Annotated in this window: 454 protein-coding genes, 6 tRNA genes, 3 pseudogenes and 1 riboswitch (2 of these 464 only partly in view); of the genes and pseudogenes, 197 read left to right on the top strand and 266 right to left on the bottom strand. The window is 62.2% G+C overall.

What is annotated here, in order from left to right:
- Nucleotides 1–668, bottom strand: the 5' portion of a protein-coding gene (locus EN808_RS12905) for a terminase family protein (protein WP_189524101.1). Its footprint begins 601 nt before the window's first position; the window shows 668 of its 1,269 coding nt (coding positions 1–668); it begins with the start codon at nt 666–668; its stop codon lies off the left edge, out of view.
- Nucleotides 669–998: 330 nt separating this feature from the next.
- Nucleotides 999–1,448, bottom strand: a complete 450-nt coding sequence (locus tag EN808_RS12900; protein WP_135915964.1) for a transposase — start codon at nt 1,446–1,448, stop codon at nt 999–1,001.
- Between the two features lie 572 nt (nt 1,449–2,020).
- On the opposite strand from EN808_RS12900, the gene EN808_RS12895 reads away from it, so the two are divergent.
- Nucleotides 2,021–2,500, top strand: a complete 480-nt coding sequence (locus EN808_RS12895) for a hypothetical protein (RefSeq protein ID WP_135915963.1) — start codon at nt 2,021–2,023, stop codon at nt 2,498–2,500.
- A 14-nt stretch (nt 2,501–2,514) separates the two neighbouring features.
- Here the strand turns inward: EN808_RS12895 and EN808_RS12890 are convergent, their stop codons facing one another.
- The 6 genes from EN808_RS12890 to EN808_RS36305 form a co-directional block, all read right to left on the bottom strand.
- Nucleotides 2,515–2,733 carry a hypothetical protein gene (locus EN808_RS12890; RefSeq protein ID WP_135915962.1) on the bottom strand — a complete coding sequence of 73 codons (219 nt, stop codon included), beginning with the start codon at nt 2,731–2,733 and terminating at the stop codon, nt 2,515–2,517.
- Entirely contained in the window at nt 2,730–3,053 is a 324-nt protein-coding gene (locus tag EN808_RS12885; protein WP_135915961.1) for a hypothetical protein, read from the bottom strand. Before EN808_RS12885 ends, EN808_RS12890 begins: the two co-directional genes overlap by 4 nt.
- Nucleotides 3,054–3,113: 60 nt before the next feature.
- Nucleotides 3,114–3,482, bottom strand: a complete 369-nt coding sequence (locus EN808_RS36310) for a hypothetical protein (protein ID WP_189524100.1) — start codon at nt 3,480–3,482, stop codon at nt 3,114–3,116.
- 334 nt (nt 3,483–3,816) lie between these two features.
- Nucleotides 3,817–4,035, bottom strand: coding sequence for a hypothetical protein (locus tag EN808_RS12875; RefSeq protein ID WP_135915960.1), 219 nt, complete (start codon nt 4,033–4,035; stop codon nt 3,817–3,819).
- Nucleotides 4,036–4,061: 26 nt separating this feature from the next.
- Nucleotides 4,062–4,439 (bottom strand): hypothetical protein, encoded by a 378-nt coding sequence (locus EN808_RS12870; RefSeq protein ID WP_135915959.1) that lies wholly within the window; start codon nt 4,437–4,439, stop codon nt 4,062–4,064.
- A gap of 22 nt (nt 4,440–4,461) precedes the next feature.
- Entirely contained in the window at nt 4,462–4,605 is a 144-nt protein-coding gene (locus EN808_RS36305; protein ID WP_189524099.1) for a hypothetical protein, read from the bottom strand.
- A gap of 135 nt (nt 4,606–4,740) precedes the next feature.
- Here EN808_RS36305 and EN808_RS37610 point away from each other — a divergent pair, with 135 nt between their 5' ends.
- The 5 genes from EN808_RS37610 to EN808_RS12850 all read left to right on the top strand — a co-directional run bounded on the left by EN808_RS37610 (nt 4,741) and on the right by EN808_RS12850 (nt 6,464).
- Entirely contained in the window at nt 4,741–4,863 is a 123-nt protein-coding gene (locus EN808_RS37610; protein ID WP_281041756.1) for a hypothetical protein, read from the top strand.
- Nucleotides 4,864–4,878: 15 nt separating this feature from the next.
- The gene (locus EN808_RS12865) at nt 4,879–5,490 is read left to right on the top strand and encodes an ERF family protein (protein WP_135915958.1); all 612 of its coding nucleotides are present in this window, start codon (nt 4,879–4,881) and stop codon (nt 5,488–5,490) included.
- Between the two features lie 3 nt (nt 5,491–5,493).
- The gene (locus EN808_RS12860) at nt 5,494–5,853 is read left to right on the top strand and encodes a hypothetical protein (RefSeq protein WP_135915957.1); all 360 of its coding nucleotides are present in this window, start codon (nt 5,494–5,496) and stop codon (nt 5,851–5,853) included.
- A complete protein-coding gene (locus EN808_RS12855) occupies nt 5,854–6,126 on the top strand; it encodes a DUF736 domain-containing protein (protein WP_135915956.1) in 273 nt (90 codons plus the stop codon).
- A gap of 152 nt (nt 6,127–6,278) precedes the next feature.
- On the top strand, nt 6,279–6,464 hold the full coding sequence (locus EN808_RS12850; protein ID WP_135915955.1) for a hypothetical protein: 186 nt from the start codon (nt 6,279–6,281) through the stop codon (nt 6,462–6,464).
- An 8-nt stretch (nt 6,465–6,472) separates the two neighbouring features.
- On the opposite strand, the gene EN808_RS12845 is transcribed toward EN808_RS12850, so the two are convergent.
- The 3 genes from EN808_RS12845 to EN808_RS12840 form a co-directional block, all read right to left on the bottom strand.
- Nucleotides 6,473–7,186 carry a hypothetical protein gene (locus EN808_RS12845; RefSeq protein ID WP_135915954.1) on the bottom strand — a complete coding sequence of 238 codons (714 nt, stop codon included), beginning with the start codon at nt 7,184–7,186 and terminating at the stop codon, nt 6,473–6,475.
- Nucleotides 7,187–7,664: 478 nt separating this feature from the next.
- Nucleotides 7,665–7,835 carry a hypothetical protein gene (locus EN808_RS36300; protein WP_189524098.1) on the bottom strand — a complete coding sequence of 57 codons (171 nt, stop codon included), beginning with the start codon at nt 7,833–7,835 and terminating at the stop codon, nt 7,665–7,667.
- The gene (locus EN808_RS12840; protein WP_135915953.1) at nt 7,832–8,590 is read right to left on the bottom strand and encodes a hypothetical protein; all 759 of its coding nucleotides are present in this window, start codon (nt 8,588–8,590) and stop codon (nt 7,832–7,834) included. The genes EN808_RS36300 and EN808_RS12840 overlap by 4 nt, the downstream gene beginning before the upstream one ends.
- A gap of 229 nt (nt 8,591–8,819) precedes the next feature.
- Between EN808_RS12840 and EN808_RS12835 the strand changes: the two genes are divergently transcribed.
- Entirely contained in the window at nt 8,820–9,203 is a 384-nt protein-coding gene (locus EN808_RS12835) for a hypothetical protein (protein WP_135915952.1), read from the top strand.
- Between the two features lie 39 nt (nt 9,204–9,242).
- The gene (locus EN808_RS36295; RefSeq protein ID WP_189524097.1) at nt 9,243–9,419 is read left to right on the top strand and encodes a hypothetical protein; all 177 of its coding nucleotides are present in this window, start codon (nt 9,243–9,245) and stop codon (nt 9,417–9,419) included.
- A gap of 58 nt (nt 9,420–9,477) precedes the next feature.
- Here the strand turns inward: EN808_RS36295 and EN808_RS12830 are convergent, their stop codons facing one another.
- Nucleotides 9,478–9,810, bottom strand: a complete 333-nt coding sequence (locus EN808_RS12830; RefSeq protein ID WP_135915951.1) for an H-NS histone family protein — start codon at nt 9,808–9,810, stop codon at nt 9,478–9,480.
- A gap of 262 nt (nt 9,811–10,072) precedes the next feature.
- Here EN808_RS12830 and EN808_RS12825 point away from each other — a divergent pair, with 262 nt between their 5' ends.
- The 10 genes from EN808_RS12825 to EN808_RS12780 all read left to right on the top strand — a co-directional run bounded on the left by EN808_RS12825 (nt 10,073) and on the right by EN808_RS12780 (nt 15,218).
- Entirely contained in the window at nt 10,073–10,393 is a 321-nt protein-coding gene (locus EN808_RS12825) for a hypothetical protein (RefSeq protein ID WP_135915950.1), read from the top strand.
- Nucleotides 10,394–10,397: 4 nt separating this feature from the next.
- Nucleotides 10,398–10,598: a hypothetical protein gene (locus EN808_RS12820; protein ID WP_135915949.1), complete on the top strand. Its 201-nt coding sequence runs from the start codon at nt 10,398–10,400 to the stop codon at nt 10,596–10,598.
- Between the two features lie 18 nt (nt 10,599–10,616).
- Nucleotides 10,617–11,249, top strand: a complete 633-nt coding sequence (locus EN808_RS12815) for a hypothetical protein (RefSeq protein ID WP_135915948.1) — start codon at nt 10,617–10,619, stop codon at nt 11,247–11,249.
- On the top strand, nt 11,242–11,808 hold the full coding sequence (locus tag EN808_RS12810) for a hypothetical protein (RefSeq protein WP_135915947.1): 567 nt from the start codon (nt 11,242–11,244) through the stop codon (nt 11,806–11,808). The genes EN808_RS12815 and EN808_RS12810 overlap by 8 nt, the downstream gene beginning before the upstream one ends.
- Before the next feature lie 198 nt (nt 11,809–12,006).
- Nucleotides 12,007–12,192, top strand: coding sequence for a hypothetical protein (locus EN808_RS12805; RefSeq protein ID WP_135915946.1), 186 nt, complete (start codon nt 12,007–12,009; stop codon nt 12,190–12,192).
- 16 nt (nt 12,193–12,208) lie between these two features.
- Nucleotides 12,209–12,547 (top strand): hypothetical protein, encoded by a 339-nt coding sequence (locus EN808_RS12800; protein WP_135915945.1) that lies wholly within the window; start codon nt 12,209–12,211, stop codon nt 12,545–12,547.
- 26 nt (nt 12,548–12,573) lie between these two features.
- Nucleotides 12,574–12,837: a hypothetical protein gene (locus EN808_RS12795; RefSeq protein ID WP_135915944.1), complete on the top strand. Its 264-nt coding sequence runs from the start codon at nt 12,574–12,576 to the stop codon at nt 12,835–12,837.
- 666 nt (nt 12,838–13,503) lie between these two features.
- Nucleotides 13,504–13,761, top strand: a complete 258-nt coding sequence (locus tag EN808_RS12790; protein ID WP_135915943.1) for a PepSY domain-containing protein — start codon at nt 13,504–13,506, stop codon at nt 13,759–13,761.
- Nucleotides 13,762–13,882: 121 nt separating this feature from the next.
- Entirely contained in the window at nt 13,883–14,626 is a 744-nt protein-coding gene (locus EN808_RS12785; RefSeq protein ID WP_135915942.1) for a lysozyme inhibitor LprI family protein, read from the top strand.
- A gap of 115 nt (nt 14,627–14,741) precedes the next feature.
- Nucleotides 14,742–15,218 carry a hypothetical protein gene (locus tag EN808_RS12780; RefSeq protein WP_135880367.1) on the top strand — a complete coding sequence of 159 codons (477 nt, stop codon included), beginning with the start codon at nt 14,742–14,744 and terminating at the stop codon, nt 15,216–15,218.
- 3 nt (nt 15,219–15,221) lie between these two features.
- Here EN808_RS12780 and EN808_RS12775 read toward each other — a convergent pair whose 3' ends face one another.
- Nucleotides 15,222–17,108, bottom strand: coding sequence for a murein L,D-transpeptidase (locus EN808_RS12775; RefSeq protein ID WP_127280693.1), 1,887 nt, complete (start codon nt 17,106–17,108; stop codon nt 15,222–15,224).
- Between the two features lie 212 nt (nt 17,109–17,320).
- A complete protein-coding gene (locus EN808_RS12770) occupies nt 17,321–18,067 on the bottom strand; it encodes a 3-oxoacyl-ACP reductase family protein (protein WP_127872445.1) in 747 nt (248 codons plus the stop codon).
- A gap of 100 nt (nt 18,068–18,167) precedes the next feature.
- On the opposite strand from EN808_RS12770, the gene EN808_RS12765 reads away from it, so the two are divergent.
- Nucleotides 18,168–18,782 (top strand): TetR/AcrR family transcriptional regulator, encoded by a 615-nt coding sequence (locus EN808_RS12765; protein WP_135916032.1) that lies wholly within the window; start codon nt 18,168–18,170, stop codon nt 18,780–18,782.
- A 63-nt stretch (nt 18,783–18,845) separates the two neighbouring features.
- A complete protein-coding gene (locus EN808_RS12760; RefSeq protein WP_135915941.1) occupies nt 18,846–19,244 on the top strand; it encodes a rhodanese-like domain-containing protein in 399 nt (132 codons plus the stop codon).
- A gap of 7 nt (nt 19,245–19,251) precedes the next feature.
- Here EN808_RS12760 and EN808_RS12755 read toward each other — a convergent pair whose 3' ends face one another.
- Nucleotides 19,252–20,163, bottom strand: a complete 912-nt coding sequence (locus EN808_RS12755; RefSeq protein WP_135915940.1) for an alpha/beta hydrolase — start codon at nt 20,161–20,163, stop codon at nt 19,252–19,254.
- A gap of 47 nt (nt 20,164–20,210) precedes the next feature.
- Here EN808_RS12755 and EN808_RS12750 point away from each other — a divergent pair, with 47 nt between their 5' ends.
- Nucleotides 20,211–20,663, top strand: a complete 453-nt coding sequence (locus EN808_RS12750; protein ID WP_127279942.1) for a MarR family transcriptional regulator — start codon at nt 20,211–20,213, stop codon at nt 20,661–20,663.
- 24 nt (nt 20,664–20,687) lie between these two features.
- Here EN808_RS12750 and EN808_RS12745 read toward each other — a convergent pair whose 3' ends face one another.
- Both EN808_RS12745 and EN808_RS12740 read right to left on the bottom strand, forming a co-directional pair.
- Nucleotides 20,688–21,299 carry a pyridoxamine 5'-phosphate oxidase family protein gene (locus EN808_RS12745; RefSeq protein ID WP_127872449.1) on the bottom strand — a complete coding sequence of 204 codons (612 nt, stop codon included), beginning with the start codon at nt 21,297–21,299 and terminating at the stop codon, nt 20,688–20,690.
- A 63-nt stretch (nt 21,300–21,362) separates the two neighbouring features.
- Complete coding sequence (locus EN808_RS12740; protein ID WP_135915939.1) at nt 21,363–21,716, bottom strand: DUF971 domain-containing protein; 354 nt, start codon at nt 21,714–21,716, stop codon at nt 21,363–21,365.
- Nucleotides 21,717–21,908: 192 nt separating this feature from the next.
- Between EN808_RS12740 and moaA the strand changes: the two genes are divergently transcribed.
- The 14 genes from moaA to EN808_RS12670 all read left to right on the top strand — a co-directional run bounded on the left by moaA (nt 21,909) and on the right by EN808_RS12670 (nt 32,308).
- A complete protein-coding gene (moaA, locus tag EN808_RS12735) occupies nt 21,909–22,904 on the top strand; it encodes a GTP 3',8-cyclase MoaA (RefSeq protein ID WP_127279945.1) in 996 nt (331 codons plus the stop codon).
- Nucleotides 22,905–22,980: 76 nt separating this feature from the next.
- Nucleotides 22,981–23,433: a hypothetical protein gene (locus tag EN808_RS12730; RefSeq protein WP_245525062.1), complete on the top strand. Its 453-nt coding sequence runs from the start codon at nt 22,981–22,983 to the stop codon at nt 23,431–23,433.
- A gap of 137 nt (nt 23,434–23,570) precedes the next feature.
- The gene (locus tag EN808_RS12725) at nt 23,571–23,930 is read left to right on the top strand and encodes a hypothetical protein (RefSeq protein ID WP_127279947.1); all 360 of its coding nucleotides are present in this window, start codon (nt 23,571–23,573) and stop codon (nt 23,928–23,930) included.
- Nucleotides 23,931–24,109: 179 nt separating this feature from the next.
- Complete coding sequence (locus EN808_RS12720; RefSeq protein ID WP_135915937.1) at nt 24,110–25,030, top strand: DMT family transporter; 921 nt, start codon at nt 24,110–24,112, stop codon at nt 25,028–25,030.
- Between the two features lie 167 nt (nt 25,031–25,197).
- On the top strand, nt 25,198–25,665 hold the full coding sequence (locus EN808_RS12715) for a hypothetical protein (RefSeq protein WP_135915936.1): 468 nt from the start codon (nt 25,198–25,200) through the stop codon (nt 25,663–25,665).
- A gap of 97 nt (nt 25,666–25,762) precedes the next feature.
- A complete protein-coding gene (mobA, locus tag EN808_RS12710) occupies nt 25,763–26,395 on the top strand; it encodes a molybdenum cofactor guanylyltransferase MobA (protein ID WP_135915935.1) in 633 nt (210 codons plus the stop codon).
- The gene (gene mobB / locus EN808_RS12705) at nt 26,392–26,901 is read left to right on the top strand and encodes a molybdopterin-guanine dinucleotide biosynthesis protein B (protein WP_135915934.1); all 510 of its coding nucleotides are present in this window, start codon (nt 26,392–26,394) and stop codon (nt 26,899–26,901) included. Before mobA ends, mobB begins: the two co-directional genes overlap by 4 nt.
- Nucleotides 26,902–27,059: 158 nt before the next feature.
- The gene (locus EN808_RS12700) at nt 27,060–27,845 is read left to right on the top strand and encodes an ABC transporter substrate-binding protein (RefSeq protein WP_127872455.1); all 786 of its coding nucleotides are present in this window, start codon (nt 27,060–27,062) and stop codon (nt 27,843–27,845) included.
- Between the two features lie 75 nt (nt 27,846–27,920).
- Entirely contained in the window at nt 27,921–28,637 is a 717-nt protein-coding gene (locus EN808_RS12695) for an ABC transporter permease (RefSeq protein ID WP_127872456.1), read from the top strand.
- Nucleotides 28,634–29,458 carry an ABC transporter permease gene (locus EN808_RS12690; protein WP_135915933.1) on the top strand — a complete coding sequence of 275 codons (825 nt, stop codon included), beginning with the start codon at nt 28,634–28,636 and terminating at the stop codon, nt 29,456–29,458. The genes EN808_RS12695 and EN808_RS12690 overlap by 4 nt, the downstream gene beginning before the upstream one ends.
- 124 nt (nt 29,459–29,582) lie before the next feature.
- A complete protein-coding gene (locus tag EN808_RS12685) occupies nt 29,583–30,452 on the top strand; it encodes an NAD(P)-dependent oxidoreductase (protein WP_127279905.1) in 870 nt (289 codons plus the stop codon).
- A gap of 6 nt (nt 30,453–30,458) precedes the next feature.
- On the top strand, nt 30,459–31,163 hold the full coding sequence (locus tag EN808_RS12680; protein WP_135864785.1) for a DNA alkylation repair protein: 705 nt from the start codon (nt 30,459–30,461) through the stop codon (nt 31,161–31,163).
- Complete coding sequence (locus EN808_RS12675) at nt 31,123–31,698, top strand: GNAT family N-acetyltransferase (protein WP_127277779.1); 576 nt, start codon at nt 31,123–31,125, stop codon at nt 31,696–31,698. The genes EN808_RS12680 and EN808_RS12675 overlap by 41 nt, the downstream gene beginning before the upstream one ends.
- A gap of 46 nt (nt 31,699–31,744) precedes the next feature.
- The gene (locus tag EN808_RS12670; protein WP_127277778.1) at nt 31,745–32,308 is read left to right on the top strand and encodes a DUF3299 domain-containing protein; all 564 of its coding nucleotides are present in this window, start codon (nt 31,745–31,747) and stop codon (nt 32,306–32,308) included.
- A 9-nt stretch (nt 32,309–32,317) separates the two neighbouring features.
- On the opposite strand, the gene EN808_RS12665 is transcribed toward EN808_RS12670, so the two are convergent.
- The 4 genes from EN808_RS12665 to EN808_RS12650 all read right to left on the bottom strand — a co-directional run bounded on the left by EN808_RS12665 (nt 32,318) and on the right by EN808_RS12650 (nt 34,799).
- Complete coding sequence (locus EN808_RS12665) at nt 32,318–32,809, bottom strand: Lrp/AsnC family transcriptional regulator (RefSeq protein WP_006205209.1); 492 nt, start codon at nt 32,807–32,809, stop codon at nt 32,318–32,320.
- A 108-nt stretch (nt 32,810–32,917) separates the two neighbouring features.
- On the bottom strand, nt 32,918–33,592 hold the full coding sequence (locus EN808_RS12660; RefSeq protein ID WP_127277777.1) for a uracil-DNA glycosylase family protein: 675 nt from the start codon (nt 33,590–33,592) through the stop codon (nt 32,918–32,920).
- Nucleotides 33,532–34,143 carry a glutathione S-transferase gene (locus EN808_RS12655; RefSeq protein WP_127277776.1) on the bottom strand — a complete coding sequence of 204 codons (612 nt, stop codon included), beginning with the start codon at nt 34,141–34,143 and terminating at the stop codon, nt 33,532–33,534. Before EN808_RS12655 ends, EN808_RS12660 begins: the two co-directional genes overlap by 61 nt.
- A 32-nt stretch (nt 34,144–34,175) precedes the next feature.
- Nucleotides 34,176–34,799: a thermonuclease family protein gene (locus EN808_RS12650; RefSeq protein ID WP_127277775.1), complete on the bottom strand. Its 624-nt coding sequence runs from the start codon at nt 34,797–34,799 to the stop codon at nt 34,176–34,178.
- A 76-nt stretch (nt 34,800–34,875) separates the two neighbouring features.
- Between EN808_RS12650 and EN808_RS12645 the strand changes: the two genes are divergently transcribed.
- Together EN808_RS12645 and EN808_RS12640 are read left to right on the top strand one after the other, a co-directional pair.
- Nucleotides 34,876–36,396 carry an ATP-binding protein gene (locus tag EN808_RS12645; RefSeq protein ID WP_127277774.1) on the top strand — a complete coding sequence of 507 codons (1,521 nt, stop codon included), beginning with the start codon at nt 34,876–34,878 and terminating at the stop codon, nt 36,394–36,396.
- A gap of 52 nt (nt 36,397–36,448) precedes the next feature.
- The gene (locus EN808_RS12640) at nt 36,449–36,976 is read left to right on the top strand and encodes a GNAT family N-acetyltransferase (protein ID WP_135915932.1); all 528 of its coding nucleotides are present in this window, start codon (nt 36,449–36,451) and stop codon (nt 36,974–36,976) included.
- Between the two features lie 20 nt (nt 36,977–36,996).
- On the opposite strand, the gene EN808_RS12635 is transcribed toward EN808_RS12640, so the two are convergent.
- Nucleotides 36,997–37,995 carry a nicotinate-nucleotide--dimethylbenzimidazole phosphoribosyltransferase gene (locus EN808_RS12635; RefSeq protein ID WP_135864780.1) on the bottom strand — a complete coding sequence of 333 codons (999 nt, stop codon included), beginning with the start codon at nt 37,993–37,995 and terminating at the stop codon, nt 36,997–36,999.
- Nucleotides 37,996–38,192: 197 nt separating this feature from the next.
- On the opposite strand from EN808_RS12635, the gene EN808_RS12630 reads away from it, so the two are divergent.
- Both EN808_RS12630 and EN808_RS12625 read left to right on the top strand, forming a co-directional pair.
- Nucleotides 38,193–38,423, top strand: a complete 231-nt coding sequence (locus EN808_RS12630) for a DUF1289 domain-containing protein (protein WP_010909481.1) — start codon at nt 38,193–38,195, stop codon at nt 38,421–38,423.
- 10 nt (nt 38,424–38,433) lie between these two features.
- Nucleotides 38,434–39,138: a TIGR02281 family clan AA aspartic protease gene (locus EN808_RS12625; protein WP_135915931.1), complete on the top strand. Its 705-nt coding sequence runs from the start codon at nt 38,434–38,436 to the stop codon at nt 39,136–39,138.
- A gap of 2 nt (nt 39,139–39,140) precedes the next feature.
- Here EN808_RS12625 and dusA read toward each other — a convergent pair whose 3' ends face one another.
- Nucleotides 39,141–40,133: a tRNA dihydrouridine(20/20a) synthase DusA gene (dusA, locus tag EN808_RS12620; RefSeq protein WP_281041768.1), complete on the bottom strand. Its 993-nt coding sequence runs from the start codon at nt 40,131–40,133 to the stop codon at nt 39,141–39,143.
- Between the two features lie 636 nt (nt 40,134–40,769).
- Here dusA and EN808_RS12615 point away from each other — a divergent pair.
- Nucleotides 40,770–41,570 carry a hypothetical protein gene (locus tag EN808_RS12615; RefSeq protein WP_135915929.1) on the top strand — a complete coding sequence of 267 codons (801 nt, stop codon included), beginning with the start codon at nt 40,770–40,772 and terminating at the stop codon, nt 41,568–41,570.
- A gap of 166 nt (nt 41,571–41,736) precedes the next feature.
- On the opposite strand, the gene EN808_RS12610 is transcribed toward EN808_RS12615, so the two are convergent.
- The 8 genes and pseudogenes from EN808_RS12610 to EN808_RS12575 all read right to left on the bottom strand — a co-directional run bounded on the left by EN808_RS12610 (nt 41,737) and on the right by EN808_RS12575 (nt 50,136).
- Nucleotides 41,737–42,546, bottom strand: a complete 810-nt coding sequence (locus EN808_RS12610; protein WP_135915928.1) for a transporter — start codon at nt 42,544–42,546, stop codon at nt 41,737–41,739.
- Between the two features lie 215 nt (nt 42,547–42,761).
- A complete protein-coding gene (locus EN808_RS36980) occupies nt 42,762–43,430 on the bottom strand; it encodes a DUF202 domain-containing protein (protein ID WP_135915927.1) in 669 nt (222 codons plus the stop codon).
- A 78-nt stretch (nt 43,431–43,508) separates the two neighbouring features.
- Entirely contained in the window at nt 43,509–44,471 is a 963-nt protein-coding gene (locus EN808_RS12600; RefSeq protein WP_245525061.1) for an HAD family hydrolase, read from the bottom strand.
- Between the two features lie 129 nt (nt 44,472–44,600).
- Complete coding sequence (locus tag EN808_RS12595; RefSeq protein ID WP_189343672.1) at nt 44,601–45,368, bottom strand: transporter; 768 nt, start codon at nt 45,366–45,368, stop codon at nt 44,601–44,603.
- A 40-nt stretch (nt 45,369–45,408) separates the two neighbouring features.
- Nucleotides 45,409–45,807 (bottom strand): DUF1622 domain-containing protein, encoded by a 399-nt coding sequence (locus tag EN808_RS12590; RefSeq protein WP_135915926.1) that lies wholly within the window; start codon nt 45,805–45,807, stop codon nt 45,409–45,411.
- 1 nt (nt 45,808) lies between these two features.
- A pseudogene (locus EN808_RS12585) lies at nt 45,809–46,771 on the bottom strand (formylglycine-generating enzyme family protein).
- Entirely contained in the window at nt 46,768–47,664 is an 897-nt protein-coding gene (locus EN808_RS12580; protein WP_135915925.1) for a Na+-dependent transporter, read from the bottom strand. Before EN808_RS12580 ends, EN808_RS12585 begins: the two are co-directional and overlap by 4 nt.
- Before the next feature lie 141 nt (nt 47,665–47,805).
- Nucleotides 47,806–50,136, bottom strand: coding sequence for an arylsulfatase (locus EN808_RS12575; protein WP_127276832.1), 2,331 nt, complete (start codon nt 50,134–50,136; stop codon nt 47,806–47,808).
- 317 nt (nt 50,137–50,453) lie between these two features.
- Here EN808_RS12575 and EN808_RS12570 point away from each other — a divergent pair, with 317 nt between their 5' ends.
- The 7 genes from EN808_RS12570 (at nt 50,454) to EN808_RS12540 (ending at nt 57,274) form a co-directional block, all read left to right on the top strand.
- Entirely contained in the window at nt 50,454–52,286 is a 1,833-nt protein-coding gene (locus EN808_RS12570; protein WP_189524096.1) for an ATP-binding protein, read from the top strand.
- Nucleotides 52,283–52,888, top strand: a complete 606-nt coding sequence (locus tag EN808_RS12565; protein ID WP_127276836.1) for a response regulator — start codon at nt 52,283–52,285, stop codon at nt 52,886–52,888. The genes EN808_RS12570 and EN808_RS12565 overlap by 4 nt, the downstream gene beginning before the upstream one ends.
- 60 nt (nt 52,889–52,948) lie before the next feature.
- Nucleotides 52,949–53,320 (top strand): response regulator, encoded by a 372-nt coding sequence (locus tag EN808_RS12560; RefSeq protein ID WP_135915923.1) that lies wholly within the window; start codon nt 52,949–52,951, stop codon nt 53,318–53,320.
- A 116-nt stretch (nt 53,321–53,436) separates the two neighbouring features.
- Nucleotides 53,437–54,777, top strand: a complete 1,341-nt coding sequence (locus EN808_RS12555; protein ID WP_245525060.1) for a DUF3300 domain-containing protein — start codon at nt 53,437–53,439, stop codon at nt 54,775–54,777.
- A 23-nt stretch (nt 54,778–54,800) separates the two neighbouring features.
- A complete protein-coding gene (locus tag EN808_RS12550) occupies nt 54,801–55,745 on the top strand; it encodes a DUF2950 family protein (protein ID WP_135864653.1) in 945 nt (314 codons plus the stop codon).
- Nucleotides 55,746–55,776: 31 nt separating this feature from the next.
- Nucleotides 55,777–56,967, top strand: coding sequence for a hypothetical protein (locus tag EN808_RS12545; protein ID WP_245525059.1), 1,191 nt, complete (start codon nt 55,777–55,779; stop codon nt 56,965–56,967).
- Between the two features lie 130 nt (nt 56,968–57,097).
- The gene (locus EN808_RS12540) at nt 57,098–57,274 is read left to right on the top strand and encodes a hypothetical protein (protein WP_189524095.1); all 177 of its coding nucleotides are present in this window, start codon (nt 57,098–57,100) and stop codon (nt 57,272–57,274) included.
- A gap of 190 nt (nt 57,275–57,464) precedes the next feature.
- Here EN808_RS12540 and EN808_RS12535 read toward each other — a convergent pair whose 3' ends face one another.
- The 8 genes from EN808_RS12535 to EN808_RS12500 form a co-directional block, all read right to left on the bottom strand.
- A complete protein-coding gene (locus EN808_RS12535; protein ID WP_127276844.1) occupies nt 57,465–57,767 on the bottom strand; it encodes a DUF982 domain-containing protein in 303 nt (100 codons plus the stop codon).
- A 141-nt stretch (nt 57,768–57,908) separates the two neighbouring features.
- Nucleotides 57,909–58,895, bottom strand: a complete 987-nt coding sequence (locus EN808_RS12530; protein ID WP_135915921.1) for a dipeptide ABC transporter ATP-binding protein — start codon at nt 58,893–58,895, stop codon at nt 57,909–57,911.
- Nucleotides 58,896–58,903: 8 nt separating this feature from the next.
- The gene (locus tag EN808_RS12525; RefSeq protein WP_127276848.1) at nt 58,904–59,863 is read right to left on the bottom strand and encodes an ABC transporter ATP-binding protein; all 960 of its coding nucleotides are present in this window, start codon (nt 59,861–59,863) and stop codon (nt 58,904–58,906) included.
- Nucleotides 59,860–60,831 (bottom strand): ABC transporter permease, encoded by a 972-nt coding sequence (locus EN808_RS12520; RefSeq protein WP_135864645.1) that lies wholly within the window; start codon nt 60,829–60,831, stop codon nt 59,860–59,862. Before EN808_RS12520 ends, EN808_RS12525 begins: the two co-directional genes overlap by 4 nt.
- A complete protein-coding gene (locus tag EN808_RS12515; protein ID WP_135915920.1) occupies nt 60,831–61,847 on the bottom strand; it encodes an ABC transporter permease in 1,017 nt (338 codons plus the stop codon). Before EN808_RS12515 ends, EN808_RS12520 begins: the two co-directional genes overlap by 1 nt.
- Before the next feature lie 39 nt (nt 61,848–61,886).
- On the bottom strand, nt 61,887–63,548 hold the full coding sequence (locus EN808_RS12510; RefSeq protein ID WP_135915919.1) for an ABC transporter substrate-binding protein: 1,662 nt from the start codon (nt 63,546–63,548) through the stop codon (nt 61,887–61,889).
- 18 nt (nt 63,549–63,566) lie between these two features.
- On the bottom strand, nt 63,567–64,472 hold the full coding sequence (locus EN808_RS12505; RefSeq protein ID WP_127278961.1) for a proline iminopeptidase-family hydrolase: 906 nt from the start codon (nt 64,470–64,472) through the stop codon (nt 63,567–63,569).
- Between the two features lie 38 nt (nt 64,473–64,510).
- Entirely contained in the window at nt 64,511–66,025 is a 1,515-nt protein-coding gene (locus EN808_RS12500) for a leucyl aminopeptidase (protein WP_127278962.1), read from the bottom strand.
- 260 nt (nt 66,026–66,285) lie between these two features.
- Here EN808_RS12500 and EN808_RS12495 point away from each other — a divergent pair, with 260 nt between their 5' ends.
- Nucleotides 66,286–67,188: a LysR substrate-binding domain-containing protein gene (locus EN808_RS12495; protein WP_135915918.1), complete on the top strand. Its 903-nt coding sequence runs from the start codon at nt 66,286–66,288 to the stop codon at nt 67,186–67,188.
- A 250-nt stretch (nt 67,189–67,438) separates the two neighbouring features.
- The gene (locus EN808_RS12490) at nt 67,439–68,896 is read left to right on the top strand and encodes an NCS1 family nucleobase:cation symporter-1 (RefSeq protein ID WP_127278964.1); all 1,458 of its coding nucleotides are present in this window, start codon (nt 67,439–67,441) and stop codon (nt 68,894–68,896) included.
- Nucleotides 68,897–68,947: 51 nt separating this feature from the next.
- On the opposite strand, the gene EN808_RS12485 is transcribed toward EN808_RS12490, so the two are convergent.
- The 5 genes from EN808_RS12485 to tpiA all read right to left on the bottom strand — a co-directional run bounded on the left by EN808_RS12485 (nt 68,948) and on the right by tpiA (nt 74,160).
- Nucleotides 68,948–69,487, bottom strand: coding sequence for a DUF1697 domain-containing protein (locus tag EN808_RS12485; RefSeq protein ID WP_135915917.1), 540 nt, complete (start codon nt 69,485–69,487; stop codon nt 68,948–68,950).
- An 8-nt stretch (nt 69,488–69,495) separates the two neighbouring features.
- Entirely contained in the window at nt 69,496–71,133 is a 1,638-nt protein-coding gene (locus tag EN808_RS12480) for a CTP synthase (protein WP_135915916.1), read from the bottom strand.
- A gap of 269 nt (nt 71,134–71,402) precedes the next feature.
- A complete protein-coding gene (locus tag EN808_RS12475) occupies nt 71,403–72,533 on the bottom strand; it encodes a L,D-transpeptidase (protein WP_127280484.1) in 1,131 nt (376 codons plus the stop codon).
- A gap of 212 nt (nt 72,534–72,745) precedes the next feature.
- Nucleotides 72,746–73,222, bottom strand: a complete 477-nt coding sequence (secG, locus tag EN808_RS12470) for a preprotein translocase subunit SecG (RefSeq protein WP_127280483.1) — start codon at nt 73,220–73,222, stop codon at nt 72,746–72,748.
- 167 nt (nt 73,223–73,389) lie between these two features.
- Nucleotides 73,390–74,160 (bottom strand): triose-phosphate isomerase, encoded by a 771-nt coding sequence (gene tpiA, locus EN808_RS12465; protein ID WP_127281035.1) that lies wholly within the window; start codon nt 74,158–74,160, stop codon nt 73,390–73,392.
- A gap of 143 nt (nt 74,161–74,303) precedes the next feature.
- Between tpiA and EN808_RS12460 the strand changes: the two genes are divergently transcribed.
- Genes EN808_RS12460 through glp form a run of 5 tightly spaced genes read left to right on the top strand, consistent with a single transcriptional unit; the run spans nt 74,304 to nt 79,706 of the window.
- Complete coding sequence (locus EN808_RS12460) at nt 74,304–76,196, top strand: peptidyl-prolyl cis-trans isomerase (protein WP_135864631.1); 1,893 nt, start codon at nt 74,304–74,306, stop codon at nt 76,194–76,196.
- Complete coding sequence (gene trpD, locus EN808_RS12455) at nt 76,193–77,203, top strand: anthranilate phosphoribosyltransferase (protein WP_127872478.1); 1,011 nt, start codon at nt 76,193–76,195, stop codon at nt 77,201–77,203. The genes EN808_RS12460 and trpD overlap by 4 nt, the downstream gene beginning before the upstream one ends.
- A 3-nt stretch (nt 77,204–77,206) precedes the next feature.
- Entirely contained in the window at nt 77,207–78,019 is an 813-nt protein-coding gene (trpC, locus tag EN808_RS12450) for an indole-3-glycerol phosphate synthase TrpC (RefSeq protein ID WP_127872479.1), read from the top strand.
- A complete protein-coding gene (gene moaC, locus EN808_RS12445; protein ID WP_135916029.1) occupies nt 78,019–78,501 on the top strand; it encodes a cyclic pyranopterin monophosphate synthase MoaC in 483 nt (160 codons plus the stop codon). The genes trpC and moaC overlap by 1 nt, the downstream gene beginning before the upstream one ends.
- Nucleotides 78,501–79,706 (top strand): gephyrin-like molybdotransferase Glp, encoded by a 1,206-nt coding sequence (glp, locus tag EN808_RS12440; RefSeq protein ID WP_135915915.1) that lies wholly within the window; start codon nt 78,501–78,503, stop codon nt 79,704–79,706. The genes moaC and glp overlap by 1 nt, the downstream gene beginning before the upstream one ends.
- A gap of 46 nt (nt 79,707–79,752) precedes the next feature.
- Here glp and EN808_RS12435 read toward each other — a convergent pair whose 3' ends face one another.
- Entirely contained in the window at nt 79,753–80,583 is an 831-nt protein-coding gene (locus tag EN808_RS12435; RefSeq protein ID WP_135915914.1) for an alpha/beta hydrolase, read from the bottom strand.
- 310 nt (nt 80,584–80,893) lie between these two features.
- On the opposite strand from EN808_RS12435, the gene EN808_RS12430 reads away from it, so the two are divergent.
- Both EN808_RS12430 and kynA read left to right on the top strand, forming a co-directional pair.
- Complete coding sequence (locus EN808_RS12430; RefSeq protein WP_135915913.1) at nt 80,894–82,519, top strand: AMP-binding protein; 1,626 nt, start codon at nt 80,894–80,896, stop codon at nt 82,517–82,519.
- Complete coding sequence (gene kynA, locus EN808_RS12425) at nt 82,516–83,352, top strand: tryptophan 2,3-dioxygenase (RefSeq protein ID WP_135915912.1); 837 nt, start codon at nt 82,516–82,518, stop codon at nt 83,350–83,352. The genes EN808_RS12430 and kynA overlap by 4 nt, the downstream gene beginning before the upstream one ends.
- A gap of 58 nt (nt 83,353–83,410) precedes the next feature.
- On the opposite strand, the gene kynU is transcribed toward kynA, so the two are convergent.
- Genes kynU through EN808_RS12405 form a run of 4 tightly spaced genes read right to left on the bottom strand, consistent with a single transcriptional unit; the run spans nt 83,411 to nt 87,433 of the window.
- On the bottom strand, nt 83,411–84,658 hold the full coding sequence (kynU, locus tag EN808_RS12420) for a kynureninase (protein ID WP_135916028.1): 1,248 nt from the start codon (nt 84,656–84,658) through the stop codon (nt 83,411–83,413).
- Nucleotides 84,659–84,677: 19 nt separating this feature from the next.
- Entirely contained in the window at nt 84,678–85,601 is a 924-nt protein-coding gene (locus EN808_RS12415; RefSeq protein ID WP_135915911.1) for an ABC transporter permease, read from the bottom strand.
- A 5-nt stretch (nt 85,602–85,606) separates the two neighbouring features.
- Nucleotides 85,607–86,386, bottom strand: coding sequence for an ABC transporter ATP-binding protein (locus EN808_RS12410; protein WP_135915910.1), 780 nt, complete (start codon nt 86,384–86,386; stop codon nt 85,607–85,609).
- Between the two features lie 60 nt (nt 86,387–86,446).
- Nucleotides 86,447–87,433 carry an ABC transporter substrate-binding protein gene (locus tag EN808_RS12405; protein ID WP_127280509.1) on the bottom strand — a complete coding sequence of 329 codons (987 nt, stop codon included), beginning with the start codon at nt 87,431–87,433 and terminating at the stop codon, nt 86,447–86,449.
- Between the two features lie 153 nt (nt 87,434–87,586).
- On the opposite strand from EN808_RS12405, the gene EN808_RS12400 reads away from it, so the two are divergent.
- Together EN808_RS12400 and lexA are read left to right on the top strand one after the other, a co-directional pair.
- The gene (locus EN808_RS12400) at nt 87,587–88,360 is read left to right on the top strand and encodes a GntR family transcriptional regulator (protein WP_135915909.1); all 774 of its coding nucleotides are present in this window, start codon (nt 87,587–87,589) and stop codon (nt 88,358–88,360) included.
- Nucleotides 88,361–88,770: 410 nt separating this feature from the next.
- Entirely contained in the window at nt 88,771–89,514 is a 744-nt protein-coding gene (gene lexA, locus EN808_RS12395) for a transcriptional repressor LexA (protein WP_127280511.1), read from the top strand.
- Here lexA and EN808_RS12390 read toward each other — a convergent pair.
- On the bottom strand, nt 89,508–91,985 hold the full coding sequence (locus tag EN808_RS12390) for a ComEC/Rec2 family competence protein (protein ID WP_135915908.1): 2,478 nt from the start codon (nt 91,983–91,985) through the stop codon (nt 89,508–89,510). The two genes, lexA and EN808_RS12390, sit on opposite strands and share 7 nt — an antisense overlap.
- Before the next feature lie 103 nt (nt 91,986–92,088).
- On the opposite strand from EN808_RS12390, the gene gltX (EN808_RS12385) reads away from it, so the two are divergent.
- Entirely contained in the window at nt 92,089–93,513 is a 1,425-nt protein-coding gene (gene gltX, locus EN808_RS12385; protein ID WP_135915907.1) for a glutamate--tRNA ligase, read from the top strand.
- Between the two features lie 183 nt (nt 93,514–93,696).
- Nucleotides 93,697–95,019: a citrate synthase gene (gltA, locus tag EN808_RS12380; protein ID WP_015317794.1), complete on the top strand. Its 1,323-nt coding sequence runs from the start codon at nt 93,697–93,699 to the stop codon at nt 95,017–95,019.
- 42 nt (nt 95,020–95,061) lie between these two features.
- Here the strand turns inward: gltA and lpxB are convergent, their stop codons facing one another.
- The 13 genes from lpxB to EN808_RS12315 form a co-directional block, all read right to left on the bottom strand.
- A complete protein-coding gene (lpxB, locus tag EN808_RS12375; protein WP_135915906.1) occupies nt 95,062–96,234 on the bottom strand; it encodes a lipid-A-disaccharide synthase in 1,173 nt (390 codons plus the stop codon).
- On the bottom strand, nt 96,224–97,126 hold the full coding sequence (lpxI, locus tag EN808_RS12370) for a UDP-2,3-diacylglucosamine diphosphatase LpxI (RefSeq protein ID WP_245525058.1): 903 nt from the start codon (nt 97,124–97,126) through the stop codon (nt 96,224–96,226). Before lpxI ends, lpxB begins: the two co-directional genes overlap by 11 nt.
- Nucleotides 97,113–97,943 carry an acyl-ACP--UDP-N-acetylglucosamine O-acyltransferase gene (gene lpxA, locus EN808_RS12365; RefSeq protein ID WP_135915904.1) on the bottom strand — a complete coding sequence of 277 codons (831 nt, stop codon included), beginning with the start codon at nt 97,941–97,943 and terminating at the stop codon, nt 97,113–97,115. Before lpxA ends, lpxI begins: the two co-directional genes overlap by 14 nt.
- Nucleotides 97,944–97,956: 13 nt before the next feature.
- On the bottom strand, nt 97,957–98,424 hold the full coding sequence (gene fabZ / locus EN808_RS12360; RefSeq protein ID WP_135915903.1) for a 3-hydroxyacyl-ACP dehydratase FabZ: 468 nt from the start codon (nt 98,422–98,424) through the stop codon (nt 97,957–97,959).
- A complete protein-coding gene (gene lpxD, locus EN808_RS12355) occupies nt 98,417–99,472 on the bottom strand; it encodes a UDP-3-O-(3-hydroxymyristoyl)glucosamine N-acyltransferase (RefSeq protein WP_127872486.1) in 1,056 nt (351 codons plus the stop codon). The genes fabZ and lpxD overlap by 8 nt, the downstream gene beginning before the upstream one ends.
- A 73-nt stretch (nt 99,473–99,545) precedes the next feature.
- A complete protein-coding gene (gene bamA, locus EN808_RS12350; RefSeq protein WP_127277855.1) occupies nt 99,546–101,921 on the bottom strand; it encodes an outer membrane protein assembly factor BamA in 2,376 nt (791 codons plus the stop codon).
- A 217-nt stretch (nt 101,922–102,138) separates the two neighbouring features.
- Nucleotides 102,139–103,281, bottom strand: a complete 1,143-nt coding sequence (rseP, locus tag EN808_RS12345) for an RIP metalloprotease RseP (RefSeq protein WP_127277854.1) — start codon at nt 103,279–103,281, stop codon at nt 102,139–102,141.
- Nucleotides 103,282–103,378: 97 nt separating this feature from the next.
- Nucleotides 103,379–104,194, bottom strand: coding sequence for a phosphatidate cytidylyltransferase (locus EN808_RS12340; protein ID WP_135915902.1), 816 nt, complete (start codon nt 104,192–104,194; stop codon nt 103,379–103,381).
- A complete protein-coding gene (locus EN808_RS12335; protein WP_127277852.1) occupies nt 104,191–104,925 on the bottom strand; it encodes an isoprenyl transferase in 735 nt (244 codons plus the stop codon). The genes EN808_RS12340 and EN808_RS12335 overlap by 4 nt, the downstream gene beginning before the upstream one ends.
- 32 nt (nt 104,926–104,957) lie before the next feature.
- On the bottom strand, nt 104,958–105,512 hold the full coding sequence (frr, locus tag EN808_RS12330; protein ID WP_027142617.1) for a ribosome recycling factor: 555 nt from the start codon (nt 105,510–105,512) through the stop codon (nt 104,958–104,960).
- 106 nt (nt 105,513–105,618) lie between these two features.
- Complete coding sequence (gene pyrH / locus EN808_RS12325; RefSeq protein WP_027142616.1) at nt 105,619–106,341, bottom strand: UMP kinase; 723 nt, start codon at nt 106,339–106,341, stop codon at nt 105,619–105,621.
- Nucleotides 106,342–106,493: 152 nt separating this feature from the next.
- A complete protein-coding gene (locus EN808_RS12320) occupies nt 106,494–107,603 on the bottom strand; it encodes an aldo/keto reductase (protein WP_127277851.1) in 1,110 nt (369 codons plus the stop codon).
- Nucleotides 107,604–107,638: 35 nt separating this feature from the next.
- The gene (locus EN808_RS12315) at nt 107,639–108,166 is read right to left on the bottom strand and encodes a nuclear transport factor 2 family protein (RefSeq protein ID WP_135915901.1); all 528 of its coding nucleotides are present in this window, start codon (nt 108,164–108,166) and stop codon (nt 107,639–107,641) included.
- A 116-nt stretch (nt 108,167–108,282) separates the two neighbouring features.
- Between EN808_RS12315 and EN808_RS12310 the strand changes: the two genes are divergently transcribed.
- Nucleotides 108,283–109,218: a LysR family transcriptional regulator gene (locus tag EN808_RS12310; RefSeq protein ID WP_135915900.1), complete on the top strand. Its 936-nt coding sequence runs from the start codon at nt 108,283–108,285 to the stop codon at nt 109,216–109,218.
- A gap of 13 nt (nt 109,219–109,231) precedes the next feature.
- On the opposite strand, the gene tsf is transcribed toward EN808_RS12310, so the two are convergent.
- The 5 genes from tsf to EN808_RS12285 all read right to left on the bottom strand — a co-directional run bounded on the left by tsf (nt 109,232) and on the right by EN808_RS12285 (nt 112,976).
- Nucleotides 109,232–110,152: a translation elongation factor Ts gene (gene tsf, locus EN808_RS12305; RefSeq protein WP_027142611.1), complete on the bottom strand. Its 921-nt coding sequence runs from the start codon at nt 110,150–110,152 to the stop codon at nt 109,232–109,234.
- A gap of 110 nt (nt 110,153–110,262) precedes the next feature.
- Nucleotides 110,263–111,045: a 30S ribosomal protein S2 gene (gene rpsB, locus EN808_RS12300; protein ID WP_023777441.1), complete on the bottom strand. Its 783-nt coding sequence runs from the start codon at nt 111,043–111,045 to the stop codon at nt 110,263–110,265.
- 177 nt (nt 111,046–111,222) lie between these two features.
- Nucleotides 111,223–111,834 carry a LysE family translocator gene (locus tag EN808_RS12295; RefSeq protein WP_135915899.1) on the bottom strand — a complete coding sequence of 204 codons (612 nt, stop codon included), beginning with the start codon at nt 111,832–111,834 and terminating at the stop codon, nt 111,223–111,225.
- On the bottom strand, nt 111,831–112,109 hold the full coding sequence (locus tag EN808_RS12290; protein WP_127277856.1) for a DUF4031 domain-containing protein: 279 nt from the start codon (nt 112,107–112,109) through the stop codon (nt 111,831–111,833). The genes EN808_RS12295 and EN808_RS12290 overlap by 4 nt, the downstream gene beginning before the upstream one ends.
- A gap of 36 nt (nt 112,110–112,145) precedes the next feature.
- The gene (locus EN808_RS12285; protein WP_135864616.1) at nt 112,146–112,976 is read right to left on the bottom strand and encodes a cell envelope integrity EipB family protein; all 831 of its coding nucleotides are present in this window, start codon (nt 112,974–112,976) and stop codon (nt 112,146–112,148) included.
- Nucleotides 112,977–113,114: 138 nt separating this feature from the next.
- On the opposite strand from EN808_RS12285, the gene EN808_RS12280 reads away from it, so the two are divergent.
- The 5 genes from EN808_RS12280 (at nt 113,115) to EN808_RS12260 (ending at nt 117,522) form a co-directional block, all read left to right on the top strand.
- Nucleotides 113,115–113,579, top strand: a complete 465-nt coding sequence (locus EN808_RS12280; protein WP_127872493.1) for a RidA family protein — start codon at nt 113,115–113,117, stop codon at nt 113,577–113,579.
- A gap of 14 nt (nt 113,580–113,593) precedes the next feature.
- Nucleotides 113,594–114,322, top strand: a complete 729-nt coding sequence (locus EN808_RS12275) for a glycerophosphodiester phosphodiesterase (protein ID WP_127872564.1) — start codon at nt 113,594–113,596, stop codon at nt 114,320–114,322.
- Nucleotides 114,323–114,377: 55 nt separating this feature from the next.
- Nucleotides 114,378–115,592: a GNAT family N-acetyltransferase gene (locus EN808_RS12270; RefSeq protein WP_135915898.1), complete on the top strand. Its 1,215-nt coding sequence runs from the start codon at nt 114,378–114,380 to the stop codon at nt 115,590–115,592.
- Nucleotides 115,593–115,720: 128 nt separating this feature from the next.
- Nucleotides 115,721–116,155 (top strand): HIT family protein, encoded by a 435-nt coding sequence (locus EN808_RS12265; RefSeq protein WP_135915897.1) that lies wholly within the window; start codon nt 115,721–115,723, stop codon nt 116,153–116,155.
- A 107-nt stretch (nt 116,156–116,262) separates the two neighbouring features.
- Nucleotides 116,263–117,522, top strand: a complete 1,260-nt coding sequence (locus EN808_RS12260) for a phosphatase PAP2 family protein (protein WP_135915896.1) — start codon at nt 116,263–116,265, stop codon at nt 117,520–117,522.
- Here EN808_RS12260 and EN808_RS12255 read toward each other — a convergent pair.
- The 4 genes and pseudogenes from EN808_RS12255 to EN808_RS12240 all read right to left on the bottom strand — a co-directional run bounded on the left by EN808_RS12255 (nt 117,477) and on the right by EN808_RS12240 (nt 121,595).
- Nucleotides 117,477–118,118 (bottom strand): annotated as a pseudogene (locus EN808_RS12255) (chloramphenicol phosphotransferase). The gene EN808_RS12260 and the pseudogene EN808_RS12255 overlap by 46 nt on opposite strands.
- 64 nt (nt 118,119–118,182) lie before the next feature.
- Nucleotides 118,183–120,651, bottom strand: a complete 2,469-nt coding sequence (gene clpA / locus EN808_RS12250) for an ATP-dependent Clp protease ATP-binding subunit ClpA (protein ID WP_135915895.1) — start codon at nt 120,649–120,651, stop codon at nt 118,183–118,185.
- A 6-nt stretch (nt 120,652–120,657) separates the two neighbouring features.
- Complete coding sequence (gene clpS / locus EN808_RS12245; protein ID WP_010909565.1) at nt 120,658–120,987, bottom strand: ATP-dependent Clp protease adapter ClpS; 330 nt, start codon at nt 120,985–120,987, stop codon at nt 120,658–120,660.
- A gap of 278 nt (nt 120,988–121,265) precedes the next feature.
- Entirely contained in the window at nt 121,266–121,595 is a 330-nt protein-coding gene (locus EN808_RS12240; RefSeq protein ID WP_095774324.1) for a phasin family protein, read from the bottom strand.
- A 285-nt stretch (nt 121,596–121,880) separates the two neighbouring features.
- On the opposite strand from EN808_RS12240, the gene EN808_RS12235 reads away from it, so the two are divergent.
- Entirely contained in the window at nt 121,881–123,329 is a 1,449-nt protein-coding gene (locus tag EN808_RS12235) for a D-alanyl-D-alanine carboxypeptidase (protein ID WP_127280384.1), read from the top strand.
- A gap of 46 nt (nt 123,330–123,375) precedes the next feature.
- On the opposite strand, the gene EN808_RS12230 is transcribed toward EN808_RS12235, so the two are convergent.
- From EN808_RS12230 to EN808_RS12220, 3 genes are all read right to left on the bottom strand, one after another.
- Complete coding sequence (locus EN808_RS12230; protein WP_127280383.1) at nt 123,376–124,077, bottom strand: DnaJ domain-containing protein; 702 nt, start codon at nt 124,075–124,077, stop codon at nt 123,376–123,378.
- Nucleotides 124,078–124,318: 241 nt separating this feature from the next.
- Nucleotides 124,319–124,756, bottom strand: a complete 438-nt coding sequence (locus EN808_RS12225) for a DUF1489 family protein (RefSeq protein ID WP_135915894.1) — start codon at nt 124,754–124,756, stop codon at nt 124,319–124,321.
- A 76-nt stretch (nt 124,757–124,832) separates the two neighbouring features.
- The gene (locus tag EN808_RS12220; RefSeq protein ID WP_135915893.1) at nt 124,833–126,236 is read right to left on the bottom strand and encodes an L-serine ammonia-lyase; all 1,404 of its coding nucleotides are present in this window, start codon (nt 126,234–126,236) and stop codon (nt 124,833–124,835) included.
- A 173-nt stretch (nt 126,237–126,409) separates the two neighbouring features.
- On the opposite strand from EN808_RS12220, the gene EN808_RS12215 reads away from it, so the two are divergent.
- Nucleotides 126,410–127,129 (top strand): DUF599 domain-containing protein, encoded by a 720-nt coding sequence (locus tag EN808_RS12215; RefSeq protein WP_135915892.1) that lies wholly within the window; start codon nt 126,410–126,412, stop codon nt 127,127–127,129.
- Here the strand turns inward: EN808_RS12215 and EN808_RS12210 are convergent.
- The 6 genes from EN808_RS12210 to EN808_RS12185 all read right to left on the bottom strand — a co-directional run bounded on the left by EN808_RS12210 (nt 127,102) and on the right by EN808_RS12185 (nt 131,561).
- The gene (locus EN808_RS12210) at nt 127,102–127,899 is read right to left on the bottom strand and encodes a YdcF family protein (RefSeq protein WP_135915891.1); all 798 of its coding nucleotides are present in this window, start codon (nt 127,897–127,899) and stop codon (nt 127,102–127,104) included. The genes EN808_RS12215 and EN808_RS12210 overlap by 28 nt on opposite strands.
- A gap of 109 nt (nt 127,900–128,008) precedes the next feature.
- Nucleotides 128,009–129,574, bottom strand: a complete 1,566-nt coding sequence (locus tag EN808_RS12205; protein ID WP_135915890.1) for an amidase family protein — start codon at nt 129,572–129,574, stop codon at nt 128,009–128,011.
- Entirely contained in the window at nt 129,574–130,029 is a 456-nt protein-coding gene (locus tag EN808_RS12200; protein ID WP_135915889.1) for a GNAT family N-acetyltransferase, read from the bottom strand. Before EN808_RS12200 ends, EN808_RS12205 begins: the two co-directional genes overlap by 1 nt.
- A gap of 7 nt (nt 130,030–130,036) precedes the next feature.
- On the bottom strand, nt 130,037–130,324 hold the full coding sequence (gene gatC / locus EN808_RS12195; RefSeq protein ID WP_127872505.1) for an Asp-tRNA(Asn)/Glu-tRNA(Gln) amidotransferase subunit GatC: 288 nt from the start codon (nt 130,322–130,324) through the stop codon (nt 130,037–130,039).
- Between the two features lie 88 nt (nt 130,325–130,412).
- A complete protein-coding gene (locus EN808_RS12190) occupies nt 130,413–130,829 on the bottom strand; it encodes a hypothetical protein (RefSeq protein ID WP_135915888.1) in 417 nt (138 codons plus the stop codon).
- Nucleotides 130,830–130,853: 24 nt separating this feature from the next.
- On the bottom strand, nt 130,854–131,561 hold the full coding sequence (locus tag EN808_RS12185) for a metal-dependent hydrolase (RefSeq protein ID WP_127872507.1): 708 nt from the start codon (nt 131,559–131,561) through the stop codon (nt 130,854–130,856).
- 123 nt (nt 131,562–131,684) lie between these two features.
- On the opposite strand from EN808_RS12185, the gene ruvX reads away from it, so the two are divergent.
- Entirely contained in the window at nt 131,685–132,191 is a 507-nt protein-coding gene (gene ruvX / locus EN808_RS12180; protein WP_135915887.1) for a Holliday junction resolvase RuvX, read from the top strand.
- Here the strand turns inward: ruvX and EN808_RS12175 are convergent.
- From EN808_RS12175 to EN808_RS12165, 3 genes are all read right to left on the bottom strand, one after another.
- Entirely contained in the window at nt 132,109–132,450 is a 342-nt protein-coding gene (locus tag EN808_RS12175; protein ID WP_127278349.1) for a DUF6105 family protein, read from the bottom strand. The genes ruvX and EN808_RS12175 overlap by 83 nt on opposite strands.
- A complete protein-coding gene (locus tag EN808_RS12170) occupies nt 132,450–132,998 on the bottom strand; it encodes a hypothetical protein (protein ID WP_135915886.1) in 549 nt (182 codons plus the stop codon). The genes EN808_RS12175 and EN808_RS12170 overlap by 1 nt, the downstream gene beginning before the upstream one ends.
- Before the next feature lie 123 nt (nt 132,999–133,121).
- A complete protein-coding gene (locus EN808_RS12165) occupies nt 133,122–134,750 on the bottom strand; it encodes a DNA alkylation response protein (protein WP_135915885.1) in 1,629 nt (542 codons plus the stop codon).
- A gap of 170 nt (nt 134,751–134,920) precedes the next feature.
- Between EN808_RS12165 and EN808_RS12160 the strand changes: the two genes are divergently transcribed.
- From EN808_RS12160 to dprA, 4 genes are read left to right on the top strand one after another with little or no spacing between them, the layout of a single operon-like run.
- Entirely contained in the window at nt 134,921–135,901 is a 981-nt protein-coding gene (locus tag EN808_RS12160) for an aspartate carbamoyltransferase catalytic subunit (RefSeq protein WP_135864588.1), read from the top strand.
- Nucleotides 135,898–137,184: a dihydroorotase gene (locus EN808_RS12155; protein ID WP_135864586.1), complete on the top strand. Its 1,287-nt coding sequence runs from the start codon at nt 135,898–135,900 to the stop codon at nt 137,182–137,184. The genes EN808_RS12160 and EN808_RS12155 overlap by 4 nt, the downstream gene beginning before the upstream one ends.
- 54 nt (nt 137,185–137,238) lie before the next feature.
- Complete coding sequence (gene plsY, locus EN808_RS12150; protein WP_135864584.1) at nt 137,239–137,826, top strand: glycerol-3-phosphate 1-O-acyltransferase PlsY; 588 nt, start codon at nt 137,239–137,241, stop codon at nt 137,824–137,826.
- On the top strand, nt 137,823–138,956 hold the full coding sequence (dprA, locus tag EN808_RS12145; RefSeq protein ID WP_135915884.1) for a DNA-processing protein DprA: 1,134 nt from the start codon (nt 137,823–137,825) through the stop codon (nt 138,954–138,956). The genes plsY and dprA overlap by 4 nt, the downstream gene beginning before the upstream one ends.
- 7 nt (nt 138,957–138,963) lie before the next feature.
- On the opposite strand, the gene EN808_RS12140 is transcribed toward dprA, so the two are convergent.
- The 5 genes from EN808_RS12140 to EN808_RS12120 all read right to left on the bottom strand — a co-directional run bounded on the left by EN808_RS12140 (nt 138,964) and on the right by EN808_RS12120 (nt 145,141).
- Nucleotides 138,964–139,176 carry a hypothetical protein gene (locus EN808_RS12140; protein WP_127278356.1) on the bottom strand — a complete coding sequence of 71 codons (213 nt, stop codon included), beginning with the start codon at nt 139,174–139,176 and terminating at the stop codon, nt 138,964–138,966.
- 16 nt (nt 139,177–139,192) lie between these two features.
- A complete protein-coding gene (gene otsB / locus EN808_RS12135) occupies nt 139,193–139,975 on the bottom strand; it encodes a trehalose-phosphatase (protein WP_135915883.1) in 783 nt (260 codons plus the stop codon).
- Complete coding sequence (locus EN808_RS12130; RefSeq protein ID WP_135915882.1) at nt 139,975–141,765, bottom strand: trehalose-6-phosphate synthase; 1,791 nt, start codon at nt 141,763–141,765, stop codon at nt 139,975–139,977. The genes otsB and EN808_RS12130 overlap by 1 nt, the downstream gene beginning before the upstream one ends.
- A gap of 106 nt (nt 141,766–141,871) precedes the next feature.
- On the bottom strand, nt 141,872–144,034 hold the full coding sequence (locus EN808_RS12125; protein ID WP_135916027.1) for an amylo-alpha-1,6-glucosidase: 2,163 nt from the start codon (nt 144,032–144,034) through the stop codon (nt 141,872–141,874).
- A gap of 45 nt (nt 144,035–144,079) precedes the next feature.
- The gene (locus EN808_RS12120) at nt 144,080–145,141 is read right to left on the bottom strand and encodes a glycosyltransferase family 4 protein (RefSeq protein ID WP_135915881.1); all 1,062 of its coding nucleotides are present in this window, start codon (nt 145,139–145,141) and stop codon (nt 144,080–144,082) included.
- Between the two features lie 177 nt (nt 145,142–145,318).
- Between EN808_RS12120 and EN808_RS36290 the strand changes: the two genes are divergently transcribed.
- From EN808_RS36290 to EN808_RS12060, 11 genes are all read left to right on the top strand, one after another.
- On the top strand, nt 145,319–145,804 hold the full coding sequence (locus tag EN808_RS36290) for a hypothetical protein (protein WP_189343662.1): 486 nt from the start codon (nt 145,319–145,321) through the stop codon (nt 145,802–145,804).
- Nucleotides 145,805–146,661: 857 nt separating this feature from the next.
- Nucleotides 146,662–147,891, top strand: coding sequence for a site-specific integrase (locus EN808_RS12105; RefSeq protein ID WP_135915880.1), 1,230 nt, complete (start codon nt 146,662–146,664; stop codon nt 147,889–147,891).
- 276 nt (nt 147,892–148,167) lie between these two features.
- Nucleotides 148,168–148,377 carry a helix-turn-helix domain-containing protein gene (locus tag EN808_RS12100; RefSeq protein WP_135915879.1) on the top strand — a complete coding sequence of 70 codons (210 nt, stop codon included), beginning with the start codon at nt 148,168–148,170 and terminating at the stop codon, nt 148,375–148,377.
- Nucleotides 148,374–148,571 carry a hypothetical protein gene (locus tag EN808_RS12095; RefSeq protein WP_135915878.1) on the top strand — a complete coding sequence of 66 codons (198 nt, stop codon included), beginning with the start codon at nt 148,374–148,376 and terminating at the stop codon, nt 148,569–148,571. Before EN808_RS12100 ends, EN808_RS12095 begins: the two co-directional genes overlap by 4 nt.
- Nucleotides 148,555–148,755 carry a hypothetical protein gene (locus tag EN808_RS12090; RefSeq protein WP_135915877.1) on the top strand — a complete coding sequence of 67 codons (201 nt, stop codon included), beginning with the start codon at nt 148,555–148,557 and terminating at the stop codon, nt 148,753–148,755. Before EN808_RS12095 ends, EN808_RS12090 begins: the two co-directional genes overlap by 17 nt.
- A gap of 262 nt (nt 148,756–149,017) precedes the next feature.
- Nucleotides 149,018–150,022: an AAA family ATPase gene (locus EN808_RS12085; protein ID WP_135915876.1), complete on the top strand. Its 1,005-nt coding sequence runs from the start codon at nt 149,018–149,020 to the stop codon at nt 150,020–150,022.
- A gap of 372 nt (nt 150,023–150,394) precedes the next feature.
- Nucleotides 150,395–150,808, top strand: coding sequence for a hypothetical protein (locus EN808_RS12080; protein ID WP_189524093.1), 414 nt, complete (start codon nt 150,395–150,397; stop codon nt 150,806–150,808).
- Entirely contained in the window at nt 150,805–152,238 is a 1,434-nt protein-coding gene (locus EN808_RS12075; RefSeq protein WP_135915875.1) for a hypothetical protein, read from the top strand. The genes EN808_RS12080 and EN808_RS12075 overlap by 4 nt, the downstream gene beginning before the upstream one ends.
- A gap of 14 nt (nt 152,239–152,252) precedes the next feature.
- Entirely contained in the window at nt 152,253–153,065 is an 813-nt protein-coding gene (locus tag EN808_RS12070) for a hypothetical protein (RefSeq protein ID WP_135915874.1), read from the top strand.
- A gap of 11 nt (nt 153,066–153,076) precedes the next feature.
- On the top strand, nt 153,077–153,388 hold the full coding sequence (locus tag EN808_RS12065; RefSeq protein ID WP_135915873.1) for a hypothetical protein: 312 nt from the start codon (nt 153,077–153,079) through the stop codon (nt 153,386–153,388).
- Nucleotides 153,389–153,391: 3 nt separating this feature from the next.
- Entirely contained in the window at nt 153,392–156,331 is a 2,940-nt protein-coding gene (locus tag EN808_RS12060; protein WP_135915872.1) for a hypothetical protein, read from the top strand.
- On the opposite strand, the gene EN808_RS12055 is transcribed toward EN808_RS12060, so the two are convergent.
- Nucleotides 156,318–156,683, bottom strand: a complete 366-nt coding sequence (locus tag EN808_RS12055; protein WP_135915871.1) for a hypothetical protein — start codon at nt 156,681–156,683, stop codon at nt 156,318–156,320. The two genes, EN808_RS12060 and EN808_RS12055, sit on opposite strands and share 14 nt — an antisense overlap.
- A 17-nt stretch (nt 156,684–156,700) precedes the next feature.
- Here EN808_RS12055 and EN808_RS12050 point away from each other — a divergent pair, with 17 nt between their 5' ends.
- A complete protein-coding gene (locus EN808_RS12050; protein WP_135915870.1) occupies nt 156,701–157,960 on the top strand; it encodes a hypothetical protein in 1,260 nt (419 codons plus the stop codon).
- Nucleotides 157,961–158,077: 117 nt separating this feature from the next.
- Here the strand turns inward: EN808_RS12050 and EN808_RS12045 are convergent, their stop codons facing one another.
- The 3 genes from EN808_RS12045 to EN808_RS12035 form a co-directional block, all read right to left on the bottom strand.
- Nucleotides 158,078–158,431 carry an alpha/beta hydrolase gene (locus tag EN808_RS12045; RefSeq protein WP_135915869.1) on the bottom strand — a complete coding sequence of 118 codons (354 nt, stop codon included), beginning with the start codon at nt 158,429–158,431 and terminating at the stop codon, nt 158,078–158,080.
- A gap of 84 nt (nt 158,432–158,515) precedes the next feature.
- Entirely contained in the window at nt 158,516–158,992 is a 477-nt protein-coding gene (locus EN808_RS12040; RefSeq protein WP_135915868.1) for a hypothetical protein, read from the bottom strand.
- A 95-nt stretch (nt 158,993–159,087) separates the two neighbouring features.
- Entirely contained in the window at nt 159,088–159,576 is a 489-nt protein-coding gene (locus EN808_RS12035) for a hypothetical protein (protein WP_135915867.1), read from the bottom strand.
- Nucleotides 159,577–159,973: 397 nt separating this feature from the next.
- On the opposite strand from EN808_RS12035, the gene EN808_RS36285 reads away from it, so the two are divergent.
- Together EN808_RS36285 and EN808_RS12030 are read left to right on the top strand one after the other, a co-directional pair.
- The gene (locus tag EN808_RS36285; protein ID WP_189524092.1) at nt 159,974–160,132 is read left to right on the top strand and encodes a hypothetical protein; all 159 of its coding nucleotides are present in this window, start codon (nt 159,974–159,976) and stop codon (nt 160,130–160,132) included.
- Nucleotides 160,125–160,808: a hypothetical protein gene (locus tag EN808_RS12030; RefSeq protein ID WP_135915866.1), complete on the top strand. Its 684-nt coding sequence runs from the start codon at nt 160,125–160,127 to the stop codon at nt 160,806–160,808. The genes EN808_RS36285 and EN808_RS12030 overlap by 8 nt, the downstream gene beginning before the upstream one ends.
- A 72-nt stretch (nt 160,809–160,880) precedes the next feature.
- Here EN808_RS12030 and EN808_RS12025 read toward each other — a convergent pair whose 3' ends face one another.
- From EN808_RS12025 to EN808_RS12015, 3 genes are all read right to left on the bottom strand, one after another.
- A complete protein-coding gene (locus tag EN808_RS12025; protein WP_135915865.1) occupies nt 160,881–161,132 on the bottom strand; it encodes a hypothetical protein in 252 nt (83 codons plus the stop codon).
- Between the two features lie 122 nt (nt 161,133–161,254).
- Nucleotides 161,255–161,947: a YfbU family protein gene (locus tag EN808_RS12020; RefSeq protein ID WP_135915864.1), complete on the bottom strand. Its 693-nt coding sequence runs from the start codon at nt 161,945–161,947 to the stop codon at nt 161,255–161,257.
- 207 nt (nt 161,948–162,154) lie between these two features.
- Nucleotides 162,155–162,230, bottom strand: a tRNA-Lys gene (locus tag EN808_RS12015).
- Between the two features lie 258 nt (nt 162,231–162,488).
- On the opposite strand from EN808_RS12015, the gene EN808_RS12010 reads away from it, so the two are divergent.
- A complete protein-coding gene (locus tag EN808_RS12010; protein WP_135915863.1) occupies nt 162,489–162,956 on the top strand; it encodes a BA14K family protein in 468 nt (155 codons plus the stop codon).
- 72 nt (nt 162,957–163,028) lie between these two features.
- Here the strand turns inward: EN808_RS12010 and glpK are convergent, their stop codons facing one another.
- From glpK to EN808_RS11930, 16 genes are all read right to left on the bottom strand, one after another.
- Nucleotides 163,029–164,519, bottom strand: a complete 1,491-nt coding sequence (glpK, locus tag EN808_RS12005) for a glycerol kinase GlpK (RefSeq protein ID WP_135915862.1) — start codon at nt 164,517–164,519, stop codon at nt 163,029–163,031.
- A 92-nt stretch (nt 164,520–164,611) separates the two neighbouring features.
- A complete protein-coding gene (locus EN808_RS12000; RefSeq protein ID WP_127278378.1) occupies nt 164,612–166,339 on the bottom strand; it encodes an ABC transporter substrate-binding protein in 1,728 nt (575 codons plus the stop codon).
- Nucleotides 166,340–166,419: 80 nt separating this feature from the next.
- Nucleotides 166,420–166,707, bottom strand: coding sequence for a DUF2160 domain-containing protein (locus EN808_RS11995; protein ID WP_127278379.1), 288 nt, complete (start codon nt 166,705–166,707; stop codon nt 166,420–166,422).
- The gene (locus tag EN808_RS11990) at nt 166,704–167,042 is read right to left on the bottom strand and encodes a hypothetical protein (protein ID WP_135915861.1); all 339 of its coding nucleotides are present in this window, start codon (nt 167,040–167,042) and stop codon (nt 166,704–166,706) included. The genes EN808_RS11995 and EN808_RS11990 overlap by 4 nt, the downstream gene beginning before the upstream one ends.
- Nucleotides 167,042–167,959, bottom strand: coding sequence for a carbohydrate ABC transporter permease (locus EN808_RS11985; protein ID WP_135864495.1), 918 nt, complete (start codon nt 167,957–167,959; stop codon nt 167,042–167,044). Before EN808_RS11985 ends, EN808_RS11990 begins: the two co-directional genes overlap by 1 nt.
- Nucleotide 167,960: 1 nt before the next feature.
- Nucleotides 167,961–168,827 carry a sugar ABC transporter permease gene (locus tag EN808_RS11980; protein WP_127280974.1) on the bottom strand — a complete coding sequence of 289 codons (867 nt, stop codon included), beginning with the start codon at nt 168,825–168,827 and terminating at the stop codon, nt 167,961–167,963.
- Nucleotides 168,828–169,895, bottom strand: a complete 1,068-nt coding sequence (locus tag EN808_RS11975) for an ABC transporter ATP-binding protein (RefSeq protein ID WP_127280973.1) — start codon at nt 169,893–169,895, stop codon at nt 168,828–168,830.
- Nucleotides 169,896–169,905: 10 nt separating this feature from the next.
- Nucleotides 169,906–170,985: an ABC transporter ATP-binding protein gene (locus EN808_RS11970; protein WP_135915860.1), complete on the bottom strand. Its 1,080-nt coding sequence runs from the start codon at nt 170,983–170,985 to the stop codon at nt 169,906–169,908.
- A 41-nt stretch (nt 170,986–171,026) separates the two neighbouring features.
- Nucleotides 171,027–172,553 (bottom strand): glycerol-3-phosphate dehydrogenase, encoded by a 1,527-nt coding sequence (gene glpD, locus EN808_RS11965; protein WP_127872519.1) that lies wholly within the window; start codon nt 172,551–172,553, stop codon nt 171,027–171,029.
- Between the two features lie 138 nt (nt 172,554–172,691).
- On the bottom strand, nt 172,692–173,459 hold the full coding sequence (locus EN808_RS11960; protein ID WP_135915859.1) for a DeoR/GlpR family DNA-binding transcription regulator: 768 nt from the start codon (nt 173,457–173,459) through the stop codon (nt 172,692–172,694).
- A gap of 128 nt (nt 173,460–173,587) precedes the next feature.
- Entirely contained in the window at nt 173,588–175,000 is a 1,413-nt protein-coding gene (locus tag EN808_RS11955; protein ID WP_135915858.1) for an aspartate aminotransferase family protein, read from the bottom strand.
- A gap of 114 nt (nt 175,001–175,114) precedes the next feature.
- Entirely contained in the window at nt 175,115–175,846 is a 732-nt protein-coding gene (locus tag EN808_RS11950) for a peptidase (RefSeq protein WP_127280448.1), read from the bottom strand.
- A gap of 31 nt (nt 175,847–175,877) precedes the next feature.
- Entirely contained in the window at nt 175,878–176,672 is a 795-nt protein-coding gene (locus tag EN808_RS11945; protein ID WP_135915857.1) for a transglutaminase family protein, read from the bottom strand.
- 85 nt (nt 176,673–176,757) lie between these two features.
- The gene (locus EN808_RS11940) at nt 176,758–177,699 is read right to left on the bottom strand and encodes an alpha-E domain-containing protein (protein WP_135915856.1); all 942 of its coding nucleotides are present in this window, start codon (nt 177,697–177,699) and stop codon (nt 176,758–176,760) included.
- A gap of 135 nt (nt 177,700–177,834) precedes the next feature.
- A complete protein-coding gene (locus EN808_RS11935) occupies nt 177,835–179,247 on the bottom strand; it encodes a circularly permuted type 2 ATP-grasp protein (RefSeq protein ID WP_167531426.1) in 1,413 nt (470 codons plus the stop codon).
- 171 nt (nt 179,248–179,418) lie between these two features.
- Nucleotides 179,419–179,655 carry an Lrp/AsnC family transcriptional regulator gene (locus EN808_RS11930; protein WP_010909609.1) on the bottom strand — a complete coding sequence of 79 codons (237 nt, stop codon included), beginning with the start codon at nt 179,653–179,655 and terminating at the stop codon, nt 179,419–179,421.
- 270 nt (nt 179,656–179,925) lie between these two features.
- Between EN808_RS11930 and EN808_RS11925 the strand changes: the two genes are divergently transcribed.
- Entirely contained in the window at nt 179,926–180,345 is a 420-nt protein-coding gene (locus tag EN808_RS11925; protein ID WP_135915855.1) for a DUF4864 domain-containing protein, read from the top strand.
- 15 nt (nt 180,346–180,360) lie between these two features.
- Here EN808_RS11925 and EN808_RS11920 read toward each other — a convergent pair whose 3' ends face one another.
- The 8 genes from EN808_RS11920 to coaD form a co-directional block, all read right to left on the bottom strand.
- Nucleotides 180,361–181,779, bottom strand: coding sequence for a hypothetical protein (locus EN808_RS11920; protein ID WP_135915854.1), 1,419 nt, complete (start codon nt 181,777–181,779; stop codon nt 180,361–180,363).
- A gap of 132 nt (nt 181,780–181,911) precedes the next feature.
- Nucleotides 181,912–183,042 carry a tRNA guanosine(34) transglycosylase Tgt gene (tgt, locus tag EN808_RS11915; protein ID WP_135915853.1) on the bottom strand — a complete coding sequence of 377 codons (1,131 nt, stop codon included), beginning with the start codon at nt 183,040–183,042 and terminating at the stop codon, nt 181,912–181,914.
- Nucleotides 183,035–183,304: a hypothetical protein gene (locus EN808_RS11910; RefSeq protein ID WP_135915852.1), complete on the bottom strand. Its 270-nt coding sequence runs from the start codon at nt 183,302–183,304 to the stop codon at nt 183,035–183,037. Before EN808_RS11910 ends, tgt begins: the two co-directional genes overlap by 8 nt.
- Nucleotides 183,294–184,382: a tRNA preQ1(34) S-adenosylmethionine ribosyltransferase-isomerase QueA gene (queA, locus tag EN808_RS11905; RefSeq protein WP_135915851.1), complete on the bottom strand. Its 1,089-nt coding sequence runs from the start codon at nt 184,380–184,382 to the stop codon at nt 183,294–183,296. Before queA ends, EN808_RS11910 begins: the two co-directional genes overlap by 11 nt.
- Before the next feature lie 6 nt (nt 184,383–184,388).
- Entirely contained in the window at nt 184,389–184,838 is a 450-nt protein-coding gene (locus EN808_RS11900; protein ID WP_135915850.1) for a DMT family transporter, read from the bottom strand.
- Nucleotides 184,839–184,850: 12 nt separating this feature from the next.
- Nucleotides 184,851–185,363, bottom strand: a complete 513-nt coding sequence (locus tag EN808_RS11895; protein ID WP_135864486.1) for a peptidylprolyl isomerase — start codon at nt 185,361–185,363, stop codon at nt 184,851–184,853.
- A gap of 26 nt (nt 185,364–185,389) precedes the next feature.
- On the bottom strand, nt 185,390–185,884 hold the full coding sequence (locus EN808_RS11890; RefSeq protein ID WP_245525069.1) for a peptidylprolyl isomerase: 495 nt from the start codon (nt 185,882–185,884) through the stop codon (nt 185,390–185,392).
- A gap of 110 nt (nt 185,885–185,994) precedes the next feature.
- Complete coding sequence (gene coaD, locus EN808_RS11885) at nt 185,995–186,495, bottom strand: pantetheine-phosphate adenylyltransferase (protein ID WP_127872530.1); 501 nt, start codon at nt 186,493–186,495, stop codon at nt 185,995–185,997.
- 194 nt (nt 186,496–186,689) lie between these two features.
- On the opposite strand from coaD, the gene EN808_RS11880 reads away from it, so the two are divergent.
- Complete coding sequence (locus EN808_RS11880) at nt 186,690–186,842, top strand: hypothetical protein (RefSeq protein WP_015317717.1); 153 nt, start codon at nt 186,690–186,692, stop codon at nt 186,840–186,842.
- 59 nt (nt 186,843–186,901) lie between these two features.
- Here EN808_RS11880 and gyrA read toward each other — a convergent pair whose 3' ends face one another.
- Entirely contained in the window at nt 186,902–189,703 is a 2,802-nt protein-coding gene (gyrA, locus tag EN808_RS11875; RefSeq protein ID WP_135864480.1) for a DNA gyrase subunit A, read from the bottom strand.
- A gap of 210 nt (nt 189,704–189,913) precedes the next feature.
- On the opposite strand from gyrA, the gene EN808_RS11870 reads away from it, so the two are divergent.
- The gene (locus tag EN808_RS11870) at nt 189,914–191,608 is read left to right on the top strand and encodes a SulP family inorganic anion transporter (RefSeq protein ID WP_245512043.1); all 1,695 of its coding nucleotides are present in this window, start codon (nt 189,914–189,916) and stop codon (nt 191,606–191,608) included.
- A complete protein-coding gene (locus EN808_RS11865) occupies nt 191,605–192,225 on the top strand; it encodes a ParB-like protein (RefSeq protein ID WP_135915848.1) in 621 nt (206 codons plus the stop codon). The genes EN808_RS11870 and EN808_RS11865 overlap by 4 nt, the downstream gene beginning before the upstream one ends.
- 24 nt (nt 192,226–192,249) lie before the next feature.
- Here EN808_RS11865 and EN808_RS11860 read toward each other — a convergent pair whose 3' ends face one another.
- Nucleotides 192,250–193,080 (bottom strand): AraC family transcriptional regulator, encoded by an 831-nt coding sequence (locus EN808_RS11860; protein WP_135915847.1) that lies wholly within the window; start codon nt 193,078–193,080, stop codon nt 192,250–192,252.
- 85 nt (nt 193,081–193,165) lie between these two features.
- Between EN808_RS11860 and EN808_RS11855 the strand changes: the two genes are divergently transcribed.
- The 3 genes from EN808_RS11855 to EN808_RS11845 all read left to right on the top strand — a co-directional run bounded on the left by EN808_RS11855 (nt 193,166) and on the right by EN808_RS11845 (nt 195,068).
- Nucleotides 193,166–193,699 (top strand): hypothetical protein, encoded by a 534-nt coding sequence (locus EN808_RS11855; protein ID WP_135864472.1) that lies wholly within the window; start codon nt 193,166–193,168, stop codon nt 193,697–193,699.
- Nucleotides 193,700–193,865: 166 nt separating this feature from the next.
- On the top strand, nt 193,866–194,315 hold the full coding sequence (locus tag EN808_RS11850; protein ID WP_135864470.1) for a hypothetical protein: 450 nt from the start codon (nt 193,866–193,868) through the stop codon (nt 194,313–194,315).
- Nucleotides 194,316–194,438: 123 nt separating this feature from the next.
- Nucleotides 194,439–195,068, top strand: a complete 630-nt coding sequence (locus EN808_RS11845) for a MarC family protein (protein WP_127280359.1) — start codon at nt 194,439–194,441, stop codon at nt 195,066–195,068.
- Between the two features lie 17 nt (nt 195,069–195,085).
- Here the strand turns inward: EN808_RS11845 and EN808_RS11840 are convergent, their stop codons facing one another.
- Complete coding sequence (locus EN808_RS11840; protein WP_135864468.1) at nt 195,086–195,511, bottom strand: OsmC family protein; 426 nt, start codon at nt 195,509–195,511, stop codon at nt 195,086–195,088.
- A 115-nt stretch (nt 195,512–195,626) separates the two neighbouring features.
- Nucleotides 195,627–196,151 carry a single-stranded DNA-binding protein gene (locus EN808_RS11835; RefSeq protein WP_023773877.1) on the bottom strand — a complete coding sequence of 175 codons (525 nt, stop codon included), beginning with the start codon at nt 196,149–196,151 and terminating at the stop codon, nt 195,627–195,629.
- Between the two features lie 226 nt (nt 196,152–196,377).
- On the opposite strand from EN808_RS11835, the gene EN808_RS11830 reads away from it, so the two are divergent.
- The 8 genes from EN808_RS11830 to EN808_RS11795 all read left to right on the top strand — a co-directional run bounded on the left by EN808_RS11830 (nt 196,378) and on the right by EN808_RS11795 (nt 204,438).
- Nucleotides 196,378–196,692, top strand: coding sequence for a metalloregulator ArsR/SmtB family transcription factor (locus EN808_RS11830; RefSeq protein WP_135864466.1), 315 nt, complete (start codon nt 196,378–196,380; stop codon nt 196,690–196,692).
- Complete coding sequence (locus EN808_RS11825) at nt 196,689–197,150, top strand: SRPBCC domain-containing protein (RefSeq protein WP_135864464.1); 462 nt, start codon at nt 196,689–196,691, stop codon at nt 197,148–197,150. The genes EN808_RS11830 and EN808_RS11825 overlap by 4 nt, the downstream gene beginning before the upstream one ends.
- A gap of 22 nt (nt 197,151–197,172) precedes the next feature.
- Nucleotides 197,173–197,778, top strand: coding sequence for an ATP-dependent Clp protease proteolytic subunit (locus EN808_RS11820; protein ID WP_135864461.1), 606 nt, complete (start codon nt 197,173–197,175; stop codon nt 197,776–197,778).
- 113 nt (nt 197,779–197,891) lie between these two features.
- The gene (locus tag EN808_RS11815) at nt 197,892–198,143 is read left to right on the top strand and encodes a hypothetical protein (protein WP_245512065.1); all 252 of its coding nucleotides are present in this window, start codon (nt 197,892–197,894) and stop codon (nt 198,141–198,143) included.
- A 702-nt stretch (nt 198,144–198,845) separates the two neighbouring features.
- Nucleotides 198,846–201,767, top strand: coding sequence for an excinuclease ABC subunit UvrA (gene uvrA, locus EN808_RS11810; RefSeq protein WP_127872539.1), 2,922 nt, complete (start codon nt 198,846–198,848; stop codon nt 201,765–201,767).
- The gene (locus tag EN808_RS11805) at nt 201,767–202,273 is read left to right on the top strand and encodes a GNAT family N-acetyltransferase (protein ID WP_135864456.1); all 507 of its coding nucleotides are present in this window, start codon (nt 201,767–201,769) and stop codon (nt 202,271–202,273) included. Before uvrA ends, EN808_RS11805 begins: the two co-directional genes overlap by 1 nt.
- Nucleotides 202,274–202,301: 28 nt before the next feature.
- Complete coding sequence (locus tag EN808_RS11800) at nt 202,302–203,108, top strand: DUF72 domain-containing protein (RefSeq protein WP_127872541.1); 807 nt, start codon at nt 202,302–202,304, stop codon at nt 203,106–203,108.
- 181 nt (nt 203,109–203,289) lie between these two features.
- The gene (locus EN808_RS11795; protein WP_135915846.1) at nt 203,290–204,438 is read left to right on the top strand and encodes a GGDEF domain-containing protein; all 1,149 of its coding nucleotides are present in this window, start codon (nt 203,290–203,292) and stop codon (nt 204,436–204,438) included.
- Nucleotides 204,439–204,487: 49 nt separating this feature from the next.
- Here the strand turns inward: EN808_RS11795 and EN808_RS11790 are convergent, their stop codons facing one another.
- The 6 genes from EN808_RS11790 to urtA all read right to left on the bottom strand — a co-directional run bounded on the left by EN808_RS11790 (nt 204,488) and on the right by urtA (nt 210,679).
- Nucleotides 204,488–204,664 (bottom strand): hypothetical protein, encoded by a 177-nt coding sequence (locus tag EN808_RS11790; protein WP_084636783.1) that lies wholly within the window; start codon nt 204,662–204,664, stop codon nt 204,488–204,490.
- Nucleotides 204,665–204,924: 260 nt separating this feature from the next.
- A complete protein-coding gene (urtE, locus tag EN808_RS11785) occupies nt 204,925–205,620 on the bottom strand; it encodes an urea ABC transporter ATP-binding subunit UrtE (RefSeq protein ID WP_127278250.1) in 696 nt (231 codons plus the stop codon).
- A 69-nt stretch (nt 205,621–205,689) separates the two neighbouring features.
- A complete protein-coding gene (gene urtD, locus EN808_RS11780) occupies nt 205,690–206,436 on the bottom strand; it encodes an urea ABC transporter ATP-binding protein UrtD (RefSeq protein ID WP_135864454.1) in 747 nt (248 codons plus the stop codon).
- Nucleotides 206,437–206,442: 6 nt separating this feature from the next.
- Nucleotides 206,443–207,678, bottom strand: a complete 1,236-nt coding sequence (gene urtC / locus EN808_RS11775; RefSeq protein ID WP_135915845.1) for an urea ABC transporter permease subunit UrtC — start codon at nt 207,676–207,678, stop codon at nt 206,443–206,445.
- Nucleotides 207,675–209,291 (bottom strand): urea ABC transporter permease subunit UrtB, encoded by a 1,617-nt coding sequence (urtB, locus tag EN808_RS11770; RefSeq protein ID WP_135915844.1) that lies wholly within the window; start codon nt 209,289–209,291, stop codon nt 207,675–207,677. Before urtB ends, urtC begins: the two co-directional genes overlap by 4 nt.
- Before the next feature lie 107 nt (nt 209,292–209,398).
- Nucleotides 209,399–210,679, bottom strand: coding sequence for an urea ABC transporter substrate-binding protein (urtA, locus tag EN808_RS11765; protein ID WP_245525068.1), 1,281 nt, complete (start codon nt 210,677–210,679; stop codon nt 209,399–209,401).
- Between the two features lie 343 nt (nt 210,680–211,022).
- Here urtA and EN808_RS11760 point away from each other — a divergent pair, with 343 nt between their 5' ends.
- The gene (locus EN808_RS11760; protein ID WP_135915842.1) at nt 211,023–211,430 is read left to right on the top strand and encodes a hypothetical protein; all 408 of its coding nucleotides are present in this window, start codon (nt 211,023–211,025) and stop codon (nt 211,428–211,430) included.
- Between the two features lie 379 nt (nt 211,431–211,809).
- Here EN808_RS11760 and EN808_RS11750 read toward each other — a convergent pair whose 3' ends face one another.
- Nucleotides 211,810–212,523 carry a DeoD-type purine-nucleoside phosphorylase gene (locus EN808_RS11750; protein WP_127278244.1) on the bottom strand — a complete coding sequence of 238 codons (714 nt, stop codon included), beginning with the start codon at nt 212,521–212,523 and terminating at the stop codon, nt 211,810–211,812.
- Nucleotides 212,524–212,610: 87 nt separating this feature from the next.
- Nucleotides 212,611–215,187: an ATP-binding protein gene (locus tag EN808_RS11745; RefSeq protein WP_135915841.1), complete on the bottom strand. Its 2,577-nt coding sequence runs from the start codon at nt 215,185–215,187 to the stop codon at nt 212,611–212,613.
- Nucleotides 215,188–215,516: 329 nt separating this feature from the next.
- On the opposite strand from EN808_RS11745, the gene EN808_RS11740 reads away from it, so the two are divergent.
- Entirely contained in the window at nt 215,517–216,254 is a 738-nt protein-coding gene (locus tag EN808_RS11740; protein ID WP_135864443.1) for a flagellar biosynthetic protein FliO, read from the top strand.
- Between the two features lie 127 nt (nt 216,255–216,381).
- Here the strand turns inward: EN808_RS11740 and dksA are convergent, their stop codons facing one another.
- Nucleotides 216,382–216,798, bottom strand: coding sequence for an RNA polymerase-binding protein DksA (gene dksA, locus EN808_RS11735; protein WP_006202025.1), 417 nt, complete (start codon nt 216,796–216,798; stop codon nt 216,382–216,384).
- Nucleotides 216,799–217,075: 277 nt separating this feature from the next.
- Here dksA and EN808_RS11730 point away from each other — a divergent pair, with 277 nt between their 5' ends.
- The 4 genes from EN808_RS11730 (at nt 217,076) to EN808_RS11715 (ending at nt 220,891) form a co-directional block, all read left to right on the top strand.
- The gene (locus EN808_RS11730; protein ID WP_127872549.1) at nt 217,076–217,579 is read left to right on the top strand and encodes a histidine phosphatase family protein; all 504 of its coding nucleotides are present in this window, start codon (nt 217,076–217,078) and stop codon (nt 217,577–217,579) included.
- A 76-nt stretch (nt 217,580–217,655) separates the two neighbouring features.
- Complete coding sequence (locus EN808_RS11725) at nt 217,656–219,134, top strand: YcjX family protein (RefSeq protein WP_127872550.1); 1,479 nt, start codon at nt 217,656–217,658, stop codon at nt 219,132–219,134.
- Nucleotides 219,131–220,216: a TIGR01620 family protein gene (locus tag EN808_RS11720; protein ID WP_135915840.1), complete on the top strand. Its 1,086-nt coding sequence runs from the start codon at nt 219,131–219,133 to the stop codon at nt 220,214–220,216. The genes EN808_RS11725 and EN808_RS11720 overlap by 4 nt, the downstream gene beginning before the upstream one ends.
- 123 nt (nt 220,217–220,339) lie before the next feature.
- Nucleotides 220,340–220,891: a hypothetical protein gene (locus tag EN808_RS11715; protein ID WP_127279123.1), complete on the top strand. Its 552-nt coding sequence runs from the start codon at nt 220,340–220,342 to the stop codon at nt 220,889–220,891.
- Nucleotides 220,892–221,010: 119 nt separating this feature from the next.
- On the opposite strand, the gene EN808_RS11710 is transcribed toward EN808_RS11715, so the two are convergent.
- The 3 genes from EN808_RS11710 to EN808_RS11700 form a co-directional block, all read right to left on the bottom strand.
- Nucleotides 221,011–221,277, bottom strand: a complete 267-nt coding sequence (locus tag EN808_RS11710) for a hypothetical protein (protein WP_027029131.1) — start codon at nt 221,275–221,277, stop codon at nt 221,011–221,013.
- Nucleotides 221,278–221,456: 179 nt separating this feature from the next.
- Entirely contained in the window at nt 221,457–222,665 is a 1,209-nt protein-coding gene (locus EN808_RS11705; protein ID WP_127872552.1) for an MFS transporter, read from the bottom strand.
- A gap of 60 nt (nt 222,666–222,725) precedes the next feature.
- Nucleotides 222,726–223,715: an AraC family transcriptional regulator gene (locus tag EN808_RS11700; protein ID WP_189521762.1), complete on the bottom strand. Its 990-nt coding sequence runs from the start codon at nt 223,713–223,715 to the stop codon at nt 222,726–222,728.
- A gap of 162 nt (nt 223,716–223,877) precedes the next feature.
- On the opposite strand from EN808_RS11700, the gene EN808_RS11695 reads away from it, so the two are divergent.
- Together EN808_RS11695 and EN808_RS11690 are read left to right on the top strand one after the other, a co-directional pair.
- Nucleotides 223,878–225,713 carry a monovalent cation:proton antiporter-2 (CPA2) family protein gene (locus tag EN808_RS11695; protein ID WP_127872553.1) on the top strand — a complete coding sequence of 612 codons (1,836 nt, stop codon included), beginning with the start codon at nt 223,878–223,880 and terminating at the stop codon, nt 225,711–225,713.
- Nucleotides 225,714–225,728: 15 nt separating this feature from the next.
- A complete protein-coding gene (locus EN808_RS11690; protein WP_135915839.1) occupies nt 225,729–226,274 on the top strand; it encodes a DUF924 family protein in 546 nt (181 codons plus the stop codon).
- Between the two features lie 10 nt (nt 226,275–226,284).
- On the opposite strand, the gene folK is transcribed toward EN808_RS11690, so the two are convergent.
- Genes folK through folP form a run of 3 tightly spaced genes read right to left on the bottom strand, consistent with a single transcriptional unit; the run spans nt 226,285 to nt 227,992 of the window.
- Entirely contained in the window at nt 226,285–226,797 is a 513-nt protein-coding gene (folK, locus tag EN808_RS11685; protein WP_135915838.1) for a 2-amino-4-hydroxy-6-hydroxymethyldihydropteridine diphosphokinase, read from the bottom strand.
- Nucleotides 226,781–227,140 (bottom strand): dihydroneopterin aldolase, encoded by a 360-nt coding sequence (gene folB / locus EN808_RS11680; protein WP_023773903.1) that lies wholly within the window; start codon nt 227,138–227,140, stop codon nt 226,781–226,783. Before folB ends, folK begins: the two co-directional genes overlap by 17 nt.
- A gap of 3 nt (nt 227,141–227,143) precedes the next feature.
- Nucleotides 227,144–227,992, bottom strand: a complete 849-nt coding sequence (gene folP / locus EN808_RS11675) for a dihydropteroate synthase (RefSeq protein WP_135880462.1) — start codon at nt 227,990–227,992, stop codon at nt 227,144–227,146.
- A 115-nt stretch (nt 227,993–228,107) separates the two neighbouring features.
- On the opposite strand from folP, the gene EN808_RS11670 reads away from it, so the two are divergent.
- Nucleotides 228,108–228,728, top strand: a complete 621-nt coding sequence (locus tag EN808_RS11670; protein ID WP_167531424.1) for a DUF922 domain-containing protein — start codon at nt 228,108–228,110, stop codon at nt 228,726–228,728.
- Nucleotides 228,729–228,955: 227 nt separating this feature from the next.
- On the top strand, nt 228,956–230,437 hold the full coding sequence (locus EN808_RS11665) for an MDR family MFS transporter (protein ID WP_135915837.1): 1,482 nt from the start codon (nt 228,956–228,958) through the stop codon (nt 230,435–230,437).
- Here the strand turns inward: EN808_RS11665 and EN808_RS11660 are convergent, their stop codons facing one another.
- The 3 genes from EN808_RS11660 to EN808_RS11650 all read right to left on the bottom strand — a co-directional run bounded on the left by EN808_RS11660 (nt 230,438) and on the right by EN808_RS11650 (nt 232,392).
- Nucleotides 230,438–231,469 (bottom strand): NAD(P)/FAD-dependent oxidoreductase, encoded by a 1,032-nt coding sequence (locus EN808_RS11660; protein WP_135915836.1) that lies wholly within the window; start codon nt 231,467–231,469, stop codon nt 230,438–230,440.
- Nucleotides 231,470–231,558: 89 nt separating this feature from the next.
- Complete coding sequence (locus EN808_RS11655; protein WP_135915835.1) at nt 231,559–231,879, bottom strand: 2Fe-2S iron-sulfur cluster-binding protein; 321 nt, start codon at nt 231,877–231,879, stop codon at nt 231,559–231,561.
- A 144-nt stretch (nt 231,880–232,023) separates the two neighbouring features.
- A complete protein-coding gene (locus EN808_RS11650) occupies nt 232,024–232,392 on the bottom strand; it encodes an Hpt domain-containing protein (protein WP_135915834.1) in 369 nt (122 codons plus the stop codon).
- A gap of 274 nt (nt 232,393–232,666) precedes the next feature.
- On the opposite strand from EN808_RS11650, the gene EN808_RS11645 reads away from it, so the two are divergent.
- Together EN808_RS11645 and EN808_RS11640 are read left to right on the top strand one after the other, a co-directional pair.
- Nucleotides 232,667–239,026 carry a kinesin gene (locus EN808_RS11645; RefSeq protein WP_135915833.1) on the top strand — a complete coding sequence of 2,120 codons (6,360 nt, stop codon included), beginning with the start codon at nt 232,667–232,669 and terminating at the stop codon, nt 239,024–239,026.
- Between the two features lie 129 nt (nt 239,027–239,155).
- Nucleotides 239,156–239,770: a 3'-5' exonuclease gene (locus tag EN808_RS11640; RefSeq protein ID WP_135915832.1), complete on the top strand. Its 615-nt coding sequence runs from the start codon at nt 239,156–239,158 to the stop codon at nt 239,768–239,770.
- Between the two features lie 32 nt (nt 239,771–239,802).
- Here EN808_RS11640 and EN808_RS11635 read toward each other — a convergent pair whose 3' ends face one another.
- The 4 genes from EN808_RS11635 to EN808_RS11620 form a co-directional block, all read right to left on the bottom strand.
- Nucleotides 239,803–240,381: an ABC-type transport auxiliary lipoprotein family protein gene (locus EN808_RS11635; RefSeq protein WP_245520684.1), complete on the bottom strand. Its 579-nt coding sequence runs from the start codon at nt 240,379–240,381 to the stop codon at nt 239,803–239,805.
- 110 nt (nt 240,382–240,491) lie between these two features.
- Nucleotides 240,492–241,865 carry an MlaD family protein gene (locus tag EN808_RS11630; protein ID WP_135915830.1) on the bottom strand — a complete coding sequence of 458 codons (1,374 nt, stop codon included), beginning with the start codon at nt 241,863–241,865 and terminating at the stop codon, nt 240,492–240,494.
- Nucleotides 241,866–241,879: 14 nt separating this feature from the next.
- The gene (locus tag EN808_RS11625) at nt 241,880–242,689 is read right to left on the bottom strand and encodes an ABC transporter ATP-binding protein (RefSeq protein WP_127872567.1); all 810 of its coding nucleotides are present in this window, start codon (nt 242,687–242,689) and stop codon (nt 241,880–241,882) included.
- Between the two features lie 4 nt (nt 242,690–242,693).
- Nucleotides 242,694–243,881 carry an ABC transporter permease gene (locus EN808_RS11620; RefSeq protein ID WP_127872568.1) on the bottom strand — a complete coding sequence of 396 codons (1,188 nt, stop codon included), beginning with the start codon at nt 243,879–243,881 and terminating at the stop codon, nt 242,694–242,696.
- Nucleotides 243,882–243,958: 77 nt separating this feature from the next.
- Between EN808_RS11620 and dgcA the strand changes: the two genes are divergently transcribed.
- Complete coding sequence (dgcA, locus tag EN808_RS11615) at nt 243,959–244,942, top strand: N-acetyl-D-Glu racemase DgcA (protein ID WP_135915829.1); 984 nt, start codon at nt 243,959–243,961, stop codon at nt 244,940–244,942.
- Here the strand turns inward: dgcA and EN808_RS11610 are convergent.
- Both EN808_RS11610 and EN808_RS11605 read right to left on the bottom strand, forming a co-directional pair.
- On the bottom strand, nt 244,913–246,127 hold the full coding sequence (locus EN808_RS11610; protein ID WP_127872570.1) for an MFS transporter: 1,215 nt from the start codon (nt 246,125–246,127) through the stop codon (nt 244,913–244,915). The genes dgcA and EN808_RS11610 overlap by 30 nt on opposite strands.
- 130 nt (nt 246,128–246,257) lie before the next feature.
- On the bottom strand, nt 246,258–247,073 hold the full coding sequence (locus EN808_RS11605; RefSeq protein ID WP_135915828.1) for a UDP-2,3-diacylglucosamine diphosphatase: 816 nt from the start codon (nt 247,071–247,073) through the stop codon (nt 246,258–246,260).
- 117 nt (nt 247,074–247,190) lie between these two features.
- On the opposite strand from EN808_RS11605, the gene EN808_RS11600 reads away from it, so the two are divergent.
- The 4 genes from EN808_RS11600 (at nt 247,191) to EN808_RS11585 (ending at nt 252,656) form a co-directional block, all read left to right on the top strand.
- A complete protein-coding gene (locus EN808_RS11600) occupies nt 247,191–247,970 on the top strand; it encodes an SDR family oxidoreductase (protein ID WP_027146364.1) in 780 nt (259 codons plus the stop codon).
- A gap of 176 nt (nt 247,971–248,146) precedes the next feature.
- Nucleotides 248,147–250,471, top strand: a complete 2,325-nt coding sequence (locus tag EN808_RS11595; protein WP_135915827.1) for an NADP-dependent malic enzyme — start codon at nt 248,147–248,149, stop codon at nt 250,469–250,471.
- A gap of 161 nt (nt 250,472–250,632) precedes the next feature.
- A complete protein-coding gene (locus tag EN808_RS11590; protein ID WP_127280094.1) occupies nt 250,633–251,310 on the top strand; it encodes an outer membrane protein in 678 nt (225 codons plus the stop codon).
- Between the two features lie 143 nt (nt 251,311–251,453).
- Nucleotides 251,454–252,656: a DUF2865 domain-containing protein gene (locus EN808_RS11585; protein ID WP_135915826.1), complete on the top strand. Its 1,203-nt coding sequence runs from the start codon at nt 251,454–251,456 to the stop codon at nt 252,654–252,656.
- On the opposite strand, the gene gltX (EN808_RS11580) is transcribed toward EN808_RS11585, so the two are convergent.
- Nucleotides 252,574–253,947, bottom strand: a complete 1,374-nt coding sequence (gene gltX / locus EN808_RS11580) for a glutamate--tRNA ligase (protein ID WP_135915825.1) — start codon at nt 253,945–253,947, stop codon at nt 252,574–252,576. The two genes, EN808_RS11585 and gltX (EN808_RS11580), sit on opposite strands and share 83 nt — an antisense overlap.
- A 157-nt stretch (nt 253,948–254,104) precedes the next feature.
- Nucleotides 254,105–254,965, bottom strand: a complete 861-nt coding sequence (locus tag EN808_RS11575; protein ID WP_245525057.1) for a hypothetical protein — start codon at nt 254,963–254,965, stop codon at nt 254,105–254,107.
- Between EN808_RS11575 and EN808_RS36975 the strand changes: the two genes are divergently transcribed.
- On the top strand, nt 254,915–255,358 hold the full coding sequence (locus EN808_RS36975; protein WP_245525056.1) for a hypothetical protein: 444 nt from the start codon (nt 254,915–254,917) through the stop codon (nt 255,356–255,358). The two genes, EN808_RS11575 and EN808_RS36975, sit on opposite strands and share 51 nt — an antisense overlap.
- Before the next feature lie 146 nt (nt 255,359–255,504).
- Here EN808_RS36975 and EN808_RS11570 read toward each other — a convergent pair whose 3' ends face one another.
- The 4 genes from EN808_RS11570 to EN808_RS11555 all read right to left on the bottom strand — a co-directional run bounded on the left by EN808_RS11570 (nt 255,505) and on the right by EN808_RS11555 (nt 260,621).
- Nucleotides 255,505–257,310 (bottom strand): ABC transporter ATP-binding protein, encoded by a 1,806-nt coding sequence (locus tag EN808_RS11570; RefSeq protein ID WP_135915823.1) that lies wholly within the window; start codon nt 257,308–257,310, stop codon nt 255,505–255,507.
- A 382-nt stretch (nt 257,311–257,692) separates the two neighbouring features.
- Complete coding sequence (locus EN808_RS11565; protein ID WP_135915822.1) at nt 257,693–258,109, bottom strand: GNAT family N-acetyltransferase; 417 nt, start codon at nt 258,107–258,109, stop codon at nt 257,693–257,695.
- 54 nt (nt 258,110–258,163) lie between these two features.
- Nucleotides 258,164–259,840: an NAD+ synthase gene (locus EN808_RS11560; protein ID WP_135915821.1), complete on the bottom strand. Its 1,677-nt coding sequence runs from the start codon at nt 259,838–259,840 to the stop codon at nt 258,164–258,166.
- A 64-nt stretch (nt 259,841–259,904) separates the two neighbouring features.
- Nucleotides 259,905–260,621, bottom strand: coding sequence for a DNA-3-methyladenine glycosylase I (locus EN808_RS11555; RefSeq protein WP_135915820.1), 717 nt, complete (start codon nt 260,619–260,621; stop codon nt 259,905–259,907).
- 88 nt (nt 260,622–260,709) lie between these two features.
- Here EN808_RS11555 and EN808_RS11550 point away from each other — a divergent pair, with 88 nt between their 5' ends.
- Both EN808_RS11550 and EN808_RS11545 read left to right on the top strand, forming a co-directional pair.
- Nucleotides 260,710–261,270, top strand: coding sequence for a DUF1003 domain-containing protein (locus EN808_RS11550; RefSeq protein ID WP_127872581.1), 561 nt, complete (start codon nt 260,710–260,712; stop codon nt 261,268–261,270).
- Nucleotides 261,267–261,854: a DedA family protein gene (locus tag EN808_RS11545; RefSeq protein WP_135915819.1), complete on the top strand. Its 588-nt coding sequence runs from the start codon at nt 261,267–261,269 to the stop codon at nt 261,852–261,854. The genes EN808_RS11550 and EN808_RS11545 overlap by 4 nt, the downstream gene beginning before the upstream one ends.
- 4 nt (nt 261,855–261,858) lie before the next feature.
- Here EN808_RS11545 and EN808_RS11540 read toward each other — a convergent pair whose 3' ends face one another.
- From EN808_RS11540 to EN808_RS11530, 3 genes are all read right to left on the bottom strand, one after another.
- The gene (locus EN808_RS11540; protein ID WP_135915818.1) at nt 261,859–262,446 is read right to left on the bottom strand and encodes a hemerythrin domain-containing protein; all 588 of its coding nucleotides are present in this window, start codon (nt 262,444–262,446) and stop codon (nt 261,859–261,861) included.
- Nucleotides 262,447–262,486: 40 nt separating this feature from the next.
- Nucleotides 262,487–262,846, bottom strand: coding sequence for a diacylglycerol kinase (locus EN808_RS11535; protein WP_127278686.1), 360 nt, complete (start codon nt 262,844–262,846; stop codon nt 262,487–262,489).
- A 78-nt stretch (nt 262,847–262,924) separates the two neighbouring features.
- Nucleotides 262,925–263,341, bottom strand: coding sequence for a GFA family protein (locus tag EN808_RS11530; RefSeq protein WP_127278687.1), 417 nt, complete (start codon nt 263,339–263,341; stop codon nt 262,925–262,927).
- Between the two features lie 413 nt (nt 263,342–263,754).
- Between EN808_RS11530 and EN808_RS11525 the strand changes: the two genes are divergently transcribed.
- Nucleotides 263,755–264,825, top strand: coding sequence for a diguanylate cyclase (locus EN808_RS11525; protein ID WP_127872584.1), 1,071 nt, complete (start codon nt 263,755–263,757; stop codon nt 264,823–264,825).
- A gap of 118 nt (nt 264,826–264,943) precedes the next feature.
- Here the strand turns inward: EN808_RS11525 and EN808_RS11520 are convergent, their stop codons facing one another.
- The 3 genes from EN808_RS11520 to EN808_RS11510 all read right to left on the bottom strand — a co-directional run bounded on the left by EN808_RS11520 (nt 264,944) and on the right by EN808_RS11510 (nt 270,349).
- Nucleotides 264,944–266,317 carry a 3-deoxy-7-phosphoheptulonate synthase class II gene (locus tag EN808_RS11520; protein WP_127872585.1) on the bottom strand — a complete coding sequence of 458 codons (1,374 nt, stop codon included), beginning with the start codon at nt 266,315–266,317 and terminating at the stop codon, nt 264,944–264,946.
- 159 nt (nt 266,318–266,476) lie between these two features.
- Nucleotides 266,477–269,974, bottom strand: a complete 3,498-nt coding sequence (gene mfd / locus EN808_RS11515; RefSeq protein ID WP_135915817.1) for a transcription-repair coupling factor — start codon at nt 269,972–269,974, stop codon at nt 266,477–266,479.
- Nucleotides 269,975–270,061: 87 nt separating this feature from the next.
- The gene (locus tag EN808_RS11510) at nt 270,062–270,349 is read right to left on the bottom strand and encodes a succinate dehydrogenase assembly factor 2 (protein ID WP_135864415.1); all 288 of its coding nucleotides are present in this window, start codon (nt 270,347–270,349) and stop codon (nt 270,062–270,064) included.
- Between the two features lie 92 nt (nt 270,350–270,441).
- On the opposite strand from EN808_RS11510, the gene recG reads away from it, so the two are divergent.
- Nucleotides 270,442–272,550 (top strand): ATP-dependent DNA helicase RecG, encoded by a 2,109-nt coding sequence (gene recG, locus EN808_RS11505; RefSeq protein ID WP_135915816.1) that lies wholly within the window; start codon nt 270,442–270,444, stop codon nt 272,548–272,550.
- Here recG and EN808_RS11500 read toward each other — a convergent pair.
- From EN808_RS11500 to EN808_RS11475, 6 genes are all read right to left on the bottom strand, one after another.
- Complete coding sequence (locus EN808_RS11500) at nt 272,502–273,254, bottom strand: DUF502 domain-containing protein (RefSeq protein WP_135880484.1); 753 nt, start codon at nt 273,252–273,254, stop codon at nt 272,502–272,504. The two genes, recG and EN808_RS11500, sit on opposite strands and share 49 nt — an antisense overlap.
- An 81-nt stretch (nt 273,255–273,335) precedes the next feature.
- Complete coding sequence (locus EN808_RS11495) at nt 273,336–273,635, bottom strand: HigA family addiction module antitoxin (RefSeq protein WP_135915815.1); 300 nt, start codon at nt 273,633–273,635, stop codon at nt 273,336–273,338.
- Between the two features lie 37 nt (nt 273,636–273,672).
- Entirely contained in the window at nt 273,673–273,954 is a 282-nt protein-coding gene (locus EN808_RS11490; protein ID WP_135915814.1) for a type II toxin-antitoxin system RelE/ParE family toxin, read from the bottom strand.
- A 107-nt stretch (nt 273,955–274,061) separates the two neighbouring features.
- A complete protein-coding gene (glmS, locus tag EN808_RS11485; RefSeq protein WP_135915813.1) occupies nt 274,062–275,885 on the bottom strand; it encodes a glutamine--fructose-6-phosphate transaminase (isomerizing) in 1,824 nt (607 codons plus the stop codon).
- Between the two features lie 201 nt (nt 275,886–276,086).
- Nucleotides 276,087–277,463: a bifunctional UDP-N-acetylglucosamine diphosphorylase/glucosamine-1-phosphate N-acetyltransferase GlmU gene (gene glmU, locus EN808_RS11480; RefSeq protein ID WP_135915812.1), complete on the bottom strand. Its 1,377-nt coding sequence runs from the start codon at nt 277,461–277,463 to the stop codon at nt 276,087–276,089.
- A gap of 123 nt (nt 277,464–277,586) precedes the next feature.
- Complete coding sequence (locus tag EN808_RS11475; RefSeq protein WP_135915811.1) at nt 277,587–278,333, bottom strand: cytochrome c biogenesis CcdA family protein; 747 nt, start codon at nt 278,331–278,333, stop codon at nt 277,587–277,589.
- 283 nt (nt 278,334–278,616) lie between these two features.
- Here EN808_RS11475 and EN808_RS11470 point away from each other — a divergent pair, with 283 nt between their 5' ends.
- The 8 genes from EN808_RS11470 to rpmG all read left to right on the top strand — a co-directional run bounded on the left by EN808_RS11470 (nt 278,617) and on the right by rpmG (nt 287,732).
- Complete coding sequence (locus EN808_RS11470; RefSeq protein ID WP_135864404.1) at nt 278,617–278,994, top strand: hypothetical protein; 378 nt, start codon at nt 278,617–278,619, stop codon at nt 278,992–278,994.
- Nucleotides 278,995–279,360: 366 nt separating this feature from the next.
- Nucleotides 279,361–281,997, top strand: a complete 2,637-nt coding sequence (gene topA / locus EN808_RS11465; protein WP_135915810.1) for a type I DNA topoisomerase — start codon at nt 279,361–279,363, stop codon at nt 281,995–281,997.
- A gap of 6 nt (nt 281,998–282,003) precedes the next feature.
- Nucleotides 282,004–284,310, top strand: a complete 2,307-nt coding sequence (gene rnr, locus EN808_RS11460) for a ribonuclease R (protein WP_135915809.1) — start codon at nt 282,004–282,006, stop codon at nt 284,308–284,310.
- Entirely contained in the window at nt 284,310–284,744 is a 435-nt protein-coding gene (locus EN808_RS11455) for a DUF983 domain-containing protein (RefSeq protein WP_135864396.1), read from the top strand. Before rnr ends, EN808_RS11455 begins: the two co-directional genes overlap by 1 nt.
- Before the next feature lie 73 nt (nt 284,745–284,817).
- Nucleotides 284,818–285,558 (top strand): NUDIX hydrolase, encoded by a 741-nt coding sequence (locus tag EN808_RS11450; protein WP_135864394.1) that lies wholly within the window; start codon nt 284,818–284,820, stop codon nt 285,556–285,558.
- A 102-nt stretch (nt 285,559–285,660) separates the two neighbouring features.
- Nucleotides 285,661–286,839, top strand: coding sequence for an MFS transporter (locus EN808_RS11445; RefSeq protein ID WP_135915808.1), 1,179 nt, complete (start codon nt 285,661–285,663; stop codon nt 286,837–286,839).
- Nucleotides 286,840–286,950: 111 nt separating this feature from the next.
- Nucleotides 286,951–287,409, top strand: a complete 459-nt coding sequence (locus EN808_RS11440; protein ID WP_135915807.1) for a hypothetical protein — start codon at nt 286,951–286,953, stop codon at nt 287,407–287,409.
- Between the two features lie 155 nt (nt 287,410–287,564).
- On the top strand, nt 287,565–287,732 hold the full coding sequence (gene rpmG, locus EN808_RS11435) for a 50S ribosomal protein L33 (RefSeq protein WP_006201775.1): 168 nt from the start codon (nt 287,565–287,567) through the stop codon (nt 287,730–287,732).
- Between the two features lie 123 nt (nt 287,733–287,855).
- On the opposite strand, the gene ugpC is transcribed toward rpmG, so the two are convergent.
- From ugpC to EN808_RS11385, 9 genes are all read right to left on the bottom strand, one after another.
- Complete coding sequence (gene ugpC / locus EN808_RS11430; protein WP_135915806.1) at nt 287,856–288,923, bottom strand: sn-glycerol-3-phosphate ABC transporter ATP-binding protein UgpC; 1,068 nt, start codon at nt 288,921–288,923, stop codon at nt 287,856–287,858.
- A 3-nt stretch (nt 288,924–288,926) separates the two neighbouring features.
- Nucleotides 288,927–289,775, bottom strand: coding sequence for a carbohydrate ABC transporter permease (locus EN808_RS11425; protein ID WP_135915805.1), 849 nt, complete (start codon nt 289,773–289,775; stop codon nt 288,927–288,929).
- Nucleotides 289,775–290,698 (bottom strand): sugar ABC transporter permease, encoded by a 924-nt coding sequence (locus tag EN808_RS11420; RefSeq protein WP_127872594.1) that lies wholly within the window; start codon nt 290,696–290,698, stop codon nt 289,775–289,777. The genes EN808_RS11425 and EN808_RS11420 overlap by 1 nt, the downstream gene beginning before the upstream one ends.
- A gap of 185 nt (nt 290,699–290,883) precedes the next feature.
- Nucleotides 290,884–292,161 (bottom strand): sugar ABC transporter substrate-binding protein, encoded by a 1,278-nt coding sequence (locus EN808_RS11415; RefSeq protein ID WP_135915804.1) that lies wholly within the window; start codon nt 292,159–292,161, stop codon nt 290,884–290,886.
- Nucleotides 292,162–292,190: 29 nt separating this feature from the next.
- Nucleotides 292,191–293,378, bottom strand: coding sequence for a PLP-dependent transferase (locus EN808_RS11410; RefSeq protein WP_135880493.1), 1,188 nt, complete (start codon nt 293,376–293,378; stop codon nt 292,191–292,193).
- Nucleotides 293,375–294,109, bottom strand: a complete 735-nt coding sequence (locus EN808_RS11405) for a FadR/GntR family transcriptional regulator (RefSeq protein WP_127872597.1) — start codon at nt 294,107–294,109, stop codon at nt 293,375–293,377. Before EN808_RS11405 ends, EN808_RS11410 begins: the two co-directional genes overlap by 4 nt.
- Before the next feature lie 105 nt (nt 294,110–294,214).
- The gene (locus EN808_RS11400) at nt 294,215–295,753 is read right to left on the bottom strand and encodes an FAD-dependent monooxygenase (RefSeq protein ID WP_127278637.1); all 1,539 of its coding nucleotides are present in this window, start codon (nt 295,751–295,753) and stop codon (nt 294,215–294,217) included.
- Nucleotides 295,754–296,306: 553 nt separating this feature from the next.
- Nucleotides 296,307–297,680 (bottom strand): PleD family two-component system response regulator, encoded by a 1,374-nt coding sequence (locus tag EN808_RS11390; protein WP_135915803.1) that lies wholly within the window; start codon nt 297,678–297,680, stop codon nt 296,307–296,309.
- Between the two features lie 33 nt (nt 297,681–297,713).
- Nucleotides 297,714–298,085 carry a response regulator gene (locus EN808_RS11385; protein ID WP_006334976.1) on the bottom strand — a complete coding sequence of 124 codons (372 nt, stop codon included), beginning with the start codon at nt 298,083–298,085 and terminating at the stop codon, nt 297,714–297,716.
- A 247-nt stretch (nt 298,086–298,332) separates the two neighbouring features.
- On the opposite strand from EN808_RS11385, the gene EN808_RS11380 reads away from it, so the two are divergent.
- Complete coding sequence (locus tag EN808_RS11380; RefSeq protein ID WP_135915802.1) at nt 298,333–298,632, top strand: DUF3572 domain-containing protein; 300 nt, start codon at nt 298,333–298,335, stop codon at nt 298,630–298,632.
- Nucleotides 298,629–299,291 (top strand): hypothetical protein, encoded by a 663-nt coding sequence (locus EN808_RS11375; protein ID WP_135915801.1) that lies wholly within the window; start codon nt 298,629–298,631, stop codon nt 299,289–299,291. The genes EN808_RS11380 and EN808_RS11375 overlap by 4 nt, the downstream gene beginning before the upstream one ends.
- A 36-nt stretch (nt 299,292–299,327) precedes the next feature.
- Here the strand turns inward: EN808_RS11375 and EN808_RS11370 are convergent, their stop codons facing one another.
- Nucleotides 299,328–300,920: a hypothetical protein gene (locus EN808_RS11370; protein WP_245512063.1), complete on the bottom strand. Its 1,593-nt coding sequence runs from the start codon at nt 300,918–300,920 to the stop codon at nt 299,328–299,330.
- A 92-nt stretch (nt 300,921–301,012) separates the two neighbouring features.
- Nucleotides 301,013–301,600 carry a GNAT family N-acetyltransferase gene (locus EN808_RS11365; protein ID WP_135915800.1) on the bottom strand — a complete coding sequence of 196 codons (588 nt, stop codon included), beginning with the start codon at nt 301,598–301,600 and terminating at the stop codon, nt 301,013–301,015.
- A 65-nt stretch (nt 301,601–301,665) separates the two neighbouring features.
- Between EN808_RS11365 and EN808_RS11360 the strand changes: the two genes are divergently transcribed.
- Nucleotides 301,666–302,994 (top strand): DNA polymerase IV, encoded by a 1,329-nt coding sequence (locus EN808_RS11360; RefSeq protein ID WP_135915799.1) that lies wholly within the window; start codon nt 301,666–301,668, stop codon nt 302,992–302,994.
- A gap of 6 nt (nt 302,995–303,000) precedes the next feature.
- On the opposite strand, the gene EN808_RS11355 is transcribed toward EN808_RS11360, so the two are convergent.
- Nucleotides 303,001–303,507, bottom strand: coding sequence for a hypothetical protein (locus tag EN808_RS11355; protein WP_135864383.1), 507 nt, complete (start codon nt 303,505–303,507; stop codon nt 303,001–303,003).
- 193 nt (nt 303,508–303,700) lie between these two features.
- Here EN808_RS11355 and EN808_RS11350 point away from each other — a divergent pair, with 193 nt between their 5' ends.
- A complete protein-coding gene (locus EN808_RS11350; protein WP_127872604.1) occupies nt 303,701–304,582 on the top strand; it encodes a DMT family transporter in 882 nt (293 codons plus the stop codon).
- 12 nt (nt 304,583–304,594) lie between these two features.
- On the opposite strand, the gene EN808_RS11345 is transcribed toward EN808_RS11350, so the two are convergent.
- The 3 genes from EN808_RS11345 to EN808_RS11335 form a co-directional block, all read right to left on the bottom strand.
- The gene (locus EN808_RS11345; protein WP_127872605.1) at nt 304,595–305,398 is read right to left on the bottom strand and encodes a potassium channel family protein; all 804 of its coding nucleotides are present in this window, start codon (nt 305,396–305,398) and stop codon (nt 304,595–304,597) included.
- A gap of 64 nt (nt 305,399–305,462) precedes the next feature.
- Nucleotides 305,463–308,990 carry a DNA polymerase III subunit alpha gene (gene dnaE, locus EN808_RS11340; protein WP_127872606.1) on the bottom strand — a complete coding sequence of 1,176 codons (3,528 nt, stop codon included), beginning with the start codon at nt 308,988–308,990 and terminating at the stop codon, nt 305,463–305,465.
- 107 nt (nt 308,991–309,097) lie between these two features.
- Complete coding sequence (locus tag EN808_RS11335) at nt 309,098–311,110, bottom strand: acetyl/propionyl/methylcrotonyl-CoA carboxylase subunit alpha (RefSeq protein ID WP_135915798.1); 2,013 nt, start codon at nt 311,108–311,110, stop codon at nt 309,098–309,100.
- Between the two features lie 243 nt (nt 311,111–311,353).
- Here EN808_RS11335 and EN808_RS11330 point away from each other — a divergent pair, with 243 nt between their 5' ends.
- From EN808_RS11330 to EN808_RS11300, 7 genes are all read left to right on the top strand, one after another.
- Nucleotides 311,354–312,481, top strand: a complete 1,128-nt coding sequence (locus EN808_RS11330; protein ID WP_135915797.1) for an S-(hydroxymethyl)glutathione dehydrogenase/class III alcohol dehydrogenase — start codon at nt 311,354–311,356, stop codon at nt 312,479–312,481.
- 65 nt (nt 312,482–312,546) lie between these two features.
- Nucleotides 312,547–313,116, top strand: a complete 570-nt coding sequence (gene gfa, locus EN808_RS11325) for an S-(hydroxymethyl)glutathione synthase (protein WP_127872609.1) — start codon at nt 312,547–312,549, stop codon at nt 313,114–313,116.
- A 65-nt stretch (nt 313,117–313,181) separates the two neighbouring features.
- On the top strand, nt 313,182–313,649 hold the full coding sequence (locus tag EN808_RS11320) for a YaiI/YqxD family protein (protein WP_135915796.1): 468 nt from the start codon (nt 313,182–313,184) through the stop codon (nt 313,647–313,649).
- A 30-nt stretch (nt 313,650–313,679) separates the two neighbouring features.
- Complete coding sequence (locus EN808_RS11315) at nt 313,680–314,357, top strand: DUF1345 domain-containing protein (protein WP_135915795.1); 678 nt, start codon at nt 313,680–313,682, stop codon at nt 314,355–314,357.
- Nucleotides 314,358–314,454: 97 nt separating this feature from the next.
- Nucleotides 314,455–315,336, top strand: a complete 882-nt coding sequence (locus tag EN808_RS11310) for a cytochrome b/b6 domain-containing protein (RefSeq protein WP_135915794.1) — start codon at nt 314,455–314,457, stop codon at nt 315,334–315,336.
- 1 nt (nt 315,337) lies between these two features.
- The gene (locus EN808_RS11305) at nt 315,338–316,129 is read left to right on the top strand and encodes a molybdopterin-binding protein (protein ID WP_135915793.1); all 792 of its coding nucleotides are present in this window, start codon (nt 315,338–315,340) and stop codon (nt 316,127–316,129) included.
- The gene (locus EN808_RS11300; RefSeq protein ID WP_135915792.1) at nt 316,129–316,566 is read left to right on the top strand and encodes a GNAT family N-acetyltransferase; all 438 of its coding nucleotides are present in this window, start codon (nt 316,129–316,131) and stop codon (nt 316,564–316,566) included. Before EN808_RS11305 ends, EN808_RS11300 begins: the two co-directional genes overlap by 1 nt.
- On the opposite strand, the gene EN808_RS11295 is transcribed toward EN808_RS11300, so the two are convergent.
- Complete coding sequence (locus EN808_RS11295) at nt 316,563–317,564, bottom strand: hypothetical protein (protein ID WP_135915791.1); 1,002 nt, start codon at nt 317,562–317,564, stop codon at nt 316,563–316,565. The two genes, EN808_RS11300 and EN808_RS11295, sit on opposite strands and share 4 nt — an antisense overlap.
- A 249-nt stretch (nt 317,565–317,813) precedes the next feature.
- A riboswitch (glycine riboswitch) is annotated at nt 317,814–317,900 on the top strand.
- Nucleotides 317,901–318,049: 149 nt separating this feature from the next.
- Here EN808_RS11295 and gcvT point away from each other — a divergent pair.
- Genes gcvT through gcvP form a run of 3 tightly spaced genes read left to right on the top strand, consistent with a single transcriptional unit; the run spans nt 318,050 to nt 322,350 of the window.
- Nucleotides 318,050–319,147 (top strand): glycine cleavage system aminomethyltransferase GcvT, encoded by a 1,098-nt coding sequence (gene gcvT, locus EN808_RS11290; RefSeq protein ID WP_127277661.1) that lies wholly within the window; start codon nt 318,050–318,052, stop codon nt 319,145–319,147.
- 5 nt (nt 319,148–319,152) lie between these two features.
- The gene (gene gcvH, locus EN808_RS11285) at nt 319,153–319,521 is read left to right on the top strand and encodes a glycine cleavage system protein GcvH (RefSeq protein ID WP_135915790.1); all 369 of its coding nucleotides are present in this window, start codon (nt 319,153–319,155) and stop codon (nt 319,519–319,521) included.
- 18 nt (nt 319,522–319,539) lie between these two features.
- Nucleotides 319,540–322,350 (top strand): aminomethyl-transferring glycine dehydrogenase, encoded by a 2,811-nt coding sequence (gcvP, locus tag EN808_RS11280; protein ID WP_135915789.1) that lies wholly within the window; start codon nt 319,540–319,542, stop codon nt 322,348–322,350.
- Here gcvP and EN808_RS11275 read toward each other — a convergent pair whose 3' ends face one another.
- The 10 genes from EN808_RS11275 to cpaB all read right to left on the bottom strand — a co-directional run bounded on the left by EN808_RS11275 (nt 322,351) and on the right by cpaB (nt 332,512).
- Nucleotides 322,351–323,526, bottom strand: a complete 1,176-nt coding sequence (locus tag EN808_RS11275) for a GGDEF domain-containing protein (protein ID WP_127872615.1) — start codon at nt 323,524–323,526, stop codon at nt 322,351–322,353. It lies immediately after the preceding gene.
- Between the two features lie 173 nt (nt 323,527–323,699).
- A complete protein-coding gene (locus EN808_RS11270; RefSeq protein WP_127279842.1) occupies nt 323,700–324,173 on the bottom strand; it encodes a hypothetical protein in 474 nt (157 codons plus the stop codon).
- A gap of 154 nt (nt 324,174–324,327) precedes the next feature.
- On the bottom strand, nt 324,328–325,164 hold the full coding sequence (locus EN808_RS11265; protein ID WP_135915788.1) for a hypothetical protein: 837 nt from the start codon (nt 325,162–325,164) through the stop codon (nt 324,328–324,330).
- 76 nt (nt 325,165–325,240) lie between these two features.
- Nucleotides 325,241–326,203, bottom strand: a complete 963-nt coding sequence (locus tag EN808_RS11260) for a type II secretion system F family protein (protein ID WP_135915787.1) — start codon at nt 326,201–326,203, stop codon at nt 325,241–325,243.
- A 1-nt stretch (nt 326,204) separates the two neighbouring features.
- Entirely contained in the window at nt 326,205–327,170 is a 966-nt protein-coding gene (locus tag EN808_RS11255) for a type II secretion system F family protein (protein WP_127872617.1), read from the bottom strand.
- A 5-nt stretch (nt 327,171–327,175) separates the two neighbouring features.
- Nucleotides 327,176–328,597 carry a CpaF family protein gene (locus EN808_RS11250; RefSeq protein ID WP_127872618.1) on the bottom strand — a complete coding sequence of 474 codons (1,422 nt, stop codon included), beginning with the start codon at nt 328,595–328,597 and terminating at the stop codon, nt 327,176–327,178.
- Complete coding sequence (locus EN808_RS11245) at nt 328,594–329,802, bottom strand: response regulator (RefSeq protein ID WP_127280813.1); 1,209 nt, start codon at nt 329,800–329,802, stop codon at nt 328,594–328,596. The genes EN808_RS11250 and EN808_RS11245 overlap by 4 nt, the downstream gene beginning before the upstream one ends.
- Before the next feature lie 33 nt (nt 329,803–329,835).
- Nucleotides 329,836–330,105, bottom strand: a complete 270-nt coding sequence (locus tag EN808_RS11240) for a hypothetical protein (RefSeq protein ID WP_135915786.1) — start codon at nt 330,103–330,105, stop codon at nt 329,836–329,838.
- 4 nt (nt 330,106–330,109) lie between these two features.
- The gene (locus tag EN808_RS11235; protein ID WP_245511799.1) at nt 330,110–331,495 is read right to left on the bottom strand and encodes a type II and III secretion system protein family protein; all 1,386 of its coding nucleotides are present in this window, start codon (nt 331,493–331,495) and stop codon (nt 330,110–330,112) included.
- 90 nt (nt 331,496–331,585) lie between these two features.
- Nucleotides 331,586–332,512, bottom strand: coding sequence for a Flp pilus assembly protein CpaB (gene cpaB, locus EN808_RS11230; RefSeq protein WP_245511795.1), 927 nt, complete (start codon nt 332,510–332,512; stop codon nt 331,586–331,588).
- 238 nt (nt 332,513–332,750) lie between these two features.
- On the opposite strand from cpaB, the gene parE reads away from it, so the two are divergent.
- Entirely contained in the window at nt 332,751–334,808 is a 2,058-nt protein-coding gene (gene parE / locus EN808_RS11225) for a DNA topoisomerase IV subunit B (protein WP_127872620.1), read from the top strand.
- A 44-nt stretch (nt 334,809–334,852) separates the two neighbouring features.
- Nucleotides 334,853–336,922 (top strand): FUSC family protein, encoded by a 2,070-nt coding sequence (locus tag EN808_RS11220; protein ID WP_127872621.1) that lies wholly within the window; start codon nt 334,853–334,855, stop codon nt 336,920–336,922.
- Here EN808_RS11220 and EN808_RS11215 read toward each other — a convergent pair.
- The gene (locus EN808_RS11215; RefSeq protein ID WP_127872622.1) at nt 336,919–338,043 is read right to left on the bottom strand and encodes a DUF2336 domain-containing protein; all 1,125 of its coding nucleotides are present in this window, start codon (nt 338,041–338,043) and stop codon (nt 336,919–336,921) included. The genes EN808_RS11220 and EN808_RS11215 overlap by 4 nt on opposite strands.
- A gap of 151 nt (nt 338,044–338,194) precedes the next feature.
- Between EN808_RS11215 and EN808_RS11210 the strand changes: the two genes are divergently transcribed.
- Entirely contained in the window at nt 338,195–338,647 is a 453-nt protein-coding gene (locus EN808_RS11210) for a MaoC family dehydratase (RefSeq protein ID WP_056572267.1), read from the top strand.
- Entirely contained in the window at nt 338,647–339,528 is an 882-nt protein-coding gene (locus EN808_RS11205; protein ID WP_127872725.1) for a CoA ester lyase, read from the top strand. The genes EN808_RS11210 and EN808_RS11205 overlap by 1 nt, the downstream gene beginning before the upstream one ends.
- Before the next feature lie 3 nt (nt 339,529–339,531).
- On the opposite strand, the gene EN808_RS11200 is transcribed toward EN808_RS11205, so the two are convergent.
- Together EN808_RS11200 and EN808_RS11195 are read right to left on the bottom strand one after the other, a co-directional pair.
- Entirely contained in the window at nt 339,532–340,140 is a 609-nt protein-coding gene (locus tag EN808_RS11200; protein WP_127277448.1) for a flavin reductase family protein, read from the bottom strand.
- Nucleotides 340,141–340,725 (bottom strand): nitroreductase, encoded by a 585-nt coding sequence (locus tag EN808_RS11195; protein ID WP_127872623.1) that lies wholly within the window; start codon nt 340,723–340,725, stop codon nt 340,141–340,143.
- A 154-nt stretch (nt 340,726–340,879) separates the two neighbouring features.
- On the opposite strand from EN808_RS11195, the gene EN808_RS11190 reads away from it, so the two are divergent.
- A complete protein-coding gene (locus EN808_RS11190; RefSeq protein WP_127277443.1) occupies nt 340,880–341,842 on the top strand; it encodes a hypothetical protein in 963 nt (320 codons plus the stop codon).
- 102 nt (nt 341,843–341,944) lie between these two features.
- On the opposite strand, the gene EN808_RS11185 is transcribed toward EN808_RS11190, so the two are convergent.
- The gene (locus EN808_RS11185) at nt 341,945–342,883 is read right to left on the bottom strand and encodes a GNAT family N-acetyltransferase (protein ID WP_127872624.1); all 939 of its coding nucleotides are present in this window, start codon (nt 342,881–342,883) and stop codon (nt 341,945–341,947) included.
- Nucleotides 342,884–342,968: 85 nt separating this feature from the next.
- Nucleotides 342,969–344,945 carry a threonine--tRNA ligase gene (thrS, locus tag EN808_RS11180; RefSeq protein ID WP_135915785.1) on the bottom strand — a complete coding sequence of 659 codons (1,977 nt, stop codon included), beginning with the start codon at nt 344,943–344,945 and terminating at the stop codon, nt 342,969–342,971.
- 35 nt (nt 344,946–344,980) lie between these two features.
- Between thrS and EN808_RS11175 the strand changes: the two genes are divergently transcribed.
- A complete protein-coding gene (locus EN808_RS11175) occupies nt 344,981–346,051 on the top strand; it encodes a class I SAM-dependent methyltransferase (RefSeq protein WP_245525055.1) in 1,071 nt (356 codons plus the stop codon).
- Between the two features lie 81 nt (nt 346,052–346,132).
- Here EN808_RS11175 and blaOXA read toward each other — a convergent pair whose 3' ends face one another.
- Together blaOXA and yidD are read right to left on the bottom strand one after the other, a co-directional pair.
- Complete coding sequence (gene blaOXA / locus EN808_RS11170; protein WP_135915784.1) at nt 346,133–346,951, bottom strand: class D beta-lactamase; 819 nt, start codon at nt 346,949–346,951, stop codon at nt 346,133–346,135.
- Nucleotides 346,952–347,098: 147 nt separating this feature from the next.
- A complete protein-coding gene (gene yidD / locus EN808_RS11165) occupies nt 347,099–347,473 on the bottom strand; it encodes a membrane protein insertion efficiency factor YidD (protein ID WP_127872627.1) in 375 nt (124 codons plus the stop codon).
- A 325-nt stretch (nt 347,474–347,798) separates the two neighbouring features.
- On the opposite strand from yidD, the gene EN808_RS11160 reads away from it, so the two are divergent.
- Nucleotides 347,799–348,716, top strand: a complete 918-nt coding sequence (locus EN808_RS11160) for a LysR substrate-binding domain-containing protein (protein ID WP_135915783.1) — start codon at nt 347,799–347,801, stop codon at nt 348,714–348,716.
- Nucleotides 348,717–348,739: 23 nt separating this feature from the next.
- Here EN808_RS11160 and EN808_RS11155 read toward each other — a convergent pair whose 3' ends face one another.
- Together EN808_RS11155 and EN808_RS11150 are read right to left on the bottom strand one after the other, a co-directional pair.
- Nucleotides 348,740–349,153 (bottom strand): cell envelope integrity protein TolA, encoded by a 414-nt coding sequence (locus tag EN808_RS11155; protein ID WP_135915782.1) that lies wholly within the window; start codon nt 349,151–349,153, stop codon nt 348,740–348,742.
- Nucleotides 349,154–349,224: 71 nt separating this feature from the next.
- A complete protein-coding gene (locus tag EN808_RS11150) occupies nt 349,225–349,671 on the bottom strand; it encodes an iron-sulfur cluster assembly scaffold protein (RefSeq protein ID WP_127277427.1) in 447 nt (148 codons plus the stop codon).
- A gap of 240 nt (nt 349,672–349,911) precedes the next feature.
- Here EN808_RS11150 and folE point away from each other — a divergent pair, with 240 nt between their 5' ends.
- The 5 genes from folE (at nt 349,912) to EN808_RS37600 (ending at nt 352,751) form a co-directional block, all read left to right on the top strand.
- The gene (gene folE / locus EN808_RS11145; RefSeq protein ID WP_127277424.1) at nt 349,912–350,547 is read left to right on the top strand and encodes a GTP cyclohydrolase I FolE; all 636 of its coding nucleotides are present in this window, start codon (nt 349,912–349,914) and stop codon (nt 350,545–350,547) included.
- Between the two features lie 42 nt (nt 350,548–350,589).
- Complete coding sequence (hisI, locus tag EN808_RS11140) at nt 350,590–351,051, top strand: phosphoribosyl-AMP cyclohydrolase (protein WP_127277422.1); 462 nt, start codon at nt 350,590–350,592, stop codon at nt 351,049–351,051.
- Nucleotides 351,052–351,135: 84 nt separating this feature from the next.
- Entirely contained in the window at nt 351,136–352,107 is a 972-nt protein-coding gene (locus EN808_RS11135) for a patatin family protein (RefSeq protein ID WP_127872630.1), read from the top strand.
- 87 nt (nt 352,108–352,194) lie between these two features.
- Nucleotides 352,195–352,521 carry a dihydrofolate reductase family protein gene (locus tag EN808_RS37605; protein WP_281041753.1) on the top strand — a complete coding sequence of 109 codons (327 nt, stop codon included), beginning with the start codon at nt 352,195–352,197 and terminating at the stop codon, nt 352,519–352,521.
- 32 nt (nt 352,522–352,553) lie between these two features.
- A complete protein-coding gene (locus EN808_RS37600) occupies nt 352,554–352,751 on the top strand; it encodes a dihydrofolate reductase family protein (RefSeq protein ID WP_281041766.1) in 198 nt (65 codons plus the stop codon).
- A 23-nt stretch (nt 352,752–352,774) separates the two neighbouring features.
- Here the strand turns inward: EN808_RS37600 and recJ are convergent, their stop codons facing one another.
- From recJ to EN808_RS11090, 8 genes are all read right to left on the bottom strand, one after another.
- Nucleotides 352,775–354,556 carry a single-stranded-DNA-specific exonuclease RecJ gene (gene recJ / locus EN808_RS11125; RefSeq protein WP_135864349.1) on the bottom strand — a complete coding sequence of 594 codons (1,782 nt, stop codon included), beginning with the start codon at nt 354,554–354,556 and terminating at the stop codon, nt 352,775–352,777.
- Nucleotides 354,557–354,736: 180 nt separating this feature from the next.
- Nucleotides 354,737–354,958 (bottom strand): DUF6434 domain-containing protein, encoded by a 222-nt coding sequence (locus tag EN808_RS11120; RefSeq protein WP_127281084.1) that lies wholly within the window; start codon nt 354,956–354,958, stop codon nt 354,737–354,739.
- Nucleotides 354,959–355,030: 72 nt separating this feature from the next.
- Nucleotides 355,031–356,014: a class II fructose-bisphosphatase gene (glpX, locus tag EN808_RS11115; protein ID WP_135864345.1), complete on the bottom strand. Its 984-nt coding sequence runs from the start codon at nt 356,012–356,014 to the stop codon at nt 355,031–355,033.
- Between the two features lie 201 nt (nt 356,015–356,215).
- Entirely contained in the window at nt 356,216–356,383 is a 168-nt protein-coding gene (locus tag EN808_RS11110; protein ID WP_081295122.1) for a Thivi_2564 family membrane protein, read from the bottom strand.
- Between the two features lie 66 nt (nt 356,384–356,449).
- Nucleotides 356,450–356,806: a hypothetical protein gene (locus EN808_RS11105; protein ID WP_127280821.1), complete on the bottom strand. Its 357-nt coding sequence runs from the start codon at nt 356,804–356,806 to the stop codon at nt 356,450–356,452.
- A 118-nt stretch (nt 356,807–356,924) separates the two neighbouring features.
- Entirely contained in the window at nt 356,925–358,238 is a 1,314-nt protein-coding gene (locus EN808_RS11100) for a homoserine dehydrogenase (RefSeq protein ID WP_127280820.1), read from the bottom strand.
- 37 nt (nt 358,239–358,275) lie between these two features.
- Nucleotides 358,276–359,493, bottom strand: a complete 1,218-nt coding sequence (locus EN808_RS11095; RefSeq protein WP_127872635.1) for an LL-diaminopimelate aminotransferase — start codon at nt 359,491–359,493, stop codon at nt 358,276–358,278.
- Nucleotides 359,494–359,555: 62 nt separating this feature from the next.
- Nucleotides 359,556–359,948 (bottom strand): hypothetical protein, encoded by a 393-nt coding sequence (locus EN808_RS11090; protein WP_127279869.1) that lies wholly within the window; start codon nt 359,946–359,948, stop codon nt 359,556–359,558.
- 98 nt (nt 359,949–360,046) lie between these two features.
- On the opposite strand from EN808_RS11090, the gene phaC reads away from it, so the two are divergent.
- From phaC to EN808_RS11065, 6 genes are all read left to right on the top strand, one after another.
- The gene (phaC, locus tag EN808_RS11085; RefSeq protein WP_127279868.1) at nt 360,047–361,882 is read left to right on the top strand and encodes a class I poly(R)-hydroxyalkanoic acid synthase; all 1,836 of its coding nucleotides are present in this window, start codon (nt 360,047–360,049) and stop codon (nt 361,880–361,882) included.
- Between the two features lie 215 nt (nt 361,883–362,097).
- Nucleotides 362,098–363,342 carry a YcbK family protein gene (locus tag EN808_RS11080; RefSeq protein ID WP_127279867.1) on the top strand — a complete coding sequence of 415 codons (1,245 nt, stop codon included), beginning with the start codon at nt 362,098–362,100 and terminating at the stop codon, nt 363,340–363,342.
- A gap of 284 nt (nt 363,343–363,626) precedes the next feature.
- Nucleotides 363,627–363,701, top strand: a tRNA-Glu gene (locus tag EN808_RS11075).
- 626 nt (nt 363,702–364,327) lie between these two features.
- A complete protein-coding gene (locus EN808_RS36280) occupies nt 364,328–364,624 on the top strand; it encodes a hypothetical protein (protein ID WP_189524091.1) in 297 nt (98 codons plus the stop codon).
- Nucleotides 364,597–365,148 carry a sterol desaturase family protein gene (locus EN808_RS11070; RefSeq protein WP_189524090.1) on the top strand — a complete coding sequence of 184 codons (552 nt, stop codon included), beginning with the start codon at nt 364,597–364,599 and terminating at the stop codon, nt 365,146–365,148. The genes EN808_RS36280 and EN808_RS11070 overlap by 28 nt, the downstream gene beginning before the upstream one ends.
- A gap of 525 nt (nt 365,149–365,673) precedes the next feature.
- A complete protein-coding gene (locus EN808_RS11065; protein WP_135915781.1) occupies nt 365,674–366,813 on the top strand; it encodes a hypothetical protein in 1,140 nt (379 codons plus the stop codon).
- A gap of 97 nt (nt 366,814–366,910) precedes the next feature.
- On the opposite strand, the gene EN808_RS11060 is transcribed toward EN808_RS11065, so the two are convergent.
- The 8 genes from EN808_RS11060 to EN808_RS11025 all read right to left on the bottom strand — a co-directional run bounded on the left by EN808_RS11060 (nt 366,911) and on the right by EN808_RS11025 (nt 371,237).
- Nucleotides 366,911–366,986, bottom strand: a tRNA-Cys gene (locus EN808_RS11060).
- 133 nt (nt 366,987–367,119) lie between these two features.
- Nucleotides 367,120–367,524: a TadE/TadG family type IV pilus assembly protein gene (locus EN808_RS11055; protein WP_135880522.1), complete on the bottom strand. Its 405-nt coding sequence runs from the start codon at nt 367,522–367,524 to the stop codon at nt 367,120–367,122.
- Nucleotides 367,514–367,963: a TadE/TadG family type IV pilus assembly protein gene (locus tag EN808_RS11050; RefSeq protein ID WP_127276692.1), complete on the bottom strand. Its 450-nt coding sequence runs from the start codon at nt 367,961–367,963 to the stop codon at nt 367,514–367,516. The genes EN808_RS11055 and EN808_RS11050 overlap by 11 nt, the downstream gene beginning before the upstream one ends.
- Nucleotides 367,960–369,198, bottom strand: a complete 1,239-nt coding sequence (locus EN808_RS11045; RefSeq protein WP_167531455.1) for a pilus assembly protein TadG-related protein — start codon at nt 369,196–369,198, stop codon at nt 367,960–367,962. Before EN808_RS11045 ends, EN808_RS11050 begins: the two co-directional genes overlap by 4 nt.
- A gap of 345 nt (nt 369,199–369,543) precedes the next feature.
- Nucleotides 369,544–369,807, bottom strand: a complete 264-nt coding sequence (locus EN808_RS11040; protein ID WP_127872639.1) for a DUF6074 family protein — start codon at nt 369,805–369,807, stop codon at nt 369,544–369,546.
- A gap of 166 nt (nt 369,808–369,973) precedes the next feature.
- On the bottom strand, nt 369,974–370,270 hold the full coding sequence (locus EN808_RS11035; RefSeq protein ID WP_127276690.1) for a DUF982 domain-containing protein: 297 nt from the start codon (nt 370,268–370,270) through the stop codon (nt 369,974–369,976).
- 193 nt (nt 370,271–370,463) lie between these two features.
- On the bottom strand, nt 370,464–370,703 hold the full coding sequence (locus EN808_RS11030; RefSeq protein ID WP_135915780.1) for a hypothetical protein: 240 nt from the start codon (nt 370,701–370,703) through the stop codon (nt 370,464–370,466).
- Nucleotides 370,704–370,814: 111 nt separating this feature from the next.
- A complete protein-coding gene (locus EN808_RS11025) occupies nt 370,815–371,237 on the bottom strand; it encodes a hypothetical protein (RefSeq protein WP_135915779.1) in 423 nt (140 codons plus the stop codon).
- Between the two features lie 200 nt (nt 371,238–371,437).
- On the opposite strand from EN808_RS11025, the gene map reads away from it, so the two are divergent.
- Complete coding sequence (map, locus tag EN808_RS11020) at nt 371,438–372,265, top strand: type I methionyl aminopeptidase (protein WP_135915778.1); 828 nt, start codon at nt 371,438–371,440, stop codon at nt 372,263–372,265.
- 36 nt (nt 372,266–372,301) lie between these two features.
- Here the strand turns inward: map and EN808_RS11015 are convergent, their stop codons facing one another.
- A complete protein-coding gene (locus EN808_RS11015; protein ID WP_135915777.1) occupies nt 372,302–372,685 on the bottom strand; it encodes a hypothetical protein in 384 nt (127 codons plus the stop codon).
- Between EN808_RS11015 and EN808_RS11010 the strand changes: the two genes are divergently transcribed.
- The 8 genes from EN808_RS11010 to EN808_RS10975 all read left to right on the top strand — a co-directional run bounded on the left by EN808_RS11010 (nt 372,672) and on the right by EN808_RS10975 (nt 379,022).
- Complete coding sequence (locus EN808_RS11010) at nt 372,672–372,884, top strand: hypothetical protein (RefSeq protein ID WP_135915776.1); 213 nt, start codon at nt 372,672–372,674, stop codon at nt 372,882–372,884. The genes EN808_RS11015 and EN808_RS11010 overlap by 14 nt on opposite strands.
- A gap of 55 nt (nt 372,885–372,939) precedes the next feature.
- Nucleotides 372,940–373,701: a DNA repair protein RadC gene (gene radC / locus EN808_RS11005; RefSeq protein ID WP_135915775.1), complete on the top strand. Its 762-nt coding sequence runs from the start codon at nt 372,940–372,942 to the stop codon at nt 373,699–373,701.
- Between the two features lie 151 nt (nt 373,702–373,852).
- Nucleotides 373,853–374,731 (top strand): cytochrome c oxidase subunit II, encoded by an 879-nt coding sequence (locus EN808_RS11000; protein ID WP_127276680.1) that lies wholly within the window; start codon nt 373,853–373,855, stop codon nt 374,729–374,731.
- 20 nt (nt 374,732–374,751) lie between these two features.
- Entirely contained in the window at nt 374,752–376,521 is a 1,770-nt protein-coding gene (ctaD, locus tag EN808_RS10995) for a cytochrome c oxidase subunit I (protein WP_127872644.1), read from the top strand.
- Nucleotides 376,518–377,222: a cytochrome c oxidase subunit 3 gene (locus EN808_RS10990; protein WP_127872645.1), complete on the top strand. Its 705-nt coding sequence runs from the start codon at nt 376,518–376,520 to the stop codon at nt 377,220–377,222. The genes ctaD and EN808_RS10990 overlap by 4 nt, the downstream gene beginning before the upstream one ends.
- Nucleotides 377,223–377,235: 13 nt before the next feature.
- Nucleotides 377,236–377,955, top strand: coding sequence for a heme-copper oxidase subunit III family protein (locus tag EN808_RS10985; RefSeq protein WP_127872646.1), 720 nt, complete (start codon nt 377,236–377,238; stop codon nt 377,953–377,955).
- Between the two features lie 9 nt (nt 377,956–377,964).
- Nucleotides 377,965–378,366: a cytochrome C oxidase subunit IV family protein gene (locus EN808_RS10980; protein WP_127276671.1), complete on the top strand. Its 402-nt coding sequence runs from the start codon at nt 377,965–377,967 to the stop codon at nt 378,364–378,366.
- A 182-nt stretch (nt 378,367–378,548) separates the two neighbouring features.
- Nucleotides 378,549–379,022 carry an aminoacyl-tRNA deacylase gene (locus EN808_RS10975; protein ID WP_127276669.1) on the top strand — a complete coding sequence of 158 codons (474 nt, stop codon included), beginning with the start codon at nt 378,549–378,551 and terminating at the stop codon, nt 379,020–379,022.
- 55 nt (nt 379,023–379,077) lie between these two features.
- Here the strand turns inward: EN808_RS10975 and EN808_RS10970 are convergent, their stop codons facing one another.
- The 5 genes from EN808_RS10970 to tig form a co-directional block, all read right to left on the bottom strand.
- Complete coding sequence (locus EN808_RS10970; RefSeq protein WP_127276667.1) at nt 379,078–379,890, bottom strand: DUF2189 domain-containing protein; 813 nt, start codon at nt 379,888–379,890, stop codon at nt 379,078–379,080.
- Between the two features lie 482 nt (nt 379,891–380,372).
- The gene (locus tag EN808_RS10965; protein ID WP_135915774.1) at nt 380,373–381,308 is read right to left on the bottom strand and encodes a heme o synthase; all 936 of its coding nucleotides are present in this window, start codon (nt 381,306–381,308) and stop codon (nt 380,373–380,375) included.
- A gap of 22 nt (nt 381,309–381,330) precedes the next feature.
- The gene (locus tag EN808_RS10960; RefSeq protein ID WP_127276663.1) at nt 381,331–381,711 is read right to left on the bottom strand and encodes a cytochrome c family protein; all 381 of its coding nucleotides are present in this window, start codon (nt 381,709–381,711) and stop codon (nt 381,331–381,333) included.
- A 285-nt stretch (nt 381,712–381,996) separates the two neighbouring features.
- The gene (locus EN808_RS10955; protein ID WP_167531454.1) at nt 381,997–382,521 is read right to left on the bottom strand and encodes a hypothetical protein; all 525 of its coding nucleotides are present in this window, start codon (nt 382,519–382,521) and stop codon (nt 381,997–381,999) included.
- Nucleotides 382,522–382,672: 151 nt separating this feature from the next.
- Nucleotides 382,673–384,148 (bottom strand): trigger factor, encoded by a 1,476-nt coding sequence (gene tig, locus EN808_RS10950; protein ID WP_127872647.1) that lies wholly within the window; start codon nt 384,146–384,148, stop codon nt 382,673–382,675.
- Between the two features lie 359 nt (nt 384,149–384,507).
- Between tig and EN808_RS10945 the strand changes: the two genes are divergently transcribed.
- Nucleotides 384,508–384,590 (top strand) — tRNA-Leu (locus tag EN808_RS10945).
- 110 nt (nt 384,591–384,700) lie between these two features.
- Here the strand turns inward: EN808_RS10945 and EN808_RS10940 are convergent.
- Together EN808_RS10940 and EN808_RS10935 are read right to left on the bottom strand one after the other, a co-directional pair.
- Nucleotides 384,701–385,285 (bottom strand): GDYXXLXY domain-containing protein, encoded by a 585-nt coding sequence (locus EN808_RS10940; protein ID WP_135880526.1) that lies wholly within the window; start codon nt 385,283–385,285, stop codon nt 384,701–384,703.
- A complete protein-coding gene (locus tag EN808_RS10935; RefSeq protein WP_135915773.1) occupies nt 385,282–386,400 on the bottom strand; it encodes a DUF2157 domain-containing protein in 1,119 nt (372 codons plus the stop codon). Before EN808_RS10935 ends, EN808_RS10940 begins: the two co-directional genes overlap by 4 nt.
- A gap of 234 nt (nt 386,401–386,634) precedes the next feature.
- Between EN808_RS10935 and EN808_RS10930 the strand changes: the two genes are divergently transcribed.
- From EN808_RS10930 to trmFO, 3 genes are all read left to right on the top strand, one after another.
- Complete coding sequence (locus EN808_RS10930; protein ID WP_013531315.1) at nt 386,635–386,775, top strand: DUF1127 domain-containing protein; 141 nt, start codon at nt 386,635–386,637, stop codon at nt 386,773–386,775.
- A gap of 49 nt (nt 386,776–386,824) precedes the next feature.
- Nucleotides 386,825–386,965 carry a DUF1127 domain-containing protein gene (locus tag EN808_RS10925; protein WP_013895120.1) on the top strand — a complete coding sequence of 47 codons (141 nt, stop codon included), beginning with the start codon at nt 386,825–386,827 and terminating at the stop codon, nt 386,963–386,965.
- 565 nt (nt 386,966–387,530) lie between these two features.
- Nucleotides 387,531–388,943, top strand: coding sequence for a methylenetetrahydrofolate--tRNA-(uracil(54)-C(5))-methyltransferase (FADH(2)-oxidizing) TrmFO (gene trmFO, locus EN808_RS10920; protein WP_135880528.1), 1,413 nt, complete (start codon nt 387,531–387,533; stop codon nt 388,941–388,943).
- Between the two features lie 29 nt (nt 388,944–388,972).
- Here the strand turns inward: trmFO and EN808_RS10915 are convergent.
- The 5 genes and pseudogenes from EN808_RS10915 to yajC form a co-directional block, all read right to left on the bottom strand.
- A pseudogene (locus tag EN808_RS10915) lies at nt 388,973–389,283 on the bottom strand (sterol desaturase family protein); the annotation flags it as partial.
- Between the two features lie 139 nt (nt 389,284–389,422).
- On the bottom strand, nt 389,423–390,271 hold the full coding sequence (locus EN808_RS10910; RefSeq protein ID WP_167531453.1) for a phytoene/squalene synthase family protein: 849 nt from the start codon (nt 390,269–390,271) through the stop codon (nt 389,423–389,425).
- Nucleotide 390,272: 1 nt separating this feature from the next.
- Nucleotides 390,273–390,665: an Mth938-like domain-containing protein gene (locus tag EN808_RS10905; protein ID WP_127872650.1), complete on the bottom strand. Its 393-nt coding sequence runs from the start codon at nt 390,663–390,665 to the stop codon at nt 390,273–390,275.
- 26 nt (nt 390,666–390,691) lie between these two features.
- On the bottom strand, nt 390,692–393,241 hold the full coding sequence (secDF, locus tag EN808_RS10900; RefSeq protein WP_127872651.1) for a protein translocase subunit SecDF: 2,550 nt from the start codon (nt 393,239–393,241) through the stop codon (nt 390,692–390,694).
- Between the two features lie 51 nt (nt 393,242–393,292).
- On the bottom strand, nt 393,293–393,634 hold the full coding sequence (gene yajC / locus EN808_RS10895) for a preprotein translocase subunit YajC (RefSeq protein WP_010909882.1): 342 nt from the start codon (nt 393,632–393,634) through the stop codon (nt 393,293–393,295).
- 289 nt (nt 393,635–393,923) lie between these two features.
- On the opposite strand from yajC, the gene EN808_RS10890 reads away from it, so the two are divergent.
- Nucleotides 393,924–394,814 (top strand): ATP-binding protein, encoded by an 891-nt coding sequence (locus EN808_RS10890; RefSeq protein ID WP_127872652.1) that lies wholly within the window; start codon nt 393,924–393,926, stop codon nt 394,812–394,814.
- Between the two features lie 28 nt (nt 394,815–394,842).
- On the opposite strand, the gene EN808_RS10885 is transcribed toward EN808_RS10890, so the two are convergent.
- Entirely contained in the window at nt 394,843–395,664 is an 822-nt protein-coding gene (locus EN808_RS10885) for an AraC family transcriptional regulator (protein WP_127872653.1), read from the bottom strand.
- A gap of 113 nt (nt 395,665–395,777) precedes the next feature.
- On the opposite strand from EN808_RS10885, the gene EN808_RS10880 reads away from it, so the two are divergent.
- Nucleotides 395,778–396,668, top strand: coding sequence for an NAD-dependent epimerase/dehydratase family protein (locus EN808_RS10880; RefSeq protein ID WP_127872654.1), 891 nt, complete (start codon nt 395,778–395,780; stop codon nt 396,666–396,668).
- A gap of 112 nt (nt 396,669–396,780) precedes the next feature.
- On the opposite strand, the gene EN808_RS10875 is transcribed toward EN808_RS10880, so the two are convergent.
- The 13 genes from EN808_RS10875 to EN808_RS10815 all read right to left on the bottom strand — a co-directional run bounded on the left by EN808_RS10875 (nt 396,781) and on the right by EN808_RS10815 (nt 412,678).
- The gene (locus EN808_RS10875) at nt 396,781–398,313 is read right to left on the bottom strand and encodes a peptidoglycan DD-metalloendopeptidase family protein (protein WP_135915772.1); all 1,533 of its coding nucleotides are present in this window, start codon (nt 398,311–398,313) and stop codon (nt 396,781–396,783) included.
- A gap of 166 nt (nt 398,314–398,479) precedes the next feature.
- Nucleotides 398,480–399,139 carry a protein-L-isoaspartate(D-aspartate) O-methyltransferase gene (locus EN808_RS10870; RefSeq protein ID WP_127872656.1) on the bottom strand — a complete coding sequence of 220 codons (660 nt, stop codon included), beginning with the start codon at nt 399,137–399,139 and terminating at the stop codon, nt 398,480–398,482.
- The gene (surE, locus tag EN808_RS10865; protein ID WP_135915771.1) at nt 399,136–399,894 is read right to left on the bottom strand and encodes a 5'/3'-nucleotidase SurE; all 759 of its coding nucleotides are present in this window, start codon (nt 399,892–399,894) and stop codon (nt 399,136–399,138) included. Before surE ends, EN808_RS10870 begins: the two co-directional genes overlap by 4 nt.
- The gene (gene serS, locus EN808_RS10860) at nt 399,894–401,198 is read right to left on the bottom strand and encodes a serine--tRNA ligase (protein WP_135915770.1); all 1,305 of its coding nucleotides are present in this window, start codon (nt 401,196–401,198) and stop codon (nt 399,894–399,896) included. The genes surE and serS overlap by 1 nt, the downstream gene beginning before the upstream one ends.
- Before the next feature lie 99 nt (nt 401,199–401,297).
- Entirely contained in the window at nt 401,298–402,173 is an 876-nt protein-coding gene (tatC, locus tag EN808_RS10855; protein WP_127872658.1) for a twin-arginine translocase subunit TatC, read from the bottom strand.
- Entirely contained in the window at nt 402,170–402,886 is a 717-nt protein-coding gene (tatB, locus tag EN808_RS10850) for a Sec-independent protein translocase protein TatB (protein ID WP_135915769.1), read from the bottom strand. Before tatB ends, tatC begins: the two co-directional genes overlap by 4 nt.
- A gap of 30 nt (nt 402,887–402,916) precedes the next feature.
- A complete protein-coding gene (locus tag EN808_RS10845) occupies nt 402,917–403,138 on the bottom strand; it encodes a twin-arginine translocase TatA/TatE family subunit (RefSeq protein ID WP_015317533.1) in 222 nt (73 codons plus the stop codon).
- A 179-nt stretch (nt 403,139–403,317) separates the two neighbouring features.
- A complete protein-coding gene (gene scpB / locus EN808_RS10840; RefSeq protein ID WP_127280243.1) occupies nt 403,318–404,085 on the bottom strand; it encodes an SMC-Scp complex subunit ScpB in 768 nt (255 codons plus the stop codon).
- Nucleotides 404,082–404,885 (bottom strand): ScpA family protein, encoded by an 804-nt coding sequence (locus tag EN808_RS10835; RefSeq protein WP_127280245.1) that lies wholly within the window; start codon nt 404,883–404,885, stop codon nt 404,082–404,084. The genes scpB and EN808_RS10835 overlap by 4 nt, the downstream gene beginning before the upstream one ends.
- A 62-nt stretch (nt 404,886–404,947) precedes the next feature.
- Nucleotides 404,948–405,967, bottom strand: coding sequence for a beta-N-acetylhexosaminidase (gene nagZ, locus EN808_RS10830; RefSeq protein WP_135915768.1), 1,020 nt, complete (start codon nt 405,965–405,967; stop codon nt 404,948–404,950).
- A 163-nt stretch (nt 405,968–406,130) separates the two neighbouring features.
- On the bottom strand, nt 406,131–409,541 hold the full coding sequence (locus tag EN808_RS10825) for an SPOR domain-containing protein (protein WP_135915767.1): 3,411 nt from the start codon (nt 409,539–409,541) through the stop codon (nt 406,131–406,133).
- Nucleotides 409,542–409,644: 103 nt separating this feature from the next.
- On the bottom strand, nt 409,645–411,402 hold the full coding sequence (argS, locus tag EN808_RS10820; protein WP_127872661.1) for an arginine--tRNA ligase: 1,758 nt from the start codon (nt 411,400–411,402) through the stop codon (nt 409,645–409,647).
- A gap of 61 nt (nt 411,403–411,463) precedes the next feature.
- Nucleotides 411,464–412,678, bottom strand: a complete 1,215-nt coding sequence (locus EN808_RS10815) for a deoxyguanosinetriphosphate triphosphohydrolase (protein ID WP_127872662.1) — start codon at nt 412,676–412,678, stop codon at nt 411,464–411,466.
- A gap of 76 nt (nt 412,679–412,754) precedes the next feature.
- Between EN808_RS10815 and erpA the strand changes: the two genes are divergently transcribed.
- The 4 genes from erpA to EN808_RS10795 all read left to right on the top strand — a co-directional run bounded on the left by erpA (nt 412,755) and on the right by EN808_RS10795 (nt 414,693).
- Nucleotides 412,755–413,102, top strand: a complete 348-nt coding sequence (gene erpA, locus EN808_RS10810; protein ID WP_135915766.1) for an iron-sulfur cluster insertion protein ErpA — start codon at nt 412,755–412,757, stop codon at nt 413,100–413,102.
- Nucleotides 413,103–413,109: 7 nt separating this feature from the next.
- Complete coding sequence (locus EN808_RS10805; RefSeq protein ID WP_135915765.1) at nt 413,110–413,502, top strand: VOC family protein; 393 nt, start codon at nt 413,110–413,112, stop codon at nt 413,500–413,502.
- Between the two features lie 7 nt (nt 413,503–413,509).
- Nucleotides 413,510–414,304 carry an exodeoxyribonuclease III gene (xth, locus tag EN808_RS10800; RefSeq protein WP_127279922.1) on the top strand — a complete coding sequence of 265 codons (795 nt, stop codon included), beginning with the start codon at nt 413,510–413,512 and terminating at the stop codon, nt 414,302–414,304.
- A 71-nt stretch (nt 414,305–414,375) separates the two neighbouring features.
- Entirely contained in the window at nt 414,376–414,693 is a 318-nt protein-coding gene (locus EN808_RS10795; RefSeq protein ID WP_189524089.1) for a hypothetical protein, read from the top strand.
- Nucleotides 414,694–414,857: 164 nt separating this feature from the next.
- On the opposite strand, the gene EN808_RS10790 is transcribed toward EN808_RS10795, so the two are convergent.
- From EN808_RS10790 to EN808_RS10755, 8 genes are all read right to left on the bottom strand, one after another.
- Complete coding sequence (locus EN808_RS10790; RefSeq protein ID WP_127279924.1) at nt 414,858–415,706, bottom strand: tetratricopeptide repeat protein; 849 nt, start codon at nt 415,704–415,706, stop codon at nt 414,858–414,860.
- On the bottom strand, nt 415,693–417,417 hold the full coding sequence (ilvD, locus tag EN808_RS10785) for a dihydroxy-acid dehydratase (protein ID WP_135915764.1): 1,725 nt from the start codon (nt 417,415–417,417) through the stop codon (nt 415,693–415,695). Before ilvD ends, EN808_RS10790 begins: the two co-directional genes overlap by 14 nt.
- A 289-nt stretch (nt 417,418–417,706) precedes the next feature.
- The gene (locus EN808_RS10780) at nt 417,707–418,945 is read right to left on the bottom strand and encodes an OmpP1/FadL family transporter (RefSeq protein WP_127278526.1); all 1,239 of its coding nucleotides are present in this window, start codon (nt 418,943–418,945) and stop codon (nt 417,707–417,709) included.
- 357 nt (nt 418,946–419,302) lie between these two features.
- Entirely contained in the window at nt 419,303–422,086 is a 2,784-nt protein-coding gene (locus tag EN808_RS10775; protein WP_135915763.1) for a valine--tRNA ligase, read from the bottom strand.
- A 322-nt stretch (nt 422,087–422,408) separates the two neighbouring features.
- Nucleotides 422,409–423,245 carry a PopZ family protein gene (locus EN808_RS10770; protein WP_127872669.1) on the bottom strand — a complete coding sequence of 279 codons (837 nt, stop codon included), beginning with the start codon at nt 423,243–423,245 and terminating at the stop codon, nt 422,409–422,411.
- A gap of 255 nt (nt 423,246–423,500) precedes the next feature.
- The gene (locus EN808_RS10765; RefSeq protein ID WP_127278529.1) at nt 423,501–424,886 is read right to left on the bottom strand and encodes a TolC family outer membrane protein; all 1,386 of its coding nucleotides are present in this window, start codon (nt 424,884–424,886) and stop codon (nt 423,501–423,503) included.
- Between the two features lie 181 nt (nt 424,887–425,067).
- Nucleotides 425,068–425,736: a protein-L-isoaspartate O-methyltransferase gene (locus EN808_RS10760; protein WP_135915762.1), complete on the bottom strand. Its 669-nt coding sequence runs from the start codon at nt 425,734–425,736 to the stop codon at nt 425,068–425,070.
- Nucleotides 425,737–425,826: 90 nt separating this feature from the next.
- Nucleotides 425,827–425,900, bottom strand: a tRNA-Cys gene (locus EN808_RS10755).
- 216 nt (nt 425,901–426,116) lie between these two features.
- On the opposite strand from EN808_RS10755, the gene EN808_RS10750 reads away from it, so the two are divergent.
- Nucleotides 426,117–426,362, top strand: coding sequence for a hypothetical protein (locus EN808_RS10750; protein WP_135915761.1), 246 nt, complete (start codon nt 426,117–426,119; stop codon nt 426,360–426,362).
- 41 nt (nt 426,363–426,403) lie between these two features.
- On the opposite strand, the gene EN808_RS10745 is transcribed toward EN808_RS10750, so the two are convergent.
- On the bottom strand, nt 426,404–426,664 hold the full coding sequence (locus tag EN808_RS10745) for a hypothetical protein (protein ID WP_127872671.1): 261 nt from the start codon (nt 426,662–426,664) through the stop codon (nt 426,404–426,406).
- A 222-nt stretch (nt 426,665–426,886) separates the two neighbouring features.
- Here EN808_RS10745 and EN808_RS10740 point away from each other — a divergent pair.
- Nucleotides 426,887–426,961: transfer RNA gene (locus EN808_RS10740), tRNA-Asn, on the top strand.
- Between the two features lie 311 nt (nt 426,962–427,272).
- Here the strand turns inward: EN808_RS10740 and EN808_RS10730 are convergent.
- The 4 genes from EN808_RS10730 to EN808_RS10715 all read right to left on the bottom strand — a co-directional run bounded on the left by EN808_RS10730 (nt 427,273) and on the right by EN808_RS10715 (nt 428,878).
- Complete coding sequence (locus EN808_RS10730) at nt 427,273–427,572, bottom strand: DUF982 domain-containing protein (protein WP_127872729.1); 300 nt, start codon at nt 427,570–427,572, stop codon at nt 427,273–427,275.
- A gap of 46 nt (nt 427,573–427,618) precedes the next feature.
- Nucleotides 427,619–428,071, bottom strand: coding sequence for a hypothetical protein (locus tag EN808_RS10725; RefSeq protein ID WP_135915760.1), 453 nt, complete (start codon nt 428,069–428,071; stop codon nt 427,619–427,621).
- A gap of 68 nt (nt 428,072–428,139) precedes the next feature.
- Entirely contained in the window at nt 428,140–428,622 is a 483-nt protein-coding gene (locus EN808_RS10720; RefSeq protein WP_135916026.1) for an Hsp20 family protein, read from the bottom strand.
- A gap of 28 nt (nt 428,623–428,650) precedes the next feature.
- A complete protein-coding gene (locus EN808_RS10715) occupies nt 428,651–428,878 on the bottom strand; it encodes a hypothetical protein (RefSeq protein ID WP_135915759.1) in 228 nt (75 codons plus the stop codon).
- Between EN808_RS10715 and EN808_RS10710 the strand changes: the two genes are divergently transcribed.
- Nucleotides 428,877–429,308 carry a cupin domain-containing protein gene (locus EN808_RS10710; protein WP_135915758.1) on the top strand — a complete coding sequence of 144 codons (432 nt, stop codon included), beginning with the start codon at nt 428,877–428,879 and terminating at the stop codon, nt 429,306–429,308. The two genes, EN808_RS10715 and EN808_RS10710, sit on opposite strands and share 2 nt — an antisense overlap.
- Nucleotides 429,309–429,383: 75 nt before the next feature.
- On the opposite strand, the gene EN808_RS10705 is transcribed toward EN808_RS10710, so the two are convergent.
- Together EN808_RS10705 and EN808_RS10700 are read right to left on the bottom strand one after the other, a co-directional pair.
- Nucleotides 429,384–429,839, bottom strand: a complete 456-nt coding sequence (locus EN808_RS10705; RefSeq protein WP_127872673.1) for a carboxymuconolactone decarboxylase family protein — start codon at nt 429,837–429,839, stop codon at nt 429,384–429,386.
- Between the two features lie 105 nt (nt 429,840–429,944).
- Nucleotides 429,945–430,373, bottom strand: a complete 429-nt coding sequence (locus tag EN808_RS10700) for an SRPBCC domain-containing protein (protein ID WP_135915757.1) — start codon at nt 430,371–430,373, stop codon at nt 429,945–429,947.
- Between the two features lie 202 nt (nt 430,374–430,575).
- Here EN808_RS10700 and EN808_RS10695 point away from each other — a divergent pair, with 202 nt between their 5' ends.
- Both EN808_RS10695 and EN808_RS10690 read left to right on the top strand, forming a co-directional pair.
- Nucleotides 430,576–431,334 (top strand): copper homeostasis protein CutC, encoded by a 759-nt coding sequence (locus EN808_RS10695; protein ID WP_189521750.1) that lies wholly within the window; start codon nt 430,576–430,578, stop codon nt 431,332–431,334.
- Nucleotides 431,331–431,819 carry a GNAT family N-acetyltransferase gene (locus tag EN808_RS10690; RefSeq protein ID WP_135866812.1) on the top strand — a complete coding sequence of 163 codons (489 nt, stop codon included), beginning with the start codon at nt 431,331–431,333 and terminating at the stop codon, nt 431,817–431,819. The genes EN808_RS10695 and EN808_RS10690 overlap by 4 nt, the downstream gene beginning before the upstream one ends.
- 31 nt (nt 431,820–431,850) lie before the next feature.
- Here the strand turns inward: EN808_RS10690 and EN808_RS10685 are convergent, their stop codons facing one another.
- From EN808_RS10685 to EN808_RS10670, 4 genes are all read right to left on the bottom strand, one after another.
- Nucleotides 431,851–432,876, bottom strand: coding sequence for an acyltransferase (locus EN808_RS10685; RefSeq protein WP_135915755.1), 1,026 nt, complete (start codon nt 432,874–432,876; stop codon nt 431,851–431,853).
- A 263-nt stretch (nt 432,877–433,139) separates the two neighbouring features.
- Entirely contained in the window at nt 433,140–433,937 is a 798-nt protein-coding gene (locus EN808_RS10680; RefSeq protein WP_135915754.1) for a xanthine dehydrogenase family protein subunit M, read from the bottom strand.
- 109 nt (nt 433,938–434,046) lie between these two features.
- The gene (locus EN808_RS10675) at nt 434,047–436,392 is read right to left on the bottom strand and encodes a xanthine dehydrogenase family protein molybdopterin-binding subunit (RefSeq protein WP_135915753.1); all 2,346 of its coding nucleotides are present in this window, start codon (nt 436,390–436,392) and stop codon (nt 434,047–434,049) included.
- Nucleotides 436,393–436,501: 109 nt separating this feature from the next.
- Nucleotides 436,502–437,005: a (2Fe-2S)-binding protein gene (locus EN808_RS10670; protein ID WP_135915752.1), complete on the bottom strand. Its 504-nt coding sequence runs from the start codon at nt 437,003–437,005 to the stop codon at nt 436,502–436,504.
- Nucleotides 437,006–437,067: 62 nt separating this feature from the next.
- Here EN808_RS10670 and EN808_RS10665 point away from each other — a divergent pair, with 62 nt between their 5' ends.
- From EN808_RS10665 to EN808_RS10655, 3 genes are read left to right on the top strand one after another with little or no spacing between them, the layout of a single operon-like run.
- The gene (locus EN808_RS10665) at nt 437,068–437,286 is read left to right on the top strand and encodes a hypothetical protein (RefSeq protein ID WP_135866801.1); all 219 of its coding nucleotides are present in this window, start codon (nt 437,068–437,070) and stop codon (nt 437,284–437,286) included.
- 29 nt (nt 437,287–437,315) lie between these two features.
- Nucleotides 437,316–438,452, top strand: coding sequence for an FIST signal transduction protein (locus EN808_RS10660; RefSeq protein WP_135866799.1), 1,137 nt, complete (start codon nt 437,316–437,318; stop codon nt 438,450–438,452).
- Nucleotides 438,453–438,466: 14 nt separating this feature from the next.
- Entirely contained in the window at nt 438,467–439,807 is a 1,341-nt protein-coding gene (locus EN808_RS10655; protein ID WP_135915751.1) for a hybrid sensor histidine kinase/response regulator, read from the top strand.
- A 15-nt stretch (nt 439,808–439,822) separates the two neighbouring features.
- Here EN808_RS10655 and EN808_RS10650 read toward each other — a convergent pair whose 3' ends face one another.
- A complete protein-coding gene (locus EN808_RS10650; protein ID WP_127872682.1) occupies nt 439,823–440,506 on the bottom strand; it encodes a response regulator transcription factor in 684 nt (227 codons plus the stop codon).
- Nucleotides 440,507–440,727: 221 nt separating this feature from the next.
- On the opposite strand from EN808_RS10650, the gene EN808_RS10645 reads away from it, so the two are divergent.
- Both EN808_RS10645 and maiA read left to right on the top strand, forming a co-directional pair.
- Nucleotides 440,728–441,426, top strand: coding sequence for a fumarylacetoacetate hydrolase family protein (locus EN808_RS10645; RefSeq protein ID WP_135915750.1), 699 nt, complete (start codon nt 440,728–440,730; stop codon nt 441,424–441,426).
- A gap of 10 nt (nt 441,427–441,436) precedes the next feature.
- Nucleotides 441,437–442,087, top strand: coding sequence for a maleylacetoacetate isomerase (gene maiA / locus EN808_RS10640; RefSeq protein ID WP_135915749.1), 651 nt, complete (start codon nt 441,437–441,439; stop codon nt 442,085–442,087).
- Nucleotides 442,088–442,089: 2 nt separating this feature from the next.
- Here maiA and EN808_RS10635 read toward each other — a convergent pair whose 3' ends face one another.
- A complete protein-coding gene (locus EN808_RS10635) occupies nt 442,090–443,334 on the bottom strand; it encodes an MFS transporter (RefSeq protein WP_135915748.1) in 1,245 nt (414 codons plus the stop codon).
- A 99-nt stretch (nt 443,335–443,433) separates the two neighbouring features.
- Between EN808_RS10635 and EN808_RS10630 the strand changes: the two genes are divergently transcribed.
- Both EN808_RS10630 and EN808_RS10625 read left to right on the top strand, forming a co-directional pair.
- Nucleotides 443,434–443,895, top strand: a complete 462-nt coding sequence (locus EN808_RS10630) for a helix-turn-helix domain-containing protein (RefSeq protein ID WP_127872685.1) — start codon at nt 443,434–443,436, stop codon at nt 443,893–443,895.
- 116 nt (nt 443,896–444,011) lie between these two features.
- On the top strand, nt 444,012–445,052 hold the full coding sequence (locus EN808_RS10625; protein ID WP_135915747.1) for a zinc-dependent alcohol dehydrogenase family protein: 1,041 nt from the start codon (nt 444,012–444,014) through the stop codon (nt 445,050–445,052).
- A 3-nt stretch (nt 445,053–445,055) separates the two neighbouring features.
- On the opposite strand, the gene EN808_RS10620 is transcribed toward EN808_RS10625, so the two are convergent.
- Nucleotides 445,056–445,946 (bottom strand): DMT family transporter, encoded by an 891-nt coding sequence (locus EN808_RS10620; RefSeq protein ID WP_135915746.1) that lies wholly within the window; start codon nt 445,944–445,946, stop codon nt 445,056–445,058.
- A 106-nt stretch (nt 445,947–446,052) separates the two neighbouring features.
- On the opposite strand from EN808_RS10620, the gene EN808_RS10615 reads away from it, so the two are divergent.
- On the top strand, nt 446,053–446,444 hold the 5' portion of the coding sequence (locus EN808_RS10615; RefSeq protein ID WP_135915745.1) for a PLP-dependent aminotransferase family protein. Its footprint extends 1,012 nt past the window's final position; only the first 392 of its 1,404 coding nucleotides appear in the window; it begins with the start codon at nt 446,053–446,055; its stop codon lies off the right edge, out of view.

The raw sequence follows: 446,444 nt of genomic DNA, 5'->3' as shown, positions 1-446,444 counted from the left end.
GGTATACCAAGCTTGCGGGCCTCCAGCTCGTGCGGACGTGTTGCAAAGCGCTTCTCCAGGTCAATCCGTTCCTCAACAGAAAGGTGTGGGTTATCCTCCCATCCAGCTTGGATGAACACGCGACCATCGACCGGCTCACCGCTTACACGCCCTTCCGTGTAATTGGTCATCAGAGGCGTCATGCCACCCAGCGGCGTCATGGTCATAAGGATGATGCCACGCTCCTTAGCGCCAACTCCAGCCGTCCGCATAAAACACTCGTCGTAAACGTCCTGCGGTGGTTCCTCGTCGAGGTGAATGACGTGTTTGTGGGTGCCTTGGAACTTGGCCCGGCCTTGGTCGTAGGACTTAAAGCCGAGTTGTGAGATTCCGCCGCTAACGTGCCGGATGAGCGCCGTATCAATCGCCCCGGCTATTCCGGCGCGGTTGGTGGTGCTGACAATAAGCGATGAGTGAACAGTGCCAAGCGTGCCTTTAGAGCTGTTGCCCAGGTATTCGTTTTGCAGGATGTCGCGGGTCGTTTCGCCGGTATCCGATGCAGCCCACATCTCTACCGGCTCTGTGAAGCGTTTTCCCTTCCACCATGAGGGATAACGCCCCGTGAGGTGCATAGCGCCCTCAGAGGCTCCGCAGAAAGTTTTGCCGACACGGTTGCCAGCCAGAAACAAACGCTCACGGCAAGATGCGCCTAGGTCGTGGAAAAGCTCTTGCTTGGTGTGTGGGGTGTAGTGAAGGAACCGGCGCCGGTATTCAGCATCGACACGGGCAGCTAAGTCGTTCAGGCTATCCCTTGAACCACTTGGCCTTGCAGGATGAAGGGAGTGAACGGCACCGAGGTATGGAGGTACAACTGGCCTTCAACTAGGAGCGGCCGACCCTTCGCAGCCAGCTCACCGTTGACTTCCTCAAATTGGAACTGGCTAAGTAACGCCAAGCGGTCGCCAGCATTCTTACGGTGCTTGCTCATTCCCTTTTGGAGAGCTTTAAATGTAAGCGCGCTACTTTCCAAACAACACCTCCCGAGCGGCTTTAACCTTTTCATCCGGCACGTCACTTAAATCAGCTACGTTGGCACTTAGGTTTGTGTTCTTATTCTCATTCTCAGTCGTCAGCTTATCGCCGTAAACCTTCGGATTACGCCGTCCCATCAGCCATCGCGTATTCTGGCTAATCACATTCGCGGCTGCCGGTTCGAGCTGCGCGTTTTCGACCTGCTTGTTAATGCGCTCTAGCTCTTGCTCGCCTTTATAGCTGATAGCCTTGCGCGCACGCGCGTATTCATCGGCTAGCTCATCGTCAGCAGCCAGCCACGCATAAAACGTACTGTCATCAATCCCGACCTCCTGACATGCCTTATCGACACTGGACTGAATTATCAGCCCGCAGATGCGCTTGATAATCTCGGTTTTCTCTTCGGAAGTATAGGAGGTGGTGATAGGAGCAGCCATTGCCCGGATTATGCCCGCAGGTTTAATCCCTTGGCAAATAAAAACCCCCGCTACCTGCGAGGGTTGTATCACGGCAGAAAATCTATTCGGCAACTACCCATTTACTTAGGTGTTATCCACCCAAAACCCCGAAGGAATCTGCGTTTGCCTTATTCTGCACTCACGCCTGACGTGATAGCCCTTTAATCTCCCACATAAGGCTTGCGGTAGTCAACGCAATTCACCTGTGCCATGGGAATAACCTTATTCAACCGAATAGTGAGAGCCCACCCATTAACCTCTGTGTACTGGTGGCCCTCATAGCCCGGTGTCAGGCAGGTATGGATGATAGGCGCGTACCCTTCGCGCTTAGCCTCCAGGAACATGTTGTAGGCGATAACCGAGCAGTTGCCCTGGCCTTTGCCGGTAATCTCACGAAAGTCGGTTTTAGCGTAGTGCTGATAGGTGATGCGGCTGGTTACATCCCGGTGGATTGCCTCAATTGCGGGTGGTGGCACAAGTACCGGGTTGCAAGCCGTCAAGCAGATTGCTAGCGTTACTGCCTCGACTATGGGAAAATGGGAGTGGGTGGTATGGTATTTTCGTTTCTGCGGAAGTTCACTGGCGGGATATTTGGGGATGGAAAGCCGGATATTCCGACTGTCAACCTTGAAGTGCCAGAAACAAGTATCTTCGACTTCACCGTGCCGGTTGGGCGAATATCCAACGTCAGCCATTATCGCGCCATGGTTGGCGACGAGGAGCGCATTGGCACCCGCTTTCATTTTGTGTCGTGGCGCGGTGAACATGCCGACCTCCAGTATCGTGATTCCAATATCCCTGCCATTGAAGGCTCCAACGTCAAAATCGTCATGGCAGGCCCGAAGAATGCCAAGGAGCGCTTGGCTATATACTTCATTGATGACCGGGTGACGTTTGCCATGACGAACTATATGGAACAGATTGTCTTAATCGCTAAGCTTTACGGCCAGCTAACGACCGTGGACGCCTTGAAGAAGGAGGCGCGATATCGGTTGGCGACCGTCGAGAAGTTGCTTATTCCAGTAGGGTAAGGTGCGTATGGTCATTAGTCCGACCACTCGTGATTGTTCTCACCCAGCAAGGCGCCATCGGTTAAGTAGTCCAGCCAGAACAGCATGGCACTCACAAGAAGGGCGGCCACCAGGATTACGAGGCCACCTATCACGTCATAGGCACTACGCTTGAGCCATTTCTTAAAGCTGGTCTCCTCTGTGCCGCTGCGCCACCCTCCAGTTTCGGTTTTGTGCGCCCAGTGCTTGTTCATTGCTCTTCCTCCTTTACCAAACCAGCACCATTGCAAACCGGGTAGCGTATAGGTGTTACTTTATAGCCTTGCTTTTGGTATCGCGCAGACTGGCTACCAGGGAACTCCGCTTTTAGGATTTCGGTAGCGCCATATACCACACCAGCAACGCCCTTAGACGCGATTTCCTTTGTAGCGGTGCAAGTTGTTCCGCTGCCATCGCAATGCGCGCAGAATATCAGTGGTTTACCATTGCCGTTTTCCATCGGCACGGGTTTGTACGCCAAAGGAATTTGCGGGCAGTCAGGTAAGTCAGGTTGGGTTTTTCTTTGAGTAGCCATTTTATCGTTCCCCTCTCCTGCGTTGACGGCGTTCCGGCATCTTCGCCAGTTCGGCCTTAATCAGACGCTTAAGTAGCGCGGCGCTGTTTTTAGGACGTTCGCCGTTTTCGCAATAAGCGAATAGCAATTGGATTTGAGCATCCCGCGCAGCATCCCGCGCAGCAGCCCGCGCAGCAGCCCCCGCAGCAGCCCGCGCAGCAGCCCACGCAGCATCCCACGCAGCAGCCCACGCAGCAGCCCACGCAGCATCCCGCGCAGCAGCCCCCGCAGCAGCCCCCGCAGCAGCCCGCGCAGCAGCCCCCGCAGCAGCCCGCGCAGCAGCCCACGCAGCATCCCACGCAGCAGCCCACGCAGCAGCCCACGCAGCAGCCCCCGCAGCAGCCCGCGCAGCAGCCCACGCAGCAGCCCCCGCAGCAGCCCGCTCCTCATCGGTCGCCTTACCGTCAGCGTGCCGCCGTGCGATCTTGAGGGCAGCCAGGCTACGCTCGTCTTCCATAAGGTGTTTTACCGCCTCAGCGGCATCGACCGCGAAGTGACGCCAGAGCGGGTGGTATTTCGGGTCTACCGTCCGCAGGCACCACAAAGTGTCATCATAACCGTTGCTGGCGTAAATCTGCTGGAAGGTAACCGGCGTATCCATCCCATACTTTTTTGGGCCGCCGAGAGATTTAACCAGTTTTTGGTATTCGTCCGTACAGGGACTATGCGCCTTAATCTGGCGCAGGGTTGTTGTAATTGCTCCTTTCATAATCCTCACTTTCTCTTATGCGTTGTTCTTAATCAGATAAATACCGGCGTCGGGGAAACCGGCTTTTATCAGCTCCACCCCCATATCGAGGCGTGAGCGGTCGGCGGCGGGTGTGATATTGTTGGGATTCAACACATCTTTACCCACAACGGAGAAGGCTTTGATGGCCTTGACGTGTTTAGGGTTCACTAATTTGCGGCGGTGATAAGCGCGCACGGGTTGGGATGCGAGCACATCCAAAACATCCGTAGAGAACAGCGTCAGGGGGCGCCCGGCGCCGTTTCTACGAGACCGCTTGCCGACCATGTAACCGAATGGAGCCTCTTACGGTTGAACCGAGCGTAAAGTACCGTCATAGGAATGCCGGTTTTCGCAGCGATTTCCGGTAACGTCAGCGGTGGCTGGGTGTGTTTAACCGCGCTGGGGGCTTTTCGACCCATAGCTTCCTTTAGGTTGACCACTTCGTTAGCCAACACATACAGGCGGCCAGTATCACGGTCGCGCTGGATAAACCCACCGTCCTTTCCAAGCTGACGAGCGTTGTACAGTTCCTTTTCGGTCAGGCCGAGCTTGTTAGCGGCCTGCTTGATGTCAAAACGCTCCACAGTTTTCAGGAAGCGCATCGGGGTGTTGAACATAGTCTCTTCTTTCTTATTCGGTTTACAACACAGCAGCCGCGACCATCACGACGCCGAATATAAGGGAAGCTACCATCGCCAGCTTATTCTCGCCGCGCGTGTAGCCGTTTTTCTCAACCGGCACGTAGCGCCAGCGGAAAGTATGGGTGGGTAGGTTTAAGTCCATTTCCTTATTCTCCTTTGGTTTAACAAAACCCTCTCACAGTATAAATAAGCTGTAAAGGGTTTTATTCGGTTTTATTTTGTTGACGCCTTATACCTATGTGTTAATCTTACATCACCAACAAAAGGAGTATAAGGAATGACTACCCAGCAGTTTAAGGAGTTTGTTGACCTGTTACAGCAATGGGCCAACCAACAGGCAGCACAGAAGAAACCCAGCCGCGATGAGATTGCTGCTTGGTTTTACGGCAAAGACGAATAAGAGAAAGCGAGGAATGTGAAAGCAATTGCCTCTGCACTTCTAAAGGTGCAGCAAGAATTAGACCCCATACACAAGGGGCGCCAGGGATACGGATACAAATACGCCGACCTTCCAGCCGTCATGGATGCCTGCTTAGACGCACTCAACAAACATGGCGTTGTTGTTGTTCAGGCTCCCGTCCAGACTGACAAATCAGCCGCCGCCATCCTTACCCGACTCATTGACGCCGAGAGTGGTGAGGAGATTACCGGCATAATCGAGGTGCCTTATGGCGACCCCGGCAAAATGAGCCTTGCTCAAACCTACGGTAGCGCAATGACGTATGCGCGCCGGTACGCTTTGGTTAGCATGTTGGGCATTGTGACTGAGGACGACGATGGCGCCAGCGCTGGCAGCAAGCCGAAAGCTCAGGTTGCCGCTAAACCCTCCCAGGTGGTTAATCCTCGCGTAGTGGCATGGAAAGATAAAGTGTGGCCTGACGTACAGGTAATGTCCGACATCGACCTTGTTACATGGGCTGCCCAGCCGGACAACCACGAGAAGTTGCTTTACCTTAAAAGCGACTGTCCCGACATTTACGCCGAGTTCGCAGGGCTTGGCATCGACGTTCAACCAACGAAAGCGTAAACAGTGAACTTAATCCTTATGATTTATCTGGCTGGAGTGGCTGACAACATTCAGACTGCCGTCGCTATAATTGCCAGTTTATATCTCCTTATACGTGGCGGCGCCTACTTAATCGCTGTTATGGATGCTAACCTATATAAACGGCGAGCGCCTAGCTTTCCTATCGTTCTCACAATCGTATGCTTAACCGCGCTCATCGCGGCAGCGGCGGTTCCTAGCAAATCCACCATATACACCATGGTTGCCGCCAGAACCGCGCAAGATATTATGGCTAATGAGCGTGTGCAAACACTCACCGATAATTCCCTAAAGGTCATTGAAAAGGCTATGGGTGAATACCTCAACGAAAAGAAAGCTCAATAGATGGCCTACGAAACCAAACCCGGAAACGGCAGCCTGTTTAAGAACGCCAAGAAGGAGAAGGAGACCCACCCGGATTACACCGGCACCGCCGTCCTTCCCGATGGCAGTGAGGTCTGGCTGAGCATGTGGCTCAAGAAGTCCGACAAAGGCACCAACTACATGAGCCTGTCCATGAAGACGAAGGAAGCTAAATCCGAAGCGGCTGACAAGGCCGTAGAGGTTCCTGCTCCCACCGAGTTTGACCCGTTCGACAACGATGCCATCCCATTCTAGCCAAGTCGGAGCCGCCAAGAGCGACTGGATTGCGCGTGAGCAGGATTGGCTTGACGCGCATCTGGTCGCCAAGACGTTGCGGGAGAAGGCAGACGCCGCAAGAGAGCGATGGATGAAAGCCAGCCGAGAACAACTAAACGAAAGTGCGCAGAATGCCGCGAACCAAACCGAGTGACGACTTTAAAACGCTGTTTATCAAGATGCAGCACAACCCAGGCATCAAGCAGTGCTTGCTTGCTATTCGCCGCCTTGAGGGCAGTACGTCTAACGTGCAGATTGTTGCCGTGGCTCTGAAAGAGCGCCTTGAGCGGTTACAGCAGGAGCGCGCGGCCCGCTAAATAGGCCGCTATATCCCTCTTGCTACTATCCTCTTGTATTCTGGCCCTTCGATAACGATAAGTTTCACCTTGGGGTGGTAAATCCTCATGCGTTTAATCTTCGTCTTACTACGGTCATCCATCCACCCCTTAATTTCGTGATATTCCACCTCACCACTGGCATACGTCACTTTGAAGTCGGGGGTGTATGAGCGGGCGCCTCGTTTGATTTTATTAAACCAGAAAGTGTCGGGTTCATGTTCCCAATCAATAATGATTTTAAGAGCTTTACGGCGCTCTAGGATTATTGCGTACTGATGCTCCCACTCGCTCCGCGCGAAAAACCGCTTTCCTCCTACCTCATGCCATGCTTGCTTCCATGAGGCGCGGCGAGGTGCTATCAATATCCCGCGCGTTTGTCTTGTCTTTAATGCCTTTAGCACCTTCTCCGCTTTCTGTTGCCGAGAAAGTCTAGCATAGTTATTACGACTGGCTATCGCTATCCGTTTTAAGGCGTCCGATGTATGCTTTTTTCCAAGCATTCCGCGCGGGTGCGGTTTGTTCTTCCACTGTGAAGCAGTACGCTCCCTAAAAATCTCCTTCAGCGCTGGCGAAATAGGCCGATTACGGACAGATAGCCCCAACTCCCTAGCTCTTTTTGAAATTTGCTGCCTATTGCAGCCGATGGACAGGCAAAGGTTTTGAATACTTCCATCTGCTTTGCTTATCCTACCCTCGTACATGGATAGTATCAAAACGTCGGAACACCCATTGAATCGTTTTGTTTGTTGCCCGAACTGTGCCCAAATAATCCGCACACCACGTTTTTGCCGTGATAGAGATTTTGTGGTCGTCGGAGGCGTTCTACGTTCCCTCCTGGGAGGTTTAACTAGCGGAACGTCAGCCAGACACAAAACCACATCCCTCACTTTCCCTTGATTATCACAACCGGCGTGCTGCCGTACCAGAGGCCAGCAGGCCAGTCCTTAAGCTGGCGCGAAGGCTTATCAGCGTTCGGCCCAATGGCTTGCGGGCTACGCTGGCGCCGTTGGCGCTCCGCTACCTCCATCGCTTTCTCCATTGCCTCAAAGCTGAATAGCAATCCTTCTTGCTGGCAGGAGAAGCACACCCCGCGTACCGTGTCTTTGGTGTGTCTGCCGGAACACCAACTCCCGGCCCGCTTGTGACAAGACCGGCATTGGTGAAACGGCAGCGCAAGGTTCATTGGCTGCCAGGTGTGTTGTTGTTATTCACCCCGCTAAGGTCAGGCTTAACTGTGGTGGCGTTAAGCTTTTTGTGTTCCCGTACAGCGGCGTAATACTCCGCAACAACCTTTTCCAAAGGCGGGTCATATTCAGCCATAAGGCGTTCGAGTAATTCATCGTCAGTCATCGCGTCAGCCCTAATTGTTGGCGCCGGTCAGCGGCTAGCTGTTCCATCCGTGCCTTAAAGTCCGCTTCCGCTTGTGCGCTACGCTGCCGAGAGGCTTCCAGGTCAGCGACACTCACAGGAGCTACCTCGCCAGCCACGACATCATTCCATCCCTCACGGTTCAGCCAGGTTGTCGGGTGTGGAACAAAGCGGCCTCCATCCTTTGTCCATTGGTCACTTGCCTTCCATCGCTTTAACCCGGCTATCACGGTATCGAGGTTTGGTTTGAGCCGATTCCAAGCAGTGAGAGCTTTAGGTTTGCCGACTTTGTTGGGGTATTCTTGCCAGAACTCATCAAACCCAAGCCATTCCCCTTTAGGGGATTTAGGGGTTTTTGTCTCTACTTCTGTCTCTGTCTCTGTCTCTGTCTCTGTCTCTGTCTCTGGTGCGTCAGGTTGGCAACCAATTGACGCCACCTTGACGCCATTGGGGCAACCATCTGTCTCACACCATCCTAAGTCTATGAAACGCTGTATATCCGGTTCGGTGTCGAGCTGGCACATTTTGCGGATTAGGATTGGGGAATTGGGGAGGGTGCCGTTACTATCAGCCGCGACTACCCACATTGAAACTAGGTGGCCCTTCTCGCTGTCGGTCAGCGCGGCCCACTTAGGGTTACTCAGAATGTTGCGATGGACTTTCACCCAGGGCGGTGTGCCTCTGTCTTTACGATAGGTCTGCCATTCATCCCAATCGTGCATTTCAATCCGGCTCATAAGCCTATGCTTTCGTTATTTTTGGCACCTATGTCATTGGCGGCAGGAAATTGCCGGGGGCGTGGCGCATAGGAAACCAGCGCCCCTAAATCATCATCAGCCAAGCTTTTATACCTTGGCAAGCTCTTTTTACAGCGCCCTTATATCCACCGTTAAATTTCTTGCCAGCGCTTTATACTCGGCGCACGCTTCTCCCAAACACACATCTTAAACCGTTTGGAGGCTCGGCATGTTCGAGATACGTATTTCTGTGGCCCAAGTTTGGAGCGACAGAAGATTCGACGCGGTATTTCTGCCTAGAGGGGACGCGCTAGGCTATCATAAGCCAACCAATGCCGCTCACATCGGCCTGTTTATCGGTATGGGTATACCCACCATCGAGCAAGTGAAAAAGTGCAACGGCGCTATCCAGGCGTTTCTAAAGGACGGGCCGGTAATCGTCGCACTCGGCAAACGTCTACGCAGGCTTAGCCCGATGTTCCCGGTGACGACCTGGGTAGCCGACGAGAGCAAATTGCTCCGCTGGCACATCGACACAGCCAATAGCAATGAGGCGCCCGTTACACACCTCGCCCCGCCGATAAGCACCGATAGACCGGTGGCTGTGAGCTAACCCGGCGCGCATCATCCTTTTGCAACGTAGGAGGACTACATGCCTGTAAAGGACTACCGGCTGAGCAAGGAGGCCGACAACGCCTTGCTGGAGCGCCTTGAACAAGAGGCGACCCAGGGATGGGATGAGGAGTTGGAGCGCGAGATTGAGCGACAACTTACCGGTAATACCTTCCTCAATCCGCGACGACGAAGTACCGACTACTCCCGCGATTGACGCCAAAGAAAAGTCCCGGTGATGAGCCGGGGCTTTTTCGTTTCCAGTGTTTCAGCAGTTAGACCGCAAATTCCTCGCGGTTCTTGCCTTCTGCCTCATAGGCTTGCAGCCATTTCGGCGCGGCGCCGCGACCCGTCCACTCGTTACCTTTGTTATCCCGGTATTTGACAGCCGGTTTAGCGCGGGTGCGGGTGGATATGATATTGGTCGAAGCGGTTGCTCTGCCGGGCTTGCCGCCCAGCTTTGCCAATTCTGCGTCGAGTTCGGCGCGCTTGGCTTTCAGCTCCGCAATTTTCTCCTCTGTCAAAGCCTCTATGCGGGCGGTGACGGTATCGCGCAGCTCATTCAGTTCTTCCATGCTCATCGCGTTAATGTCAGGCGCTTTAGCCACTTTTCTCTCCTGTTAAACGGAATAACGGTTGACGGTAATAGCCTATCACAGGAATAATGCAAGGGCACCTCGACCTACACACGAAGTGAGAGAGGGACAAACGGCACTGGGTTTGGACTCCTTGCCGTTACGCGAGCCGCTCTTTACCCGTCAGTGATGGCGGGTTTTTTAGTCACTCCACCGTGGTATAAATACATCCTTAAAACCCTTTACAACCCATGAATAACGGCGCAGTGTTCTCTCACTAAGGGAGAATAACGCGATGGATATTGTTAAGGACTTTGAACTGGAAACCGGCATTAGGCTGGACGTTGTTGAGCGCCAATACCACAAAACCGTCGAGGTTTGCTTGGGTAGCAACCCCGAAGAAACAAACCTCCGCACAAACTGGATTGAGGTGTTGGATACTGTGGGGTTCCGTATCGACCTTGGGCAAGGTTGCGCCATTAGAGGCAGCTTAAAGCCCGTGTGCCTTGCCGAGACAACCGCCGAATTTGAAATGGACGCAGCGTATCACTACGACGAGGTTCAGGCCGCCGTCATGGCTAAGTGCGGCGTGTTTAACCGCGAGTTGATTGGGTAAGGCGATGACACAGACAAAAACCTACGCTGTGACCGTCAAACTCACTTACGAAAAGCTTGAAACCGTATATGTCGGCGCAAAGGATGCCGATGAGGCGCACGACACTGCGATAAATACCGCCCGTTTTAACGCAAGCCTCAAGCCTATGGAAATTCCCTACCCCTCATCTGTGGATGTCGTGGCACAGGCCGAACTCAAAGCATAACCAACGAAAGCACAGGAGATGCCAACCGATAAACCAGAACTGAGCCGGATTAACCTTGCAGATGGCTATTACTTTGAGCGGACTAAGTTTGGGCGTTTCGCCGACGACTCGCTAAAAGGTTGGCACATCAACTTTGAAGGCGTCATGCAGGCTGGCCCATTTAGAGCCTTCGCAGCAGCTATAAACGCCCCACAAGCGCCAAGCGAGTTGCCTTGCGATAAGGAGGTTGCGAGGCAAATAGCCGAGGCTAATTTCCTTCTAGACGACGACATAGCCATTGTGGCCATTACCGGAATTCTCGCCCGCTACCGAACGGCCTGCGTCGCCAATATTAGTGGCGCTATTACCGATGCTTTGGGCATGGACGAACAGGTAGCTCAGAACATTTTTCACCAAGCGGTCAAAGGCGGCCCGTGTAAGCTAGACCTTGAACAAGCTTCGATTATCGTCGCCCGCCACCGGGAAGCCCACAACGCCAAGGGCAACGAGGTAATTGCCGATGCTTTGGCTGCTTTGCAGGAATTCCCGGTAGATATGATGATGGGGCATGATGATAAAGACATAGCCAAGGCTATCATAAAATGGCTTCCAAAGAGGGTTGTAGCCCTAGCCAGCGTCCGCGCCTACTTGGAGGGGCTGCGCCATGGATAAGGATTGGGCGGTTGAGATTGAATGCGACGAGTGCGGTAAGCAACACCGGGATTTGTGCCGCCGCGCGGTAAAATGGCTTCTCAACATGGGTTGTGGGGTTGCGGTGGATGAGATTACCACCACTGCCACATCAGAAATTTGCGATGCCATCGGTTTTAATTCGTCCGGTTTTAGCATCGTTGTTGAAGTGAAATGCAGCCGGGCAGATTTCCTACGCGACAAGCTGAAACGGCACCGAGCCAATGGCAAAGGCATGGGCTCCTATCGCTACTTCATGGCTCCCGCAGGCATTATGAAACCGGACGAATTGCCAGATGGATGGGGGTTGGTGGAAGTCGCGGAGAAGGTTTGCCGCATTGTGAAGGGTGGAAAACCCACTTACCGCTGGCAAGAGCCTTACCCCTTTGAAGCTGACACACGAGCCGAGCGAGGATTGCTTTGCAGCCTTGTACGACGTTTGCGAGACGGGGAACAAAGTGCCCAGCGCATCGGCACCAAAAAGACACCGCCCAGCGCAGCCCTAGAGCGAGCAGCAGCGCCTACGGAGGGCGGCAAGTGATGGATTGCCCAATTTGCAAAGGTAGCGGGCAAATCCACCCGCCCCGCCATATAGCCGATAAAGACGCCATGATTAAAGCGCTGGTGGACGCTGGGTACAGCTACCGCCAAGTCTGTGCACTAGTGGGCCAGTCCTCACCAAACGGGATTATGCTTGCGGTACGCCGAGCCGAGAAGGCGGCAATGGAGGGCGGCGGCAATGGGTAAGCGGCAAGAAATAGAACTCTTACAGCAGCTTTTGGATGCTCTTTATGAGGAATTGCGACAGGCAAAACATGAGATGAATACCGTAGAGGGTTTTGGTGCCGTACCTCATGCTGGCTCAGTTATAGCGGTTGGATGTGTCATAAAAGCCGTGAAGAAAGTAATAGAAAATGCCGACTAACCCCACAGCAGAGGACTTGGCACGACAGATTCGTGCGCTTTCGGTTTGGAAGCCAGAGCATGGTGATGATGTTCACGAGCCGACAGTTGAGGAAATGACAGTCCTCATACAAAGCTGGCACGAGGCGCAGGTTAGGGAGTTACGGGTGAAAACCGCCATTTTGGACAGCATTATGGCCAATGTTCCCGACAAACTGGTTCTTCACAGTAACGGCAGCATCTTATGCGAACGGACAGAAGACGCATTGCTTTACGAAAGCGAATGGGTGGAGCGTACCACGCGACACCTGGCAGCCGTTCTACTTAACGCTCGTAAGGCTATAAACCTCTTGCCAGCGGATTCCGCCGAATCGTAGACTCCGCCTCTTTCAGGAGGGCGGACATGGACGAGCGAACCTACCAGCTTTTCAGATACTACCAGGAAGCGCTGGGCTTTTTCAAAAGCCCTGACACAGCGTTGTGGGCAACCAAGCACCACATCAAGCATTTCAGGGGCTACACCAAGGCCGACCTAGCCGCTGTGCTGGCCGAGGTCGAACGCCAGAAGACCGATACTTCGCCAATGGTGCACCTGACCCAGCACCAGCTTGAGGCAATGCTGAGTGAGTTTCGCACGATGCAGGTTCCGAAAGAGCTGAGAGCCTAACAGCCGCATTTACCCACACCACGCACGCCAGCCGTTAAAGGCGCGTGCGGGCATGGATAAATGCTAGAGCGTGCGAGGAGAGAGGCACAGAGTAAGAGCGCCCGCCGACGCGTCGGCCCTCGCCAAGCCGCGTGGATGGTTGGTTCTTGGTGGCGGCGTTGGTGAGGATACCAGGGCGCAGAGTGGCCCGGCAGATTCTGCACTACCGGGCCTTTTCTCAGAGTGGCGCGCAACTGGCGCGCACCACAAAGCATCACAGTCAGTCGTTAAGCACCTTTCCCCACATTGGGCCGACCCCTACGGATTTTGCCAACCCTTACGCCACAAGAGTTTGCGTGTCCCTTTTCCCTTCACACGGGTGGGGTCGCAGGTTCAATCCCTGCATCGCCCACCATCCAACCTGAAGAAATCGTTGGATGTCCGGCCGCAATCAAATTCTCTTGAAAGCTTACTGGCGCGTAGGACAAGGCTTGCTGGCGCGTAAGCAAATGTAGGCCAGTGCAAAACCATGGCCGGAAACTCGACGTTCTAAGTCGTCCGAAAACACGACGGGTTTAGATGTCTTTCGTCGGCGCGGTCACGCTTCTTTTGGGCCAACAGTTCCCTGCCTCCGGAACCAACCAATACACCAGCGAGTTTCCCTCCGTCGAAACCTGAGGGAAAACCATGTCCAGATTGCTGCTGGCGACCAGCATCGCCGTTCTTCTTACCAGCGGATCGGCCTTTGCCGCGGATGAAGCCCCCCTGCCGCCACCCAATGCCAAGAAGCTGTCGGAGATCATCGCGAAGGTCGAGCAACGCGACGGCTTTCGCTACGTGAAAGAAGTCGATTGGGACAAAGACGGCTACACCGTCACCTACTACACCTCGGACAAGGCAAAAGTCGAAATCGACTTCGATCCTGTGACGGCCGAACCAAAATAAGGTTCGCAGGGACCTCGTCGCCAATGCGCTGCCTCCGAGCATTCTCAGCGACGAAACGCGCGCCCACATTGTCCATCCTGGGGTATGTTATGCCTTGGACAAACCTGTTGGCTCGGGGGCTATGATGCGATGTTTCGCTGGAACCTATTTTCTGTCTGTACTCGCCATCGTCACAGCCGATGGCTTCCTTGGCGTTTCTCCCGCGCGAGCCGATGGCCCGTCCTTCGACTGCGCCAAGGCTGCAGTGCCCGCGGAAAAAGCGATCTGTGCCGACCCGCGGCTGTCGGCGATCGATCTGCTGGTTTCGAAGGCGTTCAAGGGATTCGAGCCGGCGTTCGGCGGCGACAAGCGCAGGATTGCCCGCGGGCTGATCGCCGACCGCAATGCCTGCGAGAGCGATACGGCCTGTATCGTCAGCGCCCTCAACAACGCCTTGCAGACCTATGGCAATGCGCCTTCCTGGATCCAGGACTACAACATCGCGCTGATTGGCAAGAAGGCGCTCGAAGCCGCCGGGCGAAACCCCGGGCACGTCGATCAGCCCCTGCCTTCGGCTATCGGCCAATGCGCATCGACGCACATCAAGACGCTTAGCGCCCGGCTCGGCGACGATCCGCTGGAAACGGCCAGTCCCGAAGCGGGCAGCGCGACCACGTTCACCAATGGCGGCGGGGCTGTCTCCTATGATCGCGAGGCCGGCTTGGCCGCCGCGAAGGTCGGAGAACCGGTCGTCATGTGCCTGATCTCGATTCCCAGGGACTGCCCCAAGGACGACGACCGTGGCCGGGTCTATTATTCCGTCGACCTCGTCTCGAAAGGCTCCTGGGCTCTACCGGATTCGCAGCATATGTGCGGCGGCGCCTGAACGGCGGGTTTCGTCCGTCCGCGTCGGGCCACGACGCTGACAGTCTCTGTCTCCCCTTGCGTCAATTCGCCATTGATGGCTGATTGTGGAGTGACCGGGCTTCACGGGGGTGGGCATGTCGACTGCGAAGCACTTGATGAAGCGCGTCCTGATGATGCTCGCCGGCTATTTTGTCGCGATACTGGTTGGCCTGATCGCCGTGGTGGCGATCTATGCCGCGCTGAGCGCCCTGCCCAACGCGCCGGCCTATTTCGACCTCATGGGCGTCTCGCCGATCGCGGCCTTTGTGGTGCCGCCGCTCGGCATGTTCATCTATTTCCTGACGGTTGTGGTGACAGCGCCGCAGACGCTGATTTTCGCGCTGATCGCCGAGTTTTTCTCCCTGCGCAGCGTCCTGCTGCACATGTTCTTCGGCGCCGCGGCGGCCGCCGGCGGCTTCTTCCTGATCTGGCCGAGCGCGGCGGAAGACGTGGATCTGGAGCGCTGGGCCGACATCGGCATCATAGCCGCCGCTGGTCTTGTGGCCGGGCTGGTCTATTGGCTGATCGCCGGGCGCGACGCCGGTTTCCGGCGCCCGCTGTCGGAGCGTTGACTGTTAGCTCGACGGTGAGCGCACCGCCTCGGTCGCGTCCAGGGCCTGCTTCAGCCGCGAGTCGCGGTCATAGACGTCGCTGAAATACTCGACCTTGCCGGACATGTCGGGCCATGCCGTGAAATAGGCGACATAGACCGGGATCTTGCGCGTCACATCCTCGGTCGAGTGTCCGTGCTTCAGCTTCTCCGCGATATAATCGACAGAGGTGCCAAGCACCGCCGCTGCCATTCCTCGCGGATCCTGCAGGCGTACACAGCCATGGCTGAGCGCGCGCATGTCCTGCTTGAAGAATGATTTCTGGGGCGTGTCATGCATGTAGATCGCATGCTTGTTGGGGAACAGGATCTTCAATTCTCCCAGCGCATTGGCCTCGCTCGGCTGCTGGCGCACGCTGTAGGGAATGTTGGCGCCATAATCGCCCCAGTTGATCGCCGACGACGGAATGCGCTTGCCGCGTGAATCCGTCACCTCATAGCCGGCACGGTCGAGATAGCCGGGATCGCCACGCAATCTCGGCAGCATTTCGTTGACGATGATCGACTGCGGCACGCCCCAGTAGGGATGGAAATCGACCTGCTTGATCTGGTCGTAGAAGAAGGCCGTCTGGTTGGTGACACGGCCGACGACGGCGCGTGTCTTCAGCTTTTCCTGGCCGTCGTCAATGTAGCTCGCGGTGAAGGCGGGCTGGTTGATGAAAACACGCGGACTGCCGAGATCGGAAGGCAGCCAGCGCAGTTCTTCCAGCGCCACCTGAACCTTGAGCAGCCTGTCGGCCTTCGACGTGCCGGCCAGCAAGGCGACGGTGCGCGGTCCGATGACGCCGTCGCCCTTCATGCCCTCCTTCTGCTGCACCGCCTTGATCAGAGGGACCAGTTCGGGAACATAGACTTCGCTGGTTGCCAGCCGCGACAGAACCTCGCCATAGGTGCCGCCCATCTCGTCATCGAGATTGCGCGCGATCAGCGACAGGAGCTTCGGCAGTTCGGGGCTGGTTTCGCCCGGCTTCAGCAGCAGTTTCGGATCGACGACGATCTCGTTCTCGGCGCTCGCCTGCAGTGACTCCAGTTCGACGCGCAGCGCCTGGTATTCTGCATTCTGCGGATGGCGCGATTCGAGGTAGGTGCGAACTTCCTGTGTATGCGCCAGTGTTTTCAGCACGCCCACCATGTCGAGCGGCTTGGCCGGGAAATCGTAGTAGCCGGTCATGCGGTTGGGCTCGACACGGCCGCTCTGGGCGTCATGGGCGTAACGCAGGACACGCGCGGAAAGCGCCATCTCGAAACGGACGAGTTCCTTCAACTTGGCTGCGTCGTCCGCCGAGGTCGAACCGAGCGCTGGCACATCGACCGTGTAGTCGGCGGGCGTGAGGCCGTAGCTGGCAGCCTCGCCAAGCACCCGCACGGCATCTTGCGCACGGTTGTTGGGGCTTGTCCCGCCTACCCAAATGAAATCCGGGTTGGCAGAGTAGTAGGCGATCAGCGCCTTGGCGATGTCGGGCTCGGCATAGAGTTCGTAGTCGCTGAGGCCGGCAATGGCATCGTGGAAAGCAGCACCCGTGGCCGAGGGAACGAAAGCGGCATCTTGCGGCGCCGCCGGCTGCGGCGCGGCGGCCAGCGTCGAGAAGTCGACGCGCACCAGTCTGTCGGCCTTGTAAGTATAGTAGGACGGACTGCTGATCCTCGCACCGCCGCCGTCGCCACCGGCCGGCGCCTTCGGCTTGTGCTTTGGCGGAGGAGGCGGAAACTCGCCGTTCGGCTCATGCCTGATGCCGCCGCCGAACAGCATGTCGAAAAGCCCTTGGGCACCTGCCTGAGGCGTGCCGAAAGCCAGCGTCGCCGTAATCGCCACCAGCGGCATCACGGTTGCTTTTTTACCGAGGAAGTTCATGGATCACCCGCTCCGGCCGCAACCGGTTCCCGTTCCGCACGCTAGACCGTCCCGCTAACCGCATGGCGGATGTAAGGCGCGACTATACCGATTCATACCGATTTCGTTAAGCTTTCATAAATTTCGGCGGGCCTGTTGCAGAACGGTTTCACAAGATCGTGACGGCCGGGGGCGACCTTTGGGTCGCCCCGGCCGCGGGGATCCCTGCGTCTTCAGGCGTTTGCGCCACCGTCGATGGTCAGCGCGGCTCCGGTGACGAAACGGCCCTCTGGACCTGCGAGCCAGGCAACCATGCCGGCGATGTCCTCCGCCTTGCCGAATCGCGGAGTTGCCATCTTCTTTCGCTGATGTTCGGCATGCGGGCCGTCGGCCGGGTTCATGTCGGTATCCGTCGAGCCGGGATGGACGACATTGGCGGTGATGCCGCGTGGCCCGAGGTCGCGGGCCAATGCCTTGGTCAGGCCGACCAGCGCCGCCTTGCTGGTCGAGTAGGCTCCCAGGTTGGTGTCGGTGACCCGTTCGGCCAGATTGCTGCCGATCGAGATGATCCTGCCGCCCTCGCCCATGTGTCTTGCCGCCGCTTTCGAGGCGATGAACGGCGCCCTCAGATTGACCGACATGGTTTCGTCGAAATCGGCAAGCGACAGCATATCGATGGGTGCGGCGCGCCAGATGCCGGCACTGTTGACCAGGATGTCGAGCCGGCCGAAGGCGGTCATCGCATCGGCAACCGCCTGGTCTATGGCTTCGGCGTCGCGGTTGTCGGCCTTGATCGCGATCGCGCGACCGCCCTTGGTCTCTATCTCGGCGACGACCGAGCGGGCCTGGTCCTCGCCATGCACATAGGTCAGCGCGACATCGGCCCCCTCCGCCGCGAGCCTTCGCGCGATTGCCGCGCCGATGCCGCGGCTGCCTCCGGTGACGAGTGCCGCCTTGCCGTTCAAATTCCTGGATGCCATCGGTTTCTCCATTTATGTAGTGATTGATACATAAATATCTGCCAGCCTTGCCTGATTGCGTCAACTCATTTATGTATCGATCAACACAGAAATGAACGTCATGTCGGAAAGAGGCCGTCCCCGCACCTTCGATCGAAACGCGGCCCTGCGGCGCGCGATGGATGTGTTCTGGGCCAAGGGCTATGAAGGCGCGTCGATCAGCGACCTCGCGGCGGCGATGGGCATCAATTCGCCGAGCCTCTATGCCGCCTACGGCAGCAAGGAAGCCTTGTTCCTCGAGGCGACGGATCTCTATTCCCGCGTGGAAGGTGCCGATATCTGGCTCGCGCTCGAAGAGGTGCCAACGGCGCGCCTTGCGATCGAGCGGTTCCTGCGTCGGACCGCAAAGGCCTATTCGCAGACCGATCGCCCGCAGGGCTGCCTGATCGCGCTGGGTGCGCTGCACGAAGATTCGAGCCGGGGCGCGATCTGCGCGGATTTGCGGCGCCGCCGCGCCGAGAATCTAACCGCCCTGAAGAAGCGTCTCGAGCGCGGCGTGGCCGAGGGTGAACTGCCTGCCAACTTCAATTGCCGTGCCGCCGCGACCTTTTTTGCAACGGTCCAGCACGGCATGTCGATCCAGGCGCGCGACGGTGCTTCCCGTGCCGCCCTGCTGGCGACGGTGGCCGGGGCAATGGCCGCCTGGAAGACCATGGCCGACACCGCCGAGGCGTGACAAACACCGTTCGTTGTGCTCGAAATTCGACTTGCCAGCAAACCAGCGGCCGGGAGGGACGACGTGAAAAAAGGGTATCGCGAACTGCTGGATGAGGCCAACGCCGAGATCGAAGTGGTTTCGCCCGAGGAAGCGGCAGGACTGCTTGAAGACGAAAGCACCATTTTCGTCGATCTCCGCGACCCTCGAGAGATCGAACGTGACGGCAGAATACCCGGAGCCAAGCATGTCACCCGTGGCATGCTGGAGTTCTGGATCGATCCCGAAAGTCCCTTCCACAAGCCCTTCTTCGCTTCCGGAAAAAGCTTCGTCTTCTTCTGTGCCGGCGGCTGGCGTTCGGCGCTGGCCACCAAAACGGCGCAAGACATGGGGCTTTCGCCGGTCAAGCATATTCTCGGCGGCTACACGGCCTGGAAGGCAGCCGGATTGCCCGTAGAGCCCGGGGAAAAGAAGAAAGCCTGAATGCCGCTCAGTGGGCCAGCGACGCCCCGCGCTGCGTGGTCACGAAGCCGACGGCGCGTTCGACCACGCCCTTGTCGGCCAGAATGCGGCGATGGCCAAGCCCATCGGCCCAGTGAAGCCGCACATGGTCGCCTGCGCCAGCATAGCGTCGTGCGTGTTCAGCCGGCACTTCACGGTCATCGGGGGCATGAATGACCAGCGTCGGCACGGGCGCCTGGGCGAGCTGGCGGTCACCGGTGAATTCATGCAATGGCCGGCCGGAGAGATATTCAACACGGTCGGCCATGGCGATCTGCGAGCGGGGACCGACATTAAGCATGCGGCTGAAGTCGGAGAAGATTGCTGGCAGCGAGCTCGGTGCCGCGATCAGCACGAGGCGTGCGGCCGCCAGCGGCGGGATATCCTTGACGGAACCGGCAACGGCGTTGGTGGCGACGGCGCCGCCGAAGGAATGGCCGACGGCGGCCACGAACGGCCCGAACCATTCGCCGGCCACTCTGGCGGCTTCGACGGCGTTGACCATGTTCAGGTGCCTGCCCTGCGAATGGCCGTGACCGGGAAGGTCGAGCGAGACGACCCTATAGCCGGCAGCGCGAAAACCTTCGATCAGGGCGCGCATATATTCGGTGCGCGAGCGCCAGCCATGGATGACAAGGACGCTGCCGGCAGGCTCGCGGCCGGGCTCGGGACGAAATTCATGAATCATGACGCAGCCGGTCGCGGTTTTCAGCCGGTGATGCCGCGCCTCGGCCATGAACTCCGCGGCGCGGTCGATGGCGCGGCGCTCGCCGTCAGTCAATGTCCTGGTGCTTGGCGTACGGCAGAACAATTCGAAAGCCGCGCGTCCGGTGATGCGCGGCGCGACATGTTCGGCCGCACCAAACACACCGCGGATGACCTTCAGCCCGAATGATGCCATAGTCAGAATCCATCCATACGTTCAAGCATGAACATAATAGTTCAAAGATGAACAATAAACAAGAGCTACCCTGGGACAACCCGCGTTTTCGCAACTGGGTCGCGGTGGCGCGCGCGTGCCATGTGCTGGAGCGCACGCTGGCGGTGAAACTCGCGCCGCTCGACCTGAAGCCAGCGCAACTCGACGTGCTGATGAACCTCTATCGCCATCCCGGCATGTCGCAGCACGACCTTGCCCGCAAGCTGCTCGTCGGCCGCTCCAACATCACCATGCTGTTGCCGCAGCTCGAGGCGCGTGGCCTACTGCGGCGGGAAGGCGATGAGAAGGACAAGCGCATCTTGCGGCTTACGCTGACCGAAGGCGGCGAGGCGCTGCTGATGCAGGCGCTGAAAGTGCATATGGCGCTGATCGAGAAGGCGATGAGCCAGTCGACGCCGGAACAATGCGACATGATCGGCGAGCAGATGCGCAAGATCTATGACGTGCTGAACGAGGCGTGATCGGCCTTTCCGCCCCTCAACTCACTACCACATCGATTTTTTAGCCCGCTCCGGCCATTCCCTGTCGTAGGTTTCGCCGTCGATATTCTTGCGGCTGGTGATTTCCAGGATCTTTCCGGGTGTCGGCAGCGATTTCGGATCGACATGCCTCTCCGGATTCCACAGTTCCGACCGCACGATCGCCCGGGCGCACTGGAAATAGACCGAATCGACATCGATCACCGTGACCGAACGCGCCGGCTTGCCGTCGACCATGAACGACGCACACGACGCCGCATCCGTGGTGATATGCGCCCGGCCATTGACGCGCAGCGTCGTGCCGGAGCCCGGCACCAGGAACAGCAGGCCGACGCGCGGGTCGCGGATGATGTTCTTCAACGAATCGGCACGGTTGTTGCCGCGCCGGTCCGGCATCATCAGCGTTTTCGCATCGACGATACGCACGAAGCCCGCGAGATCGCCGCGCGGCGAACAGTCCAGCCCCTCTGGGCCGCTGGTCGCGAGAGCGACGAAGGGGGACGCTTCGATAAAGGCGGCGTATTCGGGAATGACATGGTCGAGTTCCTTGACCACGGAGGCTTCGCCGGGCAGTCCGTAAAGGGCTTCGAGTTGTTCGATTGTGGTGATGACCGACATTTTCCGTCTCCCGATCAGCCGCCCCTACTCCCGACACGTGACGTTTTGACGACGCAATGGCGGCTAACGATCGCGGCTCAGGCCCTTCTCGGCGAGTTCCGCGAGATAGACGCTCCAGCGTGCGTCCTTCTCGTGGCCGAGCGTGTGCAGGTAATTCCAGGTGAAGATGCCGGTGTCATGGAAATCATCGAAGGTGATGCGCACGGCGTAATTGCCGACCGGTTCGATCTTCAGGATGGCCACATTGCGTTTGCCGGGAACCGTCACCCTTTGTTCCGGCGAATGACCCTGCACTTCCGCGGAAGGCGACGCCACGCGCAGCAATTCCGCCGGCAGCTCGAACGGCTGGTGGCCCGGAAACGTCACGGTGAGCAGCTTGCGGTCCTTCGAGACCCTCAGTTCTTTCGGCGCCGTCATGGTCGATCCTGCTTGAATTCCCCTTCCCTACGCTGCTTCGCTCCGTACGCAAAGGCGTCAACGGTGTCCGACACGCAATGTCGGTCGGGGAATGTTACCAAAGATCAAGGCAAGCTATCTTGAATGGCGGGCTGGATCGTATCACATAGCTGTATATAACGACGCCGTTAACGGCCACGGAAACGCTCGAACATGAACATGATCGACCCCTTCGGTCGCACGATCAGCTATCTCAGAGTGTCGGTCACCGACCGCTGCGATTTCCGCTGCACCTATTGCATGGCCGAGGATATGGCCTTCCTGCCCAAGAAGGACCTGTTGTCGCTGGAAGAACTCGACCGGCTCTGCACCGTGTTCATCGAAAAGGGAGTCAAACGGTTGCGCCTCACCGGGGGTGAGCCGCTGGTGCGCAAGAACATCATGCACTTGGTGCGCCAGCTTTCGCGGCACCTCGAAAGCGGCGCGCTGGAAGAGCTGACGCTGACCACCAACGGCTCGCAGCTTTCGCGCTTCGCCGCCGAACTCGCCGATCGTGGTGTCAAGCGCATCAACGTTTCGCTCGACACGCTCGATGCCGACAAATTCCACGCCATCACGCGCTGGGGCAATCTCGGCAAGGTCATGGCCGGCATCGACGCGGCTCAGGCGGCCGGATTGAAAGTCAAGCTCAATGCGGTGGCGTTGAAGGATTTCAACGACGTCGAACTGCCCGAGATGATGCGCTGGGCGCATGGCCGCGGCATGGACCTGACCGTCATCGAGACCATGCCGATGGGCGAGATCGACGCCGACCGCACCGACCAGTATCTGCCGCTGTCGCTGCTGCGCGCTTCGCTTGAGCGCCAGTTCACGCTGACCGATATCCCCTTCAAGACCGGTGGCCCGGCCCGTTATGTCCATGTCGCCGAGACCGGCGGAAAACTCGGCTTCATCACGCCGATGACGCATAATTTCTGCGAAAGCTGCAACCGGGTCAGGCTGACCTGCACGGGCACGCTCTATATGTGCCTTGGCCAGGAGGATGCGGCCGATCTGCGCGCGCCGTTGCGCGCGTCCGAAGGCAACGAACTTGTCGCTGACGCCATAGACGAAGCCATCGGCCGCAAGCCGAAAGGTCATGACTTCATCATCGACCGCCGCACCAGCCGCCCTTCGGTGTCACGCCATATGAGTGTCACGGGCGGCTGACCTTCTCGTCTGTCTGTGCAAGAATTGCCCCGCAATCATCGGCTTCGGGTCAGACATGCGGTGGCTCTATTCAATCGTGACATCGCTAGCCGTGGTCTCGGCGACCACCGCTATTGCCGCGCAATCCACCTATGTGAACGAGCGCTTCGGCACCGTCTGCACCTTTCCCGGCGATATCTTCACCGATCGCCAGCCCGAGCCCGAAAATGGCGACGGCCAGATGTGGCTGAGCGCGGACGGCGCCAGCCTGACCTGCTCCGGCATATTCAATGTCGATGACGACACGCCGAAGGGGTTCATTGCCGGCGAAAAGGCGAGCAATGAACCAGGGTACGAAGTCACCTACAGCAAAGCCGGCAAGGACTGGGCGGTGCTGTCGGGCGTGAAGGATGGAAAGATCTTTTATGAGCGGCGGCTGTTTGGCAGGGATGGCGTCATCCGCACGGTCTGGATCGATTATCCGCCGGCGCTGACATCGAAATATGACCTGTTGGTCGGCGTCATCGCCGGCAGCCTCAAGGGGCCATGAGCCGTAGGCGGCCATCAGCATTTTAGCCACACCGCAAACAAATCTTTGTCCGCAAATATCCGTCTGATTTACTGGTGACGGTTTCCCGCCTAGCCTCCGTTCCGTAGCGGTTCTTCGCTTTCTCGGGGGATTACATCATGCGCGAACTTCTTCTTTCCTTCGCCCTGCTCGGCCTGGCCGCCCTGCCCGCGGCTGCCCAGTCGATCGGCGGCACTTACACCGTCGCCGGCACCAATTTCGACGGTTCGGCCTATGATGGCGAAGCCACCATCACACTGACCAGCGGGACCACCTGCGCGATCCATTGGGAGACGGGCGGCTCGTCTTCGGATGGCATCTGCATGCGCAACGACAATGCATTCTCCGCCGGCTACGTCATGGGCAAGGATATCGGCCTCGTCGTCTACAAGGTCGAGGATGACGGGTCGCTGCATGGCCTGTGGACCATCGCCGGCAAGGACGGCAACGGCACCGAGGTGCTGACGCCGAAGAAATAGACGTCGCCTCGGCTGTACAAGTGTCGGGAGACGACGCCGCCTTCCGACCGAATTCGTGCCTGATCCGGGATGATTTCACGCCGGCGACGATGTGTATCCGGTGCTGGCCCAGCCCTTTGCCATTGCTGTTTCGTGGCGGGCTGTTACAGGCTTGCTTGCTCAGGCAATCGGTAGGTGTCTTGCCCCTTTCCCCAAATCTTCGCGGCGCGTTGTTCATGGTGGTGGCGATGGTTGGCTTCACGCTCAACGACGCCATTACCAAATACTCTTCACAGTCGATGAACATGGCGCAGGTCATGCTGGTCAGAGGGGCGTTCGCCTCGCTCTTCGTCGGCCTGCTGGCCTGGCAACGTGGCGCGCTTTTCCAGCCTCACCTGATGCTGCAGCCACTGGTGGCGATCCGTGTGCTGAGTGAAGCGGGCGCTACCGTGTCCTTCCTGGTTGCGCTCGCGCATTTGCCGATTGGCAGTGTTTCGGCCGTCTTGCAAGCGCTGCCCCTGGCGGTGACGATGGGCGCGGCGCTGTTTTTCGGCGAAACGGTCGGCTGGCGGCGCTGGCTGGCGATCGCTATCGGTTTTGCCGGGGTCATGATCATCGTGCGGCCGGGTTTCGAGGGCTTCAGCGTTTACTCGCTGGTGGCGCTGGCATCCGTCGCGTGCTGCACGGTGCGGGACCTCGCCACCAAACGCATCCCCCAGGCCATCCCGACGATGCTGGTCTCGACCGCCACCGCGCTTGCCATGACCGTCGTCGGCGCCTTCCTGTTGACGCCGATGGGTGGCTGGACCCCGATGACCGGCAAAGGCACGGCGCTGCTGGCATTGGCCGCGGTGCTGGTGCTGATCGGCTATCAATTCATCATCATGGCGATGCGTTCGGGCGAAATCTCCTTCATCGCGCCGTTTCGCTACACCGCGCTCCTCTGGTCGATCCTGCTTGGCTTGATCATCTTCGGTGACGTGCCGGACATGCCGATGATCGCCGGTGCGGCAATAGTCGTCGGCTCGGGTCTCTATGCGCTTTATCGCGAGCGCGTCGTCGGTCGGCGAAGGATCGTCGCCGAAAGCACTGGGCCGGCCATGGCGCCGGACGGAATCTAGCCGCGCCCGTGGGTAATGCATCAGTTTGAAAATGGCGGGCCTTGAATATGTTGTGTGAAAAAGGCAGTTATCCCTAGCTCTGGCGGGGCGATGCGGCTCGATACGCCATCTGGACATCAAGCCCTAGGATGTCGCACCCTCTTCTTGGAACAAGGGGGAGATCTGCAATGGCCAGCAAAGTCAGGGCTATCTCAGCTTACACTGCCAAGGATTATCCTCGCATCCGCCAGCTTCCTGGTGCCGATGACATGCCGGCGACTTGGGAAGAGTGGCACGCCGATTTCGAAGCTTCCAAGGCGGAACGGCTACACCGCCGCGACTTCACCCACGCCAAAGTCCTCATAAGACCCGGCAAGTTCAAAGCGTGGCTAGACGAAAACTCACTCTCGGCCTCGGAACATGCGAGACAACTCTACGCTCAGGAGCGCCGGGATTCAAAGCGGGCAACGGAGGAAGGGCGCCGCGAGTTGGAGCAAATGCTAATCGTCTCACAACGGCAAATGTTATCCTATTATCGGCCGCCACGGCTACGCGTGGCGCACCATAAGCCCATGCCCAAAGGTCCGGTCGGCTTTATCTATGCGGCCATAGCCGGATTGTACCTCGCGTGGCTGGCTCATCATTGGCTTGGTTGAAGGCCTCGCGCGCGTAAAGCGCCGGATTTCAAACTGATGCACTACCCGCCCGTGAAGTCGCTTGCGATTTCACGGGTTGGCGTACAGGCTGGGCAGAATGAATCGGGATGTCGCAGGGATCATTCTGGCGGGTGGCCAATCGAGACGGATGGGCGGTGGCGATAAAAGCCTTTTGCCGCTTGGCGACGGCTGTGTGCTTGACCAGATCCTGTCGCGGTTTGGCCCGCAGTTCGAGACCCTGGCGCTTAGCGCCAATGGCGACCCGGCGCGGTTCGCCCGGTTCGGGCTACCGGTACTTGCCGATACCGTCGAAGGCTTCGCCGGGCCGCTTGCCGGAATTCTTACCGGCCTCGAATGGGCCGCTGCCGGCACGCCTTGCAAGGCGATCGTCACCGCTGCCGGCGACACGCCTTTCCTGCCGCTGGATCTCGTCGACCGTCTGGCGGCGGCAGCCGGTGAACGTCCCGGTTCGATCGCGGTCGCTTTCTCGGCAGGCAGGCAGCACCCGACCTTCGCGCTATGGCCGGTCGGATGCCGCGACGCCTTGCGGCATTTCCTGGTCGATGAGCACAACAAGCGGGTTTCGGCCTTCATCGAACGGCACGGCCATGTCGAGGTCGAATTCCCGATCCTGCAATCCGCCGGGCAATCCATCGACCCTTTCTTCAACATCAATGTGCCGGACGATCTTGCCCAGGCCGCACGCCTGTTGCAGAGCATGACGTCATGAACAGACGCGTCTTCGGCATCACCGGCTGGAAAAACTCCGGCAAGACCACACTCACCGAGAAGCTTGTCGCCGAGCTCGTGCGGCGCGGCTGGAAGGTATCGACGGTCAAACACGCCCACCATGATTTCGACATCGACAAGCCAGGCGCGGACAGCTTCCGCCATCGCCAGGCCGGCGCCACCGAGGTTGCGATCGTGTCAGGCAATCGTTGGGCGTTGATGCACGAGTTGCGCGGCGAGGGTGAGCCGCCGCTGGACGCCATCCTCTCGCGGCTCGCCCCATGCGACATCGTGCTGGTGGAAGGCTACAAGCGCGAACCCCACCGCAAGATCGAAACGAGGCGACTGGAAGCAAAGGAGCGGACGCCGCTTGCGGCGGGTGATCCCAATATTGTCGCCATCGCCGCGGATTTCGCCATCACCGGCCAGAGCTTGCCGGTGTTCGACCTCGACGACACGAAATCCATAGCCGACTTCATCGAGCGAACGACCGACCTCGTTGCTTGAGAAGTAACGTAACGGCAGAAGCCCATTGCCGATTTTGGCGGTTTTGCAGTTGCTTTTTTCTTGGAAAGAGTGGGAGTATCGGCCCAGCGGGCGGTCAAAAGCACCGCCCCACAGAGCCGTTTCGGAACGACGGCCGGGACCATAAAGAGAGGACTATCATGCGTATTGCACTGCGTATCGCGCTCGCCGCATCGGCTGCGCTGCTGACGCTCGGCGTAGCCCAGGCCCAGGAAAAGACCCTGAGGATCGGCACCGAGGGCGCCTACCCCCCATTCAACAACCTCACCGCCGATGGCCAGCTTGTCGGCTTCGACATCGACATCGCCAAGGCGCTTTGCGATGAGATGAAGGTCAAGTGCACCTTCGTGGCCCAGGATTGGGACGGCATCATTCCCGCACTTCAGGCCGGCAAGTTCGACGCCATCGTCGCCTCGATGTCGATCACGCCGGAGAGGAAGGAGAAGGTCGACTTCTCGCACAAATACTACAATACGCCGTCCGCAATCGCCGTGCCGAAGGATTCGCCTCTGAAGGGCGTGACCAAGGAAGACCTCGCCGGCAAGAACATCGGTGTGGCCACCACGACGACGCATTTCAACTATGCCTCGAAGACCTACACCGACAGCACCGTCAAGGGCTATCCGAGCAGCCCCGAGGAGCAGGCAGATCTTGCCAATGGCCGTCTCGACGCCATCGAGGACGATATCGTCGTGCTGCAGCAGTGGCTTGATTCGCCAGACGGCGCCTGCTGCAAGATCCTCGGCCAGCCCTCGCCGCAACCGGTCGAAATCTTCGGACCTGGCGCCGGCATCGCCGTTCGCAAGGGCGATACCGACTTGGTCAACAAGCTGAATTCCGCCATAGACGCCATCCGCGCCAACGGAAAATATAAGGAAATCAACGACAAGTACTTCAAGTTCGACGTCTACGGCGCCGAGTCCTGATAGTCTGTTGCAAAGGCGGCAGGGGTCCCCTGCCGCCTTGTTCATCTCGGGTGCGCCGTGGGGTAAGACCAGTCAATGCCAGCCCAAAGCATATGGACACTGCTGAGTTGGGGACCCGAGGGCTGGAGTGACGATATTGCTTATGGCGCGTTGGTCACCATCGCGCTTGCCCTTGCCACGCTGCCGATCGGCCTGACGATCGGCTTTTTCGTAGCCTGGGCCAAGCAATCCGAAGAACCGTCGCTGCGGGTGGCCGCCAACATCTACACCACCGTGTTTCGCGGCCTGCCGGAACTGGTAACGCTGTTCCTGTTCTTCTTCGGCATGCCTATCCTGCTGCAATACGTCATCCGCCTCTTCAAGCCCGAGGCGACGATCGACGTCGACAGCTTCATCGCCGGCATGATCGTGCTGTCGCTGATCTTTTCCTCCTATGCCAGCGAGGTGTTTCTTTCCGCCTTTCGCGCCATTCCCAAGGGCCAGTATGAAGGCGGCTACGCGATCGGCCTGTCGACATGGCTGACCATGCGCAAGGTGATCCTCCCTCAGCTGCTCCGCATCGCCTTTCCCGGCCTCGAGAATTGCTGGCTCAGCCTGCTCAAGGACACCGCACTGGTCTCGGTCGTCAACCTCGCCGAAACCTTGCGCAACGCCGGCGTGGCGGCGCGTGTCACGAAACACGCCTTCCTGTTCTACAGCGTGGCCGCGCTGGTTTTCCTCGCTCTGGCGATCCTGTCATCGATCGCGACCGGGTTCATCTTGCGCTCGCTGGGGCGGAGGGAGGCACGATGAGCGTCAGTCAAGCCATCTCCGTCGACCGGCCGCCGCCGCGGGCACGCGGCTGGCCGCGCACCCGTATCGTCGGGTACGCGCTCGTCGGCCTCTGGATTCTCTTCGGCCTCGGTATCCTCGCCTATCTCATCTATGCCTGGAATGGCGAGTTCTTTGCCAGATATGCGCCAGCCTATCTGCAGGGCCTCTGGACGACGCTGTCGCTCGTGGCGATTTCGATGGTGGTCGGCGCGATCTTTTCGTTGCCCGTCACCTATGGCCGCATGTCGAAGAGCCGCTTCCTGTCCGGCATTGCCTACTGCTACGTCTACTTCTTCCGCGGCACGCCACTGCTGGTCCAGGTCTACCTCGTCTACTATGGCTTGGGCTCTTTCCGGTTGCAGCTTGAATCCGTCGGGCTGTGGTGGTTCTTCCGCGAGGCCTTCAACTGCGGCGTCTTCGCCTTCGCGCTCAACACCGCGGCCTACCAGGCCGAGATCCTGCGCGGCGCCATCGAAAGCGTGCCCAGGGGCCAATGGGAAGGAGCTGCTTCGCTCGGCCTGCACAAGCTGCAGACGCTGCGCAAGGTTGTCCTGCCGCAGGCCTTCATCGTGGCGTTGCGGCCCTATGGCAATGAACTGGTTCTGATGATCAAGGCCTCGGCCATCGTCGCCATCATCACGGTCTATGATCTCATGGGCAATGCAAAGCTCGCCTACGCCAAATCCTTCGACTTCCAGGCCTATGTCTGGGTCGCCATCGTCTATCTGGTGATGGTCGAGATCCTGCGCCATGGCGTCGAATGGGTCGAGCGCCGGATCACCATCCATCTGCATCGCTGACGCATCGCCGAACCGTTCCTGATCGACCTGTGCCAGTCGATGCGACGGTGCGCGCCTTGACGAATTCGTCGCATGGCCTAGAGCTTCCGCAACTGAAATCTCTGTTTCTCCGGAAGGACAAGGCATGGCATCGGTGGCATTTCTCGGTCTGGGCGTCATGGGTTATCCCATGGCCGGACACCTGAAGAACAAGGGCGGCCACGACGTTACCGTCTACAACCGCACCCAAGCCAAAGCCGAACAATGGGTCGCTCAACATGGCGGCAACCTTGCCGCGACGCCGGCGCAGGCCGCCGAGGGCAAGGATTTCGTCTTTTCCTGCGTCGGCAATGACGACGATTTGCGTTCGGTGACCACAGGGTCCGAAGGCGCCTTCAAGGCGATGAAGAAAGGCTCGGTCTTTATCGACAACACCACGGCTTCGGCGGAAGTCGCGCGCGAACTGGCGGAAGCCGCGCAGGCGAGCGGGTTCTCATTCCTCGACGCGCCGGTCTCCGGTGGCCAGGCCGGCGCCGAGAATGGCGTGCTGACCGTGATGGTCGGCGGCGATGAGGCTGCGTTCGACAGGGCCAGGCCGGTCATCGACGCCTTTGCCCGCATGGTCGGGCTGATGGGGTCGGCGGGTGCCGGCCAGCTCACCAAGATGATCAATCAGATCTGCATCGCCGGACTGGTGCAGGGCCTGTCGGAAGGCATCCATTTCGGCAAGAAGGCCGGGCTCGACATCGAAAAGGTGATCGAGGTGATTTCCAAGGGTGCGGCCGGCTCCTGGCAGATGGAAAACCGGCACAAGACCATGAATGCCGGCAAATATGATTTCGGTTTCGCCGTCGACTGGATGCGCAAGGACCTCGGCATCTGCCTGGCGGAGGCCGACCGCAACGGCGCCAGGCTGCCGGTGACAGCGCTTGTCGACCAGTTCTACAAGGATGTGCAGGCGATGGGCGGCAAGCGCTGGGACACGTCCTCGCTGCTGGCGCGGCTGGAGAAGTAGGCGACGATGTCCCTGCCCGCTCCAGGCTGGACCGCGCAGGATATCGTCGCTCATCTGCGTTCGATCGGAACCGAGGAAAACCGCGCCGGCATGGCGCGGTTCGGCATCAACAACGCGACCGCGCTCGGCATCGGCAATGCGGACTTGCGGCCCTTGGCGCGCAAGGTGAAGCGCAACCATGAACGGTCCCTCGCGCTATGGGACACAGGCATTCGCGAGGCGCGGCTGATGGCGGCCTTCACCGGCGAGCCGAAAAAGATCGCCATCGAAGAGTGCCGCCGCTGGGCCGGCGATTTCGACTCATGGGAGATCGTCGACACCGTCTCCGACCTGTTCGTGGACACCCCGTTCTGGCGCCAGCTGGTCGAAGAGTTCGCCGCCGACGAGCGCGAATTCGTCCGCCGTACAGCCTTCGCCATGCTGGCATGGGCAGCCGTGCATCTGAAGAAGGAATCGGACGCGACGTTCCTGCCTTACCTGCCATTGATCGAATCCTATGCCGGCGATGAGCGAAACTTCGTCCGCAAAGCGGTCAATTGGGCGCTGCGGCAGATCGGCAAGCGATCGATGGGCCTGCATGCCCCCGCCCTTGCCCTGGCTCGGAAACTTGCGACCTCCCTGGACAAGACCGCCCGCTGGATCGGCAAGGACGCCGCCAAGGAACTGTCGGATGCCAAAACGCTTGAACGCCTCGCCGCCAGGAAAGTTTGACGGCGCCGATATCCTTTTCACCGAGGTGACACGGGCAACACGCGCCAGCTTCGAAACGTTGTTCGAGCAGCCGGGTGCGCCAAAATATTGCTGGTGCATGGCTTGGCGCCACAGCCCCGAGCCCGCCCAGACCGACGAGAAGAAACGCCAGATGATGGCGCTCATCGATGCTGGCACGCCGGTCGGCATCCTCGCCCATGTCGGCGGCAAGGCCGTAGCCTGGTGCTCGGTCGCGCCGCGAGAGACCTATCGTAAGCTATCGAAGCAGCAGGACGACGGCGACACAGGTGTGTGGTCGATCGTCTGCTTCTATGTGCCAAGGGCCTTGCGCGGCGGTGGCCTTGCTACGGCATTGCTCGATGCTGCCATTGACCATGCCTTCGCCAATGGTGCGCGCATCATAGAAGCCTATCCGGTGGACGAGGCCTCGCCGAGCTACCGTTTCATGGGCTTTCACGACATGTTTGCCAGCCGCGGTTTCCACGAGACCGGCATGGCCGGTTCTCGCCGCCATGTGATGCGGCTCGAGCATTGACGCCGCCGACAGCAGTGTCTTTACTTGCCCGCAAAGGGATGCGGCCATGAACCATTTCAAGTCGATCATAGCGCTTGCGGCCGCGCTTGCCCGCTCCACCGCCGGCGCCTCGGCCGAGGCCACGCACATCCTCTGGAAGGATTTGCGCCCGGTCACCCAGGCGGTCGCCGAAGACGCCGGCCTGCCGATGATCGCGGCGAAACTGCCGGATCACGGCGAGACGCTGTCGGTCGTCCTGCAGGACAAAACGATACAATTAGCCGGCTATGCATTGCCGGTCGATCGCGACGGCGATCTCGTTTATCAGTTCCTGCTGGTGCCTTGGACCGGCGCGTGCAGCCATATGCCGACGCCTCCTCCCAACCAGATCGTGCTGGTCACGCCTGCCCATCCCTACAAGATGTCGCAAGCCTACCAGCCTGTCGCCGTGACCGGTGACTTGAAGCCGGACATGGAGAAAAGCCAGTTGTTCATTCTCGACGGCGTCAGCGTCATCCAGTCCGGCTATACCGTACGCAAAGCCGATGTCGTGGGCGTCGACACGGTTCCGGACTCCGTCATATTGCCGGTGAACTCGCCCTGGAGTTTCCTCAACAAGAAGAAGAATTGAACGGCGCGATCAGGCCGCGTTCGCGCCCGACTCCTTGTCCAGCACCATATAGTCGAGCGGGATTTCGGTCGTGTACTTGATCTGCTCCATGGCGAAGGACGACGACACGTCCCGGATCTCGATCTTGGCGATCAGCCGTTTGTAGAAGGCGTCGTAGGCGGCGATGTCGGGCACCACGACGCGCAAGAGATAATCGACGTCGCCGCTCATGCGATAGAATTCGACCACCTCGGGAAATTCCTGGATGACCTCGGAAAACCGGCGCAGCCATTCATGGCTGTGCGAATTGGTGCGGATCGACACGAAGACCGTGACCCGCACATTGACCTTTTCGTGGTCGAGAATGGCGACGCGCCGCTTGATGACGCCCTCTTCCTCGAGCTTCTGGATGCGCCGCCAGCACGGTGTGGTCGACAGGCCGACCTTCTTGGCGACGTCGGCGACCGCAAGCGTCGCGTCCTCCTGCAGGAGGCGGAGAATTTTTCGGTCAAGGCGATCCATCGGAAGCTCCTGGTGGAATGGTTTCGCTATATTCCCTTTTGTTTAGGCTATTCACAAGAAAGAAATTCTGCCACTCGCGTCAAAAGCGAGTGATTTCTTGCTTAATGCCTAGCCGAGGCGATAGCGGATTTCCGACCGCAGGAAAGGCAGCAAATCCATTTCAAACCACGGATTCTGCTTCAACCAGCCAGTGTTGCGCCAGGACGGATGCGGCAGCGGCAGCACTTTGGGGCCGACAGAATTCTCCCAGATGGCGCGCCAGTTCATCACCGTTTCCGTCAGCGAGGGGCGGCGCGCCGCGCCCATGTGCCAGGTCTGCGCATAGATGCCGATCGTCAGCACCAGATCGATCCGCGGCATCAGCGCCATCAAGGGCGAGCGCCAGGCCGGAGCGCACTCACGCCTCGGCGGCAGATCGCCGCCCTTGGAGTCTTGTCCGGGAAAGCAGAAGCCCATCGGCACGATGGCGAATTTCTCGATGTCGTAGAATTCGTCGCTGCTCACATCGAGCCAGTTGCGCAGCCGGTCGCCGGAAGCGTCGGTGAATGGCATGCCCGACAGATGCACCTTGGTCCCCGGAGCCTGGCTGGCGATCAGGATGCGGGCGCTGGACGAGGGTCGCAGCACCGGACGCGGCTCATGCGGCAGCGGTTTGCCGACGGGATTGTCGACGCAGATGCGGCAAGCGCGGACCGTCGCGGCGAGCCTGTCGAGTTCGACGCTCAAGCGGCGGCACTCGGCCGGCTCGAGACAGCCTGATGCCAACGCAGCACATTGGTGCATTCCTCCGGCACCTTGATGCGTGCCGGCTTCATGAAATCGATCGCGATCAGGCCGGTGATGTCAGCGATCGAATAGCTGTCGCCGGCGGCGAATTCACGGTTGCCGAGTTCAGCGTCCAGCAGCCTGAGAAACTCCACCGCCTTCGGCTTGTTGGCCTCGCCCCATTCGGGAATCTGCGGGATTTCCCATTCCTTCATGGCCGGATGGATGTGGCGGAAAGCCTGCGCGACGCTGCTGAGCAGGTTGAACTCCATCCGCCTCTGCCACATCTCGACCTGTGCCTTGCCAAGCGAGCCGCGCCCGAACAATGCCGGCTCGGGGTAAAGCTCCTCGAAATAGCGGCAGATTGCGACGGATTCGGTGAGGATGGTGCCGTCATCGAGCTCCAGAACCGGCAGGCGCCGCAGCGGATTGCGCGAGCTGACTGACTGCTGCTTGTGTTCCAAAGCGCCCATGTCGACGGGCACCAACGGAACCGTGATCCCTTTTTCGGCGAGGAAAACGCGAACCCGGCGTGGGTTGGGCGCACGACCGCCGTCGAACAGCTTCATTTCGATCCTCCTTTTCTTTCCGCTGACGCGCTTCACCAGAAGCGAAATATCTCGCGCGCCGCGTCGCCGATCGACGCCAGCGTGCCATGTTTTCGCTCCACGACATCGCCGTGGTGGCTGTCGCGCCAGTCCTGCGGCTGGTCGAACGTGCCCGCCCAGATACCGACTTTTGCCGCGCGGGCGGTCGCTTCCACGCCTTCGAAGTCGCCATAGGCGACGGCCCAGCCCGCTTCGACCTGGGCACGGTTGAGGTCGGTGGCCCCTGCCTTGCAGTCGCCGAGCAACCGGCCATAGCGATCGCGCTGCCAGCCGCTGCAGGTGACCGGCCTGCCGCCGATCAGGCGCACCAGTGATTGGCGCGCCAGCGTGCCACAGGCATAATCGGCGCCGTTCTTGCGGCAGGTCTGGGTGTATTCCGGGGCGTCGATGCCGCGCATGCGGATGCGCTCGGTGCCGAGCGTGATCGAGTCGCCGTCATTGATGATGGCGCCACCCTGCGTCTTGCGCGTCTCCACTCGATCGAGACGCGCCGCAAGCAGGATCAGCAGCCCCAGAATGATGACGGCCAGCCCGTAGTCCAGCAGCTTGCGCCACGGGCTTGTCGGGCGCGGCGCCGCGTACCGCGGGCGCGACCTTGGCGACCAGGAACGGCTCATATGGCAAACGGTTGGTTAATCATTCGAACGTAGCTTAACACCTTGAAATCGCTGCGCGCATAAATTGAAGCTCTTGATGCCCTTGCAACGCTCGAACACAGCGGACAAGTTCATAGTGGACCGCAGGAAACGGCATCGCAACAGCGATGTCGCGCGCGCGGTGCGCAAGACGCGCGACCGTCTTTCGCAGCAGGCCGGCAATCCCGATTTCGACCGTGAACTGCTGAAGCTGCACGCCCGAGCCATGACAAGCGGCGCCGTGGTCATCCCGTTGCTCGTCCTGGCGATCGCCGCGGCCGGCCGTCTGGCCGGCATCGGCAATGAGATCGGGCTCTGGGCGTTGTTTACGCTCACCTGCTATACGACAGTCGTCTTCATGGCGCGGCGCATCGAGCGTACGGAAGCTTCCGAGCTCAACTCATTGCAAACGCGAAGGGAATTCCTGGTCGGCCATTTCCTTTGCGGTCTGGGCTGGGCCTGGTTCGTCTGGCTGGGCTGCGGCGCCTGCGAGGTCGACCAGTTCCAGGTGCTCAAGGCGGTGGTGCTGCTGTTTGCCATGGCAGGGACCGCTCTGATGGCCTCGTCCCTGAGCGGAGCGCTGCTGGCGACCTTCGCGGTTCCGGTGGCGCTCTACGCCTATGCCGCGGCCAAATCGTGGATGCCGGTCGAGGCGATCATGGCCGGGCTGCTTGTCCTGTCGCTGCCTTTCTTCACCTATATCGCCAGTCACCTCAATCGCTTCTCCCTGCTACTCTTGTCGTTCCGCTCCGAAAAGGACGCGCTGATCGCCGAAGTGGAGACGGCGAAATCGATGTCGGACGAGGCGCGGCGGCGGGCCGAGGACGCCAACCTTGCAAAATCGCGTTTCCTCGCTTCGATGAGCCATGAATTGCGCACGCCGCTCAACGCCATTCTCGGTTTTTCCGAGGTGATGGCGAACGAGGTGCTGGGGCCGATGAGCAATCCCACCTATCGCGACTACGCCCATGACGTGCATGATTCAGGCCAGCACCTGCTTGACCTGATCAACGAGATCCTCGACCTGTCGCGCATCGAGGCCGGCCGCTACCAGCTCAACGAGGAGCCGGTGATGTTGCTCAACATCGTCGAGGATTGCTGCCACATGATGGAGCTGAAGGCGCGCAACAAGGACATCCGCGTCGTCCAGGATTTCGAACAGACATTGCCGCGCCTGTTCGCCGACGAGCGCGCCGTGCGCCAGATCGCGCTCAACCTTCTGTCCAACGCCATCAAATTCACCGCCACCGGCGGCGAGATCCGCGTGCGGGTCGGCTGGACGGCGGGCGGCGGCCAATACATTTCGATCAAGGACAACGGCCCCGGCATTCCCGAGGACGAGATTCCGGTCGTGCTTTCAGCCTTCGGCCAGGGTTCGATCGCCATCAAGAGCGCCGAGCAAGGCACCGGGCTTGGCCTGCCGATCGTGCAAGGGCTGCTCGCCATGCATGGCGGCGAGTTCGAGCTTCACTCCAAGCTGCGCGAGGGCACAGAAGCGATCGCCATCTTCCCGCTAAGCCGGGTGATGGAGGAACTGCCGGCGCTGCCGACCGCGGCGGTGGCCGCGCGGCGGCGGTAGTACCCCTGCAAACCTGCGTCGACAAGGACTGGAAGAAGGCACGCAGACCGCAATGACGGCAGATTGGGATGCCAGTGGCGTCGAAATCAAATCGGAGCGACTTCGTCTGAAGCTGTTCACGTCCGACGATGCCGCGGAAGTCTTTGCCGCCATCACTCCCGCGATCACTCGTTTCATGCAGTGGGAACCACCTCGATCACCAGCGGCCTTTGCCGAGGTATGGCGATCCTGGCTTGCCCCGATCCTTGACGGATCGGATTTGCATTTCGTCGCGCGTTCGTTGGCGGACGGTCGCTGCCTGGGGCTTGTCGGCCTTCACGCGGCCAAGACTGGCTGTCCCGAGATCGGAATTTGGATAAGGGAGGATGTACATGGAAACGGCATCGGCCGTGAGGCCGTTGCCGCCGTTGCGGCATGGGCGTCTGAGGAATTCAATCCGGATTGCTTCGAGTATCCTGTCGCAGAAGAGAACGTCGCGAGCAGAAGGATCGCGGAAGGCCTTGGCGGTTCGATAGTCGAGACACGCTCGAATTCGAAATATATCTCGGTCGTCTACCGTATCCCCAATCTCAGACGTTGAGACGTCGAGGCGCGAACGCTCTAGCCCCGAACAGCCGCCGCCATGCCTGAACTGGTCAGTGCCGCTGCCTTGACGAGCCCGGCCGCCAGGGCCGCTCCCGCACCTTCGCCATGACCGATGCCGAGATCGAGCAGCGGACGCAGCCCGAGGTGCTCTGCGGCCCTTGCATGCGCGGGCTCCGGCGACAGGCTGGCGAGAAGACAATGATCAAGCGCTGCGGGGTTTGCTGCATGCAGCACAGCGGCGGCTGCCGTTGCCGCGAAGCCATCGAGCAGTACCGGTATCTGCTGCATCCGCGCGGCGAGGATTGCGCCAGCTATCGCCGCGAACTCGCGGCCGCCAACCCGGCGCAGGGCCTCCAGCGGATCTTCGAGATGGTGGCCGTGAAAGGCCAACGCCGCATCGACCACCTCTGCCTTGCGCACCTGCATCGCCGCGTCGGCGCCGGATCCCGGGCCGACCCAGTCGGCGCCCCTGCCGCCGAACAGCGCGGCGAACAGGGCGGCGGCGACGGTGGAATTGCCGACGCCGAGATCGCCGAGGCAAAGCAGGTCGGTGCCGCCGGCAATCGCTTCCATGCCGAAGGCCATGGTGGCCGCGCATCCGCGCTCGTCAAGCGCCGCATCCTCTGTGATGTCGCCGGTCGGGATGTGCAGGGCAAGATCGAACACCTTTAACCCCAGATCATAGGCAATGCAGATCTGGTTGATCGCGGCACCGCCGGCCGCGCAAAGCTCGACCGCGTTGGCGGTGGCCGCAACCGGACGCGGCGAAATACCATGTCGGGTCACGCCATGGTTACCGGCAAAGACAGCCATCAAGGGCCTTGTCACCGCAGGCGGAGCCCGGCCACTCCATGCGGCGAGCCATGCGGCGATGTCCTCGACGCGGCCAAGCGAATTCCGAGGCTTGTCCGCCTTGGCAAACAGCGTGCGCACGCGCGCCTCGGCTTTGAGGTCGGCCGCCGGCAAATTGTCGAGCAGATTGCGGAAATCGTCGAAAGGCAGTGCACTGGTCATGTCGTGACAATCGTTCCTGGAGTGGAGGAGCGGCATAGCCGCGTTGCGTGATCGGCACAACCTCCCCGATCGTCCTTCCTGACTTGCCGCAAAGGCGGCCACGGAAGGCGCTATCGCGAGGGCTTGCATTGGCTTCGCCGTTGCACCATGTGGAGATGGAAGAGCGGATTCCGAATGGAGTTCCTCCAGAGAAAGTCATGACGGCCATCGAATCTCCCTGCATCCTGGTCTGCTCGATCGATATGAAAACCGGCTTCTGCTTCGGTTGCGGCCGCACGCGCGAGGAGATCGGCGCCTGGATGGGGATGACGCCCGAAACGCGCCGCAATGTGATGGCCGAACTGCCGGCCCGGTTGGAAACGGTCGAGCGCCGGCCGCGCCGCGAAACGCGCCGTACCCGCATGGCGCGCGAACGCGACGCACTCTAGCGAGGGACGGATGAGCGGCCGGCTGTTCTGGACTGTGATGGCGGTGATCGGCGTGGGGGCAGCCCTGCTCATGCTCAACGATTCCGCCGGCAGCACGCTTGGCGTGGAGAACTACGATTTTGGCCGGCTGATCTGGCTTGGGGCCTTCGGCGCCCTTATCGGCGCCGGCCTGCTGCGGTCGGCTCCGCTAGGAGTGATGGCCCGCAGCCTCGGTGCATGGGCGGCTATCGTGCTCGCGCTGATCGCCGGCTACCAATATCGTTACGAGCTGCAGGACGTCGCCAGCCGCGTGACCGCGGGCCTCGTTCCTGGCAGTCCGCTTGCGCTCGGCGTCGAAGATGGTCATGCGACGGTGACCCTGGACAAGGCCGACAACGGTCACTTCGAGGCGCGCATCCTGGTCAACGGCAATCCGGTGCGGGCCGTTGTCGACACCGGCGCGACCAGCACCGTATTGACTTCGGAGGACGCTCAGGCCTCCGGCTTCAATCCGGCGGTGCTCAACTACACCATACCGGTTTCGACCGCCAACGGCATGGCGCGCGCCGCGGCGGTCAAGACCGACGAGCTGGCAATCGGCGGCATCGTGCGCAAGGATATGCCGGTGATGGTCGCCGCCCCGGGCATGCTGAGCCAAAGTCTGCTCGGCATGAACTTCATCGGCTCGCTGTCGGGTTTCGACGTGCGGGGCGACCGTATGATCCTCAGGGACTGAGATCAGGCCGCTTCGGCGGCGGCCCCACCGAATTCGACCGCCGCGAAAGCCGTCTTCAGCACATCCGGCCCAGCTCCGGGCCGCGTCGCGTCGGTTGACAGGATCTGGCGGTAGCGGCGCGCGCCGGGCAGCCCGTGAAACAGCCCGACCATGTGACGCGTGACATGGCCAAGCCGCCCGCCCTGTTCGATGTGGCGCCCCGCGTAGTCCGCCATAGCATCGATCAGCGCGGCGAAATCGAACACTTCCGGCCGCGCTCCGTAAAAGGCGGCGTCAACACCAGCCAGAATGCCCGGTGTGTGGTAGGCGGCGCGGCCAAGCATGGCGCCATCGACATGATCGAGCTGCGTCAGCGCCTCGTCAAGGGACTGAATACCGCCATTGATACCGATGAATTTGCTCGGTTTTCCGGCCTTCAGCCGATACACTCTGTCATAGTCGAGCGGCGGGATGTCGCGGTTTTCCTTGGGGCTGAGCCCTTCCAGCCACGCCTTGCGTGCGTGCACCCACAAGGCATCGGCGCCGGCATCGAAAACCCCATTCGCCAGCGCATCGAGCGCCGGCTCCGGATCCTGTTCGTCGACGCCGATGCGGCATTTGACCGTGACCGGCACCGTCACCGCCGCTTTCATCGCGGCGACGCAATCGGCGACAAGATCGGGCACTTTCATCAAGCACGCGCCGAACGTGCCGGACTGGACGCGGTCGGACGGGCACCCGACATTGAGATTGATCTCGTCATAGCCGAAGGCCTCGCCAATGCGCGCCGCCTCTGCAAGTTTTGCGGGATCCGAGCCGCCAAGTTGCAGGGCGACGTGATGTTCCACCTCATCGAAGCCGAGCAGCCGCTCGCGTGCGCCGTGGATGACGGCGTCGGCCACCACCATTTCGGTGTAAAGCAGCGCACGGCTCGTCAACTGGCGATGGAAGAACCGGCAATGCCGGTCAGTCCAGTCCATCATCGGCGCAATGGCGAGCCTGTTCAACATGCTGATTTTATTCGTTTCCCTGGGCGAGCTGGATCTATCCAACTTCGGCGACCGGTAATCTGCGGTTGTTTTTTTGCACTTAGTTTGAATCGGTTTAGAGTCATAATCTATTTCACAATGCAATAGGCAAGGTGACGGCTCCTGACTCTGGGTGATCGACCGCTGGCGCGGTAAAAGCACCGTTCTCTACCGTGCGTCTCGCAGCGTCAAGCGCGACCAGAGGCACCCGCCTTGTTGGACCCTTGGCCAACTGGGCGATTTTGCAAATTGCGTTAAAGTACTCAGGGGCTTCAGGCAATTGGTCTCCGCCATCGCCGCGCGTTTCGGCTTGGTGGGAGGTAGGCTGCGCTCTTCTGAGGATACTCCACATGCGAAGTGAGAGAATATTCTCATCGCTGTCCGCTTTCGCACAGCGCCCGCAGGAACAAGCGAATAGACCTTGGAGAGTTTAAATGAGGTCGCCGGAACTGGGAGATCATGTGAGAACGGAGATGCGAATCCAGCAGAATCGGGGTAGCAATATTTGGTATCTTGTGTGCGTCGCCGGTATGAATACCCTAGCGAGCATGGTCGGGGGAGAACCGTCACGATTGTAGCTTGTTGCCGAGAAAACCAGATCTGTACCATCATCCAGAGGGGACCATGCTGACCTTAATCCGCAGAGCATATTGGGGCGTGACCGTTCTGTCTGGCGTCCTCCTTGCTCAACCATTGCGCGCCGCCGATATGGTCTCGCCCGTGACGCCGGATCTGAAACCGGTGGTGACCGAGCAAGGCTGGACGTACTCCATTGCGCCGTATTTCTGGGCAGCCGGGCTCTCCGGCGACGTGACGCAATTCGGACTGCCGACAGTCCACCTGGATGCGAGTTTCGGCGATATCTTGAAGAATCTCGATTTCGCTGCGATGGCCGTCGCCGAGGCACGCCACGATCGGTACAGCGTTTTCGGCGACCTGATGTATGTGAAGATATCAACCGGCCGCGGAACGTCGAGAGGCGTCATCGCCAATGATGTGGATGTCTCCTCCGAGACATTTTCAGGGCTTATCGGAGCTGGCTACTCGGTCTTCCAGGGTGACGCCGGATATCTCGATATTGTGGGCGGCATGAGGGTTTGGTCTGTAAACACGGACATCGGGTTTCATGGCGGTATCCTTGACGGTGTGTCTGCCAGCGACGGGGCGACTTGGGTGGACGGGCTCGTCGGCCTTCGCGCGAATTACTCGCTTACACCCGAAGTCTATCTGACGGGCTGGAGCATGGTTGGCGCAGGCGGAGCCGATGTCGATTGGGACGTTGCGGCCGCGCTGGGCTACCGGTTCAACGAGCGGTTTTCGGCTCTTGCCGGCTATCGCGCACTAGGGGTCAACTACAGCAACAACGGCTTCGAATTCGACGTGGTGCAGCAGGGCCCGATAATGGGACTTGTCATGCATTTCTAGGCGTGCGGCAACGGCAAGACAATGGCATAGCCGGCTAAGATTCTTGTTCGGGCTCCTGGTTGCCACAGCCCCCATCGCGTAACCGCTGGCGGCCACCGGCAGCTCGGCATCCTGGGCCGCGGGTTTCTCAGTTCATGGTTCGTCGAAACTGTGCTTGCCCGGTCATTCATTTCTTCGGAAACAGGAATGTGATGCCTGTTCTGAAGCCGAATCCCTCCGCTCCCCCGTCCGGGCTAACAGCCCAGTACCGCACTCCCGCCTGCAGGCTGACTGGCTGGCTGCCGAACTTCACCAGCTTGCTAACTGTAAAATTGACCGGCACCGACCAGTCTTCCTTGACCCAGTCATAAGTCGACTCGGTGTTAAGAGCGAACGTCCAAGCATCTGCCGTGGTGTATGATAGGAAAGGTTGGAGGAAGGTTGCGTTGACGTCGCTCCTGTCCTCGTCGCCTGCAAACGACCAGATGTGGTTGGCCAGCATGCCATATGTCCAGGGACCTGACTGCTTAAGCACGACGCCTGTCGGGCCAACTCCCCATTTCTGACCGCCCAGCATCGCGTCAGTGCCGGTTGGCAGCAGAAGGACCGGACCCACGCCCCAGACGAGACCGCCCGGACCAGGAGCCTTGGGCGAGAAGAACAGGCTCTGGACTGTATCGCCAAGTCCGAACTGGCTGTCTGAATCGCCAGCGATGTCGTCCTGCCACGTGACCGGCAGTACGGTGCGTGAGATTAAGTTCCAGTCGTCGTTCAATGATATTGGGATCACCGGCTGAATGTTGATCACCGACCTGGACCCATCGTCAGGCCCATAGCCCCTGTCGTAGTTGTACTGAAAGGGCACGCTGATGAGCGAGGCGATCGGATTCGATAACTTCTTTGCGAGATCGGCGTCTTGAGAAAATACTTCACCAGTCGACAAGAGCACGATAGCGAACAAGAGAAGCACTGTTCTCGAGGCTGCCTTTCGGCTCATGAAATTCTCCCAAAGCCGCGGTCTAGCTTCACCTGTCACCGACATCAGGCGGCGCTTGATGACATCGCATGAAACCTGAGTCGCTGGACCAATTCAATCGCCGGCGCCTTCCAAGACCCGTCGAGGACAGGTTCCTTGCCCCAATAGGCGCGGATGTAGAGCGAGACCGTGCAATCGGGCGGGCAGTCAGTTCGCCTCCTTATCCGCGCCGGGCGTCATCCCTGGAACGGACCGATCTGGAAGAGCATACTGACGATTGCAGCTATCCCGACGACGAGCAGTATCACGGCTGTGATCAAGGTGACCGATGGGGGGAAATGGCTCTCGCCATGGATCAACTCTTCGGCCCGCATCGCGTTTCTCTCATGGCGCAAGCCGATCATGAATTGCAAGTGGTAGAATATGCCGAAGATCAGCATGACGATGCCAAGCAGCACCAGTGTAATGCCAAAATTGAGCGGTGCGCCAGCCTGGGTGAGCGTCCCGGCATTCTTCAGCTTCTGGAACACCTGATAGATTGTGAACCCGAAACTGATGAGAGAAAGCGAGGTGCGGATCACCGACATGAGCGTGCGCTCCGCGCTCATGCGCGTGCGCTGAAATGACATGCCGGTGCGCCGCATGGACATCTCGGTGCGGTCGGTCGACAAGTCCGTTCGATGGTTAGACAGGTCTGTTCTGAATTCGGACAGCGAGGTCCGGTGCTCCGAAAGGCCGGTCCTGTGATTGGACAATTCGGTTCGGTAATGAGAGTACTTGGTGGAGGCCAGATCCGATCTTGATTCGTCGACCTTGGGAATGGGTGGGACCGGCGTCACGGGAAGCCGCTCGGGACGGACAAGTTGGCTCGTCTTGGTAGGTGCCTTGCTGGTCGTTTCGCTCATGACAACTTCCTTTCAGCTTGAATGATCTTGGCCGTCCTCACCAAGATCGATTCTTCCCGCCTCTACCTTCCAGCCGATCTATTTCACCGCCGGATAGACCGTCTGCCAGTCACTCTTCATGTCGACGATGGTCCAGCCTCTTCGGACGCCTTCATCGAGCGCGGTGTCGAGCTTTCCGATGTTGGACTGGCGGTCGTAGGCCCATTCACGTTCGGCATCCGTGTGATGCACAAGTCCAATGAAGCGAGCTCCGTCGCCCGCCGCCGTCCATTCAAGCATCTGCTGGTCGCCGTCCGAATTGCCGAAGGCCAGGATCGGCCGCCTCCCGATGAAGCGGTTGATCCCGACAGGCTTGCCCGGACCATCATCGACGAACTCGACCTTGGCCTCCTTGGCGAGCACCAGCTTTCCGTCCCTGTCCTCTAGCTTCACGACGCCGGACGAGCCGACGACTTGTTCGGGCGGAATACCATAGGCCTCCTCGGCAAAGACCCGCATGAACTCGACACCGCCGCCAGAGACGATGAAGGTTTTGAAGCCGTTGGCCCGCAGGTAGGTGAGCAACTCCAGTTGCGGCTCGTAGACAAGCTGATTGTAGGGGCGATCGAAGCGCGGATGGCGTGCGCTCGCTAGCCAACCGGCCACAATCTTGGAAAAGTCCTCGGTCGTCATGCCGGCATGGGTCACAGCCAGGATTTCCATCAGGCCTTTCTCACCAGACGCCATGAGGCCTTTCGGATCGCCCTTCAATGCCGACCTGAAGGGCTCTGTTTCCTTCCATTCGGGGTGATCGGGGGCCATGGCCTTGATGCGGTCGAGCGCGAAGGCAAGCTGGAAGTAGACCGGCTGCTCGGACCACAGCGTGCCGTCATTGTCGAACACGGCGATACGCTCAGCCGGCTTGACGAAATCGGCGCCACCGTCCTGCGTGACCTTGGCGACGAACTGCGTGATGGCCACCTTGACCGGGCCGTCTTTCCAGGACGGCAGCGGATCTGATTGCGCCCAGGTGGCACCAGCCAACGCTGTTAGCAGAAGCAACGACGCGGCCAGTGCTTTCAGTAACCGGCCGAATTGTGGGTGCGTGGCTCTCGACAACTCGACCAAGGGTCCCCTACGTCCGGTTAATGCCATGGCAAGTCGCTGCAGCATTGCTCTCGACTCCTTCAGCTACTTCGGGAACAGCAATGTGACGACGCCACGAAAACCCCAACCCTCCGGGCCGCTCTCTGGACTTGTCATCCAGTAGCGCGTGCCGACGCTGAGGCTAACGGGCTGATTGCCGAACTTCACAAGCTTCGCGACGGACAGGTTGATCGGCACCGACCATTGGTGGCTGGCCCAGTCATAGGTGCTTTCGGTGTTGAGGCCGAATGTCCAGGCATCGGCGGTGGTGTAAGAGAGGAAGGGCTGCAGAAAGGTCGCATTGATTTCGCTGCGATCGCTATCGCCGGCGAAGGACCAGATCTGGTTGGCGAGCATGCCGAAGGTCCAAGGGCCGGCCTGCTTGAGGGCCACGGCTGTCGGACCAGCTCCCCACTTCCCTCCACCGAGAAGGTCGTCGGTTGCGGTCGGCAACAGCATCACCGGCCCGACCCCCCATATGACGCCGCCGGGTCCCGGCGCCTTGGGCGAGAAGAAGAGGCTCTGGGTGACGTCGCCCAGGCCCGATTGCGAGCCCGACGGTCCGGCGATGTCATCCTGTGTGATGATCGGCAGGATCGTCCGCGAGATCAGGTTCCAGTTGTCATTGAGAGAAATCGGAACCACCGGCTGTATATTGAGCGTTGCACGGTAGCCGTCGTCCGGTCCGAACCCGGAATCGTAGTTGAACTGGAACGGTACGCTGATCAGTGAAGCAATCGGATTGCTAAGTTGCTTTGCAAGATCAGCATCGTCTGCCAGGGCTTGCACCGGCAACAGCATGGCAACTACCATCGCAACGCCCGCAAGAAATCGGAAGGGTTTTGCCATCGCACTATCCTTTTTCGGCACCGGGTGACCTGGGATCAACGGCCTTTGCCTCTTCTGCGGGCATCGCTTGCTCCGTCTCCTCCGAGAGGTCGCGTCCAAGAAAATAGTTGAGGAAAGTACGGACGACCGCAATCGCCGCCAGACGCCCGATGTCTTCCCAACTCGGAGTCAAGGCCGACTCGATGATATCCGCGGCGAGTTGAAAGGTCAGGCCGGCGACAAGCCAGCGCGCGAAGCGTATCCAGATTTGGTGATATAGCTGCCGCCGTTTAGTGACGGCCGCCCGACAGGCCCCCCAAAAAGCCTCCAATGTCCCGTAGACGACAATCAGCAGAGCCATAAAGTCGATCAGAAGGATCGAGACCTCGGTGAGCTGCGCGAAGGTTTCTCGAACAGCCTCCATTTCAATCATCCAGGCGACGAATGAGACGAAAGCCGAGATGCGAGACCGAGGTGTCTATCGGCTGTGCCATTCGTGCCGCTGGCCGATATCGCCTGCAATAGTTCGGAGCGCATAGATGTGAGCCCCCCTTTGTCACCCTGCGCGGTATCGCGGCGGGATCGCGCGGATCCCGGCTCGCCTCACGGTCGCCGCCCCGCGGGTTGGAGACCGTGCAGCATGGGCTATCGATCCTGCGGTGATCCCGATACCAGTCGGACGTCCATTCCCAGACATTGCCCGCCATGTCGTGGAGGCCGTAGCCGTTTGCTGGAAAGGAGCCTACAGGCGCTGTGTATTCGAAGCCGTCTTCCACCGTGTTGCGATATGGGAATTCGCCCTGCCACGTATTGGCCATGTAAATGCCGCCGGGCGTTAGTTCGTCGCCCCATGTGAACTCGGCGCCTTCCAGCCCACCGCGAGCAGCGAATTCCCATTCCGCCTCGGTCGGCAGCTGCATGCCGGCCCATCGGGCATACGCCTCGGCATCCTCATAGGCGATATGGACGACGGGATGGTCCTTGAGCTTGGCGATCGAGCTGGCCGGTCCACGCGGATGGCGCCAGTTCGCACCGGGTACGTAGGTCCACCAATTGTACTGATTGCGGACATCGACCGGGCCCGCGGGCTTGCGGAAGACGGTCGAGGACGGTTACAACATCTCCGGTAGCGCTTCAGGATAATCATCCGGATTGGCAGACTTCTCGGCCAACGTGACATGGCCGGTCTCCGAGACGAATTTTTCGAAATCCCGGTTGGTCACCGCGAACCGGCCGATCCAGAAGCCGTCGACCTTCACACGATGCGCCGGCGCCTCTTCCGGGTAGTGGGCATCGGAGCCCATTAGGAACGTCCCGGCAGGTATCCACACCATGTCCCTTCCCGCGGGACTGCTTTCGGAAGCGCGCGGGCGGATTGCGGCACTCATCGGCCAACCCTATTCGTCTGCCGGTCCGATTCGACGGTGGCGGCTTTGTCATGTAGCGCCCTGCGCCACCGCACATACGGAATAGACACGATCGCCCCGATGACCAGATGCCAAAGCATCACCGCCAAGGCTGCCTTCTCGTCCGGAAAATTCAGGCTTGCGATCGCCATCGCAACGGCCGGATGACGGGTGCCCGTGGCGAGAGCGAGCACGGTTCGATCGTCGGGATCTGGCCCGCCAAGCAAGTGGCCGACGAAAAGCCCCAGGGCCGTGAACAGTGCCAGGAGTACAATCACACCGTTGCCGACCTGCCCCCAGAAGGTCACGCCGCTGGTGAAGACGACTGGAATAGCTGCGACCACGAGGAGGATGACCGCGAAAAGCGAGATCGGCCCGGCTATTCGCGCCGCCAGTGCCGGAAGCAGGCGGCGAACGAGCACGCCTGCAAGCAGGGGAGCGACCACCGTCACGAGAACGGGCCGCAGCACGCGTGCCGGGGGCATGTAATACTCAGCGTGAAATAAGCTTCCCACAATCCCGATCGAGATGGGCACCAGCGCAATCGCCGCGATGGACGCCACGATGAGGAGGCTAAGGGCGAATGATTGCGTTCCGCCCGCCTTGGTCTGCTTGCCTGGAAGGATCGGCGGAACCGGCGAAACCGCCAAGGCGATCAGCGCGATCTTGATTTCGATAGCGAGGGGAAAGAGCAAGGCTACACCGACGGCGAAGATCAGCATGATGATGTTCATGGAGATGATCGATCGGATCATCTCGCCGGGCCGCTTGACCAGATAGAGCAGATCGCCTGTCGCCGCCTTCAGACCCAGTGCAAATACCAGCGCCACGAGACTGACTGTGATGCCAAGTTTAATTAGCTCTTGAACGGTCATCGATCTGCTCGTTTCCGAAACTGCGGAGCGTCAGTCCATTTCTGATGCATCGCTGCCTCAGATTGTTCTGATGTCGTTAAGGATAGACTTCTGGAGGTCGACGGCGCCTTTCCGCCGACCTCCATGTCCGCAACTCGGTGGCTAATCGACAGCCATGGCCGCCGCCGCCAGTTTCTCGAGATCAAGGTATTGCCCCTTCTCGACAGTCACGCCGACGAACTTGATCGTACCGCCCTTGAATTGGCCAGGAGACTTGTATTTCTCACTCACCGCATCGCCGCTGTCCCGGCCGATGCAGAGGCCGTCGCCGGAGAGCGTGAACTTGCCGAGTTGGGTCTTCATATCGCCCTGTGCCACGACTTCATCGTTAACGTACAGGGTGGTCTTGCCAAGCGACTCGCCGTGCGGCCCCGGCTTCTTGTCGCGGATGAACTCCATTCCAAACGTGTATTTGCCAGGCTTGAGTTGCTTGGAGACGAAGGTCTGTTCCGGCTTGATGCCAAGGAAATTGTAGACGTAGTGCAGTTTCATATCCTTGATGAACAAGCTATGGCCGCCGAAGCGTGAGCCATGGGCGAAGATCACCCCCTCGCATTTGTCCCCGAGCTCCACATCGGCGAGGATCTTGTAGCTACGACCCCGCACATTGACCGCAACGCCTTCCGGCACCGGCGAAGTGCCGGGGTAATAGATGTAGCGTTCCCTCGGTGGCTCCTCGCTCGGACGTTCGATGCCGAGAAGCTCCGCGGCGCTGCGATCGTCAAGCGGAAGAACCATGTTCTTCTCCGCTTCCTCGTCCCATGCTTTGATCAGGGCCTTAAGCTTGTCGGGATGCTGCTTGGCAAGGTTGTTGGATTCCGAGCGATCCACATCAGTGTGATAAAGTTCCCACTCATCCTTGTCGAAATGGCCCTTGCCCGTCAGGGGAGCATGAAGGGCTGCCGCTTTCCAACCGTTTTCCCACATGCCGCGCGTGCCGAGCATCGCGTAGTACTGGCGCGTCTTCTTCGTCGGCGCATCGGCTTTGGCCTCGAACGAATAACGCATCGAGACTCCTGAGATCGGCCATTGTTCAGCGCCACGGAAGGTTTTGGGCATCTCGACGCCACAGACATCGAGGATCGTGGGTACGATGTCCGTACAGTGATGATATTGGTTGCGCACCTCCCCCTTCGCCTTGATGCCCTTCGGCCAGGAGATAACCAGCGGGCAGCAGGTGCCACCGGCATATTCGGAATAACGCTTGAACATCTGGTAGGGCGTCGAGAACGCCGCGGCCCAGCCGGTCGGGTAATGATTGTAGGTTTCGGGGCCGCCGAGAACGTCAAGATACTGCAGGTTCTCCGACAGTTCGTCGGGATAGTTGTTGAAGAACTTGTTCTCGTTGACCGAACCATTCGGGCTGCCTTCGCCGGAGGCACCATTGTCCGAGCAATAAAAAACGATCGTGTTGTCGAGCTGACCGCTTTCCTGCAGATAGTCGACCAAGCGACCGACCTGGACGTCCGTGTATTCGGAGAAGCCGGCATAGACCTCCGCCATGCGCGAGAACAGCTTTTTCTCGTCGGCGTTCAGTTCGGCCCACGGCCGCACGGCATCGCCCGGATTGGCCACCTCCTTGGGGAGCGGGTTGAACGGAGTGAGCTTGGTGTCTTTTGGCAGAAGACCCTTCTCGATCATGCGCGGGAGAACCCATTCGCGATAGGCTTCGTAGCCCTTGTCGAACTTGCCTTTGTACTTGTCGATATATTCCTTCGGTGCGTGGTGCGGGGCGTGATTGGCGCCCGGGCATAGCCACATGAACCAGGGTTTTGATGGATTGGAAGCCTTCTGGTCACGGATCATCTGCATCGCCTGATCGACCAGATCTTTCGACAGGTGATAACCTTCCTCGGGGCTGTAGGGTTGGTCGATGAACTTGTTGTCCTCGACGAGGTCCGGATACCACTGGTTGGTTTCGCCGCCCACGAAGCCGTAGAAGCGGTCGAAGCCCTTCTGGATGGGCCACTCCGACTTCGTGCCGCCCGCACAGATATCCTGTTCAGGAACGTTGTGTTCCTTGCCAAGCCAGAACGTGGTCCAGCCCGCCCCCTGCAGCATGTGGCCGATCGACATGCATTCTTCCGGTACGCGGCCGCTCCAGCCCGGGAAGCCCTGTGCGCCTTCGGTGATGCACGACATACCGTTCAGATGGTGGTTGCGGCCGGTAAGGAAGGTAGACCGGGTCGGCGAGCAGAGCGCAGTCGTGTGCCATTGCGAATAGGTCAGGCCATTGTCCGCAAGTTTCTGCAAGGTGGGCATGTTGATAGCGCCGCCATAGGGCGACCAGGCCGCCTGGCCCGTGTCGTCGTAGAGGACAATCAGGACATTCGGCGCTCCTTTTGGCGCACTCGGCGGTAGGTACGGCCCCCAATCTGGCTTGGAATCTCGTACGTCGAGCTTGATGACGCCTTTGAACGGCTTCTTCGACATGATCTATCTCCGTTGTTCGCCGTGATCTCACATAATTGTTCCGAAAATTCTGGTTAAGGATAGTGGGACCTAGGACTCACAGAGCGTGGTGCCGCTGTCTATATGCGTGTCGGCTAAAAGATGAATTCAGCGATGAAAAATACATTCAATGAGCTGAACTAGGTTACAGTTAGAAAGTGCGCTGTAACTGCAACACGGTGGCCGAGTAGGACGACCTCGGCTATGATTTTTCAGACATGCGGTGCGCTGAAATGGAATCTTTGGTATCATCTGTCTTGGCGATGCGAATTCGCCGAGAAGTATGTTGGCGATGGTCAATGGTTTTCTGGTTGGCAATCGGCATTGCTGACCAGCCAAGCCTAGTTTTTGCTCGAGAATCTAGTGGGATGCATCGCGTCCTGATCGTCTACGAGAACGAAAGCACCCAGGTTGCGGCGGTCGAGATCGCACGTGGACTCCACAAAGACCTTGACGATCGCGATCCAACGCAGTTCGAAATCTACTCTGAGTATCTCGACAATGCCCGCTTTCCCGATCCGGGAAATCTCCCTCGCATAGCGGCCCAACTGAGCGCCAAATACCGCGACATGAAACCGGATGTCGCAATTGCCGCCGGCCCCACGGCACTGCGCTTCATGCTCGACCATCGCAGGGAGATCGCTCCGGGAGTTCCATTGCTGTTCGGGGCTGTCGCAGCAGATGCGGTCACCCAGTTGGCATTGCCGCCCGACGTCAAAGGTATCGTCACCAGGTTCGATCTCAAACAGACAATGACGTTGGCGCGCCGCCTGCAGCCGAATGCCAGACATGCGGTTGTCATCTCCGGCTCGTCGGCGTTCGACAAGCGATGGGAAGCTACCGCCAGAGCCGATCTTGGCGACAGGTACGACGGCTTCGACATCCGCTATCTGTCCGGTCTGAGGCTCGACGGCTTCGCGGATGCTGTTGCAAGACTATCTCCCGACACTGCCGTCCTCATCCTGACGATCTTTCAAGATCCGGATGGCCGGAACTTCGTCCCGCGCAATGCCACGGCAGAGATTGCGCGGGTATCGGCTGCGCCAGTCTACGCCGTCTACGACACATACCTCGATCATGGCGTCCTGGGTGGCTACATGAGCACATTCCAAGAGCAAGGCGAGCAGCTTGCCGCCCTTGTCACTCGCCAAAGCGCAGGCGAAGCGAACTTACCGCAGATCACCCCCCTGGTCATCCGGCCAATCGTCGACTGGAGGGAGATCCGGCGCTTCCTGATCGATCCTGGCCTGCTGCCGCCTGACGCCGAGATACGGTTCCGGGCGCCTTCACTGTGGGATGAGCATCGAACCGCGATACTGGTATCGATCGCGATGCTGCTTCTCCAGTCTGGCACGATAGTCGCTCTTGGCATACAAGCCCATCTGCGCAAGAAGGCGGAGGCGGAGGTCAACGCCGGGCACACCAAGCTGGTACACCTGTCTCGCACGTCGCTCCTCGGAGAGCTGTCGGGCGCGTTTGCGCATGAACTGAACCAGCCCCTCACATCTATTCTGGCCAATGCGGAGGTCGGCAAACAGCTGCTCGAAAGCAGCGATCCAAGCCTCACGGAGGTGAGCGACATTCTTTCGGATATCATCGCGGATGATGAGCGTGCAGCGGAAATCATTCGTCAGCTCAGGCGCTTGCTGACGACGCATGAGGTAGCACTAGAACCTGTTGATCTTAATCACATTACTGTCGCCACGCTGGCGCTCGTCAAAAGTGAACTTCTAATTAAGCAAACAGCGGTGGCGTTCAAACGGGCGAATTCGAGTGTTCGGATTCTTGGCAATGCCGCGCAGCTTCAACAAGTAGTCCTGAATATTATTATCAATGCCGTTGACGCCACCTCGCATTTGCCGCCATCGGCCCGAATGATCGAGGTCGCCGTTCGGACGGACGGACGGACGGGTGAGGTTACGGTGACCGACAATGGGTGCGGACTGACGCCCGAGTTCATGGAGGGTGCCTTCCAGCCGTTCGTGAGCACAAAATCCAACGGACTGGGACTGGGCCTGGCAATTTGCCGCTCCATTGCGGAAGCGCATGGTGGCGCTCTCGAATTCGATCCCGAATATTTAGCCGGTGCCCGCATTATCCTTTCGCTGCCACTTCGAAGGAGGTCCTCATGACTGATGCGATGTTTCAAGTCAGCCTGATCGACGATGACGTCCAGGTTCTCAAAGCCCTTTCGCGGGTGCTTTCCATTGCCGGATATCAGGTTCAGACTTTCACCGACGCCGAAACATTCCTTGACGAACATGACCCACTTCTTCCTGGTTGCGCGGTGGTCGACCTGCATCTACCGGGGAAGAGCGGCTTCGAGATTCAGGAGGCACTGGATGCGTGCGGCCGGCCGGTTGTTTTCCTAACAGGCCAAGGCAATGTTCCTGCCAGCGTACGGGCGATGCGGGCGGGCGCGCAGGATTTTCTCGAAAAACCGGTAAATACTCAAACCTTGCTCGCTGCCGTTGAACAGGCAAGGTTGGTGGACGTCGCGAGACGTCGGAACTTTCAGGATCAGGAAGATCTCAAGAAGCGGGTCGCGCGACTGACGGCACGGGAACGCCAGGTATTGGACCAAGTGGTGGCTGGACGTTTCAACAAGCAGATCGCGGGTGATCTTGGGATCGTCGAGAAAACGGTCAAGGTGCACCGTGGTCGGATGATGCACAAGATGGGCGTGCGCACGGTTGCCGATCTGGTAAGGATCGTCGAGCACTTTAACGCTTGATCGTCCAATTAGACCGAAGGCCAACTACGCGGCCATGGTCAATTGGCGTACAGATCGGTGATGGCGACCGCCAACCCAATCATAGCGATCGTAGATGACGACGATTCTGTAAGACGCGCTCTCAAGCGTCTCCTATTTTCGCTCTCCTATGAGTCGATCGCGTTTTCATCCGGGGAAGCCTTCCTCGAAAGCTTAGAGATTACTATGCCGAGCTGCGTTCTTCTCGACCTACATATGCCAGGCCTCAACGGTCTGCAGGTAATTGAGGCCATGCGCTCCAGGAACAAAAACATTCCAGTGATCGTGATTACGGCCAACCCGCAACCAGAGATGCGCAAGCGCAGCATTGCCGCCGGCGCAGTGGCTTATTTGTCGAAGCCGCTAGGGCGCGAGGGGATGCTCTCGGCGATACAGAGCACAATCGCGGACTGACGGAGCGACGAATGAACCATTGTGCCCGCGCGGCATGCCTTTCTCGAGCAGCATCGCATTGGCGAGAGTTTGCGAGGGGAAGCGGTGAAGGATTGGTCCAAGGAGGCAAGAACCAGATGGGCACACAACCACGAAAGAACATCCGCAAATTTATCTTGACGGCCACCACGATGCTTGTGTTCGCGATCGCCGGTGTGCCAGCGGTAGTCTGTGCCCAGGAACAAACGGCGGCAGCCGCTCCGCAAGGCACGAGCGCACACGGGCAACTGAGCGCCGATGAGATGGAAGTGCTCGTCGCCCGGATCGCTCTTTATCCCGACGATCTTGTGGCGCTGATTACCTCGGCCTCTCTCTATCCGCTTCAGATCGTCGAAGCGTCCCGGTTTCTAGAGCAGGCCAAGGGAAATTCCTCGTTGAAGCCAAAGGACGACTGGGACGGCAGCGTGATATCCCTCCTGAACTACCCCGATATCGTCAAGATGATGAGCAATGACCTCGACTGGACGCAGCAACTCGGCGGTGCGGTCGCCGACCAGCAGAAGGACCTGCTGATCGCCATTCAGACTTTGCGCGATAAGGCGGTCGCGGATGGCATCATCAAGAGCGATGACAAGGTCACGGTCGTCCAGCAGAACGACAATGTCGTCATCCAAGCAGCCAACCCCGAGAAGATCTATGTGCCGCAATACGAGCCGCGAATGCTTTACGAGGAAGGCTACGCAACCGCGCCGATCCGCTATTATCCGGATCCCTACCCCAACTATTACTACCCGACAGCACCCTACTTCGCGGGCTTCGTGACCGGTGCCGTGTTTGGAGCGGTCGTCGATTGGGACAGATGGGGCGTCTGGGGCGGTCGATTTGATGGCAACGACATCAATATTGATTGCGACCATTGCTTCAACGGCATGGATCGAAACGGCAAAGTCAATTTCAATGATGTCGACTGGAAGAACGTCGACCGCAGCAAGATCAAGTTTGACCACAACCAGTTCGCAAACATGGACAAGACCAACATCCGCAACCGGGTCGAAACGGGCGGCAATAACGACATCCGCACCAAGGCGAAGTCCGTGCGATCCAACGCCGCGAATGTCGACCGCTCCAGGGTGACTCCCTCAGCTATCAAGGACGTTAGGGCCAATAAGATGCCGGGTGATCGAACGCATCAGGGCGGGATTGGAAGCCGTTCGAATGCGGACAGCAAAATCGGCCATCACGCGATGGCGGGAAAACGTGACGCCCGTCCCAGCCGCCCTTCGGGGCTCGGAGAAGTCCGCCCCCGAAGCGCTGCCAATCTTCACTCCAAACGTGGCGGTAGTGCAATGGGAGGCGGCCATCACGCAAGCCGGCCGCAACTCAGCGGACCGCGGGGCGGCGGTGCTCACCTCCGTGGCGGACGTCCTGGTGGCGGCGGGGGACATGCACGCGTCCCACATCGTGGGCGCCATCGCTAGATCGAACAAATGGAGCTTTTGTCATGAGCTTGAACACGCGCTGCATGAAATTTCGCTTGATAGCCACTACCGCGCTGGGACTCTTCCTTTCGGCTGGCCAGGTTGCATTTGCGGCTGAGGCAAACCTCGCCGTTCTGGTCGCCAATCAGCCGCCAACCGAATTCGACACGCTCGATGCCGCAACAGCCGCGTTCAAGGAGGCCGTGACCGCATCCGACCTCGATAAGCTGGCTTCCATCCTCGGCGTCAACGCCGGTCGTCTGAAAGCGACCGAAGGGGTTGAGGAAACGCTCGCTGCCATTAAGCAAGGTGTAGGAAAACGCATCGCGGTCGAGACGAAAGACGGCCGGAGCATCATTGACGTCGGCGAAGTCATGTGGCCGTTCCCCTTCCCGATCAACAAGACCGATAACGGCAAGTTCGCCTTCGATCCCGTTGTCGGCGTTGAGGAAATCATCAACCGTCGCATAGGTGAAAACGAGATTCAGACGATCGAAACCGTCCGTGGATATGTCGACGCTCAGGAGGAGTACGCCAGCACGGATCACGATGGCGATGGGGTACTGGAATATGCCCAGAGGCTCGTCAGCAAACCCGGCAGAGCCGACGGCCTCTATTGGCCGGAGAATGAAAACCTGGGCGACAGTCCAGCCGCGCCGTATCTCGACTACGTCCAGTTCGACAAGGCGAAGGACAAGGGGTACTTCGGCTACCGCTTTAAGGTTCTCACCAGCCAGGGCAGCAATATCGCCGGGGGACCCTATGACTACGTCATCAACGGTAACATGATCGCGGGCTTTGCCTTGGTCGCGTGGCCAGTCAAGTACGGTGAGACAGGAGTAAACACCTTCGTGGTCAACCGCAATGGCATCGTTTATCAGGCAGATCTCGGGGATGCCACGGACAAAATCGCGCGCGGCATGAAGCAATTCAATCCCGGAGATCGATGGACCGTGACCGAGGATTGATATGGGGGACCAAGCTCACACCGTCCCGCACATGACTGAAAGCAGGCCAGCAGGAGACATCAACCTGGATTTTCTCGCCTTTCACGGCGGCCCGTTCTTCGAACTTCAGCAGCGGCTCAATCTTCTCCATGACAGAAGTCTAAAAACAGGGAGGCGAGTCCTTCTGTTCGTCTCCCTCGCGTGGGGCGCGCCTCTCTTGCTGACGCTCTCGACCCTGTTTTCCGATGATCCGACCGTGTGGCGCTACCTCACGGACCCAGGTCCGTGGGCTCGGTTCCTGATCGCGATCGCCGCTTTCGTAGCGGCCGAGCAGTATGTCGAAACTGGCCTTCGCCGCACACTGGCGCAATTCGCTCGAGCTTCACTGATCGCGCCCGAATCTGTTGGTGATGCGACAGTTGCGTTGACATATGCTCTGCGTCAACGCGACTCTAGGTGGGCAGAGCTTGTGTGCCTGGCGCTTGCCGCCATATCGGCGCTCATTGCATACGCTACCTTCGGCGAAACCATGACGTCTACATGGGCGGCCACTGTCATCGCTGACAGCTACAAACTCACGGCCGCCGGCTGGTGGTGCGTGCTGGTCAGCATTCCGCTGTTCGTATTTCTGTTCTTTCGCGGTGTCTGGCGGCATCTCGTGTGGGCGAAGCTCCTTCGCACGGTCGCGCAGCTTAATTTGCGCCTGGTGGCGACACATCCCGATGGCAACGGCGGGCTTTCTTTTCTGGCGGCCTATCCCAACGCCTATGTCCTGTTCGTGTTCGGTGTAAGTTGCGGCGTAGCGGCCGCTGTCGCGAAGCACCTGACGCTAGGCGGGCTATCGGCGACGACGCTGACGGTCATCATGGCGTGCTGGCTGGCACTCGTCATTGGATTCTTCGCCTACCCGCTCTCCGCCTTCTCTAAGCCGCTTTTGACGCTGAAGGACAAGACGCTTCTGGCGCTGGCGGCACATGCAACTGCACAGCAGAGAGCTGCAGAACGAAAGATGATTGGCAGCAACATCGTCGCACCCGATCCGCAAGAAGCCGAGCAAGCAGTCGACCTCATTGACGTTACGAAGCAGTACGAGTTGACGCGCAAGTTGTCGTCGATGCTGGTCAACCGCAAAACCCTGCTGCCAGTGGCGGCGGCAGCCCTCATTCCGTTCGCAGTCGCTGGCGCAACCAAGCTGCCGTACAAGGAAGTCTTCTCCGTGCTGAAGAAACTTCTGCTTGTTTGAAGGCCGTGACGTGGATCTCAGTGCTGGGAATACCATGCGGTGATCCGGAGCCTGCACACTCACTAATCGCTGACCCTGAGTACCGGAGCGGCCACGATAAAGAAAGTACGCCGGCTTGGGAACGAGTGGGATGGCTGCGCTGCAACATGCCGGCGAGATCGACGGCATGACAGCGCTGCTCGAGCCCGATGCGGTGATCGATGGCGGAAGGGACGGATTCTGCGCGGCCATGAAGCCATTCGCGGTTATGCCGAAGTGGCTGCCTCCAGCCGCAGGTTTGCCGTCGGTGAGCAGCGTGTGTCGCTGATCTGCGGTGATCTGACCCTGACGTCGGCTCGCTTTCCGGATGGCGGCGTGACACACCAAGTCGCCTCTCGGCAAGCAGATGGACCCTGGCGACTGTGTCGATTGGCGACTGATGACCTGGGTAGATGCAAGCACCACCACTGCCGCTCCCCGCAGCGGGCGCGGACCAGCAACAAAGGGGTTGGGGGCTGCTAGCGCCGTAGCGCGTGTACGCTCGCCATGCTGTCGCCGCCCATCGGCAATGCCATGTCGTCGTCGAGAAGCCGCGTAATTCGGGCAAAGCCGGTGAAGGCCTTCCTTGCTTCCTCTGCCGACATCTGGCCCGACAGGGCGGCCGAGCAGCAATTCAACGCGCACTGATACACTGGCCCACGTCGTCCCGTCGGCCATTTGCGCAAGAAAACCATCGCCTCGGCGACACTATCCACTTCTTCTACAGGATGCCCCTGCCCGCGCGATATCCGCACGGGCGAAAAGAAATGCAGGTAGTCCATTGTTTCCTCCCGTCGATCGAGATGCGCTCGATCGAACCCAATCAAACGCGCCGCACGTCGGTTGGTTCCATGCGGGCAACTGAATTTTTGAAGAATTCTCCGACCGGATGCGGCCGTCCGGGTACAAGGCGCGATGTTTGCTTATACCGTCGGAAAGTGGCACGCCACCTTGCGGCCGGGCCTATACTCTTTCAACTCAGGCCGCTCTGTGCGGCACCGCTCCGCCGCTATTGGGCATCGGGGATGGAACCGGCAGCCGGATGGCGGGTTGAGCGGGCTCGGTACATCGCCCGTGAGGACAATGCGCTTGCGCATCCCGTTGGGCGTCGTCTCCACCACGGGAACCGCCGAGATCAGCGCCTGGCTGTAAGGATGGGCGGGGGCTGAAAACACCTCTTCCGCTGGTCCCTCCTCCACGATCGAGCCGAGATACATGACCGCGATGCGGGTCGAGACCTGGCGCACCACGGACAGGTCGTGGGCGATGAAGACATAGGTGAGATCCAGCTTCTCCTGAAGGTCGGCAAGCAGGTTGACGATCTGCGCCTGTACGGACACGTCGAGCGCGGAGACCGGCTCGTCGAGAACGACGAGATCGGGATTGAGGGCAATGGCGCGCGCTATGCCGACACGCTGGCGCTGCCCGCCCGAGAATTCATGGGGGAAGCGCGTGACATGGTCCGGCAACAATCCAACGAGGTCGAACAGTTCCGCGACGCGATTGGTGATCTCGCGCGATGAAAGCTTGCCATGGATACGCAGCGGTTCGGCCACGAGATCGCCGACGCGCCGGCGCGGATTGAGCGAGGCCGACGGGTCCTGGAACACCATTTGCAGGCGCCGCCGCAGCGGCCTCAGTTCAGACAGCGACTTCGACGTGATGTCGTCGCCTTCGAACAGAAGCTCACCGTCCGAAATGTCGTGGAGCCTGACCAGGCAGCGCGCCAGCGTGGACTTGCCACATCCGGACTCCCCGACCAATCCGACGGTTTCGCCGCGCCGCACCGTCAGCGAGACATTGTCGACCGCGTGAACGGTCCGCCTGCCTTCGGCGGAAAAACGGGTGCCGATCGAGAAGCGCTTGCCGAGCGAGCGTGTTTCGAGGATTGGACGGTCTTTGTCGATCATCGGTCCGCTCATACCTGCGCCACCCGAAAGCAGGCCGCAGCGTGCGTGGCGGCGCCAAGATCGGGCTTGTCGGTTAGACAAGGCTCGTACCGGACCGGACAACGCGGCCCGAAGGCGCAGCCTTGCGGCAATCGCAGCAGAGACGGCGGTGACCCGGGAATAGCCGGCAGGCGGCGGGGTTTCGCACCGGTCAGCGGCGGGATCGAACCAAGCAATGCGCGCGTATAAGGGTGTCGCGGGTCGGAAAATAACTCCGTGCGGCTGCCGCGTTCGACGATGCGGCCCGCATACATGACCATGACCCGATCGGCGAGTTCGGAGACCACGCCCATGTCATGCGTGATGAAGACGACGGCCGATTTGTGCGTCGAGCGCAGCTTGCGCACGAGATCGAGAATTCCGGCCTGCACCGTTACGTCGAGCGCGGTGGTCGGCTCATCCGCCACCAGCAGCGCCGGGTTGCAGGACAACGCCATCGCAATCACCGCCCGCTGCCGCATGCCGCCGGAGAGCTGGTGCGGGTAGCGCGACATCGCTTCGTGGGGGTTGGGAAAATTCACCTCCGCCAGCAGTTCCTCGACGCGCTCCATGGCCCTGGATTTGCTGATGTTGCGGTGGGCACGGATCTGCTCGGCGATCTGCCAGCCAATCGTGTAGACCGGCGTCAGAGCCGTCATCGGATCCTGGAAGATCATCGCGATCTCGTTGCCCCGCAGGCGCCTGAGTTCGCGCGGAGGCAGTCCAACCAGCTCGCGGCCCTTGTAGCGGATCGAGCCTTCGATGATCGCGTTGGGGTCGGTGATCAGCCCCATCACCGCCAGCAGCGACACTGTCTTGCCGGAGCCGGACTCGCCGACGACACCGAGAATTTCGCTTTCCGCGAGATCGAAGGAAACGCCATCGATGGCCCTCACCAGGCCGTCGTCGGTCCGGAAGGACACTCTAAGGTCGCGCACCGACAATATCATGATGTCCTCAGGCGCGGATCGAGAAGGATGTAGACGAAATCGACAACCGCATTGGCGATGACCACGAACATGGACGCATACATCACCGTTGCCATGATCATCGGCAGATCCAGGTTCTGCAGCGCGTCATAGGTGAGCTTGCCGATGCCATGCAGCCCGAACACCACCTCGGTCAGCAGGGCCGAGCCGCCCACCAGTGCGCCGAAATCGAGGCCGAACAGGGTGACGAAGGCGATGAGCGATGTGCGCAAGGCGTGGCGCAGCAGGATACGCGTCTCCGACAGGCCCTTGGCCCGGGCCGTGCGGATATAGTCTTCCTGCATGGATTCGATGATTGCCGCGCGCAACACCCGCCCGTAGATGCCGATGTAGAGAATGGCCAGCGTGATCCAAGGTATGACCAGCGTCAGGAACCAGCCTTTCGGATCGTCGGAAAAATTCTTGTAGCCGAGCGGGGGCACCCAGGAGAACGCCCAGCTGTCGTGGTAGCGGCTCTGGGTGATCAGGTTCATCACCTCCCCCAGCCAGTAGACTGGCATGGAAATGCCGAGCAGACCCAACGCCATCAGCAGCTTGTCCAGCCAGCTGTCGCGGGTGGCGGCGGCGACGATGCCGATGGCGATGGAGACAACCACCCACAGAATCGCCGCTCCGAACACCAGCGAGAGCGTGACAGGGATCGAATCCATGACTGCCGGCACCACCTTCCAGCCACGATTGACGAAGGAGGTCAGGTCGCCAGTGACGAAGATCTTCTCCATCATTTTCACATATTGAACGTAGAGTGGCCGGTCGAAGCCGAAGCTGTGGCGCACCGCCTCCAGCACCTCGGGCGATGCATTGCGGCCGGCGATGCGCGCCGCAGGGTCGGCCCCAGGTGTCGCGAAGAAGATCAAAAAGACGATGACCGAGATGCCGAACATCACGAACAGCATCTGACCGAAACGGCGCAGGATGGCATAGATCATCAGTCGCGCCCCAGCCGAACCTTGGAGCGCGGGTCGAGCGCATCGCGCAGGCCGTCTCCGAAGACGTTGAGCGCCATGACGGAAACCGCGATCGCCAGGCCCGGTACCAGCGCCACCAATGGCCTGGTGTAAAGCAGCGCCTGGCCGTCCTGGATGATGGTGCCCCAGCTCGCGGCTGGTGGTTGCACGCCGATCGAAAGGAAGGAAAGCGCCGATTCCGTCAGCATGTTCAGTGCCATCATCAGCGGCACGAAGACGATCAGCGTGGTGGTGATGTTGGGCAGGATATCGCGCCACAAAATCCGCGGCCCCGGCACCCCCAGATTGATCGCGGCGAGCACGAACTCGCTGTGGCGCAGCGACAGGACTTGCCCGCGTATCGGGCGCGCCACATAGGGTATGTAGACGATACCGATGATGATGACCGGCAGCCACAGACTGCCGGACTCGATCTCGATCGGCCCGATCGAGATGCCTTGCGCGATGGTGACGATGGAAAGCGAAATCGCCAGGAGATAGATCGGAAACGCCCAAAGCACATCCAGCAAGCGCGACAGCACCGTGTCGGTGACGCCGCCGAAATACCCCGCGATCAATCCCGCCGCCGTGCCGAGGATCAGGGTGAAGATGGTGGCCGCACCGGAGATCAGCAGCGAACTCTGCCCGCCATAGAGCATCCGGGCCATGACATCGCGTCCCTGGCTGTCGGCTCCAAGGAAATAATTGCCGAGCCGCCAGGTCGGCCCAAGCGGCGTGTAGCCGAGCCCGAGCCCCTCTGTCGATTGTTCCATCACAGGAACGTCGGCGCCGTCGATCTGGATGACGGCGTCGAGCGTCGAGGCGAATGGGTCCGTTCCTGCCCATTGCGCGTGGAGAGGCGCGCTGAGGCAGGCGAAAACGATGAGGAGGAACACGGCCAGGGACGCCATGGCGGCCCTGTCCGTTGCCAGCTTCGCAAACGCGACGGCCCAAGGCCCTCGCGTCTTGCGCGGCATGGCGACAGCTTCGTTCGACACGGACGTGCCCCTCCGCGGTTCGTTACTTTACCCAGGCCATTACTGTACCCAGGATTGGGTGATCATCCAGTTGAACTGCCGGTTGAACTTGAAATTGCCAACGCGTTTGCTGACGAAGTCGAGCCGCTTGGGCGTGAAGAGGCCGACGGCCGGCGCCTTGTCCGTGACTTGCTTGTCGATTTCAGCCCACAATTTGTCGGCGGCTTTCTGGTCGGTCACGCCGAGGTCCAATGCCTTCTGCATCTTGGCGTCGATATCCTTGTCGCAGAAGCCGGCGATGTTGATTGAAGCGTCCGAACCCAAGCGGAACGAGGCACAGCTGAACAGGATGTTCAGGAAGTCCGAGGCCGCAGGATAGTCCTTGTACCACTGGGTGACGGACATCTGCACTTTGTTGTTGGTGTTCTGGATGTAGGTGAACCGGATGTTGGACGAGATCGGCTTTACGTCGGCGACGTAGCCGATGGTGGTCAGCACGCTCTGCAGATAGACGCCGATGGACCGGGAAATGGCCGTGTCCTCGACGATGATGGTCACCTTCTGGCCCTTGGTGCCCGATTCCTCGACGAGTTGCTTTGCCTTGTCGAGGTCAGGCGCCGACCATTTGGCGCCGGGGTTCTTGGTGAAGGGGCAGTAGTCCTCGTGGCCAGGGAAATCCGGAGGCAGAACCTGGCATACCGGCGAGGCGAGCACCTTGCCGCCGAACAGCTTGACCAGCGTGTTGCGGTCGATCGCATAGGCAACGGCCTGACGCGCCTTTTCGTTGTCGAACGGCGCCAGACGATTGTTGAGCGGCGCATACCACCACGCCGAAAGCGGCGAGATGTGCAACTGGTCCATGGCCTTGGTGCCGAGTTCGCCAAGGCGGTCGCTCGGCAGCGCGTCGAACATCCAGTCGGCTTCCCCATTCTGGATCGCGGTGACGGCGGCTTCCTCGGAGAGGCCGAAATCATATTGGACGACGTCGGGGTAGCCGTCGGGCTGGGCTTCCTCGCTCCACTGTTTGAAGTTGGGGTTGCGGGTCACCGTCATCCCTTTGTTGGGATCGAAGGCGGAGATCATATAGGCGCCGGTGCTGGGGATAGGCTTGGAACCCATGTCTTCCGCGGGCGTCTCCGCCGGCAGGACGACGGCGTGCGGCAAGGCAAGCTTGTAGAGAATCTCGGCGTCCGGCTTGGTCAGGTTGACGGTGATCGTGCCGGCCGCCTCGTCGCCGACAACGCCGCCTTCCAGCGTGCAGCTCTTGGTGTCGGCAAGGCATTTGTCGGCACCGACGATGCCAGCATAGAAGGTTCCGGACGTCGGTCCGGAGACCTTGAAGATGCGCTGGAAGGAAGCAACGACGTCCTTCACACCGAGATCCTTGCCGTCGGAGAACTTGATGCCCTTGCGCAGTTTGAAGGTAAACGTCTTGCCGTCATTGCTGACCTGCGGCAGCGCCTCGGCGAGATCGGGGACGATGGTGAAGCCGTCCATGCCCTCGGCCTTGCGGAAGGCGACCAGCCCGTCATAGATCGGCTGATACATTTGCCAGCCCTGGTCGGTGTAATTGATGTGCGGATCGAGCGTTCCGGCCGCCGAGCGCGCCAGCAGGCGAATGGTGCCGCCGCGATGTTCCTTGAGGTACTCGGCCTGCGCCGGAGCCAGCCACATGCCGGCCAGCAATGCCGCGGCCGATGCCGCGAGAAGCAGTTTCTTCATGTCGTAGTTCCCCTTTTCTCAGTTGTCGTTGTCGTCCAGGAAGTCTCCCACCACCCGCATGCATAGATCCTGCTCTTCGACATGCGGCATATGGCTGGAATGCTCGAATACCTGCCAGCGCGATCCTTTGATGCCGTCCTTGAAGGGCTGGACGGTTGCGGGCGTGGCTTCGTCGTAACGGCCGGAGATGATCAGCGTGGGAACATCGATAGCGGGCAATCGGTCGATGATGTTCCAGCTCTTCAGCGTTCCGATGACGTGGAATTCGTTCGGACCATTCATGAGATGATAGACGGTCGGATTGCGTGCGACTTGGGCGAAGGTTTCCGTCACCTCGGGCGGGAACGGAACGACCCGGCAGACATGCCGCTCGTAGAACACCATCGTCGCCTCTTGATAGGCCGGATCGTCCGTCGTGCCGGCCTGTTCGTGCCTTGCCAGTGTCTCCTGCACATCGCTCGGCAGGGCGGCGCGCAACCGGTTGGCCTCTTTCACCCACAGCTTCATGGAAGCCGGTGAGTTGGCGATGGTCAGCGACTTCAGACCCTTTGGCCGCGTCACCCCATATTCAGCGCCCAACATGCCGCCCCAGCTCTGTCCGAGCACGTGGAAGCCGCCGCGGATGCCGAGTTGGTCGACGAGGTTTTCAAGTTCATCGATGAACAGCCTGGGCGTCCAGAAATCGGCGCCTCTGTCAGGCAGCAAGGTGGAATTGCCACAGCCCAATTGGTCGTAGTGGATGACGGCACGGCCCGTTCGGGCAAGAAGCTTGTACGCATCGACGTAGTTGTGGGCGGCACCTGGCCCGCCATGCAGAATGACGACCGGAGCCTTGTCGGCGTCGAGTTCGCCGCTGACCCGATACCAGGTTTCGCAGTCGCCAAAGCCGGCCCGCCCTTCCCTGGTGGCGATTTCCGATGACATCCCCGCTCCATGCGTGATTGAAGACATGTTGCTTTGTCCTAGTTCGTGACCCGGCTGGCCTGAACCCATTCTTCCAGCATCTGCACGCCGAATGCCGTGGCGCCTTGCCTGCCAAGGGGGCGATCCGCATCGGCCAGTTCCTTGCCGGCAATGTCGAGATGCACCCAGGGCCGATCCTCGGTGAAGTGACGCAGGAACGCCGCGGCGTAGGGAGCGTCACCGTCTTCCATGTCCTTGGCGTGATGCCGCAGGTCCGCAAACGGCGATTGCAGCCCCTCGTCGTAAGCCCGGTCGAGTGGCAGCTGCCAAAACCGCTCGCCGACCGCTTCTCCGGCCGCGATCATCCGCGAGGCGATGGCGTCGTCGGTGCTGAAGAGGCCGGCGAATACCGATCCGAGACCGCGCATCACCGAATAGGTCAAAGTGGCGAGGTCGACGATCACCGACGGGTTGAAGCGCGAGGCGGCATAGTAGAGGCAGTCGGCCAGGATCAGGCGTCCTTCCGCATCCGTGTCGAACACTTCCACGGTCTGACCGGACGCTGTCGTGATGATGTCGCGCGGCTTCAGCGCGGTGCCCGACGGCATATTCTCGGCGATGCCGAGCACGCCGACCACGTGCACCGGACTGCCTTGCCGGGCGAGCGCGATCAGCAGGCCGACCACGGCGGCCGCGCCGCCCATGTCGGCCTTCATATCGAACATCTGCTCGCCGCGCTTGATGCAGAGGCCGCCGGAGTCAAAACAGACACCCTTGCCGACGAAGGCCAGCGGCTGAGCGGGGGCACCCTTGCCGCGATAGCGCAGGACCGCGACGCGCGGGGGGCGCACCGAGCCTGATCCCACAGCCAGGATCGCGTTCATGCCGAGTTCCCCGAGCCTTGCCGTATCGAGTATCTCGACGTCGATGCCAGCTTCGCGCAACGGCTCCAGATGATCGTGGAAATTGTCGGGATGGAGATGGTTCGGCGGCAGGTTGACCAGAGTACGCGCATATTCGACGCCATCCGCGATCGCATTGATCCGCGCCAGCGCCGAATTCAGCGCCGGACCGCCGGCCCCGACCAGTTGTACCCGCAGGGTCCGATCGGCCCCCGCTCCCGCGCGCCGGTTGCGCATGTCGAAACGATAGCGCCGCAGCCGCATGCCAAGCGCGACCCTTGCCAGGATTTCCGCTCCCGTCAGACCTATGCCTGCAATGGGATCCAGGACCAGGGTAGCCGCGCATTCCCCTTTACCTTCCAGATGCGCGGCCAAGAGGCCGCCAGCACGCGTCAAGGAGAGCGCGGTGACGGCCTCGGCCTTGCCCAGGGCAAGGACAATCACGCGCCGGGCCGATACCGCTTTAGGGGCGATGACATCGATGCAAGTGCCGGATTCAGCCAGTACGGCTGCATCGGAACAGGCTCGGGAGAGTATCCCGCTCATTTCCGTGTCCAGTGCCGCTGCCCGAGGGCCAAAACCCGTCTGGGCAGTCTGCAAGATCACGACGACGGAGGTTTCCGCGGAAATCTCGTCCGCCGTTTCAAAGACCGGCACTGGCGATTGAGGCATAGGCGGGCGTTCTCCTCATTGCGGGGGCTTTGGCCGAGGCGTCGCTTGCAGCTCGTGCAATGCTTCGCCCGCCACCGGTGGAAGCCGGTCAAACCGGTCGCCGCCGTTGGTGGAATGGTGCCGAAGTTCCCGAATAGCCGTTTTCGTAAGACGACTTAGTTGCTCTTGCTCTTGGGTATCCCTGAACGGGCCGAGCGATCAAACGCCAATTTTGTCCATGTCGATTGACAAAAACTCAACTGACAATTCATGATCGGCCAATGGCCCTACCCTCACTCAACGGCATGCGCGCTTTCGAGGCCGCAGCACGTCTCGGCAGCATCAAGGATGCGGCGGAGGAGCTGCATTTGACGCCCTCGGCGATCAGCCGCCACATCCGAGCACTCGAACGCAATCTCGGTCAGGACCTGTTCGAGCGCGGCTTTCGCCAGATAACGCCGACCATCCGGGGTTCATACTATGCGCGCAGCCTCTCCGAGGCGTTCGAGGCCATCTGGCGCGCCACCGACGATGTCAGTCTCGCCGACGGCCTGAGCCGCGGCAGGACCCAGCGTGTCCGGGTCCTGTGCGTGCCCGCTGTCCTGAACCTTTGGCTGGCGGACCGGTTGCCGAATTTTCGCCGGCAGCATCCGACCGTGGATCTGGAGATCTCGACATCGGGCAAGCGGGCCAATTTCGATTTGGCCATTGTCGACGAGTTCGTCTACAAGGCCGGCCCGGCGCTGACGCTGCTGATCCCGCTGGTTCTGACGCCGGTCTGTGCACCCTCGTTGCTTGAAGGGCCGATGCCACTGCTGTCGCCGGCCGATCTGGTTAATCACCACCTGATCCACGAATGCGAGACCATGCGATGGAAGCGCTGGCTGGAGCAGGAAGGCGTTTTGGACACCACGCCGAAATCCAGCACGACGCTGGATGACTGCACGCTGATCATGCGCGAGGCCATCAATGGCGCTGGAATAGCGCTTGCCGACACGATGATGGCGCAGGATTTGCTTCAGCAAGGCAAGCTGGTCGCCCCATTCAGCGCCCGCCATACCTATCCGGCCGGCATCTACCTGCATCAGCGCCGCAGTATCGGCAACAAGCCGGGTACCGGCCTGTTTCAGGATTGGCTGCTTTCCGAAGTCGAGGACCACAAGCGGATGATGGCCATCGCCTAGGCTGCCGCTCTTGCGTCAGAAGTTGGGAAGACGGGTTCATCCAGTCTGGCGCCGTGGATCGAAAATTCGAATCAACAGACAGGGCGCTTTTCAAAAGCGGTTCACCATCAACGCCCGCCGATAATCGCGGTTCGCATTGAATATCTTTAAGGTCAAAGCCGGCAAATCGGTTGCTTGTCGGTTCCCCTGCGTCAGGCGTAACCTCTGCGGTCAACGCGTGAGGCGCGTGCTGCAAGAAGGGGATATTGCAATGACGATACAAGGCGCATCGCCTGACCTGTATAATGAAGACCTCGCTCCCGCCAAGGTTCGAAACTGGGGACCGTTCTCGATCTTCAATGTCTGGACATCGGACGTCCATAGCCTGTGGGGCTACTATCTCGCCGCCAGCCTGTTTCTGTTCTGCGGCGGCTTCGTCAATTTCATCATCGCCATCGGCATCGGCTCGCTGATCATCTACGCATTGATGAACATGGTCGGCTATGCCGGTGTGAAGACCGGTGTGCCCTACCCCGTGCTGGCCCGAGCCTCCTTCGGCATCTGGGGCGCCAACATTCCGGCACTGGTGCGCGCCATCGTCGCCTGCTTCTGGTACGGCGCGCAGACCGCCGCCGCCTCCGGCGCCATCGTCGCATTGCTCATCCGCTCGCAATGGTTCGCCGATTTCAACGCCAACACCCATTTCCTCGGCCATTCCGGCCTGGAGGTGATCTGCTTCGTGATCATATGGGCCCTGCAACTGCTGATTATCCAGAAAGGCATGGAAACGGTGCGCCGCTTCCAGGATTGGGCAGGACCCGCCGTCTGGGTGATGATGCTGCTCCTGGCCATTTATCTGTGCGTCAAATCCGGAACCTTCGCCTTCACCAGCGACATCCCGATGGACGTGCTTCTGGAGAAGACCAGGGATGCCGGCGTGCCTGGAACGCCGGGCTCGTGGACGTCGCTGTTCGCGGTGGCGGCGATCTGGGTGACGTATTTTTCGGCGCTCTATCTCAATTTCTGCGATTTCGCCCGCTATGCCCCCGATCAGGCAGCGCTGCGCAAGGGCAATATCTGGGGCCTGCCGGTCAACCTCATCCTGTTCTCGCTGGTCGCCGGCGTCACCACCATCGCCGCCTACGACGTCTATCATGAAGTGCTGCTGCATCCCGACCAGATCTCGGCCAAGTTCGACAGCTGGTTCCTGGCTGCCCTTGCGGCCTTGACCTTCGCGGTGGCGACCTTGGGTATCAACGTGGTGGCCAACTTCGTCTCACCCGCGTTCGACTTCTCCAACGTCTTCCCGCGTCAGATCGACTTCAAGAAGGGTGGCTACATCGCCGCGCTGATCGCGCTCGTACTCTATCCCTTCGCGCCGTGGGAAGGCAGCGCCGCCTCCTTCGTCAACATCATCGGCGCGACGATGGGACCGATCTTCGGCGTCATGATGGTCGATTACTACCTGATCCGGAAGGGCGAGGTCGACGTCGAGGCACTCTACCGCGAGGACGGCGAATTCCGCTTCCAGGGCGGCTGGCACGTCAATGCCTTCATCGCCGCCGGGATCGGCGCCGTCTTCTCCTCGATTCTGCCGAACTTCACCAACTGGCTGCCGTCCTGGTGGGGCGTCTATGGCTGGTTCTTCGGCGTGGCGATCGCCGGCGTCATCTACTACGTGCTGCGCACCGCGGCCGTGGGCGCAGGCGCCAAGACAGCGAAGGCTTGAAGCAGGCCTTAGGCAGTGGGCGGTAGGGCCTAGGGAACTACTGCCTACTGCCTACTGCCTAACCATCTCGGCCAGCTTGCGCACAGTATTCCAGTTGCGCGAGGTGCCAATGCCGAGGCGCCTGTGATTGGCGGCCGCAAGCAGGCGCGAGCTTGGCCTCTCGCGCGAAAACACAAGCCATATGTCGCCACCGACCAGAAGCACCTTTTCGTCCCCGGCGGCACGGGTCTGAAGACCCGATATGGCATCTTCGGCCACGGGTTTGCGCATTACACGCACGGCGACCTGGTCGCCGGCTTCAACCGAGTCAGCCGGGAATGGATTGCTGGTTGCGAGTCTCAGCCAATCCTCGGCGCTGCGGACAATGATGTCGACGTGGCGGCCAAAGGCCTTTTCGAAGGCGACTTCCAAGCGCGTCTCAAGCGTGGCGACCGAAATCTTTTCACTCTCGAAGACCAGGTTGCCGGTCGCCACCAAGGTGCGGACATTCTTTAGGCCGATGCCTTCCGCCATCGCCTTGAGGTCGGACATGACGACCCGCCGCCCCTCTCCCAGGATGATGCTGTAGAGGAGCGCGACATAGGTCCGCATGGAATCAGTCAGACCAGCCGGCTCTGCTCCACCGCCGCCTCGATGAAGCTGGCGAACAGCGGATGCGGATCGAGCGGCCGGCTCTTCAGCTCGGGGTGATACTGGACGCCGATGAACCAGGGATGGTCGGGATACTCGACCGTCTCAGGCAACACGCCGTCAGGCGACATGCCGGCAAAGACCAGCCCGCAATCCTCAAGGCGCTGCTTGTAGTCGATATTGACCTCGTAGCGGTGCCGGTGACGTTCGGAAATCTGGGTGTCGCCATAGATGTCGGCGATCTTCGAGCCCTTGGCGAGTTCGGCCTGATAGGCGCCGAGCCGCATGGTGCCGCCGAGATCGCCGGTCGCCCGGCGCTTTTCCAACATGTTGCCCTTCAGCCATTCGGTCATCAAACCGACGACCGGTTCCTTGGTCGGGCCGAACTCGGTCGAGGAGGCATGTTCGACGCCGGCCAGGGATCGCGCCGCCTCGATGCAGGCCATCTGCATGCCGAAGCAGATGCCGAAATATGGCACCTTGCGCTCACGCGCGAATTTCGCCGCCAGGATCTTGCCCTCCGAGCCGCGTTCGCCGAAGCCGCCGGGCACCAGGATACCGTGCACCTTCTCAAGCCAAGGCGCCGGGTCTTCCTTTTCGAAGATTTCCGATTCGATCCAGTCGAGCTTGACCTTGACGTGGTTGGCCAACCCGCCATGCGAGAGCGCCTCGATCAGCGACTTGTAGGCATCCTTGAGGCCGGTATACTTGCCGACGATGGCGATGGTGACCTCGCCCTCCGGATTGTGGATGCGGTTGGAGACAGCCTGCCACGGTTCCATCCGCGGCTTGGGCGCCGGGTCGATGCCGAAGGCGGCCAGCACTTCCGAATCGAGACCTTCCTTGTGGTAGGCCATAGGCACGTCGTAGATGTGCGGCACGTCGAGCGCCTGGATGACGGCGCTCTCCCGGACATTGCAGAACAGCGACAGCTTGCGGCGCTCTTCCTTGGGAATGGCGCGGTCGGCGCGCACCAGAAGTATGTCGGGCGCAATGCCAATGCCGCGCAATTCCTTGACCGAATGCTGGGTCGGCTTGGTCTTCAGCTCACCTGCTGTCGGGATATAGGGCATCAAGGTCAGATGCACGTAGACGGCATTGTTGCGCGGCAGATCGTTGCCGAGCTGGCGGATTGCCTCGAGAAACGGCATCGCCTCGATGTCGCCGACCGTGCCGCCGATCTCGCACAGCACGAAATCATAGTCGTCATTGCCGTCGAGGACGAAGTTCTTGATCTCGTCGGTAACGTGCGGGATGACCTGCACGGTCGCGCCGAGATAGTCGCCACGCCGCTCGCGCTCGATGATGTTCTTATAGATACGCCCGGTCGTGATGTTGTCCTGCTGATTGGCGGAACGGCCGGTGAAGCGCTCGTAATGACCAAGATCGAGATCGGTTTCGGCACCGTCATCGGTGACGAACACCTCGCCATGCTGGTACGGCGACATCGTGCCGGGGTCGACATTGAGGTAGGGATCGAGTTTTTTGATGCGAGCGCGATAGCCTCGCGCCTGCAGGAGAGCCCCAAGGGCCGCTGCGGCAATGCCTTTTCCAAGTGAGGAAACCACGCCGCCTGTGATGAATACATATCGCGCCATGGGATTCATCGCTTAACGCGGCCGGATTGATTCCGCCAGAGAAAAAACCGCCGCGAAGGCTTTTTCCCAAGAAGGCGCTCGGACCATGATCCCTAAAATGGAATCCGGTTTTTTGGACAGGATCCCGACCAAAACGGGTTTTGATCGAGACCTTCCGTCCGGAATTGGCGTAAAAACAAAGACTTAGAGCAGGTCGGCGATTCTATCAAACGTTGAACCGCTCCAAGCAAAACAAAAGGGCCGGCTGAGCCGGCCCTTTCGGCATGATGATGGAAACGTCAGATGATGACGACCTTGGTGCCGACCCGGACGCGGCTGTAGAGATCCATGACGTGCTCGTTCATCATACGGAAGCAGCCATTGGAGGCGCTGGTGCCGATAGACTGCGGCGCGATGGTGCCGTGAATACGCAGATGCGTGTCCTTCTTGCCGTCATAGAGATAAATGGCGCGGGCACCGAGCGGGTTCTGTCCGCCGCCGGCCATGCCGTCCTTGTACTGGCCGTAGTGCTTTGGCTCGCGCTTCTGCATGTCGAGTGTCGGGATCCAGCGCGGCCATTCCTGCTTGTCGCCGACCGCGACCGTGCCCTTGAACTGCAGGCCTTCGCGGCCGACCGCGATGGCATAGCGACGCGCGGTCGTGGACGATTCGACGAGATAGAGCCGGCGAGCGCTGGTGTCGATGACGATCGTGCCGGCATCATAGCCCGTAAATTCCACGTCCTGAGGCACGAATTCCGGCTTCACCTTGAACGGCTTCTTGGCGTTTCTCTGGGCAAGTGCCGAATCGAGCGCGCGGGTTTCGGGCAGATAGCTGATCGATGAGCCCGATGAAGTTCCACCGAACAGGCCGGCGAACAGGCCGCCACTCGACTGCTTCTGGCCGCCGACGACCTCGCTGCGCAGTTCGCCATTGTTGCCGGTCAAAGCGACATTCATCGCTTCGGCCGGGATAGGCTCAGCCGATTGGATCGGCGTGACGGGTTCAATCGGTTCGATGATCTTAGTGGTCTTCTTGGCTGTGTTGGCCTCGGCCACTTCAGCCGCCGGAGCGCTTTTGCCCTTCTGGGCCAGGAAGGCCTGCCGTGCGGCATCGGCCCTGGCTTTCGCCGCTTCGCGCATCGCCAGCTTCCTGGCCTCGAGCGCCTTGGCCTTGGCGTTCTCCTTGTCGGCAACGATCTTGGCCTCGATCTTCTTGATCTGGGCAAGATCGTCCGGCGTCGGGTTTTTCTTCTTCTTGAGAAGCTTCAACTGCGCCGCATCGCTTTTGGCCGCGACGGGGATGGCGTCGGTTTTCTCAAGCGACACCGGCTGTTGTGCGGCCATGTTTGCCGGCATGGCGGCGAAGGCCGGGGAACTCATGCCGATTGCGGCGCAAAGTCCCAGGAAAATGAAGCTGCGAAGCTGCATGGCGAAGATCCGATCGTTCAATGCTTGTTGCCCACGGCGTCGCCCGGCGTCCCCCAAGGACGCCGAAAATGCCGCGTGCAATCTATAGTCGAATAAGCGCGGATGCCTCAAGCGCGAGACCGCACTGCTGCCCGTCGAATCTTCGTGATCGCGCAGCATTTGCCGCGACTGTGTTCAAACGATCACAGATCGCGGTTTGGAAATGTCGAGGTTTACTGGTTCGGAACCTGGGGCGCCGCCGGCGCTGTGTTGGTGGTTCCATTGGTGGCCGGCGGCGTTGAGCCTGCGGCGGGGGCAGTGGCCGGGGCCGTTGCCGGAGGCTTTGCCGCGGCGTCGTTTCCGGATGGCGGCGTCGGCGTGGTGGTGCCGGCGGGAGCCGGGGTGGTGGTGCCAGGCAGTTGGTTGAGCACGCCCTTGCCGGCGCCGTCCGAGGTCACGGGAACCCGGTCGAGAATGTCGATCGGCTTCTCGCCGTAGCGGGCAATGATCGACAAGGTCAGCGACGTCACGAAGAACGCTGCCGCCAGGATCGCCGTCGCCCGGGTCAACGCGTTGGCCGCGCCGCGCGCCGTCATGAAGCCCGACCCGCCACCAATGCCGAGGCCGCCGCCTTCGGAACGCTGCAGCAGCACCACGCCGACAAGGGCGAGCACGACCATGAGATGGATGACGATCAGTACGGTTTGCATAGTTTATCCTGGCAAGGCCTTGCCCGGCCGCGGACACGACCGGTGAATTGGAGGCGGCTCAATACAATGCTTTCACGGCATTTCCAAGCCCGTGGCCGGAATATGGGAAGCAACGTGCCCTTTGCAACGAATTTGGACGAGATGGGACCCGCCCATCGTCGTGGATCTCAGCCTGCAATGCTGCGATAGGCTTCGGCGATACCCAGGAAATCAGCCGCTTTCAGGCTGGCGCCGCCGACCAGCGCGCCATCGACGTTCCTGACGCCCAGCAGTTCGACCGCGTTGGACGGCTTGACCGAGCCGCCATAGAGAATGCGCATCCTGGCAGCGGCGGTCCCCAGCTTTTCCGACAGCTTTTCGCGGATATGCGCATGCGCCTCGGCCACATCGGCCGCCGTTGGCGTCAGGCCGGTGCCGATCGCCCACACCGGCTCGTAGGCGATAATGGTATTGGACGGCGTGGCGCTCGGCGGCACCGAGCCTTCAACCTGGCGCGAAAGCACCTCCAGCGTGGCGCCGGCTTCACGCTGCTGCTGCGTCTCGCCGATGCATACGATGGCCACCAGTCCGGCACGCCAGGCCGCGGTGGCCTTGGCCTGGACCGTCGCATCGTCCTCGCCGCGTTGTTCGCGGCATTCGGAGTGACCGACAATGACATGGCTCGCGCCCGCGTCCTTCAGCATCTCCGCCGAGATGCAGCCGGTATAGGCGCCGCTTTCCTTGGGGTGGCAGTCCTCACCGCCAGCATGGACAGGCGTGCGCGACAGGATCTCCGCCGCATGGGAAAGCAGCGTCGCGGGAACACAGACCAGTGCTTCGGTCTCGGCGTCGAGCCCGCTCATGAAACCGTTGCCGATCATCCTGAGTTCGTTCAGCGAGGCGCTGGTGCCGTTCATTTTCCAGTTGCCGGCGACAAGCGGGCGAATTCCTGGCGTCATGGTGTGCTTCTCCGGGCGATATCAGGCTCTGGCCCTCACTACCAAAATCAGGCCACAAAGCAATCGACAGTGGACCGGAAGGGCGCTATTGCGCTTGTTTCAGACTCGGCGCATGCGAAAATGCGCATAAATCGGAAGTAACCATGCTTGGTATATTGAGAAGCGCGGCAGGTACCTGGGTCGCGAAGACGCTGCTTTCGCTGCTGGTGGTCAGTTTCGCTGCCTGGGGCATCTCCGGAAAGCTCATGGGCGGCTTTGCGGGCCACGATTCGGTGATAACCGCTGGTGGAACCAAGGTATCGATCAACGAATACCGCCTTGCCTATGACCGCCAGCTCGCCGTCATGTCGCAGCAGTTCGGTCAGCGCCTCACTCATGAACAGGCAAAGGCGCTCGGCATCGACAATCAGGTGCTGGCGCAACTCGTCTCCGGCGCCGTTCTCGACGAACAGGCACGCAAGCTGGGCCTCGGCCTCTCCAAGGACCGGCTGGCTGAACTCACCCGCGAAGATCCGGCGTTCAAGGGCCCTGGCGGTCAGTTCGACCGGCGGACATTCGACTACATGCTGCACGAGGTCGGCATGCGGCCCGAGGATTACCTGAAGAACCGCGCCCAGGTGGCGGTGCGCCAGCAGATCGTCGAGGCTGTCTCGGACGGCCTCAAAGCCCCGGACACGTTCTTCAAGGCGGTCGCGCTCTACCGCGGCGAAGACCGCACCGTCGACTATCTGACATTGCCAAAGACGCTGGTCGAGCCGATCGAGGCGCCGAGCGACAGCGTGCTCCAGGCTTATTTCGAGGCGAACAAGAAAACCTACGCCGCACCTGAGTACCGCAAATTCTCCTATGTCCGCCTGGAACCGGTGGACATCATGGATACGACCGCGGTCACCGACCAGCAGGTCAGTGACGACTACAACAAGAACAAGGCGCGCTACACCACACCGGAAATGCGCACCATCGAGCAGCTTGTGTTCAAGACGCCGGATGCCGCGAAGGCAGCGCTCGATTCGCTCAAGGCCGGTGCCACCTTCGACAAGCTGGTGACCGCCGAAGGCAAGACCCCGGCCGATATCCTGCTTGGCACGCTCGCCAAGGACAAGATCGCCGACAAGGCGGTTGCCGATGCCGCCTTCGCGCTCAACGCCAATGAAGTCAGCCAGGTCGTTCAGGGCACCTTCGGTCCAGTGCTGCTGCGCGTGACCGAGATCAAGCCCGAGGTGGTGAAGCCGCTTGCCGAAGTGTCCGACCAGATCCGCAAGGACCTGGCGCTGGGTGAGGCAAGCCGCATCCTTTTGGATGTGCACGACAATTATGAGGACACCCGTGCATCGGGCAGTTCGCTGGCCGACGCGGCCGCCAAATTGAAGCTCAAGGACATCACCATCGACGCCATCGATCGCAATGGCCTGAGGCCCGATGGCACCATCGTCAAGGACCTGCCGGAATCGCCGTCGCTGATCAAGGCCGTCTTTGATGCCGAACCCAACACCGAAAACGAAGCGCTGACCACGGCGGACAACGGCTTCGTCTTCTATGAGGTTGGTTCGATCACACCGGCTCGCGACCGCACTCTTGATGAGGTGCGCCAGAGGGTGGTCGCCGACTGGACGGCTGCCGAGACCACCAAGCGGCTCGCCGCCAAGGCGGACGAACTCGAGAAGCGGCTCAAGGCCGGCGCCACGCTCGATGTCATCGCCAGTGAACTCAAGCTGGAAAAGCAGACCAAGCGCGGCCTGAAGCGCGAAGCCGATGATGCCGATTTCGGCAAGGAGGGCGCCGCCGTGATGTTCGGCGTCGGCGAAGGCGGCACCGGCTTGATCCCCTCGCCCACGGGCGACGGCCAGATCCTGTTCAAGGTCGCCGAAGTGTTCGAACCGGCAGGCGCCGACGCCAGCTCGGTGCCGGACGACGCGCAGAAATCATTCACCTCCGGCATGTCCGACGACCTGCTCGACCAATTGGTGGCGCAGTTGCAGACGCAATACGATGTCCGCATCGACCAGGCCGCCGTTGCCCAAGCCTCGACAAGATGAGCGCGCTGAAAACCCATATCGCCAAGGTCGCGACCGGCACCGCCCTGTCCTTCGAGGAGGCGTGCGAGGCCTTCGACATCATCATGTCGGGCGATGCGACCCCAGGGCAGATCGGCGGCTTCCTGATGGCGCTGCGCGTGCGCGGCGAGACGGTCAGCGAGATTTCAGGCGCTGTCGCCACGATGCGTGCCAAGATGCTGCGCGTCGATGCCCCTGACGGCGCCATCGACATCGTCGGCACCGGCGGCGATAATTCGCACTCGGTCAACATCTCGACAGGATCAGCCTTCGTCATTGCGGCCAGTGGCGTGCCGGTCGCCAAGCACGGCAATCGCGGCCTGTCCTCGCTGACCGGTGCGGCCGATGTCCTGATCGCGCTCGGCGTCAAGATCGACCTCTCGCCCGAGTTCATCGGCCGTTGCATTCGTGAGGCAGGCGTCGGCTTCATGTTCGCCCCCGCACACCATCCGGCGATGAAACATGTCGGCCCCACACGCGTCGAGCTCGGCACCCGCACCATCTTCAACCTGCTCGGTCCCCTGTCCAATCCGGCGGGGGTGAAGCGGCAGATGGTCGGCGTGTTCCTGCCGGAATGGATCATGCCGGTGGCCGAGACGCTGAAGGCGCTCGGCACCGAGCACGCCTGGGTCGCCCATGGCGACGGCTATGACGAGATCACCACCACCGGGCAGACGCAGGTTGCCGAACTGGTTGGCGGCGAGATACGCAGCTTTACGCTGACCCCTGAAGAGGTTGGACTGAAGCGCCATACCAAGGACGAGCTGCGCGGTGGTGACGCCGCCTACAATGCCAAAGCTTTGCGCGACATGCTGGGCGGCGCCGCCGGCGCCTACCGCGACACAGTGTTGATGAACGCCGGCGCCGGACTGGTGATTGCGGGCAAGGCGACGACGCTGGGTGACGGCATCGCCATCGCCGCGCAGGCGATCGACAGCGGCCGGGCGCTGCAGGTGCTCGACCGGCTGGTCGAAATTTCGAACGGGTGAACCGTGTCTGACATTCTGCGCAAGATCGAAGCCTACAAGCGCGACGAGATAGCCGCCGCCAAGGCACGCGTACCGCTGGCAGAGATCAAGGCGCACGCAAAAGACGCCGACGCACCGCGCGGCTTTCTCGCGGCGCTCGACGCGAAACGCAAATCCGGCGATTTCGCCCTGATCGCCGAAATCAAGAAGGCAAGTCCCTCCAAAGGGCTGATCCGTGCGGACTTCGATCCGCCGGCATTGGCGAAGGCCTATGAGAAAGGCGGCGCCGCCTGCCTTTCCGTACTGACGGACGAGCCGTCCTTTCAGGGGGCGCCGGAATTCCTCACCAGGGCAAGGGCAGCCGTCGCCCTGCCCGCGCTACGCAAGGATTTCCTGTTCGATTCCTACCAGGTCCATGAAGCTCGCGCCTGGGGCGCGGACGCTATCCTGATCATCATGGCCAGTGTTGACGACGACTTGGCGCATGAGCTGGAAACGACCGCGTTCGAACTCGGCATGGATGCGCTGATCGAGGTCCACGACGAGGCCGAGACGGAGCGCGCGTTGAAATTGTCGTCGCGGCTGATCGGCATCAATAACCGCAATCTGAGAACGTTCGAGACCAGCCTTGAGACCTCCGAGCGGCTGGCGGCCATGGTACCTGCCGATCGCCTGCTGGTCAGCGAGAGCGGCATCTTCACCCATGACGATTGTCTCAGGATGCAAAAGAGCGGCATCGGCACCTTTCTCGTCGGCGAAAGTCTGATGCGGCAACAGGACGTCGCCGCCGCGACGCGCTTGCTCCTGACGGGCAAGGCAGTAGCCGAGGCGATCTGATCGTGGCCAACCTCACGCACCTTGGCGCGCAGGGCGAGGCCAACATGGTCGATGTCGGCGACAAGGAAGAGACGACGCGCACCGCGATCGCCGAAGGCTTCGTCTCCATGCAGCCCGAGACATTGAAGACCATTCTCGCCGGCAACGCCAGGAAAGGTGACGTGCTTGGCACCGCGCGCATCGCCGGCATCATGGCGGCCAAGAAGACGCATGAGTTGATCCCGCTCTGCCACCCTCTGCTGCTGACCAAGGTTTCCGTCGACATCGAGCCAGACCATGCTCTGCCCGGCCTCAGAGTCACGGCGCTGGCGCGCGTTACCGGCAAGACCGGCGTCGAGATGGAAGCATTGACCGCCGCGTCCGTGGCCTGCCTGACCATCTACGACATGGCCAAGGCGGTGGACCGCGCCATGGTCATCTCCGGTATCCGGCTGGCCGAAAAGACCGGCGGCAAGTCCGGCGACTACAAGGCAGGTGCCTGATGGTGCTGGTTCCGGTCGCCGAGGCGCTCGAACGCCTCCTCGACGGCGCCGTGCCGCTGGCCGGCGAAAGCGTCCCCCTCATCGAGGCTGTCGATCGTGTGCTGGCCGAAGCGGTGGTGGCGCTTCGCACCCAGCCGCCCTTCAACGCTTCTGCCATGGACGGCTATGCGGTGCGAGTCGCCGACGTGGCGTCGGTGCCGTCGAAACTCTCGGTGATCGGGATAGCGCCGGCCGGGCGTGGCTTTGACGGCGCGGTCGGCCAAGGACAAGCCGTGCGCATCTTCACCGGCGCACCGCTGCCTCATGGTGCCGATACCATCGTCATCCAGGAGAATGTCAGGGATCTCGGCGGTGGCAACATCGAAGTGTTCGAGCCCACCGCCGAGTGGCGCAACATCCGCCGCGTCGGCCTCGATTTTTCCAAGGGCGACGTGCTGCTGGAGAAGGGGCGTTTGCTCGACCCGGCTGCACTGTCGCTGGCGGCATCGGCCAACCACCCCCGAGTGAGCGTGGTGAAACGGCCGTTGGTCGCCATCATCGCCACCGGTGACGAACTGTTGCAGCCCGGCAGCGAACTCGGGCCGGACCAGATCATCTCGTCCAACGCTTATGGCGTCGCCGCGGCAGCACAGTCGGTCGGTGCCCGCGCGCTCGATCTCGGAATCGCCGCCGACCGCAAGGACGCCATCGCCGCCCTGGTCAGGAAAGCGGTGGCCGCCGGCGCCGATGTTATCGTCACGCTGGGCGGTGCCTCGGTGGGCGACCATGACCTTACCCATGACGTGCTGACCAGCGAAGGCATGACCCTCGGCTTCTGGAAGATCGCCATGCGTCCTGGCAAGCCGCTGATGTTCGGGCGCCTCGGCGATGTCAGATGCATCGGCCTGCCCGGCAATCCGGTGGCAAGCCTGGTCTGCTCGCAATTGTTCCTGAAGCCGCTTCTGGCAAGGCTCGGCGGTCGCGATCATCGTCAGGATATCCGCCAGGCGCGGCTGGGCGCCGCAATGGCGGCCAACGATCTGCGCCAGGATTATGTGCGGGCGGTGGTCCGGGAAGACGGCAGCGGGTTGGTGGCGACGCCGTTCGGCATCCAGGATTCTTCAATGCTGAGGATGCTTGCCGATGCCAACGGATTGGTCGTGCGCGCGCCTTTTGCTCCCGCATCTGTTGCCGGAGACCCTTGCAGCGTTCTGATGTTGCGTTGAAGAATTATCTCATAAATAGCTGATAACAGGACAAAAATAATCTCGGCTATTCCGAGATCAAAGTCCGCGTCAAGGCGTGCGCTGGATCGGCAAGGCCATCGACAACATCGTAATGATGCCGATCCGGTTCGACCACGGCGTTGGTAATTGCGCCAAGTCCGGTCCAGATGTTGGCCAGCAACGCATTCTGGCGCAAGAACTCGGAACGCTCCCCGCCGCCGGCCCAGCAGGTGATACGGACACCATCCAGGGGGCGCAGGAGTGCCGGGCTTTCCATCTGCGCCTCATGCTCATCGATTTTCAGCGTCGCGTTCATGTCCGTGCGCATCAGCGGGCGCAAATCATGCAAGCCTGAAATCGAAACGACATGGCGTATGCGCCGCGCGACATCAGCAGCCAAAGGCGTGGTCACGGTCACCATGCGGCTGGCGAGATGTCCACCGGCCGAATGTCCGGTCAGAATCAATGGCCCGTCGACCATTGCCGCGGCCCTGCTGATAGCCCCCCCGATTTCGGTGACGATGCCGGCGATGCGTATGTCCGGGCACTGCGTGTAGGACGGCATAGCCAGGGCAAAACCGCTGTCGACCGCGCCGCCGGCGAGGTGCGACCACAAGCTCTTGTCGGTCTCCATCCAATAGCCCCCATGGATGAACACCACTAGGCCCCTCGGCGCGGCCTTGGGCAGAAAGAGGTCGAAGCGGTTGCGCGGACGATCGCCATAGGCAATGTCGATACGTGCCCGGCCCTGTGCCGATAGCGCATCGCGGAACGCCTGCGCGGGTTCCGCCCATGCGGCCGGCCAACGGTCACTGCCGGCGATATTGGCGCCGTTGGCGTAGGCATTGTCCCAGTCGGCAATGCGATGGTCTGGCATCGGCACCCTCCCCCGAAGCGGCATCGTTTCTGCACTAGCAATGGCCGCCGCCATGTCATGCGTCAATGCTCCGGCAAAAACATTTTAGGCTTGAAACAAATTTCGACTGGTGCGATCCTGCCTGCGGAACAGTCGACAATGGGAGGTCCGCTGTGCTGTCCGAATCTGCCAATCGTCACCTTTCCGGCGACATGGTCGACAAGGTGTAGCCGGCTGCACGAAGCCTTCCGCGAAAGATGGGAATTCAGATCCACCGCCTCCGGCCAGGTGCCCCCACGCTGGCCGGGCAGCAGACAGGGACAGCGGCGACATGCTTGGGCCTTCAGCGCATACCGACACGTTCACGCGCGATCATCTGCCGCCGCCCGAACAATGGCCCGACTTCCTGCTCGACGGCTTCGACTACCCCGAACATCTCAACGCCGGTGTCGAATTGACCGACCGGCTGGTCGAGAAGGGTCTCGGCGACCACACCGCCCTGATCGGCAATGGCCGCCGCCGCACCTACAAGGAACTGTCCGACTGGACGAACCGGCTCGCCCACGCGCTGGTCGAGAATTATGGCGTCAAGCCGGGCAACCGGGTGTTGATCCGCTCCGCCAATAACCCAGCCATGGTCGCCTGTTGGCTGGCCGCCACCAAGGTCGGCGCCGTCGTCGTCAACACCATGCCGATGCTGCGTGCCGGCGAACTCACAAAGATCGTCGACAAGGCCGAGATCACGATCGCGCTCTGCGACACCAGGCTGATGGACGAGATGACCGCCTGCGCCAAGGACAGCGCGTTCCTGAAGCAGGTGATCGGCTTCGACGGCACCGCCAACCATGATGCCGAGCTCGACCGCGCCGCCCTCGACAAGCCCGTCACCTTCACCGCCGTCAGCACCGGCCGCGACGATGTCGCCCTGCTCGGCTTCACCTCGGGCACGACGGGCGTGCCGAAGGCGACGATGCATTTCCACCGCGACCTGCTGATCATCGCCGATGCCTACGCCCGCGAAGTCCTGCAGGTGACGCCGGACGACATCTTCGTCGGCTCGCCGCCGCTCGCCTTCACCTTCGGTCTTGGCGGGTTGGCCATCTTTCCCCTGCGCTTCGGCGCGGCGGCGACCCTGCTGGAACAGGCGACGCCACCCAACATGATCCACATTATCGAGAGCTACAAAGCCACCATTTCCTTCACCGCGCCGACCGCCTACCGCGCCATGCTGAAGGCCATGGATGAGGGTGCCGACCTGTCATCGCTGCGTGTTGCCGTTTCCGCCGGCGAGACCTTGCCGGCTCCGGTCTTCGAAGAGTGGACACGAAAGACCGGCAAGCCGATCCTCGATGGCATCGGCGCCACGGAAATGCTGCACATCTTCGTCTCCAACCGCTTTGACGACAGGAAGCCCGCTTCGACCGGCAAGCCGGTCGGCGGCTACGAGGCGCGCATCGTCGACAACGACATGCGCGAAGTGCCGCGTGGCGAGACCGGACGGCTGGCGGTGCGCGGGCCAACCGGCTGCCGCTACATGGCCGATGACCGGCAGAAGGACTATGTGCGCGACGGCTGGAATCTCACCGGCGACACCTTCACGCAGGACGAGGACGGCTTCTTTCACTTTGCCGCGCGTTCCGACGACATGATCGTCAGCGCTGGCTACAACATCGCCGGACCCGAGGTCGAGGCGGCGCTGCTTTCGCATCCCGATGTCGCCGAATGCGCTGTCATCGGCGCCGAGGATGGCGAGCGCGGCCAGATCGTCGAGGCGCATGTCGTGCTTGTGCAAGGTGTTTCGCCGGACGCAATGACCGTCAAGCGCCTGCAGGACCACGTCAAGGCAACCATCGCGCCTTACAAATACCCTCGATCGGTCAAATTCATCGCCGCGCTGCCCAAGACCCAGACCGGCAAGATCCAGCGCTTCCGCCTGCGCACGGAGAAAGTCAATTGAGCGAGCCCTACGATCCGGCGTCCGAAGGCGCACAGATGTCGTTCAACGAACGCATGTCCTACAGCGACTATCTGCACCTGGAGAAAGTACTCGACGCGCAGGCGCCGCTGTCGTCGGCGCATGACGAGATGCTGTTCATCATCCAGCACCAGACATCGGAACTCTGGATGAAGCTCGCCTTGCACGAGATTGGCGCCGCGATCCGCTCGATCCGTGCCGACCGCCTCGAACCGAGCTTCAAGATGCTGTCGCGCGTCGCCCGCATTTTCGAGCAGCTGAACAACGCCTGGGACGTGCTGCGCACGATGACGCCCAGCGAATACACCGACTTCCGCGACGCGCTCGGCCAGTCCTCGGGTTTCCAGTCCTGGCAGTATCGCGCCATCGAATTCATGGCCGGCAATCGCAACCTCGCCATGCTCGGGCCGCACAAGCACCGGCCGGACCTTACGGACAGGCTGGAGGCAATCCTGACCCAGCCGTCGCTCTACGATGAAGCGCTGCTGCTTCTGGCACGCAACGGGTTCGACATCGGCGCCGATGCCAGGCGCACGGACTGGCGAGAGACGCGCAGCGAAAACGAAGAGGTCCTCGTCGCCTGGCAGACCATTTACCGCGATCCGCAGCGCTACTGGATGTTCTATGAACTGGCCGAGAAACTGGTCGACTTCGAGGACTACTTCCGCCGATGGCGCTTCAACCACGTCACCACGGTCGAGCGCATCATCGGCCTGAAGCGCGGCACCGGCGGCACATCCGGTGCCTCCTATCTCAAGAAGATGCTCGAGGTCGTCTTGTTTCCGGAACTCTGGAACGTCCGTACCCGGCTCTGAGCTCCTTGGTGCGGACTGGAAAACGGCGCGGCACTCTTCCTGGAATTGCGCCGACTTTTCAGGTCACCGCGGTCTTGACCGCGAAGCGCGCGTCCTTCCACGCGCCGGTGCGCAAGATATCTTCCAACACCTCGACCGCCTGCCATACATCGGCGTAACCGACATAGAGCGGCGTGAAGCCGAAGCGGATCGTCGATGGCGCACGGAAATCGCCGATCACGCCGCGTTCGATCAGCGCCCGCATTACTTGGTAGCCGTTGGGGTGGAGGAACGAAACCTGGCTGCCGCGCTGCTTGCCATCGCGCGGGCTTTCCAGCTCCAGGCCGTAGGCGCTGCATCTGGTCTCGACGAGTTGGATGAACAGGTCGGTGAGCGCGATGCTCTTGTTGCGCACCGCCGCCATGTCGACATCGTCCCAGATATCCAGCGCCCCCTTGAGCGCCCGCATCGACAAGACCGGTTGCGTGCCGCACAGGAAGCGACGGATGCCGCTGCCGGCCGCATAACCCTGCTCGAAGGCGAAGGGCCGCGCGTGGCCCCACCAACCGCTGAGCGGCTGCTGGACTTTGTCGTGATGACGCGTGGCGGCGTAGATAAAGGCTGGCGCGCCCGGACCACCATTGAGATATTTGTAGGTGCAGCCGATGGCGAAATCGGTATTGGCGCTGTCGAGTTCGACCGGCAAGGCGCCGGCGGTATGGCAGAGATCCCAGACGATCAGCGCGCCGACCTGATGGGCCTTGCATGTCAGTGCCGCCATGTCGCGCAGCTGGCCGGATTTGTAATTGACATGGTTGACCAGGATGACGGCGACACGCTCGTCGATCAGTTCCTCAATGGTCGGCGCGTCGACGCCCTCGAGCCGCAAGACGGTGCCGGGTCGCGTCGAGGCCACGCCTTCGGCCATGTAGAGATCGGTTGGAAAGCTGTCGCCCTCGGCGACGATGACCGACCGGTCCGGCCGCATGCCGAGTGCGGCATGCAGCACCTTGTAGATATTGATCGAGGTCGTATCGCACACCACGGTCTGGCCGGGCGCGGCGCCGACCAGCCGTCCGAGCTGGTCGCCAAGTGCCAGCGGCATGTCGAACCAGCCGGCAGTATTCCAGGCGCGGATGAGATCCTGCGCCCATTCCTGGGTGGCGGCGTTCTGTAGCTCGTTGAAGACGGCGGGTGCCGCGGCCCCAAGCGAATTGCCGTCGAGATAGATGACGCCTTCCGGCAAAATGAACCGGTCGCGCATGGCACGCAGCGGGTCCGCCGCATCCATGGCCTCGACGGCTGCGAAATCGAGCGGCGCACGCATCATTTGTGACATTCCCTGGTTATTCACGGATCGCTTCGCGTGCCGGCGCGGACCCGCGGCTACGCTTGAGGCTGGGCAAGGCAAGCATGGCGAGCACGAACAGACCCGTGGCAAGCTTCAGGTCGGGCGGCGGCATGCCGGCGGCAAGGCAGAACGACACCAGCTGGTAGTAGATGATCGCGCCGGCGAAGGGCGCCAGCAGCTGGCGCCAGACCGTCTGCTTGCCGACGACGGCCTCGCCGATCATCAGCGCGGCAAGGCCGTTGATGAGGATCCCCAATCCCATATTGACGTCGGCAAATCCCTGCGACTGCACCATCAGCGCGCCGCTTGAAGCCGAAAACGCGCTCGCCAGCCCGACGCCGCCTATGGTCGCGGCCCAGACATTGATGCCTTGCGCCTCGGCCATGTCGGGATTGGCGCCCACGGCACGCACGGCCGTCCCCTTCTCGGTCCTGAAGAACATGTAGAGCAGCATCAAGGCGATCAGCGCGAGAAGGCCGGCGACGACGATCTTGCTGGCGGGAAAACCCGGCCGAGCGAACGGCACCCAGTCGAACACCGTCGGCGAGCCGAAGACCGAGAGATTGGACTTGCCCATGATGCGAAGGTTGATGCTGTAGAGCATCGTCATCATAAGGATGCCCGCCAGAAGCGTGTGGATGCGGAAGCGCAGATGGATGAAGGCGGTGCAGCAGCCCGCCGCGAAGCCGGCAACGAGGGCGGCGGCGATGCCGACCAACGGCGATGCGCCGGCGGCAAGGAGGACGCCGCAGATGCAGCCGCCCAGCGGAAAGGCGCCCTCGCTGGTGAGATCGGGAAAATTCAGCATGCGAAACGGAATCATGATCCCGAGCACGACAAAGGCCAGGATCAGGCTTTGCGCCAGCGTGACCGGCATGATCGCGACGAAGCTGGTGAGAACGTCCTGAATAAAGCCCATGACGATCAGCTCGCCAGCAACATGCGGTCGGTCTTGACTGAGAAATGGCCGATCAGATCGATAACCGTGATCCTCGCCTTCTCTTCGCCTGTGACCTCCAGGAGGACGCGGCCAGCGTCGAGCATGATCACCCGGCTGCCGTAGTCGACGGCATGCTGCATGTTGTGGGTCACCATCAAAGTCGTCAGCTTCAGCGCGCTGACAGCGCGCACCGTTGCCTGCATGATGATCTCGGCCGTGCGCGGGTCGAGCGCCGCGGTATGTTCGTCGAGTAGCAGCAAGTCGGGCGATCCGCCGACCGCCATGATCAGCGACAGGGACTGCCGCTGCCCACCCGAAAGCAGGTCGACGCGGGTGTCCAGGCGGTTTTCAAGGCCGAGGCCCAGTATCGACAGGCGTTCCTTGTAGGACGCGAGCCGGGTGGGGTTCAGCCCCTGGCGCAAGGTGCGCTTGCTGCTGCGCAAATCAGCCAGCAGCATGTTTTCCGCCACCGTCATGCTGGCGGCGGTGCCGCGCATCGGATCCTGGAAGACCCGCGCCAATCTTGCGGCACGCTTGTGCACGGGCATATTTGTCACGTCGGCGCCGTTGATCAGGATCTTGCCGGTATCGAGGATCAGAGCGCCGGAAATGGCGTTGAGCATGCTGCTCTTGCCCGCCCCGTTGGAGCCGATGACGATGCCGAACTCGCCAGTCGCCAATGACAGGCTGAGGCCGTCCAGCGCGATCTTCTCGTCGGCCTGGCCCCTGTAGAATACTTTGCGCGCGGATCGGATCTCGAGCATCGTTCCTCCCTGACATGAAAAGTGACGGCGCCCGCGCCGTCACCTTCATGCAGCCTGATGTCAGTCGACGATGCAGCCGCAATCTGCCATCGAGGCCGGTATCTCGATGCCGAACGCGGCCATCGCCTTGCGGGAAATCGTTGCCATGTGATCCTTGTAGGCCGGGCGCGACGGCGCGATCGTCTTGGGATCCTTGCCCTTGAGTATCTCTGCGGCGATGTCGCCGGCGTTGATGCCAACCTGCGTGTAATTGACCGCGAAGCTCGCCGGCACAGTGCCGTTGCGGACCGCGCTGTCATCGGAGTTGACGACCGGGATACCGGCCTGGCGGGCGGCGGCGGAGACAGCGGCGATCGCCGGCTGGATCAGGTTCGAGGCCGGGCCGTAGATGACGTCGGCCTTGCCGGCGAGCGAAGCGATACGTTGCTGGATGTCATTGACGTTGTCGATGCCGACCTCCACCACCTCGAAACCAGCGGCGGGCGCCGCCGCCTTGATCTTTTCGACCAAGGCAACGTCATTGGCCTCGCCCGGATTGTAAGGCACGCCGAAGCGCTTGGCGTTCGGCAGCAGCTTCTTGGTGAAGGCCATCACCGCGGCGACGTCCTGCAGATCGCTGGCGCCGGTCATGCCTTCGTCACCTGAATCCCACGACGGCACCAGCTTGGCCGCCACTGGATCGGTGACCGCGGCAAAGACGATTGGAATGCCGGAACCGGCGAGCGCCTTCTTGGCGATCTGCGAGACCGGCGTGGTGATGGTGTAGATCAGCTTGGGCTGCTCCGCCTGCAGCTTGGCGATCATCTGCGGCACCAGCGATGCATCGAAATTGGTATGGCTTTCCGTATAGACGACGTCCTTGCCCTCGACGAAGCCATTGTCCGTCAGCGCCTTCTTGAAGCCGGCTATGGCGGCATTGAGCTGGGGGTGCTCGCCGAAATTGGCAATGCCGATGCGTATCTGGTCGGCGGCGGCACTGCCGGCGCTCACCATCAACGCGCTAGCCATGAACAAACCCGACAACCAAGCGGATTTCGACTTCAACATCATTTCCTCCCAGATTTGATCAGCGCCGCTTGCAGCGCGGCTACTGCAAACGATCATGGTCAGTCCGCCGGCTTGTGTCAAACATTATATATAATTCTTGCCATGCCCCTACATCATATATAATTTTCCCTGCCAGACGACGGATGGACCGCGATGCAGGATCAAACGAGCTCCACAAAGACGGAGGCAGCCTATCAGCTGTTGCGGCGCGATATCCTGACCACGCGCCTCATGCCCGGCGCCCCGCTCAAACTGAGTGCACTGCGCGGCACCTATGGAGTCGGCTGGACGCCATTGCGCGAAGCCTTGTCGCGGCTTGAGGCCGAACGCCTGGTCACCGCCATCAGCAATCGCGGTTTTACCGTGGCTCGGGTGTCGCGGGCCGAACTGGAGGACCTGGCGCGCGCCAGGATGGTGGTCGAGATCCCCCTGTTCCTCGAATCGATGGAGAAAGGCGGCAAGGAATGGGAAGATGCCGTGGTCACCGCCCACTACCGGCTCTCCCGTTGCAAGACCGCCGTCGACGATCCGTCGGATGCGGCGGTCGACAAATGGGACGAGAATCACGAGGCTTTCCATGCGGCGCTGCTGAGTGCCGCCACATGCGATTGGCTGTTGCGTTTCCGCTCGACGATCTCGGATCAATTGCGCCGGCATCATCGCTTTCTTGGTCTGGCGCCGACATTGCGGGCCGCGGCCGGCCTCAAGGATGGCTACGAAGAGGCGATGGAGGCGCTGCGCGAAGCGATTGCGATCGAACACCATACCGCGATCATGGAAGCGGCACTCGATCGTGACGTCGAGCGGGCCAAGGCGCTGATGGTGGCCCATATCGGCTACACCCTGCACGTCTATGTCCACAGCGAAGACAGCGGCGCGACCAAATACGCCGCCCGCGCCGGCAGCTTGAAAGCTGGTTCGGGATGACTCCGGCGCTTCCGCGACACCTATTCGCACGCGTTGGTCGGAGTGGGGCCGGACGCCTGGGTCCATCGCTGCCCCGAAGCTGCCAGTCGTTGGCGTTTTGGTTTCGTTTCGTTCCGCGAATAATGGACCGATAAATTATACAATCCGCCCGGGGAAAGCCTTCCGAACGGCTGACGCCAAACTCGGGAGCGGATGGGCCACAGGCCATTAACCATAACGATTTCAATGGGCCTGCCGATGGCGGAAAAGGTCGGCTTCTGCCCGCCGTAGCGGACAAAAAACATCCGCAGCCTTAACAAATTCATTAAACTTTAAACGGTTGCGGAACACAACTGGAACAGATAGTGTTTGTTCTGGGTTTGTTTTTTCGATTCTGGTTCAGACCTTCGTTCAATGCCTTGGGGGCCGCCATGCTGACACGCAAGCAACATGAACTGCTGATGTTCATCCACGAACGGCTCAAGGAAAGCGGGATACCGCCCTCCTTCGACGAGATGAAGGAAGCGCTCGATCTTGCCTCCAAATCCGGGATTCATCGCCTGATCACGGCGCTGGAGGAACGCGGCTTCATTCGCCGGCTACCCAATCGGGCGCGCGCGCTGGAGGTGCTGCGGCTGCCGGATTCGATCGCGCCCGGCCTGAACGCGGCAAAGAAATTTTCGCCCAGCGTCATCCAGGGCAGCCTTGGTCAAAACAATCTTGGCCGCCAGCTCAAGCCGGCAACGGCGCCTTCGCGTCTGCCCGCGGCCGGCAATGACGACGATGTGGTTTCAGCCGTGTCCATCCCGGTCATGGGCCGTATCGCCGCCGGTGTGCCGATCGATGCCATCCAGCATCAGACGCATTCGATCTCGGTGCCGCCGGATATGATCATGGGCGGCGAGCACTATGCGCTGGAGGTCAAGGGTGACTCGATGATCGAGGCTGGTATCTTCGACGGCGACACGGTCATCATCCGCAATGCCAACACGGCAAGTCCGGGCGAAATCATCGTGGCGCTGGTCGACGAGGAGGAAGCGACGCTGAAGCGGTTCCGCCGTAAAGGCGCCTCGATCGCGCTCGAAGCCGCCAATCCAGCCTACGAAACGCGCATTTTCGGGCCGGACAGAGTCAAGGTACAAGGCAAGCTGGTCGGGCTGATCAGGCGCTACTGAGCCGGTTTGCCATCGGACTTGTCTGGCTTTTTATAGGGCGGCAGCCCCCTCTTATAGGGCGGCAGCCCCCTCGCCTCGCGTGAGAATTTTCGCTGCTCGTGCCAGGGCCGGTATGGTCCGTCGACAGCGAATTCGATCACAGCCGGGGTTGTGGCCGACTGGGGATCGAAGAAGACGGCAGCACTTCCCTTGCGGGCGAGCTGCCGTTTCGTGACGACGACAACCAGCGGATTGTGGCAGGCGTCATAGGCGGTCGCGTCATTGACGACGATCAGGTCGGCGAAGGCGCAGGCTTTCCAGGTGTTCTTGCGATCCTCGACATAGGCGACGATCGCGCCGGAAGGGTGCCTGGCAAGGCAAAGGCCTTCGCGGCAATAGAACGGCGATCCCTGCGGCAGGTCGGTGGGAGCGGCAATATCGAATTGCCCGTCCGCCTTGTCGAACATTTCCGGTTTGACGATTGTTTCGGAGACCAGAGCGCGTTTCCAGTTGTCGGCCGCGAATTCGTTCGGACGTTCCCGGTTGACGGCCAGTTCGCCATTGCCTATCGGCAGTGCGACCAGCCGTGCGTCTTCCGAGATCAGCACATCGGGCGTGCGTATGTCCGACACAGTCAACAGACCGGCAAGTGCGAATGGCAGTGCCGCGAGCCGCAGCCAGGTCGTCGCCATCGTCGCGATGACCAGCGCGACGGCCACCAGCAGCACGGATTGCTGCGAGATCAGACCTACCCCATCGATTGGCGAGCGCTCCGATATCCATGACGATACGGCGATCATCGCTGTCAGGCCTTTGCCCATCACGTAGAGAAACGGGCCGTCGGCGCCGAAGGGCATCGCCAGCGAACTGAGGACCGCAAAAGGCATGACGACCACCGACACGATCGGCATGACGGCCAGATTGGCGAACAGGCTGAGCGGCGATACGCGCTGGAAATGCCAGATGGCAAACAGCGCCGTCGCGCTGCCGGCAATGATGGAGGTCATGGCCAATCCACCTGTCGCCAGCAGGAATTTTCGCGTCAGGAACCCGGGTAGTGACCGCTTTGGCGACGGTGGCCTCGTCTTACCAGCGCGGTGGTCCGCCCAGCCGGCATAGGCGCCAACAAGGGCCGCGGTTGCCGCGAACGACATTTGGAAGCTCGGGCCGACGACCTCGTGCGGGGAAACCAGGATAACGGCGATCGCCGAGATGGCCAGGTTGCGCATGGTGAGCGCCGCGCGATCGAACAAGACGGCAATCAGCATCACCGCCAGCATGATGAAGCTGCGTTCGGCCGCAACGACGACACCGGAAATGACGAGATAGGCGGCGATCGAGAAAAGTGCGGCGGCGGCCGCATATTTCTTCACCGGCCGGCGCGCGGAAAAGTCTGGAAACAGCGCGAAGGCACCGCGCAACAGACCCATGATGGTGCCGGCGACCAGCGCCATATGCAGTCCCGAAATGGAAATGATGTGATAGATGCCGGTACGCCGCATCGCTTCGTTGATTTCATCGGGAATGCCGGCGCGCACGCCGACGATCAGCGCCGCCGCGATCTCGCCTTCGGCGCCGCCGATGCTGCCCCTGATGTGGTCGGCGATGGCTTCGCGGGCGTTTTCGATGCTTGAAAAAAGACGGGCTGGCAGCGACATCTCACCATCGTCGGTAGCGACAACCGTTGGATTGCCGAGAAAGAAGCCGCTGCCGCCGATGCCTGCGAAATAGCTGTCGAAGGAGAAGTCGTAGCTGTCCGGCCGCACCGGGCCGGTCGGCGGCAGCAGTTTGGCGTAGCCTGTGACAAGCGAGCCAGCGGTCATTTCCGGCGGTATCTTGCGTGCCGAAAGCCGGACCCTTTCCGGCGCATAGCGCAATTTCGGCCGGGCGGTCGAAATCACGTCCATGGTCAACCGGATACGGCCGCTCTCCATCTCCTCGAGCGAGACCACGCGGCCGGTCAATTGAGTCGAGATTTCCGAACCCAGCATCCGGGTTCCTGCTCGCCATGTTTCGACCTTCGCCGCGAGCAGGCCCAGCGCGCACAACAGCATTGCCATGAAACACAGATGGGTTTTCGGCCAGGAACGCGAGACGAATGCACAGGTCGCCGCCAGCACCATGACCGCGACAGGCTTTGCAAAATCGGGCTCGGTCGGCAGCGAAAAGTAGCCGATCGCCCCAACCGCCAGGCAGACCGGCACCAGCAGGAAGGCGATGCCCCGGTCAAGTTCCAGCTCCGCCGCCTTGGCCAAGCCGTGGCGCAGGCGAAGCAAGGATATCCGGCCGATTTGCCGGCGCGCGCGCACGATCCTGCGTGCGGCAGGAGACGGAGTTGGCGCCGGCAAGCCCGCTTGCAACGGCTGGGTTGCGGGCGCAGCCACGAGCGGCGATGGCAGCGGGATCGCCGGAGGCGTCGCAAACAGGGACCGTTCGCTGACGCCGACAATGGCGCCCTCGCCCCGATCCGAGCCCCGGCCTCGTCCAGTCATCGGGTCTGCCCCTTGCGCCCTCGACACCCTATGCTACATGAACGCGCGAAGCGCGAAAGTCCGCGCCCTCCGCACCCAGCTTCAGACGTTTTCCGAGAGTTCCATGTCCGACAAGGTCATCACCCGTTTTGCCCCCTCGCCGACCGGCTATCTGCACATCGGCGGCGCGCGCACGGCACTGTTCAACTGGCTCTATGCCAAGCATACCGGCGGTACGATGCTGCTGCGCATCGAGGACACCGATCGGGAGCGTTCGACCGATGCGGCCACATCAGCCATTCTCGACGGCCTGACCTGGCTCGGCCTGTCATGGGACGGCGATGCGGTTTCCCAATTCGAGCGGGCGCCGCGCCATCGTGAGGTGGCCGAGGAACTGGTGCGGCTGGGCAAGGCCTATTACAGCTACGAGACTTCAGCCGAGCTCGAGGCGATGCGCGAGGCAGCACGCGCCAAGGGCCTCCCGCCACGCTATAACGGCCACTGGCGTGAGCGCGATCCGTCGGAGGCACCCGCCGGCGTCAGGGGCGCCATCCGCATCAAGGCACCGACCGAGGGCGAGACGGTGGTGCAGGATCGGGTCCAGGGCGAGGTGCGCTTCCCCAACAAGGATCTCGACGACTTCATCATCCTGCGCTCGGACGGCAACCCGACCTATATGCACGCCGTCGTCGTCGACGACCACGACATGGGCGTCACCCACATCATCCGTGGCGATGATCACCTGACCAACGCCGCCCGCCAGACCGTGATCTACAACGCCATGGGCTGGGACGTGCCTTCGATGTCGCATATCCCGCTGATCCATGGCGCCGACGGCGCCAAACTGTCGAAGCGCCACGGCGCGCTTGGTGTCGAGGCCTATCGCGCCATGGGCTATCTGCCGGAGGCCCTGCTCAATTACTTGGCGCGTCTCGGCTGGAGCCATGGCGACGACGAGATCATGTCGATCAAGGACATGATCTCGTGGTTCGACATCGGCGACGTCAACAAGGGCGCGGCGCGCTTCGATTTCGCTAAGCTCGAGGCGTTGAACGGCGTCCATATGCGCCGCATGGCCGATTCCGAATTGTTCGACATTTTCATCGCCACCTTGCCTTATCTGGAGGGCGGCCCGGCGATGGCGGCGCGCCTCGACGAGAAGAACAAGGCGCAGTTGCTGGCAGCCCTTCCGGGCCTGAAGGAGCGCGCCAAGACGCTGGTCGAGCTCGTCGACGGCGCTGCCTTCCTGTTTGCCGCGCGGCCGCTGCCGATCGACGACAAGGCGGCGCTCCTGCTCAATGACGATGGCCGCAAGATCCTGCGCGGCGCTCACGAAGCTTTGAAGTCGCTGTCGGGTGAGTGGACGGCGGCCACGGCCGAGGCCGCTATCCGCGACTATGCCTTGGCTGGCGGCCATAAGCTTGGTGCCGTGGCCCAGCCGTTGCGGGCTGCTTTGACCGGCAAAAGCACCTCGCCGGGCGTATTCGACGTGCTGGCCGTGCTGGGGCGTGAGGAAAGCCTGGCCCGCATAGCGGATCAAATCGATTAGGAGCAAACTGGCCCAAGAAGATTGGCATTGAAAGGCGCGTTTCGCAGTGCAACATTATGTCTTGGCCCAATCTGGCACGCACCTCCTAGAATGCGGTGGCGAAGACGCGCATTGCGGTGATTTCGACGTGTCGCTGTGCGGAATTTGCCTTTGCCGGCATGAGGAAACAAGAAGGAGTTTGCAATGACCGAAGCTGCGAAAAAACTGGATGTGGGCGGCCAAGAGGCCACGGCAACGCTCGAATTCGCCGGCAAGACCCACGAATTCAAGGTGCGAAGCGGCTCGGTCGGACCTGACGTCATCGACATCGCCTCGCTCTACAGCACCACCGGCGCCTTCACCTATGACCCCGGCTTCACCTCGACGGCAAGCTGCGAGTCGGAAATCACCTTCATCGACGGTGATGCCGGCATCCTCCTGCATCGCGGCTACCCGATCGACCAGCTGGCCGAACATGGCGATTTCCTCGAAGTCTGCTATCTCCTGCTCTACGGCGAACTGCCCACCAAGGCGCAGAAGGACGATTTCGATTACCGCGTGACGCGCCACACCATGGTGCACGAGCAGATGTCGCGCTTCTTTACCGGCTTCCGCCGCGACGCGCACCCGATGGCGGTGATGTGCGGCGTGGTTGGCGCGCTGTCGGCCTTCTATCACGACTCGACCGACATCTCCGACCCGTACCAGCGCATGGTTGCGTCCATGCGCCTGATCGCCAAAATGCCGACGATCGCGGCCATGGCCTACAAGTACCACATCGGCCAGCCCTTCATTTACCCGAAGAACGATCTCGGTTTCGCGGCAAACTTCCTGCATATGTGCTTTGCCGTGCCGTGCGAGGAATACAAGATCAACCCGGTGCTGGCGCGCGCCATGGAGCGCATCTTCATCCTGCACGCCGACCACGAGCAGAACGCTTCGACCTCGACCGTTCGTCTCGCCGGCTCTTCGGGCGCCAACCCCTTCGCCTGCATTGCCGCCGGGATCGCTTGCTTGTGGGGCCCGGCCCATGGCGGCGCCAACGAAGCGGCGCTCAACATGCTGGGCGAGATCGGCCATGTCGATCATATCCCGGAATTCATCGCCCGTGCCAAGGACAAGAACGATCCGTTCCGGTTGATGGGCTTTGGCCACCGCGTCTACAAGAACTACGATCCGCGTGCCAAGATCATGCAGAAGACGGCGCATGAGGTCCTGGGCGAGCTCGGCATCAAGGATGATCCGCTGCTCGACATCGCGATGGAGCTGGAAAAGATCGCGCTGACCGATCCCTATTTCATCGAGAAGAAGCTCTATCCGAACGTCGACTTCTACTCCGGTATCACGCTGAAGGCGCTGGGCTTCCCCACCACCATGTTCACCGTGCTGTTCGCGGTCGCCCGCACGGTCGGTTGGATCGCGCAGTGGAAGGAAATGATCGAGGATCCGCGCCAGAAGATCGGTCGCCCGCGTCAGCTCTACACCGGCGCGCCGGAGCGGGACTACGTACCGATTGCGAAGAGATGAGGCAATAGGGATTGGGCAGTAGGGAATAGGCCTGCCCACTGCCTACTGCTTGCTCTTGATGCACCCCATCACCACCTCCGCAGCGATATCGCCGGAGGGCCTGTCGGTCGCCATGCGCCTTGCCACTTCCGCAAAGCCGTCCTTCTGCCAGGCTCGGTAGCCGGTGTCTGAAAACAGCGCCTCGAGCTGCCGCGCCAGATAGCGCGGCCGCACATATTGGTTGTAGTGCTCCGGCACCACGATCTGGTCGGCAATCAGATTGGGCAGGGCCGCACTCCACACCGTGACCAGCCCCTGGACCATGCGCATCACCGGATCGAGCCGGTAGCACGAGATCATCGGCACGCCGGACAGCGCCAGTTCCAACGACACTGTTCCCGAGGCGATCAGTGCCGCATCGGCTTTGCCGAAGGCCTGCCATTTGCGCTCAGGCTCAAGGATGATCTCAGGCTTTTCATCCCAGCGAGCGACCGATGTTTTGATCAGGTCAGCGACATGCGGCACCGTCGGCAACAGCAGGCGCAAGCGATGTCCGCGCGCCCGCAATGCCGAGACCGTCTCACCAAACGGACCAATAAGCCGGCTCGCTTCGCCGCGCCGCGATCCCGGCAGGACGAGCAGCGTCTTGACACGATCGCCCGAGAGATCGCGCGGCTGGCCTTGCGCCTTGGCCGCGCCAAGTACGCCGGGATCATGCGTCAGGCGATGTCCGACATAGGTGCCGGGCGGGCCACCGAGGCGGCTGAGTTCCTTCACTTCGAAAGGCAGGATGCACAGTATGTGGTCGACGTAGGGCTTCATCGCCGCCGCCCTGCCCGGCCGCCACGCCCAGACGCTCGGGCAGACATAGTGGACGATCGGGATGTTCGGATCGGCGGCTCGAACCTTTTTGGCGACGCGCAGCGAAAAGTCAGGGCTGTCGATGGTGATGAGGCAGTCGGGCTTTTCAGCGGCGACGGTACTTGCCGTCTGGCTGATCCGCCGCATCAGGCGCGGCAGGTCGCGCAGGATGGCGCTGAGCCCCATCAATGCGATCTCTGATCCGTCGAACAGCGGCGCCAGCCCAAGCGCCCGCAGATGCCGCCCGCCAATGCCGACGAGGCGCACCTCGCGCCCGGTCATGCGTTTCAGGGCCTGGACGATGTCGGCGCCAAGCAGGTCGCCGGATTCTTCGCCGGCGACGATCGCGATCTTCAGCGGCTTCTCAGCTGCCATGGGCAGGCCCCGCGGCCGGCAGGCCGATCACGAACAGACCGAGCGCATTGGCGCGCGCAACGACAGTCGGCCCTTCGAGGATCAACGAGCGGCCGGCTTCGACGGCAATGCCGGCAAGGCCGGCTTCATGCGCCGCCTCGACCGTTTGCGGGCCGATAGAGGGAAGATCGGCGCGCAGTTCCTGGCCGGGCTTGGCGCATTTAACCAGGACGCCGCGCGTTTTGCCGGCGAGCCTGCCATGGCCACGCAGTTGCTGCGTCCGCTCGAGCAGACCGCCGGTGCCCTCGATGCCTTCCAGGGCAATGACGCGACCGCCGATCGCAATAGCGGCCTGGCCGATGTCGAGCGCGCCGATGGCCTTTGCCGCTGCATGCGCCGCCTCGATGTCGCGCCAGTCCGACCTTCGCGGCACCGCCTTGGTCAGCGGCCCCTCAGTCGCGACAAGTTTCGGCACGACTTCGTGCGCGCCGACGACCTTGATGCCGCGCGCCTCCAGGCCTCGGGTCAATATCTTCAACAGGCCGTCATCGCCGCGCGCAAGCGCCATGGCGGCGGAGGATATCACAGCCAGCAGGCCGAAGCTCGGGCGCATGTCGATCAGACGCGGCCTGCGCCTGATCTCGCCGGCAAGCACGAGATGGCTGATCCGCCGGCGCCTCAGCAAGGCAGCCAGCGAGCCGATGTCTTCCAGGGCAAGGCTTTCATGCTCATAGACCGTGAGCTCGGACTGACGGTCGGCCTGGCCTTCGACCAAGATGATGACGGGCGGATGTCCGCCCTCCGCCAGCCCTTCGGCGACTTCGACCGGCAGGCTGCCGCCGCCGGCAATGATGCCGACCCTGGCATCAGGCGGGAGATCAAGACCAGCCGCGGCCGTCTCAGCCTTCGTCATCGGTGTCGCCATCGCCGCCCTTGAGCGATGGCACCGCATAGTGTCGCTTGCCGCGACTGGTGATGAAATCGATGATCTTCATTGCAGTCGGTGACGAGGCGAACTCGGCCTTGGCGAACTCGATATTCTCACCGACGGTGCGGGAGCGGTCGAAGATCGTCTTGTAGGCCTTGCGCAGCAGATAGATTTCGGAACGCGGCAAACCGGCGCGCTTGAGGCCGATGATGTTCAAGCCGCGCAAGCTGGCGCGGTTGCCGACCGCGATGGCATAGGGAATGACATCACCAACAAAAGCCGAGCACCCGCCAAGAAAGGCGTTGTCGCCAACGCGCACAAATTGATGGACGGCGCTGAGGCCGCCAATATAGACGTTGTCACCGATTTCGCAGTGTCCGCCCAGCGTCGCGCCGTTGGCGAAGGTGGCGTTCTTGCCGACGGCGCAATCATGGGCGATATGGGCGTAGGCAAGGAAATTGCCATTGTCGCCCACCGTCGTTTCGCCGCGGCTGGTGTCGGTGCCGACATGCATGGTCACGCCTTCGCGGATGGTACAGTTGGCGCCGATGACGAGTGTGGTGCGGCCGCCCTTGTGCTTGGTGTTCTGCGGCGGTGCGCCCAAGATCGCCATCGGATAGACCTTGGTCGACGCCCCGATAGTGGTCGCGCCCATCACCGAGACATGGCTGACCAGTTCGACACCGTCGCCGATCACGGCATCGGCGCTGACATGGCAGAACGGCCCAATGCGCACACCCTGGCCGATCTGGGCGCCTCCTTCGACGACGGAGGAAGGATGGATTGACGTCTTGATTTTCATAGGCACTCGATCGTCAGTCGCCGGTGACCATCATGGCTGAAATCTCGGCCTCGGCCGCCTTGGTACCTTCGACCAGGGCTTCGCAGGCGAATTTGAGCAGGTTGCCGCGCTTCTTGATTTTCTTGACATGGATCTTCAACTGGTCGCCGGGAACGACCGGTTTGCGGAATTTGGCGTTGTCGATGGTCAGGAAATAGACCAGCGACGGTTTCGACGCCCCGATGCTGCGAATGCAGATGGCGCCGGCCGTCTGCGCCATGGCCTCGACGATGAGCACGCCCGGCATCACCGGCTGCTCCGGGAAATGCCCCTGAAAATGCGGCTCGTTTATGGTCACGTTCTTGATGCCGATAGCGGAGTCGTCACCATCGATGTCCACGATGCGGTCGATCATGAGGAAGGGGTAACGGTGCGGCAGGAGCTTCATCAGCCCCAATATGTCAACCGCTTCCAGCGTTGTCGCCGCCACCATGTCAGCCATTGTCCTTGCCCTGCTTGCGTGCTCTGGCCATCGTGCGCAACATGGCTATCTCTCGCATGGCTTCCGCCATCGGCTGTGCCGGATAGCCACCCCATATCTCGCCGGCGGGAACATTGCTCATAAATCCACTTCTGGCGGCAAGCTTGGCACCTGTACCAATCGTCAGATGATCCGCAAGCCCGACGCCGCCGCCCATAGTGACATTGTCACCCACCACCACGGAACCGGAAATACCCGAAAGCCCGGCCACTATGCAATTGCGACCGATGCGGACGTTATGGGCGATCTGCACGAGATTGTCGATCTTCGTGCCTTGCCCAATGATCGTATCGGACATCGCGCCGCGATCGACTGTGGAATTGGAGCCGATCTCGACATCATCCTGGATGACGACGCGTCCGATTTGCGGGACCCGTTCCGGGCCCTTGGCGCCGCCGACAAAGCCAAAGCCGTCCTGGCCGATCCTGGCCCCACCATGGATGATGACCCGATTGCCGATCAGTGCGTACTGGATGCTGGCGCCCGGGCCGACATATCCGTCACGGCCGATCTGGCAGGACTGTCCGATGACGGCGTTCGGCGCAATGACGGTGCCGCTGCCGATCGAGACGCCAGGCCCGACGACGGCGCCGGCCTCGATGACGACGCCGGCTTCGACATGCGCGGTCGGGTCGACATGGGCATGCGGCGAAACGCCGGTTTCGCCAGTCATCGGCCCCGGCGTGGCGGCTGTCGGGAACAGCAGGCGCCCAACCAGCGCGAAAGCCTGTTGCGGCCGCGGATGGATCAGGACGGCGATGCCGGCAGGCGCCTTGTTCGCGAATTCCGCCGGACACAGCACCGCAGCCGCCCGCAGCGACGGCATCAGCGCGGAATTACGCCTGCCATCGACGAAGACGAGCGCGTTGGCGCCGCCTTCACTGGCTGGCGCCAACGCTTCGATCGAAACGTCGGATTGGCCCGAATCGACAAGCACCGAGCCAGTCAGATTCGCGACTTCGGCCGCCGTATACCGGCGTGATGGCGCGAAGAACACCGGATCGGTCATTCCAGAAGCTATATCCAGCTAGGTCGGAACATTTCTCCCGGATCCAAAACCCGGGAGCATCGTTGGCCGCCGATCAGAAGCGGGTCGATATGCCGAAGTTGAATTCCTGCACGTCGTCGCTCGCCTCTTTCCTGACCGGGATCGCATAGTCGATACGGATCGGGCCGAAGGGCGAGGCCCACATCAGGCCGAGACCGACCGAGGCGCGCAACTTCATGCCGGTAGAATCTTGATCGACCAGCCCAGTCGCAAGCTTGCTGCCATAGAGCGTCGCCGCATCGGCGAACACCGCGCCACGCAAGCCGAAGCTCTCCGGAACAACCGGCAGCGGGAACTGGGCTTCGGCCGAAGCGTTGAAGTAGGTCGTGCCACCCAGGTGGTCACCGCTGGTGTCGCTGGCAACCGGGCCGATACCACCATAGGCAAAGCCGCGGATCATGCGGTCGTTGCTCTGGAAGTGATCGAAGATGCGCAGGTCGCCGTTGCCATATCCCTCGACATGACCGGCCCCGCCCGAAAGGAGCCCGACAAGGTCAAGCTGTTCGGACAGCGTCTGATAGATGCTGCCCCGTCCGGTGATCTTCACGAATTTGGCATCGCCACCGAGACCCGCGACCTCCACGGTCGTGTTGGCGTAGATCCCCTCATGCGGGTTCTTCATGTCGTCGATCGTGTTGTAGACCAGCCCCAGGCTGACCGAAGACTTGATCCACGGACTCTGCTCGATGCCGTCCAGAATGGCCTGTGAGATGTTACAGCTGCCGTCGGGATCTCCGATGGAGGTAGGACCGCAACTATCGTCGACCTTATATTTCTCCTGCGAGATATTATACGCCAACTGGGTCGTGATGCTGTTGGTGATCGGCAGCCCGAAGCGGATCGTCGCGCCGGTGGTGTCGCTGTCGTAGTTGTTGTTGTATTCCCGCGTCGACCTGTAGATGTCGAAACCGGCAGCGATGCGCCGCCCGAGAAAATAAGGCTCGGTGAACGACAGGCTGTAGTCACGCGAGTTCTTGCCGCCGCCGGCCGACAGCTTGATGAACTGGCCACGGCCGAGGAAGTTGCGCTCGGTGATCGATCCTTCGACCGACGGTCCGGCCGCGTCGCCACCGGTCGAATAGCCGGCGCCGATCGAGAACTCACCGGTCGACTTCTCGACCACGTCGACGACCAGCACGACTTGGTCAGGGGCCGAGCCAGGCACGGTCGAAATGTCGACTTTGTCAAAATAATTCAGGTCTTCCAGGCGCTTCTTCGCGCGCTGGATGAGCACCTGGTTGAACGCGTCGCCTTCGCTGACATCGAATTCGCGGCGGATGACATAGTCACGCGTACGATCGTTGCCGCGGATCTCGATGCGCTCGACATAGGCCTTGGTGCCCTGGTCCACCGTGTAGACAACCGAGATCGTGTGGTTCTCGAAGTTGCGGTCGCCGCGCGGCGTCACCTGCGCGAAGGCATAGCCGGAACCGGCTACCTTTTCCGTCAACGCGATGATCGAGTCTTCGACATCCTTGGCGTTGTAGACATCACCCTTGCGGGTTTCGACCACCGATTCCAGCGACTTGGAGTCCACTTCCGGGATCGTGCTTTCGACGCTGATGTCGCCGAAATTATAGCGATCGCCTTCCTGGACGGTGATGGTGACCGTGTATTTGTTGGTCGCATTGTCGAGTTCGCCGACGGCGGACACGACCTGGAAATCGGCATAGCCGTGATTGTAGTAGAAACGGCGCAGCAATTCCTGGTCGGCGCGCAGCTTGTCTTCGTCATAGACGTCATCGCGCAGGATGAACGAGACCCAGGATGAACGCTTGGTGTTGATCACATCCGACAGGCGGCGGCTGGAATAGGCGCTGTTGCCGACGAAATTGATTGCCGCGATCTGCGTGCGATCGCCTTCGGTGACGTGGAAGACCACGTTCACGCGGTTGTCGCCGAGCTCCATGACTTGCGCGGTCACGCCGGCATCGTCACGGCCGATGCGCCTGTAAGCGGCCTTGACCGCCTCGACGTCCGAATCGAGCGTGGCCTGCGAGAACGTGCCGCGCGGCTTCAGCTGAACCGCTGCCTGAAGCGCGTTGTCCTTGAGCTTCTTGTTGCCCTGAAACAGCACCTGGTTGACGACCTTGTATTCCGAAACCTTGACCACCAGGGTCGAGCCGACCTGATTGATCTGGACATCCGAGAACAGGCCGGTGCCGAACAGCGCCTTGACCGCGGCGTCGACATCGGAGCTGGAGAAGGCCTTGCCCGGCTTGATGGTGATGTAATTGCGGATGGTATCGGCGTCGACACGCTGGTTGCCGCTCACCTCAACCCTGCTTACGACAGCGGCTTCGGCCGCCGATGTGGCAACGAACTGCACTGCGAACGCACCTGGTACGACCAGAGCGGCGGACAGTGCCGCCGCTGACGCGGCGTTTAGAAACTTGGATGCTGCCTTCATCGGGCTTAATAACCTTTTCTCGTAGTCCCCACGGCGAGAAAACCGGACGTGCGGTCATTTCCCCTACCGTATTAACCGGATTTTCCCTACACGCAAGGCTTCTGGTTAATTTGTATTTACTTAACCCTGTTGCGTGGCTTTCGCGTCACTCATATCCCCGTGCATGGTAAACGGCGTCTCAACATCGCCCATGCCCAGGCCAAATTCCTTCATGATTTCAGCACCCAAAGAGATCGTTCCAGAACACGAACCCCATGAAGCACAGCACCACAAGCAGACCAGCCCGATAGGCCATTTCCATCATCCGTTCCGACACTGGCCGGCGGATGACGGCCTCCACCCCGTAGAACAACAGATGGCCGCCGTCGAGGGGGGGAATCGGCAAAAGGTTTAGAATGCCTATCCCCACGGACAGCAGCGCGACAAGCTGCACCAGCCACTCGAAACCGAGTTTGGCAGCCTTGCCGGCCATGTCGGCGATCTTGACCGGGCCACCCAGCTGGCACTTGTCCTCGCGCCCGACCGCGAAGCGTTGCAGGAACTGTCCGGTGCGCTCGATGACGTGGCCCGTTTCCTCAACCGCCGCCGCGACCGCCCCAACGGGGGTGTAGGTGATGAGACGGGGCTGGCCGAGTTCCTTGTTGTTGACGACGCCGATCACCGCAACCTTGACCTTGTTGCCGAGCGCGTCCTCCTGCTCCATCAGCCGCGGCGACGCGGTCACCGTGACCTCCTTGCCGTTGCGCAGCATGACAAAGGTGATGGTGTCGCCGGCCCGGCCCGAAACCAGCCGCTGCACGTCTCCGAAAGTTTCGACCTTGCTGCCGTCGACGCTGACGAATCGGTCGCCTGGCAAAATGCCGGCCTTGGCCGCCGGGCTGTCCGCGGTAACCTCCGCCACCATGGGCTCCGCGACATAACGCCCATAGGAGGCAAACAGCACGGAAAAGACCACGATCGCCAGCAGGAAGTTGAACAGCGGCCCGGCCGCCACCGTTGCCGCGCGCTTCCAGATCGCCTGGGTGTGGAAGGCAACCTTGCGTTCCTCGTCGGTCAGCGTTTCGAGCTCTTCCGATGTCGGCTGGCTGGAGGTGGCGCTCATGTCGCCGACAAACTTGACATAACCGCCGAGCGGTATGGCGCAAAGCTTCCAGCGCGTGCCATGCCTGTCGTTGAAGCCGATGAGCTCCGGACCGAAGCCGATAGAGAAGGCCTTGACCCCGATGCCGCACCAGCGGCCAACGAGGTAGTGGCCCATCTCGTGAACGAACACCACCACGGTGAGCACGAAGAGAAACGGCACGAGCGTGCCGAGAAAGAGGCCTTCGGTGCTGAAAATCGCGTGAAGAATCTCGTTCAACTCAGGCCCTCAAGTTCTTCCGCGGTCGCGGCGTGACTGTGACATCAATCCAGGCGAATCCAAGGCACGTCGGCGCCAGATCGTGGCATGACAGCATTCAAATGGGAAACAGCCCCTGTGCCGGATGGTCGGCGCCCGCAGAAATCCAACCGATGACGTATAGGGCAAGAGCGGCCGCGACAAGCCCGTCGACACGATCCATGATGCCGCCATGGCCAGGAATGAGCACGCCGGAATCCTTGCAGCCGTGCCGCCGTTTGACCCAGGATTCGAACAGGTCGCCGGCTTGGGCGACAACTGACAGCGCCAGCGCCACAAGGCCGAGCAACGCCAGGTTGCCGGCGCCGGCAATGGCTGCCAGCAGAAGTCCCGCGACGACGCCACCGACCGCCCCGCCGAACGCGCCGCTGCGCGTCTTGCCTGGCGAAATCGACGGCGCCAGTTTAGGCCCGCCGACGGCGCGTCCGACGAAATAGGCAAAAATGTCGGTTGCCCAGACGACCGCGAACAGGAACAGGATGGCGACGAGGCCCGAATGGTCGCCATCGCGCAGCAGGGCAAGCGACAGGCCCGACGCGCAGGCATAGGCAAGGCCGCCAGCGTCCCACTGGCCGATCTTGCGAATTCCCGCGGTGGTCGCCGTTATCGCAACCAGAATCACGACCAGCGGCAGCAGCCACAATGCGGACAGGCCAGCGATCAAGGCGCCGACGAAAATGACCATCAGCGCTTCCGGCAGCAAACCAAGCCCGTCGGACGCGGCGGGCCGCGACATACGTGTCCACTCATAAAAGATCATTGCCGACATGACCGCGCACAGCAGCCGGAAGGGCAGGCCGCCAAGCCAGGTCAGGCCAAGGGCGACAATGGCGAGCACGACCGCCGAAATCACACGCAGCTGAAGGTTGCTCATCCCGCGGCCGGTCGCGAAGCGACGTCTTGCGGGTCCAGTCCGCCGAAGCGGCGCTCGCGGCCGGCATATTCGCGCAAGGCCTCGGCGAGGTGCTCGCGATTGAAGTCCGGCCAGTAGCAGGGCAGGAAGACGAGTTCGCTGTAGGCAGCCTGCCACAAGAGGAAGTTGGACAGGCGAAGCTCGCCGCTGGTGCGGATGACCAGCTCCGGATCGGGAATGCCTTGCGTGTCGAGAGAGCCGGCAAAGCTTTCGGCGGTGATCGCCTCGCTATCGATTTCACCGCGCGCCACGGCCAGGGCAAGCTTGCGCGCGGTGCGGACGATCTCGTCGCGCCCGCCGTAATTGAAGGCGATCACCAGCGTCAGCGAGGTGTTGTTGATCGTCAGCGATTCGGCTTCCTCGAGCAGTCCCCTGATGTCCGCCTGCAGCCCTGCCCGGTCGCCGATGATCCTGACCCGCACGCCGCTCTGGTGCAGCTCGGCAAGGTCGCGACGGATGAACAGCTTCAACAGACCCATAAGGTCACTGACCTCGGACTTCGGCCGCGACCAGTTCTCCGACGAGAAAGCATAGACGGTCAGGAAGGAGATGCCGAGACCGGGGGCGGCGCGCACCGCCTTGCGCAGCGCCTCGACGCCGGCGCGATGACCCGCGAGCCTCGGCATGCCGCGCGCCTTGGCCCAGCGTCCATTTCCATCCATGATGATCGCGACATGCGCGGGCGTTGTCATGATCTCGCTTTCGGATCAGCCAAGGGCCAACCCTAAACCTGCATGATTTCAGCTTCCTTGTCGGAAAGCAGATGATCGATGGTGCTGATGGTTTCGTCGGTAAGTTTCTGGACCTGGTCGGAACGCTTGCGCTGGTCGTCCTCGCTGATGTCGCCGTCCTTCTCCGCCTTCTTCAGGAAGTCCATGCCGTCGCGCCGCACATGGCGCGCGGCGACACGCGCGTTCTCGGCATAGCCGTGCGAAATCTTGACCAGCTCCTTGCGGCGCTGTTCGTTGAGCTCCGGCAGCGGAATCCTCAGATTGGTGCCGTCGACGATCGGGTTGAAGCCCAGATTGGATTCCCGGATCGCGCGGTCGACCGCGCCGACCATCGACTTGTCCCAGACCGAGACCGAGATCATGCGCGGCTCCGGCACGGTGACGTTGGCCACCTGATTGATCGGCATGGTGGTGCCATAGGCTTGCACCTGGATCGCGTCGAGCAGGTTGCTGGACGCGCGGCCGGTCCGCAGCGAGGCCAGATCATGCTTGAACGCCGCGATTGCCCCATCCATGCGCCGCTTGAGATCGTCGTACTCACCACTCATTTTAGTCTCCTCGACCCGTCTGCCGCGGGTTCACTGCTTCGGGGCAAGGCCCGTGTCGAGCCTGATTTCGAAACCCGGCTTCCCTTCTTCGGGATCAGGCCCCGGATCACTCGTCCGCGACGACCGTACAGCGGCCGCCGCCCCTCAGAATATCCCCGAAACCGCCCTTTTCGTGGATCGAATAGACGATTATCGGAATGTTGTTTTCGCGCGCAAGTGCAATCGCAGCCGTATCCATGATCGAAAGGCCGCGATTTATGACTTCGGCGTGGCTGATGCGCTCGAAACGCGTCGCGCTGGGGTCCTTTTTCGGGTCGGCCGAATAGACGCCGTCGACCTGCGTGCCCTTGAACAGCGCGTCGGCGCCGATTTCGGCCGCACGGAGCGCGGCAGCCGAATCAGTGGTGAAGAACGGATTGCCGGTGCCGCCGGCGAAGATCACCACCTTGCCCTGGTTCATGTAGGCGGTCGCCTGGCGCTGCGAAAAGCTCTCGCAAAGCTCGGGCATGGCGATCGCGGACAGCACGACGGCGTCGACGCCGATCTTGTTCAGCGATGTGCGCAGCGCCAGCGAATTGATGACCGTGGCAAGCATGCCCATATGGTCGCCGGTAACGCGGTCCCCGCCCTTGGAGGCGACGGCCACGCCGCGAAAGATATTGCCGCCGCCAATGACGACACCCACCTCGATGCCCAGCGCGCGCGCCTCGGCGATGTCGCCGGCAATGCGGTCGACGACCGAGACGTCGATGCCGAAATGCTGTTCGCCCATCAACGCTTCGCCCGAAGCTTTCAGCAGAACACGTCGGTAGAGGGGCTTCACCGTCATCTGGTTCCTCGAAAATCCCGGCGCGGCAAGCTCCGAAGGCGAAAAAGGCCTCCTGCTTCGCCCGGCGGTGCTGTCATGACGGGTTGACCGGATACACGAAGGGCGCAGCGATGTCACGCCGCGCCCTTGTGCAAAATTCCAGGCTTTTTGGATCAATTGCTGCTGATGGCAACGGCCTCGCCTTCGACCACCACCGGCAATGCATAACCGGACGGCTTGTCGCCGGTCACGACACCGCCGGCGACACGGACCTGGATCTCGGGACCGAAATAGGAATGCGGGAACGGCGCCGGCGTGCCGCTCACCTTGTCCAGCCGCTGGCGAAGCGCGGGCGGTATGGAGAAATCGAGCGCCGCGAGATTGTCCTGCAACTGCGAAAGCCTCGTTGCTCCAAGGATGACGGTGGCAATTCCTGGCTGTGTCGCCACCCAGTTGAGCGCCACCTGAGCCATGCCGCGGCCGAGCTCGGCGGCGACCTTCTCCAACTCCGCCACAACAGCCCAGTTGTGCTCGGTAAATTTCTGGAAGCCTGGATGGGTGGTGTTGCGGAAGCCGTCGAGCCGGCCGGCATTGCCCGCTTGCGCCGGGCGGTATTTGCCACTCAACAGCCCGCTGGCCAGCGGGCTCCAGACCATGATGCCGGCGCCATGGCGCGTCCCGAACGGCACGAATTCATGCTCGATGGCACGCTCCGCCAGGGAGTATTCGAGCTGCAACGCCGAGATCGGCTCATAGCCGCGCAGTTCGGCGATCGCCTGAGCCCGTCCGGCATACCAGGCCGGCACGTCGGACAGGCCGATGTGACGTATCTTGCCCGCCCGAACCAGATCGTCGAGGGTCCGCAGCACTTCCTCGGCCGGCGTCAGCCTGTCCCAGATATGCATGAGATAGAGATCGATGTAGTCGGTGCCCAGCCGCTTCAGCGAGGCGTCGACGGCACGCATGATGTTCTTGCGGCCATTGCCGCCGGCGTTGGGATTGCCGGGGTTCGAGTTCATGGTGAATTTGGTGGCGATCACCGCCTTGTCGCGCAAGCCTCGCTCGGCCACGAATTCACCGAGCCAGGTCTCGGCTGTGCCGCCGGTATATAGGTCTGCGGTGTCGAAGAAATTGCCGCCAGCCTCGACATAGGCGTCGAACATCGCGCGCGCCGTGTCCCGGTCCGCGCCCCAGCCCCATTCCGTGCCGAAGGTCATCGTGCCCAGCGCCAGCCGGCTGACGCGCAGGCCGCTGTTGCCGAGTGTGTAGTAGCTCATCGTCATTGTCTTTTCCGATCCTGATCCGGTTGGTGCGGGCGTCATTGGCCCGGGGTCGCCTTGACCCAGGGATTGCCGCGTTCATGCGTCATGCGGAAGGTGAAGCCATCGACTTTCCAGACGGAGCCAGAACGTGTCAGGTGGTGCTCATACGTGCCCCAGACTTCCCACAGCGGATCGCCATTGCCCTCCATCCGGTTCCAGGCATAGCCGTTCGACAGAACGGTCGCGCTGTCCGCCTCGAGAACGACCTGGTGATTGGTGCGCAGGTGCAGGCTGGTCTTGCTGCCCTTGAGATTGCCGGCCCAGGCGCCGATCAGATCGTCGGACGCAATGTTGGCCGCGGGCTGCCCGGACAGGCTGCTGAAGTCGGCGGCGACCCGATCAGCGAAATAGAAGCGCGCGCGCTTCCAGTCCTGCGCGTCGACGGCGCGGTCGATGGCATCGGCGATGCGGATGACCGCGCGTTCGTCCGCGAGCGCTTGCCAGCCGGATGGTTCCGCCCCGCCGGCATCGACCGGTGACAGCGCCACGCCGGCCGCGAAAGTTACGTGCTTCAACGCATTCATGTCTCTTCTCCTCAATGCCATCAGCCAACCGCGGATGTGTCGGCGACAATATGGATCGGTGTCTTGGCATCGATTAGATTGCATTGTTCGCAAGGACCATGCGATATCATTCATGAATGGATCGGGATCTGCTCTCTCATCTGCCTGTCATCGTCGCCGTTGCCCGGCGCGGCGGCTTCGCGCTTGCGGCGGCCGAACTCGGTATGAGCCCGTCGGCGGTCAGCCATGCGGTGCGCCTCGTCGAGGAGCGGATCGGCCAGCCGCTGTTTGCGCGCACGACGCGCAGCGTTTCGCTCACCGAGGCCGGCAAGGCGCTGGTGGAAACGGCCGCCCCTGCCCTCCAGGACATTGCCGAGCAGATGGACCGCATCCGCAGCGTCAAGGGCAGGCCGTCTGGCCTGCTCAGGATCAATGCCTCCAACATCGCGATCCCATTGGCGGTGACGCCGGTCGTCGCCGCGATGGCCGAGCGCTATCCCGACATTACGGTGGAGGTTTTTGCCGATCAGGGATTGGTCGACATCGTCGGCGAAGGTTTTGACGCCGGCATCCGGCTCGGCGAGATGATCGCGCAGGACATGGTGGCCATCCGACTGACGCCGCCCTTCAAAGTCGTCGTCGTCGCCTCTCCCGCCTATATCGGACGACGTGGGCGTCCGCGCAGCGTGGCCGATCTCGCGAACCACAATTGCATCGGGTACCGGCTTGTCCGCTCGGGTGCCCTCTATCGCTGGGATTTGACCTGGGATGGCAAGGATGTGGTCATGGAAACCAGCGGTACGGCCATCGTGACGGACTCGCTGGCCGCCATTGATCTGGCGCTCGCTGGCGTCGGCCTCGCCTATATGTTCGAGCCGCTGGCGCGCGCGGATCTGGCGGCCGGGCGCCTGGTGCAGGTTCTGCCGCAATCTGCGATCGAGGAACCCGGCCTTTTCCTCTACTTCCCGCGCCGCGCCGCGATGGCGCCGAAGCTCAGGGCCTTTATCGACACCGCAAACGAAATCGGCCTGACATCCTTGCGGACATCAGGCCGAAAAACACAGTCGCAATAATGCGGTAGGACGCTTACTTCTTGACCGCCGCAGCGACTTCCGCGGCGAAATCGGACTCTTCCTTCTCGATGCCCTCGCCAAGCGCGAAGCGCAGATAGGCCGTGATCTTGGCGGGCGCGCCGATTTCCTTTTCGGCATCCTTCAGCGCCTTCTCGACGGTGATGTCGGGATTGAGCACGAAGGCCTGCTTCAAGAGCACGACTTCTTCATAGAACTTGCGCAGGCGACCCTCGACCATCTTCTCGATGATCGCTTCCGGCTTGCCGGACTGGCGCGCCTGGTCGGAGAAGATGGCCTTCTCGCGCTCGACAGCGGCCGGGTCGATCTGCTCGGCGGTCAGCGCCATCGGGTTGGTGGCGGCGACATGCATGGCGACCTGGCGGCCGAAGGCATTGGCGGCATGCTCGTTGCCGGTGGTCTCGATCGCGACCAGCACGCCGAGCTTGCCAAGGCCATCGGCAACCGAATTGTGGACGTAGGTCGCAACCGCGCCATGCGGAACGGTCAGCTTGGCCGAGCGGCGGAAGCCCAGGTTCTCGCCAATGGTGCCGACAGCGTCCTTGATGGTGTCGGTGACCGACTTGTCGGAGCCCGGATACTTCGCGGCAGCCACAGCCTCGGTCGTGCCGTAGGCAAGCGCCACCTTGGCGACGTTGGCGACGATTTCCTGGAAGGCGGCGTTGCGGGCGACGAAGTCGGTCTCGGAATTCACCTCGACGACGGCAGCTTCGCGCACGCCATTGTCGACGCCGATCAGGCCTTCGGCGGCAGTGCGGCCGGCCTTCTTGTCGGCTTTGGAAATGCCCTTCTTGCGCAGCCAGTCGACGGCCTCTTCCATGTTGCCGTTGGTCTCGTTCAACGCCGCCTTGCAGTCCATCATGCCCGCGCCGGTCAAGTCGCGGAGTTCTTTGACCTGTGCAGCCGAAATGCTCATTGTCGCCTCTTTGTTTCAAATGCGCCGACGCACCATCGAATCTCGACGGTGCGTCTGTTTAGCGTGCCAAAATATGAGAAAGATGAAGGCCGCAAGCCGGCCTTCGATTATCAAGCCTCTGGGGCTTCCGACGCCGGAGCCGGATCGAGCGCCGGTTCGACCGGAGCTTCGACCGAAGCGCCGATGTCGACGCCGAGCGCGCCCTGCTGACGGGCGATGCCGTCGATCGCAGCCTTGGCGATCAGGTCGCAATAGAGCTGGATGGCGCGGGCCGCGTCGTCATTGCCGGGGATCGGGAAGTCGATCTTGTCCGGGTCGCAGTTCGAATCGATGATGGCGACGACCGGGATGCCGAGACGCTTCGCCTCGAGGATGGCAATCGCCTCCTTGTTGGTGTCGATCACGAACATCAGGTCGGGCGTCGAGCCCATGTCCTTGATGCCGCCGAGCGCCTTGTCGAGCTTCTCGCGCTCACGGTCGAGGTTCAGGCGTTCCTTCTTGGTCAGGCCTTGCGCCTCGCCGGCCAGCATCTCGTCGAGCTTGCGCAGCCGCTGGATCGAGTTCGAGATCGTTTTCCAGTTGGTCAGCATGCCGCCGAGCCAACGCGAATTGACGTAGTACTGGGCCGAACGCTGTGCCGCATCGGCGACGATGTCGGACGCCTGCCGCTTGGTGCCGACGAACAGCACGCGGCCGCCCTTGGCAACGGTGTCGGAAACCTGCTTCAGCGCCTGGTGCAGCAAAGGCACCGTCTGCGAGAGGTCGATGATGTGGATGTTGTTGCGGGCGCCGTAGATGTAAGGCGCCATCTTCGGGTTCCAGCGGTGGGTCTGGTGGCCGAAGTGAATGCCAGCTTCCAAAAGCTGGCGCATGCTGAAATCAGGCAGTGCCATTCTCATTTCCTTTCCGGTTAGCCTCCACGGACACAGGCATTTTTGGACCGAAATCCTCGAACGCCACCGGAGGTTTCAGCCGGATTTCTCCCGGACAGACACCAAAGTCCGTGTGTGGAATGAGCGCGCATATAGAGGGGAAGTGCTGCAAACGCAAGCCGTGTAGCGCTTTAACGCCTAGCGTGCGGCAATCAGCGCTCCGGTGCCGATCATGGCGCTGCCGGCAAACCTGTTCATCAGCCGCATGCGCCTGGGCGTCCTGAACCAGCCCGAAGCCCGGCCAGCAAGCCCGGCATAGACACCCATGGTGAGGATATTGACGCTGATGACCACGGCCACCACCAGCAGGCCGTCGACAAATGTCAGCGTGTCGAGATTGAGAATCAATGGCATGATCGAGGCATGGAACAGAATCGCCTTCGGGTTCCCCAGCGCAATGGACGCACCAAGGAAGAAGAAGCGCGACAATCTCGTCCGTGCCGTCTGCGGCTCATTCGTTTGCGCGGTCGAAGCCCTCCACATCCTGACGCCGAGAAAAATCAGGTAGGCGGCGCCTGCATATTTCAGCAGGAGGAAGATCCATTCGAATGTCTGGGCCAGGGCCACCAGCCCGAGCAGGGCCAGGGTGACCAGTACGGCATCGCCGGCGGCGACCCCAACGCCGGCTATGAAGGCGCGGAGGAAACCACGCGACACGCCATTGGTGATGACGGCGAACATCGCGGGTCCCGGTGTGGCGGCGGCGAACGTGACAGCGGCGCAATAAGCCAGAAATGCCGTTAGTGTCATAGTTTGGCCTTTCCGTTGGGCACCCGCACGCGCCGGAAGATCGCGACGATCTCCTCGCGGCTGCATTCGATGGCGCCGAGCCGTACCGCGCGGTCGCGCTCGAAGCCGGTTATGTCATAGTGTGGCGCCGATGTCCTGGGCGGCCCCTGATAGGACGAGCGCTTCACGCCAAGCCGCGATGCGAACCGGTGCAGCTCGTCGGTGTCGTCGGCCATCAGGTGGCACCAGCGATGGCCGGCCCACTTCCAGATCGCCGCATCGACATAGACCGCCATCAAGCCCGCCACGGCCAGCTCACTCGCGCATCGCCGCTATTTCGATACCGGGCAAGGCTTTGTCTGGTCGAACAGCGACAGATTGACGAGCTTGCCGGTCATCGAGAAGTCGCCATAGTCCATGACGAGATCACGGGTGATGCCGTTCTCGTGCAGCTTGAAGCTGATCCGGTATTCCGGCACTTCCTCGCCGTTCTGGGTGCTGTCGTCGAAATAGGCGATGTCGACCGGCCAATATTTGTCGGCGGCAAGCTTCGCCAGTGCCGGCGCTTCCGGATCGGCCTTGTCGGCCTCGGTCTTCTTGCCGACGACAACCGTGGTCGTCATCACCTTGTTGGCGTCCTCCGAGCCATCGAACAGGTTGGTCTGGTAGAAGTTTTCGCCTTTTTCGGCCTTGCCGATCAGCTCGACCAGATGTTGGGTCGGGAACTGGGTGGCAGCGAGTTCGAGACTATTCTTCTCCGGCTTGTCGATATCGACCTTCAGGCCCTTGGCATTCTTTGTCGCGACGCCCTTGACCTCCTTGTCGAGGTTCTGGTCGACGAAGGACTTCGTCACGAAGGAAAACATCTTGCCTTCGGCGTCCTCGAACGTGGTGGTCTGCTGGTCGGTCAGCTTCGTGTTGTCGTTGGTCGCGATCTGGGTGACGAAACGGAATTTCACCGTATAGCCTTCGCAGGCCGAGCCGTTGAACTCGTAGACCATGCGGCCGGTGATGCCGGTGATGCCGGAGCGATCATCCGCCTTCTTGAGGGTGAGATCGTAGACGGCGCGATGCGCCTGCAGCGCCGGTACGGCGAAAGCGGAGCCCACGGGGAACAGCGCCGACAACAGAACGGCGTGGAATGCAAGGCGCGTTGCGCGCATGAGGTACTCCAATCGTCGCGGCTGATGGCAGGCCGCAGGGAAAGATGGTCCAGCTTAAAAAAAGTCGTGGCGGAAGCGAGGCAAAAATAGCAATTTCGGCCCGGCCAGCGCGGCACCTTCCAGCAATAGGGAAAAGCAATGAGTGAAACAATCGAAAAGCGGCTAAGTGATCTCGGCGTGACGCTTCCTGTTGCCGCCGCGCCCGCCGCCAACTACGTGCCCTATTGCAGGACCGGCAATCTGCTGTTCACGGCGGGACAATTGCCGCTCAAGGACGGCAAGCTGCAGGCGAGCGGCCTGCTTGGCCGCGACGTCGACACGGCAAGCGGCAAGGACGCGGCGAAATACTGCGCCATCAACATCCTGGCGCAAGCCAAGGCGGCACTTGGCGACCTCGAGAAGATCCGCCGCCTGGTGAAGATCACCGTCTTCGTGGCGTCGGCCCCCGATTTCGTCGAGCAGCATCTGGTCGCCAACGGCGCCTCCGATTTCCTGGTTGCCGCGCTCGGCGAAAGCGGCAAGCACGCCCGCTCCGCCGTCGGCACCGCCTCCCTGCCGCTTAATGCCGCGGTGGAGATCGAAGCGGTCTTCGAAGTCGAATGAGTGAAGGTGCAGACATGACCGACCTCTCCTGGCTGACTGCCCGGCCGGTTGCCCATCGCGGCTTTCACGACATGAACAAGACGCGCTGGGAAAACACGCTTTCCGCCTTCGCAGCCGCGGCCGAACGCGGCTACGCGATCGAATGCGACGTGCATCTGTCGTCGGATGGCGTTCCCATCGTCATCCATGATGATGATCTGCAAAGGTTGACCGGGCAGGACGGGTTCGTCTGGCAACGGAGCGCCGCCGAACTTACCGCGCTCAAGGTTGGCGGCACGGCGGATCACGTGCCGACGCTGCAGGAAACGCTCGACCTCGTCGACGGCCGTGTGCCTATGGTCGTCGAGCTGAAAGGAACTCCCGGTCGCGATGAAGGCCTGGTGGCACGCGTCGGCAAGATGCTGAAGCGCTACAAGGGCAAGGCTGCGATCATGTCGTTCGATCACTGGCTGATCCGCGATTTCCCCAAACACGCGCCCGGCATTCCGGCTGGATTGACCGCCTATGGCAAGGACGCCAAGCTGATCGAAGCGCATTTCTCCATGCTGGCGCACGAGCTCTCCTTCACCTCCTACGCCGCCGGCGATCTGCCGAACCCGTTTGTCAGCTTCGTGCGCGAAAAGCTCAAAATGCCTGTCATCACCTGGACGGTGCATGACCAGCCGGCGGTCGACCTGACCTTTAGATATGCCGACCAGATGACGTTCGAAGGGTTCGAACCCGACTTGGTCAAAGTCGCCTGAAGAGGGTGCCCGAAACGTGACTTGTAGCGGCCCGAATGGAGCTTAAATAAGCCTCATGGATCAGGGCGACGACGGCGACGGACAAACGGCGAATGCGGACTATGCGATCCGCATCGCCGCCGGTATAGGCGCCTTTACCTGCGATGAATGGAATGGCTTTGCCGGAACCACGCGCGGCGACGCGGAAGTCGGCTATAACCCGCTGGTTTCATTCGCTTTTTTGAGCGCTCTGGAGGATTCCGGCTGCGCCGTTCGGCGCACTGGCTGGCAAGGCCATCACCTGCGGCTGGAGACTGCGCGAGGCAGGCTGCTCGGTGCGGTTCCCTGCTATCTCAAGTCGCACAGCCAGGGCGAATATGTGTTCGATCATGGCTGGTCGGATGCCTTCGAGCGCGCCGGCGGCCGTTACTATCCCAAACTGCAAAGTGCCGTGCCGTTCACGCCCGTCACCGGCCCTCGCCTGCTGGTCGGCAAAGGCGAGGATCAGGATGCAGTGAAGGCCGGCCTTGCCGCCGGGCTCAAAATGGTGACCGACAAGCTCGGCGTATCCTCGGCACATGTCACTTTCGCGCAGGAGAGCGACGTCGCGACGCTTGAGGCTGCGGGCTTCCTGCATCGCACCGACCAGCAATTCCACTTCTTCAACGAAGGCTTTTCCACCTATGACGACTTCCTCGCCACGCTTGCCTCGCGCAAGCGCAAGGCGATGAAGAAGGAACGGCGCGAAGCGCTCGCCGATGGCATCACGATCGACTGGCTCACCGGCAAGGACCTGACCGAAAAGGCCTGGGACGACTTCTACGGCTTCTACATGGACACTGGCAGCCGCAAATGGGGCCGCCCCTACCTGAACCGCCAGTTCTTCTCGTTGATCGGCGAACGCATGGCGGACGACATTCTGCTGGTGATGGCCAGGCGCAACGGGCGCTACATTGCCGGCGCCATCAACTTCATCGGCTCCGATGCGCTCTACGGCCGCAATTGGGGCTGCATCGAGGACCACCCCTACCTGCATTTCGAGGTCTGCTACCACCAGGCCATCGACTTCGCCATCGAACGCAAGCTGAAGGTGGTCGAGGCGGGTGCGCAAGGCGAACACAAGCTGGCGCGCGGCTACCGGCCTGTGACCATGCATTCGGCGCACTACATTGCCCACCCCGGCCTGCGCAAAGCGGTCGCCGATTATCTCGGGCGCGAACGGCGCGAGGTGGAGCGGATGGGCGAATATCTGGAGGAGCATACCCCGTTCCGCAAAGATCTCGAGGAATAGCCGACCTCATCGCGCGCTCGTCGAGGCCGGCATGGTCGATCTCGATCGATCTCCCCGCAGCTTCGTCTTGCCGCTCGGAGGCGGCTTCGTTACACCGGACGGCAAAGGCACACTCCGGAGCGTTCGCCATGACTGAGGCCTATGACACCGACAACATCTTCGCCAAAATCCTGCGAGGCGAAATACCCTCGCACCGTGTGTACGAGGACGAGGCTGTCGTGGCTTTCATGGATGTGATGCCGCAAGGACCAGGCCATACGCTGGTGGTGCCGAAAGCGCCGTCGCGCAATCTGCTCGACGCCGACCCCTCGACATTCGCCCTCCTTTTCACGGTCGTTCAGAAAGTGGCACAGGCGGTCAGGAAGGCTTTCAATGCCGACGGCGTCACCATCATGCAGTTCAATGAGCCTGCATCCGGACAAACCGTCTATCACCTGCATGTCCATGTCATCCCGCGCTTCGACGGCATCCCCCTGAAGCCGCACACGGGCCCGATGGAGAATCCGGAAGTGCTGGCGCGGAACGCAGACAAGATCCGCGGCGCCCTCCAGAGCGGATTTTAATCCTTTATAAACCGGCAGATCATGTTGTCGCCTGTATTACAGCCTGCGATTACTTTGTTCATACCTTTGCAAGCCTTTCCGGGGCATGTTTTCGCGGAGGACGGGCGATGCGGGATATTTCGGAAACTTTAGGCAGGCAGCCTGGCGCCAGCGCGAGCGGCGCCTTCCTGCATCTTTTGGCCGAGTCATTTTATCGCCACCGCGCTATTCATGCGGTCGCCCTGTTTACACTCGGACTAAGTTTCATGATTGGCGCCCGGGTCGGCAACCGGCCGGATTTTGGACTGCTTGTCGAATACGGCTTCTACCTGGGGGTGTATTCCTGGGTTGTCGGATGTGTCTACGCGGCATTCCGCCTGTTATGGCTGGCCATTGTCGACGGCGCCACCTCGCCGCTCCGTCTTTTCCTGAATTCATTCTGGGAGTTGCTGTCTGATCGAAGGCGCATCGCCAACGGCGTGAACGGGCTGGTCGCGATCATGGCCTTTATATCCGGCTTCACGGTACTGAAAGGAGCGATCGCGTTGCTGGCGCCTTTCTCCTGGGACCAAGCCTTTGCACAATTCAGCGTCGGCCTGCATTTCGGCCGCCCTACTTACCAATGGGTCTGGTGGATCGTGGAAAGCCCCCTGGCCGTTCATTTTCTCAATCTTTGTTACAATCTTTGGTTCGTGGTGCTGCTCTCGGCGATCTTTTCAAGCGTCGCGGCGGCTCGCGATTCCCTGCTGCGACATCAGTTCCTGCTCAGCTTCATGCTGGTCTGGCTGATAGGCGGCTTCGGCATTGCCCTGATATTCTCATCGGCCGGCCCTTGCTATTACGCCAGGCTCGGCCTTGGCGATCTCTATCAACCGTTGATGGACGCACTTCAATCGGCAAATCGGCAGTATCCGATCTGGGCCCTTTCCCTGCAGGACAGGTTGTGGGACGGTTATCAGGGTTTGCATTCGGGCAGCATGGGCATATCGGCATTTCCCTCCATGCATGTCGCGTCGGCCGTGCTCATTGCCCTCTATGCGACCAGGCTATCGGTCAGCCTTGGCACTTTGATGTGGATATTCGCGGTGCTCATCATGCTCGGTTCGGTGGTCCTTGGCTGGCACTATGCCATTGACGGCTACGCCGGCGCGCTTATTGCCCTTGCGATCTGGAAAATCACCGGCGCGGCGTTGTCCCGGGCGGACGCAAGAACTATTACCGTTTTGGAAGAGCTGTCCGGCCTCGGCGCGCTGCCACTCATTTGTTTAACGCCGCAACCGGCCGATGGCCTGGCCATGGCCGACGGCGCTTATCCACGCCAAATCATTTGCGGACAATTGGATCAGGAAGACCGGAGCGCCGCAAAAGCCGGATCCGAAAGCCTCTGAAATGCCGTTGGCGCCACCACTCCCTTCAGAAGCTGCTGGCGGATCGCATCCGCGCATTGCCCGGCACCGAGGCGTGACGTATCGACTTCCAAATCATACACGCCAGGCCGGTGCACCTCTCCCTGCCACAGGCGTACAGGCAAAGGCACGGGATCACCGGGCGCGCCGGTAACGTAGTTCCCGCCCGCGGCGCTGGCGGCGCGCCTTTCCATGATGACCTCGATCGGGCAGCGAACGCCGACAAACAGGACCGGCAGGCCGGCGAGCCGCCTCGCGCAATCGGCCAGGATGTGGAGCGGTTCCGAATAGGCTTCGTGGTGGCCGACATCCGCAACGACATTCAGCCCCAATCGACTATGCGCCGCGATCGATTCATAAAGGGCCGCATAGAAGCGCGGCACGAAAACTTCGAGATCGGGCCGCTCGCCGCCAGGGCGCAGGCCTATTCCGGGACGATATCGCGGCGGCGTGATCTGCTCATGGCTGTCAACGCCCAGATTCATTCATGGACCGTCAAAGCTCTCCCCGATGGCCCCGGCTATACTCGACTTTCCCGAACGCGGCGCGCCGTTGAGGATGATGATTTGCCCGGCCATGCGCCACCTCATTGTTCCAATGAAAAAAGCCCCGTCTCCGGGGCTTTTTTGACTTTCGCCAGGCTCAGCCCTTTCTGGGCAGTTGCGGTACAAGGCTGCGCTTGCCGCCGTCCTTGCCCTTGGGCTCCGGTTTCTGCGCCACGACCTTCTTTGCCGCGGGCTTCCTGGCCACGGCTTTGGGTGGCTTCGGCGCGTCTTCCGGCTCTTCCTTCTTCGGCTTCACCGGCGCCTCGTCGGCAAGCGATTCGAGCTTGAGGCCGGTCTCGCCGGTTTCCTTCTTCTCGACGGTGACGCGCACCGTGCCGCCCTTCTTCAGCTTGCCGAACAGCACCTCGTCGGCCAGCGGCTTCTTGATGTGCTCCTGGATGACGCGGCCGAGCGGACGTGCACCCATGCGTTCGTCATAGCCCTTGTCGGCGAGCCAGGCGATCGCGTCCGGCGACAGGTCGAAGGTGACGCCACGCTCTGAAAGCTGGGCCTCCAGCTGCATGACGAACTTCTGTACCACCTGGTGGATGACCGGCACCGGCAGCGAGCCGAACGGAATGATCGCATCGAGGCGATTGCGGAATTCCGGCGTGAACAGCCGGTTGATCGCCTCGACATCGTCGCCTTCGCGCTTGGTCGAACCGAAACCGATCGCCGCGCGCTGCGCATCGGATGCGCCCGCATTGGTGGTCATGATCAGTATGACATTGCGGAAGTCGATCTGCTTGCCATTGTGGTCGGTCAGCTTGCCGTGGTCCATAACCTGCAACAGGATGTTGAACAGGTCCGGATGCGCCTTTTCGACCTCGTCCAGCAGCAGAACGCAGTGCGGATGCTGGTCGACACCGTCGGTCAAAAGGCCGCCCTGATCGAAGCCGACATAGCCGGGAGGCGCGCCGATCAACCGCGAGACGGTGTGGCGTTCCATGTATTCCGACATGTCGAAGCGGATCAGTTCGACGCCCAGCGAGGCGGCCAGCTGCTTGGCGACTTCCGTCTTGCCGACACCCGTTGGCCCAGAGAACAGGTAGGAGCCGATCGGCTTCTCCGGTTCGCGCAGACCGGCACGTGCCAGCTTGATCGCCGAGGTCAACGCGGTGATGGCGGTGTCCTGGCCATAGACGACGCGCTTGAGCTCGATGTCCAGGCCCTGCAGCACCTTCTCGTCATCGGCCGAAACCGTCTTCGGCGGGATGCGCGCCATGGTAGCGATCGTCGCTTCGATTTCCTTGATGCCGATCGTCTTCTTGCGCTTGGCTTCCGGCACCAGCATCTGCGAGGCGCCGGTCTCGTCGATCACGTCGATCGCCTTGTCCGGCAGCTTGCGGTCGTTGATGTAGCGCGCCGACAGCTCCACCGAGGCCTTGATCGCCTCGTTGGTGAACTTCACCTTGTGGAATTCCTCATAATAGGGCTTCAGGCCCTTCATGATCTCGATGGCGTCCTCGATGGTCGGCTCGTTGACGTCGATCTTCTGGAAGCGTCGCACCAGCGCACGATCCTTCTCGAAGAACTGACGGAATTCCTTGTAGGTGGTCGAACCGATGCAACGTATTGCACCCGACGACAGAGCCGGCTTCAACAGGTTCGACGCGTCCATCGCGCCGCCCGAAGTCGCGCCGGCGCCGATCACCGTATGGATCTCGTCGATGAACAGCACTGCGCCCGGATAATCCTCGAGCTCCTTGACGACCTGCTTCAGCCGTTCCTCGAAATCGCCGCGATAGCGCGTGCCGGCCAAAAGCGTGCCCATGTCGAGCGCGAAGATGGTGGCATTGTGCAGCACTTCCGGCACGTCGCCCTCGACGATGCGTTTGGCCAGGCCTTCGGCGATCGCCGTCTTGCCGACGCCGGGGTCACCGACATAGAGCGGGTTGTTCTTGGAGCGGCGGCACAGCACCTGGATGGTGCGGTTGATCTCGCTCTCGCGGCCGATCAGCGGATCGATCTTGCCGGCCTTGGCCTTGTTGTTGAGGTTGACGCAGTAAGCCGTCAGCGCGTCCTGCTGCTGCTTCTTCTTGCCGCCTTCCTCCTGCGGCTCGGCGCCGTTCTGGCCGCCCTGCTCGTCGTCGGCGCCGCGCGGGGTGCGGCTCTCGGACGCGCCCGGGCGCTTGGCGATGCCATGCGAGATGTAGTTGACCGCGTCGTAGCGGGTCATCTGCTGTTCCTGCAGGAAATAGGCGGCATGGCTTTCGCGCTCGGCGAAGATGGCGACGAGCACGTTGGCACCCGACACTTCCTCGCGGCCGGATGACTGCACATGGATCACCGCGCGCTGGATCACGCGCTGGAAACCGGCCGTCGGTTTGGAATCCTCATCGTAGCCGGTGACCAGATTGTCGAGCTCGGTATCGATGTAGGTCAGAACGGTATGCTTCAGCTCGTCGAGATCGACGTTGCAAGCGCGCATGACGGCGGCCGCCTCGGTGTCGTCGATAAGCGCGAGCAGCAGGTGTTCAAGGGTTGCATATTCATGGTGCCGCTCGTTGGCGAGCGTCAGCGCTTGATGAAGCGCCTTTTCCAGGCCTTGGGAGAAAGCCGGCATGTTACCTCACTTCTTCTCCATCACGCATTGCAGCGGATGCTGATTCTGTCGGGCGAAATCCATGACCTGGGACACTTTGGTCTCGGCCACCTCGAATGTATAGACCCCGCACTCGCCCACTCCATGATTGTGAACATGAAGCATGATGCGTGTGGCGGCTTCGCGGTCCTTCTGGAAAAAACGTTCCAGCACGTGAACCACGAACTCCATCGGAGTGTAGTCGTCGTTGAGGATGAGGACCCGGTAAAGGCTGGGCTTCTTGGTCTTGGTTTTGGTGCGCGTGATAACGGCCGTCCCGCGGCCGGCCTCATTGCCGTCGCCGCCGCCGTTTTGCATCCGCGCCACTCGTCTCGTGGCAGTCAAACCGATCGTCACGTAATCCTGCCTCTTCGAATCCTCATGCGAGTTCGACATGTAGGTGTTCGATGGACGATTTTAAGCCCTTCTGGTTAGCTGACAATATGGCTAGGTGACCAACTTGGCGGATTTTCGCATTCGTGAAGCGCTACGCTGTCGCGGATCGGAAACTGGCATGAAAAAACCCGGTCGCGTTTCCACGACCGGGTTCTGCCCCACCCACGAAGGGCCGGATCTTGAAAATTGTCGGGCGAAAATTACTTCGCCTTGGCAACGATCGATTCGAACGGCTTGTAGGCTTCCTTGGCGAGTTCGGCATAGAGGTCGCCAATCTTGGTGGCCTCGGCGACGAACGCCTCGTAGGACTGCTTGGCATAGTCGGACTGGATCTCGATCGCCTTGTCCAGCGACTTGGCCGAGAACAGCTTCTCGAACGCGGCGCTGCCGGCTTCGAAGCTCTTCTTGGTGTATTCGCCGGCCTCGGTGGCGATCGCCTGCGCGCCCTTGGACAAAGAGGCGAAGCTCTTCAATCCGGTGTCGGCGAACTCCTTGCCGTACTTGCTGAAGTCCTCATAGGTCTGGGTCATTTCATACTCTCCCTGGACGGTTGAAGCGCCCTGCCCCGAGCGCCGTTGTGCAATGCATGATAATATATTGTGCGCCGCACAAAAGTCAAGAATTCAAGGGCTCGCCACCCCGCCGGCACCGGCAATGGCTAAAATTCGAATAAAGGAAGGCTCAAACCACCAGAAAATGGTGAACGCGGCGGTTACCATAAACGGATTGGTAACGCTGCCCCGCTAGCTTGGCCGGAAGCGAGGCAGGATCCCTTTGCCGCCTCCAGCGCAACGAGAAATTCAAAGGAACTACCAGTGCGTCAGGCGTTGTCGGGCATCGTTTCCAAATCCGCGTCCCCTCTCAAAACGATCATGATCCTCGCCATGGCGATGACATTCGTCGTCGCGGATGCGGCATCGTCGCTCGCGGCAAAGTCAGCGGCCATCGTCGTCGACGCCAAGACCGGCAAGGTGCTCTATTCGGCAAACGCGGATGGCCGGCGCTATCCTGCCTCGCTGACCAAGATGATGACGCTCTATCTGACCTTCGAAGCGATGGCGAAGGGCAAGATCAGCAGAAACTCGCCAGTCGTGTTTTCGGCCCATGCCTCCGCCGAGGCACCGACCAAACTGGGCGTAAAGCCGGGCGGATCAGTCACGGTCGAGACGGCGATCCTGTCGATAGTCACCAAGTCGGCCAACGACTCGGCGACCGCGCTTGGCGAAATGATCGGCGGCAACGAAACCAATTTCGCCCGCATGATGACGGCCAAGGCGCGGCAGCTCGGCATGGACGGCACCGTCTTCCGCAACGCCAACGGCCTGCCGGATCCGGGGCAGTTCACCACCGCGCGCGACATGGCCACGCTCGGCATCGCGCTGCGGGAACATTTCCCCCAGTACTACGGCTATTTCGCGCAGCGGTCCTTTCTCTACGGTCGCCAGCGCATCAATGGCCACAACCGCCTGCTCGGGCGCATCAAGGGCGTCGACGGCATCAAGACCGGCTATACCCGCGCCTCCGGCTTCAATCTCGTCTCGTCCGTTAATGACGGCAACCGCCGCCTTGTCGCCGTTGTCATGGGCGGCACGTCGGGCGGCAGCCGCGACAACCAGATGGCTGGCCTGATCAACACCTACCTGCCGAGGGCCTCGACCCGCGGTGGCGGCGATCTGGTCGCCAAGGCGGACAGCAATCCAATCAAGGCACTTGCGAAGGTTCTCCTGCCCAAGCACGACGCGCCGACCCCGGACGAAAAGCCGGTGGCCGTCGCGGAAGCCGATACGGCTATCGCGGACGACACGACCACGGCTGTCGCGGACGACGCCACAGTTGCCCAGGGCGACAGCGAGGACGAGGATACAGCCGAGGCAGAGGCGTCCAAGCTGGTTGTTCCGGCAAAGAAGGTGAAGACGGTCATCGTCTCCGCCCCCAAGGTCGCCACCGCGCAGGTCGTGGCCGCCTATGCCGAGCCCGCCCCGGCCGCCGTCGATCCGGTCAGCACCGCTTCGGTTCCGTCAGGCTGGGCCATTCAGGTTGCCTCCTCGCCCAACCAGTCCGAAGCTCAGGCTTTCCTCGACAAGACCACCAAGCAGGCTCCCAAGGTGCTGGCCGACGCTTCCGGCTTCACCGCCGCTTTCGACAAGGGCGGCGTCACTTACTACCGCGCCCGTTTCGGCGGCTTTGGGTCGAAGGACGCCGCCTGGAAGGCCTGCACCGCTTTGAAGAAGAAGAAAATCGAGTGCTACGCCGTCCAGCAATAGGACTGCGTGGAAGATTTCTCCCGGAAGAATATTGCGTCGAAGGAGACTAGTTGTGATTGGAGAGCAAGACGTCCTTGGCTTCGTTAATCCGCGCCGCCAGGAAAGACGTGCCGCCGATGTCGGGGTGCAGGCGCTGCATCAGGCGGCGGTGCGCCTTGCGGACATCCGCCGCGGCGGCCCCCGCTTCAAGACCAAGGACCTTGTAGGCCTCCTCCTTAGTCATGGCGCCCGGACCTGGCGCAACACCCAGCCCTTCGCCACCGTTCGTCTCAGCGTTTTTGCGCCAGACGGGAAATCTGCCGTCAAGATACGTCTCTAGCAGCTGGCGGCTCTCCGGATCGCCGGAGAGCTCGCGGTAGAGATGCTGCAATTCCGCCTGGGTCATCGAGCCAAGCATCTTGCCATCGTGGCGGCCGGCAAGAACCAGCCCTTCAAGGCCGCCCGTATCGTGATCGAGTTCCATCTCGAGTGCCGCTGTCCGCACGGTTGAGCGTTTTCCAGCAATTGGCCTGGCATTTGGGCGCCCGGTACGCGTGGCGCCATACCAGGCGATTGCCACGAACAGGATAATGCCGCCGATGCCTTGACGCCCGACCACGAGCACGGCGCCGCCGATCAGCGCCAGCAGGATCGGCCCCAAGGTTCTCATCCCGCTTGCGAGTTGCGCCGGATCCGCACGGAGAAAGGCCATGGCCAACCCCAGGAGCACCAGCAACAACGCGACCACAACGATAATTGCGCCTAACATTTCCCATCGCCCCGCAGATATCCTGTCCGCCTGGACAGCCGCGTGATGTCCTTCAACACTTTTTCTGCGCCAGAATCATGGCCTTTACCCCCGCTGGAAGAGGACCATCATACGAGCTGGTTCTCCAACGCCGCGGCCTGTGTCGACTTCGACAGTTCTTCCTCGCGCATGGATTTCAAGATGTGGCGTCGTCGCGTCGCTTGCAAGTCCAGTGCGAAGCAAGTTTGAGGGCCAGAAATGTCTAGAGCAGGCCGAGATCGGCGAGCTCGCGCCTGAGTTTCGGCGGCATCTCGACCAGCCCCGCCTTGCCCTTGCCGAGATCCGCCGGGGCGTCCGTTGGCTTCAGATAACGCCAGCCCTGGAAGGCGCGGCGCGGCTGCCAGTCGGTGCGCACCACCTCGGGATCGAGCATCAAATGGCAGCGGCCGATGCCATCGTCATCGGTGAACGGCCGGATCTCCGTGATCAACTGCCGGCATTGCACGCTGCCCTTGATCACCCAGTAGAGCGAGCCGCCATCGGTGACCTCGTCGCCACGTGTCGGCACCATGCGGGTGGTGTGCCAGTGTTCGGCTGGTTCGCCGGCACGGCGGCGCTCGTCGAGACGGAAGGCGATCCAGTCTTCGAGATCCTCGACACTGTCGCAGCCGACGCAAAGCTTTAGGAGATTGAGAGCCATGCGCTAAGGTTAGCCCGGGGCGCCAGGACGTCAACGGCCTGGCGGACTTCTCCACAGTGCCGGTTTGGGCCAGATCTCAACACTCAACGACATTGACGGCAAGACCGCCAAGGCTGGTTTCCTTGTACTTCTCGTTCATGTCGAGGCCGGTCTGGCGCATGGTCTCGATCGCGGCGTCGAGCGGCACGAAATGCACGCCGTCGCCCTTGATCGCCAGGGACGCGGCCGTGACCGCCTTGACGGCACCCAGCGCGTTGCGTTCGATGCACGGCACCTGCACCAGCCCGCCGACCGGGTCGCAGGTCATGCCGAGATGATGTTCGAGCGCGATTTCGGCGGCATTCTCGACCTGTTCGGGCGTGCCGCCCATGACGGCGCACAGGCCGGCGGCCGCCATCGCCGAAGCTGAGCCCACCTCGCCCTGGCAGCCGACCTCGGCGCCGGAGATGGACGCATTGGACTTGATGATGCCGCCGACGGCCGCTGCCGTCAGCAGGAAATCGCGGATGCTCGGCTGGTCGGCCTCGGGATGGAAATGCAGCCAGTAGCGCAGCACCGCCGGCAGAGTGCCGGCCGCGCCGTTGGTCGGCGCGGTGACGACACGCCCGCCGGCCGCATTCTCTTCGTTCACGGCCATCGCGTAGATCGACAGCCAGTCATTGGCGAGCAGCGGGTTCGGCCGGTTCTGCTGCCACTGCTCCTGCAATTTGTCATGGAGCTGCCTGGCGCGCCGCCGCACCTTCAGCCCGCCCGGCATTATTCCGTCCTGCGACAGGCCACGGTCGATGCAGCTCTTCATCGCGCCCCAGATGGCATCGAGGCCGGTGTCGAGCTTCTCGCGCGACATCTGCGTTTCCTCGTTGGTGCGCTTCATGTCGGCGATGGAAAGGCCGCTCTTGGCCGCCATCTTCAGCATCTCGACCGCGTTCTTGAAGGGATACGGCACTTTCTTGCCCTCGGTCGTGACCGAGCCCTTGACCTTCATCCGTTGCAGCTCTTCTTCCGAAACCACGAACCCGCCGCCGATCGAATAGTAGATGCGCTTGAGCAGCAGCCGGCCGCCCGCGTCGTGGGCATGGAACGCCATGCCGTTGGCGTGACCGGTGAGCGGCGTCTTGCGGTCGAGCACCAGATCGGTGGCCGGGTCGAAATGGTAGGAGGGATGACCGGGCGGTGAAATCAGCTTGTCGGCAGCGATGCGGCTGATGATGCCGTCGGCCTGGTCGGGGTCGACCGTTTGCGGCGTCTGGCCGGCAAGGCCGAGAATGACGGCACGGTCGCTGCCATGGCCGATGCCGGTATAGGCGAGCGAGCCATGCAGGCTGGCAGCGATGCGGTCGACCTTGGCACCGGCGGGGCGCGGCCAGTCGTCGCCCGCGACCTCTTCGAGAAAGCGGCGCGCGGCCGTCATCGGACCCATCGTGTGCGAGCTCGAAGGGCCAATGCCGATCTTGAACAGGTCGAAAACGGAAAGGAACACGCTGTCTCCTGGGTCACGTCGAGGAATACATATAGGAATTCCCGGGATGTTTCCGCTCTTTTGACGATCGCGGCGCAGCACCTGCCGACCTTGTTTGCTCCGGCAGCGACATTGATTGACTGTCGCCGTATGCGGCGATCGAAGCGATCGCGCGGGATATGGTAAACTCAACCATGGGCGATTCCTCCTATCTGTCGGCGGCCGATCTCGGGGCGCTTGGCTTTTTCCTCCTTGCGTGGGTGCTGCACACGCTCGCGTCCGATGGCAAGCTGGTTAGCCGCATGTCGCTGACGACCGCCATGAATGCGCAGCGCGAGGCCTGGATGCGCACCATGGCCGAGCGTGAGATCCGCATCGTCGACACCGCCATCATGAGCGGCCTGCAGCAGGGAACCGCCTTCTTCGCCTCCAGTTCGCTGATCGCGCTCGGCGGCTGTTTCGCCCTGCTTGGCGCGTCGGACCGCGTCATCGAGGTTCTCAGCGACCTCCCGCTGGGCGGCGTGCCGGATCGAGCCGCTTTTCAGATCAAGGTGCTGGGGCTGGTGCTGATTCTCGCCTTTTCCTTCTTCAAGTTCGGCTGGGCCTACCGGCTGTTCAACTATTGCTCGATCCTGATCGGCGCGGTGCCGATCCCGCATGGCGAAGCCTCGCGCAATCCGGTCACGCAAACGGCCGTGTGGCGCGCGACGCAGATGAACATGCTGGCCGGCAAGCATTTCAACTCGGGCCTGCGCGGCGTGTTCTTCTCGATCGGCTATCTCGGCTGGTTCGTCGATCCCCTGGTGTTCGTGCTGTCGACGCTTCTGCTGCTGGCCGTCCTGGTGCGGCGCCAGTTCTTCTCGGCGGCGCGGCGCGCCGTCATCGGTCAGCCGCCCGGCGCCGGAAACGGCTGATCGATGCGCCCGGAAAGCCAATAGGCCAAAAGTCCGATCCACTCGCGAACCGCCATCGTGGTCGCCTGCAGCGAGTCGGACGGGTTGTCTCGGAACAGGCCGATGCATTCCTTGCCCGAGGTGCGATAATCGACCGGCCATGGAACGGTTGGAAAACCGGCCTTGTCGAACAGCGCCTTGGCGCGAGGCATGTGAAAGGCTGATGTCACCAGCAGCCATGTCTCGCCCGGCTTGGGTTTGACCAGTTCGCGGCTGAAGACCGCGTTCTCGTAAGTGTTACGGGATTTGTCTTCGAGGATCAGACGGTCGGCCGGTACACCCAGCGCCTCGAGCAGGCGCGGCGCCGTGTCGGCATCTCCTTCGCCATCGAAGAACAGTGAGCCGTTTCCACCGGAGACCACCACTTTTGCCTGCGGGAAACGCCGGGCGAGAATGGCGGTCTCGACCATACGATCGCCGCTGCTGTTCAATTCATGGCCGCCACGCACGAGGTTGATAGCGCCTTCGAAGCCGCCGCCGAGCACGACGATGCCGTCCACCTTCTCCGGTAGCGGCGGCTTGGGAAAGCGTTCCTCCAGCGGATTGAGCATCATGGCGCCGAGCGACGTCCATGCCGACAGCGCAAGGATCAGAAACGCCAGCACGCTACCGGTGACGGCAAGTCGCCGCCGGCCGATCATCCCCGCGATCAGCCCCGCCAAAAGCAGGAAGATTGTCAGGTTGAGTGGCTGGATGAAGAACCAAAAGACCTTGGAAAGATAGTAGAACATCGCCCAACCCTTACAGCGTCAAGGACGCCGTAATGCTTCAGTTTCACGCATGATCCTATCCGAAAATCGATCGCGATTTTCGGGTTCATGCGTCAGACGAGCGATTCCCCTACCACCACTTCTCCGGCTGGAATGTGCCGGCCGCCTGCTCGATGACGGCGGCGGTCTGGAACAATGTCTCTTCCTCGAACGGCCTGCCGATCAATTGCAGGCCGAGCGGCAACCCCTTGGGGTCGAGCCCGGCTGGCACGGCAATGCCGGGCAGACCGGCCATGTTCACGGTGACGGTGAAAATGTCGTTGAGATACATCTTGACCGGATCGGCCGCCATGTCCTCGTCGGCGATGCCGAAGGCTGCGGATGGTGTAGCCGGGGTCAGGATGACATCGACGCCGGCGGCAAAGACGTTTTCGAAGTCGCGCTTGATCAGATTGCGCACCTTCTGTGCCTGTAGGTAGTAGGCGTCATAATAGCCGGCCGACAACACATAGGTGCCGATCATGATACGGCGCTTGACCTCGCGGCCGAAGCCGGCGGCACGCGTCTTCTCGTACATCTCGACGATGTCCTTGCCCGGCACGCGCAAGCCGTAGCGGACGCCGTCATAGCGGGCGAGGTTGGACGACGCCTCGGCGGGCGCCACGATGTAATAGGCCGGCAGCGCGTATTTGGTGTGCGGCAGGGAGATGTCGACGATCTCGGCGCCGGCATCCCTGAGCCAGGCAATGCCCTTCTGCCACAGGGCCTCGATCTCCTCAGGCATGCCCTCGACGCGGTATTCCTTGGGAATGCCGACCTTCATGCCCTTGATCGGCTTGCCGATCGCAGCCTCGTAGTCCGGCACCGGCCTGTCGACTGACGTCGTGTCCTTCGGATCGACCGAGGCCATGGATTTCAAAAGAATGGCAGCGTCGCGCACGTCGCGAGCGATCGGCCCGGCCTGGTCGAGCGACGAGGCGAAGGCGACGATGCCCCAGCGCGAGCAGCGGCCGTAGGTCGGCTTGATGCCGACCGTGCCGGTGAAGGCGGCTGGCTGGCGGATCGAGCCACCGGTGTCGGTCGCCGTCGCACCGGCACACAGGAAGGCCGAGACGGCGGTCGCCGAACCACCGGAAGAGCCGCCCGGCACCAGCTGTGCATTGTCCAGGCTACGCTGGGTTCTCGTGCCGCCGGCCGACACGAAGCCGCCATCCCCTTGATGTGTCGTCGGCATCACCACCGTATCGAGGCGCGAACGCCGCCACGGGTTGATGACCGGGCCATAGTAGGAGGTCTCGTTGGACGAGCCCATGGCGAACTCGTCCATGTTGAGCTTGCCCAGCATGACCGCGCCATCGGCCCACAGATTGGATGTGACGGTCGATTCATAGCGCGGCTTGAAGCCGTCGAGCACATGGCTGCAGGCCTGGGTATGGACGCCTTCAGTACCGAACAGGTCCTTGATCCCAAGCGGAATGCCTTCCAGAGCACCGCCCTCGCCCTTGAGCAGCCTGGCGTCCGACGTCTTGGCCATCTCGCGTGCCTTGTCTCCGGTCACAGCGACATAGGCATTGAGCGCCGGATTGGCGCGATCGATCGCCGAGAGATAGCTTTCAGTCAGCTCGGTCGCGGTGATTTCCTTGCCGCGCAGCTTGGCGCGGGCCTGCGAAATCGTCAGTCGGGTCAGGTCGCTCATCATAGGCTCTTTTCGTAAAACACCGACCACTCGGAATCGGGATAATCCAGCACCGGCCCGCAGCGCGAGAACCCGGCACGTTCATAGACGGTCCAGGCGGCCGGATGGCGGTCACCGGTCTCCAGCACCAGCCGCTTCAATCCTTCATGGCGCGCCAGCGCCTCAAGCCGCTCAACGACGTCGGCGCCGATCTTGCGGCCGCGATGCGAAGGCCTGATATACATGCGCTTGACCTCACCGATCGCGTCGCCATGCCGCTTCAGCGCGCCGCAACCAATGGCGATCCCATTGTCGCGAGCGATGAAAACCGTTGTGTCCTGCCCCGCCATCTGCTCGACAGTCAGATGGTAGCAATGCTCCGGCGGCGTCAATTCGAGCAAGGTTTCGTTGAGCTCCCTCACCAGGCCGCGCACGTCGTCCTGCAGCGGCGTCTCGATGGCGATCTCGATTGCCATCGGCGCCTTACTCCACGACCTTCGGCACGAGGAAGAAATTCTCATCGGTCGCCGGTGCGTTGGCGACGATGTCGGCCGCCTTGTTGCCGTCTGTGACGACATCCGCGCGCTTCTTCATCTCCATCGGCGTCACAGAGGTCATCGGTTCGACACCGGAAACATCGACCTCGTTCAACTGTTCGACGAAGCCCAGAATGGCGTTCAACTCGCCGGTCATGCGCTCGGCATCTTCCTCGCTCACCGCGATGCGGGCGAGATGCGCGACGCGCTTCACTGTCTTGACATCAACGGACATGTATTTGCCTCGGGAAAAACCAGATCGCGCTATAGCGGCGCGGCGCGCGGCGCGCAACATGCGCCAGCCGACAATCGGGCAAACAGCTTCATGGCAGGGCAACGCCCTCGCACAGATGATAGCTGCCGCTGTTACCGCTCGCCTCGCTCTCATCGTCGATGGGGCGGACCGAGACGAGATCGAGCTGCGTCGGGCTGATCCGCGTCACCGACAGGACATCCGGAAAGACGTAGCCCGGTTCCTGGCAGATGGCTGTCACCGCCCAGCTCGGCGAGCGCGTCGCCTTGCTGACTTGAACGAACTCGCAGCTATATTCGACGCCCTGCAGGCCATGCACCGAAAGCACGATGTTGCCGGCATCGATAAGCGCCTGCAGCGTCTCCTTCCTGGCCTGCCCGCAAAGCTCCTCGGACTGCATATAGACGCCGTCGATGAAATCATCGGCGGCGAGCGCGGGCGACGCGGCGACAACCATCGACACGCAAAGAGATCGCCCCAACGCCATGGATTTGTTCCGCTTTCGTTGTTTCTATAGGGTAATCGCTTGGCCAATCTTCGGCAACGCGACCTTGACGCCCGACCCTTCCAAGCCGGCTTCGAACTTTTCAGGCGTCGGATCGATCATCGGAAACGTGCCGAAATGGCAAGGGACAACCGTGTCGAACTTGAAGAAGCGGCGGCAGGCAAGGGCCGCCACCGCGCCGCCCATGGTGAAGCGGTCGCCGATCGGGACAATGCCGATCTTCGGCTCGTGCAGTTCGTTGATCAGCGCCATGTCGGAAAAGATATCGGTATCGCCCATATGATAGAGCGTGCGGTCATCCGGGAAATGCAGGACGAGCCCGCCCGGATTGCCGAGATAGACGTTCCTGCCGCCATCTTCGCCAAACGAGGAGGAGTGCAGCGCCTGGACAAAGGTGGTGGTGAAGCCGCCGCAATCGACCGTGCCGCCGATGTTGCCGGGATTGATCTTCTTGTCGCTGACGCCCTTGCCGACTAGGTACATGCAGATTTCGAAATTGGCGACCAGTTGAGCGCCACTCTTGCCGAGCACTTCCAGCGCGCCGCTGATGTGGTCGCTGTGCCCGTGTGTCAAAAGAACATGCGTGATCCCTTCGGCAGGCTCTTCCCAACCGCCGGTCCAGGACGGGTTGCCGATCAAATAAGGGTCGATCAGAATTTTCGCGGCACCGGTTTCGATGCGGAACGCCGAGTGGCCGTACCAGGTCAATTTCATCAATGCATTTCCTCGATTTTTGTCGAGCCAGAGGATAGAACGCCGCTAGCCCCGAGATCAAAGGGTATAGTGTCCGCCGCGCATTCGAAAAGACGCGTGCTACCGAAAAGACGAGGGAAACCGTTGGCTGTCATCACGATTGAGCAATTGCCGGCGCGCCTCGCCGACGGCAGGACCCTGGCAGGGCTCGATCTCGGCGACAAGACGATCGGTGTCGCGGTTTCCGACCGGGGGTTCTCCTTCGCTCATCCCCGCCCGGTCATCCTCAGAAAGAAATTCTCGCTCGACGCCGCCGTCCTTCTGGCGTTGCTGGAGAAGGAGAATGTCGGCGCGGTGGCGATCGGACTGCCGATCAACATGGACGGATCCGAAGGCCCACGCGCCCAGAAATCGCGCGCCTTCGTGCGCAACATGGCGCAACTGAGCGACCTGCCCTTCGTGTTCTGGGATGAGCGGCTATCGACGGTCGCGGCCGAACGGACGCTGATCGAAATGGACTTCTCGCGCGCCAAACGCGCCGGCAAGATCGATTCGGCGGCAGCCGCCTTTATTCTGCAGGGAGTTTTGGACCGGCTTCAGTCGCTCGATGCAGCCGATCGAACCGAACCGGACCCGTCCAGCGCCGGCTGACCCAGCCCAAAATCTCGCGACGCCTGCGGAATGCCCACAAGGCCGTCAGCAGAAGCCCGTCGAAGACGCAAGTCTTCGCCACCATTCCGGGGATGATCGATGGGTCGATGCCCAGAATCTGGCCGTAGAGCTGGAAGAAGAAGTCGTGCGTCTGCCGGCTGAACATGACGTAGCCGAAATTGATGTCGTTGGCCGACAGATAGAACCAGCCCCAGAAAATTGCCATCGGGGCGGCCCACATTCCGAAGATGTAACGCATCAGCGGCCTCCCTTTCCGTTCGAGCCAGTCCGACCCGATATCAGGGAGAGCAGCGAATTATGCGCCGCGGCCTTCGCCATGCTGTGCGCCGTGGCGTGGAAATCGTCCTCATCCAACGCGGCTGCCGAACGCCGCTCGGCGAGCATCGCGACATAGGAGGCCAGGAGTGCGGCCAATTGCACAGCCACCACCATGAACAGACCGTTGATGCCTTGGGCAGCGCCGCCGATCAGGATCATCGACATCACGCCGGAAGCAGAAATAAAGGCGATGCGAACGACGCTGTCGGCACCCGGGCTGGACGCGTCGTTGATCAGCGTATCGACAAAGGCCCAGAAGAACAGCACCGCCACGACCAGCAATGCGGTCGCCAGCGGAGCGATCACGACGATGTTCTCCAGATTGATCAATCGGGCGCTCTCGACGGTCACGCCGAGTACGCCAAGAGCCGCCGCCACGCCTCGATTTCCATCGATACAGATCAGCGCGAGCAGAGCGAAAACGATCGCCCAGTGCACCGACAGAAAGGAGGTCAATACGTGTCGCATCGTGATTCCTGCTTCGACAGGAATGACAGTGGGCTTTGCGGTTCGTCACCGCAACGGAAACCATTTGTTAAGGTTAACGGCGACGGTGGGGGTCGGCAACGCCCTCGGCGAACGACATCTCCTTCAATTCACCGGCGGATAGAGCGTATCGATGATCATGCGCGCATCGTGACGCGAATCGAGCATACCGTAGGTATTGCGCCACTGGCCCGCGAGCCGCGTCTCGACGAAAGCATCGGCGATCCGCCCTGCCCCCAGCCGGCGCAACTCGGCGGCCGCCGCCGACAGCGCAAGCTGTTCCGTAAGCAGCCGGGCCGAGCCCTCGTCGGTCGAAGCCACCTGCATGGCCGCCTTCAGAACACCGATCGTGCCGCGCCCGCCGGCGCCGAGGTCGCGGTCGATGCCGCCCAGCACCTCTTCGAAAAGGCCAGGCGCGCGGCCAAGCACGCGCAGCACGTCGAGCGCCATGACATTGCCCGATCCTTCCCAGATCGCGTTGACAGGCGCTTCACGGTAATAGCGGGCGAGTGGAGCTTCCTCGACATAGCCATTGCCGCCAAGGCATTCCATCGCCTCGTAAAGCAGCGGCGGCGCGATCTTGCAGACCCAGTATTTGACGACCGGCGTCATGGCGCGGGCGAACGCCGCCTCGCCGCGGTCGCTCGCCGCCTCGTCGAAGGAACGCGCCAGCCGGAATGACAGCGCGGTCGCCGCGGCGACATCGAGCGCCATGTCGGCCAGCACGCGCTGCATAAGCGGTTGCTCGATCAGGTTGGTTCCGAACACCTGGCGATGGCGGGCATGATGGATCGCTTCGGCCAGCCCCGCCCGCATGATCGCCGAAGACGCCACCGCGCAGTCGAGCCGGGTCAACGTCACCATGTCCATGATCGTCTTGACGCCGGCGCCGGGCTCGCCGACCATCTCGCCGATGGCGTTGACGAACTCAACCTCGGAAGACGCGTTGGAGCGGTTGCCGAGCTTGTCCTTCAGCCGCTGGAAGCGAAAGCCATTGCCCGACCCGTCGCCGAGCACACGTGGCACCAGGAAGCACGACAGCCCCTCCGGCGCCTGCGCCAGCACCAGGAAGGCATCCGACATCGGCGCCGACATGAACCATTTGTGTCCCGTCAGGCGGTAGAATCCGCTTCCGACGCGTTCCGCCCTGGTCACATTGGCACGCACATCCGTGCCGCCCTGTTTCTCGGTCATGCCCATGCCGAGCGTCAGTCCGGTCTTCTCGACCGGCGGCTTCTGGCTCTGGTCGTATTTGCGCGTCGTCACCCGCGGCGCCCATTCGCGAAACAGTTTTGGGCTGGCCATCAATGCCGCCAGCGAGGCGCTGGTCATGGTGATGGGGCACAGGTGCCCGGTCTCGAGTTCCGCCGTCAGGTAGAAACGCGCGGCCCGCACCTGATGGCGGCGGCCAATCTCGGCGTCGCCATTTTCCCAGACCGAGGAGTGCAGGCCGTTGGCCACCGAACGGCGCATCAACGCGTGGTAGGCCGGATGGAATTCGACCAGGTCGATGCGCCGTCCCTGGCGATCGTGCGTCCTGAGTTTTGGCGTCTCGACATTGGCGAGGCGCGCCAGTTCCTGCGCTTCTTGCGTGAGCACGAAACGGCCAAGCCCGTCGAGATCCTTGCGCACCGGATCGGAAAAGCGCTCGGCAAGCTGGATCAGCAACGGATCGCCTCGCCAGGCGTTGCCGCCCGTCAGCGGCGGCGGCTGGTTCGTTACGTCGTCGGTCACGCCCAATCCTTCTAGAAAGGCCTTATCGTCGGAAAGCCTCGAATCCGAGGCCATCGGCTAGATATAGCCAAGCGTTGCTGCCCGCGCGACGAAAATACCGGGGAGAACGGCGTCAATGCAAAGCGGGTGCTTGCGGGCGCGAAATCCGCACCCTATAGCAGCCCCTTGAGATGACCGACGCTTCGTCCCTGCCACTCTATCCTCACCGCCATCTTCTGGGCATCAGCGATCTTTCGCCCGCCGACATCGAGCTGTTGCTCGACAGGGCGGATCGGGCGGTCGCGATCTCGCGGCAGTCCGAGAAAAAGACCTCGACGCTGCGCGGCCGCACCCAGATCAACCTCTTCTACGAAGCCTCGACCCGCACGCAGTCCTCGTTCGAACTGGCTGGAAAGCGGCTTGGCGCCGATGTCATGAACATGTCGGTGGCGAGTTCCTCGGTGAAGAAGGGCGAGACGCTCATCGACACCGCGATGACGCTGAACGCCATGCGGCCCGACATATTGATCATCCGCCACCAGTCGGCGGGCGCGGCGGCCCTTCTGGCGCAGAAGGTCGGTTGCTCGGTGGTCAATGCCGGCGACGGCGCGCATGAACACCCGACACAGGCGCTGCTCGACGCGCTCACCATCCGCCGCGCCAAGGGTCCGCTGTCGAAGCTGATCGTGGCGATCTGCGGCGACATCCTGCATTCGCGCGTGGCGCGCTCCAACATCATGCTGCTCAACGCCCTCGGCGCACAGGTGCGGGTGGTGGCACCCTCGACGCTGCTGCCCTCGGGCATCGACAGGATGGGCGTGATCGTCTGCCGCTCGATGGCGGAAGGCCTGAAGGACGCGGATGTGGTGATGATGCTGCGCTTGCAGCGCGAGCGCATGGAAGGCGCCTTCGTGCCGTCGGTGCGCGAATATTTCCGCTATTTCGGCCTTGATACCGAGAAGCTGAAGGCGGCCAAGGATGACGCGCTGGTCATGCATCCCGGCCCGATGAACCGAGGTGTTGAGATCGCCTCCGAAATCGCCGACGGCCCGCAAAGCGTCATCCAGGAACAGGTGGAAATGGGTGTCGCCGTGCGCATGGCGGTGATGGAAGCGCTGCTTGATCCCCGTCGTAATCAAGAGGGCCGCAATCAAGAGGGTCGCGGCGCATGAGCACGACTGTCTTTGAACGCGCTCGCATCGTCGACCCTTCGCGCGGCATCGACGAAGTCGGCTCCGTCATAGTCGATGGCAAGAAAATCGTTGCCGCGGGCAAGGCGGCGCTGAACCAGGGCGTCCCCGAAGGCGCCACGGCAATCGACTGCGCCGGCAAGGCGATCATGCCAGGTTTGATCGATGGCCGGGTCTTCATCGGCGAGCCGGGCGGCGAGCATCGCGAAACCATCGCTTCGGCGAGTGTCGCCGCGGCCGCCGGCGGAGTGACGTCGATCGTCATGATGCCCGACACCGACCCGGTGATCGACAATGTGGCGCTGGTCGAATTCGTGTTGCGCACCGCCAAGGATACGGCCGTCGTCAACATCTTTCCGGCCGCAGCCATCACCAAGGGCCTCCACGGGCGCGAGATGACGGAGTTCGGCCTGCTGCGCGAGGCCGGCGCGGTCGCCTTCACCGATGGCCGGCATACCATATCGAGCGCGCTGGTGATGCGCCGAGCGCTGACCTACGCGCGCGATTTCGGCGCCACCATCGTCCATGAAACGCAGGATGCCGACCTTGGGTCATCGGGCGTCATGAATGAAGGCCTGTATGCCAGTTGGCTCGGCCTTTCCGGCATTCCGCGTGAAGCCGAATCCATCCCGCTCGAGCGTGACCTTGCGCTGGCGCGGCTGACGCGGGGTTCGTACCATGCCGCGAAGATCTCGACGGCAATGGCGGCAAGCGCCATGGCACGGGCGAAGGCCGACGGAGCGGCAGTGACATCGGGCGTGTCGATCCACAATCTGTCGCTCAATGAAAACGACGTCGGCGAATACCGCACCTTCTTCCGCCTGACGCCGCCGCTGCGCGCCGAGGAAGACCGGCTGGCTGTCATCGAGGCGGTCAAGGACGGTACGGTGGATGTCATCGTCTCTTCGCATGATCCGCAGGATGTCGACACCAAGCGCCTGCCCTTCGCCGACGCCGCGGCCGGAGCCATCGGCCTCGAAACCCTGCTGGGCGCCGCCTTGCGGCTCTACCACAATGGCGATGTGCCTTTGCTCCGGCTGATCGAAACCTTGTCCACCGCGCCGGCGAGGCTGTTCGGATTGCCCGGCGGCACGCTGAAGCCGGGCGCGGCAGCCGACCTGGCGCTTGTCGATCTCGATGAACCCTGGATCGTCAGTGAAAGCGGCATCCGCTCGCGCTCGAAAAACACCTGTTTCGAAGGCGCACGCCTGCAAGGCAAGGTCTTGCAAACGCTGGTGGCGGGCCGCACAGTGTTTTCCGCCTGAGCCGGCAATAGCCATGCGACATGGAGCATGGCCGGGGGAAATGCGGGGGAAACAATGACTTATGGCCTGATCCTGGCGTTGGTGTTCGGTTATCTGCTGGGCTCAATTCCGTTCGGCCTGCTGCTTACCCGCGCGGCCGGCCTCGGTGACGTGCGCAAGATCGGCTCCGGCAATATCGGCGCCACCAATGTGCTGCGCACCGGCAACAAGGGGCTTGCCGCCGCGACCTTGCTGCTTGACGCGCTGAAGGGCACGGCCGCCGTGCTGATAGCAGGCCATTTCGCGCCTGAAACAGCGGTCTGGGCCGGCCTTGGCGCTTTTCTGGGGCACCTGTTTCCGGCATGGCTGGGGTTCAAAGGAGGCAAGGGCGTCGCGACCTATCTCGGCGTGCTGATCGGCCTCGCCTGGCAGGTGGCGCTGATCTTTGCCGTTGTCTGGCTGGTGATGGCTTTTCTGTTTCGCTTCTCCTCACTGGCAGCGCTGACGGCGGCCGTCGTCGTCCCGATCGCCCTCTACGTCATGAGCACACCCCAGGTTGCAGCGCTGTTCGTGGTGATGAGCATCATCGTTTTCATCAAGCACAGGGCCAACATTTCGCGGCTGATTGCCGGCACCGAAGGCAAGATCGGAGCCAAGGGGTGAGCGAACCGGCCGCCGGGCCGCGTCTCACCGATCGCCAGCGGCTGAGCTGGTTGCGGCTGATCCGCACCCAGAATGTCGGCCCGGCCTCCTTTCGCGACCTGATCAACCGTTTCGGTTCGGCCGAGGTCGCGTTGGAAATGCTGCCGGAACTGATGATTTCCGGTGGCGCCAACCGAATCGTGCGCATCCCTTCCCTGGCCCAAGCCGAGACCGAGATGGAGGCCGCGCGGCGGATCGGTGCACGCTTTGTCGGCATCGGCGAGGCAGACTATCCGCCGCTGCTGCGCAGCATGGACAATCCGCCGCCGCTGCTGGCGGTCAAGGGTAACGCAGCGGTGTTCCGGTTGCCGGGGATTGCGATCGTCGGCGCCCGCAACGCATCGCTTGCCGGCATCAAGATGGCGCGCATGCTGGCAGCCGATCTCGCAGGAGACGGCTATGGCATCATCTCCGGCCTGGCGCGCGGCATCGACACGGCGGCGCATCAGGGCAGTCTCTTGACCGGCACGGTCGGAGTGCTCGCCGGTGGCCTCGACCTGCCCTACCCGCCCGAAAATACCGGCCTGTGCGATGACATTACCGAGCGTGGCGCCATCATCTCGGAAATGCCGTTCGGCTGGCAGCCACGCGCCCAGGATTTCCCGCGCCGCAACCGCCTTGTCGCCGGTGCCGCCCTTGGATTGGTCGTGGTCGAGGCTGCGCAGCGCTCAGGCTCGCTGATCAGCGCCAGGCTTGCCGGCGAGATGGGCCGACTGGTCTTTGCCGTGCCTGGCTCCCCGCTCGATCCACGCGCCGCCGGTACCAACGGCCTGCTCAAGGATGGAGCGACGCTGGTCACCGAGGCTTCGGACATCTCCAGGGCGATCCTTCCGCTGACCGGCATGCGAACACCTGATCCGCCGCCGTTTGAAGACCCGCCCGACTTTTCGGCCACGGCGCCACCAGGCGAGAGCGACCGGGCCAAGGTGATCGAAGCGCTGGGGCCGACGCCGGTGCCGGTCGACGAGATCATCCGTCACACCGGCCTGCACCCCGCCCAGGTTTTCATGGTGCTGCTTGAACTCGACCTCGCCGGCCGCCTTGAACGCCACGCCGGCGGCAATGTTTCGCTGGTTTTCGGGGACGGCTAACCCGCCCTCAGTGGCGGTCGGTCTTTTTATCCTCCGCCTCGGCGTGATCCTGTGTGTCGGCGCCAAAGAGATCCTTTTGGACAAACTGGCGCCAGACCTCGTCCGCGTCCCGCGGGCGCGACGGATCCAAACTCGGCTCGCTCTCGTGCGCATTCGGGACCGAGCGCCGGCGTAGCCAAGCAGGCATCATCTCCTGGATGAGACTGGTGAATTGGGTCATCGCCGACTCCTTCGGTTCAGGGATGGATCAGACCGGTCGATCCATCCAAGTTGCTCTGGCTCACCGCACCCAGCCAAGCCAAAGCCTCGCCGACGTCGGCCAGCGCATGGCGCGCCGCTGTCGGTCCGCGCGGTTTTATCCGGATCGAAATGCCGTCCATCTCATTGACGGCCTCGAAACCATTCTCGTCGGATGTGTCGTCGCCCAGAAACACCGGCCGCCTCCCCTCGAAAGCCGGCAGATCCAAAAAGCGCCTGATTGCCGCTCCCTTCGCCGCCTCCAACGGCATCAATTCGACGCCGGCATTGCCGGCCAGCACCCGATACCCCACGGGCAACCTGTCCAGCGCCTGCTCGACCAGTTGCGTCGCGCCCTGCAACAAGTGCGGTGCCGCTCGTGTGTGGATTGCCAGGATCGGGCCCTTGCGCTCGATATAGACGTCCGCACTATCCAGCTCCGCTTCGATCTCCTCGGCAAGCGCGGCAATGTCGGCCGGCTCTCCCGCCGCCTCGACCGGACCATCACGCGTGAGCCTGTGCTCAAGACCGTAAAGCCCGGCGGCGCGCAATCTGAGGGGCTGGAAAAGATGATCGACAGCAGCGATCGACCGTCCCGTGATGAACGCCAGAGCTCCGTCCAATTGCAATTCGAGCCGCGTCAACAGCGTCCGCAACTCATCGCCGACAACCACCGCATCGGGATGCGCGGCATGTTCGAGAAGCGTGCCGTCGATATCGAGGAACAAGGCCCACGCATCCTGCGGGACTTTGGGTTCGGGCAAGTTTGACAATGCCGACATCACAGCGCCGCCACGCGCTTGCGGTCGAGCAGCGATATCACATTGCCGGGAGAACTGGGACCAGAAGAACGTGGGGCGGCGCTGACGGCACGATCGACCGCATCCCGCTTGCGCAGGCGCGCCGCATCGAACAGCATGCTGCCCGCCCATCGATAGACATTGTTTTCGCGCACGACCTCGCGCATGCGTCGCATGCGCTGACGTTGCTCTTCCGGTGACATGGTCAAGGCCTGCAGCAGGGCGTCGCCCATCATCGCCGCGTCGTAGGGATTGACGATCAGCGCCTCCAGCAATTCCTTCGACGCGCCGGCGAACATGCTGAGCATCAGCACGCCCTGTTCATCCTCGCGGGCCGCGACAAACTCCTTTGCAACCAGGTTCATGCCGTCGTGAAGGCTGGTGACCATGCAGACGTCGGCGGCCCGGTAAATCTCGTACACCTCCGTTTGCGAGTGATGTTCGGTCACCAGCACCACAGGGGTATAGTTTTCACGACCATGGCGCTCGTTGATATCCTCGGCATGGCGCAGACATTCCTCATACAATTGTTGATAGGCAGGCAAGGTGCCGCGGCTGGGCGCGGCGATCTGCAGGAACGCGACCTTGCCGATCCATTCCGGATGCAGTGTCAGCAGCTCATCGAGTGCGTTGAGACGATCGAGGATGCCCTTGGTGTAGTCGAGGCGTTCGACGCCGACGCACAGCCTGACGTTCTCGGCCAGGCCGAATTTCTCGCGAATGAGCTGGCGACATTCTGCAACGGCAGGCAGTTTGCCCAGATGCGGCGGCTCCCATTCGATTGAAATCGGATAGGCGTGAACCAGGCTGATCTGGCCGCCATAGGAGATGGCGGAATCCTCACGCTCGATCCTGCTCTCCAGGAAGCGGTCGACGCTGTCGATGAAGTTGTTGCAATGGAACTGGGTGTGAAAGCCGACGATTGAACTGCCCAGCAGTCCTTCGAGAATCTTCTCGCGCCATGGACAGATGCTGAACACCTCGGAATTCGGCCACGGAATGTGCCAGAAGGTGATGATGATCGCTTCCGGCAGGCGCTCCCGGATCATCCGCGGCAACAGCGCGAAGTGATAGTCCTGGACCAGCACGATGGGCCGCTCGTTGCGGGCCTCCGCCACGACGGTGTCGGCGAATTTGCGGTTGACCGTCTCATAGGCCTCCCAGTCGGAGGCGCGGAATATCGGCCGGGTGAAGGCTATGTGGCAGAGCGGCCAGAGCCCTTCATTGGCAAAGCCGAGATAATAGCCCTGCTGTTCTTCCTCGCTCAGCCAGACGCGGCGCAACGTGTAGGAAGGGTTTTCAGGCGGCACCTCGACGCGGTCATTTTCATCGACGACAAGCGCATCGGCCGAACCGCCGCCATAGGCGATCCATGTGCCAGCGCAGGCGCGCGTAATCGGCTCCAGCGCTGAAACCAGCCCGCTGGCAGGCACGACCAGCTGGATATCGTCCCCCTTGCGGTTATGAATGTAGGGTTCGCGATTTGAAACCACGATCACCTGCGCATCGGGAAGTTCCTTCGCCAAAATGTGACGCAGAGTTTCCGGCGACCATTGGACGAGCGCGGCGGTCGCGGATTGCCCGTTCTTTTCGAATTCCGGCAATGGACCGCGAACGGGTCCTGGTTCGAGACTGGCGCGCTTCGTGTTTCTGGCCCGATGCGCCCGTGACACCACCACCGCAAGCGCGATGCATAAAATACCGACAATTGCGAGAATGGAGAGCCACAGTGCGGCCGAAGGGACGACCAGGTACGAACTGTTGTCGGGCATTTCGAATTGATTACCTTTCAATGGAATACGGCAGATCCACCGACAGGAACTCCGGCATCCTTGGCGTGGTGATCCAACGTTCCGCACACATGATGGTTCCGATCTTTCAACTCCGGACAACCAGAGGCACCAGTCCCTCATGGGCATCCGCAAGGAAGGCGCCAACACGATCTCCCACGCGTTGAAACGTCAGATCCACCGCCACATGTCCTACCGAGAGATGACGAATGACGAGATTGTCGATACCGATCGGCAAGCGCGGCTGGGTCACGTGAATTTCGTTCGTCCCACCATCGATCTGAAGGCCGAGGCAGGCCTGCATGAGCATGAAGGCGGAACCTGCGGACCAGGCCTGCGGCAGGCAAGCCACTGGATAGGCAATCGGCGCTTCGCCGGCCGCGCGCGTGAACCCACAGAACAGTTCGGGCAGCCGCATGTTGAAATGAACCGCGGATTCGAAGGTCCCGCTCATCAACCGCACCACGCTGTCGCGGATGCCGTAGCGCGCCAGTCCGGCGGCGCAGATCGCGGTGTCGTGCGGCCAGATGGAGCCGTTGTGATAGGACATTGGATTGAAGAAGATCGCGTCGTCCGCCAGGGTCCTCAGTCCCCATCCGGAATGGAATGAAGCCGACAGCAGCTGGTCGGCGACCATGCGTGCGCGATCCGGATCGGGAAGGCCGACATACAGCAGGTGACCGGCATTGGACGTGCGCACCTTGCAGGGTTGGCCATCGCCATCGATCGCCAGCGCATAGTAGCTGAGGTCCTCGATCCAGAAATGGCGTTCGACTTGTTGGCGAATGACATCGGCGCGCACTTCCCAATTTTCGGCCCGCTCCTCTTCGCCGCGCAGCCGTGCAAGCTTTGCCAATCCCTGGAACGCTGCAAAGACGTAGCCCTGCACCTCGACCAGAGCGATCGGTCCTTTCGGAATGCGGCCATCGGCATGGAAGACGGAATCGAAACTGTCCTTCCATCCCTGGTTGGCAAGGCCGGACTCGGCGGCGCGCTGGTAGGTAAGGAACCCTGTCGAACGACTGGCTGTCTCGATCCACTCGGCGGCGGCGCACAGCGATGGCCAAAGGCCATCGATGAAAGCCGTGTCTCCCGTGCGGTCCGCATAGGCGCAGGCGAGATGGATGTAGAGCGGCGTCGTGTCGACGCCGCCATAATAGCGGCCGAACGGCAACTCACTCAGCGCCGCCATCTCGCCCTTGCGGGTCTCGTGCATGATCTTGCCGGGTTCGGAATCGCTGAAGGGGGAGGTCTCGGTCGCCTGGTGCTGGGCGAGAAAGGCAAGCACACCACGAGCCAGGCCGGGATTGAGCCAAAGCATCTGCAGAGCTGAGATCACGCCGTCCCGGCCGAAGGCGGTGGAGAACCATGGAATCCCTGCATAGGGGTAAGGGCCGGTCGCCAATTCCGTCGTGAGCAACGCCACATCGGCGCGGGCCCGCTCCATCCAATCATTGAAGACGCGGCCCGAACTGTGCAGTGTCGCCCCGTGCCGGCGCTTTGCGCGCATGCCGAAACGGGCACGGGCGGCGGCAGCCCGGAACCGCCGGCTTTCGGGGCGGTCTGGCGTCTCGCCGCCCACTTCCACGTAAAGCGTCTGGCTGCTTCGCTTGGTAATCGCGATGAAGAAATCCGCCCGCTCGGAGGTCAATTGATCGGGCGTCTGCGAAAACGATATCGCGGAGGTCCGTACCACCTTGTCCAGGCCTTCGTAGCGGAGCACGACCGAGTTCCGATCGATCTCGGCCGTGTGGGCGGTGCCGCGTTTGGAGCGGGTCGAGCCACGGACTTCGAACATGTCGCGAAAATCGGCACCAAAGCGCAGCGACACCAGGACCGTCGAATGCTCCCGGCTGTAGTTGGAGAGCGTGATGCGTTCATACAGCCTTTCCTCCCACAGAAGCCTGGCGCGCTCGATATGGATCGCACCCTGCGGAATCTGGCGGCTCGCGGTGCTCTCGATCGGCAAATTGGTCAGGTTGGTGGTGAACAGGACGTTGTCCTGGCTGAGCGATGCGCCAAGCAACGACAGCGACCGCCCGCCAACAGTCAGGCGAAATTCTGAAAGCACACGCGTGTCGTCGCGGAAGAAGCCGTCGCCGGCGCCACGTATGTCGCCATAGGCATCGGCGACCGCAAAGCAATCGCCATGCTTGAGAGCATAAAGCCGATGCGGCTCCCTGGGGGCGGTTTCGTCCAGGGAAGCCAGTGCTATGGCAGGATCGAGCTTGCGCTCGTCGAGTTGGGTAATGGTCAAGAAGATTGTCCCGTGCTGGTTTCCGAACGGGTTGAAGGTCTACGAGGCTCTGCTCTGCTCGACGCCATTGCTCAGCCGCGAATACGCCGCGACATAATCCCTGGCCATTCTGTCGGCGGAAAACCGCCTTTCGAAGACGGCTCTTATTCTTCGCCTGTCGAGTTGCAGGAGAGCGGGCATCGAGGCGACGGCATCTTCGATGGTTTCGACGACAAAGCCGGTGACCCCATAATCGATGATCTCTGGCATGGCCCCGCAACTCCAGGCCATGACTGGGGTTCCGCAGGCCATGGCCTCGATCACCGCAAGCCCGAAGGGTTCGGGCCAATCGATGGGAAACAGCAAAGCGGCCGCATTGCCCAGAAACCTGCCCTTCTGGTCCTCGTCGATCTCGCCGACATACTCGACCCGGTCGCCATCGATCAGCGGCTGCACGACTTCCTCGAAATAGGCGCGGTCGCCATCGCCGATCTTGGCGGCGAGCTTCAGTTTCAGGCCGGTGCGGCGAGCGATCTCGATCGCCCGGTCCGGCCGCTTGTCGCGCGACATTCTGCCGAGGAACGCCAGATAGGCGCCATCAGTGCCTGCCTCGAAATCGGGCTCATAAAGCCCAAGCGGCAGCCCATGATGGATTGTCGCCAGCCAATTCGCGGACGCGAACCGCGCCCGCTGGCTGCGGGATATGGAAATCATGGGAAACCGCGGAAACCGGTCATAGGCCTGCGCGAGGTCCGCGTAATCCAGCCTGCCATGCGGGGTCGTCGCCGTGCGCTGCGGCATATCACGGAAAAACGGAAAATGCAGGAAATGGCTGAGATGGAAATGGACGACATCGAAATCGTCGGCCCGTTTCCTCACTTCATCGAGCATCGACAAATGCGCCGCGATCTCGGACTTCAGCGGACGGGGATCGAGACGAAGCGCCCTTTCGCGGCACGGCACCAGTCTGGCGGAGGTCTTCGTGTCGCCACTGGCGAACAACGTCACGTCGTGGCCGAGGCCGACGAGAGCTTCGGTAAGATATGAGATGATGCGTTCGGTGCCCCCGTAGAGTCTTGGCGGCACCGACTCGTAAAGTGGTGCGACGTGGGCAATCTTCATGTCCCGGCGTCCCTCAATGAGCTGGTCATAGAGCCAAAATGCATCAGGGCCGGGATCGTTCCTGAATCATTGGAAGATGCGTCGAATGATCGATCCGTCCCCTGTTTGATTCGACCAGCCGCCCTATTTCCTGTCGGTAATGCCGGCCTGCGCTTACCGCAGCCGAAGGAGGTCCAGATGCAGCAACCCAGGGATATCGCAGCCCGGCGCCTGAGCATGATCGTCGAACAATATGTCGAGGCCAGAAAACGGCACTTTGGCTTTGTGTCGACGGACCAGGCTGCCCGAGTGATCCGCAGAACCCTGAAACCCGATCCTTCGGAGCCAGCACTTTCCGATCACGAACTTGACGACATGGTCGCCGCCCTCGCCGTGAAGAACGGCCTGGCCGTCATCTTCGACCGGGGTGTACGGGGACCGGCCGACGGCGCCGAGGCCGAGCTGAACAGAAAGGAACCGATCATGCGAGCACCGACGGACACACCGGATGTGGCCGGCGCGGTGGATGCCATCCTGAGCGGTCGGACCGCCCAGCTTTCGATGAGCGCGGTGATCTCCCTGCTGCGCGAACGAACCGGCACCAAGCGATCCGACGCGGATCTGGAAGGACTGATTGCCAAGAAGGCTGCCGTTCTGGACGTGCATTTGTCGCGCAGCGTCTGAGGCGTTGCTGCTCGTCGGGCGTCTCGTCGCTTATAGCGCAGTCCAGTCCTTGACCGCGAGCACCTTCTCTGCGGCCATATGCCCGGGCTTTACGCGGTCTGAAGCCGGTTCACGGAACCTTCGCTGGATATTGTAATCAGCCGTGCAACGGCAAACGCGGCCAGAATTATGAAAAACGCCGTGATGTTCAAGAACATCGTCGACGCAAAGATGCTCGCGCTCTGGTCATAGCAGCTTGCGAATTCCATGACGCTTTACCCTTCAAACCTGTTGCATCATGATCCTGCTTCAGAAGAAATTCAAGCAGATGCTAAAATACGTGGACGGGGTTCAAATGCGACAGCCAATTGCTTGTCCGGCTCAGCGACGAGTGCAAGGCTGCAGGGGACGCTGACGGTCAACAATGCCGTACGCCGTGGCCCCTCAGTCCCCGGTTAATGAAAAACCCGCCACAGGAGCGACCTGCGACGGGCTTTTGGAGTGGCTACATCCCTGAAGGAATCGACCGCTTGTAGTTTTATTGTGAACTGTGTGATCGCGTTAGCCTATGGTGTGATCGCGGAAAGCCTTGGGCCTGCCCGCCTCAATTTGCGAACACCGAGCGGACACAGATTTACGGATACCGAGACCTGATGCATTTGGTGAGCGCGATGGGATTCGAACCCATGACCTACTGATTAAAAGTTCATTCTGAGCAGTTTTAGCAAGCCATTGAAGATGTTCAATATTCCCCGTGTCCGCACACTAAGCTGTTGATTCGAAACGGACATGTTTTGACAAATCATGACACCGTGCGACAATAGCCGCATAGAAACACCCGTCAAGCAGACGGACACAGTGCGGACACGGAAACGGACATGGCCACCAAGCTCACCGACACCATCGTTGACACACTCGCCTTGCCTGCGACCGGCAATAAGATCACCTATGACGAAGGCGTGAAGGGCTTCGGCATTCGGGTTACCGCCGCTGGCGCCCGCTCATTCATCCTGAACTATCGCACCCGAAGTGGTCTGGAACGCCGCTACACGATCGGCTCCCGCCCGGACTGGAAGACAATACCGGCGCGCGAGGAAGCAAAGAACCTCAAGAAGCAGATCGACGTCGGTGCCGACCCCATGGGCGTGGTCGCGGCATCGCGAGACGCAAAGACCGTCGCCGATCTCTGCGGGCGGTTCGAGACGGAACACCTCTCCAAGAAGCGTGACACGACCGCCAGGGATTACCGGGCGCTGATCAAGAACCACATCCTGCCGGCCCTCAAGAGCAAGAAGGTGGCCGAGGTCGAGTTCACCGATATCGACAGCTTGCATAGGAAGATCTCAAAGACGGCACCCTATCTCGCCAACCGGACCGTGGCGGTCCTTTCGAAGATGTTCGGGCTCGCAATCAAGTGGCGCTGGCGCACCGACAATCCGGCCAAGGGTATCGAGCGCAACGATGAGCAGAAGCGTCACCGCTATCTGTCGCCGGCCGAACTGGCGAAGCTGACCGAGGCCTTGGCCAAGCAGGAGGATCAACAGGCAGCAAACATCATCCGCCTTTTACTGCTGACCGGCGCGCGCCGTGGCGAAGTGCAGGCGGCCAAGTGGGAACAGTTCGACCTGACCGAAGGAGTTTGGACTAAGCCGGGCTCGACGACGAAACAGAAGACCATGCACCGCGTCCCTTTGTCGGCCCCTGCCCGGCTGCTGCTCACCGAGCTGCGCGAGAAGGCGAAGGACGATGCTGTCTATGTGTTCCCCGGCCGTGGCGCCGACCACCGCGTTGAGATCAAGAACGAGTGGCGGGACGTCTGTATCGCCGCCGGCATCGTCACCGCCGAAACCGTGGGCGAAAAGGTCGTAGTGACACCTTCTGCCCGCATCCACGACCTACGCCATACCTACGCCTCTGTGCTGGCCAGCGCGGGCCTTTCCCTGCCGATCATCGGCGCGTTGCTCGGACACTCTCAGCCGGCCACCACAGCTCGCTACAGCCACCTTATGGATGATCCGCTGCGACAGGCGACCGAGCGTGTCGGCGCGATCATGACGGCCAAGCCAGAGGACAAGGGCGCCGACATCAAGGAATTCAAAGCGGGCTGACACTTGTCGACAACCCTCGACATGGGGGACTTGCAAAAGAACAAAAGGTGACTCATATTGCCGGTGCCGACGTTTTGGATGATTCGTCGGTGGACGCGCCGGATAGCGCCATGCCTGGAAGACAGGCGTACGGGATGGATGTCCCAGGTTTCCGGCCATACCCCACAAATTTGAGTGAAGCCGGAAGCGAGCGGAAAATTAACCCCCGCGCTGCGCCGGCTTTTTTGCGACCTGTGATCCAGAAGCCCGCCGCAAGCGCCATCGCACGGAGCTTCTATGAGCATCCTCGACGATTACCTTGATCGCCCTTCCCTGGCGGCCGAACTCAAGGTCAGCGAGCGGACTTTGATCCGCTGGCAAAATCAACCCGATGGTATCCCTTACGTTGAACTTGGCGGACGCATTTTGTATCGCGTGTCATCGATCCGAGCCTGGATCGAAGGCAAGGAATGCCGGCCCAATCCTCGCAAAGCGAGGGCCGCATGATGCAGACCGATTTCCAGCCTGATGAAGCGGTCACGGCGGCGGCTCTCTATCTCGTCTCGCCACGCGAGCGGACCGGCCGCGCCACTATTCCCGACCTGCGTACCCGGTTCGGCATCACGACGATGCAGGCGGTCGAGGCAATGCGCCTTGCAAACCGGCTCAAGGGTGGAGGCGCCGATGCAGACGCTTCCTGAAACGCGAAAGCCGCCCACAAGGGACGGCTCGCTGGAAATCTCGAATAGCCTGGCAGCGTTCGATACCGGCGACAATACCGAAGCCCTTCGTTTCAGGCAAGCGTCGCGCATCATCACCCGCTTCCCGATGTCGGTTCCATTGGCTCTGGCTACGGCCCGCTTGGCCTATGGAGGTGGCGCGTGATCAACGAGCCGATTGATTGGCGAAATCTCTATGTGCCGCCGCCGGTAGAAATCGGAGTCAGAAAGGCGCGCTTGCACCTCATGCAGGCGCAATACGCCCTGGATGACTTCGGCTACACCTGCACGCTCCTGGAGAGGCTCCACGACGGTGCTGCCCAGCTACTCGCCGAATGGGCTGGTCGACAACGCCCTACGCACCGGCCGCCTGCGCATGTCGCTGACGCGGCGCGCGAGTACCGTAGGGCGAACCGGAGGAGCTACTGATGCAGTTCCTCTCCTACTACGACATGTGCAACTTGCCGGAACCGGAATGGCTGGTGGAGGGCCTCATACAGAAGCGTTCCACCGCGGTTCTTTTTGGCAAGTCGAACGCCTTCAAGTCATTCTTGGCGATCGATATCGGCCTGAGCGTCGACACCGGCCAGGACTGGCACGGCAACGAAGTCAGTCACGGCGGCGTGCTTTTTGTCGCCACCGAGGGCGCGAATGGTGTCGGCCGGCTGCGTATACCTGGCTGGTACGATCACCACCGCATCGAGGAAGAAAACCGCCGAGCGTTTCTCTACCCGAAGGAGATCCGACTGGACGTCCCCGACGATGTGACGGCGCTTATCACCAGGATGAAGGAGGATTTCTTCGCACTGGTGGTCATCGACATCTTCGGCGGCTCCATGGCCGGCTCGGAGATCGAGGACAAGACCGCACGGGCGTGGGTGCATGGTATCCAGCGCATCTTGCGGGAAACCGGCGCGTCGATCCTCACCGTGGCGCATACAGGCTGGCAGGACGATACCCGCGCCCGCATGCATACCCACTTCTGGGGCTCGTTCGATACGCGTCTCAAGGTCGAGGGCGACAAGGAAGGCATGACGGCAACCTTGACCGTCGAGAGGCACAAGGACGCCGACAGTACCGGCTCCTGGGGCTTCAGGATGGTGCAGTCTCACGGGACGCTTGTTGCCGAGATGGATGCGGACGTGAAGGCGAAGGCATCAGCCATCAAGAAGAAGACGGGGCTTTCCGCTGGCAATCGAGCGGCGCTGAATGCTCTTGACGACGCGTTGGCAGCGCACGGCATTCGCAAGGTCGGGCAAGATTGGCCACCCTGCAATGTCGTCTCGATCGACGAATGGCGAAAGCATGCGTACCTGCACTCCGTCGAGGATGATGCCGACACCAAGCGCCAGGCCTTCTACCGCGCAAGGAAAGAGCTTCGCGATGGCGGACACATTCAGGTTTACGACAATCATGCCTGGAGGTGCGCATAGGCCGGGTGGAGGCGTGACAGCGTGACACCCTTATAAGGGGGTGTCACGTCACGTCACGCTCTACCTACACCGTGACGCCGTGACATTTGTCACGCTCTGTCACGCTTGTCACGGATTTCTACAGAGAAGGAAGCCTCATGCGCGTTCGGAACTCGCTCCTTTTTCTTCCACTGCTTCGCCAGCCTGTGCCTGGAACCGAACGGACAAGTTGTCCACTCGGTCGCCAAGACAGTGCATGACATTAGCGTGCCACTGATAGCTTATCAGTCGACAGTTTATGACAAGCCATTGAATTTGCTTGCTTTCCATCTCAACTGAGGTGATCGTGTCCGCACAGTATCCGCGCGCGTCGCGGCAAATTGAGGTTCGGAAATGCCCGCAGATGCCGACCTGATAGACCTGGGTTCAACGCCCAATGCTTCCAGAAGCGGGGCGAAAGCCAGGCTGCGCACGTTGGCCGATCTCGACCGCAGGACAGCGGCGGCAAAGGCCACATTCGAGTTGCGCAACAGCATCGCCAGTGATCTCGGCGGAATCGATCGATTGTCGGCAATGCAGCGTGAGCTTGTCGACGGCGCTGCGCTTCTCGGTGCGATGATCAAGGATCTCGGCGCCAACTACCTCTCCGGCGATCCCGTCGACCTATCCGAGTTCATGGCGCTGACCAATGCGCAGCGCCGGTTGCTCGCCGACATCGGCCTGGAGCGCAAGGCGCACGACATCACGCCGGACATCGCCACGTTCATGGCCACCAAGGCGGCAGAGAAGGCAGGCAAGGCCGCATGAGCGCACTGGCCTTCTCCTACTCTGAGGCATGCAAAGACCCGGACCTGTTCGGCCCGTGGTTCGCTGCAGATACATGGAGTGCATGGCACGTCATCGACAAGGCCTTGTTCGGCGAGCCGCTAGACCAGGCGGAGCTTGCCATCTTCACCGAACTGACAGGCAGGGACGAGGCGCCGACATCACCGGCAACTGAGGGATGGTTCATCTGCGGCCGACGCTCGGGCAAGGACGTCAAGGCGGCATCGATCGTGGCCTACCTCGCTACGTTCGGAGCCGAGCAATATGGCTACCTCTCCAAGCTGGTCCGTGGCGAGCGTGGGGTGGTGCAGGCCCTTGCCGTCGACCGCGACCAGGCCAAGGTGGTGCTGGGGTACACCAAGGCATTCTTTGAACAGCCGATCCTTCGCAAGACAGTGAAGCGGGAGACCGCCGACGGCATCGAACTGAAGAACGGTCTCAGCATCGAGGTCACCACCAACGACAAGCGCCGTGTCCGTGGCCGTACCGTGGTCGCTGCCGTGCTGGACGAGGTGGCTTTCTGGCTCTCGGAGAACAGCAGCAACCCTGATGAGGACGTTTTCCAGGCCATCAAGCCATCCATGGCCACGATCCCCGGCGCGATGCTGATCGGCATCAGCTCACCCCATGCCCGGAAGGGCCTGCTCTATCGCAAGTGGAAGACCCATTGGGGCAAGAACAGCAAGGTGCTCGTGGTGCGGGCGCCGACATGGCGGATGAACCCGAACCTCACCCGAGACAGCGAGCTTATCGCCGAAGCCTATGCGGACGATGCGTCATCGGCGGCGGCAGAGTTCGGAGCGGAGTTCCGTGTCGATGTCGAACAGTTCGTTTCGCTGGACGTGGTGGAAGCTTGCGTCCCGCCCGGAGTGGTGGAACTGCCTTACGAGGCCAAGAACAGCTATGTGGCCTTTGCCGACTCGTCTGGCGGCAGCAATGACTCCTATACCCTCGCAATCGCCCACAGGGACGGCAAGAGAGCCATTCTGGACGCTGTGCGGGAGCGGAAGCCGCCATTCTCACCGGAAGCCGTCACGGCCGAATATGCGGGCCTGCTGAAGTCCTACGGCATCACGACCGTGCACGGTGACAAATATGCCGGGGAGTTTCCACGCGAACTCTATCGCAATCACGGCATCCATTACCGGGTGGCGGAAAAGACCCGCAGCGAACTCTACCAGGCCATGCTGCCGGGCCTGAACAGCGGCTCGATCGAGCTTCTCGACAACAAGAAGCTCGTCACCCAGATCGTCGGCCTGGAGCGTCGTGTGGCCCGTGGTGGCCGCGAGTCCATCGACCATGGGCCGAACGGGCACGATGACATCGCCAACGCCGTGGCGGGCGCCATGAACCTGATCCTGCAGCGTCGCGAGCCGCCTGTCGCTTACTCCGTTGCCTATCACCGTCAATAAAGGAGCCCAAGCCCATGAACTTCCGCACTCAGCAGATCGTCGGCCGTGTCAAAAACGATGCCCTTCGCCTGGCCGCAGCGGCTTGTCTCGACGTCGCCGATCGCTTCACAGCGCGATCGGTCGCGATCAAGGCCGATCCTGGCTTTACCGAAGTCGGTCGGCAGAAGGCCATCAGGGACGAGGCGGCGAAGACCTATCTTCCTGGCCTCAAAGCGGCCTTCGCGCCGATCGCCAAGGCTCTTGCCGATGCCAAGACGGCGCGGGCGGCCATTTCGGTTTCGGCTTTCCCTCAGCCGGACCCTACCAATATCGCTGCTGCGCTTGAGCGGCAGGAAATTCGCGCGCTGGTCAGGGCGATGAAGCCCGGCGAGCGCATGGCGTTCGTCAGTGCGAACCGGGATGAAAGGATCGTGGATGCGGTCCTTTCGGCTCCTGGGGCTTTGTCCGGGCTCTTGGATGAGCAGTTCGGGCAGCTTCGCGATCTGGTGATGAACCGCCGGGTTGATGAAGGCCAGGTCGCGGGGATTCGAGAGGCGGAGGAAGCCGCCGAAGCGGCGGAGGCCGCAATGTTGGTCGCGAGGAACGAGATCAAGGCCATCACCGGCCTTGAGGATCGCGTGTTCGACGACTTCGAGAAGAAGGCCGTTCCCACGCCTTGGCTCACCAAGGATGGCCAGATGGTCCGCAAGGTCATTCCTGGTCAAGGCGCTTACCCGGCCGCCACGGCGGACGAGATCGCCCTTGGGAAGTTCTATGCCAACACGGCCGAATACCTCGCCGACAATCCTGGCGTGAAATTGCCCGCCGCCGTGCAAGCAGCAGCTTAAAGGAGTCCATCATGACGACCGAGACCATCAAGATCGAAATCGAACTCGACGGCAAAACCCTGACCTTGGCGCATTCGTCCCAGGCGGTAATCACCATTTCGGATGCATCGGACGGGCTTGCGCCGGCCATGGCGGCCGTCTCTCGGCTTAACCTCGCAATGATGGCCTTGGTCATCAATGCCGGCGCCGGCCTGAAAGGTGACGATGCCAGGAGCACGGCCAGGGCTGTTGCAGGATCCAATCTGGTCGAGCTTTCCGGCAAGCTGTCGGAATACCTCGCCGCGCTGTGCAACGGCGGCAAGCCGTTCAAGGTGGGGGCCTAAGCCATGGAAACCACCGCCGGCAACGTCGTAATTCAAATCAGCGCCACCACGGCTGCATTCGAAGCCGCGCTGGCGCGAGCGCAGCAGCAGGCGACCGCGTTCGATGCGCAGATTTCGGCGAAGCTGAGCGGTGCGGGCATGTCGGCAGGCCTGGCGAAGATCGCCGGGCTAATCGAACAGAACAATGCGCTATTGTCGAAAATGGCCGGTGTGGCGTCCCCTGCCGCCGCCAGCCTCGAAAAGGTTGCGGCTGCGACCAAGACAGCTACGGCGACCCTGGAAAGCCTCAACCTTGCCCAGATGGAGACCAAGGCGAACTTCTCCGTCATGGGCGCGTCGATGCAGCAGTATGAAACTGCTCTCGTCGAGATCAACGACGCCAACCGGATCGGCGTTGAACTGGAAAAGCAGAAGGCCACGCTGAGCCAAGGCGCGATCGGCGCTCTGAATATCCAGGCCGGCGCTGCTGGAAAAGTGGCCACCGAAACCGAGCATGCAGCAAGCGCGGCGAGGCTCGGCAGCACTCAGATGATGTCGCTGGCTCATGCCGGCCGGTCTGCGGCTGAAGGGCTGATGCTCGGCGTGCCGACCATGCAAATCCTTACCCAGCAAGCGAACCATCTATCATACGCCCTCTCTGGCGAGGGCGGGCTTATAGCTGCCACAGCGGACGCTCGTGCAGCGTTTGCGGGCTGGCTAACGTCACTGCCAGGCATCGCCACCACGGCCAGCGTTGCCGCTGTTGCTGGCCTCGCGGCCTATGTCATCTCGACGCGCACCAGTATCCAGAGCGTCGACCAGGTGCTTTCCGAACACAAAGCCCTCATTGATGAAATCGCGGCGGCCTATCCCGAAGCGGCCAAGGCGGCGAAGCAATACGAGGAAGCGGCCGCAAAGATTCCGCAGTCTGTCGCGAGCGCCGACATCCAAGACAAGATCAAAGAAAATCAGAAGACCCTGACTGACACCCTGGGGTTTCTGACAAGGCAGTTGCAGAGCGTCAGCGAGGAATTCGGGCTGGTCGGGGAGAAGGGGGCGGAAGCGTTCGGCAGCCTCGCAGTCATTGGTAAATCAGGTGCCGCCGATGCCGCAGATCGTATTGCGGCCGCTCTCGGCCGGATGCGCATTGATCCGAGCATTTCGGAGAACGCTCGCCAGTTCGCAAAGGACTTTCAGGATGCAGCCAACCAGGCCGCCGAACTGCAGGACAAGCTGAACGAGAAAAGCGCCATCAAGGATATCGTCGACAACAACGCTAAGGCGGTGGCGACCCTGTTCAGCGTCTCGCAAGGCTTCAAGGACATGCAGGCTTCGGCCGGCGGCGCCGACGCGACCATCGCCAATCTGTTTGGCACCCTAAATGCTGGCAGCACAGGGCAGTTCGGCGTCGAACGTTCCGTGCAATCTGCCCTGACTGGATTCCAACAGGTCGACCAGGCTGTCCAGGAGGCGCGTCGCAACCAGCTTTCGAGCTTCATGGATCTCGATAACCAGCTTCGTTCGACGACGCAGGAGGCCGCCCAGTTGAGGCAGGCCTTGGCGACGGCGGCGGGCAGCGACAATGCCAAGTTGTTCTTCAACGACATAAGCGGCATCGCCAACGCCAATGCCGAACTGCAGCGATCGGTCGATACCGTAAATCGCCTTTTCGATGCCATGAACACTGGCAACGCCAGCACGCGGGCGGTGTTCGAAGGCCTGGACATGATCCGCCAAACCCTTATCCATGACGGTTTCGGCGTTGACGCTGTAAACAAGTTCCTCGATTCACTGGTCCAGACCCGGATGCAGCTTGACGCCGACACCGCTGGCGCCAAGCAGCTCGGAGCCGCAGTCCAGGCGCTCAAGGACAAAACGATAACGATCCGCGTCCAGACAGTGCAGGTTGGCACAGGGCAGCGGTCCGTCTACGACGTCCCGGGCGGTCCTGTCGGCGTCAACAGGTACGGCGGCAATGGCGCCGGGCCATCGCTGGCGGCTTATTCCGTCCCGTCCAGCGGCTACGGCAGCCAAGGAGGCTATGGTAACGGTGGGTCAAGCTCTGTCGGCGTTACACGCTTCAGCAGCACCGATCGGCAGATTTCACAGACGCCGATTTTCAACACGTCGACGAATTCGTGGGGCTACGTCCAGCCCACGACGTACCAAGATCCAAACGTGCTGGCGCAGGTGAATGCGATGTACCCGGCTCGAGCCGCCGGCGGCCCAATGTCGGCCAACATGCCCTATTGGGTCGGGGAGCGCGGCCCGGAGCTCGTCGTGCCTTCGGCTTCTGCAACAGTCATCCCGAACGCGCAGTCCATGGCATTTGCCAATCCACAATCCGCCTTCACAGGGCAAGTTGCCACCAGCGACGCCACCCGGGCCTGGACGCTCCAGATGAACATTGAGGGCAACACGAGAAAGACCGCGCAGTTGCTCGATGAGATCAAGGCGAGTGCCGGGGCGTCGGGGATTGGCGGCTCATCCTACAGCGGTTCCTCGTCTTCCAGCAGCACGGCGACGGACTCGCAAAACGCGGCTTACATGGCTGCCCTTGCGACGGCCAGGTCAAACTATGCCGCGATCGGCGGGTATCAGCCAATCGGCTATGGCCTCGATCGGCTTGCCGCTACTCCCGAGCAGATCGCACACCGCGCCGTCTATGGCTTCGACACCGGCGGCATGATCGGTGGCGGACCTGGCGACACTCAGAAGGTAGAGTTCTTCAAATCCCCGAACGAGAAGGTCATCATCGCTCGGCCCGACCAGTTCACCGATGTGCGCTCTGGTCAGGGCTCGACCGAGAAAACATCTGGTGGTGGTGATCAGCGACCCGTTCACGTCGCCATGTCAGTCACTATTCAGGGCGGCGCCCAGGTGAGTAATGTCAGCATAGCCGAGATGCGCCGGCAGACGGCCTTGGCCGTGCGTGACGCGATGAGGTCCATCAATGGCCGTTAGGACGCTGCCGGCGCCACCACCAGAGCTCGCTGACCTGATTGAGGGCAGCCGTAGGGGATTTCGTGCACAGTTCGGCAGCTTCGTCGAAGCGCTGGTCTCTGCCTACGCCGTTGGTACGTCGGAGGATGGCAGTCATCTGGCGTTCCAGTTCGTCATGCCCGACGGATCGGTCCACCGGTTCACGCTGCGCGCCGAGTGGGTGCCACAATTTGTCATCGAGCTTGCCGGTGCGACCGACGACATGAACGAGCGGCGAGTTGCGGCGGCCATGCGGGCGATGCCAACCAAGGGGCAGGCCTGATTGCCGTTCCTTGCCTTCACCCTGGCCGCTGGCGTCGGGTTCCTGCTTCATTAGAGAAAGGCTTCCCCATGTTCGTCCACATGCTCAATGACAGAAAGACATGGCAACGCGGGGCCGTGCCGCCACCCGCTGCATGGACGCCAGCAAATCTCACAGGCGTGCTGGCCTGGCACGAGGCCAAGGATCTGGCGACGATCACCGCCGCGAGCAGCCTGATCTCGGCCTGGAACGACAAGAGCGGCAACAACAACCACCTGACCGAAGCGACCAACAAGCCCAATTACTCCTCGTCGGCACAGCTGGGCGGGGTAAACGTCATAGATTGCGGGCCGGTGGGCAACCCTCCTGTTTCGAGCGGCAGGAAGATGTCGTGGACCAGCGCGATCACCACGGCCAAAGCGATATTTGCGGTGGTTGGCACCGGCACTAATGCAAGCTTAGAGGGCGGCGGGTTCCTATTCGGCAGTACCGGGTCAACCTACCCATTCCATCGTGGCGGAACTTCACATCAGGAAGGCTATCTGGTGGCTGACCCCCTCGTGAATGTCCTCTACGGTGATGCTGACTGGCGGGATACGGCAGCACGTCGCAACGGCACCACGGTAAATCCCAGCATTCAGGGTTTTACGGGCCAGAGCACCTGGAACATCATAGGACTCAAGACAGCCGGTTCTGCTGCTGGGTCATTCGACAGCATCAATTTTGATCGTGGAACTTCGCGCGGCGGGGCAGATTGGGCGGAGATAATAGTCCTCAATGCGGTGCCCTCCGATAATGACATTAAGCGCATCGAGGGGTATCTGAAGAACCGCTGGGCAACCGTTACGCTTCCCGAAATTCACCCCTATGCAAGCGCTCCCCCACATGTCGGTGACACGCCAGTGGATAACGTGCTGACGAGCCACAGATGGTGGCGGATGGTGAATTTTACTGTCATGACGCGTGGCGAGAATTATTCAGGCATGTCAGAGCTGGAGGTCTATGAGACCATCGGCGGCGCAAACGCGATAAGTTCGGCGACCCTGTCAACGTCTGTCGCACTTAGAGACGGCGCACTTAGCGACCTCACGAATGGTAACCTGTCAGCAGACCGTGCTCAATGGGACGGCCAGTCGTTCGATGTCATCATGGATTTTGGCTCGGGGCAGAGCAAGATCCTGAACCAGGTGGGTATTGCACCGAACAAAGATGCTGTAGGGCGCTCGCCTCAATGGTTTGTCATGCAGTATTCTGATGACGGCACAAATTTCCATGACAGTTGGCTTGGAATCGTGCCCTCCGCCTACACGCTCGGCACGATCAAGAAGGTGTCGCCAGCCTCGATCTAAGCGGCTCGGCGCCGGGGGCATCGAGAGGAGGCGCCGACGATATCGCGCTGCCGGAAGCGCCAGACGGCGCTGGCGAGCATCGTGGCCGCCAGCGCTGCAATGTATATGGCTACTGCCTCAGTAAGCGGTGTCGTCAAACTTCTGAACGTCTTTCCCTTGCCTCTCATAGGCTTTGACTGCGTTTTCGTGTTCTTCGACCATGTAGGGCCCCCGCGCGAACTCGCACTCAACCATAAGGCTTTTGGTTGTTCCGATTGGAGCGTCGTCGCTAATGTGACTGGCCTTGCTGTCGGGATATTCGAGGAACCACCACGTACGCCTAACTACAAAAGTCTCATATCCCGGCGTTGTCGCATCCTTCCGGCTGATACACATTGCGTCACCGGGGTGAGGTACACCGTCAAGTTCGAAATCAAGGCTATAGTCAGCTTCCCCGCCGCCAGGCGGAACAAATGTCAATCGTGCTTTCAAGGGTAAGGTCTCCGTTGTGTGTAAAATCTATTCTAGCGTAAAAATTTGAGCCCGGCCGCGATGTAGATTTCAAAAGCTGTTGGCTCATGGCTCCTGTGGAAGGAAGTTGGGCCACATCTCATCTACGACGCGGTTCAGAGCATTCGTCAGCGAAACAGTGTCACCTTTGCGCCTCTTCACAAGCACGTCTGTTGCATCACCCCAAGTGGACTCCAGTTTCACCTCCACTCTTGGAAGTGAGACGCCCCACAAGGCTCCGGGCGTCCCGACCTCATAGTGGCCGTGATTGGCGTAGAGATGCTTATAGACCGTGGCGACGCTTTGGACGGTTAGGTAGCACGGCTCGACGGAAGTCAGGTGGATATGCAGGTCCTTGAGTTTTGTCCATCGTGACACCACAGCCGGTCGTTCGCGCTGGTAGAACGCGTAAAAAATGTCAGCCAATTGGAAAGCTGAAAGCGCCGCATTGAAGCCGAGCCGCACATCGTCGGGCTGGCCTCGGTAGTCTTCCATGTTGGGTATGACAAAAAGCTCGTAGAAGGACCGGGGAGTCGTCCGCATGCGGAATTGACCCTATTTTTGAGGCTGACCGGGGATACGGATCGGGCATTCGGTGAAGTCCACAGGAATTTTCCTCTCGCGCCTTGTTTGCATGTTCAATTGTCGACCGTTTGGGCCTTCAAAACCTGTTTAACAAGCCATTGGTGTCGGGTGAAATTGTCGACGACGACCGAAAAATCCGAAGCGTGCGATTTGCTCGATGAACTCGATGCATATTGGCATTCCGATATTCCACGGATCGGCGTCCCGTACGCGTTTGGAGCATCGTATTTGATGTACAGGGTAAACATCGTTGGCGGGTCTTTGCCGGCTGCGTCTAGATTGTAGATTTGCGTATACAACACTCGCTCGTCTTCGGTCTTGACGCGGTGGTCCTTCAGGTACTCGTCCAAGGTCAGCGGCTGTTGGCTTTCGGTGATTTCCACCCGTTTGTAATCGGACGGCGATCGGAGGCGCTCTTTCAAAACGCTCTCGCAAGATTTCGTCATTGCGGATTCGAACGGATTGAAATCGCTCTTCAGCACAAAGACCGTCGCGCCAGCAGCGACTGCTGCGGTCGAGGCCATCAATAGCCACTTGTTCAAGGAACAGCCCTCCCATCCCCTTTCATCGACAATCGCGCAACTACAGGACACACGCAAGCCGGCTCCCCGAAGGGAGTGCTTGACGATTTCAGCGAACAAGAACATCGTGCCAGGCGGAGCGTGAGAACTCCCGCTGATGGCCTTTGCCGGGCCATTTGCACACCAGAGCGTTGGCGGGGCGATCCCTGCAAGGATCGATTTCGTCAACGGGTAGAACGAGCCGACTTAGCCGTCGGCACGAACGGCACCACTATGCCGGGAGAGCGGCGGCTATACAAGACCCGAAAGGGAAAGGCCGATCGCGCATGGTCTCTGGCCATGTTCTCACCCTCCCGGCGCCAGTGCCGACCGCTGGCACCCCGGCCGTGAGAAGCCGGTAAATCCAGAGAGACGACCAATGACCTACATCACCATAGCCATGCTGCTCGCCGCAGTGGGCCTCCGCACGCGCCTTGGACGCGCCAGCCTCGCCCTGTGGCTCCTGAAGGCCTCCAACGCCCTACACCGCGCAGGAGCCCGCGCAATCGACAACCTGGAGGGCGACCTCCATGGATGACCTGCAGCTCACCAAAAAGGCCGAGGCCTATGTCGCCAATGGAGTGGAAAAGTTTTCCTCTCCACCGCCGCTGCTCACGCTCCAGATCGACCGCACCAGCCGCAAGTCGCTGGCCGGCTCGATCGAGGCGCTTATCGACATGCTGGACGACTTGTCACCAGATCCTGACCTGGAGGATGGCGCCGACCTGGAGCCGTCTCTTGGCTGGGGCGAGCGTGGCCCGCGTTGCATGTTTCCGTTCCCGTTCCAAGAAGGGCGGGGCAGCATGCACGACGATCGGGAATTGGATGAAGCCGACTATGAGGATAGCGGCGACGCTGAGCCCTCGCTCGGGTGGGGTCAAAACCAATCAGTTCTCCACTGCGATCGGCATGATGAAGCCGAGGAGGAGAACGAACACGGGGGCGACGTTCTGGACGAGCACCACGATGGCCGCGACGATGATGAGCAGTGGCTTGGCTGGGGCAACACCATGGGGCAGCCCGGCGTCGGCACAGAGGGCTTGGAAGGCGTCGAGGACAGCCCGGACTATGGTGCGGCTTGCAACTTCACCGGCGAGGGCGTCGAACAAGCCCGGCAGATGCTGCGTGGGCGCGTTAGGCAAGAGCATTCGCTGACCATCGTCGGGCCGGTCGTCGGCATTCCGGGCTGGTGGCTGGAGCGGTACGGGCTCTGAAGAATTCGGGTGGTTCAATCTGCACCACCCGATCGGCTATTTGGCCCGCTGCCTCACGGTGGCGGGCTTAGGTTAAGCTGCGCCGCCTGATCTCATTGGAACTGAGGTTGGAACGGGAGGATCCATTGCAATGCGCTGCTCATCCATGATCGCTCGGTCTATCGCATCCAAAATCTCTTGTATCGAACTCAGACCTGCGCCGTGTAGACCGCCGTCGCCGTTGGCTTTCCGAAGGAAAAGCGCGGTCTCCACCAACTTTCGCCGCTCCTCAACGTAGATCTGTCGGAACGCCATAAGTTCACTAAGCTGCTTATTTTCGGCCATGTTTGCTTCCCTTTCTCCCCGTCCTGGCGTGAACATGCCATTAGTCGCAGGAAAGGATTGGCGCCGCAATTGGCCCGGCGGGCTTCGGCATCCGGGCCTTTTTTTTCAACGCCATGGGAAGGTCAGCCGCGCTGTAGAAGTGTGATCATCTCGTCAACGCTGAGGTTTCGGCCTATCAAGGTCTTCCGCATCGGCTCGAACAACTCGTACATCTTACTATAGGTATGAACCGTCGGCATATGCGAGTTGAAATCCCGGCCCTTGAATCGCGGAAAACGGCCCAGTTCCTCAACGAGGAAGCGAGCGATGCTCATGTGCTCGCTTTCGTGGTTTCCATCGAAGCCCCAGAACTTCGGATCCTTGCCGAAAACCCCTGCCTTCTGCTCAATTTCGTCCTTGGCGTCTTGCGAAAGCTGAGCGTAGGCCGTCTCGATGAAATCCCACATGTCTAGGGTATCGACCACCGAACCGAGCTTGTGACGGCTGTCTTCATGATGGTGCAAAACACCATTCATTTCCCACTCCAAAGCCCAGAAGTGGCCGCCCAAAATGACTTCCTGGATGAGCCTCACGTCCTTGACGTCGTCTTTGTCACCGAATTTGGCCAGGATCTTAGTCAGTAGCCAAGTCATAAGTTTCTGAGTTTGGTCCAATGCAAAGGGCGGTGTTCCGGCAGAACCCAGCCCACGATAGACCAGACGTCGTATCGCTTCCGATCTGCTGGGGATATCATCCTGTTCCGCTCGCCAATCATCAATCTGGTCAATGATGGACGGCTCAAGCCGCATTTCGATTCGTTCAGTCTTCGGTACCATAGATGTATTCCTTCACGTAGAATCGCCGGACATTCCGGACAGATTGCCAAGTGTACGGTGATTGTACGTAAATTGCAATATTCGCGAGAGGTAGGGCAGCTGAGGGCGCAAGGTCACGGTATTTTCCGGACATAGTGCGGACACGAAAATCGGCGGACACAGAATTCTGCCCTCACCTCTCACAAGCCGTTGATTTACCTAGGTTTTTGGTGAGCGCGATGGGATTCGAACCCATGACCTACTGATTAAAAGTCAGTTGCTCTACCGGCTGAGCTACGCGCTCCCGCGGGCTCGAAAAGGGCGCCCCCGAAATTGCGCGGAACATAGGGAGAGTGCCGCGACCGGTCAACCGGAAAAGATGGGTTCCAAACCCGCTCTTTGCCCTAAGTCGCTGCCCCTTGCTTTTGTTCCCCGGGCTGAGGTGAGCAGCCCGGCGGATTTGGTTTCGGTCGGGCAGCGGCTGCCAACACGGCGGAACAAATCCGACGCGCCATCGTTTTTCGCCAAAGGGACGTACGCCAAACCCCTGAGGAGAAGACCGATGAATAGAATCACAACGGGCCTGCTTGCCGCCACGCTTTCCGCCACATTCGTCGCGGCGGAGGTGGTTCCGGTCAACGCTCAGCCCGCCTACGTGCCTTTGTCCCAGGCGGCAACGCCGGATGTGCAGACAGTGCAATATCGGGAGTGGAGGAGAAACCGCTCCTTCGACCGCAATTTCTCGCGCAATCGCAGCTTCAGTCGCAACAGTGACATGTATTGGAATGGTCATCGCGGCTATCGGGAATATCACCCCGGCTACCGCCGTCATGGCGATTACTGGTTCCCGCTCGCTGCCTTCGCGACTGGCGCACTGATCACCGGCGCGATCGTCAACGAGAACAACCGCGTCTATGAAGGCAATGCCCATGTGCAGTGGTGCTACAATCATTATCGGAGCTACCGCGCTTCGGACAACACTTTCCAGCCAAACAATGGCCCTCGTCGGGAGTGCCGTTCGCCTTACTGATCCCCAAAGTGAGTATGAGTGGCCTGAAAGTGTGAGCTCCAGGCCCGCGTCGGAAACGGCGCGGGCCTTCCTTTATGCGCTCAGTGTCCTGCGCACCGCATCACGCCAGCCTGCTAGTTTCGCAGCACGATTGGATGCGTCCATATCAGGCTTGAACCGTCGCTCGAGCGCCCAGCTTTTCGCGAACTCCTGCGCCGCGGGCCACACGCCCGCCTTCGAGCCGGCGAGCCAGGCCGCCCCCAGCGCGGTCGTCTCCAGGATTGTCGGCCGATCGACCGGCGCGTCGAGGATGTCGGCGAGGCGCTGCATGGTCCAGTCCGACGCCACCATGCCGCCATCGACCCTGAGCACGGTCTTTGCCTTGGCGCCCTTCCAATCCTTGTGCATGGCATCGAGCAGGTCGCGGGTCTGGTAAGCGACTGATTCCAAAGCCGCTCGGGCGAACTCGGCAGGACCGGAATTTCGGGTCAGCCCGAAGATGGCGCCGCGTGCCTCGGCGTCCCAATGCGGCGCGCCAAGCCCGACAAAGGCAGGAACCAGATAGACGTTCTGCGTCGGATCGGCCTCGGCAGCCAGTTTGCCGCTCTGCTCGGCCTTGCCGATCACCTTGATGCCGTCCCGCAGCCATTGCACCGCGGCACCCGCAATGAAGATCGAGCCTTCCAGCGCATAGGTGGTCTTGCCGTTCAACCGGTAGGCGATGGTCGTCAACAGCCGGTTCTTCGAGCGCACCAGATCGCTGCCGGTGTTGAGCAGCGCAAAACAGCCGGTGCCGTAGGTGGATTTCATCATACCCGGCTCGAAGCAGGCCTGCCCGATGGTTGCGGCATGCTGGTCGCCGGCAACGCCGAGGATTCTTATCTCGGCGCCAAACAGATTTTTCTCCGTGATTCCATAATCATCAGAACAATCCTTGACCTCCGGCAGCATCGCGGCCGGGATGCGCAGGATGGAAAGCAGTTCGTCGTCCCAGGCATTCTTCTCGATATTGTAGACAAGCGTGCGTGAGGCGTTGGTGGCGTCGGTGGCATGAACCTTGCCGCCGGTCAGCCGCCAGATCAAAAAACTGTCGATGGTACCCGCCAGCAATTCGCCTCTCTCGGCGCGCCGCCTTGCCCCTTTCACCTTGTCCAGCATCCAGGCGATCTTGGTGCCCGAGAAATAGGGGTCGAGCAGCAGCCCTGTCTTGCGGGTGAATTTCTTCTCGAGCCCCTGCTTCTTGAGCTTCTGGCACAGCGGTGCGGTGCGCCGATCCTGCCACACGATGGCGTTGTGGACCGGTTTGCCCGTCGCCCTGTCCCAGACGACGACGGTCTCGCGCTGGTTGGTGATGCCGATGGCCACGACATCAGCAGCCGTACGGCCGGCCTTTTTCAGTGCGGCCTTCACGGTGGTCACGACGCTTGCCCAGATTTCTTCCGGGTCGTGCTCGACCCAGCCCGACGCCGGATAATGCTGGCTGAATTCCTTCTGGCCGGTGCCCGCGACCTTCATCCGGTCATCGAACAGTATCGCCCGGGTCGATGTCGTGCCCTGGTCGATCGCCAGCACAAAACCACTCATTCCGAAGTCCTCCGCCTCGACACAAACAGGGGAGACGGCAACGCGCCGCCTCCCCCAATTTCACACGGGCGCGAACGCCCGCATGGACAGTCTCACTTCTGCCAGCTCTTCACCAGTTCGTCGTAGTTGATGGTGATCGGCTTTTCCTTCTCGTTCTCGATCTTCAACTGAGGCGCGAGATTGCCCTTCTTGACCGCGTCGGCATTCCAGTAGGCGAGGTCATGCTCTTCGGCCATCTTCGGGCCGATATCGCCCTGAACGCCCGACTTCTCGATGCGGCTCATGACCTTTTCCTGCTCGCCGCAGAGCGAGTCCATCGCTTCCTGCGCCGTCTTGGCGCCGGACGAGGCATCGCCGATCGCCTGCCACCAGAGCTGTGCCAGCTTCGGATAGTCAGGCACGTTGGTGCCGGTCGGCGACCACTGGACACGGGCCGGCGAGCGGTAGAACTCGATCAGGCCGCCGAGCTTCGGCGCGCGTTCGGTGAAGCTCTTGTCGTGGATCGTGCTCTCGCGGATGAAGGTCAGGCCGACATGGCTTTTCTTCACGTCCACGGTCTTCGAGGTGACGAACTGCGCGTAGAGCCATGCGGCCTTGGCGCGGTCGGTCGGCGTCGACTTCATCAGCGTCCAGGAACCGACGTCCTGATAGCCGAGCTTCATGCCGTCCTTCCAGTAGACGCCGTGCGGCGACGGGGCCATGCGCCACTTCGGCGTGCCGTCGTCATTCAGCACCGCCTTGGCGCCGGCGTCGACCATCGAAGCGGTGAAGGCGGTGTACCAGAAGATCTGCTGCGCGACCGCGCCCTGCGCCGGCACAGGGCCGGATTCCGAGAAGGTCATGCCTTGCGCTTCGGCCGGCGCGTAGGCCTTCAGCCAGTCGAGGTACTTCTGGATCGAGTAGACGGCCGCCGGTCCATTCGTGTCGCCGCCGCGCGCCGTGCAGGAGCCGACAGGACGCGAATTCTCGTCGACCTTGATGCCCCATTCGTCGACGGGCAGGCCGTTCGGCAGGCCCTTGTCGCCATTGCCGGCCATCGACAGCCAGGCATCGGTGAACCGCCAGCCGAGCGACGGATCCTTTTTGCCATAGTCCATGTGGCCATAGACCTTCTTGCCGTCGATCTCGCGGCCGGTGAAGAATTCGGCGATGTCCTCATAGGCCGACCAGTTGACCGGCACGCCGAGGTCGTAGCCGTATTTGGCCTTGAAGTCGGCCTTGTTCTTCTCGTCGTTGAACCAGTCGTAACGGAACCAGTAGAGGTTGGCGAACTGCTGGTCGGGCAGCTGGTAGAGCTTCTTGTCGGGAGCGGTGGTGAAGGAGGTGCCGATGAAATCCTTCAGGTCGAGGTTGGGATTGGTGACATCCTTGCCCTCGCCCGCCATCCAGTCGGTCAGGTTACGCACCTGCTGGTAGCGCCAGTGGGTGCCGATCAGGTCGGAATCGTTGACCCAGCCGTCATAGAGGTTCTGGCCGGTCTGCATCTGGGTCTGGATCTTCTCGACGACATCGCCTTCCTGGATGACGTCGTGCGTGATCTTGATACCGGTGATGGCGGTAAAGGCCGGCGCCAGCACCTGCGATTCATACTGGTGGGTGGCGATGGTTTCCGACACCACCTTGATGTCCATGCCGGCGAAAGGCTTCGCGGCATCGATGAACCACTGCATCTCGGCTTCCTGGTCGGCGCGCGAGAGCGTCGACAGCGGGCCGATCTCCTTGTCCAGGAACGCTTTCGCCTCGTCCATCCCGGCATAGGCGTTGCCTGCCCCGAGCAACAGGACAATGGCGGTCGTTGATGTTAAAAATTGACGTCGCATTAGTTTCCTCCACAGTTTCAAGGTTTCAAGTGCGATCTGGAGCGGTCGCCGGCACGCGGCCGCTCCAACAGTTTCCCCCTCTATACGTAGCGGAACACGCCGATGGCGTAGACCACGGAGAGAGCGAGAGCCCACCACAGGTTGGATCCGACAAGACCCAGCCAAGCGAGATGGATAAAGGCGCTGCCAAGCAGCGACAGGAAAAGACGGTCGCCGCGCGTCGTCTCGAAGCGCAGGATGCCGACGCGCGGATTGCCGCCCGGCGAGGCGTATTCCCAGGCGGCCATGCCGCACAGCAGTAGCAGAATGGTCGCGAAGAAAGCCGCGGTCGGCCACGTCCAGGCCATCCAGGAGAGGTCTAGATTCATTGCCGCGCCTCCATTGCCGCAGACTTCACGAGCTCACCGTTTTCAGCGGCATAAGCGACCAAGTTGATCAAACCGGCGAGGTGCGTGAATGCGTGCCACGAGATCGTTTCGTCTTCTCGAGCTTTGTCGACTTCCGCACGTACATCGTTGAGGTCGTCGTACACGTCCCCCATGACACAAGTCGGAGTTTCGGCTTGGAACGCATCGGTGAAATAGACCTTCCAGTATTGGCTTTGCGCCACATGGATGCTGTCAATGCCTTGATCTTCAAGACCATCAAACAGACTGTTGGTCAGTTGGCGCAGCTCGGAGATTTTGACGTCACCCGCGACCATTATACCCTCCCCAGGGCAAAGCCCTTGGCGATGTAATTGCGGACGAACCAGATGACGAGCGCGCCGGGGATCAGCGTCAGCACGCCGGCGGCGGCGAGCAGGCCCCAATCCATGCCGGCGGCCGAGACCGTGCGGGTCATGGTGGCGGCGATCGGCTTGGCGTCGGTGGTGGTCAGCGTGCGGGCGATCAGCAGCTCGACCCATGAAAACATGAAGCAGAAGAAGCAGGCGACGCCGATGCCGCTGGCGATCAGCGGCATGAAGATCTTGAGGAAGAAGCGCGGGAACGAATAGCCGTCAATATAGGCGGTCTCGTCGATTTCCTTCGGTACACCCGACATGAAGCCTTCCAGGATCCACACCGCCAGCGGCACGTTGAACAGGCAGTGCGCCAGCGCCACCGCTATGTGCGTGTCGATGAGGCCGAAAGCCGAATAGAGCTGGAAGAACGGCAGCGCGAACACGGCCGGCGGCGCCATGCGGTTGGTCAGCAGCCAGAAGAACAGATGCTTGTCGCCAAGGAAACGATAGCGCGAGAAAGCGTAAGCCGCCGGCAGAGCCACCGATACCGAAATCACCGTGTTCATGACGACATAGGTGATCGAGTTGATGTAGCCGGAATACCAGGCCTTCTGCGTGAAGATGGTGACGTAGTTGGCGATCGTCGGCGCGTGCGGATAAAGCGTCAGCGAGTTGACGATCTCGGCATTGGTCTTGAAGCTCATGTTGATGAGCCAGTAGATCGGCAGCAGCAGAACGATGATGTAGAGCGTCGGTACGATCCACCACCAGCGCGACTCCTCGCCGCGCCGGCGCATCCGCCTGTCGAGTTCGCTCTGTGAGAGCGAACTGGCGAGCCCTTCGGCGGCGGTCCCGTTCATTGCATTGCGCTCGGTGCGTTCGTTGGCGCCAGCCATTTCAGCGCTCCGCGTCGTAGTTGGTCATCACGGTGTAGAACACCCACGACAACAACAGGATGATGAGGAAGTAGACCAGCGACATCGCCGCCGCCGGGCCAAGGTCGAACTGGCCGAGTGCCGTCTTGACGAGGTCGATCGACAGGAACGTCGTCGAGTTGCCCGGACCGCCGCCGGTGACGACGAAGGGCTCGGTGTAGATCATGAACGAGTCCATGAACCGCAGCAGAACGGCGATCAGCAGCACGCGTTGCATCTTCGGCAACTGAATGTAGCGAAAGACCGCCCAGCGCGACGCACCGTCGATCTTGGCCGCCTGGTAGAATGCGTCGGGGATCGAGACCAGGCCGGCATAGCAGAGCAGCACGACAAGGCTGGTCCAGTGCCAGACGTCCATGACGATGATCGTGACCCAGGCGTCGAACGGATCCTGCACATAATTGTAGTCGATGCCGATGGCGTTGAGGTAGTAGCCCATCAGGCCGATGTCGCTGCGCCCGAACACCTGCCAGATGGTGCCGACCACGTTCCACGGTATCAGCAGCGGCAGCGACATCAGCACCAGGCACACCGGCACGCCCCAGCCCTTTTTAGGCATGTTGAGCGCGATGAAGATGCCAAGCGGCACCTCGATCGCCAGGATGATGAAGGAAAAGACCAGGTTGCGGACCATCGCTTCCCAGAATCGGCTGGATGAAAGCAGTTCCTCGAACCACTCCGTACCTGCCCAGAAGAAGACGTTGTTGCCGAACGTGTCCTGCACCGAATAGTTGACGACCGTCATCAGCGGGACGACGGCGGTGAAGGCCACCAGCACAAGCACCGGCAGCACCAGGAACCAGGCCTTGTTATTCCAGGTCTTGTCCATCTATGCCCCCATCTCGACACGCCAGGAATCGGCATAGATGTTGATGCCGGCCGGATCGAACCGCACCTTCGGTTCGGCCGGAACGGTTTCGTCCTCCCCGATGACGGCCGCGATCTCGCGGCCCTCCAGCTTGGCGCGCACCACCTTGTGGCGGCCGACATCCTCGACCTTGGTGATTGAAACGGCCATGCCGTCGCTGCCGAGCCGTACATATTCCGGGCGGATGCCAAGCTCGACGGCCCCGGCGCTGGCCTTGGGCACTCCAGGCAATTCGATCCGTTGCGAGCCGAGCGTCGCCGTCCTGCCTTCGATTGCCACCGGCACGACATTCATGCCTGGCGAGCCGATGAAATAGCCGACAAAAGTGTGACGCGGCCGCTCGAACAGTTCCGCCGGCGTGCCGATCTGCACGATGCCGCCATCATACATGACGACCACCTGGTCGGCGAAGGTCAGCGCCTCGGTCTGGTCGTGCGTGACATAGACCATCGTGTAGCCGAAGCGGCGATGAAGCTGCTTCAACTGCGAGCGCAGCACCCATTTCATGTGCGGATCGATGACGGTCAGCGGTTCGTCGAACAGGATGGCGTTGACGTCCGAGCGCACCAGGCCACGGCCGAGCGAGATCTTCTGCTTCTGGTCGGCGGTCAGGCCCCTCGCCTTCTTCTTCGCCCATGAGGCCAGGTCGATCATCTCCAGCGTCTCGCGCACCTTGCGGTCGACGTCGGCCTCCGGCACGCCGCGATTGCGCAGCGGGAACGCCAGATTGTCGTAGACCGTCATGGTGTCGTAGATGACCGGGAACTGGAACACCTGCGCGATGTTGCGCTCCTGCGTCGACAAATTGGTCACGTCCCTGCCGTTGAACAGCAACTGGCCATGCGAGGGATGAAGCAGCCCTGAAATGATGTTGAGCAGCGTGGTCTTGCCGCAGCCGGACGGCCCAAGCAGCGCATAGGCGCCACCATCCTCGAAGGTATGATGCACTTCGCGCAGCGCGAAATCGGCATCCGTGCGCGGGTTCTGCAGATAGGAATGCCTGACATGGTTGACGTCGATGCGTGCCATATCGCCCCTCCTAAGCCGCCAGCTTCGGCGCGGTCATAGCCCGGCCGTGCTCATCGAAGACCATGATGTGACGCGGATCGATGAACACTTCGACCACCGCGTCTGTCTCGAAATCCCTGATGCCGTGGGTCAACATCACCCAGCGGGCATCGGCAAAATCGAGATGGATGAAACTCTCGGACCCGGTGATTTCGGTGATGGTGACCTTTGCCCGCACCGGCACCGCGGAAGCATTGGGCCGGTCGAGCGAAAGATGGTGCGGCTGAAAGCCGATCGTATAGTTCGTATCGGCGATGCCGACGAGTTCGGCGGGCACCGGCAGCTTGACGCCGCCCTCGAGCAGAAAGTCCGCGCCCTTCTTGGCCAGCACGATGCTGTTGAGCGGCGGATCGGCGAAGGTCCTGGCCGTCACCAGATCAACCGGCTTGCGGAATACGTCGATGGTCGGCCCGAACTGGGTGATGCGGCCTTCCGACAGCGTTGCCGTGTTGCCGCCGAGCAGCAGGGCCTCATGCGGCTCGGTGGTGGCGTAGACGAAGATTGTGCCGGCAGCGGCAAAGATCCTCGGCAGTTCGGCCCGCAATTCCTCGCGCAGCTTGTAGTCGAGGTTGGCAAGCGGCTCGTCGAGCAGCACCAGGCTGGCATTCTTGACGATGGCGCGCGCCAGCGCGGTGCGCTGCTGCTGGCCGCCCGACAGGCTGAGCGGGGTGCGGTCGAGATAGGGTGTCAGCTTGAGGAGAGCTGCCGCCTCGCGCACCTGGCTGTCGATCTTGCCTTGCTCGACACCAGCCACCCTTAGCGGCGAGGCGATGTTGTCATAGACCGTCATCGCCGGATAGTTGATGAACTGCTGGTAGACCATGGCGATCTTGCGCTTCTGCACCGGCGTGCCGGTGACATTCTGGCCGTCGAACCAGACCGAGCCGGAAGTCGGCACATCGAGGCCGGCCATCAGCCGCATCAGGCTGGTCTTGCCGGAAAGCGTGGGCCCGAGCAAAACGTTGAGCGAGCCGTGCTGAAGCGTCAGCGACACGTCGCGGATGTGCTCGACCGCACCGACCGTCTTGGTGACGTTCCTCAGTTCCAGCATGACGCCTCCTCCCAGGCTTTCCGCATCAGCTCAAAACCTCTTCATTCGGCGGCCGCGACATGTTGCCGGCTTATGCCACGCATGAATTCATCGAGTGCCGAGACCTGCTCGCGGCTAAGATGCAGACCGCGCTTGGTCCGTCGCCACAGCACATCTTCCGCCGTGACGGCCCATTCGTTTTCAACGAGATAGCGCACCTCGGCCTCGTGCAGATCGCCGCCGAAATTGCGGCCGAGATCGGCAATCGACTTGGCCAAGCCGAGCAGAACCTGCGCACGCGTCCCGTAAAGCCTGGTCAACCGGCGCGCCAAACGCTGGTCGAGGAAAGGGTAGGCGCTTTTCAGCTTCGCCACCTGCGCATCGAAACCGGTGGCCGGAAAATCGCCGCCCGGCAGCGGCGCATCAGATGTCCACGGCTTGCCGCGCTTGCCGAGAAAACCTTCGATCTTCTCCAGCATTGATTCCGCCAGCCGGCGGTAGGTGGTGATCTTGCCGCCAAACGCGTTGACCAGCGGTGCGGCGCCCTCGCCGCCATCGGCCTTCAGCACGTAGTCGCGCGTCGCTTCCTGCGCCTTGGAGGCGCCGTCATCATAGAGCGGACGCACGGCCGAATAGGTCCAGACAATGTCCGAACGCTTGACGGGAACCGCGAAATACTCGCTCGCCGCGGCACAGAGATAGTCGATTTCGGTGTCGCTGATCTTCACATCGTGCGGATCGCCGGGATAATCCCGGTCGGTGGTGCCGATCAGCGTGAACTCGTCCTCGTAGGGAATAGCGAAGATGATGCGGCCATCCCTGTTCTGGAAGAAATAGGCGCGCGGATCGTCGAACTTCTTGGCGATGACGATGTGGCTGCCCTGCACGAGGCGGACGTTGTGAACGTCATTCTGCCCGACGACGCCGGACAGCACGTGGTCTACCCAGGGCCCCGCCGCATTGACCAGCAACCGTGCCTTGACCTCTTCGGTCTCGCCGGTTTGCAGGTTCTCGATCTTTATCGTCCAGATCCCGCCTTCGCGGCGGGCTCCAACCACTTTCGTGCGGGTCCGGATGGTTGCGCCCCGGTCAGCAGCGTCACGTGCATTCAGCGCCACCAGCCGCGCATCGTTGACCCAGCCATCGGAATATTCGAAGGCCTTTTTGAACAGCGGCTTCAAAGGCTTGCCCGCCGGGTCGCTTGCCATGTCGAGCGTCCTGGTCGCCGGCAGCAATTTGCGCCCGCCAATGTGATCGTAAAGGAACAGGCCAAGCCGGATCAGCCAGGCGGGTCGCAGGCCCCTGGCGTAGGGCAGCACGAAGCGCATCGGCCAGATAATGTGCGGTGCGTTCTTCCACAGAACCTCGCGCTCCATGAGCGCCTCGCGCACCAGGCGGAATTCGTAGAATTCGAGATAGCGCAGCCCGCCATGGATCAGCTTGGTCGAACCGGACGAGGTTCCGCTGGCGAGGTCATTCATCTCGGCGAGAAAGACCGAAAACCCGCGGCCAACGGCATCACGGGCGATTCCGCAGCCGTTAATACCGCCGCCTATGACGAAAATGTCCCGGACTGAAGATGGGTCCACTTAATTCCTCCACGATTTCGCACTGCACCATTTTGGGTCTTTTGCGAAACCGTAGCGGAATTATTTCGAACTCATAACGAATGTCAAACGAAATATCACAAGCCGGTGAACAAGCCGGCGAGAAGACGATAAAAGACCTCAGGCGGGCGACGTCTCGATCAGCTGAACCTCGGCTTCCTGGCAGATCTTGCGCACCGAATCGATCTCGCAGCGATCGGTGATGAAGGTGTTGACCTGCGACAGATGACCGATGCGTACCGGCGCCGTACGCTCGAATTTGGTCTGGTCGGATACCAGGATGACATGCCTGGCATTGGCGATGATCGCTTGCGCCACCTTCACCTCGCGAAAATCGAAGTCGAGCAGCGCTCCATCATGATCGATCGCGGAGGCACCGATGACAGCATAATCGACCTTGAACTGCCTGATGAAATCGACCGCCGCCTCACCGACGACACCCCCGTCCGAACCGCGCACCACACCACCGGCAATCACCACCTCGATCGAAGGATAGATGCGCATCCTATTGGCAACATTGATATTATTGGTGATAACCATCAGGCCGTTATGATCGAGCAACGCCTTGCTGACCGCCTCCGTCGTGGTGCCGATGTTGATGAACAGCGAGGCGTTGTCGGGGATCAGCCTCGCCGCCGCACGGCCAATCGCTTCCTTCTCGTCGGCCGCGATCTTGCGCCTGGCTTCATACTCCATGTTCTCGATGCCCGACGGGAACAAGGCGCCGCCATGGATGCGCGAAAGCAGCCGCTGGTCGCACAAATCGTTGAGGTCCTTGCGTATGGTCTGCGGCGTCACATTGAAATGCGTGGCCAGATCGTCGACCAGCACGCGGCCGTTGTCCTTAGCCATCTGGATGATCTCGGCATGGCGCGGCGACAGATACATCAAGCAAGCTCCCGTTTTCGTTTTTCTTGCTTATAGTCGAAAACGAAACCGATGAAAAGGCACAAGCCGGCTAACGAAATCCGATGATTGTACGAGGGAAGCTCGGCGCGACCTTGATCCAGCCTTTTTCAGGCCACGGCGCGTGCAATTTCGGTAATGGCGGTGAAAGCCGCGTCGACGTCTTCCGCCGTCGCATCGAACTGGCCCACCTGGAAGCGGATCGCCACCCTTCCATCGACTTTCGTTTGCGTCAGGTAGATGCGGCCATCGTCGTTGATCGCATTGACCAGCCGCAGATTGTGCTCGTCGGCATCGGTGTCCGAAGCCGCCTTGTGCCGGAACGAAAACAGCGACAGCATCGGCTCGCTGACGATCTCGAAATCCACCTCCCTTGCCAGACGCGCGGCGAGGCCTTCGCTCCAGGCGACATGGTTGCGGATCATGGTTCGCAGGTTTTCCAGTCCATGGGCGCGCAGCAGGAACCACAGTTTCAGCGCGCGGAAGCGCCGGCCGAGCGGCACCGACCATTCCGAGTAGTTGATGATGCCGTCATGGCCGTGCGTCTTGAGATAGTCGGGCTTGATGGCCAGCGTCCTGACATGGCTCGAGGGGTCGCGCAGGAACTGGATCGAACAATCGAACTGCGCGCCCAGCCATTTGTGCGGATTGAAGACGATCGAATCGGCGCCTTCGACGCCAGACCAGAAATGCCGGTATTCCGGGCAGATCATCGCCGACCCGGCCCAGGCGGCATCGACATGCAGGTAGAGCCCGTGCCGCCTGGCAACCTCCGCAACCGCTGCAATATCGTCCGTGCCACCGGTGCTGGTGCCGCCGACACAGGCGATAATACCAGCAGGCAGCATGCCGGCTTTCCGGTCGGCAATGATGGCTGCTTCCAGGGCTGCCGCGTCCATGGCGCGAAAACGGCCGGTGACCGGAACGCGCACGAGATTGTCCTCGCCGATGCCCGAGACCCAGATCGCCCGGTCGATCGATGTGTGCACCTGGTCGGAAGAATAGATGCGCAACCGCCCCTGCCCGGCCAAACCCTTTTTGTTGCCTTGCCAGCCGAGCGCCCGCTCGCGCATGGTCAGCACGGCGTTGAGTGTCGCCGACGAGGCCGAATCCTGGATCACGCCGGAAAAACCCTCTGGCAGGCCGAGCGCCTGGCGCATCCAGTCGACGGTGCGGGTTTCAAGCTCGGTCGCCGCCGGTGACGTTTGCCAAAGCATGCATTGCGCGGCCATCGCCGACACCAGGTATTCCGCCACCACCGAAACCGGCGCCGCGTTGGCCGGGAAATAGGCGAAGAAGCGGGGGTGCTGCCAATGTGTCATCCCCGGCACGATCTTGGCTTCGAAATCGGCGAAGATTCTGTCCATCGGTTCGGCGTCTTCGGGCGGCGACACCTCGATGCTCCTGAAAATGTCGCCCGGCTCGACCAATGGCCGCACCGGCCGCTCACGCAAATTGTTGCGATAGTCGGCACCCCAGTCGGCGGCGCGTTGCGACCATTGCCGGAAATCGTCATTGTTCATCTTGTCTTCCCGACATGATCTTTCGTGGCCGGCGGCAGCCGCCCGATCTTCAAGATCATATTAATTAACATGTGAAATATTTGCAACCACCGTCGAATGGCGAGATAGGCAAAACTAGCCGGGGAAATCCGGCAGGCTGGCGAAGGCCGTCTTCAGGGCATTCGACCATCCATCGGAGATCGTGCGGTAATACTGATCGTCCTGGCCGATCCGCTTTTTCAGGCCGACCTGAAAGGCGTCCCGTTCCAGGAAAAGCAGGTCGAGCGGCAAGCCGACCGACAGGTTCGATTTCAACGTCGAATCGAACGACACCAGCAAGAGTTTAACCGTCTCGGCGAGGCTCATCGTCTTTTCATAGGCGCGGATGATGATCGGCTTGCCGTATTTGGTCTCGCCGATCTGGAAGAACGGCGTGTCGTCGGTCGACTCGATGAAATTGCCTTCGGGATAGATCATGAACAGGCGTGGCGGGCTGCCCTTGATCTGCCCACCGAGGATGAAGGAGGCATTGAAATAGGAATCGGCCTTCTCGCCGGCGGGCGACGATTGCGCGATCACCTCTTTCACCGTGTCGCCGACCAGCCGCACCGTCTGGTACATGGATGGCGTTTCGAGCAGCTTCTCGTGGCGGTCGGTCACCGCCTTGGTGCGCTCGTCGAGCAGGCTGACCACGGCCTGTGTCGTCGCCAGATTGCCGGCCGACATCAAGACGATGACGCGCTCGCCCGGCTGCTCCCACACATGCATCTTCTTGAAGGTCGAGATCGAATCCATGCCGGCATTGGTGCGCGTGTCCGACATGAACACGAGCCCGCGATCGATCTTGAGGCCGACGCAATAGGTCATAGAATCTCTTGAGGCAGCAATCCTGGGGGGATTACTGCTCTACCGTGACGGTGACCGCAAGCAGTTCTTCCGCCTGTCCCATCCGAATTCCCGACACCGGCGAAGCGTCACGGTAGTCGCGGCCGGTAGCCACCTTCACATAGCGTTCATCGGGAGAAATACCGTTGGCGGGATCGAAGGCAACCCAGCCGAGGCCCGCGACATGGGCTTCGGCCCAGGCGTGGCTCGCCGCCTGCTCCACCGCCGCATCCATCATCAGATAGCCACTGACATAGCGGGCCGGAAATCCCATGGCGCGCGCGGCGGCGGCAAAGATGTGGCTATGGTCCTGGCAAACGCCGGTCTTCAGCGCCAAGGCTTCCTCGGCCGCGGTCGTCGCATTGGTGGCGCCGGGCGTGTAGGCGACGCGCTCACCGATGGCGGCCATCAACCTGTGCAGCCTTTCGAGGTCGGTGCCCTTGCCGACCGCCTCGGTAAGATCACGAATGCCGCCGCCTATGGTGGTCAAGGCAGTCTCCTGCGCGAACAACCAGAGCGGCGCGAAGCCTTGATGCGGCCCGCAAACGCCTGATGTATCGCGCGTCACCACCTCGCCCGAAGCCTCGACCGTGATCACGTCGTTGTCACCCTCGACGCTCAACAGCCTGTTGTCGTTGCCGTAATGGTCGGTAAATCGCACTTCCTCGCGCGCGCCTTCGACCTTCAGCGCCCAGGACAGCACTGTCTGTGTCGGCCCGCTCATGGGAAGCAGCCGCAGCCTCTGAAGTAGATATTGCACCGGCGCGTCATAGCGATATTCGGTCCGGTGAGTGATTTTCAGCCGCATGGCCATCTTCCGTTCGAGTGCATGATCTCTGGTGAAAACCGGTATCCACTTTTCGCTGACGCGGTCCTTCGGTTCGGGATCATGTTCAATAAAACCTGTAGTCTTGCGCGATCTCGTCGCCGAGCCTGGTGTTGTCGCGAATGAACCCTGCCAGGAACTCATGCAGGCCGGCGTCGAATATGTCCTTGATCGATCCTGTCCTGAGCATCGCCTGCGTTTTTTCCGCCGTTGCGTGACACGCATGGCGCTCGCCATAGTCGTCGGAGAGAAACTTCAGATGCTCTGCCAGGAAGCGATAGCAGAAGGTCAGCGACCGCGGCATGCGGACGTTGAGGATCAGGTAGTCCGCGATATTGGTCGGCTTGTAGTCGGCATCGTAGACCCAGCGATAAGAGCGATGCGCCGACACCGAACGCAGGATCGATTCCCACTGGTAGTTGTCCAGGCTCGATCCGACCCATGAAATCGACGGCAACAGCACGTAGTATTTCACGTCGAGAATGCGCGCCGTGTTGTCGGCGCGCTCGACATAGGTGCCGAGCTGCGAGAAGTCGAAAATCTCGTTGCGCAGCATGGTGCCGTAGAACGAGCCACGGATCAGCGCTGTCTCGCGCTTGATCGCATCGAGCACATTGGGCAGGTCGCGCTCGTCGATCGGCCTCGCCAGCATCCGTTTCAGCGCCATCCAGGCTTCGTTGATGCTCTCCCAGGTCTCGCGCGTCAGCGCGGTGCGCACCATGCGCGCATTGTTGCGGGCGGTCTCGATCGACGACATCGTGCTTGAAGGGTTCGACGTGTCGCGCAGCAGGAAATCAGCGACGTTCGCCGCCGAATAGTCCGAATACTTCTGCGTGAAGGCAGCGTCGGAGCCGGCGCTGAGCAGCACGGAGTTCCACTCCTCCGAGGCGCTTTGAGTGCGGGTCAGCGCCATGCGCAGGCCGGCATCGACCAACCGCGCCATGTTTTCGGCCCGCTCGATATAGCGGTTCATCCAGTAGAGCCCGTTGGCGGTGCGGCCGAGAAGCATGGAATGGCCCTTCGGGCTAGTGAGCAGGGAATAGCGAGTAGGGGATGGCAAGCGACTGAATCTCAACGGAATATGGCATTTCCCTGTCCCCTCTGCATCCACTATTCACGACTGACTATCCCCTACTCACCCATCTCAATCATCCAGCACCCAGGTGTCCTTGGTGCCGCCGCCTTGCGAGGAATTCACCACCAGCGAGCCTTCCTTCAGCGCAACGCGCGTCAGCCCACCAGGCACGATCTGGATGCGATCGGAAACCAGCACATAAGGCCGCAAGTCGACGTGGCGCGGCGCCAGGCCCTTGTCAGTCAGGATCGGACAGGTCGAGAGCGCTAGCGTCGGTTGGGCGATGTAATTAGACGGCTTGGCCTGCAGCTTCTTGGCAAAATCCTGGCATTCCTTCTTGGTTGCAGCCGGGCCGACCAGCATGCCGTAGCCGCCGGAACCGTGCACTTCCTTGATGACGAGCTCATCAATGTGTTCGAGCACATATTTCAGGCTGTCCGGTTCCGAACAGCGCCAGGTCGGGATGTTGCCGAGGATCGCCTTGCGGCCGGTGTAGAATTCGACGATCTCCGGCATGTAGGAATAGATCGCCTTGTCGTCGGCAATGCCGGTTCCCGGCGCATTGGCAATGGTGATGTTCCCGGCGCGGTAGACATCCATGATGCCGGGTATGCCAAGAGCTGAATCCGGCCTGAAGGTCAGCGGGTCCAGGAAAGAATCATCCACGCGGCGGTAGAGAACGTCGATCTGCTTGTAGCCTTCGGTCGTACGCATCGCGACATGGCCGTCGACGACGCGCAGATCCTGTCCCTCCACAAGCTGCACCCCCATCTGGTCGGCAAGGAAGGCGTGTTCGAAATAGGCAGAATTGAAACTGCCGGGCGTCAGCACCGCGATGGTCGGCGCCCCCTTGGTGCCTTGCGGCCGCACCGCCGCCAGCGACTGGCGCAGCAGCTGCGGGTAGTTCTCCACCGGCCGCACCTTGATCTTCTGGAACAGCTCGGGGAACAGTTGCATCATCGTTTCGCGGTTCTCCAACATGTAGGAGACACCGGACGGCGTGCGTGCATTGTCTTCCAGCACGTAGAACTCGTCCTCGCTGATGCGCACGATGTCGACGCCGATAATGTGGGTGTAGACGCCGGCCGGTGGCCGCACGCCGATCATTTCCGGCAGGAAAGCCTCGTTCTTGGCAATCAAGTCCCTTGGGACGCGGCCGGCGCGAAGGATTTCCTGGCGATGGTAGATGTCGTCGAGGAAGGCGTTCAGCGCCTGTACGCGCTGCTCGATGCCTTGCGTCAGGCGGCGCCACTCATTGCCTGAAATGATGCGGGGAACGATGTCGAACGGGATCAATCGCTCAGATGCTTCCTGCTCGCCATAAACGGCAAAAGTGATGCCGGTCTTGCGAAAGACGCGTTCGGCGTCCTGCATCTTTTCGGTAAGTCTGGCTGGATCCTGCTCCTTCAGCCAGCGATCGTAAGCCGAATACGGTCTTCTAAGTCCGGAGACCTCCGGAAGCATTTCATCGAACGCTGCCAATCGCATACTCCCCTGTGACGCCATTTCACTGGCGTCGCCGGAGAAAATCAAGCGCAATCGGCGATTTGGAAGAACCTGACGATGAGTATGTCGCGGCTGCCTAAAATTGAGGCAGCTGAAATATGCGCTTGATCAGGCTTTGCCTCGTGCCCGGGCAAATCCGCTTCGCGACTAGAAGGCGCGGAAGGTGACGACGGTGAAGGTGTCCTTGATGCCGGGAAGAATCTGCACCTTCTCGTTGACGAAATGGCCGACGTCTTCCTCATCATCGACATAGAATTTGGCGAGCAGATCGTAATTGCCGGCGGTGGAGTAGATTTCCGAAGCGATCTCGGCGTCGGCAAGCGCGCTGGCAACCTCGTAGGATTTGCCAAGCTCGCATTTGATCTGCACGAAAAACGCCTTCATGGCTTCGTCCCGCTAAACGTCCACGTTCAAGCGGCCCTTCTGGCAGACTGGAGGCTGGCTTTCAAGCGCTGGAATGCGCACTTAGCCGGCGCGGGCCTTGGCCACGGCCTCGCGCATCTTCGCAACCGGCATGCCGCGCTCGAGGAATCCGCCGAGCCGGGACGAATATTGGCGGCCGCTGAAACCGTGAAGCGCCGTCCCCCGTATGTTAGGATGCCTCCGCAACAGCTTTTCTGGAGGCGGCTTTTCGAGGGAAGGTGGAGACAGGCCATGCGCCGCAGCTTTTTCGCATTCGCGTTCGTTTCGCTCATGCTGGCTTCCCAGGCGTTTGCCGGCGATGCCGAGATCAAGGCTGGCCAAGCCGTCATCGACGGTCAATTGAAGGCCCTCATCGCCGATGACGGCGCCAAGGCCTACAGCTTCGCCGCTCCGAACGTGAAGCAGGTATTCCCGACCGTCGATGCTTTCATGAACATGGTGACCAACGGCTACCCGCCTGTGCGCAAGCCACGGTCCTACTCTTTCGGCAAGGTCGAGCAGACGGGCCCGGGTTCGATCGTCCAGCAGGTGCTGATCATTGGCCCCGACGGCAAGGAATATGAGGCGGTCTACACGCTTCAGCAGCAGCCCGACGGCACATTCCAGATCACCGGCTGCAGCCTGCGCGCCTCGAATTCGCTGAGCACCTGAACCAGTTCGCTCACTTCAATCCTGGCGCTGATAGAGCGTCCAGCCCTGCCCCGACAGTCCCCAACTCGTCGAGGCATCGACGCGATCATAGGTCAACAGGCAGCCGGACGGGGCCGCGACATGCTCCGGCTGCTGGTCCACGGCGCCCTCGAGGATCAGCCAGGACGGACGCTCGTCACATATCTTGTCGGCCGCGACGAGCAATGACTGGCGTCCCAGCCGTTTGGCAAAATAGTTGACAATCACGGCGATCCGAAAATCTTGATTGCTGGCGTAGCTCGTTGCGCCATTGCGTGTCATCTCCTCAACGATGACGGCATAGGATCCGCGTTCCTTTTCGTAGAATGGCAACAGAAACGTCATCGTGCCGGCTAGGATTGCCACCAGCCCCCCGACGGCAACAAGCCGATATATGCCAGCGGCGGCGAACCCGAGCGCAAGCAACTCGCCCGCGCAAAGCAACAGCAATGTTGCACTGACCAGAAAGTAGCGCGGGAAATCGAGGGTCGGCAGCTGTGCTGCCGCCATCAGAATAGGCAGTCCGATAATCCCGATGACATAGAGACTGGCCCGCCGATCGCGCCGAGTACCGGCAAAGACGCAGACAAGGCCGCAGGCCAAGGCAATACAGGCCAAGTTGCTGATCCAAGGCGGCAAGCCGAACAGACAGCGGATCATTCCGCCGTACCCTTGGACGAAGGCCTGGAGCGTGAACGGCGAAACGCCACCAACCTTGAAGCCAAACATCTGGCTGCCGATCGTTACGCAGGCGGCTAGCGGCAGCAAAGCAAGGAATGCCGGCGTAAACATCTGCCCCAGTTCGACATTGACGCGACCGAGACTGCCGGTGCGCCGCCAGATGAGCCAGGCGCTCCAGGCCACCAGAACCACCACCGTTTCTACCATCGTGAGGTGGGACAAAAACCCGAGAAGGACGATGACCGCGAATGCGATGCCTGAACGGCCTGTGTCGAACCGGCGTTCCAGGAACACGACGGAGAGGAGCGTGAACAGCACCAGCCCGGCATAGCCTCTCGCCTCGGAGCCGTAATGGACCATCGGATAGCTCACCGCAAACAGCATGCTTGTGATGACACCAGCCCATCGGCCTTGCGCAGCCACGGCTGCGGCAATGATTGTGCCGACGCCGAGCGCAATCGATAAGCCGCGCTGAAGCAATGGCGAGGCATAAGGACCGATCAGGTACAGGTAGATCGAATTGAGGAAATGATTGTTGTCGTGGTTTACGCGCCAGAATATCTGATCGATCGAGGTAAGAGGCTCGAGCAGCAAGAAGCTCCAGATCTCGTCCAGCCAGAGATCGCCGCGCGCACCCAGCAATCGCAAGACAAGGCCGATTGCTGCGATCGCGGCAATCGCCAGGCCGACACCCCGATGCTTGCGCGTTGCCGAACGCAGGACACTAGCATGCAATTTAGGCAGTGCTAATTTAGAATTGTCGACAGATGCATCTGCTGTTGTGGACAGTTTCTTGCCCCTTGCCTGAATATAGCTCGGAACAATTACTCTTGGTTATGTTTAGAAAGAGTGTGTTCGGATCCCAATTCAAAGTACGGGCAGGTCGCCTTTGGCCCAACCCTCGGATATCTCGCCCGAGCGCAGTTCGAAGACACCGATTTCGATCGCGGCCCGGATGTCCTGCATCAGCTTTTGGTAGTAGGAAAGATTGTTCCAGGTCAGCAACATCGCCCCGAGCGCCTCCTGCGAACGCACCAGATGGTGCAGATAGGCTCGCGAATAGTCGCGGGCCGCGGGGCAATCACTCTCTTCGTCGAGCGGGCGCGGATCGTCAGCGTGACGGGCGTTGCGCAGATTGACCTTGCCGCGCCTGGTATAGGCAAGACCATGCCGGCCGGCTCGCGTCGGCATCACGCAGTCGAACATGTCGATGCCGCGCGCCACCGATTTCAGGATATCGTCCGGCGTGCCCACGCCCATCAGATAGCGCGGCTTTTTGTCAGGCAGTTCCGGGCACGTGATGTCGAGCATGTCGAGCATCACCGCTTGCGGCTCGCCGACAGCCAGGCCGCCGACGGCATAACCCTTGAGGTTCATCGCGCTCAGCGCCTGCGCCGAACGCACCCTGAGCGCGGCGTTGTCGCCACCTTGCACGATGCCGAACATCGCCTTGCCGGGCTGGTCGCCGAACGCCGTCTTGCAGCGCTCGGCCCAGCGCAGCGACAGGTCCATTGCGCGCTCGATCTCTTTCAACTCGGCCGGCAGCGCCGTGCATTCGTCAAGCTGCATCTGGATATCGGAATCGAGAAGGCCTTGAATCTCGATCGAACGCTCGGGTGACATCTCATAAGCCGCGCCATCGATGTGCGAACGGAAGGTGACGCCTTTCTCTGTCAGCTTCCTCAGCTTCGACAGCGACATCACCTGGAATCCGCCGCTGTCGGTCAGGATCGGGTGCGGCCAGCGGGCGAATTCGTGCAGACCGCCAAGCCGCGCAATACGTTCGGCGCCAGGGCGAAGCATCAGGTGATAGGTGTTGCCCAGGATGATGTCGGCGCCGACGCCGCGCACTTGGTCCATGTACATGGCCTTGACGGTGCCACCGGTGCCGACCGGCATGAAGGCCGGCGTGCGGATTTCGCCGCGCGGCATGTCGATCAGGCCCCGCCGCGCCTTGCCATCGGTCGCCAGCACCTTGAAGGTGAACGTCTCAGCCATTGAATTCCTTGTCGTGCACCGGCGCATCCGGCGCCTGCCTGTCGAGCGACTGGCGGTATTGGATGCAGCCGCGCATGAATTTGGGCCAGGGTGGCACGGCGATCGCCGGCTCGGTCTTTTCAGGCAGCAGGTCCCACAGATCGGGGTGATGCCAGCACAGATCATGGCCTGATGTATCGCGGTGCGCGCGAATACCGGCGCGCAGCCTTTTCACTTCCGCGACAAGGCTTTCGCGATCGAGGGTTTGCAGATCATCGTCCATCGCTCATCTCCGCTCGGTAAAGCAGGCTTGCGTCGCCATAGGAGTAGAACCTGTAGCGGTTCGCGATGGCATGCGCATAGGCGGCACGCATCGTATCGAGACCGCTGAAGGCCGAAACCAGCATGAACAGTGTCGAGCGCGGCAGATGGAAATTGGTCATCAGCATGTCGGCGGTGCGAAAGCGGTAGCCGGGCGTGATGAAGATGTCGGTCGGTCCGGACCATGGCGCCACCGTACCGTCGTCACGCGCCGCGCTTTCCAGCAGACGCAGCGAGGTGGTGCCGACGGCAATGATGCGCCCACCCCTCGCCTTCGCGGCGTTGAGCGCGCTGGCGGTCGCCTCGCTGACCGAGCCGATCTCGGCATGCATCTTGTGGTCGGCGGTGTCGTCCGCCTTCACCGGCAGGAACGTGCCGGCGCCGACATGCAGCGTGACGAAGCGGCGCTCGATCCCCTTGGCGTCCAACGCCGCAAAAAGCTCCGGCGTGAAATGCAGGCCAGCGGTGGGCGCCGCTACCGCACCTTCTTCCCGGGCATAGATGGTCTGGTAATCGGCATGGTCGCGCTCGTCGTCATCGCGCTTCGAGGCGATGTAGGGCGGCAACGGAATGTGGCCGACCGCGTGCAGCGCCTCGTCGAGGAAGGGCCCGGATAGATCAAAGCCGAGCAACGCTTCGCCGCCCTCGCCCTTTTCGATCACCGTGGCATCGAGCTGGCCAAGGAAACAGGAATTGCCGTCATGACCGAAATGGATGCGGTCACCGGCGGCGATGCGCTTTCCCGGCCGCATGAACGCCAGCCAGCGGTCTGGAGCCATGCGCATGTGCAGCGTGGCCTCGACCTGCGCAGCCGCTTCACCGCGCCGCCTGATGCCTTTCAGTTGCGCTGGAATGACCTTGGTGTCGTTGAAGACCAGCACGTCGCCGGCGCGGAGCAACGACGGCAGATCGCCAACCGTCCGGTCCTCCAGCCGCTTGCCCGGCTTGACGACGAGCATTTTGGCGCTGTCGCGCGGCTCTGCCGGGCGAAGCGCGATGCGCTCTTCCGGCAGGTCGAAATCAAAGAGGTCGACGCGCATCGGGAATCAAAACAGCCGAACGAGCAGCGCTCCGGCCAGCAGAAGCACGGCGCCGGCCACGCGGCCGACCGAGATTTCACGCACCGCGACACCGAGGAAGCCGACGCGGTCGATGAGCATGCCGGCGAGCAACTGACCGGCCACCAGGAACGCCATAAGGGCGGCGGCGCCGATGCGTGGCGTCAAGATGGTGGAGAGCGTGACATAGAAGCCGCCGAGCATGCCGCCGGCGACGAACAGCCACGGCGCCGGCGCCTTCCAGTCGAGCGAAATGCCTTGCAGCTTCACCACCGTGAAGGAGATGATGCCGAGCACGACCGCGCCAGACAGGAACGAAAACGCTGCCGCCGCGACCGGGAGACCCAGGCCGCGCGCCAGCTGCGAATTGATCGGCGCCTGAATCGCAATGAAGGCGCCGGACAGGATGCCGAGAAGCGACCAGACGACGCCCATCATTGTCGTTTCGCCTTACTTGACGTCTGCCGCGACCTTCAGCGACACGATCTTGTCGGGATCCTGCACCGGCTCGCCGCGCTTGATCTTGTCGACATTCTCCATGCCTTCGATGACCTGACCCCAGACCGTGTACTGGCGGTTGAGGAACGCGGCATCGTCGAAACAGATGAAGAACTGCGAATTGGCCGAGTTCGGGTTCTGCGAACGGGCCATCGAGCAGGTGCCGCGACCGTGGTTCGCGTTGGAGAACTCTGCCTTCAGGTCAGGCTTTTCCGAGCCGCCCATGCCCGCGCGGGAAGGCGCGAACGAGGGCTTGCTCGAGTTGCCGAACTTGACGTCGCCGGTCTGCGCCATGAAGCCTTCGATGACGCGGTGGAAGACGACGCCATCATAGGCGCCTTCGCGCGCCAGTTCCTTGATGCGGGCGACATGACCGGGGGCCAAATCGGGAAACAGTTCGATGACGACCTCGCCCTTGGTCGTTTCCATGATGAGCGCGTTCTCGCGGTCCTTGATCTCAGCCATGTCAGATATCCTTTTGTAAAATGGAACTATTTGTCGGCGGCAATGCGCACTTTGATCATCCGGTCGGGATCGGCAACCGTGCCATTGTCCGCCTCGTCGCCCTTCTTGATCTTGTCCACCAGCTCCATGCCGCTGACGACATTGCCAACGATGGTATATTGGCCATCGAGCGGCGGTGCCGGTGCGAACATGATGAAGAACTGCGAATTGGCGGAGTTCGGATCCTGCGAGCGGGCCATGCCGACCACGCCACGCTTGTAGTGCTCGGTCTGAGAGAATTCGGCCGGCAGGTCGGGCAGGTCCGAGCCACCGGTGCCGACGGCCTGGGCGTTGAATCCTTTCTCCATGTTGCCGAACTTGACGTCGCCGGTCTGCGCCATGAAGCCGTCGATGACGCGATGGAAAGCCACATTGTCATAGGCATGATCGCGCACCAGCTTCTTGATCTGCGCGACGTGCTTGGGTGCCAGATCGGGGCGCAACGCTATGGTGACGTCGCCCCCCTTCAGCGTGATGATCATGGTGTTTTCCGGGTCTGCAGCATAGGCGGAAACGGACGCGGTCAAGAGACCGGCGAGCAAAACAAGGAATGAGGCGAGCCTTTTGAGCTGCATGAGGATTTTCTCCGAGCTTATTTCGCGAATTTTGCGGTGAGCGCACCGGCCACGGCCGCCGGCACGAAGGGGCGGATGTCGCCGCCCATCGAGGCTATCTGGCGCACAAGTGTGGCGGTAATGGTTCGCACCGACGGGCTGGCGGGCAGGAAAACCGTCTGCAACTCCGGCGCCATGGTTTCGTTCATGCCCGCCATCTGCATTTCGTAGTCGAGGTCGGTGCCATCGCGCAGACCGCGGATCATGATCGAGGCGCCTTCCCTTCTGGCGGCATCGATCACCAGCCCATCGAAAGCGACCACTTTGATGCGGGCGCCATCGCGGCCGAATTCGGCTTTCGTGGCGGCTTCAATCAACCGCACCCGCTCGTCGAAGGAGAACAGCGGCTTCTTGCCCGGATGAATGCCAATCGCCGCATAGACAGTGTCGGCAACCGCCAGTGACGCTTTCAGCACATCGAGATGGCCGTTGGTCAGCGGGTCGAAGGAGCCGGCGTAAAGGGCGATGCGTTCGGTCATGCCGGAGCTTCTAGCGAGCCTCTCTCACAAAGGCAAATCCGATCGGCAGGCGGCCCGTGAACCTTTTCCGGCACATGAACGACAGATGAATACGCTGATCACGAAGCCTTCACGCAGCGTTCACTAGGTTGCACCCTTAATAAGATGAAACCAAAGCCCCATATATCCGTTGTAAGGCGCAGGAGAACACGCACATGCTGATCTACATGCTCGCCACCGCAATGACCGTCGCCATGCTGATCGCCACAGTATTCGGGCTGCATCAGGAGGCGCAGCGCATTCGCGTCAAGGCAACCACCAAACGCTTCGAAGGCTTCGGCCTGCGCAAGCCGTATCGCCACTACTAAGCTATTGTCGACTTGCTGCCGCGCCGGCCACAGGCCGGCGTTACTATGCTAACCAACGACTATTCGCTGTTATCCGGACTGCCGTCAGGCGTCGAACCGGGCTCCGCGCCACCCTCGACCTCTTCCGCTTCCTCGTCCGCTTGTGGCTCCGAAATCCGTTCGACCGAAACCACCTTTTCACCTTCAGCCGTGTTGAAGATGGTCACGCCCTTGGTGGCGCGGCTAGCGAAACGGATGCCATTGACGGGCACACGAATGACGGTGCCGCCGTCCGACACCAGCATGATCTGATCGTCATTGCCGACCGGGAAAGTTGCCACCAGACGGCCGATTTCGGCCGTCTTCGACACGTCTGTGGCGCGGATGCCCTTGCCGCCGCGTCCAGTCAGGCGGAAATCATAGGACGAAGAGCGCTTACCGTAACCGTATTCGGTGACCGTGAGCACGTACTGCTCATGCGCCTTGAGGAACTCGTAGCGCTCGTCGGAAAGCTCCGTCTCCTCGCCGACCTCTTCATTGGTCAGCGCGATCTCTTCCTCTTCACCGGCGGCGATGCCCGCGGCAAGCCGCCGTTCGGCCGCGGCACGCTTAAGGTAGGCGGCGCGTTCAGCCGGCGGCGCATCGACATTCTCGATCACCGACATTGAGATGATGCGGTCGGTGTCAGCCATGGTGATGCCGCGCACGCCGACCGAGTTTCGGCTCTGGAAGACGCGCACGTCACCGACCGAGAAGCGGATGCACTGTCCCGAGCTGGCGGTCAAAAGCACGTCGTCATTGTCGGTGCAGGTCTCGACGCCGAGGATCTCGTCGCCCTCCTCCTCCAGCTTCATGGCGATCTTGCCGTTGCGGTTGACCTGGACGAAGTCGGAAAGCTTGTTGCGGCGCACGGTGCCCCGCGTGGTGGCGAACATCACATCGAGTTCGCCCCAGCTCGTCTCGTCCTCGGGCAGCGGCATGATCGTGGTGATGCGCTCGCCCTGCTCCAGCGGGAGCATATTGATCAGTGCCTTGCCGCGTGACTGCGGGTTGCCGATCGGCAGGCGCCAGACCTTTTCCTTGTAGACGATGCCGCGCGAGGAGAAGAACAGCACCGGCGTGTGCGTGTTGGCGACGAACAGCCGGGTGACGAAATCCTCTTCCTTGGTCGACATGCCGGAGCGACCCTTGCCGCCGCGGCGCTGCGCCCGGTAGAGCGAAAGCGGCACGCGCTTGATGTAGCCGGAATGGCTCACCGTCACGACCATGTCCTCGCGCTGGATCAGGTCCTCGTCTTCCATGTCCGCGCCACCGTCGGTGAGCTCGGTGCGGCGTGGCGTGCCGAACTCGTCGCGCACGGCGGCGAGTTCGTCCTTGACGATCTGCTGAATACGCGCGCGAGACGACAGGATGTCGAGGTAGTCCTTGATCTCGTCGCCGATCGTGTTCAACTCATCGGCGATTTCGTCGCGGCCCAGCGCTGTCAGGCGCTGCAGGCGCAGTTCGAGGATGGCGCGCGCCTGTTCCTCGGACAGATTGTAGGTGCCGTCCTCGTTGATGCGATGGCGTGGATCGTCGATCAGCAGGATCAGCGATTCAACGTCACCCGCAGGCCAGCGCCGCTCCATCAACTGCTCGCGCGCCGACTGCGGATCCGGCGCGGTGCGGATAAGCTTGATCACTTCGTCGATGTTGGCGACGGCGATGGCTAGACCAACCAGCACATGGGCGCGGTCGCGCGCCTTGCGGAGCAGGAACTTAGTCCGCCGGCTGATCACCTCCTCGCGGAAGGTGACGAATGCCGTCAGCATGTCGGTCAGGTTCAGCAGTTCCGGCTTGCCGCCGTTCAGAGCCACCATATTGGCGCCGAAAGACGTCTGCAGCGGCGTGAACCGGTAGAGCTGGTTGAGGACGACGTCGGCAACGGCGTCACGTTTGAGTTCGATGACGACGCGATAACCCTGACGGTCGCTTTCGTCACGAATGTCGGAAATGCCCTCGATGCGCTTGTCGCGCACCAGTTCGGCCATCTTCTCGATCATCGAGGCCTTGTTCACCTGATAGGGAACCTCGGTGATGATGATCGATTCACGGTCATTGCCGCGCTGTTCGATGTTGACCTTGCCGCGCATGACGATTGAGCCGCGGCCTGTGGAATAGGCGCTGTAGATGCCGGAGCGGCCAAGCACGATGCCGCCGGTCGGGAAATCAGGGCCCGGAATGATCTCCATCAGCGCCGGCAGGTCGATCGCCGGATTGTCGATGACGGCAATGGCGGCGTTGCAGACCTCACCGAGATTGTGCGGCGGGATGTTGGTCGCCATGCCGACGGCAATGCCGCCCGAGCCGTTGACCAGCAGATTGGGAAAGCGCGCCGGCAGAACCTTCGGCTCGGTGTCCGACGCATCATAAGTGTCCTGGAAATCGACGGTGTCCTTGTCGATATCCTCCAGAAGCTCATGCGCGACCTTGGTCAGGCGCGATTCGGTATAGCGCATCGCCGCCGGCGGATCGCCGTCAATCGAGCCGAAATTGCCTTGCCCGTCGATCAAGGGCACACGCAGCGACCAGTCCTGCGCCATGCGCACCAAGGCGTCATAGATCGAGGCATCGCCATGCGGATGGTATTTACCCATCACGTCGGCGACAGGACGCGCCGACTTCACGTATTTGCGGTTCCAGTGGTAGCCGCTCTCATGCGCCGCGTAGAGAATGCGGCGGTGCACGGGCTTCAGGCCATCGCGCACATCTGGCAACGCACGGCTGACGATCACGCTCATGGCGTAAGAGAGATAGGAACTCTGCATCTCCTCGATGATGGAGATGGGTTCGATGCCGGTGGGGCCGCCGTCGGCGCCGCGCGGTGTCTTTTGGTCGGTCAAATCGGATCACAATCTAATCAGGAATCACTGACCGCTTATATAGGAAGCACGGCCGAAACTCCAATGTTCACGGCACTTTTCCAGTGTCATTTTTAGTGGTAATTTCAAAAGGATACCGCTAATTGCGACGATATGGCCGTTACGCTTTTCGCCGCCACCAAGGCAAAAGCCTGTAATGGACCAACTCCCCAAGCAAAAGCCGCGATCACCATGAATTGGAGCTCATGGCTGCCTTTGCGGGCGCTGCACGGTTGGACGCCCCGGGATTTCAATGGCGATCTGATCGCGGGCGTGACACTGGCCGCGATCGCCATTCCCGAGCAGATGGCGACAGCCAGGCTCGGCGGCTTTGCGCCCGAGGTTGGATTTTTCGCCTTTGTCGCCGGTTCGGTGGCGTTTGCGCTGTTCGGCGCCAATCGCCACCTTTCGTCCGGCGCGGATTCGACCATCACGCCTTTGTTTGCCGGCAGCCTGGCGCTGCTCGCATCATCAGGCTCACCGCATTATCTGGCGCTGGCCGCCACGCTGGCGCTGATGGTCGGGCTGATCGTGATGCTGAGCGGCGTCTTTCGCCTCGGCTGGATTGCCGACCTGCTCTCGGTGCCGGTCACGACTGGCTTTCTGGCAGGCATCGCCGTCCATATCATCGTTTCACAATTGCCTGGACTGCTCGGCCTGCCGGCGGAAAGCGGCGAAACCGTGCAGCGCATCGGCGAAATCGCCAGCAGCCTCCATCTCACCAACCCCTGGAGCCTGACGCTCGGCCTTGGGGTATTCGCAATCGTGTTGTTTTCCGAGCTTATCAGCGCCCGCATCCCCGGCGCGCTGATCGGCATGGTGCTTGCCACGACAGCGGTCGCCATTTTCGGCCTCAAGGATCATGGCGTCGAGGTGCTTGGTGCCTTGCCGAATGGCCTGCCGCGGGCAGGGTTGCCACTGGCCGGTCTCGACGACGTGCAGGCGCTCGTTCCGCTGGCATTGCTGATCGCCATCGTCGTCATGGTGCAGACGGCCGCCACGTCCCGTTCCTTCGCTCCGCAGGGCGACGCGCCCGACGTCAATCGCGATTTCGTTGGTGCCGGCGCCGGCAGCATCGCGTCGAGCCTGTTCGGCGCCTTCGCCGTCAACGCCAGCCCACCACGCACGGCAATCGTCTCCCAGTCGGGCGGCCGCTCGCAACTCTCGAGCCTCATTGCCGCGGCGCTCGTTGTGGCGCTGGGCGCCTTTGGCGGCGGCCTGCTCGCCGATGTTCCGCAGGCCGCCCTCGCCGGGGTCCTGATGTTCGTCGCCCAGCACATTCTGCGCTGGAAGGTTTTCGCCAGTGTCTACCGGCAAGCGCCGGTCGAATTCGCATTGATCCTGATCACCATGGCGGCCATCGTCGTGCTGCCCATCGAGACCGGCGTGGCGGTCGGCATCGGCCTGTCGCTGCTGCACGGAATCTGGAGCGCGACCCAGACGCTGCCGATCGAACTTGAACAGGTCCCGGGAACCTCCGTCTGGTGGCCGCCGGGCAAGCCGAGCGCTGGCGAACAACTCCCCGGCGTGCTGGTCGCGGCGTTCCAGGCGCCATTGTCCTTCGTCAATGCCGACGGTTTCAAACGCGGCTTTTGTGATCTGGTCGACGCCCGCAAGGGCGATGTGAAACTCGTCGTGCTGGAGGCCAGTAACATTGTCGAAATCGACTACACCGCCGCCCAGGCATTGATCGAAACCATCACCCATTGCCGCAATGCGGGCGCAATATTCGCCATTGCTCGGATGGAATCGGTGCGTGCCCAGGCAGCCCTTGCGCGGTTCGGCATCATCGATCTCGTCGGCCCGCAGCGGATCTTCCACAGCGTCGATGCCGCCATCAGGGCTCTGCATTCCGGCCCGCCGGAAAACCAGGAGAGTACACCATGATCGTCCTGAGAGAGCCGCTGGTGACCCCGGTCCCGGTCAAGGAACTGCGGCCAACGCAAATTACGGTCGGGATGCGCGAGGTGGATCTCAAGCGCCAGCTGATCCGCTCGCAGAGCGCCGCGAACACAGGCGCCTTTCTGGGCAAGCACATGATCCCGGTCGTGTTGGGCCCGAAAAACCGCAACTACGTCACCGATCACCATCATCTCGCCCGCGCCCTGATCGAGGAAGGCGTCAAGGGTGTGCTCGTGACGGTGATCAGCGACCTGTCGGCACTGGACAAGGACGCGTTCCTTTTCATGCTCGACAACCGCGGCTGGATGCATCCATTCGATGAAAACGGCCAGCGCCGGGCTTATGCCGCCCTGCCGAAGACCATCGGCGAACTGGTCGACGACCCTTACCGGAGCATGGCTGGCGAACTGCGCCGGCTGGGTGGCTACGCCAAGGACACCACGCCGTTCAGCGAATTCCTGTGGGCGGATTTCCTGCGCCGACGCATCGACAAAGGCGCGGTGGCGAAAAATTTCGACAAGGCGATGAAGGATGCACTCGTGCTGGCCAGGGGCAAGGACGCCGACTATCTGCCCGGCTGGTGCGGCCCGACCATGGACTGATGCCACGGGTGGTGACGCAACTTTTCAGCCGCTGCCCGCGCGCATGGCGCGATAGCGGCCCGGAGTCTCGCCCATGACCCGCCGAAACCGGCGGTTGAAGGTCGACAGATCGTTGAAGCCGGTCTCGAAAGCAATTGCCGAGATGGCATCTTTCGACGTGTGCAATCGCACTGCCGCGCGATGCAACCGGGTCCTGAGCAGGTACTGATAGGGCGTCATGCCGGCGACCTGCCGGAAGGTGCGCAGGAAATGATAGGGGCTGGTCGCGCTCTCATCCGCCAACGCTGGAAGCGAGATCGGTCCGTCGGCACCCAGTTCGATCCGCCGCACCGCCTCGGCAACCCTTTTCTGATCGCGGCGGCTTGGGCCGCACCCGGCATGCGTGGCGCCGGAGATTGTAGCCATCGCGGCACCCGCGATGCGCAAGGCGAGTTCCTCGAAGGCGTCCGCGTCGGCCAGGTCGCGTGCGGCTTCCGCCTCGGCCAGCAACGGCGCCAGGGCCGGTAACGGCGGCAGGCGTGGCGCCGCGAAGGTGAGCGTCCTGGCGCCCGGCACATCAGCCACGATCCGGTCCATATAGGCCGGCCCGAAATGGAAGGAGAGGCAACGGTCACCGCTGCCATGCTCGTGCCCGCATTCGTAGCAGGTGCCGGAATTGCCGAGCAGGAGACTGCCTGGCGCGAGCATTGCCGTGCCTTGCTGCGCGCGGTAGCGGAACGAGCCGCCGGTGACCGCCGCGACGCAAAAATCCCGATGTGCTTCCTCGAACGGCCGATCGCCGGCGCTGGCCGTGCAGATGACATCCGCCACATGCCAGTCAGGTCCGGATGCAAGGGTATTCGCGGTCGCCGTCATGACCGAAATATAGCAACTTTTCCCAAGCCCAGAACCCTGCCAGCGCCTATTCCTCGCGGTCTCCTGACAAGAAGAGGCCGCAGCCATGGTCGACCAATCCTCATTTGCCGAAGCCTTGCACAGTCCCGGACCGATCGAAGGGCTCGCTGAAAAACTGGCCCTCTACGGCCGCTTCGTCGGTGCCTGGACATTTGACGCCTCTCGGCATCTCGAGGGCGGCACGGTGCTGACCGGCCGCGGCGAGGTGCATTTCGGCTGGGTGCTGGAAGGCCGGGCGATCCAGGATGTCTGGATCCTGCCCGCGCGCGACGCCGGCCCCTCGCCTTCGCTCGGCAAATGGACTTTTTACGGCACGACATTGCGGGTCTATGACCCAAGCGCCGATGCCTGGCACATTTTCTGGAGCGACCCGCGCAACCAGTATTACAGCCGCCAGCTTGGCCGCGCCGAGGGCGACACCATCGTACAAGTGGGCGCCGACGGCACCGGGTCATCGGTGCGCTGGAGCTTTTCGCGGATCACCGAGAATTCCTTCCGCTGGCTCGGCGAGCGCTCGCACGATGGCGCGGACTGGCACCTCGAGGTCGAATTCCTGGCGCGGCGAGTAACTACAAGCTGAAGCAGCACATCATTGTAAGAATGGAGAAAAACATGTTCGATCATGTCTCGATCGGCATCCGCGACGCCCAATGTGCCGGATGCGAAACGGCCTCGTGACAATGGCCATTTCTTCGTTTCTCACTGCTCTCGTATCCGAGGCTCCCCCAGCCGACCGAGCGAAAGACATGGACCTCTATGGATGGTTGATCGGAAGCTGGGAAATGGACACGGTCCACCACTTTGACGACGGCACGATCCAGAAATGGACCGGAGAATGCCATTTCGGCTGGGTACTCGAAGGCCGCGCGATTCAGGACATCTGGATCAGGCCCAGGCGCCCTGCGCGGTCCACCATGTATGGCACGACTTTGCGCATCTTCGATCCTGGGATCGGTGGCTGGCACATCATCTGGAATGATCCGCTCAACCAAGATTACTCGCGCCAGATCGGGCGGGCCGAGGGTAAGGACATTGTCCAGATCGGCGATGACTCGCGCGGTCTGCAAACTCGATGGCGTTTCACCGAGATCACTGCCAACAGCTTCCATTGGATCGGCGAGGAAAGACCTTCCGAGAGCCACCCCTGGCAAATCACCTATGAACATTTAGCCCACCGGACAAAGCGCGTCGCCTGAATCCGTTTCGCCGCGACGCGCCCTACCGCATCGAAGTCTCCGGCCCCTCCGACAGTTCCCATCGACCGGGCTTTGCGCTACCAATATCGGAGTGCGGGCTCGGCCCGGCGGGAGGGGTCAGCGATGCCGAGTTTCGACAGCCTGTTCAATGCCTTCGTCACCATTCTCGTGACCATCGATCCGCCCGGGCTGGCACCGCTGTTCCTCGCCGTGACACGCGGCATGAATCGCGACGAGCGCCAGCAGGTCTCCGTACGCGCCTCGATCATCGGCTTCCTGGTGATGGCGCTGTTCGCGATCGCAGGTGCCTCGATCCTGTCGGTGTTCGGCATCACGCTGCCGGCCTTCCGCGTAGCAGGTGGTTTTCTGCTGTTCTTCATCGCCTTCGAAATGGTGTTCGAGCGCCGCCAGGACCGCAAGGAGAAGATCGGCGACGTCGCCATCACTAAGGACATGATCCACAACATCGCCGCCTTCCCGCTGGCAATCCCGCTGATCGCCGGTCCCGGTGCGATTTCGGCGACTGTGCTGCTCTCCGGCTCGTTTCAGGGCTTTGCCGCACAGGCGGCGCTGGTCGGCATCATCTTCGTCTGCCTCGCCATCACCTATCTGGTGTTCGTGCTGTCGGAGCGCATCGACCGCATCCTCGGCCAGACCGGCCGCTCGATCCTGACCCGCCTGCTCGGCGTTATTCTGGCGGCGCTGGCGGTGCAGTTCGTCGCCGACGGCATCAAGGCGCTGATGGCTAGTTGAACGGTATCCCTGCGGCCCTACTGCGCTGTCGTATCGACGATCTCGAAGTCATGCGTAAGCGTGGCCGTCTTGGCCATCATGGCGGAAGCCGAGCAATATTTGTCGATCGACAGATCGATCGCCCGCTTGACCTTGTCGCGCGACAGCGCGCGGCCCTTGACGATGAAATGCATGTGGATGCGGGTGAACACCTTCGGGTCGGTCTCGGCCCGGTCGGCGTCGAGTTCTACGACACAGTCCTCGATCGCCTCGCGTCCCTTTTCAAGGATGTGGACGACATCATAGGCCGAACAGCCGCCGGTGCCGATCAGCACCAGTTCCATCGGGCTCGGCCCCGGGGTCTTGCCGTCCGGGCTGGACGCGGTTCCCAATACGACCTTGTGGCCGCTGCCGGATTCGCCGACGAAGGTGCGCTCCTCGACCCATTTTACCCGTGCCTTCATCGCCCTGTCCTTTCAGTCCTTTGTTCCCAAATCAACAATGCAAAACCCCGAAAGTCCATGCAGGACCCTCGGGGCATATCAAGCACAAGCATTCGCCGTTTGGTGCGGCTCCCGATCAGAACGGAATTTCGTCGTCCAGTTCGCGCGACGAACCGCCGCCACCGCCGCCCCTGGGAGCATTGCCGCCACCGCGGTTGAACCCTTCATTCGGGCTCGACTGGCCAAAATCCGACCCGCGGCTGCTGCCGCCACCGCTGTAGCCGCCGACCTGGCCGCCCTCACCCTGGCCGCGCGCGTCAAGCATCTGCAGCTCGCCACGGAATTTCTGCAGCACGACTTCGGTCGTGTATTTGTCGGCGCCGGTCTGGTCCTGCCATTTGCGGGTCTGCAACTGGCCCTCGACATAGACCTTCATGCCCTTCTTCAGATATTGCTCCGCCACCTTGGCGATGCCCTCATTGAAGATGACGACGTTATGCCACTCGGTCTTTTCCTTGCGCTCGCCGGAATTCTTGTCGCGCCAGCTTTCCGAGGTGGCGATGCGGATGTTGACGACCGGCTCGCCCGAATTCAGGCGGCGGATTTCAGGGTCCGCGCCGAGATTGCCGACCAGAATGACCTTATTGACGCTACCCGCCATGATATTTCTCCGCGCTCATCCGAAACAAATTTTTGTCGCAGCACCTTACAGGCTACGGACGTCAGCCGCCTGCCAAGGCTGGCTTTTCCCACAAGGTTTTTGTTCCCTTTTCGTTCCTATATGCACCGCCGCTGATTGTCAAGGAATGGCAGCAATGGCCAAGGCCTTCATATGGGTTGCAAAACAGCGCTTGCCAAATCAATAAGTATCGACTTATGCTTTTGCCATGATCGAAGCAGAGATTTTCCGCGCCCTGGCCGACCCGACACGCCGTGCCGTCTTCGAGCGGCTCGCGACAAGCGAGATGAGCGTGTCGGAACTGCGCTGCGGCCTGACTGTGTCGCAGCCGGCCGTGTCCCAGCACTTGGCGGTGCTGCGCGGTGCCGGTCTCGTGGTCGAGCGGCGGGCCGGCCGCAACGCCTATTACCGCGCCGATCCGCAGGGGCTTGCCCCGCTGCTCTCCTGGATTGAACGCTACCGGACGTTCTGGCCGGAGCGCATCGAAAGGCTGAAGACGGTTTTGAAGGACATGGATCAATGAAGAGCCAACGCGAAGTCGCACCGGATGCGATCGAATTCGAATATGACCTAGCCGAGCCGCCGGAAAAGGTGTGGCGGGCGCTGACCGTGCCGGAACTGCTCGCCGCCTGGATGATGCCGAATGATATCAGGCCACAGACCGGCAGCCGCTTTGCCTTCGCCGGGCCCGACGCGGCGATCGAGTGCGAGATCCTCGACGCCGAGCCTGAGCGTCTGCTGCGCTATTCCTGGCGGGAACAGTCGGACGATGCGGCGCGACAGCACCCGCTCGACAGCACCGTCACCTTCACACTCGCCCGCACCGTTTCGGGCGGCACGCATCTGCGCATCGTCCATGACGGCTTTGCTCGCAAGGCGGCCGTTACCATGACGAGCGCCGGCTGCCGGCTTTCGCTGCGCGGAGCCGGAAAGCTCATCGCCGCGAGCAACACGCCGCATCTTCTGCTGCGCGCGGCCTGAACACGGAAATTGGAGAAGAAAAATGAGCGGTGTTGCCAGTCTTGTGCCGATGGTGATCGAGCAATCGAGCCGCGGCGAACGTGCATTTGACATTTTTTCGCGGCTGCTGCGCGAGCGCATCGTCTTCATCAACGGCGAGATCAACGACGGCGTCTCAGCGCTAGTCTGCGCGCAGCTTTTGTCGCTGGAGTCGGACAATCCCGAGAAGGAGATTTCGCTCTACATCAACTCGCCGGGTGGCATGGTGACCAGCGGCTTCGCCATTTACGACACGATGCAATATATCAGTTGCCCGGTGTCGACCGTGTGCATGGGCTTTGCCGCGTCGATGGGATCGTTCCTGCTGATGGCGGGCACGGCCGGGCGCCGGATCGCGCTGCCCAATGCCACCATCCTGCTGCATCAGCCGCTCGGCGGCTTCCAGGGCCAAGCTTCCGACATCCAGCGGCATGCCGAACGCATCGGCCAGACCAAGCGCCACATGACCGAACTCTACGCCCAGCATTGCGGCCGCAGCTATGAAGAGGTCGAACGCACGCTCGACCGCGACCATTTCATGACGGCCCGCGAGGCCCAGGCATGGGGCCTTGTCGACCATGTTTTCGACACCCGCAAAAAGGCGGCGTGACCCGAGAACGAAGATTTGACGATACCGGTCTGGTTCAAGTGGCGGCAGGTCCCTATAACAGGGGGATGACCGACGCACATCGATCAAGACCATTGCACCGTGTCACAGCCACCATGGTGCTCGCCATCGTCGGCCTTTTCTCCTGTGCGGCACTTGCCGACGGCGCCTCGTCGTCGGCTCGGAAAGGCGCCCTGCCCGGCGTGAGCGGCGACTATCGCATCGCCAAGCCAGCCCCGGTGCCCGAACCCGACGACGCATTCCCTAGCAGCGGCAACGGGCAGTTCAAGATCGGCGATACGGATGTCAGGATTTCCGGCAGCATCACGGTCGATGTCGGGGTTGGCGGGATCAAGCCGCCCAGGTAGGGCAAAAGATCGGTCCTGCAAACTCGAGCCCGCCCAAAAGAATAGCCCCGCCGTGCCTGGGGCAAACGGACGGGGCTTTTCTGGATCTCAAATCCATTTTTTGCCGGGAGTGTACTGCCGGCGTTGGATTTCGGATGCTTCGCGGCATTCAGCCGACGATCCGACTAACAGTCTCTAATTTTGGGGGATATGGCAGGTCACGGTTTGTCTGGTGGCGCAAACGCTATACCCTGGCACTTATGCCTGCCTCGGCTCCAACGAGACGTGGAGCCCTGGGGGACTGTCCGGTGGCGTCATGCTCCGCTCCTTTTGTCCGTTGCGACATTGCCATCGCGAAGCGCAAATCGCAAATGCCTGCGGCGTCTCGCAGGCCGCCTTGGGGCGGCGAGGCCATCGAAAGACGGCCGGCTTCGCTGACCTCTGGAGACTGCCCCCGTGAGCCGGTCGCGTCAACCATCAATAGCCGGTTACGGAAAAATGTGATCGCCGGGAGGTTACGTCAGGGTCAGTTTCCGCACAGCTTTGTCAGGAGCGTGTTCGGTCTTTGTTCTTTGCGCTTGCCCCTTCGCGCGAAAGACGGTTAAACGACTTCTGTCGGGAGTTGTGGCGTCTCTCGACGTGGCGGCAAAAAGACCTACATAGGGGATGGCCGGGAAAAACCCGCCAATCCCATGAATTCCAGATCTGAGGCGGCGACCGGCGATGGCCGACCATAAATTCCTTTCCATTCGCGGGGCGCGCGAACACAATCTGAAGAATGTCGATCTCGACCTGCCGCGTGACAGCCTGATCGTCATGACCGGCCTGTCGGGCTCCGGCAAATCATCGCTCGCCTTCGACACCATCTATGCCGAGGGCCAGCGCCGCTATGTCGAGAGCCTCTCGGCCTATGCACGGCAATTCCTCGAAATGATGCAGAAGCCCGACGTCGACCAGATCGACGGCCTTTCGCCGGCCATCTCCATCGAGCAGAAGACCACCTCGAAGAACCCGCGTTCGACGGTCGGCACCGTCACCGAGATCTACGACTATATGCGGCTTCTGTTTGCCCGTGTCGGCGTGCCCTATTCGCCGGCCACCGGCCTGCCGATCGAGAGCCAGACGGTCAGCCAGATGGTCGACCGGGTACTGGCGGTCGAGGAAGGCACGCGCCTGTTCCTGCTGGCGCCCATCGTGCGCGGCCGCAAGGGCGAATACCGCAAGGAACTGCTGGAGTTGCAGAAGAAGGGGTTCCAGCGCGTCAAGGTCGACGGCGTCTTCTATGAAATCGCCGACGTGCCGGCGCTGGACAAGAAATACAAGCACGACATCGACGTCGTCGTCGACCGCATCGTCGTGCGCGGCGACCTTGCCACGCGTCTCGCCGACTCCATCGAGACGGCATTGAAGCTGGCCGAGGGGCTGGCGGTGGCCGAGTTCGCCGACAAGCCGCTCGACGCCAGCCAGACCGGCGAGGATTCGGTCAACAAATCCAAGAACGAGACGCATGAGCGCATCCTGTTCTCGGAAAAATTTGCCTGTCCGGTGTCCGGCTTCACCATTCCGGAGATCGAACCCAGGCTGTTCTCCTTCAACAACCCGTTCGGCGCCTGCCCGACCTGCGACGGTCTCGGCAGCCAGCGCGCCATCGATCCCAACCTCGTCGTGCCCGACGAGAACGTGTCGCTGCGCGACGGCGCCGTCAGCCCGTGGGCGAAGTCGACCTCGCCCTATTACTCGCAGACGCTCGAGGCATTGGGCAAGGCCTACAACTTCAAGCTCGGCGACAAGTTCAAGGATCTTTCCGCCGAGGCCCAGGAGGCGATCCTGCGCGGCACCGGCGAGCGCGAAATCACCTTCCAATATGATGACGGCCTGCGCTCCTACAAGACGACCAAGACCTTCGAAGGCGTCATCCCCAATCTCGAGCGACGCTGGAAGGAAACCGAATCCGCCTGGATGCGCGAGGAGATCGAGCGCTTCATGTCGGCAACGCCCTGCCCGGCCTGCAAGGGCTATCGGCTGAAGCCTGAAGCGCTGGCGGTGAAGATCGGCGGCAAGCATATCGGCGAAGTGACGGAACAGTCGATCCGCAATGCCGATCGCTGGTTTACCGACCTGCCGGCGCAGCTCAACGACAAGCAGAATGAGATCGCTGTCCGCGTCTTGAAGGAAATCCGGGAGCGCCTGCGCTTCCTCAACGATGTCGGTCTCGACTATCTCACTTTGTCGCGCAATTCCGGCACGCTGTCGGGCGGCGAAAGCCAGCGCATCCGGCTGGCCTCGCAGATCGGCTCGGGCCTCACCGGCGTGCTCTACGTTCTGGACGAGCCGTCGATCGGCCTGCACCAGCGCGACAACACGCGTCTGCTCGACACGCTCAAGCATTTGCGCGACATCGGCAACACGGTGATCGTCGTCGAGCATGACGAGGACGCCATCCTGCATGCCGACTATGTCGTCGACATGGGTCCGGCCGCCGGCATCCATGGCGGCGAGATCATCGCCCAGGGCACGCCGCAGCAGGTGATGGCCAACCCCAATTCGATCACCGGCAAATATTTGTCGGGTGCGCTCGAAGTAGCGACGCCCGGCGTGCGTCGCGAGGCGAAGAAGAACCGGCGCCTGAAGGTTGTCGGCGCGCGCGGCAACAATCTGAAGAACGTCACCGCCGAAATCCCGCTCGGCACCTTCACCGCCGTCACCGGCGTGTCGGGCGGCGGCAAGTCGACCTTCCTGATCGAGACGCTGTTCAAGGCGGCCTCGCGCCGCATCATGGGTTCGCGCGAGCATCCGGCCGAACACGACCGCATCGAGGGGCTGGAATTCCTCGACAAGGTCATCGACATCGACCAGTCGCCCATCGGGCGGACGCCGCGTTCGAACCCCGCTACCTATACCGGCGCCTTCACGCCGATCCGCGACTGGTTCGCCGGCCTGCCGGAAGCCAAGGCGCGCGGCTACCAGCCGGGACGTTTCTCGTTCAACGTCAAGGGCGGCCGCTGCGAGGCCTGCCAGGGCGACGGCGTCATCAAGATCGAGATGCACTTCTTGCCCGACGTCTACGTCACCTGCGATGTCTGCCACGGCAAGCGCTACAATAGGGAGACGCTCGACGTCCTGTTCAAGGGCAAGTCGATCGCCGACGTGCTCGACATGACCGTCGAGGAAGGCGTCGATTTCTTCGCCGCCGTGCCTGGCGTGCGCGACAAGCTCGACACGCTGAAGCAGGTCGGCCTCGGCTACATCCATATCGGCCAGCAGGCGACGACGCTGTCGGGCGGCGAGGCGCAACGCATCAAGCTGGCCAAGGAACTGTCGCGCAAGGCGACGGGCAAGACGCTCTACATCCTCGACGAGCCGACCACTGGCCTGCATTTCCACGACGTCGCCAAGCTGTTGGAAGTGCTGCACGAATTGGTCGACCAGGGCAACACGGTGGTGGTCATCGAGCACAATCTCGAAGTGATCAAGACCGCCGACTGGGTGCTCGACCTCGGTCCCGAAGGCGGTGATGGCGGCGGCGAGCTGGTCGCGTCTGGAACGCCGGAAGCAATCGTGCGGGAGAAGCGCAGCTACACCGGCCAGTTCCTCAAGGAGCTTCTGGAACGGCGCCCGGGGGGCAAGCGCGAAGCGGCGGAGTGATGGGTAGGGATGGTCGCATCACGGTCCAGAGCAGCTTTGGCGTGAGGCTTGCCCGCCCAGAAGATCTCGCCGCGATCGTCGCGCTGACTCAAGCGGCCTATGCCCCCTACAACGCGATACTCGACGCGCCACCGATCCCGGTTACCGAGGACTACGCACCGCGCGTCGCCCAGGGCGAGGTCTGGCTGCTGGAGAGGGACGCCACGCTTGCCGGGCTAATCACGCTGGAGCGCCATCCCGACCACGTCATGATCTTCTCCGTCGCGGTCGCCCCCGGCTCCCAAGGCAAGGGATTTGGCATCGCGTTACTCAATCACGCGGATGAACAGGCAAGTCTGTGGGGCCTGCCGGAGGTGCGGCTCTACACCAACGCCAAGATGGAACGGAACATCGCGCTCTATCTCGCCTATGGTTTTCACGAAACGGGTCGCCGACCCAATCCCTATCGGCCAGGGTGGGTACTGGTCGACATGGCCAAACCCGTCGACAGGCCCACCGCGGCTTGATCGCTTTTAGAAATCTGGGAGGACGACGATGAGCAAATCGGGAACAATCCGCGCCGGCATGGGCGGCTGGACCTTCGAGCCTTGGGACACGTCCTTCTATCCGGACAAGTTGTCGAAGGCCAAGCAACTGAACTACGCCAGCCGGCAAGTGCCGAGCATCGAGGTCAACGGCACCTATTATTCGAGCTTCAAGGAGCCGACCTTCGTCAAATGGGCCAACGAGGCGCCAGACGGTTTCGTCTATTCGCTGAAAGGCAACCGCTTCGTCACCAATCGGCGTGTGCTGGGCGAAGCCGGTGAATCGATGATGCGTTTCCTCGGTTCCGGCGTGGCCGCGCTCGGCGACAAGCTCGGCCCGATCCTGTGGCAGTTCGCGCCGACCAAGAAATTCGACCCTGACGATTTCGAGGCGTTTCTGAAACTGCTGCCGGAAAAGCAGGACGGCGTCGCGCTGCGCCACGCGCTCGAAGTGCGCAACGACAGCTTCATCGTGCCGGAGTTCGCCGCACTCGCGCGCAAATACAAGGCGGCGATCGTCTATGCCGACCATGCCAAATATCCTGACATCGCCGATATCACCGGCGATTTCGTCTATGCGCGGTTGCAGACCGGCAGCGACGACAATCCCGACTGCTACACGCCAAAGGGCATCGACGAATGGGCGGCGCGCGCAAAAATCTGGGCGGAAGGCAAGCAGCCGGCCGATCTGCGGCGCGCCGACCCCGCTACCGACGCCCCGGTCCAGCCGCGCGACGTCTTCCTCTACTTCATCACCGAGGGCAAGGTGCGCGCGCCGTTCGGGGCAATGGCGCTGATGAAGCGCGTAAGCGACTGAAAAAGCATCAGTCGGTTTCCAGCACCCACTATAGTGCGTCGCCCATGCGTTTTGGGCGCAGCAAAGCGCCTATTCCTGGGCATCTTGGCCACGATCGTAACCTTATCGACACTTCCTTGCCGCATGAATACGCCGACGCCAAGCCGCAGAGCTGGAACCGTCGCCGGCAGGGAAAGAGGGCATGTCGCTCGACTACACTTCACTTCTGCTCGCTGTCGGGTTCTCCGCCGCTTGCCTCAGCCTGACATTGTTTGGCATGTGGCTGACCGCTCGCTCGGAGAAATTCCTGCTGACATGGGCGATCAGCCTGGTGTTCGTGGTCGGCGATATTTTCATCTATGACGCCTATATCGACATGCCCGGGCGCCTGCTCGGCATCGCCACCTCGGCGTTCCTGCTGATCGGCTTTTCGGCCATGCTGGGTGCCGCCTATCAGTTCCGCACCGGCGGCTCGCCGCTGCCGCGGGCGCTGTGGGGTTGCGTTTCCCTGACGATGGCGCTGCCTCCCATGGCTTTGGGCTATGACGGCCTCGGCTTCATGTTCGAGAACATGTTCGCCGCCTTGCTCCTGTTCGCCACGGCGTTCGAATATTGGAGAGGCCGCGATGAGGCGCCCGCTTTGACGATCGGCATCACCACGCTCTATTCGGCCACGGCCACGTCCTTCGCGCTCTGCGCCATGGTTCTCGCCTGGGACGGAACACTGGTGCTCGGCCACGCGCCAAGCAATTGGGCAGAAGAGCTCAGCTTGATCGTGGTGATCGCCAGCATGACGGGTATTGGCGCACTCTCGCTTGCCCTCAACCAGGGGCGTCTGGCGCGGCACCACCACCGCAACGCCCTGACGGATCCCCTGACCGGCCTGCTCAACCGGCGCGCCCTGTTCGACATGCATGGCCATATTCCGGTCGGCGCCTTTACCGCCGTGGTCGTCTTCGACCTCGACAATTTTAAAGCCATCAACGACGAATTCGGCCACGCGGCGGGCGACGAGGTGCTGAAGGTGTTCGCCAGAGAGTTGGCAGCCAACCTTCGATCGGCCGACGTCGCCGCGCGCATGGGCGGCGAGGAATTCGCACTGGTGCTGAGGCGCACTCTGCCGGAGACGGTCGAGGAAGCAGCTGAGCGCATTCGGGCGGCTTTCGCGATGCGACTGATAGAAACCGAAACCGGTTCGCTCACCTGCACGGTGAGCGCCGGATTTGCGTTTGGCAGCAAGGAGGGCCTCAGCTTGGACAAGGTGCTCAGCGCCGCCGACAAGGCGCTCTACGACGCCAAGCGCGGAGGCCGCAACCGCGTCATCGCCTCGCCATTCCGGCGCGCGAGCTGATCACTCGCATCATGGCGACTCTGTGATTGTTGAATAGCGAAGACTGCCCCTAGGCCGCCATGACGATTTCATTGAAGGCATCGAGGTCAACGTAAAAGACCTTGGTGATCTCCTCGATCAGATCATCGTAGTCGCAGCCCTGTGACCTCAAGATGTTGATGGCGGCGATGATGTCGACACGTTCGGTAAGCCGCCGCTTCTGGTAGTCCTCGACGTAACGTTCCATGGCTGTCCCTTAGCCTGTGTGCCCAAACGCGTTTGAACGACAGAGATCGGGAAGCTAGGAAGCCTTGCTTGCGTGGAACTTGCAGAACCTTCGCCGCGCCTCGATCTGCTATAACCAGACTGATACGGAAGCGGCCGACTCACAAAGCCTGGAAAAGACTAGCATGCGACATCGCGTGTGCCAGAGACGCGGATGATGGATGGAAGAAATATTGGACTTGCCAAGAACTTCAAATCTCCAACTGAAGTCCAGTGCCGATTCTAGACCGTGAGGAATTTGCGAACATCAGCCCGGTCTAAATCTTGCGCCGGGCCGGTGTGGACGATCTGGCCGCGATCCATGATGTTGACCTCGTCGGCAAGCTCTCGGCAGAAGTCGAGATACTGTTCGACCAGCAACACAGCGATGCCGGCCTGGTCGCGCAGATAACGTATGGCGCGGCCGATGTCCTTGATAACGGAGGGCTGGATGCCTTCGGTCGGCTCGTCGAGCACCAGCAGCTTCGGCCGCATTACCAGCGCCCTGCCGATGGCCAACTGCTGCTGTTGCCCCCCGGAAAGATCGCCGCCACGGCGGCCAAGCATCTGCCTCAGCACCGGAAACAGCTCGAAGACGTGCGCCGGCACGTCGCGGTCGGCGCGCCTCAAGGGCGCGAAGCCGGATTCGAGGTTTTCGCGCACACTGAGCAGCGGAAAGATCTCCCTGCCCTGCGGCACGAATGCGATGCCCGACCGGGCGCGGTCATACGCCGCGCTCCGGTCGAGCGCCTTCCCCTCGAAGGCAACGCTTCCGCTCGTCAGCCGGTGATGGCCGACGATCGATCTCATCAAACTTGTCTTGCCGACGCCGTTGCGGCCGAGCACGCAGGTGATCTGGCCGGCAGCCGCCTTCAGCGACACGCCGCGCAGCGCCTGGGCGGCGCCGTAATGGAGCGTGGCATTGGAAACTTCGAGCATGTCAGCGCCTTCTCCAAAACCGGAGAAACGACATGTCGAAATGATGGAATTGCACCCGCCAGACCATGCTCATCTCCCCAAATAGACTTCGACGACGCGCTCGTCGGCCGATACGAAATCGAGCGTCCCTTCGGAGAGCACCGAGCCCTCATGCAGGCAGGTGACCTTGACGCCGAGTTCGCGCACGAAATGCATGTCGTGCTCGACGACGATGACCGAATGGTCACGGGCGATGTCCCTGAGCAGCCGCGCGGTTTCCTCGGTCTCGGCATCGGTCATGCCGGCGACCGGCTCGTCGACCAGAAGCAACTTCGGATCCTGGGCCAAGAGCATGCCGATCTCAAGCCACTGCTTCTGGCCGTGGCTAAGATTGGCCGCCAGGTCATGACGCTTGTCGCCCAACCGGATGATGCCAAGAATCTCGTCGATCCGTCGCGTCTCGGCGGGCGATTGGCGGTGGAACAGCGCCGGGAAGATCGAGCGCGGCCCCTTCAGCGCCAGCATCAGGTTTTCCTCGATCGTGTGGCTTTCGAAGACGGTCGGCTTCTGGAATTTGCGGCCGATGCCCATCATGGCGATCTCGGCTTCGTCATGCCTGGTGAGGTCCACCTGGCCGTCGAAGAACACTTCGCCTTCGTCGGGTCGCGTCTTGCCGGTGACGATGTCCATCATCGTCGTCTTGCCGGCGCCGTTGGGGCCGATAATGGCGCGCATCTCGCCTTTGTCGAGCACCAGCGACAGATTGTTGATGGCGCGAAAGCCGTCGAAGGATACCGAGACGCCGTCGAGATAGAGGATTGTGTTGGACTTGCTCATGGCCGCTTACTCCGCAGCCTGCGGTTTGGGATCAGACCAGGACCATTCGCCTGGATTTCTCGCCGGCGATCGAGCAGGCTTCGAGGTGGCGGATGCGACTCTCACCTCGGTGCCGGCTTCGTCAGCGAGGGAAGCTACGCGCAATGCCCTGGCATTGCCGCGCCAACTGTCCCACATGCCGATTATGCCCTTCGGCAGGAGCAAGGTGACGGCGACGAACAGGCCGCCCAGCGCGAACAGCCAGAATTCCGGCAGCACACCGGTGAACCAGGATTTGCCGGCATTGACGAGCAGCGCGCCGATGATCGGCCCGACGATGGTGCCGCGTCCGCCCACCGCCGCCCAGATCACCACCTCGATCGAATTGGACGGTTCGAATTCGCCGGGATTGATGATGCCGACCTGCGGCACGTAGAGCGCGCCGGCAATGCCTGCCATGACGGCCGAAACGGTGAAGGCGAACAGTTTCACGTTCTCCGCCCGCCAGCCGAGGAACCGCGTGCGGCTCTCCGCGTCGCGCACGGCCATCAGCAGCTTGCCGTATTTGGAGCCGACGATCGCCCAGGTGATGAAAACGGCGAGCGCGAGCATTACCGCGCTGGCCGCGAACAGCGCCGAACGGGTCGCGTCGGCCTGCACGTTAAAGCCCAGAATATCCTTGAAATCGGTGAGCCCGTTGTTGCCGCCGAAGCCCATGTCATTGCGGAAGAAGGCGAGCAGCAGCGCATAGGTCATCGCCTGGGTGATGATCGAGAGATAGACGCCGGTGACGCGGCTGCGGAAGGCGAACCAGCCGAAGACGAAGGCAAGCAGGCCGGGCACCGCCAGCACCATGATTGCCGCGAACCAGAAATGATCGAAGCCGGTCCAGAACCACGGCAATTGCTTGTAGTTCAGGAACACCATGAAATCAGGCAGGATCGGATTGCCATAGACGCCGCGCGAACCGATCTGGCGCATCAGATACATGCCCATCGCATAGCCGCCGAGCGCGAAGAAGGCGCCGTGGCCAAGCGAAAGGATGCCGCAATAGCCCCAGACCAGATCGAGCGACAGCGCCAGCAGCGCGTAGCAGAGATACTTGCCGGTCAGCGCGACTATGTAGGACGGCACGTAGAAGGCGCTGGTTGGCGAAACAGCCAGGTTGAGCAGCGGCACGATGACGGCCACCGCCAGCAGGGCGAAAATGGTGATGGCGATGCGGCGGTCGGCACCCGCGGCGAAGAAGCGTCCTGACATCATGCTTCCACCGCCCTGCCCTTGAGCGCGAACAGGCCGCGCGGGCGCTTCTGGATGAAAAGGATGATCAGCACCAGCACGACGATCTTGCCGAGCACGGCGCCGGCATAGGGTTCGAGAACCTTGTTGACAATGCCGAGCGAGAAGGCGCCAACCAGCGTGCCCCAGAGATTGCCGACACCGCCGAAGACGACGACCATGAAACTGTCGATGATGTAGCCGCGGCCGAGATTGGGCGAAACATTGTCGATCTGGCTGAGCGCGACGCCTGCAATACCGGCAATGCCGGACCCCAGCGCGAAAGTCAGCGCGTCGACCCACGGCGTCCTGATGCCCATCGAGGCGGCCATGCGCCGGTTGGCGGTGACTGCGCGCATCTGCAGGCCCCAGGGCGTGCGCTTCATCACGTAGAGCAACATGCCGAACACCGTGAGCGCGAACACCAGTATCCACAGCCGGTTCCAGGTGATGGCCAGTTGTCCGACGTCGAATGAGCCGGACATCCAGGACGGATTGCCGACCTCCTGGTTGGTCGGTCCGAAGATCGAGCGCACCGCCTGCTGCAGGATCAGCGATACGCCCCAGGTCGCCAGCAGCGTCTCCAGCGGCCGGCCGTAAAGAAAGCGGATGACGCCGCGCTCGATGATGAGACCGACGAATGCCGCAACCAGGAAGGCAAGCGGCAGCGCGATCACCAGCGACCAGTCAAAGAGGCCGGGAAAGGACGTGCGGATCACCTGCTGGACGACGAAAGTCGTGTAGGCGCCGAGCATCACCATCTCGCCATGCGCCATGTTGATGACGCCCATGACGCCGAAGGTGATGGCAAGCCCGATCGCCGCCAGCAGCAGCACCGAACCCAGCGATATCCCATACCAGATGTTCTGGCCGGCATCCCACAAGGCCAGCGTCGAATTGATGTTTGCGATCGCAGCCGTCGCCGCGTCCTTGACCGCTCCAGAGGCGTTGGCCTCGACCGAGGTGAGCAGCGAAACAGCATCGCGGTCGCCGCGCGCACCGATCAGGGCGATTGCGGCGAGCTTGTCTGCGTCGGGCTTGTCCGAAACCAGTATGGAAGCGGCACGCGCCTGTTCCAGCAAAGCCTTGACGCTCGCCACGCTTTCACTGGCGATGACTGCGTCGAGCGGGCCGATATTGGCGGCGTCCGGTGTCTTGAACATGGTGTCCGCGGCGGCGATGCGGACCGTCGGATCCTTGGAACCAAGCGTCAACGTGCCCAATGCATCGCGGATCGTGCGGCGCAACGTGTTGTTGACGCTGATCTTGGTTATGTCGTCCTCGGGGGCCTCGCCTGCTGGCTCGCCGCTCAGCGGGTCGAAAAGCTGGACGTTTTCGTCGCCTTCCTTGCCGACAAACACCATCGAGTCGGCCGTACGAACGTAAAGATTGCCGTCCGCCAGTGCAGCAAGCGGCCGTTCGACAGCCGGATCGCCTGTGGCCGTCAACTCTTGAACGACAGCTCCTGTCTCGGAAAAGTCCGTTACTGTCGCGAATTTGGCGATGATGGCACGCAGATCGGCTTCCGCAGCGCCCGAAGACGACAGCGTCGTCAGCAGAAACAAAAGCATCAGGCCAATCGCGTGGAGAATCTTCATCGGCGTTCGGTGACCATTGAAGGTTGAAGTGGGCGTCCGGACAGTGGAGGAACTGTCCGGACGCGCGCGGTCTTGGGCGTGGACCCGAAGGTCCAGCCCGGGGAGGATCAGTTCGTGCCCTTGCCGCCGCACTTGCCGGTTTTGACGTTGAAGTTGCCGCAGCTGAGCGGCGCGCGCCAATCGGAAATCAGGTCCTTGGAGTCGGGCAGGTAGTCGGACCATTCGTCACCCATCACCAGGCCCGATGTCTTCGAAACCGTTTCGAATTGGCCATTGGCCTGGATTTCACCGATCAGCACCGGCTTGGTGATGTGATGGTTCGGCATCATCGTCGAATAGCCGCCGGTCAGGTTCGGCACCGAAACGCCGACCATGGCATCGATGACCTTGTCCGGATCGGTGGTGCCGGCCTTTTGAACCGCCTTCACCCACATGTTGAAGCCGATATAGTGGGCTTCCATCGGGTCGTTGGTGGTGCGCTTGTTGTTCTTGATGAACTTGTGCCAGTCGGCAATGAACTTCTTGTTCTCGGGCGTGCTGACGCTCTCGAAATAGTTCCACGCTGCAAGATGGCCGACCAGCGGCTTGGTGTCGAGACCGGCAAGTTCTTCCTCACCCACCGAGAAGGCCATGACCGGGATGTCTTCGGCCTTGATGCCCTGGTTGCCGAGTTCCTTGTAGAACGGAACATTGGCGTCGCCATTGACGGTCGAGACGACGGCGGTCTTCTTGCCGGCCGAACCGAACTTCTTGATCGCCGAAACTTCGGTCTGCCAGTCGGAAAAACCGAACGGCGTGTAGTTGGTCATGATGTCTTCGGCCGCGACGCCCTTAGACTTCAGATAGGCTTCGAGGATCTTGTTGGTGGTACGCGGATAGACGTAGTCGGTGCCTTCCAGCACCCAGCGCTTCACCGAGCCGCCGTCCTTGCTCATCAGATAGTCGACGGCCGGAATGGCCTGCTGGTTTGGAGCCGCACCGGTGTAGAACACGTTGCGCTCGCTTTCCTCGCCCTCATACTGGACGGGATAGAACAGGATGTTGTCGAGCTCGGAGAACACTGGCAACACCGATTTGCGCGACACCGAGGTCCAGCAGCCGAACACCGCCGCGACCTTGTCCTTGGAGATCAGTTCGCGCGCCTTTTCGGCGAACAGCGGCCAGTTGGAAGCCGGATCGACGACGACGGCTTCAAGCTTCTTGCCGAGCAGGCCGCCCTTGGCGTTCTGCTCGTCGATGAGCATCAGCATGGCGTCCTTCAGCGTCGTCTCCGAAATCGCCATTGTGCCCGACAGCGAATGGAGAATGCCGACCTTGATCGTGTCGTCGGCAGCCCTGGCCGGAGCGGATATCATCAAACCGGCGGCGACCGCGCCCGCCGAGACCATTTTTGTTATTGTCGAGAAATTACCCCTCATACCGAAGACTCCCAAGCTGGTTGATTGTACCGCAACACTACGATGCAACCCCCGTGCCAACCGCTGCCGGCTTGCTGAAAATAGCAAAATAACCGAACGTTATCAGTTAGTTGATACATTAGAATGAACAGAGGTAAGAGAGCCGGTTAAAAAATGATTGAGGGAAATTTGCGCAGCGCACAAGGCGTATGCCTAATTTTAGCTCATTTTTGACACGTGCCTATATTTTGACCTTGGCGCACGTGTCGCGGACGACAAATGTTGCGGCGCGGCACGAAAATAGGGCAAGCTTGTCGTTCAAACGGACGACGTCATGACATCAGGCATTTCACGCATATTCATCGGCATTTTGTCTGTGGCGGCGGCAACCGGAGCGGCACGAGCCGATTTCAGCGATGGCAAGATGCCCGATGGCACTTATCACTGCGAAGTCTATCTGCTCGGCCTGTTCCTCAACCTCGGCGACATCACCATCAAGGGAAACGTCTACACAGGCCCCGTCACCTTCGGGACCGCCCAACAGGCTTACAACTATCAGATGGATGCAAACGGTGTGATTTCGTGGCTGGGCCCGCTCGGCGGCTATACCGCCGGCGGCAACGCGCTCTCGATGACCCAGGCAACCCTGGACGGCCAGAACCCGCCCTCCTTCGACATCATCATGAAGCAACCCGACGGGGCCTTCACCGCCTCGACCTGCACCAAGGGAGGCAATCGGTAGGCCTTCGCCTCCCTTCGGGGCTGCCTTGGGAGTCTGCACGTCTGCCGTGTCATCTGGATGTTGCCGAAACTGGATAGGCAGCGGTGCGCCGTCACATCCACCTCGAGAGGCAGACACCATGGCCAATTCCCCGTCTTCATCCTCCCCCTTCATTCGCGACGCTTCAACTCGGGAAAGCCGAGTGTCGAAAGAGCGGCGACCGCATGTGTTTCGCCGGCAAACAACGAGCCGACAAAGCTGCCGCCGGCGATCAATGCGCTGGATGCAAGGCTGCCTTTCAGGAGCGTGCGGCGCGAAACGCGCTCGGCGATGACGCGTCTACGACAAGACCCACGCCGCCGCCGATGGCTATGAAACAACGATCCTTGCGCGACGCCGCCTAGCGCGCTTCCGTGGCAATTTCGAGCGCCAGGCGGCTCATGTCGGTGAAAAGCTCCTGGCGTTCGGAATAGTCGGTCTGTTCGCCGGTGAGCAGATTGTCGACCACGGTCAGCAGCGATAATGCCCTCGCGCCGAAATGCGCCGAGATGCGATAGAGAGCGCTGGTTTCCATGTCTACGGCCAGCGCTCCGAGCGCCCTGGCGTCGGCATAGCGGGCACGTGGGTCGGGATGGTAGAATATGTCGGTGCAGGCTGTCAGGCCGGCGTGGTGGTCGATGCCGAGTTCGGTTGCCTTGGCCAATGCGCAAGCGAGCAGCGCCGGATCCGGGCCGACGTCAGCCTCGTAAAGGCCAAAGACCCGGCCGTTCTCAGTGTCTTCAGGCCGTGCCGATTGCGAGATCACAAGGCTGCGCAGCTTTGCCTCGGCGCTCAGGCCACCGCAGGTACCGGTGCGGATCAGTGTCCGGGCGCCATAATAATCAAGCAATTCATGCGCATAGATCAGGAACGATGAAACACCGATACCCGTCGCCTGAATGCTGATGGGCCTGCCTCGAAACGAGCCGGTAAAGCCAAGCGCACCGCGACGACGATTGACACAACGCGGCGTGTCGAGAAACGTGCCGGCCATCCACTCCGCGCGCTGCGGGTCGCCCGGCAACAAAATCGTGTCGGCGTAGTCGCCCTTGCTTGCCTCGATGTGTGGCGTCAACAGCTGCTCCCCCAAGCCCGCCTGCTATATTGCCAATAATCATGGCGTTGTTACCGCGTTATGCAAGGGGCGCGGCATTGGAAATACCTAAGATTCAAGCACATCCTTGACGATCGTAGCCAGTTGCTTGAGCGAGAACGGTTTTGGCAGGAAGCCGAAATGCGCCTCCGCCGGCAGGTTTCTGGCGAATGCGTCCTCGGCATAGCCGGAGACGAAGACGAACTTGATGTCCGGCTGGCGTTTGCGCAATTCACCGAGCAGCGTCGGCCCGTCCATTTCCGGCATCACTACGTCGGAAACGACGATGTCGACCTTGCCGCCGAGCGCTTCGAACACTTCCAGCGCCTCGACGCCGGAGGACGCCTCGTGGACGGTGTAACCGCGCGAGGTCAGTGCCCGCATGCCGCCCATGCGCACGGCGTCCTCATCCTCGACCAGCAGTACCGTCGCCGACCCGGACAGGTCCTTGGTGCTATCGGCCAATTTGACTGCCGCGGCGGCCGGTGCTTCACCGGGTTCGGCCGCCTTTTTCGCTTCCGCGATGTGACGTGGCAGGAAAATGCGGAAAGTCGATCCCTTGCCGACTTCGGAATCGCAGAAAATGAAACCGCCGGTCTGCTTGATGATGCCGTAGACCATGGACAGACCGAGGCCCGTGCCCTTGCCGACCTCCTTGGTGGTGAAGAACGGCTCGAAGATCTTCTTCAGCACGTCGGGCGCGATGCCTGAGCCGGTGTCCTCGACCTCGACCACCACATAGTCGGCGGCCGCGAGTTCGCGATACGGGAAGGTCTTGGACTCCTCGGCGGTCACGTTGCGTGTGCGCACGGTGAGATCGCCTCCCGCCGGCATCGCGTCGCGCGCGTTGACCGCCAGGTTGACCACCACCTGCTCGAACTGGCCGATATCGACCTTGACCGGCCACAGGTCGCGGCCGTGGTCGACCTTGAGCTTGATGTCGTTGCCGACCAGCCGGGCAAGCAGCATCCTGAGATCGGCGAGCACGTCGGTGAGGTTCAGCACTTCCGGCCGCAGCGTCTGCTTGCGCGAGAAGGCCAGCAACTGCCTGACCAGCGAGGCGGCTCGGTTGGCGTTCTGCTTGATGTTCATGATGTCGGGGAAGGACGGATCCGACGGCCGGTGATTGGTCAAAAGCAGGTCCGACGCCATGATGATGGCGGTCAGCACATTGTTGAAGTCGTGCGCGATGCCACCGGCGAGCTGGCCGACGGCCTGCATCTTCTGGCTTTGCGCCATCTGCCCTTCGAGCGCCTTTTGCTCGGTCGTCTCGACGGCGTAGACGATGGCCGATTCCTCGGCCCCTTCGCCGCCGGTACCGTCGGCGACGGCATTGACGTAGAAGCGGATGTGCCGTTCTTCGTTGCCGGGCAGCACGGTGTCGATCGGTTCGATATCGGCCTGCCGCTGCCGGGCTTTCTCGAACGCTGCGGCAAAGGCCGGCCGGTCGCGGTCATGGATCACCGTGTCGAGCCGTACGCGGCGATCCACGGCATCGCGGTCGACGACCGAGGAAAACAGCGACAGAAAAGGTGCGTTGGTGCGCAGGATGCGTCCGCTGGCATCGACACCGGCGATCGCCATCGGCGTCGAATTGAAGAAGCGGGTGAAGCGCACTTCCGAAGCGCGCAGATCGGCCGAGGCATCCTCGCCTTGCGTACGGTTGAGCACGATGGTGCGCGTCGGGCCGCCGACGCCCTCGCGGCTTGCCGAAACGCGGTGCATGAAGCGCACTGGCAGCGCCTCGCCGGTCATCGTCGTCAAGTCGAGATCGATGACCGCATTGCGCGTCGTGCCGGGATCCGCCTTGACGGAGCGCACCAGCGCCATGCCGTCGCCGGCAACGATATCGGGCAAGGTGACGGCGCCGGGCGTGAAGCTGGCAAGGTCGATGCCCAGCCATCCGGCGAGCGTGGCGTTGATGTAGGTGACGCGGCCGTCCTGATCGGCCGAAAAGAAACCGGCCGGCGCGTGGTCGAGGTGATCGATGGCCTTCTGCAGATCGAGGAAGAAACGCTCCTGCTCGGCCCGCTCCTGCGAAATATCGGCGAGTTGCCAGGCCAGCATCGGCAACCGCTGGCCCGGAACGCTGAACGCGCGGGCGCGCGCCCGGTACCAGCGGGCGCCCGGTTCAGCGCCGGGCCGGATCGATTGCGCCAGCCTGAACTCGCCATCGCCCGGCTGCCCGTCACGCAAGCCGGACGCCAGCCGGTAAATGGTCACCGAGGCCTCGGGGACATCCGAGAGCAATCCTTCGACGGTCTTCAGATCGGCGGCCGAGGTGGCCCCGGTCATATCGGCATAAGCCCGGTTGGCGTAGACGACGCGACCCTTGGTGTCCGTGACCAGCAGGCCTTGGCCCATCGAATCGACGAAAGCCTTGGACAGTTCGTCGCCCGTCGAGCGCGGTGTGATCTGCACGAAGCCGATCGCGGTCGCGAACAGGAAGCCGACACCGATCATCGCCAGCACGCCGAGCATGCCAAGCAGGAAGGGGTCGCCGAGGCGCTCGCGGAAAAGGCCGAAGACGATGGCCGCGCCCGTCAGAACGACGATGAAGATGATAAGCCGGGTGACCGCGCCCGGTCGCGTATTCTGGTCGACGATCGGTACCGGATAGAAATCGCCGCGCGCTTCCTTGGCCATATGCCCCCTGCTCGTGAAATCCGAGGTTCCGACACCCGCCCCTAATGCATGTCGCCCAAAAGTGACTTCGGTTTTGGGAAAACGTCACGCATGAAAAACAAGGACCTGAAGCGCGTCGCATGAATCCGTTTCAGCGCGACGCGCTTTAGCCGGTTGAATCATATTCTCCTAGTCCGGAAAAGGCCCGGGCGGCAAATGTCAGATAAAAATGATGTCGAGCGGCCTTCCCTGTGTTTCAAGCTGTTCACGATGCGTGAAAGGCAACTTGCGGTGGCCAGTCGCAACGGTCTAGTGTCGCGTCACTTTCCAAAACCGATCAGGGGAAACCAATGCAGTGGCTGGATAGCGTGGCGGGCCCCGGTTATGCGGCGGCACTCCTGTGGACCTTCGCGGCGCTGATCCTGCTGGTCATCGTTCTCATCATCGTCAGGCTCGTGCGCAACCTGACCTTCGGGACGTTTGTCGCCGGTGGCCGCAACCGCAAGACGCGGCTCGCCGTCATGGACGCCACCGCCGTCGACAGCCATCGCCGACTGGTGCTGGTGCGACGCGACGACATCGAACATCTGCTCCTGATCGGCGGCCCGACCGACGTCGTTGTCGAACGCGACATCCGCCTCGCCGCGCCGCGCCGTCCGGCATTGACCGGGGATGGCGGCCCGCAGCCTGTCCCGGCGGCCGGGACCCCGGTCGCGAAGCCGCGGCCGCCGCAGCCCGCTCCCGCGCCTCCCAGACAACCACCCGCTCCGCAGCCGGTGGCAGGGCCCGCCCGCCAGCGCCCGGCGGCACCGCCACCGGCTCCCGCAGCGAAACCGGCGGCGCAAATCTATCAGTCGACCAATGTCACGCCGCTGCCCGCCTATGGCTCCGCCAATGCCAATGCCGTCAGGCACGCGCCACCGCCGCCGCAGGACAGCATCGACGACACGCTGATGAAGGAACTCGAGGTTTCGCTGGACCAACCACGGTCCGGCGGTCCGGCGGCCAAACCGGCAGCCAAGGCGCCGCCGTCGCTCGATGATGAAATGACGAGGCTTTTGGGCGAACTCTCAAGCCAGAAGAGATGATTTGCGCCCAGGGTGGCCTGCCGGTGAATTGAACCGGTCGATGTTCAAGCGCGCTTTGGCATGCGCGGCGACATCGAACAAAAATGGCCGGAAAACCGGCCATTTGGAAATCGATGCAGCGCTACTGTCAGTCGTCGCGATAGACTTTTTCACGGCGCTCATGCCGCTCCTGCGCTTCGATCGACAAGGTAGCGATCGGGCGGGCGTCGAGCCGCTTCAACGCGATCGGCTCACCGGTCTCCTCGCAATAGCCATAAGTGCCTTCGTCGATGCGCTGTAGTGCCGAATCGATCTTCGAGATGAGCTTCCGCTGACGGTCGCGGGCCCTGAGCTCGATGGCGCGGTCGGTTTCCGAAGAGGCGCGGTCGGCGAGGTCGGGATGGTTGGCGTTTTCCTGCTGCAGGATTTCGAGGGTTTCGCGCGCTTCGCGCAAAATGTCATTTTTCCAGGTGACGAGCTTTAGGCGGAAGTAGGATTTCTGCCGTTCGTTCATGAACGGCTCGTCTTCGGAGGGTACGTAATCGGCGGTAACGATGTCGTTCATTCGACTCACCCAAACAGCCCCAAATTTGGCGCCTATATATTCGCCGCCAGACGCCTGCACAAGCGCAATCAGCCACCGGCTCACGCAATTGTTAAAGTGCGCCCGCAGCCTTCCCCGGAGCGGGATAGATCTGTTTCGATGGCGAAAGTAGGACGATCTTCGCCGCTTGCCCCCGCAAGTGATTCGCCGCGCCGAAGAACGTGCACCATTGTGCGCGATGCTTTTCTCGTGGCTAATCGCGGCAGGACTTCGGCTTTCGGGCGTCATTGGAGGTTGAGTGAGCAGGCTTTATCTGTTGCGACACGCCAAGGCCGGCTGGGCCTTGCCGGGCATGCGTGATTTCGATCGTCCGCTCGATGCATCCGGCCGCGCCGATGCCGAAAAGATGGGGGCCGCGATGCGATCCCGTTCCTATGTGCCGGACCTGACGCTGTGCTCCAACGCCAAACGCGCCAAGGAAACGCTCGAGGGACTGGCCGGTCAGACGGACACAGGCAAGGTGCTGTTTTTCGACACGCTCTACAGCGAAGACGCGGCCGGCTATCTCCGGCTCGTCCGGGATCATGGCGGATCAGGCTCCTTGCTGGTCATAGGCCACAACCCGATGACGGAGGATCTCGCCATGGCGGTGTCGGGCGATGGTGGCGAGACGGAGCGGGCAATGCTCAATCATGGCTTTCCGACCTCGGGCCTCGCCGTCGTCCGTTTCCCCGGCAATCTGGCGAAAGCGGCCCAGGGAGCGGGCTATCTCGAAGCCTTCCTGACACCGGCCGATCTCTGATGCCGATGTCCAGCGCCATTTCAAAGCCGGGTTCCACCGCCTATATCGGGCGGACGCAAGTCCGAGAGAGCATATTTTGGCATCATCGCTGACCACCTTCACCGACGAGGCAAGAATTGCCCTCGACACATTGTCGGGACGTGCCACCGGACTTTTTTCTCCATCGCTGCGCTTGGGTGTCACGGGTCTATCCCGCGCGGGCAAGACCGTCTTCATCTCGGCCTTCGTCCACAATCTGATCCACGGCGGACGCCTGCCGCTGTTCGAGGCGCAGAAATCGGGGCGTATCGCGCGCGCCTTCCTCGAACAGCAGCCCGACGACGCCGTGCCGCGTTTTCAGTACGAGGACCACATCGCCGCTCTGGTCAACGATCGCGTCTGGCCGGACTCGACCCGCGCCATCTCTGAACTGCGGCTGACGATCGAATATGAATCGGCCTCCGGCTGGAACCGTATGTTCTCGTCGGGCAAGCTGTCGGTCGACATCGTCGATTACCCCGGCGAATGGCTGCTCGACCTGCCGCTGCTCGGCAAATCCTTCGCCGATTTTTCGCGCGAAGCCCTTGAAATGGCCACGCTGCCGGTACGCGAGGACCTGTCGCGGGCCTGGCGGGCGATCTCGGCGGAAATCGACCCGAATGCCGACGCCGACGAAATGACGGCACGCCGGCTGGCCGAGAGCTTCGCCGCCTACCTCAAGGCATGCAAGCTCGACGAGCGAGCGCTTTCGACCTTGCCGCCCGGACGTTTCCTGATGCCGGGCGACCTCGAAGGCTCGCCCGCGCTGACTTTCGCGCCGCTGGCCGGCCTCGGCGACAGGCGCGCGCGCAACGGTTCGCTGCACGCCATGATGGAACGGCGCTACGAGGCCTACAAGACACATGTCGTCAAACCGTTCTTCCGCGAACATATCACGCGTCTGGACCGCCAGATCGTACTCATCGACGCCATGCAGGCGCTGAACGCCGGGCCTGGCGCCATGGCCGACCTGGAGCGCGCCGTCACCGAGATCCTCAGCTGCTTCCGCCCCGGCCGGGGCAGCTTCCTCACCGACCTCTTCTCCCGGCGTATCGACCGCATCCTGGTTGCCGCGACCAAAGCCGATCATCTGCACCACGAAAGCCATGACCGGTTGCAGGCGATCGTGCGGCGCCTGGCCGACCGCGCCGTGGCGCGGGCGAATTTCACCGGCGCCGATGTCGACGTGGTCGCGATGGCGGCCGTGCGCGCGACCCGCGAAGGCACCGTCAAGCAGGGCCGGGAAACATTGCCCGTTATCATCGGCACGCCGATCGCCGGCGAGAAGATCAATGGCGAAACCTTCGACGGAAAGACGGAAACAGCTATATTTCCTGGTGATTTACCGGAAAAAATTGATGCTGTTTTCGATCTTTCGGGACCGGACCACAGGCAGGACTCCACAGACCCGGCAATCCGCTTCGTCCGGTTCCGTCCGCCCAAACTCGAACGCACGGCCGAAGGCGTCACGCTGTCGCTGCCGCATATCCGGCTCGACCGTGCCCTGCAGTTCCTGATCGGAGACCATCTGGCATGACAGCGCCCCGCAAACCGGCGGCATTCCGTATCGAGCCGGAAGCCACGCCGAAACAAGACGCGCCTCGACCACGCCAGGCCGAACCGCCGCGCAAACCGCGCCCGATGAAGGCCGATGTGGCGCTGGTCATCCCGGCGGAGGTCGACGTCTTCGACGAACCGGACATTATTGCCGCCGAGCCGTCGCCGTCGGTCGCCCCCCGAAAACGCTCGGTTCTCGGCAGCATCTTCTTCGGCGCCTTCGGCGTGCTGGTTTCGCTGGCTGTCGGCCTGTGGACCGACCAGTTGATACGCGATCTCTTTGCCCGCGCCGAATGGCTGGGCTGGCTCGCCGCCGGCATGGCGGCGATAGCGTTGCTGGCGCTTCTGGTGATCCTGATTCGCGAATTCCTGGCGATCGCCCGCCTCGCCGAGGTCGAAAAGCTGCAGAGGCGGGCCCTCGACGCCATCGCGCGCGACGATCCGAAAGCGGCGCGATCTGTGGTCGATGAACTGTCGGCCTTTGTCGCGGCCAAACCCGAGACCGCGGCCGGCCGGCGCGCGCTGGCCGAATTGCGCGGCGAGATCATCGACGGCGCCAATCTGGTGCGCCTGGCGGAAGCGGAAATCCTCGGCCCCCTCGATGCCAGGGCCAAGGTGATGGTCCTCGAGGCTGCAAAGCGCGTCTCGCTGGTGACGGCGGTCAGCCCGCGCGCGCTCGTCGACGTCGCCTATGTCGTCTTTGAGGCCGGGCGCCTCATCCGCCGGCTGTCGGAACTCTATGGCGGACGGCCCGGAACGCTGGGTTTCTTCCGCCTGGCGCGCAGCGTGCTGGCGCATCTGGCGGTCACCGGCTCGATTGCCGTCGGCGACAGCTTTGTCCAACAGATCGTCGGCCACGGCCTGGCGGCGCGCCTCTCGGCCAAGCTCGGCGAAGGCGTCGTCAACGGCATGATGACGGCGCGCATCGGCATCGCGGCCATGGAGACGGCGCGCCCCCTGCCCTTCAGCGCCGCCAAGCGCCCGGGACTGGGCGATTTCCTCGCCGCGCTGACGTCGTTTGCGACAAGGAAAGACACCGAAACAAACGCACCCGACAAATGACGAGCGCCTCTTTCGCGGCACGATGGGATTGCGCTTTCGAGGCCCTGAGGTGACGAAGCATTAACCAATCTTCTTCATGGTCAAACCGGTTTCAAACAGCCTCGTTGTTGCCGGGTGTCGTCGATGAAAAGCGTAATTCTGTCCAGCATCTTGCCCCTGGCGGCGGCGATCACAGCAGTCGCCGGTATTGCCTCCGGGGCTTGCGCCGGAGAGCCGGACAAGCAGTTTTTCCAGTCGGCCGAAGGCAAGTGGGTCGGCCCCGGCGAAATCGTCGCCGGCAAGTACAAGGGCACGAAATTCAACTGCAGCTTCACCGGCTCCACCCCCGACGGCAAGACGGGCATGACGCTTGACGGCGGCTGCCGGGTCGGCATGTTCACCCAGCCGATGTCGGCCAAGATCGAGCGCAACGGCCGCGACTACAAGGGTTCCTTCATGGGCGGCTCGGCCGGTGCCGGGCTCGATATCATCGGCGGCAATGTCGTCGACGCCCGCAAGGTGGTCTTCACCATCAACCGCAACCAGCTGCGCGGCGTCATGCAGGCACGCATTCCCGACGACAATTCGATGACGGTGACGGTCGCCGTGCGCGTTCAGGACCAACTGGTGCCGGTGATCGGCATGAGCCTTAAGCGAGTCGATGCCGTCGAAGTCGGCTCCATCACGCCGAACTGAGGCGCACCCCGCCTCCATTTCTTTACGCAATTCCGGATGGTTCTTGGCATTGCTGGGATACCCCCAAAAGAGGCGGCAGCCCATCGCCACCGCCTCCTTTGAAACAAACGAACCGGGCGTCAGCCCTTGATCGCGGCGGTCACCTCGTCATAGGCCTTGCAGGCGTCGGCCAAGGTCGTGGAACCCTGATACTTGGTCGTCACCGCCTGGACCTTGGCGGTCAGGTCAGCCGCCTTGGACGGGTCCTTGGTGATCGCCTCCTGCAGCGCGGCGGCCATGTCCTGCGCTTTCTTGGTTGCGATCTCGGTCGTGCATTCCGGCGCCTTTGAACAGGCCGAACCGGCAAGCACCGCCAGCCCGACGGCAACGAGCAAAAACTTCTTCATGTCAGTCATCTCCTCAAAAGGGCGCGACTTGATCGCCGCTCACCCCCAATGGCCGAAGCCGAGCGTGCTTAGCCTTCGATTGTGGCAAGATGCAACGCGTTACCGACGTTAACTTGTGTAACGCGCCTGCAATATCGCCAACGGCCGGATTCAGGCTGCTGTGTCGGCGGCGGCAAAGTTCAGCTACGCGGTTGTAGCAGCGCCAAGACGGCCGTCGATGCGGCAAGGATGGCCGTCACGGTCAAAGGCGCTGTAGGGCCATAGGTGTCCACAACATAACCGCCGACAACCGCACCGGTGGTGATGGCGACCTGAAAGGAGGCGACCATCAGGCTGCCGGCTGCTTCCAGCGCGTCAGGCGCCGCGCGAGACAGATTTGTCGGCAGCACCACAGGCGCCATGCCGAAGGCGAAACCCCACAGGGTGGCGAACCCAAAGGCAACGCCGATGTGCACGCCCCAAAGCACCAATGCCAGCGCCGCGAACGCCATCAATGCGGCCGTAACCACGAGAGCCACGTGGATATTGGCGTCGGCCATGCGGCCACCGGCAATATTGCCGATCACAGCCGCGATGCCAAATCCGAGCAATGCCAGGGCAATTGGCCCGGTTGCAAGGAGCGTCACGTGTTCGAGAAAGGGACGCACATAGACCGAGCCGGCAAAATGCCCCGTCATCAGCAAAAGGATGGCGAGCATACCGAGTTGAATGCCACGCCGCCGTGTCAGCCGAAAGACGTCTGCAAGACTATTGCTTGCCGTTGCAGGCAAGGTCGGCAGGCTGAGCAACTGCAGCAGCATGGCAAGCAAGGCCAACCCCGCCGTCATGGCCATGGCGCTCCGCCAACCCAGCCAATCGCTGATCAACGCGCCCATCGACGGTGCGGCAATTGTTGCGAGCGAGACGCCGAGGGTGACGATCGCCATGCCCCGCCCCGTCGCATTGGCGCCAACCAGCCTCGCCACGACGGCGACCGAAAGTGCCCAGAAAGCGCTGAGAGCGATCCCCAGTCCGGCCCGGCCCAACAATAACAGCCAGAAATTGGGCGCCAGCGCCGCAAGAATGTTGGAACCGACCGCCAGTGCCATGAGGCCGACAAGCACCGTCTTGCGGTTCAATCGGCCGATGAGGACATTGCTCAACATGGCCGTCACGGCGCCGACGGAAGCGGTGGCGGTGACCACCTGCCCGGCCGTCCCCTCGCTGATGCCGAGATCGCGCGCCATCGGCGTCAACAGACCTGCCGGCAGGAATTCGGCGGACACCAGCGCAAAGCTGGTTGCCGCCAACGAAAGGACCGCGAACCATGTGGTTGCGCTCCACGTCCCCGGCGCGGCGGCATCAAGGTCTATCGCCGCGTCTTCAAGCTGTAATGTTGTGTCAGTCACGGAAGGATCTCCAAAGTTTGGAGATCTTTCATAAACGAGTCTTTTCGGATGATATGTATCTCAAAATCCGAAATTCATGTCTATTCGTCCAGGAATTGTGCGACGCACAACGCCCGGCGAGACATTGGTGATGCGCTTGAAGGCGCGAGCGAAGGATGCCTCGGAATCATAGCCCAAGCGGGTAGCAACCTCGGCCACCGACAAGCCGTTTTGTCCCAACAACTCGCGGGCAAGCTGCATGCGCAGACGGGCGAGATAGCGTGCCGCGCCTTCTCCCAATACGGCGCTGAAGCGCTCCGCGAAAATCGAGCGCGATTGGCCTGCCAGGCCGGCGAGGCTTTCGAGCGTCCAGTTATGGCCGGGGTCTCGGTGCATGGCTGCCAGAGCGCGGCCGATATGAGGGTCGCGGATGGCCGCGAGCCAACCGGTGGTCGAAGTTCCCGTGCAATTGACCCAGCAACGAATGAGCCGGGCTGTCAGCAAGTCCGCCATACGCGACAAGATGGTGGCGCTGCCCATCTGCGGTTGCGCGGCCTCCGCGGTCATTGCCGCCAGCAAAGGACCAACGACCGGGTCATTGCCTGCAACGTCGCAACCCTTGATGATAGGTGGCATCAACGCGATCAATGGGTTAAGCGCACAGGCGCCCAAGGTCATGGAGCCGCAGAACAAGGTGCTTGTCGCGCCCGTGCCTTCCCGCACGACTTCGCAGACGTTGCCCCCCAACTTGGTCACCTGGCAATCATCGAGCGAGCCGCCTGCAACGTCCGGCGCGCTAGCCAGCCGATGGGCGATGCCTTGCGGCAGCAGCACCAAATCGCCATTGCGCAACTCATGCCATCCCTGCGCTTCGGTATGGATCCAGCATGGACCCTGACTTACAAAGTGAAAACGAAGGAGCGGTTGCTCTGGAAAGGCGATGCTCCACGGATGTCGGAGCTCGCATCGGCCATAGTTGACGCCACTCAAGCGAAAGTCTTGCAGGACTTCGCTGAGCGCATCCATCGGAATATGTGGCGCCGAAGACGGCCGGGACGAATGGTCAGGCATTGGGCAGATATAGACACCAATCGTCCGACAGGCAAGCGGAGACCGTTGTTCCACCAGGGGAATCGCTTCGACGGCACCCCTACCGGCCCTGGCAGGCTCCCCGCCCTTGCCTCCCGCTCCAACTGCATGCAAGGAGTGATGTCGGACACAGGGACAAGAGGCATGGCAGCGGAAGCATCAGGCAGCGATCTCATTCAGGTGGTGGCGCTGCTTGCCGCAGGGGTCGTCGCCGTCCCCATCTTCAAGCGCATGGGTCTCGGCTCGATTCTCGGATATCTCGCCGCAGGCGTGGTGATCGGCCCGTTCGGCATCGGTGTCTTTTCCGAATCGGGAGCCATCCTGCATGTCGCCGAACTCGGCGTCGTCATGTTCCTGTTCATCATCGGCCTGGAAATGCAGCCATCGCGGCTCTGGGGCCTGCGCCGCGAGATCTTCGGGCTTGGCGCGCTTCAAGTCGGGGTCTGCGCGGTGCTGCTGACTGGTGTCGGCATGGCCGGAGGGTTTCCGATCGCGCAATCCTTCGTCGCCGGGGCTGGTTTCGTGCTGACCTCGACGGCCATCGTCATGCAGCTTCTGGAGGAGCGCGGCGAAATCGCCTCTCCCAAGGGCCAGCGCATCGTCTCCATCCTGCTGCTGGAGGATCTGGCCATCGTGCCGCTGCTCGCCCTGATCGCTTTCCTGGCACCCGGCGGTGCCGATACCAGCCTGTCGGAGCGGCTGACCGAGGTCGGTATCGGCCTCGCCGCGATCGTCGGACTGGTGGTGGCGGGACGCTACCTGCTCAATCCCTTCTTCCGCATCCTGGCGGATGCCCGTGCGCGCGAGGTGATGACGGCCGCGGCTCTGCTGGTCGTGCTCGGGTCGGCGCTCGCCATGCAGCTCAGCGGCCTGTCGATGGCGATGGGCGCCTTCCTGGCCGGGGTGCTGCTTTCGGAATCGACCTTCCGCCATCAGCTCGAAGCCGACATCGAACCGTTCCGCGGCATCCTGCTCGGCCTGTTCTTCCTTGCGGTCGGCATGTCGCTCGACCTGCATGTGGTGGCCGCGAACTGGAAGCTGATCGCCATCTATGTCGTCGCCTACATGGTGATGAAGGCTTTCGGCATCTACATCGTCGCCCGCATCCTGAAATCAGGCCACCGCGAGGCACTGGAGCGCGCGGTCTTCATGGCGCAAGGCGGTGAATTCGCCTTCGTACTCTATTCCGCGGCCGCCGCCGTCGGCATCATCGACGGCCAGGCAAACGCGACGCTGACGGCGATCGTCATCATCTCCATGGTGCTGACGCCGCTGGCGATCATCGCCTTGCGCTATTTGACGCCGCGCGACGAGCAGTCGCTGGACGGCGTCGAAGTCGCCGACGGCCTGACCGGCAGCGTGCTGATCATCGGCTTCGGCCGCTTCGGCCAGATCGCCAGCCAACCACTGCTCTTGCGCGGTATCGACGTCTCGATCATCGACAACGATGTCGAGATGATCCAGGCGGCCGCCGATTTCGGCTTCAAGGTCTACTATGGCGATGGCACACGGTTGGACATCCTGCACGCGGCCGGGGCCGGCCGGGCGCGGGCCGTGCTGATCTGTGTCGACAAGCCCGACGCCGCCATCCGCATCGCCGAACTCGTCAAGGCGGAGTTTCCCTTGCTTACGGTGTTGGCACGTGCGTTCGACCGCGGCACGGCGCTGCAGCTCATCCGCGCCGGCGTCGATTATCAGCTGCGCGAAACCTTCGAATCGGCACTCGTCTTTGGTGGCTCGACCCTCGAGGCACTGGGCGTCGATCCCGAAGACGTCGCCGAAACGATCGAGGACGTCAGGCGCCGCGACACGGCCCGCTTCGAGACCCAGCTCGCCGAAGGCATCCGCTCGGGACAGCGTTTCCTGAAAGGCAATATCGGCACGCCGATACCGACCCCGCTTTCCACGCCCCGCCGTCCTGGCCAGGCGCTCAACGAGGAAACGGCCGGCGTCCTGCATAAATCCGAACCGGCGGATTGAACGGGGAAATCAACGATGGAACTGAACAGCAGAGCCCTCTCGGTCACCAAGTTCTGGCGCGACGCCGGCGAGGATGCCTGGTTCGAGAAGAACGACGCATTCGATGCCGATTTCCGCGCCCGCTTCCTCGACCTCCATTACGCCGCCGCGCGGCGCGAATGCGACGACTGGTCAGGACATGCCGAAGGCTCGCTGGCGCTGATGATCCTGCTGGACCAGTTTCCGCGCAATTGCTTTCGCGGCACCGGCCATATGTTTGCGACCGACCCCCTGGCAAAGCATTTCGCGCAAAAGGCGGTCGCTGCCGGCCACGATTTGGCGCTGGAACCGGAGGTCCGCGTGTTCCTCTATTTGCCGTTCGAGCATTCGGAAAATCTTGCCGACCAGGACCGGTCGGTTGAACTTCACACAGCCAGGGCCGAGTTCAATCTGAAATACGCCCTGGAACATCGTGACATCATCCAGCGCTTCGGCCGTTTCCCGCACCGCAACAAGATGCTTGGGCGCGAAACGACCGCTGAGGAAAAAGCATTCCTGGATGACGATGGTTTCTCCGGCTGATACCAGCGGTCTAGCGCAGCCACCAATCCTGGCCTGACGGCAGGCGTTCGATGCCCGCGGCATCGACCGAGCCCAGGCGATCGACAACGCGTTTGCCGCCAATGGTGAGGTCCGGCGCGATCTCGGCCAGCGGTGCCAGCACGAAGGCGCGCTCCAGCATGCGCGGGTGTGGCACCTCCAGGCCCGTTTCATGGATGATGCGGTCGCCGAACACCAGGATGTCGATGTCGATCAGGCGCGGCCCCCACCTCTCCTCGCGCACGCGCTTGAGCTTTCGCTCGGCATCGAGGCAGAGGTCGAGCAATGCCCGCGGCGACAGCCGCGTCGACAGTGCTGCGGCCGCGTTGAGGAAATCCGGCTGGTCGAGCTTGCCCCAGGGCGGCGTCCGGTAGAGCGAGGAAACGGCGGCCATGTCAGTGTCGGCATCGGCGTCGAGCAGGCGCAACGCAGCCCCCATCGACTTGGCCGGATCACCGAGATTGCCGCCGAGGCTCAGATAGACGGTGTTACTCTGGCCAGACAACGGTCACCTCGACGTAATCGAGCACGCCAGGCACCGGCGCATTCGGCTTGCGAACGGTGACCTCGGCTTTGCGAATCTGGGGAAAGCGCCCGGTCAGGGCCTTTGCGACTTCCAGGGCCAGGGCCTCGATCAGGAAGCGCCTGTGTCCGGTAATGATCTCCTCGATGACGGTGAAGGCAACGCCGTAATTGACGGTTTCCCCGATGGCGTCATCGACGAGCGCACGTCCGGGCTCGACGGTGAGCGAGGCATCGACATAGAAGCGCTGCCCGAGCGCTTCTTCCTCGTCCAGCACGCCGTGCCGGGCAAAGAAGGCGCAATTCTTCATGCGGATGACATACATGGCTCAGCGTTCCGATCCGGTGTCCCGCGCCAGCATAGCATCCGCCACGGCCAGCGCGTCCACGTTGATTGCGACATCATGGACGCGAAACAGATGCGCGCCCTTGAGCCTGAGTATGACGCTGGTCGCCGCCGTACCGGCCGCCCGGTCGGCTGCGTCGCGGCCGGTGACGGTGCCGATAAAGCGTTTTCGCGACGTACCGGCCATCAGCGGGAAGCCGAGCGCGCCAAGCTCGGAAAACCGCGCCATCAGATCGAGGTTTTCCGCCGCCGTCTCCTTGGCGAAACCAAAGCCGGGGTCGAGCACGACATGGTCGTCGGCGACACCCTGCCCGCGCCCGATCTCCAGCGATTTTCCCAGGAACGCCAACTGGTCGGCGATCACGTCGGGCAGCTTTTCGCGGTCGCGGCCGGTATGCATGATGACGAGCCCGGCGCCGGTTTCGGCCGCCACCCGAGCAATGTCTGGCTCGCGCTGCAGACCCCAGACATCATTGACGATGTGCGCGCCGGCTGCCACCGCGAGCCGTGCTGTCTCCGCACGATAGGTGTCGACCGAGATCAACACGTCGCCGGCACGCGCCAAGGCCTCGATTATCGGCAGGATACGGGCCTGCTCCTCGCTGGCCGAGATCGCCGCCGCGCCCGGCCGGGTCGATTCGCCGCCGATATCAATGACCGCGGCGCCTTCCCCGATCATGCGGCGCGCATGGACCAGCGCGGTTTCGGGAGCCTCAAACAGGCCGCCGTCGGAAAAGCTGTCGGGCGTGACATTGAGGATGCCGACCACCACGGCCTTGCCGCCAAGCTCGAGATGACGCCCGTGCGCCAGCTGCCATCGCCTCGCCGTCATTGCGCATCAACCATGGGCTCATCAACCAAGGGGGTCATCAACGATGTGTGATCCGCATCGGATCAGTTCCGTTGCGCCGGCAAAGGCCGTAAAGCAAGGTGACCGAAGAGGCAACATGATGACACGATCCCTGCTCTGCGCACTGCTGCTTACCGTCGCCGTTCCGGCGGATGCGGCCAATCTGGTGAAGACATACAGCTATTTCGCCATTGGCGGCAGAACGCTGGAGGATATCGAGCAGCAACTCGCCAAACACGGGCCGCAGGTCAAAAGCACGGGGTCGCGCCACCCGGGCGCCACCCAGATGGCCTTCACGACACGCATCAGCTACGCCAGCCAGTCCGGCTCCTGCCGGATCGCCGACGCGGTCGTGACCGTCAAGGTCAAGGTGATCCTTCCCGAATGGCGCCGCCCACGCAAAGCCGATGCCGATGTACGGCTGTTCTGGGATACATTGTCCGCCGACATCAAGCGCCATGAAGACCGCCATGTCGAGATCGCCAAGAACCACGGCCGCGCACTGGAAGACGCGCTGAAGGCAACCCATCCGCAGAAGGATTGCAATGCGGCAAAGGCCAAGGCCGCCGAGATAACGGCGGCCGAGCTTGCCAGACACGACCAGGACCAGTTGCGGTTCGACCGTGTCGAAGGCGTCAATTTCGAAAGCCGCATCCTGCGGCTAATGCGCTACCGGATGCAACGCATCGAGAGTGGCCAATTGCCGCCGCCAACCTGAATTTCCTCGCCGGCTCCGTTCGCCTGGATGCAAGCCAACCGGGCGGAAGCGTAGTGCCAGCTTCGAATTTTTTTCGAGCGGCGGTCGAAATCGGTCTATAGGGAACGACATATCCAGGGTTGCCTCGGGCACAAGCTGGAAGCACGACCATCACGATCGATCGCGCCGCGAATGCACCACAAAGACCCGATGGTGATGCGGCAGCGCAAGGCGCATGGACGAGAAATATGGACCAGGCAGTCGACAAGCAGGCCGTGGCGGCCGCGAGCGCGCCGCTGACCGAAAGCGAAAAGAACGCCATTATCGGCGGCGTCCTTCTGTCGATGCTGCTGGCGGCCCTCGACCAGACCATCGTCGCGCCCGCCATGCCGACCATCGGGCGCTCGCTCGGCCATGCCGAATACCTGCCCTGGATTGTCACCGGCTACCTCTTGACCGCAACCGCCGTGGCACCGCTCTACGGCAAGATTTCCGACGTCTATGGGCGTCGGCCGACCGTCTATGCGGCAATCCTCATCTTTCTTGCCGGATCGCTGGTCAGCGCACTGGCTCCCAACATGTTCGTCCTTATCCTGGGGCGCGCGATCCAGGGGGCCGGTGGCGGCGGCCTTTTCGCGCTGACGCAGACCGTGGTCGGCGACCTTGTCCCGCCGCGCGAGCGGGCGCGCTATGCGGCGTGGTTTTCCGGCACATGGGCCGTCGCCAGCGTCGCCGGGCCGCTGCTGGGCGGCACTTTTGCCGAACATCTGCACTGGTCCCTCATCTTCTGGATCAATATCCCGCTGGGCTTTGTTGCGATGGCGATCATCAACACGCCGCTCAAGAAGCTGCCGATCGCGGCCAAGAATCACAGCATCGATGGTCTTGGCGCATTGCTGCTCATCGTGGCCACGGCGCTGTTGCTGCTGGCGCTGAACTGGGGCGGCAGCGCTTACCCGTGGATGTCGCCGGAAGTCGTCGGCGTCCTGGCCGGCTCCGCGCTTTTCTGGGGCGCCTTTGCCCTGCGGCTGATGCGGGCGGCCGAACCGCTCATTTCGCTGGAAGTGCTGGGCAACCCGATCGTCCTGGCCGGCACGCTGTCGATGTTCCTGCTCCAGGCCTCCAGCGTCGGCCTTGCCGTCTATCTGCCGGTCTATCTGCAATCGATACTTGGCCTGACGGCCAGCGAGTCGGGCGTTGCAATGCTCGGCCTTCTGCTTGGAACCGTGGGCGGCGCCGCTTCCAGCGGCCGCCTGATACCGCGCTTCACCCACTACAAGCGCATCGCCATGGTCGGCGTCCTCTTCGCCATCCTGTGCATGGGCCTGCTGGCCTTTGTCGCCGGCCATGCATCGTTGCTGGTCGTCGAAGTCCTGACCATCTGTATCGGGCTGGGGACCGGGACGACATTTCCGGTAACCACCGTCTCCGTGCAGAATGCCGTCGACCGCATGCATCTTGGTGTGGCGACGGGGGTGCTTACCTTTCTGCGGTCGCTGGGCAGTGCATTGGGGGTCGCGATGCTCGGGGCCGTCGCTCTGGGCTTTGGGTTGCCGCTGGCCGGTGAAGGCGTTGCGGTGGCTGGACATGTCGCATCGGCCCAGCCCTTCGTGATGATCTTTCTCGTCGCGGCCGGCACTCTGGGACTGGGCCTCATCACGCTGACGCTGATGCCCGAGAAAGAACTTCGAGGCCACGTCGACGATCCGGCGCCCATCCTGGCGGAATAGCTAGCCGGAGACGCCGAGCTTCTTCTGCAGGCTGGTGGACGAAGTCGTATACTGGAACACGATTCGTTCGCCGGGGCTGACGACGCGCTTGGCGGCCTGCGCCATCAGCGCCACCTCGTGGAAACCCGACAGGATCAGCTTCAGCTTGCCCGGGTACCAGTTGATGTCGCCCACCGCGAAGATGCCGGGCACCGATGTCTGGAATTTCTCCGTATCGACCGGGATCAGGTTCTCATGGAGATTGAGCCCCCATTCCGCGATCGGGCCGAGCTTCATGGTCAGGCCGAAAAACGGCAGCATGCGGGTGCAAGGCACCTCGATGTCGCCATTCGGGCCTCCCTTGATGGTGGCCGATGCCAGCTGGCCATCGGCTCCGGTGAGCCCGGTCACCTGGCCAACCCGAAATTCCAGCTGCTTCATCTCCTGCATGGCGTACATCTTGTTGACGCTGTCGGGCGCCGCGCGAAACTCGGGCCGCCGGTGAACGAGTGTCACGCTCTTTGCCACCGGCTGCAGGTTGAGCGTCCAGTCCAGCGCCGAGTCGCCGCCGCCGACGATGACCAGGTCATGGTCGCGAAAATCCTCCATCCGGCGAACCGAATAGAAGACGCTCGTGCCTTCATAGGCCTCGATGCCGGGAATTGGCGGGCGCTTCGGCTGGAATGAGCCGCCGCCGGCGGCGATCACCACCACCTTGGCTTCGAACACCTCGTTCTCGTCCGTGGTCACGCGAAAGCCGCCGTCGTCCAACTTTTCGAGACTGGAGACCATGCGGTTGTAGGTGAAGTCAGGCTTGAACGGCTCAACCTGCTCAAGCAACTTGTCGACGAGCCCTTGCGCCGAGATCGAGGGCCAGCCGGGGATGTCGTAGATCGGCTTTTCCGGATAGAGTTCCGCGCATTGGCCGCCCGGTTTGTCGAGAATGTCGATCAGGTGGCACTTGAGGTCCAGCAGGCCGAGTTCGAACACGGCGAACAGGCCGACCGGCCCTGCCCCGACAATGAGGACGTCTGTGCTGATGATGCCGGTCATGATGCGCCTCGCTGCGAAAGTCCCGGCGAGACTGCATGACCATTGCCCCGCTGCCAAGCGTCAGCGGCAAAAATCGCCGATGCTGGCTTTCAACCCTGACGTTCGGGCACCCGCACGATCAGGCCGTCGAGTGCGTCGCGCACCTTGATCTGGCAAGACAGGCGCGAGTTCGGTTGGACCTCATAGGCGAAGTCCAGCATGTCTTCTTCCATCGCCTCGGGTTCGCCGACTTCGGCCCTCCAGGCCTCGTCGACATAGACATGGCAGGTCGCGCAGGCGCAGGCGCCACCGCACTCCGCTTCGATGCCCGGAACGGCGTTGCGAATGGCGTTTTCCATGACCGTCGAGCCGTTTTCGGCATCCACGTCGAAATGTGTGCCGTCATGGGCGATGAAGGTCAGTTTGGTCATTTGTCACCTGAAGGGAGTTTCGCCCGCAACGAAGAGCCTTTCGCCTGGGACGAAAGAGAGTTTCGCCCGAGATAATCACTCCGGCAAACAAGTCAACTGCCGCGCGAAAGCGGCGCTCCGTGACGTTTTTGTCGCAAACCGGAATCAGCGATTGATGGCGGCGATGAAGTCGCGCATTTCGTCGATCAGCCGGCCGAGCCGCTTGAGGGTCTGGACGTCCTCCGGACGGCGTTCGATATCGGTGGCGCAATCGGCGATGGCGAAGGCGCCCACGCCGAGTGCCGATCCTTTCAAACCATGAGCCAGCAGCAGCCGGTCCTTGATGTCGGCATCGACTATTTTGTCGCGCACCGACAATGCCTGCTGTACAAACAGCGCCAGCACCTCCTGCTCAAGGGCGCGGTCGCCCATCGTTTGCCGGGCAAGGTGTGCCAAATCGACCGGCCGGGACTGCCTCGTTCCCGATACGTCGCCCCCGGGCATTGAGAAGGCAATGCCGCTTTCGCCACGCATGAACTCGAACTCCATTTTCTTCGGCCGCCTGAAAAACTAGGCGATTCCAGTGGACAACGGGTTAATGAATGGCCGGGAAAAATGTTGCGAAAACGGCGCCCAAATCACGGTTCCGTTAACCCTATATTTAAAGTTTTACGTATCCCGCGGAATGCATGTTTTCTTTACCCCCCTGTGTCATTACGATACGAGGGTCCATTTTCAGCCTCCTGCGCGGGGGTAAGATAACCAGAATTATAAGCCCCCGCGGCAGCTAGTACAGGGTAGCGAAGGCATGGCGAAGAAACCAACGACGACCAGAACTCTCGACAGCGACGTAGCCAGGGAACTCGAAAAAGCGCTCGATCTCGACCTGAGCAGCGATGCCGACAGCGGCGACCTCGATATCGCGGCTTCGATGGAAGATCTGGAAGCGCAGATATCGCAGGCCGCCGACGAGCTGGCACGCGAGGGACGCAATCAGCAGCCGTCGGAGCCCGTCGTCAATCAGGCTCAGGCCGCAAAGCCCGCGCCAAAGGCCAAGCCGGCCGAACTTCGCCCGGTGGAGACGCGCAATGGTGGCCAGCCCGCTGGTTTCGCGCCAGCCAACGACGATCGCCAGAAAGATTACAAGACCCTTCTGCACAGCCTGAACAGGCGCGCCTCCAACACCATCTACTGGGTCATCGCCTTTGTCTCGCTCGCCTGGATAGCGGGTGCCGGCGGACTGGCCAACCTGCTTTTTGGACCGGGAATCTGGCGGATACGCACGCTGGACCAGTTTTTCGCCCGCCCCGAACTGATCGGCCTCGCGGTCGCGGCAATCGTGCCCGTCATCCTGTTCTGGGCCTTCGCGGCGATGATCCGCCGCGCCCAGGACATGCGCATCGCCGCGCAATCGATGACGGAAGTGGCCTTCCGCCTGACCGAGCCGGAAAACATGGCCCAGGATCGCGTCATGATGATCGGCCAGGCCGTCCGCCGCGAGGTGGCCGCCATGGGCGAGGGCATCGAACGCACGCTTGCCCGTGCCGTGGAGCTGGAAACGCTGGTCCACAGCGAGGTCAACCAGATCGAACGCTCCTATTCGGAAAACGAAACCCGGATTCGGTCGCTGGTCGATGGGCTGGGCAGTGAACGCGAAGCCGTGGTTTCCCATGCCGAACGTGTCCGCGCCTCGATCTCCGGCGCGCACGAGACCTTGCGCGATGAAATCGGCGCGGCAAGCGACATCATCCGCGACAGCATCCTCAATGCGTCGACCAAGCTGTCGATGACGATCACCAATTCCGGCGACACGCTGATCGACCGCATCAATGAAAGCTCGATGTCGATCTTCGACTCGGTCGAAGGCCGGCTCGACAACATCACCGACCGGCTTTCGACCTCCGGCGAGGCGTTCGCCAGCCTGCTCGATACCCGCATCGCCAAGCTGACGGACACCACGGACGGCTTGACCCGCTCGTTGACCGACCTGCTCGACGACCGCACCACCGGCATGGTGTCGCTGCTCGGCGGCGCCGCGCGCACCCTCAATTCCGAGTTCGAAGCCAGCCTCAACGGCATCGAGCGCACCTTGGCCGAACGCGGCCAGGCGCTGATCAGCGAATTCCAGACCCGCGCCGAAGCGCTGGATACCGGCACGCAGAAGCTCAATGCAGCGCTGGAAGCCCGCGCCCGCCAGATCAACGAAACGCTGGTCGAGCGTGCCCGTGAAATCGCTCACACCTTCGCCGAGAGCAAGGACACGCTGTCGGCCATGATCGATCAGGGCAAGACCCAGATCGGCGCCGACATGGCCGACATCGTCACCTCGACCTCGTCCATGCTCGAAGCGCGCGCCAGCGATTTCGCCGGCCGCATGGAGGCAGCCCGCCACGTCGTGTCGCGCTCCTTCGACGCCGACATCCAGAGACTTGCCGACGCCCGCGTCGGTATCGAGGAAGCCGTCGAAAACCACAGCCGCAAGCTTTCCGAGAGCCGCGAGCGCATGGCGGAAGCCATGCAGGCGGACCTGGCGAAATTCGCCGAGGGCCGCGCCGGCATCGATGCCGCGGTGACCAACCAGGTGCAGAAGCTGGCCGAAGGCCGCAGCCTGATAGCGCGTGCGCTCGAAGAAGACCTGCGCAAGGTCAACGAATCGCGCGCCGCCATCGATGCGTCGCTCGGCAGCCACCTCGAAAGGCTGGAAGAAGGCCGCAACCGGCTCTCTCTGGCCCTCAACGAAGACTCTGGTAAATTGGTGCAAGCTCGTACGATCATTGATGAAATGGTCGCCGGACATGTCGGAAAACTGGCTGAAGGCCGCAACATCCTGTCGCGCGCTTTGGAAGCTGATCTCGGCAAATTGTCCGACAGCCGCGCCGACATAGACGGCCTTGTCGCCGGCCAGGTCGAGAAAATCGCCGAGGGCCGCGCGGTGCTCGCCAAGGCGCTGGAAAACGACATTGCCGGTATCAAGAACCTGATCGAGGCGCATTCGGCGAAACTGGCCGAAGACCGCACGCAGCTCGGCCGTTCGCTCGAAAGCGACTTGTCGGGCATACGCGGCCTGATCGACAGCCATTCGGGACGCCTGGCGGAAGACCGCGGGCTGCTGTCGCAGACGCTTGAAGCCGACCTCGCCAAGCTGGCCGAAAGCCGCGCCAGCATCGACGGGCTGGTCGCCGGCCAGGTCGAGAAGCTCGCTGAAGGCCGCGACATTCTCAAGCGTGCGCTGGAATCCGACCTCAACACCATCAAGAACGTCATATCGAGCCAGTCGGACAAACTTGCCGAGGATCGCGGGCAGCTCTCGCGCGTTCTGGAAGCCGATCTGCAGAACGTGAACAGCGTCATCGCCGACCACATGAACAGGCTGGTTCAGGATCGCTCGACCTTGTCGAAAGCGCTGGAGGACGATCTCGCGAAACTGGCCGAAAGCCGCTCCAGCATCGACGGGCTGGTCGCCGGCCAGGTCGAGAAGCTCGCCGAAGGTCGCGACATCCTGCGCCGCGCATTGGAGGCCGACCTCAACACGGTCAGGAACACCGTTACCGACCAGTCCCAGAAACTGGTCGACGACCGCGCCCAGTTCGCCCGCGCGCTGGAGGCCGATCTCGAAACCGTCAACAGCCTTGTCAACAGCCACTCGGACCGACTTGCCCAGGAGCGTTCGACACTGTCGAAGGCGCTTGAGGCCGACCTCGAAACTGTCGGCAGCCACGTCAACAGCCACACCGAGCGGCTCGCCCAGGATCGTTCGACCTTGTCGAGAGCGCTCGAGGCGGACCTGCTGACCGTTAGCGGCCACGTCAACAATCACGCGGAACGGCTTGTCCAGGAGCGTTCGACCTTGTCGAAGGCGCTCGAAGACGATCTTGCCAAGCTAGCCGAGAGCCGCTCCAGCATCGACGGGCTGGTCGCCGGTCAGGTCGAGAAGCTCGCCGAAGGCCGTGATGTCCTCAAGCGTGCGCTGGAGGCCGATCTCGCCAAGCTGGCCGAGAGCCGCTCCAGCATCGACGGCTTGGTGGCCGGCCAGGTCGAGAAGCTCGCCGAGGGCCGCGACATTCTCAAGCGCGCTCTCGAAGCCGACCTGCAGAGGCTGACCGAAAGCCGCGGCGATATCGACGACATCATCGCCGGGCATGTCGGCAAGTTGTCCGAAGGCCGCAATATGCTCAGCCGGGCGCTGGAAGATGATCTCGGCAAGCTCGCCGAGACCCGCAAGGACGTCGATCGCTCGCTGTCCGGCCATATCGACCAGATTGCGGCCCGGAGCACGGACATTTCCGCCGCCATCGCCGCCGATGTCGACAAGATCGAGCAGGCGTTCAGCCGCCAGACCGGCATCATCGAGGAACGCGCCGGCACCATGGAGCGCGCCCTGTCGACTGGTGTCGACAACGTCCGCAGCGTGCTCGAGAAGAGCGCGGTCTTCGTCGCCGGCGCCTTGCGCGAAAAGGTCCTGGAAGTCACCAGCACGCTGCACGAGCAGGCCGGTGCGGCCTTCAGCGACGCCGATCGCAAGATCGCCGAGCGCGCCGAACAGACGTCCGCCGCCCTGCTGGCACGGGCCGAAGACATTGCCCGCACCTTCGAGGAGGCCGATCGTCGCCTCCACGCCCGCGCGGAAGATACGTCGAACGCCTTGCTCGCCCGCGCCGACGACACGTCCAGCTCGCTGCTGGCCCGCGCCCATGAAACCGCCGATCAGCTCGCCGCTCGCGCTGGCGAGATCGCCGGCACCTTCGACATGACGGACCAAAAGCTCGCCGCCCGTGCCCAGGAGACTGCGGATCAGCTGGCCGCCCGCGCAAGCGAGATTGCCGGCACATTCGACGCGGCCGACCAGAAGCTCGTCGCCCGGGCCGTGGAAACGGCGCAATCGCTGGCCGCCCGCGCCGGCGACATCCTGCGCAACTTCGAAAGCGCCGACCAGCGGCTCGGCATGCGCATCGGCGAATCCGCCGAGGCGCTCGCCGCCCGCGCGTCGGACCTTGGCCGCATTTTCGACGCCGCCGACCAGCATTTGGTCTCGCGCATCGCCGAGGGTTCGGATGCGCTGTCCAGCCGGGCGTCCGAAATCGCCCGCATCTTCGACGACGCCGACCAGCGCCTGGTTTCGCGCATCGCCGACAGCACCTCGACGATCGGCGAGCATGCGCAGACCATTGTCGGCGCCTTCGCCAGCACCGAGCAGAGGGTCGCCGATCGTGCCCGCCAGACCGGTCAGGAACTGGCCGTGCATGCGCGCGAAATCGAGCAGGCGCTTGCCGGCGCCGACGAGCGTCTTGCATCGAGCGCGGCGGCCGCGGCCGCCCGTGTCGAAGAGCAGATCGCCGGCGTCGAAAACCGGCTCGCCTACACGGCCGAGACGATGGGCCAGAAGCTCAACGAGCAGATATCGACCGCCGAGGCGCAACTCGTAACGCGTGCCAATGTGATCGCGGAGACCTTCACCGCGGTCGGCCAGCATATCGGCCAGAGCACCAACGATGCCGCCAAGACGATCGGCGCCAACACCCGCGAGCTCAACACCATGCTCGCGGCGCGGTCCGCCGAGATGTCGAAGATCCTCGACGAAACCGCGCGGCCTTTGGTCGAGCGCTTCGCCCAGGGCGGCTCGGACCTGCAGAAGAGCATGGAAGAGGTCACCGAACGCGCGGCCGAGAAGCTGCGCAGCGAGAATGCGACGCTGGTCAACGCGCTGGCCAGCCGCACCGCCGAAACCTTGTCGGCGGTCGAAGGCGCCCGTTCGTCGCTGTCCGACAGCGTCGCCGATCTCATCGGCCGGATGACCAAGTCCAGCTCGCAGCTCGGTCAGTTGATCGAGCAGGCCGCGGTCAACCTCGGCGAGGTCGACCAACGTCTGACCGGCAGCACGCAAAGCTTCGCGGCAACCACCGAAAAGGCGGCGCAGACCTTTGCCAGCTCGGCGCGTCTGGTCGATTCGAACACGACAAGGCTGACGGAACTGTCGTCGTCGACCTTGCGTGAGGTCGCCTCGATCGCCACCAAGTTCGACGAACACAGCCGCCTGCTCGCCGGCGCCTCGGACCTCCTGAGCTCGGCCCAGAGCAACCTCGAACACACGCTGGAAAGACAGTCGTCGCTCGAGGATCTCGCCGTTGGCCTGGTCAAGAAGTCGGAAGATCTCGAAAGGGTCATGCGTTCTTTCGAAAACCTCGTCGGCCAGACGCTGCAGAACGCCGAAGGCAAGACGCTGGAATCGGCCGACAAGATCCGCAACGCCATCACCGAGGTCGTCGAGTCGGCAACCAAGCGCTTCGCCGATGCCACCGAGGAGATGCGGCGCACGGCGGGCTCGATCAAGAGCGAGCTCGACCTCACCCGCGCCGAGCTCAAGAAAGGCGTCATCGAGATGCCGGAAGAGGCCAAGGAATCGACCTCGGCCATCCGCCGCGCCGTTTCCGAGCAGATCAACGCCTTGAAGGAACTTTCGGATATCGTTGCGAAATCCGGTCGTGGCGGCGACTCCTCGGAACCGCGTCCCTTGCGTCCGGCGCCGCAGGCACCGGCGGCACGCGCCACCGAGCCGCCCCGTCGCGCTCCGGCACCGCAGCAGGCGGATCTGCGCCCGCCGCAGGCACCGCTGGGCGGCGCGGGACTGCGCGGCACGCTCGATCTGGAGCGTCCGGCGGAGGCAGCACCACGCCAGCGTGCCGCTGACGCCGGTGCCCGCGCGCCGCAAGGCGGCTGGGTGCGTGATCTGCTGACCGCCGCGTCGAACGATGCCGACCTCAGGCCGGCGGCCCCCCAAGCGCCCGCGGAAGCACCGCGCCCGGCCCCTGCCCAGCGTTCCCCGCTGCATGTCGTGGAATCGCTGAACTCGCTGTCCGTCGATATCGCGCGGGCCATCGATCACGATGCCTCGATCGAGCTGTGGAACCGCTACCGTCGTGGCGAGCGTGACGTGTTCACGCGCAGGCTCTACACGCTGAAAGGCCAGCAGACGTTCGACGAAATCCGCCGCAAGTACCAGGCGGAGGCCGAATTCCGCGCCGCCGTCGACCGCTATTGCGACGATTTCGAGAAGCTGCTCAAGGATGTCTCGCGCAACGACCGCGACAACATCATGGCGCAGACCTATCTCACGTCGGACACCGGCAAGGTCTACACCATGCTGGCCCATGCCAGCGGCCGCCTGCACTAAGCGGTCGCCAAGCCAAAACGAAAAAGGCGGGGGATTTGTCTCCCGCCTTTTTTCTTGAAGGGACTGATCTCGCCACCTGGAAGACGCATCCGGGTTTGGTCTCGCTTTTCCGGAACCGGATACTGACTTGTGAAGACGGCAATCATCTTCGACTGCGAGTTTCTCTGCCTTGAGGGCTCACAACGCAGATACTGGTGCGCGGCCCATGACCCGGATCCGGTCATCGCCCAGATCGGGGCTGCAAGGCTCGGCCTCGAAGGCGACTTCCCCGTGCTGGGCACGCACAAGGCCTACATCCCGCCGATAGACCGATTCGGCGAGAGATACGCGCTCGATCCGTTCTTCACCGGGCTGACCGGCATCACCGAAGAAATCATCGAGGCCGAAGGCGTCGGGCTGGAAGAAGCCCTTGCCGGCGTCGATCGGTTTTCCGATGGAGCTCGGTTCTGGTCCTGGGGCAAGGACGAACTGAACATGATCGCCATCAGTTGCTATGTCGCGGGCATCAAGCCGCCCATCCCGGCCACCCGGTTCGACAACGCCGTGAAACTGCTGATCGCGGCCGGCATGCCGATCGAGGACCTGGCAAGGACACCGAGCAACAAGCTTGCGCAATATTACGGCGTCGAACACCCGCCATTGCAGGGGCATGACGCGCTAGACGATGCGCTGTCCGTCACCTACACCCTGCAGCACCTGATGAAGACTGGAAAGCTGCGGCCGGACGTCTTCGACCGTCCGTAGCCCGAAAGATGGAACTCCTGCGCGTCTGGCGCTCAGATCACCGAATCGGTCCAGCGGACGATCTGCTTGGCCGCATCGCCGAAGGCCGCGTCGAGCGCGCCGACATAGGCCGGGTTGCCGCTGCCTGATACGGGTGCGGATGCGGTGAAGTTCTTGGAAGCCTTCACTTCGCCGTTGCGGTCGTTGAGCAGGCGCACGAACAGGTCGACCTCGGCATGTTCGCCGCCATTGACGCGGACCTCGAAGGACCTGACCTCGACGATCACCTGATAGTCGATCGCCAGGCCCTCGCCCGGCTTGCCGACGCCGGCAAAGCTGCCCGAGCGCTGGAACGTCTCGGCCAGCCGCGCCTGCACGATCAGCGGCAGGCGGTCGGCCCATTGCGCGCCCTTCAGATACTGGATCGAGCGGTCGGAGGGTTTGATGACGATGTTCTGGCTGTCCAGCGCCTTCAACGCCGAAGGCTGGGCGATCAGGATTTGCTTGCGGCTATGGCCATGCGCGTCGACCGACGGCGCAGACAGTTCGAACGTGTCGAGCGGTGTCGGCTTGCCGCCGAGCGCCGCGCAACCGGCAACCGCCAGGACAAGCAGCACCGCAGCTGATTTCAACCCGCTTGTTCCAAGCCTACTCAACCTCACGCGTGATCCCCGTTGTCCCCGGATCGTAAGATCAAACCCGCATTCACGAGCACTGTTCTTGCGGCGGGGCGGCGCCGAAGTCAACGCCGCGCCCTGCCGTCGAACTGACGAACCTCGCCGTCGCCACCAGAAAGGATGCGCTGCGGATTGCGGCTGAGATCCGTCACCGCCTCCTCGATGCGGTTGATCGAGCGGCGGCTGTCCTGCACCAGCGCCTCGACATTCTGCAGCCCTTGGCCCGAGAAGCGCGCCAGATTGTCGGTGATGACCCCAAGGCGGGCGTTCAGCGTATCGGCGACCTGCTTGAAGGATTTCAGCGTATCCCTTGCGTCGGCCATCACGCCGTCGGCCTGACCCGAGCCGAGCAGCTTGTCGACCTTGGCGAGGATGCCGTCGACCCGCACCGAGGCGTCGTTGAGCCGTTGCGCCAATTGCCTGGCGTCCTTGATTGTCTGGTCGATGTCGTCGGCCCGATTGGCGATCTTGCCGGTCACCTCAGCGATATCGGCAGCCGCCTTGTTGGCGTTGTCGCTGGCCTTCTGGATGTTGGCGAGCGCTTGGCGCACCTGCGCCGGGTCGATGCCGTCGAGTACGCCATCGACCTTGGCCAGCGTGCCTTGCGTCTGCTTGGCGAAGTCGTTGACCGATCCGACAGCCGTATCGACGTTCTTGATCACGCCATCCAGCTGCCGCGAGGTTTCCTTGAGGTTCCCCGTCACCGTGTCGACATTGGCAACGATGCTCTTGATCTTGTCTTTGTCGACGGCATTGAGCAGGCCCTCCGCTGCCTTCAACGTGCCGTCGAGCTTGCCTGAAACGCCTTTCAGCTCATCGGACAGCGCGCTGACGGCGGACAAGAACTTGTCGATGCCGTCGGAATTCCTGGCCAGTGCATCGGAAAACGTCCGTACGTTCTGCACGGTCTGCGTCAGCGGCCCGCGGACATCCTTGGTGAAGCCCTCCAGCTCCGTCAGCACCTTGTCGGCGCGGGTAAAGATGTTCTGCGCCGTCTGCAGCAGATTGGTCACGGCCGAAGGATTGGCGATAATCTCGGCAACCTTGCCCTCCTTCTCAGCCTGGTCGAGCAGCTTCACTTCCTTGGGGTCGGCGCCCTTGAGCTCGATATTGGCCTGCCCGGTAAGGCCGGCAAGGCCGATATCGGCCTGCGTCGACTTGGTGATCGGCGTCATCCGGTCGATCTCGGTGTCGGCGATGGCGACAGTGGGATTGTCGACGTCGATATAGACACGCTTGACGTCGCCAACCTTGACGCCGTTGAACAGCACGAAGCTGCCGCGGCCGAGACCAGAGGCCGAGCCCGGAATGCGCACCCGCAGCAGCGTCGTCTCGCCCCTGTCGCCGATCGCGGCCGTCCAATAGACGAAGCCGAAAGCCGCCAGGATCGCAACCAGCGTGAAAATGCCGACAATGACGTAGTTGGCTCTGGTTTCCATTGCTTCACTTATGGCTATGCACGAGCGGCAAGATCAAGTTGCCGTGCGCGTTTTCCGCGGAAATAGGATTTCACCCACGGTTCCTCGCTCTTCAGCATGTCGTCGATAGTGCCTTCGACCAGGACCTTTTTCTTGCCCAGCACCGCCACGTGGTCGCAGGCTGTAAACAGCGTATCGAGGTCGTGGGTCACCATGTAGACGGTCAGATCCATGGTGTCGCGCAGCTTGACGACGAGTTCGTCGAACTCGGCCGCGCTGATCGGGTCGAGGCCCGACGTCGGCTCGTCGAGAAAGACGATGTCGGGGTCGAGCGCCAGCGCCCTGGCAAGCGCGGCGCGCTTGATCATGCCGCCGGAGAGTTCGGAGGGAAACTTCTGCGCCGCATCCGGCGGCAGCCCGACCAGCTCGATCTTGAGCAGCGCCAGCTCGTCCATCAGCTTCCTTGGCAGGTCGAGATATTCGCGCATCGGCACCTGCACGTTCTCCATCACGGTCAGCGCCGAAAACAGCGCACCATGCTGGAACAACACGCCAAGACGCATGTCGATGCGCAGCCGCTCGATGTCGCTTGCCTTGTCGACGTCGACGCCGAACAGTTTGATTGTTCCCGACTGCTTGGGCATCAAGCCCAGAATGGTGCGCAACAGCACGGACTTGCCGGCGCCCGAGGCCCCGACGAACCCCAGTATTTCGCCGCGCGTGATGTCGAGCGACAGCTTGTCGAGAATCAGTTTGTCGTCAATGGCAACGGTGACGTCGTGCACCGAAAGGACGATTTCGCTGTCGACCTCGTCCTTCACCTCGACCCCATTGCCCTTCGCCATCTTGTCAGAACTCGATCGCTGCGTAGAACATGGCGAAAAGCCCGTCGAGGATGATGACGACGAAGATCGACTTCACCACCGAAGCGGTCACGTGCTGGCCGAGCGATTCGGCGCTGCCGCCAACCTTCATGCCCTCGACGGAGGCGATCGTGCCGATGATCATGGCCATGAACGGCGCCTTGATCAGGCCGGCGAAAATCGTGCTGAGATCGATTGCGACACGCAACCGGTCGATGAAGGCAGCGGGCGGGATATCGGAGTAAAGCCAGGCGGCGACAATGCCGCCGCCAAGTGCGGCAAAATTCGCGATGATCGTCAGGCAGGGCAAGGCGATCACCAGGGCAACCAGCCGCGGAAAGACCAGGACGCCGATCGGATTGAGGCCGATGACCTTCAGCGCATCGACCTCCTCGCGCATCTTCATGGAGCCGATTTCGGCGGTGATCGCGCTGCCGGAGCGGCCGGCGATCATGATTGCCGTCATCAGCACGCCGAGTTCACGCAGGATCAGCACGCCGACGAGATCGACGACGAAGATGTCGGCGCCGAAATAACTGAGCTGATAGGCGCCCTGCTGGGCGACGATGGCCCCGACGATCGCCGACATCAGCACCACCACGGGGATAGCGCCGACGCCCATGCGATCGATCTGGTTGAAGATCGCTGCCGGGTTGACCGCATGGCCGCGGCCGAGCTTCATCTGCGCGCCGCGGATGGTGGCGCCCAATATGTTCATCGAGGCGAGGAAATCGTCGCGCATCTCGTAGACGCGCCGGCCAACCGCCTCCAGCGCCCGAATGACAATGTTGGGCGGCCGCGCCGGTCCGGATTCGGGCTCGCGCCGGACGGCTTCGCCGACTGCTTCGAGCAATATGGAAGCGACGTCACTTTGGCCTTGCAGCCGGACCTCGACATTCTTCTTCTCGAAGACGCTGACCAGCCGGTCAATCAGCCAGGCGCCGGCGGTATCGATCTTCTCGATTTTCGAAAGATCGAGCGCCAACGTCTTGAAACCGCTTCGCTTCTCGATCTTGCGCATCTCGGCGTCGATCAGCGCCACGGTCCGTGTCGTCCAGACTCCGGAAAACGCGCAGCCGAGGACGCCACCCTCCTCGCCGACCGCCACGCGCGGGTCGTGATCAGCCCCCGAGGCGGTCGTGCCGCTTGCGTCGCGTTTACCGATGGTCAACATGGCGTCCTGTTTAGCCTGATGGGTCCGACCTTGTCGATTTGCCGACAACCCTTCTCGCATAGCCGGAGCAGAAAAATATGGCGCGTGTCATTTCGGTCGAGGCCGAGCGTTTTCCGATCGCCGGGACCTTCACCATTTCGCGCGGCTCCAAGACCGAGGCCGAGGTCATCACCTGCACGATCAGCCAGGGTGGCCATAGCGGGCGTGGCGAATGCGTTCCCTACAGGCGCTATGGCGAGACCATGGCTGGTGTCCATGACGCGATCCAGGCGATGAGTGACCGGATCGCCGGCGGGATGGACCGCATCGCCCTGCTCGACGCAATGCCTGCCGGGGCGGCGCGCAACGCTGTAGACTGTGCCCTTTGGGATCTTGAAGCCAAGATCAGCGGCAATCCGGTGGCGAACGCAATCTGGCCGGACCCGTTGCATCGGCTCGAAACCGCTTACACGCTGTCGCTCGGAGAACCCGAGGCGATGGCGGCGCAGGCCCGCGCCAACGCCGGCCGGCCGCTGCTCAAGGTCAAGATCGGCGGCGACAACGACATCGCCCGCATCCGGGCGGTGAGACAGGCCGCGCCCGAGAGCCGGTTGATCCTCGATGCCAATGAAGGCTGGACCGACGACAACATCGTCGCGAACCTCGCCTTTGCCGCCGAGCAGGGCATCGCCCTGATCGAGCAGCCGCTGCCAGCGGGCGGGGACGGCATCCTGCGCCACATAGCGCACCCGGTCCCGATCTGCGCAGACGAGAGCGTTCATGAAGCAGGAAACCTCGAATCCCTTGTCGGACTCTACGATGCCGTCAACATCAAGCTCGACAAGTCCGGCGGGCTGACGGCGGCGCTAACCTTGCGCGACCGCGCTCGCGAACTGGGTTTCGGCGTCATGGTCGGCTGCATGGTCGGCACCTCGCTGGCAATGGCGCCGGCCGTTCTGCTCGCGCAAGGAGCCGATTTCGTCGATCTCGACGGCCCGCTGCTGCTTGCCCGGGATCGTGTGCCGGGTCTTGTCTACCAGGGATCGCTCGTCTCACCCCCGGACCGGGCGCTGTGGGGCTGAGCGCGCCGCAAGTCCGATCAGCACGAGGCCAATGATCGCGATCGGGATCATCGCCAGGAAGCCATCGACGCCGAGGCGGTCATAGAGCGGACCGGAGGCAAGCGTGACGGCGGCCATGAAGAAGCCATTGAAGAAATAGGCGATGCCTTGCGCGGCGCCCGTGCGTTCTTCTGAGACGGTTTCGGCGATCATCTTCTGCAGGCCGATCAGCACCATTGCGACAGACACCGAATGCAGCGACTGCACTGCGAAAAAGCCGCCGACGCCAAGGCCGAGCGGCCACACCAGCGGAAAGGCGATCCAACGCACGATCGAGCCGATGCCGGCAATGAGCATAACCCGGACGACGGGTACGGAGGCGAATATTCGATTGAAAAACAGGAACATGCAGACCTCGGACACCACCCCCCATGCCCATAGCAGGCCGACGACGGAATCGCTGATGCCGATCGATTTCCAATAGATCGAGACGAAGCCATAAAGGAAGGCGTGGCTGGCTGTGATGATGCCGACACCAAGCGTGAAATAGAGGAAATAGGCATTGAACAGGCCCGGCGCCGCCTGCTGGATTTCCGTCGCCGACAGCGGCGAGGCCTTGCGCGGCTTCCCCAGGCGCGGCGCCATCAGGCCTGCGGCGAGTGCCGCGCCAAGGGCAAGGAATATGATCACCGGAACGGCCCGGGGACCAGTAGCCGCCAGAATGAAGCCGCCCGCGACATTGGCCAGGAGATAGCAGATCGATCCCCATTTGCGCATGCCCGCATAGTTGGACCCGAAGCGGCGCACGCCCGAAAGCGCCAGTGAATCGGCGATCGGCGAATGCGGCGTCCAGACAATGGTCAGCAGCAACGACACCGCCAGCACCGTCGCGTAGGTCGGCGTCAGGAAATACCCCGCGGACAACAGCAGCGAGGCCGCGACGAGCACGACATAGACATCGGCGCGGTCCCTGGCTCGATCGGCAAGCGTCGTCAGCAGCGGTGTCGTCACCACGCGCAGGAACATGGGCGCCGCAAGGATGACGGCGATCTGTTCGGCGTGAAACCCATTGGCCTGCAGCCAAAGCGGGAAATAGGGCAAATGGGTGCCAAGCGATATGAACAACGTGCCGAAGATCAAGCTCATGCGCAGCTCAAAACGGCTCGGCTTCACGAGTTGTTCGGGCGAAAGCGGCGGCAGCGGCATGAATCGATCCAATGACGCTGCGCTCAACGACCGGCGAGCAGCGCAAACCGATCCTTAACATGAGGAAAAACCGGACGAAACCGGCTGGACCAGTCGATTAACACCAGAAATTACAGGGCCGGCTTCCACCTCAGGCCGCATGCACCACCCTGTCCTCGATCAGCATCGGGATGAAGGGCTCGTCAGGCGCCTTGGGCAGCACATGCGCCCAGGTCAGGATCTCCATGCGGCCGTCGAAATGCTCGACCACGGCGGTGCAGCTCTCCACCCAGTCACCGGTGTTGATATATTGCACGTCGCCATAGCTTTCGATGGCGGCATGGTGGATGTGCCCGCAGATGACACCGTCGACATGCGAGCGTCGCGCTTCCTCGCTGAGCACCGTCTGGAACGAGCCGATGAAGTTCACGGCCTTCTTGACCTTGACCTTGGCCCAGGACGAAAACGACCAATAAGGCAGGCCGAGCAGTTGGCGCAGCCGCGTGATCACCCGGTTGACCTGCATGGCGGCGTCATAGGCATGGTCGCCGAGATAAGCGAGCCAACGCTGGTTGTGGACGACGGTATCGAATTGGTCGCCATGGATGACCAGCAGTCGCCGACCATCGGCGGTTTCGTGGATGGCGCGGTCGGCCACGACGATGCCGCCGAAATGCACGCCCTGGAACTGACGGGCGAATTCGTCGTGATTGCCGGCGATATAGGTGATCGAGGCGCCCTTGCGCGCCTTGCGCAGCAGTTTCTGCACGACGTCATTGTGGCTTTGCGGCCAGTGCCAGCTGCGCCTCAGGCGCCAGCCGTCGACGATATCGCCGACCAGATAGATGATGTCGGCATCGTGGTAGCGCAGGAAATCGATCAGGAAATCGGCCTTCGCCGCTTTCGAGCCCAAATGGACATCGGAAATGAACATGCTGCGGAAAGTGCGGGGCTCTTGGCCTGACATCGGATTCACCCTTGCTTTCGAGCAGCCTATGCCCCGATTCATGCAACAACCGTATGACGGTTGCGATTGGTCCAGCGCTGGCGCTAGCCTGCCGGGCAAATCAAAGGAGAAATCGTCATGGATCTTGGTATCCGCGGAAAGAAGGCCATCGTCTGCGCTTCGAGCAAGGGGCTCGGGCGTGGCTGCGCCATGGCGCTGGCCGAGGCAGGCTGCGACATCGTCGTCAATGGGCGCAATGCGGAGCTGGTCGCCAAAACCGCCGCGGAGCTGCGCCAACGCCATGGCGTGACGGTGACGGAAGTCGTCGGCGACGTTTCGAAGCCGGAGGTACAAAAGGCGTTGCTCGCCGCCTGTCCGGAACCCGACATCCTCGTCAACAACAATGGCGGGCCGCCGCTCCGCGATTTCCGCGAGCTCGATCGTGGAAAAATCCTCGAAGGCGTTACCCAGAACATGGTGACACCGATCGAACTGGTGCAGGCGGTCATCGACGGCATGGCGGCGCGCGGCTTCGGGCGCATCGTCAACATCACCTCGCTGTCGGTCTACGTCCCGATCCCCGGCCTTGACCTCTCATCGGGTGCGCGCGCCGGCCTGACGTCGTTCCTTGCCGGCGTGGCGCGCACGGTGATCGAGCGCAACGTGACCATCAACAGCCTGCTGCCGGGCAAGCTCGACACCGACCGGCTGCGCGGCCCGCATGAGGCCGGCACGCCGGAGGATCCCAAGGCGGCCGCGGCGCGCAAGACCCGCATCAGCGCCGACGTACCGGCCAAGCGGCTCGGCACGCCGGAGGAATTCGGCCAGATCTGCGCCTTCCTGTGCTCTGTCCATGCCGGCTATCTGACCGGACAGAATATACCCGTCGACGGAGGCCTCTACGTTAGCGCGTTTTGACCGGCGAGCCTGCGAAGCAGCGCAACCTGATTTCGCATGAAACATCGGTAACAAACTGATAAATAATGGATTTTGACGCGCCGGCATTTAAAGCTGCCGGCGCGTCAATTAGCGTCGTGAAAAACCTTGGCCTCATGCTAAAAGGACTCCCGAAGCAGGTTTCGAGGAGCGGCCGCATGGAAGGCGAGAACAAGAAAACGGCACGTTCGGACCTCGACGAAGCCGCCCTCTACTTCCACAAGCATCCTACGCCGGGAAAGCTCGAGATCCAGGCGACCAAGCCGCTCGGCAACCAGCGCGACCTGGCGCTCGCCTATTCGCCTGGCGTCGCCGCCCCTTGCCTCGAGATCCGCGACAATCCCGCGACTGCCGCCGACTACACGGCGCGCGCCAACCTGGTCGGCGTCGTGTCGAACGGGTCGGCCGTGCTCGGCCTCGGCAATATCGGGCCGCTGGCCTCCAAGCCGGTGATGGAGGGCAAAGCGGTCCTGTTCAAGAAGTTCGCCGGCATCGATGTCTTTGACATCGAGATCGACGCGCCGGAAATCGAGCGCATGGTCGAGACCGTCGCGGCTCTGGAACCGACCTTCGGCGGCATCAACCTCGAGGACATCAAGGCGCCGGAGTGTTTTGAGGTCGAGGAACGCCTGAAGGCTCGCATGAGCATACCGGTGTTCCATGACGACCAGCACGGCACCGCCATCATCGTCGCCGCCGCCGTGCTCAACGGGCTGGAATTCGCCGGCAAGACCATTTCGGAGATCAAGGTCGTTACCTCAGGCGCCGGCGCCGCCGCCCTCGCCTGCCTCAATCTGCTGGTTTCGCTCGGCGTGCGCGTCGAGAACATCTGGGTCACCGACCGGTTCGGCGTCGCCTATAAGGGCCGTGTCGACGAGATGGACCGCTGGAAAGACCCCTATGTAAAGGACACCGAGGCGCGCACGCTGGCCGACGTCATACCGGGCGCAGATGTTTTCCTCGGCCTCTCCGCCGCCGGCGTGCTGAAGCCGGAACTGCTCCAGCACATGGCGTCGAAGCCGTTGATCCTGGCGCTGGCCAATCCCAATCCGGAGATCATGCCGGAAGTGGCGCGGGCGGCGCGTCCCGACGCCATGATCTGCACGGGCCGATCCGATTTTCCCAATCAGGTCAACAACGTGCTTTGCTTCCCCTACATCTTCAGGGGCGCGCTCGACTGCGGCGCCAGCGCCATCAATGAGGAGATGAAGATGGCGGCGGTGCGGGCGATCGCCGCCCTTGCCCGCGAAGAACCGTCCGATGTCGCCGCGCGCGCCTATTCCGGCGAGACGCCGGTCTTCGGCCCGGAGTTCCTGATCCCCTCGCCCTTCGATCCGCGTCTCATCCTGCGCATTGCGCCGGCGGTGGCCAAGGCAGCCTGCGACACTGGCGTGGCGACGCGGCCAATCGCCGACTTCGCCGCCTATATCGACAAGCTGAACCGCTTCGTCTTCCGCTCCGGCCTGGTGATGAAGCCGGTATTCTCCTCCGCCAAGGCTTCCAGCGCCAAGCGCGTCATCTACGCCGACGGCGAGGACGAGCGTGTCCTGCGTGCCGCCCAGGTTGTGCTCGAGGAAGGCATCGCCGAACCGATTCTGATCGGCCGCCCACATGTCATCGAGGTCAGGCTGAAGCGTTACGGCCTGCGCATCAAGCCCGGTGTCGATTTCGGCCTGATCAACCCGGAGGACGATCCGCGCTACCGCCACTATGTCGACCTCCTGATCGAACTCGCCGGCCGCCGCGGCGTGACGACGGAGGCCGCGCGCACCATGGTGCGCACCGACAACACGGTGATCGCGGCGCTGGCGCTCAAGCGCGGCGACGCCGACGCCATGATCTGCGGCCTCGAAGGCCGTTTCGAGCGGCATCTGCGCAATGTGACGCTGATCATTGGGCCGCGCACCGGCATCAAGGACCGGGACCTGTCGACCCTTTCCATGCTGATCTCGCAGCGCGGCATCGTCTTCCTCACCGACACTCACGTCTCCGTCGACCCCACGGCCGACGAAATCGCCGAGATGACCGTGCTGGCGGCCGAGGAAATCCAGCGCTTCGGCATCGAGCCGAAGGCGGCGCTGCTGTCGCATTCGGATTTCGGCTCGCGCGATTCGCCGAGCGCCCTGAAGATGCGTCAGGCCGCGGCCATTCTGGCGCGCATCGCACCGGAACTGCAGTGCGATGGCGAAATGCACGCCGATTCCGCTTTGTCGGAGCATCTGCGCCAGCGCGTCTATCCGCATTCACGCCTGAAGGGCGAAGCCAATCTCCTGGTGTTCCCGAACCTCGATTCGGCCAACATCACGCTAACGGCACTGCGCGCCATGATGGATGCCCTGCATGTCGGCCCCATCCTTCTCGGCACCGACAAGCCGGCGCACATATTGACGCCCTCGGTGACCTCGCGCGGCGTCGTCAACATGACCGCACTGGCGGTGGTCGAAGCGGCGCACAAGGCGCAAGCGATCGCCAATCTGGACTGAACTGGCTCTCGCGACCCGATTGATCCAGCCCCGCGCTGGGCGGATCAAGTGTTGCGACCCCACAACTCTTGATCGAGAAATCCCGCATTGAACGAATGCGGATTTCACGGCACGGATCAATTTGATATGGTCAGGCCGTCTGACTAGGCCGTGAGAATGTCATGAGAGCCCTGTTGCTCGCTTCGGCAATGCTGATTGTGACTGGCGCAGAGGCGTTCGCCGCCGACGCCATCGGGTCGGAGCCGACCGTGCATGACTGGTCCGGCGTCTATGTCGGCGGGCATCTCGGCTATGGTTTTGGCAGCACCGACGCGACCTACAACCTGCCAAACACGCCAACGATCCGGGGCACGCAGGATTATGACACCGACGGCTTTCTGGGCGGTGTCCAGATCGGCTACAATTACCAGGTCAATTCCGCGGTTCTTGGAATCGAGGCCGATATTTCGGGCGCCGATATCAAGGGACATTCCGACGAGATCAATGTCGGCGGAGGTGATGTCTACGACACCAAGGTGGATTGGTTCGGAACGATCCGCGCCAGGGCGGGCTATGCTTTCGACAGCACCCTTGTCTACGGGACTGGCGGCCTTGCTTTCGGAGGCGTCGAAAACCAATATCTCGACGGACCCGCCAACAGCTATTCCGAAAAGAACACCAAGGTTGGCTGGACGATTGGCGCAGGGCTGGAGCAGGCAATCACCGATCATTGGTCGGCAAATGCCGAATATCGATATGTCGACCTGCGGGACCAGACGATCAACTACGCGCCCAACTCCAATACGACCTTCGACAATACGTTCAGTACCGTCAGGATCGGGATGAACTACAAGTTCTGACGGCCGGCCATGCCCATTGCCGCGGCTGACGGGCACCATCGAATGCGCGCCGCTTTTCAGCCGACACAAGATGACTTCCGAAATGGACGATTAACCGCGAACGGCGTAGCCTTGGCCATTACTGGCAAGCGGGATCGAGGCGGATGGCAAGCGGAGGTTTGAAGCAGGCGCATGCTGCCGTGCTGCTCGGCCTCCTGCTGTCCGGCGCGGCGGTCAGCGAGCCGCAGGCCGCTTCGCGGGTCTGCCGTCAACTGGAGGCTGACCTCGCCGCGACCTCACGCGGCGGTGGCGGAGGCCCGGCATTGGTGCGGAAATACGACGCCGCGATCGAAAGGCAGCGCGACCAGATCTCGAAGGCTCGCGGTCAGGCGAGCAGCGCCGGTTGCGGGTTCTCGCTGTTTTCACGCAACATCAACCAGTGTGCCGGGCTGAACGCCACCATCGAGCGCATGAACGCCAATCTCGACAGTCTACAGGCCAAGCGTGCCCAGCTCGCCGGCGGCGGCTCACGCCGCGACCGCGGCCGCATCCTGGCGGCGCTCGATGCCAATGACTGCCGTGACGATGCGGTGGGGCCCCGTCGCGCGCCTCCGCAGGAAGCCAATCGTGAAGATGGGGACAATGCCAACCTGTTCGACCAGCTTTTCGGCGGCGACAACCGGCGGATCGATACGTTGGACCAGCCTGACGATTCGGGCGAAGAAAGCGATGTCAGCCGCGTCCTGAACCAGCCCGGCATTCCGGACGTTGCGGGCAGCGGCGGCGAATTCCACACCAGTTGCGTGCGCACTTGCGACGGATATTTCTTCCCCATGTCGAACGCCGCCTCGGCCGGCGATTTCGAGCGCGACCAGAAGAATTGCGAATCGGCCTGCCCCGGTACCGAGATGCAGGTCTTCTATTCGCGCGGCATGGACGACGATTCGGCATCGATGACGTCATCGGTCACCGGCAGGCCCTACGGCGAGTTGCCGACCGCCTATCTCTACAAACAGCCCAACATGTCGCGGCCACCCGCTTGCGGCTGCAATGCCGCGCAGAATTTCCAGATCATTGGCGGCAACTCGCCAAGCCAGCAACAATCACAGCCCGAACCGGACGCGGCGCCGTCTGTTCCGGTACCGGCCTCGAAGCCCGATCCGGGTGCCGACCCCGAGACCCTGGCCAACATGCAAGGCGGGCTCGACCGTGAAGCCATCAAACGTCTTTCGGCCAGGCCGGTGACATCGCCCGTTTCGGCCCTGCCCCCGGAACAGCGCAAGGTCAGGGTCGTCGGGCCAACGTTCCTTCCCGACCCATCAGCGGCAATAGATCTGCAAGCTCCGGCCCCGAAGACCGTCCAGTAAGGGCAAGCCTGAGCGGCATGAACAGCGCCTTGCCCTTGCGGCCGGTCGCTTCCCTGATCTTGCCGGTCCAATCCTTCCAGACCGTCCCGTTCCACGGCTCCTCAGGCAGGAGATCGAGTGCTTGGTGGAGAAAATCGCGGTCGTCATCGGAAAATTCGGGCATCTCCCGCGGCCCTTCGCGCAGGACACGCCACCAGGCAATCGCATCGGCCAGCCGGTCGAGATTGCCGCGCACCGCCAGCCAGAACGGCTCGGCGTGTTCGCCGGAAATACCCAGCACCATCAGCCGGTCCCGCGCCTCGGCGAACGGCATACGGTGCAGCAGCACCCGGTTGAGCACGAACAGCTCGGCCGGGTCGAACTTGGACGACGATTTCGAGGTCGCGGCCGGGTCGAAATGGCCGGCGAGTTCGGCCAGGTCATGCGCGGCCGCGACATTCTCCGATGTGCCGACCAGCACGGCCAGCGAAGCGACGGCCATCGGCTCGATGCCGTCCTCGCGCAGGCTCTCGATGGAAAGCGCGCCGGTGCGCTTCGAGAGTCCCTCGCCCGAGACGGTGGTCAGGAGATTGTGGTGGCCGAAAACGGGCGGCTCGGCGCCCAGCGCCTTGAACAGGGCGATCTGCACGCCGGTGTTCGTGACATGATCGTCGCCGCGGATGACGTGGCTGATGCCCATCTCGATATCGTCGACGACGGAGGGCAGCGTGTAGAGATAGGTGCCGTCCTCGCGCACCAGCACCGGATCGGACAGCGAAGCCAGATCCACCGTCTCCTCGCCACGCACCAGATCGTCCCAGTGGATCTCGGTGCGCTCCGGCTGCAGCGGATCGCTGGAGAAATTGGGCAGCAGGAAGCGCCAGTGGGGCCTGCGCCCGTCGGCCTGATATTCGGCCACCTGCTCCGTCGTCAACGCCAGTGCTTCGCGGCCATAGACTGGCGGCAAGCCTCGCGTGCGGCGCACCTTGCGCCTGAGGTCGAGTTCTTCCGGCGTTTCGTAGCAGGCGTAAAGGACACCCGCAGCCTTCAGCCGCTCGACCGCCGCGTCATAGATTTCGAAGCGTCGCGACTGATACTCGGTGGCATCCGGGAAAATGCCCAGCCAGTGCAGGTCGTAAAGGATGGCGTCGGCGAATTCCTGCTTCGAGCGGGCGACGTCGGTGTCGTCGAAGCGCTGGATGAAACGGCCCTTGTTGTTGAGGGCAAACAACCAGTTGAACAGAGCGGTGCGCGCATTGCCGATATGGATGCGGCCGGTCGGTGACGGGGCGAAACGAACGGTAACTGTCATGAGCGGGGCGTACCGGATGCCTTTGTGATTGACAAGATGCGCCCCCGCACCTTGCCGCAGACATAGAACATGGCGGCTGGAATGAAAAGACCGGGCCGGGGCGCGCCTCAGGCCGCGCATGGCCGGCGGCGCCCCCGAAGAGATAAGTCGAAGGCGATCAGCGGCCGAAGTCGTCGGAACTGAGGCGGGTCCAGCGGTCGCCCATCAAGCCGCCGATAGCGATGTCGCCGGAGCGGACCGCCTCCCTGACCTCGGCGATTCGCGAGCGGACCATCGTCCCCCCGGCATAGCGGAAGATGAGATTCCTATAACCGAAGAGGTGGGACATGAACCTGCCCTGGGTCTGCCCGCTGATGCCCACGCAGCCCATATCCCGCGCGGCGGCGACAAGGCCATCCAGCGTCGAGCCCCAGTGAGGTGCGGACGCCTGGATTTGCAACAGGTTCGCCATGTCGCCGGCTTGACCGTAGAAGGCATAGCAGCCGAGCATTCTGCCGGTTCCGTCGTAAGTCCCGCCAAAATGAAGCGGGCCGTCGGCTCGCTTCTCGGCCGCCAGTGCGAGCAGCCGCGGCAGCTCGCCATCCCTCCAACTCGGCCGAAGAGCGTAATCCGACAGGAGGGCTGGCAGCCGCTCGGCAAATTGCGCGGCGTTGATCGGCTCGGCATGGACCCGATGCGACGATGAAGGCTGGACGGGCGGTTCGAACCTTCGCTTCGTGAGAGCATCGAACGCCCTCGCGCAGGGTTCGAGTGCAAGGCGAGGCAGCCGTGGCCATTTACGGTGCAGTGCGGCGGCCGCCATCGCGGCTGGCCGGAAGATATAGGTCCATCCCAGACAATGGACCGGCAGGAGCTGGTATTTCATCGGACGCGCGAAGGCCAGGGATACCCGGTTGGCCGAATCCGTCAGCTGCAGATCGAATTCGCCTTGATGCAAGGCGCGCAGCAATTGCGGTCCGGCCGAGCCGTGATCGGCGCCAGGGTCGGCCATGAACGGACCGATGATCGCCGCATTCAATGCCGCTCCGTTGAGTTCGTAACGGGCTTTCAGGACGCCAAGGAACCCACCCAGATCGCCCTGTGGGTTGAACTGGACAAGGGCACTGCTCTCACCGGACTGGCCGGCGGGGTCAAGATAGATCTTTCTCATATACTCGGCCGTCTCCGCGATCGCGCGATCGAGGAGGTGACGGCGACGCCGGCGAAACTGCGTCAGGAAGAGTGCGGCGACGCGTTCGAGATCTTCGGCGGCGAGCGGCCGAACCGAGCCATGCTGAGATTCCAGCACCGATGGCGCAGCCACCTTTTCCACGCCAGTAGTTCCGGAAGCAAGATGCATTGCGAAGACCGTTTAGGTTGCTTGTGCACCATACAACAACCAAAAGTAGAGGCAACGAATCTCGGTCGGTAACGTAAACAGACATCGCAACCCGATATCTGAAAAAACGGCTTCACAGGCGGATTTGCTCAGCCCGCATAAGCCGGGTGACAGGGGCTCGGAAGTCTCGCAGCGCGTGATGGAGATGGCCTCCAGCCTAAGCCGGAGGCCATCTCGGGTCAGACCATGAGGCCCTTGGTCAGTTCCAGCGCCTGGCGCTCGAACAGGCGGCGGTAGATGCCGCCCTTCAGGCGGATCAACTCGTCATGCGAGCCCTCCTCGACGATCTTGCCGCGATCGAACACCAGCAGCCTGTCGAGCGCCCTCACCGTCGAAAGCCGGTGCGCGATGACCAGCGTCGTGCGGCCGACCATCAGCCGTTCCATCGCCTGCTGGATCAGCACCTCCGATTCCGAATCGAGGCTCGATGTCGCCTCGTCCAGGATCAGGATGCGCGCGTCGGCCAGGAAAGCACGGGCGATAGCCACGCGCTGACGCTCGCCGCCCGACAGTTTCACGCCACGCTCGCCGACCAGCGTGCCATAGCCTTTCGGCAGGTTGGCGATGAAATCGTGCGCGCTCGCCAGTCTCGCGGCATGCTCGATCTCCTCTTGGCTGGCGCTTGGCCTGCTATAGGCGATGTTTTCGGCCAGCGAACGGTGGAACAGGATCGGTTCCTGCTGGACGATGGCGATCTGGCCGCGCAGCGACGCCTGGGCGACCTGCGAGATATCCTGGCCGTCGATCGCGATCGTTCCCGCGTTCACGTCATAAAGCCGCTGGATGAGCTTGACGAAGGTGGTCTTGCCCGAGCCCGAGTGACCGACGAGCCCGACACGTTCACCCGGTGCGATATCCACCGAAAAGTCGCGATAGAGCGGCGACCGGTGATTGCCGTAGTGAAAGGTGACGTTGTCGAAGGCGATGTGGCCCTGCGTGATGGCAATCGGTCCGGCGCCAGGCCGATCTTCAATGCCGAGCGGTTCGGACTGGAAATCGACCAGTTCCTCCATGTCGTTGATCGAACGCTGCAAATTGCGGATATGCGTGCCGATATCGCGCAAATAGCCTTGCAGCACGAAGAACGAGGTCAGCACAAAGGCGACATCGCCGGCGCTCGCCTGCCCCCACGACCACAGCATCAGCGCCAGGCCGATCACCGCAGCCCGCATGACCAGCAGCAGCGCTCCTTGCGTGGTGCCGTTAATGGTGCCGCGCACCCAGGTGCGCCGTGTGCGCGCACGCCATTTGGCGACCACCCTGGCGAGGCGGCGCTCCTCGCGCTCCTCGGCGCCAAAGCCCTTGACCACGGCGTTGCAACTCACCGCGTCGGCCAGCGAGCCACCCAGCCGCGTATCCCAGGTGTTGGCAAGTCTTGCCGCCGGCGCCACATAGCCAAGCGACAGCATCGCCGTCACCATGATGAACAGCACGGAGCCAGCCGCGACCACCGCGCCCATCAGCGGCCAGAACCAGCCGAGCAGCAGCGTCGAGCCTAGGAGCATGACGACGGACGGCAGCAGCGCGATCAGGATAGTGTCGTTGAGCAGGTCGAGCGCCCACATGCCCCGCGTCACCTTGCGCACGGTCGAGCCGGCAAACGAGTTGGCATGCCAGTCGGTGGAAAAGCGCTGGACGCGATGGAAAGCGTCCGCCGCGATGTCGGCCATCATCTTCAGAGTCAATTCGACGATCGCCATGAAGGCAAGGTTGCGCAGCACGACGCCGGTGAGCGCCAGCGCCATCAGAATCAGGAATGCCGTCATCGCGGCATTCCAGGCAATCGCGTCCGCGCCGGCGCTGCTGGCGACGGCATCGACCAGCCGGCCGGAATAGAGCGGTGTCAGCACGTCGGCCAGCGTCGACAGCAGGAAACCGCCCATGATCAGCGAAAGCCGCCAGGGCTGGCGCCGCCAATGGATGAGCGTGAACCCAAGAACACTGCGAAAGGCGCTGGCGCGCAAATCGATCTTAAAACGAGCCATGATGTCATTCGGGCGCAAACGAGCCCGATCCCAGTAAGGTCGAAAATTGATAAACCGCGCCGGGCAATTGCCCATGAATGCGGAGGTTCGGCTATGGTTGGTCGCCCGCCCAATGGGCGGCGACCGGCAGCGGCAAATGCCTTTTCTGCGTCCGGAATGGTTCCGATAGTTCGGAACACCGGCTCAGACCTAGGCTTCGCGGCCTCGCATAACGATGTCAAATCCTAGCATTCGGTCCTCCCTGAAGGGAATCGCGGAGAGGTCGTTATAGGGACGCTTCGATCGTTCGCCAAGGCAAGCCATGGCCAAAAGCAGTGCTGGACCAGCCGATGAGGCGATTTTGCAACAGTCGCGACCGGTGCCTGTCGTCGTAGCGCGTTGCTTACCCGGCAGATGCCGCACGATCGAGGCGCATGTATCGTCCATCCGTCGATGCCTTGAAGCCCAGTCTTTCATAGACCCCATGCGCGTCGCTGGTCGACAGGCTCCAGTGCGAGACGGTGCTGAGTTCAGGATGGTCGATGAGTGCCCGCACCAGCCGCAAGCCGATGCCTTGCCCGCGATGTTCGGGCCAGATGATGATGTCGGCGAGATAGGCGAATACCGTGCGGTCGGTGATCGCCCGGCCGAAACCGACCTGCTTGCCGGCGATGTAAGCGGCGGCGCAGAACGAGTTGGCAAAGGCTCGGTGATGAAACGCATCGCTGCGTCCAGCTCCCCAGTTGCTCGCCATCAAAAGGTCGGAGGTCGCGCGGAAATCGATGCGTGACAGGTCGAAGCTGATCTCACAATCCGGCATGATGGCACTCTCGCCGCGGTATCGCGCACTCTCGCTCAGCAGGCGAAAGGACGCCTATCCACGATCCCTAAAACGGTTGGTGATGGGATAGCGGCGGTCGCGGCCAAAATTCTTCCTAGTGATCTTTACACCCGGTGCCGCCTGCCGGCGCTTGTATTCGGCGATGTAGAGCAGATGTTCGATGCGTGTCACCGTCGCCCGGTCATGACCGCGCGCGACGATGTCGTCGACGCCCATCTCGTTCTCGACCAGGCATTCCAGAATATCGTCCAGCACCGGATAGGGCGGCAGCGAATCCTGGTCGGTCTGGTTCTCACGCAATTCGGCCGACGGCGCCTTGTCGATGATGTTCTTCGGGATCACCTCGCCCGAAGGCCCGAGCGCGCCCGGCGGCACATGGCTGTTGCGCCAGCGCGACAGCGCATAGACCTGCATCTTGTAGAGGTCCTTGATCGGATTGAAGCCACCGTTCATGTCGCCATAGAGCGTGGCGTAGCCGACCGACATCTCACTCTTGTTGCCTGTGGTGACGACCATCGAGCCGAACTTGTTGGAGATCGCCATCAGGATGGTGCCGCGCGCGCGGCTCTGCAAATTCTCCTCGGTGATGCCTTCCTTGGTGCCTTCGAACAACTGCGTCAGCGTGTGCAAAAATCCTTCGACCGGCTCGAAGATCGGCACGATGTCATACCGGCAGCCAAGTGCACGGGCGCAGTCCTCGGCATCCTTGAGCGAGTCCTTCGAGGTGTAGCGGTAAGGCATCATGACGGCGCGCAGCCGCTCCTCGCCGAGCGCGTCGACCGCAAGGGCCGCACAGATCGCCGAATCGATGCCGCCGGACAGGCCGAGCACCACATTCTTGAAGCCGTTCTTGTTGACGTAGTCGCGCAAGCCAAGCATGCAGGCGCGGTAGTCGGCCTCCTCCTTGTCCGGGATTTTCGACATCGGTCCTTCCGAGCAGACCCAGCCATTGTCCGCACGTTTCCAGGTGGTGACGTCGACCGCGTCCTCGAACTGGCTCATCTGGAAGGCGAGCGTCTTGTCCGCACCGATGGCGAAGGAGGCGCCGTCGAAGATCAGCTCGTCCTGGCCGCCGAGCTGGTTGGCATAGATCATCGGCAAGCCGCATTCGATGACTTGCTTGATGACGACCTGGTGGCGAACGTCGATCTTGGCGCGATAATAGGGCGAGCCGTTCGGCACCAGCAGGATTTCCGCGCCGCTTTCGGCCAGCGTCTCGCAGATGCCGACCTCGCCCCAGATGTCTTCGCAGATCGGGACGCCGATGCGCACGCCACGGAAGTTGACCGGCCCCTGGATCTCGGGCCCGGCCTGGAAAACGCGCTTCTCGTCGAACTCGCCGTAATTGGGCAGGTCGAGCTTGTAGCGTTCGGCGATGATCTTGCCGCCATCGGCGAAGACGATGGAATTATGCGTGCCGCTCTTGCGCTTCAGCGGCGTGCCGATGATGACGCCCGGACCACCGTCCGCAGTATCCCTGGCAAAGTCCTCGGCCGCCCGCTCGCATGCCCTGAGGAAGGCCGGCTTCAGCACCAGGTCCTCCGGCGGATAGCCGGCGAGGAAAAGCTCGGTGTAGAGCACGAGATCGGCGCCCTGGCGGGCAGCATCCGCCCTCGCCTCTCGCGCCTTGGCAAGATTGCCGGCGACATCGCCGACCGTCGGGTTGAGCTGGGCAATGGCGATACGCAGTATGTCGAGTTTTTTGGTCATGCCTGCTGACTTAGCGCGGCGGAATTCGCCCCGCAATGGCGTTCGCTTGGACCAATTCAGACCGTCAATCGTCGCCCATATACTCGCGCAGCGATTGCGGCGAATGGTTCTCTCCGATCGACATCGCCAGGATGCGCGAAATGTGCCGGCGCGGCAGGCCCGTCTCCTTCACCCATCGATTGATCTGGGCCTGGATCCTGTCGAGATCCTTTTTCGATGTCGGGTTCTCGGCGATGTCGAGGCCCGCGTCGCGAAGGGCGGCGGCCATATCGGCCGAAATGACGAAAGCGTCCCAGCCCATCCAGCGCAGGAAATACTGGCCGGTGTTGCCGCCGAGCCGGCTGCCATGCTTGCCGAGATAGGCCATCAGCCCGACCTGGTCGTCGGCGGGCCAGTCGGCGAGGAACTGGCCGAAACCACGATGCTCCCTGGACACGCGCTCGACGAAGGCGGCGTTGTCGCGAACGGATTTGATCTTCTGCGGATTGCGCACGATGCGTTGATCCGAAGCCAGGTCGTGCCAGAAATCGTCAGGCTGGAACAGCAACCGCTTGGGTTCGAAGCGCAGGAACGCCTCTTCGAATCCAGGCCATTTCTGCTCGATGACCCGCCAGACGAAACCGGCTGCGAAGACGCGCTCGGCCATCGTCGAGAGGATACGGTCATCGGTGATGTCGGCCACCGCCGCATTGTCGGGCATCGGCCCCAACAGGGAGGTCAGTTCCGCCTCGCCGCCCTTGCGATTTGCCGCGCGAGCGCGAATTTTCTTGAAGTCGGCCATCGGTCCCTCTCGGTTCGCCTCAATCTAGCACTTCCCGCCTGGGCCGGCAGCCTCTACCTCTAGCGCAGCAAAGCGCTTGGAGACAGCCATGAACAAGACGATCGACGATCTGGCGAACCGCTGGCTGAAGCGTAAGCCGGATGGACTGAGCCAGCTGGAAAGCCGGGTGCTGCAAAGCACCATCGAGCGTACCACCATCACCAGGGACACCAACAAGGCCGTCGCCTTCCATCAGACCTTTGGCGACCGCCTTGCCGATACGATTGCCCGCATCGGCGGCTCCTGGTCCTTCATCCTGACCTTCATCGCCTTCCTGGTCGTCTGGACATCAGGCAATGTCTGGCTGTTGTCACGCGATGCGTTCGACCCCTACCCCTTCATCTTCCTCAACCTCGTGCTGTCGATGATCGCCGCCCTGCAGGCGCCGGTGATCATGATGGCGCAGAACCGCCAGACCGAACGCGACCGCATCGATGCCGCCCACGACTACGAGGTCAATCTGAAGGCCGAGATCGAGATCATGGCGCTGCATGAGAAACTGGACGAGCTGCGCCACAGCCAGATCATCGGCATGCGCGACGAGATCGTGCGGCTGGCGGAAGTGGTCAAGCGGATCGATGAAAGACTGTCACAGCAGTCGGCGTCATGACCGAGGCGATCCACCATTTCATCGAACAATACGGGTTGCTGGCTGTTTTTCTCGGCTGCGTGGCCGAAGGCGAAAGTGCCGCGATCCTGGGTGGCTTCTTCGCCCACCAGCATGTTTTCGTGCTGTGGCATGCCGTTGCCGCGGCGGCGCTGGGCGCCTTCGCGGGCGACACCTTCTTCTTCATCCTCGGCAGGAGTTTCGCCGATAATCGCCATGTCGTCAGGCTGCGCCGACGACCCGGCTTTCGCCGCGCCTACCGCCTGCTCAACACCCACCCCAACATATTTGTGCTGTCGAACCGCTACGTTTACGGCATGCGCCTGGTCGGCGGCATCGCGGCCGGCCTTTCGACCATAGCGGCGCCCCGCTTCGTCATCCTCAACGCCATCTCATCGGTGATCTGGGCAGTGCTGTTCAGCACGATCGGCTATGTCTTCGGATTGGGAGCCGAACAGTTGATCGGCCAGGCGCTGATGCGCCACGAGCGGCTGTTCGTCGGGCTTGGCATCGGCCTTGCCGTGGCCGTGCTTGCCTGGCTTGCCGCCCGCCACATCGCCAAGCGGGAGCGCGCCAAGGAGGTTTGACCGGTTAGTCGATGCCGAGCGCCCGATCACCCCGATCGAGAATGAGCGGGATGATCAGGTCCTCCTCATCGGCGAGATGCCGGGTCAGCATCGCGATCAGCCGGCTGTTTTCGTCGGCATAGGCATCGGCGGCGAAGCGCTGCTTGTCCTCACTCTCCTGAAGTGTGCGGATGAAGGCATTCGCCGCGTCGGCGTTGCGCTCCAGTCCTTCGTGGATCGTGTGGTGATCGGCATCGAGAATGTCGAAGCCGCGTTTCAGACGGGGCTCCGCCTTGGCGAAGGCCGGGAAATACTGGTAGTCCTCGACATTGTGGTGCCCATCGAGATCCCCGAGAAAATGGTTGAGGCGCGGTGCGAACCAGCGCGCGAAATCGGGAGCCGCCAGTCTGCCTTCGCGATAGTTGCCAATGCCGCCGGTGAGCATGCCGCCGAGTTCGCGGAACATGTCGTGCCGCTGCAGCCACATATTGGCCATGCCGTGAATGTTGGCGTGACCCTGCCAGTTCTCGCGCGGATACTTTTCGGCCAGCCAGCGCAGGTCTTCCGGCAGGCCCAGACGTTCGAGAAGCGAGGAATTCGTGACCTCTGCCATGACGGTCTCCTTTGGTGACTGTCATATAGGGATCAAAGTCTCAGATCGGCACCCCCGTTATGCGCTCGATCAGGGCAATGCCCCAGACGCCGCCAGCGATCACGACCGAAATCAGCACCGCCAGCGAGCCACAATCCTTGGCCAGCTGGATGTCGACATTGAACTCGCGGCTGAACGCGTCGCATGCCGCCTCGATGCCGGTGTTCAGAACCTCGACCATGATCAGCAGCAGCACCGCGCCGATCAGCAAGGCATAACCACGCCAGGAGACCGAAATGAACCATCCGGCCGGCAAGGCGAGCGCCAGCAGCATCAGCTCCTGCTGAAATGCCTTCTCATGAGCGGCCAGCTTGCGAAATGCCCGCACCGAATTGATAAAAGCATCGATCAGCCGTTGCATGCCAAGGCCCCTCTCGGAATCACCGGCCCGGGATAAAGCAATGCTCCGATCAATGGAATAAGGCGGATCGTCCAAATTTCATTCGGCGACCGGTATGGATGGCGTCGACTTTTCAAACTGCGGCAGCCCGTCGTCTATCGAATAATAGTCGCCCTTGTCCCCGACGAAGATATGACATTCGCCCTTGAGCGCGGTCGGCTTGTCGAACGATCCCGCCATGACCGAAATATAGTCCTGATCCATTGCCTTCCAGAACAGCACCGATCCGCATGCCTTGCAGAAGCCGCGCCTGGCGAAAGCGGACGCTTCATACCAGGTGATGCTTTCCGTCCCTTCAATCGAGATGTCGGTATCGGCGACATTGGTCGCGGCATAAAAATGCCCGCTCTGTTTACGGCATTGCGAACAATGGCAGTAGACAACGCCACGCAGCGCCCCGCTTGTCCGGAAGCGGACCGCTCCGCACAGGCATGATCCCTGGTGGTTGTTGCTCATTTCGGCACTCCTCGAAGAAACCTCGTCTCCAGCATCCTTGTCAGGATTCCAGCTTCGCGGTGGTTACGCGCAAGCAAATACGACATCGATTGGCGCGGCGAATTCGAAATTCAGTTTCAATTGCGGCAACACACCGCGGAGTTTCGCATTCAAGACCACCGAACAGCGGGTTGTCCCGGGATGGTTGTGCAAAAATTCATGCGATTACAGCCACAGGTAGAGAAAACCTGTGGAAGTCGGGCGGATTAAGGAAACTTTAGCGCCGACGCAACTATGATCCTCCCAAGCGAAGGGCGCAGGTGGGGACGCGCCTCTTCGCAAGATGTTCTGGCGCACCGGGTAGCGCTCCCCAGGTCGGTGATCAATGGACCCGCGAATTCTGGCCGGGATCCGAGGGGAAGAGTGAATCAGACATGCAGCCGGCAGCAGCCTCGACCGAACGAAGCACCGATATCGCAACCACCGTTGTCGCCACCATGCGCCAGCTTGGCGTCCTCGGTCTGCCACGCAACTATGAGATTTTCTATGAGGCCTTGAGCGGCACCAACCGCGAACTCAGCCTCGCCGTCGTATCGCTGAGCAACCGGCCGACGCAGGACGAGCTGGATCAGATCGGACGCACCTTCTTCGCCCATAACCATGGCCCCGGCATCGTCGAGCATGCCAGGGACGTCATCGCCCGCGAGCTCGAAGAGGTCGCGTCGCTCCTGCGCAGCGAACGCAGCCACATTGAAAAATACGGCAGAATCCTCGATGAGACATCGAGCGGCCTGACCAACCGCAGCCTGCTCTCCCAGGATCTTCTGCAAAAAATCGCCAATGCAATGACCATCGCGACCAATTCGACGATCGATCACGGCCGGCAGATCGCCTCGACGCTGAGCGACAAGACGGCCGAACTCGAGAGCGTCAAGTCGAAGCTCGAGGAATACAAGCGGCTGGCCGACACGGATCCGTTGACCCAGATCTGGAATCGCCGCGCCTTCGACAAGGAAATCACCAGGATCTACAACAGCAACAAGGGTATCCTGTTCAATGCCCTGGTGCTTGTCGACATCGATCGGTTCAAGGACATCAATGACCGCTACGGCCATCCCGTGGGCGACAAGATCATCCAGATCATCGCCGAGATTTTCCGGACCAGCATTCGCGGCGACATGTTCGTCGCCCGCACCGGCGGCGAGGAGTTCGCGCTGATCATCGAGGGCGCCAGCGAGGACGCGACCTACGAGATCGCGGAACGCATCCGCACGCTGATCGAGCAGACCCCCTTCACCAGCAGCCAGACCGGCATGAATTACGGCACCGTGACGGTATCGATGGGTATCTGCATGGCATCCGAGGCCGAAGGCCCCGAAGACCTCTACACCAAGGCGGATCGGGCGCTCTATCGCTCGAAAGTCAGTGGCCGCAACCGCGTCACCAGGCATTCGGCCATGGCCGGCCGCGCCGGCAAGAGCTGGCTGCTCTACAAGCAAGACTGAAGCCTGCGCTTTTCGCCGGCCGCGCCAGCACGGTCGGAGGCACAAACAAAAAAGCCGAAAATGGAAAAGGCGCCGGGTTTCCCAGGCGCCTTTTGCTTCATCGGTCCAATTGCCAGGCTCAGCCGTTCGCGACTTGCTTGTGCTGCACCGGATGGCTCTTCTTCAACAGATCCGAGACCAGGAAGGCCAGTTCGATCGCCTGGTCGGCATTGAGGCGCGGATCGCAATGGGTGTGGTAGCGGTCCTGCAACTCCTCGGCCGTGATGGCGCGCGCGCCACCGGTGCATTCGGTGACGTTCTTGCCGGTCATCTCGACATGGATGCCGCCCGGATGGGTACCTTCGGCGCGGTGCACCTCAAAGAAGGTCTGCACCTCCTTCAGGATGCGATCGAAGGGCCGCGTCTTGTAGCCGGCGGCTTCGATGGTGTTGCCGTGCATCGGATCCGACGACCAGACCACGCTGCGGCCTTCCTTCTGCACCGCGCGCACCAGCTTCGGCAGATGGTCGGCAACCTTGTCGGAACCGAAGCGGGCGATCAGCGTCAGCCGCCCCGGCTCGTTCTCGGGGTTCAGCAGGTCGATCAGTTCCAGCAGGCCGTCCGGCGTCAGCGACGGACCGCATTTCAGCCCGAGCGGATTCTTGATGCCGCGGCAATATTCGACATGCGCATGGTCGGGCTGGCGCGTGCGGTCGCCGATCCAGATCATGTGGCCCGACGTGGCGTACCAGTCGCCGGAGGTCGAATCGACACGGGTCAGCGCTTCCTCGTAGCCGAGCAGCAGCGCCTCGTGGCTGGTGTAGAAGTCGGTTTCGCGCAGCGCGAAATTGGTTTCGGACGTAATGCCGACCGCGCGCATGAAATCCATCGTCTCGGTGATGCGGTTGGCGAGCGACTCGTATTTCTCGCCTTGCGGGCTGTCGGAGACGAAGCCGAGCATCCAGCGATGCACGTTCTCAAGGCTGGCATAGCCTCCCTGCGCAAAGGCACGCAGAAGGTTGAGCGTCGCCGCCGACTGGCGGTATGCCATTTCCTGGCGGGCAGGATCAGGGATGCGGGACTTGGCGTCGAATTCGATGCCGTTGATAATGTCGCCACGATAGCTCGGCAGCGTCACCTCGCCCTTGGTCTCGTTGTCGGACGAGCGCGGCTTGGCGAACTGGCCGGCGACGCGGCCGACCTTCACCACCGGCTGCGCGCCGGCGAAGGTCAGCACGACCGACATTTGCAGGAAGACGCGGAAGAAGTCGCGGATGTTGTCCGCGCCATGTTCGGCAAAACTCTCGGCGCAGTCGCCGCCCTGGAGCAGGAAGGCCTCACCTGCGGCGACGGTAGCCAATTGCTTCTTCAGCTTGCGCGCCTCGCCGGCAAAGACCAGCGGCGGAAAGGTGGCGAGTTGGGCTTCCGTGTTCTTCAGCGCGGCAAGGTCCGGATAGGCGGGAACCTGCTTGATCGGCTTTGCTCTCCACGAATTCGGCGACCATTTCGTCATCGCTGCACCCAACGCTCTTTCCGGCGAACACCCTTGCCCGCCATTTCCAGCCCCTAGATGGGGTGGCGGCTCCATACACGAAGCCGATTTCCTATTCTAGACCGGAATTTCGATGCTGGCGAATGGCTTGACGCCCCCAGGACGGCCCGAAAGCCGGGATCAGGCCGCCTTCTCCGCCAACTTCGCCAATTGCGTCATGACCACAGCCGAGCCCGCCAGGCGCTTTTCGGCATTCGGCCAATCACGCGCGAAGACCACGCTATGGTCCGGCCTGATCTTGGCCAGCGAACCCTGCTCGCCAATATACTTGACCAGTCCGACGGGATTGGGGAATTCGCGCTTGCGGAAATGGATGACGACACCTTTCGGCCCGGCGTCGAGCTTCTCGACATTGGCCTTGCGGCAGAGCGCCTTGATGAAGACGATCTTCAAGAGATGCTTCACCTCGTCCGGCAGCGGGCCGAAACGGTCGATCAACTCGGCGCCGAAGGCGTCGATTTCCTCGGTGGTTTCGAGATCGCCGAGACGGCGATAAAGCGCCAGCCTGAGCTGCAGGTCCGGCACGTAGCCTTCCGGGATCATCACCGCCGTACCGACGGCGATCTGCGGCGACCAGCCGCCATCCTGGACCTCGCCGGAATCCTTCACCTCGGCGACCGCCTCCTCCAGCATCTGCTGGTAGAGCTCGAAGCCGACCTCCTTGATGTGCCCGGACTGTTCTTCGCCCAGAAGATTGCCGGCGCCCCTGATGTCGAGATCATGGCTGGCGAGTTGGAAACCGGCGCCCAGCGTGTCGAGCGATTGCAGCACCTTCAGTCGGCGCTCGGCCGTGTCGGTCAGCTTGCGGTTGGCCGGCAGGGTGAACAGCGCATAGGCGCGCACCTTCGAGCGCCCGACGCGGCCGCGCAACTGGTAGAGCTGCGACAGGCCGAACATGTCGGCGCGATGGATGATCAGCGTGTTGGCGGTCGGGATGTCTAGGCCCGATTCGACGATGGTGGTCGACAGAAGCACGTCGTACTGCCCGTCATAGAAGGCGTTCATGATGTCATCGAGTTCGCCAGGCGGCATCTGCCCATGGGCCACCGCCACCTTCAGCTCGGAAACGGATTCCTTCAGGAAATCATGGATTTCAGCGAGATCGCTGATCCGCGGAACCACATAGAAGGAATGGCCACCGCGGTAGCGCTCGCGCAGCAGCGTCTCGCGGATGACCAGCGGATCGAAGGGCGAGATGAAGGTGCGCACCGCCATGCGGTCGACCGGCGGCGTGGCGATCAGCGACAGTTCGCGCACGCCGGTCAGGGCCAGTTGCAGAGTGCGCGGAATCGGCGTCGCCGACAACGTCAGGACGTGCACATCGCTCTTCAGGTCCTTCAGCCGTTCCTTGTGCTTGACGCCAAAATGCTGCTCCTCGTCGATGATCAGCAGGCCGAGATTCTTGAACGAGATCGACGACCCGAGCAGCGCGTGGGTGCCGACGACGATGTCGACCTGCCCCTCGGCCAGGGCTTTCTTCGTCTCGGCGAGTTCCTTGGCGCCGACCAGCCGCGAGGCCTGGGCGACACGGATGGGAAGCCCTGAGAAACGCTGCGAGAATGTCTTGAAGTGCTGGCGCGACAACAGCGTCGTGGGCACCACCACGGCGACCTGAAATCCTTCCAACGCAGCGATGAAGGCGGCGCGCAGCGCCACTTCGGTCTTGCCGAAGCCGACATCGCCGCAGATCAGCCGGTCCATCGGCTTGCCGGCGCCAAGGTCGTCGCGCACCGAGTCGATGGCCGTCTGCTGGTCGTCGGTTTCCTCGTAGGGGAAGCGGGCGGCAAACTCGTCATAGAGGCCTTCGGCCGGCACCAGCGCCGGCGCGGCGCGCATCTGCCGTTCGGCGGCGATGCGGATCAGCTGTCCGGCCATATCGAGCAGGCGCCGCTTCAGCTTGGCCTTGCGCGACTGCCAGGCGCCGCCGCCGAGCTTGTCCAGTGTTGCCTCGGCTGTGTCGGAGCCATAGCGCGACAAAAGCTCGATGTTTTCCACCGGCAGGAACAGCCGGTCGTCGCCGGCATAGTGGATTTCCAGGCAGTCGTGCGGCGCGCCGACCGCTTCGATGGTGCGCAGGCCGATGAAGCGGCCAATGCCGTGGTCGGCATGGACGACGATGTCGCCGGCCGACAGGGCCGAGGCTTCGGCGATGAAGTCGGACGCACGCTTCTTGCGCTTCGAGCGCCGGATCAGCCGATCGCCCAGAATGTCCTGTTCGGCGACAACGACCAGCTTGTCGGTCTCAAAGCCGGATTCCAGCGGCAACACGGCCAACGCAGCCTGTCCCGGCTCTAGCTGTTCAGCCTCGGCCAGCGTCTCGACCTGTTTGAGATTGCCGAGATGATGTTCGGCCAGGATCTGGCCAAGCCGGTCGAGCGAGCCTTCGGTCCAGCCGGCGATGACGACCCGGCGGCGCGCCGCGCGCTCGTCGGCTATGTGCCGGACGACGACATCAAAGACATTGACGTTCGGATCGGCACGTTCCTCGACGAAGCTGCGGCCATGCCGCGAGCCGGCGTGGAAGACTTTCTTACCCCCTACGTCGGGCGCATCGAACACGGTAAAGTCGATGTCCTCGCGCTCGCCAAGCGAAGACTTGAGATTCTCCGGCGAGAGGTAGAGCAGGTCCGGCGCAACCGGCTTGTAGGGCACCGCATCCTTGAGCGCACCGTCAGCCTGCTTTTTGCGCGCCTCGTAGTGGTCGAGGATCAGCGTATGACGTTCGGCAAGCGCCTCATGCGCCAGATGGTCGAAAACCACGGGTGCGTCAGGCAGGTAATCGAACACCGTCTCCAGCCGCTCATAGAAGAACGGCAGCCAATGCTCCATGCCCGCGAAGCGCCGCCCCTCGCTGACCGCTTCGTAGAGCCCGTCGTCACGCGATGGCGCGCCGAAGGCCTCGATATAGGCGCGGCGGAAGCGGCTGATGGTTTGAGGCGTCAGCGCCACTTCGCTCATCGCCTGCAGCGCCATCGATTTGCGCTGGCCGGTGGTGCGCTGCGTGGCGGCGTCGAAGACGCGGATCGATTCCAGCGTGTCGCCGAAGAAATCAAGTCGCAGCGCCTCGGTCCAGCCGGGCGCGAAGAGGTCGAGAATGCCGCCGCGCACCGCGAATTCGCCAATGCCTCGCACGGTCGGCACGCGTTCGAATCCCGACGTCTCCAGCCGCGCGATCAGCGCATTCATGTCGATCTGGTTGCCGGGTCTGGCGTGGAAGGTCTGCGCCTCGACAAGCTCCGCGGGCGGGATACGCTGCAGCAACGCATTGGCGGTTGTGAGAATGACGGCACGATGCGGTTTCTTCGCCAGCGCGATCATGGCGGTCAGCGCATCGAGGCGCTTGGCGGCGGCATCGGAACCCGGCGACACACGGTCGTATGGCAGGCAGTCCCAGGCAGGCAGCTCCAGCACGGGCAGGCCGGGTGCGACGAAGGACAGCGCCTCGATGATGGAAGGCAGGCGCTGGCCGTCGCGGGCCACGAACAGCACCGGCTTGTCGGGTGCGATCTCGAGCGCCGTCTGGACCAGCGCGAAGGCCTCGTATCCATCGGCGACACCGTCGACGATGAACTGGCCGGTGCGGCCCTTCGGCAAGCCAATGGTGGGAATGAGAGCCATCAAATCACGGTCTTGGTTGTCGCAATTCCCGTGGGAAAACCGCTTCGCACTTTTCCTGGAATTGCTTGTGTTCAGAAAGTCATGTGTTCAGAAAGTCATGGTCCGGCGGGACGCCAGGATTTTTTGCAGGACGGCACAGTCGATCTCCGCCGGCACCGGGCGTTCGCCAGTGACCAGCGGCAGGAATTCCGTGTCGGAAATGTCGAGGAGCCTCTCATATTGGTCGATTTCCTCGGCGGTCAAGGTGCCGATCTCGGCATCGGCGAAGGTGCCGAGGATGAGGTCCATCTCGCGCATGCCGCGATGCCAGGAGCGGAACAACAGCTTGCGGCGATGGGCGTCCAGACCCTCGCTTGATCGTTTCGTTCCGGTCATTGTGCCGCATCCTCGCTTCAAGCGGCGCATATAGCGTGGATAGTGGGCGGTGTCAGCCTTGCGCTGCGGCCGTCGCGACATAAGCTGACATCATGCGTCCTTCCATCCTCGATCCCCTGTTTGTCCCGATCACTTCGCTTGCCGGCATCGGACCGAAGGTCGGTGCGTTGATCGAGAAGGTCGTGGCGGCCGACCTCGGCGATCGCGCAGCGCGTGCCGGCGATCTGTTGTTCGTGCTGCCGCACACCGTCATCGACCGCCGCAACCGGCCAGGCATCGCACTCGCGGCCGAAGGCGCCATCGTGACGCTCGAGCTGCGCATAGACCGCCACCAGCCGCCGCCGCGCGGCAACAAATCGGTGCCCTACCGGGTCTACGCCCATGATGATACCGGCGAAATCGGCCTGACCTTCTTCCATGCCCATGCCGCCTATCTCGAAAAGGCAATGCCGGTGGGCGAGCATGTCGTGGTGTCAGGCCGCATGGAATGGTTCAACGGACGCCCGACCATGGTCCACCCCGACCATATCGCACTCGCCAATGAAGCCCAGAACCTGCCGCTGGTCGAGCCGGTCTATCCGCTGACCGCGGGGCTGTCCGGCAAGGTTTTGCGCCGTGCCATCGGCCAGGCGCTCGGCCGCCTGCCGGACCTGCCGGAATGGCAGGACGATGCCTTCATGCGCCGCCAGAGCTTTGCGTCCTTCGGCGACGCGCTGACCCGCATCCATTATCCCGCCGACCCGATCGATGTCGCGGTCGAAGGGGCTGCATGGCGCCGCCTCGCCTATGATGAATTGCTCGCCGGCCAGGTTTCGCTGGCCCTGGTGCGGGCAAAGGTGCGACGCCTGTCAGGCCGACCGCTCGTCGGCGATGGCCGCATCGTCGAGAAGCTGCGTGCGGCCCTGCCCTATTCGCTTACCCCCTCGCAGGAATTCGCGCTCGCCGAAATCAACGCCGATCTCGCCGACCCCGAGCGCATGCTGCGGCTGCTGCAAGGCGATGTCGGCTCGGGCAAGACGGTCGTGGCGCTCCTGGCCATGGCACGCGCCGTCGAGGCCGGCGGCCAGGGAGCGCTGATGGCGCCGACCGAAATCCTGGCGCGCCAGCATCTGGCGACGATCACTCCGCTTGCCGCCAAGGTCGGATTGCGCATCGCCATCCTGACCGGCCGCGAAAAGGGCCGCGAGCGAGTCGAAACACTGGCGGGTCTCGCCAGCGGCGAAATCGACATCGTCGTCGGCACCCATGCGCTGTTTCAGGAAACGGTCAGCTTCCACGATCTGGTCCTGGCCGTCATCGACGAGCAGCATCGCTTCGGCGTCCACCAGCGGCTTGCCATCACCGCCAAGGGCGACGCGCCAGACATGCTGGTGATGACCGCGACCCCCATCCCGCGCACGCTGGTGCTGACCGCTTTCGGCGACATGGATGTGTCGAAGCTGACGGAAAAACCAGCCGGCCGCCAGCCGATCCGCACCGTCACGTTGCCGCTCGAACGGCTCGACGAACTGGTCGGCCGCATGCTCGATGCCGTCGCGGATGGCCAGAAAATCTATTGGATCTGTCCGTTGGTGGAGGAGTCCGAAGAGATAAAACTGATGTCGGCCGAGGATCGTTTCGCCTCGCTGAAGCCGCTGTTCGGCGATCGCATCGGCCTTGTCCATGGCCGCATGAAGGGTGCCGAGAAGGACGAGGCGATGCGCGCCTTCAAGCAGGGCGAGACGCGCATCCTGATCGCCACCACGGTCATCGAGGTCGGCGTCGACGTGCCTGACGCCACGATCATGGTCATTGAGCATGCCGAGCGATTCGGTCTCGCCCAATTGCACCAGCTGCGCGGCCGGGTCGGGCGCGGCGATATCAAGTCATCCTGCGTGCTGCTCTACAAGGACCCGCTCGGCGAAACCGCCAAACGCCGGCTGTCGGTGATGCGTGAGACCGAGGACGGCTTCCTGATCGCCGAGGAGGACCTGAAATTGCGCGGCGAAGGCGAATTGCTCGGCACGCGCCAGTCCGGCACGCCGGGTTTCCAGGTGGCGCGGATCGAGGTGCATGCCGACCTTCTCGAAGCCGCGCGAGACGATGCCAGGCTGATCCTGTCGCGCGACCCCGAACTGCAATCGGATCGTGGCGAGGCGCTGCGGCTCCTGCTCTACTTGTTTGGCCGCGACGAGGCCGTGCGGCTCCTGCGCGCCGGATGAGGGCCTAGCGGCGGATTGGCCAGGGTTCCGTTGATCGGCTCACCGTTCAGCGTCACCAATTTCGTCTTTACCTCAGGGGCCACCAACCCGGCCGACACGATCAGCTTGGCGCCGTCCTCGATCGTCATGTCGAGCGGCACAATGTCGGATTTGGGCACATACATCAGGAAACCGGTCGTCGGGTTCGGCGTGCACGGCATGAACACGGCGATCAGCGGATCGCCTTCCTGGTCGAGCTTCTGATTGATCTCGGTTTCCTTCTCGCTGGCGACAAACACCAGCGACCACACACCCTTGCGTGGATATTCGACCAGCCCAACCTGACGGAACATGTCGCCCTTGTTCGACAGCACGGTCTCGAAAATCTGCTTCAGCGAGCCATAGATGCCGCGCACCAGCGGCATGCGGCCAAGCAGGCGCTCGCCAAATCCGACGATGGCGCGGCCGACAATGTTGGCGGCGAGAAAACCGATCAGCGTTATCAGGATCAGCGCGACGATCAGCCCGAACCCCGGAACCGGGAACGGCAGGTAGGTATCGGGGCTGTAACGCGCCGGGATATAGGGTTTGACCCAGGAATCGACCCAGCCGATGAACGACCATGCGATATAGGCGGTGATCGCCAGTGGGGCGCAGACGACGAAGCCCGTGAGGAAATAGTTCCTCAACCGGGTCATGCCGGAGGTCTTCGGAGCATCGGACATGGTTCACCGGGCGCGCGGGTTGCGGCGCAACATTAGTGAACCGGAAGACGGTTTGGAACTGCGAAGTTTTTAAAGGTCCTTTTATGCGGCTGCTTCCAGCGGCGCGATCTTCTCAAGTTCAGGCGCCAGCTTTTTCGCCTCGGTCTCAAGTTCGTAAGCCTGCTGAAAATTCATCCAAAATTCAGGCGTGGTGTTGAAAAACCTGGCGAGGCGAAGGGCCGTGTCGGGAGTTAAGCCGATCTCCTCTTTGGCAATGCGTTCAATACGGGTGCGCGGAAGATTGAGCTTTTTCGCCAGCGCGCCCGCACTCATACCGAGCGGCACGAGATATTCTTCGCGCAGGAATTCTCCAGGATGAACTGGACGTGCGAACTTGAGCATAGTTCAGGACTCCTCAAGGTTCAGGGCAAGTGCCCGCTCAATGGTAATCGACGATCTCCACGTCTTCAGCGCCGGCAGCAGTCCATCTGAAGCAGATGCGCCACTGGTCGTTGATGCGAATTGAATGTTGCCCAACGCGACTCCCTTTCAGGGCTTCCAGATGATTTCCGGGTGGCGATCGAAGGTCGCCCAGTTGGGCAGCGTTGGCGATCGCGCGAAGACGACGTTCGCCACGAGCAACCAAATCCGGCGGAAAGCCTTTTGGCGTCTTCCCTTCGGCAACCGCTTCGACCGCCTTGCCTTTGAACGAAACGATCAACCAAGCGCCCTCGTGGCTGTATCATATATTGATACAGAACGGCGCGCAAGCAATGTATCATCGATCGATACAAAATTCACCGGCGGCGCATTGAGAGTTGCCGATAGCTATTCCACCGTCACCGATTTCGCCAGATTGCGCGGCTGGTCGACGTCGGTGCCCATGAACACGGCGGCGAAATAGGCGAGCATCTGGATCGGCAGCGCATAGATGATGGGCGAGATGATTTCCGGCACATCCGGCAGCACGATCGTCTCCATCGTCTTGACGCTCACCTGTGCCGCGCCCTTGCTGTCCGTGATCAGGATGATCTTGCCGCCGCGCGCCGCCACTTCCTGCATGTTGGACACGGTCTTTTCGAAGATGCGGTCATGCGGCGCAATCACGATCACCGGCATGTTCTCGTCGATCAGCGCGATCGGTCCGTGCTTCAGCTCGCCCGCCGCATAGCCTTCGGCATGGATGTAGGAGATTTCCTTGAGTTTCAGCGCGCCTTCCATGGCCAGCGGGAAATTGGTGTCGCGCCCGAGATAGAGCACGTCCTTGTAGCGCGACAGCTCCCGCGCGATCCGTTCGATCTGCTCTTCGAGCTTCAGCACCTGGTTGGCATAGCGCGGTGCTTCCGAAAGCGCTCGCACCAGGGTCTTCTCTTGCTCCGTCGAGATCGACCCGCGCGCCACGCCGGCGCGCACGGCAAGCGACGCGAGCACGGACAACTGACAGGTGAAAGCCTTGGTCGAAGCGACGCCGATCTCCGGCCCCGCGAGCGTCGGCAGCACCACGTCGGATTCGCGCGCCATGGTCGATTCCCGCACATTGACGACGGCGCCGATCTTCATCCCGGCCTTGCGGCAATAGCGCAGCGAGGCCAGCGTATCGGCGGTCTCGCCGGACTGCGAGATGAAGAAGGCCGCATCGTTCGCCGACAGCGGCATCTCGCGGTAACGAAATTCCGATGCGACATCGATATCGACCGGGAGTCGCGCATAGCGCTCGAACCAATATTTGCCGATCAGGCCGGCGAGATAGGCGGTGCCACAGGCGGAGATGGCCAGGCGGCCGATCTTGGCGAAATCGAATGGCAGGTCGAGCGGCTTGGACACCCCGGAGACGAAATCGACATAGTGCGCCAACGTGTGCGAGATCACCTCGGGCTGCTCGTGGATTTCCTTCTCCATGAAATGGCGGCGGTTGCCCTTGTCGACCATGAAACTGGTCGACAGCGACTGCTGGCGCCTGCGCTCGACTTGTCTGCCGTCGATGTCGAAGATGGCGACGCTGTCGCGGCGCACCACCGCCCAATCGCCATCCTCGAGATAGGTGATCGAGTTGGTGAACGGAGCGAGCGCGATCGCGTCGGACCCCAAGAACATCTCGCCATCGCCATGGCCGACCGCCAGTGGCGGGCCGTTGCGGGCGCCGACGATCAGGTCCTCGTCGCCCTTGAACATAATGGCCAACGCAAAAGCGCCTTCCAGCCGCTTCAGCGCCTGATGCGCGGCCTCGACCGGCTTCAGCCCCTTGGCGAGCTCCCGCGCCACCAGATGCGCAACGACCTCCGTGTCGGTCTGCGACGAGAATGAATAGCCGTCGCGGATCAACTCGTCGCGCAATTCGGCAAAATTCTCGATGATGCCGTTGTGGACGATGGCGACGCCGTCGGAAAAATGCGGATGCGCATTGGTCTCGTTGGGGACGCCGTGGGTCGCCCAGCGGGTGTGGCCGATACCGATCGTGCCATCGAGCGGCTCGTCCTTGAGCCGGCGTTCGAGGTTGACCAGCTTGCCTTCGGCGCGGCGGCGGCCGAGCACGCCCTTTTCGATGGTGGCGACGCCTGCCGAGTCATAGCCGCGATATTCGAGCCGCTTCAGCGCATCGACGATGAGCGGCGCAACCTGGGAGTGGCCGACGATTCCAACGATACCGCACATGCAGACAGTCCCCGATTGCCCATGGAAAACCAGCGCTATTTAGGGGTGGCCGGCCTGCCGCGAAAGTCACATTGCATTTCGTCCCGTGTAACGGACGCTTCTGCAGGCATGCACCATGACAGCCCGCCCTTGCAATCCGGTTACTGCAATCGCTCGGTTTTTCGATTGCTTCGGCGAGAAAGCAGCCCCGTCGACCAATCGCTAGTGGTCGGCGCCAGCCGCCTTTTTCTTCGCCGCCGCTGCGGAAGCAAACCGTTCGCGCAATTCCTTGGCCTTGCCGGGGATCGTCTTCTGGCGGGCACGGCCGAAGGCCAGCGCATCATCGGGCACGCTTTCGGTGATGACGCTGCCCGAAGCGATATAGCCGCCCTTGCCGATGGTGACCGGCGCCACCAGCGAGGAATTCGAGCCGATGAAGGCGCCCTCGCCGATGTCGGTGAAGAATTTCGAATAGCCGTCATAGTTGCAGGTGATGGTGCCGGCGCCGATATTGGCCCCCGCGCCGACCCGCGCGTCGCCGATATAGGTCAAATGGTTGACCTTGGCGCCCTCCTCGATAACGGCCTGCTTGACCTCGCAGAAATTGCCGACCTTGGACTTCGGCTTGAGATCGGCGCCCGGCCGCAGCCGTGCGAACGGCCCGACATCGCAATTGGAAGCAATGGTGGCGCCCTCGATATGGCTGAAGGCGTGGATCTTGGCGCCCGAGGCAACCCTCACACCCGGTCCAAACCAGACATTGGGTTCGACGATCGTGTCGGCGCCAATTTCGGTATCGTGCGAGAAATAGACGGTTTCCGGAGCAATCAGCGTCACGCCCGACAGCATCGCCTCATGGCGCCGACGCGCCTGCCAGATGGCTTCGGCTTGCGCCAGTTCGGCGCGGTTGTTGATGCCCAGCGCACTTTCGAAGCTGGCTTCGGTGGCAACGACATCAAGGCCCTGTGCACTGGCGATCTCGACGATATCGGTGAGATAATACTCGCCCTTGGCATTCTTGTTCCCGACGGCGTCGAGCAGTTTGAGCGCGTGCGCGCCGGCCACCGCCATCATGCCGGCATTGCAGAAGCCGATCTTCTTCTCTTCTTCGGAGCAATCCTTTTCCTCGCGGATCGCTATCAGCTTGCCTCCCTTTTCGATCAGCCGGCCATAGCCGGTCGGGCTGGGCGGTCGGAAACCGATGACCACGACAGCGGCACCTTCAGCCAGTTTCAGTCGCGCCACCGTCAGGGCATCCGCATCGATCAGCGGCGTATCACCGAACATGACGAGGACATCGTCATAACCCTTTGATATCGCCTCGCGAGCGGCGAGGACGGCATGCGCCGTGCCAAGGCGTTTGTCCTGAACGAAGGTCTCCGCCTTCGGTGCAAATTTCGCCGCCGCCTTACGCATCTCATCCGCGCCATGCCCGATGACCAGAGCCTGGCCGCTGGCGCCAGCGGCCTCGGCCGCCTTCACCACATGAGCTACCATCGGCAACCCCGCGATCTGGTGCAGCACCTTCGGCAGCGCGCTCTTCATGCGCGTGCCTTCGCCGGCGGCGAGGATGACGGACAGGCAGGTTCTCTGGCTCATGAAGGCAACCATATGAAAAGGGTTGGGAATCAAATCATGCTAGCAGTGGCGCGATGCTGCACCAATGCGGTTAAATTCCGGTGAGATGCAGACGGAAGAGCAACTGACTTCTAATCAGTAGGCTTACCCCAGCCGCCCCAGCAGCGGAAAATTCTCCAGCAGCCAATAAGACACCGCCTGCACGCCGCCGGTGAGGAAAAACACGCCGGCGACGACCAGCAGCGCGCCGATCGCCTTTTCGACGCGGCCGAGATGGACGCGGAATTTGCCGAGGAAGCGCATGAAAGCGCCGGAGAACAGCGCGGCGATCAGGAACGGGATGCCGAGGCCGAGCGAATAGGCGGCGAGCAGCAGCGCGCCCTCGCCCACGGTTTCACGACCGCCGGCCAGCGTCAGGATCGGTCCCAGCACCGGTCCGATGCAGGGCGTCCAGCCGAAGGCGAAGGCAAGGCCCATGACATAGGCGGCGACGGCGCTGGCCGGCTTGCCCTGCGACTGGAAGCGCGCCTCGCGCGACAACAAGGGGATGCGCAGGATGCCCAGAAAATTCAGGCCCATCAGGATGATCAGCACCCCGGCGCCCATCGCCAGCGGCTCCTGCCAGACGCGCAGCAGCCGGCCGATGGTCGAGGCGCCGGCGCCGAGCGCCACGAACACCGTGGAAAAGCCGAGCACGAAGGCGAGCGAGGAGTAGAGCAGCGCGCCGCGTGCGCCCTGGCTTGCGGTCGCGCCCGCACTGCCGCGGAAATCGTCGACCGATATGCCGGCCATGTAGCAGAGATAGGGCGGCACCAGCGGCAGCACGCATGGCGACAGGAACGAGATGGCCCCCGCCCCGACCGCGCTGACATAGCCGATGTCCAATGCCATTCCAAAGCTCCTACTGTTCCGGCGCCGATATAGCGACGCGCCGACCTGTGCGCCAATCACCAATGTGTGGCAACCGGTCGCCGTTCGGGCAATCGCACTCGCCCCGAATTCAGCTGCGCCACCCATCTTAGTACGGCCGAACCGAGAGAATTGTTACGGGCAACGAGGCCCGCCAGCTGCCGATGTCCTCAAGCCTCTCGGGAAGAAAACCCGACCGGCAGGCGTTGACACGACGAGGCCGCGATTTCCCGCGCACCTCCACATATTAGCCAGGGAGATTTCCATGAAGACCATAACTGTAGGGCTAGCCGCGCTTTTGCTCAGCACCGTCGCATCCCTCGCCGCCGATGCGTGGAAGGAAGCCAATGTCGGAGGCACCAAGATCTACACCAACGCCAAGGGCATGACGCTTTATACCTACGACAAGGATGAGAAGGGCAAGTCGAACTGCGACGACAAATGCGCCGCCAACTGGCCACCGTTGAAGGCCGAAGCCGGCGCAAAGGCCTCCGAAGGATGGACGACCGTCAAGCGCACCGACGGCACCAAGATGTGGGCCTATGACGGCAAGCCGGTCTACACCTTCATCAAGGACAAGAAAGCCGGAGATGTGAGCGGCGATGGCGTCGCCGGCGTCTGGCACATCGCCAAAGCCGACTGAACCCCTCAACGCCATATCCTACCCGCTGGGGGACATGGGTTGGTCGCCGGCATCCTTGCCCGATCCGGCGATTGGCTTTTTTGTGAACCATGGCGCGCCCCGGTCCGGCATTCCGGCGGATCTTTCCTCGACTCACCGAAAAATGAACCGGGTCATCTTTCGAGACTGGTGACGATCATCCAGCCTGACCGAAATTCTGTGATTTCTCCATACACTCTTAGAGTGTATTGCTGGCGGCACCCGCGCAATTTGGCCCCTTCCCCTTGACCGGATGCAAAAGCGCGGCCATGTGAGCGACGAACAGAACCGAGATTTCGTCGCGCGCAGCGGAATTCTTCTGCCGCATCACAGCTGATATGAGACCTCATGGACGTCGTCGTCGTCGAATCGCCGGCCAAGGCGAAGACAATCAACAAATACCTCGGCAGGAACTACAAGGTTCTTGCCTCGTTCGGCCACGTCCGCGATTTGCCGGCCAAGGATGGCTCGGTGCGCCCGGATGAGGATTTCGCGATGTCCTGGGCGGTCGACACCGCCTCGGGCAAGCGCCTTACCGACATCGCCAATGCGGTCAAGGATGCCGACGGCCTGATCCTCGCCACCGACCCGGATCGCGAAGGCGAGGCTATCTCCTGGCATGTGCTGGAGGTGCTCAAGCAGAAGCGCGCGCTGAAGGACAAGCCCGTCAGCCGCGTCGTCTTCAACGCCATCACCAAGGCGTCGGTGCTGGAGGCGATGGCCAATCCGCGCCAGATCGATGCGCCTCTCGTCGATGCCTATCTCGCCCGCCGGGCGCTGGACTATCTCGTCGGCTTCACGCTGTCGCCGGTGCTGTGGCGCAAATTGCCGGGCGCCCGCTCCGCCGGCCGCGTCCAGTCGGTGGCGCTACGCCTGGTCTGCGACCGCGAATCCGAAATCGAACGCTTCATCCGCGAGGAATATTGGCAGATCGCTGCCATCCTCGGCACACCGCGCAACGAGACCTTCGAAGCCCGCCTGACCGCATTCGAGCGCAAGAAGCTGCAAAAGCTCGACATTGCCAACAAGGCGCAGGCCGACGACATCAAGGCGATGCTCGAGGGGGCTACCTTCAAGGCGCTGTCCGTCGAAGCCAAGCCGACGAAGCGCAACCCCGGCCCGCCCTTCACCACCTCGACGCTGCAGCAGGCCGCCTCGTCGGGCCTCGGCTTCTCGGCCACGCGTACCATGCAGGTGGCGCAGCGGCTCTATGAAGGCATGGACATTGGCGGCGAGACCGCCGGCCTCATCACCTATATGCGAACCGACGGCGTGCAGATGGCCCCCGAGGCGATCGACGCCGCTCGCGACGCCATCGCCAAGGAATTCGGCCCGAAATACCTGCCGGAAAAGCCGCGCCAATACACCGCCAAGGCCAAGAACGCCCAGGAAGCGCACGAAGCGATCCGGCCGACGGATTTCATGCGCACCCCGGCGTCGGTCCGGCAATATCTCGATGCCGACCAGGCACGGCTCTATGAACTCATCTGGAAGCGCGCCATCGCCAGCCAGATGCAGTCGGCCGAGATCGAGCGCACCACCGTCGAAATCGAGGCGCTGAACGGCGCCCGCACCGCCGAGCTCCGCGCCGTTGGCTCGGTCGTCCGCTTCGATGGCTTCATCGCCGCCTACACCGACCAGAAGGACGACGACGCGGAAGACGAGGAAAACCGCCGTCTACCCGAAATCCGCGCCGGCGAGCAGCTTGCCCGCCGCGCAATCAATGCCACCCAGCACACAACCGAGCCGCCGCCGCGCTACTCCGAGGCGTCGCTGATCAAGAAGCTGGAAGAACTCGGCATCGGCCGTCCCTCTACCTATACGGCGATCCTGAAGACGCTCGAGGACCGTGATTATGTCACGATCGACAAGCGCCGGCTGGTGCCGCAGGCCAAGGGCCGCCTGCTGTCGGCCTTCCTCGAAAGCTTCTTCGAGCGCTATGTCGAATACGACTTCACCGCCTCGCTGGAGGAAAAGCTCGACGAGATTTCCGACGGCAAGCTCGCCTGGAAGGACGTGCTGCGGGACTTCTGGAAGGATTTTTCCGGTGCCGTCGCCGACATCAAGGAGCTGCGCGTCACCGACGTGCTCGATGCGCTGAACGAAGAACTGGCGCCGCTGGTTTTCCCTGCCCGCGAGGACGGCTCCAATCCGCGTATCTGCCCGAAATGCGGCACCGGCAATCTGTCGCTGAAGCTCGGCAAGTTCGGCGCCTTCGTCGGCTGCTCGAACTATCCCGAATGCTCCTTCACCCGCCAGCTCGGCGACGCCGCCAATCCCAATGGGGAGAACGGCGGTGGCGAGGACGGCACCAAGCTGCTTGGCAAGGATCCTTACACGGCCGAGGAAATCACGCTGCGCTCGGGCCGCTTCGGCCCCTACATCCAGCGCGGTGACGGCAAGGAAGCCAAGCGATCGAGCCTGCCCAAGGGCTGGACGCCTGAATCCATAGATCACGAGAAGGCGCTCGCCTTGCTGGCGCTGCCGCGCGACGTGGGGCAGCATCCGGAAAGCGGCAAGATGATCTCGGCCGGTCTTGGCCGCTACGGCCCATTCGTGCTGCACGATGGCACCTACGCCAATCTCGACAGCATCGAGGACGTGTTCTCGATCGGCCTCAACCGCGCGGTCACCGTGATTGCCGAGAAGCAGTCGAAGGGCAAGGGCGGCCGCAACGGCGGCACGCCGGCAGCCCTGAAGGAGCTTGGCGACCATCCGGACGGCGGCGGCAAGATCGTCGTGCGCGACGGCAAATACGGCCCTTATGTAAATTTCGGCAAGGTCAACGCCACGCTGCCCAAGGGCAAGGATCCGCAATCAGTGACCGTCGAGGATGCGCTGGCGCTGATTGCCGAGAAGGAAGCCAAGGGCGGCGGTGGCAAGAAGCCGTTCCGCAAGGCGGCCGCGGCCAAGGCCCCCACAGCCAAGAAAACCACGACCAAGAAGGCAGCCGCCAAGAAGCCGGCCGCGAAGAAAAAAGGATAGGACGGCGTGGCGCGCAGGATCACCGGAAGAAGCCACGGCGATCCGCGCACCGCCGACACCAGGGCCAAGGTCAAGGACGATTACCGGCCCTCGCGCGATGAAATCCTGCGCTACATCGCCGAAAACCCCGATCGTGCCGGAAAGCGCGATATCGCGAAGGCGTTCGCGCTGCGCGGCGACGACCGAATCTGGCTAAAGGATCTCCTGCGCGACCTGCAGGACGAAGGCGTTCTGACCAAGGAACGCAAGCGGCTGGCCCACGTCGGCGCCCTGCCCCATGTCGCCGTGCTCGACATCTTTGGCCGCGATGGCGACGGGGTCTTGCTGGCGCATCCGGCCGAGGCGGTCGGCCCGGGCGAACCTCCCGTGGTCTCGATCCGTGTTTCGCGCGGGGGGAACGGACCGGCGCCGGGCATCGGCGACCGTGTGCTGGCCAAGACCTTCCCGACCGACGATCCGTCAGGGCCTGCCTATACCGGCCGGGTGATGAAGATCTTCGAGAAGCGCACGGATGCCGTCCTCGGTGTCTTTCGCGTGCTTCAGGACGGCAGCTTCCGCATCGAGCCGGTGGAACGGCGCCAGCCCGAGCTGATCGTCGACAAGGAATTCCAGAACGGCGCCAAAAACGGCGACCTTGTCGAGGTCGAGCCCGCGCGAGCCTCGCGTTATGGGCTGCCGAGAGCCAAGGTGCTCAACGTGCTGGGTTCGCTGACGAGCGAAAAGGCGGTCTCGATGATCGCCATCCACGCGCACGACATTCCGCATATCTTCCCGGCCGAGGTGATAGCCGAATCCGAAGCCGTCAAGCCGGCGACGCTTGCCCATCGCGAGGACTGGCGCGACCTGCCCCTGGTGACCATCGATCCGGCTGATGCCAAGGACCATGACGACGCCGTCTTCGCCACCCCTGACCTCGACGAGAGAAATCTCGGCGGCTTTATCGCCACCGTCGCGATCGCCGATGTCGCCGCCTATGTCCGCTACGGCACGGCGCTCGACCGCGAGGCCCTGAAGCGTGGCAATTCGGTTTATTTCCCGGATCGCGTCGTGCCGATGCTGCCCGAGCGCATCTCCAACAATCTCTGCTCGCTGCGCGAGGGCCAGGATCGCCCGGCGCTAGCGGTGCGCATGACCTTCTCCGCCGATGGCCGCAAGATCAGGCATTCCTTTCACCGCGTCATGATGAAGTCGGCGGCCAAGCTCGCCTACAGCCAAGCCCAGGCGGCGATCGACGGCGTGCCGGACGACAAGACCGGCCCGATCCTCGACACGGTGCTGAGGCCGTTGTGGGACGCCTACGCGATCCTCAAGCGCGGCCGCGACAGCCGCCAGCCGCTCGAACTCGACCTGCCGGAGCGCAAGATCCTGCTCAAACCGGATGGCACGGTCGACCGCGTCATCGTGCCGGAGCGGCTCGACGCCCACAAGCTGATCGAAGAGTTCATGATCCAGGCCAATGTCGCCGCGGCCGAAACGCTGGAGGGCAAAAAGCAGGCGCTGGTCTACCGCATTCACGACGCGCCGTCGCTGGCCAAGCAGGAATCGCTGCGCGAATTCCTGCAGACGCTTAGCCTGTCGCTGGCACGCGGCGCCCAGATGCGGCCCAGCCAGTTCAACGGCATCCTGGACCGCGTACGCGGCGCCGACAATGAGGCGCTGGTCAACGAAGTGGTGCTGCGCTCGCAGAGCCAGGCCGAATATTCACCCAAGAACATCGGCCATTTCGGCCTCAACCTCAGGCGCTACGCGCATTTCACCTCGCCGATCCGCCGCTACGCCGACCTGATCGTCCATCGTGGGCTTATTGCCGCACTCGGTCTTGGACCCGGAGGACTGACGCAAGACGAGGAGGCGCGCCTCGAAGACGTTGCGGTGCTGATCTCCGGCACGGAACGGCGCGCAATGGCTGCCGAGCGCGACACGGTCGACCGGCTGATCTCCGCCTACCTCGCGGAGCGCATCGACGACCGCTTCGACGCCCGCATCTCCGGCGTCACCAAATCAGGACTTTTTGTCCAATTGCCGCAGTATGGCGCCGATGGTTTCATCCCGGTGTCAACTCTGGGCGGCGATTACTATATATACGACGAAACGGCCCGCTCCCTGTTCGGAGAACGCTCGGGCAAAGGCTACCAACTGGCGGACCGCGTCGAGGTCCGGCTCGTCGAGGTGGCGCCAATGGCCGGCGCGATGCGCTTCGAGATGTTGACCGACCCAAAGCCCCTGCCAGGCTCCAGCAGGTCGTTTCACAAGGCTAAGGGCCGCGCCCGTGCGTCGCAATCGCGACCGGGGTCGCGCGGCAGGAGACGATGATGGAACAACAGGTTTTTGGCGGCGAACATCACTCGGGCCGGATTGCCCGCCCATTGTGGACGGCGATGAAGCGAGGGCTCTTGGGCCGCTGCCCGAATTGCGGCGAAGGCAAGCTCTTCCGCGGCTTCACCAAGACCGTCGAAACCTGCAGCGTCTGCGGCGAGGAGATTCATCACCATCGCGCCGACGATTTGCCCGCCTATCTCGTCATCGTCATCGTCGGCCACATCGTGCTCGGCGCCTTCATGGGTGTCGAGGCGACCTCGACGCTCTCCACCTGGCAACACATCCTCATCTGGGTGCCCTTGACCATCCTTCTCTCGATCGCGTTGCTGCAGCCTGTCAAAGGCGCCGTCATCGGATTGCAATGGGCGTTCTATATGCACGGATTTGGTGGCGAAAAGGATGTGATCGAGCCGCATCCCGGGGCCTGAGGTGTTGGCTGGCGCAACATGCCAATCGTTAAGGCCACTTTCGCATGCAAGAAGTTTCCGCTAGGTCCCGCGCATGGAAGCTATGACCAAGGCGGACGTCGACAAGATCGACAAGGGCCTGGCCGTGCATGACGGCCGGCCCCTGCGTCCGCGTGATGCCGCGACGCTCATCCTGCTCGACCGCAAAGGCGACGACGTCCTGGTGCTGATGGGACGCCGCCACGCCGCGCACGCCTTCATGCCAGGGAAATTCGTTTTCCCGGGCGGCCGCACAGACCCTGCCGACAGCCGCATCCCGACGGCGACCGCCCTTAACCAGCACGAAGAAGCCAAGCTGACGGCCGGCCCCGGCCGCACCAGCCACGCTCGAGCCCGTGCCATCGCTTTGTCGGCGGTCCGCGAAACCTATGAGGAAGCCGGCCTGCTGATCGGCCGCAAGGGCGCCTTTGCGACGACCAGGCGCGACTGGCAGGGTTTCGTCGAACATGGCGTGGCACCGTCGCTGGAGGCGTTGCGCTTCGTCGCGCGCGCCATCACACCGCCGAACCGGGTGCGCCGATTCGACACCCGCTTCTTCAGCGCCTGGCGTGGCGACGTCGCCATCGAATTGCCCGATGGCGGCCCGACCAACGAGCTGGAGGAACTGGTCTGGCTGCCGCTCGCCAAGGCCAAGCAGGCTGATATACCCGACATCACCCGAATGATCCTGGACGAGTTGGAAAGGCGGCTCGCCCACGATCCGCTGCTGCGTCCGGGTGGCCCCGTCCCCTTCTACCGGCTTGTCCGCAACCGCTTCACCCGCGAACTTCTCTAGAGCAATTCCAGGAAAAGTGTGACCCGGTTTTCCCGGGACAAGAGCGAAGCACTTGCCCTTGGGAATTGCGTAAGATCAAACAGACAGAGTATTCAGCATCTCATGACGGTCGATACCCAACCACAGGGCGACGAACGCGTACACTGGCTGCCGATGGTGGCGGCGATCTCGTCGATCAGCGTCGTCGGCATTGCCATCGGCCTCGGCATGCCGCTGCTCAGCGTCATCCTGGAAACACGCGGCCATTCGGCCTCGATGATCGGCCTCAACACGGCCGTAGCCGGCCTGGCCTCGATCGCCGGGGCGCCGCTCGCCACGCCGCTCGCCATGCGCTTCGGCGTCGCCTGGACGATGATCGCCATGATTGCTACCGGCGCGCTGGCTTTCGTCGGTTTCCATTTCGCGCCTGATTTCTGGATGTGGTTTCCGCTGCGCATCGTGCTGCACATCGCGCTGACGGTGCTGTTCATCCTGTCGGAATTCTGGATCAGCACGTCGGCGCCGCCGCACCGGCGCGGCCTTGTGCTTGGCATCTACGCCACCGTCCTGTCGCTCGGCTTTGCCGCAGGGCCGTGGCTGTTCGCCCATCTCGGCAGTTCCGGCTTCAGGCCGTTTGGCGTCATCATCGCCCTGGTGACGCTCGCCGCCATACCGGTTCTGGCCGCCCGCAACGAAAGCCCTACCATCGTGGCGGAGAGCGAGACCAGCCACTTCCTGCGCTACATCTGGCTGGTGCCGACCGCGACTTTCGCCGTGCTGGTGTTCGGCGCGGTCGAGACCGGCGGCTTCGCGCTGTTCCCGGTCTATGGCAACCGCATCGGATATTCCGAGGCCGACGCGGCGTTGCTGCTGACCATGATCGGCCTTGGCAATGTGCTGTTGCAGATCCCGATCGGCATGATCAGCGACCGCGTCTCGGACCGGCGCTATCTGCTGCTCGCCTGTGCCACGGTTGGTCTCGTCGGCACGATATTCATGCCGTTCTTTGCCGCGAACTGGCATTTGATGGCAGCGCTTCTCTTCGTCTGGGGCGGTGTCGTTGCTGCCATGTACACGATCGGTCTTGCCCATCTCGGTTCGCAGCTCTCCGGCCACGAACTGGCGTCGGCCAATGCTGCTTTCGTGCTGTGCTATGGCGTCGGCATGGTGCTAGGGCCGCAGGCGATCGGCATCGGCATGGACAGTTTCGGGCCTTCCGGCTTCGGCTGGTCGCTCGGCCTTTTCTTCGCCGCCTACATCGCCCTGGTCTGCTTCAGGCTCGTTCGCAAGATCCTTCTGTAGAGCCCAACCCGTCGCTTATCGGCACCGCGCAGCGACAGGCTGCTGACAGAACCGTGTCAGCAGCCACCGGTTAAAAGGGTGTCCTAAAACACCTGAACCGAGGACACTCCGATGATCGACAGCGGCTTTGAAACCACTTCGCTGCGAATGACCCTCCTGCTGCTCGTCAGCTTCCAGGCTCCGGCTGCCGACGTCGACCGCATCATGGACGCGGTTGTGGCGATCGCACCGCTTGCCATGGGCAAGTATGACCGCAATGCCTATCAGTCGGCGCACGGCATCGAGCGCTACAGGCCCCTTGAAGGGGCAGCGGCCGGCGCCGAAACCGAATTGCGCCGCCGTCCGGGCACGGTCGAGGTTTCCTTCGAATTGCCCGACGACCAGGCGCTGGCGGCCCGCGTCGTCGAGGCGATTTTCCAGGCCCATTCCTATCAGGAGCCGGTGATCCGCATCCAGCCGATCCTTGCCAGCCGCTCCAAGGGGCTGGACGACCGCGCCAATCCGAATCGCTGGTGGAACACGACGGGAGACTGGAAGAAGGTCGCGGTATCGGCGGCGCAAACCGTCTGATTTATGCATACCGGACAGCTTGAGCGGGCCACATCGGGTCCGCCGGGCTTGACTTTCCAGGCACGTTCTTTATGTGTCGCGCCAAGTTTCCCGCGTCCGGGTGTTTTCCCCGTGCTCCAGCGGCCAAAACTCCACGAACATAACGGACTGAGATCATGGCCAAAGCCGCAAACATCAAGATCAAGCTTCTGTCGACCGCCGACACCGGTTTCTTCTACGTCACCAGCAAGAACAGCCGTACCAAGACCGACAAGCTGTCGTTCCGCAAGTACGACCCGGTCGCCAAGAAGCACGTCGAATTCAAGGAAACCAAGATCAAGTAATCTGGGTTTTCCCTCTGGAATGCAAAAACGCCGCCCGATGGGCGGCGTTTTTGTTTGCAAGGCGGAAGGCTACGGCTGGGTGCGCTCAGCCCGGCTGAATTCATTCAGCCTGACTGAATTCATTCAGCCGATACGGTCGCCGCTTTCCCTGTCAAACAGATGCAGCGACGCCGGATCGGCCGCCAGCCGCACGACGTCGCCGGGTTTCACGCCCGCGCGGCCCATGGCAAAGACGCAAAGCTGCTGGCCGGCCAGCTTGACATAGAACTGCGTCGACAGGCCGAGCGGCTCCACCACACCGACTTCGCCTTGCAGCGCACCGTCATCGGCCAGCCTTATATGCTCGGGCCGCAGGCCGACGGTGATGACGTCGCCATCCCCGAGCGGCAATCCGTCCGGCAGCCGAAGCTTCTGGCCATCGGACAATACGGCGTCCATCTTGCCGCCCTTCTCCACCACCGCCGGCAGGAAATTCATGCCCGGCGAGCCGATGAAGCCGGCGACGAACATGTTGGCCGGCCGGTCATAGAGATCGAGCGGCGCGCCGACCTGCTGGATCAGCCCGTCATGCATGACGACGATCCGGTCGGCCATGGTCATCGCCTCGATCTGGTCGTGGGTGACGTAGACCGAAGTGGTCTTCAATTGCTGGTGCAGGGCCTTGATCTCGGCGCGCATGTGGACGCGCAGCTTGGCGTCGAGGTTCGACAGCGGCTCGTCGAAGAGAAAAACCTTGGGATCGCGCACGATGGCGCGGCCCATAGCGACACGCTGGCGCTGGCCGCCGGATAATTGCCTGGGCAGGCGTTGCAGGAATGTATCCAGCCCCAGCCGCTTGGCAGCACCATCGACGCGAGCATCGATCGCCGGCTTCTCGGCCTTTCGCAACATCAGGCTGAAGCCCATGTTCTTCGATACGTCCATATGCGGATAGAGCGCATAGGACTGGAACACCATGGCGATGTCGCGATCCTTCGGCGCGACATCGTTGACCAGCCGCTCGCCGATGCGGATTTCGCCGCCGGAGGCCTCCTCCAGCCCGGCGATCATGCGCAAAAGCGTGGACTTGCCGCAGCCGGACGGTCCGACCAGCACGACGAACTCGCCATCGGCGATCTCGAGATCGACCGCGTGCAGGACGCGCACGGCTCCATAATCCTTGCGAACCTTTTCGAGCGTGACAGAGGCCATCGATCATCCTTTGACGGCGCCGGCGGTCAGGCCGGTGACGAGATAGCGTTGCAGGAAGGCGAAGAAGATGCAGACCGGGATCAGCGCCAGGATCGACGCCGCCATCATCTGCCCCCAGTCGACGGCGAACTTGCCGATGAAGGTGAGCAGGCCGACGGCGAAGGTCTTCTGGTCGTCGCTGGAAATCAGCATCAGCGCGAACAGAAGCTCGCTCCATGCCGCGGTGAAGACGAAGCCCAGTGTCGCGCCCATGCCTGGCAGGGTCAGCGGCACGATCACCCGGCGCATTGCCTGCGCACGCGTGCAGCCGTCGATCATCGCCGCCTCTTCGAGGTCCTTCGGGATGCCGTCGAAGAAGGACTGCATCAGGAAGGTGGCGAAGGCAGTGTTGAAGGCGGTGTAGATGATGATCAGCCCGGTCAGACTGTTGATCAGGCCGATCTGGCCCATCACGCGGTAGATCGGCGGAATGACCATCACCAGCGGAAAGGTCTGGGTCAAAAGCAGCATCAGCGCCAGTGCCGCCTTGCCGCGAAAGGTGAAGCGCGACATGGCGTAGCCGGCAAGCGTGGCGATCACCGTCACCAGGGCAGCCGTCGACACCGAGACGATGACGCTGTTGACGAAATAGCGCGGGAAATCGGTGGCTTCGAGCACGGTGATGAAGTTCTGTAGCGTCATGTGCGACGGCCAGAAGGTGATGCCTTCGGAATAGAGAAGCCGCTCCGGCGTGACCGAGATCTTCAGCGTCCAGTAGATCGGGAACAGTGCGAAGACCACATAGGCCGCGATTGCCGCGTAGAGACCGACGCCGCCGAAAAACCGTTGTGAAGCAGAGCGTCCCGCGATCATCAGACGTGCCTCACAAGCGAGCGGCGGATGGCGATCAGCGCAATCGCATAGGCGATGAGCAGGACGAGCAGCAGCACGGCCACAGCCGAGGCATAGCCCTTGTCCAGCGACTTGAAGGCGCTGACATAGATGTAGACCGGCACCGTGTTGGTCGAGCCGGCCGGTCCGCCCTCGGTCATGACGAAGATCAGGTCGGCGAAGGTGGCGATCCAGATCGTGCGCAGCATCACCGTGATGGCTATGGTCGGCGCCAGGAACGGCAGCGTCACCTTGGTGAAGCGTTGCCAGGGCGAAGCGCCGTCGATCGCCGCCGCCTCATGCAGTTCCGAGGGAATCGACTTCAGCGCCGCCAGCAGCGTGATGGCAAAGAACGGAATGCCGAACCAGACATTGGCGACGATCGGCCCCCACATGGCGGTGGCCGGATCGGAAAGCACGTTGGTCGGCTCGGCTTTCAGCCCCAAGGCGAACAGCCAGTGCGGCAGCGGACCGATGATCGGGTTGAACAGCCAGGCCCAGGTCAGGCCCGACAGGAAGGACGGCACCGCCCAGGGCAGGAAGACCAGCGCCTGCACCGCCTTGCGGCCTGGGAACGGCTTGTCGAGCAGCAGCGCCAGGCCAAGGCCGAGGAAGAATTGGAAGAACAGGCTGGCGACCGTCCACCACAGCGTGTTGACCAGCGCCTGCCCCAGCACCTGATCCGAAAACATCGCCTGATACTGCCCGAGCCCGACATATTCCGACTTGAAGGCGGAGAACTTGCGGAAGGAATAGCTGATGCCGATGACCAGCGGCACGAGCAGCACCACGACCAGCAGGATGATCGCCGGGCTGAGATAGAGCCAGGGCTCGATGGCAGCGTGTGTGAGCCACTTACGTCGCGGCTTGCCGACAGATCGTATTTCGGACACGGCATAGGTCATTGGCTGTGGAACGTCCTTTGGGAGCGCGGCGTTGGCGACAAGCGTCCTTCTCCCCGTTCAACGGGGAGAAGATGCCGGCAGGCAGATGAGGGGCGGCGCCAGCTTCTGAGAACTCAGCGCTGCCCCTCATCTGGCCCTGTCGGGCCACCTTCTCCCCGTGAACGGGGAGAAGGAAAAGCCTGCGCTTACTTCTTGTTCTTCGCCAGCCAGTCCTGCTGCTCCTTGGTCAGGAAGGCAGCCCACTGGTCGGCGACGTCCTTGGCCGTCTTCTGGCCAAGCAGCACTTCCTGGAAGTTCTTGATCGCCACCTGGTCGACGAAGTTGCCGAGGTTTTCGAGATGCGTCGGCGGCGTCACCATCTCATATTTGGCGCCGTCGCTGAGCTCGGTGAACCAGCCCTTGAACTGCTCGGTCTTGAAGTGGGCGTCCTGGTCGGCGCCCTTGTGGATCGGGATGACGCCGACTTCCTTGGCCCATTCCAGATTGTCCTTCGGCGAGAGCAGCGTCGCCATCAGCTTCCAGGCATCATCCTTGTGCTGCGAGTTGGCGAACATCGCCCAGCCGGCATAGCCGAGCGTCGGATAGGATTTGCCGCTCGGACCGGTCGGCATCGGCGCCACGGCGAAGTCGTCGGCGCTCATCTTGTCGGCGATGCCGAGCAGCGCGTCCGGATCCTGGTTGAGCATGGCGCAGGTGCCGGAATAGAAACCGGTGACCGTTTCGTTGAAACCCCAGCTCACGGCATCCTTCGGCGCAAGACCGTCCTTGTACATGTCGGCCAGCATCTGCAGACCCTTGACCGAGCCCGCTTCATTGATGGTCGAGGTGCCGTCCTCGTTGAAATAGCCACCCTTGCCGGCGGCGATGTTCATGAACATGTGCATGCCGTTGAAGGCGCCCGGGCCGCCGCGCAGGCAGTAGCCGTATTTGCCGGGAATGGCCGAGATTTTCTTGGAATCGGCGACGAATTCGTCGAGCGTCGCCGGCGGACCGTCGAGGCCCGCTTGCTTGAACAGCTTCTTGTTCCAGAACAGCGCGTTCACATAGTAGCCGTAGGGGATCATGAACTGGGTGTTGTTGACCGTCGAGCCGAACTGCTTGGCGCGGTCGCCGAGCGTCTTGGCGTCGTCCCACTTGGCCATATAGGGGCCGAGATCCTCGAGCTGGGCGTTGTTGGCGTAAAGCCCCATCCAGCGTTCCGGCATCTCGACCACATCGGGCGTATCGCCGGCCTGCACCATGGTCAGGAACTTTTCAAACGCCTGCCCCCAGGGCAGCGAGACCAGCTCGACCTTGACGCCGGGGTTGGCTGCCTCGAACTCGGCGATCTGCTTTTTCAGGAATTCGGTGCGCGGCGGGCTGGTGATGACCTCGACCATTTTCAGGGTCGAATCGGCGAGCGCGCCCCCGGCGGAAATTGCCAGCCCCGCGACGGTGGCAAGCATGACGGTCAGTTTTTTCATGTTCAAGACTCCCATTTTGAACCCGCTTGTTATTTTCTGGCTTTTTCGAAGGCCTGGGCGACATCCGCCCAGAGATCCTCGACACTTTCCAATCCGACATTGAAGCGGATGGTTCGGGGGCTGACGCCGAAGCGCGCCATCGAATTCAGTCCCGGCGTCTGCTCCAGCGACGCCTTGGCCGGCACGACCAGGCTCTCATGCCCACCCCAGCTGACGCCGATGCGGAAATATTTCAACGCGTCGACGAAGACGGGAATGTCGATATCCTCGGTAACTTCGAACGAGAACAACCCGCCATAGCCGGCAAGCGTCGCCTTGCCCGGATGGTTCGAATAGACGGGGTGGTTGACCCGCTCGACATTGCCATGCGCCTTCAGCCGTTCGGCGATGGCGAGCCCGCTCTTCATGTGGTGCGGCAGGCGCAGCGGCAGCGTGCGCAGGCCGCGCAGCAAGAGCCAGGCCTCGAACGGTGACAGCTTGCCGCCGAGATAGGAATAGGTCTGCTCGTTGATGTGTTTGATGTGCGCGGCCGAGCCCGCCACCACGCCGGCAACGGTGTCGCTGTGGCCGCCGAGATATTTCGAGGCCGAGTGCAGCACGAGATCGACGCCGTGCGAGATCGGCTTCTGGAACACCGGCGTCGCCCAGGAATTGTCGATGGTGGTGATGATGCCCTGCTCCTTGGCCAGCCGGGTCAGATGCGGCAGGTCCTGAAGCTCGAACATCATCGAGGTCGGGCTTTCCAGATAAAGCAGCTTTGCGCCGGGCAATGCCGCCGCCACCGCATCCGGGTCCGAGCCGTCGACATAATCGACCTTGATGTTGAGCCGCGGCAGGAGCCGCTCGAACAGCCGGTAGGCATCGCCATAGCAATTGCGTACCGCGACGATGCGCTCGCCCGCCCCGACGAAGGCAAGCACGGTGGCGCTGATCGCTGCCATGCCGCTTGAAAAGCCGCGCGCGGCCTCGGCGCCTTCGAGCGCCGCGACACGCGCCTCGAACTCCATGACCGTCGGATTGTCGCCGCGCGAATAGATCGGCTGCTTTCGCTTGCCGGCAAAGGTATCGGCCATTTCGGCGTAATTGGCGAAGGTGAACAGCGACGTCTGGTAGATAGGCGGCACGACGGCGCCGCCGGGGAACGGTTCATCATGCGCCAAAAGCGTCGCCGCCTCGGCGAGATAGTCTTGATCGAAACCGGCTGGGTGCTCGTTCATCTCAGGTCCGAAAGTTTGAGTTTGGCCGCACCGCGCTTCAGGTCGTCCTCGACGGTGGCGATGAGCTTCAGCGCCTCGCCGCGGGCGCCTTGCGGATCACGCGCGGCGATGCACTCGTAGATGGTGCGGTGATAGGGAAAGCTGGCATGGCCGAAATCGCGCACGCCGAGTGGATGTTCCCAGAAACGGTGGAACAGTTCGTGCATGGCCGCGATGATCTGTTCGAACAGCGGATTGCCGGAGACCCGGTAGATCGCCTGGTGGAATTCCCAGTCCTCTTCCGATGACATGCCGTCTAGGGTGCGAAACGCCTGCTCCATGATATCGAGCTTGCGTTCGATCTCGGCAATGTCGGCGGGGCTTGCCCGCTCGGCGCACAGTGCCGCCGCTTCCGCTTCCAGTGCGCGGCGGATTTCCAGCGTCTGCATCAGGCTGGTGAAATCATTGCCGCCCGCCAGCGTCAGCGGCAGATGCAGCATATCGGGCGATACGGCCGCCTTGAGATAGGTGCCGCTGCCTTGCCGGCGCTCGACCAGGCCCAATCCCTCCCACCGCGTCAGCGCCTCGCGCACCGTGTTGCGGCTGACCTTGAGCCGTTCGGCCAGGATGCGCTCGGTCGGCAGTCGCTCACCAGGCTGCAAGGCCTCGGCGCGGACGAAGCCCACCAATGCCTTCAGCACGGCGTCGTCGCGCGCCGTCGTCTGAATGGGTGGCAGGCTGTTCTGGTCCACACTTCCTCCAAGTGGTCCAATGGTCCAACCAATTTCTGCATAGATGGAGCCTCCTGTCAATCGCTTGTCAGGAGGCAGCCGCCTTCAGCCTGTGGAAGCCAGCCTTCAGTCCGTGGAAGAGTGTGACGCGCTGCGTTCGGAAGGACACCCGGCTGCGGCAGCCGGTCCGAACCATCTGGTCAGCGCATCGGCCAATCCCTGTGGAGTCCCAACTCCTACCCAGGCCACATATCCATCGGGCCGGATCAAAACCGCGTCGGGCGCAGCGACCGTTCCGAGTACGGGAAGCTCCCAGGCACCGGCATACCTGGCGTCGATCTGCCGGATCCGGCCGGCCGAAGGCGCACTGTCCAGTCTGCCTGGTTCACCGAAATGGAGGAGCACCGGCCGCGCGTCGTGCAGCAAGGTAAACAGCCGCAACGGCCCGTTGGCGGTGAGCAGATCGAGGTCGGGCATTCGCCGCCCAAGCAGCGCGTGCCCTTCCCCGAGGTCGTAGTGGACACCCAGGCCGGACATCTCGGCGGCGATTCGTTTGCGTGGCCCGTCCATGGCGAGCAGTTCGGCAAACGTGTCGCCCAGAGCCTTGGTGCGGTCGTCCCTGCGACGAAGCGCGACCTGCGCCATCGCATTGCGCAGCACGCGGGCGGCAACCGGATGGCGTTCGGCATGGTAGCTGTCGAGCAGGCTTTCAGGGGACGTCGCCTTGACCACCTGGGCCAGCTTCCATCCCAGGTTCACCGCGTCCTGCACGCCGATATTGAGGCCCTGTCCGCCCATTGGGGGATGGATGTGCGCAGCATCGCCGGCGAGCAGAATACGTTTGTTGCGGTAAGACGCGGCCTGGCGTGTCATGTCGGTGAACCGGGAAATCCAGGTCGGATTGTGGACCCCGTAATCGGTGCCGTAAACCGCGACAAGCGCCTCGCTGAGATCGCGCAGCGTAGGTTCGCCGCCAATGGTCAGATGCCTCTCGGTCAACACCACACCCACGCGGTCGCTTTCTTCAATCTTGCCTATCGCATGAATACCGTAGGCGTCGCTGCGAAAGCCCCATGCAGGTTCCTCAGACATCTCGACGTCGGCGATCATCCAGCTCATCGTCGGATCCCACCCGTCGAACGCGATGCCCGCCGCCTTGCGGATGATGCTGCGTCCTCCGTCGCAGCCGACGAGATATTGCGCTCTCAGGCACCGACCACCGGACAGTTCGACGTCGACGCCATCGTCATCCTGTGCGAGGCCCGTGACGTCCTGTCCGCGATAGATCGGCACCCCCAACTGGCTGATCCAGTCGGCCAACAGCCGCTCGATATGGTTTTGCCGCAGCGCCAGCAGATAATTGTGCCGCGTGGGAAAATCGCTGATGTCCAACCGGATCATGTGGAAGCCCACGGACGGCGATAGCTGTCCCTGTGACAGGAACCGGTCGGCAATTCCACGCTGGTCGAGTACCTCGATGGTGCGTGCGTGCAGGCCACCCGCTCGCGAGCCGATGAGTTCCTGGTTGGGCCGCCGCTCGACAATGGCCACATCGACGCCCGCCAATGCGAGTTCGCCACCCAGCATCAACCCGGTCGGACCGCCTCCGGCGATCACCACTGCACGGTCCCGACCTACTTGGCCTCTTGGCAACAATTCCGGCATTCGCCACTCCCGTTTCGGTTAACTTGGGTCGTGGTTTTACGGGAACAGCCAGGTCTTGCCGCAAGCCCCTTGTACGCCATATGTATGAAATGGAGGGGGTAGCCTCTCGCCTTCCCCTCTGCATACGGCAGTGAAAAGGTCGCGCGTTGCGAAGCGATAGCGCGCGAGGTGCCGTTAGAACCCAGGAAAGCGTTCTTCAGATCCTGCCGCGCACAAAAAAGCCCCGGCACTTCCGGGGCTTGGCGCGGAATCCTGATGTCATGTCGGACAAGAGGGGGCCGGTCGGCGTTTGGCAGCGGTACGAGGAGGCCACTATGTGCCAGCGCCGGCCGGCCGACCCCACGGACCCAGGAGATGCGGCGGACCTGAGCATCATGGGGTATTCCTGAGGGACCGAGCCGGCTGTCTACCCTCGTGCCGGCTTCGTCTTGGCCTGCACATTTGCGCAAGAGCTTATGAAAATCAACAGTTTCTTAACCAAGGCTCGCGAATCGCTTGGATTAAGGTAAATGGGTAACCCTGTTGGGTTGACCGGATAATCGGGCCCGGACCCTCAGGCCGCCTTGGCAACGACGCGGTTGCGGCCGCCGCTCTTGGCTTCATAGAGCGCGAGGTCGGCGCGCTTCATCAGCGCCGCCACCGTATCCACGCCCTTCAGCACCGATGACACGCCGACGCTGACGGTGACCTCGATCGTCTGGCCGTCGGCGCCGATGGCGAAAGGCTTCTGGGCGATTTCGGCACGGATGCGCTCGGCCACCTTCTCGGCAACGGTGCCGTCGGTGTCCGGCATCACCACCACGAACTCCTCGCCGCCGAACCGGCACGCAAGGTCGATACCCCTGACGTTCTTGCGCAGCCGCCGCGCGAATTCGCGCAGCACCTCGTCGCCGCCATCATGGCCGTGCGCGTCATTGATGGACTTGAAGCGGTCGAGATCGGTGATCATCACCGACAGTGGCCGGCGCCGCGCCACTGCGCGGTCGAACAGCGTCTGCAGATGGCTGTCGAGATAGCGGCGGTTGTGCAGCCCGGTCAGGCCGTCGGTCACGGCCATTTCGATGGTCTGGGTGACGCTGGCGCGCAATTGGTCGTTGTAGCGCTTGCGGCGCACCTGGGTGCGCAGCCGCGCCGTCAGTTCCTGCTGGTCGATCGGCCGCATCAGATAGTCGTTGATGCCCAGTTCGAGCCCTCGGATGAGGCGCTCTTCCTCGCCCTCCTCCGCCAAAAGGATGATCGGCACAAAACGGGTGCGGTCGAGCGAGCGCAGTTGCGAGCAGAGCCTGAGCGGATCGAAATCGGCGAAGGCCGTCGAGATCATCACACATTCATAGGGCGTTTCGGCGGCCTGGAAGAACCCGGCATGCGGATCGCCGGTGACGTCCAGGTCGGCACGGTCGCGCAACATCTTCTGGATGCGCTCGACCGACGATTTGCGCTCATCGATCAAAAGCACTTTCGGCGTCGTGTCCTCGGACGCGAAATTGCGGCTCAAAAGTTCCTCGATGCCTATGTTGCGTGTGGTCGAGGCGCGCAGCCGAAGCTCGTCGGTCAGCGACTTCAGGCGGACTAGGCTCTTGACGCGCGTCATCAGTTGCAGGTCGTTGACCGGTTTGGTCAGGAAATCGTCGGCGCCGGCCTCCAGCCCGCGCACGCGGTCGGAGACCTGGTCGAGCGCGGTGATCATCACCACCGGAATGTGCGACGTCGCCGGATCGCTCTTCAGCCGCCGGCAGACCTCGAACCCGTCCATATCGGGCATCATCACGTCGAGCAGCACGACATCGACCTTGCCGTTCTCGCAGGTCTCGATCGCGTCGGGTCCGTTGGTGGCGGTCAGCACCTCGAAATATTCGGCCAGCAGCCGGACTTCCAGCAGCCTCACATTGGCAGGGATGTCGTCGACGACGAGGATCCGCGCGGTCATTTCACAAGGCTCCGGCTCGGCTGGAAGGGCACATCAGGCATCGCCCAGATAGGATTTGATGGTTTCGATGAAGCGCGGCACCGAGATCGGCTTCGAAATATAGGCCTCGCAGCCACCCTGGCGGATGCGCTCCTCATCGCCTTTCATCGCGAAGGCAGTCACGGCAATGACCGGGATAACGTGCAAATCATCGTCCTCCTTCAGCCATTTGGTCACTTCCAGCCCCGACACTTCGGGCAGTTGGATATCCATCAGGATAAGGTCCGGCCGGTGCTGGCGCGCCAGGTCGAGCGCCTCGAGACCGTTGCGGGTGCGCACCGTCTCGTAGCCGCTTGCTTCGATGAGGTCCCGAAAGAGCTTCATATTGAGCTCGTTGTCCTCGACGATCATGACCTTCTTAGGCATCGACATCCCGTCCCGGCCGTCCTCCGCCCGGAGGTGGCCGTCATGCGCTCTTTCCTTGAACGCACCAAACCCTGCTTCACTATACGGCAATATGATTGACGAAACGGAAACCCGCGGCCTGCAAAGCAGCACGAATTCCGCCTCGCCTCCCTGCGCGTCCAAAAGGCGCGCCACACTCTAATGGCTTGCCGCAAGCAACTCTTGCCATTACTGCGGGAGAGACTCATTCCACACACCGAAGGTAGTGATGGCAAACGCAGCGTCAATGCGCGAAGAGGCGGAAACCATTGCCGTGAAGGCATTGGGCTTCGTTGCCGCCGATCCTGAGCTTCTACCGCGTTTTCTGGCGATCACGGGAATAGAGGCGCATTCGATCCGCCGGGCGGCCGGCGAGCCGGGTTTCCTGGCCGGCGTCCTGCAGTTCATTCTCGCCCACGAGCCGACCTTGATGCGCTTTGCCGAGGAAACCGGCACCCCGCCGGCGGCCGTTGGCAAGGCGTTGCGCGCCTTGCCGCTCGGCGATGACAGTCACGAGCGTTCCACATGAGCGACGATCCCGAAACCGCGCGCCAGATCGAGGAACTGGCGGCCGACGACCGGCCGCTGCTGGTGCTCGACGTCGACGATGTGGTGCTCGAATTCATCCGCCCGTTTCCGCATTTCCTCAAGGCACGCGGCTATGGCCTGACACTGGCTTCCTTCCGGCTGACCGGCAACATTGCCGAAACGGCCAGCGGCCGGCTGATCGAACAATCCGAAGTCACGGCACTCCTGGGCGATTTCTTCGACGCGCAAGCTGATTGGCAAAGCATCACCGATGGCGTCGCGGCGGCCTTGACGGGGCTTGGAGGTCGCGCGGAAATCATATTGCTGACGGCCATGCCGCACAGGCATCGCGCCGCGCGCCGCGCCCATCTCGATGCGCTGGGACTAGCCTATCCGCTGCTGACCACCGAGATGGCCAAGGGCCCGGCGGTGGCCAGGCTGCGCGGCAAGACCGGGCGGCCCGTGGTCTTCGTCGACGACCAGCCACACAATCTGGCGTCGGTGCGGGAATCGATCGCCGATGCAAATCTCTTCCACCTGATGGCCGACAATTCGCTGCGCGCGTTCCTGCCCCCGGTCTCGGACGATGTCATCGTCGTCCAGGACTGGCACGAAGCCGCGCCGAAGATCGCGAACGCTCTGGGACTACAGGCGCTTTGACGCAATTCCGGGGGGAATTGCTGGAGGGCTACCCCCTCAAGGGTTCAGCTTGGCCCCTGCCCCGCCATTATTATCGGTGCCGCCGCTATTGCTGCCTTCGTTAGCGCTACCGCCGTTAGCGCCACCGCCATTGTCATCGCCGCTCTCATCGTCCGCGCCGCCACCATCATCGACACTGTCATCCACCGCCGGATCGGCCGGCTTCAGCATGACGCCGTTGACAGTGACCGAACCGTCGGCCTTGGTGTTGATAGCCCATTCCAGCTTGCCGTCCGGCAGCGTCTTGGCAAAACCCTTCGCCATGAGAGCGACAGGCACGTACTGCCCGACCTCCGGCTCCGCCTTCGCCGCTTCCTGCAGGTGCTCCATGATCTTGTCGAAACCGGCGACATCGACGGTCAGATTTGCATCGGGCTTCTGGCCGAAGGTCGTCATCTCGCCTTCGAGCGCGATCTCCATGTCCTTGTTCTTCACGGTGCTGTGGCCGATGACGACCTTCGGAGTCTTGGCCAGGAAGTCGGCCTTGAGCTGGTCGCCAAACTCGGCCGGCAGTGGCGGATCCTGATTGAGATCAAAGGCTTCGATCGCCTTCTTCGCCATACTGTCGAGATCGATGCTGGCGCCGCCGAAGTTCAGGTCGATATCGGTGGGCAGCAGTGCCACGCTCCAGCTCGGCAAGAGCTGCTGCGGCACGGTCAGCCCCGAAGCCTTGATGCCATAGCTGATCTTGCCATTCTGGGCGACGCCGTCGGAGCCGAACGCTATGCCGAGCTGGGTCGCTCCGAACGTGCCGATCGGGCTGTCGACCGCAAAATCCTTGAAGCCATAGGTCCCGTCGATACGCTCCCACACCGGAAGCGCGGCGAGCAGAAGCGACTTGAGCTGCGCCTGGTTTGCCTTCAGCGTCTTCTCGTCCTCATTGGCCACGGCAAACGCCAGGAGATCGAGCAGCGGCTTGGTCTCGACGCCCTTGCCGCTGGCCTCCACCGACAATTCCGGCGACTTCACGGTAACGGGAAAATTCAACCCGCTCTCGGGATCATTGAATTTTATCGCTTCGACGAAGTTCGCAATCTTTTGCGTCGTCGTGAAATCGACGCCGCCATTGGCTGCCTTGGCCGCGGACAGGGTCGCGGTGCCGGCACCGGCGCTCGCATCCATCTGCTGCTTGGCGTCCTGCGACGACATCGTCATCCCGGCAATCGAACTGGTGGCGCTGCTGAACGCCGCCAGCTTGGGGTCGTAGACGCCGCTGCCCTTGCCGTCCTTGATCGAAAACCGCGTGCTCTGCTTTCCCTCGGGACCGTTGAACTCGAATGAGGCGCTCTGCGAAAAGTCCATCGAGACATCCCAGGACCCGTCGCTGCGCGGCTTGACCAGCAGGGCGTAGGGCGCAAAGTCGAATTTCACCATCTTCTGGTCGGGGAAGGTCGCGGCAAGCGCCTTGAAATCAAACACGATCTTGTAGGCGTCGCCTTCGGCCGAAACCTTCAGGATACCCTTGTCGAGCGCCTGTTTGCCGACATAGCGCGACAGGTCATCGGACAATTGCTTGGCGCCCTGGCTGTCGACGGTCTGGCCGAAAGCAGGTGCGCTGAGCAGAAGCGCGGTAAACGCAATTGGCAACATAGGGTTCACGGGAATTCTCCGTTCGGTCGAAGGCAAAAATCGTTTCGCATCTCTGGTAGGGAAATACCATCCCGACTGCAAGACGATGACAGTCAGGCAATCGGCTTCAGCATCAGCCGCATCAGCGGCCGACCGGCCTTGCGCTCCACGAGCCTCTCGAACCCGGCCTTCTCGAACACCCCGGATGAGCCGACGAACAGGCCGATCGAGCGCGAATCGCGGGACAGGTCTATCGGGCAGGCCTCGACGAGCCGTGCCCCGTTCCTGCGGGCGAAATCGATGCCGCCTTCGACGAGGCGGTGCGTAATGCCTCTGCCACGGGCCTTGGCGCGGATGAAAAAGCAGGAGATCGCCCAAACGGCCGGATCGGAGGCGTCGGCGGGTTCGATCGGCGCCGAACCCCTGCCCTTGTTGTTCCATTCGGGCACGTCGGCGCGTGGCCCGATCTGCATCCAGCCAACCGCCTTGCCGTCCTCGAAGGCCAGCAGCCCGGGCGGCGGGCCGGCCTCGATGCGCGCCTTGATGTGATCCTTGTTGCGTTCGCGGCTGCTCTCGCGCCGCGCCGCCGGCGCCAGCCGGAAATGCGTGCACCAGCAGCCGTAGCAGGCGCCGTGCTTGCCGAAAAGGTCCTCGAAATCAGGCCAGAGCTCTGGCGCCAGCGGCACTATGGTCGTGCTCATGCGTTCTCCCCAGGCCACGCTTGTCGCTGGCCCTGCGCTGTCGTACCATTGCATTTGTTCTCTTTATGTTCGCAGTGATGGCGGCTCCTGTCAACAATCCCGATCACGGTTTTTGTCGTGACTGCCTGACGTTTCAGCGTGGTGAAACGCGCCGCTGCGAACGCTGCGGCAGCCCTCGCCTGGCCCGCCATCCCGAGCTTTACCGGCTGCACCTCGCCCATATCGATTGCGATGCCTTCTACGCGGCGGTCGAAAAGCGCGACAACCCTTCGCTCAAGGACAAGCCGCTGATCGTCGGGGGCGGCAAGCGCGGGGTCGTCTCCACCGCCTGCTATATAGCGCGCATTCGCGGCGTGCGTTCCGCCATGCCGATGTTCAAGGCGCTCGAGGCCTGCCCCGAGGCGGTGGTAATCGCGCCCAACATGGAAAAATATGTGCGTGTCGGCCACGAGGTGCGCGCCATGATGCAGGCGTTGACGCCGTTGGTCGAGCCGCTGTCGATCGATGAGGCGTTCCTCGATCTCGCCGGCACCGAGCGGCTGCACGGCCTGCCGCCGGCGGTGGTGCTGGCGCGCTTCGCGCTGGCCGTGGAGAAGGAAATCGGCATCACCGTGTCGGCCGGCCTGTCCTATTGCAAGTTCCTCGCCAAGATTGCATCGGACTTCCGCAAGCCGCGCGGCTTTTCGGTAATTGGCGAGGCCGAGGCGGTCGGCTTCCTGGCAACGCAGCCGGTGACCATGATCTGGGGCGTCGGCAAGGCGTTCAACGCCACGCTGGAACAGGATGGCATCCGCACCATCGGTCAGCTCCAGAAGATGGAGCGTAGCGACCTGATGCGTCGCTACGGGGTGATGGGCGAACGGCTCTACCGGCTTTCGCGCGGTGAGGATGTCCGCCGCGTCGACCCCGACCAGGATGCCAAGAGCGTATCGGCCGAAACCACTTTCGACACCGACATCGCCTCGCTGGACGAGCTGACCTCGGTGCTGAGGGGCCTTTCTGAAAAAGTCTCGGCGCGGCTGAAGAAGTCAGGCATTGCGGGTCGCACCGTGGTGCTGAAGCTGAAGACCCAGGATTTCAAGCTGCGCACGCGCAACCGTCAGCTTGGCGACCCGACCCGGCTCGCGGACCGCATCTTTTCGACCGGCGTGGAGCTTCTTCGCAAGGAGACGGACGGGACAAAATTTCGATTGCTTGGCATCGGCGTCAGCGACCTTTCGGATGACGGCAAGGCCGACCCACCGGATCTGGTCGATGTCCAGTCGCGCAAGCGCGCCATGGCCGAAGGCGCCATCGATGCGTTGCGCGACAAATTCGGGCGCAAGGCGGTGCAAACCGGCTACACCTTCGGCAAGGGCCGCGACGCCCATCCGCCGGAGCCGCTTGAGGATTGAACCAGATCAGCTGCGTCGAAGGTCGATGCGGCTGGTCACGACGCTCTTTCCGGTCTTGGGATCACGGTCGACCACGGTCAAAACAATGCCGTCCGCCCCGTTTTTCTGTACGGTAAGCTGCGCGGTGCGGTCGCCATTGACCTCCTTGGCCCAGCGGATGGCGAGGTTTATGGCATTGCCAGAACGATTTCCGTTCAGCTGCGCCGGTCCGGTGCGCGATCCCACATAGACGCCGCTGTATTTGGCGCCGCTGGTCTTCAGACGGGCGCTGATGGCGCGTGTCACCAGGATCAGGCCGCGGCAGTTGCCGTCGAGCGACAGCGAAGACGATGTCGCATCCGATTTGAATGTGCAGGAAACGCTGACCGTCGGCGCCTGCGTCGTCACCTGAACAGTTCCCTTGCCGGCGAAACTGCCCTGGAAGGACTGGAGAAATTTGCTGTCGTCGGCACGCGCGGCAGTGGCCGCGACGAGCAGGCATCCAGCAAGCGCAAACCGCGTGAGTGATGTCATCGAAGGTCTCCTTGTGACTGGGTGGAGGGGCAATCGGCGATGCTCAGGCGGGATCCAGCGACTCAACGCACCTTGCCATGTCAGGTTCCGCCCGCGACAAGACTGTTTTGCAACTTCGCGCCAACATCTCTGGCCCAGTCAAATGGGGCGGCTAGTGGTTGCGGCAAAAACCCCGGCTTGCGACATAGCGGACATGGCACCCACCCCTTCGATCCCCAAGGCCGCGTTCTGGATGGCGCTGTCGATCACGTCGTTCCTGGCGATGTCTGTCGCCGGCCGCGCCACCACGGCCGAACTCAACGTCTTCCAGGTGCTGGAACTGCGCTCGGTGATCGGCTTCTTTATCCTCTTGCCGCTGGTGTTTGCGAGCGGCGGGTTTGCGGCGATGCGCACGCAACGTCCCCTCGCCCATCTCGCCCGAAACGTCATCCACTATACCGGGCAGGCGGCATGGCTCTACGCCTTGACCTTGATTCCGCTGGCCGTGCTGATTTCGATCGAATTCACCACACCGATCTGGACGGCTATCCTGGCGGTGACTTTTCTTGGTGAAAGGCTGTCCAGGCCAAAGCTTGCCGCGATCGTGCTGGGCCTGATCGGCGTGGTGGTCATCGTTCGGCCCGGTGTGGGCTCGGTCGATCCGGGCCATCTCGTCGTGCTCGGCGCCGCGGTCTGCTTCGGCATCTCGGTGGTCATGGTCAAATCGCTGACGCGGACGGACAGCGTCGTACGCATCATCTTCTGGATGCTGATCATCCAGTCGGTGGTCGGCCTCGTTCCAGCCCTTTACGAGTGGCGCAACCCGCCACTGCAACTGTGGCCGTGGATCGTGCTGATTGCCTTCACCGGCATGTCGTCCCACTTCTGCATGGCCCGCGCGCTTGGCTATGCCGACGCCACCGTCATTTCGCCGATGGATTTCCTGCGCGTGCCGTTGTCGGCGCTGATCGGCTGGCTGCTCTACAGCGAACAGATCGACGCTTTCACCGCCGGCGGCGCACTGCTCATCCTGATGGGCAACCTGCTCAATCTACAGCGGAAACCGGCAAGGCCGGCGGAAGTGGCCGCTTCGTAAAACCGCCGCCGATCAGTCGCCCTCGTTCGGTATGTTGAGGACGTGTCCGCAGGCCTTGCAGTGCACGGCGTCCGGTTCATGCCGCTGCAACCCGCACTGCGGGCATGGAAAGAACACCTTGGCCGGCCGAAAGATCGCCTGCGCCAGCCTGACGAACAGCGATATGCCGATGATCATGGTGACGATCGCCGTCAGCTTGCCGGCGATGCCCGGCAGCACGATGTCGCCGAAGCCGGTCGTCGTTACGGTCGCGACGGTGAAGTAGAGCGCGTCGATGTAGTTTTCCAGCCCGGCTCCGTTGCGGAAGAAGAATGTGTAGACGAAGCCCGTGATGACAAAGAGAAAGGTCAAAAGATTGATGACCGCGTGGCTTGCCTCGCGCCAGGGTCTCAGGCCGCGCATCTCGAAATGCCGCCAGATCGAACCGCTGCGCGATAGCGACCACAGCCGCAGAATGCGCAGAAAGCCTAGATTTGCGAGCGCCGTCGGCATCAGCAACGTCAGAAGGATGAAGGCATCCACCCAGAAGGTCGGCTGCTTCATCAGGCGCAGCATGTCGTTTGAGGCCAGCAGCCTGGCGCCCAGATCGGCGGCGACGAGGGCCGCCACGGCATAGTCCAGCCACAGAAACGAGGCCGATTGCTGGATGACCGGCGTGGCGATGAAGAAGGCGATGATGGCGAGGTCGATGATGACAGCGATCAGTTGGAACCGGAACGCGGCGGGCGAGCGTCCATGATAGAGCCTGCGCAGCGTGTCGCGCAGCTGTGCCGTCACGGAGAGACCCTGCGGTGCCTTGCTGTCGGCGCCTGTCATGCCGATCGCGACAGCGTGAGCAGCGGATGCCTTCCCTGGGATTGCCGTCTGGCAAGTGCGCAGATCACACCAGTTCCACTTCGACCACGCCCGGCACGGCGCGCATCGCCGAGGCGATCTGCGGAGAGACGCGATAGCCGCCCTGCAAGGCAATCTCGACCTCGCCCTGCGCCTCTTCCTTGATCACGATGATGCTCACCTGGCTCTCACCGCGCTGGGTGAGCTGGGATTGGATCATCGAGGCAGGCCCATCGTTCCGGACGAAAATGCGCAGCGCCTTTTGGATGCGGCTTGCTTCGTCTTCCAGCGATTGGACGGAGTTGATGCGCAGGTTGACACCCTCGGGCCTGTCTTCCGCCGCGACGGTGATGACAACGGAGCGGCCGGCTTCGAGGAGATCGCGGTACTGGGCCAATCCTTCTGAAAACAACACGGCCTCGTACTGGCCGGAGGTGTCGGAAAAGGCCACCACGCCCATCTTGTTGCCGGTGCGCGTCTTGCGCTCCTGCTTGCTGGTAACGGTGCCGGCAAGCCTGCCTGCGGAAGCGCCGCGCTTGACGGCAGCGGAGAACTCCGCCCAGTTCTGCACCCGCATCTTCTGCAGCGCCGCCTTGTACTCGTCGAGCGGATGCGCCGAGAGATAGAAGCCGACGACCTGGAATTCGCGGTGCAGCCGGTCGGCGGCGAGCCACGGATCGGTCGGCGGCAGGTTGAGCGCCTGCGACTGGGCGCCGAGCGAGGCGCCGAAAATATCGGCCTGGCCGGAAACGGCGTTCTGCTGGGCGAGTGACGCCAGCCCCATCATCCGCTCGACGCCAGCCAACATCTGGGCGCGATCGTGGCCGAAGCAGTCGAGCGCGCCGGCCATGATCAGGCTTTCGAAAACCCGCTTGCCGACGATCTTCGGGTCGACCCTCTCGCAGAAATCGGCCAGGCTCTTGAACGGCTTTTCGCCGCGAACGGCGACGATGTGCTCCACCGCGGCGTCGCCGACGCCCTTGAGGGCAGCCATCGAGTAATAGATGCGGTTCTCGCCGACCTCGAAGGCACGAAAACTGGTCATCACCGACGGCGCCAGGACCTCGATGCCGAGGCGCAGCGCATCCTGGCGAAAGTCGGCGAGCTTGTCGGTGTTGCCCATGTCGAGCGTCATCGACGCTGCCAGGAACTCGACCGGATAATGCGCCTTGAGATAGGCGGTCTGGTACGAGACGACAGCGTAGGCGGCCGCGTGCGACTTGTTGAAACCATAGTCGGCGAACTTGGCCAGCAGGTCGAAAATGAAGTCGGCTTGCGGCTTGGCGACGCCGCGCTCGACCGCGCCGGAGACAAAGCGCTCGCGTTGCTTGTCCATCTCGGCGCGGATCTTCTTGCCCATGGCGCGGCGCAGAAGGTCGGCTTCGCCGAGCGAATAGCCGGACAGCTCCTGCGCGATCTGCATCACCTGTTCCTGGTAGACGATGACGCCTTGCGTCTCCTTCACCAGATGGTCGATCTTGGGATGGATCGAGGCCATCTCCTCCTCGCCATGCTTTCTGGCGTTGTAGGTCGGGATGTTTTCCATCGGGCCCGGCCGGTAGAGCGCGACCAGCGCGATGATGTCCTCGATGCAGTCGGGCCGCATGCCGATCAGCGCCTTGCGCATGCCGGCGCTTTCCACCTGGAACACGCCAACCACCTCGCCGCGCGAGAGCATCGCGTAGGTCTCGGGATCGTCGAGCGGGATGGTCGCGAGATCGATGTCGATGCCGCGGCGACGGATCAGCTTTACGGCGGTCTCCAGCACCGTCAGCGTCTTCAGGCCGAGGAAGTCGAACTTCACCAGCCCGGCCTGCTCGACATATTTCATGTTGAACTGGGTGACAGGCATGTCCGAGCGCGGATCGCGGTACATCGGCACCAGTTCCGACAATGGTCGGTCGCCGATGACGATGCCGGCGGCATGCGTTGAGGCATGGCGGTAGAGGCCTTCCAGCTTCTGCGCCATGTCGAGCAGCGTCTGGACGATCGGCTCCTTCTCGGCCTCCTCGGCAAAGCGTGGCTCGTTGGCGATGGCATCGGCGAGCTTGACCGGATTGGCAGGGTTCTGAGGTACCATTTTTGAGAGCTTGTCGACCTGGCCATAGGGCATCTGCAGAACACGGCCGACGTCGCGCAGCACCGCGCGCGCCTGCAGCGTACCGAAGGTGATGATCTGGCCGACCTGGTCGCGGCCGTATTTCTGCTGGACGTAGCGGATCACCTCCTCGCGGCGATCCTGGCAGAAGTCGATGTCGAAATCGGGCATCGACACGCGGTCCGGATTGAGGAAGCGTTCGAACAGCAGTGAGAAACGCAGCGGATCGATGTCGGTGATGGTCGTCGAATAGGCGACCAGCGAACCGGCACCCGAACCACGCCCCGGCCCGACCGGAATGCCTTGTGCCTTGGCCCATTTGATGAAGTCGGCGACGATCAGGAAATAGCCGGGGAATTTCATCTTCTCGATGATGCCAAGCTCGAATTCGAGCCGCTCACGATATTGCTCGACCGTGTAGCCCGGTGTCGGTCCGTGCAGGGCAAGCCGGGCATCGAGCCCTTGGCGCGCCTGGCGGGCCAGTTCCTCGGCCTCGGCCTTTTCGGCGGCGTCCTTGTCGGAGGCATCGCCGCCCGTGAAACGCGGCAGGATCGGGCTACGGGTTTTCGGATAGTAGGAGCAGCGCAACGCGATCTCGACCGTGTTGTCGATCGCTTCCGGCAGGTCGGCGAACAATTTCGCCATGTCGGCCTGGCTGCGCAGAAAATTGTCCGGCGATAGCCGGCGGCGGGTGTCGACGGCGACGACCGAACCTTCGGCGATGGCGATCAACGCATCGTGCGCCTCATACTCGTCGAGCGACGAGAAGAAGGCCTCGTTGGTGGCGACCAGCGGCAATTCATGGGAATAGGCGAGATCGATCGAGGATTTCTCGATCATGCGATCATAACCCGAAACCCGGTCCAGTTCGACATAGAGGCGGTCGCCGAACATCGCCTTGAGCGTGAGCAGGCGCGCCTCGGCGAGATCGCGGCGGTCTTCCTTCAGGGCTATGCCGATCGGACCGCGCGGCCCGCCACTGAGGCAAATCAGGCCGTCACATTGGCCGTCCATCATTTCGGTGGTCAGGTGCACCGCTTCACCGGGCGGTGTTTCGAGGTATACGCGGCTGACCAGCCGGACGAGATTGGAATAGCCGGCTTCGGTGGCCGCGATCAGCACCACCGGCCGCATGTCGGGACCTTGCCGACGGCGATCACGCTGGCCATCGCTGTTTTCGCCGGAGAAGGCGAGAGCGATCTGGCAGCCGATGATCGGCTGGATGCCGTCCTTCACCGCCTTCTGCGCGAACTCCAGCGCGCCGAACAGATTGTTGGTATCGGTGACGGCGATGGCCGGCGCTTCGTCCTTGACGGCATGGCCGACGATCTTGCCGAGTTGCAGCGCGCCTTCCAACAGCGAATAGGCCGAATGCACGCGCAGATGGACGAACGGCCGTGCCGGTATTTCAGGCCGCGCGGCAGCAATCGCGGCTTCGCGCTTCAGTGGGTCGCGTGGAAGTCTGTCGTCCGCCATGGTATTTCGCGCTGCCGAAGGTCTTTGAGTCGATGAGAATGTATTGTCCGGGACCGGGCGATACCAGTCCAGCACAAACGACTACTGACCACAGGCTTCCAGCCCGCTCACGCGAATTCCATGATTACCGCGTCGACAGCCAGGCTGTCGCCCGGCTTGGCGTTGAGTTTCGAGACGACAAGATCGCGCTCGGCGCGCAGAACGTTTTCCATCTTCATGGCCTCGACAACGGCCAAGGTCTCGCCGGCCTTGACCTCCTGGCCCTCGGCAACGGCGATCGACACCACAAGCCCGGGCATCGGGCAAAGCAGCAGTTTCGACGTGTCCGGTGCCACCTTTTCCGGCATCAGCCGTTCAAGCTCGGCGGTGCGCGGCAGCATGGCACGCGCCGTCACCGACATGCCTTTCCAGGCGATGCGCAGGCCGTTCGCGACAGGCCGGATCTGGGCGGCGACCCTGTGCTTGCCGACCGTACCGCGCCAGATGAGGTCGCCCGGCCGCCAGTCGGACGAAACGGTCAGCGCCTTGCCGCCATCGATGGACAGGTCGATTTCCATCGGGATGGAAATCATGCCTTCGAGGATCGACGCCGAGAGATAGTCCTCGCCGATCTTGACCACCCAATCACGCTTGAGCGCTCCCGAATGCGGCGCCAGCCGCCCGCCCAGCCGGTCGAGCCGGTCGCGGCGCAGCAGCTCCACCGCCGTGGCGATCGACGCCAGCACGGCCTTTTCCTCGCTGTTCGGTACGATGGGGGCAAAACCGTCGGGATATTCCTCTGATATGAAGCCAGTCGATATCGCCCCTTCCCGCCAACGCGGATGCTGCATCAGCGCCGCCAGGAACGGAATGTTGTGCTCGATACCGTCGACCACAAAGCTGTCGAGCGCTTCCGACATGGCATCGATCGCCTCGATGCGCGTCGGTGCCCAGGTGCACAGCTTGGCCACCATCGGGTCGTAGAACATCGAAATCTCCGAGCCTTCGGTGACGCCGGTGTCGTTGCGGATGACGACATCGCCGAATTGCCCTTCCTCCGGCGGCCGGTAGCGCGTCAGCCGGCCGATCGAAGGCAGGAAATTGCGATAGGGATCCTCGGCATAGAGCCGGCATTCCACCGCCCAGCCGTTCAGCTTGATGTCGCCCTGCTTCAAGGTCAGCTTTTCGCCGGCGGCGATGCGGATCATCTGCTCGACCAGATCGATGCCGGTGACCAGTTCCGTCACCGGGTGCTCGACCTGCAATCGTGTATTCATTTCAAGGAAATAGAAGTTCTTGTCCTTGTCGACGATGAACTCGACGGTGCCGGCGCTCTGGTAGTCGACGGCCCTGGCCAGCGCCACCGACTGTTCGCCCATGGCCTTTCGCGTCTTGGCATCGAGGAAGGGCGATGGCGCCTCCTCGGCGACCTTCTGGTTGCGGCGCTGGATCGAGCATTCGCGCTCGCCGAGATAGAGCGCGTTGCCATGCGCGTCGGCCAGGACCTGGATCTCGATATGGCGGGGATCGACGACGAATTTCTCGATGAACACCCGGTCGTCGCCAAACGAACTCTTGGCTTCAGAGCGTGCCCGATCGAACCCGTCGCGCACTTCAGACTGGTCCCAGGCGATGCGCATGCCCTTGCCGCCGCCGCCGGCCGAGGCTTTGATCATGACGGGATAGCCGATCTCGCCGGCGATCTTTTCGGCATGGTCGGCATTTTCGATGACGCCGAGCCAGCCGGGCACGGTGGAAACCTTGGCGGCGTTGGCGAATTTCTTCGATTCGATCTTGTCGCCCATCGCCTTGATGGCTTTGGGTTTCGGCCCGATGAAGACGATGCCTTCCGCTTCCAGCGCTTCGCAGAAGGCGGCCCGTTCGGACAGGAAGCCGTAGCCGGGATGCACCGCCTGAGCGCCGGTCGCCTTGCAGGCGGCGATGATCTTTTCCGGCACGAGATAGCTCTGCGCAGCGGGCGATGGCCCGATATGAACGGCTTCGTCGGCCATCTCGACATGCACGGCATCGCGATCGGCATCGGAATAGACGGCGACCGTGGCAATGCCCATCTTGCGCGCCGTCTTGATGACGCGGCAGGCGATCTCGCCACGGTTGGCGATCAGGATCTTGGTGAACATGCGGGCAGAATTCCCCTCCGGCGAACGGTTCAGTTCTATGGACTATGTCGCCATGTCTCAAGTACCGCGATGGACGACATGAAAGCCGCGCCAGCGACGCGCCATTGCGCTCTCTGCCGAACCGGTTGTCGAATGGTGTGCTATCTGCGTCAACAAAGCCGACATTTCGTCTCATCTGACAGTTGATGAGCAGCCCAAAACCTGAAAACTTGGACACAAAAATCGCCTTGGAGGAATTGCCCGATGAAAACCCGCGCCGCAGTCGCTGTCGCCGCCGGAAAGCCGCTGGAGATCATGGAGGTCGACCTCGAGGGACCGCGCGATGGCGAGGTGCTGGTCGAGATCAAGGCGACCGGCATCTGCCACACCGACGAATTCACGCTGTCTGGCGCCGATCCCGAAGGCATTTTCCCGGCCATTCTCGGCCATGAAGGCGCCGGCGTGGTGGTCGATGTCGGCAAGGGCGTCACCTCCGTCAAGAAGGGCGACCATGTCATCCCGCTCTACACGCCCGAATGCCGGCAGTGCCCGTCCTGCCTGTCGCGCAAGACAAACCTTTGCACCGCCATCCGCGCCACCCAGGGGCAAGGCCTGATGCCCGACGGCTCGTCGCGCTTCTCGATCGGCAAGGACAAGATCTTTCACTATATGGGCTGCTCGACCTTCTCCAACTTCACCGTGCTGCCCGAGATCGCGGTCGCCAAGGTCAACCCCGACGCTCCCTTCGACAAGATCTGCTACATCGGCTGTGGCGTGACCACAGGCATCGGTGCGGTCATCAACACCGCCAAGGTCGAACAAGGGGCCACATCAGTGGTCTTCGGCCTCGGCGGCATCGGCCTCAACGTCATCCAGGGCCTGAAACTTGCCGGCGCCGACATGATCATCGGTGTCGATTTGAACAACGACAAGAAGGCCTGGGGCGAGCGCTTCGGCATGACGCATTTCGTCAATCCGAAGGAGATCGAGGGCGACATCGTTCCCCACCTCGTCAACATGACCAAGCGCGGCGCCGACCAGATCGGTGGCGCCGACTACACCTTCGACTGCACCGGCAACACCAAGGTGATGCGCCAGGCACTGGAAGCCTCGCATCGCGGCTGGGGCAAATCGGTCGTCATCGGCGTTGCCGGCGCCGGCCAGGAGATTTCCACACGGCCGTTCCAGCTGGTCACCGGACGCACCTGGATGGGCACCGCCTTCGGCGGCGCGCGTGGCCGCACCGACGTGCCGAAGATCGTCGACTGGTACATGGACGGCAAGATCCAGATCGACCCGATGATCACCCATACGCTGAAGCTAGAGGACATCAACAGGGGATTCGACCTGATGCATGAGGGCAAGTCGATCCGGAGTGTCGTGGTTTACTGAAGACGGCCACATGCCGCCTGCCAATCGGCCAGCGACCTCTGTGGTGAAACATGGGAGGAAATGGAATGGCGGAGAAACTGCATCCGAAAATCGACAATGGGCTGCCAAGGGAAAGCGCGAGCTTTGCCGGCGGCACGCTGGTCTGCGCCTGCACCAGCAAGCCGGTCAAGGTGAAGGTCAAGGGCCAGATCGCCCACAACCATGCTTGCGGCTGCACCAAATGCTGGAAGCCTGACGGCGCGGTGTTCTCGGTGGTGGCGGTTGCCGGCACCGGCGACGTCACCGTCACCGAGAACGGCGACAAGCTCAAAGTGGTCGACCCCTCTGCGCTGATCCAGCGCCATGCCTGCACCGGCTGCGGCGTCCACATGCACGGGCCGGTCGAGCGCGACCATCCATTCAAGGGCCTGTCCTTCATCCATCCCGAGCGCTTCGAGGAGGATGGCTGGTCGCCACCGGGCTTCACCGCCTTCGTCTCGTCGATCATCGAATCGGGCGTCGACCCCAAGCGTATGGACGGCATCCGGGCCCGGCTGAAGACAATCGGGCTGGAGCCTTATGACTGCCTCAATCCGGGCCTGATGGATTACATCGCCACCTGGACGGCGAAGAAGTCCGGCGCGCTGCCCGCCTGACAACTGTGACATTTCAGGTATGGGGCCGGATGCGTTTCCGGCCCCTGCTTGTTTCTGGAGAGACAATGCCCGCACCCGCCATCTACGTCGACGCCGATGCTTGCCCGGTCAAGGCCGAGGTCGAAAAGGTCGCCGAACGCCATGGCGTCGTGGTTACTTACGTCTCCAATGGCGGCCTGCGGCCGTCGCGCGACCCGATGATCCGCAATGTCGTCGTCTCCAAGGGCGCCGATGCCGCTGACGACTGGATCGTCGACAACGCGAAATCAAACGACATCGTGGTAACAGCGGATATTCCGCTTGCCGCCCGCGCCGTGGCGCTCGGCGCGCATGTGCTGGGACCAACGGGACGGCCCTTCACGCCGGAGACGATCGGCATGGCGGTGGCCATGCGCGACCTTAAGCAGCATCTGCGCGAGACCGGCGAGAGCAAGGGCTACAATGCCAGCTTCGCGCCCCAGGACCGCTCGCGCTTCCTCGGCGAACTCGACCGTATCTTGCGGCGAGCGCTGAAATCCGCCACACCGGGCTAGCAACAAAGCGCCATCCAGGTAGAGACCGCCATGGCCGCCGAAACCCCGATCGAGAAACCCATGCAGCGCCACATGCTGTTTGCGGTATCGGCGTGTCTCGGTGCGTTTGCGCTGCTTGTGGCGTTGCTGCTGCACGCCCCGCTCACCTATTCGATCGGCGCCAACGCATTTTTCGCCGCTTACGTCATTCTTGTCGTTAGCCAGATGCCCAAACTCACCGGCAAGTATCTCAGCAAGAATGCACGCGCCACCGATCAGCCGGTGCTGGTCATCTTCGCGGTGACGCTCGTTGTCGTCGCCTTTGCCGTTGTCTCCTTGTTCTTGCTGATCAATCGGAAAGATGGGGATCACCCGATCCAACTCGGCTTCGCGCTGCTGTCGATCCCGCTCGGCTGGTTCACCATCCATGCCATGGCGGCGCTCCACTATGCCCATGTCTACTGGATGGACGGCGATGCGGTCGACGCCGAAACCAAGAAGAAAATCCCGGTCGGCGGCCTGCTGTTCCCGGGCGACAAACACCCCGAGGGATGGGACTTCCTCTATTTCTCGACCGTCATCGGCATGACGGCACAGACGGCCGACACAAACATCTCGACGACGCACATGCGTTGTGTCGTGCTTGTCCACTCGGTCCTGTCGTTCTTCTTCAACACCGTCATCGTCGCCGCGGCCGTCAATCTCGCCGTCAGCCTGGGCGGTCCGTAATAAATCCGTGATCGGATGAAACATCGGTTTGGATCGCGACGTATCAGGAGGACAATGAACACGTAGACCAAGCCGCAGGGCCGGGAGACCAGACAAGATGGAATCGGTTGCCAGAAGCCAATCCGAAATTGGACCGGGTGTCCCCGCTTCAAAAGAGAAAACCTTGATCTACCGGCAGTCGCGCTGGACGCGGCTGACACACTGGCTCTGGGCCATCTCATTGTTTTTCATGCTGCTGTCCGGCCTGCAGATTTTCAATGCCCGGCCGCAGCTCTACATCGGCAAGCAATCCGGCTTCGGCTACAGCAACACCATTTTCGCCATAGGCGCCGAAAACACCAATGCCGGTCCGCGCGGTTACACCGCAATCTTCGGGCACCGCTTCGACACGACAGGCGTCCTCGGTTGGTCAGGTCCGACCGGTAACGAGACGGCGCGCGGTTTCCCATCCTGGGCGACGATCCCCTCCTATTATGACCTCGGCACAGCCCGCGTGATCCATTTCTTCTTTGCCTGGATCCTGACCACGACTTTGCTGGTCTGGCTGGTCGCCAGCCTGATCAACGGCCACATCCGCCGCGATCTGGCACCGCGCCTGGATGACCTCAAACGCTTGCCACAGGACATCGCCAATCACGCCAGGCTCAAATTCCACCACACGCGAGAATACAACACACTGCAGAAAATGGCCTATGGCGGCGTGCTGTTCGTACTCTTGCCGCTGATGATCATCACTGGCCTGGCCATGTCGCCGAGCATGGATTCGGTGCTGCCCTTCCTCAACGATCTGCTCGGCGGGCGGCAGACGGCGCGCACTATTCATTTCACCGTCATGGTTCTGCTGGTTGCCTTCTTCATCATTCACATCCTGATGATTCTGGCCGCCGGCCCGATCAATGAGCTGCGTTCAATCATCACCGGCTGGTACCGCACCGATCCTCCCGCGCCTGACAACAACACATCCGAGAGGAGTGCCTGACATGGCAAAATTTGAGATCAGCCGCCGGAAATTCCTCACCGCCGCCAGCCTCGGCGCTTCCGGCATCATGCTGTCGGGTTGCGACGCCTTCGACAGCCAGCTCAGCATCGGCAGCGGCCTGCGCAGTTTCCTCGAAAACGCCAATGGCCTCACTCACAGGGCACAACGGTTGCTCGGCGGCGGCAATTCGCTGGCGCCGGAATTCACCGAAGCCGATATCCGTCAGCCAATGCGGCCGAACGGCGTCACCGCGCCGGATGACGACGCATACAAGGCCCTGCTCGCCAACAACTTCGCCGATTGGCGCCTGGAGGTGTCGGGCCTCGTCGAAAAGCCGCTGTCGCTCACCCGCGAGCAGCTCATGAACATGCCGAGCCGCACCCAGATCACCCGCCATGACTGCGTCGAGGGCTGGAGCTGCATCGCCAAATGGACGGGCACGCCGCTGTCGCTGCTTCTTGACCAGGCGGTGGTCAAGCCGCAGGCGCGCTATGTCATGTTCCACTGCCTCGACACGATCGACCGCAGCCTGTCGGGCGACATCAAATATTACGGGACGATCGACCTGATCGATGCCCGCCATCCCCAGACGATCCTTGCCTATGGCCTGAACGGAAAGCCGCTGCCGGTCGAGAACGGCGCGCCGCTGCGCGTCCGTGTCGAGCGCCAGCTCGGCTACAAGATGCCGAAATATCTCTACAAGATCGAACTGGTCGACGGCTTTGCCAATATTGGCGGCGGCCGCGGCGGCTATTGGGAGGACAATGGCTACGACTGGTACGGCGGGATTTGATGGCCGTCCGCATAGAGGCCGAGCACGATCTGTCGCCCATCGAGTTGAGTTCGCTCGAGGAGCGTCTCCATCGCGACAACCGGCGTATGACGGACCGCGACGACGACCGGGAACTGGCCTTTGTCATCCGTGATGATGCGGGACACGCGATCGGAGTAGCCGCCGGCTATTCCTGGGCGGGCACGTGCGAGCTCACATTGATGTGGATTGACGAGGCTCACCGAGGCCGCGGCTACGCAAGGCGATTGCTCGACGCTTTTGTCGCCGAGGCGGCCGATCGCGGCGTCAAGAAGATCTGGGTCGCCACCCACGACTTCCAGGCACCAGGCCTGTATGAAAAGGCCGGCTTCGAGCGCATGGCCGAACTGGCGGGATGGCCCGAAGGCCATTCCAACATCATCCTTTGTAAAACGGTAGCGGCGGCCGGCGCGGCTTAGGCAACCTTGTCGAGCAACGGCTTCAGCGCCGGATGGATTTCCGGCGAGGCATGCTTGATCAAAGTCAGCAGTGCACGCTCATTCTCGTACAGAGGCCGGTTCACCCCGATATGTCCGACCAGCCAGCCGGCTTCACCGGCATCGATCGTCTCGGCGCGTCGGGCCAGCGCCTCGGTGGCCCTGTTCTTCGCCTCCCACTCGGTCTCTATGTCGTCAGGTGACCGATAGGCCTCGATAATGCCGGCAAGACCACCGGAGACCATGCGGCTGAAGAAACCGCCGATTTCCGGACCCGCGTGATCGAGGAAGGTTTCGTGGCGCAGCGCCACCTCGCGGGTGGGCGCCTCGTAACCCGCCGAGCACATGACGAAATTGGCGATCGCCTTGACGAACAAGTCGTTCCAGGACGGATCGTTGTTGGCTTGGGCTGTCCGCTCGTTGATCCTGAACAGCACCTCGGCCTCGGCCCGGGTGATGGCGATGTTGCCATCGCCGCCATGGGCATGGAGGATACGGCGAAGAAGCTCGACTTCCGTTTTGGCGATCAGTCCGGGCACCAGCACACCGCCGATCATCAGCGGCCCCTTGCCGTCGACGACCGCGTGGGCGACTTGCTCCAGCGCGTAGACGCAAAGCCGGCTCGGCGATGATTTCGCCTCTTCCAGCACGTGGACCAGCAATTCGAGTTCGGTCCGGCTGTCGACCATGCCGTCGCGCGAAATCGTGCGGACCAGCCAATCGGCGTTTTCCTGCGAAATATAGCCCGAGGGCTTTTCCTGGTGGACGATGTAGTCGGTGACCGCCTCGACGAAGAACGGTGCCCATTCCGCGCATTTGTCTCGCGCCGTCTGATCGAGCGCGAACAAGGCCTCGGCTTCGCCCCGGGTCACCACGCCGTCTGCGAACACGTCGCGGCGCAGCATCACGACATCCTCCGCAGTAATCCGGTTCTTCGACGTCAGCCCCGCCACCGGAGCGCTCATGATCAATTCGCCCATCTGTCGTCCCCGTCCGCCCAACGCGTCACATCTGCCTGCTATATCAGGAGTGTCTTGAAAAACCGCCAAATGGCGTGGTTAGCGAAGACTTGTGAGATCAATGTCGACCAAAAGTGTGCAGCGGTTTTGGGAGAACGACATGCATCAACAAAGATCTAAAGCGCGGGACGCGCTTAGATGTCGCTGGGAGGTGACAAGGTGTCGCCGACGGGCTATGGATGGCGCGTCGAGGGCTCAGGGTTTGAGTCCTACCTGTTTGCGGGAGAGAGCAGCGAGAGCTGCCGCCGAAGGGGAAATCGCCCGAAATCTCTCAGGCAAAAGAACCGTAGACGGGAAAGACACTCTGGAAAGTCGGGGCTTGCCCCCGCGCCGAAGGTGTAAGCGCCGCTGACAGAGTTCCGGCTGCGCGAGTCTCTCAGGCTTCAGACAGAGGGGCACGGACTGGTCGCCATCAGCGACCGATTGCGTGCGACTCTGGAGACGACATGACGGGCGACGACAAACACCTTCCCCTCGAAGACATCCATACAGCCGCCGGTGCGCGCTTCGGCGCCTTTGCCGGCTGGTCGATGCCGTTGACCTATCCGGCCGGCGTCATGAAGGAGCATCTTCACACCCGCGAACATGTGGGGCTGTTCGACATCTCGCATATGAAGCTGTTCGAGGTCGGCGGGCCGGAAGCGGCTGCGCTGTTGAGCCGCGCTTGCCCGCTGGACGCCGGCACGCTCGAGATTTCGCAGTCCAAACTGACGTTCTTCCTGAATGAGGCAGGCGGCATTCTCGACGATCTGATCGTCACCCGACTTGGCGACGACCGCTTCATGGTCGTCGCCAACGCCGGCAACGCCATCGCCGATGAAAAGCATCTGCGCGCGCTGGCGGCTGATTTCGATGTGCAGGTCGAGCCGCTCGACCGTGTCTTCCTGGCCATCCAGGGCCCTGAAGCCTGGGCCGCCCTTTCCCGCGCAGGCATCGAGACCGGCTCGCTGCTGTTCATGCACGGCGTCGAGCCACGGAAAAACTGGTTCATGAGCCGGTCGGGCTATACCGGCGAGGACGGTTTCGAGATCGGCCTGCCGGAGGCGGACGCACGGGACCTGGTCGCCAAACTGCTCGAGGACGAGCGCGTGCTCTGGATCGGCCTTGCCGCGCGCGACAGCCTTCGGCTCGAAGCCGGCCTCTGCCTGCACGGCCAGGACATCACGCCGGAGACCGACCCGGCCGCGGCGGCGCTGATGTGGGCAATCCCAAGGGATACCAGGGCTTCCGGCGCCTTTATCGGTGCCGACGCCTTGCGCGCCGCCGTGGAGCGGGGCCCGGCGCAAAAGCGCGTTGGGTTGAAGCCCGAAGGCCGCCAGCCGGTACGCGCGGGCGCGGCGCTATTCGACGCCGACGGCAACCCGGTCGGCCATGTCACATCGGGCGGCTTCGGCCCGTCCGCCGGCCATCCGGTGGCCATGGGCTATGTCACCACATCGTTGGCAAAGACGGGAACGCGAGTTTTCGCCGATGTGCGCGGCACGAAGATCCCAGTCGAAATCAGTTCCCTGCCCTTCACCCCTCATCGCTACCGCAAAGGATGAATTCCATGGCAACAACCTATTTCACATCAGACCACGAATGGCTCCGCGTCGAAGGCGGCACCGCTACCGTCGGCATCACCGATTATGCGCAGGAGCAGCTCGGCGACCTCGTCTTCGTGGAACTGCCGGAAACGGGAAAGAAGCTCGCCAAGGGCGATACCGCCGTCGTGGTCGAATCCGTCAAGGCGGCCTCCGACGTCTACGCGCCGGTCGACGGTGAAGTCACCGAGGCCAACGGCACGCTGTCTTCCGACCCATCACTGGTCAATTCGGCGGCGACCGGCGCCGGCTGGCTGTGGAAGATGAAGCTCGCCAACGAAAGCCAGCTCGCCAGCCTCATGGATGAGGCCGCCTACAAAGCCCATATCGCCTGACATCAGGAACTTGTTGACATGACCGCTGCCCCCTACCCGTTCTCGGCCCGCCACATCGGACCCGGCCTTGCCGACGTTCGAGCCATGCTCACCGTCATCGGTGTTCCCTCGGTGGAGACGCTGATCAGTCAGGCCGTGCCGAGATCGATCCGCCTCGACCAGCCGCTGGACCTGCCAGCGCCAGCCAGCGAAGCCGAAGCGCTTGCCGAATTGTCCGCGACCATGGCGAAGAACAAAGTGCTGAAGAGCTTCATCGGCGCCGGTTACCACGGTGTCCACGTGCCGCCGGTCATCCAGCGCAATCTGTTCGAAAATCCGGCCTGGTACACCGCCTACACGCCTTACCAGGCCGAGATCAGCCAGGGCCGGCTGGAAATGCTGTTCAACTTCCAGACGCTGGTCACGGAACTGACCGGCCTGCCGGTGGCGTCGGCTTCGTTGCTCGACGAGGCAACAGCAGTCGCCGAAGCGGTCGGCATTGCCCTGCGCCACCATCGCGACAGGCGCACCAAGGTGGCGCTCGCCGGCACGCCGCATCCGCAGACACTGGACGTGGTGCGCACCCGCGCCGAGCCGCTCGGCATCGAGATTGACGGCGAGGAGATCGACGACAACACCGCCGCCCTGCTCGTCTCATGGCCTGACACCTTCGGCGTCTATGGCGACCACAAGGCGGCGATCTCCAAGGCTCGCGCTGCCGGCGCGCTGGTCGTTTTCGTCGCCGATCCGCTTGGCCTGACGCTGACCGACGCGCCGGCAAAGCTCGGCGCCGACATTGCGGTCGGCCCGATGCAGCGCTTTGGCGTGCCGATGGGTTTTGGCGGCCCGCACGCCGCCTATTGCGCCGTCTCCGACAAGCTGACGCGCCTGATGCCCGGTCGCCTGGTCGGCCAGTCGACCGATAGCAAGGGCCGGCCGGGCTACCGCCTCGCCTTGCAGACGCGCGAACAGCATATCCGCCGCGACAAGGCGACCTCCAACATCTGCACCGCGCAGGCGCTGCTTGCCAATATGGCGACCGCCTACGCCATCTGGCATGGTCCGGTCGGCTTGCAGGCAATCGCCGGGCGCATCCACGCGCTGGCCAACCGCCTGGCAAGCGGCCTCGAGGCTGCGGGTGTATCGGTGCTCGGTTCCAGCCGTTTCGACACGGTGACGGTGGAGACCAAAGGCAAGGCCGCCCAGATCGCCGCCGCCGCCGAAAAGACCCACCGGCTGCTGCGTGTGCTCGACGCCGACCATGTCGGCATCAGTTTCGACGAAACCTCGACCAATGCCGATCTCGAGGCGATCGCAGCCCTGTTCGACGCCAAGGCTGCTTCTTCGGCCGACAGCACGGTGCCCGGCAAGCCGCGCGGCAAGGAGTTTTTGACCCAGCCGGTCTTCCACGAGAACAAGTCGGAAACCGAGATGATGCGCTTCCTGCGCCGGCTGGCCGACAAGGACCTGGCGCTCGACCGCGCCATGATCCCGCTGGGCTCCTGCACCATGAAGCTCAATGCCGCGGCGGAGATGATGCCGGTGAGCTGGCCGGAAATCGCCAACCTGCATCCCTTTGCGCCGGCAGCGCATTCGGCCGGCTACCGCGCCATGATCGGCGAGTTGGAAGGCTGGCTGGCGGAGATCACCGGCTTCGACGCCGTGACCTTGCAGCCCAATGCCGGCAGCCAGGGCGAATATGCCGGGCTGCTGGCCATCCGCGCCTATCACCGCTCGCGCGGTGAGGGCCATCGCACCGTCTGTCTGATCCCCTCTTCCGCGCATGGCACCAATCCGGCGAGTGCCGCGATGGCTGGCATGAGCGTCGTCGTCGTTCGCTGCCTGGAAGACGGCAACATCGACATGGACGATATGCGCGCCAAGGCCAATGAGCATTCCAGGAATCTCGCGGCGCTGATGTTCACCTACCCCTCCACGCATGGCGTCTACGAAGAAGGCGCGCGCCATCTCTGCGCGCTCATCCATGAGCATGGCGGCCAGGTCTATTTCGACGGCGCCAACCTCAACGCGCTGGTCGGACTTGCCCGTCCCGGCGACATCGGCGCCGACGTCTGCCACATGAACCTGCACAAGACCTTCTGCATCCCGCATGGCGGCGGCGGACCGGGCGTCGGTCCGATCGGCGTCAGGGCGCATCTGAAGCCCTATCTGCCCGGCCATGTCAGCGAAGGCTCGGCGCATGCCGTGGCGGCCGCCCCGTTCGGCAGCGCTTCCATCCTGCCGATCACCTGGATGTACATCCGCATGATGGGCGCTTCCGGCCTCAAGCAGGCGACCGAGACGGCGATCGTCTCGGCCAACTACGTGGCGACGCGGCTCGCCCCGCACTTCCCGCTGCTTTACAAGGGCAGGAGCGATCGTGTCGCCCATGAGTGCATCCTCGACACCCGCGTGCTCAAGGAGAGCGCCGGCATCGGTGTCGAGGACATCGCCAAGCGCCTGATCGACTATGGTTTCCACGCGCCGACCATGTCGTTCCCGGTCGCCGGCACGCTGATGGTCGAGCCGACCGAGTCCGAGCCCAAGCGCGAACTCGACCGTTTCTGCGAGGCCATGATCGCCATAGCCGGCGAAGCGGCGAAAGTGGCCAAAGGCGAATGGCCCTTGGCCGACAATCCGCTGGTCAACGCACCGCATACGTCAGCCGAGGCGCTGGCCGGTCAATGGACCCACCCTTACTCGCGCCTGGAAGCGGCCTATCCCGCCGGCGACGCCGACACCGCCGCAAAGTACTGGCCGCCGGTATCGCGCATCGACAATGTCGCCGGCGACCGCAACCTGGTCTGCTCCTGCCCGCCGCTGTCGGATTATCTGGGTGCTGCGGAATAGCTACGCGGAGCGCAAGGCCGGCTTGATCGGTTCGGCCTTGCCCATCCTATTGTGGCTGATGACGCAGTTTCGGCCGGCGCGCTTGGCCGCGTAGAGCGTGGAGTCGGCCCTGGCCAGCACCTCGTCGAGGGTGCTGCCGTCGGCCTCGCCGAACCCGATCCCGCCGCTGACCGTGCTGCGCAAGGGGCCGAGCGGCGTGGGCACGACTTCCGTGCCGAAAGCGACACCGATCTTGCTGGCAAGATCATAGGCCCGCTCTTCCGTCATCCGCGACATGATGATCGCGAACTCCTCGCCGCCCAGGCGAAAGGCGTCGGCCCCGGTCCTGGCATATTTCCGGATGACGGCACCGAAACGGCACAGGACCTGATCCCCGACCGGGTGTCCATAGATGTCGTTCGTCCGTTTGAAGTGATCGAGATCGAACATGACGATCGCCATGAACGGGCCGAAGGTGCGCTCGCCATAAAGCGACGTCAGGCCCCGGCGGTTCATCAGCCCGGTCAGCGGATCGGTCATGGTCTCGGCCTTCAGCTCGATCTGCGCCTGCAAATGGTGGAGCGAAAGCGTCAAAGCGCCGAGGCCGGTCATACAGGCCACCGCCACGACAGAGTTGAGGCGTTCAGCCCAATTGTCGGGCGCGACACCGAGCGTCCACTGCCCTTTGGCCATCAGAACCACGCCGCAAAGGGCAAACGACAGCGCACAGGTGCCGCTCAGGAACGAAACCACCAGCAGGATGCGGCGATCGTGACTGCCATTGATCCAGAACATGGCCCCGATCGTCGAGAGCAGCACGGTAACCGTCGCGTAGGTGATCACGAAACCGATACCGTCAAGGCTCATGAAGGTCACGGCCGCACAGACGGCCATGGCGGCAAATGTCGGAGCAATCACACGCCTGTGGTCCGGCACACCGAGATATTGCATGGCCGAAATGCAGATGATCAGAAAACCCAGGCTGAGCAGCGCCAGCGCGATCTGGCAAAGCAGCGGATCGGGCTCCCTGGTATAGCGCCAAAACAGGATTACATGCGCGACGAGCACGAGAATGCCGCATGCCACCGTCAGCACGAATCCGGCCCGCGGCGCGGTGGCCCAGATCGCGAACATGGTCACACTGAGACAGATGCCCGACAGCGCGGCTGCGAGCAGGAGCGAACTGAAATCCAGCATATCGGGCGGGGGCCTCTCGAGCGTCGGCGGTTGCGCCGCATTCTAGGTCAGCGGCAGCCCTCGGACATGGTTTTCAGGCAATCTCTCGACCCAACCTGCGGATAGGGTTTACAAAGCGTCGATGCCACCTGTGCCGAAACCGCACCCCTGGCCGGCGCGCGGATCAACCGGCATCAGCCCTTGTTGAGCAAGGCGAGGTTGGCATCGACAACGGTGGGATCGGCCATGCCGGCCTTCGCCTCCAGCAGCAGTGCCCTGGCCTTCGTCTTGTTGCCGCGCAACAATTGCGAATAGCCCATATTGTTGACGATCCGCGGTTTGCGGCCGGCGACTTTCAAAAGCTGGCCATAAGCGCGGTCGGCGAAGTCGAAGCGGCCGAGTTCGTCATAGGAAGCCGCAAGCCCCATCCAGGCCTCCGCATTGTCGGCCTTCAATTCGACGGCCTTGCGGAAATGCTGTTCGGCAAGACCATAATTGGCGTCGCGAAACTGCGCCTTGCCTTCCGCCAGGTCGGATGTGTCGACATCCTTGGCAGTCGGCTGGATGGCGGTTGTCTTGGTCGTGTCGACGTTGGTGTTCGTCGTGCACCCGGTGATCATCAGGACGGTTGCCATCGTGGCCACCGCCGCAAATTTTATCTGACGCATGCCCTGCCCCGTCGCCCGATTTGCCGGGTCGTTCTTCAGGGAAAGACACTACAGCACAGCGATTAAGCTTCGGTGCCGAAATGCGGCTAACTTTTAGTGTCCCGAATACCGGCCATTAACCACGGGTCGCGACGCCCTCGATACCGCAGGGTTCTTACGGCTCCATGGCCCTGAGCTCGCCCGGAACCGGATAACGGCTGCCGTCATAGCGCAGCCGGTAGGTTCGGTTCACAGGTTTGCCGGGATGAGACTGGCACTCGCCATCCGTGTCGGGGGACGGCTCGTCGGTATCCGTCCGTTCGACCGCGGTGATGTCACGATAGCCGTGATGTCTCGCCGCGCCCATCGTCAGGCTGACCCGACTGGAATGAAAGGATCCCGCGCAATTGGTATCGCCTTCGCCACCATTACCGGCAACGACAAGGCCATCGAGCACCATGCGCAGTGCATCGCCGGCGACGGCATAGAGCCGCAGGTCGGTTTCGCTGAAGGGATTGGCCTGCGAATGATTGGCCATCTCGATACGCAGGCCAAAGGCGGTGACACCGGGCGCCAACCCATAGCGGCCGGTATCGAATTCGATCTTGCGGATAGCGATGGCATCGTCGGTTATCAGCCCGGGCTGGAGCAAGCGCTGGCGCACTTGCTTGCTGTTCCTGTCGACGACCAGAAGCTCGATATCGCCAACATGCCCGTCGTCCCTGGATTGGGCGCTGTCGGTCAGCGGCACCGCGACCAGCAGCAGATCGTCATGGGCGGGCCAGATCTTGCAGATCAGGCGGAATGGCGAATCGCTGTCCTGAGGCGCCAAGGCGATGCTGGTGTGGGGCTCGAGCGTGAATGAGGCGCCATCGGCGCTCTTGAGAGCCTTCGGATAGGCCTGCTGCACCAACGCGGCGGCATCGCCGCAATCGCCAGCCGCGGCCTGGGCGGGTGACAAGCCCGCCGCGGCGAGGCCCAGCAACAGGGGGGGGGGCAACAGTATTCGCATGGACTTCTCGCTGATTACGGACGTTACAGGTCCAGATTGCGTGCATGTCGCGCGAATCGGTCGCGACCGGCGCGCTTTAGTGACCCGTCATTTTGACGATGATGGGAATGACGGCGATCATCAGCACCACCGGCAGGATGCAGACCACGACCGGCACGGACATCTTTGCCGGCAAGGCGTGCGCCTTCTCCTCGGCCAGCGACATGCGCTTGTGGCGCATTTCATCTGAAAACACCCTGAGCGCGCCCGACAGGCTGGTGCCGAGTTCCTTCGACTGCTGCAGGAGCGTGGCGAAGGAGCGCACCTCGTCCAGGCTGAGGCGATCGGCGAGCGCCTTCAGCGCGTCGTCGAGGCTGCGTCCCGCCCGAAGCTCCAGCGACACGAGCTGCAAATTCTGGCTGAGCGACGGATAGGTCTTGGCGAGTTCTTTCGAAACGCGCTCGACGCCCGCTTCCATACTCATGCCGGCATCGGAGCAGACGATCATCAGGTCCATGAAATCGGGGAAGCCGTTGCGGTATTCGCGCATCTTTTCCCGAACATTCTGGGTCAGCACCAGACCCGGCAAGAAATAGCCGGCAGCGCCCGACAGGATGATGAAGGTCCACCGGCTGGTCATGGTAGCGTCCGGGCTGGCCATCCACCGGTTGAGCACGAAGACGGCGAACGTCGTGCCGATCATTGCCGTGAACCGGATGAGGAAGAACATGCCAACGGCGCGCGGCTCCATGTAACCGGCCTGGATGAGCTTCAAACGCAGGCGGGCGACATTTTCCGGGTCGCTCTTGGCGTAGAATTCCTGCGCCCTCTTCACCGCCTTCTCGCGCACGACGCCGCTATTCTTCTTCTGCACCGGTTCGGGCTTGGCCGCCACCGGACCGTGGTCGACCTTGAGCCGGCGCTTGACTTCATTGCGGTCACCCTTCGCCGCCACCATCGGCCAGGCGACCGCGGCGACTCCGACGAGCAGCAAGAGGACCGCAACCGGCATCAGCGAGGCCGGCGCGAGCGAGGCGAGGAATTCGATGACGCTCTGCATGTCAGAACCTGAAGTTCGACATCTTGAACATGATCAGATTGCCCAGCATCAGCCAGGTAACCGAGCCGCCGATCATGTACCACGTCTTCGGCACGCCCCAGACGTCGCTGTAATATCCCGGCATCATGGCCATGATGGCGGTGAACAGCAGCGCCGGCACGGCAGTCAAAATGTAGGCCGACAGGCGGCCTTCGGTCGAAATCGCGCGCACCTTGCGGCGCAGCTTGCCGCGTTCGCGGATCGTCGTCGACAACCCATCGAGGATTTCGCGCAGATTGCCGCCCGAACTGGTCTGGATCGACACGGCGGTGACGAACAACGGCAGGTCCTCGTGGCCTACCCGGTCGAAAAGCGAGTTCAGCGCCGAGACCAGGTCGGAACCATAGGTGACTTCGTCGGCAATGACGCCGAATTCCGTACCGATCGGATCGGGCATCTCGCGCGACACCATGGCAATCGCCACCGGAACCGGATGACCGGCCTTGAGGCCCCGCGTGATCAGTTCCAGCGCCTCCGGCAACTGCATGCCGAAACGTTTCAGCCGGCGCTTGCGCATGGAGCGCATCGCCATGACCGGCAGCAGCGGCACCAGCATGACGAACAGAATGAGCCCCATCAACAACGGCAAGCCGCGCGAGATGGCGAACAGCGTCATGGCCATCGCCACGCCGCAGGTGATCGTCAGGAATTTCGACAGCGGCATCACCATGCCCGACTGCGTGCGCAAGGCACGGAACCGGTCCGGCGAGAACAGCGACGTTCCCGCGTCGAGACCGCGCTCCTTGCGCAGTTGGATCAGCACCTGCTCCTGGCTGATCTTGTTTTCCTGAAGTTTCATGCGCCGGTTGATGGCGGTGCGCTTGTCGCTGCGGCCGGCATAGAGCAGGTAGACCGCCTCGGCGACCATGATGCCGGTCAGTGCGGCCCCGGCATAGACGACATAGATCGCGCTGAAGCCGTCGAACACCCCGGCTACTCCTGCGGCCGGCCGGGTTCGAAATAGCGTCCCGGAAAGTCGATGCCCATGGCGCGCAGGTCCTCGAGGAAGCGCGGCCGGATCCCGGTTGCCTCGAAGTAGCCGAGAATGCTGCCGTCGGCATCCATGCCGGTGCGCACGAAGCGGAAGATTTCCTGCATCTGGATGACATCACCCTCCATGCCGGTCACCTCGGCGACGCTCGTCACCTTGCGCTTGCCGTCGGAAAGCCGGGTCAATTGGACGATGATGTCGATGGCGCTGGCGATCTGGCTGCGGATCGACTGCACCGTCATCGGCATGCCGGTCATGCCCAGCATCTGCTCGAGGCGTGAAATGGCATCGCGAGGCGTGTTGGCATGGATGGTCGCCATCGACCCTTCATGGCCGGTGTTCATCGCCTGAAGCATGTCGAATGCCTCCTCGCCGCGGCACTCGCCGAGGATGACGCGGTCGGGACGCATGCGCAGCGCGTTCTTGACCAGGTCGCGCTGTTTGAGCTCGCCATGGCCTTCGATGTTGGCCGGGCGCGTTTCCATGCGCGCGACGTGCGGCTGCTGCAATTGAAGCTCCGCCGCGTCCTCGATGGTGATCAGCCGCTCGTCTTCCGGAATGAAGGCCGACAGCGCGTTGAGCATCGTCGTCTTGCCTGTGCCGGTGCCACCCGAAATGATCGTCGTCTTGCGGGCATGCACGGCCGCGGCCAGCACTTCGGCCATGTTCTGCGTGATGGCGCCGAATTCGACCAGCCTGTGCAGGCCAAGCTTGTTCTTGGAGAACTTGCGGATCGACACCAGCGGACCGTCGACGGCCACCGGGCGGATGGCTGCGTTGAAGCGCGAGCCGTCCAGCATGCGTGCGTCGACCATCGGCTGCGATTCGTCGACGCGGCGGCCGACGGCGGCCACGATCTTGTTGACGATTCTGAGCAGATGCGCCTCGTCCTTGAACGGGATGTGGACCTGCTGCAGCTTGCCTTTCTTTTCGACGAAACAGTTCTGGTGGCCGTTGATCAGGATATCGTTGATGTCGGGGTCCTTGAGCAACGGCTCGAGCGGGCCGAGGCCGACCATCTCGTCGACGATATCGTCGACCAGCGCGTCGAGTTCGGCGGTATTGATCGCCATCCGCTCCTGGCGGGTTTTTTCCGATACGAAATCATGCACTTGCCGGCGCATCTCGTCCTTGGGCAAGCGCTCCAGCGCGACGAGGTTGATCTCCTCGAGCAGCATCCGATGGATGCGCACCCGGGCATCGAGCACCTTGTTGGCATTCTTTGCCGGTGCCGCTTCCGGTTTCGCCGGCAAAGCCTTTCGGCTGGTCGGGATAACGACGGCATGATGCGCGACCGGTGTCGATTCCGCCGGTCGCTGCGGGCGGGCGTCGCGATTCTGCAGGGTGGAAAAACGGCTGGTCATCCAGCTTTCCTTTTCAACAGGCCCCTGCCGAAACCGAATAGCGACTTCGACTTGCTCGCGGTCGCCACCGACTCTTCCGGAAGGATGATCTTCTTCAGGTCGTTGACGACATTGGCGTTGGGATCGATCTCGTGCAGCGGCACGCCGCGGTCGACCGCCTCGCGCACCAGCCGGTAGTTGTTGGCGATGCCGCCGACAAAATGCTCGCCAAGGATTTCCTGGACATCCGCCTGCTTGATGCCGTTGTCGAACATCTTCTGCTCGAAACGGTTGACGATCACGTTCGGCTTCACTTCCTTGCCGGCGGTCTCATAGACGGCCTGGATCAGCCGCTGCGTATGGCGCAGGCACGGCACCGTCATTTCAGCAACGATGTAGAGCTTGTTGGAACCGAGCAGCACCGTTTCCGTCCACGGAAACCAGGTGCGCGGCATGTCGATGACGACATTGTCGAAATAGGCCGAGACGAGGTCCAGCATGCGCACCACGACATCGGTCTTGAACGAGCGCATTTCGGCCGGATGGGTCGGCGCCGCCAGCACGCAAAGTCCGCTGGCGTGCTTGGACAGCATCACATCGAGCAGCTGCCGGTCGAGGCGCTCGGGTTGGTTCTCGATTTCGGTGATGTCGAAACGCGGCTCCAGATCGAGATATTCGGCGCAGGCACCTTGCTGGAAATTGAGGTCGACCACACAGGTCGAGGCGCCGCGCGTCACCGAATGATGCAGCTGGAACGCGGTCTGCAGCGCCAGTGTCGTGGTGCCGACGCCGCCGGCGGCGGGCATGAAGGTGTAGATTTGCGACTCGGTGTTTTCCTCGCGGCCGGGTCCCTGCAACGCTCGCACGACCGAACGCACGAGGTCGGCCGTGGTGATCGGCTTGACCAGGAAGTCGGCGACCTTGAGTTGGACCAGGATGCGGACAGCGGCGGCGTTGAACTCCTGCGTGACCACGACCACCGGTGCCTTGCCCTCGAGCCGGCGCATCACACGTTGCAGTGACTCGATTTCTTCCAGCTTCGCCGCATCCATATCGACGATAACGACGCCGAACTCGGCCTCCTGAACCTCGCCGCGCAGTTCGGTGACGTTCTTCTCGACCGTCATGAGCTGGATGATCTCGGAGGCGGCAAAGGCCGTCTTCGTGTCCTGCGCGAAGGTCCGGTCTGTCGATACGAGCAGGATCTTCTTGGTGCTGTTTGCCATTCTTGCCGCCTATGAGGTCGATCGCCGTCTGGATCAGTTGCCGGTGGTCGTTTGCGCTGCCTTGGCACCGGCCGCCTGATCGGGCGTGGCGGCCACGGCATCGCCACGCTTGGCAGGCACGAGAAGCCTCGTGTTCTGGACGCCGTACTTCCACGGGTCGACCATCTGCATGACGGTGTTGGCGGCCTGCGCCTCACCGGCGGCTGTCGTCACGCCTTCGCTGCGCACATAGTCGTCGCTGGTACAGCCGCTTGCCAAACCGGCAAGAAGCAGTGCGATGCTCGATCTCAGGACCAGACGCATGGCTTCAGTCCTTCGGCAGGTCGAGGAAATGGCCGACTTTGGTCGCGGAAGCGCCCCGCGCAGCGCTGCCGTCAGCCAGCGCCAGCGCACGGTTGGTGTCCGGCGCCTTCACTTCCTCGGTGTTGTTGAGGAAATAGTCGACATTGCTGGCGGGCTGTGTGCCATCGGTCGGCTCAGCCATTTTCTTCGACGGATCGACCGGCTTGACCAGATAGGGCGTGACGATGATGACCAGGTCGGTCTCGCGCCGCTGATAGGATTTCGACGAGAACAGCGACCCCAGCACCGGCATCTTGCCGAGACCGGGTATGCGAGACGTGATGATGTCGTTCTGGGACTGCAGCAGCCCGGCGATCATGAAGCTCTGGCCGTTCTTCAGGTCGACCGAAGTCTTGGCGCGGCGCACGATGAACCCCGGCACCGAAATGTTGCCGATATTGTACGATGCCGACGCATCGATCGAGGAGACTTCCGGCGCGATGTCGAGGCTGACCAATCCGTCCTTCAGCACGGTCGGCGTAAAGTCCAGGCTGACGCCGTATTTCTTGTAGCTGACGGAGATATTGCCATTGTCTTCGGAAACCGGGATGGGAAATTCGCCGCCGGCGAGAAAGCTCGCCGTTTCGCCGGAGCGAGCAATCAGGTTCGGTTCGGCCAACCTTCGGGCAAGGCCGCGCTCCTCCAGCGCCTTGATGGCGATATCGATCGAGACGCCATTGGACAGCAGCCGGCCGATGATCTCGCCGGTGCCGGCCGCCGGGACCGGGCCTGGATTGATCGAGACGTCGCGACCGCCGAAGCCGTAAGCGAAATTGGCGCTGTATTTCGCGCCCAGATCCTGCCCGGCCTGGCGATTGATCTCGACGAAGCGGACATTGAGCTGGACCTGCTGCGACGAGGAGATATTGACCGAATTGATCACCTCCTCATTGCCGGAGAAGCGGGTGGCGATCTTGTTTGCCTTTTCGGCGGCGACCGCGTCATCCGCCTCGCCCGAAAGCACCACGCGGCCATTGGCCGAGCCGACCTTGATCTTGGCGTCCGGCACGCTGGCGCGGATGGTGCTCGCCAATTGGTCGGTGTCGAGCGTCACTTCGATGTCGATGGTGCCGACGAGCTGCTTGTTCTCGTCGAACAGCGCAATGCCGGTGGTGCCGAGATTGTTGCCCAGCACATAGAAGGATTTGTCGGTCAGCGGATTGACGTTGGCGATCTCCGGATCGCCGATGACGATCTGGTAGAAGGCCGCGCTCGTCATGATCGTCTTGGGCTTGCCCTTGGCGACCTTGATCGACGCATTCCTGGTCGACGAGACATGGACGATGTCGTTGTCCGCCTTGGCCGCGCCGACGAAGGCGAGCATGCCGCTCGCGGCCAGTGAAGCCGCCATCGCCAAGGCGCGCACCAAACGCAACCGATCCGTCATTCGATATAGGGTATGCATCGCCATTATCCCGTCCCGCCCGGTCCCCACCGGTCTTTACTTCTGATCCCGCGAAGGAACCTTGTATTCCTCGGCCTGCGTGCCGCGTGTCACGATGACCGTCTTGAACTTCGGCTTCTCCGGCTCCTTTGCGACGGCATCGAACAGGGAGCCGGCCGCCGCCTGGGCCTTGGAAGCCACAGATCCGCCGAAGGAAGAGATGGTGGTGACGCCGTTCTTGCCGTCGCCGCCTTCGCTGGCGGAGCGCAGCGAAAGCGACAGCGTGCCGACGGTGCGGGCCAGCGCCACTTTCTGCGCGCCGTCGCTCGTCACCTCGATGGTCACGGAATTGGCCACCTGCGGCGTCGTCTGGCGCTCGTCGGCGCCCTGCCCGACGCTCAGCACCTTGGCGTCGGCAACGACGATTTCCGAGGTGATGGTCGAACCGGCCGCGCCTTGCGCGTTCTTGGCGACTTCCTGGATTTCGCCGGCATCGCGGGTCAGCACGACATCGACCCGGTCGCCCGGCGTGACGAAGCCGCCGACGCCGGCGATCTCGTCGGTGCGGATGGTGACCGCCCGCATTCCGGGCGTCAGCATATTGGACAGCGTCGCGCGGCCGTTCGGTCCGGACAGCTTGGTGAGCAGCACCGGCTCGTTGACCTCGATCGGCGACAGCACGACCCGGCCACCTTCGCCGAGCAACCCGTCGATGGTCGCAAAGGCGCCCTGCGGCAGGGAATCCTGCGGCCACGGGATTTCGCTGAGTTTGGTGCGATCGAGCTCCATGCCATAACGCAATGGCGCGGTCGCCACCACGATCGTCTTGAATTCGATCCTGGGTGAGGCCGGAGCGGCGATCGAGGCCGTCTTCTCCTGGGCATCGGCCTGGGCTTGGCTCTTGACCCAGAAATCCGCGGCAAAGATCGAGATCGCGCCGAAAACGGCGGCGATGCCGATCATCGTTATGGCCTTGCCCCTCACACCTAAACCCCTGACGCCTGCAGTTTCTTGTTATGTTGGGCTCACGCTAGTCGGCATTGTTAAAGAATCAGGAATCTTGTGCGGTGGCATTCGACCTATTTCCGCCCGCTTGGTTATCGAATGGTTTTAGGGTAAGAAGGGCTAAATCCCCGAACGTAACAGGAACCTCCGTCGCTTGGCGCCGAAAAGCGTGGCAGTATCGACGGGTGATTCGCAGCACCGGACCCTTATGGTTGGCATGGACGACAACAACGATCTCTTCGGCAACATCGACAAGCAGCCGCAGCCGGTTCGCGCGCCGGCGCGCCCAGCGGATCCGCTGGTGCAAGCGGCCGCCAGGCGCCCGGCCGCGGCCAAGGATGGCAGCGAGGGTTACAGCGCCGCCGACATCGAGGTGCTCGAAGGCCTGGAGCCGGTGCGCCGCCGGCCTGGCATGTATATCGGCGGTACCGACGACAAGGCGATGCACCATTTGTTCGCCGAGGTCATCGACAATTCGATGGACGAAGCGGTTGCCGGCCACGCCACCTTCATCGATGTCGAGCTTTCCGCCGACGGCTATCTCACCGTCACCGACAATGGCCGCGGCATCCCGGTCGATCCGCATCCGAAATTCAAGAAGCCGGCGCTCGAAGTGATCATGACGACGCTGCATTCGGGCGGCAAGTTCGATTCCAAGGTCTACGAGACCTCCGGTGGCCTGCACGGCGTCGGCGTTTCCGTCGTCAACGCCCTGTCGGACCATCTCGAGGTCGAAGTCGCGCGCGGCCGCCAGCTTTATCGCCAACGGTTTTCACGCGGCATTCCGGTAAGCGGTCTGGAGCACCTCGGCGAGGTGCACAACCGCCGCGGCACCAGGACGCGTTTCCATCCCGACGAGCAGATCTTCGGCAAGGGTGCGGCCTTCGAGCCGGCACGGCTCTACCGCATGACGCGCTCCAAGGCCTATCTGTTCGGCGGCGTCGAAATCCGCTGGACCTGCGATCCTTCCCTCATCAAGGAAAAGGATCAGACGCCGGCCAAGGCGGAATTCCATTTTCCCGGCGGCCTCAAGGATTATCTGAAAGCGTCGCTAGGCGACGAATTCCAGGTGACGCGCGAAATCTTCGCCGGCAAGAGCGACAGGCAAGGCGGCCATGGCTCGCTCGAGTGGGCGGTGACCTGGTTCGGCGGCGACGGCTTCATCAATTCCTACTGCAACACCATTCCGACCGGTGAAGGCGGCACGCACGAGGCCGGCTTCCGCAACGTCCTGACGCGCGGCCTGCGGGCCTATGCCGACCTCGTCGGCAACAAGCGCGCCTCGATCGTCACGTCGGAAGACGTCATGATCTCGGCCGCCGGCATGCTGTCGGTGTTCATCCGCGAGCCGGAATTCGTCGGCCAGACCAAGGACAGGCTGGCGACGATCGAAGCGATACGCATCGTCGAGACCGCGATACGCGACCCGTTCGACCATTGGCTGGCCGACAATCCGCAAGAAGCCTCGAAACTGCTCGACTGGGTGATCGCGCGCGCTGACGAACGGGTGCGCCGCCGCCAGGAAAAAGAGGTGTCGCGCAAGAGTGCGGTGCGCAAGCTGCGCTTGCCGGGCAAGCTCGCCGACTGCACACAGAACGCGGCGGCAGGTGCCGAACTCTTCATCGTCGAAGGCGATTCCGCCGGCGGCTCCGCCAAGCAAGCGCGCGACCGTGCCAGCCAGGCCGTCTTGCCGCTGCGCGGAAAAATCCTCAACGTCGCCAGCGCCGGCAATGACAAGCTGGCCGCCAACCAGCAGATATCGGACCTGATCCAGGCGCTTGGCTGCGGCACGCGGTCAAAGTATCGCGACGAGGATTTGCGCTACGACCGCGTGATCATCATGACCGACGCCGATGTCGACGGCGCCCACATTGCTTCGCTGCTGATCACCTTTTTCTACCAGGAGATGCCGGCGCTGGTACGCGGCGGCCATCTCTATCTGGCGGTGCCGCCGCTTTACTCGATCAGGCAAGGCGGCAAGGTCGCCTATGCCCGCGACGACGCCCACAAGGACGAGCTTCTGCGCACCGAATTCACCGGGCGCGGCAAGGTCGAGCTCGGCCGCTTCAAGGGCCTGGGCGAAATGATGGCCTCGCAGCTCAAGGAGACCACCATGGACCCCAGGAAGCGCACGCTGCTCAGGGTCGACGTGATCGACGCCGAGGCGGCGACCAAGGATGCGGTCGATGCACTGATGGGTACCAAGCCCGAAGCCCGCTTCCGCTTCATCCAGGAACGCGCCGAATTCGCCGAGACGGAAGTGCTGGATATCTAGCCGCTGGCGAGTTTAGCTTGCGTCCCTGACATGGAGACCGGCATGTGACCTGGGCGCGGCTGAAAACCTATTTCGAGACGAGCCTGGCCGGCCTGACGCAACCGACGCGATCGGACTGGATCTTTGCCCTGCGCACCGTTTCGGCTGGCATGATCGCGCTTCTCGCCGCCTATGCGCTGAAGCTCGACCATCCGCAATGGGCGATGATGACGGTGTTCATCGTCGCCCAGCCGGTTGCCGGCATGGTGCTGGCGAAAGGCTTCTACCGGCTGCTCGGCACGCTTGCTGGGGGTGTCGCGGCAATCGGCATCACCACGGCGTTCGGCACCGGCCCCTGGATTCTGGTGACGGTGCTTGCCGTCTGGATAGGCATCTGCACCTTCGTCTCGTCGCTGCTGCGCAATCCCGAAGCCTATGGCGCCGCCCTTGCCGGCTACACCGCCATGATCATCGGCCTGCCCGCTTTCGGGCAACCGCATCTGGTCGTTGACCTAGCGGTCGCGCGTTGTGCCGAGATCGTGCTCGGCATCGTCTGCGCCGGCCTCACCAGCCGGCTGATCCTGCCCAAACTGGCCAGCGACGCCATCATCTCGCGGCTGAAACGCTGCATTCTCGACCTCGCCACTTACGCCGGCGGAGCGTTTTCCGGCGGGGATCGGGCAACGCTGATCGGCCTGCACCGGAAGCTTGTCGCCGACACCCAGACGCTTGGCGAGATGCGCGCCTATGCCAGGCTCGAAGCGCCGAGCTTCGCACCGCGCGCGCACCCGGTGCGACGCACGATCGGACAACTGCTCTCGGCTCTTTCGGCGGCGCGCGCGCTCTATTCGCATGCCGCTCCGAAAAACGCGGCCCTCATCCCGGTGCGCTCGGAGCTGCAAGCCCTTGTAGGCGAACTGGCAACCAAGCCGGGAGCGCTGGACGATACCTCGCCCTGGTTGGCGCGGCTCGACGCGATCTCAACCAAGGCCCGGCAAATGCCCGATGCCTCGGTCGATCAGGGTGAGGACAGGGTCGGAACCATCACCCGCCTCACCATAGCGGCCGATTTCGCCGAGGCGCTGAAACAGGTGCTTCGTGGCCTGGACGCGCTGCGCGCGCCGGTGACCCGCCGACCAGGTCCTGGCAGCCAGCAGCCGGCCCTGGTGGTGCATCGCGACTATCCCGGTGCCGCGCGCAACGCCATCCGCGCGGCCGTTGCCACGCTGTTGGTCGCGGCTTTCTGGCTGACGACGAAGTGGTCGGAGGCGGCCGGCACCGTCATCCTGGTTGCCGTCGTGTCGAGCCTGTTTGCCGCTCGCCCCGATCCCGTGCAGGTATCATGGGGTTTCTTCAAGGGAACGCTGCTCGCTTTGCCGTTCGCCTTTCTCGTCGGCCAGATCGCGCTTCCCGCCCTGCCGGGCTTCGGCTGGTTCATGCTGTTCGTCGTGCCCATCATGGTGCCGGCGGCACTCGCCATGGCCAATCCGCGCTATGTCGGCGTGGCGACGGCCTTCGCCATCAATTTCCTGGCCTTCCTCAGCCCGCATCAGGCGATGACCTATGATCCCGGCCCCTTCTTCGCCGGTTCGGCATCGATCCTGGTCGGCATCCTGCTGGCGATCGGCGTCTTCATCGTCGTGTTGCCGGCGGATCCGTGGCTCGCGGCCGACCGCATCGTACGGGCCATGCGCGAGGATCTGGCGCGGCTTTGCCTGCATGAGCGCGTGCCGAGGCGTTCGGCCTTCGAGAGCCTCGCTTATGACCGGGTCAATCAGTTGATGCCGCTGGTGCAGAATTCCGGCAGGAAGGGCGAGGCGGTGCTGGGCGGCGGCGTCGCCTCCGTCACGGTCGGCCTGGAAATCCTGCGGCTGCGCAGTGCCAGCCAAGACCATGCCATCCCATCGGAAACGGCGCTTTCAATCGCCAACTTCCTGAGGGGATTGGCGCGCGAGCTGCTTTTCCGTGCCCCTGGCGATCCGCAAACAGCGACCGTCGCTGTTGCCCGGCAGTATGCGGCGGGCATCGCCCAGCGAAACGCCACCGGCGACATGCTGCAAATCGCGGCGTCCCTGCGCATCATCGCCGCGGCGATGGAGGATTTCCCGGATTTCTTCGCGAGGGATAAAACCTAGGCTGCGGCGATCGCCAGCGCGTGGCCGCGCGCGTTCTCGCGCAGGGCATCGAGATGGATCGACTTGACCAGAGCGGCAAGATCGCCTTCGGCGGATTGCCCGCCCAACTCCTTGAGCATCAGCCAGCTGACCTCCTGAACGCCGGCGACGCGCTTGCCGTTGGCAACCTCACGCCAGATCTTCAGCGCGCGCAGGATGACCGCATGCGTGGCGGCAGCCAGGCCGGCACTGCGGAACAACGCCTGCAGGGCCACGTCGTGCCCGCTGGCCAGCAGCGCCCTCACCCGTGGCTCGGACTGCTGGCTGAGCGCGACCAGCGCCGAGCCGAAGAAATCGACCTTGCCGTGCGCGATAGTGCGGATCAGGAAGCTCGCGGTCAGATCGCCACGCAGCCTGAGATGCTCGATCAACGCCGCATGCTCTTCCTGGCGCGTGCCTTCGATCAGCGTCACCGAGGCCTTGACGCAGGCCTCCCGCATGACGCGTTCTGCACGCGCGGCTCCCATCAACGCCATGACCAGCGGCGATGTCTTCAATGTCTCGCCAAGCTTGATGAGCAGCATGTGCCGGCAGTCGGCGGGCAGCCTGATATCCGATATCAGCGCCTCGCGCACCAAAGGCAGATGCCCATGGCGCTCCGCCATGCGGCGGAAACTCATCGAAGCGATGGCGGCACCGGTGTTGGCCAGAAGCACGGCGCAGGCCTCCGCCTCGCCGATCTCGGCGATGGCCGCCGACAGCGCCATCGAGACGAGCGGCCGATCGGCGATCAGTTTCTGCGTTGCCTTCTGGCTCGCCGCCACGCGGTTGATCAGATCGGCGTCGGTGAGCAGTGGCGAGCGCGCCAGCACGACACCGGCGACTTCCGGCTGGTCGGCGGCAAGCACGCTTATGATCTGCAGCGGCGCGTGGTGGCTCATCGAGAGCGCTTCCGCCATCGCCAGCCGCACCTTCGACGAGGCGTCGTCGAGCAGCAGCGTCAGCGCCGCTTCGGCGGCGCAGCGGTCCTCGAACGGCAATTCGGAATTGACATAGGCCCGGGCCAGCGCATTGGCCGCGGCGGCGCGCTCCGACACCCTGGCCGTGTAGATCCATTTCAGGAAATGCGAAACAACAACCATGCCCGTCTGCTTACGCCCCTAGCCGGAAGGTTTCCGGCCCCGTGAGGACGGTAGGCAGAAATGGTTTACGAACGGTTCACCATGTTCATTAACTGGCTTGCGAGCGCTGGATGCAGCGCCTATCAACCGTCAGACAGCGCAGGAGACGGAAATGGCCGGGCTATATCTCGAGGAGTTTGTTGTCGGCCATGTCTTCCAGCACACGCTGCGCAAGACCGTCACCGAGAGCGACAACATGCTGTTTTCGGTGATGACGCTGAACCCGCAGCCGCTGCATATCGACTTCGATTTCGCCGCCAAGAGCGAATGGGGCAAGCCGCTGGTCAACTCGCTGTTCACGCTCGGCCTGATGATCGGCATCTCGGTCAACGACATCACGGTCGGCACCACGGTCGCCAATCTCGGCATGAAGGAAACCGTGTTTCCGCACCCGGTCTTCCATGGCGACACCATCCGTGTCGAAACATCGGTCGTCTCGGTGCGCGAGTCCAAGTCGAAGCCCGACCGTGGCATCGTCGAATTCGAGCACCGCGCCTACAACCAGCATGGCGATCTGGTCGCCAAATGCACCAGGCAAGCGATGATGCTGAAGAAGGCGGCCTGATGCGCTCGCTGCTGTTCGTTCCCGGCGATTCCGAGCGGAAGCTGGAAAAGGGATTCGGCGCCGGCGCCGACGTGGTCATCGTCGATCTCGAGGATTCCGTGGCGCCGCGGAACAAGGCGCAGGCGCGCGAGATAGCGGCGCGCTTCATCCTCGAACGCAGGGGGCAAACCAACCCGGCGATCTATGTCAGGGTCAATGACCTCTCGACCGGGCTGACGGACGATGATCTTGCCAAGCTCGTTCCGGCAAGGCCGGACGGCATCATGCTGCCAAAATCGAACAGCGGCCAGGATATGCAGCAGCTCGCAGCCAAGCTCAGGGTTCGCGAGGCCGAGAACGATCTGCCCGACGGTTCGATAAAAATCCTGCCGATCATCACCGAAACTCCGGCGGGCCTGCTGGCGGCCGCGACCTATGCCGGCGCAAGCGTGCGGCTTGCCGGCCTGACCTGGGGCGCGGAAGACCTGTCGGCCGCGGTCGGCGCGCGTGCGGCCCGCGACGAGCGCGGCCACTACACCGACCTCTTCCGTCACGCCCGCCTGACAACCATCCTCGCGGCCGGGGCCGCGGAGGTCGCCGCGATCGACACCGTGTTTCCGAATTTTCGCGACATGGCGGCCTTCGCCGTGGAATGCACCGAGGCCGAACGCGACGGCTTCACCGGCAAGATGGCGATCCACCCGGATCAGGTGCCCGTCATCAACACCGCCTTCACGCCCTCGGCCGCGGCGGTGAAACAGTCGGCGGCCATCGTTGCGGCGTTCGAGGCAGCGGGAAATCCCGGCGTCGTCGGCATCGACGGCAAGATGTTCGACCGCCCGCATCTGCGGCTGGCCGAACGCCTACTGGCGCGCGCAAGGGCGGCCGGTATACACATCTGACAGCTACTTTTGTTCCCAGCGCGGTCGGCGCATCGAAAAGACCTCGTCGACGCTGGCATAGTCCATATAGCCGAGACGAGCGACATTGCCGGCCTTGGTGATGTCGAACAGGCCATCCTTCAGGAAGGCATCGTCGATATGCACGCCGATCACTTCACCGGCGACGACGACGGCGCTCGTTGGCGATCCGTCGAGCGCCTTTGGGCGAAACACTTCCGTCACCCGGCATTCGAGCGCCGCGGGTGCCGCCGCCACGCGCGGCGGCCTGACGAGACGCGACGGCGCCATGGCGAGATCGGCATAGACGAACTCGTTGACCCCGCGCGGCGCGGCGACGGACGTGTAGTTCATCTTCTCCGCAAGGTCGCGGCTGACCAGATTGGCGACGAACTCGCCGGTTTCCTGCGCGAACGAGGCGCTGTCCTTCTCGCCCTCGGAGGAAAACCAGACGATGAAAGGCCGGGTCGAGACGGCGTTGAAGAAGGAGTATGGCGCGAGATTGACCTCGCCGGCCTTGTTCAGCGTCGATATCCAGCCAATCGGACGCGGCGCCACGATCGCCTTCGACGGATCATGCGGCAGGCCATGCCCCTTGGACGGCTCGTAGAACATTCAGCCCGCCCAAGGTCCGGTATAGTCCGCATAGAGTTTTGCCGGATCGGGCCGTGGCCGCTCCGGCGCCTGGCCCGCATAAGAGCCGATATGGATGAAACCAACGACGCGCTCCTGCGGCGCCAGTCCGAGGATCGCCCTGCCCTCCGGCACGTCGGAATACCAGTTGCTGATCATGTTGGTGCCGTAGCCAAGCGCATTGGCAGATATCATCAGATTCAGCGCCGCCATGCCTCCGGACAGGAACATCTCCCATTGCGGGATTTTCGGGTTCTCCCTGGGAATTGATACGACACCGATCACCAGCGGCGCGCGCGAGAACCGCGCCAGTTCCTGGTTGCGGCGGCCTTCTGTCAACGGTCCTTCACGTTGTTCAGCCAGCGCCGCCAGTTGTCTGCCGATCTCGATGCGGGCCTCGCCGCGATAGAGGATGAAGCGCCAGGGTTCGAGCCGTCCATGGTCGGGCACGCGTGTGGCGGCGGCAATCATCGTGGCGATATCGGCGTCGCTGGGCGCAGGCTCCTTGAGATCGGGAATCGGCGCTGAATTTCGGGTCAGCAGGAAGTCGATGATCGGCGACGCCATGGGCGCAAGTCTCCTGGACATTCTGTTTTGAGCTGAAGCGCACCATCGGGAATTCGGGCGGCTCGGGCAAAGGCGCGCTAGCGCCGGGCTGAAGAGTCACGGATCGGACTCTTAAGCCTTGAAATTGCCACCGCCATGGGCTTCAACGCAAGGCATGTTTGAGGGGCGACTGCGTCTTTTCCTGGTCCGGCTCTGCGCCGCGCTGTTCCTGCTGCCGGTCTCCATGGCTGTCGCGCAGGAAAAGGATGGCGTTGGCGACCTGAAACTTCCCGGAATTTCGAGCTATGCGACGCCGAAGAGCGGGACCCCGCTGGCGCTTGGCGGCGGTGGCGCCATCACCCTGTCGGCCCAGTTGACCGACAAGGGCACCGACATCACCCGCGGTCTCGTCTGGCGCGTCTTCAAGCCTGAAGCCGTCAACGGCAAATTGCCGATGGTCGCCTCCGCGCATGGCGGCAGCGCCGTCTTCCAGCTCGAACCCGGCAGCTATCTGGTCCACGCCTCTTATGGCCGCGCCGGCGCCACCAAGCGCATCACCGTCGGCAAGGAAGCCAAGCGAGAAAGCCTGGTGCTCGATGCCGGCGGCCTGAAGCTCGACGCGGTCCTGTCCGGAGGCGTGCGCATTCCGCCGAAAAAACTGCGCTTCTCGATCTATGAGGGCACCGCCGAGGCCAATGGCGACCGCGCACTGATCATCCCCGATGTCGAACCCAACAGCGTCGTGCGACTCAATGCCGGCATCTACCACGTCGTCTCGACCTACGGCGCGGTCAATGCCGTCATCCGCTCCGACATCCGCGTCGAGGCCGGCAAGCTGACCGAAGCCACCGTCGAGCATCACGCCGCCGAAATCACGATGAAGCTGGTGCGCGAAGCGGGTGGCGAAGCGATCGCCGACACATCCTGGTCACTGCTCAACGAATCCGGCGATCCGATCAAGGAAACCGTCGGCGCTTTCGCCTCGATGGTGCTCGCCGAAGGCGACTACACCATCATCGCCAAGAACCGCGACCGGATCTATCAGAAGGATTTCACGGTCGTGGGCGGGCAGAACCAGGAAATCGAGGTTCTCGCCACCGAAGCAGCGGCCATGGATCCGGAAGAAGGCGCGGACTGAAGCAATTCCAGCAAAGGTGCGAAGCGGTTTGGCGTCCGGAATTGCGTAAAAGCAAAGAGACGGCGCATTGGAGGCGATCTCGTTTTCGCCGGAGATACTCCTTTAGGCCGCCAGTTTCGTTCGAGCCGGCAGGAAAGGAATGCGCCGACGCGGCAGCTCTGGCGCCAGGTCGAACACGCCGCGATAAAGGCGATCGAGCAACGCTTTGCGGTCGCGCAACGGCTCCAGTTCGCTCCAGCTGAGCACATTGCCGACGCGCACCTCGATCGCCTTGCCGGACAACCGCGCGAATTCACGGATGAGCAGCGAGGTGCGCAAGGTCAGCGAGGCCTTGCCGACGAATTTGGCCACGCGCCCGTCGCGCTCGGCCATGTTCATCGGCCCGCTGACCAGATGGAAAAGCCTGCCGTTCTGCCCGGAGAAATGCATGGGGATGACCGATGCCTTGGCTTCCTGGACGAGACGGGCCGGAAACATCTTCCATGGCAGGTCGCGCGCCCGGCCAAAACCCTTTGGCGCGGTGGCGACGCCGCCGGCCGGAAACACCACGATGGTGACGCCTTCCTTGAGCAGCCGCACCGCTTCATGGCGCACCGCCATGTTGTTCTTCACCGCGTCCTTGGTCTCGGAAAAGTCGATTGGCAGCGAATAGGGCCCCATCTCGCGAATCCTGAGCAGATCCTTGTGGATCATCACTCGAAAAGGTCGCCCGAGTTGCTCTGCCAGTGACAGCACGGCGATGCCGTCGCCAATGCCGAAGGGATGGTTGGCAATGATCACCAGCGGCGTGTCGGGCAATTGCGCGGGCGGCCATTGGTCGGGCGTTCGCACGCCTACATCGATGAGGTCCAGCATGCGGCTGAACACACGCTCACCGGTCGGCACAACCTGATGGCGCCAGAATTCATAGAGCGCTGCGAACCGGTCGCGCCCCGAAAGGCCTTCCACCGAATGAATGAACCAGCGCGCCAGAGCCGGCTGGTGCGGGTTGGCATAGGAAAGCTCGGGAAATGGTCGTTCGCGCGATTTCAGCTTGAGCATAGCGTTCCGGTACAACATCGCCGTGACAGGGATATGAAAATGGCGGTGGATCGCTCCACCGCCATTCGATCGAAAACAGTCCGAATCAAGCAGCGCGCTTGCGTCGGCGATCAGGTGTGACCGCTTCTTCGGTCAGCCGTTCGATCGCTTTGGCAAGGCCAAGCGATTCCTGGTCGCGCGAACCGAGCCGGCGGATATTGACGGTCTGCTCCTCCGCCTCGCGCTTGCCGCAGACGAGGATGACCGGCACCTTGGCCAGGCTGTGCTCACGGACCTTGTAGTTGATCTTCTCGTTGCGCAGATCGGCTTCCGCCAACAGCCCGGCGGCTTTCAGCTTCGCCACGACCTCGTTCGCATAGCTGTCGGCGTCCGACGTGATGGTCGCCACCACCACCTGCAGCGGTGCGAACCACAGCGGGAAATGGCCGGAATAGTTCTCGATCAGGATGCCGAGGAACCGCTCCATCGAGCCGCAGATGGCGCGATGCACCATGACAGGCTGCTTCTTCTCGGAATCCGAGCCGATGTAGAAGGCGCCAAAACGCTCCGGCAGGTTGAAGTCGACCTGCGTCGTGCCGCATTGCCATTCGCGGCCGATCGCATCCTTCAGCACATATTCGAACTTCGGCCCGTAGAAGGCGCCCTCGCCCGGATTGATCGAGGTCTTGATCCGATTGCCGGAGCGCGTCCTGATCGTTTCCAGCACGCTGCCCATGATCGCCTCGGCATGATCCCATGCCTCGTCGGTGCCGACGCGCTTGTCCGGCCGCGTCGACAGCTTGACGCTGATTTCGTCGAAACCGAAATCGGCGTAGGTCGACAGGATCAGGTCGTTGATGCGCAAGCACTCGGAAGCCAGCTGTTCCTCGGTGCAGAAGATATGCGCATCGTCCTGCGTGAAGCCGCGCACGCGCATCAGCCCGTGCAGCGCGCCCGATGGCTCGTAGCGATGCACATTGCCGAATTCCGCAAGCTTTACGGGTAGATCTCGGTATGACTTCAACCCATGCTTGAAAATCTGCACGTGACCCGGGCAGTTCATCGGCTTCAGCGCGAAGACGCGGTCATCGTCGGTTTCATCGCCGGCGACCGTCACCTTGAACATGGCGTCGCGGTACCAGCCCCAGTGGCCCGACGTCTCCCACAGGCTCTTGTCGAGTACCTGGGGGGCATTGACCTCCTGATAGCCCTGCTCGTCGAGGCGGCGACGCATGTAGTTGACCAGGTTCTGGAACATCTTCCAGCCCTTGGCGTGCCAGAAAACCACGCCCGGCCCCTCTTCCTGGAAATGGAACAGGTCCATTTCGCGGCCAAGCTTGCGGTGGTCGCGCTTCTCGGCCTCCTCCAGCATCGTCTGGTAGGCCTCGAGCTGCGCCTGGTCGGCCCAGGCCGTGCCATAGATGCGTGTCAGCATCGGGTTGTTCGAATCGCCGCGCCAATAGGCGCCGGCCACCTTCATCAGCTTGAAGGCGTTGCCGATCTGGCCGGTCGAGGCCATGTGCGGACCACGGCAAAGGTCGAACCAGTCGCCCTGCGCATAGATCTTGAGATCCTGATCCTCGGGAATGGCGTCGATCAGTTCGAGCTTGTAGCGCTCGCCCTTGTCGGCAAAGACCTTTTTTGCCCTGTCGCGCGACCAGACCTCTTTGGTGAACGGCTTGTTGCGCGCGATGATCTCGCGCATCTTCTTCTCGATCACCGGGAAATCGTCCGGGGTGAACGGCTCGTTGCGGGCAAAGTCGTAATAGAATCCGTTCTCGATCACCGGCCCGATGGTCACCTGCGTTCCCGGCCACAATTCCTGAACGGCTTCCGCCAGCACGTGCGCGGTGTCATGGCGGATGAGTTCCAGCGCACGCGGGTCTTCGCGGGTGATGATCTCGACCTTGCCGGATTTGCCCACGGGGTCACTGAGGTCGCGCACGGTGCCGTCGATGGCATAGGCCACGGCCTTCTTGGCCAGCGACTTGGAGATCGACTCGGCAAGGCCGGCACCGGTCATTGCCGCGTCGTAGTCGCGGACGGAGCCATCGGGAAATGTCAGGGAAACGGAATTCAGCATATGGTTCTCCTATCCAGTCCCGCAAACGAGCGCGGGTGGTTGAAAGGCATGTCGCCCAAAAATGTATGGCGGTCCTGGATTACGACATGCACAAGATAAAGCCGGAAGCGCCAATCACATGGACAAACGGCAGCGCGCGGGTTTTAGAGGCAGTGCCGGGCCAGGTAAAGAGTGCTGACTGGCCCGGCCGTCAGGAAATGTCGGCAGAGATGTCGCAGACACGTCGCCCAGGCTTGCGCACATCCCCGCAATCGTCTGGAATTGTCGATATGGAAAACGCGACACCCAGCCGAACCGCCCTTGGCGTCGCCCGCATGAGGGCTCTGCATCAATTTTCACCGCAGGCAGGGTTGTTTCGCGATGCCTACGCGATCGCGATTCTGGGTGAAGCCGCTCCCGCGGCGCAGGAGCTTGAGCAGGAAGACGAGCGCCGCCTGCGCATGCGCCTGTTCGTAGCAGCGCGCGCCCGCTTCGCCGAGGACTGGCTGGCGGCGGCAGTGCGTCGCGGTGTCCGCCAACTCGTCGTACTTGGCGCCGGCCTCGATACGTTTTCGCTGCGCAATCCGTATCCGGACCTCAGCGTGTTCGAAGTCGATCACCCGGCCACGCAAGCCTGGAAACGCAAATGCATTGCCGATAGCGGTCTTGCCGAGCCAGCCGCCACCAGATTCGTGCCGGTCGATTTCGAGCGGCAAAGCCTGTCTGCGGAACTGGCCGAGGCCGGTTTGCAGTCGACCGCGCCGGCCTTCTTCATCTGGCTGGGGGTCGTACCCTACCTGACGAAGGAAGCGATCTTCAACACATTGTCCTGGATAGCCGGTATCCCCGGCTCGGAGGTCGTGTTCGACTACAGCGAGCCGACCGAGAACCGCGATGCGGCGGGACAGGCGGCCCAGGCCTTCCATGCGGCGCGCGTCGCGTCTGTCGGGGAGCCTTGGATCAGCTTCTTTGTTCCGGCAGAGCTGGCGAAATCCCTGACTGAACTCGGCTTCGACGAGATCGAAGATCTCAAGAGCGGCGATATCGCCGCTCGCTTTTCCGGAGCACCGAAGGCAATGACGAGCAATTCCGGCGGCCACATCATCCGCGCCCGCCGAAGCGCTTAAGCAAATCCAGGAAAAGCGTGCAGCGGTTTTCCCGGGAGAAGCGCGTAGCGCTTCCCCTTGGGAATTGCGTGGAAATCAAACTCATTTCATCAGCTGCGGCAGGTCCTTCAGGAACGCGGCCCGTGTCGCCAACCCCTTCGGCATGTCGGTCCGCTTCGCATCGACGACGAGCCGGGCGAACACGATCTGGCGGCCGTCTTTCCGCGCCCAGCCGACAAACCAGCCGAGCGAGCGCTTGTCCTTGCCGCCCTCGCCGAGCCTGGTGCTGCCGGTCTTGCCCTGAACGGCCCAATTGCCGGCCTTGAAGCTCGGTATGATAGCCCGTGTCATTTCATGCGCCTTGGCCGACACTGGCATAGTGCCGGCGAGCAGTTGCCGCAGGAAGGCGACCTGTTCGACCGGCGTGATCTCGAGCGAGGAGTTCACCCAGGAATGGGTCAGTCCGTCATCCTTGCCGGGTTTGCCGGAAACGTCGCCGTTGCCGTAGTTGAGCTTCGATACGTAGCCGGCAAACTTCTCGGCTCCAAGCCTGCGGGTGATCTCGCGTGAGAACCAGATGATGGAATCACGTTCCCAGATCGTCGGATCGACGGTTTTCTGGTCGCGCTTCACCGCCTTGAACTCAGGCTTGTAGTCCCATGCCGGAGTGTGTTGATCGGTGAGGATGCCTGCGTCGTAGCCGATCAGCGAAAGCGGCACCTTGAACGTCGATGCCGGGCTGAAGCGCTGGTCGCAGGTACCGTCCTGGTAAAGCGTCTTGCCGCTCTGGGCGTCGGCGATGAGCGTGCAGTGCACATCCGCGAGCGGCGCCGATTGAGCGCGCATCGGAAACCCCAACAGCCAGGCAAGCAGGAACAGGATTCCGGCAAAGATGAAGGGAAGACGGTCGATGTTGCGCATGGGATGCTCGCTCCAGGAGGGGTTCGCGAGCGGGCTTAGCGAGGGCTCTTGTCTCGATTTTGTCTCAAATGCGCAGTTGTTGTGCAGGCTTGCGTTAACCCTACCGGATCGTAAACCGGCGCGGCTGGCGCCGCGTGAGCAGCTTCCTCATCCCTGCGCTTCGCCTCGCTTACGGCCGATCCCCCAGTACCGCCATGGCATGAACCAGGCATAACGGGGCGCCAGAACCTCCGGCACGAGGTCGATGCCGTGCGTGCCGAATGGACCGCAGCGCAGCACGCGGAACAACCCCATCCAGCCACCGGCCCAAAGACCATGACGGGCGATTGCCTCATGCGCATATTCCGAACAGGTCGGCAGATGCCGGCAGGAATTGCCGACAAAGCCGGACAGCGTCAGTTGGTAAAGCCGCACGAGCGAGGTGCCGAGCACGCGGCCGGGCGTCTTGCGCCAAGGGCCGGGCCAATTGCGCCCGCGCCTCGACGCTCCGGCTGTATGCGCATGCCCGTGCTGGTCGCCCACTGCGATCTCCGCGTTTCCAGCTGATAGATGTGCGCTTGCGCCGGAGAACGCAATCCCGCTCGCCCCGCCGTCACGGGCGGTAACGGCGAAATGGCTGCCGGTCGACCGGAGGTGCCCACCGGCCAGGGTGGTGGGGCCACTCTTCGTGATGCCTTGCATCGCGTCTTTCGTCACGCCATTGAAACGTCGCGATCCGCATGACATCGCCAAGGATGTTCAGAAACTGGACCATGGCCGTGTCTCCTTTGACCGGACTAGACCGCTGCTGGCCTTCGCCTTCAAACGAGTATAATTTCCGCTTCGGATAATCCTGGGTTATGCGAAAATGAAGCGTGGACGCCTGCCTCTGACGGCATTGAGGAGCTTCGAGGCGGCTGGGCGGCATTTGAGCTTCAGCAAGGCCGCCGAGGAGCTTTTGGTCTCGCAGGCGGCGATCAGCCGGCAGATCCGCGAACTCGAAACCTTCCTGCGCCAACCGCTTTTCGAACGGCACCATCGCCGCGTCGAACTGACGGATGCGGGCCGCCGGCTGCTTGCTCAACTGATGACGAGTTTCGATGCAATTGACCGCCTGCTCGGCGATCTGGCCGCCACCCCGGCCCAGTTCGTGGTTCGCGTCAGCGTCGAACCTTCGCTCGCAGCGGTGTGGCTGGTGCCGAGGCTCAACCGGTTCCGGCAGTTGCGGCCCGACATCGACGTTTCCCTCGAAGTCGACCCAAGGCTGATCGAGTTCCGCAGCGACCAGCCCGAACTTGCCTTGCGTTTCAGCTCGCGCTCGACGTCATGGCCCCGTAGCGAGGCCGAACGGCTGGCTTCAACGGTCGATTCGCCGGTTCTGTCGCCGGCGCTGCTTTCATCGGGCCCGGCCCTCGAGAAGCCGGCCGATCTTGCTCGCTTCACGCTTTTGCACGAGGAAAACCGCCAGGGTTGGGCGCGCTGGTTCGAGGCGGCGGGCGTGCCTGCCGATGCCGTGCCCGCGCGCGGGCCGATGCTTGCGGACGCCTCGCTCTCGAAGCAGGCCGCGCTGCTTGGACATGGGGTGGCGCTGGGCGATATCCTTCAGATTGGCGAAGAATTGGCGACCGGGGCACTGGTCAAGCCGTTCGACATCGATGTCGCGTCCGGCGCCTATTGGCTGGTGGCCAGGAGTTTGCACGATCTCTCCGAACCGGCAGCGGCCTTCGCCGATTGGCTGAGGGGCGAATTTGCCGACAGCAGGCTGGCGCTGAAAGCGCCGGCCTGAGCCATTGCCCTGGCAAGATTCCGCTACTTTGCTTTGTATTTTTCGAGAAGTTTGTCGAGATCGTTGACGTCCAGGGGCGGATGTCCCGCCGCAGGGTCGTCTGCCGGGTTGAACGTGACGACGATGTCCCGCCACAAATCATAGTGGGCGGCGTAGGATGCCAGCCCGGGAAACGGCGCGCAGCGTGTGATTGCCCGAATGGCGGCTTCGGCAACCTTATCCCGTGGCGGTGTCACGGGGCCGACGATTTTTGGCGGGCCGGCGAGCGATCCGTCCTTGTTCAGGCTGATCCGAACGCGTGCAATGCTTGTGGGCATGCTCCAACAGGCTTGGATAGCCTTCATGAGATAGTCGCCGATATCGCGCTGGACCGCTGGTTCCGCCCCGCACGAGCCGCCGCTCGACACAAGTGAAGCCGCAAGAATGCCGGCGAACATGAGGTTATTGCATGAATGACCGGCTGTGCCCTGGCTGGACCCGCCCGCCGCCGTAAGGCCAAAGCCCACGCTCAGGCCGCTTCGTCGGCGCGCTTCTTCTCGATCTGGCCGATCGCGTCGACCACCGCGTCGAAGGTCAGCATGGTGGACGCATGGCGCGCCTTGTAGTCGCGCACCGGCTCCAAATAGCTGAGGTCGGCGAAGCGGCCTTCCGGCGGCGCGCCGTTTTCCTTCAGCATCTTCAGCATGGTTTCGCGCACCGCGCGCAATTCCTCGGCGCTGGCGCCGACGACATGTTGCGCCATGATCGAGGACGATGCCTGGCCGAGCGCGCAGGCTTTCACGTCGTGGGCGAAGTCGGTAACCACGCCGTCCTCCATCTTGAGGTCGACGGTAACGGTCGAACCGCACAGCTTGGAATGCGCCTTCGCGGTCGCGTCTGGATGATCGAGCCGGCCGATGCGGGCGATGTTTCCGGCAAAACCGAGAATTTTCGCGTTGTAGACGTCGTTGATCATTATTTTCCAATCCGTCGCCGCCAAGCGAACAGCGATTGCCGTTGTTGCGTCTTTCATTCGCTCGGCACGACCATATATAATGCTGGCAGTCCGGTATCGACAAGGCGGCGAACGCCACCGTCCTTGCCGGGAAGTTCACGCCGCTTACGGGGCTGGAAACGGGGCGAGTTTCCGACACCGAAAGGTCGTGGTCCGTTCAACTCGTTCCTCCTGAGAGAGGAACTACGGGAGACGCCTTTTATGGATGCCGTCATCAAGAAGCTCATGCCCCAGTCCGCCTACATGGAAAAGCCGGTCACCGACCGCCCGAGCGAAGCCGAAGTCGAGGCTGCCGTGCACACCTTGCTACGTTGGACCGGCGACAATCCGGATCGCGAGGGTTTGATCGACACCCCCAAGCGCGTGGCCAAGGCCTACCGTGAAATGTTCGGCGGCTACGACATGTGCCCGGCGGACGAGCTCGGCCGCACCTTCGAGGAGGTCGCCGGCTACGATGACCTGGTCATCGTCAAGGACATCCAGTTCCATTCGCATTGCGAGCATCACATGGTGCCGATCATCGGCAAGGCGCATGTCGGCTATCTGCCCGACGGCAAGGTGGTCGGCCTGTCGAAGATCGCCCGCGTCGTCGATATCTTCGCCCATCGCCTGCAGACGCAGGAAGCGTTGACCGCGCAGATTGCCGGTGTCATCCAGGACGTACTCAACCCGCGCGGCGTCGCCGTCATGATCGAGGCCGAGCACATGTGCATGGCCATGCGCGGCATCCGCAAGCAGGGCTCAACCACGCTGACCTCAACCTTCACCGGCGTCTTCAAGGATACGCCTGAAGAGCAGGTTCGTTTTGTCACCATGGTGCGCGGCGGCGGGGCGTGAGCCCCTTGCCGACGTCACGGTCAACAGGAAAATAGACCTGATATGTCGGCACTGGAATTCCCGAAAGCTCCGTCAGACAAGAAGACCCTGGAAGAAGGCGCGGTGTTCTCGCCGCGCTTCGACGCCAACGGCCTGGTCACCGTCGTCGTCAGCGATGCCGCCGACGGCATGCTGCTGATGGTCGCGCATATGAATGCGCAAGCGCTGGCACTGACGCTGGAGACAGGCATCGCCCACTACTGGTCGCGCTCGCGCAACACGCTCTGGAAGAAGGGCGAAACCTCTGGCAATTTCCAGCATGTCGTCGAGATGCTCACGGATTGTGACCAGGATGCGTTGTGGTTGCGCGTGAAAGTGTTGGGCCACGACGCAACTTGTCACACTGGCCGACGTTCATGCTTTTATCGGACGGTGGGGCTGATCGACGGCAAGGGGACGCTTGCCGACGACGGCAGCAAGCCGCTGTTCGATGCGGAAAACACGTATCGGAAGCCATCAGCTTGAACCTTCTGCCTCACATCAACCACACAGATTCATCATTTCGATACGGCCCATCCGTATATTAGCTTTGGGACAAGGGAGATCATGATGCTCGAATGGGCGTCATTGCGTAGCAGACCAGACGTCAGGGAGGCCAACGGCCTGTCCTCGACCGGCGGCGCATCCGAAACAAAATCCCCCAAGAAAACAGGTATTTCGCTGGCGCTCGGCGGCGGTTGCGCCAGAGGCTGGGCGCATATCGGCGTGCTGCGCGCGCTCGATGAAGCCGGCATCGAAGTTTCGATGATTGCCGGTACCTCGATCGGTGCTCTGGTCGGCGGCTGTTATCTTGCCGGCAAACTGGATGAGCTGGAAGAGTTCGCCCGCAGCCTCACCAGACGGCGCATCTTCGGCCTGCTCGATCTCAACCTGCGCGGCAGCGGCCTCTTCGGCGGCATGAAACTGGACGCGCGCCTGCGCGAGCACGTGGCCGGTATCCGCTTCGACGATCTGCCAAAGCCGTTTGTCTGCGTCGCATCGGAAATCCGCACCGGCCACGAGATCTGGCTGTCGAGCGGTTCGCTGATCACGGCCATGCGCGCATCCTACGCACTGCCCGGCGTGTTCGAGCCGGTCGATTGCAATGGTCGTGTGCTGGTCGACGGCGCGCTGGTCAATCCGGTGCCCGTTTCGGTCTGCCGCGCCTACGAGCAGCCGCTCGTCGTGGCGGTCAACCTGCACTACGACCTGTTCGGCCGCGCCGCCGTGATCAAGCACAGTGCCGGCGAACTGGTTATCGAAAAGGACGCCCCAAGGCCCGGCCAGGTCAACGCCCAGCACCAATCGCACCAGACGCGTCTGGGCATCACCGGCGTGATGGTCGAAGCCTTCAACATCATCCAGGACCGCATTTCGCGCGCCAGGCTTGCCGGGGATCCGCCTGACATGTCGCTGCAGCCCAAGCTCAGCCACATCGGCCTGACCGAATTCCACCGGGCCGACGAAGCGATCCAGCTCGGTTACCAGGCGACGATGGCGCAGATCGGCGAACTGACGCGGCTGCAGACGGTTCTCGCCTAGATCATCTAACTCTATGCGCTTGCGCACAAACTGATTGCAAGATGCAATTGGTCATGGTGATCTGCGCCAATTGAAGCGGAGGTGCCGATGGCCAGGATTGTCTATTCCATGCTGACGTCGTTGGACGGCTACATCGCCCGATCGGACGAGGACATCGGCTTGCCGGTACCCGAAGCAGAGCTGCACCAGCATTTCAACGACATGATGAGACAGGCCCCCGCCGTGCTCGCGGGACGGCGCATGTACGAGACCATGCGCTTCTGGGACAACCCTGAGCGCGAGACCGGCGCCACCGAGGTCGAGCGGGATTTTGCCCGTGCATGGCGGGAGACGCCGAAGATCGTCTTCTCGACCACGCTTCAGCAAGTCGGGGCCAATGCCCGGCTGGTGGATGACGATGCGAGAACACGGTAAAGTCTCTCAAGGCACGGGCCGATGGCCTCGTCATCCTCGGCGGCGCCGATCTTGCGGCGTCCCTGGCACGAGCCGGTCTCATTGATGAATACCGGCTCTACATGCATCCTGTGGTGGTGGGTGGCGGCAAGCCATACTTCCAATCCGGCCTGTCGCTGACGCTGAAACCGCTCGGCACGGAAAGTCTTACCCAGGGCGTGACGTTGCTGCGTTATGCACCGGCCAGCTGAATTGCCCGGTTTCCGCCGCGCGGCTATGCCCGCGCAGCATCGATGATGCGAAACTGCACCGTGCGGTTGCCGTTCCAGTGATTGCCCGACAGCGAGCCGGCGACATGCACGGTCTTGCCTCGGTTCTTGAACAGGAATTCGCCAAGCACGGTGTCGACGGCGCGAAAGGCGATCGCCTGGATGCGGCCGCCGCTCTCCGACTGCAAATCAGCCCGAATATGGTTGGTGCCGACCGGCCTGATATCGACCAGCCGATGGCGCGGCAGCACGAAAACCGGCGCGACATGCCCGGCGCCGAAGGGGCCCGCCTTCTCCAGCGCGTCGAGCAGGCCGAGCGTCGCGCCTTCCGCGGCAAGCGCGCCGTCGATCGCCAGGCTTTCCTCATCCTGCAACCGGAAAACGTCGGCAGCCGCGCGCTCCTCGAAGAAGGCCCTGAGTTCGCCCAGCCTTGCGCGCTCGACGGTGATGCCGGCGGCCATGCCATGGCCGCCGCCCTTGACGATGAGCCCGGCAATGGCCGCCTCGCGTACCAGCCGGCCAAGATCGAAACCCGACACCGAACGGCCCGAACCGGTACCGATGCCCACAGCGTTGAAGGCTATGGCGAAAGCCGGCCGCCGCGCATGATCCTTCAATCGCGAGGCCAGCAGGCCGACAATGCCGGGATGCCAGTTGTTGCTGGCGGTGACGACGATCGCCGGGCCGCTGCCGCCCGCCAGCTCGGCATCGGCCTCGGCGCGCGCGGCGGCAAGCATCTCCTGCTCCATCAGCTGCCGCTCCTGGTTCAGCCGGTCGAGCGTCTCGGCGATGGTCTGCGCCTCGACCGGATCGTCCGTTGCAAGCAGCCGGCTGCCGAGCGCCGCATCGCCGATGCGTCCGCCCGCATTGATGCGCGGGCCGATCAGATAGGCGAGATGGAAGGTGCTGATCGGCTCGCCGATGCGCGACACCCGCGCAAGGGCAGCCATCCCTTCATTCTTCTGCTGCCGCGCCATTTGCAGGCCCTTGACGACGAAGGCGCGATTGACGCCGGTGAGCGGCACCACGTCGCAGACGGTCGCAAGCGCCACGAGATCGAGCAGGGAAAGCAGGTCCGGCGGCGCGGCGTCGGTCATCGCGCGCAGCACCTTCGCAGTCTGCACCAGAGCGAGAAAGACCACGCCGGCGGCACAGAGATGGCCCTGCCCGGAAAGGTCGTCGTCGCGATTGGGATTGACGACGGCATGCGCCGCCGGTAGCGCGCCGCCAACCTGGTGGTGGTCCAGCACCACGACATCGGCGCCCGCCTCCTTGGCTGCCTCGACGGAAGCGGCGCTGTTGGTGCCGCAATCGACGGTGACGATCAGCGTCGCGCCGCGCGAGACCAGTTCGCGCATGGCATCGGGATTGGGACCGTAGCCTTCGAAAATACGATCCGGGATATAGATTTCCGACGGCACCGAGAAATGCGCGAGAAACCGCTTCAGCAAGGCCGACGAGGCCGCGCCATCGACGTCGTAGTCACCGAAGATCGCTATTTTTTCCCGGGCCACGACGGCGGCGGCGATGCGGATGGCGGCCTTGTCCATGTCGGTCAATGAGGCCGGGTTCGGCAACAGGTCGCGGATCGTCGGGTCGAGAAACCGCTCGGTCTCATCAGCGGTCACGCCGCGTCCGGCAAGAACGCGCGCGACGATGTCCGGCACGCCATGGCCTTGCGCGATGGCGAGCGCGATCATGTCCTGCCGTTCGGTCAGCCGGTGCTCCCAGGAGAGACCGGTAGCCGACTGCCTGACATCGAGGAAGAGGCGCCTTTCGCCTGTCATGCGCTTTGCCAACTCATGGTTGGCCGCAGAATAATGCATGTCGCCAAAAAGTGTGCAGCGGTTTTGGGATAACCACATGCACAAACAACACCCGAAAGCGCGTCGCGTTAACGCGACGCGCTTTAGGGCCAAAGGCCGGCAAGGCCAAGCGGTTCGCGGCAGTAGGCGTCGCAGAAGAATTCAAGAACAACTACGCTTTCCGCTTTTCAGCCTGTCGTCGGCTGCATCTCCCCTCGTCTTTTCCCGACCGTCCTTGAGCCAGGCCATGAAGGGTCGATCGAACCTGAACGTGACGCCGCATTCACGGGTGAGAAAGCGGCGCGCGTTCTGGGTGTTGCGATAGGATTTTGTGATGGGAGTGGCACGCAGGATCGGATCCGCGTGCCAGTCAAACGCCTTCATCGTCAATCCTTGCGCGGCCAGGTTCAGATGCCGCCAATGGCTAACAACTGCGACCCGGCTCCGCAAGCAGGTCTAGAACTTATCCAGATCCTGGTGCCGGGCCTTGATCTCCCGCACGGTGCGCGACGAGGAGCGCAGCACGATCGTATGCGTGGTGATGTAGGTGCGGCCGAACCTGACGCCGGCCAGCATGTTGCCGTCGGTGACGCCGGTGGCCGCGAACAGCACGTCGCCGCGCGCCATGTCCTCGGCCCGATAAACCCGCTTCGGATCGGCAATGCCCATCTTTGCCGCACGGGCGATCTTCTCCGGCGTATCGAGGATCAGCCTGCCTTGCATCTGGCCGCCGGTGCAGCGCAGCGCGGCCGCGGCCAGAACGCCTTCCGGCGCGCCTCCGGTACCGAGATAGATGTCGATGCCGGTTTCTTCCGGGTCGGTGGTGTGAATGACGCCGGCGACGTCGCCGTCGCCGATCAGGCGGATCGCGGCGCCGGTGGCACGCACGGCGTCGATCAGCTTGGCGTGGCGCGGCCGGTCGAGGATGCAGGCCGTGATGTCGGATACGGCGGCGCCCTTCGCCCGGGCGACACTGGCGATGTTGTCCGCCGGCGATGCATCGATGTCGATGACGCCTTCTGCATAACCAGGGCCGATCGCGATCTTGTCCATGTAGACGTCGGGTGCGAACAGCAGGCTGCCCTTCTCGGCGATCGCGATCACGGCGAGCGCGTTCGGCAGGTTCTTGGCGCAAATCGTCGTGCCTTCGAGCGGATCAAGCGCGATATCGACCGCCGGGCCTTTGCCGGTACCGACCTCTTCGCCGATATAGAGCATCGGCGCCTCGTCCCGCTCGCCCTCGCCGATCACCACCGTGCCCTTGATGGCAAGGCGGTTGAGCTCCTCGCGCATGGCGTCGACTGCGACCTGGTCGGCGGCCTTTTCGTCGCCGCGGCCGCGCAGCCTGGCGGCCGCGACGGCGGCTCGTTCGGTGACGCGCACCAGTTCCATGGTGAGTATCCGGTCAAGGCCGGCGACGATATTCTGGGCCACATTCATTCGGCAAATCCTCGTTTGACGCCGCCTCCCGCCGGAGGCGCGCCTGTTTTGTCAAACGAGCATGACAACGGCAAGACCTGCCGCCAGTTTTATCGAAAGGATAGCAATATCAATCGATTGAACCTTATTCTTGAAACAATGCCGGCCCGGTTCGAGACGAAACGGGCCGGCAGGAAACAGGAAGTTGCCGCCCTTGGTTGCCTAGAAAACCGCGAGGTATTTGAGCAGCGAAATAATGCCGATGATGATGACGATGATCTGCACGATCTGCCTCATTCTGGCATCGAGCGGCAGCCGCTGCACCAGATAGAGAACGAGAATGATGACGAGAAACGTGATCAGGATGCCGATCAACACGGACGAAGCCATGGTGCCCTCCTTCAATGATGTCCTGAAAAGAAACGAGCCGGCATAGCCGGCTCAATACCGACGCGCTCAGTACCAGCGGCGCGACGTGTCGTTCATCGACTGGCCGACGGCGATCCCGGCCAGAAAGCCGAGCAGGCCGATAAGGCCAACCACGGCGGTCGTCGTGCCCGGATTTTCGCGCGCGACGTCCGAAACCGCCTGGGCCTGGCTGCGCAACTGCTGTGCCGTCCGCGAGGCACGCGAAGCGGCTGTCTCGTAGAAATCCGATGCCTGTTCGCTGGCATCATCGAGCATTTCCGCGCTGCGCGCCGAAATGCTCTTGTTGATCTTGGTGATCTCCTTGCGCAGGTCGGCGATCTGCTTTTCCAGCGTCTTCTGGATGTCGCCGATGTCAGGGCTGTCGGATTTGTTGGTATCGGCCATGAAGCGGCTCCCTTGGTTGCTGACCAAGAGAACGGCGCCGACGCCAATTCGTTCCGGGATATCCTCATCGAACCGAAATGCGCCGGCAGTGGTTATGCCCAGAGATTCCGGGGGCCTGCTACCCTGCCCGCTCGATGCGGATGACCTGCGGCTTGTCGGTCAGATGGCCGTCCTTGGTGATGCCGTCGACGGCCTTGCGCACGGCGGCCTCGGTGGTCTCGTGGGTGACGAGGATCACTGTCTTCTGCGCCGCCGCCTCGCCGCTGACCGCATGCTGGACGATCGATTCCAGCGAAATATCATTGTCGGCCATACGCTTTGCGATCGCCGCGAACACGCCGATGCGGTCATGCACGGTCAGCCGGATGAAGTAGCCGCCGGCATGGCTGCGCATCTGCGCCTTCCTGTAGGGTTTCAGCTCCTTCGCCGGCCGGCCGAAGACAGGACCATGCTGGAAGCCGGGCCGGCTCTTGGCGATGTCGGCGACGTCGCCGATGACCGCCGAGGCGGTGGCATTGCCGCCGGCGCCGGGGCCGGAGAGCAGCAATTCGCCCAGAATATCGGTCTCGATGGCCACCGCATTGGTGACGCCGTGCACCTGCGCGATGACGGAAGCCGTCGGCACCATGGTCGGATGGACGCGCTGCTCGATACCGCTCTCCGTGCGCTGGGCGACACCGAGCAGCTTGATCCGGTAGCCGAGATCGCCTGCCGCACGGATGTCGGCCTGGGTGATGTTGGAAATGCCTTCCATGTAGATGTCGTTCGCCGCGATCCTGGTGCCGAAGGCTAGGCTGGTCAGAATCGAGAGCTTGTGCGCGGTGTCATGGCCCTCGATGTCGAAGGTCGGATCGGCTTCGGCATAGCCCAGCCGCTGCGCGTCCTTCAGCACGACGTCGAAGGAGACGCCCTCGGCCTCCATGCGGGTCAGGATATAGTTGCAGGTGCCGTTGAGAATGCCGAACACACGGTTGACCGAGTTGCCGGCCATCGCTTCACGCATCGTCTTGATGACGGGAATGCCACCTGCTACAGCGGCCTCGTAGTTGAGCAGCACGCCCTTCTTCTCGGCGATTTCGGCAAGCGCCACGCCATGCTTGGCAAGCAGCGCCTTGTTGGCGGTGACGACATGACGGCCGGCTTCGAGCGCGGCTTTCACCGAGGCCCGCGCCGGCCCCTCATCGCCGCCGATCAGCTCGACGAAAACGTCGAGCTCGGCGGTCTGCGCCATCTTAACCGGATCGTCGAACCAGTTCGCGGCGCTTAGATCGATGCCACGGTCGCGTTTCCGGTCGCGCGCCGAAACCGCCGACACGATGATGTCGCGCCCGCATTGGCGGGTCAGTTCCGTCGCCTTGTCGCGCAACACGCGCGCCACCGATGCGCCGACCGTGCCGAGTCCGGCAATTCCAACACGCAGTGCTTCAGCCATGGAAGGCGACGCCCCTCAAATCAGATCGAATTTGTATTTACCGGTGGGCGGAAAGCGGCACCACATTGTTGGGCTGCTTGGCGCTGGTCGACAGGAAGCGCTTGATGTTGCGCGCCGCCTGGCGGATCCGGTGCTCGTTCTCGACCAGCGCCACGCGCACGAAATCATCGCCATGCTCGCCAAAACCGACACCGGGCGCCACCGCCACATCGGCGTGTTCGATGAGCAGCTTGGAGAATTCGAGCGAGCCGAGATGACGGAACGGCTCCGGGATCGGCGCCCAGGCGAACATCGAGGCCGCTGGTGCGGGAACGGTCCATCCGGCGCGGCCGAAGGCATCGACCATCACGTCGCGGCGCTTGTGATAGATGTCACGCACCTCGGCGATATCGGCGCCGTCGCCATTGAGCGCGTGCGCGGCCGCCACCTGGATCGGCGTGAAGGCACCGTAATCGAGATAGGATTTGACCCGGGTCAGCGCCGAGATCAGCCGCTCATTGCCGACGGCGAAGCCCATGCGCCAACCGGGCATGGAGAAGGTCTTCGACATCGAGGTGAACTCGACGCAGACGTCCATGGCGCCCGGCACCTGCAGCACGGAAGGCGGCGGATTGCCGTCGAAGTAGATTTCCGAATAGGCAAGGTCGGACAGGATGATGATGTCGTTCTTCTTGGCGAAGGCCACCACGTCCTTGTAGAAATCGAGCGAGGCCACCAGCGCCGTCGGGTTCGACGGATAGTTGAGGATCAGCGCCAGCGGCTTCGGGATCGAATGGCGGACGCCGCGCTCGAGCGCTGGGATGAAGCCGTCATCGGGCTCGACCTGCAGCGAACGGATGACGCCGCCCGACATGATGAAGCCGAAGGCGTGGATCGGATAGGTCGGATTGGGGCACAGGATCACGTCGCCGGGCGCGGTGATCGCCTGCGCCATGTTGGCGAAGCCTTCCTTCGAGCCAAGCGTGGCCACCACCTGGGTGTCGGGGTTGAGCTTCACGCCGAAGCGGCGGGCATAGTAGTTTGCCTGGGCGCGGCGCAGGCCGGGAATGCCGCGCGATGAGGAATAGCGGTGCGTGCGCGGATCGCGCACGACCTCGCATAATTTGTCGACGATGGCCTTGGGCGTCGGCAGGTCCGGATTGCCCATGCCGAGGTCGACGATGTCGGCGCCGCGCGAACGGGCGCTGGCCTTGAGCCGGTTGACCTGCTCGAACACATAAGGCGGAAGCCGGCGGACCTTGTGAAATTCTTCCATGGCAGTTCCAGACAGCAAAGGGAGCCCCGGATATGTTAGGGCATTGGGCGCGCGCTATATACTCATTTGCAGGTAGGGTCGAGGGCGGGGTCGCATTTGCCTTCGATCTGCGTCAGCGTCTGCGGACCATGTTTCTTCGCGAGATCGGTTAGCGCCGCCTGGTTGGTGACGGCAGCGCCGCCTCTTTTGGCACGCTGCGCGTTCTCGTCGGCCTTCAACTGGGCCAGCTTGGCGTTCTTCTCGGCCTCGGTGAACTGTTTCGCCGCCACTTGCGGCGGGATGTTGAGGTTCGGAAAGGTGCCGGTATCCTTCGGCCCCGCGTCGGTGGCCATCGGCACCGGACCGCCGGTATTCGTGCTCGAGCATCCGGCGATGGCCACGAACATGATCGCAGCGCCGATGCGGAAAAAATGGCCCGCACCGAAAAAAACAGTCTCGCCAAACTTAATCGTCATATTGTTTCCTTGGCAGCCGGGGTAGAGCGAGATTGGACCCTGTCGGATGTCCCATGTTAATATGTCAAGAAAACGCTTCCGGAGGAACCCCGCGAACCATGTCCAAAACACCCGATTCGGGCAAAGCGGAAGATGGCGGACCTTCGACGGTCGAGCAATATCTGGTGAAGGACCCGGAACGCTTCGCGCTGAACATGGCGCGGATGATCGAACAGGCCGGCAAGGCGGCGTCCGCCTGGGCTGAACCGCGCGAAAAGGGTGAGGTGCGCGACCACGTCGCCGAGCCTGTCGTCGACATGGTCAAGACTTTCTCCAAGCTCAGTGAATACTGGCTTGCCGATCCGCAGCGCGCGCTCGAAGCGCAGACGCGGCTGTTCGCCGGCTATATGACGGTTTGGGCGAACGCCATCCAGCGCGTCAGCCCCAACGCCGAGGGTGCCGACGATGCCGTCAAGCCGGAGCGCGGCGACAAGCGCTTCCAGGATCCGGAATGGGGCCGCAACGCCTTCTTCGATTTCCTCAAGCAGGCCTATCTCGTCACCTCGCGCTGGGCGTCCGAACTGGTCGACCACGCCGAAGGCCTGGACGAGCATACCCGCCACAAGGCGAGCTTCTACGTCAAGCAGGTATCCAACGCCATCTCGCCGTCCAATTTCATCCTGACCAATCCCGAATTGTTTCGCGAAACCGTCGCCTCCAACGGCGAGAACCTGGTGCGCGGCATGAAGATGCTGGCCGAGGACATCGCCGCAGGCAAGGGCGACCTGAAATTGCGCCAGGCCGACTATTCGCCCTTCGAGATCGGCAGGAACATCGCCACCACGCCCGGCAAGGTGGTCGGGCGCAGCGATGTCGCCGAGATCATCCAGTATGATGCGGCGACCGAGACGGTGCTGAAGCGCCCACTGCTGATCTGCCCGCCCTGGATCAACAAGTTCTACATCCTCGATCTCAACCCGCAGAAATCCTTCATCCGCTGGGCGATCGAGCAAGGCCACACCGTTTTCGTCATCTCCTGGATCAATCCGGACGAACGTCACGGCGCCAAGAACTGGGAAGCCTATATCCGGGAGGGCCTGCAATACGGCCTCGACACGATCGAGAAGGCGACCGGCGAACGCGACGTCAACGCGATCGGCTACTGCGTCGGCGGCACGCTGCTGGCGGCGGCACTGGCGCTGATGGCTGGGGAAGGCGACGACCGCATCAAGTCGGCGACCTTTTTCACCACGCAGGTCGACTTCACCCATGCCGGCGATTTGAAAGTGTTCGTCGACGAGGAACAGGTCGCGGCGGTGGAAAAGTCGATGAACGAAAAAGGCTATCTCGACGGCACCAAGATGGCCACCGCCTTCAACATGCTGCGCTCGGGTGACCTGATCTGGCCCTATGTCGTCAACAACTACATGCGCGGCAAGGATCCCCTGCCCTTCGACCTGCTCTACTGGAACGCCGATTCGACCCGCATGGCGGCGGCCAACCATTCCTTCTACCTGCGCAACTGCTATCTCGAGAACAACCTCTCGCGCGGCACGATGGAGCTGGCGGGCCACACGGTCTCGCTCGGCGATGTCACCATCCCGGTCTACAATCTCGCCTCCCGGGAAGACCACATCGCGCCGGCGCTGTCCGTCTTCCTCGGCTCGAAATATTTCGGCGGCCCGGTCGAGTACGTGATGGCGGGATCGGGACATATAGCGGGCGTCGTCAATCCGCCCGCATCCAACAAGTACCAGTACTGGACCGGCGGCCCGCCGAAAGGCGACTTCGATCAGTGGATAGAAAGGGCCACGGACCATCCCGGATCCTGGTGGCCGCATTGGCAAAGCTGGATAGAGGCCAAGGACAACACCCGCGTACCTGCCCGCAAACCCGGCAAGCATATGAAAACCTTGGGCGATGCTCCCGGTACCTATGTCAAGGTGCGTGTGTAACGGACTGTAATGTGTGGTGAGTTGACGGCCCCCTAAAAGCGGGCGAAATGGTGTCGTCAACCATCAAGCAGCCGCAATTCGGCAATCGCTGCAAAAATACTTACAGGCTTGCTGATTTGACACAGGTCTCGTTTCCGGATCGGAGACAAAGGTCACCCTGACGCGGACATGCCAGTCAGCGACACGGATGTACCGACCGGACGTCGAGGGGGAATTTGACTTTGAAATCAGCAGGATGGAGCCTCGCAAAGGGAGAACGCCGCGCCATTGTGGCAGCGCTCTGCTCCGTGCTTCTGGCCTCCTGCACATCGGCTGGCGACCCGACGATGTCGGTTGGAATGCCGGGCTATAATGCTTCCGCATCGGACATCCACGCCGCCTCCACGGGCAAGCCCCCAGCCGCCACCGATTCGTCGTCGCAGGTGGCGACGGAGCAGACGACCGTGATGAGCGAAAGCGACGCGGCACTCCCCGAGACAGTTGCCTACGTACCCGTGGCCAAGCCCCAGGCCGCTTTCCCGCTTCCCACGCCGGCCGGCGCGGAAACGATCGCGGGACAGACGCCGCAGGCCCTGCAGCAGCCGGTACAGACGGCGCAGCAGACCGACGCGGTCGCCCAGAAGATCGCCGCCGCCGATGCCGCCGCGACGGCGCCGAAGCCGGCTGCGGCACCGGTGATGAACAATCCGGTCTATGTGACCGCCGGCGAGGCGCCGCAAGCCGAGGCTCCGAAGAAGAAAGGCTTCCTGGCCTCGATGTTCGGCGCCACCCCCGCTTCGGCGACGCCCGCGCCGCTGCTCAACCCACGATCGGGCGAACAGCCGACCGTGCAGGCCAAGCCCGCTCCGGCAAAGCCGATCATCACTTTGGCCTCGGCCGATTCCACGGCAAAGCCGATACAGTTGGCTTCGACCGGTGACGAAGCCGGTCACATCACCGGTAGCGATGCCTTGCCCGGCGTGCGCCAGACGGCCCTGTTCGAGATCAAGCGCAAATCCGGCCTCGACGACGAAAGCGACGTCGACCTCAACGAGGACGAAGGCTCGGGTGGCAGCTATCAGGTTGCGTCGGCCGCCGGCATGGCCCGCCTGGCGCCCAACGGTCTCCTGAAGCAGAATGAGAGCGTGGACGTCGCCTGCCTGAAGCCGTCCCTCGTGCGCGTGCTGAAGACGATCGAAGGCCACTACGGCCGCAAGATGATGGTGACCTCCGGCTATCGCGACCCGGCCCGCAACCGCCGCGCCAACGGCGCCAAGAATTCGCTGCACATGTATTGCGCCGCCGCCGACATCCAGGTGCCCGGCGTCTCCAAATGGGAGCTGGCGAACTACATCAGGACCATGCCAGGCCGCGGCGGCGTCGGCACTTATTGCCACACCGAATCGGTCCATGTCGACGTCGGCCCCGAGCGCGACTGGAACTGGCGCTGCCGCCGGCGCAGTGGCGGTGGCGACGGCTGACAGCGTCAATGGACCTGAGCCTGTTGGGCTCCGCCAATAGCGCTCCCGTGAACCTTCAAGATTGGCCGAAGCCGGCTCGACTTCGTCACTCCTGTGCGAAGCAGACGCGAAGCCTTGCCGCGACGGCCCGAGGACGACGAAGCGACTGACGTCACCGCAAATTACCAGGCCCTGCCAACCCGGGCGAAATCGCCGATCTGGCGGGCCGGAAAAAAGTTGTCCAAGGCGGCACCTAACGGGTTGCCGGTTGCGCGCAACGTCAGTATAAGCCGCTTCGTCTGAGCGCGCCCATCGTCTAGCGGTTAGGACACCGCCCTTTCACGGCGGTAACAGGGGTTCGATTCCCCTTGGGCGTACCAGATCTTTCAAGCACTGAGCTCCGTTTTGAGACGATGCGTCGAATATCCGACGAATAACGCCAGTGAATTTGCTTGAACAGTTCGGCTGCGGACGGAGGAATACCGGCGCCGGCTTTCCATGGTGTCCAGCCCTTGGTCGGCGGTCCTTCAGTCCGTGGTCGCGCACGCAGTGCCTCCAATTCGAACGTCTGGTAATCGCGCTGATTATCCATGAAAGCCGTGCAAAGAGAGGTTGACGTTTGCGAGGGACCGTTCAGCGGACCGCCCGTTCATGCTTTGTTGGGACTATTTGCTCATCATCCCTGGCGGCAGAGGGGACCGGTGCCGATGGAACGACTATCTTTTGGACGAGTCTGCGGTGTAACGACCGTCGTGCTGATCGCCATTTGGGGCGTGCAGAAAGCCGGCGATCATATATGGCCGAGGCATCCAGCCGCCGTCGTAAACTCGGCATTGGTGCCGGAATACGAACTGAGGCGTCAAAGAGACGAGGCATGGATAAAGCGTTACGCGCTTTGGCTGACCTAGCGCCGAACAGGAATTAACCTCCTATACACCTTCCGCCTTGCACGGCGGTGATCGCGGTGCTTTGGATATCCTCTCTGTCCGTTGGGAGGGTTGGGGGCGTGGATGCGATACAGCAGATCGCCGACCTGTTCGGCCTGAAGGCGGTCGCGATCGGCCTGCTGATCTTCATTCCGCTGGAACGGCTGTTTCCGTTGCGGCGGCTGCAACGGATTTTTCGCAAGGGCTTTTTCAACGACCTGTCCTACGCGGCCTTCAACGGCTTCGTCGTCAACTTCGTCGGCGGCCTGATCTTCGTGCCGATCTTCAGCGCGCTCGCCTTGCTGGTGCCGGACGGGGTGACGACGGGGTGGCGGGCCAGCAGACCTGGATGCAGGTACTGGAAATCATCGTGCTGACCGACCTTGGCGTCTACGCCGCGCACCGCACCTTTCATGCCGTCCCGATCCTCTGGCGCTTCCATGCCATCCATCACAGCGTCGAGGAAATGGACTGCCTCGCCGCCTTCCACGTCCACCCCGTCGACCAGATCGTCACCAAGGCAACGGCGCTGCTGCCGGTGTTCCTGCTCGGCTTCAGCGGCGAGGCCATCGCGCTCTATTCGGTGATTTATATGGGGCACACGATGCTGGTCCATTCCAACACCAAGATCGGCTTCGGGCCGCTGACCTGGCTGATCGCCGGTCCGCAGTTCCATCACTGGCACCATGCCGGCGAGCGAGCCGCCTATGACCGCAACTTCGCCGGCCAACTGGCGCTCATCGACCTGGTGTTTGGCACCTATCGCGTGCCTACAGCCTCAATGCCGGCCAAGTACGGCGTCGACGATCCGATCCCCTCAAACATCTTTGGCCAGATCGGTTATCCCCTGGTGCCGCGCAAGGCGGTCACGACCGGGGATAGACCGCGGTCGGAACCGTGAAGCTTGCGCTACGGTTAGATGATTGCGCACTCCTAATTTAGACGATGCTTGCACTCCTGCCGTGACTACGCGATGCTCAGTTGGGGCAATAATGGGGGCGGGTTTTGCGTAGATACCGACATTTCGTGTACGTCGCGCACCGCGGCGGCGCATGATCACAGACCTATTTCTCACTGGCGTCGCCGCTTTTTCTATCCTGATTCCACTCTACGTCATCCTCAAATGACAACCCTGGTCTTGGCTCTTCCGCTCGTGGCGGGAACTTCGAGCGGCAAAACCGAGCTTGCGAGGCCGTTACAGCGCGTTCCTCCCGGTCACCAATGCCAGTCTATCAGACCTCGGTCTCTCTCCCGATCCTACGCGGCCAATGGCTGGCCGATGCGATTTGGCAGGGGGCGGCACCGCGTCGACAATATCGCCGGCTACGACGTCGGCTGCAGCCATGCCTTCGCGCTGACCGCTCGGCTCCTCTATCTTGTCGAGCGGACGGGCCGGTGATTAAATGGATGCGAAAGGAGCGCTCATATGACGGTTCACCTTTCGGCCGATGTACGCGCTCCCGCGGCAACGCCCCCAAAATATCTCTTTGGTCCGCTCGCGGATTTTCTGATGCTTGGCGGCAGCGCATTCCTGATATTGCCGGCGCTGTACTTCGTGCCACTGAGGTACGAAAGTCTGGTGGCGGCGACGATGCTCTTCCTGGCTTATGTGATCAACTATCCGCACTTCGCCCACTCATACCAACTCTTCTACCGCAATTTCGGACGGAAGCTGCGCGGCGACGGCTACGACAGGAACCTCCAGCTCCGCTACATCTTCGCCGGCATCGTCGTTCCCCTGCTCATGGGCGCATTTTTTGCCTACGGCTCGATCACGGCGAACGCCCGGCTGCTGGGAAACGCAACCAACGCGATGTTCTTTTTCGTCGGCTGGCACTACGTCAAGCAAGGCTACGGCATGTTGATGGTGGATGCCGTCCTGAAGCGCAGGTTCTTCACCGATCCGGACAAGAAAATCCTGCTGATCAACAGCTATGCCGTCTGGCTGTTCGCATGGCTTCAGACCAACACGGCGGTCAGCCGGGGAAAGTACCTGGGACTGGAGTATTATACGTTTGCCACCCCTGCATGGCTCAATGCGATTGGGCTGTCGGCCGCGGCCGCGTCAACGGCCGCCACTGCCGTGATGCTGATCAATCGTTGGGGCAGGAATGGCGGCAGCCTGCCATATAACGGCGTCATCGCCTACGTCGCGTCGCTCTATCTCTGGATTCTGATTGTAAGGACAAATCCGCTCTGGCTGCTCGTGGTGCCGGCGCTCCATTCCTTGCAGTACCTGGCGGTGGTCTGGCGCTACCAGAGCAATGTCGAGCGTGACGGGCGCGATGCCGAGAAAGTTCCGCCGTCCGGAATCCTGTCCATTCTTGGTCCGGCCTACAGGGTGCGGCTTCTGGAGTTCATCAGTGCTGGCCTCCTCCTCGGCGGTCTGGGTTTCTGGCTGATTCCGACCGCGCTGACGGCCCTTATCCCCTATGACCAGGAGGTGCTGGGATCGTCGCTGTTCTTCTTCATCGTGTTGATTTTCATCAACGTGCACCACTATTTCCTGGACAATGTGATGTGGCGCCGCGGCAATCCCGAGGTCTCGAAATATCTGTTCCGATAGAGCTTTTTGCGGCCACGCGGAATCGCTCGGCGTGACGCGGAAATGAACCGGGAATGGGATTTACTTCCGCCCGAGCCAGTCCATTGCTTCGGAATTTTGGAGGCCTCGCCTCGGAATCGAACCGAGGCTTCCGAGATTTGCAGTCTCTAGCGTAGCCGCTCCGCCACGAGGCCATGCGTGCTTTGGTAACGTGCAGAAGTTTAAAGATTCTTCATGTCTTGGGTAAAAATTTCGGCAACACCCCATTGCGGAAAAGAGCCTGACCACGGGGCTCGAGGCCAGCAGCTTCGTGGTCAGACTGCGTGTCTAACTGCCGACCAGCGGCACGGTCACCGTCGTCGCGTAATTGATCGGGAAGCCGTCGAAGTATGGGAAGTCTATGACGAAGGCATAGGTGGCGGTCAGATGCGCCATGCGAAAGCCGCCGCTCGCCGGATCGATGGCGATCGTGACGTTGACATCGTGCAGGCCCAGGGCCTGCAATTTCTGCGTCGCGATCGACTGGAGGGCAGCCTGGGTCAACGTGTTGTTAAGTTGCAGGGACCGTGCGGACGCCTCCAGCGTGTAGCGAACGCTGGAGGCCGAATTCATCGACCAGCCGAAGGCGAAGATTCCGAATAGCAGCATGATAAGGAACGGTGCGATCAGCGCGAATTCGAGCGCGGCTCCGCCCGATCGATCGGCCTTGAAGCCTCCCGCATTACCGAACACGGATCAGCTCCTGCTGGCCGATCGTGCTGGGGGCGGAAAAGACGCCGAAGGTGAAGGGAGGTGTCCATGTCGCCGATGCGTCGATCTGGACAAAGACCGACGGTGCCTTCGGCCCGCTGCACAAGGTCGAAGCGTCGACCACGGTCGTTCCGCATTTGTAGATCCGGCTCAGCGTGACCTGACCGTCGTCCGGCATCCTCTCCCAGTTCGCCAGTGCTGCGGCCTGCGTCGCGCTGTCGTCGGCCGAGCCCGCCAAGAGCATGTTCGCTGCCGTCTTCACGCTGGCGCGCATCGACAGCGAACTCGTGACGTATGACCAGCCGTCGGCTATGCCGAGCAATACCAGACACAGGATGGGCAAGACCATCGCGAACTCAACCGCGGCAGTGCCCGCGTCTTCGCGAATGGCTGGAATCAATCGATAGGCCCCGGGCTTCATTCGACAATCGCGACTGACGCCGCCGCCGGGAGGTCCTTCATTCCCAGACTCGAGCAGTCCTGGTTGATCGTGGAATTGCCGGACCACTGGATAGTGTCGGCCACAACCTGCGTGCAGCCATTCTTGCCTGAGAAGTTGCCCAGGTAGTTGACTTGCTGCTTGGAGAAATAGATGGCGCCTGTCAGCAAGGAATCTGCAGTACCGTTGAAGGTGCTCTGCGCCGCCATGCCTGTCCTGTCACCGTAGAACAGCATACCGGAATAGGTGCCCGACTGAGGCGCGCTGAGCGTCACGGTCGCATTCCCGTTCATGCTGACGGTGCTGCTGCCCGCCATGAAGATGGTGACGCCGCTGCCCGTGACGACTGCCCCCGCGTTGATCTTCAAATTCCCCTGAACGACATAGACGCCGGGCGAAAGCGTGACATTTCCGGAGAGGTCCATGCCACTGCAATAAGTCCCGGGCTGGATTGTTTGCGTCGTCTTATTATTTTTGAGAGTCTGGCATGGGTTGCTGGCGGCAGGCGCTGGCACGCTGGCGAACGGATCGGGTATGGGCAAGGCCTGGGTGATCGGCGCCTTGCAGATCGTGGTCACCGGATTGTTCAGCACGACGCCGCCCGCCGAGATCAGGCAGTCGGCCTGGAGAGCCGCCGATCCCTGCACCTTAATGGCGTCTTGGGCGATCGAATTCGTCATGATGACGCAGCCGGTGAGCTTCATGCTGGCGCTGCCGGAGACGAGCACCGACTGCGAGGCCGAGGGATCGAGCGCCCGGAGGCAGGCCTTGGATGCGTCAGTGATGAGCGCCACCGCCCTCGCCTGTTCTGGAACCTGACTCTGGGTGAAGATCAGGGTGAACATACGATTGAGCTTTTGGCCGACGATAACTTCAACCGCTTTCTTGGCCGTGTTCGGCCCGGATGCCGGCGGTGTATTGACGACGATCGTGCCGGCGCCAAGACCATTCGTTGCAGCAGACTGGGTCGCGGCAGCGACGATCGTCGGCGTATCCGAACCCGAGATCTGCTCCAGTGCGCCGGCATAGGCCGCGGCATCCGCCGTGGCCTGCAGTCTCAAGCTGTTATAGTACCAATAGGAGGTTTCCACGCCAAAACCCGCCGCACCGACAACGATCGGCAAGGTGAGGGCAAAGATGGTGGCGACATTCGCCGATCTGCTGCGGCGCATGCTGGCCGCCATGAGCCGGATTCGGGTGAAGCAGTTGAACACCATAATCCATTAGAAAACACGCATGTATGAATGAACGCCTAAAAACTTTGGCTCATTTTTGATGAAGGCCGCCATTCTTAATGGGTGCACGCGGCCATCTGGACGAACAGGGGGCCAACGGACGGGGCGCCGGCTGTTTACCGTTCCCTGACGAAACGACCACGCCGCGCTGCATGGGGGAGCCGGTATGGGGACAGGATCAAGCGGCCCGGCTTAGGACCTATCACCGCGAACTGGGATCAGCGCCGTCTGGCCCCAACAACATGCGACGGCACCGGCAGTGGCCGACTCGAAGGATGAGCCAAGAAAACTCGAACCAGTAGCGCGATCTTTGGGATGATATCTGCTTCAGGCGGAAAGAACTGGAGCTGGCTCAGCAACCGACCCAGCCAACAGTTCTCTTTGTACGGCAAGGAAAAACCTGCGTACTTCGTCACTGGCCGCCGTTCTGTCCCTGCCCGTCCCGACAACGAGATCGAGCAACTCCGCCGCTTTTGCCTTCCAGAACGAGGTGGCGGTCTCGCCATGCAGATTGCCGAGCCTGGCGGCAACTTCCCTGACCAAGAATAACTGACGATCGATCGGGAACGCACGGACTTTTTCTGGAGACATCTTCCGAACCATGAAACTGACGCAACGAATCAACCATTGCCGAACAAGCAATGGCTAACCGCGAAAGTGGAAACGGAAGCTTAACGGCGCCGGCCAATGCATTCCCCGCACGCGAATTGTCATACGCACTCGAAGCTGAACTGGTTTACGCCATTCGGCGCGGCTCTCAAGCCTGCAGTGCTCGCGCCTCACCGCCGCGCTTGCGTGGCGCCATCATGTCGCCCGCCATAAGTCCGGTGACGCGGCAGAACGCCATGAACGCCCGGCAGGCGTCTTCGGTCTTGACCACATCGACGGTCGCGCCAAAACAGGCATTGAAGGCTTTCTGATACACGGGCCCCTGCCGGCGTGCCGGCCAGTCCTGCAGAAAATCGAGCGCCTGCTCGACGCCGTAGATTTCCTCGACGGGCAAGCCGGGGCCTGGTGCAATGCGCACCGGCACCTCGAATTGCAATCTGTCCATCCGACATCTCCCGAACCGGCATAGTCCCATGCAACGCCGCTCGTCGTAAAAAGTTGCTCGAAGCATCTTATGCCGTGAGAATGTGTCGCTACTGCGGAAGCGGACGTTTTGCCGCGGTCAACCGCGGCCGTTTGCTACGGCAAGGACTCAGAGGCCCGTGAACTTTCGAACACGGGCGTCTTGAACCCTTCGGTCACTGGTTAGCCGGATCGGTCTCCGCGTTGAAGGCCATCCGCGCCACCGTCAGCAGAACGTAGGCTGACGGCAAGGCGAACAGGGCGCCGAGGACGAGCGCTCCGGTTCTCGACAAATAGAGCGTCTCGGCGATCGCCCAATAAACGGTTCCGATACCGATGAGCGCCTGGACGGAAAGAAATGAAGCAGCCGAGGCCGCGCGTGACAGGCTTTTGAATGTCTTGATACGCTGTTGCATTGCAATGATCCGAAAATGACGCGCCGCGCCACCAATGCGCGGCTCTCGGCCGCCGCACGGGTTGCGACGCGAATGGCTTGGAATGGAGGTGAACGTGCGGTCCCGGACCGCTCAGGCTCGCGTGGAGGGAGGCGCACGCGGCTGGTTGGTGCTGACAGGGGGCGCGCAGACCGGCCCATGGCCGGCGACAAACATCTCCGGCGACGTCGGGGCGGGGCGACGGAAGACAGCCTGCGGAACCGGGAGGGCCGGATGGCCGCCGGCGAACTTCGCAAGCACCGGCCGGGCGCCGCGAACCTCCAGCGCCTGGGCCTTGTTGGCGACACGCAGCAGCGCTGCGACCTCACCCGACCGTTCAAGGCCAACGCTGGCACCGCCTTGCGCGGCATCCCAGGAAATGGGCGTGTCCGGCCGGCCGAGACACAGCATCGCCAGCAGCACCAGGCCCATCAGACATGAGCAGGCTGCCGTCAGTGGCGATTCAAGGGACTTGATGCGCCGGACCGTCGGGAACGGATGCGACCTCCAAAACATCACCCCGCCTAACGCACGATGGCCACAATGGAAAGCGAACGCCATGCAAAACCGGGAAAAGGATCGCCTCGGCATGCGAATATCCCGGCGCTGGAGCCGCATCAGGCAGTTCTTCCTTGAACCTTGCGCCCCCAAGTGCCAAATCTGGTGACATCTTAGCGCCAGCACTCCTGCGGCGCGCCACCTTCTATACGGACAAAATGGTCACCTATCTCGACGCCGCCACGGCACCGCTCAGAAACACCGGCCAGATCCGCCTTTATGGCGAGGACGGCTTTGCCGGCATGCGCAAGGCATGCGACCTCACCGCGCGCTGCCTTGACGAACTGGTGCCGATGGTCGGCCCCGGCGTCACCACCGACACGATCGACCGTTTCGTCTTCGAGTTCGGCATGGACCACGGCGCACTGCCGGCCACGCTCAACTATCGCGGCTATACGAAATCGTCCTGCACCTCGATCAACCATGTCGTCTGTCACGGCATTCCCGACAACAAGCCGCTGAAGGATGGCGATATCGTCAACATCGACGTGACCTACATCCTCGATGGCTGGCACGGCGATTCCTCGCGCATGTATCCGGTCGGCACGATCAAGCGGGCGGCCGAACGCCTGCTCGAAGTCACCCACGAATGCCTGATGCGCGGCATCGCCGCCGTAAGGCCAGGCGCGCGCACCGGCGCCATCGGCGCCGCCATCCAGACTTACGCCGAAGCCGAGCGCTGCTCGGTGGTGCGCGATTTCTGCGGCCACGGAGTCGGCCAGCTGTTCCACGACGCCCCCAACATCCTGCACTACGGCAGTGCCAATGAAGGCGTGGAAATGCGCCCCGGCATGATCTTCACCATCGAGCCGATGATCAACCTCGGCCGGCCGCATGTGAAGGTGCTGTCGGATGGCTGGACAGCGGTGACACGCGACCGCTCGCTGTCGGCGCAATACGAGCACACTGTCGGCGTAACCGACACCGGCTGCGAGATCTTCACGCTGTCGCCCAAAAAGCTCGACCGCCCCGGCTTGCCCGCCTAGGAGGCCGTCCTCTCTATCGTCTGGTTGTTTTCGCGCCTATTTCCAGTGTTTGCGTGGCCGCCAGTCTTCGTCCTCGTCCTGGTCTCGGAACCAGCGCATTATTTCGCGGCAACTGCGCGGACGGCCATCGCTGACCCTGCCATCGGTGCATGGATCGTAGCGTTCGCGCGGGTAATAGTCGTGCCTTTCCCGATAACGCTCGCGGTGATCCAGCATGCGCAGGATCTCCCGGCAATCATGCGGCCTCCCGTCGCTGTAACGACCGTCGGTGCAGGGATCATCGTATTGGATGAGATGGATCGGAAGGTTTTGATCGCGGCGGCTAACGGCGGTTACGTCATCGATCACCTGAGCAGCCATTGCAGGACTGAAGCCCAGAAGCAGCCCGGCGGGCAGCAGGATACGAATGAACCTGGGCATCTTGGTTGTCTCCGAATGTGGCGCCATCAATGACGACACCGAGAGCTTGCGCGCGCGCCATTGCCGCAACATTGCGCGAAAGGCGGAGGCTACTCATTCCTTGCCGACTGGGGAGCAATTCCGGCTGCTCGACGGCTGTGGGCTGATTGACAGCGTTGAAAAGACAAAAGACCTCGACCGCCCCTGTCCGCCGTCCTAGTATTTCGTGGGGATCAGCGATCATTGCTCAGCTGCGGGCTGGATATGGGCGGCACATGGCGACACAAGGCGACGACGATGAGCGGAGTTTCTTCTCCGAGGTGCCGGTGCGGTCGGCGGCGAGAGCCAAGGCGGCAGCCGATGAAAAGCCGCATTATCTCGGCCATCGCGATCGTCTGCGCGAGCGCTTTGCGTCGGCCGGTCCGGATGCCTTGCCCGACTATGAGCTTCTGGAACTCCTGCTCTTCCGCCTGATCCCGCGCGCCGACACCAAACCGGTGGCCAAGGCGCTGCTCGCCCGCTTCGGCACCTTGGCCGAGGTGCTCGGCGCGCCCGTCGGCCTGTTGCAGGAGATCAAGGGCATCGGCCCGGCCGTGGCGCTCGAACTGAAGGTCGTCGCGGCGACCGCCCAGCGCATGGCGCGCGGCGAGATCCACGGCCGCGAAGTCCTGGCCTCATGGCAGCAGCTTCTCGACTATTGCCGCTCGGCCATGGCGTTCGAGGCGCGCGAGCAATTCCGCATCCTGTTCCTCGACAAGAAGAACGCGCTGATATCAGACGAAGTGCAGCAGACCGGCACGGTCGACCACACGCCCGTCTATCCCAGGGAAGTGGTCAAGCGCGCGCTCGAACTGTCCGCCACGGCCATCATCCTGGTCCACAACCACCCTTCCGGCGATCCGACGCCGTCACGCGCCGATATCGAGATGACGAAAGAGATCATCGAAGCGGCCAAGCGGCTGGGCATCTCAGTCCACGACCACATCATCATCGGGCGAAAAGGCTATTCCAGCATGAAGGGCCTGCTGCTGATCTAGACGGCGGGACTGGCGCCAGGCCAAGGGCAAGAGCCGGGATTTTTCAATCAACATAGTCGGCTCTAGAATTGCGACCCCAAAATAAGCTATAATGGGCCAGGTATTTCCCTGGACGGCTTCGCGCCTCTTGGAATGCCTGGAGGAACGGGACATGGCCGTAGCGCTTGTACTCGTTTTGATCGTCGTGGGCTCAGTGTTGTTTCACCTGCTGAGCCCATGGTGGTGGACGCCGATTGCCTCGAACTGGGCCTATATCGACAATACCATCATCATCACCTTCTGGATCACCGGCATCGTGTTCGCCGCAGTGGTTCTATTCATGGCCTATTGCGTCTTCCGTTTCCGTCATCGGGAAGGCAACCGGGCTGCCTACGAACCTGAAAACAAGCGGCTCGAATCGTGGCTGACGATCGTCACCGCGGTCGGGGTCACTGCGTTGCTGGTTCCCGGCCTGTTCGTCTGGAGCCGGTTTGTCAACGTCCCAAGCGACGCAACCGACGTCGAAGTCGTCGGCCAGCAGTGGCAGTGGAGTTTCCGTCTGCCCGGCAAGGACGGCAAGCTTGGCACATCCGACACCCGCGACGTCTCCGCCGACAATCCACTGGGCGTGATCGGCGGCGATCCCAATGGTCAGGACGATGTCGTGGTCGAAGCGGCCGATCTGCATCTGCCGGTCGGCAAGCCGGTCAAGATGCTGCTCCGCTCCATCGACGTGCTTCATGATTTCTATATCCCGGAATTCCGCGCCAAGATGGACATGATCCCGGGCTCGGTCACCTATTTCTGGTTCACTCCGACCAGGACCGGGACCTTTCAGGTCTTGTGCGCCGAACTCTGCGGCCAAGGGCATCCCTTGATGCATGGCGTGGTCGTGGTCGACACGCAGCAGGACTACGTGGCCTGGCTTGGCCAGCAGCAGACTTTCGCGCAGTTGTCGGCGCCGCAGCAAACCGGTTCGGTAGAGCAGGCGCCGGGCAAGACGACGGGTTTGAAAATTGCAGCAAAGCTCGAAACGGCCGGAGCTCGCTGAGAAGGACCGGAGGTGTTCCCATGGTCGACATCACCCCTGCGGACGGCATCCCGCCCGCCGAAGTCGCGGAAGTGGAACTCTATCATCCGCGCAGCTGGTGGACGAAATACGTTTTCTCGCAGGACGCCAAGGTCATCGCGATCCAGTATTCGGCGACAGCAACGGGCATCGGTCTGGTCGCCCTGGTGCTGTCCTGGCTGATGCGGCTGCAGCTCGGCTTCCCCGGCACGTTCGACTTCATCACTCCGGAGGCCTACTACCAGTTCATCACCATGCACGGCATGATCATGGTGATCTACCTGCTTACCGCCCTCTTCCTCGGCGGCTTTGGCAACTACCTGATCCCGTTGATGGTCGGCGCCCGCGACATGGTCTTTCCCTATGTCAACATGCTGAGCTACTGGATCTACCTGCTCGCCGTGCTGGTTCTGGTGTCGGGCTTCTTTGCGCCCGGCGGACCGACGGGGGCCGGCTGGACGCTGTACCCGCCACAAGCCATTTTGAGCGGCACACCGGGTGGCCAGGGCTGGGGCATCATCCTGATGCTCTCGTCGCTGATCCTGTTCATCATCGGCTTCACGATGGGCGGCCTGAACTATGTGGTGACGGTGCTGCAGGGCCGCACGCGCGGAATGACGATGATGCGCCTGCCGCTGACCGTCTGGGGCATCTTCACCGCGACCGTCATGGCGCTGCTTGCCTTTCCGGCGCTGTTCGTCGCCAGCGTGATGATGCTACTCGACCGCGCGCTCGGCACAAGCTTCTTCATGCCGGCGATCTCCGAGATGGGCGAGCAATTGCCGCACAATGGCGGCAGCCCGATCCTGTTCCAGCATCTGTTCTGGTTCTTCGGCCATCCCGAGGTCTACATCGTGGCGCTGCCGGCCTTCGGCATCGTATCCGACCTGATCAGCACCCATGCCCGCAAGAACATCTTCGGCTACCGGATGATGGTCTGGGCCATCGTCGGCATCGGCGCGCTGAGCTTCGTGGTCTGGGCACACCACATGTATGTCAGCGGCATGCACCCCTATTTTGGGTTCTTCTTCGCCACCACGACACTGATCATCGCCATTCCGACGGCCATCAAGGTCTACAATTGGGTGCTGACACTGTGGCGCGGTGACATCCATCTCACCATACCGATGCTGTTTGCCCTGGCCTTCATCGTCACCTTCGTCAACGGCGGGCTGACCGGGCTGTTTCTCGGCAATGTCGTCGTCGATGTCCCACTGTCCGACACCATGTTCGTCGTTGCCCACTTCCATATGGTCATGGGTGTCGCCCCGATCCTCGTGGTTTTTGGCGCGATCTACCATTGGTACCCGAAGGTCACCGGCCGGATGCTCAACGAGATGCTGGGCCGGTTCCATTTCTGGGTCACCTTCCTCGGCGCCTATCTGATCTTCTTTCCCATGCACTATCTCGGCCTGATGGGCGTGCCGCGGCGCTATGCCGAACTGACCGACATGACGATCATGACGGAGTCGGCCCACCACCTGAACTCGTTCATCAGCATCATGGCGTTCATCGTCGGCTTTGCCCAAATGGTGTTCCTGTTCAATCTGATCTGGAGCATCCGCCATGGCCGCGAGGCCGGCGGCAATCCGTGGCGGGCCACGACCCTCGAATGGCAGACGCCGCATACACCGCCGGCCCACGGCAATTTCGGCAAGGATCTGCCGATCGTCTACCGCTGGGCCTATGACTACAGCGTGCCGGGCGCCAAGGAGGACTTCATTCCGCAGAACATGCCGGGCTCCTTCGGCCCCTCGAGGGAACCGGCATGAGCGTCATCCTGGTCTTCCTGCTCGTCATTGCCGGTTTTGCCGGATGGTGGCTTTCACACCAGAGGCTGATGGGCAAGCCATGGCTCGAGCAAGGCCTGGCCAGCGATTTTGTCGCCTTCGACAGGTCGGCGCTGCCCACCGCCAAGATCGGCCTCGGCGTCTTCCTCGCCGTTGTCGGCTGCCTGTTCGCGCTCTTCACCAGCGCCTATTTCATGCGGATGACGGTGTCGGACTGGCAGCCGCTGCCGCTGCCGCGGCTGCTCTGGTTCAACACCGGCGTGCTGATCCTGAGCAGCGTAGCCCTGCAATGCGCCTCGGTGGCGGCGCGCAGGGGCCAAGTCGACATGGTCAGGCTCGGTCTTGTCACCGCCGGGCTCACGGCGCTCGCCTTCCTGATCGGACAGCTCATGGCATGGCGGCAACTGACCGACGACGGCTATCTCCTGAGCTCCAATCCGGCCAACAGCTTTTTCTACCTGATCACCGGCATGCATGGCCTGCACATATTGGGCGGGCTTGTGGGCCTCGGCAGAACCACCGCCGGCGCCTGGAATGGAGCGCGGCCGGAGCGGCTTCGCCTCAGCGTCGAACTGTGCGCCATGTACTGGCATTTCCTGCTCTTCGTCTGGCTCGCCATCTTCGCGCTGCTGGCCGGCTGGGCCGCGACATTCGTCGACATTTGCCAACGATTGCTGACCTGAGAGGATCAAGCGGATGGCAGAGACACTGACACATATCGGCCAGACGGAACCACGGCCCACGGGCTGGCAAGGCATTGCCGCCGACTGGTCCTCAGATCAGCGTGCGTTCAAGAACGTGTCCTGGGGCAAGGCCATGATGTGGATCTTCCTGCTCAGCGACACCTTCATCTTCGGCTGCTTCCTGCTCTCCTACATGACCGCGCGCATTTCGACGCGTGTGCCGTGGCCCAATCCGAGTGAGGTTTTTGCGCTTCGCATCGGTGGCTCCGATATCCCGCTGATCCTTATTGCCATCATGACCTTCGTGCTGATCTCAAGCAGCGGAACGATGGCCATGGCGGTCAATTTCGGCTATCGCCGCGACCGCCGCAAGACGGCGATCCTCATGCTTGTAACCGCGGCACTCGGCGCGACCTTCGTCGGCATGCAAGCCTTCGAATGGACCAAGCTTATCACCGAAGGGGTGCGGCCCTGGGGCAATCCCTGGGGCGCCGCGCAATTCGGCTCATGCTTCTTCATGATCACCGGTTTCCACGGCACCCATGTGACGATCGGGGTGATCTTCCTGATCATCGTGGCCCGCAAGGTCTGGCGTGGAGACTACGACACCGGCCGGCGCGGATTCTTCACCAGCCGCACGGGCCGCTACGAGAATGTCGAGATCATGGGGCTGTACTGGCACTTCGTCGATCTGGTCTGGGTGTTCATCTTCGCATTCTTCTATCTTTGGTGAGAGGCAGATATGGCTGAAGCAACCGCAAACGGCCTGGGGCAACACGCACTTCACACTGGCCATGCACATGAAGCGCCGGCGGCCATCGTACATGCCGACTTGCATCAGGAACATCCGATCAAGCTCTATCTGGTGGTCTGGGCATGGCTGTTCATCCTCAGCACCTGCTCCTACCTGGTCGATTATTTCGGCCTTCACGGCTATCTCAGATGGTCGCTGATCCTGATCTTCATGATCCTCAAGGCAGGGCTGATCGTCGCTGTCTTCATGCACATGGCCTGGGAACGGCTGGCGCTGGCCTATGCGATCATTCTGCCGCCGATACTGGTGCTGGTGTTCGTGACCATGATGGTCTTTGAGGCCGACTACACGCTTTTCACCCGGCTGTCGTTTTTCGGAGCCGGCCCCTGACGCGCACACCGGATTTGCCCTTGGCATTTCCGGGCAGAACCCACGGATCTCGCATGCGTGCAGCCCTCTTGCCGGCGCCTTGAAACTATCGGCCGCTGGTCCAGTTTTCCTAAAAATGGACCCGGGTTTGCCGTGCTGATCTTCGGTTCGGAAAAGAACATGCTCAAACAAGGGAGGCCAGGATGACGATCGCAAACAAATTGAAGGACTTCATCGACGGCAAGGGAATTTCCTACGACACCGTCGCTCACCATCGCACGTCGACAAGCCGGCAGGCGGCACTAGCCGCGCATGTGCCCGGCAGCATCATGGCGAAATCCGTGGTCGTTCACCACGAGCTTGGCTATACGCTGGCCGTGGTTCCGAGCACCCACAGGATCGAACTTGGCAGGTTGCAAGACGTCATGGACAAGCGTCTTGGCCTTGCTTCCGAAGACGAGGTGATTTTGCTCTTCGATGATTGCGACACTGGCGCCATCCCGCCGATCGGCGCCGCCTACGATGTGCCAGTGATCGTCGATGAAAGCCTTGGCGACGCCGCCGACGTCTACTTCGAAGGCGGCGACCATCGAACGCTGGTGCATGTCAGCGGCAAGGATTTCCGCAATCTGACCATGGGCGCATACCAGGGCCGCTTCAGTCACCCGGCCTCCTGACGGCTTCGATCAGCCCTGCACCGGCACCTCGCCGATGCAGGGAGGCGCAACGTCCTCAACTCGCCGACCCGGCTGGCGGCTCCACGACCTTGCGGTAGACATGCCAGGTGGCGTGACCGAGGATCGGCAACACGACGGCCAGCCCGACGAACACCGGCAGCGACCCGATGATCAGGGCGACGGCGACAATCAGTCCCCAGACAGCCATGGTGATCGGGTTCGCCAGCACCGCACGCACCGAGGTGTGAATGGCTTCGTAGGCGCCGACGTCGCGATCGAGCAGCAATGGGAAGGCGACAACCGTTGTGCACAAAACCACCACTGCGAAGACGAAGCCTATGGCATGCCCCAGGACAATCAGCGACCAACCGCGTCCGGTGGCGAATATCTCATTGATGAAGCTGGATATCGATTCCGGCGGAGCCGGACCGAAGAGATATTCGTAGAAGAGTTTCGCCGTCAAAAGCCAGGTGATGAAGATTGCCAGAAGCATGATCCCGACCGCCGCGATGGCGGGGAGCGCCGGAGAATTTCTGACTTCGAATGCGTGCCGCCAGGAAGTGTCGAGCCCGGCTTCCCGTCTGCGGCTAATTTCATAGAGGCCTATCGCCGCGAACGGGCCAACCAGCGCGAAACCCGAGACCAGTGGAAACAACAACGGCAAAGCATTGGCGCCGGAAGTCCAGGCGGCGAGCACGACTCCCACCAGCGGATAGATCAGGCAGAGAAAAACGATGTGCGATGGTTTGACCATGAAATCGTCGACGCCCCGCTTGAGCGCGTCGAAAAGGTCGGAAACACCGATTTTTCGAATTCCGATATGTTCCAGCGTCTCGCTGGAACCTGCAATCACGTGAAAGCTTGCCATGACCGTTCCTCCAGACCTGGTCCGGTAAAGTCGCGGTTTCGTGGTGCTGCCGTTCTGTGTGACTGGCCACGCAAAACCGCGACCTGCACCGCAAACAACATACTCTCTTGCCGGAGACTTGTCGCGCTTTGTCAGAGGGAGACCCGCCGGTCTGGCTAGCTCCGGCGGGGTTTTTTCGATATTCTGGTACAGCGCCGCGTGCCCTTTTTAGACACGCGAAGGGCGCCGTACCACGTTGATTGACGCATGGTTCCTGCTGAAGATCGATTTTCGATTTTCAGGACCATGCGCCGGGTCAAGGGTGAAGGTCATGGACGGAAGGACGCTTCTCATACTCGGCCTTGGCATAGTCGCTTTGCTGATCCTGGGATTTTGGGCAATACCATCTTGATCTCGGAGCCGATCCTGGTCTGCTCGCAGGGTCTTCAACGCAACAATTGCGGACTGGCGGTGTCGAGCCGGCGGGTGTGGCAACAACGGCGTCAACCTCCGGCTGACATGAACGCCCGTGTTGCGACGGTGTCGGCAAGCAGTGTGGCAAAGATCGCGAAAAGATAGAAAATCGAGAAGGCAAACAACGCTTTCGCAGGCTTCGTCTCCTTGTCTGCAACGACCCGAACCTTCCAGGCGTGCCAGATAAAACCCGCGCCCAATGCAGCCGACGCAATCCCATAAAACGCGCTCGCGAATCCGAGCATCCAGGGCAGCACGCCGATCGGCGCCAACAACAGTGAATAGGCGAATATCTGTTTTCTGGTCGAGGCCTGGCCGGCCACGTTCGGCATCATCGGAATGCCGGCAGCCGCGTAGTCGCCGACCTTGAACAGCGCCAGTGCCCAGAAATGCGGCGGCGTCCACAGGAAGATGATCAGAAACAGGATCAAGCTCTCAATGCCGATGGCGCCAGTCGCGGCCGCCCAGCCAATGACCGGAGGAAGGGCACCCGCCGCACCGCCGATGACGATGTTCTGCGGCGTCGAGCGCTTCAGCCACATCGTATAGATGACGATGTAGAAGAAGATGGTGAAGGCCAGCAGCAGCGCGGCAAGCCACCCCACCAGCACGCCGAGCGTCATGACCGAAAGCGCCGAAAGCACCAGGCCGAAGCCGAGAGCTTCGCCTGGCGTGACGCGGCCCGACGGAACGGGCCGCTTTGATGTGCGAGACATCAGCGCGTCGATGTCGGCGTCGTACCACATGTTGAGGGCCCCGGCCGCCCCTGCCCCGACTGCAATCGCACCGATTGCAATCACGGCAATGACCGGATTCATCGCGCCGGGCGCCACCATCAGGCCGACGAAAGCGGTGAATACGGCCAGCGCCATCACTCGCGGCTTCAAGAGCGCGAAGAAGTCGCCCGCTGTCGCTTCCGAGAGGCGGATGCCGGTATCCTTGAGGCGGCCTTCCTGGGTCGACATTTCAGCCGGTGAAAGAACAGGGTTACGGAGAGAATTGTTTCAGATAGGCAATGACGTTGGCCACGTCCGCATCGGTCTTGAGGCCGGGAAACGTCATCTTGGTCCCCTTGACCATGGCCTTGGGGTCATGAAGGTAGGTCGTCAATGTCGGTTCGTCCCATTTGACGCCGGATTTGCCAGCGGCGATCATGGCATCGGAATATTTGAAATCCGGATGCGTACCGGCGGTGCGGCCGATGACGCCATGCAGCGATGGACCGATCTTGTTCTTGTCCTCGTCCGCGATGTGGCAAACCTTGCATTTGGTGAAGACCTTCTCACCAGCCGCAGCGTCCTGAGCTTGCGATGGATTGGCGATGAAGGTTGCAAGAGAGGCGACGGCGAAAAACGCGATCAAGCGCATGGCATTTCCTCCTGATCGTCAAATGTCCCTGAGACGATCTGCGCGCATGTCGGTACCATGCGCCTTGCACGGGAGAACAGATTATCCGCTTCTCCCCATATGGAATTGCGGCATCTATATACCACAGAATCTGGCTGGCAGGTAGAAGAGGTCGACCGTACGAAGGTTTGATGCATGTCGCCCAAAATTGATTACGGTTTCGGGAACAACGACATGCATGGAAGCAAAGGCCAAAAGCGCGTCAAACCGTTGCGACGCGACGCGCTTTAGGCGGTCTGCGGTGGCTCAGGGCACTTCCGTCTGACAAGTCGCGGCAATCTGGCTGACCGCCTCACCGAAGCCGGCCAGGTCGAAATCGGCCTGACCGCGCCCGGACAGCAGCCCGAAACGCCACGACAGCAGCAGGCGATTTGCCGGAACGAGGCGCTTTATGCCGTCGGCGCCATCGCGCATCAGCATCCTGGCGCGTGTGCCGACCGACCAGCTCTCGTCGAATTTGCTGTCCCTGTCGATCGTGACCGACATGGTGATTTTCCGGCTGGCGGAGACCGCGTCGTTCAACTGCAGCCATTCGGTCCAGGCGGGCTCGCCGTCCGCCCGGCAGGCAATTGTCAGCACCGGGCTGTAGCTCAGCGCGCCGCCCCCGGTGATCAACTTGTTAGTGGCATAGAGAGAGGCGGTGACGAGGCCGTCATTGCCGGTATCGAAACGCCAATTGTCCGTGCCGGCCCCGGCAGCGCCGCAGGCCAAGGCCAGGAAAAACACGGTGGCGGCGGCGCGCCTCAGTTCCACGAACACCCGCAACGACATTGCCAACTACCTCTGGTCTTCCAACCAACCAGATAATGATCAAGGCTTCGCACCGCCACCGGTGCCCACCAGGAACGAATCCGATGTTGCAATTTCGCAACGAAAAAGGCCGCCCGGAGGCGGCCTTTCGGAATTCGTTGGAATGTCCGGTCTATTCGGCGTCCTTGGCCGCCTTTTTCTTCGGTGCGGCCTTCTTCTTCGGCTCTTCCGCGTCGTCGGCTTTCTTGTCGTCAGCCTTCTTCGCGGCGGCCTTCTTGGCCGGCTTCGCCTTGGTCGCGGTTTCGGCCTCCTCGTCGTCGGCCATCAGCTCTTCCTTGCTGACCTTGACGTCGGTGACCGAGATCTGCTCGAGCAGGTGGTCGACAACCTTCTCCTCGAACATCGGCGCCCTGAGCGCGTTGAGCGCCTCGGGGTTGCTGCGATAGAACTCGAAAGCTTCCTGCTGCTGGTTGGCCGGGAAGCGACGAACCTGCTCGAACAGGCCGCGCTGCAGTTCCTCATCCGACACGGTGACGCCGGCCTTCTCGCCGATCTCGGCCAGCACCAGGCCAAGGCGCACGCGGCGCTCGGCCAGACGCATGTACTCGGCGCGCGCCTCTTCCTCGGTCGTCTCTTCGTCGGCGAAGGTGCGGCCTGCGGCCTCCAGGTCGCGGTTGACCTGTGCCCAGATGTTGTTGAACTCCGCCTCGACGAGCTTCGACGGTGCTTCGAACGAATAGGCCGCATCGAGCTGGTCGAGTAGCTGGCGCTTGACCTTCTGGCGCGTCATCGAGCCGAACTGGTTCTCGATCTGGCCGCGCACGATGTCACGCAGGCGCTCAAGCGACTCCAGGCCAAGGTTCTTGGCGGTCTCGTCATTGATTTCCAGTTCGCCCGGCTTCGACACTTCCTTGACGGTGACGTCGAAGGTCGCCTCCTTGCCGGCCAGATGCGCCGCCTGGTAGTTTTCCGGGAAGGTTACGGTGACCTGCTTCTCGTCGCCGGCCTTGGTGCCGATCAGCTGTTCCTCGAAGCCCGGAATGAACTCCTTGGAGCCCAGCACCAGCGGCTGGTCGTTGCCGGCGCCGCCGGCGAAAGCCTCGCCGTCGATCTTGCCGACATAGTCGATGCTGACCCGGTCGCCCTCGGCGGCCTTGCCGGCCTTCGGCTCGTAGCTGCGTGCCGATTCGGCGACGCGCTTGACCTGGTCGTCGATTTCCGAATCGGGAACGTCGAACACCTGCCGCGTCACCTTGATGTCGGAGAAATCCTTGATCTCTATCGCCGGAATGACCTCATAGTTGAGGCGGAATTCGAAGTCGGCGCCGCCGGCCAGGATCTTCTCGGCTTCCTTCTCGTCCTCGGTCATGATCACCTCGGGCTGCATGGCGGCTTTTTCGCCGCGCCCGGTGATGATGGAACGGGTCGAGTCGTTGAGGATCTCGTTGACCACTTCGGCCATGAACGACTTGCCATAGACCTTGCGCAGGTGCTGCACCGGCACCTTGCCCGGACGGAAGCCGTTGATGCGGACCTTGTCGCGGGCATCCGACAGCCGGGCCATCAGCTTGGCTTCCATATCACCGGCCGGCACGGTGATCTTGATCTCGCGCTTGAGACCGGAATTGAGTGTTTCGGTGACCTGCATCGTAAAACCTTTGTTTTCACCAATGAGACTGCCAAACGGCTCCCTGCCGTTCACAGCCTGCCGGTAATTCTTGCCGGGAATGGCTTTTGGTACGGAACCTGGCGATTTGACCGGAAATGCGGCTCAAACTCTCCCAAACTGCGTTCCAAAATGTGAATAAGTTCTTGTTTTTCCTACTTCTTATCACATTCTGCAGAAGCGGATCGTCGCGTCCCGTCACATTTGACACGCCTTTTGTCACAGGCGAGCCTAATTTTCAACAGTCTTCGCGTTTAGGCGAATAACCACATTTTGACCCAGACCCGACATATTATCTCCGACATTGACAGAATGATGGCTACATGGGATTGCCGGGCCACGCGGGTATGGCGGAACTGGTAGACGCACCAGATTTAGGTTCTGGCGAGAGATCGTGGGGGTTCGAGTCCCTCTACCCGCACCACCCTTCGCTCTTCGAACTTTGGGTGGCAGGCCACACGAAGCTCGTTAGACGAAGGAGTGTCCTCCGAAGCCTTGGCGAACGAGGACCGGCGTTATCGTGCCTCCCACGACCTAGTAAAGCGACTCCTCGAACAGCGTCTTGTCGCCATCCACCAGCGCCTTGATCTGCGCCGTGCCATCGGCGGCGAGCGCCAGCTTGATCCCGAATGGCCGCACCCGCATGTCGGTCTGGATCGCCAGTCCCTCGCCTTCGGGCAGATAGAAGCGTTCGATGCCGTAATCCGGCGCGATTGTCATGCCTTCGCCACGCAGGTCCCAACCGGCGGCGACATGGCCCGAAATGTCGGCCTCCTCTGCGGCGGCCGGCGTCGGCGCCTTGCCGAACCAGGCGATGGTCGGTGTCCAGTAGCCATCGGCGCCCTTTTTCAGCCGGACCACGATCGAGGTATCGTCGCTGGAGAATTTGTCGGCCGGAATGTTGGCGATCATCTTCACCGGTATGCGCGAGATGTCGTAGCCGAGGATGATATAGTCGCCGCGCAGCAGATCGCGTGGGTCGACGGGCTCGATCTTCAGCAGCACTTCCTTGCCATTGCGCAGGATCGCCGCCCGTCCAGCGATGATCCAGCTCAGGAATCCGATCTGGACGAGCGCCAGCACCAGCGCCGAGATGACAAGCCTCTTTCCGGTCATCATGCCGTGGCTCCCCCGCTGACTGGACCCTTCATGCGTTTTTCGACGCGGATGATGACGATCGCAAGCACGCCGAGCAGTACCGCGGCAGCAAGGAAGAAGCCGGCCGTATCGAGCATCGACTGCAAGGTCACGACGTAGATGATGGCGAGTTCGAAGGCGAAACCGAGATAGGCAAGCCAGCGCAGGCCCCGGCTCTCGCGCCCTGCGAGCACGATAGCCGCGACGATGCCGGCCAGCGCGACGACCGAAGCGATGGCGAAGCCGCTGTTGTAGGTACTTTCGTCGGCCAGTTCGAACTGGATGATGGCCAGGCCGGTGAGGAAGCCGAGCAATGCGTGCAGCGGCAAGCGGCCGCCGAGCTGGACGATCTTGTCGACAGGGTCCGGCGCAAAGACCGAACCCGCGAAAAGCAGCGCCGAAACGATGACCAGCGGGATCGCTACCGGCAGCGTCGCATGGTCCGTCGCCAGCAATATGAGATAGAAGAGCAGCGACACGATGATCAGGTGCCGCGCCGGCTGGCTGCGGGTCCAGAACGAGATGGCAAACAGCACGATCGCCATGACGACGAAGGCATGCGGAAAGCCGCTGCGGCTGTAATAATCGAACCCTTTCAGGAACAGCCAGGCGTCGGCGATGCCAACTGCTGCCACGGTCAGCGGGTTTGAGCGCAGCGCCACCGCCGCCAACGCCGTGCCGGCGCCCCAGGTGACCAGCGCCGAAGCCTCGTCGCCGGACAAATGGTACATCTGGCCGATCAGCGCGATCGAGCCGCCGAACGCGGCCGCCGCCACGATCCACAGCGCTTCGCCGATTGCCGCGTGGTCGCGCGTCTTCAGCACCCCGCCGCCGACATAGCCGCCGAGGATAATGGCAAAGAGCGCCGCCACCCGCGCCAGGCGCGGAATCGCATCCCAGTTGGCGGCGACGAAGATCAGGATGGCCGCTCCAAAGAGAAGAGCCGCCATCATTGCGAGGATCGAGCCGAAGCTGAGCGACTGGCGTGCGTTGGCCTCGACGTCGCGCCTCAGCACGTCAGCCGTCGAGGCGTCGATCAGTCCGGCCTGCCGCCACCGCTCTATGTCGGCCCTGATCCGTGTCGAGTACCCCGCCATGTCCTCTCTCCCCACCCGGTCGTCATTTTAACCGACGCACCCAAACCGTTGACGTCACGGCACTTTCTGAATCTGGCTTCTTTGTGTCAGGTCCGTGAAGGCGCGTTAATGTTGCATTGCACAATTTGCATTGCAGCCATGCAGCCATAGCGCTTTTAAATCGATATGGGTCCCCCTACTTATGGTTCGTACACAAACGGAATGATCCGCAAGAAAGACGAAACGAGAACTACCATGAACTTGATCCGCAACTACCGCAACTGGCGCCGCTACCGGGACACCGTTTCCGAGCTGAGCCGCCTGAGCAACCGTGAACTGACCGACCTCGGCATCAGCCGCAGCGACATTCCTTACGTCGCTCGCAAGGCGGTCTAATTCTTCGGACCGCGAATGGTCCGAACCAGTTTTGAAAAAGAGAACGACAATGAACCTGATCCGCAACTATCGTAACTGGCGCGTTTATCGCGAGACGGTTACCGAGCTGGGTCGCCTTTCGAACCGCCAGCTGCATGATCTCGGTATCGTCCGCGACGAAATCAAGATCGTCGCCCGCAGGGCGATCTAACAGAATTTCGCTGGGGTCGACCTCCTCCCCGACCTCAAGCGAATACGGTCAGCCCTTACCTCCTCCCAAGGGTTGACCACCAAAACGGCGCCCGCCGCACCTCCTCCCGCGGCGGGCGTTGTTTCCCAGGGGCAAAACGAATTTGCCCAAGAGGCTTCGCCCTCTTTAAAAATGCGAAAAGAATTTCGTCAAAGCCGACCTCCTCCCCGGCGATGACGAATAGGCCCAACCTTCACCTCCTCCCGAGGGTTGGCCACCCAAACGGCGCCCGCCGCACCTCCTCCCGCGGCGGGCGTTGTTTCCCCGGGGCAAACGAATTTTGCCCCAGAGGTTTCGCCCTCTTTAAAAATGCGAAAGGAATTTCGTCTGAGCCGACCTCCTCCCCGGCGATGACGAATACGGTCGATCTTCACCTCCTCCCGAGGGTCGACCCCAAAAACGACACCCGCCGGACCTCCTCCCCCGGCGGGTGTTGTTGTTTTCAGAAGAGGCTTTCCCGACCAGCGTTTGCGTTACCGCCGCGCGACAATTGCAATCGCGGCTGCAAGCGATTATTCCGGCGGCCATGAGCAAAAATCCAATCCACATCATCGGCGGCGGCCTCGCCGGTTCCGAAGCGGCATGGCAGGTGGCGCAAGCCGGCGTGCCCGTCATCCTGCATGAAATGCGCCCGGTTCGCGGCACCGACGCCCACAAGACAGACGGCCTGGCCGAACTGGTCTGTTCCAATTCCTTCCGCTCCGACGATGCCGAAAACAACGCGGTCGGCCTTCTGCACGCCGAAATGCGGCTGGCGGGCTCCTTGATCATGAGTGCCGGCGACGCCAACCAGGTGCCGGCCGGGGGCGCGCTGGCCGTCGACCGCGACGGTTTCTCCGAGGCGGTGACCAAAAAGCTCGAGGCGCATCCGCTGATCACGATACAGCGTGAGGAAGTGCCAGGGCTGCCGCCGGCGGAGTGGGACCAGGCGATCATCGCCACCGGGCCGCTGACCGCACCGTCGCTTGCCCAATCAATCGCCGAGGCGACCGGCGCCGATGCGCTGGCCTTCTTCGACGCCATCGCGCCGATCATCCATTTCGACACGATCGATATGGATACCTGCTGGTTCCAGTCGCGCTACGACAAGGTCGGGCCTGGCGGCACCGGCAAGGACTACATCAACTGTCCGATGGACAAGGACCAATATCTCGCCTTCGTACAGGCGCTGATCGACGGCCAGAAAACCGAATTCAAGCAGTGGGAAGGCACCCCCTATTTCGACGGCTGCCTGCCGATCGAGATCATGGCCGAGCGCGGCGTCGAAACGCTGCGCTACGGACCGATGAAGCCGATGGGCTTGACCAACGCGCACAATCCGACCGTGAAGGCCTATGCCGTGGTGCAGTTGCGCCAGGACAATGCGCTGGGCACGCTCTACAACATGGTCGGCTTCCAGACCAAGCTGAAGCACGCCGAGCAGGTGCGTATTTTCCGCACTATTCCGGGCCTGGAAAACGCCGACTTCGCCCGCCTCGGCGGCCTGCACCGCAACACCTACATCAACTCGCCGACCTTGCTCGACGCCTCGCTGCAGCTGAAGTCGCGGCCCGGCCTGCGTTTTGCCGGCCAGATCACCGGCTGCGAAGGCTATGTCGAAAGTGCGGCCATCGGCCTGCTCGCCGGGCGCTTTGCCGCAGCCGAGCGGCTTGGCCACGCACCGTCCCTGCCGCCGCTCACCACGGCCTTCGGCGCGCTGCTCAACCACATCACCGGCGGCCATATCGTTTCCGACGACGAACCGGGCAAACGCTCCTTCCAGCCGATGAACGTCAATTTCGGCCTGTTCCCGCCCGTCGAAGCGCCGAAGACCGAAGGCAAGCGCATGCGCGGCAAGGACAAAACCGTGGCCAAACGGCATGCGATCACGTCGCGAGCGCGGAGTGACTGTCGACAGTGGCTGGGTTTGCCGGCGGAGACGGCTCAGGCGGCGGAGTAGCGGACAGCGCGATCAGTCCTCAGGCGATATTATTCCGCGGCCTCGAGGCCTGCCGCCGGCAGTCCCGGCTTGCCCGCCTCCCCCGGATTCCTCCGAACATAAGCCGCCTTCCGGCTCTCCGAAGTGTCGCGCGACCGTCATGGCTCCATCCTGGCGGCTTGATGAGGTAGTTCAGGCGCTCTCGAAGCGTCAGCCCAGGCGCGAACGCAACCCGGAACATGCCGATCCATTCATGAAACGCCACCTTCAGCGGGTTGAAGGTGCCCAGGTTCTTGACGATCCCGTAGCGCGGCCGGTCTTCTTCCAGCTCCTCGACGAAGGTGCTGAACATGCGGTCCCACGGCGGCAACCGACAGCGCAATGCCGAGCACGACGATCGCAACCAGCACGGACAAGCTCATCGATTTCCTCCCGGCCGGCCTGTCGTCTTCGGCGACAGTTCTCGGCAGGCGGACTCCTTAACACGATTGACGTTTACGTCAAAGTGCCGGCCAGCCCTTGCCTGCACGACGCAGCAGCAACCAATGCCGGCGCAACGCCGACAGCCGTGCCACGCCGCCGAGCGGTGAGTGGCGCGAGCCTTCCATCTTGGCGAGATAGGCGCGTGACAGCGCCAGCGGCAGGAATGCCGAACGCAACGACCCCGGCAGCGCCGCAGCGCCTTGCTCGAAGGCCGACAGGTGTTCGCGCGCCAGCGCGATCATCGCCGCCACCGCGCGCCGGGCACCAGGCCCGCCGTCGCCGGCAACAAATTCTTCCGGCGACGAGCCCGCCGCCGCCAGGATGTCGGCCGGGATAAAACACTGTCCACGCCTGCGGTGCAGCGGCAACAGAAGCAAAAGCCCCGTAATCGCCTGCGCACAACCCGCCCTGCCCGCCAGTTCGGCAAACCCTGGCGCCTCGGCGGGATCAAGCACCATCGCCGCGAGCTGGATGAGGGCGGCCGCCGTCTCGCCGCAATAGCCCTCCAGATCGGTGCGAGATGGCATCGGGTCGTCGTAGAGATCGAAGATGCGCGCCTCGAGCATGTTCTCGAAGGCCAGTTTTGGCAGTTTGAACGCTGTAATGGTGAGGTTCAAGGCGTCGGCAACGGGATGGCCCGCGCCCGCCTCACCGCCGGCGGCAATGACATCGCGCCACCATTGCAGCCGCACCTCGCCGGGTAACGGCTCATGGATGCGATCACGGATGCCGGCGATCTCGGCATTGAAGGCGTAGAGCGAAAACAGCGCGTCGCGCTTGTCGGCAGGCGCGTAGAGCGCGGTGAGATACCTGTCATGGTCGGCGGCGCGCACCGCGTCCATGACGATTTTGGCGTTCTGCAACATATCAATCGACGGCGATGAGCGCCGCGGCCACGGCGCGGTCTTCCGCCAGAAGGACATTGTAGGTCCGGACCGCGGCCCCGGTCGACATCGGGTCGGACGTTATGCCGGCCTCTTTCAGCGCCGCCCGCAGCGCCGCCGGCAAGGGCCGCAAATCCCTGCCCATGCCGACCAGCAGGATCTCGACCTTGTCGGCTTCCGCCAGAAGCTTGTCGAAATCCGCGACGGTCAGCGCCAGGGGATTTGCCGGCTCCCAGCCATGGATGCCCGTGGGCAAGCAGAGCAGCGAGCCGCGATGCGACATGTCGGCAAAGCGAAACCCGCCATTGCCATAGGCCTCGATCGGCGCGCGGCCGGGGAAATGCGCCTCGCGGATGACGATGCCTTTGCCGGTCACCACTCTGTCACCCTTCGGGCCGCGCGTCAGGTCGCGACGGCCTTGCCGCCGTTCACCGGCTTTTCCTCATCGGCCGAAGCCTGCGGCCGCAGCTTGAACAGGATCAGCAACGGCGCCGCGATGAAGATCGACGAATAGGTACCGAACACGACGCCGAACAGCATCGCCAAGGTAAAGGAGCGGATCACTTCGCCGCCAAACAACACCAGCGCCAGCAGCGCCAAGCTGGTCGTCACCGACGTCAGCGTCGTTCTCGACAACGTCTCGTTGATGGCGTTGTTCAGCAGCTGCGGTAGAGGCATTCGCTTGTATTTTCGCAGATCCTCACGGACGCGGTCATAGACGACGATCGTGTCGTTCAGCGAATAGCCGATGATGGTCAGGATCGCCGCCAACGACGACTGGTTGAATTCGAGCCCGGTGATGACGAAGAAGCCGAGCGTCATGACCACATCGTGCACCGTCGCGACAATGGCGCCGACCGCGAACTGCCATTCGAAGCGGAACCAGACATAGACCAGGATGCCGACCAGCGCGACGATCATGGCTATCGTGCCTTGCTTGGCCAGTTCGCCGGAAACCGTCGGGCCCACCACTTCGACACGGCGGAAATTATACTGGTCCTGCAGCTCGCCGCGCACCTTGTCGATCACGGTCTGCTCGGCATTTTCACCCGCGTCTTGTGTGCCGACGCGGATCAACACGTCGTTGGGTGCACCGAACTGCTGCACCTGGACTTCGCCGATGTTCAGTTCCGTCAATCTGCCGCGGATGTCGGCGAGATCGGCATTGCCCGACTTGGATTGTACCTCGATCAGCGAACCGCCCTTGAAATCGATGCCGTAATTGATGCCGGCGCTCATAAACAGCACCACGGACAGTATCGACAAGGTGCTCGACAGCGCGAACGTCCACCGCCGGATACCCATGAACGGAATTTTCGTGCCGGGTGGAATGAAGGTCACCGGTGCCTTCGGCAATTCCTTCGGACGGGCGCGGCGCAGCCAGATCGACACCAGCAGGCGGGTGAAGGTGAAAGCGGTGAAGACCGTGGTCAGGATGCCGATGGCATAGGTGATGGCAAAGCCCTTCACCGGTCCGGTACCGAGATAGAACAGCACCACTGTCGCAATCAGCGACGTGACGTTGGAATCGACGATGGTCGCCAGCGCCTTCGAGAAGCCGGTGTCGATCGCCTGGATCACCGAGCGGCCGGCTCGTCGCTCCTCGCGGATACGCTCGTAGATCAGCACGTTGGAATCGACCGCCATGCCGATGGTCAGCACGATACCGGCGATACCGGGCAAAGTCAGCGTCGCGCCAAGCAGCGACAGCAGCCCGACGATCATCGCCACGTGCACCGCCAGCGCGATGTTGGCGAGGAAGCCAAGGAAGCCGTAGGCGACGAACATGAACGCCACGACGAGGATCGAACCGATGATGCCGGCGACCTTGCCGGCATGGATCGAATCCTGGCCCAGGCCCGGACCGACGGTGCGTTCCTCGATGACGGTCAATGTCGCGGGCAGCGCGCCGGCGCGCAGCAGCACGGCGAGGTCGTTGGCGCTCTGGGCAGTGAAATTACCGGAGATCTGGCCGGTACCGCCAAGGATCGGCTCGCGAATCTGCGGCGCCGAGATCACCTGGTTGTCGAGGATGATGGCGAACAGCTTGCCGACATTCTGCGCGGTGGCCTGGCCGAAGCGGGCAGCGCCCTTCGAATCGAAGCGGAACGAAACCACCGGCTCGTTGTTCTGCGAATTGTATGTCGCCTGTGCGTCGACGAGGTTTTCACCCGATACGATGACGCGGTTCTCGATCAGGTATGGAACCGGCGGATCGTCCTGCGAATAGAGCACCGAAGAACCGGCCGGCGGGCGTCCCCTGAGCGCATCCTGCACCGGCATCGACTGGTCGACCATCTGGAAGGTCAGCTTCGCGGTCTGGCCGAGGATTTCCTTCAGCCGCTGCGGATCCTGCAGGCCGGGCACCTGGACAAGGATGCGGTCGTCGCCCTGCCGCTGCACGATGGGCTCGGTCGTGCCGAGTTCGTTGACGCGGCGCTCGACCACTTCGATCGACTGCGCCAATGCGGTCGATGTGCGGTACTTGATACCGGCGTCGGTGACGGTGAACTTGAGCAGCCCCGGCTCGGAATCGTCGAGCGACATTTCCTGGATGGAGCCGCCTGTGAACAAGCCGGCTGCGACAGGATCGGTCAAGCTCTTCAACGCTTTCTTGGCGGCATCGAGCTGAGCGGGATCGGTGATGCGGACCTGCAGGGTCTTGCCGGTACCGGCAAGACCCGTATAGCCGATCTTGGCATCGCGCAGCAGTGTGCGGATTTCATCGCGCGTCGTCTCGAGCCGATCCTTGATCAGATCGTTCTGGTTCATCTCCAGCAGGATGTGCGAGCCGCCCTGGAGATCGAGGCCGAGTGTCATCTGCCGCTTCGGCACCCAGCTGGGGAGCTGGGCGAGCGTGCTGGCGGGGAACAGATTCGGCGCGGCGAGGACCACTGTGGCGGCCACGGCCAGCCAGATCAGGATCATCTTGAAGCGCGAGAAATAAAGCATATGGCGTCGTCCGTCAGAGCGTGTCCGCGGATCGCTCCGCCTGGAATTTGGTTATTTCTTGGCGTTCTGGTTGGCGACCGGTTCGCCCTTGACGCGCACGTCGGCAATCGTCGAGCGCAGCGCCGTCACCTTGGTGCCGCCACCAAGGTCGATCTCGAGTTCGTTGTCGTCGATCACCTTCGTCACCTTGCCGACGAAACCGCCGCCGGTGACGACCGTGTCGCCGCGGCGAACCGCCGCCAGCATCTCGCCGCGCTTCTTCAGCTGCGTGCGCTGCGGGCGGATGATCAGAAAATACATGATCACGAAAATCAGGACAAACGGCAAAATGCTGATGAACATATCGGGAGAGGCGCCGCCGATGCCTTGGGCGTATGCCGGTGTCACGAACATCGAGGTACTCCTGAATTTTGAAAACAGCCGCCAAACCGTCTTGTGGAATTTGGCGGCCCCTAGAAATTTGGCCGGAATATAGTCGGTAAAGTTGTCAATGCAACTGCGCGACCGGGCAAATCCGCCGCTTTTCCGGCCTGTTTAGCCGTGTTAGAGCAGGATCGCGAAAAGCGCGAGCCGGTTTTCGGAAAAGATCACGTTCGAACAAATGGTTGCAACCGGTTTCGAAACCGCCGGTATCGAACCGGGTCCGCCTGCCACTGCAAAAACCAAAGCAAAAAGACCTGATATGACCGATACCAGCATCGATGCCTTGAACCAGAAACTCGACCGCCTGATCGAAGCGGTCGGCCGCCTCGCTCCGCCGCCGGTCCCTGAAACCGACCTCGACGTGGCCGACTGCTTCGTCTGGCAGGCCGATCCCGGCTATCTGGAGCCGGTGCGCAAGGTCAATCGCGTCGACATCGGCCTGATCCGCGGCGTCGACCGCGTCCGCGACATCCTCGTCGACAACACCGAGCGCTTCGCCGCCGGCTTCGCCGCCAATAACGTCCTGTTGTGGGGCGCGCGCGGCATGGGCAAATCGTCGCTGGTCAAGGCCGTGCATGCCGAGATCAATGCCAAGGCCAAATCACAAAAGCCCAAGTCCGACCTGCCGCTCAAGCTGATCGAAATCCACCGCGAGGACATCGACACGCTGCCGAAGCTGATGAGCTTGCTGAAGGCGGCCCCTTTCCGCGTCATCCTGTTTTGCGACGACCTGTCCTTCGATCATGATGATACGTCCTACAAGTCGCTGAAGGCGGCGCTTGAAGGTGGCGTCGAGGGACGCCCGGCCAACGTCATCTTCTACGCCACATCGAACCGCCGTCACCTGTTGCCGCGCGACATGATCGACAATGAGCGCTCGACCGCCATCAACCCGTCCGAAGCGGTCGAGGAAAAGGTCTCGCTATCCGACCGTTTCGGCCTCTGGCTCGGCTTCCACAAATGTTCGCAGGACGAATATCTCGACATGGTCAACGGCTATGCCAGCCATCATGGCCTCGACATCGATCCCGAGCAGCTGCGCGCCGAAGCGCTGGAATGGGCAACGACGCGCGGCAGCCGCTCCGGCCGCGTCGCCTGGCAGTTCACGCAGGATTTGGCCGGCCGGCTTGGCAAGCCGTTGAAGGATTGATGCGTTTGATCGCGTCGCGGGCGCAACGTCATCCGGGCGGTTGAGCCCGTCGCAGATCGCCCGGCGTTTGGCCGATCTCGCGGCGCATCCAGTGCGCCAGGTGTGACTGGTGCGCGAAGCCGGTCAATTCCGCCACTTCGCTTGTGCTGAGATCGCCTCGCAACAGCAGAACGCGTGCGCGTTCGACGCGACGTCGCAACACGTAGCGGTGCAGGGTGACGCCCGTCGCCACCTTGAACCATGTCCGCAAATGCGAGCTGCTCGCGCCGGCAACCCGGCTTAGTCGATGCGTCGAAAGCGGCTCGTGGAGAGCCGCCTCGATGTACTCCAGCACGCGTTTCAGCTGGGTATCCGACAAACGGTTCGTTCGACCGATATCAGGTTCGCCGAGGCCAAGCAGCCTCACCGCCAGTGCGGCGCCAATGCTGTCGGCAAACAAAGGGTCACTCGGCGAGTTCGACTTCAATTCGCTCTCGAGCGCCCGGGCGAGATGTTCGATGCGCTGGTCACGAAGCAGGTGACGCGTGTCGAACCGCGCTGCTTGTGCCTTGCCGCCAAGTTCCGCCGCCACCCTTTCCATCAGCGCCGGCTGCAACGCAATCTCTATCGTGTCGAACGGGGTTTCGGCCTCGAAGCCGCCTTCCTGGCCGGCCGGCACCAAGTCGATATCACCGGCGCGCCTGACGAAATATCGTCCGACCTGATTGCAGTAGGAACGCGTCGCCGCGCTGGCATGCACCATGATGCGATGGTGTGGCGCCCGGGACAGACGATGGACGCCAGCTTCGACATGCCGGGAGGCCATTGTTACGTCGGACGCGGCTTGGGCCGAAGCGTATTGCGAACGCATGCTCTCTCGATTCATGGCAAAACCTGTTCAAGATTTGGCAATTCCCGCGCGATTTTCAATGCCGTGGACCTGTACTCACGCCTCTCCATCAAACCTGGAAGAGAGGCTATGCCATGAGTTTCTATGTTGTTGTCGGAGCCGGCCCGGTCGGTCGCGAAACCGCTCGCCTTCTTGGCGAGGAAGGACATGACGTCGTTCTCACCAGCCGAAGCGTCGGTTCGAACGGATTGCGGAATGTGCGGGCCGTACAAGCCGACGCCACCGATGCCTCGGACCTCGCGCGTGTCTGCCAAGGCGCCGATGCCATCTTCATGTGTGCCATGGCCACCTATCACAGGTGGCCGACCGACTTCTTCCCCATCATCGACGGTACCGTGCGCGCGGCCGAAACGGTGGGCGCCAAGCTCATCGTACTGGGAAACCTGTATGGCTATGGGGAAAATGCCGACAGCCCGCTTCGCTCCGACCTTTCCCTGGACCCGACTTCGAAGAAAGGAACCGCCAGGACGATCATGTGGCAGCGGGCGGTTCGGGCCAATGTACCGGCGATCGAAGTGCGGTCGAGCGACTATCTCGGACAAGGCGCCATCAGCTACTTCTCGCTGGTTGCGCTGCCTTCCATCATCGAGGGGAAACCCACCGCTTTCATTGGAAACCTCGATGCGACGCATGCCTGGGCCTTCACCAAGGACGTCGCCAGGACGCTTGTCGCGGCCTCCCGCTACACGGGCGAATGGGGGCGCGCGTTTCACGTTCCCTCGCAATACGCCTCACCCAGGGAGCTCATCCAGAAAACCGCTGCGATGCTTCGGCGAGAGATTTCAGAAACGCGTTCCTATTCCATCGCCGAGATGGAGGCATTGGGCATGCATGAGCTGATCGAGATGAGTTATCTTTTTGAGAACCCCTTATTGGTGGATTCTTCCGACGCGGAGGTCCTTCTCGGCATCAAGGCCAGCAGCCTCGAGGCCATGATCGCCGACACCCTGCGCGATCACCTTTGAGCCTTGAGCAACAGGCATCCGACAAAACTGAAAAAGCCCGCTCCTTTCGGGGCGGGCCTGAGCCGGCGGGCTGGACTGGAGGTCAGGCGGCCCGCAAATCGCTTTTTTTATTCTATTCGAGATAACCTGACGGGTCGACCGGAGCCGAGTTCTTGCGCACTTCGAAGTGCAGCTTCGGCGAGTCCGTCGTGCCGCTCATGCCGGACAGGGCAATTTCCTGGCCGCGCTTGACCTTCTGGCCGCGCTGCACCTCGATCGAGCTGGCGTGGCCATAGACGGTGACCAGACCATTCTCGTGGCGCACCAGCACCGTGTTGCCGAATTCCTTGAGCCCATCGCCGGCATAGATGACGACGCCGTTCTCGGCCGCCTTGACCGGCGTGCCTGACGGCACGGCGATGTCGACGCCGTCCTTGCCGGATCCGAAACCGGAAATCACCCGGCCGCGAACCGGCCAGCGCATCTTGCCGATCCCCGTGGCACCCGGCGCCACCGCGTCGTCGTCCTCAGCCTGCTGGATGACCTTCGCGTCCTTCTTCGGCGGCGTGTAGGAAGCCAGCGTTTCCGACGGCGTGGCCTTTGCCGCGGGCTGCGTGGTGGCCGTGGTCACCGGATCGATCTTGGCCGGCTTGGCGCTGGCGACTGTCGCCGTTCCGCCGGCCGGCACCTTCAGCGTCTGGCCAATCTTCAACAAGCCATCCTTCAAGCCATTGGCCTGCTTCAGCGCGACGACGCCGACACCGGTCTTCCTGGCGATCGAGGACATCGTGTCGCCCGACTGAACCGTGTAGTTACCGGCGGCGCCGGTTGCCTTGGCCGCCTGCGCCGGCTTGGGCTCCTTGGGCAGGCTCGCGGCGGCCGACGCATCGACCTGAGCGGCGGACTTGCCTTCCTTCAGCTTCGGTTGCTGCGGCAGCACGGCCACCTTGTCCGGCGCGGAAGCCGGGAGATCGTGCTTGCCGTCCTTCACCGGCTTTGCGTCGGCAACCTTCGGCTCGCTTTTGCTTGAATAGGCATAGGCCGGGATGACGATCTTCTGACCGGACTTCAGCCCCTTGGTCGGGCTCAGGCCATTCACCTTCATGATGACATCGGCCGGCACCTTGTAATGCGTCGCCAGGCCGGAAATGGTCTCGCCGTCCCTGACGACGATTTCGGTGGCGTGCGGCGTGCCTGCCTGGGCCATCTTCGGCTCGTCGGGCTGGGCATTCTTGAAAGGCTTCGCGGCCGGCGCGACGGTGCCGGTCGTCGTCCTGTCGACGTGAGGAGCGGGCCGAACCAGGGCCGGCGCCGATGCGACACGCACCGGATTGGCGGCAGGCGCGAGCGCTGGAGCCGGCTGCGCCTGCGCGGAAGCCGGCGGCGGCAATGGCCGGCTCGAAACCGGTTCGAGACTGGAGCGGCTCACCGACTGCGTGTGGGTGCCGTCGAGCGGAGCAGCCGAGACATCGCCCGGATAGGGCTGCGCCGCATCCTGTTTGTTGATGATGGCGCGCTGGTTGTTCGTCGAGGAGGTAAAGACGTCATCGACACTGTTGAACCGCGAAGCCTGGGAACTGCATCCGGCCGCCGCGCCCGCAATCATCAGAACAGCGCAGCCCCGCGCCAGATTGCGACTATTTGCCTTCAAAACACTGAGTTGCATCGCACTAACCCGCACAAAACGCTGCACCAACTGGACAGGATTAAAGCGCGTTAATGTTACTGGGCGGTTAACCCATTAGAATCCGACGAAAATTTTCTTAAAACATTTGAGGATGGTCAGCGATACGGATAGCTGGGCCGAAATGAGATCCGCAGCCTGTCCGAAACTAGATAACCGCTGCCATGCTGCGCAGGATTGGTTGCAGCCGCACCATGCCGATATCCTCGCGTTCGAAACGGCTGCCGACCTTGGTGAGCTTGGCCAGCACCTGCTCGCCCTCTTCCGGCCCGATCGGCGCGATGACGATGCCGCCGCTCGACAACTGGTCGAGCAGGAAGCGCGGCAGGCTGTCGAACGCCGCCCAGGCCACGATGCGGTCGAACGGCCCTTCATTGGGCAATCCGTTGGAGCCATCGGCCTGGCGCACGATGGCATTGCCGATGCCGAGCGCCTCGAAACGCTGCCGGGCTTGCTCGACCAGCGTCTTGTAGCGATCGACGGTCACAATGCGCGCCGCCAGCCGCGACATGACAGCCGATGTGTAGCCGGAACCGGTGCCGATCTCGAGCACACGGTTTCCCGTTTCGATGGCGAGTGCGGCGATCACCGCCGCCTGCATGTCGGCGCCTTCGATCGCTTCGCCGCATTCGATCGGCAGCATGCGATCCGACCAGGCGATCTGGTGGAACTGCGCCGCCAGGAAACCGCGCCGCGGTGTCGCTTCGAAAGCCGCGATCAGTGCCTTCGGCACCGTTCCCCTGCCGCGCAGGCGCAGCAGGAAAGCGGCAAATCCTTCGCGATCATCGATTGGAAAGCCTTGGTTCATGCAAGCGCCTTGCTCAACTGGTCACGGATCTCATGCGCGGTAAGGTCAAGCTGCAACGGCGTTACCGACACCAGCCGGTTGCGCAAGGCAAAGAGGTCGGTGCCTTGTTTGCCTTCGACCGGCTCGCGGCCGAAGCGAAGCCAATAGTAAGGCAGGCCGCGCCCGTCTCGGCGCTCGTCGACCCACAGGCTGTGCACCAGCTTGCCCTGCGTGGTGACCACTGTGCCGGCCACCTCCTCGGGAAGGCAGTTGGGGAAATTGACGTTGAGCAGGACGCCGTCGGGCAATGGCGTCGCCACGAGCTTCTTCAGCAGCGCCGGCGCCAGCGCCTCGGTGGTCTCGTAAGGGACGACGCGGTCCTCGCCGACATAGCTGTAGCCCTGGCTGAGCGCGATCGACCTGATGCCGAGCAGCGCGCCCTCCATGGCGCCGGCGACGGTGCCGGAATAGGTCACGTCGTCGGCGATGTTGGCGCCCGAATTGATGCCGGACAGGATCAGGTCGGGTGCACCGGGCAGGATCTTCTTGACGCCCATGATGACGCAATCGGTCGGGGTGCCGCGCACGGCAAAATGCTTCTCGCCGATTTTTCGCAACCGCAGCGGCTCCGAAATCGACAGCGAATGCGCGTAGTCCGATTGGTCCTGTTCGGGCGCCACCACCCAGACATCGTCGGACAGTGTGCGGGCGACGCGCTCGAGCGACGCCAGGCCCTCGGCATGAATGCCGTCGTCATTGGTCAGAAGAATGCGCATTATTTCGATTCGATCTTTTCCAGACCGCCCATGTAAGGCCGCAGCACTTCAGGAATGGTTACGCTGCCATCCTCATTCTGGTAGTTTTCGATGACAGCAATAAGTGCGCGGCCGACAGCGGTGCCCGAACCGTTGAGCGTATGGACGAAACGGTTGCCCTTGCCATCCTTGTCCTTGTAGCGGGCGTCCATGCGGCGCGCCTGGAAATCGCCGCAGACCGAGCAGGACGAGATTTCGCGATAGGCGTTCTGGCCGGGCAGCCAGACCTCGATGTCATAGGTCTTGCGGGCGCCAAAACCCATGTCGCCGGTGCACAGCACCATGGTACGGAACGGCAGCTCGAGCCGCTTCAGGACCTCCTCGGCGCATTGCGTCATCCGCTCGTGCTCGGCGAGCGAGGAGTCCTGGTCGGTGATCGACACCAGCTCGACCTTGTAGAACTGGTGCTGGCGCAGCATGCCGCGCGTGTCGCGTCCCGCCGAGCCTGCCTCCGAACGGAAGCAGGGCGTCAGCGCGGTGTAGCGCAGCGGCAGCTTTTCATGCGCGGTGATTTCCTCGCGCACGAGATTGGTGAGTGGCACTTCGGCGGTTGGGATCAGGCCAAGCCTGCCCTCCCCGTGTGGCGTGAAGAACAGATCCTCCTCGAACTTCGGCAACTGGTTGGTGCCGAACAGAACGTCGTCCTTCACCATCAACGGCGGGATGATCTCCTCATAGCCGTGTTCGGTCGTGTGCAGGTCGAGCATGAACTGGCCGATCGCGCGTTCCATCCGCGCCAGGCCGCCCTTCAGCACGGTGAAGCGCGAGCCCGACAGCTTTGCCGCGCGTTCGAAATCCATCATGCCGAGCGCTTCGCCGATCTCGAAATGCTCCTTCACCCAGTTCGGCCGCGTCGGCGCCTTGCCGACAATATGCCTGACGACATTGTCGTGCTCGTCCTTGCCGACCGGAACGTCGTCGAGCGGCACATTGGGCAGCACCGCCAGCGCGTCGTTCAGCGCCTTGTCGAGCTCTCGCTCGCGCGCCTCGCCATTCTGGATAAAGGTCTTGATCTCGCCGACTTCGGCCTTAAGCTTTTCGGCAAGGGCGGCATCGCCCGAACGCATGGCATTGCCGATCTCCTTCGAGGCGGCGTTGCGGCGCTCCTGCTTGGTCTGCAGTTCGGTGACGTGCTCGCGCCGCGCCTCGTCCTTGGCGATCAGCCCGTCGACCGTGGATTGCGCCTCAGCCGACGGCCACGAGCGCTTGGTGAGCGCCTCGACGAGAGCCTTCGGGTTGTCGCGAATCCATTTGATGTCAAGCATGGTTATCCGTCCTCAAGCTAGGCAGGAGGGCGTAAACCGCATCCTCGATCGATGCAAGATGAGGCGGGGCGGCGGTTGTCGTTTTCCGCCGCTGGCGTCTTACGAGGCAGCCGGCGCCGGAGGCTCGTCCGGCGCCTTGTCCGCCACGGTCTCGCCGGCTTCCTGCTTCTCGCGCGCCAGCCGCTGTTTTTCCTGATCCCGCTCGATCCATCGCGCGGCCCAGATGGAGACCTCGTAGAGAACGATGGTCGGAATGGCCAGGCCGATCTGGCTCATCGGATCCGGAGGTGTCAGCACCGCGGCCACGATGAAGGCGATGACGATCGCCCATTTGCGTTTTTCCGCCAGCGCCTTGGACGACAGCATGCCGACACGCGTCATCAGGCTGGTCACCACCGGCAACTGGAACACCAGGCCGAAGGAGAAGATCAGCGTCATGATCAGGCTGAGATATTCCGACACTTTCGGCAGCAGGGAAATCTGTACCTGGTCGTCCGTGCCTACCTGTTGCATGGCGAGGAAGAACCACATCACCATCGGCGTGAAGAAGAAATAGACCAGCGAGGCGCCCATCAGGAACAGGATGGGCGATGCGATCAGGAACGGCAGGAAGGCATTGCGCTCGTTCTTGTAGAGGCCAGGCGCGATGAATTTGTAGATCTGCGTGGCGATCAGCGGAAAGGCAATGACCATGCCGCCGAACATGGCGAGCTTGACCTGCGTGAAGAAGAATTCCTGCGGCGCGGTGTAGATCAGCTCGACCTTGTGCGGGTCGAGCCCCGCCCATTTCGTCGCCCATTTGAACGGGACGACCAGAAGGTTGAACAGCCGCTTGGCGAAGAAGAAACAGACCAGGAAAGCGACGAAGAAGCCGCCGAGCGACCAGATCAGCCGTCGGCGTAACTCGATGAGATGCTCGATCAGCGGCGCGGACGATTTCTCGATCTCGTCCTTTTCCTTGTCCGAAACGCTCACTTGGCGGCTCCAGCCGTCTTTTTGGCTCCCGGCTTCTTCGCCGGAGCAGGCTTCGGTTCGGCTTTTGCTGACGCTTTGGCAGCAGTCGCCTTGGGTGCAGGTGTCGCTTTCGCCTTCACCGCGGGTGCGGCTTTTGCCGTCACCGCCTTCGCAGATGTCGAGGCCATGGACGGCGCCTTCGCGGCCGGGGCCGCCTTGGCGGTTTTCTTGGCCGCAGCAGCCTTCGGCGCAACGGCAGGATCCGTGGATGCCGCCACAACCGATTCATCGGTCATCGCCGGGAAAATCGGGGCTGGTGTCGTGACTTCAGGCCCGTTGACGCCAGGCATTTCAGTCGCGCCGTTCTTCAACGGCTCGGCCGCCTGTGGCGTCGAAGCGGCAGGGGCCGACGGATCGGCGGCCGGCTTCGGCTTCATCGCGGCATCGACACCGGCGCGCACATCGGCCGCCGCCTGCTCGAACGGATTGAGCTGCTTTCGGATTTCGGCAACCGGGCTCAGGCCCCTGAGCTCGTCGACCGACTTCTTCACGTCGTCGAGCTCGGCTTCCTTCAATGCCTCGTTGAACTGTTTCTGGAAGTCGGCGGCCATGGCGCGCAGCTTCGCCGTCGTGCGGCCGAAGGTGCGCAGCATGTTGGGCAAATCCTTCGGCCCGACGACCACGATCATGACGATCGCGATCACCAGCATTTCGGTCCAGCCGACTTCAAACATGGCAATCCGTTCCGACTAGAACTTCTTGGCTCAGCTCTTGCTGGCCTTTTCCTTCGCGGCCGAAACGGTCTCATCGGCACGGTGTTCGACGGTGCGCTTGTCGTCGGCAACGTCGTCGTCGGCCATGCCCTTCTTGAAGCTCTTGATGCCCTTGGCCATGTCGCCCATCAGCTCGGGAATCTTGCCGCGACCGAACACCAGAAGCACGATGACCAACACGATCATCCAGTGCCAAATCGAAAATGAACCCATAGCAAATCTCTCTCGAATGTTTTCCCTGGCGATGATCTATGCGTTTTCGCGTTGGGATTCAAACACAACCGCGACAGAGTTTATGAAAGGGTGTCGGATGTCACGCATTTTCAGCGATGCGGCCCGCTACCAAACGGCACATGTAAAGGTGCAAGACGGCTTTTGATAGGCGCTCGTGGTCAATCTTCCGTGACGCGCGGCGTCAGCAGACCGAGCTCCTCGAGATCGATGTCGGTCAGCGGATCCTCGTCCTCGGTCAGCGCGTCGGGATCGGCCGGCGGCTGCGGGATGGAGAAGTTCGACGGCATGCGGCCTGACAGCAGGCCGGCGCCCTTCAGTTCCTCCATACCCGGAAGATCGCGGATCTCTTCGAGCGCGAAATGATCGAGGAAGGTTTCGGTGGTGCCATAGGTGACGGGACGGCCGGGCGTTTTGCGCCGGCCGCGCATGCGCACCCATTCCGTCTCGAGCAGCGTATCCAGCGTCCCCTTCGAGGTCTCGACGCCTCTGATGTCCTCGATCTCGGCGCGCGTCACCGGCTGGTGATAGGCAATGATCGCCAGCACCTCGAGCGCCGCCCGCGACAGCTTGCGCTGCTGCACCGTATCGCGGCTCATCAGAAAGGCGAGGTCGCCAGCGGTGCGGAACGCCCAGGCGTCGCCGACCCGGACCAGATTGACGCCGCGCCGGGCGTAGATCTGCTGCAGCTCTGTCATGGCGAGGGTAAGATTGATGCCATCGGGAAGGCGTGCGGCAAGCTGCTTTTCGCTGACGGGTTCGGCGCTGGCGAACACGATCGCCTCGGCCATGCGCACGGCTTCCGCCAGATACAGCCGCTCGGCCGGGTTCTGTACCGGATTCCCGGCCGAGGCCTGGTCGATCTCGCCGTCTTCCGACTCATCATCCATCTTGAATGGGATAACCGAAGCGTTGGCGCGTTCGCTCATGATGCCACCTCGACTGCCTTGATTGTCTGTGCGCGGTGGTCGCGCAGATAGATCGGTGCGAACACCTCGTCCTGCCGCATATCCATCTTGCGCTCGCGCACCAGTTCCAGTGTGGCCGCGAACGAACTGGCGATCGCGGTGCGCCGCTCTTGCGGGCTGGTCAGATATCGGATGAGGAAGCTGTCGAGCGTCGTCCAGTCGCGCAGCGAGCCGATCAGCCGGGTCAGGATGTCGCGAGCGTCCTTGAGTGACCAGACGCCGCGCCTGGCGATCGTCACGTTGGTGATCGCCTGCTTCTGCCGCTGCTGCGCATACGCGGTCAGGAGATCGTAAAGCGACGCCGAATAGGTGTTGCGCTTCTCGATGATGACCATTTCCGGCATGCCGCGTGCGAACACGTCGCGGCCGAGCCGGTTGCGGTTGACCAGACGCGCCGACGCATCGCGCATGGCTTCGAGCCGCTTCAGCCGGAATTGCAGCACCGCCGCCAGTTCCTCGCCGCTTTCGCCCTCTTCGCCCGGCTGCTTGGGGATCAGGAGCTTCGATTTGAGGAAGGCCAGCCACGCCGCCATCACCAGGTAGTCGGCGGCAAGTTCGAGCCGCAGCGCCCGCGCCGTCTCGACAAAGGTCAAATATTGCTCGACCAGCGCCAGGATGGAAATGCGCGCCAGATCGACCTTCTGGGTGCGGGCAAGGTGCAAGAGAAGATCGAGCGGGCCTTCGAAGCCGGCCACGTCGACGACCAGCGACGGGTCGCCCGTCAGCCGTGACTCATCGTTCTCGGCCCACAGGCGGTCCATCGGTGCAGCCTTCGCGGCCTTGCTTTCCAATGCTTCCGCCACTGCCTGTCACTTCCTCTTTGCTAGGCCACCGCGTCGAAATAGGTGGCGAATTCGGCACGGATTTCGGTTTCTTCGGCCGCGTCGCGTTTGCTTATATAGGTCATCGCCCGCTTGGCACGCTCCAGTGACTTGCCTTCAAGCCCCGTGGTGCGCGATGCGATACCCGCCATCTCCTCAAAAACACCGTTGCAGTGAAGGACCAGATCGCAGCCCGCCGCAAGGATCGAGGCCGCCTTTGTCGAGAAATCCCCAGAAAGTGCCTTCATCGAGGTGTCGTCGCTCATCAGCAGTCCATCGAAGCCGATCTCGCGTCGAATGATCTCGTCGATGACCTTGCCGGAAGTCGTCGCCGGGTTCTTGGGATCGATCGCGCTGTAGACGACATGCGCGGTCATCGCCATCGGCAGATGGTTGAGCTCACGGAACGGAGCAAAATCGTGCCGCTGCAGATCGCTGAGCGAGGCGTCGACGACAGGCAGTTCGAAATGCGTATCGGCAAAGGCCCGGCCGTGCCCCGGAATATGCTTCATCACAGGCAGCACACCGCCCGACATCAGGCCCTCGGCCGCGGCGCGGCCAAGTTCGATGACCGGACGCGGATCCTTGCCATAGGCGCGCGCGCCGATGACATCGCTGGCCCCTTCGATCGGCACGTCGAGCACCGGCAGGCAATCCGCTGATATGCCGTAGCGCAGCAGGTCGAAGGCATGCAGCCGCGCCATCAGCCAGGCGGCGCGTGCGCCGGCGTCGTGATCGTCGCGCCACAGCGCCCCAAGCGCGCCGCCGGCCGGATAATTCGGCGCCAGTGGCGGCCGCAGGCGCTGTACCCTGCCACCTTCCTGGTCGATGAACACCAGCGCGTCCGGGCGCCCGATACAGTCACGCATTTCGGCGACCAGGTCGCGGATCTGCTCGGCCTCGCCGATGTTGCGGGCAAACAGGATGAACGCCCACGGGCATTCATTGCGATAGAAATTGATTTCTTCGCGGGTGAGCGATTTCCCGGCACAGCCGAGGATCATGGATTTTGATTCGGTCATTTCAGGAGTCTAGGGCTTCGCGCGGTCAAAGGGAATCATCCCTGACCGCATGCGGCGGGCTGCAGGACATGTTCCACATGAAAAAGTCAGGCATATGAATATCGCCATATAAAAAGCCGGCGCGACCCAGGGCCGCGCCGGCTTTGAAGGATTGGATCGACGTCTAGCGCGATACGAAGCAGTTGCCGCCCGCGGCCTTGTAGCTGGTGCACAGATTGATGGCATCGTTGCGCGACTGAGCCGGAACGCGGACGCGGTAGAATGTTCCCTTGCCGGCAATCTCGGCCTTGACGATGTTGGCCGTGCGGCCGGAAAGCACGCTGCCATAACGGCGCTGCAGATCCTGGTAGGTCGACTGGGCGCTGTCCACCGTCGGCTGCGAAGCGATTTGTATCGACCACGCACCGCTGCCAGTCGCGGTCGAGGCCGGATCGATGGAAGCGACCTGATCGGGCTTGACCTCGCCGACCACGTCGACCGGCTGGTCGGACGGACGTTGCGGCGCGATCGCAACCTTGGCTGGCGTGTTGGCCGACTGCGCCTTGGCTTCAGCCTTGGCAGGCTTGGCGGCAGGCTTCAGAGCCGGCTCATCGTCAGCCTGCGTGGCGGCGGGCGCCACGGTGCCAGTCTGGTCGGTGCCAGTCTCGTTGGCGCCAGTCTGGTCGGCGCCAGTCTGGTCGGCTCCGGCAGGCGCCACATGCTGTGGCGCCGGATCCGTCGGCTCGGCCGCGGCCACCTGCGGTGCCGCCGGTGCCGGATCCTCGCGCGCCACCAGTGAGCCGTCGGACTTGACCACCATGGTCCTGACCTTGCGCGGCGCAACGGCAACGACGTCGTTGTTGGTGCCCTTGTCGGCGTCCTGCAGGACCTGCGCGATGCGATCCTCCGACTTCGGCGCGGGCGCCGCATTGTCGGCCGGGGCCGCGCCAGCGGTCGAAACCTCGCCACCGCCATCCGTGCCGGCGGCGGCGTTCTGATCGGGAGAAAGATCGACGGCGCGGGCCGGGTCTTTCGCCTGCACGTCCACTGGTTCCTCAGTGTTGGTGACAAGCTTCTGCTGGACCGGCTCGGCGGGCTTCGCGCCCTTGACCACCGCGTCATAGACCTTGTTGTCCTGGTTCGGCACCACCGTGCCGCCCGGATTTTCCGGCTTGACCTTGATCGGCGAATTGTCCGCCTTGACGATCACCGGAGCTTCGCTGCCGCCCTTGCCGCCCAAAGACAGCGCGAAGGCGCCAAGGCCGCCCGCGACCGCAACGGCACCGACAATCGCGGCAATGAACAGGCCGCGCCGGCCCGACGGCCTGGCGGCTTCCCGCTCGCCGAGGCCCGGAACCGACATCGCTTCGTCCAGCTCGGGATCGTAGTCGAGTTCATCGACGGCAAAATCGTCCGCCTGCGAGACCGGCTGGCTGCCGGGCAGATTGTCGAGATCGAAGCCTTCGGCAGCATCGGCATAGCCCGAGGCCGACGCGCGGGCGGGCATTTCCGCCGGCCGTGCCGCATAGGTCCGCGCTTCCGGCTGATAGGCTTGCCTCGGCTCTTCATATCCCGGATTGACCCCGTCATATCCCGGATTGACCTCGCCATATCCCGGATTGGCAGCGCCATATCCTTTATTGAACCCGGTATTGTAGGATTCGTCGGCATAGGCGGCGTTGCCGGCAGTAGCAGGCGCGACCTCGACCGAATTCATCTCGGTCAGAAGGCTGGCGAATTCGGCGTCGAGATCATCATAACCGGCCGCTGCCGGCTCATCTTCCTCGAAATGCAACTCCGGAATGTCGAGATCGTCAGCCAGCGCGACGACGCGCTCCGGCACATCGACCGTCTCGACATCGGGCATCTCTTCATAGTGCGAGGACTGCCCTGCCTGCGGCGCCGATACCGGAGCCATATAGGGAGCAGCCGCAACCGGCTCGGCCGAACGGTAGGACGGCACGGTGGCCACTTCCGGGGCCGCCATCCTGGCCGCCATGGAGGGAGCAGGCTGCGCGGCAAACGCCGGCTGTTGGGGAACTGGTGTCACGCGGCTCCAGGAACGGGCCGACTCCGACGCTCCGGAACGTTCCGCCAGCCAATCGAGTGAATCGGCCTGATCCGGCCGGGACGCCGTTTCGTCACGCGAACCGATGCTTTTGGCCAGGGCGGCGTCGAAGGCATCATTGTCGAGATCGACATCACCCTGTTCAGCGGCATCCGGGCCGAAATCCTGGTCCTGAAGTTCATCGAGCAACAGGTCGTCGAGGTTGGCGTCGGCGGCCTGGGCGGAGCCGGATTGATGCGCATCCTCGGACGCTGTTTCATCGAGATCCCAGTCGAGGTCACCAACAAGATCGACGGGTTGCTCCGCGATCTTTGTAGTCGCGGCGAGAGGCGGCTGAACGGGCGCTGCGGTTGGCTGGGTCGCGGCTGGCTGGGTCACGGCGGGCTGAACCATGGCCGGTTCCTTGGCCGACGGCAGCGTGCGCGCGGTCATGGCACCGAGAAGCGCGTTCAGCTCGTCTTCGAGGCTTCGTTCGTCCGCGATGGGCGCTTGCACCGGCGGCACAATGGCTGCCGCGGGAGCTGCCGAGTGCGCGGCGATTTCGGCGACGGGCTCTTCGGCAGGCTCGGCAAACGCCTCGTCCAGATTCAGGTCGAAGGCGTCATCCGAAACAGCTTCAGCGCCTCGAATTTCATCCTGCGTCTCGACGGCATCGGCGCGCAGTTCGTGCGCCGGCTCGTCATCAAAAGCCTCCGGCTCGTCCGCCTGAACGTCAAAATCCACATCGACATCGGGCATGGCATCGTCGAAGTGACCCGCGAAATCCTCGTCGGAGATCACCTGGGTTTCATCCGCGGCGGCCAGTACAGGTTCTGGATAGTCGACAGCAGCCGCTTGGCGCTGATCCGCCGGATGGTCGTCGAGCATCAGCTCGTCTTCGAGCGAGATCGCGACCGCATCGTCGAATTCATGATTGGAGGCCGGCTCGACGGCCACCGGCACTTCGGCCACCGGCGATTCAACGGCATGCCGGGCCTCGGCAGCCTCGTCCTCGATATGGAAATCCTGGTCGAGGGAGGCGGCAAGCTCATCCTCCATCGGCAGATCATCGTCGAAGGGCGAGATGTCTTCGAGCGAACTGGCGACGGCATTGTCGAAATCGGCGTCGAAGGCAGGTTCAACGGACGGCACGGCTTGCGCGGCGCCAGCGGTCGCATGGCTGGCGGCGACCGCCTGGTCATCGGCATCCGACATGTCCAGGTGGAAATCGTCGTCGAGTGACAATGCGAGATCGTCGTCCGCAACATCGACGGCCACCGGCTCGACTGCCGGCTCATGAGCTGCGACAACTGGAGCGGCAACGCTGTCGGCAGCGTCGAACTCGCCCATCAGCTCCTTTTCGAGGTCGATGTCGAAATCGCCCTCTCCCGCGGACGGATCGGCCACAGCGGTTTTCGGCTCGGCCGGCGCCTGCGGCTTGACCGGCTGGCGCGGGTCGAATCCCATGATCCTGGTCAGTTCCGCGAACGGATCATCGTCGGCGATGTCGTTGTTGTCGGCTGCTCTCAGTTGGGTTCTGTCTGCCATTATTGTTCCCGAACTCGCACTCATTCGGACGCCTTGGACGTCGCGCAGGGTTGGCCCTTACCAGCGCAATGTGGGCAAAAGGTGACAGGTTTTTTAGTCAAACCTAACGCATTTCGGTGGGCGCAGCCGCTCCGATCAACGTCAGGCCGGACGTCAGAACATCCGAAACAGCCTGCACCAGCCCTAGTCTGGCATGCGTCAATTGTCGGTCGTTAACCTTAACAAAACGTAAGTCCGGATTATCCGTGCCCCGGTTCCAGTGTCCGTGGAAACTGGAAGCCAGATCATAGAGATAAAATGCCAGCCGATGCGGCTCGAGCGCAAGAGCGGCGGACTCGATCAGGCGTGGATATTCGGCAAGCTTCCGGATCAGCCCGATTTCACCTTCGTCGGCCAGCGACGTTGCCGCGGCCGCCAGGTTGTTGCGATCGAAATTCGCCTCCCCCAACTGTTCGCTCGCCTGCCGGAACACCGAATGGCAGCGCGCCGAGGCGTACTGCACGTAGAACACCGGATTGTCCTTCGACTGCTCGGTGACCTTGGCGAAGTCGAAATCGAGCGGCGCATCGTTCTTGCGATAGAGCATCATGAAGCGGATCGGATCGCGTCCGACTTCTTCCACCACCTCGCGCAACGTCACGAAATCGCCGGACCGCTTCGACATGCGCACCGGCTCGCCATCGCGAAACAGCTTGACCAGATTGCACAAGAGGACGGTGAGCTTGACGTCGTCGCCGGCAATCGCCCGCGCCAAGGCTTCCAGGCGCTTGACGTAGCCGCCATGGTCGGCGCCGAGAACATAGATCAGGTCGACGAAGCCGCGATCGACCTTGTCCTTCAGATACGCCACATCGGCGGCGAAATAGGTGAACGAGCCGTCGGACTTGACCAGCGCCCGGTCCATGTCGTCGCCGACGGCGGTCGAGCGGAACAGCGTCTGTTCGCGGTCTTCCCAGTCGTCCGGCTTCTCGCCCTTGGGCGGCGGCAGCTTGCCCTTGTAGATATGGCCCTTCAGCGTCAGGTCGTTGATCGCCGAGCGGATCTTCCTGGCATTGTCGGCATGCAGCGTGCGTTCGGAGAAGAACACGTCGTGGTGCACGTTGAGCAGCGCAAGGTCCTCGCGGATCATCGCCATCATCGCATCGATGGTCCGGTCCTTGACGATGGCCAGCGCCTCGTCGTCCGGCATCTGCAGCAAGGAACGGCCGAACTCCCTGACCAGGGCCTCGCCGACGGAGACAAGATAGTCACCGGGATAAAGCCCCGGCGGAATCTCGCCGATATCTTCTCCAAGCGCCTCGCGGTAGCGCAGCATCGCCGAGCGCCCAAGCACGTCGATCTGGGAGCCGGCGTCGTTGATGACATATTCCTTGGTCACGTCGTAACCGGCGAACGCCATCAGATTGGCGAGTGCGTCACCGACGACGGCACCCCGGCAATGGCCGACATGCATCGGCCCGGTCGGGTTGGCCGAGACATATTCGACGTTGGTTTTGCGGCCGGCGCCGATCGTCGAGCGGCCATAGTTGCGCCCCTCGCCTAGAAGCGTCGACAGATGCGCCTGCCAGAAACCGTCCTTGAGCCGCAGATTGACGAAGCCTGGACCGGCGACCTCGGCAGCGGCGACGTCATTGTCCGCCCGCAGCGCTTCCGCCAGTTTCTCGGCCAGTGCGCGCGGGTTCTGGCCGGTGGGCTTGGCCAGCACCATTGCCGCATTGGTCGCGAGATCGCCATGGCTGGCGTCGCGGGGCGGCTCGACGGCGATGCGCGACAGATCAGGCGAAACGCCATTGCTGTCTTTCAGGTCAAGCGCTTCGACAGCCTTTACGACTCGCGCGGTGAAATCGGCGAAGATGTTCATGGTGTATGCTCTGGCGGCTTTACGACGAATCCGGCCCTTTGGCCGGCAAATCGAGCCCGCCCTAGCTCAAATCCGGGGTGCGGTCAAACAAACGCCTGTGTTCCTTGAGCGCGTAGGTGTCGGTCATGCCGGCCAGGAAATCGGCGACGCTGCGTGCCTTGATGCGATCCTCGGCGCGGTCCAGCCCTTCGCGCCAGCCATCGGGCATGGCGCGCGGGTCGGCGAAATAGACGTCGAACAGGTCCCTGACGATCTGTTCGGCGTCCGCACGCACCCGCATGACCTCTTCGTGCCGATAGAGGTGCTTGTAGAGGAAGGCCTTCAGTTCCTTCTCGGCTTCCGCCATTTCGGCCGAAAATGTCACCATCGTCTCGCCCGCCGCCCTCACCGCCTCGACGCTCAGCGGCCTGATCCGCTCCAGATTGGCGGTCGTTGACTTGATCACATCCTCGACCATGGCCGTGATCTGCCGCCGCATCAATTCGTGGCCGGTGCGCACATCGTCGAGCCTGGGATAGCGCTCGCGCACGCTCTTCAGGATCGTTCCAGGCAGCGAAACGGCCTTCAGCATGTCCAGCGTCAGCAGCCCTGACCGCAGCCCATCGTCGATATCATGCGTGTTGTAGGCGATATCGTCGGCAATCGCCGCGCACTGCGCTTCGATGCCGGCGAACCGGTCGAGTTCGAGATCCTGCAATTGCGAGTAGTCGCGGATCGCCTGCGGGACCGGCCCTTTCAGGCCCTTGCCGCTGCCGTCGGTGAGCGGACCATTGTGCTTGACCAGGCCTTCAAGCGTCTCCCAACTCAGATTGAGCCCGTCGAACTCGGCGTAGCGCGCCTCCAGCCTCGTCACGATGCGCAGGGATTGTGCGTTGTGGTCGAAGCCGCCCCACGCCGCCATCTTCTCGTTCAGCGCGTCCTCACCTGTGTGGCCAAAGGGCGTGTGGCCGAAATCGTGCACCAGTGCCACCGCTTCGGCGAGATCCTCGTCGCCGCGCAACGCCCGCGCCAGCGCACGCGCGATCTGCGCGACTTCGATCGAATGGGTGAGCCTTGTGCGGTAGTGATCGCCTTCATGGGCGATGAAGACCTGCGTCTTGTGCTTCAGCCGCCGAAACGCCGTCGAATGGATGATCCGGTCGCGGTCACGCTGGAAAGGCGTGCGGGTCGGACTTTCCACCTCGTCGAACAGCCGGCCGCGCGAGCGCGCCGGATCCGTGGCATAGGCCGCGCGCGGCCGATAGCCGAATCCGATGTCGCCAAGCTCATTTGTCATGGCTGATGCCGCCGCAGTTGACTTGCCCCGTCGCGCTTCATACCTATCATGTGAAACCGAAAGCAAGGTGACGCCTATGGGCGCGGATGCCAAGACCGCCATGAAAGTCGAGATGACCGAGGCCGCCGCCAAGCGGATCGCCAAAATTGTCTCTGGCGAGGCCGGCAAGACGGCGCTGCGCGTTTCCGTCGAGGGCGGCGGCTGCTCCGGCTTTTCCTACAAGTTCGATCTGGTCGGTGCGCGCAATGACGACGACGTTGCCATCGAGAAGGACGGCGCCACGGTGTTGATCGATGATCTGTCCCTGGTCTATATGGGTGGCTCGGTGATCGACTTCGTCGACGATTTGATGGGGCAGTCGTTCCAGATCCTCAACCCGAATGCGGTCGCCTCCTGCGGCTGCGGCACCAGCTTCTCCATCTAGGACCGAGATGCCCGCAACCGGCGCGGTTCGTCAGGTTGCGCTCTCCGCCGGTCGCGACCTCGACGCGACATTGGCCTTTTGGCGCGATGTCCTCGGCATGAGGGTGCATGCGCGGTTCGATCCGCCCGGCATCGCCTTCATCATGGCCGGCGGTGTCAGGCTGTTGTTCACCGACGGCATCCCGGCCGGCACCATCTATCTCGACATATCAGGCCTCGATGCCTTCTACGCCCAGGCAAAGGCAGCCGGCATCCCGTTCACCGCGCCGCCGGCACTCGTCCATCGCGACACCGAAGGCCAGTTCGGTCCGGCGGGGGAAAGCGAATGGATGGCCTTTATAAAGGACCCGGCAGGCAATACGATCGGTTTAGTCGAACGCCTTCCGCCGCACGAACAATGAGACCGTCATGAAAATCGTCACCTGGAACATCAACGGCGTGCGCGCCCGCATCGGTAACCTGACCCATTGGCTGACCGAGAGCGCGCCCGACATCGTCTGCCTGCAGGAGATCAAGACGGTCGACGAGCAGTTCCCGCGCGCCGAGATCGAGGCGCTTGGCTACAATGTCGAGACCCACGGCCAGAAGGGCTTCAACGGAGTCGCGCTGCTGTCGAAGCTGCGCTTCGATGAAGTCACCAGAGGCCTGCCGGGTGACGATGCCGACGAACAGGCACGTTTCATCGAAGGCGTGTTCTCGACCGACAAGGGCGCGCTTCGCGTCGCCTCGCTCTATCTGCCCAACGGCAACCCGATCGATGACGAGAAGAAGTTTCCCTATAAGCTCTCCTGGATGGCGCGGCTGGAGCGCTGGGCGCAGGAACGCTTGCGGCTGGAAGAGGCGCTGGTGCTGGCCGGCGACTACAACGTCATTCCCGAGCCGATCGACGCGCGGTTTCCGGAGAACTGGCTGGGCGACGCGCTGTTCCAGCCACAGACAAGGCAGGCCTTCCGCCGGCTGCTCAACCTCGGTTTCACCGAAGCGGTGCGCGCGGTCACCGATGCCCCGGATACCTATACCTTCTGGGACTATCAGGCCGGCGCGTGGCAGAAGAACAATGGCATCCGCATCGACCATCTGCTGCTGTCGCCTGAAGCCGCGAACCGGTTCTCATCGGCGTCGATCGAAAAGCATGTGCGCGCCTGGGAAAAACCGTCCGATCACGTCCCGGTGGCGATCGACCTCGCGCTGCGGCCGGCCTGACGCAGACCCTTCTGCCGCCGAATTGTCCGGACCTCGTGTCGCCACAATCGCGCGCATGATGGGAATTCATCATGGTGGCCGGGGTTCCCATGACCATTCGATTTGCTCTTTATCCGATCGGCTTGGCATTCGCCACGACCGCGATCGTGCCGGCCTTCGCCGCCCCGGAATGTCTCGCCAATGGAAAATCCTATCCGGTCGGCCAGGTCGCCTGCCTGACGGTTGCCGACCAGAGTCATTTGGCTCGCTGCGACATGGTGCTCAACAACACATCCTGGACCAAGGTTGGCGATAGCTGCCCGGCAAACACCATGGCGCCGCACCTGCACGTCACACCGATCTCGACACCCGCGCCAAGCATGGTCCCGACGGAGCCAACCGAAAACTAATTTTCTCCTGGATTGCCTCGTCCTCGGATCGAGACGAGCCTCGATAGGCCGGCGTTGTCCGTCATTACCATGCCGACGTTCTTCGCTAGAGAAGCCAAGCAGTTGGCTTTTCGTCCGCTACACGGATCGCTCCTCGGCTCGCCGCATGGTGACGGGGAAAGAGCCTACTGATCGGCGTTGCTGCCCTTGGTCAGGATGTCGTCCGCCAGCGAGATCGCGGTGCGGCGGTCGGCTTCGCCGGCCGCGGCGAACGCCTCTTCCTGCATGCCGCGGATCCAGGGCTGATCGGTCGGCGACGCACGCTCGAGGGCCGCGGTCATCATCGCCAGGCCGCGCACGATCTTGCCGCTCTGGAACAACAGGTGGCCAAGCGTCGCTTGCGCACCGGCATGGCCCTTCTCGGCGGCGAGTTGGAACCAGCGCCCGGCCTGCTTGACGCTGGCCTTCACACCGCCCTCGCCCTTCAGGAACATCTGGCCCATCTCGAACTGAGCGTTCGGATTGCGGTAGTTGGCGGCGGCGCGCATGTAATATTCCTGCGCCGCCACCTCGTTCTCGGTGACCGGGCTGCCGGGAATGCCGGTGCGCAGATAGTCGCCGAGCGCCACCAGCGCGTCGGAGACATAGCTTTCTTCCGGCGAGCCGGGCTCGACGTCCTGGTCGACGATCTCCGAGAAGAACTTGAAAGCCTCATAGTCGTCGCGGGCCACGCCGTCGCCCTCGGCATACATGCGGGCAAGCTTCCAGGTGGCGCCGATCTGGCCGTTTTCGGCGGCATATTTGTAGGCCTCGGCGGCCTGCTCCTTGTGGCCGCTCTTGTAGGCGGAGAACCCGAACTGAAACACTGCCCAGGGGCTCGACTGCGGCTTCACGCCGGTCTTGTCGTCGAACACCTTGTCGTCGAAGGCCATGGCCTGGCCCACGGCGCCAAAGATCGCAACCGCGACCAGTGCCGGAAGGACAGATGACCTCAACAACTCTGGTGTTGACTTCAACAACTCAGATATCCGCATAGCAGTGTGTTTCTTTCGCACCGCCCGGATGGGTGACCGCGCCATCCCTGGCGGACCCTACCGTCTGTGCGTATTTCCATATCGCGCCCGACTGATAGTCGGTCGTGCGCGCCTTCCATGTCTTCGCTCGTGCCGCCAGTTCGGCCTCGGACAGCGCTACGTCGATCGTTCCGTTCACCGCGTCGATCGAAATCACGTCGCCATCCCTGATGAGGCCGATCGGGCCGCCAACCGCCGCTTCCGGGCCGACATGGCCGATGCAGAAACCGCGCGTCGCGCCCGAGAAACGGCCGTCGGTGATCAGCGTCACCTTGCCGCCCATGCCCTGGCCGTAGAGTGCCGCCGTCGTCGACAGCATCTCGCGCATGCCAGGACCGCCGCGCGGTCCTTCATAGCGGATGACCAGAACCTCGCCTTCGCGGTAGGCGCGGTTCGTCACCGCCTCAAAACATTCCTCTTCCGAATCGAAACAGCGCGCCGGGCCGGAGAATTTCAACTCCGCCATGCCCGCGACCTTCACGATCGCGCCTTCAGGGGCAAGATTTCCCTTCAAACCCACGACACCGCCGGTTTGGGTAATTGGTCTGTTGGCCGGGCGGACCACATCCTGATGTTCATTCCAGGCAACGTGCTCCATATTTTCGGCCAAAGTACGGCCAGTGACCGTCAGGCAATCGCCATGCAGATAGCCGTGGTCGAGCAGCGTCTTCATCAGCAGCGGAATGCCGCCGGCCTCGAACATGTCCTTGGCGACATATTTGCCGCCCGGCTTGAGATCGGCGATGTAAGGCGTCTTCTCGAAGATTTTCGCCACGTCGAACAGGTCGAACTTGATCCCCGCCTCATGCGCGATCGCCGGCAGATGCAGCGCGGCATTGGTCGAGCCGCCGGTGGCCGAAACAACGGTCGCCGCGTTTTCCAGTGCCTTAAGGGTGACGATGTCGCGCGGGCGGATGTTTTTGGCAATCAGTTCCATGACCTTTTCGCCCGAGGCGAAATTGAAGCGGTCGCGCATTTCGTAGGGCGCCGGCGCGCCGCAGGAATAGGGCAGCGCAAGACCGATTGCCTCGGCGACGGTGGCCATGGTGTTGGCGGTGAACTGGGCGCCGCAGGAACCGGCCGAAGGACAGGCGGTCTGCTCGATTTCAAGCAGCTCGGCATCATCGATCGTGCCGACCGAGTGCTGGCCGACCGCCTCGAACACATCCTGCACGGTGATCTGGCGGCCGCGATAGCTGCCGGGCAGGATCGAGCCGCCATAGATGAAGATCGACGGCACGTTGAGCCGCACCATGGCCATCATCATGCCGGGCAGCGACTTGTCGCAGCCGGCCAGGCCGACCAGCGCATCGTAGCAATGGCCGCGCATGGTGAGTTCAACCGAATCGGCGATGACTTCGCGCGACACCAGCGACGACTTCATGCCCTGGTGGCCCATGGCGATGCCGTCGGTGACGGTGATGGTGCAGAATTCGCGCGGCGTGCCGTTGGCGGCTGCCACGCCCTTCTTGACCACCTGCGCCTGGCGCATCAGCGAGATGTTACAGGGTGCTGCCTCGTTCCAGCAGGAGGCGACGCCGACCAGCGGCTGCGCGATTTCGGCCGCCGACAGGCCCATGGCATAGAGATAGGACCGGTGCGGCGCACGCGCCGGACCGACAGTCACATGGCGGCTAGGGAGCTTAGCCTTTGAAATGACCTTGGCGTCCATTCTCTTCCTTGCCGCGGGCGGCGCGGCCTGCCCCATCGCCGAGCCTTTTGGCACGTGTCCCGAGACGAGTTCGAGGTGCGCCGGGTTTATGGCGGGAAATGGGCAATTTCCTCGGCCTGACCTTTAGCGCAGGGGTTGTTCAGAAAGTGTTGCCAAAACGTCACAATCGCACGAGGCGGCCCAAGTGCGGCTTATATGCAACGCAGCTTGTATGATGGGGCCAGCGACGACGTCGGCACAAACGAAAAGGCCGGGCAATGCCCGGCCTTTTACTAAAACTTTCAAACGCTTAGAACTTTATCTTGACGCCGCCGGATATTGCCGTGACCAGATCATTGCCGAAGTCGTAACTCGCGTCGTCACCTGCAACATAGCCATTGTCCCCGGCCACTATACCTGAGTGACCGCTGGTCAAGACGCCTATTGCGCCAGCTACGCGAAATTCAATGTTGGGCTTAGGCGTGTAGGCAACACCGCCGCCAAGTGTCCACGTATCGGTCTGCGCTCCATAGCCGTGCGAAGTGCCACGATCCCATGAAAGCTGACCAGCAGCGCTCCACTGATCGTTAAACTTGTGGCCAACGCCGCCTGAGATCGTCCAGCCATCACGATACATCAGATCGAGTGAGGTTAACTGTGCAGAGTGCAGTTTGTCGCCCGTGACACAGAGCGCGTCGGGAGTACCCACCGCACAAATTGGAACGCTCTGCAGGACACTCCAATTGACCCACTTGACGGAGCCAAAAGCCAACCACCCAGGAGCGATGCCAGATTGCAATTTGAATTCAACAACATCCGGCATATATTGCGTGGAGCCGTAGATCGGAATTATGCCCTGGCCAACACTGGTCAAATCGAGCGTACCCTCGATGTTATCGAGCTTAACCTTCGAGTTATAGACGAGGCTCGCGCGCAGTGCGATGTCTGGGATTTCATAAGCGAGGCCAGCGCGCCAGCCCCAGCCAGTGGTCGACAGATCGACACGGCCCGTCGGTGACGGCCCAAATGGGTTGAAAGCCACAAGACTTTCCTTAAAGCCGTAGACCTTTTGATAGAACACACCGCCGATAAAGCGAAGCTGACCTTTGCCCGCATCCATCTTGTACGAGCAGGTGCCCGCGTAGTTATCGCTCTTGATGTCGGTCTCTATGTTTGAAACTGCGCCGTTCCACATGCCTGGCGCGGAATGTGCTCCCCAAGGTTGGGAATAGTCGACCATGCAATCGACGCCCGGAACGACCTGCGCCTTAACACCGATGCGCGGCACCCAATAGCCCTCCGCTCCATCAGCCGAGGTGCCCAAGCCGAGATTGAATCCGCCCGGCCCCTTGGCATTCTCGTATTTGCGATCCGGCATCACATAGGTTGCTTCGGCCTCCGTCGCGACCTGGGCCGGATCGAACAGCAGGTCGATATCGTAGCCGCCGCGCTCCAGACCGCCAGCATGCGCCGGGTGGATAAGCGAGCCCATCAAGGCCAACGAAAAGCACCCTGCCCCCAGCAGTGCTTTCAGACGCAAATTGCTCATGGATGTCCTCCCGAATAACTAGTGGATCAAGCTAGAACCAATTCAAGTTAACGGCGCAACAACGAATTCCCGGGCGTACATGTACATGTCCGCCAAACGCTTTTTCGACAAAATGCAAAGGAATGTCACAAGGCCAAAAACGGCCCTGGGCACATCCAAAACGCCGAAAAGATGCACGAAAATGGCCCCAAAAAGCTCGAAAACAGCTAATTTTGAGGGGATTTGGCCCCATTGTTACATTATGGCAACAATGGGGCTAAAAGTTTCCGTTTACGTCAACATTTACGCAACGGAATGCCCATTTTTGAGGCCGGTGACGCATGGAATTCGCTCCGGGGTCATGCACGAATCTGCCCTTCAGCCGGCGTCGCGAACCCTGGTCAGCGCTACCGAAAGCTTGTCCTGCGCGGCGCGATATTCGGCCAGCTTTTCCCGCTCGCCTTCCACGATCTCGGCCGGCGCGCTGGCAACGAATTTCTCATTCGACAGCTTCTTGTGCAGGCGCGCGATTTCCTCGGTCACCTTGACCAGTTCCTTCTGCAGCCGCGCGGCCTCCGCCGTGAGGTCGATCAGGCTGCCAAGCGGCAGGCAGATCGTCGCCTCGTTGAGCACGATCTGTGCCGACCCCTTGGGTGCCGCATCGGCGAGCGAGATGTCACCAACACGCGCCAGCCGCTTGATCGCTGAGTCCTCGCGAACCAGCCGTTCGCGCGTCACGTCGTTGGCGCCGACCACCACGAGCGGCGCTATTGCCGCCGGCGGCACGTTCATCTCCGAGCGCACCGAGCGGATACCGGAGACGAGATCGACCAGCCAGTTGATGTCGGCGGCCGCTTCAGCATCCTCGAAATCCGGCGACGGCCATGCGGCATGGCACAGCAGCGAGGCGCGTTCCCTGCCCTCACCCGCCGTCTGCGCCCACAGCTCTTCGGTCATGAACGGCATCATCGGATGCAGGAGCTTGTAGATCTCGTCGAGCACGAAAGCGACGCAGGCGCGGCTCTCGGCCTTGGCGGCCTCGTCCGTGCCCATGAATACCGGCTTCAACAGTTCCAGATACCAGTCGCAGAACAGGTTCCAGACGAAGCGGTACGCGGCTCCCGCCGCCTCGTTGAAGCGGTATGAGGTGATGCCGTCGGTGACCTGGCGTGCGGCGCGTGTCAGCTCGGTCAGGATCCAGCGGTTGACCGCCAGCTTGGCGTCGTTCAGCCAGAAATCGTCATTGCGCGCGACTTCGTTCATCTCGGCAAAGCGCGTCGCGTTCCACAGCTTGGTGCCGAAATTGCGATAGCCGGCGATGCGCGCCGGGTCGAGTTTCACGTCGCGTCCCTGCGCCGCCATCACCGTCAGGGTGAAGCGCAGCGCGTCGGCGCCATATTCGTCGATCAGATCGAGCGGGTCGATGACGTTGCCCTTCGACTTCGACATCTTGGCGCCGTTCTTGTCGCGCACCAGCGCATGCACATAAACGGTGTGGAACGGCTCCTCGTCCATGAAGTGCAGGCCCATCATCATCATGCGGGCGACCCAGAAGAAGATGATGTCGAAGCCGGTCACCAGCACATCGGTCTGGTAGTAGGTCTTCAGTTCCGGCGTCTGGTCCGGCCAGCCGAGCGTCGAGAAAGGCCACAGCGCCGACGAGAACCAGGTGTCGAGCACGTCTTCGTCGCGCGTCAGGATCTCGCCCGGCTTGAAGTTCTCCAGCTTATCCTCGACCCAGGCCTTCCAGGGGCCTTCGAGCGCCAGATAATATTCGATCGCCGCGCCCAGCGCCTCTTCCTCGGACTTCTCGACAAAGACGCGCCCATCCGGTCCGTACCAGGCCGGGATCTGATGCCCCCACCACAGCTGGCGCGAAATGCACCAGGGCTGGATGTTCTCCATCCAGTCGAAATAGGTCTTCTCCCAGTTCTTAGGCACGAAATTGGTGCGCCCCTCGCGCACCGAGGCGATCGCCGGCTTGGCCAGTTCCGCCGCGTTGGCGTACCACTGCTCGGTCAGGTACGGCTCGATCGGCACACCGCCGCGGTCGCCATGCGGCACGGCGTGGCGATGCGGCTCGACCTTGTCGAGGAAGCCGCCGGCCTCCATCAGTTCGACGATCTTCTTGCGGGCGACGAAACGGTCGAGACCGTCGAGCTCGTCCCAGACAGCTTGCCGTTCCGGCGTCGCCTCGAGGCCCGCCAGGAAGTCCTCGTTGTCCTTCAACTTGACCGCCGCCTCGACCGTCAGGATGTTGATCGCCGGCAATTGGTGGCGTTTGCCGACCTCGAAGTCGTTGAAATCATGCGCCGGCGTGATCTTGACCGCGCCCGACCCCTTTTCAGGATCGGAATACTCGTCCGCCACCACAGGTATCTTGCGGCCAACGATCGGCAGGACGACATTCTTGCCGATGAGATGTTGGAACCGCTCGTCGTCGGGATGCACGGCGACAGCCGTGTCGCCCAGCATGGTCTCGGGGCGCGTCGTCGCCACGGTGATGAAGGTCTGTGGGTTTTCCGGATCGAAGGTCGCGCCTTCGACCGGATAGCGGAAATGCCAGAGATTGCCGTTGACCTCCTGCTGCTCGACCTCGAGGTCGGAGATCGCGGTCAACAGTTTCGGGTCCCAGTTCACAAGGCGCTTGTCCTTGTAGATCAGCCCTTCCTTGTAGAGCGTGACGAACACTTCGAGCACGGCCTTGGACAGGCCCTCGTCCATGGTGAAGCGTTCGCGCGACCAGTCGGCGGAGGCGCCGAGACGTTTCAGCTGGTTGAAGATCAACCCACCCGATTCGGCCTTCCACTCCCACACTTTCTCGATGAATTCTTCGCGCGTCAGATCGCGGCGATGGATCTGCTTTTCCATCAGCCGCCGCTCGACCACCATCTGCGTGGCGATGCCGGCATGGTCCATGCCGGGCTGCCACAGGACGTTCTTGCCGCGCATGCGCTCGAAACGAACCAGAATGTCCTGCAGCGTGTTGTTGAGCGCATGGCCCATATGCAGCGACCCGGTGACGTTGGGCGGCGGAATGACGATGGTGAAGGCCTCGGCCCCCTCTTCCGCTCCGGCGCCGGCGCGAAACGCGTCGGCTTCCTCCCACATCTTGGCGATCTTCGGCTCGACGGTCTTGGCGTCATAGGTCTTTTCAAGCATGGGAAAACGGTCCGCGCTGTCGGGAATTTTGCTGGTTCGGTGTAAATCGGAAGGTCTTGGCCAAGTCAACCGCGAGGGCAGCCTGGGATCGTCACAAGCAGATAGGCGCGGACCTATTCATTTCAACAGAAGGCCGCGCGGCGATCGCATCTTCGCCGCGAGGCATCGCTGCGAACGAGCCCGGGGCTCCCGCGCCTTCATTGTCAGCGACCCCGATGGCAATTTGATCGCCTTCGCCAGTTCGGCAACCAACGGCCGACCTCTTCACAACGAAAAACGCCGCCTCGACGGCGGCGTTTCTTCTGGAATTCAGGCCTAGACGCTATTGCGCCCCGCGTGCCACGCGCTCGATCTCTTCGCGCACCAGCCTTTCGACCAGCGTCGGCAGGTTGTTGTCCAGCCAATCCTGCAGCATCGGCCGCAGCATTTCCTCGGCCATCTCGTCGAATGTCTTCTTGCTGCGGCTTGCAAAGGCGTCGGACAGTTCGCCGAAGGCGGCTGCAACCTGCCGTCCAGTGTGTTCGGAAAGAATTGCGGGACGCACCGCATGCGCTTCGTTTACCGCCGCGCGCGCCTGAGCCGTGCCCGTTGGAGCATCGTTTGACGAAGACCGCTCGATCGCAGGTTCCGCCGCCGACTCGCTCGCCGACACATCCGGCTGGGGCGATGGGCGGATGCTCCGCTCCGGCATCGCCTTGGCTTGCTCGCCAACCGCCGCGATCTCGCGACGCCAATCGGCGACGATGGCTTCACTTGTCGCAACCTCGACGGGAGCCGCCGGCGCGTCGCGGCTGGCGGCAGGCGCCGGCTCGGCGGCAACCCGGGCGCTGACCTCAGCCAATGTCGTCGGCGTCCTGCCCGCAGCCGGATCGGCACGTGGCGGCGTTTCGGTGCGTGCTGTCGCCGGCAGTATGGCTGGCGTCTGGATTTCCGCCATCGCGACAGGCTTCCTGACCTCTGGGACGGCATGCAGTTCGGCGCGGAACGCATCGATATCCGCAGCTGGAACAGCACTCGGCGCGGGCTCCAGGTCCTGTTGCAACTCATCGGCGTCGCCGGGCTGCTTGCGGCCGTTGTCGCTGTCTTCGATGATCCTCCTGATGGAAGCGAGTATCTCTTCCATGGAGGGTTCGCGCTGTGCGCTGCTTGCCGTTGCCATCGTCACATCCGCCGCCCTTGTGACCCGTTGCAGGTTTCCGCTCCGGCAAAAGCCGGATTCGAATCATGGCGACAGCGTAACCGACGGATCGCCGCACGAGAATCCCCAATCTGGGGACATGTGGGATTTCAACAGATTAGAGCGATTCCGCCAAAGCCGTGTGACGGTTCCCGTTAGCAACCACCAGAAGGACAACGACAATCCTGTGTTCCCGTACGAACCACTCAGCCCGGAAACGCCGTTCGAACGAAGGGCCTAGCGGCCATCCGGCGTGCGCAGGCCGATCCACTTGTCCTTGACGGCGTTGTAGTGTTCCTCCGGCTTGTACTTCGTCACCGCCAAGCCAAGCCGGTCGACCGACAGGCGGCCCATCGCCGACAGGATGGCATAGCTTGCCACCACCACATCGCGTTCGTAACCAGCGTGGTTGATCTTGGCGGTGATGACGGCGGCTTGCGCATTGAGCACGTCGAGCGTCGTGCGCTGGCCGACATTGCGCTCCTCGATGACGCCGTTCAGGGCCAGTTGGGCGGCGTCGATCACCTGCTTGTTGGCGGACGCGCTTTGTTGCGCGGCGGTGTATTGGGACCATGCCGTGGCGACGGCCTGGCGCACCTGGTCGCGGCTGACGTCGACCTGGATACGCGCCTGCCCCAGCGATTCCTTGTTCTGCCGCACGACCGCCGAGGTTCGGCCGCCCGAATAGATCGGAATGGTCAGCGTCGCGCCGATATTGGCCGACGTCGAATTGCCGTTGGAACCTGACAAGTCGGGGATGGCGTTGCGGTAGTTTTCCGAAACGCCAGCCGAAGCCGACAACTGCGGCAACAGCGCGCCCTCGGACGATTTCACCGAAAATGCAGCGGCATCGACCAGATGCTGGGTGGCAAGGATGGCCGGGTGTTCGGCCGATCCGATGGCGATCGCGGCGTCGAGGCTCGACGGCAACAACCTGCCCAATGGCGAAGCGGCCTTGAGCTTGCCGGGCTCGTCACCGACCACCTGGTGATAGGTCGCGGCGCTGGCCAGCGCCTGCGCGCGCGCAGCGCTCAGCGCTGCCACCGCGGAAGCGCGCGAGGCATCGGCCTGCGCAACGTCGGTGCGCGTGCCTTCGCCGACCTCGAAGCGCGAGCGCGCGGCGCGCGCCTGCTCGGTCAGGAACTGCAGGTTCTGTTCGGTCAGCACCGCGATCTGCCTGTCGCGAATCACGTCCATATAGGCCATGGCCGCATTGAACAGCGTGTTCTCCTCGGTATTGCGCAGGCTTTCAACGGACGCCTTGACCTGGGATTCGGCCGCCGCGACATTGTTCCTTGTCTGAAAGCCGTCGAACAGCGACTGGTTGATCTGGATGCCGTAGCTGCCGCTTGTCAGCTTCGAATTGCCGCCGCCATTTGCCTGGCGCGTGTTCGTATAGTCGATGTTGGCCGAGCCGGTGATCGTCGGGCGCCAGCCTGACTTGGCTATGGCCACGCTCTCGTCGGTCACGCGCACGCCGGCACGCGATGAATTTAGTGTGGAATTGTACTGATAGGCTTTTGCAAGGGCACCCGTGATGGTTTCGGCCGATGCAGCCAGTGGGGACAGCGCGGTCGCCGACACAAGGACGGCGGTGAAAAGTGACTTGCGTACTGACGGCACGGTTTAACCCTCATTCGTTTTCCATGGGAACCGCGCCGCACCAGCTTCTCTTCCTGAGCAGCCCGAACGGCGTGTTTCATGTTCCCTGTTGCTCAGCCCAAAGTGCCCCCAGTCTGGGATCAGCAACGATCGTTCAAATGCAAGCGACCATGACAAAGCCTTTGCTGCAAGGCCAAATCATTCAGAATTCGAAAGCATGCTCACGTTCGAATCCGGGTAGTGGCTTAATTGCCGCATTAAATGCCCTTCTCCCGGTTACAACCCCCCCCGCCTTGAAAAAAAGCCGCGCCACGCCCGAATTGCCCTGACCCTCGACCGCAACCAGGCGGCCGCCTTCGGCGAGCTGGTCGAGCAGCGACGCCGGCACTTTGGCGACACTGCCGCCGATGAAGATGACATTGTACGGCGCCTTCGCCGCATGGCCTTGCGCCAGAGCGCCCTGGACCACGGTCACATTGCCGCAGCCCAGGCTGGACAGGGTCGACGCGGCGGTTTGCGCCAATGCCGAATCGCTTTCGAGCGCCACGACGGACCTCGCCAGGCGCGACAGGATCGCCGAAGCGTAGCCGGTGCCGCAGCCGACATCGAGCGCCGAATCGGTCACACTGATCTCGGCCAGTTGCATCAGCTTGGCCAGCGGCGAAGCCTCCATCAGGTAGCGCGAGCCATCGGCGCTGTCTGCGATGCGGATGTCCTCGTCGATATAGGCGAGATCGCGCTGGCGATCGCCGACGAAAACCTCGCGGGGCACGGAAAGCAACGCGTCGAGCAGCGGCGCGCTGGTCACGTCGGTGGTGCGGACCTGACCATCGACCATCTTGACGCGAAGTTCGGAGAAATCAGCGCTCATGTCCCAACCAATCTGCTTGCCGCGTCAGAATCGCGGTTCATGTCGACCGGAACTTCAGGCTCCGGCGCTGACGCGCGGGAGCCCGGGTATTGGAGGCCTCGCCCGGAATCGAACCGGGGTGCAAGGATTTGCAGTCCTCTGCGTAACCACTCCGCCACGAGGCCTCGTTGCTCCCGGCGTTCCACCCGGTTCCAATAGGTTGCGGCGAAAAAGCCGTCAAGCGGCCACGACGTATTCCGAACGGTTTCGTCTGCGCCGGCTGCGGCCCTGTCAGTTCGCCGTCATAGCCACCCGCTCACTTCGCAATCCGTTAAGCATGGCGGATGATCGAGCGAAACTCCGCGCTCCGGCTTGCGTTGTGAAACCGGGAGGACTGCGCCATGACCCTGGCCAAACCGAACGACGAAACGAACGGAACGGAAAACGTGCCGCTGCTGGGGTCCGAGGACTTGGTGCGCTACGCCATCAACTGCCTGAGAATAGAAGGCACAGGCAGGCTTTCACCGCGTGACCGCGCGCGTCTGGCCTCGGCTTCCGCGGTCCTGAAGCAGATCAGCGAGGATTTGAAGGCAGGCACGCAACCGGATTTGGAGGAACCTGGCACGGAGAAACAGCGCCAGAATTGATTCTCTTCGGAGACCACCGCCATGCCAGATGTATCGGCCGCTCAATCCGGCCGGCGTCGCCGCTCCCACCAGACGACCAAGCGGCGCCGGTGGCGGCGCACCATGGCAAATTCGTAGGAGAGCACCAGCAGTCCGAGCGGCACCATCCAGAACCCAAGGATCGGCAAGAAACCGAGAATGCCGCCAATGGTCAAAAGCACGCCGATCGTGATTCTGAGACCGCGCGACTGCGGCATGGTGAATTCGCGGCCGAAAACCGAGATCTTTCGTGCTGCTATCCGGTTTTCGTCCGCTGCCGTCATCGCGAAGAACTGCCTGTCTGGGGGCTCGATAATGTCATTTTACGAAAAGCCGCGACCGCCCTTTCGGTTCCGTGCCGTCGCCAAGACGGCTAATATGAGGGCGGCCAAGGCCGATTGCGAGAAACCGCTGCGCGAAAAAGTCTCGGAAAAATGCGAAATGCTTCTTTGCAAAGCCGAAACGGGTTTGCTATAGGCTGCGCCACTTGCTCAAAGAGCCTCCGTTCCCCGGTAGCTCAGTGGTAGAGCAACCGGCTGTTAACCGGTTGGTCGCTGGTTCGAATCCGGCCCGGGGAGCCAACATTTCCAAGGTCCGTTCCGGACACATAGGTTACGGTTTATACCGGAGACATGGGTAACACTTTTGGCCCGACGGGGTTTTGGAGTGGTTCGAGCCTGCATGTCTCATCATCGAAGTATCCCAAATCGTAGGCCATGAAGCTCGCCAGCCAGATATGGTCTTCGACCTGTTTGATGCCAACGGTCTGGCCGGCGAAGACGAGGCTGAGATTGATCTTCTTGCAGTCGGAGCCCCGGAAAGGCCGATTGCCTAAGAGGAGCGCCTTGACGGGCTGTGGCAGCGACACTTCTGGCCGCTGCCGTTGCCCCAGCTAGGCGGCTACCCCACCGCGGCCTGATTTGGTGCCGCTCATCCAGGGAAGCGGAGCAAGCGGCTCCTGCAGGATCTTGACGGATCTCGCGAACCCAGCGACGGCATCGCGCGCGACCGACAGGGGTATCTGACCGTCGTAAGCACGCTGGCAAGCCCGGAAGGCCGTCTCGAAAATCGGGCCCCGACGTTCCCGCGGCCACTCGTCCAGGAAATCGAATGCGTGATCAAGACTTCCTATTTCTTGAATGAACTGACCATTCCTAACCAACACTGGTCGATCGAACGTCCTGTCGCCCATATGGTCCTCCATTCGGTTGAGCGATTTGGTTTGCTGGTTCAGCTTTTCACGCAACGGCATGCTCAGGCTCCGCGAACATGCCGCCATCTCCACATCTGGGCGGGACACCGGCATAGGCCGGAACCGGCGGCGGATCATCGTCATCGTCATCCCGCCAGGGGTATCGCAGCCAGCTACGCCTCGTTTTGTTTCGACGCCGGCCTGAAGACGGACTGCGGTCAAACGGTGCCCTGGCCGGCGGCTTGCGGCCAATCTCGTCCAGGGTGTGGAGCGCAAGAAGAATCTCGCTGACTTGCGCAATGGCACCGCTGTCCAATTGGCGTAGGGTGGGATTGTCAGGAACCGCATTGGCATCTGAAGCCCAGAAGGCGAGCAAAGCCCTCTTCTCGCCGACCGTCATGTCCTCGTTCAGGACGTCCTCGGGCGTACGCAGGGCAGCGAATTCCTCTGCGTGATCTGTCAGTCTGAATTCATGAACACAGTCAGATTCGTATCTCATCTCCATTCTCCGCGATCTGTGCCTCCCGGCCAGGCCGGGAGGCGGACCACAGACTGAGGTTGCCAGTATCAGGCGACCTTGCGTTGCAGCTCTGCATCCATGGACTGCTTGCTGCCGCTCTCCTGAAGCGAAACCGCTCTGGCTTCGGAGCGGATCTCGATGCGCCGAGGCTTGAGTTCCTCGGGCACTTCGCGGACCAAGTCCACCGACAGCAGGCCATTATGGATATTGGCCGCCTTGACCTTGACGTGGTCTGCAAGTTTGAACACCTGCTTGAAGTTGCCTATCGCCAGGCCGCGGTGGAGGATTTCCAGATTTTGCTGATCAGGCTTCCTCTGTCCGATTACGGACAATTCAGGGCCGTTCTGCACAAGGTCCACTTCGTCAGGACCGAAGCCGGCGACGGCCATGGTGATGCGATAGTCGTTGTCGCCATTCTTCTCGATGTTGTAGGGAGGCCAGTCGGAGCGGACGCTGTTTTCGAGCATGTCGAACAGCCGGTCGAAGCCGACGGTGGTGCGGTAAAGAGGGGAATAATCAAAGCTTCTCATAGCCATATCCTCCGTGAAGCAACATGGTTTACGGGTCGCCGCAGCGCTGCTGCGGCGCGGTATGTCGAGCCGAAGCCTCGACGGAAAACGATCTGGGAATCACGGTTTTTTTGTTCAAGAGGTCGCCCAAAAAAATTTTCGGAGCGGCACCACGGCCATTCAAGATCGGGCATGCGCCAGACTTTTGCGGTGAAAGCATTCCTTGCACGCTGCCGCCGCCGCGCGATAGATGCGTTCGGTCAAGGGAGGACATCATGCGGAAAATCCTGGTATCGGCATTGCTGCTCACGGCAGCGTCGTTCGCGACCGGCGCTCATGCATTGGACAGCGGCGGAACCCCGGTCGTCGTGACGCCGCTCGCATCACGCACCACCACGGCATCCGGCCAGCCGATCACGCTGCCGCAGAAGAACGTGCAGGTGCTGGTCTCGACCTATGACATCGCGCCCGGCGCGACCTTGCCGGTCCATCGCCATCCCTTCCCGCGCTACGCCTATGTCCAGGCTGGAAAGCTGAAGGTCACCAATGTCGAGACCGGCAACAGCAACACCTACAAGACCGGCGATTTCATCGTCGAAATGATCGGGCAGTGGCACCAGGCCACCAACATTGGCGATGGGCCGGTCAAGCTCCTGGTGATCGATCAGGTCGAGGAAGGCGCCAAGAATACGGAATTGCGCCAGTAGCCGCCAGGCTGCAGGTGCCCCGAGGGCGGGAAGGCAATGCGCCGCCCGCCCCTCGCCTCGCGGCAGCCCCAGCGCTTAGCCCCAGGCGCCAACCGGCTGCCGGGTCGCTGCGTTCAGCCTGTTGAAGGCGTTGATCAGCGCGATCTGGATGACCAGCGCGGCAAGGGCCTTTTCATCATAATGGCGGGCCGCTTCGTCCCAGACATCGTCCGGCACCGCGTCCGGCCGGTCGGCCAGTCTGGTGCCGGCTTCGGCCAGCGCCAATGCCGCGCGTTCGGCGTCAGTGAAATACGGCGTCTCGCGCCATGCCGCCAGCGCAAAGATGCGCTCGTCCTTTTCTCCGGCCTTCTTCAGTTCGCGCGCATGCATGTCGACGCACACGCTGCAGTTGTTGATCTGGCTGGCGCGCAGATGAATGAGCTTGCGCGTCACATAGGGCACGTCGGCCGCCTCGGTCGACTTGTCCAGCGCCAGCAGCGCCTGCACCGAACCGGGGATGAGCATCACCGGGTTCTTGATCCTTGCTTGCATGGTCGTTCTCCTTTTGAATTGTTTCTCCGGGCGTGTTTTCCCGGCCCGGACGACTCGCATCCAGGGTTTCGAACTTGATGAAAACTGTTGGCTGCCCGCCGCGTATCAGGCCTGTTTTGCGGTAACCTGTTCGAGCCGTTCGAGAATGCGCGGCCAGCCACTTCCCATGCCGATATAGCCACGCTCGTCGGCCGGCCGGAATCCCCACTGCTCCATTCGCACCCGGGTCGCCACACCGTCGGGCGTCAGTGACCATGTCACCACGGTTTTCAACCCACTGTCCGATTCCGTCCCATCGCCCCAACTGTAGGCCAGCAGCCGCGGCACCTCGACTTTCAGCACCACGCAGTTCGTCACGCCAGACCATCCGGGAACTGGCGTCGCGCGGAATGTGAAGCGATGCCCCTCTTGCGCCGCGAAGTCATTCTGCATGAGCCATTCGCCGACGAGTGCTGGCACGGTCAGTGCGCGCCATATCTTTTCCGCCGAATATGGGATCAGCCTTTCGACGACGATCGATTTGGTTTCCGTCATGCCTTGCTCCTCTCGTTGTTGTCGTCGCGCCACGCACGCGCAATCAATAACCTGCCAGCTATACATTACTCATAACCATGCAGTTATGCAACAGTCAAGAATGGAATCTGCCATCTGGTCCAAATGGCGGCGTAGGTTCACGCTTTCGCGTCAGCCGTCGTGGTGCTAGGGCTCTCCACAACATGATGAACTGGATCGCCTCTTGACCACGCAAACTCGCCCGCCGCTGATCGAAATCTGTGTCGAAGGCATCGATGGCCTGCTCGCCGCGCAGGCCGCCGGCGCCGACCGAGTCGAACTCTGCGCCAGCCTGGTCGAGGGCGGCATTACGCCCAGCCTCGGCACGGTGCGCGCAGCGCTCGACCAGGCGACCGTGCCGTTCCACGTCATGGTGCGGCCGCGCGGCGGCGATTTTCTCTACAGCGAGACCGAATACCGATCGATGCTCGCCGATGTCGCCGCGCTCAGCGAACTCGGCGTGCCCGGCGTGGTGTTCGGCTGCCTGAACGCCGACGGCACCATCGACGAGAAGCGCATGGGCGAATTGACCGAGGCCGCAGGCGCCTTGAACGTCACCTGCCACCGCGCCTTCGACATGACGCGCGATCCGGCCGAGGCGCTGGAAGCGCTGATCCGCTGCAAGGTTGGCCGTGTGCTGACCAGCGGCCAGCGCGACACCGCGATCGAGGGCTTGCCACTGCTGGCGGATCTGGTGCGTCAGGCCGACGGGCGCATCATCATCCTCGGCTGTGGCGGGCTCGATCTCGGCAACATCGCCGAGGTGCGCGCAAGGACCGGCCTGGCCGAAATGCACTTCGCCGCCCTCAAGGACGTGCCGAGCGCCATGCGCTACCGCAATCCCAAGGTCGGCATGGGCGGCTCCGATCTCGACCGCGAGTATCGCAACACACTGACCGATACACCGCTGGTGGCGGCGACGATCACGGCGGCCAAGGCATGACCCCTCCGATAGACTGCATAGCGCAGGACGACGAAGCCGCCATTCTGGCGCTCAACAACGAGCACGCCGCCGAATTGTCGTGGCTCGAAGCCGAACGGCTGTCCTTCCTGCTCGGCGAGGCATTTTATGCGCGCCGCATCGGTGATCTCGAAGCCTTCATCATGACCTTCGACCAGGATGCGAACTACGACAGCCCGAACTTCGTCTGGTTCCGCGAGCGCTACGAACACTTCATCTATGTCGACCGCGTCGTCGTGGCGGCGCATGCAAGAGGCCGCGGCCATGCTCGCCTGCTCTATCGGGACCTGTTCGACCATGCGCAGAGCGCCGGCCACACGCTGGTCACCTGCGAGGTCAACACCGACCCGCCCAACCCCGCCTCGGACGCCTTCCACGCCGCCCTCGGCTTCGCCGAAGTCGGCGACGCGGTGATCCACGGCGGCAAGAAAGCGGTGCGTTATTACGTCAGGCGGATCGCCGCCTGATCCGGTGGCGCTCGCCATCGGCGGCGCTCACTCACCAATTGCGGTTGAGCCATTCACGCGCCGGGCGCTCGATGAGGTAGTAGCTGCAGAGCGCGCAGGCAAAGACGCCGGCCAGCATCGGCCATGGGTTGGTGCCCTGATCGTAGACGAATTTGTAGAAGGGCTGCTGCCACAGATAGAGCGAATACGACCACAGGCCCAGTGTCGTCATCGGCAAGGATGACAGCCATCCCGACAAGAACCTCGTGCTGAAATCCAGCGCGTTGACGGCAATCGCCAGCAACGGCACCGCGACCAGGTAGTGGATCGGTGTCGGCACGGCGTCCATGAACAGGAAGACCGCGCCGGCAGCCGCCGCAACGGCGACATAGGGTCCCTTCAGCAAGGACGGCAGCTTGCCGTCGGCCTTGAGCAGGCAGATCGCGGCCGACAGCAGGATCGAGGCGATGTGCACGTCGGTGCGCCAGTATGTGGTTTCATAGTCCATGTGCAGGAACCAGTAGGAAGCCGCGCCATTGGCCATGGCCAGCGCAGCCAAGACCAGCAGCAGCGGCACGACACGGCTTCGGCTGGCAACGATTGCGCTGATCGCCGCCAGGATAATGTAGGCATGCTCTTCAATGCAGAGCGACCAGATGTGGTCGAGCGCGCCGGCCCGGTTCAGGAGAATTCCCGCATAGTTGTAGCTGAATGTCAGCGCCGTCACGGCCGCCTTCCATTTGAAGCCGATGAACGTGCCGGAGAGCGCGACCATGGCGAGGACGACAAAGACCAGAAGCGCCGGATAGATGCGCGAGAAGCGGCGTTTGAAGAATTTCTTCAGTGGATAGCGTTCGATGAACAGGATTTCGGCCATCAGCCGGCCGCTGAGCACGAAGAAGAATTCGACGCCCAGCACGCCCAGATTGATGCCGGGAATGGGGAAAAAATGCCCGATCAGCACCAGGGCGATCGACAGGCCGCGCCAGCCATCGAGATAGGCCAGCCTTGTCCTGGCCGCCGATCGGTCGGCGATCGCTCGGGACGGAACCAAATGGGTCGCGGAAATTTCGGACATGCCGATCCCTTCGCATTGGCATGCGAAAGGGCACGGCGGTAAGGATTCCGAACCCGGCTCGCATTCCCGCCCCAACCCATACTGCAGTGCAATATGAATTTGTGCAAGTGCGAGATTGTCGCCAATGCGATTCCCGAGCAAGCATGGGCCGCAATTGCTTCAAGCAGAGGATGGGACGCAGCGCCGGGGGTCTGGGCAGCTACAGGCGCAAGGAAAGAAAAAGGGGCCGCGACAGCCCCTTTTTGTCCGCAATCGATCTTGCGTCAGGCGTTGGCTGCCGCCACCGCGCGCTTGGCCATGACCGCGATCAGATTGGCGCGGTAGTCGGCGGAAGCGTGGATGTCGCTCATCAGGGTCTTGGCCGGCACTTTCACGCCATTGAGCGAAGCGGCATCGAAGCTCTTGGCGAGTGCCGCCTCGATCTCCTTCGAGCGGAAAACGCCGTCGTCGCCGGCGCCGGTGACGGCAACACTGACGCCGTCCTTGCCCTTGGCCACGAACACGCCGACGATCGCGTAGCGCGAGGCTGGGTTGCGGAATTTTTCGTACGCGGCCTTTGCCGGAGCGGTGAAGGAGACCGCCGTGATGATCTCGCCATCCTTCAAGGCGGTTTCGAACAACCCCTTGAAGAACTTGTCGGCTGATATCTCGCGCTTGTTGGTGATGATGGTGGCGCCCAGCGCCAGCAGCGCCGCCGGATAATCCGCCGCCGGATCGTTATTGGCGATCGAGCCGCCGATCGTGCCCTTGTGGCGAACCGCCGGGTCGCCGATCAGCGACGCCATATGAGCAAGCGCCGGGCAGGCCTTGCGCAGCTTTTCGTCATTGGCGACGTCGAAATGCGTGGTGGCAGCGCCGATCGTGACCGTCTTGCCGGACACCTTGACGCCCTGCAACTCCTTGATGCGTGACAGGTCGACCAGATCGGAAGGGGCCGCCAGCCGCGTCTTCATGGCGGGGATCAACGTCATGCCGCCCGATAGCAGCTTGGCGTCCCCATTTTTCACGATCTTGGCGGCTTCAGCGACCGAGGCGGCACGGTGATAGTTGACTGCGTACATGGGATCCTCCCCTAAGTGGTCAGGCAGTAGTGAGCAGTCAGTAGGGAGCAGGGAATGGCCGCCGGAGGTGACACGGTGCCCTATTCGCTACTCACTACTCCCTACTCACTCATTTCGCGGCCCGGATCGCGGCCCACACAGTCGACGGTGTGGCCGGCATGGCGATGTCGGCGATGCCGATGGCATCGGTGATGGCATTGATCACCGCCGGCGGCGAGCCGATGGCACCGGCCTCGCCGCAGCCCTTGATGCCGAGCGGGTTGCTCGGACATGGCGTGTTCGACGTCGAGACCTTGAACGACGGCAGGTCGCCGGCGCGCGGCATGGTGTAATCCATGTAGCTTGCCGTCAGCAGCTGGCCGCTGGCGTCGTAGTGAGCCCCCTCCAGCAGCGCCTGCCCCACGCCCTGGGCGATACCGCCATGCACCTGGCCTTCGACGATCATCGGATTGATGATGTTGCCGAAATCGTCCGCCGCCACGAACTGGACGATCTCCGTCGTTCCGGTTTCCGGATCGATCTCGACCTCGCAGATGTAGCAGCCCGCCGGGAAGGTGAAGTTCGCCGGATCGTAGAACGCCGTTTCCTTCAGTCCTGGCTCCATGCCGGCCGGCAGATTGTGCGCGGTATAGGCAGCCAAGGCCACCTGGAACCACGGCAGGCTCTTGTCGGTCCCGGCCACCTTGACCTCGCCATTCTCGATGACGATATCGCCCTCGTCGGCTTCGAGCAGATGGGCCGCGATCTTCTTGGCCTTGGCCTCCACCTTGTCGAGCGCCTTGGCAATTGCCGACATGCCGACCGCGCCCGAACGCGAACCGTAGGTGCCCATGCCCATCTGCACCTTGTCGGTGTCGCCATGGACGATCGAAACCGAGTCGATCGGCACCCCAAAGCGCTGATTGACCAGTTGCGCGAATGTCGTCTCATGGCCCTGGCCATGACTGTGCGAGCCCGTCAGCACTTCGATCGTGCCGACGGCGTTGACCCGCACTTCCGCCGATTCCCACAGGCCGACACCGGCGCCAAGCGAGCCGACCGCCGCCGACGGCGCGATGCCGCAGGCCTCGATATAGCAGCTCATGCCAATGCCGCGCAGCTTGCCCTTCCCAGCCGCATCCGCCTTGCGCGCGGCAAAGCCGGCATAGTCGGCGGTCTTCATCGCCGCGTCGAGCGAGGTCGCATAGTCGCCGGCGTCGTAGTTCATGATCACCGGTGTCTGGTGCGGAAACGTCGTGATGAAGTTCTTGCGCCGCAGCTCCGCGGGAGACACGCCGAGTTCGCGTGCCGCGGCCTCCATGGTGCGTTCCAGCAGATAGGTGGCTTCCGGCCGCCCTGCCCCGCGATAGGCATCGACGGGAGCGGTGTTGGTGTAGACGGTGCGCACATTGGCGTGGATGGCCGGGATGTCATACTGGCCCGACAGCAGCGTGGCGTAGAGATAGGTCGGTACGCAGGACGAGAACAGCGACATGTAGGCGCCGAGATTGGCGATCGTGTCGACCTTCAGCCCGGTGATCCGGTTGTTCTTGTCGAAAGCCATCTCCACCGTCGAGACATGGTCGCGGCCATGGGCGTCGGTGAGGAAGCTCTCCGTGCGATCGGCGACCCATTTGACCGGCACGCCGGTCTTCTTCGAGGCCCACAGGCAGACGATCTCTTCCGGGTAGATATAGATCTTGGAGCCGAAGCCGCCGCCGACATCCGGCGCGATCACGCGCAGCTTGTTTTCGGGCGCGACATTGTAGAAAGCACTCATCACCAGTCGCGCGACATGGGGATTCTGCGATGTCGTCCAGCAGGTGTAATGATCCTCGGCCTTGTCGTAATGGCCAAGTGCGGCGCGCGGCTCCATGGCGTTGGGCACCAGCCGGTTGTTGACGATCTTCATGCGGGTGACGTGCGCTGCCGCCTTGATGGCGGCATCGGTCGCCTTGGCATCGCCGATCTCCCAGTCGAAGATCAGGTTGTTCTCGGCCTCGGCATGGACCTGGGGCGCGCCCTTTTCGAGCGCCTTGGTCGCATCGACCACCGCCTTCAGTTCCTTGTAGGTGATTTCGACCGCCTCGGCGGCATCGCGTGCCTGGCCCTTGGTCTCGGCCACGACGATGACGACGGCATCGCCGACATAACGGACCTTGTCGACGGCCAGCGGCGACCATGCGCCCATCTTCATCGGCGAGCCGTCCTTGGAATGGATCATCCAGCCGCAGATGAGGTTGCCTATACCGTCGGCCTTGAGTTCCTTGCCGGTCAAGACGCCGATGACGCCCGGCATGCCCTGAGCCGTTTTCACGTCGATCTTCTTGATCTGCGCATGGGCGTGCGGACTGCGCACGAAGGCCGCATGCTTCATGCCGGGAACCACCATGTCGTCGACATAGCGGCCGGCGCCGGTGATGAACCTTTTGTCTTCCTTGCGCGCGACCCGAGCGCCAACGCCTTCGATGCCCATGGAAATTCCTCCCGAATTTAGGGGATAGGCAGTAGGGGTTAGGCAGTAGTGGAAGGGCTCGTGGTCATATCGATGTTTGCCCTACTCACTATTGCCTATTGCCTATTGCCTAAGCTGCCTGTTTCGCCTTGCCCTTCGCGGCGCTCTTCGACATCGTCTTCGATGCGGCCAGGATCGCCTTCACGATGTTGTGGTAGCCGGTGCAGCGGCAGATGTTGCCTTCGAGTTCTGCCCGCACCGTCGCCTCGTCGAGGCCTTCGGGATGGCGGTTGATCATGTCGGTTGCAGCCATGATCATGCCTGGCGTGCAAAAGCCGCATTGCAGACCGTGATATTCCTTGAAGGCCGCCTGGACGGGGTGCAGGTCAGCGCCGTTGGCGAGACCTTCGATCGTGACTACTGTCGACCCGGACGCCTGGACCGCGAGCATCGTGCAGGACTTGACCGCCTTGCCGTCGACATGGACGACGCAGGCTCCGCACTGCGAGGTGTCGCAACCGACATGGGTGCCGGTCAGGCCGAGATTCTCCCGCAGGAAATGGACGAGCAGTGTTCGATCCTCGACGACACCGCCAACCCGCTTGCCGTTCACCATCAACGAAACGTCCGACATAGCCCCTCCCTGGGTGTCAACCTTGGTCATCACGCTGCCGACGAGCCGTTGGCACTTCGGCCATGCGTTATTCGTACACCGCACAATGCACAAAAAACAGCACGACGGAAAAGGCGGATCATTGTACTTTCGATCATGGCCAGGGCACCGAAGCGCATTCCTGTGGCCCCATTGCCAAAACGCCTCGTGGCGGCAACAATGCCTTCGACGCCGCGCACAAGAAGCACTCGAAAAGCCGCGCACAAGAAGGCGTCGGAGGAAATGCGGGAGAACGCCGCTGACAGGTTCACGGACGCGCTATGCATGCGGCTTGTCGGCGCTGACCACGGACGAGCCCGACCCGGATGATTTCGCACGCGCGGTAGCCGCCGAGGCCGCCGCCATCGATGCCGGCTTCGCCCTCGTGTTCTTTTCCCAGAGCCTTGTCGAGGCCGGGGCCCTGTCGCGGGCACTCTCGGTCCACGCGCCGGGGCTCCACCACGCCGGTTGTTCGACCGCCGGCGAGATTACGCCGCAGGGGCTCGAGGAAGGCCATATGCTGGCGATGCTGCTGCCCTCGGCATCCTTCACGGCGGTCAGCACCATGGTCGACAATTTGTCGACTTCGGGCATGGACAGGATCACCGAAGAGGTCGAGGCCCTGCGGCGCACGCTGCGCGCCCGGCTCGGCGGCGAGCAGACCAGGAACACCTTCGCGCTCTGCTTCATCGACGGGCTGTCCTATGCCGAGGAAGCGGTGAGTTCGGCCATCCACTGGGGTCTTGACGACATACCGCTGCTCGGCGGCTCGGCCGGCGACGATTTGAAATTCGAGACGACGCGTCTGATCTCGAACGGCAGGGTCGCTTCGGACAGCGCCATCATCGTGCTGGTCGCCACCGAAATTCCGTTCCACGTCTTCAAGACCGACAACTTCGTTCCCACCGACGAAAAGCTGGTGGTGACCGCGTCCGATCCGGATCACCGCATCGTGCGGGAGTTCAACGCCACCAATGCGGCGGAGGAGTATGCCGCTTCGGTCGGCATCCTGCCGCAGACCCTGACACCACTGAGCTTCGCCTCGCATCCCGTGGTGGTGAAGGTGGGCGGCGAATATTACTGCCGCTCGATCCAGAGGATGCACGCGGATGGCTCGCTGTCGTTCTTCTGCGCCATCGACGACGGTGTCGTGCTGTCGATCGCCCAGCCCAAGGACATGGTCGAATCGACACGAGCGGCATTGCGCGAGGTCGAGCAAAGGCTGGGCGGCATCGATATGATCCTTGGCTTCGACTGCGTGCTGCGCCGGCTGGACGCACGCAACCGGCAGGTCTTTCGCGATATTTCGGAGCTCTACCGGGTCAACAATGTCGTCGGCTTCGGCACCTATGGCGAACAATACCGGTCGATGCACCTGAACCAGACTTTCACCGGCATCGCTTTCGGTGACCGGCAAGCGGCTGAATAGGGCGGCGTAACAAAATGCCGCTCAGGGACATCAACGATCTCGACAGGCTGAAGAGGATCAACGCCGCCCTGGTCAGCCGCGTCGAGCGCTCGATGGACCAGCAAGGCAACGCCTTTTCGCTGTTCCAGACCGCGATCTCGCTGGAAAACCGGGTGCGTACGCGCACCGAGGAACTGCATTCGACCTTGCGCAGGCTGGAGCAATCGAACATCGACCTCAGCGCCGCCAAGGAAAACGCCGAACTGGCGAACCTGTCCAAGACAAGGTTCCTCGCCGCCGCCAGCCACGACGTGCTGCAGCCGCTGAACGCCGCCCACCTCTCCGTCTCGGCGCTTGCCGAGGTGCAGACCAGCGAGGAGGGAAAAAAGCTGGTGCGGCAGGTCGAGCGCTCGCTGGAAACCATGGAAGACCTGCTGCGCACCTTGCTCGACATTTCCAAGCTCGACGCGGGCGTAGTCCAGCCCGACATTGGCGACGTCAGCCTGGAGGCGTTGTTCTCGTCGCTGCGTTCGGATTTCGAGCCTGTGGCGCAGTTGAAGGGGCTGTCGCTGAAATTCCGGCCGGTCAATGCGGTTGTTCGCTCGGACAGGACGCTGCTGCGCCGTATCCTGCAGAACATTCTCTCCAACGCGCTGGGTTATACACGCTCGGGCGGCGTCCTTGTCGGCACACGCCATCGCGGCGACACCATCCGCATCGATGTCGCCGACACCGGCTGCGGCATTCCGGAGGATCAGCGCGAAGCGGTGTTCGAGGAATTCCATCGCGGCACCTCGCCGGCCAGTGCCGAGATCGACGGCGGTGGTCTTGGGCTCGGGCTGGCCATCGTTCGCCGCATGGCCGGCGCGCTCGGCCACCCCGTGACGTTTTCCTCCAGGGTCGGCCGCGGCACCATCTTCCACATCGATGTTCCCGTCGGCATCGGCGCGCCAGCCGACGCCATCGCCAGTGCCGCCAGCCTGGAGCGGCCGCGCGGCTACGGCCTGTTCGGCACCAAGGTGCTGCTGGTCGAAAACGATGCCGAGGTGCTGGAAGCCATGACCTTCCTGCTTGAGCGCTGGCAGTGCCTGGTACGCGCCGCGACCTCGACCGACGATGCGCTTGACCTGCTTGGCGACACCGATTGGGTGCCTGATATCGTCATCGCCGACCAGCATCTCGACGGCGGCGATCTCGGCACCGCGACAATATCGGAGGTCCGCGACTATCTTGGCCGCGCCGTGCCGGCGTTGATCGTCACCGCCGACAGTTCGGAAGCTGTCGCCAAGGCCGCCCGCGCCGGCGGCATCGAGTTGATGCGCAAGCCAGTGAAGCCCGCGCAACTGCGCGCGCTGCTGGCGCATTTGCTGGCTTAGGGGACAGTTAATGGCTCAAAATCCGGCCTGATCCCGAAACAGCTCCGCATTGTCCAGTTTCGACACCTCGATCACCGCTTGCGTGCGGCTATAGACGTTTAGCTTGCGCAATATCTCCGACACATGCGCCTTCACCGTCGTCTCGCCGACCTGCAGCTCGTAGGCGATCTGCTTGTTGAGCAGGCCCTGGCGCAGCATCTGCAGCACGCGCAATTGCTGCGGCGTCAGCTTGGAAAGCCGCTGCACCATGTCGGCGCGGTCGGTGCTGTCGGGATCCGGCGGCTGGCCTTCGTAATTCTCCGGTACATAGACGGCGCCGTCCATCACCGAGCGGATGGCGGCGGCGAGATCGCTCTTGCGCGCCGATTTCGGGATGAAGCCGGCGGCACCATAGGACAAGGCCTCTGAAATGATCCTCGGCTCCTCATGACCCGATACGATCACCACAGGCAGGCGCGGATAGCGGGTCCTGAGCTGCAGGAGCCCCTCGAAGCCGTGCACGTCGGGCATGCTGAGGTCGAGAAGCGCAAGGTCGAAAGGCTTGGCGTCGGCCAACAGATCCAGCGCCTCGGCAATCGACCGTGCCTCGACCGTATCGACCTCGGGATAAGCCATCTGCACGGCACTGTGCAGCGCCTCGCGAAACAGCGGATGGTCGTCGATGATGAGGAACCGGGCACGATCGGTAGGGGCTGTCATAGGGCTCGTTCCGGTTTACCGGGCACACCATAGTCTCCTGACTGTGGCCGGATTATTGGCAAATAGTCTATCGCCTGTTGACGGGATTCATCGCTGCAAAAAATGATGGGAAGCCTGAGTTCTTTATCCAGCCGCGGCAAAGCCCGTGCTTTATGAAAAACGACGCCTTGCCCGACCCCCGAAATCGGCCGAATGTGCCATCATCAAACTCAGAGATCGCCATGACCGCTTTTGTCTTTGCCGTGCCGCCAACGCCTTCCGTCGCCATTGCCGGCTCCAGCGAACGCTTTGCCGTGCGGCGTATTTTCTGCGTTGGCCGCAACTACGCGGCGCATGCGCGCGAATTCGGCAATGACGAGCGTGATCCGCCCTTCTTCTTCACCAAACCGGCCGACGCGGTGGTCGATTCCGGCACTGAAATCCCCTACCCGCCGCTGACGCAAAACCTCCACTTCGAGATCGAACTGGTGGCGGCGATCGGTACATCGGGTTTTCGCATATCCCGCGACAAGGCACTGGATCATGTCTGGGGTTATGCCGTCGGCATCGACCTCACCCGCCGCGACCTGCAGGATGTCGCCAAGAAGGCGGCCCGGCCCTGGGACTGGTCGAAGGCCTTCGACCGTTCCGCGCCTTGCGGCCCACTGGTCCCGGCACAAAAAGCCGGGCACCCGGCGAAGGGGCGTATCTGGCTCGCCGTCGACGGCGCGGTGAAACAGGATGCCAACCTCGCCGAGCTGATCTGGCCGATATCGGACATCGTTTCGATCTGCAGCGAAGGCGTGGAATTGCAGGCGGGCGACCTTATCTTCACCGGTACGCCCGCCGGGGTCGGCGCGGTCAAGCCGGGCGAGACGATATCAGGCGGGGTCGAGGGCATCGGCACGATCGACGTGACCATCGGCCAGCCGCGGTCATGAGTGAAAAGTCATGAGCGACATCGTCCTGCACAACTACTATCGCTCTTCCACCTCCTATCGGGTGCGGATCGCGCTGGAGATGAAGGGGCTGAGCTATGACTATGTGCCGCATCACCTGCGCCATGGCGAGCATCTGGAAGCGGCCTATCTCGCGGTCAACCCTCAAGGGTTGGTCCCCGCACTGATCTGCAACGACGGCACGCTGCTGACGCAGTCGCTGGCGATCATCGAATTCCTCGACGAGACCACGCCGGAACCACCGCTGCTGCCAAAAGACCCGCTTGGCCGGGCGCGGGTCAGGATGCTGGCGCAGATGATCGCCTGCGACATCCATCCGGTGAACAATCTGCGCGTGCTGACTTCGCTGCGCACCCTGTTCGGCGCCGGCGACCAGGATGTCGCCAACTGGTTCCGGCATTGGGTCAATGAAGGTTTTGGCCCACTCGAGACATTGCTGACGGCTTCGCCCGAAATCGGCACATTCTGTCATGGCGACACGCCGGGGCTGGCAGACATCTGCCTTGTCGCCCAGGTCACCAGCAACGCCCGTTTTGGCGTCGATATGACGCCCTACCCGACGATTTCGCGCATCAACGCCGCCTGCATGGCGCTACCCGCCTTCCAGAAAGCCGCGCCCCAGAACCAGATCGACGCCGAGTAAATTCACCGGCCGACGCGCAGCGTCAGCGCCCAGAACAGCAGCGCTAGCAAGCCGATGCCAACGCCGAGCAGCGAGACACCGCTCCAGCCGGCCACGCCATAGGCCATGGTCGAGACGATCGAGCCCAGCGCGCTGCCGAGCGAATAGAAGATCATGTAGCCACCGACCAGCCGGCTGCGGGCATCCGGTCGACGCGCGAAGATCAGGCTCTGGTTGGTGACGTGTGTGGCCTGGATCGCCAGATCCAGCATGACGATGCCGGCGACCAGTAGCCACAGCGACATGCCCATGAAGGCGATCGGCAACCAAGCCGCTGTCATCAGCAGCAGGCTGAGCCCGGTGACCAGTTGCCCGCGTCCCCGATCCACCAGACCGCCGGTCCATCGCGCCCCCAGCGCGCCGGCGACGCCGGCGAGCCCGAAAAGTCCGATTGCGGTGTGCGACAGCGAGAACGGTGGCGCGCTGAGTGGCAGCACCAGCGGCGCCCACAGCACGTTGAAGCTGGCGAAGATCAGCAGGGCGAGAACCGCGCGCACACGCAGCAGTGGCTCCTTCACGAACAAGAGCACCACCGAGGCCAGCAGGCGCGGATAGGATGTGCTTGGCCTCTCCGCCTCATGGCGCGGCAGGATGAGGTAGAGAAGCACCGCCATGAATAGGGTGAGCGCGGCCGAGACGACATAGACCCAGCGCCAGCCGGCGAAATCGGCGACGACGCCGGCGACGAAGCGGGCAAGCAGGATCCCTGTTATGACGCCGCTGGTGACGGTGCCGACCGCCCGCCCCCGTTGCGATGGCGCGGCGAGATCGGCCGCGTAGGCCACCAGCACCTGCACCACCACGGCAAGCAGTCCGACAACGGCGAGACTCGCCAGCAGCATTGCCGCGTTCGGCGCGACCCCGACGGCTATCAGCGCCACCGCCGAAAGCACCGCCTGCCCCGCAATCAGCTTGCGGCGATCGAACAGGTCGCCAAGCGGCACGATGAACAACAGGCCGAGCGCATAGCCGATCTGGGTGACCATCACCACGATGCCGATCGAGGCCGGCGCAATGGCGAAATCATGGGCCATGGCGTCGAGCAGCGGATGGGCGAAATAGACATTAGCGACGCTCAGGCCGCAGGCAACGGCGAAAATCAGCGTGGTCATCCCGGACAATCCCGGCGATGACGCCGGCGTCACCTGCTCGCGCTCCTCGGTTCGCTCCGCCTTCGTCGCGGCGCCGTTCATCACCTCTATATTCATGTCGCTCTCCGCAAACGGTTTCAAATTGAAACCGCTTGCTGGATAGACAGAACAGTTTTATGTTGCAACCAAAATGACCGATCTGGACCAACCATTGCCATGGTGAAACGAACGAGCCACCAGAGTGCGGACTGCCTGATCGCACGACCGCTCGACGCGATTGGCGACTGGTGGTCACTGCTCATCGTGCGCGACGCGTTCGACGGATTGCGGCGCTTCGGCGAGTTTCAGAAGAGCCTCGGCGTCGCCAAGAACATCCTGTCGGCGCGGCTGCGCAATCTGGTCACGCACGGCATCCTGGAAACAGTTCCTGCGCCCGACGGCAGCGCGCACCATGAATATGTGCTGACGCAAAAAGGACGCGGCCTGTTCTACGTGCTGGTCGCGTTGCGCCAATGGGGCGAGACCTATTTCTCCGGCCCCGGCGAGCCCTACACATTCATGGTGGATACCGAGAGCGGCAGGCCGATAAAGCGCCTTGAAGTGCATGCCGAAGACGGTCGTCTGCTAGCCCCCGGCGACACCAGGCTTGCCGATTTCCGCAACCAGGAAAACAGGTAAACGTCGTTCCTTGGTTCGGCGGAGCGGCCATCCTGGTGGAATCGATTTCCGCTTGACCGGACAAGGAATCGGCTATCTTTCCGGTGACACATGCCGTCTCAAGGGTGGAGTGACCGATGAAAGCCGTCGTCTTCGAAAAATTCGGCGAAGCGCCGACGATCCAGACCGTGCCCGATCCGAAGCCGGCTGCCGATGGCGTCGTCATCAAGGTCGAGGCGACCGGGCTGTGCCGCAGCGACTGGCATGGCTGGATGGGCCATGATGACGGCATCACCCTGCCGCACGTGCCGGGACATGAACTGGCCGGCGTGGTTGTGGCGGCCGGCAAACAGGTCACCCGCTGGAAGGCGGGCGAGCGCGTCACCGTGCCGTTCGCCGTCGGCTGCGGCCGCTGCTTCGAATGCAACTCCGGCAATCACCAGGTCTGCGAGCATCAGACACAGCCTGGCTTCACCGGCTGGGGCTCGTTCGCCGAATATGTCGCTATCGAGCACGCCGACACCAATCTGGTGCGCCTTCCCGACGAAATGGAATTCGCCACCGCCGCCAGCCTCGGCTGCCGTTTCGTCACCTCGTTCCGCGCCATCGTCGACCAGGGCCGGGTGAAGCCTGGCGAATGGGTGGCGGTGCATGGCTGCGGCGGCGTCGGCCTGTCGGCGATCATGATCGCCAGCTCGATGGGCGCCAATGTCATCGCCATCGACCTCACTGACGAGAAACTGGACTTCGCCAAAAAGATCGGCGCCGTGGCGACCATCAACGCGTCCACGACGCCGAACGTCGTCAAGGCCGTCAAGCAGATCACAAATGGCGGCGCCCATATGTCGATGGATGCGCTCGGCCACCCCACGACGTCCTTCAACTCGATCGCCAACCTGCGCCGGCGCGGACGTCACGTGCAGGTCGGCCTGATGCTGGGCGAGCACGCCCGCCCCCAGGTGCCGATGGACAAGGTGATCGCCTTCGAGCTCGAAATCCTCGGCAGCCACGGCATGCAGGCCTATCGCTACCCCGCGATGATGGAGATGATCCGCCACGGCAAGCTGAAGCCCGAACTGCTTGTCGGCAAGAAGATCAGCCTCGACGAGGCGCCCGCGGCCTTGATGGCGATGGGCGGTTTCGAGGGCATCGGCATCGGCGTGGTGACGAAATTCTAGGAGTCACGCGGCGGCGCACCTTGGCAAATCCTGCTTGGCGAATCTCTTCGCGCCGAACACGCAAAGCACCACGCCGAGTGTAACGACGATCATCAGCGGACTGACCTGTTCATGCAGCAGCGTCGCCGCCAATGCGAGCCCGAAAAACGGCTGCAGCAGCTGCAACTGGCTGACCGCCGCAATGCCGCCCTGCGCCAGGCCGCGATACCAGAAGACGAAGCCGATCAGCATGCTGAACAGCGAGACATAGCCAAGACCGATCCAGGCATTGGAGCCAACGCTGGCGAAGGACGACGGCAGGGTCGCAGAAGTCAGCACCAGCATGACCGGCAGGGACAGCACCAGCGCCCAGCAGATCACTTGCCAGCCACCGAGCTTGCGCGACAATGCTGCCCCCTCGGCGTAGCCAAGGCCGCACGCGATGATGGCCGCAAGCATCAGCCCATCGCCGACTGGCGAAGCCGTCACGCCTTGCGCAAGCGCGAAGCCCGCCACCAGCGCACTGCCGAGGCATGAGAACAGCCAAAAGGCCGGCCTTGGCCGTTCACCGCCGCGCAACACGCCGAAGATCGCGGTCGCCAGCGGCAGCAAGCCGACAAAGATGATGGAATGGGCCGAAGTGACATGCTTCAGCGCGAGCGCCGTCAGCAAGGGGAAGCCGACGACCACGCCAAGCGCAACGATGATGAGCGACAGCAAGTCATGACGCGCGGGGCGCTTCTCGCGGAACACAAGCAGCAAGGCGAGACCGAGCAGGCCGGCTATGAGCGCGCGGGCCGATGTCAGGAATATCGGATCGAGATCCATCACCGCCACGCGCGTCGCCGGCAACGAGCCGCTAAAAATCAGCACACCGATAAATCCGTTCACCCAGCCGCTCGCCGTCTTGTCCATTGCAGGCTCCATTGCTTTCGCCCTCTATCGTGCGAACGCCCGTGGTGCGGCCAGAGACAATGGGGTACAATTCGATGAAACTGTAATGGCGAATTGAGCAGTACGGATGACAGACCTTGCTTTGGAACCCGACGGCGCACGCACCCGTGTGGAGAGTGTGATGGCGACCATCCGTCAGCGGATCGCCGCGCGCAGCCTGACACCGGGAACCCGGTTGCCGTCTATCCGTGCCTTCGCGAAGTCCATGCAGGTATCCAAATCCACCGTCGTCGAAGCCTATGAGCGGCTCGCCGCCGAAGGCGCGATCCGCTCCCGGCCGGGTTCCGGTTTTTATGCCGCCGGCTCGCTGGCGCCGCTGTCTTTGGCCGAGATCGGTCCCCGGCTCGATCGTGCCGTCGATCCGCTCTGGGTTTCGCGCCAGTCGCTGGAGGCTGGCGAGGAAGTCCTGAAACCCGGCTGCGGCTGGCTGCCGGCTTCATGGATGCCACAGGCCGGGCT

The sequence above is a fragment of the Mesorhizobium sp. M8A.F.Ca.ET.165.01.1.1 genome, assembly GCF_004792065.1.
Taxonomy (GTDB): domain Bacteria; phylum Pseudomonadota; class Alphaproteobacteria; order Rhizobiales; family Rhizobiaceae; genus Mesorhizobium.
Note: the sequence above shows the minus strand (reverse complement) of the source record. Positions and strands in the feature narration are given on the sequence as shown.

What these genes read in the sequence shown, in the direction of transcription:
- EN808_RS12525 (WP_127276848.1), bottom strand. Translation starts at nt 59,863, where the DNA reads ATGATATTGTCGGTGCGCGACCTTAGAGTGTCCTTCCGGACCGACGAC.
- EN808_RS10685 (WP_135915755.1), bottom strand. Translation starts at nt 432,876, where the DNA reads ATGTCCGAAATTTCCGCGACCCATTTGGTTCCGTCCCGAGCGATCGCC.
- EN808_RS11650 (WP_135915834.1), bottom strand. Translation starts at nt 232,392, where the DNA reads ATGCGTGGCGAAAGCGGCATTGCCTTCTCAATGCCCGGGGGCGACGTA.
- EN808_RS12750 (WP_127279942.1), top strand. Translation starts at nt 20,211, where the DNA reads ATGAACAATAAACAAGAGCTACCCTGGGACAACCCGCGTTTTCGCAAC.
- EN808_RS10925 (WP_013895120.1), top strand. Translation starts at nt 386,825, where the DNA reads ATGAACCTGATCCGCAACTATCGTAACTGGCGCGTTTATCGCGAGACG.
- EN808_RS12200 (WP_135915889.1), bottom strand. Translation starts at nt 130,029, where the DNA reads ATGGCAATCGAGATCGCCATCGAGACGCCGCTGCAGGACGACGTGCGC.
- EN808_RS12400 (WP_135915909.1), top strand. Translation starts at nt 87,587, where the DNA reads ATGCAGGATCAAACGAGCTCCACAAAGACGGAGGCAGCCTATCAGCTG.
- EN808_RS12755 (WP_135915940.1), bottom strand. Translation starts at nt 20,163, where the DNA reads ATGGCATCATTCGGGCTGAAGGTCATCCGCGGTGTGTTTGGTGCGGCC.
- hisI (WP_127277422.1), top strand. Translation starts at nt 350,590, where the DNA reads ATGTCGGCACTGGAATTCCCGAAAGCTCCGTCAGACAAGAAGACCCTG.
- EN808_RS11350 (WP_127872604.1), top strand. Translation starts at nt 303,701, where the DNA reads ATGGCACCCACCCCTTCGATCCCCAAGGCCGCGTTCTGGATGGCGCTG.
- EN808_RS12520 (WP_135864645.1), bottom strand. Translation starts at nt 60,831, where the DNA reads ATGATCTATGCCATCCTGCGCCGTTTCGGTCAGATGCTGTTCGTGATG.
- EN808_RS11930 (WP_010909609.1), bottom strand. Translation starts at nt 179,655, where the DNA reads ATGAAGGCGTTTTTCGTGCAGATCAAATGCGAGCTTGGCAAATCCTAC.
- EN808_RS12410 (WP_135915910.1), bottom strand. Translation starts at nt 86,386, where the DNA reads ATGCTCGAGATCCGATCCGCGCGCAAAGTATTCTACAGGGGCCAGGCC.
- EN808_RS11500 (WP_135880484.1), bottom strand. Translation starts at nt 273,254, where the DNA reads ATGTCCGATGCTCCGAAGACCTCCGGCATGACCCGGTTGAGGAACTAT.
- rpmG (WP_006201775.1), top strand. Translation starts at nt 287,565, where the DNA reads ATGGCCAAAGCCGCAAACATCAAGATCAAGCTTCTGTCGACCGCCGAC.
- EN808_RS12055 (WP_135915871.1), bottom strand. Translation starts at nt 156,683, where the DNA reads ATGAAGCAGGAACCCGACGCCAGCGGCCAGGGTGAAGGCAAGGAACGG.
- lexA (WP_127280511.1), top strand. Translation starts at nt 88,771, where the DNA reads ATGCTGACACGCAAGCAACATGAACTGCTGATGTTCATCCACGAACGG.
- EN808_RS10835 (WP_127280245.1), bottom strand. Translation starts at nt 404,885, where the DNA reads ATGGACCGCCTGTGGGCCGAGAACGATGAGTCACGGCTGACGGGCGAC.
- EN808_RS10675 (WP_135915753.1), bottom strand. Translation starts at nt 436,392, where the DNA reads ATGGGCATCGAAGGCGTTGGCGCTCGGGTCGCGCGCAAGGAAGACAAA.
- EN808_RS11990 (WP_135915861.1), bottom strand. Translation starts at nt 167,042, where the DNA reads ATGGTCGCGGGTGACGTCAAAATCTCCGAGCTGCGCCAACTGACCAAC.
- EN808_RS11400 (WP_127278637.1), bottom strand. Translation starts at nt 295,753, where the DNA reads ATGCCGGAATTGTTGCCAAGAGGCCAAGTAGGTCGGGACCGTGCAGTG.
- EN808_RS36305 (WP_189524099.1), bottom strand. Translation starts at nt 4,605, where the DNA reads ATGGACTTAAACCTACCCACCCATACTTTCCGCTGGCGCTACGTGCCG.
- EN808_RS11815 (WP_245512065.1), top strand. Translation starts at nt 197,892, where the DNA reads ATGGTGCTCGCCATCGTCGGCCTTTTCTCCTGTGCGGCACTTGCCGAC.
- parE (WP_127872620.1), top strand. Translation starts at nt 332,751, where the DNA reads ATGGACGACAACAACGATCTCTTCGGCAACATCGACAAGCAGCCGCAG.
- ilvD (WP_135915764.1), bottom strand. Translation starts at nt 417,417, where the DNA reads ATGGACGCCAAGGTCATTTCAAAGGCTAAGCTCCCTAGCCGCCATGTG.
- EN808_RS10805 (WP_135915765.1), top strand. Translation starts at nt 413,110, where the DNA reads ATGCCCGCAACCGGCGCGGTTCGTCAGGTTGCGCTCTCCGCCGGTCGC.
- EN808_RS10965 (WP_135915774.1), bottom strand. Translation starts at nt 381,308, where the DNA reads ATGTCGACCCAGGAAGGCCGCCTCAAGGATACCGGCATCCGCCTCTCG.
- EN808_RS36295 (WP_189524097.1), top strand. Translation starts at nt 9,243, where the DNA reads ATGCCTGTAAAGGACTACCGGCTGAGCAAGGAGGCCGACAACGCCTTG.
- EN808_RS12610 (WP_135915928.1), bottom strand. Translation starts at nt 42,546, where the DNA reads ATGAGCCGAAAGGCAGCCTCGAGAACAGTGCTTCTCTTGTTCGCTATC.
- recG (WP_135915816.1), top strand. Translation starts at nt 270,442, where the DNA reads ATGCGTCCTTCCATCCTCGATCCCCTGTTTGTCCCGATCACTTCGCTT.
- EN808_RS11495 (WP_135915815.1), bottom strand. Translation starts at nt 273,635, where the DNA reads ATGCTCAAGTTCGCACGTCCAGTTCATCCTGGAGAATTCCTGCGCGAA.
- EN808_RS11310 (WP_135915794.1), top strand. Translation starts at nt 314,455, where the DNA reads ATGGAATCGGTTGCCAGAAGCCAATCCGAAATTGGACCGGGTGTCCCC.
- EN808_RS12495 (WP_135915918.1), top strand. Translation starts at nt 66,286, where the DNA reads ATGGCCCTACCCTCACTCAACGGCATGCGCGCTTTCGAGGCCGCAGCA.
- EN808_RS11530 (WP_127278687.1), bottom strand. Translation starts at nt 263,341, where the DNA reads ATGAGCAACAACCACCAGGGATCATGCCTGTGCGGAGCGGTCCGCTTC.
- EN808_RS11095 (WP_127872635.1), bottom strand. Translation starts at nt 359,493, where the DNA reads ATGGAAGAATTTCACAAGGTCCGCCGGCTTCCGCCTTATGTGTTCGAG.
- EN808_RS12270 (WP_135915898.1), top strand. Translation starts at nt 114,378, where the DNA reads ATGGATCAGGGCGACGACGGCGACGGACAAACGGCGAATGCGGACTAT.
- EN808_RS10955 (WP_167531454.1), bottom strand. Translation starts at nt 382,521, where the DNA reads ATGTCGTTGCGGGTGTTCGTGGAACTGAGGCGCGCCGCCGCCACCGTG.
- EN808_RS12080 (WP_189524093.1), top strand. Translation starts at nt 150,395, where the DNA reads ATGCCCGCAGATGCCGACCTGATAGACCTGGGTTCAACGCCCAATGCT.
- EN808_RS11360 (WP_135915799.1), top strand. Translation starts at nt 301,666, where the DNA reads ATGTTCGCAGTGATGGCGGCTCCTGTCAACAATCCCGATCACGGTTTT.
- EN808_RS10705 (WP_127872673.1), bottom strand. Translation starts at nt 429,839, where the DNA reads ATGCAAGCAAGGATCAAGAACCCGGTGATGCTCATCCCCGGTTCGGTG.
- EN808_RS12690 (WP_135915933.1), top strand. Translation starts at nt 28,634, where the DNA reads ATGAGCGTCAGTCAAGCCATCTCCGTCGACCGGCCGCCGCCGCGGGCA.
- EN808_RS11440 (WP_135915807.1), top strand. Translation starts at nt 286,951, where the DNA reads ATGATCGACAGCGGCTTTGAAACCACTTCGCTGCGAATGACCCTCCTG.
- EN808_RS37605 (WP_281041753.1), top strand. Translation starts at nt 352,195, where the DNA reads ATGGCCAGGATTGTCTATTCCATGCTGACGTCGTTGGACGGCTACATC.
- EN808_RS11760 (WP_135915842.1), top strand. Translation starts at nt 211,023, where the DNA reads ATGACATCAGGCATTTCACGCATATTCATCGGCATTTTGTCTGTGGCG.
- EN808_RS12560 (WP_135915923.1), top strand. Translation starts at nt 52,949, where the DNA reads ATGGCGACCGCCAACCCAATCATAGCGATCGTAGATGACGACGATTCT.
- folE (WP_127277424.1), top strand. Translation starts at nt 349,912, where the DNA reads ATGGATGCCGTCATCAAGAAGCTCATGCCCCAGTCCGCCTACATGGAA.
- EN808_RS12770 (WP_127872445.1), bottom strand. Translation starts at nt 18,067, where the DNA reads ATGGCATCCAGGAATTTGAACGGCAAGGCGGCACTCGTCACCGGAGGC.
- EN808_RS12095 (WP_135915878.1), top strand. Translation starts at nt 148,374, where the DNA reads ATGATGCAGACCGATTTCCAGCCTGATGAAGCGGTCACGGCGGCGGCT.
- EN808_RS11050 (WP_127276692.1), bottom strand. Translation starts at nt 367,963, where the DNA reads ATGAAGCCCGGGGCCTATCGATTGATTCCAGCCATTCGCGAAGACGCG.
- EN808_RS11520 (WP_127872585.1), bottom strand. Translation starts at nt 266,317, where the DNA reads ATGACGAAATGGTCGCCGAATTCGTGGAGAGCAAAGCCGATCAAGCAG.
- EN808_RS12885 (WP_135915961.1), bottom strand. Translation starts at nt 3,053, where the DNA reads ATGGCTACTCAAAGAAAAACCCAACCTGACTTACCTGACTGCCCGCAA.
- EN808_RS11070 (WP_189524090.1), top strand. Translation starts at nt 364,597, where the DNA reads ATGCAGGTACTGGAAATCATCGTGCTGACCGACCTTGGCGTCTACGCC.
- EN808_RS11135 (WP_127872630.1), top strand. Translation starts at nt 351,136, where the DNA reads ATGCTCGAATGGGCGTCATTGCGTAGCAGACCAGACGTCAGGGAGGCC.
- EN808_RS12295 (WP_135915899.1), bottom strand. Translation starts at nt 111,834, where the DNA reads ATGACACTAACGGCATTTCTGGCTTATTGCGCCGCTGTCACGTTCGCC.
- EN808_RS12790 (WP_135915943.1), top strand. Translation starts at nt 13,504, where the DNA reads ATGTCCAGATTGCTGCTGGCGACCAGCATCGCCGTTCTTCTTACCAGC.
- kynU (WP_135916028.1), bottom strand. Translation starts at nt 84,658, where the DNA reads ATGCGTGCGCCGCTCGATTTCGCAGCCGTCGAGGCCATGGATGCGGCG.
- urtB (WP_135915844.1), bottom strand. Translation starts at nt 209,291, where the DNA reads ATGAAGATTCTCCACGCGATTGGCCTGATGCTTTTGTTTCTGCTGACG.
- EN808_RS10745 (WP_127872671.1), bottom strand. Translation starts at nt 426,664, where the DNA reads ATGACGGCAGCGGACGAAAACCGGATAGCAGCACGAAAGATCTCGGTT.
- EN808_RS11455 (WP_135864396.1), top strand. Translation starts at nt 284,310, where the DNA reads ATGGAACAACAGGTTTTTGGCGGCGAACATCACTCGGGCCGGATTGCC.
- EN808_RS11545 (WP_135915819.1), top strand. Translation starts at nt 261,267, where the DNA reads ATGACCGAGGCGATCCACCATTTCATCGAACAATACGGGTTGCTGGCT.
- EN808_RS11030 (WP_135915780.1), bottom strand. Translation starts at nt 370,703, where the DNA reads ATGCAACAGCGTATCAAGACATTCAAAAGCCTGTCACGCGCGGCCTCG.
- EN808_RS12160 (WP_135864588.1), top strand. Translation starts at nt 134,921, where the DNA reads ATGACCGACGCTTCGTCCCTGCCACTCTATCCTCACCGCCATCTTCTG.
- EN808_RS10645 (WP_135915750.1), top strand. Translation starts at nt 440,728, where the DNA reads ATGACCGCTTTTGTCTTTGCCGTGCCGCCAACGCCTTCCGTCGCCATT.
- EN808_RS11450 (WP_135864394.1), top strand. Translation starts at nt 284,818, where the DNA reads ATGGAAGCTATGACCAAGGCGGACGTCGACAAGATCGACAAGGGCCTG.
- EN808_RS12405 (WP_127280509.1), bottom strand. Translation starts at nt 87,433, where the DNA reads ATGTTGAAGTCGAAATCCGCTTGGTTGTCGGGTTTGTTCATGGCTAGC.
- EN808_RS10795 (WP_189524089.1), top strand. Translation starts at nt 414,376, where the DNA reads ATGGTGGCCGGGGTTCCCATGACCATTCGATTTGCTCTTTATCCGATC.
- EN808_RS10665 (WP_135866801.1), top strand. Translation starts at nt 437,068, where the DNA reads ATGCGTTATTCGTACACCGCACAATGCACAAAAAACAGCACGACGGAA.
- EN808_RS11900 (WP_135915850.1), bottom strand. Translation starts at nt 184,838, where the DNA reads ATGATGGGCGTCGTCTGGTCGCTTCTCGGCATCCTGTCCGGCGCCTTC.
- EN808_RS10975 (WP_127276669.1), top strand. Translation starts at nt 378,549, where the DNA reads ATGACGATCGCAAACAAATTGAAGGACTTCATCGACGGCAAGGGAATT.
- EN808_RS11980 (WP_127280974.1), bottom strand. Translation starts at nt 168,827, where the DNA reads ATGGACAAGACCTGGAATAACAAGGCCTGGTTCCTGGTGCTGCCGGTG.
- EN808_RS11985 (WP_135864495.1), bottom strand. Translation starts at nt 167,959, where the DNA reads ATGGCTGGCGCCAACGAACGCACCGAGCGCAATGCAATGAACGGGACC.
- EN808_RS12335 (WP_127277852.1), bottom strand. Translation starts at nt 104,925, where the DNA reads ATGACAACGCCCGCGCATGTCGCGATCATCATGGATGGAAATGGACGC.
- EN808_RS11970 (WP_135915860.1), bottom strand. Translation starts at nt 170,985, where the DNA reads ATGCTGGAACTGAGGAACGTCACCAAGACGGTCGGTGCGGTCGAGCAC.
- lpxI (WP_245525058.1), bottom strand. Translation starts at nt 97,126, where the DNA reads ATGACGAAGGCTGAGACGGCCGCGGCTGGTCTTGATCTCCCGCCTGAT.
- EN808_RS11555 (WP_135915820.1), bottom strand. Translation starts at nt 260,621, where the DNA reads ATGGCCGACTTCAAGAAAATTCGCGCTCGCGCGGCAAATCGCAAGGGC.
- clpA (WP_135915895.1), bottom strand. Translation starts at nt 120,651, where the DNA reads ATGCCGGCTTTCTCCCAAGGCCTGGAAAAGGCGCTTCATCAAGCGCTG.
- EN808_RS10970 (WP_127276667.1), bottom strand. Translation starts at nt 379,890, where the DNA reads ATGGCAAGCTTTCACGTGATTGCAGGTTCCAGCGAGACGCTGGAACAT.
- EN808_RS11590 (WP_127280094.1), top strand. Translation starts at nt 250,633, where the DNA reads ATGAGAGCCCTGTTGCTCGCTTCGGCAATGCTGATTGTGACTGGCGCA.
- EN808_RS11035 (WP_127276690.1), bottom strand. Translation starts at nt 370,270, where the DNA reads ATGGACAGATTGCAATTCGAGGTGCCGGTGCGCATTGCACCAGGCCCC.
- EN808_RS36310 (WP_189524100.1), bottom strand. Translation starts at nt 3,482, where the DNA reads ATGAGGAGCGGGCTGCTGCGGGGGCTGCTGCGTGGGCTGCTGCGCGGG.
- fabZ (WP_135915903.1), bottom strand. Translation starts at nt 98,424, where the DNA reads ATGGCTGACATGGTGGCGGCGACAACGCTGGAAGCGGTTGACATATTG.
- EN808_RS11830 (WP_135864466.1), top strand. Translation starts at nt 196,378, where the DNA reads ATGATCGAAGCAGAGATTTTCCGCGCCCTGGCCGACCCGACACGCCGT.
- EN808_RS11800 (WP_127872541.1), top strand. Translation starts at nt 202,302, where the DNA reads ATGAGCAAATCGGGAACAATCCGCGCCGGCATGGGCGGCTGGACCTTC.
- map (WP_135915778.1), top strand. Translation starts at nt 371,438, where the DNA reads ATGGTCACCTATCTCGACGCCGCCACGGCACCGCTCAGAAACACCGGC.
- EN808_RS11660 (WP_135915836.1), bottom strand. Translation starts at nt 231,469, where the DNA reads ATGACCGGCATCATCAGCACAGACGTCCTCATTGTCGGGGCAGGGCCG.
- EN808_RS11925 (WP_135915855.1), top strand. Translation starts at nt 179,926, where the DNA reads ATGCGCCGCAGCTTTTTCGCATTCGCGTTCGTTTCGCTCATGCTGGCT.
- EN808_RS10790 (WP_127279924.1), bottom strand. Translation starts at nt 415,706, where the DNA reads ATGCGGATATCTGAGTTGTTGAAGTCAACACCAGAGTTGTTGAGGTCA.
- secDF (WP_127872651.1), bottom strand. Translation starts at nt 393,241, where the DNA reads ATGCTTTATTTCTCGCGCTTCAAGATGATCCTGATCTGGCTGGCCGTG.
- EN808_RS11910 (WP_135915852.1), bottom strand. Translation starts at nt 183,304, where the DNA reads ATGGACGATGATCTGCAAACCCTCGATCGCGAAAGCCTTGTCGCGGAA.
- EN808_RS12565 (WP_127276836.1), top strand. Translation starts at nt 52,283, where the DNA reads ATGACTGATGCGATGTTTCAAGTCAGCCTGATCGACGATGACGTCCAG.
- EN808_RS11385 (WP_006334976.1), bottom strand. Translation starts at nt 298,085, where the DNA reads ATGCCTAAGAAGGTCATGATCGTCGAGGACAACGAGCTCAATATGAAG.
- EN808_RS10885 (WP_127872653.1), bottom strand. Translation starts at nt 395,664, where the DNA reads ATGCGTTCGCAATACGCTTCGGCCCAAGCCGCGTCCGACGTAACAATG.
- EN808_RS12185 (WP_127872507.1), bottom strand. Translation starts at nt 131,561, where the DNA reads ATGAAATTGACCTGGTACGGCCACTCGGCGTTCCGCATCGAAACCGGT.
- EN808_RS10725 (WP_135915760.1), bottom strand. Translation starts at nt 428,071, where the DNA reads ATGAGATACGAATCTGACTGTGTTCATGAATTCAGACTGACAGATCAC.
- EN808_RS11160 (WP_135915783.1), top strand. Translation starts at nt 347,799, where the DNA reads ATGAAGCGTGGACGCCTGCCTCTGACGGCATTGAGGAGCTTCGAGGCG.
- EN808_RS12320 (WP_127277851.1), bottom strand. Translation starts at nt 107,603, where the DNA reads ATGACGATGAGCTACTACACACTCGGCAACAGCGGCCTGCGCGTCAGC.
- EN808_RS11415 (WP_135915804.1), bottom strand. Translation starts at nt 292,161, where the DNA reads ATGAAAAAACTGACCGTCATGCTTGCCACCGTCGCGGGGCTGGCAATT.
- EN808_RS11600 (WP_027146364.1), top strand. Translation starts at nt 247,191, where the DNA reads ATGGATCTTGGTATCCGCGGAAAGAAGGCCATCGTCTGCGCTTCGAGC.
- EN808_RS11540 (WP_135915818.1), bottom strand. Translation starts at nt 262,446, where the DNA reads ATGGCAGAGGTCACGAATTCCTCGCTTCTCGAACGTCTGGGCCTGCCG.
- EN808_RS12100 (WP_135915879.1), top strand. Translation starts at nt 148,168, where the DNA reads ATGAGCATCCTCGACGATTACCTTGATCGCCCTTCCCTGGCGGCCGAA.
- EN808_RS12285 (WP_135864616.1), bottom strand. Translation starts at nt 112,976, where the DNA reads ATGCGCGCAACGCGCCTTGCATTCCACGCCGTTCTGTTGTCGGCGCTG.
- EN808_RS11045 (WP_167531455.1), bottom strand. Translation starts at nt 369,198, where the DNA reads ATGGTGTTCAACTGCTTCACCCGAATCCGGCTCATGGCGGCCAGCATG.
- EN808_RS12775 (WP_127280693.1), bottom strand. Translation starts at nt 17,108, where the DNA reads ATGAACTTCCTCGGTAAAAAAGCAACCGTGATGCCGCTGGTGGCGATT.
- EN808_RS11955 (WP_135915858.1), bottom strand. Translation starts at nt 175,000, where the DNA reads ATGAACAATGACGATTTCCGGCAATGGTCGCAACGCGCCGCCGACTGG.
- EN808_RS10815 (WP_127872662.1), bottom strand. Translation starts at nt 412,678, where the DNA reads ATGACAAATGAGCTTGGCGACATCGGATTCGGCTATCGGCCGCGCGCG.
- folP (WP_135880462.1), bottom strand. Translation starts at nt 227,992, where the DNA reads ATGACGGCGAGGCGATGGCAGCTGGCGCACGGGCGTCATCTCGAGCTT.
- moaA (WP_127279945.1), top strand. Translation starts at nt 21,909, where the DNA reads ATGAACATGATCGACCCCTTCGGTCGCACGATCAGCTATCTCAGAGTG.
- EN808_RS12680 (WP_135864785.1), top strand. Translation starts at nt 30,459, where the DNA reads ATGTCCCTGCCCGCTCCAGGCTGGACCGCGCAGGATATCGTCGCTCAT.
- mfd (WP_135915817.1), bottom strand. Translation starts at nt 269,974, where the DNA reads ATGGCTCTCATTCCCACCATTGGCTTGCCGAAGGGCCGCACCGGCCAG.
- EN808_RS11880 (WP_015317717.1), top strand. Translation starts at nt 186,690, where the DNA reads ATGCTGATCTACATGCTCGCCACCGCAATGACCGTCGCCATGCTGATC.
- EN808_RS12065 (WP_135915873.1), top strand. Translation starts at nt 153,077, where the DNA reads ATGACGACCGAGACCATCAAGATCGAAATCGAACTCGACGGCAAAACC.
- EN808_RS12850 (WP_135915955.1), top strand. Translation starts at nt 6,279, where the DNA reads ATGCCGCGAACCAAACCGAGTGACGACTTTAAAACGCTGTTTATCAAG.
- dgcA (WP_135915829.1), top strand. Translation starts at nt 243,959, where the DNA reads ATGGCGCGTGTCATTTCGGTCGAGGCCGAGCGTTTTCCGATCGCCGGG.
- EN808_RS11825 (WP_135864464.1), top strand. Translation starts at nt 196,689, where the DNA reads ATGAAGAGCCAACGCGAAGTCGCACCGGATGCGATCGAATTCGAATAT.
- EN808_RS11595 (WP_135915827.1), top strand. Translation starts at nt 248,147, where the DNA reads ATGGAAGGCGAGAACAAGAAAACGGCACGTTCGGACCTCGACGAAGCC.
- radC (WP_135915775.1), top strand. Translation starts at nt 372,940, where the DNA reads ATGGCGACACAAGGCGACGACGATGAGCGGAGTTTCTTCTCCGAGGTG.
- EN808_RS12170 (WP_135915886.1), bottom strand. Translation starts at nt 132,998, where the DNA reads ATGCGACACGTATTGACCTCCTTTCTGTCGGTGCACTGGGCGATCGTT.
- EN808_RS12510 (WP_135915919.1), bottom strand. Translation starts at nt 63,548, where the DNA reads ATGAAGAAACTGCTTCTCGCGGCATCGGCCGCGGCATTGCTGGCCGGC.
- tatB (WP_135915769.1), bottom strand. Translation starts at nt 402,886, where the DNA reads ATGTTTGAAGTCGGCTGGACCGAAATGCTGGTGATCGCGATCGTCATG.
- EN808_RS12530 (WP_135915921.1), bottom strand. Translation starts at nt 58,895, where the DNA reads ATGATCGACAAAGACCGTCCAATCCTCGAAACACGCTCGCTCGGCAAG.
- glmU (WP_135915812.1), bottom strand. Translation starts at nt 277,463, where the DNA reads ATGAGCCAGAGAACCTGCCTGTCCGTCATCCTCGCCGCCGGCGAAGGC.
- EN808_RS11895 (WP_135864486.1), bottom strand. Translation starts at nt 185,363, where the DNA reads ATGGCTGAGATCAAGGACCGCGAGAACGCGCTCATCATGGAAACGACC.
- EN808_RS11720 (WP_135915840.1), top strand. Translation starts at nt 219,131, where the DNA reads ATGACAGCGCCCCGCAAACCGGCGGCATTCCGTATCGAGCCGGAAGCC.
- EN808_RS11890 (WP_245525069.1), bottom strand. Translation starts at nt 185,884, where the DNA reads ATGATCATCACGCTGAAGGGGGGCGACGTCACCATAGCGTTGCGCCCC.
- EN808_RS11835 (WP_023773877.1), bottom strand. Translation starts at nt 196,151, where the DNA reads ATGGCGGGTAGCGTCAATAAGGTCATTCTGGTCGGCAATCTCGGCGCG.
- EN808_RS12315 (WP_135915901.1), bottom strand. Translation starts at nt 108,166, where the DNA reads ATGAATGCGTTGAAGCACGTAACTTTCGCGGCCGGCGTGGCGCTGTCA.
- dnaE (WP_127872606.1), bottom strand. Translation starts at nt 308,990, where the DNA reads ATGGCGGACGACAGACTTCCACGCGACCCACTGAAGCGCGAAGCCGCG.
- surE (WP_135915771.1), bottom strand. Translation starts at nt 399,894, where the DNA reads ATGCGCATTCTTCTGACCAATGACGACGGCATTCATGCCGAGGGCCTG.
- EN808_RS11380 (WP_135915802.1), top strand. Translation starts at nt 298,333, where the DNA reads ATGGCAAACGCAGCGTCAATGCGCGAAGAGGCGGAAACCATTGCCGTG.
- lpxD (WP_127872486.1), bottom strand. Translation starts at nt 99,472, where the DNA reads ATGACCGATCCGGTGTTCTTCGCGCCATCACGCCGGTATACGGCGGCC.
- EN808_RS11345 (WP_127872605.1), bottom strand. Translation starts at nt 305,398, where the DNA reads ATGACAGGCGCCGACAGCAAGGCACCGCAGGGTCTCTCCGTGACGGCA.
- nagZ (WP_135915768.1), bottom strand. Translation starts at nt 405,967, where the DNA reads ATGACCGAATCAAAATCCATGATCCTCGGCTGTGCCGGGAAATCGCTC.
- EN808_RS11445 (WP_135915808.1), top strand. Translation starts at nt 285,661, where the DNA reads ATGACGGTCGATACCCAACCACAGGGCGACGAACGCGTACACTGGCTG.
- EN808_RS10930 (WP_013531315.1), top strand. Translation starts at nt 386,635, where the DNA reads ATGAACTTGATCCGCAACTACCGCAACTGGCGCCGCTACCGGGACACC.
- EN808_RS11850 (WP_135864470.1), top strand. Translation starts at nt 193,866, where the DNA reads ATGGACCTCTATGGATGGTTGATCGGAAGCTGGGAAATGGACACGGTC.
- EN808_RS12675 (WP_127277779.1), top strand. Translation starts at nt 31,123, where the DNA reads ATGCCAAAACGCTTGAACGCCTCGCCGCCAGGAAAGTTTGACGGCGCC.
- lpxB (WP_135915906.1), bottom strand. Translation starts at nt 96,234, where the DNA reads ATGGCAGCTGAGAAGCCGCTGAAGATCGCGATCGTCGCCGGCGAAGAA.
- serS (WP_135915770.1), bottom strand. Translation starts at nt 401,198, where the DNA reads ATGCTTGACATCAAATGGATTCGCGACAACCCGAAGGCTCTCGTCGAG.
- EN808_RS12485 (WP_135915917.1), bottom strand. Translation starts at nt 69,487, where the DNA reads ATGCGGACCTATGTCGCGCTCCTCTACAGCATCATCCTGGGAGAGGGG.
- coaD (WP_127872530.1), bottom strand. Translation starts at nt 186,495, where the DNA reads ATGACCGAACGCATCGCCCTTTACGCCGGCTCCTTCGACCCGCTGACC.
- EN808_RS12225 (WP_135915894.1), bottom strand. Translation starts at nt 124,756, where the DNA reads ATGGCTCTCAATCTCCTAAAGCTTTGCGTCGGCTGCGACAGTGTCGAG.
- EN808_RS11670 (WP_167531424.1), top strand. Translation starts at nt 228,108, where the DNA reads ATGATGACACGATCCCTGCTCTGCGCACTGCTGCTTACCGTCGCCGTT.
- EN808_RS11065 (WP_135915781.1), top strand. Translation starts at nt 365,674, where the DNA reads ATGACGGTTCACCTTTCGGCCGATGTACGCGCTCCCGCGGCAACGCCC.
- EN808_RS10720 (WP_135916026.1), bottom strand. Translation starts at nt 428,622, where the DNA reads ATGAGAAGCTTTGATTATTCCCCTCTTTACCGCACCACCGTCGGCTTC.
- EN808_RS12030 (WP_135915866.1), top strand. Translation starts at nt 160,125, where the DNA reads ATGGATGACCTGCAGCTCACCAAAAAGGCCGAGGCCTATGTCGCCAAT.
- uvrA (WP_127872539.1), top strand. Translation starts at nt 198,846, where the DNA reads ATGGCCGACCATAAATTCCTTTCCATTCGCGGGGCGCGCGAACACAAT.
- EN808_RS10655 (WP_135915751.1), top strand. Translation starts at nt 438,467, where the DNA reads ATGCCGCTCAGGGACATCAACGATCTCGACAGGCTGAAGAGGATCAAC.
- EN808_RS12815 (WP_135915948.1), top strand. Translation starts at nt 10,617, where the DNA reads ATGCCAACCGATAAACCAGAACTGAGCCGGATTAACCTTGCAGATGGC.
- EN808_RS11105 (WP_127280821.1), bottom strand. Translation starts at nt 356,806, where the DNA reads ATGGCCGATACCAACAAATCCGACAGCCCTGACATCGGCGACATCCAG.
- EN808_RS10935 (WP_135915773.1), bottom strand. Translation starts at nt 386,400, where the DNA reads ATGGCGGGGTACTCGACACGGATCAGGGCCGACATAGAGCGGTGGCGG.
- EN808_RS12090 (WP_135915877.1), top strand. Translation starts at nt 148,555, where the DNA reads ATGCAGACGCTTCCTGAAACGCGAAAGCCGCCCACAAGGGACGGCTCG.
- EN808_RS12260 (WP_135915896.1), top strand. Translation starts at nt 116,263, where the DNA reads ATGCGGGATATTTCGGAAACTTTAGGCAGGCAGCCTGGCGCCAGCGCG.
- EN808_RS12650 (WP_127277775.1), bottom strand. Translation starts at nt 34,799, where the DNA reads ATGAGCCGTTCCTGGTCGCCAAGGTCGCGCCCGCGGTACGCGGCGCCG.
- EN808_RS11015 (WP_135915777.1), bottom strand. Translation starts at nt 372,685, where the DNA reads ATGCCCAGGTTCATTCGTATCCTGCTGCCCGCCGGGCTGCTTCTGGGC.
- EN808_RS11715 (WP_127279123.1), top strand. Translation starts at nt 220,340, where the DNA reads ATGAAAAGCGTAATTCTGTCCAGCATCTTGCCCCTGGCGGCGGCGATC.
- bamA (WP_127277855.1), bottom strand. Translation starts at nt 101,921, where the DNA reads ATGAAGGCAGCATCCAAGTTTCTAAACGCCGCGTCAGCGGCGGCACTG.
- xth (WP_127279922.1), top strand. Translation starts at nt 413,510, where the DNA reads ATGAAAATCGTCACCTGGAACATCAACGGCGTGCGCGCCCGCATCGGT.
- EN808_RS10710 (WP_135915758.1), top strand. Translation starts at nt 428,877, where the DNA reads ATGCGGAAAATCCTGGTATCGGCATTGCTGCTCACGGCAGCGTCGTTC.
- EN808_RS12025 (WP_135915865.1), bottom strand. Translation starts at nt 161,132, where the DNA reads ATGGCCGAAAATAAGCAGCTTAGTGAACTTATGGCGTTCCGACAGATC.
- EN808_RS11000 (WP_127276680.1), top strand. Translation starts at nt 373,853, where the DNA reads ATGGCCGTAGCGCTTGTACTCGTTTTGATCGTCGTGGGCTCAGTGTTG.
- EN808_RS12555 (WP_245525060.1), top strand. Translation starts at nt 53,437, where the DNA reads ATGGGCACACAACCACGAAAGAACATCCGCAAATTTATCTTGACGGCC.
- EN808_RS11940 (WP_135915856.1), bottom strand. Translation starts at nt 177,699, where the DNA reads ATGCTTCTCGGCCGCACCGCCAACGGGCTCTACTGGATGAACCGCTAT.
- EN808_RS12805 (WP_135915946.1), top strand. Translation starts at nt 12,007, where the DNA reads ATGGGTAAGCGGCAAGAAATAGAACTCTTACAGCAGCTTTTGGATGCT.
- EN808_RS12700 (WP_127872455.1), top strand. Translation starts at nt 27,060, where the DNA reads ATGCGTATTGCACTGCGTATCGCGCTCGCCGCATCGGCTGCGCTGCTG.
- tig (WP_127872647.1), bottom strand. Translation starts at nt 384,148, where the DNA reads ATGCAGGTCACCGAAACACTCAATTCCGGTCTCAAGCGCGAGATCAAG.
- tgt (WP_135915853.1), bottom strand. Translation starts at nt 183,042, where the DNA reads ATGGCTGAGACGTTCACCTTCAAGGTGCTGGCGACCGATGGCAAGGCG.
- EN808_RS12725 (WP_127279947.1), top strand. Translation starts at nt 23,571, where the DNA reads ATGCGCGAACTTCTTCTTTCCTTCGCCCTGCTCGGCCTGGCCGCCCTG.
- EN808_RS12020 (WP_135915864.1), bottom strand. Translation starts at nt 161,947, where the DNA reads ATGGTACCGAAGACTGAACGAATCGAAATGCGGCTTGAGCCGTCCATC.
- EN808_RS10750 (WP_135915761.1), top strand. Translation starts at nt 426,117, where the DNA reads ATGACCCTGGCCAAACCGAACGACGAAACGAACGGAACGGAAAACGTG.
- EN808_RS11025 (WP_135915779.1), bottom strand. Translation starts at nt 371,237, where the DNA reads ATGTTTTGGAGGTCGCATCCGTTCCCGACGGTCCGGCGCATCAAGTCC.
- EN808_RS11040 (WP_127872639.1), bottom strand. Translation starts at nt 369,807, where the DNA reads ATGTCTCCAGAAAAAGTCCGTGCGTTCCCGATCGATCGTCAGTTATTC.
- urtC (WP_135915845.1), bottom strand. Translation starts at nt 207,678, where the DNA reads ATGATGTCAGGACGCTTCTTCGCCGCGGGTGCCGACCGCCGCATCGCC.
- EN808_RS12570 (WP_189524096.1), top strand. Translation starts at nt 50,454, where the DNA reads ATGGTTTTCTGGTTGGCAATCGGCATTGCTGACCAGCCAAGCCTAGTT.
- EN808_RS11210 (WP_056572267.1), top strand. Translation starts at nt 338,195, where the DNA reads ATGGCCGGGCTATATCTCGAGGAGTTTGTTGTCGGCCATGTCTTCCAG.
- trmFO (WP_135880528.1), top strand. Translation starts at nt 387,531, where the DNA reads ATGAGCAAAAATCCAATCCACATCATCGGCGGCGGCCTCGCCGGTTCC.
- EN808_RS10870 (WP_127872656.1), bottom strand. Translation starts at nt 399,139, where the DNA reads ATGAACCAAGGCTTTCCAATCGATGATCGCGAAGGATTTGCCGCTTTC.
- EN808_RS12205 (WP_135915890.1), bottom strand. Translation starts at nt 129,574, where the DNA reads ATGAGCGACCTGACCCGACTGACGATTTCGCAGGCCCGCGCCAAGCTG.
- EN808_RS11795 (WP_135915846.1), top strand. Translation starts at nt 203,290, where the DNA reads ATGTCGCTCGACTACACTTCACTTCTGCTCGCTGTCGGGTTCTCCGCC.
- EN808_RS12155 (WP_135864586.1), top strand. Translation starts at nt 135,898, where the DNA reads ATGAGCACGACTGTCTTTGAACGCGCTCGCATCGTCGACCCTTCGCGC.
- EN808_RS12580 (WP_135915925.1), bottom strand. Translation starts at nt 47,664, where the DNA reads ATGACCGTTCAAGAGCTAATTAAACTTGGCATCACAGTCAGTCTCGTG.
- EN808_RS12900 (WP_135915964.1), bottom strand. Translation starts at nt 1,448, where the DNA reads ATGGCTGCTCCTATCACCACCTCCTATACTTCCGAAGAGAAAACCGAG.
- EN808_RS11700 (WP_189521762.1), bottom strand. Translation starts at nt 223,715, where the DNA reads ATGCCTGACCATTCGTCCCGGCCGTCTTCGGCGCCACATATTCCGATG.
- EN808_RS10985 (WP_127872646.1), top strand. Translation starts at nt 377,236, where the DNA reads ATGGCAGAGACACTGACACATATCGGCCAGACGGAACCACGGCCCACG.
- EN808_RS12040 (WP_135915868.1), bottom strand. Translation starts at nt 158,992, where the DNA reads ATGCGGACGACTCCCCGGTCCTTCTACGAGCTTTTTGTCATACCCAAC.
- EN808_RS11250 (WP_127872618.1), bottom strand. Translation starts at nt 328,597, where the DNA reads ATGACCAGCCGTTTTTCCACCCTGCAGAATCGCGACGCCCGCCCGCAG.
- EN808_RS11205 (WP_127872725.1), top strand. Translation starts at nt 338,647, where the DNA reads ATGCGCTCGCTGCTGTTCGTTCCCGGCGATTCCGAGCGGAAGCTGGAA.
- EN808_RS12825 (WP_135915950.1), top strand. Translation starts at nt 10,073, where the DNA reads ATGGATATTGTTAAGGACTTTGAACTGGAAACCGGCATTAGGCTGGAC.
- EN808_RS11365 (WP_135915800.1), bottom strand. Translation starts at nt 301,600, where the DNA reads ATGAGCACGACCATAGTGCCGCTGGCGCCAGAGCTCTGGCCTGATTTC.
- EN808_RS12120 (WP_135915881.1), bottom strand. Translation starts at nt 145,141, where the DNA reads ATGAAGATTGCCCACGTCGCACCACTTTACGAGTCGGTGCCGCCAAGA.
- EN808_RS12540 (WP_189524095.1), top strand. Translation starts at nt 57,098, where the DNA reads ATGGCTGCGCTGCAACATGCCGGCGAGATCGACGGCATGACAGCGCTG.
- EN808_RS11525 (WP_127872584.1), top strand. Translation starts at nt 263,755, where the DNA reads ATGCAGCCGGCAGCAGCCTCGACCGAACGAAGCACCGATATCGCAACC.
- mobA (WP_135915935.1), top strand. Translation starts at nt 25,763, where the DNA reads ATGAATCGGGATGTCGCAGGGATCATTCTGGCGGGTGGCCAATCGAGA.
- EN808_RS11960 (WP_135915859.1), bottom strand. Translation starts at nt 173,459, where the DNA reads ATGTATCTGTCGCCGCGCCATGCCGAGATCATCCAGATGGCTAAGGAC.
- EN808_RS11605 (WP_135915828.1), bottom strand. Translation starts at nt 247,073, where the DNA reads ATGTCAGGCCAAGAGCCCCGCACTTTCCGCAGCATGTTCATTTCCGAT.
- EN808_RS12240 (WP_095774324.1), bottom strand. Translation starts at nt 121,595, where the DNA reads ATGACCCAGACCTATGAGGACTTCAGCAAGTACGGCAAGGAGTTCGCC.
- tpiA (WP_127281035.1), bottom strand. Translation starts at nt 74,160, where the DNA reads ATGACGCCAGGAATTCGCCCGCTTGTCGCCGGCAACTGGAAAATGAAC.
- EN808_RS11740 (WP_135864443.1), top strand. Translation starts at nt 215,517, where the DNA reads ATGCAGTGGCTGGATAGCGTGGCGGGCCCCGGTTATGCGGCGGCACTC.
- EN808_RS11975 (WP_127280973.1), bottom strand. Translation starts at nt 169,895, where the DNA reads ATGGCACGCATCGACGTCAACCATGTCAGGCATTCCTATCTGCAGAAC.
- EN808_RS11565 (WP_135915822.1), bottom strand. Translation starts at nt 258,109, where the DNA reads ATGCCGGATTGTGAGATCAGCTTCGACCTGTCACGCATCGATTTCCGC.
- EN808_RS11510 (WP_135864415.1), bottom strand. Translation starts at nt 270,349, where the DNA reads ATGACCGGAACGAAACGATCAAGCGAGGGTCTGGACGCCCATCGCCGC.
- EN808_RS11390 (WP_135915803.1), bottom strand. Translation starts at nt 297,680, where the DNA reads ATGACCGCGCGGATCCTCGTCGTCGACGACATCCCTGCCAATGTGAGG.
- EN808_RS10650 (WP_127872682.1), bottom strand. Translation starts at nt 440,506, where the DNA reads ATGACAGCCCCTACCGATCGTGCCCGGTTCCTCATCATCGACGACCAT.
- EN808_RS10760 (WP_135915762.1), bottom strand. Translation starts at nt 425,736, where the DNA reads ATGAGCGCTGATTTCTCCGAACTTCGCGTCAAGATGGTCGATGGTCAG.
- EN808_RS36300 (WP_189524098.1), bottom strand. Translation starts at nt 7,835, where the DNA reads ATGACTGACGATGAATTACTCGAACGCCTTATGGCTGAATATGACCCG.
- EN808_RS11420 (WP_127872594.1), bottom strand. Translation starts at nt 290,698, where the DNA reads ATGACCTATGCCGTGTCCGAAATACGATCTGTCGGCAAGCCGCGACGT.
- EN808_RS12505 (WP_127278961.1), bottom strand. Translation starts at nt 64,472, where the DNA reads ATGTCATCGGAAATCGCCACCAGGGAAGGGCGGGCCGGCTTTGGCGAC.
- EN808_RS11560 (WP_135915821.1), bottom strand. Translation starts at nt 259,840, where the DNA reads ATGACCAAAAAACTCGACATACTGCGTATCGCCATTGCCCAGCTCAAC.
- gltA (WP_015317794.1), top strand. Translation starts at nt 93,697, where the DNA reads ATGACCGAAGCTGCGAAAAAACTGGATGTGGGCGGCCAAGAGGCCACG.
- EN808_RS36290 (WP_189343662.1), top strand. Translation starts at nt 145,319, where the DNA reads ATGCAGCAACCCAGGGATATCGCAGCCCGGCGCCTGAGCATGATCGTC.
- rpsB (WP_023777441.1), bottom strand. Translation starts at nt 111,045, where the DNA reads ATGGCACTGCCTGATTTCAGCATGCGCCAGCTTTTGGAAGCTGGCATT.
- EN808_RS11120 (WP_127281084.1), bottom strand. Translation starts at nt 354,958, where the DNA reads ATGAAGGCGTTTGACTGGCACGCGGATCCGATCCTGCGTGCCACTCCC.
- EN808_RS11240 (WP_135915786.1), bottom strand. Translation starts at nt 330,105, where the DNA reads ATGCGTCTGGTCCTGAGATCGAGCATCGCACTGCTTCTTGCCGGTTTG.
- EN808_RS36285 (WP_189524092.1), top strand. Translation starts at nt 159,974, where the DNA reads ATGACCTACATCACCATAGCCATGCTGCTCGCCGCAGTGGGCCTCCGC.
- EN808_RS10680 (WP_135915754.1), bottom strand. Translation starts at nt 433,937, where the DNA reads ATGTACGCAGTCAACTATCACCGTGCCGCCTCGGTCGCTGAAGCCGCC.
- EN808_RS12670 (WP_127277778.1), top strand. Translation starts at nt 31,745, where the DNA reads ATGAACCATTTCAAGTCGATCATAGCGCTTGCGGCCGCGCTTGCCCGC.
- frr (WP_027142617.1), bottom strand. Translation starts at nt 105,512, where the DNA reads ATGAGTGGTGAGTACGACGATCTCAAGCGGCGCATGGATGGGGCAATC.
- EN808_RS10635 (WP_135915748.1), bottom strand. Translation starts at nt 443,334, where the DNA reads ATGAATATAGAGGTGATGAACGGCGCCGCGACGAAGGCGGAGCGAACC.
- EN808_RS11245 (WP_127280813.1), bottom strand. Translation starts at nt 329,802, where the DNA reads ATGGCAAACAGCACCAAGAAGATCCTGCTCGTATCGACAGACCGGACC.
- EN808_RS12810 (WP_135915947.1), top strand. Translation starts at nt 11,242, where the DNA reads ATGGATAAGGATTGGGCGGTTGAGATTGAATGCGACGAGTGCGGTAAG.
- EN808_RS11690 (WP_135915839.1), top strand. Translation starts at nt 225,729, where the DNA reads ATGGAACTGAACAGCAGAGCCCTCTCGGTCACCAAGTTCTGGCGCGAC.
- EN808_RS12575 (WP_127276832.1), bottom strand. Translation starts at nt 50,136, where the DNA reads ATGTCGAAGAAGCCGTTCAAAGGCGTCATCAAGCTCGACGTACGAGAT.
- EN808_RS12060 (WP_135915872.1), top strand. Translation starts at nt 153,392, where the DNA reads ATGGAAACCACCGCCGGCAACGTCGTAATTCAAATCAGCGCCACCACG.
- EN808_RS11630 (WP_135915830.1), bottom strand. Translation starts at nt 241,865, where the DNA reads ATGGAAACCAGAGCCAACTACGTCATTGTCGGCATTTTCACGCTGGTT.
- EN808_RS12745 (WP_127872449.1), bottom strand. Translation starts at nt 21,299, where the DNA reads ATGTCGGTCATCACCACAATCGAACAACTCGAAGCCCTTTACGGACTG.
- EN808_RS11425 (WP_135915805.1), bottom strand. Translation starts at nt 289,775, where the DNA reads ATGATCGCGGGACGCTCTGCTTCACAACGGTTTTTCGGCGGCGTCGGT.
- EN808_RS11855 (WP_135864472.1), top strand. Translation starts at nt 193,166, where the DNA reads ATGGTCGACCAATCCTCATTTGCCGAAGCCTTGCACAGTCCCGGACCG.
- folB (WP_023773903.1), bottom strand. Translation starts at nt 227,140, where the DNA reads ATGTATGTCATCCGCATGAAGAATTGCGCCTTCTTTGCCCGGCACGGC.
- EN808_RS12230 (WP_127280383.1), bottom strand. Translation starts at nt 124,077, where the DNA reads ATGTTAGGCGCAATTATCGTTGTGGTCGCGTTGTTGCTGGTGCTCCTG.
- EN808_RS11320 (WP_135915796.1), top strand. Translation starts at nt 313,182, where the DNA reads ATGCCCGCACCCGCCATCTACGTCGACGCCGATGCTTGCCCGGTCAAG.
- EN808_RS11475 (WP_135915811.1), bottom strand. Translation starts at nt 278,333, where the DNA reads ATGGCATTGGACATCGGCTATGTCAGCGCGGTCGGGGCGGGGGCCATC.
- EN808_RS12715 (WP_135915936.1), top strand. Translation starts at nt 25,198, where the DNA reads ATGGCCAGCAAAGTCAGGGCTATCTCAGCTTACACTGCCAAGGATTAT.
- EN808_RS12845 (WP_135915954.1), bottom strand. Translation starts at nt 7,186, where the DNA reads ATGTACGAGGGTAGGATAAGCAAAGCAGATGGAAGTATTCAAAACCTT.
- EN808_RS11185 (WP_127872624.1), bottom strand. Translation starts at nt 342,883, where the DNA reads ATGCTCAAGCTGAAATCGCGCGAACGACCATTTCCCGAGCTTTCCTAT.
- EN808_RS11840 (WP_135864468.1), bottom strand. Translation starts at nt 195,511, where the DNA reads ATGAAGGCACGGGTAAAATGGGTCGAGGAGCGCACCTTCGTCGGCGAA.
- EN808_RS11270 (WP_127279842.1), bottom strand. Translation starts at nt 324,173, where the DNA reads ATGCGTCAGATAAAATTTGCGGCGGTGGCCACGATGGCAACCGTCCTG.
- EN808_RS12635 (WP_135864780.1), bottom strand. Translation starts at nt 37,995, where the DNA reads ATGACCAGTGCACTGCCTTTCGACGATTTCCGCAATCTGCTCGACAAT.
- gltX (WP_135915907.1), top strand. Translation starts at nt 92,089, where the DNA reads ATGTCCGACAAGGTCATCACCCGTTTTGCCCCCTCGCCGACCGGCTAT.
- EN808_RS12340 (WP_135915902.1), bottom strand. Translation starts at nt 104,194, where the DNA reads ATGAGCAACCTTCAGCTGCGTGTGATTTCGGCGGTCGTGCTCGCCATT.
- queA (WP_135915851.1), bottom strand. Translation starts at nt 184,382, where the DNA reads ATGCGCGTCGACCTCTTTGATTTCGACCTGCCGGAAGAGCGCATCGCG.
- EN808_RS12215 (WP_135915892.1), top strand. Translation starts at nt 126,410, where the DNA reads ATGGGCGATTCCTCCTATCTGTCGGCGGCCGATCTCGGGGCGCTTGGC.
- dksA (WP_006202025.1), bottom strand. Translation starts at nt 216,798, where the DNA reads ATGAACGACATCGTTACCGCCGATTACGTACCCTCCGAAGACGAGCCG.
- ctaD (WP_127872644.1), top strand. Translation starts at nt 374,752, where the DNA reads ATGGTCGACATCACCCCTGCGGACGGCATCCCGCCCGCCGAAGTCGCG.
- EN808_RS11295 (WP_135915791.1), bottom strand. Translation starts at nt 317,564, where the DNA reads ATGGGCGAATTGATCATGAGCGCTCCGGTGGCGGGGCTGACGTCGAAG.
- mobB (WP_135915934.1), top strand. Translation starts at nt 26,392, where the DNA reads ATGAACAGACGCGTCTTCGGCATCACCGGCTGGAAAAACTCCGGCAAG.
- EN808_RS11265 (WP_135915788.1), bottom strand. Translation starts at nt 325,164, where the DNA reads ATGCGAATACTGTTGCCCCCCCCCCTGTTGCTGGGCCTCGCCGCGGCG.
- EN808_RS11865 (WP_135915848.1), top strand. Translation starts at nt 191,605, where the DNA reads ATGATCGTCCTGAGAGAGCCGCTGGTGACCCCGGTCCCGGTCAAGGAA.
- EN808_RS12000 (WP_127278378.1), bottom strand. Translation starts at nt 166,339, where the DNA reads ATGCGACGTCAATTTTTAACATCAACGACCGCCATTGTCCTGTTGCTC.
- EN808_RS11470 (WP_135864404.1), top strand. Translation starts at nt 278,617, where the DNA reads ATGAAGACCATAACTGTAGGGCTAGCCGCGCTTTTGCTCAGCACCGTC.
- EN808_RS12795 (WP_135915944.1), top strand. Translation starts at nt 12,574, where the DNA reads ATGGACGAGCGAACCTACCAGCTTTTCAGATACTACCAGGAAGCGCTG.
- trpD (WP_127872478.1), top strand. Translation starts at nt 76,193, where the DNA reads ATGAGCGCGCTGAAAACCCATATCGCCAAGGTCGCGACCGGCACCGCC.
- EN808_RS11695 (WP_127872553.1), top strand. Translation starts at nt 223,878, where the DNA reads ATGGCAGCGGAAGCATCAGGCAGCGATCTCATTCAGGTGGTGGCGCTG.
- gcvH (WP_135915790.1), top strand. Translation starts at nt 319,153, where the DNA reads ATGGCAACAACCTATTTCACATCAGACCACGAATGGCTCCGCGTCGAA.
- EN808_RS11550 (WP_127872581.1), top strand. Translation starts at nt 260,710, where the DNA reads ATGAACAAGACGATCGACGATCTGGCGAACCGCTGGCTGAAGCGTAAG.
- EN808_RS11300 (WP_135915792.1), top strand. Translation starts at nt 316,129, where the DNA reads ATGGCCGTCCGCATAGAGGCCGAGCACGATCTGTCGCCCATCGAGTTG.
- EN808_RS10825 (WP_135915767.1), bottom strand. Translation starts at nt 409,541, where the DNA reads ATGGCAGACAGAACCCAACTGAGAGCAGCCGACAACAACGACATCGCC.
- EN808_RS12820 (WP_135915949.1), top strand. Translation starts at nt 10,398, where the DNA reads ATGACACAGACAAAAACCTACGCTGTGACCGTCAAACTCACTTACGAA.
- EN808_RS12890 (WP_135915962.1), bottom strand. Translation starts at nt 2,733, where the DNA reads ATGAACAAGCACTGGGCGCACAAAACCGAAACTGGAGGGTGGCGCAGC.
- EN808_RS12415 (WP_135915911.1), bottom strand. Translation starts at nt 85,601, where the DNA reads ATGGGCTTTATTCAGGACGTTCTCACCAGCTTCGTCGCGATCATGCCG.
- EN808_RS11665 (WP_135915837.1), top strand. Translation starts at nt 228,956, where the DNA reads ATGGACCAGGCAGTCGACAAGCAGGCCGTGGCGGCCGCGAGCGCGCCG.
- EN808_RS10780 (WP_127278526.1), bottom strand. Translation starts at nt 418,945, where the DNA reads ATGAGCAATTTGCGTCTGAAAGCACTGCTGGGGGCAGGGTGCTTTTCG.
- scpB (WP_127280243.1), bottom strand. Translation starts at nt 404,085, where the DNA reads ATGAGCGAACGCGCCAACGCTTCGGTTATCCCATTCAAGATGGATGAT.
- EN808_RS10715 (WP_135915759.1), bottom strand. Translation starts at nt 428,878, where the DNA reads ATGATGTCCTCCCTTGACCGAACGCATCTATCGCGCGGCGGCGGCAGC.
- ugpC (WP_135915806.1), bottom strand. Translation starts at nt 288,923, where the DNA reads ATGGCCTCTGTCACGCTCGAAAAGGTTCGCAAGGATTATGGAGCCGTG.
- EN808_RS12785 (WP_135915942.1), top strand. Translation starts at nt 13,883, where the DNA reads ATGATGCGATGTTTCGCTGGAACCTATTTTCTGTCTGTACTCGCCATC.
- EN808_RS12280 (WP_127872493.1), top strand. Translation starts at nt 113,115, where the DNA reads ATGAGTGAAACAATCGAAAAGCGGCTAAGTGATCTCGGCGTGACGCTT.
- EN808_RS12615 (WP_135915929.1), top strand. Translation starts at nt 40,770, where the DNA reads ATGCTGACCTTAATCCGCAGAGCATATTGGGGCGTGACCGTTCTGTCT.
- EN808_RS10980 (WP_127276671.1), top strand. Translation starts at nt 377,965, where the DNA reads ATGGCTGAAGCAACCGCAAACGGCCTGGGGCAACACGCACTTCACACT.
- EN808_RS12590 (WP_135915926.1), bottom strand. Translation starts at nt 45,807, where the DNA reads ATGGAGGCTGTTCGAGAAACCTTCGCGCAGCTCACCGAGGTCTCGATC.
- tsf (WP_027142611.1), bottom strand. Translation starts at nt 110,152, where the DNA reads ATGAGCATTTCGGCTGCACAGGTCAAAGAACTCCGCGACTTGACCGGC.
- EN808_RS11790 (WP_084636783.1), bottom strand. Translation starts at nt 204,664, where the DNA reads ATGGAACGTTACGTCGAGGACTACCAGAAGCGGCGGCTTACCGAACGT.
- glpX (WP_135864345.1), bottom strand. Translation starts at nt 356,014, where the DNA reads ATGAATGTGGCCCAGAATATCGTCGCCGGCCTTGACCGGATACTCACC.
- EN808_RS12130 (WP_135915882.1), bottom strand. Translation starts at nt 141,765, where the DNA reads ATGCCCGACAACAGTTCGTACCTGGTCGTCCCTTCGGCCGCACTGTGG.
- EN808_RS12895 (WP_135915963.1), top strand. Translation starts at nt 2,021, where the DNA reads ATGGTATTTTCGTTTCTGCGGAAGTTCACTGGCGGGATATTTGGGGAT.
- yajC (WP_010909882.1), bottom strand. Translation starts at nt 393,634, where the DNA reads ATGTTCGTGACACCGGCATACGCCCAAGGCATCGGCGGCGCCTCTCCC.
- EN808_RS12685 (WP_127279905.1), top strand. Translation starts at nt 29,583, where the DNA reads ATGGCATCGGTGGCATTTCTCGGTCTGGGCGTCATGGGTTATCCCATG.
- EN808_RS37610 (WP_281041756.1), top strand. Translation starts at nt 4,741, where the DNA reads ATGACTACCCAGCAGTTTAAGGAGTTTGTTGACCTGTTACAGCAATGG.
- EN808_RS11315 (WP_135915795.1), top strand. Translation starts at nt 313,680, where the DNA reads ATGGCCGCCGAAACCCCGATCGAGAAACCCATGCAGCGCCACATGCTG.
- EN808_RS11235 (WP_245511799.1), bottom strand. Translation starts at nt 331,495, where the DNA reads ATGGCGGCTTCACTGGCCGCGAGCGGCATGCTCGCCTTCGTCGGCGCG.
- EN808_RS11215 (WP_127872622.1), bottom strand. Translation starts at nt 338,043, where the DNA reads ATGGTTGTTGTTTCGCATTTCCTGAAATGGATCTACACGGCCAGGGTG.
- EN808_RS12765 (WP_135916032.1), top strand. Translation starts at nt 18,168, where the DNA reads ATGTCGGAAAGAGGCCGTCCCCGCACCTTCGATCGAAACGCGGCCCTG.
- EN808_RS11090 (WP_127279869.1), bottom strand. Translation starts at nt 359,948, where the DNA reads ATGACGATTAAGTTTGGCGAGACTGTTTTTTTCGGTGCGGGCCATTTT.
- EN808_RS10730 (WP_127872729.1), bottom strand. Translation starts at nt 427,572, where the DNA reads ATGGGCGACAGGACGTTCGATCGACCAGTGTTGGTTAGGAATGGTCAG.
- thrS (WP_135915785.1), bottom strand. Translation starts at nt 344,945, where the DNA reads ATGCTGAATTCCGTTTCCCTGACATTTCCCGATGGCTCCGTCCGCGAC.
- EN808_RS10890 (WP_127872652.1), top strand. Translation starts at nt 393,924, where the DNA reads ATGACCGATACCAGCATCGATGCCTTGAACCAGAAACTCGACCGCCTG.
- lpxA (WP_135915904.1), bottom strand. Translation starts at nt 97,943, where the DNA reads ATGAAAATCAAGACGTCAATCCATCCTTCCTCCGTCGTCGAAGGAGGC.
- EN808_RS11100 (WP_127280820.1), bottom strand. Translation starts at nt 358,238, where the DNA reads ATGGCTGAAGCACTGCGTGTTGGAATTGCCGGACTCGGCACGGTCGGC.
- gcvT (WP_127277661.1), top strand. Translation starts at nt 318,050, where the DNA reads ATGACGGGCGACGACAAACACCTTCCCCTCGAAGACATCCATACAGCC.
- clpS (WP_010909565.1), bottom strand. Translation starts at nt 120,987, where the DNA reads ATGCAAAACGGCGGCGGCGACGGCAATGAGGCCGGCCGCGGGACGGCC.
- EN808_RS10690 (WP_135866812.1), top strand. Translation starts at nt 431,331, where the DNA reads ATGACCCCTCCGATAGACTGCATAGCGCAGGACGACGAAGCCGCCATT.
- EN808_RS12265 (WP_135915897.1), top strand. Translation starts at nt 115,721, where the DNA reads ATGACTGAGGCCTATGACACCGACAACATCTTCGCCAAAATCCTGCGA.
- urtD (WP_135864454.1), bottom strand. Translation starts at nt 206,436, where the DNA reads ATGAGCAAGTCCAACACAATCCTCTATCTCGACGGCGTCTCGGTATCC.
- EN808_RS12535 (WP_127276844.1), bottom strand. Translation starts at nt 57,767, where the DNA reads ATGGACTACCTGCATTTCTTTTCGCCCGTGCGGATATCGCGCGGGCAG.
- EN808_RS11625 (WP_127872567.1), bottom strand. Translation starts at nt 242,689, where the DNA reads ATGGCGAAGGGCAATGGGGTCGAGGTGAAGGACGAGGTCGACAGCGAA.
- pyrH (WP_027142616.1), bottom strand. Translation starts at nt 106,341, where the DNA reads ATGACGGTGAAGCCCCTCTACCGACGTGTTCTGCTGAAAGCTTCGGGC.
- blaOXA (WP_135915784.1), bottom strand. Translation starts at nt 346,951, where the DNA reads ATGCGCAACATCGACCGTCTTCCCTTCATCTTTGCCGGAATCCTGTTC.
- EN808_RS11150 (WP_127277427.1), bottom strand. Translation starts at nt 349,671, where the DNA reads ATGATCAACGACGTCTACAACGCGAAAATTCTCGGTTTTGCCGGAAAC.
- EN808_RS10625 (WP_135915747.1), top strand. Translation starts at nt 444,012, where the DNA reads ATGAAAGCCGTCGTCTTCGAAAAATTCGGCGAAGCGCCGACGATCCAG.
- EN808_RS11860 (WP_135915847.1), bottom strand. Translation starts at nt 193,080, where the DNA reads ATGACGGCGACCGCGAATACCCTTGCATCCGGACCTGACTGGCATGTG.
- EN808_RS11645 (WP_135915833.1), top strand. Translation starts at nt 232,667, where the DNA reads ATGGCGAAGAAACCAACGACGACCAGAACTCTCGACAGCGACGTAGCC.
- EN808_RS12010 (WP_135915863.1), top strand. Translation starts at nt 162,489, where the DNA reads ATGAATAGAATCACAACGGGCCTGCTTGCCGCCACGCTTTCCGCCACA.
- EN808_RS11655 (WP_135915835.1), bottom strand. Translation starts at nt 231,879, where the DNA reads ATGACCAAACTGACCTTCATCGCCCATGACGGCACACATTTCGACGTG.
- EN808_RS11110 (WP_081295122.1), bottom strand. Translation starts at nt 356,383, where the DNA reads ATGGCTTCGTCCGTGTTGATCGGCATCCTGATCACGTTTCTCGTCATC.
- EN808_RS12070 (WP_135915874.1), top strand. Translation starts at nt 152,253, where the DNA reads ATGAACTTCCGCACTCAGCAGATCGTCGGCCGTGTCAAAAACGATGCC.
- EN808_RS12625 (WP_135915931.1), top strand. Translation starts at nt 38,434, where the DNA reads ATGAGCGGCCGGCTGTTCTGGACTGTGATGGCGGTGATCGGCGTGGGG.
- otsB (WP_135915883.1), bottom strand. Translation starts at nt 139,975, where the DNA reads ATGTCGGCATTGTCAAACTTGCCCGAACCCAAAGTCCCGCAGGATGCG.
- EN808_RS12780 (WP_135880367.1), top strand. Translation starts at nt 14,742, where the DNA reads ATGTCGACTGCGAAGCACTTGATGAAGCGCGTCCTGATGATGCTCGCC.
- recJ (WP_135864349.1), bottom strand. Translation starts at nt 354,556, where the DNA reads ATGACAGGCGAAAGGCGCCTCTTCCTCGATGTCAGGCAGTCGGCTACC.
- EN808_RS10960 (WP_127276663.1), bottom strand. Translation starts at nt 381,711, where the DNA reads ATGCGCTTGATCGCGTTTTTCGCCGTCGCCTCTCTTGCAACCTTCATC.
- EN808_RS12855 (WP_135915956.1), top strand. Translation starts at nt 5,854, where the DNA reads ATGGCCTACGAAACCAAACCCGGAAACGGCAGCCTGTTTAAGAACGCC.
- EN808_RS12390 (WP_135915908.1), bottom strand. Translation starts at nt 91,985, where the DNA reads ATGACTGGACGAGGCCGGGGCTCGGATCGGGGCGAGGGCGCCATTGTC.
- EN808_RS12490 (WP_127278964.1), top strand. Translation starts at nt 67,439, where the DNA reads ATGACGATACAAGGCGCATCGCCTGACCTGTATAATGAAGACCTCGCT.
- EN808_RS11200 (WP_127277448.1), bottom strand. Translation starts at nt 340,140, where the DNA reads ATGTTCTACGAGCCGTCCAAGGGGCATGGCCTGCCGCATGATCCGTCG.
- EN808_RS10910 (WP_167531453.1), bottom strand. Translation starts at nt 390,271, where the DNA reads ATGTTGCAGAACGCCAAAATCGTCATGGACGCGGTGCGCGCCGCCGAC.
- EN808_RS10940 (WP_135880526.1), bottom strand. Translation starts at nt 385,285, where the DNA reads ATGATGACCGGAAAGAGGCTTGTCATCTCGGCGCTGGTGCTGGCGCTC.
- EN808_RS10770 (WP_127872669.1), bottom strand. Translation starts at nt 423,245, where the DNA reads ATGGCAACGGCAAGCAGCGCACAGCGCGAACCCTCCATGGAAGAGATA.
- argS (WP_127872661.1), bottom strand. Translation starts at nt 411,402, where the DNA reads ATGAACATCTTCGCCGATTTCACCGCGCGAGTCGTAAAGGCTGTCGAA.
- EN808_RS36980 (WP_135915927.1), bottom strand. Translation starts at nt 43,430, where the DNA reads ATGAGCGAAACGACCAGCAAGGCACCTACCAAGACGAGCCAACTTGTC.
- EN808_RS12140 (WP_127278356.1), bottom strand. Translation starts at nt 139,176, where the DNA reads ATGACCCAATTCACCAGTCTCATCCAGGAGATGATGCCTGCTTGGCTA.
- EN808_RS12740 (WP_135915939.1), bottom strand. Translation starts at nt 21,716, where the DNA reads ATGACGGCGCCGAAAGAACTGAGGGTCTCGAAGGACCGCAAGCTGCTC.
- EN808_RS10620 (WP_135915746.1), bottom strand. Translation starts at nt 445,946, where the DNA reads ATGGACAAGACGGCGAGCGGCTGGGTGAACGGATTTATCGGTGTGCTG.
- secG (WP_127280483.1), bottom strand. Translation starts at nt 73,222, where the DNA reads ATGCAAACCGTACTGATCGTCATCCATCTCATGGTCGTGCTCGCCCTT.
- EN808_RS11745 (WP_135915841.1), bottom strand. Translation starts at nt 215,187, where the DNA reads ATGGCCAAGGAAGCGCGCGGCGATTTCTATCCGGTACCGATCGTCGAC.
- EN808_RS12075 (WP_135915875.1), top strand. Translation starts at nt 150,805, where the DNA reads ATGAGCGCACTGGCCTTCTCCTACTCTGAGGCATGCAAAGACCCGGAC.
- EN808_RS12085 (WP_135915876.1), top strand. Translation starts at nt 149,018, where the DNA reads ATGCAGTTCCTCTCCTACTACGACATGTGCAACTTGCCGGAACCGGAA.
- EN808_RS11995 (WP_127278379.1), bottom strand. Translation starts at nt 166,707, where the DNA reads ATGAATCTAGACCTCTCCTGGATGGCCTGGACGTGGCCGACCGCGGCT.
- EN808_RS10700 (WP_135915757.1), bottom strand. Translation starts at nt 430,373, where the DNA reads ATGACGGAAACCAAATCGATCGTCGTCGAAAGGCTGATCCCATATTCG.
- EN808_RS10990 (WP_127872645.1), top strand. Translation starts at nt 376,518, where the DNA reads ATGAGCGTCATCCTGGTCTTCCTGCTCGTCATTGCCGGTTTTGCCGGA.
- EN808_RS11845 (WP_127280359.1), top strand. Translation starts at nt 194,439, where the DNA reads ATGCCGAGTTTCGACAGCCTGTTCAATGCCTTCGTCACCATTCTCGTG.
- EN808_RS12460 (WP_135864631.1), top strand. Translation starts at nt 74,304, where the DNA reads ATGCTTGGTATATTGAGAAGCGCGGCAGGTACCTGGGTCGCGAAGACG.
- EN808_RS12840 (WP_135915953.1), bottom strand. Translation starts at nt 8,590, where the DNA reads ATGAGCCGGATTGAAATGCACGATTGGGATGAATGGCAGACCTATCGT.
- EN808_RS12275 (WP_127872564.1), top strand. Translation starts at nt 113,594, where the DNA reads ATGACCGACCTCTCCTGGCTGACTGCCCGGCCGGTTGCCCATCGCGGC.
- EN808_RS12190 (WP_135915888.1), bottom strand. Translation starts at nt 130,829, where the DNA reads ATGGCGTTGGGGCGATCTCTTTGCGTGTCGATGGTTGTCGCCGCGTCG.
- EN808_RS11370 (WP_245512063.1), bottom strand. Translation starts at nt 300,920, where the DNA reads ATGTTGCCAATTGCGTTTACCGCGCTTCTGCTCAGCGCACCTGCTTTC.
- EN808_RS12545 (WP_245525059.1), top strand. Translation starts at nt 55,777, where the DNA reads ATGACTGAAAGCAGGCCAGCAGGAGACATCAACCTGGATTTTCTCGCC.
- EN808_RS10880 (WP_127872654.1), top strand. Translation starts at nt 395,778, where the DNA reads ATGAGTTTCTATGTTGTTGTCGGAGCCGGCCCGGTCGGTCGCGAAACC.
- EN808_RS11305 (WP_135915793.1), top strand. Translation starts at nt 315,338, where the DNA reads ATGGCAAAATTTGAGATCAGCCGCCGGAAATTCCTCACCGCCGCCAGC.
- EN808_RS12290 (WP_127277856.1), bottom strand. Translation starts at nt 112,109, where the DNA reads ATGGCGGTCTATGTCGATGCGGCGATCTGGAAGTGGGCCGGCCATCGC.
- erpA (WP_135915766.1), top strand. Translation starts at nt 412,755, where the DNA reads ATGGGCGCGGATGCCAAGACCGCCATGAAAGTCGAGATGACCGAGGCC.
- EN808_RS12550 (WP_135864653.1), top strand. Translation starts at nt 54,801, where the DNA reads ATGAGCTTGAACACGCGCTGCATGAAATTTCGCTTGATAGCCACTACC.
- EN808_RS12175 (WP_127278349.1), bottom strand. Translation starts at nt 132,450, where the DNA reads ATGCGTTACATCTTCGGAATGTGGGCCGCCCCGATGGCAATTTTCTGG.
- EN808_RS11190 (WP_127277443.1), top strand. Translation starts at nt 340,880, where the DNA reads ATGTTTGAGGGGCGACTGCGTCTTTTCCTGGTCCGGCTCTGCGCCGCG.
- topA (WP_135915810.1), top strand. Translation starts at nt 279,361, where the DNA reads ATGGACGTCGTCGTCGTCGAATCGCCGGCCAAGGCGAAGACAATCAAC.
- urtA (WP_245525068.1), bottom strand. Translation starts at nt 210,679, where the DNA reads ATGGTCTCGGCGGGCGCGGTCGCCGCCGGTTTGATGATATCCGCTCCG.
- EN808_RS12640 (WP_135915932.1), top strand. Translation starts at nt 36,449, where the DNA reads ATGACGGCAGATTGGGATGCCAGTGGCGTCGAAATCAAATCGGAGCGA.
- EN808_RS11155 (WP_135915782.1), bottom strand. Translation starts at nt 349,153, where the DNA reads ATGTTCGCCGGCATTCTTGCGGCTTCACTTGTGTCGAGCGGCGGCTCG.
- EN808_RS11260 (WP_135915787.1), bottom strand. Translation starts at nt 326,203, where the DNA reads ATGCAGAGCGTCATCGAATTCCTCGCCTCGCTCGCGCCGGCCTCGCTG.
- EN808_RS12660 (WP_127277777.1), bottom strand. Translation starts at nt 33,592, where the DNA reads ATGCACCAATGTGCTGCGTTGGCATCAGGCTGTCTCGAGCCGGCCGAG.
- EN808_RS12105 (WP_135915880.1), top strand. Translation starts at nt 146,662, where the DNA reads ATGGCCACCAAGCTCACCGACACCATCGTTGACACACTCGCCTTGCCT.
- EN808_RS12435 (WP_135915914.1), bottom strand. Translation starts at nt 80,583, where the DNA reads ATGCCAGACCATCGCATTGCCGACTGGGACAATGCCTACGCCAACGGC.
- EN808_RS11950 (WP_127280448.1), bottom strand. Translation starts at nt 175,846, where the DNA reads ATGACCTATTGCGTCGGCCTCAAGATCGATCGCGGGCTCGTGTTCATG.
- EN808_RS11710 (WP_027029131.1), bottom strand. Translation starts at nt 221,277, where the DNA reads ATGAAGAAGTTTTTGCTCGTTGCCGTCGGGCTGGCGGTGCTTGCCGGT.
- EN808_RS11375 (WP_135915801.1), top strand. Translation starts at nt 298,629, where the DNA reads ATGAGCGACGATCCCGAAACCGCGCGCCAGATCGAGGAACTGGCGGCC.
- urtE (WP_127278250.1), bottom strand. Translation starts at nt 205,620, where the DNA reads ATGCTCGAAGTTTCCAATGCCACGCTCCATTACGGCGCCGCCCAGGCG.
- gfa (WP_127872609.1), top strand. Translation starts at nt 312,547, where the DNA reads ATGGCGGAGAAACTGCATCCGAAAATCGACAATGGGCTGCCAAGGGAA.
- EN808_RS12665 (WP_006205209.1), bottom strand. Translation starts at nt 32,809, where the DNA reads ATGGATCGCCTTGACCGAAAAATTCTCCGCCTCCTGCAGGAGGACGCG.
- EN808_RS12310 (WP_135915900.1), top strand. Translation starts at nt 108,283, where the DNA reads ATGGATCGGGATCTGCTCTCTCATCTGCCTGTCATCGTCGCCGTTGCC.
- EN808_RS11945 (WP_135915857.1), bottom strand. Translation starts at nt 176,672, where the DNA reads ATGCGGCTGAAAATCACTCACCGGACCGAATATCGCTATGACGCGCCG.
- EN808_RS11535 (WP_127278686.1), bottom strand. Translation starts at nt 262,846, where the DNA reads ATGCAACGGCTGATCGATGCTTTTATCAATTCGGTGCGGGCATTTCGC.
- EN808_RS11330 (WP_135915797.1), top strand. Translation starts at nt 311,354, where the DNA reads ATGAAAACCCGCGCCGCAGTCGCTGTCGCCGCCGGAAAGCCGCTGGAG.
- EN808_RS11355 (WP_135864383.1), bottom strand. Translation starts at nt 303,507, where the DNA reads ATGACATCACTCACGCGGTTTGCGCTTGCTGGATGCCTGCTCGTCGCG.
- phaC (WP_127279868.1), top strand. Translation starts at nt 360,047, where the DNA reads ATGTCCAAAACACCCGATTCGGGCAAAGCGGAAGATGGCGGACCTTCG.
- gcvP (WP_135915789.1), top strand. Translation starts at nt 319,540, where the DNA reads ATGACCGCTGCCCCCTACCCGTTCTCGGCCCGCCACATCGGACCCGGC.
- plsY (WP_135864584.1), top strand. Translation starts at nt 137,239, where the DNA reads ATGACTTATGGCCTGATCCTGGCGTTGGTGTTCGGTTATCTGCTGGGC.
- EN808_RS11870 (WP_245512043.1), top strand. Translation starts at nt 189,914, where the DNA reads ATGAATTGGAGCTCATGGCTGCCTTTGCGGGCGCTGCACGGTTGGACG.
- EN808_RS12630 (WP_010909481.1), top strand. Translation starts at nt 38,193, where the DNA reads ATGACGGCCATCGAATCTCCCTGCATCCTGGTCTGCTCGATCGATATG.
- EN808_RS11335 (WP_135915798.1), bottom strand. Translation starts at nt 311,110, where the DNA reads ATGTTCACCAAGATCCTGATCGCCAACCGTGGCGAGATCGCCTGCCGC.
- EN808_RS11820 (WP_135864461.1), top strand. Translation starts at nt 197,173, where the DNA reads ATGAGCGGTGTTGCCAGTCTTGTGCCGATGGTGATCGAGCAATCGAGC.
- glpK (WP_135915862.1), bottom strand. Translation starts at nt 164,519, where the DNA reads ATGAGTGGTTTTGTGCTGGCGATCGACCAGGGCACGACATCGACCCGG.
- EN808_RS12500 (WP_127278962.1), bottom strand. Translation starts at nt 66,025, where the DNA reads ATGCCTCAATCGCCAGTGCCGGTCTTTGAAACGGCGGACGAGATTTCC.
- EN808_RS11570 (WP_135915823.1), bottom strand. Translation starts at nt 257,310, where the DNA reads ATGGCTCGTTTTAAGATCGATTTGCGCGCCAGCGCCTTTCGCAGTGTT.
- EN808_RS11195 (WP_127872623.1), bottom strand. Translation starts at nt 340,725, where the DNA reads ATGGCGTCGCCGATCATCGACTTCCTGCTGACCCGAAATTCAGCGCCG.
- EN808_RS11620 (WP_127872568.1), bottom strand. Translation starts at nt 243,881, where the DNA reads ATGTTGACCATCGGTAAACGCGACGCAAGCGGCACGACCGCCTCGGGG.
- EN808_RS11805 (WP_135864456.1), top strand. Translation starts at nt 201,767, where the DNA reads ATGGGTAGGGATGGTCGCATCACGGTCCAGAGCAGCTTTGGCGTGAGG.
- EN808_RS12695 (WP_127872456.1), top strand. Translation starts at nt 27,921, where the DNA reads ATGCCAGCCCAAAGCATATGGACACTGCTGAGTTGGGGACCCGAGGGC.
- EN808_RS12835 (WP_135915952.1), top strand. Translation starts at nt 8,820, where the DNA reads ATGTTCGAGATACGTATTTCTGTGGCCCAAGTTTGGAGCGACAGAAGA.
- gltX (WP_135915825.1), bottom strand. Translation starts at nt 253,947, where the DNA reads ATGACAGTTACCGTTCGTTTCGCCCCGTCACCGACCGGCCGCATCCAT.
- gatC (WP_127872505.1), bottom strand. Translation starts at nt 130,324, where the DNA reads ATGTCCGTTGATGTCAAGACAGTGAAGCGCGTCGCGCATCTCGCCCGC.
- EN808_RS12655 (WP_127277776.1), bottom strand. Translation starts at nt 34,143, where the DNA reads ATGAAGCTGTTCGACGGCGGTCGTGCGCCCAACCCACGCCGGGTTCGC.
- EN808_RS10630 (WP_127872685.1), top strand. Translation starts at nt 443,434, where the DNA reads ATGGTGAAACGAACGAGCCACCAGAGTGCGGACTGCCTGATCGCACGA.
- EN808_RS12870 (WP_135915959.1), bottom strand. Translation starts at nt 4,439, where the DNA reads ATGTTCAACACCCCGATGCGCTTCCTGAAAACTGTGGAGCGTTTTGAC.
- glmS (WP_135915813.1), bottom strand. Translation starts at nt 275,885, where the DNA reads ATGTGCGGTATCGTTGGAATCGTCGGCCACTCCCAGGTTGCGCCGCTC.
- EN808_RS11275 (WP_127872615.1), bottom strand. Translation starts at nt 323,526, where the DNA reads ATGCTGGATTTCAGTTCGCTCCTGCTCGCAGCCGCGCTGTCGGGCATC.
- EN808_RS10775 (WP_135915763.1), bottom strand. Translation starts at nt 422,086, where the DNA reads ATGCTTGAAAAGACCTATGACGCCAAGACCGTCGAGCCGAAGATCGCC.
- EN808_RS12480 (WP_135915916.1), bottom strand. Translation starts at nt 71,133, where the DNA reads ATGAATCCCATGGCGCGATATGTATTCATCACAGGCGGCGTGGTTTCC.
- EN808_RS12595 (WP_189343672.1), bottom strand. Translation starts at nt 45,368, where the DNA reads ATGGTAGTTGCCATGCTGTTGCCGGTGCAAGCCCTGGCAGACGATGCT.
- EN808_RS11585 (WP_135915826.1), top strand. Translation starts at nt 251,454, where the DNA reads ATGGCAAGCGGAGGTTTGAAGCAGGCGCATGCTGCCGTGCTGCTCGGC.
- EN808_RS12430 (WP_135915913.1), top strand. Translation starts at nt 80,894, where the DNA reads ATGCTTGGGCCTTCAGCGCATACCGACACGTTCACGCGCGATCATCTG.
- EN808_RS12210 (WP_135915891.1), bottom strand. Translation starts at nt 127,899, where the DNA reads ATGTTCTACTATCTTTCCAAGGTCTTTTGGTTCTTCATCCAGCCACTC.
- EN808_RS11010 (WP_135915776.1), top strand. Translation starts at nt 372,672, where the DNA reads ATGAACCTGGGCATCTTGGTTGTCTCCGAATGTGGCGCCATCAATGAC.
- EN808_RS12475 (WP_127280484.1), bottom strand. Translation starts at nt 72,533, where the DNA reads ATGCAGCTTCGCAGCTTCATTTTCCTGGGACTTTGCGCCGCAATCGGC.
- glp (WP_135915915.1), top strand. Translation starts at nt 78,501, where the DNA reads ATGGTGCTGGTTCCGGTCGCCGAGGCGCTCGAACGCCTCCTCGACGGC.
- EN808_RS10875 (WP_135915772.1), bottom strand. Translation starts at nt 398,313, where the DNA reads ATGCAACTCAGTGTTTTGAAGGCAAATAGTCGCAATCTGGCGCGGGGC.
- EN808_RS10845 (WP_015317533.1), bottom strand. Translation starts at nt 403,138, where the DNA reads ATGGGTTCATTTTCGATTTGGCACTGGATGATCGTGTTGGTCATCGTG.
- EN808_RS12050 (WP_135915870.1), top strand. Translation starts at nt 156,701, where the DNA reads ATGTTCGTCCACATGCTCAATGACAGAAAGACATGGCAACGCGGGGCC.
- maiA (WP_135915749.1), top strand. Translation starts at nt 441,437, where the DNA reads ATGAGCGACATCGTCCTGCACAACTACTATCGCTCTTCCACCTCCTAT.
- EN808_RS11410 (WP_135880493.1), bottom strand. Translation starts at nt 293,378, where the DNA reads ATGAACGAGCACCCAGCCGGTTTCGATCAAGACTATCTCGCCGAGGCG.
- EN808_RS11610 (WP_127872570.1), bottom strand. Translation starts at nt 246,127, where the DNA reads ATGCCGCTGCCGCCGCTTTCGCCCGAACAACTCGTGAAGCCGAGCCGT.
- EN808_RS10670 (WP_135915752.1), bottom strand. Translation starts at nt 437,005, where the DNA reads ATGTCGGACGTTTCGTTGATGGTGAACGGCAAGCGGGTTGGCGGTGTC.
- EN808_RS12645 (WP_127277774.1), top strand. Translation starts at nt 34,876, where the DNA reads ATGCCCTTGCAACGCTCGAACACAGCGGACAAGTTCATAGTGGACCGC.